Origin of the sequence: Bacteroides faecium (assembly GCF_012113595.1) — a bacterium.
Lineage (GTDB): Bacteria > Bacteroidota > Bacteroidia > Bacteroidales > Bacteroidaceae > Bacteroides > Bacteroides faecium.
Genome location: NZ_CP050831.1, coordinates 1,038,084 through 1,499,456, shown reverse-complemented (window position 1 = coordinate 1,499,456; position 461,373 = coordinate 1,038,084). Strand labels below are relative to the sequence as shown.

289 protein-coding genes, 1 tRNA gene and 2 pseudogenes (1 of these 292 cut by a window edge) are annotated in these 461,373 nt (G+C 43.9%); 140 read left to right on the top strand and 152 right to left on the bottom strand.

All coding sequences use genetic code 11. The features are described 5' to 3' along the window. The 11 genes from BacF7301_RS05305 to BacF7301_RS05255 all read left to right on the top strand — a co-directional run. A protein-coding gene (locus tag BacF7301_RS05305; protein ID WP_167960894.1) for a RagB/SusD family nutrient uptake outer membrane protein crosses the window boundary here: on the top strand, positions 1-896 show its 3' portion. It extends 676 nt beyond the left edge of the window; 896 of the gene's 1,572 nt are visible here — the last part of the coding sequence; its start codon lies beyond the left edge, outside the window; it ends in the stop codon at positions 894-896. Continuing rightward, positions 893-2,809: a tetratricopeptide repeat-containing sensor histidine kinase gene (locus BacF7301_RS05300; protein ID WP_167960892.1), complete on the top strand. Its 1,917-nt coding sequence runs from the start codon at positions 893-895 to the stop codon at positions 2,807-2,809. The genes BacF7301_RS05305 and BacF7301_RS05300 overlap by 4 nt, the downstream gene beginning before the upstream one ends. Before the next feature lie 205 nt (positions 2,810-3,014). After that, a complete protein-coding gene (locus BacF7301_RS05295) occupies positions 3,015-4,649 on the top strand; it encodes a glucoamylase family protein (protein ID WP_167960890.1) in 1,635 nt (544 codons plus the stop codon). A 14-nt stretch (positions 4,650-4,663) separates the two neighbouring features. Next, entirely contained in the window at positions 4,664-6,340 is a 1,677-nt protein-coding gene (locus BacF7301_RS05290) for a glucoamylase family protein (RefSeq protein WP_167960888.1), read from the top strand. Beyond that, entirely contained in the window at positions 6,337-7,791 is a 1,455-nt protein-coding gene (locus BacF7301_RS05285; RefSeq protein WP_167960886.1) for a sulfatase family protein, read from the top strand. The genes BacF7301_RS05290 and BacF7301_RS05285 overlap by 4 nt, the downstream gene beginning before the upstream one ends. Positions 7,792-7,815: 24 nt before the next feature. Continuing rightward, positions 7,816-9,651, top strand: a complete 1,836-nt coding sequence (locus BacF7301_RS05280) for a flagellar basal body L-ring protein FlgH (RefSeq protein ID WP_167960884.1) — start codon at positions 7,816-7,818, stop codon at positions 9,649-9,651. 202 nt (positions 9,652-9,853) lie between these two features. Beyond that, positions 9,854-12,688 carry a hypothetical protein gene (locus BacF7301_RS05275; RefSeq protein WP_167960882.1) on the top strand — a complete coding sequence of 945 codons (2,835 nt, stop codon included), beginning with the start codon at positions 9,854-9,856 and terminating at the stop codon, positions 12,686-12,688. A 212-nt stretch (positions 12,689-12,900) separates the two neighbouring features. After that, the gene (locus BacF7301_RS05270) at positions 12,901-14,463 is read left to right on the top strand and encodes a sulfatase family protein (RefSeq protein ID WP_167960880.1); all 1,563 of its coding nucleotides are present in this window, start codon (positions 12,901-12,903) and stop codon (positions 14,461-14,463) included. A gap of 30 nt (positions 14,464-14,493) precedes the next feature. After that, complete coding sequence (locus BacF7301_RS05265; protein WP_167960878.1) at positions 14,494-17,517, top strand: SusC/RagA family TonB-linked outer membrane protein; 3,024 nt, start codon at positions 14,494-14,496, stop codon at positions 17,515-17,517. An 18-nt stretch (positions 17,518-17,535) separates the two neighbouring features. After that, positions 17,536-19,308: a RagB/SusD family nutrient uptake outer membrane protein gene (locus BacF7301_RS05260; RefSeq protein WP_167960876.1), complete on the top strand. Its 1,773-nt coding sequence runs from the start codon at positions 17,536-17,538 to the stop codon at positions 19,306-19,308. Between the two features lie 6 nt (positions 19,309-19,314). Continuing rightward, entirely contained in the window at positions 19,315-21,561 is a 2,247-nt protein-coding gene (locus BacF7301_RS05255; protein ID WP_167960874.1) for a glycoside hydrolase family 3 N-terminal domain-containing protein, read from the top strand. Between the two features lie 519 nt (positions 21,562-22,080). Here BacF7301_RS05255 and BacF7301_RS05250 read toward each other — a convergent pair. The 11 genes from BacF7301_RS05250 to metK all read right to left on the bottom strand — a co-directional run bounded on the left by BacF7301_RS05250 (position 22,081) and on the right by metK (position 31,306). After that, positions 22,081-22,154, bottom strand: a tRNA-Gln gene (locus BacF7301_RS05250). 108 nt (positions 22,155-22,262) lie between these two features. Then, the gene (gene tyrS / locus BacF7301_RS05245; RefSeq protein ID WP_167960872.1) at positions 22,263-23,555 is read right to left on the bottom strand and encodes a tyrosine--tRNA ligase; all 1,293 of its coding nucleotides are present in this window, start codon (positions 23,553-23,555) and stop codon (positions 22,263-22,265) included. A gap of 87 nt (positions 23,556-23,642) precedes the next feature. Further along, positions 23,643-24,302: a TatD family hydrolase gene (locus tag BacF7301_RS05240; protein WP_167960870.1), complete on the bottom strand. Its 660-nt coding sequence runs from the start codon at positions 24,300-24,302 to the stop codon at positions 23,643-23,645. A gap of 24 nt (positions 24,303-24,326) precedes the next feature. Further along, complete coding sequence (gene yidD, locus BacF7301_RS05235; RefSeq protein ID WP_167967111.1) at positions 24,327-24,572, bottom strand: membrane protein insertion efficiency factor YidD; 246 nt, start codon at positions 24,570-24,572, stop codon at positions 24,327-24,329. Positions 24,573-24,598: 26 nt separating this feature from the next. Next, on the bottom strand, positions 24,599-24,988 hold the full coding sequence (rnpA, locus tag BacF7301_RS05230) for a ribonuclease P protein component (RefSeq protein WP_209319503.1): 390 nt from the start codon (positions 24,986-24,988) through the stop codon (positions 24,599-24,601). A gap of 5 nt (positions 24,989-24,993) precedes the next feature. Further along, the gene (locus BacF7301_RS05225) at positions 24,994-25,740 is read right to left on the bottom strand and encodes a uroporphyrinogen-III synthase (RefSeq protein ID WP_167960868.1); all 747 of its coding nucleotides are present in this window, start codon (positions 25,738-25,740) and stop codon (positions 24,994-24,996) included. Between the two features lie 4 nt (positions 25,741-25,744). Beyond that, a complete protein-coding gene (locus tag BacF7301_RS05220) occupies positions 25,745-26,578 on the bottom strand; it encodes a DUF4271 domain-containing protein (RefSeq protein WP_167960867.1) in 834 nt (277 codons plus the stop codon). Beyond that, on the bottom strand, positions 26,575-27,162 hold the full coding sequence (locus tag BacF7301_RS05215) for an LOG family protein (RefSeq protein ID WP_167967109.1): 588 nt from the start codon (positions 27,160-27,162) through the stop codon (positions 26,575-26,577). Before BacF7301_RS05215 ends, BacF7301_RS05220 begins: the two co-directional genes overlap by 4 nt. Positions 27,163-27,702: 540 nt before the next feature. Then, on the bottom strand, positions 27,703-28,074 hold the full coding sequence (locus tag BacF7301_RS05210; protein ID WP_167960865.1) for a DUF3244 domain-containing protein: 372 nt from the start codon (positions 28,072-28,074) through the stop codon (positions 27,703-27,705). Between the two features lie 94 nt (positions 28,075-28,168). Next, the gene (locus tag BacF7301_RS05205) at positions 28,169-29,689 is read right to left on the bottom strand and encodes a tetratricopeptide repeat protein (protein ID WP_167967108.1); all 1,521 of its coding nucleotides are present in this window, start codon (positions 29,687-29,689) and stop codon (positions 28,169-28,171) included. 324 nt (positions 29,690-30,013) lie between these two features. Continuing rightward, positions 30,014-31,306 carry a methionine adenosyltransferase gene (gene metK, locus BacF7301_RS05200; RefSeq protein ID WP_167960863.1) on the bottom strand — a complete coding sequence of 431 codons (1,293 nt, stop codon included), beginning with the start codon at positions 31,304-31,306 and terminating at the stop codon, positions 30,014-30,016. A 228-nt stretch (positions 31,307-31,534) separates the two neighbouring features. On the opposite strand from metK, the gene BacF7301_RS05195 reads away from it, so the two are divergent. Further along, a complete protein-coding gene (locus BacF7301_RS05195; RefSeq protein WP_167960861.1) occupies positions 31,535-31,723 on the top strand; it encodes a hypothetical protein in 189 nt (62 codons plus the stop codon). Between the two features lie 69 nt (positions 31,724-31,792). Here BacF7301_RS05195 and BacF7301_RS05190 read toward each other — a convergent pair whose 3' ends face one another. From BacF7301_RS05190 to BacF7301_RS05085, 22 genes and pseudogenes are all read right to left on the bottom strand, one after another. Then, a complete protein-coding gene (locus BacF7301_RS05190; RefSeq protein ID WP_245208355.1) occupies positions 31,793-33,172 on the bottom strand; it encodes a TlpA family protein disulfide reductase in 1,380 nt (459 codons plus the stop codon). 58 nt (positions 33,173-33,230) lie between these two features. Continuing rightward, positions 33,231-34,943 carry a PKD-like family lipoprotein gene (locus tag BacF7301_RS05185; RefSeq protein ID WP_167960859.1) on the bottom strand — a complete coding sequence of 571 codons (1,713 nt, stop codon included), beginning with the start codon at positions 34,941-34,943 and terminating at the stop codon, positions 33,231-33,233. A 17-nt stretch (positions 34,944-34,960) separates the two neighbouring features. Beyond that, entirely contained in the window at positions 34,961-35,776 is an 816-nt protein-coding gene (locus BacF7301_RS05180) for a hypothetical protein (RefSeq protein ID WP_167960857.1), read from the bottom strand. Between the two features lie 24 nt (positions 35,777-35,800). Next, positions 35,801-37,252, bottom strand: coding sequence for a RagB/SusD family nutrient uptake outer membrane protein (locus tag BacF7301_RS05175; RefSeq protein WP_167960855.1), 1,452 nt, complete (start codon positions 37,250-37,252; stop codon positions 35,801-35,803). A 12-nt stretch (positions 37,253-37,264) separates the two neighbouring features. Continuing rightward, complete coding sequence (locus tag BacF7301_RS05170) at positions 37,265-40,660, bottom strand: SusC/RagA family TonB-linked outer membrane protein (RefSeq protein WP_167960853.1); 3,396 nt, start codon at positions 40,658-40,660, stop codon at positions 37,265-37,267. A gap of 245 nt (positions 40,661-40,905) precedes the next feature. Beyond that, positions 40,906-42,027, bottom strand: coding sequence for a FecR family protein (locus tag BacF7301_RS05165; protein ID WP_167960851.1), 1,122 nt, complete (start codon positions 42,025-42,027; stop codon positions 40,906-40,908). 88 nt (positions 42,028-42,115) lie between these two features. After that, positions 42,116-42,658: a sigma-70 family RNA polymerase sigma factor gene (locus tag BacF7301_RS05160; RefSeq protein WP_167960849.1), complete on the bottom strand. Its 543-nt coding sequence runs from the start codon at positions 42,656-42,658 to the stop codon at positions 42,116-42,118. Positions 42,659-42,761: 103 nt separating this feature from the next. Further along, complete coding sequence (folK, locus tag BacF7301_RS05155) at positions 42,762-43,253, bottom strand: 2-amino-4-hydroxy-6-hydroxymethyldihydropteridine diphosphokinase (protein ID WP_167960847.1); 492 nt, start codon at positions 43,251-43,253, stop codon at positions 42,762-42,764. Beyond that, positions 43,253-44,311 (bottom strand): tRNA preQ1(34) S-adenosylmethionine ribosyltransferase-isomerase QueA, encoded by a 1,059-nt coding sequence (gene queA, locus BacF7301_RS05150; protein WP_167960845.1) that lies wholly within the window; start codon positions 44,309-44,311, stop codon positions 43,253-43,255. The genes folK and queA overlap by 1 nt, the downstream gene beginning before the upstream one ends. Before the next feature lie 17 nt (positions 44,312-44,328). Next, positions 44,329-45,051, bottom strand: coding sequence for a tRNA pseudouridine(55) synthase TruB (gene truB / locus BacF7301_RS05145; RefSeq protein ID WP_167960843.1), 723 nt, complete (start codon positions 45,049-45,051; stop codon positions 44,329-44,331). Further along, a complete protein-coding gene (locus BacF7301_RS05140; RefSeq protein WP_022139148.1) occupies positions 45,051-45,842 on the bottom strand; it encodes an undecaprenyl-diphosphate phosphatase in 792 nt (263 codons plus the stop codon). The genes truB and BacF7301_RS05140 overlap by 1 nt, the downstream gene beginning before the upstream one ends. Positions 45,843-45,851: 9 nt before the next feature. Further along, positions 45,852-46,106, bottom strand: coding sequence for a DUF3098 domain-containing protein (locus BacF7301_RS05135; RefSeq protein ID WP_167960842.1), 255 nt, complete (start codon positions 46,104-46,106; stop codon positions 45,852-45,854). Between the two features lie 20 nt (positions 46,107-46,126). Then, positions 46,127-47,008 (bottom strand): cell division protein FtsX, encoded by an 882-nt coding sequence (locus tag BacF7301_RS05130; RefSeq protein ID WP_167960840.1) that lies wholly within the window; start codon positions 47,006-47,008, stop codon positions 46,127-46,129. A gap of 3 nt (positions 47,009-47,011) precedes the next feature. Continuing rightward, complete coding sequence (locus BacF7301_RS05125) at positions 47,012-47,911, bottom strand: methyltransferase domain-containing protein (RefSeq protein ID WP_167960838.1); 900 nt, start codon at positions 47,909-47,911, stop codon at positions 47,012-47,014. Between the two features lie 191 nt (positions 47,912-48,102). Continuing rightward, complete coding sequence (locus BacF7301_RS05120) at positions 48,103-50,979, bottom strand: TonB-dependent receptor plug domain-containing protein (protein WP_167960836.1); 2,877 nt, start codon at positions 50,977-50,979, stop codon at positions 48,103-48,105. A 557-nt stretch (positions 50,980-51,536) separates the two neighbouring features. Next, the gene (locus tag BacF7301_RS05115) at positions 51,537-57,740 is read right to left on the bottom strand and encodes an FG-GAP-like repeat-containing protein (protein ID WP_167960834.1); all 6,204 of its coding nucleotides are present in this window, start codon (positions 57,738-57,740) and stop codon (positions 51,537-51,539) included. A gap of 2 nt (positions 57,741-57,742) precedes the next feature. Beyond that, a complete protein-coding gene (locus tag BacF7301_RS05110; protein WP_167960832.1) occupies positions 57,743-58,438 on the bottom strand; it encodes a hypothetical protein in 696 nt (231 codons plus the stop codon). A gap of 127 nt (positions 58,439-58,565) precedes the next feature. Next, a complete protein-coding gene (locus tag BacF7301_RS05105; protein WP_005681936.1) occupies positions 58,566-58,661 on the bottom strand; it encodes a smalltalk protein in 96 nt (31 codons plus the stop codon). Continuing rightward, positions 58,658-59,186: pseudogene (locus BacF7301_RS05100) on the bottom strand (N-acetylmuramoyl-L-alanine amidase). The gene BacF7301_RS05105 and the pseudogene BacF7301_RS05100 overlap by 4 nt, the downstream one beginning before the upstream one ends. 19 nt (positions 59,187-59,205) lie before the next feature. After that, positions 59,206-59,703, bottom strand: a complete 498-nt coding sequence (locus BacF7301_RS05095; RefSeq protein WP_167960830.1) for an HU family DNA-binding protein — start codon at positions 59,701-59,703, stop codon at positions 59,206-59,208. A 154-nt stretch (positions 59,704-59,857) separates the two neighbouring features. Further along, positions 59,858-60,856 carry a DUF4373 domain-containing protein gene (locus BacF7301_RS05090; protein ID WP_167960828.1) on the bottom strand — a complete coding sequence of 333 codons (999 nt, stop codon included), beginning with the start codon at positions 60,854-60,856 and terminating at the stop codon, positions 59,858-59,860. Between the two features lie 59 nt (positions 60,857-60,915). Further along, positions 60,916-61,254, bottom strand: coding sequence for a hypothetical protein (locus BacF7301_RS05085; RefSeq protein WP_167960826.1), 339 nt, complete (start codon positions 61,252-61,254; stop codon positions 60,916-60,918). 392 nt (positions 61,255-61,646) lie between these two features. Here BacF7301_RS05085 and BacF7301_RS05080 point away from each other — a divergent pair, with 392 nt between their 5' ends. Continuing rightward, positions 61,647-62,360, top strand: coding sequence for a LexA family transcriptional regulator (locus tag BacF7301_RS05080; protein WP_167960824.1), 714 nt, complete (start codon positions 61,647-61,649; stop codon positions 62,358-62,360). 145 nt (positions 62,361-62,505) lie between these two features. On the opposite strand, the gene miaB is transcribed toward BacF7301_RS05080, so the two are convergent. Further along, on the bottom strand, positions 62,506-63,879 hold the full coding sequence (gene miaB / locus BacF7301_RS05075; protein ID WP_167960822.1) for a tRNA (N6-isopentenyl adenosine(37)-C2)-methylthiotransferase MiaB: 1,374 nt from the start codon (positions 63,877-63,879) through the stop codon (positions 62,506-62,508). A gap of 336 nt (positions 63,880-64,215) precedes the next feature. On the opposite strand from miaB, the gene BacF7301_RS05070 reads away from it, so the two are divergent. Together BacF7301_RS05070 and BacF7301_RS05065 are read left to right on the top strand one after the other, a co-directional pair. After that, positions 64,216-64,707 (top strand): ferrichrome ABC transporter substrate-binding protein, encoded by a 492-nt coding sequence (locus BacF7301_RS05070; protein WP_167960820.1) that lies wholly within the window; start codon positions 64,216-64,218, stop codon positions 64,705-64,707. A gap of 176 nt (positions 64,708-64,883) precedes the next feature. Next, entirely contained in the window at positions 64,884-66,383 is a 1,500-nt protein-coding gene (locus BacF7301_RS05065) for a butyryl-CoA:acetate CoA transferase (protein WP_167960818.1), read from the top strand. Between the two features lie 166 nt (positions 66,384-66,549). On the opposite strand, the gene dacB is transcribed toward BacF7301_RS05065, so the two are convergent. After that, a complete protein-coding gene (gene dacB, locus BacF7301_RS05060) occupies positions 66,550-67,956 on the bottom strand; it encodes a D-alanyl-D-alanine carboxypeptidase/D-alanyl-D-alanine endopeptidase (protein ID WP_167960816.1) in 1,407 nt (468 codons plus the stop codon). 277 nt (positions 67,957-68,233) lie between these two features. Here dacB and BacF7301_RS05055 point away from each other — a divergent pair, with 277 nt between their 5' ends. The 6 genes from BacF7301_RS05055 to BacF7301_RS05030 all read left to right on the top strand — a co-directional run bounded on the left by BacF7301_RS05055 (position 68,234) and on the right by BacF7301_RS05030 (position 80,307). Beyond that, positions 68,234-68,797 (top strand): RNA polymerase sigma-70 factor, encoded by a 564-nt coding sequence (locus BacF7301_RS05055; RefSeq protein WP_167960814.1) that lies wholly within the window; start codon positions 68,234-68,236, stop codon positions 68,795-68,797. A gap of 76 nt (positions 68,798-68,873) precedes the next feature. Further along, positions 68,874-70,037 carry a FecR family protein gene (locus tag BacF7301_RS05050; RefSeq protein WP_167960812.1) on the top strand — a complete coding sequence of 388 codons (1,164 nt, stop codon included), beginning with the start codon at positions 68,874-68,876 and terminating at the stop codon, positions 70,035-70,037. A 34-nt stretch (positions 70,038-70,071) separates the two neighbouring features. After that, positions 70,072-73,548, top strand: coding sequence for a SusC/RagA family TonB-linked outer membrane protein (locus tag BacF7301_RS05045; RefSeq protein ID WP_167960810.1), 3,477 nt, complete (start codon positions 70,072-70,074; stop codon positions 73,546-73,548). 15 nt (positions 73,549-73,563) lie between these two features. Continuing rightward, positions 73,564-75,051, top strand: a complete 1,488-nt coding sequence (locus BacF7301_RS05040; RefSeq protein WP_167960808.1) for a RagB/SusD family nutrient uptake outer membrane protein — start codon at positions 73,564-73,566, stop codon at positions 75,049-75,051. 38 nt (positions 75,052-75,089) lie between these two features. Next, a complete protein-coding gene (locus tag BacF7301_RS05035) occupies positions 75,090-77,618 on the top strand; it encodes a TlpA disulfide reductase family protein (protein ID WP_245208352.1) in 2,529 nt (842 codons plus the stop codon). 82 nt (positions 77,619-77,700) lie between these two features. Next, positions 77,701-80,307 (top strand): M60 family metallopeptidase, encoded by a 2,607-nt coding sequence (locus BacF7301_RS05030; RefSeq protein ID WP_167960804.1) that lies wholly within the window; start codon positions 77,701-77,703, stop codon positions 80,305-80,307. A gap of 129 nt (positions 80,308-80,436) precedes the next feature. Here BacF7301_RS05030 and lpdA read toward each other — a convergent pair whose 3' ends face one another. Then, complete coding sequence (gene lpdA / locus BacF7301_RS05025; RefSeq protein WP_167960802.1) at positions 80,437-81,780, bottom strand: dihydrolipoyl dehydrogenase; 1,344 nt, start codon at positions 81,778-81,780, stop codon at positions 80,437-80,439. A 32-nt stretch (positions 81,781-81,812) separates the two neighbouring features. Continuing rightward, positions 81,813-82,226: a PH domain-containing protein gene (locus tag BacF7301_RS05020; protein WP_167960800.1), complete on the bottom strand. Its 414-nt coding sequence runs from the start codon at positions 82,224-82,226 to the stop codon at positions 81,813-81,815. Between the two features lie 106 nt (positions 82,227-82,332). Between BacF7301_RS05020 and nadB the strand changes: the two genes are divergently transcribed. Together nadB and BacF7301_RS05010 are read left to right on the top strand one after the other, a co-directional pair. Further along, the gene (nadB, locus tag BacF7301_RS05015; protein ID WP_167960798.1) at positions 82,333-83,904 is read left to right on the top strand and encodes an L-aspartate oxidase; all 1,572 of its coding nucleotides are present in this window, start codon (positions 82,333-82,335) and stop codon (positions 83,902-83,904) included. A 2-nt stretch (positions 83,905-83,906) separates the two neighbouring features. Then, the gene (locus BacF7301_RS05010; protein WP_167960796.1) at positions 83,907-84,179 is read left to right on the top strand and encodes a DUF4884 domain-containing protein; all 273 of its coding nucleotides are present in this window, start codon (positions 83,907-83,909) and stop codon (positions 84,177-84,179) included. A gap of 69 nt (positions 84,180-84,248) precedes the next feature. Here the strand turns inward: BacF7301_RS05010 and rbr are convergent, their stop codons facing one another. Further along, entirely contained in the window at positions 84,249-84,827 is a 579-nt protein-coding gene (gene rbr, locus BacF7301_RS05005) for a rubrerythrin (protein ID WP_022138411.1), read from the bottom strand. Positions 84,828-84,929: 102 nt separating this feature from the next. On the opposite strand from rbr, the gene BacF7301_RS05000 reads away from it, so the two are divergent. After that, on the top strand, positions 84,930-85,088 hold the full coding sequence (locus tag BacF7301_RS05000; RefSeq protein WP_167960794.1) for a hypothetical protein: 159 nt from the start codon (positions 84,930-84,932) through the stop codon (positions 85,086-85,088). Beyond that, positions 85,075-86,754, top strand: coding sequence for a SulP family inorganic anion transporter (locus BacF7301_RS04995; RefSeq protein ID WP_167960792.1), 1,680 nt, complete (start codon positions 85,075-85,077; stop codon positions 86,752-86,754). Before BacF7301_RS05000 ends, BacF7301_RS04995 begins: the two co-directional genes overlap by 14 nt. Before the next feature lie 169 nt (positions 86,755-86,923). Here BacF7301_RS04995 and BacF7301_RS04990 read toward each other — a convergent pair whose 3' ends face one another. The 10 genes and pseudogenes from BacF7301_RS04990 to BacF7301_RS04945 all read right to left on the bottom strand — a co-directional run bounded on the left by BacF7301_RS04990 (position 86,924) and on the right by BacF7301_RS04945 (position 106,666). Further along, the gene (locus tag BacF7301_RS04990; RefSeq protein WP_167960790.1) at positions 86,924-88,057 is read right to left on the bottom strand and encodes an acyltransferase family protein; all 1,134 of its coding nucleotides are present in this window, start codon (positions 88,055-88,057) and stop codon (positions 86,924-86,926) included. A gap of 72 nt (positions 88,058-88,129) precedes the next feature. Further along, a complete protein-coding gene (locus tag BacF7301_RS04985; protein ID WP_167960788.1) occupies positions 88,130-90,454 on the bottom strand; it encodes a glycoside hydrolase family 20 protein in 2,325 nt (774 codons plus the stop codon). Positions 90,455-90,561: 107 nt separating this feature from the next. Then, the gene (locus BacF7301_RS04980) at positions 90,562-92,436 is read right to left on the bottom strand and encodes a DUF5006 domain-containing protein (protein WP_167960786.1); all 1,875 of its coding nucleotides are present in this window, start codon (positions 92,434-92,436) and stop codon (positions 90,562-90,564) included. 29 nt (positions 92,437-92,465) lie between these two features. Next, positions 92,466-94,319, bottom strand: a complete 1,854-nt coding sequence (locus tag BacF7301_RS04975) for a RagB/SusD family nutrient uptake outer membrane protein (protein ID WP_167960784.1) — start codon at positions 94,317-94,319, stop codon at positions 92,466-92,468. A gap of 16 nt (positions 94,320-94,335) precedes the next feature. After that, positions 94,336-97,665: a SusC/RagA family TonB-linked outer membrane protein gene (locus BacF7301_RS04970; protein WP_167960782.1), complete on the bottom strand. Its 3,330-nt coding sequence runs from the start codon at positions 97,663-97,665 to the stop codon at positions 94,336-94,338. Between the two features lie 1,715 nt (positions 97,666-99,380). After that, positions 99,381-99,473, bottom strand: a pseudogene (locus tag BacF7301_RS04965) (PD-(D/E)XK nuclease domain-containing protein); the annotation flags it as partial. Between the two features lie 65 nt (positions 99,474-99,538). Beyond that, positions 99,539-100,771, bottom strand: a complete 1,233-nt coding sequence (locus BacF7301_RS04960; RefSeq protein WP_167960780.1) for an ATP-binding protein — start codon at positions 100,769-100,771, stop codon at positions 99,539-99,541. A 217-nt stretch (positions 100,772-100,988) separates the two neighbouring features. Then, the gene (locus tag BacF7301_RS04955; RefSeq protein WP_167960778.1) at positions 100,989-102,353 is read right to left on the bottom strand and encodes an efflux transporter outer membrane subunit; all 1,365 of its coding nucleotides are present in this window, start codon (positions 102,351-102,353) and stop codon (positions 100,989-100,991) included. A gap of 12 nt (positions 102,354-102,365) precedes the next feature. Next, the gene (locus BacF7301_RS04950; protein WP_167960776.1) at positions 102,366-105,545 is read right to left on the bottom strand and encodes an efflux RND transporter permease subunit; all 3,180 of its coding nucleotides are present in this window, start codon (positions 105,543-105,545) and stop codon (positions 102,366-102,368) included. A 14-nt stretch (positions 105,546-105,559) separates the two neighbouring features. Continuing rightward, positions 105,560-106,666, bottom strand: a complete 1,107-nt coding sequence (locus BacF7301_RS04945; RefSeq protein WP_167960774.1) for an efflux RND transporter periplasmic adaptor subunit — start codon at positions 106,664-106,666, stop codon at positions 105,560-105,562. Between the two features lie 224 nt (positions 106,667-106,890). On the opposite strand from BacF7301_RS04945, the gene BacF7301_RS04940 reads away from it, so the two are divergent. From BacF7301_RS04940 to BacF7301_RS04930, 3 genes are all read left to right on the top strand, one after another. Continuing rightward, the gene (locus BacF7301_RS04940) at positions 106,891-107,802 is read left to right on the top strand and encodes a helix-turn-helix domain-containing protein (protein WP_167960772.1); all 912 of its coding nucleotides are present in this window, start codon (positions 106,891-106,893) and stop codon (positions 107,800-107,802) included. Positions 107,803-107,954: 152 nt separating this feature from the next. After that, on the top strand, positions 107,955-110,402 hold the full coding sequence (locus BacF7301_RS04935) for a glycoside hydrolase family 95 protein (RefSeq protein WP_167960770.1): 2,448 nt from the start codon (positions 107,955-107,957) through the stop codon (positions 110,400-110,402). A gap of 36 nt (positions 110,403-110,438) precedes the next feature. Continuing rightward, on the top strand, positions 110,439-114,380 hold the full coding sequence (locus tag BacF7301_RS04930) for a hybrid sensor histidine kinase/response regulator transcription factor (protein ID WP_167960768.1): 3,942 nt from the start codon (positions 110,439-110,441) through the stop codon (positions 114,378-114,380). A gap of 5 nt (positions 114,381-114,385) precedes the next feature. Here the strand turns inward: BacF7301_RS04930 and BacF7301_RS04925 are convergent, their stop codons facing one another. The 9 genes from BacF7301_RS04925 to BacF7301_RS04885 form a co-directional block, all read right to left on the bottom strand. Then, complete coding sequence (locus tag BacF7301_RS04925) at positions 114,386-117,499, bottom strand: DEAD/DEAH box helicase (protein WP_167960766.1); 3,114 nt, start codon at positions 117,497-117,499, stop codon at positions 114,386-114,388. Further along, positions 117,496-118,320 (bottom strand): hypothetical protein, encoded by an 825-nt coding sequence (locus BacF7301_RS04920; RefSeq protein WP_167960764.1) that lies wholly within the window; start codon positions 118,318-118,320, stop codon positions 117,496-117,498. Before BacF7301_RS04920 ends, BacF7301_RS04925 begins: the two co-directional genes overlap by 4 nt. Before the next feature lie 698 nt (positions 118,321-119,018). Then, complete coding sequence (locus BacF7301_RS04915; protein WP_167960762.1) at positions 119,019-121,058, bottom strand: fimbrillin family protein; 2,040 nt, start codon at positions 121,056-121,058, stop codon at positions 119,019-119,021. Positions 121,059-121,087: 29 nt separating this feature from the next. Further along, positions 121,088-121,561, bottom strand: coding sequence for a hypothetical protein (locus tag BacF7301_RS04910; RefSeq protein WP_004298778.1), 474 nt, complete (start codon positions 121,559-121,561; stop codon positions 121,088-121,090). Positions 121,562-121,576: 15 nt separating this feature from the next. Continuing rightward, positions 121,577-122,755 (bottom strand): glycoside hydrolase family 88 protein, encoded by a 1,179-nt coding sequence (locus BacF7301_RS04905; RefSeq protein WP_167960760.1) that lies wholly within the window; start codon positions 122,753-122,755, stop codon positions 121,577-121,579. 15 nt (positions 122,756-122,770) lie between these two features. Continuing rightward, positions 122,771-124,702 (bottom strand): heparinase II/III domain-containing protein, encoded by a 1,932-nt coding sequence (locus BacF7301_RS04900; RefSeq protein WP_149951379.1) that lies wholly within the window; start codon positions 124,700-124,702, stop codon positions 122,771-122,773. A gap of 24 nt (positions 124,703-124,726) precedes the next feature. Next, entirely contained in the window at positions 124,727-126,541 is a 1,815-nt protein-coding gene (locus BacF7301_RS04895; RefSeq protein WP_167960758.1) for a heparinase II/III domain-containing protein, read from the bottom strand. Between the two features lie 20 nt (positions 126,542-126,561). Next, on the bottom strand, positions 126,562-128,373 hold the full coding sequence (locus BacF7301_RS04890; protein ID WP_167960756.1) for a RagB/SusD family nutrient uptake outer membrane protein: 1,812 nt from the start codon (positions 128,371-128,373) through the stop codon (positions 126,562-126,564). A gap of 29 nt (positions 128,374-128,402) precedes the next feature. Further along, positions 128,403-131,675: a SusC/RagA family TonB-linked outer membrane protein gene (locus BacF7301_RS04885; protein ID WP_167960754.1), complete on the bottom strand. Its 3,273-nt coding sequence runs from the start codon at positions 131,673-131,675 to the stop codon at positions 128,403-128,405. Positions 131,676-131,941: 266 nt separating this feature from the next. Here BacF7301_RS04885 and BacF7301_RS04880 point away from each other — a divergent pair, with 266 nt between their 5' ends. Together BacF7301_RS04880 and BacF7301_RS04875 are read left to right on the top strand one after the other, a co-directional pair. After that, positions 131,942-133,375: a sialate O-acetylesterase gene (locus BacF7301_RS04880; RefSeq protein WP_167960752.1), complete on the top strand. Its 1,434-nt coding sequence runs from the start codon at positions 131,942-131,944 to the stop codon at positions 133,373-133,375. Positions 133,376-133,520: 145 nt separating this feature from the next. Beyond that, positions 133,521-137,492 carry a hybrid sensor histidine kinase/response regulator transcription factor gene (locus BacF7301_RS04875; RefSeq protein ID WP_167960750.1) on the top strand — a complete coding sequence of 1,324 codons (3,972 nt, stop codon included), beginning with the start codon at positions 133,521-133,523 and terminating at the stop codon, positions 137,490-137,492. Here the strand turns inward: BacF7301_RS04875 and BacF7301_RS04870 are convergent. Beyond that, entirely contained in the window at positions 137,471-137,656 is a 186-nt protein-coding gene (locus BacF7301_RS04870) for a hypothetical protein (protein WP_167960748.1), read from the bottom strand. The two genes, BacF7301_RS04875 and BacF7301_RS04870, sit on opposite strands and share 22 nt — an antisense overlap. A gap of 713 nt (positions 137,657-138,369) precedes the next feature. Between BacF7301_RS04870 and BacF7301_RS04865 the strand changes: the two genes are divergently transcribed. The 5 genes from BacF7301_RS04865 to BacF7301_RS04845 all read left to right on the top strand — a co-directional run bounded on the left by BacF7301_RS04865 (position 138,370) and on the right by BacF7301_RS04845 (position 147,579). Next, a complete protein-coding gene (locus BacF7301_RS04865; protein ID WP_167960747.1) occupies positions 138,370-141,411 on the top strand; it encodes a SusC/RagA family TonB-linked outer membrane protein in 3,042 nt (1,013 codons plus the stop codon). Positions 141,412-141,426: 15 nt separating this feature from the next. Next, complete coding sequence (locus BacF7301_RS04860; RefSeq protein WP_167960745.1) at positions 141,427-142,908, top strand: RagB/SusD family nutrient uptake outer membrane protein; 1,482 nt, start codon at positions 141,427-141,429, stop codon at positions 142,906-142,908. Positions 142,909-142,942: 34 nt separating this feature from the next. Further along, the gene (locus BacF7301_RS04855; protein ID WP_245208350.1) at positions 142,943-144,562 is read left to right on the top strand and encodes a glucoamylase family protein; all 1,620 of its coding nucleotides are present in this window, start codon (positions 142,943-142,945) and stop codon (positions 144,560-144,562) included. An 8-nt stretch (positions 144,563-144,570) separates the two neighbouring features. Beyond that, entirely contained in the window at positions 144,571-146,265 is a 1,695-nt protein-coding gene (locus BacF7301_RS04850) for a GH35 family beta-galactosidase (RefSeq protein ID WP_167967106.1), read from the top strand. A gap of 102 nt (positions 146,266-146,367) precedes the next feature. Further along, a complete protein-coding gene (locus BacF7301_RS04845; protein WP_167960741.1) occupies positions 146,368-147,579 on the top strand; it encodes a BACON domain-containing protein in 1,212 nt (403 codons plus the stop codon). Between the two features lie 73 nt (positions 147,580-147,652). On the opposite strand, the gene BacF7301_RS04840 is transcribed toward BacF7301_RS04845, so the two are convergent. Then, positions 147,653-148,159, bottom strand: coding sequence for a GNAT family N-acetyltransferase (locus BacF7301_RS04840; protein WP_167960739.1), 507 nt, complete (start codon positions 148,157-148,159; stop codon positions 147,653-147,655). Between the two features lie 186 nt (positions 148,160-148,345). Between BacF7301_RS04840 and BacF7301_RS04835 the strand changes: the two genes are divergently transcribed. Next, complete coding sequence (locus tag BacF7301_RS04835; RefSeq protein ID WP_167960737.1) at positions 148,346-151,132, top strand: triple tyrosine motif-containing protein; 2,787 nt, start codon at positions 148,346-148,348, stop codon at positions 151,130-151,132. A gap of 152 nt (positions 151,133-151,284) precedes the next feature. Here BacF7301_RS04835 and BacF7301_RS04830 read toward each other — a convergent pair whose 3' ends face one another. From BacF7301_RS04830 to BacF7301_RS26090, 7 genes are all read right to left on the bottom strand, one after another. Beyond that, entirely contained in the window at positions 151,285-155,127 is a 3,843-nt protein-coding gene (locus BacF7301_RS04830; protein WP_167960735.1) for a TIM-barrel domain-containing protein, read from the bottom strand. A 237-nt stretch (positions 155,128-155,364) separates the two neighbouring features. After that, entirely contained in the window at positions 155,365-156,915 is a 1,551-nt protein-coding gene (locus BacF7301_RS04825; protein WP_167960733.1) for a sulfatase-like hydrolase/transferase, read from the bottom strand. A 95-nt stretch (positions 156,916-157,010) separates the two neighbouring features. Next, on the bottom strand, positions 157,011-159,821 hold the full coding sequence (locus BacF7301_RS04820) for a M60 family metallopeptidase (protein ID WP_167960732.1): 2,811 nt from the start codon (positions 159,819-159,821) through the stop codon (positions 157,011-157,013). A gap of 107 nt (positions 159,822-159,928) precedes the next feature. Next, positions 159,929-161,272 (bottom strand): BT_3987 domain-containing protein, encoded by a 1,344-nt coding sequence (locus BacF7301_RS04815; RefSeq protein WP_167960730.1) that lies wholly within the window; start codon positions 161,270-161,272, stop codon positions 159,929-159,931. A gap of 40 nt (positions 161,273-161,312) precedes the next feature. Further along, complete coding sequence (locus BacF7301_RS04810) at positions 161,313-163,250, bottom strand: RagB/SusD family nutrient uptake outer membrane protein (protein ID WP_167960728.1); 1,938 nt, start codon at positions 163,248-163,250, stop codon at positions 161,313-161,315. Between the two features lie 19 nt (positions 163,251-163,269). Further along, positions 163,270-166,641, bottom strand: coding sequence for a TonB-dependent receptor (locus BacF7301_RS04805; protein ID WP_167960726.1), 3,372 nt, complete (start codon positions 166,639-166,641; stop codon positions 163,270-163,272). Between the two features lie 46 nt (positions 166,642-166,687). Then, positions 166,688-167,626 (bottom strand): FecR family protein, encoded by a 939-nt coding sequence (locus BacF7301_RS26090; protein ID WP_369805637.1) that lies wholly within the window; start codon positions 167,624-167,626, stop codon positions 166,688-166,690. A gap of 159 nt (positions 167,627-167,785) precedes the next feature. Here BacF7301_RS26090 and BacF7301_RS04795 point away from each other — a divergent pair, with 159 nt between their 5' ends. Next, positions 167,786-168,331 carry an RNA polymerase sigma-70 factor gene (locus BacF7301_RS04795; protein WP_167967104.1) on the top strand — a complete coding sequence of 182 codons (546 nt, stop codon included), beginning with the start codon at positions 167,786-167,788 and terminating at the stop codon, positions 168,329-168,331. Positions 168,332-168,887: 556 nt separating this feature from the next. Here the strand turns inward: BacF7301_RS04795 and BacF7301_RS04790 are convergent. Further along, on the bottom strand, positions 168,888-169,661 hold the full coding sequence (locus tag BacF7301_RS04790) for a radical SAM protein (RefSeq protein ID WP_167960724.1): 774 nt from the start codon (positions 169,659-169,661) through the stop codon (positions 168,888-168,890). A 152-nt stretch (positions 169,662-169,813) separates the two neighbouring features. Continuing rightward, positions 169,814-171,862, bottom strand: coding sequence for a helix-hairpin-helix domain-containing protein (locus BacF7301_RS04785; protein WP_167960722.1), 2,049 nt, complete (start codon positions 171,860-171,862; stop codon positions 169,814-169,816). Between the two features lie 145 nt (positions 171,863-172,007). On the opposite strand from BacF7301_RS04785, the gene BacF7301_RS04780 reads away from it, so the two are divergent. After that, positions 172,008-172,586 carry a DUF4294 domain-containing protein gene (locus BacF7301_RS04780; RefSeq protein ID WP_167960720.1) on the top strand — a complete coding sequence of 193 codons (579 nt, stop codon included), beginning with the start codon at positions 172,008-172,010 and terminating at the stop codon, positions 172,584-172,586. A 363-nt stretch (positions 172,587-172,949) separates the two neighbouring features. Here BacF7301_RS04780 and BacF7301_RS04775 read toward each other — a convergent pair whose 3' ends face one another. Next, positions 172,950-173,477: an RNA methyltransferase gene (locus tag BacF7301_RS04775; protein ID WP_167960718.1), complete on the bottom strand. Its 528-nt coding sequence runs from the start codon at positions 173,475-173,477 to the stop codon at positions 172,950-172,952. 501 nt (positions 173,478-173,978) lie between these two features. Here BacF7301_RS04775 and nadA point away from each other — a divergent pair. Further along, complete coding sequence (nadA, locus tag BacF7301_RS04770) at positions 173,979-174,917, top strand: quinolinate synthase NadA (protein WP_167960716.1); 939 nt, start codon at positions 173,979-173,981, stop codon at positions 174,915-174,917. Positions 174,918-175,079: 162 nt separating this feature from the next. Here the strand turns inward: nadA and BacF7301_RS04765 are convergent, their stop codons facing one another. The 5 genes from BacF7301_RS04765 to BacF7301_RS04745 form a co-directional block, all read right to left on the bottom strand. After that, positions 175,080-175,922 carry an OmpA/MotB family protein gene (locus tag BacF7301_RS04765; RefSeq protein ID WP_167960714.1) on the bottom strand — a complete coding sequence of 281 codons (843 nt, stop codon included), beginning with the start codon at positions 175,920-175,922 and terminating at the stop codon, positions 175,080-175,082. A 30-nt stretch (positions 175,923-175,952) separates the two neighbouring features. After that, complete coding sequence (locus tag BacF7301_RS04760) at positions 175,953-176,534, bottom strand: non-canonical purine NTP diphosphatase (RefSeq protein WP_167967103.1); 582 nt, start codon at positions 176,532-176,534, stop codon at positions 175,953-175,955. Positions 176,535-176,583: 49 nt separating this feature from the next. Continuing rightward, positions 176,584-177,501, bottom strand: a complete 918-nt coding sequence (locus tag BacF7301_RS04755; RefSeq protein WP_022138844.1) for a YitT family protein — start codon at positions 177,499-177,501, stop codon at positions 176,584-176,586. Positions 177,502-177,596: 95 nt separating this feature from the next. Further along, complete coding sequence (gene leuS, locus BacF7301_RS04750) at positions 177,597-180,431, bottom strand: leucine--tRNA ligase (protein ID WP_167960712.1); 2,835 nt, start codon at positions 180,429-180,431, stop codon at positions 177,597-177,599. Between the two features lie 497 nt (positions 180,432-180,928). Further along, positions 180,929-181,846 (bottom strand): HEPN domain-containing protein, encoded by a 918-nt coding sequence (locus BacF7301_RS04745; protein ID WP_167960710.1) that lies wholly within the window; start codon positions 181,844-181,846, stop codon positions 180,929-180,931. Positions 181,847-182,046: 200 nt separating this feature from the next. On the opposite strand from BacF7301_RS04745, the gene BacF7301_RS04740 reads away from it, so the two are divergent. Continuing rightward, complete coding sequence (locus BacF7301_RS04740; RefSeq protein WP_167960708.1) at positions 182,047-182,922, top strand: DMT family transporter; 876 nt, start codon at positions 182,047-182,049, stop codon at positions 182,920-182,922. A gap of 21 nt (positions 182,923-182,943) precedes the next feature. Here BacF7301_RS04740 and BacF7301_RS04735 read toward each other — a convergent pair whose 3' ends face one another. After that, positions 182,944-183,486, bottom strand: a complete 543-nt coding sequence (locus tag BacF7301_RS04735; protein WP_167960706.1) for an RNA polymerase sigma-70 factor — start codon at positions 183,484-183,486, stop codon at positions 182,944-182,946. A gap of 143 nt (positions 183,487-183,629) precedes the next feature. Here BacF7301_RS04735 and BacF7301_RS04730 point away from each other — a divergent pair, with 143 nt between their 5' ends. The 8 genes from BacF7301_RS04730 (at position 183,630) to mutS (ending at position 200,138) form a co-directional block, all read left to right on the top strand. Next, on the top strand, positions 183,630-184,694 hold the full coding sequence (locus BacF7301_RS04730; protein WP_167960704.1) for a FecR family protein: 1,065 nt from the start codon (positions 183,630-183,632) through the stop codon (positions 184,692-184,694). A 114-nt stretch (positions 184,695-184,808) separates the two neighbouring features. Then, complete coding sequence (locus BacF7301_RS04725) at positions 184,809-187,136, top strand: M60 family metallopeptidase (protein ID WP_167960702.1); 2,328 nt, start codon at positions 184,809-184,811, stop codon at positions 187,134-187,136. 8 nt (positions 187,137-187,144) lie between these two features. Further along, positions 187,145-188,311 (top strand): discoidin domain-containing protein, encoded by a 1,167-nt coding sequence (locus BacF7301_RS04720; RefSeq protein WP_167960700.1) that lies wholly within the window; start codon positions 187,145-187,147, stop codon positions 188,309-188,311. Positions 188,312-188,487: 176 nt separating this feature from the next. Further along, the gene (locus tag BacF7301_RS04715) at positions 188,488-191,850 is read left to right on the top strand and encodes a SusC/RagA family TonB-linked outer membrane protein (RefSeq protein ID WP_167960698.1); all 3,363 of its coding nucleotides are present in this window, start codon (positions 188,488-188,490) and stop codon (positions 191,848-191,850) included. Positions 191,851-191,863: 13 nt separating this feature from the next. Continuing rightward, on the top strand, positions 191,864-193,720 hold the full coding sequence (locus BacF7301_RS04710) for a RagB/SusD family nutrient uptake outer membrane protein (protein WP_167960696.1): 1,857 nt from the start codon (positions 191,864-191,866) through the stop codon (positions 193,718-193,720). A 221-nt stretch (positions 193,721-193,941) separates the two neighbouring features. Continuing rightward, a complete protein-coding gene (locus BacF7301_RS04705) occupies positions 193,942-195,060 on the top strand; it encodes a glycoside hydrolase family 88/105 protein (protein WP_167960694.1) in 1,119 nt (372 codons plus the stop codon). Between the two features lie 21 nt (positions 195,061-195,081). After that, on the top strand, positions 195,082-197,193 hold the full coding sequence (locus BacF7301_RS04700; protein WP_167960692.1) for a glycoside hydrolase family 2 protein: 2,112 nt from the start codon (positions 195,082-195,084) through the stop codon (positions 197,191-197,193). A gap of 356 nt (positions 197,194-197,549) precedes the next feature. Then, complete coding sequence (mutS, locus tag BacF7301_RS04695) at positions 197,550-200,138, top strand: DNA mismatch repair protein MutS (protein WP_167967102.1); 2,589 nt, start codon at positions 197,550-197,552, stop codon at positions 200,136-200,138. Positions 200,139-200,283: 145 nt separating this feature from the next. On the opposite strand, the gene lgt is transcribed toward mutS, so the two are convergent. Genes lgt through ychF form a run of 3 tightly spaced genes read right to left on the bottom strand, consistent with a single transcriptional unit; the run spans position 200,284 to position 203,203 of the window. Beyond that, entirely contained in the window at positions 200,284-201,117 is an 834-nt protein-coding gene (lgt, locus tag BacF7301_RS04690) for a prolipoprotein diacylglyceryl transferase (RefSeq protein ID WP_167960690.1), read from the bottom strand. Positions 201,118-201,134: 17 nt separating this feature from the next. Then, positions 201,135-202,052: a ketopantoate reductase family protein gene (locus BacF7301_RS04685; protein WP_167960688.1), complete on the bottom strand. Its 918-nt coding sequence runs from the start codon at positions 202,050-202,052 to the stop codon at positions 201,135-201,137. Between the two features lie 47 nt (positions 202,053-202,099). Beyond that, positions 202,100-203,203 (bottom strand): redox-regulated ATPase YchF, encoded by a 1,104-nt coding sequence (gene ychF, locus BacF7301_RS04680; RefSeq protein ID WP_167960686.1) that lies wholly within the window; start codon positions 203,201-203,203, stop codon positions 202,100-202,102. A gap of 240 nt (positions 203,204-203,443) precedes the next feature. Between ychF and BacF7301_RS04675 the strand changes: the two genes are divergently transcribed. The 8 genes from BacF7301_RS04675 (at position 203,444) to BacF7301_RS04640 (ending at position 211,336) form a co-directional block, all read left to right on the top strand. Continuing rightward, positions 203,444-204,367 (top strand): hypothetical protein, encoded by a 924-nt coding sequence (locus tag BacF7301_RS04675; protein ID WP_167960684.1) that lies wholly within the window; start codon positions 203,444-203,446, stop codon positions 204,365-204,367. 129 nt (positions 204,368-204,496) lie between these two features. Next, positions 204,497-204,784 carry a helix-turn-helix domain-containing protein gene (locus BacF7301_RS04670; RefSeq protein WP_167960682.1) on the top strand — a complete coding sequence of 96 codons (288 nt, stop codon included), beginning with the start codon at positions 204,497-204,499 and terminating at the stop codon, positions 204,782-204,784. Between the two features lie 4 nt (positions 204,785-204,788). Beyond that, positions 204,789-205,859: an AAA family ATPase gene (locus BacF7301_RS04665; protein WP_167960680.1), complete on the top strand. Its 1,071-nt coding sequence runs from the start codon at positions 204,789-204,791 to the stop codon at positions 205,857-205,859. Between the two features lie 181 nt (positions 205,860-206,040). After that, complete coding sequence (locus BacF7301_RS04660; protein ID WP_167960678.1) at positions 206,041-207,009, top strand: DUF8464 domain-containing protein; 969 nt, start codon at positions 206,041-206,043, stop codon at positions 207,007-207,009. Positions 207,010-207,200: 191 nt separating this feature from the next. Beyond that, the gene (gene mobV, locus BacF7301_RS04655; protein WP_167960676.1) at positions 207,201-208,556 is read left to right on the top strand and encodes a MobV family relaxase; all 1,356 of its coding nucleotides are present in this window, start codon (positions 207,201-207,203) and stop codon (positions 208,554-208,556) included. A gap of 143 nt (positions 208,557-208,699) precedes the next feature. Further along, the gene (gene tssD / locus BacF7301_RS25810; protein WP_209319502.1) at positions 208,700-210,085 is read left to right on the top strand and encodes a type VI secretion system tube protein TssD; all 1,386 of its coding nucleotides are present in this window, start codon (positions 208,700-208,702) and stop codon (positions 210,083-210,085) included. A gap of 4 nt (positions 210,086-210,089) precedes the next feature. Next, positions 210,090-210,668 carry a hypothetical protein gene (locus BacF7301_RS04645; protein ID WP_167960674.1) on the top strand — a complete coding sequence of 193 codons (579 nt, stop codon included), beginning with the start codon at positions 210,090-210,092 and terminating at the stop codon, positions 210,666-210,668. A 275-nt stretch (positions 210,669-210,943) separates the two neighbouring features. After that, positions 210,944-211,336 carry a polymorphic toxin type 44 domain-containing protein gene (locus BacF7301_RS04640; protein ID WP_167960672.1) on the top strand — a complete coding sequence of 131 codons (393 nt, stop codon included), beginning with the start codon at positions 210,944-210,946 and terminating at the stop codon, positions 211,334-211,336. Positions 211,337-212,418: 1,082 nt separating this feature from the next. Here the strand turns inward: BacF7301_RS04640 and BacF7301_RS04635 are convergent. From BacF7301_RS04635 to BacF7301_RS04615, 5 genes are all read right to left on the bottom strand, one after another. Then, positions 212,419-213,564 (bottom strand): site-specific integrase, encoded by a 1,146-nt coding sequence (locus BacF7301_RS04635; protein WP_167960670.1) that lies wholly within the window; start codon positions 213,562-213,564, stop codon positions 212,419-212,421. A gap of 402 nt (positions 213,565-213,966) precedes the next feature. Continuing rightward, complete coding sequence (locus BacF7301_RS04630) at positions 213,967-217,407, bottom strand: bifunctional proline dehydrogenase/L-glutamate gamma-semialdehyde dehydrogenase (protein WP_167960668.1); 3,441 nt, start codon at positions 217,405-217,407, stop codon at positions 213,967-213,969. Positions 217,408-218,899: 1,492 nt separating this feature from the next. Continuing rightward, positions 218,900-220,042: an MFS transporter AraJ gene (araJ, locus tag BacF7301_RS04625; protein WP_167960665.1), complete on the bottom strand. Its 1,143-nt coding sequence runs from the start codon at positions 220,040-220,042 to the stop codon at positions 218,900-218,902. Between the two features lie 170 nt (positions 220,043-220,212). Further along, positions 220,213-221,619: an alpha/beta hydrolase family protein gene (locus tag BacF7301_RS04620; protein ID WP_167960663.1), complete on the bottom strand. Its 1,407-nt coding sequence runs from the start codon at positions 221,617-221,619 to the stop codon at positions 220,213-220,215. Between the two features lie 201 nt (positions 221,620-221,820). Continuing rightward, entirely contained in the window at positions 221,821-222,954 is a 1,134-nt protein-coding gene (locus tag BacF7301_RS04615) for an AAA family ATPase (protein WP_167960661.1), read from the bottom strand. A 293-nt stretch (positions 222,955-223,247) separates the two neighbouring features. Here BacF7301_RS04615 and susR point away from each other — a divergent pair, with 293 nt between their 5' ends. The 6 genes from susR to BacF7301_RS04585 all read left to right on the top strand — a co-directional run bounded on the left by susR (position 223,248) and on the right by BacF7301_RS04585 (position 235,445). Next, positions 223,248-224,897: a SusR family glycan utilization regulator gene (gene susR / locus BacF7301_RS04610; RefSeq protein ID WP_167960659.1), complete on the top strand. Its 1,650-nt coding sequence runs from the start codon at positions 223,248-223,250 to the stop codon at positions 224,895-224,897. A gap of 212 nt (positions 224,898-225,109) precedes the next feature. Continuing rightward, entirely contained in the window at positions 225,110-228,112 is a 3,003-nt protein-coding gene (locus BacF7301_RS04605) for a SusC/RagA family TonB-linked outer membrane protein (RefSeq protein ID WP_209319501.1), read from the top strand. Positions 228,113-228,148: 36 nt separating this feature from the next. Beyond that, complete coding sequence (locus tag BacF7301_RS04600) at positions 228,149-229,636, top strand: RagB/SusD family nutrient uptake outer membrane protein (RefSeq protein WP_167960657.1); 1,488 nt, start codon at positions 228,149-228,151, stop codon at positions 229,634-229,636. Positions 229,637-229,659: 23 nt separating this feature from the next. After that, a complete protein-coding gene (locus BacF7301_RS04595) occupies positions 229,660-231,120 on the top strand; it encodes a SusE domain-containing protein (RefSeq protein WP_167960655.1) in 1,461 nt (486 codons plus the stop codon). Between the two features lie 19 nt (positions 231,121-231,139). After that, the gene (locus tag BacF7301_RS04590) at positions 231,140-232,906 is read left to right on the top strand and encodes an endo-dextranase (RefSeq protein ID WP_167960653.1); all 1,767 of its coding nucleotides are present in this window, start codon (positions 231,140-231,142) and stop codon (positions 232,904-232,906) included. Between the two features lie 37 nt (positions 232,907-232,943). Further along, positions 232,944-235,445, top strand: coding sequence for a glycoside hydrolase family 31 protein (locus BacF7301_RS04585; protein WP_369805636.1), 2,502 nt, complete (start codon positions 232,944-232,946; stop codon positions 235,443-235,445). 198 nt (positions 235,446-235,643) lie between these two features. Here the strand turns inward: BacF7301_RS04585 and BacF7301_RS04580 are convergent, their stop codons facing one another. Together BacF7301_RS04580 and BacF7301_RS04575 are read right to left on the bottom strand one after the other, a co-directional pair. Next, positions 235,644-236,381 (bottom strand): acyltransferase, encoded by a 738-nt coding sequence (locus BacF7301_RS04580; RefSeq protein ID WP_167960651.1) that lies wholly within the window; start codon positions 236,379-236,381, stop codon positions 235,644-235,646. A 618-nt stretch (positions 236,382-236,999) separates the two neighbouring features. Continuing rightward, the gene (locus tag BacF7301_RS04575; protein WP_167960649.1) at positions 237,000-237,767 is read right to left on the bottom strand and encodes a hypothetical protein; all 768 of its coding nucleotides are present in this window, start codon (positions 237,765-237,767) and stop codon (positions 237,000-237,002) included. A gap of 335 nt (positions 237,768-238,102) precedes the next feature. On the opposite strand from BacF7301_RS04575, the gene BacF7301_RS04570 reads away from it, so the two are divergent. Continuing rightward, a complete protein-coding gene (locus tag BacF7301_RS04570; protein ID WP_167960647.1) occupies positions 238,103-239,425 on the top strand; it encodes an ATP-binding protein in 1,323 nt (440 codons plus the stop codon). Positions 239,426-240,015: 590 nt separating this feature from the next. On the opposite strand, the gene BacF7301_RS04565 is transcribed toward BacF7301_RS04570, so the two are convergent. The 3 genes from BacF7301_RS04565 to BacF7301_RS04555 all read right to left on the bottom strand — a co-directional run bounded on the left by BacF7301_RS04565 (position 240,016) and on the right by BacF7301_RS04555 (position 246,443). Then, complete coding sequence (locus BacF7301_RS04565) at positions 240,016-241,344, bottom strand: ATP-binding protein (protein WP_167960645.1); 1,329 nt, start codon at positions 241,342-241,344, stop codon at positions 240,016-240,018. Between the two features lie 180 nt (positions 241,345-241,524). Continuing rightward, entirely contained in the window at positions 241,525-242,439 is a 915-nt protein-coding gene (locus tag BacF7301_RS04560) for an endonuclease/exonuclease/phosphatase family protein (RefSeq protein ID WP_167960643.1), read from the bottom strand. Between the two features lie 23 nt (positions 242,440-242,462). Further along, positions 242,463-246,443, bottom strand: a complete 3,981-nt coding sequence (locus BacF7301_RS04555) for a hybrid sensor histidine kinase/response regulator transcription factor (protein WP_209319500.1) — start codon at positions 246,441-246,443, stop codon at positions 242,463-242,465. A 156-nt stretch (positions 246,444-246,599) separates the two neighbouring features. On the opposite strand from BacF7301_RS04555, the gene BacF7301_RS04550 reads away from it, so the two are divergent. The 9 genes from BacF7301_RS04550 (at position 246,600) to BacF7301_RS04510 (ending at position 259,241) form a co-directional block, all read left to right on the top strand. After that, positions 246,600-247,646, top strand: a complete 1,047-nt coding sequence (locus tag BacF7301_RS04550; RefSeq protein WP_167960641.1) for a glycoside hydrolase family 130 protein — start codon at positions 246,600-246,602, stop codon at positions 247,644-247,646. 18 nt (positions 247,647-247,664) lie between these two features. Then, on the top strand, positions 247,665-248,912 hold the full coding sequence (locus BacF7301_RS04545; protein ID WP_167960639.1) for an MFS transporter: 1,248 nt from the start codon (positions 247,665-247,667) through the stop codon (positions 248,910-248,912). Positions 248,913-249,079: 167 nt separating this feature from the next. Next, positions 249,080-250,240, top strand: coding sequence for a beta-1,2-mannosidase (locus BacF7301_RS04540; RefSeq protein ID WP_209319499.1), 1,161 nt, complete (start codon positions 249,080-249,082; stop codon positions 250,238-250,240). A gap of 8 nt (positions 250,241-250,248) precedes the next feature. Continuing rightward, the gene (locus tag BacF7301_RS04535) at positions 250,249-253,416 is read left to right on the top strand and encodes a SusC/RagA family TonB-linked outer membrane protein (RefSeq protein ID WP_167960637.1); all 3,168 of its coding nucleotides are present in this window, start codon (positions 250,249-250,251) and stop codon (positions 253,414-253,416) included. 14 nt (positions 253,417-253,430) lie between these two features. Then, positions 253,431-255,371, top strand: coding sequence for a RagB/SusD family nutrient uptake outer membrane protein (locus tag BacF7301_RS04530; RefSeq protein ID WP_167960635.1), 1,941 nt, complete (start codon positions 253,431-253,433; stop codon positions 255,369-255,371). A 33-nt stretch (positions 255,372-255,404) separates the two neighbouring features. Continuing rightward, positions 255,405-256,133, top strand: coding sequence for a DUF3823 domain-containing protein (locus BacF7301_RS04525; RefSeq protein ID WP_167960633.1), 729 nt, complete (start codon positions 255,405-255,407; stop codon positions 256,131-256,133). Positions 256,134-256,154: 21 nt separating this feature from the next. Further along, positions 256,155-256,988: an endonuclease/exonuclease/phosphatase family protein gene (locus tag BacF7301_RS04520; RefSeq protein ID WP_167960631.1), complete on the top strand. Its 834-nt coding sequence runs from the start codon at positions 256,155-256,157 to the stop codon at positions 256,986-256,988. Between the two features lie 17 nt (positions 256,989-257,005). Next, positions 257,006-258,385 (top strand): SMP-30/gluconolactonase/LRE family protein, encoded by a 1,380-nt coding sequence (locus tag BacF7301_RS04515; RefSeq protein WP_167960629.1) that lies wholly within the window; start codon positions 257,006-257,008, stop codon positions 258,383-258,385. A gap of 61 nt (positions 258,386-258,446) precedes the next feature. Further along, on the top strand, positions 258,447-259,241 hold the full coding sequence (locus BacF7301_RS04510; protein WP_117809030.1) for an endonuclease/exonuclease/phosphatase family protein: 795 nt from the start codon (positions 258,447-258,449) through the stop codon (positions 259,239-259,241). 60 nt (positions 259,242-259,301) lie between these two features. Here BacF7301_RS04510 and BacF7301_RS04505 read toward each other — a convergent pair whose 3' ends face one another. Then, positions 259,302-263,342 carry a hybrid sensor histidine kinase/response regulator transcription factor gene (locus BacF7301_RS04505; RefSeq protein WP_245208344.1) on the bottom strand — a complete coding sequence of 1,347 codons (4,041 nt, stop codon included), beginning with the start codon at positions 263,340-263,342 and terminating at the stop codon, positions 259,302-259,304. A gap of 333 nt (positions 263,343-263,675) precedes the next feature. On the opposite strand from BacF7301_RS04505, the gene BacF7301_RS04500 reads away from it, so the two are divergent. The 9 genes from BacF7301_RS04500 (at position 263,676) to BacF7301_RS04460 (ending at position 276,466) form a co-directional block, all read left to right on the top strand. Next, entirely contained in the window at positions 263,676-264,875 is a 1,200-nt protein-coding gene (locus tag BacF7301_RS04500) for a glycoside hydrolase family 88 protein (RefSeq protein WP_167960627.1), read from the top strand. A gap of 25 nt (positions 264,876-264,900) precedes the next feature. Next, positions 264,901-266,151: an alginate lyase family protein gene (locus BacF7301_RS04495; RefSeq protein ID WP_167960625.1), complete on the top strand. Its 1,251-nt coding sequence runs from the start codon at positions 264,901-264,903 to the stop codon at positions 266,149-266,151. A gap of 24 nt (positions 266,152-266,175) precedes the next feature. Beyond that, on the top strand, positions 266,176-269,268 hold the full coding sequence (locus tag BacF7301_RS04490; protein ID WP_167960623.1) for a SusC/RagA family TonB-linked outer membrane protein: 3,093 nt from the start codon (positions 266,176-266,178) through the stop codon (positions 269,266-269,268). Positions 269,269-269,280: 12 nt separating this feature from the next. Next, entirely contained in the window at positions 269,281-271,002 is a 1,722-nt protein-coding gene (locus BacF7301_RS04485; protein ID WP_167960621.1) for a RagB/SusD family nutrient uptake outer membrane protein, read from the top strand. 39 nt (positions 271,003-271,041) lie between these two features. Further along, complete coding sequence (gene rhaM, locus BacF7301_RS04480; RefSeq protein WP_167960619.1) at positions 271,042-271,353, top strand: L-rhamnose mutarotase; 312 nt, start codon at positions 271,042-271,044, stop codon at positions 271,351-271,353. Positions 271,354-271,382: 29 nt separating this feature from the next. Beyond that, entirely contained in the window at positions 271,383-272,867 is a 1,485-nt protein-coding gene (locus tag BacF7301_RS04475; protein ID WP_167960617.1) for an alginate lyase family protein, read from the top strand. 17 nt (positions 272,868-272,884) lie between these two features. Next, positions 272,885-274,129 (top strand): BACON domain-containing protein, encoded by a 1,245-nt coding sequence (locus BacF7301_RS04470; RefSeq protein ID WP_167960615.1) that lies wholly within the window; start codon positions 272,885-272,887, stop codon positions 274,127-274,129. Positions 274,130-274,153: 24 nt separating this feature from the next. Then, entirely contained in the window at positions 274,154-274,957 is an 804-nt protein-coding gene (locus tag BacF7301_RS04465; RefSeq protein WP_167960613.1) for a DUF1961 family protein, read from the top strand. Between the two features lie 75 nt (positions 274,958-275,032). After that, positions 275,033-276,466: a sialate O-acetylesterase gene (locus BacF7301_RS04460; RefSeq protein ID WP_167960611.1), complete on the top strand. Its 1,434-nt coding sequence runs from the start codon at positions 275,033-275,035 to the stop codon at positions 276,464-276,466. 217 nt (positions 276,467-276,683) lie between these two features. Here BacF7301_RS04460 and BacF7301_RS04455 read toward each other — a convergent pair whose 3' ends face one another. From BacF7301_RS04455 to BacF7301_RS04430, 6 genes are all read right to left on the bottom strand, one after another. Continuing rightward, a complete protein-coding gene (locus tag BacF7301_RS04455) occupies positions 276,684-277,817 on the bottom strand; it encodes a TlpA disulfide reductase family protein (protein WP_167960609.1) in 1,134 nt (377 codons plus the stop codon). A gap of 3 nt (positions 277,818-277,820) precedes the next feature. After that, positions 277,821-278,672, bottom strand: a complete 852-nt coding sequence (locus BacF7301_RS04450) for a BT_3987 domain-containing protein (protein WP_167960607.1) — start codon at positions 278,670-278,672, stop codon at positions 277,821-277,823. Positions 278,673-278,689: 17 nt separating this feature from the next. Further along, entirely contained in the window at positions 278,690-280,657 is a 1,968-nt protein-coding gene (locus BacF7301_RS04445) for a RagB/SusD family nutrient uptake outer membrane protein (protein WP_369805653.1), read from the bottom strand. Between the two features lie 14 nt (positions 280,658-280,671). Continuing rightward, positions 280,672-283,752, bottom strand: coding sequence for a SusC/RagA family TonB-linked outer membrane protein (locus tag BacF7301_RS04440; protein WP_167960603.1), 3,081 nt, complete (start codon positions 283,750-283,752; stop codon positions 280,672-280,674). Between the two features lie 20 nt (positions 283,753-283,772). After that, the gene (locus BacF7301_RS04435) at positions 283,773-285,080 is read right to left on the bottom strand and encodes an NHL domain-containing protein (RefSeq protein WP_167960601.1); all 1,308 of its coding nucleotides are present in this window, start codon (positions 285,078-285,080) and stop codon (positions 283,773-283,775) included. A 526-nt stretch (positions 285,081-285,606) separates the two neighbouring features. Then, on the bottom strand, positions 285,607-286,326 hold the full coding sequence (locus BacF7301_RS04430) for a FadR/GntR family transcriptional regulator (RefSeq protein WP_167960599.1): 720 nt from the start codon (positions 286,324-286,326) through the stop codon (positions 285,607-285,609). 241 nt (positions 286,327-286,567) lie between these two features. On the opposite strand from BacF7301_RS04430, the gene BacF7301_RS04425 reads away from it, so the two are divergent. The 22 genes from BacF7301_RS04425 to cysK all read left to right on the top strand — a co-directional run bounded on the left by BacF7301_RS04425 (position 286,568) and on the right by cysK (position 319,188). Next, the gene (locus BacF7301_RS04425; protein WP_167960597.1) at positions 286,568-289,750 is read left to right on the top strand and encodes a SusC/RagA family TonB-linked outer membrane protein; all 3,183 of its coding nucleotides are present in this window, start codon (positions 286,568-286,570) and stop codon (positions 289,748-289,750) included. A 12-nt stretch (positions 289,751-289,762) separates the two neighbouring features. Further along, positions 289,763-291,283, top strand: coding sequence for a RagB/SusD family nutrient uptake outer membrane protein (locus BacF7301_RS04420; RefSeq protein ID WP_087318735.1), 1,521 nt, complete (start codon positions 289,763-289,765; stop codon positions 291,281-291,283). Positions 291,284-291,303: 20 nt separating this feature from the next. Next, positions 291,304-292,986, top strand: a complete 1,683-nt coding sequence (locus BacF7301_RS04415; RefSeq protein WP_167960595.1) for an IPT/TIG domain-containing protein — start codon at positions 291,304-291,306, stop codon at positions 292,984-292,986. Between the two features lie 3 nt (positions 292,987-292,989). Further along, entirely contained in the window at positions 292,990-295,248 is a 2,259-nt protein-coding gene (locus BacF7301_RS04410; protein ID WP_167960593.1) for a chondroitinase-B domain-containing protein, read from the top strand. Positions 295,249-295,375: 127 nt separating this feature from the next. After that, on the top strand, positions 295,376-297,583 hold the full coding sequence (locus BacF7301_RS04405) for a heparinase II/III domain-containing protein (RefSeq protein WP_167960591.1): 2,208 nt from the start codon (positions 295,376-295,378) through the stop codon (positions 297,581-297,583). Positions 297,584-297,606: 23 nt separating this feature from the next. Further along, positions 297,607-297,951 (top strand): cupin domain-containing protein, encoded by a 345-nt coding sequence (locus BacF7301_RS04400; RefSeq protein WP_008641351.1) that lies wholly within the window; start codon positions 297,607-297,609, stop codon positions 297,949-297,951. 4 nt (positions 297,952-297,955) lie between these two features. Beyond that, positions 297,956-299,422 (top strand): MFS transporter, encoded by a 1,467-nt coding sequence (locus BacF7301_RS04395; protein ID WP_167960589.1) that lies wholly within the window; start codon positions 297,956-297,958, stop codon positions 299,420-299,422. Between the two features lie 24 nt (positions 299,423-299,446). Then, positions 299,447-300,199: an SDR family NAD(P)-dependent oxidoreductase gene (locus tag BacF7301_RS04390; protein ID WP_167960587.1), complete on the top strand. Its 753-nt coding sequence runs from the start codon at positions 299,447-299,449 to the stop codon at positions 300,197-300,199. 120 nt (positions 300,200-300,319) lie between these two features. Further along, entirely contained in the window at positions 300,320-301,522 is a 1,203-nt protein-coding gene (locus BacF7301_RS04385; RefSeq protein WP_167960585.1) for an alginate lyase family protein, read from the top strand. 48 nt (positions 301,523-301,570) lie between these two features. Beyond that, positions 301,571-302,560: an alpha/beta hydrolase gene (locus tag BacF7301_RS04380; protein ID WP_167960583.1), complete on the top strand. Its 990-nt coding sequence runs from the start codon at positions 301,571-301,573 to the stop codon at positions 302,558-302,560. 6 nt (positions 302,561-302,566) lie between these two features. Next, the gene (locus BacF7301_RS04375; RefSeq protein ID WP_167960581.1) at positions 302,567-303,475 is read left to right on the top strand and encodes a polysaccharide lyase family protein; all 909 of its coding nucleotides are present in this window, start codon (positions 302,567-302,569) and stop codon (positions 303,473-303,475) included. Positions 303,476-303,723: 248 nt separating this feature from the next. Beyond that, entirely contained in the window at positions 303,724-304,257 is a 534-nt protein-coding gene (locus tag BacF7301_RS04370; RefSeq protein WP_083589253.1) for an RNA polymerase sigma factor, read from the top strand. A gap of 38 nt (positions 304,258-304,295) precedes the next feature. Next, the gene (locus tag BacF7301_RS04365; protein ID WP_167960579.1) at positions 304,296-305,351 is read left to right on the top strand and encodes a FecR family protein; all 1,056 of its coding nucleotides are present in this window, start codon (positions 304,296-304,298) and stop codon (positions 305,349-305,351) included. A gap of 150 nt (positions 305,352-305,501) precedes the next feature. After that, positions 305,502-308,861, top strand: a complete 3,360-nt coding sequence (locus tag BacF7301_RS04360; RefSeq protein WP_209319498.1) for a TonB-dependent receptor — start codon at positions 305,502-305,504, stop codon at positions 308,859-308,861. An 11-nt stretch (positions 308,862-308,872) separates the two neighbouring features. Beyond that, positions 308,873-310,591 (top strand): RagB/SusD family nutrient uptake outer membrane protein, encoded by a 1,719-nt coding sequence (locus tag BacF7301_RS04355; protein ID WP_167960577.1) that lies wholly within the window; start codon positions 308,873-308,875, stop codon positions 310,589-310,591. A gap of 15 nt (positions 310,592-310,606) precedes the next feature. Further along, the gene (locus tag BacF7301_RS04350) at positions 310,607-310,987 is read left to right on the top strand and encodes an SGBP N-terminal domain-containing protein (protein WP_167960575.1); all 381 of its coding nucleotides are present in this window, start codon (positions 310,607-310,609) and stop codon (positions 310,985-310,987) included. Between the two features lie 8 nt (positions 310,988-310,995). Continuing rightward, a complete protein-coding gene (locus BacF7301_RS04345) occupies positions 310,996-311,976 on the top strand; it encodes a DUF4466 family protein (protein WP_167960572.1) in 981 nt (326 codons plus the stop codon). A gap of 6 nt (positions 311,977-311,982) precedes the next feature. Then, on the top strand, positions 311,983-313,749 hold the full coding sequence (locus BacF7301_RS04340) for a hypothetical protein (protein ID WP_167960570.1): 1,767 nt from the start codon (positions 311,983-311,985) through the stop codon (positions 313,747-313,749). A gap of 13 nt (positions 313,750-313,762) precedes the next feature. Next, positions 313,763-315,640 (top strand): heparinase II/III domain-containing protein, encoded by a 1,878-nt coding sequence (locus BacF7301_RS04335; protein WP_167960568.1) that lies wholly within the window; start codon positions 313,763-313,765, stop codon positions 315,638-315,640. A 21-nt stretch (positions 315,641-315,661) separates the two neighbouring features. Continuing rightward, on the top strand, positions 315,662-316,834 hold the full coding sequence (locus BacF7301_RS04330; RefSeq protein WP_167960566.1) for an alginate lyase family protein: 1,173 nt from the start codon (positions 315,662-315,664) through the stop codon (positions 316,832-316,834). A gap of 16 nt (positions 316,835-316,850) precedes the next feature. Then, positions 316,851-318,098: a glycoside hydrolase family 88 protein gene (locus tag BacF7301_RS04325; RefSeq protein ID WP_209319497.1), complete on the top strand. Its 1,248-nt coding sequence runs from the start codon at positions 316,851-316,853 to the stop codon at positions 318,096-318,098. 142 nt (positions 318,099-318,240) lie between these two features. Then, a complete protein-coding gene (gene cysK / locus BacF7301_RS04320; RefSeq protein ID WP_167960562.1) occupies positions 318,241-319,188 on the top strand; it encodes a cysteine synthase A in 948 nt (315 codons plus the stop codon). A 142-nt stretch (positions 319,189-319,330) separates the two neighbouring features. Here the strand turns inward: cysK and BacF7301_RS04315 are convergent, their stop codons facing one another. The 8 genes from BacF7301_RS04315 to BacF7301_RS04280 form a co-directional block, all read right to left on the bottom strand. Then, positions 319,331-321,736 carry a glycoside hydrolase family 3 N-terminal domain-containing protein gene (locus tag BacF7301_RS04315; protein WP_167960560.1) on the bottom strand — a complete coding sequence of 802 codons (2,406 nt, stop codon included), beginning with the start codon at positions 321,734-321,736 and terminating at the stop codon, positions 319,331-319,333. Between the two features lie 8 nt (positions 321,737-321,744). After that, the gene (locus BacF7301_RS04310; protein WP_167960558.1) at positions 321,745-324,057 is read right to left on the bottom strand and encodes a glycoside hydrolase family 3 N-terminal domain-containing protein; all 2,313 of its coding nucleotides are present in this window, start codon (positions 324,055-324,057) and stop codon (positions 321,745-321,747) included. A gap of 19 nt (positions 324,058-324,076) precedes the next feature. Next, positions 324,077-325,720, bottom strand: a complete 1,644-nt coding sequence (locus BacF7301_RS04305) for a cellulase family glycosylhydrolase (RefSeq protein ID WP_167960555.1) — start codon at positions 325,718-325,720, stop codon at positions 324,077-324,079. Positions 325,721-325,741: 21 nt separating this feature from the next. Further along, on the bottom strand, positions 325,742-326,131 hold the full coding sequence (locus tag BacF7301_RS04300; protein WP_167960553.1) for a hypothetical protein: 390 nt from the start codon (positions 326,129-326,131) through the stop codon (positions 325,742-325,744). A gap of 34 nt (positions 326,132-326,165) precedes the next feature. Then, positions 326,166-327,788, bottom strand: a complete 1,623-nt coding sequence (locus BacF7301_RS04295; protein WP_167960551.1) for a SusD/RagB family nutrient-binding outer membrane lipoprotein — start codon at positions 327,786-327,788, stop codon at positions 326,166-326,168. Between the two features lie 12 nt (positions 327,789-327,800). Beyond that, positions 327,801-330,980 (bottom strand): SusC/RagA family TonB-linked outer membrane protein, encoded by a 3,180-nt coding sequence (locus tag BacF7301_RS04290; RefSeq protein WP_167960549.1) that lies wholly within the window; start codon positions 330,978-330,980, stop codon positions 327,801-327,803. Between the two features lie 647 nt (positions 330,981-331,627). Further along, complete coding sequence (locus tag BacF7301_RS04285) at positions 331,628-331,906, bottom strand: Txe/YoeB family addiction module toxin (RefSeq protein WP_167960547.1); 279 nt, start codon at positions 331,904-331,906, stop codon at positions 331,628-331,630. Then, a complete protein-coding gene (locus BacF7301_RS04280) occupies positions 331,903-332,205 on the bottom strand; it encodes a hypothetical protein (RefSeq protein WP_167960545.1) in 303 nt (100 codons plus the stop codon). Before BacF7301_RS04280 ends, BacF7301_RS04285 begins: the two co-directional genes overlap by 4 nt. Before the next feature lie 823 nt (positions 332,206-333,028). On the opposite strand from BacF7301_RS04280, the gene BacF7301_RS04275 reads away from it, so the two are divergent. Continuing rightward, complete coding sequence (locus tag BacF7301_RS04275) at positions 333,029-333,472, top strand: hypothetical protein (RefSeq protein WP_167960543.1); 444 nt, start codon at positions 333,029-333,031, stop codon at positions 333,470-333,472. Between the two features lie 63 nt (positions 333,473-333,535). Here BacF7301_RS04275 and BacF7301_RS04270 read toward each other — a convergent pair whose 3' ends face one another. The 12 genes from BacF7301_RS04270 to BacF7301_RS04215 form a co-directional block, all read right to left on the bottom strand. Further along, positions 333,536-333,763, bottom strand: a complete 228-nt coding sequence (locus BacF7301_RS04270) for a hypothetical protein (protein ID WP_245208342.1) — start codon at positions 333,761-333,763, stop codon at positions 333,536-333,538. 112 nt (positions 333,764-333,875) lie between these two features. Continuing rightward, the gene (locus tag BacF7301_RS04265) at positions 333,876-337,967 is read right to left on the bottom strand and encodes a hybrid sensor histidine kinase/response regulator transcription factor (RefSeq protein WP_167960541.1); all 4,092 of its coding nucleotides are present in this window, start codon (positions 337,965-337,967) and stop codon (positions 333,876-333,878) included. Next, the gene (locus BacF7301_RS04260; protein ID WP_167960539.1) at positions 337,964-338,443 is read right to left on the bottom strand and encodes a pyridoxamine 5'-phosphate oxidase family protein; all 480 of its coding nucleotides are present in this window, start codon (positions 338,441-338,443) and stop codon (positions 337,964-337,966) included. Before BacF7301_RS04260 ends, BacF7301_RS04265 begins: the two co-directional genes overlap by 4 nt. A gap of 177 nt (positions 338,444-338,620) precedes the next feature. Next, positions 338,621-340,777, bottom strand: coding sequence for a ribonuclease R (gene rnr / locus BacF7301_RS04255; protein ID WP_167960537.1), 2,157 nt, complete (start codon positions 340,775-340,777; stop codon positions 338,621-338,623). 226 nt (positions 340,778-341,003) lie between these two features. Then, positions 341,004-342,959: a fimbrillin family protein gene (locus BacF7301_RS04250; protein WP_167960535.1), complete on the bottom strand. Its 1,956-nt coding sequence runs from the start codon at positions 342,957-342,959 to the stop codon at positions 341,004-341,006. Positions 342,960-342,989: 30 nt separating this feature from the next. Continuing rightward, entirely contained in the window at positions 342,990-344,033 is a 1,044-nt protein-coding gene (locus BacF7301_RS04245; protein ID WP_167960533.1) for a BACON domain-containing protein, read from the bottom strand. A gap of 14 nt (positions 344,034-344,047) precedes the next feature. Next, positions 344,048-345,385, bottom strand: coding sequence for a DUF4302 domain-containing protein (locus BacF7301_RS04240; protein WP_167960531.1), 1,338 nt, complete (start codon positions 345,383-345,385; stop codon positions 344,048-344,050). 11 nt (positions 345,386-345,396) lie between these two features. Then, entirely contained in the window at positions 345,397-346,293 is an 897-nt protein-coding gene (locus BacF7301_RS04235) for a zinc-binding metallopeptidase (protein WP_167960529.1), read from the bottom strand. A gap of 20 nt (positions 346,294-346,313) precedes the next feature. Beyond that, a complete protein-coding gene (locus tag BacF7301_RS04230; protein ID WP_167967094.1) occupies positions 346,314-347,885 on the bottom strand; it encodes a RagB/SusD family nutrient uptake outer membrane protein in 1,572 nt (523 codons plus the stop codon). Between the two features lie 22 nt (positions 347,886-347,907). After that, positions 347,908-351,498 (bottom strand): SusC/RagA family TonB-linked outer membrane protein, encoded by a 3,591-nt coding sequence (locus BacF7301_RS04225; protein ID WP_167960527.1) that lies wholly within the window; start codon positions 351,496-351,498, stop codon positions 347,908-347,910. Positions 351,499-351,650: 152 nt separating this feature from the next. Further along, on the bottom strand, positions 351,651-352,814 hold the full coding sequence (locus BacF7301_RS04220) for a FecR family protein (protein ID WP_167960525.1): 1,164 nt from the start codon (positions 352,812-352,814) through the stop codon (positions 351,651-351,653). 64 nt (positions 352,815-352,878) lie between these two features. Continuing rightward, positions 352,879-353,481: an RNA polymerase sigma-70 factor gene (locus BacF7301_RS04215; RefSeq protein WP_209319496.1), complete on the bottom strand. Its 603-nt coding sequence runs from the start codon at positions 353,479-353,481 to the stop codon at positions 352,879-352,881. A gap of 65 nt (positions 353,482-353,546) precedes the next feature. Between BacF7301_RS04215 and BacF7301_RS04210 the strand changes: the two genes are divergently transcribed. The 18 genes from BacF7301_RS04210 to BacF7301_RS04125 all read left to right on the top strand — a co-directional run bounded on the left by BacF7301_RS04210 (position 353,547) and on the right by BacF7301_RS04125 (position 372,667). After that, positions 353,547-354,554, top strand: coding sequence for an NAD-dependent epimerase/dehydratase family protein (locus BacF7301_RS04210; protein WP_167960521.1), 1,008 nt, complete (start codon positions 353,547-353,549; stop codon positions 354,552-354,554). After that, positions 354,545-355,510 carry a phosphatase PAP2 family protein gene (locus BacF7301_RS04205; protein ID WP_167960519.1) on the top strand — a complete coding sequence of 322 codons (966 nt, stop codon included), beginning with the start codon at positions 354,545-354,547 and terminating at the stop codon, positions 355,508-355,510. The genes BacF7301_RS04210 and BacF7301_RS04205 overlap by 10 nt, the downstream gene beginning before the upstream one ends. Positions 355,511-356,077: 567 nt before the next feature. After that, positions 356,078-356,716: a hypothetical protein gene (locus BacF7301_RS04200; protein WP_167960517.1), complete on the top strand. Its 639-nt coding sequence runs from the start codon at positions 356,078-356,080 to the stop codon at positions 356,714-356,716. 15 nt (positions 356,717-356,731) lie between these two features. Then, a complete protein-coding gene (locus BacF7301_RS04195; RefSeq protein WP_167960515.1) occupies positions 356,732-357,631 on the top strand; it encodes a DUF5683 domain-containing protein in 900 nt (299 codons plus the stop codon). A gap of 28 nt (positions 357,632-357,659) precedes the next feature. Continuing rightward, complete coding sequence (locus BacF7301_RS04190; protein ID WP_167960513.1) at positions 357,660-358,721, top strand: carboxypeptidase regulatory-like domain-containing protein; 1,062 nt, start codon at positions 357,660-357,662, stop codon at positions 358,719-358,721. Positions 358,722-358,800: 79 nt separating this feature from the next. Beyond that, the gene (locus BacF7301_RS04185; RefSeq protein WP_167960511.1) at positions 358,801-360,207 is read left to right on the top strand and encodes an energy transducer TonB; all 1,407 of its coding nucleotides are present in this window, start codon (positions 358,801-358,803) and stop codon (positions 360,205-360,207) included. A gap of 66 nt (positions 360,208-360,273) precedes the next feature. After that, entirely contained in the window at positions 360,274-361,539 is a 1,266-nt protein-coding gene (locus tag BacF7301_RS04180; protein WP_167960509.1) for a tetratricopeptide repeat protein, read from the top strand. 33 nt (positions 361,540-361,572) lie between these two features. Next, complete coding sequence (locus BacF7301_RS04175) at positions 361,573-362,199, top strand: hypothetical protein (RefSeq protein WP_167960507.1); 627 nt, start codon at positions 361,573-361,575, stop codon at positions 362,197-362,199. Positions 362,200-362,262: 63 nt separating this feature from the next. After that, positions 362,263-362,991 carry a hypothetical protein gene (locus BacF7301_RS04170; protein WP_167960505.1) on the top strand — a complete coding sequence of 243 codons (729 nt, stop codon included), beginning with the start codon at positions 362,263-362,265 and terminating at the stop codon, positions 362,989-362,991. A gap of 44 nt (positions 362,992-363,035) precedes the next feature. After that, entirely contained in the window at positions 363,036-364,121 is a 1,086-nt protein-coding gene (locus BacF7301_RS04165; protein ID WP_167960503.1) for a hypothetical protein, read from the top strand. Positions 364,122-364,196: 75 nt separating this feature from the next. Then, on the top strand, positions 364,197-365,489 hold the full coding sequence (locus BacF7301_RS04160) for a BatD family protein (RefSeq protein ID WP_167960501.1): 1,293 nt from the start codon (positions 364,197-364,199) through the stop codon (positions 365,487-365,489). Positions 365,490-365,551: 62 nt separating this feature from the next. Next, complete coding sequence (locus tag BacF7301_RS04155; protein ID WP_167960499.1) at positions 365,552-366,205, top strand: hypothetical protein; 654 nt, start codon at positions 365,552-365,554, stop codon at positions 366,203-366,205. 103 nt (positions 366,206-366,308) lie between these two features. Beyond that, the gene (locus BacF7301_RS04150) at positions 366,309-367,019 is read left to right on the top strand and encodes a hypothetical protein (RefSeq protein ID WP_167960497.1); all 711 of its coding nucleotides are present in this window, start codon (positions 366,309-366,311) and stop codon (positions 367,017-367,019) included. Positions 367,020-367,069: 50 nt separating this feature from the next. After that, positions 367,070-369,010, top strand: coding sequence for an SH3 domain-containing protein (locus tag BacF7301_RS04145; protein WP_167960495.1), 1,941 nt, complete (start codon positions 367,070-367,072; stop codon positions 369,008-369,010). Continuing rightward, the gene (locus BacF7301_RS04140; RefSeq protein ID WP_167960493.1) at positions 368,931-369,491 is read left to right on the top strand and encodes a L,D-transpeptidase; all 561 of its coding nucleotides are present in this window, start codon (positions 368,931-368,933) and stop codon (positions 369,489-369,491) included. Before BacF7301_RS04145 ends, BacF7301_RS04140 begins: the two co-directional genes overlap by 80 nt. 51 nt (positions 369,492-369,542) lie before the next feature. Further along, positions 369,543-371,069, top strand: a complete 1,527-nt coding sequence (locus BacF7301_RS04135; protein ID WP_167960491.1) for a hypothetical protein — start codon at positions 369,543-369,545, stop codon at positions 371,067-371,069. Further along, the gene (locus tag BacF7301_RS04130; RefSeq protein WP_167960489.1) at positions 371,066-372,259 is read left to right on the top strand and encodes an RNA polymerase sigma factor; all 1,194 of its coding nucleotides are present in this window, start codon (positions 371,066-371,068) and stop codon (positions 372,257-372,259) included. Before BacF7301_RS04135 ends, BacF7301_RS04130 begins: the two co-directional genes overlap by 4 nt. 3 nt (positions 372,260-372,262) lie before the next feature. Beyond that, a complete protein-coding gene (locus BacF7301_RS04125) occupies positions 372,263-372,667 on the top strand; it encodes an anti-sigma factor family protein (protein WP_167960487.1) in 405 nt (134 codons plus the stop codon). Between the two features lie 614 nt (positions 372,668-373,281). On the opposite strand, the gene dusB is transcribed toward BacF7301_RS04125, so the two are convergent. Together dusB and BacF7301_RS04115 are read right to left on the bottom strand one after the other, a co-directional pair. Beyond that, positions 373,282-374,283 carry a tRNA dihydrouridine synthase DusB gene (gene dusB, locus BacF7301_RS04120; RefSeq protein ID WP_167960485.1) on the bottom strand — a complete coding sequence of 334 codons (1,002 nt, stop codon included), beginning with the start codon at positions 374,281-374,283 and terminating at the stop codon, positions 373,282-373,284. Between the two features lie 6 nt (positions 374,284-374,289). After that, positions 374,290-376,233 carry an RNA/DNA-binding domain-containing protein gene (locus BacF7301_RS04115; protein ID WP_167960483.1) on the bottom strand — a complete coding sequence of 648 codons (1,944 nt, stop codon included), beginning with the start codon at positions 376,231-376,233 and terminating at the stop codon, positions 374,290-374,292. Positions 376,234-376,325: 92 nt separating this feature from the next. Here BacF7301_RS04115 and BacF7301_RS04110 point away from each other — a divergent pair, with 92 nt between their 5' ends. Genes BacF7301_RS04110 through dprA form a run of 3 tightly spaced genes read left to right on the top strand, consistent with a single transcriptional unit; the run spans position 376,326 to position 379,171 of the window. Beyond that, positions 376,326-377,609 carry a peptidase U32 family protein gene (locus BacF7301_RS04110; RefSeq protein WP_167960481.1) on the top strand — a complete coding sequence of 428 codons (1,284 nt, stop codon included), beginning with the start codon at positions 376,326-376,328 and terminating at the stop codon, positions 377,607-377,609. 40 nt (positions 377,610-377,649) lie between these two features. Continuing rightward, complete coding sequence (locus BacF7301_RS04105; protein ID WP_167960479.1) at positions 377,650-378,054, top strand: acyl-CoA thioesterase; 405 nt, start codon at positions 377,650-377,652, stop codon at positions 378,052-378,054. Next, the gene (gene dprA, locus BacF7301_RS04100; protein ID WP_167960477.1) at positions 378,047-379,171 is read left to right on the top strand and encodes a DNA-processing protein DprA; all 1,125 of its coding nucleotides are present in this window, start codon (positions 378,047-378,049) and stop codon (positions 379,169-379,171) included. Before BacF7301_RS04105 ends, dprA begins: the two co-directional genes overlap by 8 nt. A gap of 260 nt (positions 379,172-379,431) precedes the next feature. On the opposite strand, the gene BacF7301_RS04095 is transcribed toward dprA, so the two are convergent. After that, a complete protein-coding gene (locus BacF7301_RS04095) occupies positions 379,432-381,183 on the bottom strand; it encodes an AAA family ATPase (RefSeq protein ID WP_167960475.1) in 1,752 nt (583 codons plus the stop codon). A gap of 467 nt (positions 381,184-381,650) precedes the next feature. Here BacF7301_RS04095 and BacF7301_RS04090 point away from each other — a divergent pair, with 467 nt between their 5' ends. From BacF7301_RS04090 to BacF7301_RS04065, 6 genes are all read left to right on the top strand, one after another. After that, positions 381,651-382,967: a radical SAM protein gene (locus BacF7301_RS04090; protein ID WP_167960473.1), complete on the top strand. Its 1,317-nt coding sequence runs from the start codon at positions 381,651-381,653 to the stop codon at positions 382,965-382,967. A gap of 2 nt (positions 382,968-382,969) precedes the next feature. Beyond that, on the top strand, positions 382,970-384,115 hold the full coding sequence (locus BacF7301_RS04085; protein WP_167960471.1) for a DegT/DnrJ/EryC1/StrS family aminotransferase: 1,146 nt from the start codon (positions 382,970-382,972) through the stop codon (positions 384,113-384,115). A gap of 199 nt (positions 384,116-384,314) precedes the next feature. Further along, entirely contained in the window at positions 384,315-385,592 is a 1,278-nt protein-coding gene (locus BacF7301_RS04080) for a DUF3575 domain-containing protein (RefSeq protein ID WP_167960469.1), read from the top strand. A 7-nt stretch (positions 385,593-385,599) separates the two neighbouring features. Continuing rightward, on the top strand, positions 385,600-386,595 hold the full coding sequence (locus BacF7301_RS04075) for a DUF5119 domain-containing protein (protein WP_167960467.1): 996 nt from the start codon (positions 385,600-385,602) through the stop codon (positions 386,593-386,595). Between the two features lie 53 nt (positions 386,596-386,648). Further along, positions 386,649-387,611, top strand: a complete 963-nt coding sequence (locus tag BacF7301_RS04070) for a fimbrillin family protein (protein ID WP_167960465.1) — start codon at positions 386,649-386,651, stop codon at positions 387,609-387,611. Between the two features lie 333 nt (positions 387,612-387,944). Beyond that, a complete protein-coding gene (locus tag BacF7301_RS04065; RefSeq protein WP_167960463.1) occupies positions 387,945-388,793 on the top strand; it encodes a helix-turn-helix domain-containing protein in 849 nt (282 codons plus the stop codon). 169 nt (positions 388,794-388,962) lie between these two features. On the opposite strand, the gene BacF7301_RS04060 is transcribed toward BacF7301_RS04065, so the two are convergent. The 5 genes from BacF7301_RS04060 to BacF7301_RS04040 form a co-directional block, all read right to left on the bottom strand. Continuing rightward, positions 388,963-390,738, bottom strand: a complete 1,776-nt coding sequence (locus BacF7301_RS04060; protein WP_167960461.1) for a hydroxymethylglutaryl-CoA lyase-like TIM-barrel protein — start codon at positions 390,736-390,738, stop codon at positions 388,963-388,965. A gap of 322 nt (positions 390,739-391,060) precedes the next feature. Then, complete coding sequence (locus BacF7301_RS04055) at positions 391,061-391,816, bottom strand: succinate dehydrogenase/fumarate reductase iron-sulfur subunit (RefSeq protein WP_167960459.1); 756 nt, start codon at positions 391,814-391,816, stop codon at positions 391,061-391,063. Between the two features lie 36 nt (positions 391,817-391,852). Then, complete coding sequence (locus BacF7301_RS04050; RefSeq protein ID WP_167960457.1) at positions 391,853-393,832, bottom strand: fumarate reductase/succinate dehydrogenase flavoprotein subunit; 1,980 nt, start codon at positions 393,830-393,832, stop codon at positions 391,853-391,855. 37 nt (positions 393,833-393,869) lie between these two features. Continuing rightward, positions 393,870-394,574, bottom strand: a complete 705-nt coding sequence (locus BacF7301_RS04045; protein ID WP_167960455.1) for a succinate dehydrogenase/fumarate reductase cytochrome b subunit — start codon at positions 394,572-394,574, stop codon at positions 393,870-393,872. Positions 394,575-394,694: 120 nt separating this feature from the next. Next, entirely contained in the window at positions 394,695-395,567 is an 873-nt protein-coding gene (locus BacF7301_RS04040; protein WP_167960453.1) for a helix-turn-helix domain-containing protein, read from the bottom strand. Between the two features lie 157 nt (positions 395,568-395,724). Between BacF7301_RS04040 and BacF7301_RS04035 the strand changes: the two genes are divergently transcribed. Next, positions 395,725-397,197: a sulfatase family protein gene (locus tag BacF7301_RS04035; protein WP_167960451.1), complete on the top strand. Its 1,473-nt coding sequence runs from the start codon at positions 395,725-395,727 to the stop codon at positions 397,195-397,197. A 13-nt stretch (positions 397,198-397,210) separates the two neighbouring features. Continuing rightward, on the top strand, positions 397,211-399,562 hold the full coding sequence (locus tag BacF7301_RS04030; RefSeq protein ID WP_167960449.1) for a glycoside hydrolase family 20 protein: 2,352 nt from the start codon (positions 397,211-397,213) through the stop codon (positions 399,560-399,562). A gap of 772 nt (positions 399,563-400,334) precedes the next feature. Here the strand turns inward: BacF7301_RS04030 and BacF7301_RS04025 are convergent. The 9 genes from BacF7301_RS04025 to BacF7301_RS03985 form a co-directional block, all read right to left on the bottom strand. Beyond that, positions 400,335-401,924, bottom strand: a complete 1,590-nt coding sequence (locus BacF7301_RS04025) for a sulfatase family protein (protein WP_167960447.1) — start codon at positions 401,922-401,924, stop codon at positions 400,335-400,337. Further along, positions 401,917-403,410 carry a sulfatase family protein gene (locus tag BacF7301_RS04020; protein ID WP_167960445.1) on the bottom strand — a complete coding sequence of 498 codons (1,494 nt, stop codon included), beginning with the start codon at positions 403,408-403,410 and terminating at the stop codon, positions 401,917-401,919. The genes BacF7301_RS04025 and BacF7301_RS04020 overlap by 8 nt, the downstream gene beginning before the upstream one ends. A 205-nt stretch (positions 403,411-403,615) precedes the next feature. Beyond that, entirely contained in the window at positions 403,616-404,755 is a 1,140-nt protein-coding gene (locus tag BacF7301_RS04015) for a DUF1735 and LamG domain-containing protein (RefSeq protein WP_167960443.1), read from the bottom strand. A 6-nt stretch (positions 404,756-404,761) separates the two neighbouring features. After that, complete coding sequence (locus BacF7301_RS04010; RefSeq protein ID WP_167960441.1) at positions 404,762-405,694, bottom strand: glycoside hydrolase family 18; 933 nt, start codon at positions 405,692-405,694, stop codon at positions 404,762-404,764. A 28-nt stretch (positions 405,695-405,722) separates the two neighbouring features. After that, a complete protein-coding gene (locus BacF7301_RS04005; RefSeq protein ID WP_167960439.1) occupies positions 405,723-407,276 on the bottom strand; it encodes a SusD/RagB family nutrient-binding outer membrane lipoprotein in 1,554 nt (517 codons plus the stop codon). 13 nt (positions 407,277-407,289) lie between these two features. Next, positions 407,290-410,541 carry a SusC/RagA family TonB-linked outer membrane protein gene (locus tag BacF7301_RS04000; RefSeq protein ID WP_245208340.1) on the bottom strand — a complete coding sequence of 1,084 codons (3,252 nt, stop codon included), beginning with the start codon at positions 410,539-410,541 and terminating at the stop codon, positions 407,290-407,292. A gap of 242 nt (positions 410,542-410,783) precedes the next feature. Next, positions 410,784-411,650 carry a FecR family protein gene (locus tag BacF7301_RS03995; protein ID WP_245208339.1) on the bottom strand — a complete coding sequence of 289 codons (867 nt, stop codon included), beginning with the start codon at positions 411,648-411,650 and terminating at the stop codon, positions 410,784-410,786. Between the two features lie 108 nt (positions 411,651-411,758). Beyond that, complete coding sequence (locus tag BacF7301_RS03990; protein WP_167960433.1) at positions 411,759-412,328, bottom strand: RNA polymerase sigma-70 factor; 570 nt, start codon at positions 412,326-412,328, stop codon at positions 411,759-411,761. Between the two features lie 283 nt (positions 412,329-412,611). Next, positions 412,612-416,739, bottom strand: coding sequence for a hybrid sensor histidine kinase/response regulator transcription factor (locus BacF7301_RS03985; RefSeq protein ID WP_167960431.1), 4,128 nt, complete (start codon positions 416,737-416,739; stop codon positions 412,612-412,614). A gap of 217 nt (positions 416,740-416,956) precedes the next feature. Here BacF7301_RS03985 and BacF7301_RS03980 point away from each other — a divergent pair, with 217 nt between their 5' ends. The 6 genes from BacF7301_RS03980 to BacF7301_RS03955 all read left to right on the top strand — a co-directional run bounded on the left by BacF7301_RS03980 (position 416,957) and on the right by BacF7301_RS03955 (position 427,473). Next, positions 416,957-418,465, top strand: a complete 1,509-nt coding sequence (locus BacF7301_RS03980; protein ID WP_167960429.1) for a hypothetical protein — start codon at positions 416,957-416,959, stop codon at positions 418,463-418,465. A gap of 20 nt (positions 418,466-418,485) precedes the next feature. Beyond that, a complete protein-coding gene (locus BacF7301_RS03975) occupies positions 418,486-421,518 on the top strand; it encodes a SusC/RagA family TonB-linked outer membrane protein (RefSeq protein WP_167960427.1) in 3,033 nt (1,010 codons plus the stop codon). Positions 421,519-421,540: 22 nt separating this feature from the next. Further along, positions 421,541-423,145: a RagB/SusD family nutrient uptake outer membrane protein gene (locus BacF7301_RS03970; protein ID WP_167960425.1), complete on the top strand. Its 1,605-nt coding sequence runs from the start codon at positions 421,541-421,543 to the stop codon at positions 423,143-423,145. 10 nt (positions 423,146-423,155) lie between these two features. Further along, complete coding sequence (locus BacF7301_RS03965) at positions 423,156-424,748, top strand: glycoside hydrolase (protein ID WP_167960423.1); 1,593 nt, start codon at positions 423,156-423,158, stop codon at positions 424,746-424,748. 50 nt (positions 424,749-424,798) lie between these two features. Further along, complete coding sequence (locus tag BacF7301_RS03960) at positions 424,799-426,385, top strand: glycoside hydrolase family 30 protein (protein WP_167960421.1); 1,587 nt, start codon at positions 424,799-424,801, stop codon at positions 426,383-426,385. Between the two features lie 110 nt (positions 426,386-426,495). Then, on the top strand, positions 426,496-427,473 hold the full coding sequence (locus BacF7301_RS03955) for a virulence RhuM family protein/type II toxin-antitoxin system death-on-curing family toxin (RefSeq protein WP_167960419.1): 978 nt from the start codon (positions 426,496-426,498) through the stop codon (positions 427,471-427,473). A 152-nt stretch (positions 427,474-427,625) separates the two neighbouring features. Here the strand turns inward: BacF7301_RS03955 and BacF7301_RS03950 are convergent, their stop codons facing one another. From BacF7301_RS03950 to BacF7301_RS03855, 20 genes are all read right to left on the bottom strand, one after another. After that, positions 427,626-428,279, bottom strand: coding sequence for an HU family DNA-binding protein (locus tag BacF7301_RS03950; RefSeq protein ID WP_167960417.1), 654 nt, complete (start codon positions 428,277-428,279; stop codon positions 427,626-427,628). Between the two features lie 558 nt (positions 428,280-428,837). Next, positions 428,838-430,427, bottom strand: coding sequence for a S41 family peptidase (locus BacF7301_RS03945; protein ID WP_167960415.1), 1,590 nt, complete (start codon positions 430,425-430,427; stop codon positions 428,838-428,840). Between the two features lie 68 nt (positions 430,428-430,495). Then, positions 430,496-430,951 (bottom strand): pantetheine-phosphate adenylyltransferase, encoded by a 456-nt coding sequence (coaD, locus tag BacF7301_RS03940; protein WP_167960413.1) that lies wholly within the window; start codon positions 430,949-430,951, stop codon positions 430,496-430,498. Next, on the bottom strand, positions 430,948-432,825 hold the full coding sequence (locus tag BacF7301_RS03935; protein ID WP_167960411.1) for a DNA topoisomerase IV subunit B: 1,878 nt from the start codon (positions 432,823-432,825) through the stop codon (positions 430,948-430,950). The genes coaD and BacF7301_RS03935 overlap by 4 nt, the downstream gene beginning before the upstream one ends. 9 nt (positions 432,826-432,834) lie before the next feature. Further along, positions 432,835-433,971: an N-acetyltransferase gene (locus tag BacF7301_RS03930; protein WP_167960409.1), complete on the bottom strand. Its 1,137-nt coding sequence runs from the start codon at positions 433,969-433,971 to the stop codon at positions 432,835-432,837. A 100-nt stretch (positions 433,972-434,071) separates the two neighbouring features. Further along, positions 434,072-436,555 carry an outer membrane protein assembly factor BamB family protein gene (locus tag BacF7301_RS03925; RefSeq protein ID WP_167960407.1) on the bottom strand — a complete coding sequence of 828 codons (2,484 nt, stop codon included), beginning with the start codon at positions 436,553-436,555 and terminating at the stop codon, positions 434,072-434,074. 49 nt (positions 436,556-436,604) lie between these two features. Then, positions 436,605-438,482 carry a sodium:solute symporter family protein gene (locus BacF7301_RS03920; RefSeq protein WP_167960405.1) on the bottom strand — a complete coding sequence of 626 codons (1,878 nt, stop codon included), beginning with the start codon at positions 438,480-438,482 and terminating at the stop codon, positions 436,605-436,607. A 256-nt stretch (positions 438,483-438,738) separates the two neighbouring features. Continuing rightward, complete coding sequence (locus BacF7301_RS03915) at positions 438,739-439,932, bottom strand: glycoside hydrolase family 130 protein (protein ID WP_167960403.1); 1,194 nt, start codon at positions 439,930-439,932, stop codon at positions 438,739-438,741. A 145-nt stretch (positions 439,933-440,077) separates the two neighbouring features. Beyond that, the gene (locus tag BacF7301_RS03910; protein WP_209319495.1) at positions 440,078-441,256 is read right to left on the bottom strand and encodes a hypothetical protein; all 1,179 of its coding nucleotides are present in this window, start codon (positions 441,254-441,256) and stop codon (positions 440,078-440,080) included. A 25-nt stretch (positions 441,257-441,281) separates the two neighbouring features. Next, complete coding sequence (locus BacF7301_RS03905) at positions 441,282-442,847, bottom strand: glycoside hydrolase family 30 protein (RefSeq protein ID WP_167960399.1); 1,566 nt, start codon at positions 442,845-442,847, stop codon at positions 441,282-441,284. A 34-nt stretch (positions 442,848-442,881) separates the two neighbouring features. After that, positions 442,882-444,507 (bottom strand): RagB/SusD family nutrient uptake outer membrane protein, encoded by a 1,626-nt coding sequence (locus BacF7301_RS03900; RefSeq protein ID WP_167960397.1) that lies wholly within the window; start codon positions 444,505-444,507, stop codon positions 442,882-442,884. 38 nt (positions 444,508-444,545) lie between these two features. Next, on the bottom strand, positions 444,546-447,611 hold the full coding sequence (locus BacF7301_RS03895) for a SusC/RagA family TonB-linked outer membrane protein (protein WP_167960395.1): 3,066 nt from the start codon (positions 447,609-447,611) through the stop codon (positions 444,546-444,548). A gap of 520 nt (positions 447,612-448,131) precedes the next feature. Further along, positions 448,132-448,530: a type II toxin-antitoxin system HicB family antitoxin gene (locus BacF7301_RS03890; protein WP_167960393.1), complete on the bottom strand. Its 399-nt coding sequence runs from the start codon at positions 448,528-448,530 to the stop codon at positions 448,132-448,134. A 14-nt stretch (positions 448,531-448,544) separates the two neighbouring features. Next, positions 448,545-448,757: a type II toxin-antitoxin system HicA family toxin gene (locus BacF7301_RS03885; protein ID WP_167960391.1), complete on the bottom strand. Its 213-nt coding sequence runs from the start codon at positions 448,755-448,757 to the stop codon at positions 448,545-448,547. 195 nt (positions 448,758-448,952) lie between these two features. After that, a complete protein-coding gene (locus tag BacF7301_RS03880; protein WP_167960389.1) occupies positions 448,953-450,143 on the bottom strand; it encodes a glycoside hydrolase family 130 protein in 1,191 nt (396 codons plus the stop codon). A gap of 76 nt (positions 450,144-450,219) precedes the next feature. Next, positions 450,220-451,701 carry a hypothetical protein gene (locus BacF7301_RS03875; protein WP_167960387.1) on the bottom strand — a complete coding sequence of 494 codons (1,482 nt, stop codon included), beginning with the start codon at positions 451,699-451,701 and terminating at the stop codon, positions 450,220-450,222. An 18-nt stretch (positions 451,702-451,719) separates the two neighbouring features. Next, positions 451,720-453,285, bottom strand: coding sequence for a glycoside hydrolase (locus BacF7301_RS03870; RefSeq protein ID WP_245208337.1), 1,566 nt, complete (start codon positions 453,283-453,285; stop codon positions 451,720-451,722). A gap of 26 nt (positions 453,286-453,311) precedes the next feature. Beyond that, positions 453,312-455,051, bottom strand: a complete 1,740-nt coding sequence (locus BacF7301_RS03865) for a RagB/SusD family nutrient uptake outer membrane protein (RefSeq protein WP_167960383.1) — start codon at positions 455,049-455,051, stop codon at positions 453,312-453,314. Positions 455,052-455,084: 33 nt separating this feature from the next. Next, positions 455,085-458,138, bottom strand: a complete 3,054-nt coding sequence (locus tag BacF7301_RS03860; protein ID WP_167960381.1) for a SusC/RagA family TonB-linked outer membrane protein — start codon at positions 458,136-458,138, stop codon at positions 455,085-455,087. A gap of 220 nt (positions 458,139-458,358) precedes the next feature. Continuing rightward, positions 458,359-459,771 carry a DUF4925 domain-containing protein gene (locus tag BacF7301_RS03855; protein ID WP_167960379.1) on the bottom strand — a complete coding sequence of 471 codons (1,413 nt, stop codon included), beginning with the start codon at positions 459,769-459,771 and terminating at the stop codon, positions 458,359-458,361. Positions 459,772-460,097: 326 nt separating this feature from the next. On the opposite strand from BacF7301_RS03855, the gene BacF7301_RS03850 reads away from it, so the two are divergent. Next, complete coding sequence (locus BacF7301_RS03850) at positions 460,098-461,201, top strand: Fic family protein (protein WP_167967093.1); 1,104 nt, start codon at positions 460,098-460,100, stop codon at positions 461,199-461,201. Positions 461,202-461,373: the final 172 nt, after the last annotated feature.

Here is a 461,373-nt window from a genome sequence, read left to right as displayed (position 1 = left end):
GGGACGAGAACCACAAAGTCAACATAGACGCCGCCTACGCCATATACGCCCGTGCGGCACTCACCCGCGAGGACTGGGCGACAGCCGCCCGTTACGCGGCACTGGCACGCGCCGGCTACCCGCTTATGACCGCCAACGAATATCTCAACGGATTCAGCACCGTCAACCAAGAATGGATATGGAGTATCTACGACAGTGCGGAAGAATCACTGGGAGCCTCTTCACTGGCGGCACGCCTTGCCTACAATTCAACTTCCGCGCTTGTATGCACATATCCCGCCTGTATCAACCGCGAACTCTTTGACGCACTGCCGGAAAGCGACATCCGCAGAAAGCTGTTCCTCAATCCCGACGGATATACCTACAACACCAGCGGCGTAGCAGGCAACGGTCTGGCCGACAGCGAACTGACCGCCTATGCCCAAAGGCTTTATCCCGACCTGGACGCATCAGCGAAAGTCTATGCCTATATGTCGTTCAAATTCAAGTGCATCGACAAGGTAGGCGCCATGCCTTTCAATCTTTTCCGCAGTTCGGAGATGTACCTCATCGAAGCCGAAGCCAACTGCCATCTCACACCCCGAAAAGAGGACGAAGCCCGCCAACTACTGAAAGAACTGGTTCACGACAGTGGACGCGACCCCGAATACACCTGCAACAAGAGCGGGCAAGAACTGCTTGACGAGATAAAATTCTACCGCCGCATCGAGCTATGGGGCGAAGGATTCAGTTGGTTCGACTACAAGCGGCGGAAAGATACCATCGAACGCCATACGTTTAAAGACGGGGGAAACTACATGACCAATGCCGCCATCACCATCTACCCGGAAGATGCCAACAATTGGATGTGGGTGATTCCCGCCAAAGAATACGAATATAACAAAGAGCTAAGATGAAGACAGTTAGATACATACTCATATATTTATTGGCTGCCTTTTGCGGGCTGCCACTTTCCGTAAAGGCACAGGACAACCCGTACAAAATAGACAATTCCCTTTATCTGCTTTATGAGAGGGCGACCAAATACCGCAATGAACCGGAAGGGTTACTGATAGCCGACACGCTCTATACCAATGCCATCCAGAAAAATGACAAGAAAGCGCAATGCCTTACGCTTACCATCCCTGTGATTTATTACTTCAACACCCGTGAAACGGAACAACTGGAGAAAGCCATAACCACGCTCCAAGAGGTATCACGGAAAAATGACTACCTTCAATATTACTATTTCGGCAGCATCTACAAGGTCAATCACCAGATGAATATCAACAGCACACTGCGTGCCCTTCAGGAAGCCGAACTCATCAAGGAACAGGCATTTGCCGACAACTATCCTTACGGCATCGCCACCTGCCTGCGGATGATGGGAAACATTTACTATGCCCGGAGAGAGACACGGACGGCACTGGACTACTACCAGCAAGCCCTGGAATATTCGCAAAAGAACCTTCCGGAGCAGGACTTGGCATACATATACTGGAACATATCCATGTTGCAACAAGGTCTGAATCAATACGAAACGGCGTATGAAAACGCGGAGAAAGGAATCAAATGCGCCAAGACCCAGACCAACCTGTATGCCTGCATGCTGAGAAAATGCACCCTTTTGTATGTGCTCGACAGGACGGAAGAGTTCAAAAGCTACTATCAGGAATGTCTGAAGATGACCGAGAAATACGGGCAGACCAGGAAAAACGAACTCCAGGCATTGAGAATTTATAACTACGTGCTCCATGGTCAATACGAAAAGGCACATGCAATAGCCGATTCCGTCGACCTGCCACAAGACAGAATGTCTTATCATGCCGATATTTACTCGAAAGAGAACAAGTACAAGGAAGCATTCTACACGTTCAAAGAACTCCAGCACCTGCAGGACTCCCTCGGACAGCTCATACAGTCGGCAGACTTATCGGAACTGAACGTACGTATCGGCAACGAGCAACTGAAAAGGAAAGCCCAGCAAGGGGAATCCGACCGACAACTGATGATATTGAAATTCATCCTGATTTTCTTCTGTTTCTTTGCCACCGCCCTGATATTCTATCTTTATCTACGCAGAAAATCTATCCGGAAACTGCAAGAAAAGAATGAAGAATTGACCATCGCCCGCAACCATGCCGAGCAGGCGGACAAGATGAAAACGTACTTCATACAGAACATGAGCCACGAAATCCGTACGCCGCTCAATGCCATCGTGGGCTTCTCGCAATTACTGTCCGACCCGAACCTGCCCCTGGATGACGAAGAGAAGCAGGAGTTCAGCTCTCTCGTCCTGCACAACTCCGAGCTGCTCACCACACTGGTGAACGATATTCTCGACCTATCCGCACTGGAAAGCGGCAAATATGCCATGAACATGGCTCCCCATGCCTGCAACGAGATGTGCCGGATGATACTTTCCACCGTAACCCACCGGAAACCGGAAGAAGTGGAGCTCTGTTATACTTCCGACGTCCCGGATGACTTCCGGATTGTCACGGACGAACAGCGTATGCAACAGGTTCTTATCAACTTCCTGACCAACGCCGAAAAACATACGGAAAAGGGCAAAATACATCTCCATTGCTCCATCACCGAGAATCCGGGCAAGATTACTTTCTCCGTCACGGACACCGGCAGAGGCATCCCTGCGGATAAGATGGACAGTGTCTTCGAACGTTTCAAAAAGCTGGATGAATTCAAACAAGGTTCGGGACTGGGATTAAATATCTGCCGCATCATAGCCGAACGCCTGAACGGGGAAGTCAAAATAGACAAGAACTACACCGGTGGCGCACGCTTCTTATTCATACTTCCTTTGCAGTAAGCGGGGTTTCCTTCGGATAAACGGCAAAGGGGGGAAGAATAGGTTTACCGAATATAACAATTTCATTTACAATCTATTATTTATCTATGTAGTATAGAAATAGTAGTCTGATTCTCCGTTTTTTTCATTCTGACGTATTCGATACGATGCCCGGAATTTGAGTGAATAGCAAGAAAAGCTTTACTTTGCCCAAAAATAAAAAGCTATGAATCACTCCCTACTAAAGAAAACAGTATTCAGTCTCCTGCTGGCATGTAGCGTATGCCTCTCAGGATATGCCACGCCTGTCCGGGCGAACTCCACATTCTCTTATCATCCCGATTCAGTACGTGTGATATTGGAGGAAGAACAACGTGCCGCATTCAATCATTTCTGGCAATTCACCAATAAACAGACCGGCATGATTCATGCAGGCACGAACGTCAATAACAAGAATCTGACCACCGGTGGCAGCGGCTTCGGCGTCATGGTGATACTGACGGGGATAGAACGGGGATGGATTACCCGCAAAGAGGGGGCGAAGCGTATTCTTACGCTTGTACGTTACCTGAATAAAGCCGAGCGCATAAAAGGGGCATGGTCACACTGGATGAATACAGAAGGGCAGCCTGTCAAGTTCGGCAAACAGATAGAATCCGGCGACCTGGTAGAAACGTCTTTTATGATGATGGGACTTTACGCAGCCCAAGCTTATCTGACGGAGAACAATCCTGTAGAGAAAGAGATACGGAAAACAGTAGACAGGTTCCGTAAAACAATACAATGGAATAAGTTCGTGCACGACGGAGAACTTTATTGGCTGTGGGAACGTACTGACGGAACATTCACATTGCCACTACGTGGATACAACGAGGCATTGATTACCTATATCCTTGCTATGGGTGCACCCGACAAGTATGCCGTCGATGGCGATGTATATGAAAACGGATGGCAGCAGAACGGTAAGATATTCAAGCCCCGGCAGGCACACTACGGTTATCCGTTTGTCATGGGAGCCCATTTAAGCGGCCCGCTATTCCTGTCCCACTATTCGTTTCTGGGCATGAACCCCAAGACGATGCAGGACAAATATGCAGATTACCAGCAATACGGCACATACCACGCCATGATACACAGGCATTATTGCATGGAAGAAGCTCCCGAAGAATATCAATACGATGCATTCAACTGGGGACTAAGCGCAGGTTCAGGCCCCAACCAGCCCGTTAAGAAAGGTTACAAGCCGCGCACTCCGAAACGCGATGACGGAGTGATAGCACCTACCGCTGCCCTTTCATCCATGCCTTACACGCCTTTCTACTCTATACAAATGTTGCTCAATCTGCATTACAACTGCCCGCAGCTACACACTCCGGGGGGATTCGGTGACGGTTACAGCCTTGTAGACAACTGGTACTTCAAAGGCAGAATCGCCATCGACCAGGCACCGATTGTTATCATGATAGAGAACTACCGCAGCGGCTTCTTATGGAAACTACTGGCCAATCACCCCGATATCCGGAAAGGAATGGAAAAGGCAGGCATACACCTTCCCGTCCACTCCACAGGTTTCCCGTATGCGATTGCTGATACACGCACAGGATATTACGATATGCTCCGCCACCCAGACAGGAAAATGTACGAACTGGATTTTTATCTGGAAGAAGCAGGTGCAGTCTCTTTCCAAATTACAGATGAAAACGGCACGCAGGTTCTTTCGGAAATCCGGGCGGAAGAGTATCCGCAAGGTCTTAACCTGCTCTCCTTCGACCGTAACGGATTGAAAGATACGAAACGCTGCATCATCCGTCTGCTAAAGAATGGCAAAGTGAAAGCAGAAGTAAAAGTACAACTCAATTAATCCCCTTATCGAATATGAAACTTCAACCGATACTCTGTTCCTTCCTGCTGGCTGCCGCCTGTTCGTGCAGTTGCTCGGACGAGCCGGTCTTCCGCTCGTCGGAACAGCCGGAGCTACCGTCTCTCCCTGCCGTTCCCGAAGGGAGCTACTTTGCCGATTCGCTGGAATATACGCCGGAAAAACAAAGACAGACATTGACCGATATACAACAGGGCTACTTCCGCTTCTTCTATGAAGACTATCAGAAAGATAGCAAGATGGCGCTTATCGGTACGGAACGCCCCGCAATAAACGTGGCGTTAGCCGGGTCAGCTTATGCCGCTACCGCTATTCCCGTAGCCGTAGAACGCGGATGGATAAGCAGGAAGGAAGGGGCGCAGCGCTTCTTGGATATGTGCACTTTCCTCAACAGAGCCGAGCGCTATCACGGTGCATGGTCGCACTGGATGAACGGAAAGACGGGAGCAGGCTCGCCTTTCAACCCTAAACAACAATCGGCAGGCGATTTGGTAGAGACGGCCTTTATGATGATGGGATTATTCATCTGTTCGGAGTACTTCAACTCGGAAGACGCAACAGAAACCAACGCAAGGGAACTCGTAGCAAAGTTTCACAACGAAATAGACTGGAGATTCTACACCAACGGCGAGCAAACCCTCTATTGGGCATGGGACAAGAATCTGGGCTTCGCCCCATTGAAAATAACCGGGCCGTGCGAAGCTCTCCCCGCCTATTTATTGGCATTATCCGCCCCTGAAGAATTTTCCATTACAGAAGATGTATATACCCACGGATGGCGCGGAAAGAACTTCTTCAACCAGGGACGCACTACCTACGGATACACGTTCGAACTGGGCGGAGAAGAAAAAGGCGGCCCGCTCTTCACCACGCAACACCCGTTCTTATGGATAAACCCTTTCATCTATCAGGATAACTATGCAGATTATTGGGAGTTCTGCACCAACCACGCACTGATAAACCGGCAATATTGTCTGAATGACGCTCCAAAAGAGTATCTGTACGATGAACAAAACTGGGGACTAAGCGCTTGTTACGGCCCGGAACCACTAGGTTACAAAGGCCGTTCACCCTCGCAGGGACGCGATGACGGCACTATTTGCGCCACAGGAGCCATGGGAGCCGTCACAGTCACCCCGTTCTATGCCTTGCAAGCCATTAACTCGCTCTATGAAACACCCCGGCTGAAAGGAACTTACGGCATTACAGACGCGTACAATACAAGCATGGCATGGGCAGACTCCCGATATTTATCCATCTCCGTAATGCCCATCGTATCCATTATCGAGAATTACCGTACCGGACTGATTTGGAAACTGGCACAGCAAAGCGAACCTATCCGCAAGGGACTTGAACTGGCGGGATTCAGGGAATCCGCCTATACGGAAGGATTCTGCCAAAACCCCGTCAACCTTCAGACAGGGGCAACCGATTTGACCGTGCATCCCGATACGGAGAATTATATGATACGATACTGGAGCGATACAGCCTCAGCGAATATCCATTTCACCCTTAGCTGTGGAGATACGGTGCGCAAAGTCATTCCCGACACAGTAAACAAAGGCATCAACACCCTGTTGCTCCCCTACAACCAATGGAGCAAGCGCACATACTGCCTGAACATGTATAAAGACAATAAATTAACAGACACTATAAACATTAACCTAAGATGAAAACCCCATTCCTTCAAAAAAGCATCAGCACAGCAGCCCTCTCGCTGAGCACCATAGCCGCCTTTGCCGCAGAAGACCGCCCGAACATACTTTACATCATGTCCGACGACCATTCTTTCCAGACCATCGGCGTATATGCCTCGGTACTGAAAGACTACGTGAAAACTCCGAATATCGACCGTATCGCGCACGAAGGAGTCAGAATGGACAACTGTTTTGTCACCAATTCCATCAGCACCCCCAGCCGGGCAGCCATCCTGACGGGACAATACAGCCACCACAACCAAGTATATACCCTCGCCGACGAACTTCCCGCCGGACATCCTTCCATGGCAAAGGAACTCCGGAAGAACGGTTATCAAACCGCCATCATCGGCAAATGGCACATCGGCACACAGCCCGAAGGATTCGACTTCTACAGTATCATGCCCGGACAAGGCAAATATGAAAACCCCGGTTTCATGGAAAGCGGACTTCCCTTCGATGTGAAACATGCCGTACGCACCCAAGGCTACTGTACGGACGTCATCACGGACAAATGCATCGACTGGATGGAGAAGGCGGACAAAAACAAGCCCTTTTTCCTGATGTGCCACTTCAAAGCCCCGCACACGCCTTTCACCCCCGCGGAACGCCACAAAGACCTGTACAAAGGCGTCGTATTCCCCGAACCGGACAACCTGTACGAGAATCTCGACAACCGCCCCATACTGAAATCCGTGCACAACAAGATTTCCGGCGGACGCTTTGCCGACAAGACACTGCCCAAGGAAGACAGAGTGAAAGATGCCTACCAGGAATATATCCGCACTTACCTCTCCTGCATCGCCGGAATAGACGAGAACGTAGGACGCCTGCTCGAATTCCTCGAAAAGAATAGGCAACTGGACAACACCATCATCGTCTATACCTCAGACCAAGGCTTCTACATGGGCGAACACGGGCTTGTAGACAAACGTCTGATGTACGAAGAAGCACTGCGTATGCCTCTGGTAATCCGCTATCCCCGGAGAATACCGGCAAATACCACCTGTAAAACCTTCGTACAGAACATCGACTTTGCACCGACACTTCTTGAATACGCAGGTATCCGGACTCCCGGCTATATGGACGGCAGAAGTTTCTGCACATCCCTCACCGGAAAAGAAGCGCCCGATGCACGGAAAACAGCCTATTACCGTTACTGGATGAACTTCAAGGGATACAATATCCCCGCCCACTACGGACTGCGCACCGACCGCTATAAACTGATTTATTTCTACGGAAAATCATGCGGAACGAAAGGTTCTATCGACAAGCCCGGCTTCCAGCCTGTATGGGAGTTCTATGACTTACAGGAAGACCCGCACGAAATGACTAACCAATACGGGAACAAGAAGTACGAGAAAGTGATAAACGAATTGAAAGAAACACTCCGGCAGGCCCAGGAAGAAGTCGGAGACAAGCAATAATCAACAACCTATAAATTTACCAGTATGAGAAATACCTATTTTATCCCATGTGCCGTCGTACTCGCCACCGCGTTATTTATCGGCGGATGCTCCGATGACGACGATGATGTACAGGACGGAAACAAGCAGGGCATCACCACCACCGAAGCTGTCATCCCCGAACCCCTGCAATGGAATACGGATAATACCATCGCTTTATACGCAAAAAAGGCGGACGCTGAGAAAACGCTCTTCTACACCGAAGAATCGCAAGTGAACCAGGCTACGTTCGAAGCGGTCAAGAAAGCGTTTCCTACCCCGCAGGAAGGCGACCATATCCGTGCATTCTATCCCGCAGGAAAAGCTAAAGAGAAAGCAAATGTAACAGGCACTCTCCTGCCCGCTCCCGGCACCGACCCTACCGACACTCAAAACATGCTTACCCAAAAAGGAAATGCCACAACAGGCCATCTTTCCGCTTTTTATTATATGTACGGTGTCAGCACCTATACAGAGGGTATCATCCAACCGATTGAATTTCAACCGCAAATGTCCGTGTTGACATTCAAAATCGCATTGCCCGAAGCGCTCACTCCTTCGGTTGTGGAAATCAGTACCGGCGGCAAGGATTTTATCAAGTCGGTCAATTGCAATAACTATCCGGCCGATGCCGCAAACTTCAAACTGATAACCAACGAAAGCACTAACAAGGTAACATTGAACCTGAAAGATTGCGAAACTTTGCAGGAGTTGGAAGCAAACCTAGTAATCTTTCCCGTCGATTTGAGCGGCAAGCAGTTTACCGTATCCGTTACGGATGCAAACGATGAAGTTTATACTGCCACCCTGGAAGGTATCACCTTTGAAAAGGGAAAGCAGCACACGTTTGAAACAACCGTAGCCAAAGATGAGGAACCGGAGCCGGAACCAGATGATGACTACACCCAAACGGGAGAAGGAACAGCGGAAAGTCCCTGGATTATCACAACTGCCGGACAACTGCGTGCCATCAGCCGTGATTCGCGGGAAAGCGATATAGCAGGCTTTGCCGGAAAATATTTCAGACTGGAAGGCGATATTTCCCTCGACGGGGAAAATTGGGAACCTGTCGGAAGCAATGCACTCCCTTTCGCCGGTATATTGGATGGTAACAATAAAACAATCAGCGGCATGAAGATTTCCACCGCAAGCGCCGCAAGAGGTATCGGATTCTTCGCTCATACCCAGGGCGCCCAAATAAAGAACCTGACCATCGCAGGCAATATCGACATCACGGCAACGAATGCCGCTCAAACAGGTGGGCTGATAGGACAGGGACATAGCACGGAGTTATCAGGCAATATCCGTTCGGAAGTCAATATCACCGTGAAAAATACAGCAACTGGAATCTTAAAAACCGGTGGAATAGTTGGTGAATGGACAAACAGCTCCCGTATTTCCAACGGCAGTCTGTCCTACAAAGGAACGATAAAAGTGAATAACCAGGGAGATGCCCATACAGGTGGAATCATCGGGGGAATAACCACGAGTTCAGCAATGGCGGACGCGAAATGTACCGTCGAATCCGGCAGCACCATTTCTACCGAATCTCAAACAGGCGTTGTATGGATGGGCGGATTCTTAGGAAACTCTGCTCCAAGCTTCTTAACGGACAAACTTCCCGATACCTCTTCGCAGATGCTAGGAATATTATCAGCGAAAGCAAATGGAGCCAAAGATGCCATCATCTGCTATATGGTGGGATGGAGCCAAAACGCAGCAACTACCAAAGGCTTTAGCGAGGTTTTCAAAAACAATGCTAACTATACTCTGGAAGGCTCTACCGTAACTTCAGCAAGCGGTAAGGCATACAAAAACGGAGAAGAAGTAGTTGTACCGTAAGAATGAGCATATTCCCGGCTTATGCCTATATATGGATACTACAGTGTCCATATATAGGCAAAGCCGTGTCAATGTATCGGCATCATAGTGTCTATATACAGGCACAACCGCATATAAGTAAGAATAAGTTTTCATATCTCCCTTTGTACCGTTGCCAAAGTTTTGTATTTTTGCAATGAACTTCCTATACGATGTTGCAACCATGAAATACATTTGCGTGCTCATTACCGTGCTATTAGCCTCAGCTACAACTCTGGCAGCTTCCATCCCCTTCGTCAAAAACTTCACGAACAAGGAAGTGATGTGCCCAAACTGGGACATTGAGCAAGACAGCAAAGGCATTATCTACATCGCCAACCGCTACGGTCTGGTCTGCTACGATGGAAAGACATGGCAGACATATACCACCAACGAGAACCGGACTATCCGCTCCCTACATATCGCACCGGACGACCGTATCTACATCGGCAGCTACGAAGAATTCGGCTATTTCGAAAGAAACGAATACGGCAAACTGGTCTACTCGTCCATTTCTTCCCTGTTCCGCCACAAAGAATTGAAGAACAAGGACATATGGAGCATCGAGCAGGAAGAGCACCTTATTTATTTCCAGTCTTTCGCCGGTTACTTTTCTTTTGATACCCAATCGAATAAAGTCGCTTTCTATCCGGTAAAAGGCATGATGCAACGTCTGTATAAAGTGGACAACAAAATTTATGCAATAGTCCAGGACGAACTTTACCGGCTGGAAAAGAACAGCCTTACCAAACTGCCTGCTACCAATTCTCCCCTTCAAAGCCCTGTACGAAGCATGTTGCCCTACAACGGCAACCGCCTGCTTATCCAAACGGAAAACCAGGGATTCTGGATTTACGACCAGGGACAATATACCCCGCAAACAACTATCAACAGAACTCCGGACATCTCCGGAAACAACGAAGCGCTCTATGCCGGAAACGGCAATCTGCTGGCAGGAACGCGCAGCAGCGGGTTGCTCTGTTTCGACCCGCAAGGCAGCCTGCTCTACAAGCTCGACCATCAGACCAAGCTACAGCATAACACCGTCCTTTCCCTATTCAAGGACAAATCCAATAACATCTGGATTGGTCTGGAAAAAGGGCTCTCACTCGCCTTTATCAACGATTCTTTCTCCTTCCACTACTTGAAAGAGAACAATATCGGCTCTATCTTCGACGTCGCCTTATGGAATGATTACCTCTATATCGCCTCTAACCAAGGCTTGTGGCGGATAAAAGCCGGAATATTCATGTCTCAAGAACAAAGTTTCTCCCCGGAACGGGTGAACCTGCCGGGCGGCTTCGTACAGAAACTACTGAAAACCGACGAAGGTCTTATCATCGGACACAGCAAAGCCACCTACCTGCTGAACAGGCAGAACCAACTGTCCGAAATGTACCCCACCGGCGGAGCACTGGCAGGAACGGAGATTCATTACCCGCAACAGCGGAAAGGTTTCCTGCTAGGCAGTTATAACTCGATAAACCTCTACGACATAGAACCGGACGGTAACTATTCATTCCGCCAACGGCTCACCAACTTCAACGGCTATCCGCGATACATGGAATTTGATAATAACGGAAACCTCTGGGTAGCCCACACCCGAAAAGGCATATACAAGCTGAAATTGGACAAGAACCGGAGTAGCTTTATCGGGAACGAGTTCATCTCCTGCATCGGAGATTCGAGCCGCACGCAGATGGGTGTGTTCAACGTCGGCGGAAGAATTGTATTCACCGACGAGAAACAGTTCTATACCTACAACGACCTCTCGGATTCCATCGTTCCTTACGACCGGTTGAATACTCACCTCGAATTTATCACTCATACCAAGCATATCGTAAAGGTGGACAACACGTATTACTGGTTTATCACGGACAGAGGGGTAGCCCTGGTTAATATGGCGGCTTCCGACACTCCGGTAATAGAAAAAGTACTCCTGTTCGACAACTATAACCTGCGGATGCACAAGGACTTCGAAAGCATCGTGCCCGTCACGCCCGAATATTCCATCCTGTGTGCGGAAAATGCGCTTGTAGCCATCCCCAACAAACCGGAAACCAACCCGTCTTCCCCCAGCCAGGAATTGATTTTCAACCATATCATCTCCTACAATATACTGAAAGACGAGCAACAGAGCCTTCCTGTCCGAACGGGAGACACTGCCTGTCGGCTGACGTCCGATTTTAACAGTTTGGAAGTCCAAGTGGCGTATCCCGCTTATAATGAGGACATTTATTTCCAGTTCAAACTGGAAGAGAACGGCATAGAGAAGCACTGGCAAGAGAAACAAAACACGCCTTCCATCAATATCCAGCGGCTTCCGGCAGGCAACTACTGCCTGAAATGCAGGGCTATCGACGAAAAAGGAATAGCGGTGGCTACCGCTTCTTTCTCGTTCAGCATATTGCCACCCTGGTATCTGAGCCCGTGGGCATATGCCGGCTATATCTTCCTTCTGGCAATGATTCTTCTGGCCATTTATGCAGGTGTCCGCCGGAGAACCCTACGCCAGCAGCGCCATATCATAAGGGAACGAGAACAGCAAATCATCGAGCTTGAAAACAAAAGGCTCAACGACGAAATCCTGTTCAAAGGCAAGGAGCTGACGCAATCGACCATGACTATCATCGAAAACAACAAAATACTGCTCGCCATCAAAGAGGAAATAGAGAACCACAAACGGATGCTGGGTAGCCAATATCCTAATAAATACTATCAGAAGTTGATAGACATGATAGACAATGCCACCTCAAAAGGGAAAGAGTGGGATTTGTTCCTGTCGAACTTCGACCTGATTCACGAACATTTCTTCCGAAACCTAAGGCAACGTTTCCCCGAACTGACGCCTAATGACTTAAAATTATGCGCCCTGCTGCGCTTGAATATGAGCACAAAGGACATGGCGGATATGCTGAATATAGGAGTGCGTGCAGTAGAGACAGCCCGATATCGGCTGAGGAAAAAGATGGAACTGGATTCGAGCGTCGATTTGGTGCAGTTCCTCATTGATTTCTAAGTATCCGGGGATTGTTTCCATTTCAGAATACAGTTAATCATAATTATCTCATTGTCATCTATTTAATAAGCATAAAAAGCAGAATGAAGTAGTGATGTAGTACCTGTTTTCCTAAGAAATTCCGGTCTGACGTAACCAAATGGCACTGTTTGTTTTTATGTCTCGCCAAACAATGTTTTTCTTTGCATCACAACGAAAAAATAATGCAACTTATGAAAACAGTCGCCAAGAACAAACTATTATTAGGAGCAGTACTTCCCCTGCTCCCGCTTGCCGGAACTCATGCGCAGAATAAAGCGAAGGAGTCCGCCCCCAACATTCTTTTTATCATGTCCGACGACCATGCCGAGAAAGCAATCAGTGCCTATGGTTCCGAATTCTCCCGCCTTGCCCCTACTCCGAACATCGACCGGATAGCCAACGAGGGAGCGCTTTTTGAAGCCAACTACTGCTGCAACTCCCTGTCGGGCCCCAGCCGCGCCGCCGTAATGTCCGGAAAACACAGCCATGCCAACGGCTTTATGCGAAACGGAAACAAATTCGACGGTTCGCAGCTATTGGTACAAAAGGTATTCCAGGCAAACGGATACCAGACTGCCCTTATCGGCAAATGGCATCTCGTCACGAAACCTACCGGATTTGACTACTGGACTATCCTGAATGACCAGGGAGAATATTACAACCCCGACTTTATCACCGAAAACGACACAGTGCGCGTAGACGGGTACGTCACGGACATTATCACCGAAAAAACAATGGACTGGCTGGAACACCGCGACCGGAGCAAACCTTTCTTCATGATGATGAACCACAAGGCCGTACATCGCAACTGGTGGCCTGCCGAGCGTCATTATCACCTATATGATAATGTAGACTTCCCCGTCCCCGAAAACTATTTCGACGACTATGAAGGACGTGAAGCCGCCAAGAAACAGAAGATGAACATCTATCGCGACATGTACGAAGGGCACGACTTGAAGATGAACGTAGCCAAAGGCAGCGATTCCCTGCGGTTCGACCCGTGGAAGCACCTGAACCGGCGAATGACACCCGAACAATGGAAGCGGTTCAACGACAACTACCGTTCGAAAAACGACTCTTTCTGGGAGCAGAACCCGCAAGGGAAAGACCTCGCCATCTGGAAATACCAACGCTACGCACGTGAGTACATGGCAACGATTGCTTCCCTTGACGAGAGCATAGGCAAAATGCTGGATTACTTGAAAAAGGAAGGGTTGCTCGACAACACCATCATCGTATATTGCAGCGACCAGGGATTCTATGTAGGCGAGCACGGATGGTTCGACAAGCGTTTCATGTATGAAGAGTCCATGAAAATGCCGATGATGATGCGTTTCCCCCCGAAAATCAAGGCAGGAACACATATCACGAAGCTGACGCAGAATATCGACTTTGCTCCTACTTTCCTGGAGATGTGCGGTATTGATGTCCCGAAGGAGATGCAGGGCGTGTCTTTCCTGCCGCTGCTGGAAGGCAAAAAGACGCCGGACTGGAGAAAGTACCTGTATTATCATTTCTATGAGTTCCCCGGTTTCCACAGCGTGCACAAGCATTATGGAGTGAAGGGAGAGCGCTACAAGCTGATGTACTTCTACCAGGACAAAGTATGGGAACTCTACGACCTGAAAAATGACCCGATGGAGATGCATAACATCTACGGTCAGAAAGGTACGGAGAAAATAACGGCAGAGCTGAAAAAGGAATTGACGAAGCTGCAACAGCAGTACGAAGTGCCTCAGCGCTGCATGGAATAATCATTTTATGACTCTTAAATTCAGAAAAATATGAAAAACAATATGTATTTCAAGCTTATGTGCAAGACGCTGTTCACGATTTGCCTACTTATGATAGCAGGCTTGTCGCAAGCGCAGAACATCGAAGTGACCGGAGTGGTGCTGGACGAGACGGGGGAACCGCTTCCCGGAGTATCCATTCAGATAAAAGGAACCCAAAGGGGTGCTACGTCAGGACTGAACGGAGATTTTACTCTCAAAGCAGCCCCGAGGGCCACACTGGTTTTCTCGTTTATCGGTTATGAAAAGCGGGAAGTGGAGCTGAAAGGACGGAGCAAACTCCGTATCCAAATGAATCCGGCTGTCAACCAGTTAGACCAGGTTGAAGTTGTAGTCGGCTACGGCTCGCAACGAAAAGAAGACTTGACCGGAGCTATCTCTACCCTTTCCGGGAAAGAGTTGAGCGAAATCCCGACCGTGAACCTACTCGATGCCATCGGAAGCAAAATCCCCGGAATGCAAGTCTTGGGAACTTCCGAACCAGGCGAGACAGCTTCTGTCAGAATACGCGGCGTAGGCTCTTACAATGACTCGGAACCTATCTGCGTAGTGGACGGGCAGTTTATGACGCTGGATGAGCTGAATGCCATCAATACAAGCGACATTCTGTCTCTCACCGTATTGAAAGATGCTTCTGCCACCGCCATTTACGGTTCGAGGGGAGCCAATGGGGTCATCCTCGCCACTACCCGCCAAGGCTCCGGCGAACAAGGAATCACCCGTGTGAACGCGTCCGTCAACTTCTCGCTTTCCGAAATGGAACGCTTGCTTCCGCTAGCGAATACAAGCCAGTACCAGCAGATACGCAACCTCGAATATCTGGCTGACAACTATCTGAACGCGGATGCCGTCAACTCCATCCCTTACCCCGAATGGCAGACGGCAGGCAAAGGTACCGACTGGCAAGACCTTGCCAACCGGACAGCACTGACGGGAAACTACCAGTTCAGCGTTTCGGGAAGCACGAAAAAAGCCAATTTCTATGCCGGACTGGGGTATCTGCACCAGGAAGGGGTCATAGAATACACCGACTACAAGCGCTTGAACGCAAAAATCAACGCCTCGTACCAGCTTTATAAGAATCTGAAAATCGGCGTGAACATGCTCTTTACCACCGACAACAAGGGCGGAGTGGAGAAAAATGTCTTTTCCCTGACGGGAAAACGCTTACCGGACGCTCCCGTATATAACCTAAGCAGTGACAGCGACAGCGAAAACGACTTCAACGGGGGAGACAACAACCCGTATGCCCTACTGCACTACACGCACGACCGCTACCGGAAGACCAACAGGTTCAACAGCAACTATTTCCTGGAATGGAAAATTATCCAACCGTTGCAATTCAGGACATCATTCTCCACGACTTACGCCAATACCGAGGAAAAGATATTCCTTCCGGCTTTCATGGAAAACGTGGAAGACTCCAACTCACCCTACAAGATTTCGAGACTGACCCACAACAGCGCCAACAACAACTCATGGCAACTGGAGAACACGCTGACCTACAACCTGCACAAGAAAGACCATCGGCTCACGGTTATGGGCGGCTTCACCATGCAATATTACCGTACACAGTATGCCAACCTGTTCGCCACCGGACTGCCGTGGGAAGCCTGGAAGAACCGGAACTTATGGTATGTAGGTCAAGGAACATCCGTGACCGGTGCCGACGGCGGTTCGGAAAAGAGTTATGTGTCCTACCTCGGACGTATCACCTATACCCTGAAAGGACGCTATAACGTGATAGCCACAGGACGCGTGGACGGCTCTTCTTCCTATCCCAAAGACAACCGTTACGGTTTCTTCCCGTCATTAGGGCTCGGCTGGACAATGTCCGAAGAGAATTTCCTGAAGGGCATCCGATGGATGGACAGACTGAAACTCAGAGCGAGCTATGGCGTAGTGGGCAATGACAAGGGCGTAAGCAATGCACAGACACTTTATGCCAACAGCATTAACATTGTCACAGGCCCCAATAATGATATTTATTCGACCGATGCACTAAGATTAATGTATGACACCACCCTGTCTTGGGAAGAAATGAAATCTTTTAATCTCGGCGTTGATTTCGCTGCTTTCCGCAACCTCTTTTCGGTATCGGTAGACTGGTTCTATAAGGAGACATCGAAAGTAATGATGCCATTGCTGATTCAGCCGTCAAAGTTTAATGTGACGAGCAATATCGGAACCGTGACCAACAAGGGACTGGAATGGAACGTTGCCTATTCCCCCAAAATGGGGAAGGTAAAGGGCATATTTACCCTGACAGGCTCTACTGTGAAAAACAACGTGAAGAAGATTAATGATAATATCGGCGGAATCAGCAATGCCCCCAACCGGACACTGGAAGGTTATCCTATCGGAAGTTTCTGGGGATACAAGGCTATCGGAGTCTTTCAGAATGACGAACAGTTGGCAAGCCTGCCGCATATCAACGGAACGCGTGTAGGGGAACTGATATTCGAGGACGTAAACGGTGACAAGGTGATAGATACCAACGACTATGTGTATCTGGGTTCTTATATCCCGAAAGTACAGCTCGGATTCAACGCCAAGTTCTCTTATAAAGGTTTTACACTGATGGCAGACCTTACCAGCGGACTGGGGCATAAAGTCTACAACCGGCGCACCCAATACCGTCAGGATGCACAGAACTTTACGACCGCCATGCTGGATGCCTGGCACGGTGAAGGCACGTCCTATCACACGCCGCGCGTATTTGTCCGCGGAGACGCGTCATCCCTCGACAGCAGTTATTTCATTGAGGACGGAGACTATCTGAGCATAGCCAACGTGCAGCTTTCCTACGCTTTCCCCCAAAAGCTGCTGAGAAAGATTCGTATGAACAACGCACGTATCTTCCTGTCGGGAGCCAACCTGCACACGTTTACCAAAGCAACCGGCTACAAGACGCAAATCAGCTCCACCGGCAACGCCAACAGGGGTGGCATGGACGATTTCGGACTCTATCCCGACAACCGTACCTTTACAATAGGCACTTCCTTTTCATTCTAAACTTAAAAAACAAGCATCATGAAGAACAAAAGAATCATTATAACCGCTGTAACAACCGGTCTGATTGCCGGATTCTTATCCTCTTGCATGGATAACTTCCTGGATAAACCGGCGCACAACATGACTCCTTCCGTCTCCCTGAACGACCCTGTCAAGCTGAGTTCGTCCGTTTACAGTGCCATACTTACATTAGGCGAAGGACAAGGAGACGCTTTCAGCACCATGGGGGAAATCGCTTCGGACAATGCGTTGAGAGGCTCTATACTAAGCGATGCGGGAAACGTGACGCACAACCGCATGTACAACCAGTTCCAGAATTTTTACGGTATTGCCCCCTCTTCCACCAATTTCATCAATGACATATGGACAGCAAGCTACAAGGGTATCGACCGCACCAATATCAATATCCGTGCATTGGACAGTTACTTCGACGAGTTTATGAGCAAGTACAAGAACGGTCTGATTGCAGAGAACAGAGTGGTGCGTGCTTTCTTCTATATGATGCTGGTCAATACGTTCGGAGAGGTCGTCATCCTGCCCGAAGAGGGAGATATTACCCCTGCCGAGTACGCCAGGCTGACTAATGACAAGTCTGTCACGCAACTCTATGATTATATCGTGGAAGATTTGCACCAGGCTGTGAAGTACATTCCCACCAAACAGGAATGGGCGGAGCTATACGGTATCGACTGGCAAGGACATACGCACTTGGGCTCTGCACAAGGCTTATTGGCAAAGGCCTTGCTTTACCAGGCTGCCAACGAGCTTTATTTCAACCACAACCAGGAAAAAGCGGAGAAATGCTATCAGGAGATAGTGGAGATTGTTAAAGCAATGGAAGATGAGTATCCGCTATACGGCAATTTTGAGGAGATATTCCGGAGAGCAGGCAATTATTGCTCGGAATCCCTTTTCGAGATAGGAACTGAATCTACTGCCAACGGTGACACCCGCTTTGCCGGATGGCGGCCTTCACAACCGAGGTCGTACAATGGATACGGACGTGTAGCCCCTACGCTGAATCTTATCAACCAGTACGAGAAAAACAGCACGGGTGAGATTATTGACGCGCGTTATTTCGGAACGGTTCTGTTCGGCGTTACCAATCCGCTCAGCGGCATGGCGCATCCGGGCAACAGCAGCCCGTTCCGGAAGATAAACGGTGACTTGATTAACGGGGTGGCATTCAATAACAAAAACCTGTTGGCTGCCGGATGGCCGAACCGCTATTCGAGAAAGGCGGCACAAGAAAAACCGGTCGGCACAAGTGATGCCCCACAAACGAACCTGGGCGGGAGTAACCTGAAATTGCTCCGCATGGGTGAAGTATTGCTGATAGGAGCAGAAGCCGCATATCACGCCGGAGAGGACGGACTGGCTGTCAGATGGCTGAACCTCGTGCGGAAACGGGCGAATTTGGAAGATTCTCCGGCAACATCGGGCACAGCGTTACTGGAACAGATATGGAAGGACAAACGTCTCGAAATAGCCCTTGAATGGAGTAATCGGTATTATGAACTGGTGCGTATAGACAAGCTGAATCCGGGGTATATGATGGCAGCTATGGATGCCAAAGTGAACGACGAATTCAACGGCATCGAACAACATCTGAATAATACAAACGGATGGAACGCCATCAACAAGCCCAATTTCCCGATTACCAAGGAGAATTTCAGAACGATGATTCCTCTATGTAATCAACTGGAAGTGCCGCGCAATTATACCATGCCCATTCCTACCGCCGTATTATCGGATATGCTGAATGTGAAACAAACTCAATATTACAGATAAAAACTCATGAAACGAAACTTTTTGTACATAGCTGCTTTCTGCTTGCTTACACTATCGTCGTGCGGCAACCGGCGCACGACAACGGATAACAACTCTGACCGTATAATCGCCCATAAAGTAGATTCTCTCCTGAAAAAGATGACATTGGAAGAGAAATTGGGGCAAATGATAATCTATCCCACCAAAGGCAATATAACAGGTCCTACGGGCTCGGTAGACAACATCGAGGAACTGATAAAGGAAGGAAAATGCGGCAATCTGTTCGGTGCACTCAGTGCCTCGGAAGCCCATAGGCTGCAAAAGCTGGCGATGGAGAACACTCGCATGAAGATTCCTTTGTTATTGGGTTGCGATGTCATCCACGGATATAAGACTATCTTTCCCGTTAACCTGGGTATTTCGGCTTCATGGGACCTGGAAGAGATAGAGCGCTTCGCACGGGTATCTGCGGAAGAGGCTTCTTCCGTCGGGCTGCACTGGACGTTCTCTCCGATGTGCGACATCAGCCGTGACCCACGCTGGGGACGCGTGTCCGAAGGTTCCGGTGAAGACCCTTATCTTGGCGGACTTATCGCAGCAGCAATGGTACGGGGGTATCAGGGGGATAATTTGTCGAAAGACAATACTATTCTTTCTTGCGCCAAGCATTTTATCGCTTACGGTGCTGCGCAAGCAGGACGGGATTATCACACGGTGGACATCTCCGAACGAGAATTGCGGGATACCTATCTCCCACCCTTCAAAGCTGCTATTGATGCCGGAGCCGCTACCGTAATGAGTGCATTCAATGAATACGACGGTGTGCCTTGCACGGCAAACAGCTTTCTGATGCGTGACCTGCTAAGAAAGGAGTTGGGATTCAAAGGCTTCGTCGTATCGGATTATACGGCTGTGAAAGAGTTGATAGCGCACGGTGTCGCCGATAATGACAAGGAAGCTGCCTGCTTGGGCATGAATGCAGGTGTGAATATGTGCATGGTAGATAATCTCTATCTTTTCCACGGCGAAAAGCTGGTGAAAGAAGGGGCGGTAAGCGAAGAGACTGTCAACGAGCTATGTGCCGAGATTCTGACGCTGAAGTATAAACTGGGATTGTTCGATAATCCTTATCGTTACGGAAGTGAAGAAAAGGAAAAGAATACGCTGTTCAACGACAGTAACCTGTTTGCAGCCAAAGAACTGGCCAAGAAGTCAATGGTATTGTTACAGAACAAGGATAACGTACTTCCCGTGAAAGAGGGAAAGAAAATTGCCCTTATCGGCCCTTTTGCCAACCACAAACGGGAAATGTTAGGCTCATGGGTGCTTGCTCCCGACCCGAAACGTACCGTCACTTTCCTGGAAGGCTTGGAAAGCAGGTACGGAAAACAGAATATCTACTTCTCCCCCGGCTGCCGGATACACGAGGAGATACCTGACGGATTCAAGGACGCCATATCCCAGGCGCAAAAAGCGGATGTAATTTTCTACACAATGGGACTATCCCAAAAGGAAAGCGGCGAAGCGTCAAGCATGACTTCATTAAAACTGCCGGAAGTGCAGATGCAACTGCTTGAAAGGCTGAAAGCGACCGGAAAGCCGGTTGTTGTCCTGCTTGTGGTAGCGCGTCCCGTAGAGCTTAAAGAGGTGGCGGACAAGGTTTCCTCTCTCCTTCTCACCTGGAATCCCGGCACAATGGCAGGAACGGCATTAGGAGAAGTCGTAAGCGGCGATTACAACCCTTCCGGCAAGCTGACGATGACTTTTCCGCTAGTTACAGGACAAGTCCCCCTCTACTATAACATGAAGAATACGGGTCGCCCGCTAGGTCTGAAATCCATATCAAGCGAGAAGTACAAGTCACGTTATATCGACTGCCCGAATGAACCGCTTTATCCATTCGGATATGGCTTGAGCTATGCTACATTCGAGTACTCGGATATTCAGCCCTCTTCTGTCATTGCCGAAGAAGGTGACAAGCTCCAATTCAGCGTGACCGTCACCAATACCGGCAAAGTAGACGGTGAAGAGGTAGTCCAGCTTTATGTACGCGATATGAAAGGCAGCGTGACACGCCCGGTAAGGGAGTTAAAAGGCTTTAACAAGATTCTAATCAAAGCCGGAGAAAGCCGTAAAGTCTCTTTCACTCTTTCTCCCGAAGAGCTCTCCTTCACGCGCAAGGACATGACTTGGGGACAGGAAAAAGGTGAATACAAGCTATGGATAGGCGGGGACTCCAATGCAAGTCAGGAAGCCTCTTTTACCATTAAATAACTCCAGCTATTGACTTTCCCCTTTTTATTTTGTATCTTTGAAGAACCAAAATAAGAAAAAACAGTATGAGTTATATAAAAATCAAGACATAATAGCACATTATCAAACATATATTTCCATATATGGAAGAACTACGACGGGAGAAAATCAGTACTGATTTTCTCCCGTTTTGTTTATATTATTCTAATAGGATTCTAAAATTCCCCGAAAATAGTTTTTAATAAACTCGGATACCGTTTATAATAAACCCTACAACTATTTATTAAAAACTATATCCGGGTTTATTATAGAACTGTAAAGATATTATTGCTGAAAAAAGACAGACTTATTCATTTATGAATAAGGTAATCATTAAAGCAGTTAATCTTTTAAACAAATGACACATAATAGTTTTCTTACAACAGACAATCCATTACTGAAATCAAGATGATAATGTTGAGATTATGCCGCTTTACAAACAGCAATAAGAATAGGAGAAAAAGAAAAGCCCCGGAAGATTTCTCTTTCGGGGCTTTTCTTTGGTTGTCCTACCAAGATTCGAACTTAGACAAACAGAACCAAAAACTGTTGTGCTACCATTACACCATAGGACAAACTCATGTGCTTTCTGTTAAAAAGCGGTGCAAAGATAGAGGTTTGCAAGCAAACCTCCAAATATTTCATTCATTTTTTTACTTTGCTACCCGGTAAATCGTGAATTATTACTTCGCAATCAGCAGATAATAGTTCTTTTTACCGCGCTGAACAAGCAGATATTTCTCATCGAGCAGGTCAGCAGTTGTAATTACCTGGTCAAAAGCCGCCAGCTTCTCTTTATTCAACGAAACGCCGCCGCCTTGAACCAACTTACGCATTTCACCTTTCGAAGCAAATACAGCCGCATTATCGACAAATAGGTCTACTGCCTTCACTCCTTCTACCAATGCATCACGGGAAATTTCAAATTGGGGTACTCCTTCGAATACAGCCAGCAATGTGTCTTCGTCCAATTTGCGCAAAGCGTCGGAAGTGGCATTACCAAACAGAATGTTGGATGCGTCTACCGCTGCGTTGTAATCTTCTTCCGAGTGAACCATCACAGTCACTTCCTTGGCAAGACGCTTCTGAAGGATACGCAAGTGTGGAGCTGCCTGATGTTCGGCAATCAATGCTTCAATTTCTTCTTTTTCGATGGAAGTGAAGATCTTGATATAACGTTCGGCATCAGCATCACTTACATTCAGCCAGAACTGGTAGAACTTATATGGAGAAGTATAACGGGGATCCAGCCAGATATTTCCGGATTCTGTCTTACCAAACTTGCCACCGTCAGCCTTTGTAATCAGCGGACTAGTCAATGCGAAAACCTCTCCCCCGTTCGTACGACGAATCAATTCGGCACCGGTAGTGATATTTCCCCACTGGTCGGAACCACCCATCTGCAGTTTACAACCTTTTGTTTCATATAAATGAAGGAAGTCATATCCTTGAAGCAACTGATAAGTGAACTCAGTAAATGACAATCCGTCACGCGCCTCACCATTCAGACGACGTTTTACAGAATCTTTCGCCATCATATAGTTCACGGTGATATGTTTCCCTACTTCACGGACAAAATCAAGGAAGCTGAACTCTTTCATCCAGTCGTAGTTGTTCACCATTTCCGCATGATTGGGTGCATCAGAATCAAAGTTAAGGAACTTGCTCAACTGTTTCTTCATGCCTTCCATGTTGAGATGCAAGGTATCCTCTGTCAGCAAATTCCGTTCTGCCGACTTCCCGGAAGGGTCACCGATCATACCCGTAGCACCGCCGATCAGCACCAACGGCTTATGTCCGCAACGCTGGAAATGGCGCAAAATCATCACACTGCAAAGGTGACCGATGTGCAAAGAATCGGCTGTCGGGTCAAAACCGATATATGCTGTCACCTGTTCTTTGCTCAACAACTCTTCCGTTCCCGGCATGATGTCCTGCAACATGCCACGCCATCTCAATTCTTCTACAAAATTCATCGTATTACTCTTTTATTATTAGGTTTTTATTGTCTTCTTAATCCGATATGCGGCAAAAGTACGACTCTTTCTCGGAAGATACAACTCTTACGCCTTAAAAAAGACATTTTGAATATTTCTACGGATTGTCTCGCGCAATGCCTTCACTCCCACTCCACGCACTTCGGCTGCCCGGCACAGGATGTCTTCAATATCAAGCGAACTTTCGTCTGTCTCCAAAAATAAGCGTTCGTCGGGTATCAGCTTCATTGTTTCATCGGGATAATGTTCGCCTAATGAGAGATAGAATCCCTGTTTCAGCAACTGTGTCGCCTGCTCAGGCTTTCCCCGGAAGCCGTGCCATATCCAAGGTTGCTTGGGTTGAAACCGCTTCTTTGCTGCCAAAAGTTGCTCCATCGCTTTCACACAGTGGATTATCAACGGCAAACCGTATGTTTCAGACAGTTGTATCTGCATTACAAATGCCAGTGTCTGAAGCGCCATCGAAGCCTCTGTCAGTTTATCCAGCCCGGCCTCTCCTATAGCCACTACCTGTTTATTCGGCAATTGTTCGATAAGAAAATCAAGTTGTCGGTCGAAATTAGCCACTGTCAGCTTCCATGGATGGATACCGACAGAATAATAACAGTCTTCTTGAAAAGACGAATCTTCCAATAACCGATAATTGATGATGGATTTACTTTCAGAATCGGCTTCCTGTCTATGAGTATGAATATCCAGAATAGTATCAATCATCTTTCCTTCCATATCTGATTCTTTATTTTAGTTATTTCAAGGCACAGGGTCATAGCCGGAGCCACCCCAGGGGTGACATCGCAGGATACGCCGCACAGTCAGATAAAACCCTTTCACGGGGCCATGCTTCTTAATCGCTTCGACTGCATAAGCCGAGCAGGTCGGCGTAAACCGGCATGAAGGGGGTGTCAGCGGAGATATACAAATCCGGTAAAAATAGATGGGGATAAGTAACAGGAGCGAAAACATCCTGCTTAAAAATCCTTTCACAGATACCCACATAGCGGATATCCCGGAACCACGGGATTTCATGAGGATAGTTTTTCGGAGATGCGCAAAAGCGCTATTTTCATTTTCTCTTCCAATTCGGCAGTAGCTATAAGCTCGTCCGACAGATAGATAAAGGCGATAGCCAGACGCTGTTCCCGGCGTTGCAGCTCACCTATCAGAAATTCTTTGTTTTTCCGGTAGGCTTCACGTATCTGACGTTTCACCCGATTGCGCTTTACCGCCCGTTTGAACCGCCGTTTCGATACGCTGATCAGTATGGAAGCCGAGACCTCGCCTTGTTCGACGGGCATATATACAACACGTATCGGAAAGATGGAAAACGACTTCGAAACGCCGCCCTCAAACATCTTTCCGATCTGTATTTTACTGTTCAGCCTTTCGGCTTTGCACAAAGTATATATACCCACTCTGTTTATTTATTGTTTTCCTTGATAAACATGTCAAGTGCGGCAGTCATTGACGGAGCCTGCACCGTAGGCGCTTCAAGGTCCAGACGAAGTCCGGCATCACGTACAGCTTGTGCGGTAGTGGAACCGAAAGTTCCGATCTTAATCTCTTTCTGATTAAAATCGGGGAAGTTTTTCTTCAAAGAAGTCACTCCTGCCGGGCTGAAGAACACCAACATATCATAATCAAACTCTTCTTCTGACGTGAAGTCGTTGCTCACCGTACGGTACATCACAGCTTCTGTATGCTGAATACCATTCTTGTCGAGCAGATTTTTCACATCATCATTGTGTACGTCCGACATTGGGACGAGGTATTTCTCTGTCTTGTGCTTCACGATGGAAGGAACGAGATCTTCAATCTTTCCGGTAGCGCCAAAGAAGATTTTACGCTTGCGGTACTGTACATACTTCTGGATGTACAATGCCACCGCCTCCGTCACGCAGAAATACTTCATTGTCTCGGGAATAGCGACACGCATTTCGGTACATAAACTGAAAAAGTGGTCAATAGCATGACGCGAAGTGAATATAACGGCAGTGTGGTCGAGAATCGAAATTTTCTGTTGCCGAAATTCTTTCGCCGAAAGACTTTCAACCTTAATAAACGGCCGGAAATCTATTTTTACGCCATACCTCTCAGCTATGTCGTAATAGGGAGATTTCTCTGACGCAGGCTTAGGCTGCGACACTAGTACTTTTGTAATTTTCAACGTCCTAAAATTTTATTAGCAAAATATTGTTCATTTGAATCATACCTTGGTAGAGTAGCAGACAAGGTACTATTTCTAGAGCGCAAAAGTACACAATTAAAAGGAAAAGGCCACTAAATTGATGAAAAAAAAGCTTTATCCACTTATAAAACATCAATATTTTAGCGAAAATTAGAATAATTGAACCAATTACAATCAAATTGATAAGACTTAGATCAAAATAAACTAGAAAAAGTACGAACGGGAAAAGGGCAAATCCAGCATAATATATGAGTGTAGAATAAGATTCCAACCATAGATTTGTCCTATTTTCATCAAAAAAAGTCCATCCCAAGAACATGTAAAGCAACCATTTTAGTAAGAAATATGCCAAGCAAAGACCGACATAAATTCCGAGTAAAAGGAGAGGGGACACATGGTTCATCAGAGCAGGACAAGTATCATGAAAATAATTAAAAAATGTGATTCCTGCCAACACGCAGGTTTGCAATACGAGTACAAGAAGATAGCGCATGTCAGCCGCCGTGGAGCTATCAAAGATGCTCGTCCGCTCCCGATGCAGCACAAAGTCTTTCACTTGCTGCGAAAGAAATCTCTTTCCACGTGCCAAAGCGATGGAAGAAAGGAAGAAGCAAGCCAGCAACGTCAACGAGATTGCGTCATCCGTACGGGGAGAATAGGGGATAGGGGTCCCCTCAAAGCCTGATTCAACTTCCTGCGCAGTATGAGCCGCAGTCAATTGCAAACTATCACTATCCGCCTTTGCCGAGGCAGTCTGCCCTTGTTGGAATAGCGGCAGAGTATCAGCGCGTTGGATACTTAGCGTATCGCCTATCATATGGCTGCGAATTTACGAATGGAAACATCCCACACCGGAGTCTCATAAAGCAATTCTACGGCTTCTTCAGGTGTCCGGGCCACTTTCCATATATCTCCATGCTGTTGACGCATAAAGTTCTCCTCAATAGCCTTTTCCAGCATTTCCAGCAGTGGATCAAAGAACCCGTTTACATTGAGAATAATAATAGGATTAAGATATAATCCCAATTGCTTCCAGGTAATAATCTCAAGCAGTTCTTCAAGCGTTCCGCATCCGCCCGGCAGTGCAATGATGCCATCACTCAAATTCGCCATCTTCCGCTTGCGCTCGTGCATGGATTCCACTTCAATCAGTTCTGTCAATCCTGTATGATGCCAGTTCTGCTCTACCATAAAATGAGGGATTACTCCGGTCACTTCTCCACCATTCTTCAAGACTGCATCTGCCACAGAGCACATCAATCCGATACTACCGGCTCCGTTAATCAAACGAATATGATGTTCGGCAAGCAAACGGCCGAGTTCTTCGGCTGCTTGAAAGTAGACGGAATCTATCTTGGTACTGGAAGCACTATATACGCATACGGAGTTTATTTGGTTCATCTTCATCACACTATCCATGAGTTTTTTATATCGTAGGCGCAAAATTACGAAAAAATTCTGTTATTCACATTTATCTTAATCAGAGATAACAGATATACCTGCTTTCTCATATTGAGCATACTGATTGAGCATACTGGCCTATTACGCTCAAAAAAAAATCTTGGACTTCTGAATCAGAAGTCCAAGAGCCTTTCTCACAGAGAATACATCTATTGCAGATATCGCATCTGCAAACAGATGTATCTAATTGCCGCTGAATGAACTTTTATTCGAATAACCAGTTTGTTCGAACACCCTACCAGCTTTCAGCAAAGCAATTATTATAAGTGATTTTATTTTCAAAATATACCTAATAACTATTATATGCCTTTCGCAAGGAACATTAAACCCACGAGTCAAAATAACCGATTCTTTCCCCTTTCGGTCAACATCTAATCGCCAATCGCCGTTTCAGCAATGCACTATATATTCAATAGCGGGGCCTTAATAGTTAATAATTTAGGTATATTTATCTAGTTGCAAATATATCTATTACAGAGATTAGTCTAATTCAAACTCTCCGGCATAGGTTTCAGTCGGAAGTTGTATTTCTACAATATACTTACCTTTCTCTTCACCTGCAAGATTAATATTAACCTTTTGTACATTCAAATCAGTAGATGAATAAACAACTTCTTCCGTTTCTGCATCTTTTATGATGATTGTTACAGAAGTAACAGGTATAACAAGATCAATGGTTACCATTGGGCTTTCAACAAAAGCAATAGGTATAATAGGAATAGATCTATGTTGTGCCTGAGTTTTATTTCTTAGTTCAATCTGACGCAAAGATTTCATTTCTCGTGCAAAGGAAGTTGTGTTTACCTGAAGTAAAATGGTCAACAATAACAGAAGTAAGAATTTAGCTTTCATAATAAATTGAGTTTAAAATTTCGCCCCAAAAATACATAGTTGATATAAAAAAAACGATTTTTATGTGGTAACAATGGTAACAGGACACTATATTTTACAGATTATCAATGCTAAATACATATTCAAACATCCCTGCATCCATTTTATTCTTAATACGATTCTTACGTGTTTTAAGAGCATCTGATGTAGTATCCATTAATTCCATAATAACAGTTTTGGAACAATGAAGTTTGGAAAGAATACAATAAAACAAATCGTCATGAGTTAAAGTTGGACAACATTCTTGCAAATTCGTCATCACATCAATAAATGTTTTGCATATAACAGCGTGCATCTCCGCTCTCAAATTACGCATCACTAATAATTGCTTAGGAGTCGCTTTCTCCAAAGCTTCCATTTTACTGTAATAATCAGTATTCTGAAACACAGACACACATAATTGAAACTGTTGTTCTCTCAACTCGGACATTTTCTTATTAACAAGTTCCTTATTGGACTCAGAAACGTCTTCCTCTTTTAGTAACATAGTATCTACTCGTTTTTGAGTTAACTCATGTTGCAAAGCTATATAACGCTTTTTTCGTTTCCTATCATTCCACATAAAGGAAAAAACACATATAACCATCAAAGAAAGAAATGCAACAATCAAACTACCAATTAATATTTTAGTACGCTCCGACAACACTCTTTTATGCTCTTCCAATTGATGCTTATCCATAAGTCGATTAAGTTCCTCATTATCAGCAATCACCTGAATTGAATCATAAAGTATCTTATATGCATCAATATTTTCTGCTGCAACCTTCCATTCACCTTTTTTCTTCGCAACCTGATACATACCGTCATAACAAGCAACTTTACCATAAATATCAAGCTGATCTATATTCCTGCAGTAAAAATAGCTAGCAGAATCAATCTTATTCAAATTAAGCATAACTTTTGCTTTTAATAAACAAGCATTAAAAGACCTATTATAATCCATTATTGCAATCGCTTTTGATATATATCTATCTGCTTGAATATAATCCTTTTCTTCACTATAAACCATAGCTAAATCATGATAAAGTGCACCTATCAGATTAGAATCTTGATCTGCCAATGCACAATCAAGAGCATATTCATAATAGTATAGTGCACTATCTTTCTCATTCTGCAACAAAAATGTACGCGCAATACCCCTCAGTGGATATATTTGTTCACTTTTCCCTTTCAATATCTGATAAGCTGAGCGATAAGCCTCTGCTGCTACACTACTCAAATCTTCTTCCTCATAGCATTCCGCCAAATTATCATATATCATCGCCAAGAACTCATCTTTAACAGGCATCAATCGAATTGCCGTCAAGTATTCTTCTACAGCAAAAGAAGTATACCCCATATCCCGATAAGTAGCTCCCCAATAATAATGAGCCTTTGCAGCATACAAACTCTTTTTTCTATCGCCATAGTACTCAACAGCCGTTTTTATCAACGAATCATTCTCTAAAGGAATATAATTCTTATACTTCGCTTGCGTAAGTAACAACGCATAAAGCGCCCTATCAGTACGTGGTAGTTTTTGTGGGGAAGAAATAGATTCCAATATAAATAACGCACTATCAGGACGTGCTTCCATTAATGAATCAGCACACAATAGTAATGGATTCTTCACAGAAGAAGAGCAAGAAGACAAAGATATAGACGACAGAATACCACCTATACCGATAAATAAGCATAAAAAGACCAATAAATGGCGTCTGAGACAGAAATACTTTACTTTCATCTGGCAATTGTTCGTTTCATGAAGCAAAAGTAGCAAATTCCCGCAAGACGTACTTAGTATCCAAAATACATTTATTTAAATATAACTTATAAAAAACAAGAGTCACAACCCCATCTTCCCGTGAAAGGAAGGTGAAATTGTGACTCTTTTATACAACAAGCCAGGCTCTAAAGAGACTTACAGAGCGAAAGCGGCTTTAATTTTATCAACATAATCAAGCTTTTCCCATGTAAAGAGCTCAACGTCTACCGTTTTCTCACCCTCATAACGGGAAGAGAATTTCTTCGTAACCACTTGCGGTTCACGTCCCATATGACCATAAGCGGCAGTTTCCTGATAAATAGGATTACGGAGCTTTAAACGTTCCTCAATAGCTTTCGGACGAAGGTCGAACAACTGATCAATGATACGGGCAATTTCGCCATCAGTCATATTCACATGAGAACGGCCATAAGTATCCACAAATATGTTAATCGGACGAGCCACACCAATAGCATAACTTACCTGTACAAGCATTTCGTCTGCTACTCCTGCAGCCACCATGTTCTTAGCGATATGGCGTGCCGCATAAGCCGCGCTGCGGTCTACCTTGCTAGGATCTTTTCCTGAGAAAGCACCGCCACCGTGAGCACCCTTGCCACCGTAAGTATCAACGATAATCTTACGACCTGTCAGACCGGTATCTCCGTGAGGGCCACCGATAACAAACTTTCCGGTAGGATTGACATGATAGACAATCTTATCATTGAACAATGCCAATACCTTGTCATGATGGATAGAAGCAATCACACGAGGCATCAGAATCTCAATCACATCACGGCGGATGATAGACAACATTTCTTCGTCAGCTTTCAACTGAGCGGCTTGCGAGTCATCTTCCGGCTGGATAAAGTCATCATGTTGCGTAGAAACAACAATTGTATCAATGCGGACAGGGGTTCCGTTGTCGTCATATTCGATAGTAACCTGGCTTTTCGCATCGGGACGGAGATAAGTCATCACCTTGCCTTCACGACGGATATCAGCCAGCACTTGCAGAATGCGGTGTGCCAAATCAAGAGAAAGCGGCATGTAGTTTTCCGTTTCATTTGTTGCGTAGCCGAACATCATACCTTGGTCGCCCGCGCCCTGTTCCATCGGATCCTGACGCTCTACACCACGGTTGATATCGGGGCTTTGCTCATGAATAGCGGACAATACACCACAAGAGTTACTTTCGAACATGTACTCTCCCTTGGTATAGCCGATTTTCTTAATCACTTCGCGTGCGATGAACTGGAGATCAACGTACGCTTTTGTTTTCACTTCACCCGCTAGCACCACTTGCCCGGTAGTCACTAGTGTTTCGCAAGCTACTTTCGAACTGGGGTCGTAAGCCAACAGTTTGTCAAGCACGGCATCCGATATTTGATCGGCTACCTTGTCGGGGTGTCCTTCTGACACCGATTCGGATGTAAATAAGTATCCCATCTTTGTTAAATTAAAAATTAAGAATTGAGAATTAAAAATAATAGGGTAGGAGAGGTGAGTGCTGCAAGGAGTAAACCGCAAAGCGTCGGTAAGACGTGTTTTAGCATTTTTTTCCGTGGTTGCAAGCTACTCAAATCTGTCCACACTTTCATTTCGGTTGCAAAGATAAAGAGATTTCGGAGATAATGAGTATCTTTGGCGCGTATTTAACACATAAATATATTTAAAATGATTCTAAATAAGAAAGTAAGAACACTTTTCGTGCTGGCACTCTATGTCGGATTCACGATTGCCATTTACGCCATTGTCTGCCACTTCATCAACCGCGAATTCCAGGATATTGAGTTGCTGTATGCAATACTGATAGGTTGTCTGGCTTATCTGCCGAGGTTTATCGCAGAAAAGAGAAAAAAATAAGAAAAGGATATGTTCCGGTCTTCAGTACCGGAGACATATCCTTTTTAAAAAACATCCCTTATCAGTCTCTTATTTCAGCAATGAATCAATCATTTCTTTCGCTTCCGGGTTAGAAGGGCGGGACGCATAAGCAGTGACTATATTAAAATCCTTGTCAATCAGGACAAAACGGGGAATATAATAAATAGACCAGCCGCTGTGCATTGTCTTATCAACACTGTTATATTGGCTAAGCTCTTTTTTATGTGCGGTAATGAACCGTTTCCACGCTTTCTTGTTCGCATCCGTTGAAACCGGCAGGAAAACAACATCCTTACCAGCATATTCTTTACTTAACGACTCGAAATGAGGAGATTCCTGAATACACGGGCCACACCATGTAGCCCAAAAATCAACATAGAGCACTTTCCCCTTGAAATCGGAAAGATGGCGGACAACTCCCGCCGTATCAGTCAGTTCAAAGTCAATGGCCGGCTGTCCTTTCAGTAATCGGCTCGCCTTTACTATCATGCCATTCAGTTCGACCGCAAAATCCTTATACTGCAGATTATCGGCAAAATTCTTCATCTCAGACAACGACTCATTTGTCACTTCCTGACGCAACTTATTTACATATTCGGAAGAATTGAACAAAGCTTGAATACGCGGAGTAAAAGCAATGCCTTCCGTCCATGTTTTCATAGAAGCCAAATAAGGAGCATTCACCTGGCTCAGCACACTACGCACCACATTCACATCCAGATACCTGTCATCAACCAAGTTTTTAATCCGCTCCTTTACCTCTTCAGTCAGAGTATTGTAAAAAGAATCGACTTTCTGCATAGCCTGCTCCCGATCCTTCACTCCAGAAGTAAGCCGGGAATAAGAAGGATAAGACAAATAGCTGTTTACAATATCCGCATTGATACGCGCATTCTCCATATCCTTGAAGTCCTTGCTTACGTTTGTCAAAGCTTCCAACTGTGCACGCCGGATACGTGCCAGACTGTCGATAGTAGTCCGCGTAGCGGCAAAATCAGCACGTATATTATCTCCACTTTCAAGGAAAGACCCGCCATGCGGGAAAAGACGCCCTTTCATATATACGTTCGCTTCCGCTCCCTTTCCATTGAACACCGCTTCCCCATTATTCTGTGTGATTTTTATAGTCAAATCATCACCCGGAGTCAGATATACCGTGTTACGGTTTATATTAAAATAGGCAGGCTTATCAAGTTCAATGACAGTGTCGAAGTTACCTTCCGCATCCGTTTTCAACATGATATTACGACTTTCGCCCAGCATAGAAGCAGCCCCGTCAAAGCGCATCGGAACATCAGTAGTTCCCATGTCCACCAGTTGCCCTTTGAGATGCACCTTATTGCCATCTACGGTGCCAGCAAGCATATTGCAACAGATAAAAGAAGCTGCAACAGCTGTCAAACCAGAAAATTTCAAAGAATTCATCATAAAAATAGTTCTATTTTAGAATTTAATAAATAAGTTACACATCCAAAACTCCAATCCCTTAAATAAATGTCACGTCTTTAATCTTCCCGAAGCCCTTATGCTCCTGAACGGCAGGATACATTGTATCATTATCCACTTTTCCGGCTGTGTTCAACTGAAGAACCACCACTTCACCGGTGCCATCCGGCAAGTTCACTCCGGCAGCCATTGTACGCTCGTACGGATGTCCGTAGATTTCCGTCCCATCCGGCATATCACTTATATACAGAGCTTCTTCATAAGCCATCTGCAAACAAGAAATCTCCGCATTGGGATTAGGATGCTGGTAAATAACCGTCGAACTACCTCCGGTCACAGCAAAATCCAATTTATAGATTTTATTACCTACGGCATAGAACAGAATATTGCTGTATTCCCAACTTGAAGTCATCGGCGTGTTTGTTGTCACCCCAGCCGGTGTGTCGATAGAATACAAGTTAGTCACCGGAATGTCATCGGGGTCACTACTATTCGTCATAGGATAACCGTGGAATACGTACACTGAGGACTTACCTGTATTTTCGTTCAGCAAATAAGCATTTACAGCCATACGTTGCCATGCCGCCATAAGAGACTTACCGTACCAATATCCGGCTGTGAAGTCTACCAGTTTCAAATCGGGATTGACTGCGGAAGGATCAGCCGCATTCTTCGGATTATTCGGAACAACCTGTATCGTCCCCCTTTTAGAAGGCGCCGCACCGGTATGTGTACTACCCGACCAGTTATTCTGGCTTTGAATGTTCAGTTTCAAGAAGCGGTGGTTCTTGCTGTCGAAAGCAATGCCCGCCGTAGGAACAGGATATGCTTTTTCGATATAATAATCGCCTGCCGCCGCCACTTCATTGTCCGGATACATTCCATACATCAGCACACTATACATACACCCCTGGAACACTTTTCCATGACTACATAGGAAGCCTGCCTGATAGCTGTTGCCGAAACTTACATCATCACTGCCGAAACCCTCTATTTCTCCGGGATAAATAATATGATCCCAATTACCCAGCAATATAAAATTCTCCGCCTGATTCAGCAAGCCGGACTCTTCTTGGTTGGTAGTGCTTACATACAACTGTGTATTAGTAATCAACCCCAGCCAGCTAGAAGCCTCATAACTCGATACAGGCACTTGCCGCCTGCCCAATGCTACGGATTTTCCGGTAAGCGGCTCTTGTTTTATCTCCTCATTTTTCGCCCTTTCCTTTGTCAATGCGTCGGGAGTGACAATCATTGCTCCATTAGCATATTCCACACTACCCAACTCCGCATGCCCGTCGATATCATGCAACACTATCCAGGAATTTTCAAAAGGTTTGATAAGTTTCAGGTTAACAGGATACATATCAGTGACTCCTGTCTGATTGTCCGTCACGTAAAAACGGAAATAATAATTATAAGAAAACGTCTTCGTGTCATTCGGGTCTATCGTGATAGTGACGCTTTGCCCGGTACTTACCGTTTCTCCAAACTTCTCACCGCCTTGATTGGTTCTCCTGTCCATCTTCCATAAAAATGAGATATCAGACAAATCAGTGCTACCGTCGCTCAATGTCACCTTAGGAGTGATAGTATATTCAATGGCTTCTTCCGGCTGTTTGATTCCGTAGTTGTTGTCCACTTCCACCAATACCCGGTGGTAAGGCTGATAATCGTAGTTGCCTTTATCTTCATAACAAGAACTTACTGCCAATAATGTAAGTACCGTCAATATCGTATAAATTAGTTTCATATGGTTTCCTCCTCTTTCTATTTCACTTCTGCCGGTTCAAATGTAACAACGGTGCCGTCAGGCTCAGTCAGTGCCCCATGTTTGGCATTATATACGTTCAAGGCTTCCTTCAATGTTTCCACATTATCAGGATTATCAAAGCCTATCCCAAATCCATAAGGGGTATATACAAAAATTTGAGTAGTACGGTCTTTAAAGACAGACAAAATAAAACGTACTTTCACCGGGCCGTAAGTGCCGATATAAGAGGCGAACGCGTTATTCCACTCCTCTTCACTTTCAACCCCCATATTCTCCTGAGAGATTTCATACTCGTCCGATGCCTTCAAAATAATGGACTGACGCTCTTCAGAGCCAGCCACTACATCCGAATTTGCATAATCGAAAGTGATTTTCACCTGATACTCCTTATTATAGACAGCAGGACGTTCTACCAGCACCGCCATCCTTACATAATATTCTCCCGCCTTGATGACGGAGTCCTTGGGCAATACCAATGTCGGTGTATCATAGCCTTCCACCGACTCATAAGCAAGATTCACCCGCAAAGGATGTTCCTGCAACATTCCTTCCAACTTAGCCTTCACGTACACAGTATCATATTTGTCCGTGAATTGCCCCTTTTTATAATGAGCAGCAAAATTTGAAGTATATCCCATCTGGTTGGGATCGTCCGGATCATCCTGGCTATTCGGCATATCCCCCAATTGATACTCCTGTGAGGTAAAATTTATGGCAGGCTCTCCTATGAAAGAATGTACTTCTTCTTTCGTACAAGAAGAATAAAAAAGCACAGCCAGCACAGTTAGATATAAGTGATATATAGTTTTCATAACGTCTTTATAATTTGTTAATCATCAAATGCCTCCCAAAGCTTTCTCGTCATCAGGAATAGGGAAACGATAGTTGCTTTCAGTCATATTGTTGACAGGGCAAAATTGGAACGTTTTATATCCCAACCGTTTGTAGAAATACCACAACTGTCCTTCTCCATACAGTTCCTTCCGGTATTCTTTCTCTATTTCCTTCATCTTCTCGTCTTCACCGGCAAAAACCTCTATGTTGGAAAGCCCCCTGGCACTTCTGACAGTAGACAGCGTTTCTGCCGATTCACTCAAATCCGCCGTACATTCGGCAAGAATATAGTACATTTCCGGCAGGCGGATAAGCGGCATCAGGTTTTCTATTGCCGGAGAAAACAATCCGGTCTGTCTGAATTTAAGGATGTATGAACCGGTATTGGAGATGGTGAATCCCTGTCCTTCCTTCATACGCATATCATTATATCCGTCGGCTTCCGTATCGAACAGTTCGTAAACCCTGTCCCTATTCTTGATAAAATACGCATTGGTCATCCCAGCTTTGAAATCCAAGTCAATCTGGTCATCGTACTTCTCGGAATCCATACTCAACGCGAATATAAGTTCTGTGGAACAAACGGGGTCGGTAGCATTATCCGTAACCAGCGTGAACAAGTGGCTGTTTCCCTTGGATGCCTTAATCACCTGGTCAGCATAATCCGCCGCCAATACTTTAGATTGTGCATCCCCCTTATAAAGGTAAACACGGGCAAGGACCGCCTTTACGGCAAACTTATTCATACGGTTGAAACGATAGTCCAGGAAAGGGTCAAGCCCTTCCTCATACGAACCTGCTGTCGGGAAAGAGATATTCATCGGATCATTTTCCAGCAACCTTTCAGCTTCTTTCAGAGTAGCAATAAGATTGTCCACCAGCTCAGAAGCAGGCATCAGCCGGACTATGGAACGGTCGAATTCTGTCCGGTAAGGCAGAGTGGGAGAAGACGGATTATCTTTATAGACAGGGCCGAACATACGAAGCAGGTCGAAATAAAGAAAAGAGCGCAATCCCAGCATTTCACCTTTCATAATGTCCCGGTAACCGTCGCTTGTCACAACATTCCCTTTCGTTTCAAGATTGGTGAGGAAATTGTTGATATTGGCTATGATATTATAATGTCCGCCCCAGAATTTATTGGTATAATTCTCTGTCTGGTTGGACGGGAATGTGTACCAGTCCGTCCGCGTATAATCCAGCGTTTCCGTATCCGACTGAGTGTCGTAACGCTGTGCCAGAATATCCATAAAGCCATAAGTCAACTGTCTGCCATAGAGCGAAACATCACACATAGCCATATAAATACCAGTAAGCGCTTCCTTGAATCCCTGCTCAGTACTGAACAGTTCTTCTTCCTTTATATTGTTCTTGGGATTTACATCCAGCCAGTCGCTACACGAAGTGGCAAGCAGCAACAGGCAACATACAGATATATTTATTATTTTCTTCATAAGGCAAATAAATTAAAAAGTTAGATTCAGCGACATGGATACTTGACGTGACATCGGATATTCCGTACCACGCTCCACTTTCACCGTAGACCAGTGAAAAAGGTCTTCCATATAAAATCCTACGCTGGCACTACTCAACCCGAGTCTCTCCAAGAACTTGTCGTAACGCTTCTCAAAGCGGTACTGAATATTAATAGTGTTCAGCACCAGCTCGTTATCATCCATGATAAAACGTGAACTGGCTTTTGTGGTATTTCCGTTTACCGTCTCCGACAGGGACTTGTATTTTGCCACATCACCCGGTTGGAGCCAACGCTCGGTATAAGCACGACGGTCTACATTACTATAAATGTCAGCATTCTCCACTTTGTCGAGCAGCGTCTTGTTATACACCTGTCCGCCGAACTTATAGCGGGCGGCTACGCTGACACTAAGTCCGCGCCAGTTGAAGTTTACCCCCAACGTACCCATCAGGTCGGGTTCGGTATCCCCTATCGGCACTTGGTCGGATGCGTCCCACGTACTCTTGCGGTTGCCATTACGATCCAGAAAAACTTCACGTCCGGTGATAGGGTCGATTCCCAATGAACGGACAGTCCAAATCATTGTTTGTGAATATCCCTCTTCATAGCGAGGCATGGGACGGCTCAGCTTGTTCGGATTGTCGGGGTCTTCCTGCATCATCTCCTGATTACGTGCACGCATGGCATTGGAAATTTTCTTAATTTTATTCTTATTGTGGCTTCCGTTGGCAATAATACTAAAGTTCATCTGTTTGGACGGATTGTAATAAGGCATCACACGCAAGGTGAACTCATATCCGACGTTAGAGATATTACCGACATTATCTTTCATCGTACTAAATCCCACAGAAGGCGGCAATGAATAATCAAGCACCGTATTCTTAGTGTACTTATTGTAGTATTCAAAACGTCCGCTCAACTTATTCTTGAACATGCTAAAGTCAACTCCCGCATTGAAAGAGTTCGTAATCTGCCATTTCAGATCCGGATTTCCCATACCGTAGAGCATCGTTCCCACCACGTCCGAACCTTGATAAATACGCATACTATTGGCGTAAGAGTACATCTGCAATGCCTGATAGGCAGAGAATCCCTGCTCACCGGTCACACCGTAAGTGGCACGCAAAACCAATTCATCGAATATCCCCGTCTTCCTAATCCAGGACTCCTTGTGGAGATTCCAGCGCGCGCCGGTCGACCAGAACGGAGCAAGCCTGTTATTGCTTCCAAACTCAGAAGAAGCATCCAAACGACCGTTCACATCGACAGCATAACGCTGGTCATATGTATAACTGACGGTAGCCACCGCCCCCAACGCACGTGTAGTACTTTCATCTCCCGTAGTTTCTTTCATCTTCGCACCCAAGAATACTTCGTCCATATTATCATTGGGAAAACCCGTCACATTGACACCCGCTGTATGATTCTTGGTTTCGGTCACATTATAACGGAAAAAAGTAGAAAGCAGATGCTTGTTTTTCCATATCTGATTGAAGCTGGCAGTGAAAGCCAAATCGTACTGCAACGAAGTGGCATTACTCCACAGATAGCTCCCTCTGTCCTCAAGCGGTAAAAGTTCTCCCGTCTGAAACTCAGTATGATTGGCAGACTTGAAAATATCCGTATCCGACTGGGTCTTTGTGACAGTAAGATCCATAGCAAGGCGCAAATTACTCATCGGAGAATATTCAGCGCGGAAAGCGTCACGCACTTCAAAAGCAGTATTGCGGTCTTTCGTGTTATAAAGTGTATTATACATCGGATTTGTCACATATTTCCCGGAAGAGAAATCATACATATCCAAAGGTTCTTCCAGATAGAGGGGAATATTTCCCTTTTCGTCGCGTATCGTATAATACGGATTCAACGAAGCATACTCCTTAAAACTTCCATAAGGAGAAGTTCTGTCGGACACGTTATAATCCACATAAGCAATATTACTGATTAACAATCCTTTGTAACGATAACGAATGTCCAGACTGACACTCTTCCCGCTAAGTCCTGTCTGCTTCATCACACCGGGAGCCTCATTAATACCCGCATAAAGTTTATAACGGAGACTCTCATTACCGCCTTCAAGGTTAATGCCATGGCGATGAGCAAACACTGTCTGCAAAGGCTGTGACAGCCAGTACGTATTTACCCCGCGCTTTACATTATAGAGCTTGTTGGCATAAGACGCCAGCCTGCCGGCAGACGATTCTCCCGTGTAATACTCGTCGTAAAGCCCGGCACGCCTTTCCAGCTCCAGTTTTTCGGCTGCATTAAGCAGGTTGTAATCTGTCAAATCAGGATATTCCACTTTGTAATTTCCATTGTAGGTGACGCGCAACTTGCCCGCTTCCGGCGCTTTCGTCTCCACGACAACTACACCATTGGAAGCCTGCGAACCATAAATAGCCATCGCCGCAGCATCTTTCAGCAAAGTGACACTGGCAATCTGGGCAGGATCCAAGTCCATAATCTTTGTCACGCTTACCCCAATGATACCATCCAGCACAAACAATGGCTGATTGGGACGAGTATCCACATCACCACGCATGATAATTGTCTCATCCGTAGAGTAATCTCCCATGCTGGACTGTCCGCGCATATTGAAATTCGGAACCGAACTGGGATTGGAACCGGAAATCATACTCTCCTCCATCCGGAAACCGGGGTCAAGCATCTGAATGGCGTTCAGGACATTTCCCGAAGTCAGTTTACGAATCTCCTCACCGGACATCCGATTAGCCGAACCGGTAAACCCTTCTTTCTTCCGTTCGAAAATACCTGTCACCACCACTTCATCTACCGCATGTGCGTCATCTTTCATCACAATGGCAAGAGGCTTCCCGGCAAAGGGGACAGACACCTTCTGCATACCGATATAAGAAAAATGTACAGTCTTTACCTGCTTGCCTTCGGGCACAGCAATAGTAAACTTCCCATCCATATCGGTAGCACCACCTACCGACGGGTCATCCGTCCGGACATTTACCCCGGGAAGCGGCTCTCCATTAACATCTTTCACCTGTCCCGTGATTTTCCGCGTAGCCTGCCGCTTTATCAACAAGACCGACACATACTTGCCGTTAATCCTGAAAGAAAGCGGAAAAGAAGTAGTGATAGCCACCATAGCTTCTTCCACCGTTTTTTGTTTCAGGTTGATAGTCACCTTGAAGTTCTGGACTTCATTGTAAGTGAACAGAACTTTAAACCCTGAAGCTTCCTCCACTTTCTTCAACACAGAAGGCATAGCTTCGTCATGACACACTAAGTCAAACCTCTTCGAACCATTCTGCGCTAAAGCTTGCCTTACAGGCAAACCGGCGAACAAAAAGACCACCAACGCTATCACGATTGAATTCAAAAGAGTTCCTCTCTCGCTTAAATAATCTTTCATAAATCCAACATATTGAAAAATTAAAATTTATATTACTACGAAAGATTAAGCAAGATAGTCCCAACAAAACATTATTTTTTTCATTCTGACGGTCATTTTCTTTTTTTCATATCAGAAAGAAAGGCTCTAAAACACTTCCTCATCCATTGTGAACAACAGGCGCAATCATAAAAAAAAGAAAATAAAATCCCGTTGATGAACAAAAATGTCCACCAAACTAATAAAACATGAACTAAAAAAGATATTTATTCGCGCTTACGAACAGTTATTTTATTTTCTCCGTCCTTTGTTACGGAAAGATATTGGTAAAGGTTCAGATTTTCAATGACACTGTCTATGGTCTCGCTCCTGTCGGCAACGAAATGAAGGCGCTGCTCTTCAAGCAAGGAATCCTGCTCCATCTCTATCGTCACGTTATACCAGCGTCCCAAATCTTTCAGGATGTCGCTCAGATGAACATTATCATAATAGAAATAACCTTCCATCCAATAAGTATAATAGCTCACATTCACCTGGTGAACCTGAAAATCGTCATCCGTACAGGTAATGTCATCGCCGGGAACCAGCAGAACTTCCCGGTCAATTCCGGGAAGATGTACTTTCACCGAACCTTGCACCAACGTGACGTGTGCCTCAGAATCTTTATATGCTTTCACATTGAACTCCGTTCCCAACACTTCAGTCGTCATTTTATCCGTAATAATCACAAAAGGATGCTGTTCGTCACGCGCCACCTTGAAATACGCCTCTCCTTCAAGAGTCACAGTACGCCGGGAACCGGAGAAACGTGTAGGAAAAGAAAGGCGGCTGGATGCATTCATCCATACTTCCGTCCCGTCACTCAGCACAATCTTATAAACCTGCCCACGGGGAATAGAGACAATATTACGGCATACTTTTTCAACAGACGCACGGGTATAGTCGGCTTCGGTAGCCGAAAGCACCACCCCTTCTTTCTCAATCCTCGCCTTTGAGATATTTGGCAAAGGCGTTTCTGTCTTTTCTTCCGAAGAGATATCCTCCTCAATCACGGAAGCCTGTTTCACCGGCTCCGTCTTCACCAACACTGCCACTTGCTTCTCGTGCAACGTAGTCGCCACATTGCTCCACAGTAAAAATACAGCAATCAGCAAAGCTGCTGCGGAAACGGAGAACAATATAAATGACCGGAGTTTCCGGGACTTCTTCTTTTCTTGCTGGACACGGCTGCTGAACTTCTTCCACTCCTCTGCGCCTGATGGTTCTTCAAACTGCAAACGGAGAAATGCCTGCTCGCACTCATACTGCAAACGCTCCTCCTGGGGAGTACTTACGTCCTGATAATCCTCACAACAGTTACTATCTTGTTTATTATCTTGCTCACTCATATAGTTTTTGCTGTTTTTCTATGATATTTATAATTCTATCAATGCATTTCTATCTACTACACGTAATTACTACGAATCAAACATTACTTTAGTCACTATAATTACCACCTTTTTTATACTTTACAGAAAAATACTGCCGAATAATGTTCAGCCCTTTCATCACATGTTTGCGCACACCACTTTCCGAAAGACCGGTCAACTGTGCCACTTCGCGATACATTTTCTTATAAACATAACATTGTTCCATCACCGTACGTGTCAGGGGCGGCATTTCCTCTATCAATCGCATAATAACAACAATACGCGCCTCACTTTCCCGTCGGTCGTCATCGTTCCACTCACGAAGCATCGACAAGTAAGACTGTTTGTTATCTTCCTGCTTTTCCTGACGCCGAAGATAATCTATGCAGAGATGATGTAAATGAGTGTACATATAGGTGAGTGCCGTATCCATCCGAAAAGTTTCAATCCGCTCCCACATAAATTGGAACGAGTCGCCAACCAAATCCTTACAAGTCTCAGAATCAGGAATATATCGCAGGGCATAATAATAAAAACGAGAATAATTTGCTTGAAAGAATTCTTCAAACTCTTTTTCTAACAATTCTTTGTTGCCCTGCTTTACCTTCATTCTTTTTTGTTTCAAATTAGTAACAAACCGGCGGCAAAAATAATAAATAAAAAGAAAAGTATAACCTTTATAATTAATTTATATCATTATAGCACTTGTCATATCAATCCAGCCGCTTCTTCATTCCGCTGCTAATCTCTTTCATCGTTTTCCCCAATACCGGGTGTACCAACTCCGGCTCAATCTCTGCCAACGGCAGCATTACAAAATCCCGTTCTGTCATTAAAGGGTGGGGGAGATTCAGTTCCGCACCCGACGGAGAGGTTACAGAAAGCACTAAATCTTCATAAAGTAAGAGGTCAATATCAATCAGACGGTCGCTATACACTCCGTCAACGGACTTTTTTGTACGCCCCAATTCTCGTTCAATCGCCTGTGTCTCCTGCAATACCGCCAAAGGAGACAATTCCGTCTCTACACAAGCCGCTGCATTCAGGAAACTATTCTCAGAAGCAAAGCCCCAAGGGGCGGTAACGTAAAAAGCAGACAGGGAAATGACTTTCCCTATCTGCTCTTCTATCTTTTGCACGGCATCCCGAAGATTCTGTTCTTTATCTCCCAGGTTTGTGCCGAGCCCTACATATACTTTTGCCATTATTTGTCCAGAATCAGCATTGCATCTCCGTAGGTACCGAAACGGTAACCTTCCTTCAATGCTACGTGATAAGCATCCATCACCTGCTCATAACCACCGAAAGCAGCTACAATCATCAACAGCGTGGAAAGCGGCATATGGAAGTTGGAAATCATTGAATTGGCAACCGTAAATTCATACGGCGGGAAGATAAACTTGTTCGTCCATCCTTCAAATTCCTTCAAATGCCCGTCGGTGCTGACTGCGCTTTCGATGGCACGCATCACTGTCGTACCTACCGCACACACATTCTTTCCGCTATCTTTGGCACGATTAACAGCTTTCACTGCAGCTGCATCTACAAACATCTGTTCCGAATCCATCTTATGCTTCGTCAAGTCTTCCACGTCGATGTCGCGGAAGTTACCCAAACCAGCATGCAAGGTGATATATGCAAAGTCCACTCCCTTGATTTCCAAACGCTTCATCAATTCACGGCTGAAATGCAGGCTGGCAGTCGGAGCAGTCACCGCACCTTCGTTCTTCGCAAAGATAGACTGGAAACGTTCTGCATCTTCCGGCTCTACGGGACGGTTAATGATCGTATGTGGCAGCGGAGTTTCACCCAATTCATACAACGCTTTTTTGAACTCGTCGTGAGGTCCGTCATAAAGGAAACGGAGCGTACGTCCACGGGAAGTAGTATTATCAATAACTTCGGCCACCATTGAATCGTCCGGGCCGAAATACAGCTTGTTACCGATACGAATCTTACGGGCAGGGTCTACCAATACGTCCCACAAGCGGAGTTCTTCATTCAATTCACGCAACAAGAATACTTCGATGCGAGCACCCGTCTTCTCCTTGTTACCGTACAAGCGAGCGGGGAACACCTTCGTATCATTAAATATAAACACATCCTTGTCATCAAAGTAGTCCAGAACTTCCTTGAACATCTTGTGCTCAATCTTACCTGTATTACGATGCAATACCATCAAACGAGACTCATCCCTATATTTCATAGGATGTAGAGCGATCTTATCCTCGGGTAACTTAAATTTGAATTGTGATAATTTCATATCTATTCCTTATTACGTTAATTATTTTCTTCCTCATTTTCTATTTCCTGTCCGTCAATCCACTCTTTAAAGTGTTCGGGATTCAGGCAGTCTTCCAACCGGACGTCACCTACACGGGTACGAACCAGTCCTGTCAGATGTGCTCCGCTACGAAGCGCTTCACCAATGTCACGGGCCAAGGCACGGATATACGTTCCTTTGCTGCATACGACACGTATTTGAATCATCGGCTCCGGAGCGTCCAAGCGGCATTCCAGCAATTCAATCTCGTCGATAACAAGCTGCTTCGCCTTTAGTTCTACTTCCTCGCCTTTTCTCGCCAGTTCGTAAGCACGCTTTCCATCCACCATACAGGCAGAGAAAGCAGGCGGCACCTGTTCTATCGTACCGATAAAGCGCGTCAGCACTTCTTCCACCATCTCCCGCGTGATATGTTCAGTAGGGTAGGTGACATCTATCTCGTGTTCCAAATCATACGACGGGGTGGTAGCGCCCAACCGGAGTGTAGCGACATACTCCTTCGTTTGATATTGAAACTCTTCTATTCTCTTCGTTGCCTTGCCTGTGCATACAATCATTACCCCTGTCGCAAGAGGGTCCAGCGTGCCGGCATGACCGACTTTTAGTTTTTTCACCCCTATCCGGCGACAAATATGATAACGGACATGTCCTACTACCTTAAATGAAGTCCAGCCAAGAGGCTTATTAAAAAACAGTACTTCTCCTTTTTTAAAATTCATTAGCTCAATATAATCGTTACCAATCCTGCTATCGCGCAATAGATAGCGAAATAGATCAGTTTTCCTTTCTTCACCACATTAATCATCCACTTACAAGCCAGGCAACCCGCCACGAAAGCAGCCAGGAAACCGACAATCAGCGACAACGCAGGAATATCACCTACCACATCTTCGCCCTTCATCATCTTCATTCCATCAAGCAGCGCTTCTCCCAAAATAGGCGGAATAACCATCAGGAAAGAGAATTGTGCCAGTTTCGCCTTGTTATCACCCAACAGAAGCCCCGTAGCAATGGTAGAACCCGAGCGGGACAATCCCGGCATGACTGCGCAAGCCTGCGCGATACCGATAATCAAAGCATCCTTCATCGAGATTTTTTCCTTCTGACGCGGCTTATAGTAATAAGAGAAAGTCAGCAGGGCGGCAGTCAACAGCAACATACAACCCACAATCAGCAGTCCCGAACCAAAAATCGCTTCCACATAATCCTTAAAGAACACTCCTACAATACCAATCGGTATCATTGAAATCAATATATTGATGACATACCGCGTCTCATCGTTCATCTGGAACTTGAACAACCCGCGGAAAATCCAGTCTATCTCCTTCCATAAAATCACCAGCGTGCTGCATACCGTAGCCACATGCACCACAATCGTGAATGCCAAATTCTCTTCACCCTGTATCCCGAACAATGCTGACCCGATGGCCAGATGACCACTGCTGCTTACGGGTAAATACTCAGTCAATCCCTGAATCAGTCCAAGGATTAATGCTTCTAACCAACTCATAATTTCTTTTTATTCTTCTTTAATTTTAGGCACTTCAGTCATTTTAGGTTTACGCAATACAGCGTATATCATAGACAAAAAACCAAACAGGCAAACGACAGGCGCCACCTTTATTCTGCGTACACTGAAAATATCCGGTTCGAAAACCGTTTCGGACGACGAGGGTCCCGACATCAACAGGAAACCGATAATAACAATCGCCATTCCTATCGCGAGCAAGATAAAGTTCATTTTATCAAAGGCAAATTTCCGCTTGTCAGACATAGTTTATTTCTTTTTTTGAATTAAATATAGTATAGGCTGTTCGCTTTCATTCTCAGATACTTGTTCATCGAGAAGTAGGCGCATAGCCATGTTATTACAATTCCAAACACTAATACGCTTGCGCATACTATCAACATGACTTCGGGCGTGATAACCTGAAGCAGTTCCTGCTCGTACGTCACAGCCCAATAGGCAGTTCCCATCAATATGGCATCGGCAATCGTAGCCGCCAGCACACCGCTCCACACGTTTTTCCGGAGAAACGGTCCCCGGATAAATCCCCAACTCGCCCCTACCAACTTCATCGTATGAATGAGGAATCGCTTGGAATAGATGGCAAGTCTTATCGTATTGTTTATCAAGGCAAAAGAAATAAAAGTGAGCACCACCGCCAAAGCAAGCAGCACCAAGCTGATATTCCGTATGTTGTCATTCACGGCATCAATCAGTTCTTTCCGGTAAAGTACATCCTGTATATTGGAATTTTTCTTCACCAAATTCTCTATTTTCGCAATGCTGTCGGAATTGGCATAGTCGGAATGGAGCTTGATTTCCAGAGACGCAGTAAAGGGATTATAACCCAGGAATTCCTCGGGATCGGTTCCCATCGCTTCCGTCTGCTCCTTCAAAGCCTGTTTTTTAGAGATATATTCGGATTGCTTCACGAAAGGCTCCTGATTCAGTTTCTTCTGAAGTTTCAGAATATCGGCTTCCTTCATATCGTCACTGATAAGAATAGAAAAACTAATATTCTCGCGGACATACACAGAAAGATTATGCGCCGTCAGCACGAAAAAAACCACCAGCCCGAGCAGCAGCAACACCAGTGTCGTACTGATACTCGACGTGATGAACTGCATGTCGAACACCGAACCTGACTTATATTTGTTTTTACTTCCCATGCGCTATCTCTTTTTTCGGAATACGTAAATCATAGAACTACTCCGCTCTTTCCTTCCCAAAGCACTGAACCAGGCAAGCGTTCCGGCATACATTCCTTTCAGAAAACTGTTCGAACTGCCGCGGTGCTTCTCGCTCAACATGGATACGTAGAACGCATCGAACGGCATCGGATGACGTGCCGCCATAATAAATCCGTGGCGGGAAGCCAACTGCTGTATAGTGCCGGGAGTGAAATGCCAGAGATGGCGGGGAACGTCATAAGCCGCCCAATATTCACCGTAACGTTGCGCGTCATAAGAAGAGCAGTTGGGCACTGCCACAATCAGCACGCCTTTTTCCGTCAGCAATTCACGAAGCATCTCCCAGGTTTCGTTGAGGTGCTCCAAATGTTCCATCACGTGCCAAAGGGTGATTACATCAAAGCTATCGGGAGCAAACTCCTTCAAAGCCGATTCAGGCTTTACTTTCAGTTCGAAATGCTCTTTCGCAAATTCGCGTGCCTGCGGGTTTTTCTCCACCGCTTCCACTTTCCAACCACGACGCACCATTGTATGGGCGAAATAACCGGTTCCCGTACCTATATCGAGCAAACGCCCCGTCTTACGATGCGCCTCTCTAGCTACCAGACGCGCTTTGCGGCCCAGCATATAGGAACGTACATAATGGTAAATGTTATTCATCGCGCCCTTGCGCGTATCCGTGTGGGAGATGTAGTCGGGAGTCTCATAATACTTGCCTATCTCTGCTTCTACGGGAACGCCTTGCGTGAATGTAAATCCGCAGTCCTCACACGAATACAGTTCAAACTGTTCGCCCGAAGCATAAAAATCCGTACAAGTCATGACGCGTTTCAAGTGCGTACTGCCACACACCGGACAAGCATTTATACTGAGTTTCTCCATTAATTCCAAACAAAATTAAGTGCTGCCCCGAATCACAAGACAACACTATACCCGAATTTGGTGCAAAGAAACAAATAAAAAGTGACGTAACGGGCTTTTGTTAAGGACTTTTAATAGAAGAATTGCCCCGATATGAGGTGTGAGCAGTTTCGTCAACCCGTATCAGGACAATCTATCTTTTTGAAGAAAGATTAAAAAGTAAGGTTAACGGAAAAGCCCATATTCCTGTAACTGGGTTGACGGAAGAAATCAATACCCTGATACCAGGTTCCGGTGCTTGCCGTAGATTCCGGGTCAAACGGAGCTTTATTGTATAACATAAGCAAGTTACGCCCCACTAACGCCACCCGCACGTCTTGTATCCACTTTACCCATCGGTTGACGGGAATATGATAGGCTATCGACATTTCGGCAAGGCGGATGTTGGTGGCGTCATACACATACATCGTTCCTACGCTGGAATAATAATAATTGCGCGCTTCCATCAATTCACCATTCACCCAAACCCCGCCTTGTTCGCGGGCAGCAGCGACATTTTCCGACACCCCATAAGCATCCATTGTTTCTTGAGTGAGCGACACGCCTATTCCACCGAAACGAGCATTAATAACAAAACCGAGTTCCAACCCTTTCCACGCAAAGTTATTTACCAGTCCCATTGTATATTTGGGATTGACGTTACCGGCATAAACCGCGTTTTCACTCTGCCGGATATAAGTTCCATCCCGAACAATGGCATTTCCTTGAGCATCCCTTTCAAAATCAGAGACATAAACGTCACCTATCGAACCGCCCTCCTTTACCTTTACGCTGCAATATTTATTCCGAAAAGTCGTCAGTTCTTCCGGTGAAAGATTGGTGTCCTCCCCCTGATAAGTAAGTCCGTTCAATTTCTTTATTTCATTTTTATTCAGGGAATAAACAAACCGTCCGTTCCACTTTACTGGTCCCAAATACATATTTGTTCCCAACGACAGTTCTATTCCCTTATTCTCTATACTATTATCATCCGCAACCAAATAAACCGTACTTCCTGCCGAAACAACAGTATGAGGCATACCCAAAAACAAACCTAACGTAGAGGACTTGTATATTTTAGCATCCACATCGACCTTATTATTGAAGAAAGACATATTCAATCCCACTTCATGCGTCTTTGTACGCTCATTATCCCAAATATTATTCTTTAAACGTTCATCATCCACTCTATCTCTTCGCCCCAAAGGGAGACGAAGTTCTGAGCTATTTCCGTTTTCACTGTAAGTGTAACCCACTTTCAAGTAAGAAAGAAATGTGCCTCTATTACCAGGCATCCACTCTGTGGGAACCACCGACACCCCCATAGAGGGATAAAAACATTTGCCTGAGAAAAGTGAAGTATCGTCCATCCGAAAGTCAAGCCATTCACAGCGGCCACCCAAATCAAGGCTAAACCACTGCTTATATCCGAACTGTGCAAGCAGAAACGTAGCCGTATTTCTATCTATATATTCCCTCTTCCAAAGAAATGAAAGATCATCCTCCAAATCGGACAGGCCAAAATTATTCAAGCTCCGCAAATTACCGCCCGCATCAGTATAATCAAATGTAGCATTTCTAAAAGAAGTCCCCAAATGTGCGTTTATAGAGAAATCCCCCACACTCTTACGAACATTAAACACCAGGTTCGAATAGAGTTGGCCTATTCCAGCTTTGTTCTCATAATATGAACCTAATCGACCGGCAAGTTGAGGGATAGTAGACGCATAGAATTTCTGCGTACCAGTCTCGCTATCATGATCGTAATGCGCTGAAAACGATACGTCAAGCCATGAAGCAATCTTGTATGCGGCACTTATTCCTGCCAGCAGGCGAGACTTCTTCCGGTTAAACATATTACGGTTTATCACCCAATAAGGATTTTGCATTCCCAAACCTCTATCGCCGTCAGGCCAATATTGTACGTTAGCACCCAGTTCCGAATCATAGCGTTCAAAATAATCTTTATAAGTATAACCAGGCAAAAAAGTACCACCGGGATATGAAGTTTCGTCATGACGTAGCAGTATATCCGGAACAAGATAAACAGGCAATAAAGGATTGCTATACATTCCTTGCGAAAGCATATTCTGTTCAGCAGTGTGAGCATACTTCAGATTTACATCCAATTTCAAATTATGATTTAGCAACGAAGATGTATTACGCAATGACAAATTATAGCGGTCTACATCATTATTAGGAATAATACCGGCATTGTTCATCATAGCAGCCGAAAAACGAGTCTGATTATATTCATTCCCATACGACACACTCAAATTATTGTTGATACAATGTCCTGTACGAAAGAAATCCACAGGGTTCCACGAAGATTTATTCCGCAACTTATCTCCCCACATTGCCTCATAAGTCTGTTGAAATTCGGGCATAACAAAAGGAGAACTAAAAGTAGTACTGTTGCCCACATTCACAGAGAATTTACCAGGATGAGCTTTTTTAGTATCAATCATCATCACTCCATTTGCCGACTGGCTACCATATAATACGGATGCCGCAGCAGCACTCAGCATATAAACATTTTCTATATCATCTGCGGAAAGGAAAGAGATCCCATCACCTGTTTGCCCCGCACCTGAATAAATATCAGAAAGCTGATCCGGCTCCAGCCGCAACATCGGAACTCCATCTAATGCGTACAACACATTGTTTGTACCCATAAAAGAACGATAGCCACGCCATAATACCTTGTTTGCTCCTCCCATCCCTGACGCTACGGAATTGATGGTTACTCCCGCCAATCTCCCTGTCAGAGAATTCACAAAACTTGCATCTTTCACTTTCGCCAACTCTGCGCCATCAATCTGTTGTAAGACATACGATGGCTTCACTGTATCCCGCGAAAGCTCCAGCGTTTCTGCTGTAGTTTTTTGTGTAGCATGAGTATAATTCTCCTTTTTATCCTCTGCATGAATCACAGAAAAAGGGATGACAATCGAAAGCAATAAAGCTATTCCAATCTTTTTCACCGATAATACACACAAAGTACGTAAATAACAGCAATCAGCCAAGTCTCTTATGTTGTGTTCTTTCATAATATCTTATCAGAAGTTGTTTCATTGATATATTTACAAAGCTACTGAAATTATTTGTAAATATACTACTTTTTATCAATTTATGCGAGATGGATATGTAGTTGTTTTTAGCATATTTGTCGTGTCTTTATCGTTAAGGAGAAAATTGCGAATACATACACTATCCTTATATACTATTCTTTTATCTTGCAGCACAAGAATAACACTATCCATATGATTTACACGTTCTTTTATTATTTTCTTACTATTAACAAACCACCCTGAAGAAAACGTTAAATAGGCCGAATCGGAACGGTCAATATAAACTGAATCTACTAAATTGTTAACATTATAGTAGCAATACAATTTTAAACGTTCATTTGTTCTATTGCGAAGCAAAATTCCTTGTGTTTGGGTACACCCTGTCAACAAAACAACACTTACAAAAAATAGTAATATTTTCATTATTATGGAATTATGGGGTTAAACAACTCCATACAAAGGAAATGATATATTTCGTATTTTCCTAAAAAGGAAGAGAAATATCAACATTTCCTCTTCCTTTTATATCTTTATAACTAATATGTGCTACCCCAAGGTCTTGCTGTCATTTTATCTTTATATCGATCGGCGTTATATTCTAATGTACCCTCAGTAGAATATACATCTATCATGCCACCGAATCCATATTTTATATATTCATAAATGGTTGTTCCATAAAACTTAGCCCATCCCGTCTCATTTTGTTGTTGAATATGATAGTTTTCATGATAACGAGTGCCTTCACCGCCTACTTTATAGTTTACATACATATTTCTTCCCATTGTAAGTCCTAATCCCGCTTTCAGCAAATCTGAGATACCTCCACCTCTATACAATCCCTCCGCACCATAAGATTTATCAACTTTATAAGGAGCACCAAATATCACATTCATAGCAACACTTCTGCTTGCGCCACTGATAGCCCCTCCGACAATACCCTGCCAAATACGATCCGGTTCTTTCTGAATAGCTGCATTAACCACACCTGAAGCTAAACCTGTAACGGTTCCTCTCATTGTATTATAGCCAATCTCTGATACACCGTTTGCAAATTTGCCACCATCCACACCGTTAAATGCAGGTAACGCAGAACCAATGGCAGCTCCGGCGACCGTGGACAGCACATCACTCCAACCGGTATCATATCCAAAAATGGCATTTGTGGCAGTCAAATTAGCCACATTACTAACCATATTGTATCCAAACGTATTTCCAATGTCACCCAGCCATTTTGAACCTATATAACCGCAAGCACCACCAATAGCTCCACCAACGGCACCAACGCCAACCGATTTCCAAAAGCCACCACTATCCCAAGGTTGACCTGCCGCTATAGTGGCTACAGAATGACTGATAGCAGAAACTACCGCTCCAATTGCCGTCCCTACAAGAATACTCAAAAAGAATTCTCCATTCTCATCTACATAACACAGCGGACTATTCATACAATAGCTATAGCGGTTGAAAGCCTGCGTATTATCAAGCATCTGCACATATGGGTCAGGACTGAGGAAACGTCCCAATACGGGATCATACAAACGGGCATTCATATTTATCAGCCCGAACATCGGTAAATGTTCATGTCCTGTAAAACCTCTGCCCAACATCAATCCCGGAGCACTCTCATTTACATATGCCTCATGTGTCAAAAGGTTACGCCTACACCCCCAGGCATCAAAACTGTTTTCTTCTACCACATTTCCTTGAGTATCCGCTATTTGCAAAATACTACCCAAATAATCACGATGAATGTAATAAACAGACAAGCCATCATTTTGCTTCACCAATACAGCAGGAGCATCGTAATAACTTCCACCTAAATACAACCTTTCTTCTATGCCCGTACTGTCAATATCTAATTCATAGCTACCACCCAAATAATAGCGTGTCAACTGAGTTAAATCATTCACAGAGAACTGCATACGTATGCGATCGTGACTGGCATTATACGCTAACACAGCTCTTTTCCTGTCTTGTGTGATGACAGAAGGACGATCCCCGGCTATATATGTAATGTCAAGACCGGACTTCACTAGATTATCTTCCACGGGAGTCAGACCTGTCACGCCATAAGGACGATTCGGGTTGGTATAGGCCAGTTGTCCCGCATCACCCTTACTGCGAATATTACCATAATTATCATAAATGACAGTATTATCACCATAAGAGCACAAGCGGTTCAACTCATCATAGCCAAAACCCTCCAACAAGTTCCTGATTTCATCCGTACGATTCAAAAGATTACCATTCACTGCATTGAAATGATAACTATAGTCGAACATAACGGTGTGATCCGTTCGGGAGATACTTCTTCTTACAGGCAGTCCCCATTCATTAAACTCATAGTTACGCTGCATTCCACCTGCAGTAAGCTGCGTCAGTTGTCCCAACGAATTCTCTTCATCATGACGATAAACCTGTGTTCCGTCCGCAAGATGAACCTCCGTCAAAAAGCCGTTACAGTAAGACAATAGTTCCGTGGCCAAAGTACCGTTTTGTGAAATATAAGTAATGGATTCAAGCAACCCATCAAATGTATAACCATACGTTTTCTGTAACCATTTGCCATCCGGCGCTTCTTCACGCTGCGTTTTCAGCCTGCCACACTCATCATAAGTATTGTACAAAGCGCTACCATTGTCAGACACTGCAGAAAGCAACAGGTCTTCCGTGTCATCATAGATATAAACCGTTGCCAAGTCTGACGTGACCTGCTTCGTGACACGTCCATAGCGGTCGTATTCCCTGATAATCTCACGTCCGTCAGCATCTGTTTCCTCACAGATATTTCCGGCTTTATCATACACCGTCCGGCGAATACCGGCACTTGGGTCTTTGATGGCGACACGACGGTTGTAATCGTCATAATAGAAACGAGTTTGAACTTCTCCCGGAGCTACGATTACCAGCGGACTCCCATCAGGACGATAATAATACTGGATGCATCCCGCTGGGTCAGTAGTCTGTACCAACAGACCCGCTTCGTCATACTCACGAATCCGGCGAATCCCGTTCTCGGTGATAGTATCTACCAATACACCATACACATGTGAATCTATTTTCCCCGATGCATGGTGAACAGAGGTGCAACGGCCAAATTTATCATACACATACCGGTTCCATAGAGAAGGCTGTTCGTCTGTAGTCGGCTGCGATACCCGCTCCCTAAGTCCGGTATTTGCGTTATATTTTGTGTCCGTCTTCATCGCCTTGCCATCAAACCGAATCTGCACATTACGTACTTCCCTGTTCAGACGGTCAAAATACGTCTTGACGGTCGGCTTTCCGGTTTCAGTGGTCGTAATAACATACAATCCCGGCTCTGTTACGTCACACCAAGCAGCAGTAACCCTCTTCACTCTTCCATCCGGATAATGAACAGCCAATGGGGCTCCCCATTCATCGTATTCATTCCACGTCATACGCCCCTTATGGTCACTAGTAGCTGACAATAACCCTGTTGCCGCATCATACGCATAGCTGAGAGACAATCCCATACCATCTGTTTGCCGGGATATCCTTCCCTGGTTATCGTACGCATAAGTAGTTACCAGCCAGTCTGTCGATTCAAACGAACGCTGTTCATGTACCACAGGGCGTAGATAACTGTCGTAAACAAAATGTTCTTCCAGTACCTCCCTGCCATTGATGGAAGATATCTTGCGAGAGGGCAGGTAATTCGCATCATATTCTATCGCGTCTGACTGAGTGATAACCGAATCACTACGCATTTTCTCAACAACCGACAATAATGAAAGTCCCAATAAATACTGTGTTTCATCATTTATATTGAGATACTCATTAGACGTTATTTCTTTGTTGAATGCTCCTTTAGAAACCGCCATGTAAATAGGCTGCCCGTATGCATTGTACTGACATTCAGTAGTTGTCTCCGTTTTATTCAGAGCATTTCTCACTACTTCCTTTTGTAACTTTATCAGAGTAAGTCTATTGGCATCTACATCCTTCACATATTCACGGGTAATGGTATCGGTTGGAGTTTCCAGCTTCACTTCAGATCCTCGCAAAACAGGATCTAATGTAGATATAGTTTGTCGGGAATTGATAACATCAGTTGTCTCTATCTGCTGGAAGCCGCAAAAACCAAGGCCTGAACGATGAAAGACGGCATTCTTGTATTTATAAGAGTCCCACGACAAGATATCAGTACCGTCCATCTTTTTTGAACATACATTGACATAACAGTGGGGAGACATGACTACGTATGGAAAACTGAGATATTTCAGTCCGAATTGACCGTTACCAGATTCGTAGTTAGCTGATGTAGTTGACATAATATCTTCATAAGAATGATTATTTTTCAATCCATGACTATTAGTCACACTATGCAACATACGTTCTTTATTTTCTTTACGGGAGTAGTCATATATACGTATGTAACAATCGTCTACACATATCAGCCCACCCGCCCAGAAGTAAGGCTGCGCAACGTTTGCTGATGCAAACTGTGCTCGCAGATTACTCAGGCTTATCGTCGTGCGTTGTTGAGGGGTATCACTCAGTTTTCCATCTACATTCAGATAGAGGTCTACCGTCCCCTTTACATTTCGTAACAGATCTGGTAATCCATCATTGTTTATGTCCACCAGCATAAAGTTCTGCCCTACTGTTTCGTGAAATCCATGAAACAATTCGGAATAATAGGTGGTGAAACCAGGATTGCTGTTACTATACTCTGAGTTACCGGTAGAAAGGAGAAATTGCCATTTCTTTCCCTTATCATATGTTACCACAGTTTGAGTTGCATTAGGATCAATCACACATCTGTTTCCTGTGGACGGATCGACATAAATTTTATAGCCAGAGGTAGTTATGTCGCTTAGGTTTTCCTCATCTTTGCACGCATTACAACAGATACCATCACCCAAATGCTTATATTCTTCTCCTAAACGCGAATATCTGGGAGACAATATAAGATCCATATTCCCGTCACCATTCATATCTGCTACCAGTAGTTCACAGTCTTCATGATTAAATTCCGAAGAATTGATTCCTCCGTTTTTAAGGCTGATATACGCCAATAGTTTAAACCCATCTCCGGTGAACTCATAAACACTAGTCCCCGTCCGGTTAATCAAGCAGACATCCGTTTTTCCGTCGCCGTTATAATCCATTGCAATCAATTTGTCCGGGGTCGGATTGAAAGGATCTTCCTGAAAAAAAGCATAATCAAAGCAATCTCCGTCAAACAGTGTTGTTCTATTTTTCAAATCAATCAACAGAGCATTGGAAGTAATCTTACTGTCCCGATCTACATGATTGCGACAGCTGGAAATAGCTAACAATTCTGTTTTACCATCCCCATTGAAATCACCTAATAAAAATTCTCGCTGCCGGGGACTCAGCAGACTTCCATCTTTTACATACGTATTGCTTTTGTGCGTATATTGCACGCAACTATTGGGATCGACAGGTGAACCATGAATTGAAACAATCAATTTTTCCACAGTCAATTTCGGAAACATTGGCATACCTTGATCATCCAAATAATAGTTTACTTTCACCAATACGTCTTCCCCCTTTCCTTCTATGTCTGCCGGAATCATTTGTTGAAAGCCTTTACCTGCCGTAAAGAAAACCGGAGTAACAATGTTACCGGAAAGCTCCTTATAAACTAACAATGTTTGATTCTCATCATAAAAAGAATCATACTGCGCATTTCCACCAGTACTGGTCTTAACTACCTTGTAAGTACTTAACTGCGGATAAGAAACCAGACCATCACTACGGTAGTTATTACTAAAGCGTCCGCGTGATAATACCAGACTTTTATATCCTTTCGATTCTTCCGTTCCTTCCATTCTGTTGGGAAAGTAATGCTGCATATGCACTTGGCTCGTAACATAGTTCTCTATGCTCTTCTTGCTACCATATTCGAATTGTAGCGGATTCAATGTCCGGTTTTCCGTCTCACAGTCCAACCGCACCAACTGATTAACCTCTTCTTTTTCGTAAGTAAGCAAATAGCGGCGCCATAGTTTTCCCCGATGATAAGACTCCACACTGTTTAGCAATCGGCTGTACTGTATTGGTTTTCCGTCGGCATAACGAGTGATTCCGCCCTCCAATTGCCGATAACTGAATAAGATAGAATCATTATACACTCCGTCGTTTTCTCCATACATAACTTTCTCAATATACGGCAAATTGCCCGCTTGTGAATAGACATATTTTATTGTACGTCCTTTCATATTCCTACAACCAGTAATCACATAGCTGAAAGGTGCGTTGGGCAAGGTTTCAAAAGTTGCTGTATTTCCATTCGGATAACGCACCTTCAGGATTCCATCTGCCTGTTTCTGCACACAAACAAATCCTTGCTCTGTCTGCCAGGTATCTGTTCCTGTCTTTATCAGGCGTACCCCATCGAGCATGAGTTTATCGCCTGTCAATGAAAGCGGTGAAGTGCTTCCATCATAGTATATGCTTCCTGCCACGTGCGTAATGGCAGACAGTCCACCGATATTCCAACCATATCCTACAGCACTCTCTCCTTGCTGACTGTTGTAACTAAAAAAGAGATTTGGCTGAAATTGTTCCTGATCGGGATAGATATCCACAGGAATTTGATAAGTCGTGGCCCCCGACGGACTGAGCGCATATTGAATCGGAATTTCACCGACATCATTCATAGTATTGGCTACTTCCATCTGTGCCTGCGTAGACAGGGTTGTTAAAAGCCCAGCCATTATCATAAAAAGTTTTTGTATTTTTCCCATAATCATTGTTTTTTAATATTTTTCACCCGGTTACCAGATAAATCATAGCGATATTGCACAGAAGAATTATTCGGTTCCTCCGGTTGCACAGACGGTTCGTCAGGTATTCTCCTTTGTAGTTTTAAGGTGATATTGGTTCTTACATTACCATCGGGCTTGGATGCATTGCTCCCTTTATATCCTGCAGATATAATATAATAAATACCCGCTGGAAGATCAGACACATGGAGATATGCTTGTCCCCGTGATATCCATCCCGGAAAATCACTTGGCGGATCAACACTTATATAATCCCACGGATATATCATAGCCACATTCCGCACTAAATCACAGGTAAGTCCATCTATCGGTTCTTTCAACGGATCTATCGGAGTGACTAGAAACAGACTGGAAAAAGCGACATCCGATCCCCAGTTATTAATTATAATATCCCCATTAGTTTCAGTCTGCAACCGATAGAACACAGCACCACCCTCTGTCCATTCCACTTCACCGGTGAAAGGAGAACGATATCCATAACTGTCGTATAGCCTGTAATCGGTAGTATTACGAGTATCAGTAAAAGTGGATTGTCCCGCAGTAAATGTAACAGGAATCGCATCTCCTACCCAAGCCCCGGTCTTTTCCGGATCTTGTGCATATAACACCACATGAAGCAAAAACAGCATCACTATAAAAAATAGAATTCGTTTCTTCATCTTATTAATCACTTATTAGTTTGTTGATTCATTACTTTTTTGATTAGTTGATTAGAATTTCCTCACATAGATTTGAATCATAGTGAGGAAATCTTAAATATTTGCCGGTTGTAGTAACCGATATTGTTTACAGATTCATCGCATTAGCGCCCAAAACGCCTGCCAAAGCCGAAGCCACTGCGATAACCACTTTCAGGATCATATCCCATACTGATTTCTTCATTGCCATAATTTACCTCCTTTCTGTTTCTTTAAATAGTTGTTTTACTCTGTGTTCTTCCGTATTCTCCGCTTTGGTAGCGAATTCTCCGAATTCCTTCGCCACATCAAAGCACGGGCACTGTTTAATCCACTCTTCCGGTTCTATCTCACCGTTTCCGTTCAAGTCCGGCGACAGGTCGCGGTGTCCGCACACCCGGCAGCCGGGAAATCTCTCTTGCAATTGGCCGACGAGTTGCCGGAGCGTAGAGCGCTGTGCCGGAGTCCGGGTATCTGCCGGGCGTCCCCGGCAGTCCAGACCACCTTCATAGCAGATACCTATCGAGTGAGCGTTGAAGCCTTTCACGTGGGCTCCGATGCGTTCGACGGGGCGGGTGAGGTGCAACGTTCCATCCTTGCAGATGTAGTAGTGATAGCCTGTTCCGTTGAATCCGCGACGCCGATGCATCAAGTCCAAAGCTTCCGGCGAGAGTGTACAATCCCCCCGCGTGGCGCTACAATGCACCACGATTAAGTTGATAATTCGCATGTTAGTGGATGATTAGCTGTTATGCTGCCGGATCCGGTGTTTCACCATCATCTCCGCTACCGCCACCGGGTTTGCCACCTTCTCCGTCACCAGGAACCGAAACATCGGCACGGTCGAAGCGTACACATCGTGCACCTGTCACCAATGAACGGGTAGCCACAGTGCCATCCAAATGACGGGTAGAGCAAGGAAGAAAGCGAACCGTCAGTGAAGACTGAGCAGCAGAGACATCTACCGCAGTTTCTACACCCTTACCATTCGACTTCATCACCAGGCGAAAAGTACCGAAGCCATCAAGCGTCACACTCTCAGATGACTGGAGATGCTGGCCGACTACTGTCACCAGATTATCCAACGTATTCTTTACGTCACCCGGAGAAAGGGATGAATAAGCCGCTATCTCTTTAGAGAGTTGTGAAGTACTGACATTACCTGTGCGCAGCACACGAGGATAAAATAGTTGTTTTCCGTTTTTGTCTTTCAGAACGGACTGAAATGAACCATACAATACTGGCATAATCTAATTTAGTTTTTGTGTTTATTAATTCTGTTAGTTTAGTCTTGTCTGTAAGCTTATCGACACTACAAAGATACAATAGTTCAGTTTCGTATAAAAGCGTTTTTCAATATGTGTCTTAACTAAATTCTTAACCGGCTTTTCCCACTGTGTATCAGCGTATAGCAATTTCTTCCTTTCTGTTTACAACGCTTAGAAGATAACGCCCGGGGAGCTTTATTTTCCCGCCGCTACCACGCAATGTAGCAAGTCCCCGCCATATCGCGCCACCGATAGCCCCGAAATTGCTTTTCAGTATAATAGCATATTGTTCAGAGGGCGGGATGCCGTAGCTACGGAGATTATCGAGCAATCCCCCATAGTTGCGTAATGCCCCGTCAGCCGGTGGAAGCAGTCTGTCGATAGTCTCTTGCGTCCAAATTTTCCGCTTGCCGGAACCGGAATTATCCCGTCCGCAGGAACTTACAGGAGAAAACTCCTCTTCCCCAATCTTCTTCTCCGGCTTTTCGGTCTTCTCCCCTGCCGTTTCCAGGGGAGAATTAAAGTGGGGGTATTCTTTCTTTTGCTCTGCTACGCTGTGCTCTGCTGTGCTATTCTGTGCTATGCTATGTGTACTTGATGTTACATTTTCAGGGATTAATGTTACATTATTAGGGATAAATGCTACATTATCACCCTCGCTAATGCTTTCATCATGCTCCGATTTTCCGGAGCCGTCTATTGCTTTTCCCTTCGTATATTCCTTATCTTCAATCATTTCCTCGTTTGCCAACAGACAATATCCAGCTTCCAGAAACGAAGCACTGCGCCGGCGGGTGCTGAAAAGATACTGCCGCTGTATTTCGACGGAAGTCAGGATGCAGCCCCGCTCAAAAAGTCCGGCATCGAACAGGCCGTATTCCACCGCAAGACGGATGACACGTTCCACGTCATCCGCACTCTTTTCGTACAGACCTGCCGAAAGGTCTTCATAAAACAAACGGTCCGCATGGACATAATACCCCTCGCCCGCATAGATATACGACAGTACCTCTATCAGAATGCTAAGTGCGGAATCGCCCTCACGCTTCATGAGACGGCGGACGGCACGATCATGAATAAAATCCGTATTCAAAGGGAAATAATCCAGCCCCTTTTTCTTTATTCTTGCCATAATAATTCTATAACTTCTAATGATGTTATTTAAATTCGAAAATTCAGATGAAAGTGCTTTTATAGTAAAGCGTCTTCTTCCTGCGTTCTCATCCTCTTGCGCTCCATGCTAAGTCGCACTACCTGAAGGGCATGCAAGATAAACTGAATACGCGTCTCACGGTCTTCAATCTGCGTGATAACAGGATAGGGGAGTCGGTCGGAAAAGATAGCCTGAGAGATTTTTCCGCTATTGTATCGTCTGCGGCTCAAAGACTTACGACATTCCTTGCAGAATTTATCCGGGCACAGAGTCGTTTTGTTCAGATAGAAAAAGTCGAGCGGGAGTTCACGCTTACAGTTCTTACAACTACTGGTAGAAGTAGACTGTTCTGTTGATAAAGAGATTTCTTGTTTCATAATGATAACTTCGTTTTAATTCAAAAAAGAAACTGTTTGTTTATTGGGGATATATGTCCAGCATAGTGGATATATATGTCTACCGCAGTGAATCTATATACCCACCACAATGGATATATATGCCCACCAAAGCAGCGGTATAGAGGTGGTTTGATGGCAAAAAATGAACTTTCTTGCAACTTTTCGTAAACTTTCTGTGATTTCTCATGGTTATTCTGTTTTTAATTTATATTTTTGAAACGTTTTCGCAAGCAATGCACCACAAAGATAAAACTATTTTCATTTAAAAAGCAATTAGTTTTAGAATTTAATTTTCAAAAAGTATATAACAGACTATAAATGAGCAACTAATATGTTTATGAATATTTACATCAAAATTAAACGATAACAAAATGGATACAATTTTAGACGTACCCGGCATCATCAAGCGTGCCAAACAGGTATTAAACCTGAGAAGAGACAGCGAACTAGCTGAATATTTGGGAGTTTCGAGAGCAACAGTTACTAACTGGAGCGCACGAAACAGCATTGATTTCAAGCTGTTGCTTGACAAGTTCGGCGACAAAGTGGACTATAACTGGCTACTATTGGGAAAAGGAAGCCCGAAACACCAGCCGAGATTCTGCGAAAGCGAGTTGGTGAGGGGAGAAGTAGAGATTATACACAATCCTAAAGCAGTAGAACCGATAGATGACCGGAGCGTAATGCTGTATGATATCACAGCGGCGGCAAATCTGAAAACATTATTCACCAATAAGCAGCAGTATGCGCTGGGGAAGATATTGATTCCGAATATTTCCGTCTGCGACGGGGCGGTGTATGTAAACGGGGACAGCATGTATCCCATACTGAAATCGGGGGACATTATCGGTTATAAGGAAATCAGCAGTTTCGACAATGTGATTTACGGGGAGATATACTTAGTGTCGTTTATGATTGACGGAGACGAGTATCTGGCGGTGAAATACGCAAACCGGTCGGAGAAGGAAGGATGTATCAAACTGGTGAGTTACAATACTCATCATGAGCCGATGGATATTCAGTTCGCGTCCATCAATGCGATGGCAATCGTGAAGTTCTCGATTCGCAGGCACATGATGATGTAAGGCTCACCACAGATTACACAGATTCACACAGATTTTTCATTTATTCCTGCCTCGTTAAGAGTCTGTTTAAATTTAGCTATGCCGGAAACCGGAATAAAAATCTGTGTGAATTTGTGTAATCCGTGGTGAAATTTCTTAGTGAAATTTAAACCTCTTCCCCTTTCAGCGTAGCCGAACTGGCTTCCGTGACACGTACGTTGACAAAGTCGCCGACACGGTGCGTACCTCTGTCGAACACTACGACACGGTTCTGCTCCGTACGGCCGAACAATTGGTCGCGCGAACGCTTGGAGACACCTTCTACGAGGACTTCATACGTCTTCCCGATGCAACGCTGGTTGGATTCGGCAGACAGGCGGTTCTGCAGGGCGATAATTTCATTCAGACGGCGTACTTTCACGTCTTCGGGCACATTGTCTTCGAGATGTTTCGAAGCATACGTTCCCGGACGTTCGGAATACTTGAACATAAAGGCGGCATCGTATCCACATTCTTCCATCAGGGAAAGTGACAGGGCGTGGTCTTCTTCCGTTTCAGAATGAAAACCGGAGAAGATGTCCGTTGTCAGTCCGCAGTCGGGGATGATGCGCTTGATGGCGGCTACCCGTTCGAGATACCATTCACGGGTATATTTGCGGTTCATCAGTTTGAGGATGCGGGAACTGCCGCTTTGTACGGGCAGGTGGATATGCTTGCATACGTTGGGCACTTGCGCGATTACTTCCAGCGTTTCATCGCTCATATCCTTCGGGTGAGAGGTGGTGAAACGGATGCGCACGCCCGGAGCAGCTTCGGCTACGGTGCGAAGCAGCATTGGGAAAGTGACCACTTCGCCTGTCGGCTTCTCAAAACGGTAAGAGTTGACATTCTGCCCCAGCAGGGTGACTTCCTTGTAGCCTTTCGCCACGAGGTCTGACACTTCGTTGAGGATACTTTCTACGTCACGGCTGCGCTCACGTCCACGGGTGTAGGGGACGATGCAATACGTACAGAAGTTGTTGCAGCCACGCATAATGGACACAAATCCGGAGATATGATTGCCGCAGATACGCGAGGGAATCACGTCCCGATAGGTTTCGGTGGTGGAAAGCTCCACGTTGATTGCTTTCTCACCGGTTTCTACGGCGGCAATCAGGTCGGGCAGAGTCAGGTAGGCATCCGGGCCTACTACGAGGTCGACATGATGATTCGTAATCAAATCATCCTTCACCCGTTCGGCCATACATCCCAGTACGCCTACAATCAGGTGTTTCTTCTTTTTCTTCAGCGAGTGGAAAAATTCCAGGCGGTTCAGAATCTTCTGCTCCGCATTGTCGCGGATGGAACAGGTGTTCATAAACACGGCGTCGGCTTCTTCAAGCGTTTCGGCTACGGAGTACCCCGCCATTTGCATCACTGAGGCAATCACCTCGCTGTCGGCTACGTTCATCTGGCAGCCGTAAGTTTCGATAAACAACTTCTTGTTGTCATCGACCGTTTCAGTTGCGGATTTAAAGTCCGCTCCCGTTAATTCGTTCATATTCAAATCTTAGTTTTAAAATTCGACCGCAAAGATACGGCTTCGCTTTCAATAAGTGGTAAATTGGTACAAAAATTACGCAAAATCTTATGGTTTAGGATGCTAACTTGTAATTAATGTTAAGGGAATAAACATTTTCCGGTGATATCCTTGGCAAATTTAAATTTATTTTTCACATTTGTGCAATGAAAGAAACATTAGATTTTTTCATAGTTAAGGTTTAGGTTAAAAAAATTAAGGGGAGCTGTGAAGCTGCCCTTTTTTCATAATAAAAAGTTAGCCCGAACCGGATTTTATGTGTAACTTTGGCGGATAACTAATTAGCAGTGAAACATAATGGAAGATTTTTTGAAATTTCTCGCGATAGCAGCGGTCATTCTTATGGGAATAATCCAAGAGGTGAATAAGAGGAGTAAAGCAAAAAAAGCGACCAATAAACGCCCCGTTCCCCCGATATCATCACCCACCGAAATAGAGCCGGATGCTGTTCCCATGCCCGAAATGTGGGGCAGACCCAAGTCGCTGGACGAATTGTTTCAGCCTATATCTACAGAACAGCCGGTTTCCAAAAGGTCTTCGCAACAGGCTTCAAGGTCTTCCCAACAAGCTTCAAGGCAAGCGCCCAAGCAGAAAAAGAAAAAAGAAGAAGTATCCGTTGCCGCATCTCTGGCAAACAGTGCCGCTCAGGACCAGTTGAACGCCAGGCAAGGTTCTCATTATGATGCTCCTCACGAATCATCAGATAACAGCGAAGACTTCACAATCCACTCGGCAGAAGAAGCCCGCCGCGCTATTATCTGGGGAGAGATACTTCAACGGAAGTACTAACGGTAATTATGAAGGTTTATTTCAGGCACGGATTACACGGATTACGCTGTTGTTTTATGTAATCCTACTTTCTGGAAACCGTGTTATCCGTGTAATCCGTGCCTGAAACTTTAACAATAAAGCGAATTATTAACTTATTAGATATCAACTGTATTTAACACGAAATTGTACTATTTATGTCATTCAATCGTATTTCGGCAGCAGAAGCTGCAAGCCTTATTAAACATGGCTACAACATCGGCCTGAGCGGATTTACTCCCGCAGGAACGGCCAAGGCTGTTACAGCAGAACTCGCAAAGATTGCGGAAGCGGAACATGCCAAAGGAAATCCATTTCAAGTAGGTATTTTTACTGGTGCATCTACCGGTGAGTCTTGTGACGGCGTATTGTCACGCGCAAAGGCTATCCGCTACCGTGCTCCCTATACCACGAACTCTGATTTCCGCAAAGCCGTGAACAGTGGAGAGATTGCCTACAACGACATACACCTCTCACAGATGGCACAGGAAGTGCGCTACGGATTCATGGGCAAAGTGAACGTAGCCATCATCGAAGCCTGCGAAGTGACTCCGGACGGCAAGATTTACCTGACGGCCGCCGGCGGTATCTCCCCGACTATCTGCCGCCTTGCCGACCAGATTGTCGTAGAGTTGAACAGCGCGCACAGCAAATCCTGCATGGGACTGCATGACGTGTACGAACCGCTCGACCCGCCTTGCCGTCGCGAAATACCTATCTACAAACCGAGCGACCGCATCGGACTGCCGTATATCCAGGTAGACCCGAAGAAAATCGTAGGCGTGGTAGAAACCAACTGGCCGGACGAAGCGCGTTCTTTCGCTGACGCTGACCCGCTGACTGACAAAATCGGACAGAACGTTGCCGACTTCCTCGCTGCGGACATGAAGCGCGGCATCATCCCGTCTTCTTTCCTTCCGTTGCAATCGGGCGTGGGAAATATCGCCAACGCCGTGCTCGGCGCACTGGGACGTGACAAGACAATTCCGGCATTCGAAATGTACACTGAGGTGATTCAGAATTCCGTAATCGGCCTGATTCGCGAAGGACGTATCAAGTTCGGCAGTGCTTGTTCGCTGACTGTGACAAATGACTGTCTGGAAGGTATTTACAATGATATGGATTTCTTCCGTGACAAACTGGTGCTCCGTCCGTCGGAAATCTCCAACAATCCGGAAGTGGTTCGCCGTCTCGGTATCATTTCTATCAATACGGCTATCGAAGTCGACCTGTACGGCAACGTGAACTCAACTCATATCGGTGGAACTAAAATGATGAACGGTATCGGTGGCTCGGGCGACTTTACCCGCAATGCTTATATTTCGATCTTCACTTGTCCGTCAGTGGCTAAGGAAGGTAAGATTAGCGCTATCGTGCCGATGGTATCCCACCACGACCACACGGAGCACGATGTCAACATTGTTATCACCGAACAAGGTGTTGCCGACCTTCGCGGCAAGAGTCCGAAAGAGCGTGCGCAAGCTATCATCGAAAACTGTGCGCACCCTGACTACAAACAGCTACTTTGGGATTATTGCAAACTGACTGGTGGCAGGGCGCAGACTCCGCACGCTATTCAGGCTGCACTCGGCATGCACGCAGAGCTAGCTAAGAGTGGAGATATGAAAAATACGAATTGGGCTGAATACGCTAGATAAATCAGCAGAATAAGAAAGGGGAAGTATCAAAAACTCCCCTTTTGACATACCCTGCCTTCTACAATCATAATTGTATTCTTTGATAAACAAAATCTATATGTTTTTGTATATCAGAGAATACAATTTTCTTTTATATAAACTCAAATCAGGACGAAGGACGAAGTGGCTACTTTCCAATAATCGTCTCGCAAACCTTATCCTGGAATGCCCTTGCCTTAGCAGCCGAAAGCACATTCTGATTCATGATGGCAAAGGCTACCTCATGTCCGTTCTTCATCTTCAGATAGCCCGCAAGCGCATTGATTGCAGTGAACGAGCCTGTCTTGGCATGAACGTTTCGGAATGCAGGAGCACTTTTCATCCTGTTTTTCAATGTGCCGTCCACACCACCGACGGGAAGGGATTTGTATAGTTGTTGGAAGATAGCGGTTCGGGAGTATGCATACTTCAGGAAATCGACCAGCAGGGCGGGAGAGAGGTAATTATAATTGGATAGCCCGCAGCCGTCCGCAATCTTATAGTCTTTCGGGTCGTGCCCCAGGCGGCGGATTAACTTCATGATTTCTACGATTCCGTCTTCGGCAGCCACCTGCTTCTTTCCTGTAGCCTGTGCGCCGAGGCGGCAGAGGAATGCTTCCGCATTCAGGTTGTCACTCTCTTTCATCAGTTGGTTCAGGACTTTCTGCACCGATGTATTCCAACCTGCCATTCGTTCCACGTGAACGCTGTCGCGCGGCAATTCCGTGAATGCATAAGACGGGGGAGCAATGATTCCTTTTGCCCGGAGACGTTCGAGGAAAGTGTGCATAAAGAAAGCGGGGGAATCATAGATATTGATATTATCTTTCCGGATGGAAGCGACATTACCCGAAACAACCAAATTATTCCCGTTCGTCAGCCAGTCTCTGGAGAAGGAGAACTTTCCGGCAGAGGAAGTACGTGTCTTTGTCCGGTTGGTCAAAGTGTAATAGGAAGAGAGAGGTTTGCAGGATATGCTTGCCGTATCTCCTTGCAAGGTGGAAGGAACCACGGAGACTTCAACCGTTCCCTTGCAGAACATAAGCGGAGACAAATACGGCTGGTATCCCGCAGGGGTATCGTCCCATGCCCATCCATGCCCCCAATAGAGGGAGTCTTTCATCGAAACATCACCATATACCTGTCCGTTAATCACGGAAAAAGGAAAAGTTATCACTTCCTCTATCAATGAGTCCATCGCCTGACTGTCAAATTCGGGGTCGAATCCGCCTACTACGTACAGATTGCCTTGGAGCGTATCATGCTCTATCACGCCGTCGTGCCACACTTTCGTTCGGAAAGGTTCGCCCGCGTCAGGGCGGGAGAGGGCGGTAATGGCCGTCAGCAGTTTCATGGTAGAGGCAGGGCGGGAAAGTTTTTCCGCACGATAGTTATACAACGGCTTCTTCGCCGTCAGGTCATAAACGGAGATACCGACTTCGGACGCTTCGGGAAGCATCTTTTTAATAAGCGAGTCTATCTGTGAAAAGTCTCTCTGCGCCCACAACGGCAGCAAGCAGACGGACAATGTAACTAATAAAAGAACTTTCTTCATACAATACGGTTTATGAATCGAATCACACCCGCAAATATAGCACTTCCCAACTGAATTTGTCTGGAATCTGACAAAAAACAAAAGAGAGAGCTTGATTACAAATAGTTAGTGTTCGGGGAAAACAAATGACAGCAGAAAAGAAAATAATAGAAAAAAACACCAAAAAAGTTTATCTGATAAAAGGAAATATTTACTTTTGTGGCATGTAGAGAAGAGGATGCCCTAAAAAAGGCTAGCGCATACACAGTCTTTTTTTAAAACAGAACAGCATAACTGAATGATAATACCTCAGGAAAATAATATTGATGCCTTTGGAATTAATAGAATAAACAACAAGAAAGAGTTTGATTTATTCTTTAAAAAATACTATACTCTATTTCTTTCTTTTGCCTGTCGGTATCGCCTGGGTACGGAAGAGGCGCGCGATATTGTTCAGGATGTTTTTATCGCCTTTTGGGAGCAACGCGAAAACTTCACTTCTATTGTAACCATCAAAGCTTTTTTCTACCGTTCCATCTCCAACCGCTGCCTCAACTATCTGAAACATGAGGATGTGAAAGACCGCTATGCCGAAAGCCAGATACAGGTCATGCAAAGCGAAGAATTCATCCAGGAAAATATTATCCGTGAGGAAGTATCTTTTATGGTACGCCGGAAAATCAAGGAACTCACTCCGCGAGAACAGGAAATTATCATTCTTTCTCTTCAAAATAAGTCCAACCAGGAGATAGCCGAATTGCTGTCTATATCAGTTCCTACCGTAAAGACACACAAGATGCACGCATACGCCCGACTACGCGCTGAACTGGAAGAATTAAGATTTCTGCTACTTATTTTATAAAAAATTGATTTTTATATCATACCATATTTAATCTGTGTTGTTTTACTTATAGAATAACACAAATCCCGTTATATAAATGACAGACCAAAAGCTTAAAGAAAGCATGCAGGTGGCCGAGGAATTGGCGAAAGAAATCTGCACAGGCGAACCATCCACTTCACTTCTGGCTCAGAAGTGGAAAGAGGAATCACCCGAACTATACGAAGAAATACGGAAGCAGGAGAGCCTGTCGCAGGCAATCTCCTTCCACGACTCCATTGATACCCGACAGGCGTTGGAAGAAGTCAGCAGCCGACTGAACCTTCCGCCAAGACGATTCGGCAGACGTATTATATATAATATAGGTATCGCAGCTTCTTTCTTGTTAATCCTCGGAACGGCAGCCACATGGTTATGGATGAGAAACAGCGAAGAAACTGTTGCCGAATGGGCTGCGTCCGTACCCGAACCAGCCAAGATTTCACTTATCGCGCAAAATGACGAGCCGATGGAACTGGCAGAAAGCAATCTGACTGTCCAAGGCAACCAATTGATTGGAAGCACGCTGGACGGAAAAAGAAATATCGCTATCGAATTAAAGCCCGACAACCAGTTCAACAAGCTGGCAGTACCGGCAGGCGGTGAATATCGTCTGACACTGGAAGACGGAACAGTAGTTCAAGTGAATGCAGCTTCGGAACTGCTCTTCCCTGCGCATTTCAAGGAGCACATACGCCAGGTTGAATTAAGAGGAGAGGCATATTTTAAAGTTAAGCATAATTCGGAAAAACCTTTCAATGTACTGCTTGGCACACTGAATGTACAAGTCACGGGGACGACCTTTAATATTAAAGCCTACGAAGAAGAAGGAAATGTATCCATCACTTTGGTTGAAGGTTCGGTCAACGTACGCGAAGGACAGAAAGTTCTTGCCACATTGTCTCCGGGCGAACAGTTCACTTATCATAAAACAACATGCGAATACAGCACATCACAAGCCAATATATCCGTTATCACCAGTTGGACGGAAGATAAGTTTATCTTTAACAATGAGACTATCGGTACTATAATGAATGAGCTTTCACGATGGTATAATGTAGACATCAATGTGAGCGAAGATATACAGGATATACGTTATAGCGGCATACTATCACGAAAACAGCCTCTTACGGAAATCCTTAATATCCTGCATCTCACAAATGAGCTTGATTTTAAAATCTATCAAGACAGAAGGATAGATGCCATAGAGAAAAAAGACTAACAGTAACATCTAATATTATAAACTTCACACAGTTATGACAAACAAGTTTATTTCCAGAGGACTCATGTTGGTAGTTGCCCTCATCTTGTCCTGTACTGCTCCGCTGGTATATGCTCAGACTGGCCATCCGGAAAAGATTACAATTACGGTCACTAAGAAACCGTTGGAAAATGTGTTGGAAAAACTGAGTAAACAGTATGATTACCAGTTTTTCTATAACGCCTCTCTACTGAAAGGAGTCAATGTTTCTGCATCCCTGCAGGAAGCCGGCATCAAGAATGTGATGAAAGTACTTCTGACAGGAACCGGACTGCAATATTCCATAAAAGGAAGAACAATTGTCATTACTGCAATCCCCAAGAAAGCAATATCACAAACGCCACTGCATGGACGTGTCACCGACAGTGATGGTAATGTACTTCCGGGTGTCGCTATTTTCACACAAGATAAAAGTCAGGGATCCGTCACAGACATTGACGGACGTTTCACTTTCTCCAAACCACTGGCATACGGAACCGTACTGAACTTTTCTTCCGTAGGTATGAAGCCTCATGACGTAGTATATAGCGGTGAACAACTCCTGCAAGTAGTCATGGTAGAAGATGTGAAGCAACTGGATGCAGTAATCGTTACCGGTTTCCAAACTATCTCGCGCGAACGGTCTACCGGAGCCGCCACGATTGTGAAGAGCGACTACCTCGACAAAATCCAGGGTATGAACCTGGGAAGCAAACTCGAAGGCAGTACTCCGGGACTAACAACTTACAACGGAAAAACCAGTATTCGTGGTACTTCTTCATTTGCTATCAATTCTACCCCGCTTCTGGTATTGGACGGACAACCCGTCACCGGTGTCAGTCTCAATGAGCTGAACCCCGATGATATCGAAACAATCACTGTCCTGAAGGATGCTGCCGCAACCTCTTTATACGGTGTACGCGCCTCAAACGGTGTAATCGTCGTGTCAACCAAACGTGGAACTAGCAAGAAGCCGAATATCAACGTTTCCGCCAACTTCTATCTCAATCCGTTACCTTCGCTCGATTACCAGCATTATGCTTCTACAAGCGATGTTATTGACTACGAACAAAGTTATCTGTTGAACAATCCGACTTATCAAAATAATCCGCTGGATTACTTTGAAAGTCTGAATCAGTTCCCAGCACCTAAATATATGACTAGCATAGACAGGCTCTACTATCGTTTGGCAAAAGGCGAAATAACGGAAAAACAACTAAATAGCACACTAGACGTACTACGCAAGAATGATTACCGCAAAGCATATCGTGAAGCGTTGCAACAAATGAACTTCACGCAAGATTACAATGTTTCTATCTCAAAAGGTGGTGATAAGTCAAGCTTATTTTTCTCTGCACGTTACGAAAATCAAACAACTTACAACAAACACGACCAATGGGATAGATATACCTTTTATCTGAAAAACGAGTTGGATTTGACAAAATGGTTCAAGCTAACTCTCGGCGCCAATGTCTCTATCACCGGAAGCGAATACTCACAAGCCGAATTCCAAAGTGGAACAGATGCCATGCCCTACGAAACACTCTATAACGAAGACGGAAGTTATGCTTACACCTATCTGCACAACTACTACAACGCACAGAAAATCAATGAAACGGAAGGTCTGGAGTTTATGGGGTACAACGCTGTAGAAGAAGCCACAAAAAATATGCAAAAGAACAACGATATGTACTGGAAACTATTCACCCATGCAGACTTCAAGATATTCAAAGGGCTAGATTTGGGTGTAAAGTTCCAATATGAGAACCGAACCTCGGATACAGAACAGTATGACGAAGCTGATTCTTACAAGATGCGATACATGATTAACCAATTTGCTTCAGTAAACCCTGAAGGAGGATTTACTTACAATATCCCACAAGGAGGAAGACTGACGAACGCGAACACACGATGGTCATACCTAAATCTGCGGGCACAACTCAACTACCAAACAATGATTGCTGAGAAACATGATATCACCGCTTTATTAGGAGGAGAAATCCGCGAAGACAAATACCGTAGGAAAAATGGAGAACGATACGGATATGATGACCTGAAACTAACTTACCAACAAGTAGACTGGCTGAAACTGCAACAAAATGGAGTGCTCGGACAAATAAGCGGCAACGCAGCCAGAAAGTCTGAAGAAGCTGCAGTGTCTGACACACACCACCGATATGTCTCAGCATACTTTAATGCCGGCTATACATACGACACACGCTACGCCCTGAATGCCAGTGTCCGCATAGAGCAAGCCGACCTGTTCGGTACAGACCCCAAATATCGTTACCGCCCGCTTTGGTCGGCAGGAGCTAGTTGGAATATTTCTAATGAAGAATTCATGAAAGGAATGGAGTGGCTTGATATGCTCAAGCTACGTGTCACTTACGGTATTACCGGTAATGTAGACCAAAGCTCTTCTCCCTACCTGTTAGGAACCTACCTGACTTCCATGTATAGCGGCGCTAACCTGACAGACATCCAAAGCCCCCCTAATAAAATGCTCCGTTGGGAGAAAACTTCAACAGTCAACATAGGGCTGGATTTCGCATTCTTCCACAGGCTAAATGGTAGTATTGACTTCTACAACCGCTATAGTTCGGACTTGCTGGCACGAAAAAGCCTCGACCCGTCCACCGGTTTTGAGAGTGCCAAGTTCAATAACGGAGCAATGCGCAACAGAGGTATTGAACTCAACCTTTCTTATGACTGGCTGAAAAGCAGGGACTGGTCACTCAATACAGGATTTACTGCCGCATTCAACAGCAATAAAATTAAAGAAGTAGGCTACCTGCCAACAGACGCAGTAACCATGATGCGATACCCGGGCAGCAACTACCTGAAAGGAGATACATATAATTCAGTATATGCCTATCGCTACGCCGGACTGACAGCAGAAGGAAATCCATCTGTATACAATGCAGACGGAGAAGTCATTTCACTGGAAGGAGTTCGTGACATCAATGCCTTGATATGCGTAGGACAATTTGACCCTAAATGGAACGGGGCTCTCGACATCAGCCTGCGTTGGAAAGAACTGAGCCTTTTCACCAAAATTGTATACTACACCGGACATACATTGCGAACAGACGCCACTCCCCTTTACAATGGAATAGATACTGATAAAAAAGGGAATATGCATGAAGATATTGCCAGGCGGTGGACACCGGAACATACTGATACGGATATCCCGTCCATGAACATATACGGAATGCAGGGAGAAAGAGAGAATCACTGGAAATATGCCGACTATAACACGGCAAGTGCTTCCTTTATCAAAGTGCGTAATATCGGGCTTTCCTACAACTTGCCGAAACAGTGGATTAACAAAGCCGGATTCAAAGCTATCAGCCTGCACGCACAAGTCAACAATCCTTGCTATTGGGCTGCCAACAAAAGGGATATCGACCCGGAAGCCTTCAACGCCAATAGTGGAACCCGGAATTCCGAACAAGCCACCAGCTATATATTGGGTATTAATATCAACTTCTAAGCAACTCTATCCATTATGAAACGAAATATTATTATAGGTTGTATCGCAGCAGCAACATTCATATTCACCGCCTGCGACAATTATCTGGATTTGGTACCTAAAGGTGAATCAGTCCTCAACGAAACCAGCGACTATCTCGGATTACTCGAAGACATGTACGGCTACCCCTTAGAAACCGAATGGTATCTATGTGGAGAAAATGCACCCGCCTATGTAGAGCAAATTAAAAACTATACAAACCCACTCATATCTGCCAGTTTCTTCTGGAATGAGGATTTCGACCGGGCTACTTACATGACAGCTACAGGAAGTGGTGACTTATATTCCATGTGTTACAATAAAATAGCAAAATACAACATCATCATACAAAATATCGGTGATGCCAAAGGCAGCGAAAGTGACAAAATTGAAGGCATTGCGCAAGCGAAAATATTACGTGCATACAATTACTTCTATCTCATCAACACCTTCGCCAAACCATATGACCCGGCAACAGCTGCCCAAGAACGGGGAGTCATTCTTCGTGATGAATTCAGCCTGGAAGACGAAGGAGAGCAAAAAACTGTGGCAGACACCTATAAACTAATCCAGCAAGATATAGAAGACGCCTTATCCGGACTGCCACATAAATCACTGAACACATTCCGCCCCGACAAATCATTCGGCTATGCACTAAAAGCTAAAGTGCACCTGTTTAAGAGAGAATTCGACCAAGCTTTACAAGCTTCGCTCGATTGTCTCAAGGAAGCGGAAGAAAAAGGCAATCACAAGTTATGGGATATGAATACAACTTACCAAAGTGCATTGACACAATATAAGGCATCAATGGGAATGCAGGCAATGCCGGATATGATGTTTGAATATGGCATGTCAATGTACTCCATGTTCCGCATGATGGGCAGTATAATGTATTTCAAGCGCGAATATGACAACACAGAGAACCTGCTTTACCAACATGGGCTGAATTTCATGTCCCCGCAGGCATCCCTTATACGTAAGCCTGTTGTGGATTTATTCAGCCCGAAAGAAGACTTGCGTTATACATTCTGTATCGCCACGACAACAGAAGGGCCTGCCACCCGTGAACCAGGCTCCAAGATGTTGAACATTATGTCTTTTCACTGGAACTGCGGGGGAGTCAAACTTTCCGAAGTATACCTGATGGCTGCCGAATGTTACGCCCGCAAAGGCGACAAGGATAATGCCCTCAAATATGTCAATGACTTACGCAAGAACCGCCTCATCAAAACATATTACACCGACCTGACTGCTGCGGACGCCACCGAAGCCATGAAAATCGTCCGCGAAGAGCGTAAACGTGAACTGTTGTTCACTAGTAACGGTTTCTTTGACATGCGCCGTTTCTGCACAGAGTTCAACGAAACTTTGACACGTGAGTTCGAGGAAAAGACATATACACTGAAACCGGCATCGCACCTACTTACATTCCCATTCCCTGTAGCTGCCATGCAAAATAGTAACTTAATACAAAATAGCAAATAATGAAAACATTCATTTTATTCATAGCAACACTCCTCTGTATGTTTACATATACAAAGGGATTCGCCTTGCCCTCGGAAAGCAAAGCAACGCACATCACTTTCACGGCAGCGACCGACGGAAAGAAAATCTATTTCCAAAGCGAAAGCGACACCATACACGGTTATCAAGAAGTGCAACCGGGAGAAACGATAGTTCTCCAACTGGAGGAACCTGCCTATTACTACTATATGGCATCCGATAATTCTACATATACCATTTTTGTCACTCCCGGCTCCACAAGCCGTATCATTGAACAGAAAGGAGAAGTATCTTTTGAGGGAGACAATGCGGATATCAACCAATTCATCCGACAATACCCGCCCATTGTTAAAGTACCCAATAATATAGCCTCGTATTCCGGTGAATGGCTGGAATTCCAGCATAAACAAATGGCTGCATCTATTGAAGCATTAAAAGCTTCGGATTTGCCTGCTGACTTCAAACATATACACGAATTTTACTATAAATACGCATTTCTCAACCAACTGCTAAGCGGGCCAAGTATAATGCGCATGTTTATGAAAAAAGAGTTCGATTTACCGGCAAATTATTATGATGACATAAAAAAGAACCGATATGAAGACGCTGCGCTTCTGTATTATCCCAAATGGTTCACCGTCATGCGTGAGTCAATGGAAACATTGGAAAAGATCGGTGAATGCCAACCCGACCCCACAGGATTTCTCGCTCAATATGCCGCAAGGATAATCGATAATAAAGTGAAAGCCGCTTTCCTTATACGCTATTTGAAGCAAATCCTGAAAGCAGGATATTCCGATGATTTTCCGGCATATCTATCTATCGCAAAATCATTAGTACCCTCACCTGGCGAGGCATTTCTCCAAAAGTTAACCCAACTGGAGAAACAGTACGACGGGCTCAAAGCGCAATACAGCAATATCACCCGCGGAAACGCTGCTCCGGCTTTTACAGCCAATGACAGTAACGGAAAAAGTTACTCTTCCGCCGACTATGCAGGAAAAGTAATGGTACTTGATTTCTGGTTCAGCGGTTGTATCCCCTGCAAATCGGAAATGCCTTATATGGAAAAGTTAGCTGAAAAGATGAAAGGGGAGAACATCCAGTTTTTCACCCTGTCACTCGACACCGGAGAACAACTGCTCAAAGCATGGAAGGAACTTGTGAAAGATAAAAACGGTACAACTCTGCAACTCAACGTTCCGAATGGTTTCAAGTCCGAACTGGCAAAACATTACAGAATTCATTCCGTACCCCGTATCGTCATTATCGATCAGCAGGGTAAAATCGTAGACGCTTTTGCCAAACGTCCCTCCGATCCCAAACTGTACCAGCAATTACTGAAACTCTTGAATAAAGAAGAACCCGGCACACTGACAAGAGAAAAGGCAACAGCCGCCATGATGGAGTTAAGACATGCCGAAACCGCTGCGCAAAAAGAGGAAATGCTGAAAAACTTCATGGCACAAGTGAAAAGAGATAAAGCGGATTTCGCTTATCCGATGATGAACATGATGATGTCATTTACTATAGAAGCACTTTATGCGGAAGGTAACCGGGAGAAAGCCGAAGGATATCTGGCCAATATTCCGGAATCACCATTTAAACGCGACATTTTAGCCATCTCCGGAATCAGCCGTTTAGAAAATGGAAACTTTGGAATGGCAATAGAACTACTGAATAGGTCTATACGAATGACTATCGAAGGAAAAGATGAAGAGGCACTTCCTAAAGATGAAAAAGATAAGTACAAACAGATTCTCGCCCTTTATGTAGAAGCATTGATAAAAGATAACCGCATACAAGAAGCAATCCCTTATGCCAAACAAATATATGAAACCAGCAATAAGCAAGATTATTCTATCAACGATTGCTATGCCGCCACGTTGATATACGAAAAGAAATTCGATGAAGCAACTCCTATACTGGAAACATTTGTACGCACGGGAAAAGCTACTCCGCAACACATTGAAGGGCTGAAGCAGGCATATATTCAAAAAAACGGCAAAGAGAAAGAATTTGACCAATATCTGGACGGGCTAAAAGCGGACTACCGCAAATCCTTACAGGAAAAGCTTGCACAGGATATGGTGAATGAACCTGCACCGCTATTCACTCTCCGCAATCTGGACGGAAAAGAAATCTCCCTGGCAAGTTTAAAAGGCAAAATAGTCGTGCTCGACTTCTGGGCTACATGGTGCGGTCCTTGCAAAGCATCTTTCCCGGCCATGCAAAAAACAATTAACCGGTTTGCCGATAATAAAGATGTGGTTTTCCTTTTCATTAATACGCTGGAAAACAAAAAAAATCTACAGGAAACCGTACGTAAGTATATGGACGAGAAAGGGTATACCTTCAATGTAGCATTTGACACACAAGATTTGAATACTAAAAAGTTTCCTGTCATGGAAAGCTATAAAGCGAAAGGAATTCCGGCCAAGTTCATTATAGACAAGGAAGGGAATATCCGGTTCAAACCAGTCGGTTTTTCCGGCTCCGACGAAGAGACAGTGGAAGAACTTTCGGCAATGATAAAGACGTTGCTATAAAAGAAAAAGACCTTGTTATAATTAATAAGTCTTTTGCAGATACATATAATTACGATTCAACAACTTAGATAGCTGAACAGTTATGAAAAAAAATAAAATTATACAATCTATTATATTCGGTTTTATTACCGTCTGCTTGCTGGCATCTTGTAAGGACGACGAGGAAAAGGCTTTCTCCGTATTCGATATTGCCACCGAAGATTTGGAACAAGTCGTAGATAAGAACATCAATACGATTGAGATTCCGGTTAATACTACGCTTGCCAAATCAGAATGGCAAGTGGAACCGACAGAAAAATGGATAAAAGCAGAAAAGAGTATGGCTACCGGAGAGCCGTTCATCAGTATCAACGTAGAAGAAAACGCCACCGATGAAGCACGTACTGCACAGATAAGAGTAAGTTCCTTCGTTCAGGATTACGTAATCACAGTTCGCCAGTTCGGATTGTATGACATCGCAGTGGAAGGAGATACACAGATACATCCCACCAGCGGAAAAGCCAACCAATACCAATCGGGATACGACATAGACAAATCTATGGATGGCAAGTTTACCACCGGAACAAGTTATGAAGAATCTTCCAACTACCACAGTCCTTTCGGAACAGGAAACACCAAATTTCCTGTCATATTAGAGTACTTTTTCACAGGAGATGAACAAATTGACTATCTTATCTATTATACCCGCAGTGGAAACGGAAACTTCGGAAAAGTAGACATTTACACCGCCACTGCCAATAATCCCCAAGAAAGTGATTATACTCTGCAAGGAAACTATGATTTCAAAGAGAAAAACGATCCTTCAAAAGTGACTTTCAATGAAGCAATAAAGGCGACAGCTATCAAATTCGTTGTCCATAACGGCAGAGGAGGCTTTGCAAGCTGCGATGAGATGCATTTCTTCCAGGCCAATACCAATAACACGCAAGAGACTAAATTGCTGAAAGTATTCAAGGACATCACCTGCACAGAAGTGAAAGAAGGTGTCACCGAACAGGATATTCAAGCATTGGGAGATAACTTCTTTATCGACCTTGCCCGAGCCATACAACATAATGCATACAGTGAGTGGGAAAAGGATTTCCGGATTCGTGAATACGAAGCGTACAGCGAACCTGCCAAATGGGCGGAAAAACTGATAACTAAACGCTACAGCAACCTTGACAATCTGACGGGAATCGCAGTGGAAAAGGATGATGAAGTAGTTGTTCTCGTCGGAGACACTCACGGGCACGACGTTTCTATACAATGTATAGGTGAAGAGAAAACCAGCTTTTTAGAAGATCATGAATATCCGCAGACCGCCGCTTCGGGAGATTATTATATCCTCAAGTCCGGAATCAACAAACTAAAGATGAAAAACAGGGGACAACTGTTTGTCATGTATAACTGTGACCTGACTTCTCATCCCGAACCTATCAAAATACATATTCCAATAGGCAGCGGGAAAGTTTCCGGCTTTTTCGATCTTGCAGAACATAAAACGGATATGAAATACGCAGAACTGCTCTCCAAGGCAACTGACAAATATTTCGGGATACGCGGAGATAAGATTATTCTCTACTTCCATCGTGAGAAACTGCAAGAAGTAGTGAAAAATGAAATATTATCAGCTATCCACCTCTGGAACGATATCATCGGCTGGGAACAGGAACTCATGGGAATAGAAGATGTACGTCCCAACCTCTTCAATAATCATATATTCGCTATCTCGCCCGAAGGGGCCTATATGTGGGCTTCGGAAGACCGTATAGCTTTCGTATACACAAAGTTGGGAGATATTCTACTGAAAGAGAATGTTATGGAAGAAAAGGATAACGTTTGGGGGCCTGCTCATGAAATAGGGCATATTCACCAAGGAGCTATCAACTGGGCAAGCTGCACAGAATCAAGCAATAACATATTCTCAAACTATGTATTGTACAAGCTCGGCAAATACTGCTCACGTGGAGTGGAAATCAGCAAGTTAGCAGAATCTTATCTTCTGAAGCAACCTTGGCCACTATTAGGAACGGCAACTCACAAAAATGAAGATACAGAGTTGCATATGCGCATGCAATGGCAACTATGGAACTATTTCCACCGTTTGGGCAATATGCCAGATTTCTTCCCCAAACTTTTCAAATATTTACGTGACAATCCTCTAACTTATGCCAGCCCGGGAACTGCACAAATGCAATATGCCAAGGCAGTCTGCACCGTGGCTAATATGGATATGACTGAGTTTTTTGACAGATGGGGATTCTTCAGATTTACACTCATTCCGAGTTATGAACAGTATGGGACATATATGTATATGGTCAGTCAAGAATTGATAGATCAAACTAAAGAGTATATGTCAACCTTCCCGAAGAAAGTACCACCTATCTACTATCTGGAAGACCGCAAGAACGGTGATGTCGGCATCGAGAATTACCAAGTAGGTGACGTTGGATATTATACATTGTTTAAAGATAATGTAAAAATTACAGGTACTCCGACTTATAGTCTGTCGGGAAACAATATTACTGTAAACAATGGTACTCAAGCAGTAGCATTCGAAGTACGAAAAGATAATGAAAACGGAGAACTACTATATTTCTTCAACTTCCTTTCATATTCGATTCCTTCAACAGTTGTTATTGACGAAACAACCAAATTCTATGCTGTGCAAGCAGATGGGAAGAGAATTGAGATGAAGAAAGAATAAATAGCCTATAATATAAACAAAACTACCATATTTCCTTCTATAAAATGAAAAGGACTGCCTCACTTTTGAGACAGTCCTTTTTTATATTATATTATCCGCTTCAAAAACAACAGTTCAGTCATCCTTTCTCTATAATGCTTCCCGGAATATCTCACCCACCGTAGGATGAGGGAAAACAATCTTCTTCCATTGTGCCGCCGTCAACCCTAATTCAATGGCAGTTCCCGCAAGCGTAATAATCTCCGAAGCCGGATTGCCCAACACGTGCGCTCCAATCACCCGTTCCTGTTCATCCAGCAATACTTTGCAGACTCCGTTCACTCCTTCGTTCTCCGCCACAAACCGGCCGGAATAAGCCATCGGGAGCTTTACGACTTGACAAGTAATGCCTTTTGCTGAGGCCGACTCTTCCGTTTCGCCTGCTCCGGCAATCTCCGGATTGGTATAGACAACGCCCGGAATGGCACGATAACTCATTGCGTCTTCTTTTCCTAATATAGAATGTACTGCCACTTCCGCTTCACGAACGGCTGTATGAGCCAACAAAGAGAATCCTGTCAGGTCACCGCAGACATAAACACCAGGTACGGAAGTCTGCATCTTCTCATTCACCTTGATAGCACCACGCTCTGTCTTCTCCAAATTCAGAGTTTCGAGCCCGAAACCTTTCATTACGGGACGACGGCCGACACTCATCAGTAACTTTTCCGCTACAACCGTACCATTACCCTCTGCATTTTCATAAGAAACGACAGCGCCTTCTTCCGTTTGCGACAGACCGACAACTTTCGTGTTCAACAGGAATTTAATGTTCCGTTTTGCATAGTCCGTACGCAGCAGAGCGGAGAGTTCCTTATCCATTCCACCGAGGATTTCATCCATCATTTCTATGACTGTCACCTGTACTCCCAAGCTATTGAAGAAGGACGCAAACTCCATTCCGATAACTCCACCGCCAACGATAGCCAGAGATGCGGGCAGTTCTTTGTTATCCATGGCTTCCCTATGCGTCCAGTAATTCATTGTATCGACACCCGGAATAGGTGGGATAAAGGTTTCCGAGCCCGTACAAAGTATCAGATTCTCACCTTCATAAGTTTCTTCACCGCAACGAACTGTATTTTTATCAATGATTTGCGCTTCCCCTGATAAGATCGTGACATTGTTGGAAGTCAGTTTGGCCTTCACTCCCAACACCAGTTTGCGCACTACTTTACTTTTGCGGGCTATAATCTTAGGTAAATCGAAAGAAACTTCGGATATATTCACGGCATACTTCGATGCGTGCCTGGCACTATCATAAGTCTTTGCCGAATACAGCAATGTCTTTGTCGGAATACACCCTTCGTTCAGGCAGACGCCACCCAAATTGTTTTTCTCAATAAGCAATACGCTTAAACCGGCTTTGCCGGCAGCTTCAGCCGCTGTATATCCTGCAGGGCCTCCACCGATAATAATCACTTGATGTTTCATAGTATATAATCAGTTAGTTTTTTCGTTATTATTTATTCTTTATCGAGTGCTATTGACTTCATTTTCTTTTCAATCAATTCCACAAATTCCCGTTCTTTGACAGGCATGACGGAAGCAAACTTGTCTTTTCCATACTCTATCAGTAGATAATCAGTCACTGAGAAACTCCCGAATTTCATGGAACGGTATTTCTGTATAGTCGTGATTTCAGAAATAGGAATTACTTTCTTACGGATAAAGCGACCGCGGGATATTTCAAGATTTCCATCCGTAGTCACCGTATAGACCGTATGTATAATCTGTTCGATCACTACAATAAGCATGAGCATCAGCAGCACTGCCGGCAAGATATATTTACACCACAGGGCGCCGACGACATTCACGGTAAGCACTACCAAGAGGAAATACTGGTACCAGGCGATACGGGCATGGAAAATTCGATTCATTTTGTCAGATTTTTGCCTGCAAGGTAGCAATTTTATGAATTAGTGACAACGAAAAGTACAACGAAGTAACTTATTTTGTAGCTTTGCGGTGAGAAATAACAAAACTATGGTAAGAAAATTCGATTTCCTCGTCATCGGCTCCGGAATTGCCGGTATGAGTTTTGCGCTGAAAGTGGCGCACAAAGGTAAAGTTGCTCTTATCTGTAAAAGTGGGTTGGAAGAAGCCAATACGTACTTCGCACAAGGTGGAGTGGCGTCTGTCACTAACCTGCTGGTAGACAATTTCGACAAACACATTGAAGACACGATGATTGCCGGAGACTGGATTAGTGACCGTGCCGCAGTGGAGAAGGTAGTGCGCGAAGCTCCTGCGCAAATTGAAGAACTGATTAAGTGGGGCGTAGACTTCGACAAGAATGAGAAAGGCGAATTTGACCTGCACCGTGAAGGGGGACACTCTGAGTTCCGTATCCTTCATCACAAAGACAATACGGGAGCAGAAATCCAGGACAGCCTGATTAAAGCCGTACAACGGCATCCCAATATCACGGTGATTGAAAACCAGTTTGCCGTTGAAATCCTTACACAACATCATTTGGGGGTAACCGTTACCCGTCAGACACCGGATATTAAATGTTATGGTGCTTATATCCTCGACCCGAAAACCGGAAAGGTAGATACCTATCTCGCTAAAGTGACTCTGATGGCCACCGGCGGAGTAGGAGCTGTCTATCAGACGACTACCAATCCGTTAGTAGCTACGGGAGACGGTATCGCCATGGTTTACCGTGCCAAAGGCACTGTGAAGGATATGGAGTTTGTCCAGTTCCACCCCACCGCACTGTATCATCCGGGCGACCGCCCTTCTTTCCTGATAACGGAAGCGATGCGCGGTTACGGTGGCGTACTCCGCACCATGGACGGCAAGGAGTTCATGCAGAAATACGACTCGCGTCTTTCACTCGCTCCGCGTGACATCGTAGCACGTGCCATCGACAACGAAATGAAGAATCGCGGAGACGACCATGTTTATCTGGACGTCACCCACAAAGACCCGGAAGAAACAAAGAAACATTTCCCGAATATCTACGAGAAATGCCTTAGTCTGGGTATAGACATCACCAAAGAATATATCCCGGTAGCTCCGGCTGCCCACTATCTCTGTGGCGGTATCCTTGTAGACGGAAACGGACAGTCGTCCATCGAACGCCTTTACGCAGTAGGAGAGTGCTCTTGCACCGGACTGCACGGCGGTAACCGCCTGGCTTCAAACTCATTGATTGAAGCAGTGGTCTATGCCGATGCTGCCGCCAAGCACTGTTTGGAAACCGTTGAACAATATACCTACAACGAAAATATTCCCGAATGGAATGACGAAGGGACTCGTTCTCCGGAAGAAATGATACTTATTACACAGAGTATGAAGGAAGTAAATCAGATTATGAGTAGCTATGTGGGTATTGTCCGCAGCGACCTCCGTCTGAAACGCGCCTGGGACAGACTGGATATTATCTACGAAGAGACTGAAAGTCTGTTTAAACGCAGTGTCGCTTCTAAAGAAATCTGCGAATTGCGTAATATGGTCAATGTCGGCTATCTGATTATGCGTCAGGCTATGGAACGCAAGGAAAGCCGCGGATTGCATTATACGATTGATTATCCGCACGCAAAGAAATAAGTATGAAAATATTCGCTCAACTCTTTATCTCTTTGTTCTGCGTAATAGGATTAGCTTCTTGCTATGCAGGCATTCCACTAAAAAGTGGGAAATCCGAGAACAACAGAACCTACGAAGTAAGTTATCTGTTTGAGCATGACGGAGTAAAAGTCTACCGTTTTCTTGATATGGGAAACTATGTGTATTTCACCACCCGGGGAGATGTGACCAGTATCAAAAATGATTCGACAGGAGAACGGACGATTACTATTTATAAAGACAGTATCCGCAAATAAAAAAGAAATGCCGCTTGCAAATGATTGCAAGCGGCATTTCTTTTATCTGATTAATCCGTGGACGTAGGATTAATAGTTTTCTTTCTTTACTTCAAAGTATGCTTGCGGATGCAGACATGCCGGGCAAACTTCAGGAGCTTCCTTACCGATTTCGATGTAACCGCAGTTACGGCATTGCCATACCACTTCGCCTTCTTTAGCGAATACAGTCATATTTTCGATATTGTTCACAAAAGCCAGATATCTTTCTTCGTGACCTTTTTCAGCGATGGAGATATTGCGGTACATAGCAGCAATCATCGGGAAACCTTCCTGTTCTGCTACATCTGCAAAGTGAGGATAATCCAGTGACCATTCTTCGTGTTCGCCGGCAGCAGCAGCGCGAAGGTTTTCGAGTGTAGTGCCGATTACACCAGCCGGATAGCTAGCAGTAATTTCAACCATACCGCCTTCCAAGAACTTAAACATACGTTTTGCATGTTCTTTTTCCTGATCAGCCGTTTCAGTGAAAATTGCAGAAATTTGTTCGTAACCTTCTTTTTTAGCCACACTTGCGAAATAGGTGTAACGCATTCTTGCCTGTGATTCTCCTGCGAATGAAGTCAACAGATTCTTCTCTGTCTGAGTTCCTTTAATACTCTTAGCCATAATTCTATTATATTTTTAAATTGGTGATTACCACACGTAACTTGTCGTACTATTTATAACGCAAATATAAGCGAATTGTTCGTAATAAACCACGTTTTCTTTATGAATAAAAACTATCAGGTCATTGATGAAATCTATCAACAGGTAAATAATATGCTGGATAACATACTTATTTCGATTATTTTATATAATTTTGCAACCTCTACTTTGCAAAAAGGATGGATAACACGTATAACAACTCATAAAAATGAAGCTATTTGAATTTAAACCCAAACTGGTTTCTTGTCTAAAGAATTATTCGAAAGAAACGTTTATGGCGGACCTGATGGCCGGTATCATCGTAGGTATCGTGGCACTTCCATTGGCCATCGCCTTCGGTATCGCATCGGGAGTATCGCCCGAAAAAGGTATTATCACCGCTATCATTGCCGGATTCATCATCTCCCTGCTGGGTGGAAGCAAGGTTCAGATCGGTGGTCCGACGGGAGCTTTCATCGTTATCATCTACGGCATCATTCAGCAATATGGCGAAGCCGGATTGATTGTAGCCACGCTTATGGCGGGCGTGCTGCTCGTATTACTAGGAGTATTCAAGCTCGGAGCGGTCATCAAATTCATCCCTTATCCTATCATTGTCGGATTCACCAGCGGTATTGCCGTCACCATTTTCACTACCCAGATTGCCGATATTTTCGGTTTATCCTTCGGAGATGAGAAAGTTCCGGGAGACTTCGTCGGCAAGTGGATGATTTATTTCCGTCATTTCGATACCATCAACTGGTGGAACACCATTGTAAGTATTGTCAGCATTATTATCATCGCCATTACTCCCAAGTTTTCAAAGAAAATTCCCGGCTCACTGATAGCGATTGTCGTTGTCACCGTTGCCGTTTATCTGATGAAGACTTTCGGTGGAATCGACTGCATCCAGACGATAGGCGACCGTTTCACGATTAAATCCGAACTGCCCGATGCTGTCGTGCCTGCTTTGGATTGGGAAGCTGTCAGAGAGTTGTTTCCGGTGGCTATCACTATTGCCGTATTAGGAGCTATTGAATCGCTGTTGTCTGCCACCGTAGCCGATGGCGTGATTGGCGACCGCCACGACTCCAATACGGAACTTATCGCACAAGGCGCGGCAAATATCGTGGCCCCCCTGTTCGGTGGTATCCCCGCTACCGGAGCCATCGCCCGTACCATGACGAATATCAACAACGGCGGCAAGACACCGATAGCCGGAATTATCCATGCGGTAGTGCTGCTCCTTATCCTGCTTTTCCTGATGCCGCTGGCACAATATATCCCGATGGCATGTCTTGCCGGGGTACTGGTCATTGTATCGTATAATATGAGCGGCTGGCGTGTATTCAAGGCTTTATTGAAAAACCCGAAATCAGACGTCACTGTCCTGCTTATCACTTTCTTCCTTACGGTTATCTTCGATTTGACCGTTGCCATCGAGGTAGGATTAATCATTGCCTGCGTGCTCTTTATGAAACGTGTAATGGAGACGACCGAAATCTCCGTAATCACGGACGAAATTGATCCGAACAAAGAATCGGACATTGCCGTGCACGAAGAAAACCTCATCATCCCCAAAGGCGTAGAGGTATACGAAATCAATGGTCCTTATTTCTTCGGTATCGCTACCAAATTCGAAGAAACCATGGCACAACTGGGTGACCGCCCGAAAGTGCGTATCATCCGTATGCGAAAAGTACCGTTCATTGATTCTACGGGTATCCACAACTTGACTGTACTCTGTGAAATGTCGCAGAAAGAAAAAACGACTGTCATCCTTTCCGGCGTAAACGATAAGGTACACAAGGTATTGGAAAAATCCGGCTTCTATGAATTGCTGGGGAAAGAGAATATCTGTCCGAACATTAATATAGCGTTGGAGAGAGCGGAAAGCATTGCAGAATAACGCTGTACACCAACTACTTACAAGGAGATATTTACTGTGCGTATTGGGCATATAGATCCAGCGCATTGGGTATATAGATCCAGCGTACTGGGTATATAGATCCAGCACGCTGGGCATATATATCCAATACGCAAGCTAAATATAGCCTACTGCATCAATCGTCATTTCATCAGACTTTTAAAAATAAGCCGCTCTTATACATCGCTCTCAACAGGAAAAAGACAATCAGATAATTGGCGAAAGTAAGCCACACGGAGTAATAGCCACCCAGGTATTGCTCAAGCCCGTAGCTGACCGAAGCGGCAACGCAACGGAAATTCACGACTTCACCCAACAGATAAGCTGTGATAGAATTCATGCCATACACTTTCAGCCAGTTCAATCCGCGGGTATGTCCCTTGTAGTCAATCCAATAATAGAACAATGCCATCAGCAGAAAGCAATATCCGCCGGAAAGCAGCGTCATACTACCTGTCCAGATACGTTTGATAATAGGCATCTGCAGACTCCACAACAATGCCAAGCCTACAAGAACAAGTCCGACAACCAGCAACGTTTGCACCACCTTTCTCCGGTTCGCCTTACCCTCTTTCATTATTTTTCCGGCAAACGCTCCGAGCATGACGGTCACTCCGAATGTCAGGCTACTCCATATCCATGTATAGTTGTAGGATGGAGAGAAGCTCCAAGTTCCGTCCTCATTCCAAAATACCCCGTCCCGGAAACACCCTAAGACGCATCTGTCCACTTGCTCGGCAAAATTTCCCGTGGGTGTAAAATCACCGAAAAACGTCATCGGAATCCAGTAGACGAGAAGGAGCAGCAGCGTTATCCCGACCTGCCACCTGAACGAGAAGTGCAACTGAATAACCGCAGCAATAAAATAACCGACAGCAATAGACTGCAACGTATTGGAATACAAATAAAGATGTTGGCTGTCCAAGCCAAGCAAATTGCCTTGTACAATCATCCCGAAGATAAACAACAGGATGACCCGTTTCAGAATCCTGCGATAAACAGGCCGATAACTTCCGGTAGTCCCTATGTATCTCGACAATGAAAACGGCATGGAAGCTCCTGTCATAAAGAGAAAAAGCGGCATCACCAAATCCCAGAAACGGAATCCTTCCCAAACCTCATGGTCAAACTGGTAGAGTATGTCGTTAAGAAACGGCAGGTTCATCTGCCGCACCAACGCCGCAAATACAGGTTGAAAAAAGACCAGGAGAAATAAATCAAAACCTCTCAGAATGTCCAATGAGGCAAGGCGGGTGGAATTGTTTTCCGGTAATTTGTTCTTCATACGTATAACTTTTATATTAACTTGATTATCGTTTTATCCAATGCCACTTTATTCACATCTGCCTGACTTGTCTTACTCCAGTATCACTTCGTCAAAAAAGATTCTCGACACCTGCCCCGGACGTACATGAGATGCAGGACAAACTCCCGGGCCTTTGGCTGTCACACGTACACAACATGCCTGTACGCCTCCCAGTTTCAATGACAGATTTTCTATAAAATTCCCTTCACGGAAAATCTCTTCTGGCATGAAGCTCTGCATGGCGGCTTCACGGAACTTGGAATTATCATCCGAAACTTCCACTTTCACGGATGCCGGCTTATGGATAGCCATTCCATTGTTCGTGATGCATCCCAACGTCAATGTATTCAGCATTTCCGGCTTCAGCAGGTCAATCGTAAAAGAGACAGAATCATTGTCCGCCCATGAGCACCACTCGAAATCCGAATATTTCAGGCTTCCGCGTATTCCATTCGTCAGGAGCTTTTCAGTCGGATTGGTTCCCAGTACAGGTTTGGCGGTAGCCAGGTTCCACCGGACAGGGAGTATTAATGTCTTTCCCATCTGCCTGCCGTGCGCAAAAGTAGCACTTTTTAGGGTAAGCGCCTCTTTTACAAGCACTATTTTTTCATAGATCGGTGAGGTTGCCGTAGGTTCGCTGCCATCCGTCGTATAATGTATCTCCATATCGGGACGGATACATTCCAGTTTCACTTCAAGCATTCCGTTGTTTGGAGTTACCGTATGCTGAATATTGTACATTGAACGGGCGTAAACGATGCCTTTAGCTGTCAGATGCTCATTATAGGCATCCAGTCCTTTCAAGAACGCACTCCAGTCCTTGTGTTCGGGCTGTGTCCATGCCACTTCCGCCAGGGCGGCAAGACGGGGGAACACTAAATAATCGACATCTTCCGGCTTGTTGCAGAACTCCGTCCACATGGATGCCTGTACGCCCATGAGCAAAGAAGCATATTCCAGTTTCCAGTCCGCTTGCACAGGTTCGTAATCGTAGATGTCTTTCAGCGTGTTATTTCCGAAATAGGTTTGGGGTTCGAACCATTGCGGGCCTTGATAACGAATCAGATACAAGATGCGGGCAGGGGTCATAATGAACTGATGTCCTTTTTCCGCGGCTTTCAAAGCAGCCGTACCGAGTCCGCGCCAGCCTTGGATGATAACACCTTCCGGCAGGAAACTGCTATTTGTCAGTTCATCCCAACCTATCACTTCGCGTCCTTTGCTGCGTACATAGTCGCTCATCCGTTTCATAAAGTAACCTTGCAGGTCTTCTTCGTTGGCAAGGTGCTCTTTCTTTATCCGCTGCTGGCAAAGCGGGCATTTTTTCCAGTACCCTTTCTGCGCCTCATCTCCTCCCAGATGAATATATCGTGAAGGGAAGATTGCCATCACTTCATCTAAAACATCTTGCAAGAATGTAAATGCACTATCGTTTCCGGCACAATAAATCACTCCCGAATTACTTCCGCCCAAACCCGGAATTACTCCGATGTAACTGTCTACTACGGGGCAGGCCAGTTGCGGATAGGCAGCCAGTGCAGCGTTGCTGTGAGCCGGCATATCTATTTCGGGGATAATTTCTATCTGGCGGTCGGCAGCATAGGAGACCATTTCTTTAATATCTTCCTGTGTATAAAATCCACCGATAGGAGTGGGTTCACCCGGTTCGGCGTTACGGCGGAAATAGAAGGGAACGTCCATGCGGTTCACTCTCCATGCTCCCACTTCCGTCAGGCGGGGATATTTCTTGATTTCCAATCGCCAGCCGTTATCGTCCGTGAGATGGAAATGAAGGGTATTGATTTTGAGCATACCCATACTGTCGATGATACGCAACACGTTTTCCTTGGGGATGAAGAAGCGGGCTGCATCCAGCATCAATGCCCGATAGCCGAAGCGCGGCTCATCCTGAATGGTTACTGCGGGAATGCTCCATTGGATATTCTTAGCCTGTTGATTGCCTTCGACAGCCGACGGCAACAGCAGGCGGATGGTCTGCAATGCATAGAAGAAACCTTTTATATCCGATGCCTTTACCTGAATCTGCTCCGGAGTAACTGCCAACTGATAGGCTTCGCTTTTTAAAGAAGAGTCGGTTGTAAAACGGACATGACTCTTCTCACTGCCACCTATTGCCAACTGTGGGGTGATCCCCGAGCTTCTCTTCAACAAGTTTATAAAGTTGCGGACGATGACAGCCTGCTCATGGTTCTCTACCGAAAACAGCGTTTGAGAAGAGAAGGTAAAGTTGCCCTCGCCCGGCACGACCTGCACCGGACAGGGAACTATTGAAATAGGGGGGGATGTCAAGTTGTCCGCGCATGCACCCGTTATGGACGCAAACAGCATACAAATGATTAAGATGTATTTCGTCATGATTTGATAGTCAATTGGTTATTAAAAAAATCGCAAGTACCTCTTTTGCCTCTTTTTATTGAAGACTGAATAAGGCACTTGCGAAAATTAATTAAGACAGTTTATGATTAATAGAATTTAGTTCCGTTTTTCGATACTCCTGTACTCTCATACTCTGTTATACTCGCTTTATTTATATACGTACGAACCCAGTCTATTTCCAAACGAGGAATATTTTCATTATCACGATCCCGTTTATAATTATCATAATCCCTAAAACCTATATCCCAATTTGCATCAGGTTTCCAATCATCACCTTGTCCATTCAAAGCCCATTTATTAGGTGCTCCCATAGTAAGAATAAATTTAAGCCCCTTTGGATTTCTTTCATTAGTAAACGGCCAGTTTCCATTAACAATCGAGTTAGCGCTTGTTAATGTATAAGTTGTTTCACCATTAATGCCCACAACGACCGTATTAGCGTCACGCCATTCCATCCAGTAAATATTCCATTCACTCATGTTACTCAAGGTCTGCAGACTATTTACGCTTTTGGCCGTATTGCCATCTTCCCCTACGTGGAATGTCTGGAATGCTCTGTTATTGCCATCTGTAGTGGCTGGATTTTCAAGAATATCAATCTCTCCATAAGGCGAATCCGCATTCCCCCATAACCAGATAGCCATATTAAATCCTTGTTTCCTGCCGCGGACACGAGCTCGAATCTCCATTCTGGAACCTTCTAATATCAATGTACTATTCGCCTTATATGCATTAGCAAATGAACCGGAGTAGAAAGCGGCAGTTCCATAATCTCGCTCTCCTTTTGCCGGAGCTGTCGCATTAGACTTAATTTTCATTTCTATCATCCGTAAATATCCATCCTCGATAATATTTGAGAATTGGTCATTTATAACGGCAGCAGATGTTTGTGCAGTTGTGGTGTTCTGAGCTGCCAAGCACAAAGGTACATAAGTATCATAAGCATCCTTATATTGCCACATGTCATTAGTATTCCCTACTCTATGAAATTCCCATGCATTATAGAATTTCCAGCCTGCCGCAGCTAATTCAGCATTAGGATGAGGAGTAAGCGCCGACATGGATTGAGCCTCGCCATACTTCTTAATAACAGCATCCTCGCCACCTTCTTTACGCGTACCGGAAGTAAAAGGAAGTCCAGGACGGTCATATACCCAGCGTTCATCCAGAAGTTTAGAGCCCTTTTCCGCTTCAAGGTCTTTCATCGTTATTTCTATTTTCTCATTATCCAACGGATGAACAACTGAAAGAGTAGAAAACTCCAACACCAATATCTCATCTTTGGTAGGAGAAAGATTATGTTTTGTTGCAGCTATCACTTCACCAGATTTTTCTCCTGCCTTTATAGTCAATTTTGTCGGTAGTGTCTCATAAAAACTTTTCTGGTCTTCTGGAACTGTTATATTTATATCTGTATCATCCTCTACCGGAACGGGAAGAGTAGCCTGAATGGTGAACGAAGCACCTTCTTCAATCACTCTATCCGAGTTGCTCTTTATCGACATTGTAATATAATGAAGGTCAGAGATAACAATTTCCTGTGAAGAGTTTGTTACATTATAACCACGAACAAAAGCTACGATATTAACATAACGTTTCTCTCTTTCTTTCATTCCCTCCTTTATAATCGGCAAATCAACTTTCAATGACTCTTCTCCTTTTTTAAAAGTTACCATTGAAGGAAAAGATATGAAAAGTTCTTTTGATACATCTATCGCCCCGTCTTTGGCAGATAAATAAATATCAAAATCTTCATTAGACGATAATCCCTCCTTATTGTCATCCTTCACCCTAAAAGTCAGAGTTAGAGTCTCCCCCTGTACAAAGCTTTCTGCACTAGCTTCTACTATCAAGGGCACAGTCTCCGGTAGCGGATCTACCACATCATCGTCATTACAACCTGCAAAGCCTATCGTAAGCAAGCTAACAGGTAAAAATATATATAGAATCTTTTTTAACATAATCGTTTGATTTATTATAAATGAAATATTCATTCACTAACATCTCCCCAACCCGGGTTCTGATGCAACTCATGATTCAACTGTAACTCATCCGGTGGTATCGGTAATAAATAATCCCGGTTTTCATTGAACAAATAACCATTCGGCAGGTATTGATACAACGGATCCATCCATCCTTTCTTATCTGTCAGCACCAGCCTCAATGATTTTCTCGCATCAGGTGAGAAACTCTGATACAGCACTTCATCTTCTCCCAAATAAGCACCTCTGCCACGGCCTTCCACACCTTTCAAGATTCCTGCCTGACGCCAACGCATCAAGTCATCCAAACGGAAACCTTGAAGGGCTAGTTCCGAACGTCTTTCACGACGGATCTCCTGCAACACTGGGGTAAGCCCTGTAAACGGAAAATGAGGATCAGATTGCGGTGCTACATATTTCACACCTGCTCTCTCACGTAGTGGCTTCAATGTTTTTCCCGCTACATTATCATCCCACTTATCTAATTCAGCAGCAGCCTCTGCATAGCAGAGCAGCCCTTCTGCATACCGAAATAAAATAATAGCAGTTTCACTGTTACCATCTACGAAAGTAGTATCAATGCCCAGTCGGATGTGAAATCCAGTTACGTTTTTACTAGTACCGTCACCATTCAATCCCGGAGATGAAATCTCCTTATTATTATCATCATTATCCAAATCAAAGGCTTTCACATTCATCGGCTTCGAACCTTTAGCGCCAACTGTCGAACGATATTTACAGTTTGTATGCATTACCGTTTCAAGAAGTCGCAAATCACGTTTCTCAAACATAACATTAAAGTTCTTGTACTTTTCGTCTGTTGGGTCAATGAATGTTCCATCTTCATTCAGATAATTATCAACCAATGATTTTGACAAACCAGACGGTCCCTGTCCATCTACTGTTCCTGCTGCAAGTAAGGCGGATAAATTATGAAATACACCACCAGACAAAGAATATTTTTTCCAAAAAACAGCTTCCTGTACTTGTGAAAGATCACTCTTATTGAATAAATGTGCAAAGGGATCCCCTTTTTCAACAGCATCTTTATCGGTCTCCATAGTGTTCAAAGTCAATTTAGCCGGAAATAATTTTTCATCCCCCCAAGCCAGCACCTCTTTAAAGAACTCTTCGGAGTTGTCCTCCGTAACAAATTGGGTTCCCTTGTGGTACTTCTCCCATGAGCCTTCGTACAGAGCTACACGCATAGCTAAAATAGTAGCAGCTTCTTTGTTGATTCGCAATCCTTGATATTTATCACGCGAATACAGTTTGGCATTTGCCTCGGCAACTTCACCGACCGCAGCCTTCAAGTCGCTCAAAATAAACCGGGCAACATCTGCACGTTTGGAAGACGGGATTTGCAACCCTGCCACCGTTGCATTATTATCCCAAAAGTCATTCATGAGAGGTATGTCACCGAAACGAGTAAGCAGATAAAAATGCCAATAAGCGCGGAGAAAATAAGCTTCTCCTCTAAGCGAGCGGATATCATCACTCTCTACTCCTTCAGGAACACAATAATAATGAAAAAAATAATTCACATTACGTAAATTCTGATATCCTTTTGACCATTCGGAAGCACCGCTAAACTCATTGTTCTCACCATTCAGCCGTCTGTCGTACTTTTCTGCCAAAATGTTATCACTATTTTTTTCTTCTCCTCTGACTCCCATTCCATACTGTGTAGGAGCAGGTAATGCCAAATACAAACCATTAATATAGTTTTCTACCTGTTCGCGGCTTGCCAAAAATGTTTCATTACCGGGCACTGTCAATGGTTTCCTGTCTAAAAAATCAGAACAAGCAGACAACAACATCATACCCACAAAAGCCGTCAGGATAATTATTTTCTTTTTCATGATATTTCCTCTCTAATTAAAATGTGAAATCAAGTCCAAACACAAAGTTTCGATTCATAGGATAGACTTTTCCGTTACCATTTGCATTCTGTGGTGAAGTAAGGCCAGGAGCAGATTCATTGCTACCACCTCCCCATGTATTCACCTGATTGAGTGTTTCCGGATCGAACTGTTTCGGCAGTTTGGAAATCGTAAATAAGTTATCGCAAGTGAAATACACTTTCAGATTACTTAAACCGATATGCCTCAATAATTGAGGATTAAAGTTGTAAGATATCATCAGGTTCTTCATGCGCATATAAGCTGCATTCAGTAAGTAACGTGTCGTATTATAGCCTACATTTGCTTCATAGTCCTTCGTATTCATTTCAGTCAGACGCGGCAAATATCCATTAGGATGCTGGGCATTAAAGTAATCGAGGTGTTCTTTGAAATAGTTGTCTCCACCAAAGAGATAAGTACTCGCTGCCATCGGAAATTGTCTCTTGGCCACCCCTTGAAAAAGAGCGGACACTTCAAATCCTTTATATCCTACGTTCAGATTGATACCAAAAGAATACTTTGGAGTAGCATTACCAATAACCTTCAAATCACCGTGGTCTGCCAAAGTACCTTTGCCCGGATCCACTTTCCCGCTGCCATCAGAATCAATGTATTTCAAATCACCCCGTTGCCATAAGTTATCCGCCTTAAAGAAACTCAGGTCTACTGTTCTAAGATACTCGTCTACTTCACGATTGCTCATAAAAAGCTCATCAGCCTGATAACCCCATATTTCACCCAAATCCATTCCTTCATAATAGCCTTTATTACGTGCCAGACCTGTATGATTATTGAATATCAATCCTTCAGGGTTATTATATTTCGTAACTACAGCCTTATAATTGAATACATTAAAACCAACACCATAGCTAAATCCACATTTCAACTTATCATGCCAATTGACAGATAATTCCCAGCCACGGTTGCGTAAAGTTGCATTATTTACTTTGGCACGGTCGTCAGTCGAAATACCTCCAATAGAAGGAATAGCTTCTGCCGGGCCAATCACATCTCGGGTTGTACGCTGATAAATATCAGCAGTGATAGAGAGACGATCATCAAACAACATCAAATCAAGACCAAGATTGGCATTGTCTACTTTCTCCCAAGTAATATAAGGACTCACCATTTTAGGAGTTTTGGCAATCGTACCTCGAGCAGGAGTCGCATTAGCACCCGGCAATAACCATGCGCTGGCATCATCGGCACTCAATATCATTGTTCCGAAATAGTCATATAGCCCCGCTCCGTTCTGATTGCCCAAACGTCCGTAGGAAAGACGCACCTTCAATTGGGAAAATGGAAGATTCCATGCTTTGAAATAATCTGTGCGAGCCATATCATAACCAGCGGAAAAAGAAGGGAAAAAGCCCCAACGATGTCCCGGAGCAAAACGGGAAGAACCGTCATAACGTCCGCTGAATTCCAGAAAATATACATTTTGATAATTCCAGTTCAACTTGGCATACATACCCATTGTAGACCAATGAGTACGCTCATCTCCGGCATACAAGTTTCCATTCGCATTTACAAACGAGAAGATGTCGCTTCCAAGAATGCCATCCTTATAAGTATAGCCGTTGGAGTTTTCCTGCAGTTCCATCTGAAAACCTGCCATAGCCTTAAAGAAATGTTCACCCCATTGATGATTATAGGATGACGATACATTAGGAGAAAGGTAATAATTAAATGCATTTCCCCGCGTATAGGAACCCCATTGGGAATTTTTCCAGTTCATGCCTGGGTATACATATCCCTGCCTTGTGCCTACAATTACATTCAAATCGCCTTGCGGCTTCTCAAAAATAGGTTTGCCACGCTCAAAACTGTTATTTTCAATATCAAAACGTACTTTCATTTCTCCTACAATATCCCATCCTTCCAACGGAGTAATTGTGGTGGAAAAAGTCATGGCATCAGAAATACGATTCTGCAGATAATGTGATTGCTTCATATACAGAAATTCATTCCATGTCGGTAGGTTATACTCGGATTCCACCGGCAAATGCGTCGGAGTATTTGGGAATGCTTTACCTGCGGTACCATAAAAATAGGTCTGATTAGCCATCGGACGTTTCAGAATATTCAATGTAATATTATTATTGAAATTAAATTTCAACCATTTATTAGCTATAATCTGGAATTTTGTGTTAGCATTGTATTTGCTCAAATTATCCTCTACTTGATCGAGTAACCCCTCTTGATAAGTGTAACCCAGACCTACATAATAGTTGAACTTATCCGAACCTCCCGTCACACTCAAATTGTGTGAATGACGGATGGCGGCATCTTTAAAATAGTAATCGAACCAATCTGTGTTAGCATATACAGCATCTTTTGAACCTGCCCAGTCCGTATTATTCTGGTTAGGCCCCACACCTGGGTATTCTGCAGAATACGGATTCTCGATAAATCCTTCCATCTTCTTAATCAAGTCATCGGATATCCAATGCTTTACATTCATATTGTCACTGCGTTCGTTCACATATTTGGCAAATTCCAATGAATTCATCATTTCCGGCATATTGATAGGAGAACTGAAACCTACCGTTCCACGATAAGTAACACGCGTTTTCTCTTTTTTACCGCTTTTGGTCGTTACCAATACCACGCCATAAGCTGCGCGAGCTCCATAAACAGCAGAAGCTGAAGCATCCTTCAAGACACTGATACTTTCAATATCGGCAGGATTTACATTCTGCATGCTTTGCTCTATTCCGTCTACCAACACATATGGCTCACCTCCATTAATAGAACCTACACCACGGATATTAAATTTGATTTCCGCACCAGTTTCACCACCGACACCATCAGCTACCGCATCAGATGAAAAATTCAAACCGGCTACATTACCTTGAAGGGCACTTGTCAAATCTGTTACAGGACGATTGACAATAGCATCAGAACTTACAGTAGCTACGGCCGCCGTAATGGTATTACGTTTCTGCTTGTCCATACCTACTACAACGACTTCATCAAGAAGTTTAGAGTCTTCCCGCAGTACGAAGCGGTTTCCTTCAAGTTTTGTCACTTTTACTTCGAGGGGAGAATAACCCACATAAGAGATAGCTAAGGTATTGCCGACTTTACCTTTGACAGAAAAGTTACCGTCAATGTCGGTCAAAGTACCTTCTTTTGCTCCTTTCACCATGACAGTAGCTCCAATAATGGTTTCCCCCTTATCATCCACCACTTGTCCTTTAATCATTTGTTGCTGTGCAAACGCTCCCGAAGGGAATAATAGGAGCATCATCATAAGAACAACAAAGCAGCTTTGTTTTTTCATAAGCTTCTTTTTTTTCATAATACTACATTTAATAATAAAGATTCATATATTCATTAGCTAACAAAATAAATCTCACAGACATCAGATTTAAGAATGAAGAACCGGGATAGCTTTTCCGACTAACATTCTTGCCGCAAAGGTAGGGTAGCTTTTAAAAAGAGGTATTTTAAAAATAGCCATTAAATATTCACTTTTCACCAAATCAGCCCGTTTCATCGGAGAAATGGTTATTATTCAAAAAAGACAATGATTACAATATCCAACTATCCGGTTCTGACCTTACCAAAGCCCTCTTATTAAATATTCATGTTATAATCCGGTTTCAGCCGTTTCAGTTTTGTCTGCAAACGCCTTGACAGAAGGAAATAGCGGCTGAAAGCAAAAAAAGATATCCCTCGCAGGAAGATACTGCAAACAAGGTAGAGTGCTTTCAGCGCATTCAGTTTTTTTAAATTAGCTGATGGAGCTATATATTCAGCGTAGTAGGTATATATACTCACCACGCTGAATATATATGCCCAACAAGCGGGGTATATAGATTCATCACGTGGGCAAAAGTCGGTGGAGTGTGGGCTTGGGTTCCTTTGAGCGTGGGATGGAAATCACCGACGCGTGGGCTGAACAGAATTGAGCCTCTATTTTGGTAAAACAGAGGCTCAGTTCTAATGAAATGCAGGCTTCGTTTCGCTAAAACAGAGCCTTTGTTTAAAGTAGATATAGTATCAAAAAAGGAACTAAAATTATACGCTTTTGCATTCAGGTCTACTTTCAGGCAAAAACTCCGATGAAAAGGGCTTTTAGGAAAGAACTGAAAGCTGAAGGCGGTTTTTACTTTTATTATTTAGTAGTAGACTTAACCGGAACAAGTACTACATACAATGAAATGATGTAAGAGACTTGAACAAGTCAAGTACATGGCTCTGCTTACTTCAGTACTGGTTTGAACAAGTTCATCCACATATAGTTTTGTTTATTTCTATACGGATATGAGCTAAACTGCGCAATTCTGAATCATTCGATAGCGGAGTACTGCGTAACTTACCTCTTTCTTAATCAATAAAGTATCATAAATTCCACTATAAGATCATTGCTGTTCATCGGTTTCACCTGATTGTCGAAATGCCGATAAATAAGGAGATAGCGGGTGAAAGCGAGTGGCTAATTCTGGAAAAACAGAACATTATCGGTTTCACCTTGTCTTTTCAAAATATCCCTTGAGCTTAAACCAGTATCATTATAGCTAATCCGGATATCATTATAGCTAATGAAAATATGCTTATAGCAAATCCACTGTCAGGTATTAACAGATAATCCATCAGGTGTTAATAGTCAGGATGTCAGGTGTTAATACCTTGACTTTCATCTATTAACACTTGAGTTGGTAGATCTATATATTCAACGCATTGTATCTATATACTCACCGCATTGAATCTATATATTCAGTACGGTGGCTCTATATGTTCAGCAATCGGTATAAATAATTTGAAAGGTGAAAGCGATAACGGGAGATTTCACCTTGATTTTTTCTACGCTTTCACCCGCTATCTCCTTATTCATCGATGTTTCAGAGATAAGGTGAAACAGATGAAATTTATGGTTCAAAAGTTCATGTTCTACTTATACGAATCAGTAATTGAAAACAAATTTTCATTCATTTCCGCACGGAAATGAATATTACTTTATAGGCTCTCTACTTCTTTCTCTGATAATTAACAGCTATCGAGTGCTGTATCTCAAGAGTTCACCTCCTCGCAAACTCTCATTTCCATACCTTTATACACTACTACAATCTTGTATAGTCGCGTAGTGCCAATAGCGTTCTTCATCATGCCGTATGGCAGCAACTTTCTTCCTGATGATACATATTCCATAATCCGGCGTATTTATGATTTCACAGCGGCCTTCTTATATTTTCCTTGTCTTCCGCCAGCAAGAAATCACGCAGTGAGATTTGTTTGATTCCCTGATAATTACCTCCACTCTGCATTTCGTCCATAGTGACTACATACTTAGGATAATTATCCGGAATTTCCAGCAGATTGCCGAATTCTCGCTGGATAGTTGAATCGTCAGAAAGCATATATGTTACTTGAATATAAATCCGATGATCATTTTTGGAAGCAATGAAATCTATTTCTTTATTTCCGTACTTTCCGACATATACCTCATAACCAAATCTTAGCAAATCAATACAGACAACATTCTCCATTAATTTATTGATGTCTTTGCGGAAATCAAAATGGCGTATGGCGTTGTGCAGTCCCAAGTCTTCAAAATAGTACTTTTCACCAATCTCGAAAATTTTCATCCCTTGAGTTTCCGCCCGCTGTATTTTATAGACAAAAAAGCTGTTGCACAATGCTCTCAGATAGTTCAAGATGGTTTGCGTAGGTATGTTTACCTGTTGTGACTTCAAGTACTTGCTGATATTCTGGGCAGAAAAAAGAGAACCGGTATTGTCTATCAGATAAGCTACCAGATTCTCCAGAAAAGATACATTCCGAATAGCTTCCCGCGCAACCACATCTTTCAACAAGATAGTAGAGTAAACATTTCTCAGGTACTCGAATATAACATTGGTTTCCATTGCCAAATTATGGATATAAGGCATTCCCCCAAAGGTGAGATAAAGTCTCAAACTTTCCGAAGAATCTTGCCGCCGATTGAATGTCAGGAACTCTTCATAACTGAGTGAATGAACAGGAAACTCTATATATCTTCCTGCCAGATGAGTGGCAAGTTCACCGGAAAGCATCTTTGCATTGCTTCCCGTACAATAAATGTCGCATTTGTTTTCGTTCAATAAACTTCGCAAGCATAATTGGAAATCTTCTATCTCCTGTATCTCATCTACAAAGAGATAGTTATAGCTGTGTCCTGCCGTCATTTTCAATACATATTGATAAAGATCCATGTAGTTTTTAATAGCTACAAAAGCGAGCTGTTCTTTATCCACGAAAATTATATTGGCTTCCGGTCTCTCTTTTTTTATCATATCTGATATTTGCAAAAGAATATAGCTCTTGCCTGTTCTACGTTGACCGGTTATCACTTTTATCACTTCTTTATTGATAAAAGGTTCTATTCTCTTGGTATATAAAGGACGGGGAATATAGCTTTTCATGTTCAATCATATTTTAAACCAAGCACAAATATAGCAAAAGTTTCAATCGTAATTGGAACTTTTGCTATATTTGTTTCAATATTCAAGTATATTTTAAGGGGTTCAAGAAGGTGTCAAAATGAAAGGAGCACCCCATACAAAGCGAAACTGCCAAAGAATCACTTCTGCGGCAGCCCCTTTTCATCATAATTTTAAAAAACAAAGAGTATGATACAGTTTATTCCTGACCTCCTCCTAAAGCACGGTATAGGTTAATTATACTTTGTATTTCGGTAAAATGATTGGCAGTCTGCGTCAGTTGTGCGCTTAGCAATGACTGACGGGCGGTAAGCACTTCCAGATAGGTGGTATTGCTATGCTCCATGAGCAGGGAAGTACTTCGCAGAGCTGTTTGCAGAGAAGTAATCTGCTTGTCCAGCAAGAGGCTTTTTCCCTGACTGGTCTGATAAGCCGTCAAAGCGTCATTCACCTCACTGCCCGCATTGAGCAACGTCTGCTGAAAACCGAGGGCAGCTTCTTCCTGCTGCGCACGGGCTATACGGTACTGTGCAACAACCTGTCCCCGGTTAAAGAGGGGTTGTGTCAGCGAACCTACTGCCGAGGCTACGAACTTGCCCGGATTGAGTATCATCGCCCCGGCGGAGTTCGTCCATCCGGCACTCCCACTCAAAGTAATGGAAGGGTAGAAAGCCGAACGTGCCGCATTGGTCCCGTAGAATGCTGCTTCCAGCGTCCGTTCGGCCGAACGGACATCGGGACGGCAGGAAAGCATCCGTACGGGAATCCCTATCGAGAAGTCCGTGGGGAACTGCTGACCTGACAGCGTGCCGCGCTCGTAGTTGCGGGGCGTCTCCGCCAGCATCAAGGCGAGGCTGTTCTCTACCTGGTTTATCTGTTGCTGCAAATCGAGGACAGAGCTTTGCACCTGATAGCAGGCAGCTTCCATTTGCGAGACAGCAGACTCGTTTGCCAGTCCGGCATTCATCAATGCACGGGTGGACTCTACGGTTTCTTTCCATGCCTGCTCCGTCTGACGGGAGATATCGAGCTGTTCGTCCAGCATCAGCAGGGTATAGTAAGAATTGGCTATACCCGTTATCAACTGCGTACGGACAGCCTGACGATAATCCTCACTTTGCGCATAAAGTGCTTTCGCCTGTTTCTTGGCATTGCGCATACGGCCGAATACGTCCAGTTCCCAACTGGCAGTAACGGGCAATGAGTAGGTCTGCGTGGCCTTTTGCGTGTCGAAGCTGCTCACTATTCCCTGTGGGGAAAGGGCGAACGCAGGCAAGAAAGCTAGTTTGGCAGACAGCAGCGCTGCCTGGGCTTCTTCCACGCGAAGCTGGGCAGACTGGTAGTCGGTATTGTTCTGCAATCCCACTTCGATGAGGGATTGCAGATAGGAATCGGTGAAGAGTTCGCGCCAGTCCATAGTGCCCAGACCGGCAGTGTCTTCGGCCACCACTTCCCCGCCATAAAGGTCCTCGGGGACAACAGTGGCGGGCTCGTATTTGGTATAGATACCACAGCCGCTCAACGACAGGCTAATGGCAACTAATGTGATAATATTCTTTTTCATTCTTCCTTTCATTTAGTTACGTTCGCGTTCAACTTCGCTCTTTTCTTTTTCTAAAAGCACCTGCACGTCTGCTTCCTCTTCCATCGGTTTGCGGATTTTCTCCTGCAAGAATTCAAAGATGATGTAGAAGACTGGAACAACGAAGAGCAATGCCAGTGTCCCGACAGCCATACCGCCCACGACGCCCGTACCCAGCGAACTGTTACCGTTGGCTCCCGCACCGGATGAGAACATCAGCGGAAGCATACCGAAAATCATCGTCAGCACCGTCATCAGGATAGGACGCAAGCGGACTTGTGCAGCAGAGTAGGCGGATTCTACGATACCCATTCCTTTGCGGCGGCGTTCTATGGCGTACTCCGTAATCAAGATAGCCGTCTTCGCCAGCAAGCCAATCAACATAATCACACCCGTCTGCAAGTAGATATTATTCTCCAATCCGAGTATTTTGGCGAAAAGGAACGAACCCATCAGCCCGAACGGTACGGAGAAGATAACGGCAAACGGTATGAGGAAACTCTCGTAAAGACAAGCCAAAATCAGATAGATAAGGAAGATACAAACGGCATAGATGAAAACCGTCTGCGCACCGCCGCTACTTGCTTCTTCGCGTGCCATACCGCCATATTCGTATCCGTAGCCCATCGGCAAGGACTGTGCTGCCACTTCTTCAATCACCTTCTGCACTTCGCCGGAAGAATAACCGTCCGCCGGATTCACATTGGCTGTGATAGTGCTGTACAGGTTGAAACGGTTGGCCGTCTCAGGGCCCAACACTTGTTTCAGTGTCACGAACTGGCTCACCGGAGCCATTTCCGTACCGTTGCGCACGAACATATTATCCAATGCCTGCTCGTCCAGACGGTATTCAGGCGATGCCTGCATCATCACGCGATATACTTTTCCGTACTGATTATAGTTGGAAATATATGCGCCACCGCAATAACTGCCCACCGCATCGAGCACCGCACTCGGTGAAATGCCTGCACGCTTACATTTGGCCGCATCCACCTCTACTGATATTTGCGGGAAGTTGATAGCATAAGAAGTGTAGGCCATAGCCACTTCGGGACGCTCGTTCAAGGCACCGAGAAATTGGATGGCAGCATCATAGAATGTAGCCAAATCTCCACCCGCCATATCCTGAAGGTTCAGTTCGAGGGAGTTACCCATACCATAACCCGGAATCATGGCGGGCTGGAAACTGAATACCTGCGCTTCTTTTATGGACTGGAATTGCGCATTGAGCCGGGAAGATACGGCATCCGAACTATGTTCCTTGCCTTTTCGTTCACTCCAGTCTTTCAGGCGGATAATAATCGTACCGTAAGACGTTCCCTGACCGGAGATAAGCCCGTATCCTGCCACGCGGGCATAATGCTCTATTTCGGGCGTATCTTTCAGGATATTTTCCAACCTGTCCATCACTTTCGTAGTCTCTTCGAGCGTGCTTCCCGGCGAAATGCTGACATTCACCATGATGACACCCTGGTCTTCCTGCGGCACAAGTCCCGTCTTGGTAGTGCTCATCAAATACACCAGCAAGGCAACGGCAACAGCCAGCGAAGTCCACACCATCCAACGGTGGCGGATAAAGAACAGCACACCTTTCTTATACTTGCCCAATACGGCATTGAACGAAGCATTGTAGGCAGCACGTACCCGCCCGTTAATACTCTTGGCACTCTTGGTTCCGTCCGACGGACGCATCATGATGGCGCACAAGGCGGGACACAGCGTCAGAGCCGAAATCATGGAGATACCTACGGCAGTCGCCATAGTGATACCGAACTGTGTATAGAACACGCCCGAAGTACCGCCCATGAATGTCACGGGAATAAATACTGCCATGAACACGCAAGTACAGGAAATGATAGCCATTGTCATGTCACCCATTGCATCTTTAGTGGCAAGATAAGGGGACTTGTATCCGGCATCAAACTTGGACTGCACCGCTTCCACCACCACAATGGCGTCGTCCACCACCGTACCGATAGCGAGCACCAAAGCGAACAGCGTCAGAATGTTCAGACTGAATCCCGCAGCCACCAGGCAGGCAAACGTACCCACCAGCGAAACGATGATGGAAATAGACGGAATAAGCGTACTCTTCAAGTCCTGCAAGAAGAAATATACCACGAGGATTACCAGAATGATAGCGATAATCAGCGTCTCTACCACATTATGTATGGAAGCGAAAAGGAAGTCGTTCGAACTCATCATCGTGACGAATTCCGTTCCTTCCGGCAGGTTCTTCTCCATTCGCTTCATTTGGGCGGTAATCTCTTTATTTACAGCCGTAGCATTGGAGCCCGCCGTCTGGAATATCATATAGAGAACGGCAGGATTGCTGTCCATTTCACTGCGGAAGCTATAAGTCATAGTGCCCAGTTCCACTTCTGCCACATCTTTCAGACGGAGTATGGAGCCGTCCTCACGCGAGCGGACAACGGTGTTCTGAAATTCTTCCACACTCTTCAAGCGCCCGCGATATTTCATCGTAAACTGGAAGACGTTATTCGAGCTTTCGCCCAGCGAACCGGTGGGAGCTTCGATGTTCTGCTCACCCAATATGGCAGTGATGTCCGAAGGAACCAGCCCGTATTGCGCCATCCGTTCCGGTTTCAGCCAGATACGCATACTGTATGTATCCCCCAGTTCCATAACGTCTCCTACTCCCTCGATACGTTTGATTTGGGGAATGACGTTGATGTCCAGATAATTGGCAAGGAACGTCTGGTCGTAGCGACCGTCGTTGCATACCAAGGCTCCAATCTGCAAGAAGCTGGTCTGGCGCTTCATCGTGCTTACACCGACTTTCGTCACTTCGGCGGGAAGCAATCCCTGTGCCTTAGCCACGCGGTTCTGCACGTTGACTGCCGCCATGTCGGGGTCTGTACCCTGTTTGAAGTAAACTTGTATAATAGCCAGACCTGCATTGGAAGCGCTTGAACTGATATACATCATGTCTTCTACACCGTTAATACTCTCTTCAAGGGGCATGATGACACTGTTCATCACCGCTTCGGCATCAGCACCGGTATAGCTGGCGGACACATAGACCGTCGGGGGTGCAATGTCGGGATACTGCTCCACCGGCAATGTAAAGAGCGAAATAAGCCCTATCGCCAGAATCAGCACGGAAATGGAGATAGCCATCACCGGCCGTTTAATAAATATATTTCCTTTCATAATCAGTCTCCTTCTTATTTAACCTGCGTACCCTCGCGCACTAGTCCGGCGCCTTCCGACACAATCTCATCACCGGCTTTCAGCCCGTCCAGCACCACGTATTCGCGTCCGTCATTGATTGCGGATACGGTTATCAGGGTGGAGACAGCCTTGCCGTCCACTACCTTATATACAATCGTCTTGTCCTGCATCCGCACGGTAGCTGTCTGCGGAACGGCAATACAGTCCTTATAGATATTCGGCACTACGACCGTGCCCGACGCTCCGCTATGTAGCAGCCTCGATTCGTTGGGAAACACCACGCGCGCCACCACAGTGCCCGTCTGACGGTCGATAACGCCGCTTATGGATTCGATGACGCCTTTCTTGTCATAGACAGAGTTATCATTCAGGCGCAATTCCACTTCCGGCATGTTCTTCAGCGCTTCGTCCATATCACCGTACTGGCGGGTCAGGGCAAGCAACTGGTTCTCGGTCATGGAGAAATAGACATACATATCCGAATTGTCGCTGACCGTCGTGAGCGGATAGGGCATATTGGCACTGACCAACGCACCTGCGCGATAGGGCAATGCACCTACCACTCCGTCACTCGGACTTTTCACTTCGGTATAGGAGAGGTTGTTGCGGGCGCTGATTTCCTGCGCTTCGGCCTGCGAGAGTTGCGCTTTGGCGGTGAGATAAGAATTCTCCGCTGTCCTCAGGCTGAATTCCGAAACTACTTTCTGCGCATACAATTCCTTGTTGCTCTTGTAGGTCAGTTCGGCAGTACCCAGTGCGGCGCGTGCAGCTTCTACATTGGCAGTGGCGGTTTTGAGTGCAGCCTTGTAAGGCACCTGGTCGATGACGAAGAGCAACTGTCCGCGGCGTACTTTCTGTCCTTCGGTCACACAGAGCTTCTCAATCGTCCCCGACACCTGCGGATAAATGTCAATATCCTGCCGTCCGCGTATGCTCGCCGAATAGGAAGAAGAAAATTCCTTATCTTCCGGCTTCAGTTGAATCACTGCATAAGAAGAAGATTTCACTCCTGCATCCGGTGCCTGCTTGCAAGATGCCAACCACACTGTACAACCGACAATCCCTATCAGCCGTATCCATTTTTTGTCTACTGTAATCATACTTACTCTTTTTGTCTTTTATTAAAACCTGGACAAAAGTAGGAGAAAAGAACAAGGCGATAGTGACCAATTTCCCTCTATAAATGTTCAATTTTCGCCGTTTGTGCTTTTTATTGCTAACTATTTGTCAATAAACGACATATCAAACAAATATGAAGAAGAATGGGACATTCCGTTTTCCCCTTTATTCACCAACTTTGCAGAAAGTAAAAAAAGAAAAGAATATGGAAAAAGAGAACATTAAGACGGTGGACATAAAAGACTTTAAGGATAGCCAGCATCTCCTTGATTATATAGACGATGACTTTGCGATAGTCAACAGTCTGGAAGGTATTCCTTATAGCAATGAGACAATCAGGCTGGAATGTTTTCTCATTGCCGTCTGCATAGAGGGGTGCATCCAACTGGACATCAACTACCGGACTTACCAGTTGCAGGCAGGTGAATTGCTGCTCGGACTTCCCAATACTATCATCAACCATACAATGCTGAGTCCTAAATATAAGGTAAGGCTTGCCGGATTCTCCACCCGTTTCCTGCAACGTATCATTAAAATGGAAAGGGAAACGTGGAATACTGCCGTCCATATCCACAACAACCCGGTGAAGACCGTAGGAGACGGTGACGACAAGTCCGTTTTCGGATTCTACCGGGACTTAATCGTTGCCAAGATAAACGATGAACCTCATTACTACCACAGGGAAGTGATGCAATATCTCTTTTCCGCCCTCTTTTGCGAAATGCTGGGGCAACTCCATAAGGAACTCGAATGTTCTGACAGCGCAGACCGGCCGAAAGAAAGTATCAAGCAGGCGGATTATATCTTACGGAAATTCATGGAACTACTATCGAAAGACAAGGGTATGCACCGCTCCGTGAGCTATTTTGCCGACGAGCTCTGTTATACTCCGAAACATTTTTCGAAAGTCATCAAGCAAGCATGCGGCAGAACCCCGCTGGACTTGATTAATGAAGTCACCATAGAGCACATCAAATACCGGCTGAAGCGCTCGGACAAGTCTATCAAGGAAATCGCGGAAGAATTCAATTTCCCCAACCAGTCCTTCTTCGGAAAATACGTAAAGATGCATTTGGGGACATCGCCGGCTAATTACAGGAGCAGGAAAGAGGAATGACAAGAATACATAAAAAGTGTCTGTCCTTGCATTGGAAAGGCACTTTTGGCGATTTTTAAAAGCCTATTGGTGAAAATTGAAAGCAGCCCGTTAACCAGAATCTTAAAAAACAAGTACCTTTGTGTCTCACATTCCTTTAAACAACACATATTATGAAAAAACTCTACTTGCTTATTCTTTGCACTCTTTTTTCTCTTTCTGCATCGTCCATAGAGACGGTGGATTATACACAGGGACTTTCCGTATGGTTCGACACTCCCAACAATCTCGACGGACAAGCTATCTGGCTACGCGCTTCCGGCACAGGGGCGAATCCGGACAAAGCATGGGAAAGCCGTTCGCTGCCTATCGGGAATGGCAGTCTGGGAGCGAATATCATGGGCTCCATATCCGCAGAACGAATCACACTGAATGAAAAGACCCTTTGGAAAGGGGGGCCGAATACTGCTAAGGGTGCCGAATATTACTGGGACGTCAACAAACAGTCGGCAGGCGTACTGAAAGAAATCCGGCAGGCTTTCCTGGACGGGGATTCCCAAAAGGCGGGGTATCTCACGCAGGAAAACTTCAACGGGCTGGGAGCTTATGAAGAAAAAGACGAGACTCCGTTCCGCTTCGGGGCTTTTACCACTATGGGAGAGCTTTATGTGGAAACCGGACTCAGCAAAATCAATATGAGCAATTACCGCCGCATCCTGTCATTGGATTCGGCGATGGCTGTGGTGCAATTTGACAAGGACGGGATACGGTATCAACGGAAATACTTCATATCCTATCCGGACAGCGTTATGGTCATGAAGTTTACTGCCGACAAAGGCGGAAAACAGAATCTTGTACTTAGCTATTGTCCCAACAACGAAGCAAAAAGCCATCTGGAAGCAGACGGGAATGACGGGTTAGTTTATACCGGAGTCCTCAATAACAACGGAATGAAGTTCGCTTTCCGAATCAAGGCTATCCACAAAGGGGGGACACTGAAAGCGGAAAACGACCGGATTATTGTGAAGGACGCCGACGAAGTGGTATTCCTGCTTACGGCGGATACCGATTATAAGATGAACTTTGCCCCGGACTTCAAAGACCCGAAAGCCTACGTCGGCAACGACCCGTCACAAACGACTCTGGCTATGATGGACAATGCCCTGAAAAAAGGTTATGACGAGCTTTACCGTAATCACGAAGCCGATTATACCGCGCTGTTCAATCGGGTACGTTTTGAAATCAATCTGGAAATCGGCACTCCCAACCTGCCGACCTACAAACGACTGGCTAACTATAAGAAAGGCGTGCCGGACTATCAGCTCGAACAATTGTACTATCAGTTCGGACGCTATCTGCTCATAGCCAGTTCGCGCCCCGGCAACATGCCAGCCAACCTGCAAGGATTGTGGCACAACAATACCGACGGCCCGTGGCGGGTAGATTACCACAATAACATCAACATTCAAATGAATTACTGGCCTGCGTGCCCCACCAATCTCTCTGAATGTACATGGCCTTTGATTGACTTTATACGCAGCTTGGTGAAACCCGGTGAGAAGACAGCACAAGCCTATTTCAACGCCCGCGGATGGACTGCATCCATCTCTGCCAATATCTTCGGATTTACAGCTCCCTTATCCAGCAAATCCATGGCATGGAACTTGAATCCTACCGCCGGTCCGTGGCTGGCAACGCATATATGGGAGTATTATGATTATACCCGTGACACGAAATTCTTAAAGGAAATCGGCTACGACCTTATAAAAAGCAGCGCACAGTTTGCGGTAGACCACTTGTGGCACAAGCCCGACGGAACTTACACCGCCGCTCCTTCCACTTCTCCCGAACACGGCCCGGTGGACGAGGGAGTCACTTTCGCGCATGCCGTAGTACGTGAAATATTACTGGACGCTATCCAGGCAAGCAAGGTACTCGGAACGGACGCCAAAGAACGCAAGCAATGGGAAAACGTACTGGCAAAACTGGTTCCGTACCGCATAGGACGCTACGGTCAGTTGTTGGAATGGTCTACCGACATAGACGACCCGAAAGATGAACACCGCCACGTCAACCACCTGTTCGGATTGCATCCGGGACATACTATCTCTCCCGTGACTACCCCCGAACTTGCACAAGCAGCCAGAGTGGTACTGGAACATCGCGGAGACGGCGCTACCGGCTGGAGCATGGGTTGGAAACTCAACCAATGGGCACGCCTGCAAGATGGAAACCATGCGTACAAACTATACGGAAACCTGCTGAAAAACGGTACACTGGACAATCTGTGGGACACCCACGCACCTTTCCAGATTGACGGGAACTTCGGCGGTACTGCAGGAATAACCGAAATGTTATTGCAGAGCCATATGGGATTCATCCAATTACTCCCCGCTTTGCCGGATGCATGGGCAAGCGGCTCGATAAGCGGAATCTGCGCCAAAGGGAATTTTGAGGTTTCCATCTCCTGGAAAGAGGGACAACTGGAGAAAGCTATCATCCATTCCAAATCCGGAATCCCCTGTAACGTAAGATACGGAGACAAGACGCTCAAGTTCAAGACCGTAAAAGGGAAAAAATACGAAATCACTTTAAAAGGGGACAGGTTAACCGTATTATAAACAAGGCATCTGTCCTCATAAACAAACCTGCTTTACATGAAAACAAAATATGTTGCTCTGCTGAGCTTTCTCTTTATCATACAGTTAATATGTGTTCTCCCCCTGCGGGCAGAACACTATTACTTTAAACAAATCTCTCTGAAAGAAGGACTGCCGTCCAACGTGCGCTGTATTCTCCGGGATGAGCAGGGTTTCGTATGGATAGGCACCAAATCGGGACTGGGAAAGTTCGACGGGCACGAACTGAAAAGATACAAACACCAGGCAAACAACCCGAACTCGCTTCTCCACAACCTGATTTATCAGATTGCTGAAGACAAGCAACACAACATCTGGGTACTGACTGAAAAAGGTATCGCCCGTTACCAACAGCAGAGCAACGACTTCACGTTCCCCACGGACGAAGACGGGAAGAATATCACCGCCTATTCCTTCTGCCTTGTCCCGGACGGAATCCTCTTTGGCGGCAAGGACAGGATTTACAAATATAGTTATGACGATTCTTCTCTCCGGCTTCTGCAATATTTCAACGCCAACTCTTTTAAAATCAACGCTCTCAGTATGTGGGATTCAAAGACGTTGCTTTGTTGCAGCCGTTGGACAGGCATATACCTCGTAGACCTGCATACCGGAGAGCACAGACGCCCCCCCTTCGACTGCGGGCCGGAAATTACCACCATGATGACCGACAGCCGGAAAAGAATATGGATTGCCCCTTACAGCGGCGGACTTCGTTGCTACTCATACGACGGCAAACTACTGGCTTCGTACTCCACCCGCAACTCCGCCCTTAGCAACGACATCGTCCTGAGCCTTGCCGAAAGGGAAGGGCAACTGTGGATAGGAACGGACGGCGGCGGAATCAATATCCTCACCCCCGAAACCGGGGAAATCTTCCAACTGGAATATATCCCGGGACGTGAAAACTACTCTCTCCCCGCCAACTCCATTCTCTGCCTGCACAACGACCACAACAACAATATATGGGCAGGAAGCACCTGCAACGGATTGATCAGCATCCGGGAAGTGTTCATGAAAACCTACACCGACGTAGTCCCCGGCAACGACCGCGGACTAAGCAACAGCACTGTGCGAAGCCTTTACCGCCAATCGACCGACAGTATCTGGATTGGTACGGACGGCGGCGGTATCAACCTCTTTAACCCGCGTACCGAGAAATTCACCCATTATCTTTCTACCTGGAACGATAAAATAGCGTTTATCAGCGGATTCACTCCCGGAAAACTACTGATTTCCCTTTTCTCCAAAGGAGTATTCATATTCAACCCCGCAACCGGGGAGAAACAGCCTTTTACCATTGTCGACAAAGAAACTACGACACAACTTTGCAACCGGGGTAAATCGGTCAACTTATATCAGAACACCCCCAACACCGTGTTATTACTGGGCGACCATGTCTACCAGTATCACCTGAAAGAAAAGAAATTCGACAAGGTCACCGGAGAAGAAGGGAAAAGTATTGTCGGCACGCTCGTCCCCTTCAAGCACGAGAACAACCGGACTTACATCAACGACTTCAAACATATCTACGAACTGCACGATGGGGATTCCTTGCTGAAAACAACCTTCGAATGTTATCAGGATACCGTAATCAGTTCCGCGTCACACGACGAGCACGGCGATTTCTGGATAGGAAGCAATTTCGGCCTTATCCACTACAACCCCGTTTCCCAAAAGCAGACGCACATCCCTACCAACCTGTTTACCGAAGTCAACATGGTGCAATGTGACCAGAGGGGCAAAGTATGGATAGGTGCGGATAATCTGCTTTTCGCCTGGCTTATACAGGAACAGAAGTTCGTTCTCTTCGGAGAGTCGAACGGGGCTATCCAAAACGAATATCTGCCCAACGCCCGGTTGGTAAACAATGAGGGGGATGTCTATATCGGCGGTGTAAAGGGTATGCTGCGCATTGACGGCCAACTTCTGCTGAATACATCGGAAATGCCTGAACTGCAACTGTTGGATATTATCATCAACGGTGAGCCTGCACAGAACAAGCTATATAGTCATCCGGCAGCAATCTCTGTCCCATGGGACAGCAATATCACTATCCGAATCATGTCGAAAGAAGAGGATATCTTCCGCAAGAAAGTCTACCGCTACCGGATAGAGGGGCTGAACGACCAGTATATCGAATCGTATCAGCCGGAATTGGTAATCCGGTCGTTGCCACCGGGCAATTACAAAATTATGGCTTCGTGCACAACCAAAGACGGCAGTTGGATTCCTAACCAGAAAATAATGGAGTTAACCGTGCTCCCGCCATGGTATCGGACGTGGTGGTTCATTCTCGGCTGTGCCGTCCTTATCTCTACAATAATCATCGAAACTTTCCGCAGAACGCTGAAACGTAATCAGGAAAAGTTGAAGTGGGCAATGAAAGAGCATGAGAAACAGATGTACGAGGAAAAAGTACGCTTTCTTATCAATATCAGCCACGAACTACGGACTCCGCTGACGCTTATTCATGCGCCACTCAACCAGATTTTGAAGTCGCTCTCTTCCGGAGACAGCCAATATCTGCCGTTAAAAGCCATTTACCGGCAAGCACAACGGATGAAGAACCTGATTAATATGGTGCTCGACGTACGGAAAATGGAAGTAGGGGAGAGCAAGCTACTGATAGAGCCTCATCCTCTCAACCAATGGATTGAACACGTTTCGCAGGATTTTATCAGTGAGGGGGAAGCAAAGAATGTGCATATCCGCTATCAGCTCGACTCGCAGATAGAGAAAGTTAGTTTCGATAAGGACAAATGCGAGATTATCCTAAGTAACCTGCTTATCAATGCCTTGAAACACAGTCCGCAGGACACGGAAATAACGATTGCTTCGGAGCTGCTACCCGAAGAAAACCGGGTGCGTATCTCCGTCATCGACCAGGGATGCGGACTGAAGCAAGTGGATACGCACAAGCTCTTTACCCGCTTCTATCAGGGAACAGGGGAACAGAGCGGAACAGGAATCGGCTTGTCTTACTCCAAGATTCTGGTGGAACTGCACGGCGGCTCTATCGGTGCACAGGATAATCAGGAAGCCGGTGCCACTTTCTTTTTCGAGTTACCGTCGAGACAGGAACCGGAAGAAATCATCTGCCAGCCGAAAGCTTATCTGAACGAACTGATGATGGATGATAACAGCGGGCAGCCGTCCGTGAAAGAGGTATTCGACACCACTCCATACACCATTCTCGTAGTGGATGACAACCCGGATATGACGGATTTCCTCAAAAAGACATTAGAGGAATATTTTAAACGGGCGATTATCGCCGGAGATGGTGTGGAAGCCCTTCAACTGGTCAGAAGCCATGTCCCCGATATTATAGTCAGCGACGTGATGATGCCCCGGATGAACGGATATGAACTTTGCAAAACGATTAAAGAGGATATTACCATCAGCCACATTCCCGTCATTCTGCTGACTGCCAGAGATGACAAGCAAAGCCAGATAAGCGGCTATAAGAATGGGGCGGACGGCTATTTGAGCAAACCTTTCGAGGTGGAAATGCTAATGGAGCTTATCCGCAACCGGTTGAAAAACCGGGAATATACCAAGAAAAGGTATCTGAACGCAGGATTAATCCCCACTCCGGAAGAAAGCACCATCAGCCTGACTGACGAAACGTTCCTGATTAAACTGAACAGTGTCATTCAGGAGAATATGGACAATACCGGCTTAGGTATTCAATTGATCTGCCAGGAAGTAGGATTAGGGCGCTCCTCCCTCTATAACAAGCTGAAAGCGCTTACAGGCATGGGGGCAAACGACTATATCAACAAGCTCCGTATAGAAAAGGCTATTACATTCATATCAAGTACGGATATGCCCTTCTCCGAAATTGCGGAGAAAACCGGATTTACTACTCCGAGCTATTTTAGTACGGCGTTCAAGCAATATACCGGGGAGACACCTAGCCAATATAAGGAGAAACATAAGAAAAGAGATACTAAATAATAGCACTACTTCATAAGAATTCTAACTATCCTTTGCCATTCCAAACCTGAAAGATTTGATTTTTCAGGTTTAAAATTCTCCCAATCCGATGGAGACAATCCTTTAATTTTCTCTCTTAAAGAAGAGAAAGAATATCCTTTTAAATCTCCCTCTATAATATTTGCCAAACTGAATGACAAGGATCGCGGAATACCTAGCATTCTTAATGCCAATGGTCTTTCACTATCCACTCCATAGTAAACAAGAGAAGGAATATAGGAATCACGCAGGTCATTCTCATTACCTTTCACAATACCCTCCAACGCACTTAATCCCCAAGAAGTTTTAAAACGTATATCATTCATCTTTTTCATAAACTTGGTCATACGTTCATCTTCTTTCAGAGTCCTAAAACTGGGATGTATCAAAGATATAGAATCAAGATTATCTCCTTTCACCCAAGCGGTTATCACCTTAGCTATCTGATCAGGACTAAATGGAGCATCATCAGACTCAGTTCCTAACCGAGTTTCTTTCAAAGCAGCTATCACTCTGATTTTTTCTGCAAGATTAGAGGTATCCTGTTTATTAAACATTATATCAGGTTGCCATCCCGACAAATCTGATATTACATCATTGTGAGACTTTTCTCGCATTATATTCAATACCGATGGAACAGAAAAGCCTGTCTTGTCGGCAAATTGTAGAACACCTGAAGTACCTCCATACTTTAGCTCTATAAACTGATATATACTTTTACATAGATTCACAAATCTACTTCTTTGTCCCTCTGTATCAAGCAAATAATATTCCAAAGAGTCCTTGAATAAATCTTCAACTTCTGTTGCATAGATATTTTTTCCGGCACTAAGCAGATGAACAAAATACTGGAATAAAGGAGAAAATGAATCCGGATAATGTTTAATCAGGCTGTAGATGTTTTCCTGGGCCAAATAAGAACGGACTTCTTCTTCATTTATAAATAACTCAGCCAATACGCTTGCCAATTCATCAGAGCTTTTTTGGACAATGCCTTTAAATACTTCTTTGCTTCTCGGAGTATGAAAAGGCATAATTATTTTCCCGAAATTATCAACCAATGTTCTACCTGCCCTACCTGCAATATTCCAAAAGTCATTAGAAGTAAGAGAAGAATCACCTTTTCTATAATCATCAAAGAAGACAGTAGAAACGGGAAAGTTCACTCCTTCTGCAATAGTCGTAGTAGCAGATACATATTTAATTTGCTTTTCACGGATTAGATACTCAATCAGCAACTTTGCCTCATCTGACAATCCTGCATGGTGTACAGCAATACCTTTAGACAAATACTTAGTCAATGCTGTTTCTTTACCTATTTCATCATTAATATACTTTCTGACTAATGCTATCTCATCTGTTTCAGCAAATGAATCTACCAAATCATAAATAAAACCGGCTCTTTTATTCGCCATCCCTTTACCTTGGCAAAGTATCAACATCGTTTTCCCAGGCTTTGCAAAATGCTTACATGAGAATTCAAGTATATGGTCTTTATCAGACTTACTTTGCAACTGATATGGATTCTCAAAACAACCACTCATTTCTCCTTTCAGAGATGAATCATAGGCAGAATCCAGCAACTCGTATTTTACTTCATTTTTACGCGTCGTTTTGTGACATATCAAACCTATCAATAATTTTTCGGCAGGCTTCCAATCAATTTGAATAGTATTACCACCACCCAGCCATTCAGCCATGACATCCTTCTTCCCATGCAGGAAAGGAGAAAGCAACATAAATTTAGCATTTGGCCTTTCACGTTTCAACAATGCCATCAATAACTCCAGCTTCGCACCACGGTCACCATTCGCAATAGTATGAGCTTCATCAACAATGAATAAAGACACATCATCTACTGAAGGATGTTTTCTTCTGATTAACAAATCAAGTTTCTCTGGTGTAGAAACTAAAATATCTATTTTATCACAAGCCAAGAACTCATTTTCAGTCGGGTCTATTTCAATAGCGGACGATGTCTTTTCAACATTAATATTTAAATCTGCCAAATCTGACTTCAGATCATAATAGACTTGGTTAACTAATGCACGTGAAGGTACTATGTAAATAATCTTAGCGTCAGCACGCAAAGACTTGGTCACAATTATATTGAATTCTGCTAACAACGTTTTTCCTGCACTCGTCGGCATTTGAAGAACTGTTGCGCTAGCATATACATCCAAGAGCTTCTGTGCAAGTGCATTCCGCTGAGATGGAAGTAGTTCAAGAATGCCACTTTGACTTTTCTTCTCGCACAGTAATCTTATCTTGTCCTGAAATCCGGTATGCGCCCAAATCGAATTTTGGCAGATAAACTTTAAATCAGCAGAAATGATTCTGATAATATCTTTTAGCCTACTTTGTCCGTCTCCCAATAATTTAACAGCCATATCAATATGAACTCGAATCACATTTTCAATACGTTTAGAATATGAATAACCGTCAATCAAGTAATGTGCTGTTTCAACAACTGCCTTAGATGTATGATATAAAGCTAAAAGCGACAAGGCTTCTCCAACTTCTTCTTTAAATTGATAACGATGAAGATATTCTGTTTCAAATTTTTCCTGTTCTGATTGTAATTCCACAATCAGTTGTAACGCATATTTAATATCTGCAAATCCATTATCTTTTCTTATAAGAAGAATTAATGCATGAAGGATACTGGAAAGTACACGTCCTTTCCAGTCTTCTGTCACATTTATAACATCGGAATCAAACTGTCTAAGATTTATACGCGCAGATATGGTGTTATCATTTTTTAATGCAAGGCTGGAAAGAAGAAAATAATATAAAAGCATATTATCAACTTCATCTATACCAACAATATTACCGAACAATGAATGAAACTTTGGATCATCCATATCCACAGCAAGTAGTAATTTATAAGCATATTCTGTAGTTTTACCGTCTTTATCCTCATCAGTTAAAGACAGAGTAGTACAGAGAATAGATAAACGGACAAAGATCTCTTGTTCTTTATCAGTCATATCAAGTGTATAGTCATATATTTCAGACAGCCAATACGCATCTACGCTCTTTTCTAACAAAGAACGTATTAATTCATCTTGTATCAAACTATCTAAAATCTGACGGTTCATCGTCTAACAGTTTTTTGTACTTCTCTATAAAACAAATCTACAGTCTCACTAATCGTTTTTTGAGTGAATGATAATACAACAAAATGGACGTCATTTGGGTCGAAATCAGAAACGTTCGTTTGCATCTTACCAAAATCACTCCCATTACAACAAGTATAATCACGTATCAGTGCACAACCAAAAGTCAAGCTATATTTATCCGTCTGACCGGTTTCCATATAAAGTACAGCACAGGCAAAAGTCACAAAATCTTCAGCACCTAATTTCCGACAATAATCTGATAGCTTCTGTATAACCATCGGTAAATCCTCATGATGTTTCTTTTGAGATTTATAAATGGAGTCATCTGTTAGATGCACGACATCCGGGGGAGTTTTCTTTTGTTCCGAAACCTTAGCTTCTCCCAATAATATATTAAATAGTCCTTTATCTATACGATAACCGATAGCATCCAAACTACGACCAGGTAATTGAGCCAATTCCCTTGATGATATATTTTTCAGAGGTATAATAAAACGCTTATCTTCTCCTATTTTTTCTTCAAAATAGTAAGTCATCAATAATTCACCCAAATCGCTTCTATAAATATCATTAAGAATAGCAGGAGCTAATCCTTGTTCACGTTTAAAATCTACAGCCACTGCATTCTTTCGAATCACTTGTTTTAACTTTTCCACATCAAATCCACAATCATCCAACTGCGAGCTATCTATTGAATCAAGACTTACTTGCGTTTCAGTACGCTGAGAAATATATCGTTCTGAAAATTTCTGGATAAATTTATCAAAAACTTTAACGTCAAGTTTTACAAATTCAGGCATAAGCATAGATTTTGAACAAAAGTATACAAAATAGATCGAAACGCAAAAAAATATAGAAAGATTCGAATAGAAAGACATTGATCGCTGAAAAAAGTGCCAACATGAAGAATTGCATATTTTACTTATCCTGTTCTTCATATTTCGAACCCTTTCCTTGCACTTCATAAAAAACGCCCGCCATTTAGAGTTACAGATTTCGCAAATAACACAAAACAGGTACTATTAATAAACAAGTTGCAATAAAAGTAGCCAATAGAAAGCACAAACAGTTATTATCTCACAAGAGATGCATCAGATTGCTATTTACAAATAAGCAATAGAAAAAAACAAAATAGCTCAATATATTCTCTTCAAAAACCCAATTCAGCTTCCATTAAAAGAAACCGATGGTTTGATTATAGCAAACGGAAGGTTTGTTTAAACCAAACGGAAGGTTTGATTACGGCAAACGGATGGTTTAATTACACCATATCGTGCATATTTCAAGGAAATAAATACAAGAAAAAGAGAGATAATGCATATTCTTGCAATTGTTCATGCAGTTTATTTTCTGTTTGGCCCTTTTCTTTCTTTCCTTTTTCCGTGAAATTCTTAAAAACAGAACAGATTCCCCGTTATATGAAAGTACCTTGTATCCGGAGACAGGCAGAAACTTTCATATAGCGGGGAATTCTATTTCATATTCTCAATGAAGAGAATCAACGATTCTCGGTATCTTTCATACAACGCACGGAGAATGCATGGGAACGACCGGAGGAATGTGTCCAAGTCTTATCGGAAACTTTATAATACAGAGAAGTAGCTCCCTGATCCTTGTCATTTCCATAACTGCTTGCCGATGAGTTAGACCAATAACAAGCGGCACTCTTGCTGGCATCCAATCCTGTATTGTTACCATTATTACCGCCGTTGGAACCCCACTTACAACCTGCCAACGGCCAATAAGCATAGTTCGTACCGTCATAGCAATATCTAAATACCGCAGTTGCACTCTGTTTCACAAATTCACCTTTCTGCTCTATCTCATCCAATACACGGGGAGATACAACCCGGTAACCTTTCGGACAAGGATCATAAATAGATTTATGACCATCAGAAGGATTGAGATAAGTGCTCGATTCATTCGGGTTACCCCAGAAGTCATCTTTACGATCGGTACGTGCACCTGTCCATGCACCCAGATACCAGTCGGATTTTGTATTATCTACATTATTGGTATAAAGCAACGAACGGGGATTTTCTATAGAGAAGCGGACGTTGGTGGCTTCGGTAGGTATATTAGTACCCACGGTTCCCGACCAGCCGACCGGCGTAGGACGTCCCCATTGGAAGTAAACACCGTTTTGCTTCCAGTTGTCTCCTTCACACGTCATATAAGTACCCAGATTACGATCCAACACTACATATCCCGTATTACCATAAGGATGTTCTGCCGGAGTAGGGGTCATCCAGATAATAAAACTCCAGATGACGGTAGTCTGATCCGCTCCATAGATAGCCACCTGACCGCAACCGCCAGGTAGTCCGGCATATGTTTGAATCCCTGTTACCGTAATCGTATAATCACCATTCACAGGGCTAATATCTGTAGCAGAGCCGTTTACCCGAACCATTTTATTCGCATTACCCAAATCGCAATTAAGTATAGTCTTGGCATACTTGGGTTCTTCCACTTCCATAAAGTTACCACGTGCTTTCACGCTAATCGTATTGCTCACGCCACTGGTAGAAATATTCGTCAACAGACAGTTGGACTCGCCATAAGCCCATCCTCCTGCCAATAAACGTGTCTCTACCGGCTCATACCATTCGCAGGAGTTATCCGAAAGTTTCAAGTTGTTGACAGCAATCGTATTAACAGCATTGGCTTTCAGTTGCTTTCCTTCTTTGAGAATAGGAATTGTAACAGTCTGTCGGTCATTCTCCAGAGTGATGACAATGTACACTTCTTTGCCGCTTAAATCGGCAGGATATGTAGTCAGGTATATATCCTGTGCGGAAGCGAGCAGTTCGGGAGTAGTCAGTGAAACAGTGGCATACGGTTTCACATCCGTACCGTAGGTCAGTTCGTCCGTATCCAAATCAGCTGTAAACACACCGGAAAGAGGAGTTTTTGTCTCCTTGTCATATAAAGAAACACTCTTGAGCTTGTACGTAGAAAGCTCCTGTGACGAGATACTGAACTTCACATACGCCATCGCATGATTCAACGTAAATTTAGCAAGCATATCCGGACCGCTTACCGTAGCCTTGGCAAACGCAAAACCATACTTTCCAATATGATGGCTATCGCCGGGACGGCTTTGTTCCTGCTCAACGGACAGGGTAGAAGTTATCTTGTTATCATTTTCAGCCAGTTCCGTACTTGCCCGGTAAGGATAGTAAATAAGAAGTTCCGTAGCTCCTTCTTCCGCCATCTTCACGTCGTCCGAAGTAAAGACACCGGAGTTTTGTCCGATCGACTCATCACTTAATAAAGACTGCACATTATTGATGTCAGTACCTGCCGTACGAGAGAACACGCCCAAGGCATCCCCTTCGCTCCAGAGCACCGGATAAACATCCCCTGTTTTGTCACCGATAGAAACACGCGTCTGCGGAGACGAGAGCCCAACCAATGTCAGACATGAACCTGCCGTTGCCGGTTCTTTGCCGTTATCGGACGAAATAAGTTCGTCCTGCGTGCAACTTGTCATCATGAGAATCATTGCACCTATTGCAAATAATCTATTTTTCATACCATTCATTCTTTTGAGTTACACCATTTTTACCATTCATTCTCTTCCAGATCACCGGCAGAACCGCCGTCACTCCATGCTCCTTCCGTTCCTGAAGCTTTCCAGGTCTGGAAAGCGGAACACACGGCACGCCCTTCGGCATTATAGGCGATGATCGCACTGATGTAATTCACTCCCGGACGCAATCCTTCGGTGATTTTACGCGTATAGGGCAGAGATACGGGTTCTCCGTTCTCTTCTACGAATTTCACCAGCTTCACTTCAATGTTATAATCAAAGCCGATGTCCGCCACCGGATAGAATTCAATGACTTTCGCTCCGAACGTAGTTCCTGTTTGCTGCTCGGAAGTAATCAGAGCCGTATTGTCCGCAATCTCCGAAACTGTCAGGTTCATGGTGGGAATGACACGCGGAGCCGAATCATCCTTGTCCGAACAGGAGGCAGTTATCAGCAGTAGTACGAAGATAAATGCCATATTTATATGTAAGTTCTTCATAATCATATTGTATTAGTTTTATTATTGTAGATTCTTATACCGCAGCAATGCTTCTAAAAAGTAATAATCGGCATACGTCAGGGGGACATCCACTTCGCTTTTATCAGGAAGTGCACCCACGCTGTGCTTCAGGATGAAACATTCGTTCGTACCCGGTTCTGCCAGATACTCTTTCGAGGCAAGCGTACGGAGTTGCTTTTCTGCCATGGCAAGATAAGATTCCTTGGCGTCCGTGCCGGGGATATAACGGCTTAGCTCAATAAAGGCGGAGGCCATGATAGCCGCAGCGGAAGCATCCCGATAGGTCTGTGCTTCTACCGGAGCGTCGAAATCCCAGTAAGGAATACCGTCGGCAGGCAAACGACGGAGCAGCATATCGGCAATATGCCCGGCTTGCAGCAAATAGTTCTGATACCCCGTCAGACGGAACATCATCGTATAGCTATACAAGGCCCATGCTTGTCCGCGGCTCCAGGAGGAATCGTCCGAGAAGCCCTGCACTGTTTGCTTGCCGCGCACTGCACCCGTTTCAGGGTCATAATCCACCAGATGATACGTGGAATAATCATCCCGGAAGTGATGCTGGATAGTGGTATTGGCATGCGTACAGGCAATGTTCTGCAAAGAGTCGTCGGCGTAGGCTTTCGACATGGACAACAGCAGTTCAAGGTTCATCATATTGTCAATAATCACCGGGAACTTCCAGTCGCAGCCTTTGCGCACAAAGTCCCAGCTACGAATCACACCGGCAGCAGGATTAAAGCGGGTTGACAAGGACTTGGCGCCCTGATAGAGCACTTGTTTATAAGCCTCATTACCTGTCAGCCGGAAAGCATTCCCGTAACTGCAATTCAACTGGAAACCGACATCGTGGTCCCTGGTCACGTATTGTATAGAGTCGAGTTTCAGCGTGTTCTTCTCGGCCAGTGTTTTCACTGCGTCCGTCCGGGTATATTCGTAGATATACCAGAGGGAACCGGGATAGAAGCCGCTGCACCACCAATAGATATTCGAGGGAACAAACTCACCGTCAGCAGAGAGCGTGCGGGGAAGTGTCTTTTCTGTCAAGCGGGTGTCCATAGTCGTGTATTGTTGCTCTGCAACGGTAAATACACGGTCAATCAATGCCTCCATCGGCTCCTGCTTCGTGCAGGAGGCCAATGTCAAAAGTCCGAGTATAGATATTAATAGGATTCTCATACGTTCCATTCTTTTTTATTTAGGGGACAGGGTTGTGGTAAATGTGGCGGTCTGATTGGCGGTGACCGTTGCTTCAAAGCCGACCATATAGGTGCCCGGATTAGCCTGGTCATAAGAGTTCTCACTGGTGGTACTCCATTGCTTGTAGGTAGGCTTCACGCTTCCGCTGGCTGTGAGATACATCACTTTGCTTCCGTTCGTTAGTACAATGCGGTTACTTTCCACCGTCGGAACGGCAGGCGTCACCATACACCAGCGCACTTTGGCGGATTTATCTGTTCTCGCCTTGATCTCATCCATGACTACTAAATCTTTATCGTTCACGATTTTCACGGTACGGGTAGCGGACGCCGCCTGATCGGACACTACTTCAGTCAGATCGAAAGTGGCTCCCAATTCCGTAGCGGTATTGATAGTAGTAGTCAGTGTAGCCGCCCCATTTACCCGGTGACGGGCGTCGTTGATTGAAATCGTGCTATGATTCAAGTTATTCAGGCGGAATACATCCCAACGCATCGAGTTCTGTCCCATATCCCAAAGATTACCACCCAAAGCTGACAATTTCGACTCGAGCGTTGTATAACTTTGCAGACCGAAATCCATTGACCAGCGCACTCCATACGCGTCGTACACAAACGAACCGGCATCCATGTGTCCGTGGCTCGAACCTGCCTTGCCACCTTTGATTCCGAGGTATTTATCCGTATCGGTGTACGTCCAGTCGGTATGTACCATCACTACGGGCGTTTCCCCTTTTCCACTCCATAGTTTATTGGAAGGAGCGGAGATTGCGTCCAGATTCAGATTATTGGCAAACGCCATAATCATCGGCAACAGGCGGTTTTCGGCACAGGAAGCGTATTCGCCGTTCTTCAACATTTTCAGCTCATTATATAATAAGGATGGATTACTGTATTTATCGGCAAACCACCACGAAGCCAATGCCGCAGTAGAGGAGGGGGCACAGTCGGAATAATTAAAGAACTTGCTGTTCAAGCCTGTCATATACAGCATATACTCTGCCGTTTTGGAGAATCCCGGTGTATCGGAAAGCCCGTTATCCGTGCCGAGCGTACTGTTGAGGGCGGCAAGCATCAATACCTGATAAAGCGTGCCGTAACACCAGTAACCGCTGCCCTCCGGATAGTTGCCGTCGGGAGAGTACATCACTTCCAATGCAGGTTTGTTGGATTCTAATGCTTTTTCAATCATGTCCTTTGCTTCGGAAGGATTGTTTTCATAGGAAGCCAGTGCCGCACAGACCAGTCCGCCATTACAAACCTGGTTCCAGTTGTTGGTGGCTTCGTAGAAGTTGAGGTTCCAGTTCTTGTTCTGCGCCTGTTGGAAGGCAAACTTCAACAGTGCGTTGGCCGCTTTCGTACGGGTGGCTGCACTTAGTTCGTTGTAGAGCCAGTCGTAGCCGAATGCAACAGCCGTAGCCATTTCGCCCACATCGAGAAAGTGGCGTTTCGAGTTCCAGTCGGGAAAGTTGCAGACAGCGTTCATATCCGTCTCCGCTTTAGTCAGGTATTTGGCATCGCCGGTCATCCGGTAGGCATAAGCACAGGTGAAAATGCGCAGCAACGCGTCGCGGGATACATCGAGGATACGTTTGTTGCTGGCATCCAATTTATAAGTCAGTGCCGTGGCGTTCATTCCTTTGCTGTTGCATACACTCATAATGGTATTATGGAGCAAGGTCAGATTGGCACTCGAATTAGCATCCACTTTGGCTTTCAGCGCAGTGAAGGCTTCGGCATTCATCAACAGGCGGGGATGATTGTCCGCAGTCAGTTTGGAATAATCCAGTCCGCCCTCCGGCTCCGTGGGATTCGGTTTCTCATGGGTAGATCCCGGACGGAATCTGTTCTCATCTTCATCGGAACAACTAACGGCTGTTCCTACAAAGAAAGCTATGATGATTGTTTTAAAAAGAATCGTTTTCATGGTTCAATGAATTTATTTGTATTACTACTTCAAAGGAATAAGTCGTACTTTCAGTTGCACGGCACGATTGGCAGGAATCACCGTCTCAAAGCCCACGCGGATGGTTCCCGGATTGCGGAAATCATATTCATGCGGGGGCACGTTCGACCAGGTTTTCATTTCTACTTCCGTATCGGCATCTACCGTCAATAGCATCCGTTGTCCGTCTTTGGTTAATTCCATCCGGTTCTTGCCTGTAATTTTGGCTTCTGCCGGAGTGACCATGATCCAGGATACGGCAGCTTCTTTGTCTCCCGTCTGCAACCGGTCGGTTACTTCCAGGTGGTCTTTCCGATCCAATATCACGGTGCGGACGGCTTTCTTCACACTGTTGGCAAACACACTCGACAGGTCTACTTCCGCCCCTTTCTGTTTCTTCGATTCAAAAGTACGGGTGATTGGAGCATTGCTCTCTACCAAATGCCGTTCGCCGTTAATCGTCAGGGTGTTGTGAGCAACATTACTTAGCCGGAATACTTCCCAACGTTGTCCGTTCTGCGACATATTCCACAGGTCTACTCCCTTACTTTCAAGCGTGATGTAACTCTGCATACCCAAGTCCATCGCCCAACGCACCCCGTCTCTCTCGAAGATAAACGAACCGGCATCCATGTGCGCATGAGAGGTAGAAGGCGACCCCCCTTTCACTCCCAGATAGGTATCTTCCTTGCTGTCCCATCCGCCACGGTAGATAAACACAGGTGTATCTCCGCGACTGAACCAGAAGTTTTTCTTCGGCTTGCCGATATGCTTCAAATCGAGCTGCGAACAGAACACCATCAGGCTGGGCAGTAAACGGTCTTCGGCAAACGGCATATCCGCCCGGTCGAGATACTGACGTTCGATCCACAACAGGGAAAGGTCTTTTGCCTTGCCTGCAAACCAGAACATCATCATGTTGCATTCCGCCTCTACCGGAGAGTCCGAGAAACAGAAACAGTCTCCGCCCGGAGCCGTCATATACTGCATGAAACGGGCAGACTCCATGAAGCCGGGGGCTTGGGAGAGCCCATTGTCTGTGCCGAAAGCACTTTCGAGCGCAGCAATGAGCATTACCTGAAAACTTGTCCCGTACCCCCAATATCCGAACCCTTCGGGATAACCTCCGTCGGGGCCATAACCTACCATCGCTTTCGGATTTGTCTCCATGCATTTCTCAATGATGCCTTTCGATACTTCCGGAATCTCTTCAAAAAGAGCCAGCGCGCCATACGCCAATCCACTATTACATACGGAATTCCAGTTGTTCTTGGCTGTATAGAACCAGGCATGACGGGTGTTCTTTGCCGCATCGAAGCCTTTCGCGATGATTGCTTCGCGCACCACCCGGCGAGTGTCGGGCTGCAAAGAATCGTACAGCCAGTCATAACCGATAGCCAATGCCATTACCATCTCACCCACATCCAGGAAATGAGTGGGGTTCCAGTCGGTGAAACGACTGACGGCCAGCATCTCCTGTTCTGCACGGAGAGCGTATTTCCGTTCTCCCGTCATACGGTAAGCGTAAGACAGGTAGTAGATACGCTTCAGCGCGATGCGCGAAATCGCCAGCAGGCGTTTACCCTCTTTGATACGTTCCACAGGTGGTTCCGTAAGTGTCCGGTCGCAATGTTCCATGATACGCTGGTGAACAGTGGCCAACGGGGGATACTCCGCAATGGCTTTCCTGATGGCTTCTTCTCCTCCCGCCGGTAATAACAACCGGGGATGAGGCGCTATCTTGCCATAATCAAACTGTTGCGCAACTACACCCGTGCAACCGGATACAAAAATGAGTAATAGTAAAAGTATTTTCTTCATCCTTATTCAAATCTTTATGATTAATACGCCCAACCGCTTCGTTTAGTCAGGTTCGGGTTCTTTTGCGTTTCAGAGATAGGAGCAGTCCACGGCCACATGTAATCGGTGTAATACCAGTTATACTCTACCAGTTCGCCCCACCAGGATTTGCCGCCATTGATGTCTTTCCCCTGGAATTTGGTTTCTTTGTAGGTTCCCCAACGTACTTCATCGAAGAAGTTGATTCCTTCCAGACAGAATTCCACGCGACGTTCGTAACGTATCCTTTCGAGCATGTCTTCATTTCCGTTCACTGCGCACGGGCCGCTTCCGCCCTCTGTCAGTGCAGGCATGTGGGCACGGGTACGCACTTTATTCACCAGGCGGATGGCTTCTCCCAACTGATCGGTCTGCGCCAATGCTTCGGCATACTGCAACAGTACATCGGTATAGCGAATCAACGGCCAGTCGGTATGACAACGGCTCCGGCTAATCAAACGGCCTTTCTCAAACTCATTGTACTTGCGATAGCAGTAGAAAGCAGAAGTACGTTTATCGAGCCAGAAGTCTCCACCATTCGTGCCCTGCTCCTTCAACGGCCAACGGAGTTGTTTACCGATCTGGTTGGCATCTCCTGCGTAATTAGGTTTGTAGCAGTCTACCGGTACATAAGGAGTGACGACGGTCTGTTGCAGACGCGGGTCACGACTGTCATACGCCTTTTTGATGCGGGCTTCATTACCGCTGTTCAGGTAATATTTCTGATAGATATCTTCGCCTACCCGTTTGATAAGCGCATTCTTTTGTGAGGACATGGATTCCAGTCCGTCACGGCAGAAGAAGATTTCACGCTGTTTCGGAGTCAGCAAGTCCCAGTCTTGCAGGCCGTCTACTTCCGACCATTTGAAGTCCGATCCGTCGGCGTTCTTATAGTAATCTACAAAGTCTGCGGAAGGTTTTATTTCCGTCCAGCCATCATACGTATCGCGGGCACCGGTCATTTGCTGAATGTTATCACAATAACCGGTTTCTTCGCTGAACTGGAGCGAGAAGATCATTTCTTTATCCTTTTCGTTTTCATATTTGAAAAAGTCGGCATATTCGCCTGTCCACAAGCCATAACCACACGTTTCCACTTCTTTGAAATCGTTGCCTGCTTCCTTGTATTGCTTCTTCCACATATACACCATACCACGCAGGGCATAAGCGGCACCTTTAGAAGGACGGCCGTAGTTTTCATTCAGCGTGTTATTGGGGAAGTCGGGATTGTTGATGCAATACGTCAAATCATCCAGAATCACTTGCCATACCTCATCCACCGAAGATTGACCACGGGTACAGTCTTCGTTATTGATAGGTTCCAGATAAACGGGGACACCCTGATAAAGCATATTCAGACGATTGTACGCCCAGGCACGGAGGAAACGGGCTTCGCATTGGTAACGCGCCAGTTTATTAGCGCTCATATCCGCTTTATGCAGATTGGCAATCGCATCGTTACACGCATGGATAATGGTGTAACAGAACTTCCATTCATACCACACCTGAAAGTCATTGGCAGGTTTGGTGGCCAGCGAAAGCAGTTCCACCGGATAGTTGTTGGAATAATAATCGGTTGCAAAGCTCATAGCTTCGATTCCCTGACGGTTCAGTCCGTCGGCACGGCGAAGCTGGGTAGAGGAGAGTTGGGTGGCATAGAACGGGAAGTAGAGTCCTGCCATTCCCTTGTCGGCAAGCTCCTCCGTAGTCCACATGTTTTCACTTGCAATCTGGTCTTCCGGAGCCACATCAAGAATATCCATGCAGGAGGTAGCCGCCAGCGCCATCGTTAAAATCATTAATATCTTTTTCATATCAGATTCTGTTTTTTAGTTCTACATCATTAAAAGGTAATCTGTCCGCCAAAAGAGATCTGACGCATCAACGGATAACCGATGGCAGTTCCTATTTCCGGATCGAGTCCCGGATAACTGGTGATCGTCAGGATATTGTCCATCGACACGAAAGCACGGAGCTTATTAACAAAGAACTTGCTGGAAATCCGTTGCGGCAACGTATAGCCGATTTGGATATTCTTCAACTTGAAGTAGTCGCCCTTATATTCGTTCCAGTCGCTCTGGATTCTGTTATTATAGGTAGTACCGTATGTCAGGCGGGGATATTTGCCCCACTGGTTGGTACGCGGATCGTCCGGGTTAGAAGGATCGAAGAAGTAATGGTTATCGGCGATATGCTCGATAATGCCATATCCATGGCTGACCAGTGTCGAGTTGTAGTAATCCGTATTCCAGTTGAGGTAATGCCCGAAAGCTCCCGACCATAACATGGAGAAATCAATGTTCTTGTAAGAGAAAGCACAGTTGAAACCCAGATTGAATTTCGGGACACTGGTATGTCCGGAGAAATCCCGGTCGTTGGTATCACCGTAGTTCATATCACCGTTGCTGTCGGCATAGAGTATGTCACCATACCAAAGCTGGTCTTTGGCAACTGTCTTCATTCCTCCGAACGAATAACCGGAGTCAATCATGGCCTGCACCCATACCATATCTTCTTTCGTACGTATCATTCCGTCCTTCGGCCCCGCATGGATATCCACCGCACCTCCGGTATAGCCTTCGCCGGAACCTCTGTACACCTTATACATATAGGTTTCTCCAAGTTGGCGGCCTTCGCAGATGTAACCTCCGAAACCGGATTCAGACACATCACTGAAGTTATTAACATAGCTGACTTTGTTTCCCTGCGCATCATACGTCCAGTATTTCTGGAGTTCGCCTTTGAACTTCATTACTTTGTTGGCGTTGAAAGAGAAGTTCATACCCACCCGGTATTCGAAATCTTTTCCGATGCGGTCGTTCCAGTTCAGGGTAAATTCAACACCGCGGTTGCGCACTTCACCCAGATTCTCGGGAGCAGAGCCTACGACACCCATCGAAAGATAGAGTTCGGGATGGTAGAGAATGTCCGAAGTATACTTATTATAATAGTCTATCTCACCCGTCAGGCGGTTGTTGAAGAAGCCGAAATCAAGTCCGATGTCGGTGGTGGCGGTACTTTCCCAATGCAGCTTGTCGTTGCTTAGTTTCTTGCGTACCAGTCCTTTCGTTCCTTCACCGTCGATTACGACATTGCCTGTGGCGTAGTTTGCCTGCCAGTCGTAGTTGCCCGTAGAGTTGTTACCTGTCTTTCCCCAGGAAACACGCAGTTTCAGGTTAGAGAGATAGTCCGATGCTCCCTGCATGAACGATTCTTCCGAGATACGCCATCCACCGGAGAACGAGGGGAAATATCCCCAACGCTGGTTCACACCGAAACGGGAGGAGGCATCGGCACGAAGGTTGGCTTCGAAGAGATAACGCCCTTTATATCCGTAGTTGACACGGCCGAAATAAGAGAGCAATCCCCATTTGGCTGGTGATGAGCTGGAAGAGCTGACGAGCGTCTCGTAAGTGCTTAATTCGTTCAGCGTCCAGTCCGTAGCGCCTTTACGGGAAACGGCAAAGCTCTTGCTGTAATATTCCTGTGCGGAATATCCGAGCAGTGCGCCCAGGTCGTGGTCTTTCTTGATGGTTGTATTGTAGCGTACCAGTATTTCGGCACTCTGACGCCAGGTGCGTGCGCTCGTATTGGTGATGGAAGCGTTCTCCAACGCGCTTTCGCTGACACGCTGGTCGGTGACGTAGTCCCAATAACCATTTTGGCGGCTATAAGAAGACTTGTCGGTGAATGTCGGTGAATAGTTGAATGTACCTTCAATGTTGAGCCCTTTATAGGGAGTGATAATTCCGTAGACTGATGCGTTGAGACGCCAGACGGTATTGAAACCGGTGGCTCCTGCCATCTGACCGAAGATATTATTGGCATTGGAAGATTCTTCGCTGGCCAGTGCGGCACGTCCCCAGTAGTTCGGTTCGCCGGGGTATACACCCGGAGTGGTCTGATAGAGATACTTGAATCCGTTGCTGATATTAGCCATCCCGTAATCTTGCTTTTGCCCGTAGAGACGGGTGCCGACGGTCATCCATTTCACTATCTTGGCTTCCAGGTTGGTACGGAAATTGATTTTCTGCGTACTTGAGTCGAGGTTCCAGCGGTTCATGACTCCCTGATTGTCAAGATAGCCCAAAGAAAGCATGTATTTCACTTTCTCCGAACTGCCGGAGACAGACAGGTTGTGCTCTTGCGAATATCCGGTGTCGAATACTTCGTCGAACCAATCGGTGTTGGGATAAGCCACGTAATTGGGTACTCCGTACTCGTTCAGCCCGTTCGGATCGGCAGAAGCAGCCCTCCAGCGGTCGATGCTTTCCTGCGAGAAGATGCCTTTGGTATTCACATTGTCGCAAGCCTCGTTCACCAGTCCCATATAACGGGCATAGTCGCTTACGAAAGAGAGGTTGTTGTAAGGCATCTGCACGACTCCCGAATAAGAATAGGAGATTTGCGGTTTGCCTTTTCCGTTTTTGGTGGTGATAAGGATGACTCCGTTGGCGGCGCGCGTACCGTAAATAGCTGTGGAGGCAGCGTCTTTCAGTACGGAGATGCTTTCGATGTCGTTGGGGTTCACATTATCCATGCTCCATTCGATACCGTCCACCAGGACTAATGGGGAGTTGGTATTGAACGTACCGTTACCGCGGACGCGGATGGTGGCACCGTCCGAGCCGGGTTGTCCCGAAGCTTGTGTGACGTTCATACCGGCGGCGAGTCCCGAAAGGGCGGAAGAAACACTCATGATGGGTCGTCCTTCCGTCTGGTCGGCAAAGTTAATGGAAGTCACGGAACCTGTCAGGTTCACTTTCTTCTGTACACCGTAGCCCACTACCACTACTTCATCCAGTACTTTCGTCTCCACTTTCATCTGTACATCAAGTTTCGTACGCCCGTTCAGGGGAAGCGTGGTGGTCTGATAACCAATGTAACTGAAAGAAACAGAAGGTTTGGCAGAAGTTGTTTTTAATGTGTAGTGTCCGTTCAGGTCTGTCAGGACACCGTTTGTTGTACCTACTTCGACGACGGAAACACCCGGAAGGGTTTCTCCATTCTCATCGATCACTACTCCACTTACCGTGGCAGATGTTTGTGCCCACACCACATCTGTCAGTAAAAAGAGCGAAGCCAATAAAAATAATAGATAATGCTTCTTTTTCATTTTATTAGATTTAATGAAACAATTAGGTTGTTAAATACTCACCCTGCAAAGAAATGGGATATTTAGCCAACCTAATAATACTGTTTAGGCGATTGATGCCACTAATTAAGAAAATTCGGCGGAGAATGAAAAGGAAAATCAAGCTTTTAAGATTTCGACCAGCTTTTATCAGAAAATGACTAGCTAGTTTTATTTCATATTTAAAAATAGGTTGTATTTTTGCCCGATACCTAATCACTATTCGTCGAATATCTAATAAAGTCAGTATGAAAAAACATTTTCTACTTCTTATTTTATCATTTTTATTCCTACCGATTGCACAAGGCAAAGTAAAGCTTCCTGCAATGATGGGAGACCACATGGTACTCCAACAGAACAGCTCCGTTAAGTTATGGGGTTGGGCGGACGGCAAAAAAGTAACCGTCACCACTTCGTGGAACAACCGGACTTATCAGGCATCTACAGATAAAGACGGGGCCTGGCTGGTGAAAGTAGACACTCCCGAAGGAAGCTATACTCCTTATTCTATTACGATCAGTGACGGCACTCCGGTCACTCTCTCGGATATACTGATAGGGGAGGTGTGGATCTGCTCCGGACAGTCGAACATGGAAATGCGCATGATGGGAAATACGGCACAACCCATAGACAACTCGCTCGAAACGCTGCTGAATGCAGGTAACTACCGTGACCGTATCCGGTTCATCACCGTACCGAGGACAAAAGAAACAAAACGTCGCACGGATTTTGAAAAAAGGAAATGGGAAGTATCGTCACCCGAAACCACGATTGATTGCAGTGCCGCCGCCTATTTCTTTGCCCGCCAACTGACTGAAAGTCTCCATCTTCCGGTAGGACTGGTCATCAACAGTTGGGGTGGTTCACGAATCGAAGCATGGATGGACGAACCGACTTTGGGTACTATCGAGGGGATGGACATGGAAGCTGCCAAAAGCCCTAAACGGGATATACACCAACGTCTGGAATGTTTGTACAACTCTATGTTGTACCCCATAAAAAACTTCACGGCACGCGGTTTCCTATGGTATCAAGGGGAATCAAATATATCCAATTACCAATTTTACGCACCGATGATGAGTGCTATGGTACAACTATGGAGAAATATGTGGGAAGCACCCGATATGCCTTTCTATTATGTGCAGATTGCTCCTTACAAATATGAAAACAGCAGCAATACGGGAGCCGCTTTATTGCGGGAAGCACAAGTGGAAGCACTGAAAACAATCCCTAATTCGGGCATTGTACCCACTACGGATATCGGTGATGAATTCTGCATCCATCCGCCACAGAAGGATGTAGTAGGGCTTCGGTTGGCTACGCTTGCATTGACTAAGACATACGGTATCCGCCGGTTGCCATCCAACGGCCCGATGATGACCAAAGTGGACTATGCGGACAAAAAGGCCATAGTGACATTCGATAATGCACCTGCGGGGTTGTTCCCTACTTTCTCCGAACTGGAAGGATTTGAGATTGCGGGAGCGGACAAGAAGTTCTATCCGGCGAAAGCAAAGATTGTAGGACGTACCAACACAGTAGAAGCGTGGAGTGAAGAGGTAGCCCAACCGGTTGCCGTGCGCTATGCTTTCCGCAATTATGTGAGAAATATCACGCTGCGGAATACTTTCGGATTGAGTGCTTTCCCGTTCCGTACAGATACGTGGGATGATGTGAAATAAAGGCTTCTATAAAGGGGCTAATTACCCTGTTTACAGGAGCTATATATCCAATCTGTTGGGTATATATGCCCTGCGTGTTGGGTATATAGATCCAATACGCAGGATATATAGCTCCTGCAAACAGGGGATATAAAGAAAGGAAACTATGAAACGATCCATCTTATCTATATGTATACTGCTGGCATCGGTTTCTCTGGTCTTCGCCAATATCTACAAGAAATATGACGTTAGATCGGGGTTATCGGGCAACTGTGTCCGGAGCATCCTTCAGGATAGCATCGGATATATGTGGTTTGCAACGCAGGACGGGCTGAATCGTTTCAACGGCATCGAGTTCACCAACTACGGACATTCGTCAGAAAACGGCGGAAACAGCTATATGAATATAGTAACGATCTGCCGCCATCAGGATAACAATCAGATTTGGGTGGCCAGTACGGAGAAGCTGTATTTATTCGATTCGTGGGAAGAGAAGTTCTCCGTATTCGATAAACAGACGGAAGACGGGGCGTCAGTCAACAGCGTCTTCGGAATGGCATACGACAATGACGGGCAGTTATGGATCGGAACAACCAACGGGCTGTTTGTCTACAACGAGAAAAAAGGTACGTTGAGGCAATATCTGCATTCTCTTTCCGATCCTCATTCATTGCCGGATAATCACATATGGGTGATTTATAACGATTCGTTCGGGACCATCTGGATAGGTACCCGGAATGGGCTGGCGAAATACAACCAACGTACGGACAACTTCACAGGATATATATCCGAGGGCACTTCTTTCGGACGTCCTGCCTGCAACGAGATTATCTCTTTGATGGAAAGTTCGCAGGGAGTATTATGGGCGGGTACATGGTACGGGGGACTGGCACGTTTCAATAAAGAGACAGGGCAATTCCGCTATTACTTCGGAGAAGGGGACACGCTTACCATTCCGCGCATCCGCACCTTGTTTCAACGGACGGCCAACTCTTTCTATCTCGGCTCTGACGACGGACTTTATACATTCAACACCACGACAGGAGAATGTCTGCCTACCGACGACGGACAAAATAAAGAAAGTATCTATGCCTGTTATCAGGATAGGGAAGGGGGAATCTGGATCGGGACTTATTTCAGTGGAGTGAGTTACCTGTCTCCCAAGCATAAGGATATCGAGTGGTATTATCCCAATGGTACGGAAAATTCTCTTTCGGGAAATGTAATCAGCCAATTCTGCGAAGATCCCGACGGTAACATCTGGATTGCTACCGAAGACGGGGGACTGAATCTCTTTGATCCCCGCACGAAGAAGTTCAAAAACCATCTGTTGAGAAGCAGTAACCCTAACATCGGTTATCATAATATCCATGCATTGCTCTACAATGAAGGAAAATTGTGGATTGGCAGTTTCTCACGGGGATTATATATCCTGGATACTCAAACGGGAAAAATGAAAAACTATCGCCATAACCGCGCAAACCTACATTCAATTCCTAACGACCATATCTACTCTATCTATCAAACGAAGGATGGCAGCATTTATCTGGGAACGCTTTCCGGATTCTGCCGATATGACCCGGCAAGTGACTCTTTCCGGACATTGGAACCTTTAAGCCATATCTTTATCTACGATATGGTTGAAGACCAACATGGAGACTTGTGGCTGGCAAGCAAAAGGGACGGTATCTGGCGTTACAACCGCCAAACCGGTAAATTGCATAACTATCGCAACGACCCGGAGAACCCTGATTCCCCTTGCAGCAACTGGGTAATCCGTGTGTATATCGATCATAAGCAGCATCTATGGTTCTGTACCGAAGGCGGTGGCATCTGTCGTTATCACTATCAGGAAGATCGTTTTGAAAACTTCTCAACCAAAGAGAATCTGCCGAACAATATCATCTATGGCATACTGGACGACCAATCGGGTAACTATTGGCTTTCTTCCAATAGGGGACTGATCCGGTATGAGCCGCAGAACAAACGGGCACAGCTCTATACCATTGAGGATGGATTGCAAAGCAACCAGTTCAATTTCCGCTCTTCCCTGCAAGCCAGTGACGGGAAATTCTATTTCGGTGGGGTGAACGGGTTCAATAGTTTCTATCCGTTCAAATTATCGATTAATAAGGTAAGGCCTACGGCGTCTATCTCGGCAGTATATATGCACAGCCCCGACGACAAAGTAAGCCTTAGCAAGCGTATACCTGCTCTTAGCGGACAAGTAACGATTCCTTATCAGGTGGTATCGTTCGACATCGCATTCGAAAGTCTTAGTTATGTGGCTCCCAGCAAGAATTTATATGCCTACAAACTGGACGGTATTCACAAAGAATGGATATATACGGATAAACATAACGTATCTTTTCTCAACCTGCCTCCGGGTGAATATACTTTCCGTGTGAAAGCCAGTAACAACGATGAATATTGGAGCAATGACGACTGTTGCCTGCATATTGAAATTCTTCCTCCACCCTGGAAGACCATTTATGCCAAGATTTTCTATTTACTAATAGCGTGTGGCCTCGCATATTTCCTGATACAGCTTTATTTGCGTAAACAGCAGGCTGTGAAAGCAAGAAAGATGAAAGAGATGGAACAAATCAAGAATCAGGAATTGTTCCAGTCGAAAATTACATTCTTCACCCAAGTGGCACATGAAATCAAGACTCCGGTTAGTCTTATCAAAGCTCCGCTGGAAGCGATTTTGGAAACACATGAATGGAACAGTGAAGTGGAAAGCAACCTGTCTGTGATACAAAAGAATACCAACCGGCTGATGGAGCTTATCAAACAATTGCTCGACTTCCGAAAAGTGGACAAGGAAGGTTATACGCTTTCATTCAATGAAGTGGATATCAACCGGATGATAGAGGACATCATCGACCGTTTCCGTGCCATCTCCCTGACCGGAATCTCTTTCAGTGTCTCTCTGCCGAAAGAACATCTGCAATATAATGTAGACCAGGAGGCGCTGACTAAAATTGCCAGCAACCTGCTGACGAATGCCATGAAATATGCCCGCACCCGCATTATGGTGATTTTGGACGAACATCTGTCTGCAGAAGGGCGTACGCTCTCCTTGTGTGTACGCGACGACGGTCCGGGTATTCCACAAGAGGAATGTAGCAAGGTTTTCGAACCGTTTTATCAAGTGGGAAACACAGGAAACAACGGTTCGGGAGTAGGAATCGGATTGAGTCTCGTCAAATTGTTGGTGGAAAAGCATAAAGGAAAGGTTTATATCAATCCCGGCTATACGGAAGGATGCGAGGTATGTGTGGAAATTCCGTATTTGGAGAAAAGCATCTCTGTCAGCCCCTCCATTACTTCCATGCCCGACAAGGTTCCCGCTCTGGAGGAAGAGAGCGAACCCGCCGGTTACTCTCTTCTGGTAGTGGAAGACACGACGGATATGCTGGAGTTTCTGGCTAAGAATCTGGGAAATACCTATACCATCCATACAGCCGCCAATGGCAAGGAAGCGTTGGAATGTCTGGAGACAACGACAGTAGATCTTATTATCAGCGACATCGTCATGCCTCACATGGACGGATTCGAATTATTAAAGTCCATCCGTTCCGACAATATGCTTTGTCATATCCCGTTTATCCTGCTTTCGGCACTCGACAGCATCGATTCAAAAATTGCGGGTCTTGACTATGGCGCGGACGCTTATATAGAAAAGCCTTTCTCGCTAAGCCACATGAAAGCCACTATCAATAATCTGCTTGAAAACCGGCGCATGCTGTTCAACCACTTTACAACCGTTCCGAATATGTCATACGACCAGACATTAATGAACAAAACAGACGTGAAATGGCTGAACACGATCAATGAAATCATTACCCGCAATTTCACCAATGAAGAATTTACCATCGACAAGATGGCGGAAGAAATGGCTATCAGCCGTTCCAACTTACAACGCAAATTGAAAGGACTGACCGGAATGCCGCCCAATGACTATATCCGATTGATTCGGCTCAAAACTGCGGGAGAACTTTTGCGGGAAGGGGAGTACCGGATTAATGAAGTCTGTTACATTGTAGGATTCAATAATCCTTCGTACTTCGCCCGTTGCTTTCAGAAACAGTTCGGGATATTGCCGAAAGACTATGTGAAGAAAGGAGGATAGGCTTTAATATAAGTCCCTCCCCCTTTACAATCATCAAATTTTTCTTTCAGTTTATTGTTATTATATTGATTCCGGGAAATGTTGATGCGTTCAATGTAGCCGGGTGTACCGAACTTTCCGCTACTACCATCGAGCAACTGTAACCTTGAAATTATCTGCCACATTTTTGTTCTTATTTTAAGTATTATACGGGGAAAAACAAAAATGTCACAGAACTAATAATCAATCATTTACACCTAAAAAAGGCCTTATTTTAAGAGAAGTTCACAAAAAACAACCGCATGTTTTTGCTTTTTTCCGCAAGAAAACTGCATTTTCTTTGTAATATCCTATCTATTAATATATTACATCCGCTTTTGGGGCTTTCTCCCCCCCAAAAAAACGTTCCTTCCAAAGCAGTATCTGCTTACACTTATGCAACTTCCATGACAGACTTGGGCAACCATCCGGATACACAAGTGCAACAACACAGTTGCTCAAGTGCATTTGATGAATATATGCGGAAGAACCGGTTAACAGATAGGAAGAAGTCATTAGTTTATATAGAAGAAATCATTAATACTACCTGATGGATAAATAAAAATATACTATAAATTGAACGATAGATACGGTAGAAATATATTCATAAAGAACATGTTGGGTTTTCTTCATCACTAAAAAGTATATTACGGAATTATAGATTACAAAAGAATGTAAATTGTTAATATACAAACATTTATATCTCAAATTTGAAATATGATGTATATTTGATGTGCCGTTATCAGAGGGTAGACACAAGAATTGAAAGCTTTGTAGGGGAAGGATTTTAGGAACTGTCGGTATCTGAATCTATTTTTGTGTCGAAACATCTGATTCATTAACTTTAAAATCTTAGAAGATGATAAAACATGTAGTATTGTATCTATTCCTATTATCTTGTACCTGCCTGGCGCAAGCACAAGATTTCAAAATCAGCGGAAAGGTTTTCGAAGAAGAGACCGGAATGGGGCTAATGGGAGCTGCGGTAGTTATTGAAGGAACTACCAACGGAACCCAGACAGACCTAAGCGGTTCTTTCTCTCTCACGGGCGTAAAAGCCGGAGACAAACTCGTCGTTAGTTTTATCGGAATGAAAACGGAAATTATTCCTATCACTAACAAAAGCCGTTCAAGCGAAATCATCGTCCACTTGAAGAATGATAATTATCAATTAGACCAAGTGGTGGTCACCGGCTATGGTACGGCCCGCAAAAGAGACTTGACAGGAGCTATTGTCTCCGTATCGGGCGAGGAACTTAAAAATGCGCCTACCAATAATGTAATGTCTTCCCTGCAAGGAAAAATACCGGGACTGATGGTGACCAATTCCGGATCGGCAGGTGCGGAACCGGATATTAAAATCCGCGGTATTGGTACGTTGAATGCCAGCAGCAATCCTTTGTATGTAGTGGACGGTATGTTGATGTCGGACATCAAGTTCTTGAGCAACAGCGACATTGCCAGCATGGAAATTCTGAAAGACCCTTCATCTCTTGCTATCTTCGGGGTACAGGGAGCGAACGGAGTAATTATCATCACAACGAAACGTGCCGAAGGAGACAAAACCTCAGTTACCTACGACGGCTATTTCGGTGCACAAACCGTTTGGAAACGCGACCGGGTAAAGCTGACTAACGCAACGGAATTCACCATGCTCTACAACGAGATGTTACAGAACCAAGACCCGAACGCCGCTTCGTGGGTGCCCGACATGCTGGGTACGGGAACTGACTGGCAAAGCAAGGTATTAAGAGAAAGAGCGATGATTACTAATCATAACCTAACGGTATCCAAATCCGGGAAGAACAGCAAGTCCTTATTATCAGTCGGTTATTACAAGCAGGACGGTGTACTGAAATATAATACTTACCAACGTTTCAACGTACGTTTCTCACAGGATTATGATATTACCAAGAATCTGAAAGCAGGGGGAAATATCAACCTCTCGCAGATGGATAGCAAACCAGCTTCTGCCAAAATCCAGAATGCTGTCATGGCGCTCCCTACTTATGTACCATACGCTCCGGAAGAAGATTACGACCCGGAAAACCTGGGCTCGCTCTATCATCCGTCTGCCGATATACAATCCAACGTGAACAATCCGGTAGCTCAAATGGAGCTTTACAAGGATACGGAGAAGTATCGTGACTACCGAATCATCGGCAACATTTACGGTGAATGGAACTTCCTGAAGGATTTTACGTTGAAAGCAACCGGATATATGGATATCGGGCTCTATCGGGGCGAGCAATATACACCGCGCTATGACGTGAATAACTCTACCAGCCATTCTGCACACAAGAACGACATCACCAATTTCTATCGCAAAAGCGATGAGGGGCGTACCTTTCAGGCAGATTTCCTTCTGAATTATAAAAAGATGATAACCAATCATCGTATCGACGCAACAGTGGGATATACGGCACGCAAAGCCATTAGTGAAGGCTTCAACGCCAAAGTAGACAGTTTGGCTAACGGCATGAATATCGTACCCGATGACCTTTGGATGCTTAGCATGGGCTCCGTCAACCGTGTTTCCGCAGGTGACTGGTGGAACGAGGAGTCTTTTATCTCTTATCTTGCACGTGTGAACTATGCTTATAAAGACCGTTATTTGCTCACCGCCACTTTCCGCGCCGACGGTTCTTCCAAGTTCTCACCTTCGCATCGCTGGGGATACTTCCCGTCAGTGGGGCTGGGCTGGGTAATCAGTGAAGAAGCCTTTATGGAACCATTGAAAAAAGTAGTGGACTTTGCCAAGTTAAGGGTCAGTTGGGGGAAACTGGGAAATGACAAGATAGGAAACTATCTCTACTACCCGACCATTAATCCGAAAGGGAAACAAGTCATCATCAACGGAGTGACGCAGTTTATTCCTACCCTTAGTTATGATATCGACAAGGACATTCATTGGGAAGTCATGACAGGTATTGATGTGGGTATCTCCGCACAGCTTTTCAACAACCGCCTGGGCATGGAACTCGGTTATTACAGCAAAACGACCGATGACCTGTTGGCTTATGTATCACCTTCTTCTTCGATAGGTGCAGGCTATGCCATTACCAATGCCGGCTCTATCAATAACAAAGGGTTCGAATTCAGCCTTTCATGGAAAGACCGGATAGGGGATGTGGACTATGGCATCAATGTAAACGGCGCTACCTTAAAGAATAAAGTGACCAAACTTGGCGATAACAATTCGGACATTATTTCAGGAGATTATCACCGTACATCCGTAGGGCATCCTATCGGCTCCTATTACGGCTACGTGCAGGATGGAATCTTCCAGACACAAGAAGAGATTGACAACTATTATCCGATGACATGGACAGCGAAACCGGGAGATATCCGTTACAAGGATTTAAACGGTGACGAAAAAATAACAGATGCCGACCGTACTTATCTCGGTAGTCCGATGCCGACTTTTACCTATGGATTCGGCTTTATGCTCGCCTATAAGAATTTTGATTTGAATGTAGACTTTAATGGCGTAAGCGGTAATAAGATTCTGGATTTGAAGAAAGCCGTAGCATGGACTACAACCAATTTCTACGAGAAAAGCCTGCAAAGATGGCACGGTGAAGGAACATCCGACAAAGAGCCGATTCTGGACAAATCACGTGGACATAACTATCTTTCTTCGACCAACCTACTGGAAAATGGTTCTTATCTCCGCCTGCGCAATGTACAGTTAGGATATACTCTGCCACAATCGGCTATAAGCAAACTAGGTATATCCGGCCTGCGTGTCTACGTAAGCGGACAAAACCTGCTGACTTTCAAACATAATTCCGGATATACCCCCGAAATAGGAGGAAGCGCCTTGCAAGGCGGTATGGATCAAGGAGATACCTATCCGCTACCATCCGTATACACAGTAGGTTTATCCATCAACTTCTAAACTAATATCAAGATTATGAAACGAATCATTTATATAATAGCAGCATTATTCGCCTGTACTTCTTGCAGCGATGCTTTTCTGGACAATGCACCGAAGGGGAAATATCATGAAGGTAATTATGATATGGGCACCGCACAGGAACTTCTTGTCCTCGCTACGCTAATGGACGGCTACAATGTATTCGCCCAACAAACCTGGCCCGTGACAGCCATGCAATGCCATACAACAGACAACACCCACCCCGGAGGACCTTCGGGCGACGGCGGTGTAGACTTCAGCCAGTTTCCTACCATGTCATTCACGCCGGCCAACAGTATGTTTAATACCTACTACTCTCTTCAATTCACCGCCATCACCAAAGCCAACGAAGCCTTGCAGATGTTGAAAGACTTAGAAGAAGCCAACGGGGTAACAGCAGAAACCAGACAATACAGAGCCGAAGCCTATTTTATCCGTGCAGCAGCGTACTTCCGCCTGACACAGGCATTCGGTGCGGTTCCCTACGTAGACAGGGTAATGGGAAAAGACGAGGAAATAGCCGACCAGCTTAGTGCAACCGTTATCCGCAACAAGTATCTGCCCGAACTGATAGGAGTGATAAACGACCTGCCTACCCGCAAAGAAGCAGTCAGCTCGGGAAACATCGGACGTGCCACCCAAAACGCTGCCCGTGCCATCATCGCCAAAACTTACCTGTATGAAAAGGATTACGGCAACTGCCTGACCTACACGGGACAAATCATCAGTTCCGAGGATAATGACCTCTCTACTCCTTATGCGGAAATGTTTTTGGAAGAGAACGAATTCGGCCCCGAATCTGTCTGGGAAATCAACGCTGACTACAAACCTGACCAAAACATCTCCATTATCGGCGAAAACAACCAATGGTGCCTGATGAACGGTGTACGCGGATTCCCAAACTTAGGCTGGGGACATAATGCACCCAGCGAGAACCTGATGAACGATTACGAAAGTAACGACCCGCGTTTCGGTGCTACCGTACTGGAACACGGTGAAAAGGTGGATGGTGAAGAAGTGGTGGCAAGCAACTACAAATACTTCAACAGGAAAGCCTATTGCCGGAAAAGCGAACGTTCGCTCTACGGACGTGCCGACTGGTGTTATGGTTACTGGAGCAATCTCCGCATCATCCGTTATGCCGACATCGTACTGATGCACGCCGAAGCTGCCTGCGAAACCAATGACCTCGATGAAGCAAAGAGGAAACTTGAAATGGTAAGAGCCCGCGCCCGTAACGGTCAGTCGGTATTACCCGAAATAAAGACTACCGACAAAGACGAATTAAGAGAGAAAATCCGTCACGAACGCCGCATCGAACTGGCGTTGGAATTTGAACGTTATTTCGACCTGGTACGCTGGGGGATTGCCGAAGACAAGATAACCAACTTCGTTGTCGGCAAACACGAGGTATTCCCTCTCCCGCAAACGGAAATTGACAAGTCGAACGGTAAATTGCAACAAAATCCTAAGTATTAACCGAAATCAAATAACAACTATAAATATGTCAAAGATGATATTAAATATAACCGCTGCCTTGTTCTCGGCACTCATATTGTGGAACTGTGTGGAAGATGAATCGACATTGGGCGAATCGACCGTGAACAACGACAACACCTATTCGCCACTTATTGTGAAAGCTGCCATGAACGACCAACAGCAGAAGGTTATCAGTTATTTCTATGAAGGTGCCAATCCGGCAACCGGAATGGCTTACAACGGGTCTACAAGTAAAACGACCCTTACTACCGGTGCCACAGGAATGGGTATCATGAATCTTGTGATAGGGGTGGAACGTGGCTGGATCAGCCGTGAAGATGCCGCCGACCATATCGTAAAGATAGTCCGCTTCCTGAAAACAGCCGACCGCTTTGCCGGAGCCTGGGCACACTGGTACAGACCCGACGGCAAAATCCTCCCCTTCGGAAACCAGAATGAAGCCGGAGAAATTGTGGAAACTGCTTTCATGATGGGCGGCTTATTGACCGCCTGCGAATATTTCACCGGTAACAGCGAAGCCGAAAAGGAAATCCGCGAAACGACAAACTATTTTTGGGAGACCATCGAATGGAACCATTTCGTGAACAACGGCCGCTTATACTGGATATGGCACAAAGATACCAATACCTACGAACTGCCCTTGATAGGCTGGAACGAAACTCTATTGGTATATATATTGGCCATGGCGGCACCGGACAAGCATAAAGTATCGACAGATATCTACAAGAATTGCTGGCAAGGCCGCAACTTTGCCACTCCCGGCAGAAAAACGTATGGTTACCTGATGCCATTGGGCACTGAATATGGCAACGCACTTTTCCTGTCCCAATATTCTTTCCTCGGACTGGACCCCAGAGCCATGGAAGACAAATATACCTACTACTGGACACAGAACGTAAGCCATACAATGGTCAACCGCCATTACTGCATATACGAGGCTCCGGAAGAATATAAATATTCGGAATCCGACTGGGGGCTGACTGCCTGCGGCGGTTGCGGTAAAAATCCCGAATACAAATCGCGCGAACCATTCAAAGATGACGGTATCATTGCACCTACGGCAGCAATCAGCGCTTTTCCATATACCCCGTTCTACTCTACACAAGTATTGATGAACCTGATAAGAAATTACCCGAAGCTGAACGGTACCTACGGGCTTAACATATCCTACTGCCCTTCCGACAAATCCGTAGGAACGGAATACCTGGCAATGGAGCACGCACCGATGGCTATCATGATGGAAAACTACCGCACGGGGCTTATCTGGAAACTGCTGATGAAAAACGAGTATGTGCAGAAAGGTCTCCAACTGGCAGAAATCAGGACGACTCCCGAATATACCCCGGGATTTTATCTGGCAACCGTCAACACCGCAACCCATGTATATGACATGATGCGTCACCCCGACCGTGAAAAGTATGAAATAGACTTCTATACCAAGGCTTCGGGCAACGGACTGCTCGTACTGACGAATATGAAAAACGAAGAGATTTACCGCACTAATATCGAACTGGCAGCAGGCACCAATATCATTTCTTTCTTCGACAACTCCATCCTAAGAGGGAAGAAATACACGCTCACAGTGACCGACGGTGCAAACCAGTCTTATTCTATTCCCGTAACTTTAAGATAAAAACAATGATGAAGAAATTATTGACTACTATACTGTGCTTGATTCTACTAACAGGAACTTCAATGATGAATGCTCGCCCCCCAATGCAAGCTTCAATGAATACCGAAGTTCCGTCCAAACTGGTCAAGAACGAAAACGGAAGCTGGCAACTGATAGTGAACGGCAAACCTTTCATCATGCTGGCAGGCGAACTGCACAACTCTTCGGCCTCAACGACCGAGTATCTGAACAGCCTATGGGCTCCCTTGAAAACACTGAACCTGAACACGGTTCTCGCCCCTATCGCCTGGGAACAGTTTGAACCGCAAGAAGGTATATATGATTATACATTGATAGATAATATGATAGATGGAGCCCGGAAGAACGGATTCAAACTGTCTGTCCTGTGGTTCGGCAGTTGGAAGAACGGAGAATCAAGCTATGCCCCCACTTGGGTGAAAGAGGATACCAAGCGTTTTTTCCGCGTGAAGAATGTGGAAGGAAAGGAAATCGAAACGCTTTCCCCTTTCTGCGAAAATACCATGAAAGCAGACGCCAAAGCATTCAGAATATTGGTGGAACACATCAAAAAAATGGATCAGGCAACGGGAACGGTCATCGCCCTGCAACCGGAAAACGAGGTGGGTATCTTTCAGGATATGGACTACACAAAAGCCTCACTTACGGCATATGGGCAGGAAGTTCCTCAGGCACTTATCCAATATATGAAGAAAAACCGCAAGAACCTGCGTAAGGAACTGCTTTCCGTATGGAAGGAGAATGGAGCCAAAACTTCCGGTACATGGAAAACGGTCTTCGGAGACAATGCCTGGAGCAAGAGTTTCTACACCACTTGGCAGTATGCCACTTACATTGATTTTGTCGCTGCCGGTGCGAAAGAGATTTATCCGCTGCCTACCTTCTGTAACTGCTGGCTGGTGCAAAAGCCTGATGACATGCCGGGAGTTTATCCCAACGGCGGGCCGGTATCCCGTGTAATGGACATCTGGAAAGCAGCCGCACCGCATATTAATGTGCTTGCTCCGGATATTTATCTGTCCGACTTCAAGAATATTGTGGCAGACTACCACCGTGCTGATAATCCGTTATTGATTCCCGAAGCTGTGATGAAACCGGCTAATGCTTTCTGGGCATTCGGCGAACATAGTGCACTTTGTTATTCACCTTTCGGTATCGAAGACGGTGCGGATAATTTCACCTTCGCGCAATCCTATAAAGTGCTGGATGAACTGATGCCGCTTATTACCGAACACCAAGGCAGCAACCGCATGATTGGCGTAATGAAAATGCCGGGTGAGTCGGAACGTACAGTGACGATGGGAGATTATCAACTATGTATCAAATACGATGCTGAAGATGCTTATGGATTGATTATCCGGACTGAAAAGAATGAGTTCGTCGTTGCCGGAATCAACTTCAAGGTTTATTTCACTTCTACCGACAAAAAGAAAACGGGCTATATCAAGCAAGTATGGGAAGGCGGTTACGATACGGACGGTGAGTGGAAAGCCACCCGTTTGCTCAACGGCGACGAGACTTACCACAACGCTGTACTGATTGCCAAAGGACGTCGTACGTTTACATCGGAAAAGAGTAACAACTACAATGCCGACCACAGCGACGAGATATTTGTTTACTCACCTACTTCCTATCAGGCAGTCTGGAGTCCGGGTATATATCGTGTGACAACCTATCTACGATAAAACCAGCTTATTCATATATGAATAAGTAAAATCAGATATAAAATAGGTCAGACCTATTCATATATGAATAAGTATAAAATCAACAACCAATAATTAAACAGTATGAAACACATATATTGTATATTTATCTCTCTTTGCATGACTCTATTCATTTGGAGTTGTAAAGATTCCGAAGAGATAGCCCCGGCATCTCTGACTATCAATAAGAATGAACTGTCATTCACCGGATATAGAAGCACTCTTGCCGTCAAAGTGGACGCCACCCGTCGCTGGAGTGCTGTTGCTTCCGAATACTGGATTACCATAAGCCCCGACAACTATCCCGGAATAAATGAGAGTTTCATAGCGAATGTAGCTGTCACTGTCTCCGACAATGCAACAGGTCAGCCCCGCGAAGGACATGTCACTTTTTTCCTGCAAGACGAAGAGGTAATCACCCTGACCGTCAAGCAAAGTATTCAGGATGAAGGAGAAAGACCGGATGAAGAGTTTCCTATCACATGGGCAAATCTACAATGGGCAGCTTCTTATCTTATCAAACCGGGAGAGTATTTCGAAGCCGGTTCCAAAGTATTTGCCGATGGCATCACCAATGCTGTGGATAGCGAGACGGGAGAGGATATCACCTGCGACATCGGCTATTCGCTCGCTGACACCGACCCGTCGGGTGAAGGTTGGACATGGATTTCATGCCCGTTCAATGCCGATTGGGGCAATGACTTCTATTACCAGGGACGTATCGAAAACCTTCCTGCCGGCACTTACTTTTATAATTTCCGTTTCCGCAATGGTTCGGGCCCTTACAAATATGCAGGAACAGACGGACTTTGGGATGGAGAAGTAAACATCAACGGAAAGTTTGAAGTGAAAGAAGAAGAGGAAGAACAAGAGGAATACGCAAGCATCGAAGATTACAGCCAACTATCCATCAGTTGGGCAATACTCGGTGACTGGACAGCCAAGAATCCTATCCTACAAGGAGAACAGTTTGAAACGGGCGCACAGGTATTCATCGAAGGATTAACCGACTTGGGAACAGGCACTGCCAACAAACATGTGACTTGTGAAATCGGTTACTCCACAACAAATTCTGACCCGTCGGGAGCCGGTTGGACATGGCATTCTTGCCATTGGAACGGACAATGGGGAAACAATCACTATTATCAAGGCAAAACTCCCGAAATCTCGACTCCAGGAACATATTATTATACTTTCCGTTTCAGAATAGACGAAGGAACTTATGCCTATGCAGGAACAGACGGGCTTTGGAATGGTACAAGCAGCACCTATAAAACTTTTCAGGTAACAATGTAATTGTGTATTAGCATATATGCCGGGTTGGTTCTTTATAGTCCGGCATATATCTTTTAGATGATGAATCCGGGATTCATTCTTTCAGAATTGAATACATCTTCATATCCATCACAACACCATTTTTTACCGCATTCTTCCTCAATGTCCCCTCTAACTCAAACCCGCATTTCTCAAGGATGCGGCAAGAAGAGGCATTATGTGCAAAAGGTTCGGCAAACAGTCGGATTATATCCGTATTTTGAAAGACATATTCGCATAATTGTTTCACAGCACTTGTACCGATACCTTGCCCCCAATAAGGCTCTGCAATGTAATATCCCACTTCGGCAGTTCTCGAATGTATGTTGCTCTGACGGAAGGCACCTATGCTCCCTATTGCCTTATCATCGACAGTTATTGCAAATGAGAACGTACTTTCCGAATCGGCGGCATTCATTGCCTGTATAAACTCCTTTGCATCATGCACTGTATATGGAAAGGGGATGCCATCCCGCAGGTTATCCAGTATATTCTTATTATTCAGTGTCTCTGCAATATCTTCTGCATCCTCTATCCGCCAACAACGTATTTTACATTCCATATTATGATTACATTTTATGATTATACCCTCTTTTTCCTGATACGTCCGTAAAACTACAAAATTAATCCGGAACCGGAAGAGGAGTTGATTTATTTTTCCGGAAGAAAAAGAAGAAAAGAAACGGCTTATTGCATCTTTGATTTTTCTCTTTATCTTTGTGGTACACTCCTTGCTAATATAATACTGATGAGATACAATTGGATTTTCTGGCTATACACTCTATTATCTTTTGCCTGTCTCTCGCCGGGCACAGCACAGACGCCTGTGCAAATCACCAACTATAATTATAAAAACTACAAAGGCGGGATTCAGAACTGGGGCATTACGGTTTCTCCCGAACAGGTTCTTTACAGCAGCAATAACAACGGACTACTGAGATATAACGGCAATGACTGGGCACTTCTCGAACCGGGCGAGCGAAGTACCGTACGTGCGGTCTGCTGTATCGGGAACCGGATTTACACAGCAGGCGACAACAACATCGGCTACTGGCAATATGATGCGAACGGAAAAATCAACTATACATCTCTTCTGTCTCTGGTAAATAAGCTTGGAATCAAAGGGGAGACTTTTTGGAGTATAGCCGAAACGGAAGGCAAAGTATATTTCCATTCTTTCGGCAATATTATCTGGTATGACGGCAAGGATATGGGTTATCTGGTGAAAAACGACTGTTGTGTTTCTCTCTATCCGGCAGGTGACAAACTGTTTACGCAGAAGTGCGGCGGTGCTCTCATGCAAATTCGCGACAATAAGCTGGAAAGCTTCTGCGAGGATACAATCTTCCTGAATGGAGAAACTAAATTCATGTTTCGGATTGCCGATGATGAATATATTATCGGGCAGACCAGCGGGAAGATATATACACTGAAAGGTAATACCGTAACCCCGCTACTCCAGTTGGAAAATGCCAATCATATCCCCGTCCGGATAGACTGCGGAAGTATTTGGAAAGACGAATTACTTGCTGTCGGAACCATAGGCGACGGCTTGTTTCTGATTAACCTGAAAAACGGGCAACAGACGCATTATCATTCTTCGCAACTGCAAGACCTCAATATTCATGGTTTGTGTTTCGCCGCCGAGAACTTCCTTTGGCTCTCGCTTGACAACGGAATATCATCGGTTATCCTCGAACCGGCAACTTATCTATGGAAAACAAATACTGACATAGGCACTTTCTTCGATGCGGCATCTTTCAACGGAAAGACTTATATCGCTTCCAACCAAGGTACTTATATATACGAAGAAGACGGCAAAAAGATACAGACTTCGATGTATCCCCTTCAGTTCTACAACCTGAAGAATGAGTTATTGTGCGGCACTACCACCCAGTTATTCAAGATGAAAGCCGGGCAGCCCCACTTCGAACCGTTCTGCAACATAAACGGTGTCAGGCAGTTCGAATATATAGCCGACCGCGGGGATGAATATATTTTCCTGCGTTCTTATTCCGGAATTGCACTGCTCGAATATAAGGATAACACTTGGAGATACCGTTCCTTACTTCTGGATACCGAAGATTACGCCAGCATCATGCCCGAAAATCTTCATACCGTATGGGCTATCCACCCGGAAAAGGGAATCTTCCGCCTGCGCATCGACAAAAACCTGAATCAGATAACAGATTTCGAAAACTTCTCCGAAATAGACGGATATGCCAACTACAACAGAATCAGCCTGTTCAAAGTGGAAGATAAAATCCTGTTTGCAACACCCAAAGGGATTTATATGTTCGACATCACCGGCAAGAGTTTCAGGAAACAAGAACAAATAAGCAGAGAAATACTGTATCTTAACAAGCTGCAATCCATAAAATCCGCCTATAAGAATGATATCTGGGTTGCCACGGATGAAGAATTGTTCCTGTATCATATATCCGACTTATCAGCCCGGTTGATAATGCACTGGCCTTTCGTCGATAACGAACTGATGCTTTACGACAAGCATTATAATCTGAAATCAATAAACGATTCGATTACATTCGTCTCTACCTGTGAAGGTACTGTCGTTATTAACAGCAAAATGGTAGGCCGTTGTGCAGCAGACCCGTATCCCCTGCGGATAGAGACATTCTGTTTCACCGATAACGGCAATGCCACTTCCTATGCAGATTTTCATCAGCAGGAAATCGAACTACCCAATACAGCAACCAATATTACTGTCCAAGTTACTACCGGCTTGGATACTCATGCCACTTCCATAGCTTATCGTCTTCCCGGCGTTGCCAATGACTGGAGTACGTGGCAGACTTCGGGTACTATTCATTTCACGAATCTGCCTTCCGGCAGCTACCGGCTCGAAATCAAAGACAGTAACCAAAATACTTTAATGGTTCCTATACTGGTTTCTCCCCCTCTCTACAAGCGGACATGGATGATTATATTCTATATTCTGATACTAATAACAATTACCGTAGGAATAGTGACATTTATCAATGAACGGAAACGCAGGATTCTTCTCCGGAAATACCGGAAAGAACAGAGAAAGCATACGGAAGAATTGCAGAAACAGGCCTACGAACAATTGCAGGAGAAAGTAAGGAACCAGGAAAGTGAGCTTAAAAACCGTATGCGTTTCCTTACCCAGAAACAGGAATTGCTGGATACGATTGCGGAAGAAGTTGAAACACAAAAGAAGGAATTGGGAGACCGTTATCCTAACAAACTCTATCAACGGCTCATGAAGATTATTCAGGAAGGAGCTACGGAAAAAGACAAGTTCCTGTCGTTTGAAAACTATTTCGTGGAAGTTCACTATGAATTTATGCTACGCGTGCAGAAGACACACCCTTCTCTCTCGGCTTCCGAACTGAAATTCTGCTGCCTGTTAAGGGCTAACTTATCTACAAAAGAGATTTCTGTCATTATGGGCATTGCGCTCCGTTCGGTTGAACTGAAGAAATACAGGCTTAAACAGAAGTTGAATCTGGACGCAAACAGCAGCCTGAGTTCTTACATACTGAGTATCTGATTCAAATAGGAATATCTGAAAACAATAAAGGATAAAAAACAAAGCAAATAGTAGATTCGGAGTATCATCTCCGTATTCTACTATTTGCTTCCCTAACCATTTTACAAGAAAAATAGAATGAATTATTCAGGAATGGTATGGTGCATCAATCATTAGAACTGATGCATCCTCAATTCCTTATCAACCAATATTCCGTCTTTTAAAGTCAATTCAAACTTCACTTTACGTTTCGCTTTCAATTTCAGAATAAACAGTTCTTCCGAACCATTCAATGATTCCTGTTTGCCCAAGTTAACAAACGTAGGATAGAGCGATTTCACGCCACTGGTATGCAAGCGGTCGTTAGTAAAGTTTTCCATGGCTTTCATATTCAGGGGTTCCACGCCTACGAACTCATAGTCATTCTGGTCGTAAGGCAAGGCGAAGCTGAGCGCATTTACTGCTTTCAAGTCATTGCCCTTTACATGGATTTCAACGATTTCATCCTTCTGATACAGACGTTTCGGGGTGCTGATTGACAAAGAACCCGATACTTTGAGCGTATCCTTTCTGCCGACACCGCCTTCAAGCTGGGTGGCCACTACGGATATATCATAAGCGTCTATCAGGTCATTCATGTTTATATCACCTTTGCTGATATATCCCTCATAGTCCGAATCTCCACGGCGCAAACCGGTATAGTTCATATAGGAAGTCAGGTCGTTGCGGTCAATCTTACCGTCGTTGTTGATGTCTCCCTGCAGGTAGCTGGCTGTTCCCGGAACTTTAAACACATAGAGCTCACGACCGGAAGCATAGTTGCCTACACCTGCCGTTATGTTGAGTTTGATATAGCGTGCCGCAGGACGGTTGGCAAATTCAAACACTTTCACTTCACCATTCCGTTTCCAGTCGAATGCTCCGGCTTCCGTCCAGTGTTCCTTGTCCATGCTGTAAGATACGGAACCTTTCAGTATCGTACCGTTTCCGGCATCGGTGCGTGGCAGGTAGTGGAACTTGTCAAGCTGGTTAACGGTCTTAAGGTCGATGGTCAAATCCAATGGGATAGCGTTAGCACGGTATTTTGTATGCCAGTTGTCACCAGACTCGGCAAAGTCGAACAAACGGTTGACACCGAATCCTCCCTGTGAAGGAGCGGTAGATTCACCTTCAATATCATGGATGGCAAATTCCAGCGGGTTCGCTTTCGTAGTTACCTGGATTTCAGACCAGTCGGAAGCACCGTCCTTGTTGACTGCACGCACTTTGAAAGAATAAGGAGTCTCGGCTTCCAGACTTTCGAACAGAAGATAAGTGTTACGGATAGTCGTGTAGAGCATTCCGCCAAACTCGATTTCATAGAAGTCGGCATTGGATACCTTGTCCCAGGTTGGTTTCAAGGTGTATGCTTCCCGGTTTTCTTCGGTTACCTGCGCATTCTGCGGAGCTGTCAGAGTACCGGTGCTTACACGATAACGGTCGGCGGGCTCAAAACGGAAGCCTTCCACGTTTACCGTGGTCTGATGGGCGGTGATGTCAGTATCAGCCAGCCTTACACGTACTTGCGGATTCTTCGTGATGGTCACTTTCTCGAATTCGCTGCCTTTTGTGGCAAACTTATTCAAGTTCGGAGTTTCTTCGTACCAGAAGACGTTTTCACCTTTCAGGAAGTCATCGGCTGTGTTCACTTCTGTCAGTTTCACGGTTTTGCCGTTTATCTTGGCTGACAGTTTCTTCGGCTTTTCGGTGACGTTGATGCGCAATTCCGTCTTTTTATCTTTCACGAAGCCGTCGAAGTTGCCGGCTGCCGGATGAATGGTAATCGTCAGTGTATTCTTTTTGGCATTCACGTCGGATTCAATCAGGGTAGATACGGATTTCTCCTGTCGGTAAGCTTCCGTCACGCCGTCATCGTCATACTCAACGGTAGCGGTATGGCGGTTCGGGTAAAGCTCATAGATGCGCAGGGACGGGTCTATCTCGCTGACATTGTTGTGGGGGTGGGTCATCGGGATGATAGAGCCGTTTTTCACGAATACGGGCAATTTCCAGATAGGAGTGTCGAAGTTGTTGAGGATGCGGTTTCCCTCATACTTCTCACCGGTAAAGTAGTCAATCCAGGTTCCTTCGGGCAGGTAGATGCCGTCACGGATGTCATTGCCTTTCTCGTCGGCTTTGGTATTCTGATAGATGGGAGCCACGAGGAAGTCCGTACCGTACATGAACTGGTACTGCGTGGCAGGACCGTAAGTGTACGCATTGGGGTAGTCAAGGAACATGGCGCGGATTAGCGGCATTCCGTCCACCGCTTCCTTGGCAAAGCTATATGTGTAGGGGATTAATTCGGATTTCAGCTTCAGGTACATTCGGTTGATGGATGTAGCCGGTTCGCCTAAAGCATGGGGGTACTTCTCATTGGCGCCCCAGCCATCCATATTCAACTGCATGGGGGAAAATGTCTTCCATTGGAAATCACGAATATTGACTGTTTCATTTTTGCCGCCGAATATTCCGTCCATATCGGAACAGATATTGGGCTGTCCGGAAAGACCGGAACCGATATAAGTAGGTATGTGGAAACGGATATATTCCCATACGCCGCCTGTCTGGTCGCCCGACCAGATTCCGGCATAACGTTGCGTGCCTGCCCAGCCGTCGAGCGAGATGATGAAAGGACGGGCGTCATTGCCGTAATAAGGCATAATGCGTCCTACATCAGCCACACCGTTCAGTCCGAAGGAGTATCCGGCTCCTACCCAGGCTACGTCGGTTTTCAGCACACGTACGCCTGCGTCGCGCACTTCCTTCACGATGTCGCGTTGTAATAAAGCACTTACACCTTCTTTCGGATGCAGGTCGGACTGTGTCCAAAGTCCGATTTCCACTCCGTTCTTACGGGCATAATCACCCAGGCTTTTCAGGTTGGCGATGTTGCCGTCCAGCGTTTCCGTCTGTCCGTAGCCGGCACCATAGCCATCGTTGGGCAGCAGCCAGCCGAGGGGCATGTCATGGTTCTTGTAGCGGTCGATAACGGCGCGTGCCGAGAATTGGTAGTTGTTTTTTTCACCGTTCAGGGATTCTTTGATACCGCCATTGTCTTTCTGGCTTTCTTTATAACGTTTTCCGTCTTCGAAGAGGATTCCTTTCTCATCCTCTTTCCAATAGTCGCGGTTGTAGGCGTTGAGGTGCCCTTCGTAGAAACCGAATTTGGGCAATAGGACGGGATTACCCGTCAGTTGATAAAAATCGTTCAACAGGGCAACGGCTCCGTCGTTGACCATGTAAAATAAATCAAGGTAAGAAGAATTATGGGATAGTTTCACTACGTTTTTTTCTGTTGCGCCAAAGTCATATTGGCCTTTCTTGAAGGTGTACCACATCATTCCATAGCCTTTTGTTGACCAGTAGAAAGGGGTGGGGGAAGCGACTCCGCCATCTGTCCAGCTATTCTGGTTTTCGATGGCAATCACTTTGCCCTTGTGGGAGAAGCGTCCGTTCTGTACACCGCCGCCGTAGAAATATTCGTCCGGCTGTTCTTTCAGGGTGACGGTCACTTCTTTCGGACTGAATACCACCGGGGCAGTCTGTTCGATGACACATACGTTTGTTTCGAGGTTAAAGACTTTCATCAGGGATGTCTGTTTGTCGAGTTCAACCCGTACCTTTCCGGTAGTCAGGATGATACGGCCGTCCTTTTCGTTCAGTGTAAGAGCGGACACCTTGCGGCGTGGCTGGTCGACAAGTATTTGTGCTTCAGGTTTCGCTTCGGGGTCACGAATGATACCTCCTGAGTTATCCTGAAAGATACGGAAGATGTTCTCTCCGTAGAAGTCGATAGTCATCCGCTGATTATTTGTAAACAGCACATCGACTGTAGTCGGATTTACCCTTTCCGCCCGAAGGATTCCTGAAGTTTCGGATGCTTGTATGGAAAGAAATGAAATGGGATGTAATAACAATACTAGTAATGCGATGAACTTGAGATACCGCGAAGAAAGAGAATGACTGTTTTTCATGCTTTATTTATTTAGAATTAGACATAAGATGCTTGTCGTAATACAATGATAAATACACGTAAATCACCTGTTACCCTAATTTTATAACCGTTTTTTAACTATTCTTTGTTCTTATTGCTTTTTTTCACTATTCAAGGGTAATAATGGGGAAACAATAGGAGAATACAAGAACAGCAACATTAATTCCACCAGAATGGAATTTTAATGCTGCTGTTCATCATTTGTCGCATCAAGAAGTTAGTAACGAGTCACTTTATTTGTAGTCGATTTCAGATATTCGAAACGATTAATCATTTCACCCAGTTTCTTCGGATATTTATCTGCCAAATTTTCTTGTTGCCCGATATCCTTCTTCAAGTTATAGAGCTTATATCCATACCCCAAACCGATAAACTCACCATCTTCCTTGCTATACGGATTATAATAAGGCGGAATCAATGCCCAATCGCCCTGACGGTATGCATAATTGAACATACCTTCGATAACGAGTTCCTCGCGTCCTTTCTTGCTCTTTCCCAAGAAAGCATCCAATGTATTCTCGCTATCCAGTTTATCCGAATAAGTTTGTCCCAACAAAGAAGCAAAAGAAGCAAGCAAATCCATCTGGCATACAAAGACATCGGATACCTGCGGTTTCACTGCTGCCGGCCAACGAAGCATGAAAGGAATGCGTGTACCGCCATCAAACATACTTGTTTTTCCGCCGCGAAGCGGACCTGCTATCTTATGGTCGCCTACCAACTCTACTGCATCATCCTTATATCCGTCATCCAGCACCGGACCGTTGTCACTAGTCAATATTACGATTGTATTTTCTGCCAATCCCAGTTTGTCCAGTTCATTGAGGAATTCGGTCACGCACCAGTCAGCTTCAAGGATTACGTCTCCACGAGGTCCCATACCCGATTTACCGACAAAACGTTCATTCGGAACACGGGGCACGTGTGGCTGGTGTAGTCCGTAATAGAGAAAGAAAGGAGCATTTTTATGGTCGTTGACAAACTGCTTGGCTTTATCCAGGAATAATTCCGCCATTTCTTCGTCTTTCCATTGTGCCGCCTTACCGCCTTTTTGGAATCCGATACGGGGAACACCATTTACTATCGAACCGGCATGCCCTACACTCGGATGCATCCGAAGCAATTCAGGGTTATTCTTTCCGGTGGGTTCACCGGGGAAGTTCTTACGGTAATCCACATAAAGCGGATCATTAGGATCCAATCCTACTACACGTCCGTTTTCGAGGAAAACACAGGGAACGCGGTCGTTGGTAGCTGCTTGGATAAACGAATAATCATATCCGATTTCGGCTGCTCCGGGATGAACATCTTTATTCCAGTCCACATTGCCGTCTCCCAGTCCGATATGCCATTTCCCTACTGAACCGGTAGCATAGCCTGCCTGCTGCATCAGTTTAGGCAAGGTTATCTTTTTCGTATCGATAATCAGTGCCGCATTGCCCGGAAGGATTTTTGCTTCCGTATTCGTCCACGGATATAGTCCGGTCATAACGGAATAGCGGCTGGGGGTGGAAGTGGCTGCCGTACAGAATCCCTGTGTAAAGCGGATTCCCTCATTCGCTATACGGTCCATACCCGGTGTAGAGATGCGGTGAGCACCGTAGCAACTCAAGTCACCATATCCGAGGTCATCGGCTACAATCATAATAATGTTCGGTTGCTGCTTGTCAACCGGATTTTTCTCCGGTTGCGCCTGTCCGGCCAACAGGGTGGTAGGTATCGAAGAAATACCTGCTAATGTATAAAATACATAATCTAAGTTTCTCATGTCTTATTTAATTAGAATTTAATCATTTATTATAAATACACATCAAATCCCGATATCCCTATACGAAAGACATTTTTTATTCATATTTTATGAATCTAAAATGACACTTGCGTTTTGGTTCCGTTCGCTGCAACGGCATTCACCTTAAAGCCTTCGGGCAATGTAGTGCTCACGGTAAATGAAGATTGCGGTGATACAAATATTACTTTTCCTGTATGATCGCTAACCTCGTAAACAGCTACATTCCGCCAACCTGACATCGACAGTTTGAAACCGGAGCGGGTAGCTGTTCCGGCAACTACGGCTGCATTATTTACATAGGCCTCTAAGTTGCTATCGCAGATATATTCTAATTTATGCTGCGGAGCGGAATATCCCAAATTGCGGATTTTAGTTTTAAGAGCACTTACCTGTGCTTCCGTCACTATCACTTTTCCATCGCCATAAGAGTCGTTGAATTCATACGAACCGGCTTTCAGGAATCCCCATTTTACAAAGAAATCCGTCAAATCCAGTCCTGCCGCCTTACTGCAATTATAAGCGAATTCTATCTGACGTTCACCATCAGTAGGCAAGTCTTGATTGACACGTATATATTCATATACATCCTTATAAAAATCCGGTTTTCCTAACACATATTCCATATATAACTCCAACTGCCAGAAAGGTACTAATTTATCGAATACGTCTCCCAGTTTTGCATGGAAAATATCATTATTACCAAATGCCAAAGTCATGGCATGCTCGTAGTAATTACTGTAAGCACTATTTGGCGTTGTAGTCAGCAGACGGGAATTAATTCCATATAACTTCTGAATGTACATTGAACAAATATTGTTTGTTACTTCAGTCATTCCGAACCATTTCAGTCCCGGACGAGTCTGATTGCTATGTCCTACTTCATGGGCGGGGCCCCAGTTGTTAGTCTTCATTTGGTCTACACTGCACAAATTGTCCATCGTCGAAAGATGATAGGCCGTATGGTAAGAAGTGGAATACATATAATCTCCCTGTCCGTACATGACATTAAAATACATACGGTTTCTGAACATACGGTTATCGGTATCCGTACCGGTGCCGCCGTTATTGTTGTATTTTCTCAAGCCCAGGAATATTTGTTCCTTATATACAATATCATCAAAAAGGTCAATCAAATCTTTTCCATTGGATGTACTTTTCAGTTTGCTGACAGGAAAAGTGAGATGGGCGTATTTCCCTACGACATCAAAATAGCCGTCGACAGCTCCGTTCAGTAAGGTGCCCCACTGTTCACGGGTATGCTTTGCCACATCGAAGTATCCGTTGACACTCCCTGACGCGAAGTGTATCTTTATCTCGTCATAATCTGCCGGATTACCATTCACATGATACATCACATAAATCAACCCTTTCTTCTCCGAAACAATTTTGTTTATGCCCGTGCGCAAGCTATAAGAAACGCTGCTGTTAAAACCGTCGGCATTAGGGGCATCCATGTCCTGTATTCTTAGGCTCAAATGTTGCCCGTGCGTTTCGCCTACCATTACAATCAGTGTTTCGCCCGCTTTCACAAAGATACCCGTAGGATTATCCAACAAGCTATAAGCGCTTGTCTTATTGATGGCAGCCTGTATATCCGGATGCTGATAAGGTTTGAAATCCGCAATACGGAAGTCAGCCGGATATTTATCTTTCAGCATATAATAAGCTATATTCTTGAAGAACGGATAAGCACAAGACTTAATCGTTTCTTCTGTAATATCAGAGCGCAATTTGGAACAAGTTACATCTGTGAAAAGGGTCAATGGATCGAACCCTTCGGGATTCCTGGCAAAGAATTTCATTTCGGCGCAGGAAGCATGCCCGTTCACACCGGATTTAATAATCAGGCGGACTGCTTTCGGCTTCTGTATTGTGTTACTAAAGGAGAAAGACACTACCGCACCTTTTGAGCCGAAATCAAAATCGGTTTCATTTGTCACACTTTCAAAAGCCGGATGTTCTTCGGTCGATACCTGAATTTCCACCTCACCGAAATTTCCGTTCGAACCGCTTGTGCGCGGGTAATAGGTAAGGTAATCGAGTGCTTCCGTATTTTCCTTGAAATAGTAAGTCAACGTCACCGGATAATGGCTTGTCACTCCTTCTGCAAAAGGATAATTGGAATGATAGATAGTACCCATATCACTATCAAAAGATTTTTCAATCCCTTCACCGCCATGTGCCGTAGATGCTTCCCCTCTGACTACTTCCAACTGAACATCATCCGCAATTCCCTCAGTATCACCGGATGTATATCCGTCCAATCCATTCTGAGTGACTGTGACTTCTGCCGAAACATCAGACTTTTTATCCTTTATCACTATCTTTTCTGTCCGCGCGCTACTTCCGTCATAAGCACCCACCGTAAATTGATAAGGTATTTCAATCGTTCCAGCACGTGTGTCTGCTCCTTTCTTTATCCAGGAAGGGTAAGTGACATCCAGTTCCGCTTCCGTCAGGTTGGTAGTAACAGCAAAAGCGACTGTTCCACCTACCGGAGTTAAAGTAAAAGAAGAAGGAGATACCAGAATATCAGTATCAGTACCTAACTGACGTACGAGGATTTTCTTATCCAACTTTCCATTATTGATAATCACCGAAGTGCTACGGACAGTCTTATTTGGATTACTCGACACGCTTATCTTCACTCCTGCACTGGAATTAACAGGTTCAGCCTTACACCACTGTTCTCCTTCCGCATCTACAGAAGCTGTCCAGTCTGCCGGAAGTGATTTTACATCAATAACAACAGAACCTGCTTCTTTATGAAAGTCTGCATTTCCCGAACTTAGTTCCAACACAGGGATTACATCATCGTCATCCTTGCAGGACGACAAAGAAAACAGAAACAGGGATATGAATACATACAAAAAATAATTCTTCATACTCTTTTCATTTTAAAAAGGGCTGACTAAAAAGATTTTGTGCATCACTGCACCATCCATTCGCCAGCCCTCAAGATTAGTTATTTGTTAGATTTAAGAGAGAGCAATTATTTGCCATACAATTCAAACTCCGAGAGCGCCCATGTATTAAATTTATTCGGATTAGTAGAACTATAAACTTCAAAACGAACATAAGTATATGAATCACCCAGTTGCATCGTTGGACAAGTATCATAATAAGTAGTAGCCGATACTGGAAGACCGTCTGCTTCTGCTGTAAATACTTTTATTTCTTTCCAATTTGCACCATCATTACTAACATAGATGATAAATTTAGTAGGATGCTGATTTGTATTTCTGGTTGCGTATCTTACTCTCAACTTGGAAATGGCACTATTGAGATGTATATCTACCTGATGCGGGAAGGCTGGCGCACCTCCTCCGTAAGTAACTTGTGCCTGAGTAGACAAGTCAACATCCAACCAATCGGCAAAACCGTTACCGTCAGCAAAATCTGTTCCTATCAAAGTCATCATATCCGGTGTAAGCCTAATCTTCGGTGCTGAGTTCTGCAATCCGATAATAACTGTATTTTCACTGGAGAAAGCATATTTCGTAGAAGTTATTTCTAATGGAAGAGCAAAGTTACCTTCCAGATTAGTAATATCAATTTTTACAGTCAGATTTGCCGTAGTATTACCTTTCGTAAAGGTCAGCTTATCGATAGTATAGTTGTTTCCCTTGTCTGGTATTAATGAATACTCAATGGAAGACGTAGTATTATATTCATCCAATAGTTCCTTTTTAACTCTCACATCACAAGTTATATCTTCTGTGAGAGCAGTATTCAATGTTACAGGAAGCTCATATGTATATTCAGTCACACCTTCAGCAATCGTAAACGGAAGTTTGAATCCTGATTCAGAAAGAGAGAAGGTAGGTTGATAGATGGTAGGCTTCACAATTATATACTTATTTTTTTCATTAATGGTAGAAGTGCCGTCCGTAAGCTCCAACATCAACACATAAGTGAAATCGCCTGTATTTAATGCAGAAATCTTCCCGGGATGAAAGGTTACCGTTTTAATCTTATACAGTTCTTTCTCTCCAAAAGAGACAGTCATGTCGGAAGGCAAGTCATAACAATCAGCAGGCAAAGGTTTGAAAGTGGTTTTGTTCTCGTTATTGTAATATTCAATATCGAACTCATTCAATACTTTCAATGTAGCCGAAGCTGTCATATTCAAGTCGTTTCCACCTTTATCAATCGTTATATTATAAGTGACAGGTTCACCAGTGTTGTAAAAAGTGATATCCTGTTCATTGCTATTCAGAATGCAAAGGAATGATTTATAATCATCCAGATAATCTTCTTTTCCATCGCTAAGGCAAGCCCCCATAGTCAGTAATAAACAGCCTAAAAGCGAAAGGATATATATTTTTGTCTTCATATAAATTAAAATCTGATTAGATATGTTTTATGCTATAGTTTTATCTCCATTTGTAGTTCTGCGTCAGCAGTTTATTACGGTCCAGTTCTCTCTGGCTGAAAGGATACAAAAAGTGATTAGCTCTGAACACACGGTTCTGAACTACCGTCCTACGCCAGAAAGCATCCGGAGTATCATCTGCATTCACTGCCTGCGCCTCTACGTTCATGCCATAAATAGGACCATTATCAGTAGTAGTGGCAATCATCCATGTACGGGTATCAAAGAAACGGTGATTTTCAAAAGCAAGTTCAATTCTGCGTTCCTGGCGACAATACTCTATCAACTGGCCAATAGTAGCACCCGGATAAACATCCGTTATCGGACTCATGCCCGAACGGTCACGCAAATCTGCCCAATATTCCATCGCCTTGGCATGAAACTGGTTATCTCCGGTTCTCTTTTCCCATTCCAAAGCAGCTTCGATGAAGTTCAGATAGATTTCTCCCAAACGGAATGTAGGAAATACCATATTCCCCGGTTGGTTATTCACAAAACTGGCAGTATGGTCACAGAAGCGGTTAAGCAAATATCCACCTCTTGAATGGTCGTGAGAAGTATTCGAATTGCCGTCTTTTGCCAAATTGCATAATACATAATCATCTTTACCCGGACCACATCTCCAGTAACTGTCGCTCCAATATACAGCTATATAGAAACGGGGCTCACGATTGACAAACATGTTACGGGTTGTTCTCTTATAATACTTATTCTGATAAGTATCTCCTCTGCTCAGGTATTTCAAGAAAGGATTTTCAAAATTAGTTGTCCCACTTTCCGTATAACCGGAGTTTCTGTCAATTTCCGGAGTTCCATCAGCTTCGTATCCTGTAATCGGATATATGCCATTATCCATTGCATAAGCGTCCACTTGTTGCTGCGAAGGTCCCAAAGCACCATAAGCAGCCCCATTGCCGCCTTTCTTTGTCTTCACTCCGGTCGGAGTTGTTCTTCTGGCTACAATTTCCCGACTTGCATATCCTGTAGACCAGATAAGTTCTTTGTTCCAGTCTGTCTGAGTAATGCCAAGATAATTTGCATACGGGTCATCGGGAGTTGCAGCATCTCTATGCAATTCATATACTCCTAAATCTATGACAGCCTTAGCAGCCAAAACAGCTTCTTTCCATTTGTCATTGTTATAATCCTGAGGGAACAAATATTGTTCGGAAAGTTCCGGGAAATCAGGTGTCACAGGATTCTTTACTGTATTATACAATGTATTCCCATTATATAAATCGCGTGCGGAATAAAGTCTCAATCGTGAAATGACAGCCAAGGCAGCCCCTTCGGTAGGCAATCCATATTCAGCATCTACCGTCCAAGTTGTTTTTCCGTGTTCCTTAAAGTATGTACCACATTTCCCCATTTCATCCGTAACATATTCTACACATTGTTCCCAAGTATTGCGCGGACGGTAAAGGGATTCCGTAGTGGCATCATATGGTAGGATTTCGTCTCCCAACAAAAAAACGGGTCCATAATTGCGCATCATCAAAAAGTAATAATAAGCTCGTGCCCAGCGCGTGTACCAATACCATTCGTCTTTTTCTTCTTGCGTGACGGTAGGATCCGTACAGCTATAAACATTCTGCATAAAGATATTACATTCGCGAATACCATTATACAAATTAAAATTTGCGCCGGGTACGTTCGATGCATTCCAGGCTCCCGTATTCATTGATTCGGCACCGGCATTCGAAGCATTTATAAGCTCATCCGTAGCTGTACTTTGGGGAGTAGAGACATAACTTGTCAAGTCATTCGGAAGAAAGCTCATCGCATTCAGGAAATATCCGCGTGTATAGGCTCTCTTCTCCCAAAGTTGTCCAAAAGTAATATCTTCGGTTTCCTGTTTATCAAGGAAATCTTCACATGAAGTTAATAAGGGAATGATTCCACAAAGTAACAGTATATATTTAGTTATTGATAATCTCATATTGATTCTATATTATTGATTAAAAATTAGCATTTAAACCGATAGTCACAGTCATATTATTCGGATATTTCGCTCCATTGGTAGTATCCAACAATTCCGGATCCCACAGTTTGAATTTGCTGAATGTCAACAGGTTGGTTCCCGCTACATAGAAACGGAAAGATTTGATGAAAGTCTTATTCAACCAGGTTTTCGGTAATGTATATCCTATTTCCGCATTTTTCAGGCGAAGAAAACTACGGTCGCGTAACCATATAGTAGATGACTGGTTATTGTTGGAACTGCCGGCTTCTGCACCGTAACTCAAACGGGGATATTTAGCAGCAGCATTCTCAGCGTCTGTATTGGTGGTCTTCCATGAATATTTATAAAGGTCTTCATAAATAGCCGAACGGTCCATATTGTCACTACTGAAAGGACGCAGAGGAGTACCGCTCAGATAGGTAGAAGTGCGTGCTACCCCCTGGAAAAATACACTGGCATCAAAGTTCTTCCATTTGGCTGTGAGTCCAAATCCATATGTGATTTCAGGAAGGTCGGTATAACCGATAGAGATTTGATCATATGTATCAATTTTACCATCACCATTCACATCCTTATATTTGGTGTCGCCCACTCTGTATTCACCGAACATCTGTGTCGGGCTGTTATCTATCTCTTCCTGACTTTCAAAGAACCCCAAAGCAATAAGTCCTTTACGCTGTGTCGCACCTTTACGCCCGAATGGCTTACCAATAGAGTTCTGATATTTGTATTCCCAATCCGGTTCGTCATTGTCCAGCATCTGATTGCGGGAGAAAGTAAAATTGCCGCGACCTGTCAGCAACACTTTGCCCACTTGTTGCTGATACTCAATCGTACCGTCTATACCAGACACTTTTGCTTTGCCGACATTTACATAAGGAGTTGTCGTAAGACCGACAATAGCTGGCAGTCCTGCACGTGCCAGGAAAATTCCATTACGTTCTTCGTAGAAATAATCTGCCTGTATTTTTAGTTTATCAAACAGACGGAGTTCAATACCCGCATTTACTTTTGTCGCTTCCTCCCAAGATACATTCGTATTTTCAATTTCTCCTACACGATAGCCTGTACCTGTCTGATTGCCTGTCTTTCCATATTTCCATCCGTTTAGTGTATTGATAGTCGGCTCATAAGCCCATCTTCTGTATGCTCCGATATCATCGTTACCTACTTTTCCATAAGATGCTTTCAACTTCAAGTCGTTTACTACCTTTGTCAATGGTTCAAACCACTTTTCACTGGACACCATCCAACCTAATGCATAGGCAGGGAAGAATCCGAAACGATGACCACGGGCAAAATTCTCCGAACCTGTATATCCCATGTTGAACTCCGCAAAATACTTATCTTTATAAGCATAAGTCAAACGTCCTGCCAATCCCTGGCTTTTATATGGTAATGATTTCTTTTGGTTTTCTGCTGTCAGTAGCTTATATATTTTATGATTGTAGAGGAGCAGGACACCTACACGATGTTTTTGGGCAAACAGGTGTGTATAATTGAGTGAGCCTTCCATATAAGTGGTTATTTTAGATTCAGTCACCGGCGGGGCATATGACAGATTATTGGAACCCTCATAAATCGTTTTATAGTTCAATGAACCGTCATCATTCCGGCCTGTCGCATGAAACTGGGGCGGAGTTTTCGAACGAACCTGTAATGTATTATTAGAAGCATCCCAAGAGAACTTGATATTTGCAGTCAATCCCGGAGTAATCATATCCAATTTCTGGGTGACACCAATCAATGACTGAGCAGAGTTCCAACTTTGCTCACGATAGCCGGAATGTACCAACAGGTTCCATGGGTTAAATCCACTGGCCGAACTCGGTGCCGAAATAGTTCCGTCCGAATATTGGACGGGATAGGCATTCGGGGAAGTATTGAAAGCATACTCCCAAATATCTTTTGTCGTAGCTCCCGGTCCCCATGAACTTTCATAGATATTAGCCAGGTTTACATTGAATGTTGTAGTCGGCGTAACCGAGAAATCCATATTGGCGCGGAAGTTGAACTTCGTATAATGGATGGAAGAGTTATAATCATAAACATTACCCGCATTTCTGAAAATAGAACCTTCATTATAAAAACCACCGGATACATAGTATTTACAGATATCACCACCACCTGAAAGATTCAGTGTAATACGCTCACTGGAAGCCAAGTTCCTGTACATTTGGTCCAGCCAGTTTACGTTCGGATAAAGGTCTGTGTCGGAACCGTCTCTATATTTTTGGATTTGCTCCGCCGAATAACCGCCGTCACCGTTACCGGTCAACCCTTTCGCTTCATTATACATTTCAGCCCACTGTACGGAATTAGCCATTTCGGGCATACGTGTAGGACTTTTGAATCCCATTTCTGCACGTACATTGATACGAGGTTTGCCTTCTGTACCTTTCTTTGTGGTAATCAAGATAACACCATTGGCTCCACGTACACCATACACGGCTGATGCGGAAGCATCTTTCAAGATAGAGAAAGTAGCAATATCGTCCACATCAACCAAGTCGAGTTCACGTTCGATACCGTCTACCAAAACCAATGGAGTAGAGTTACCCTTGAAAGAGGCTATACCACGAATATAAAAATCGGAAGCACTATTCTTGCCCGGCTCACCGGATGCCTGCATAGAGACAACACCTGCCAATTGTCCTGCCAGTACGTTTGATATATTGGAACCAGGAATGTTCAATTCGCCTACATCCAGTGAAGAAATAGCGCCTACAACGCTCTCTTTCTTCTGGTGTCCGTAGCCTACTACTACAACTTCATCCAGCTTCTTCGTATCCGCACTTAACGTTACATTAATAACGCTTTGGTCGCCAATGACTATCTCCTGTTTCTTCATACCGATATATGAAAATTCAAGTACGCCACCAATTCCTTCAACGGTAATCGTATATTTACCATCCAAATTAGTAACAGCTCCGGACGAACTATTTTTCAACCATACACTAGCCCCGATAATTGGTTCTTTCAAATCTCCATCAATAACAGTACCGGTAATGACACGTTTCTTCTGTTGTTGCTGTTGTTCTACTTTCTCCGTTTTGTTTACTTTGAAAATAACTTCATTTCCTTTGATGATGTAATTCACTCCACTGTCTGTAAACAGTTTCTTCAAAACTTCTTCAATGGTTCCGCTACAATTGATGTTTTTCTTTGTGTTATCCCTCAAGTCGCTGTCTTTATAGAAAAAAGTATATTCACTGTTTTTCTCGATAAACTGAATAGCTTCCTTTAAGGAGAATTGTCCCTTTACCGAAATATGTCCTTGTGCTGCTAGGACTGAAATCGGATACAAGAGCATAAATACCGCGATAAATCTAAGATACCGCCAATAAGAAAAATGTTTTTCTTTCATGCTTTAATTATTAATATTAGACATAGGATTAATTATTATGTTATTTTTAGTTGCTTATGACTATTTTGTCACCGTCCGTTTTTTTATGAAGATTCATAATGAAACAAATTTTATCGACTACGTCAGCCAAAGATTCATCTTGCCGAATCGTACCACTAAAAGGAGAATTTTCTCCTTTTCCTTCGAAAACGATATGGGTATTATATATCTGATTAACGATATGCAGCAATTGTTTTAAAGGCATGGCATTAAACTTGAACTTTCCGTGTTGCCATTCTATATTCTCGATATTCCGTGTTTGTATCTTACTATCAAAGGGATCATATACTATCTGCTGCAAAGGTTTCATTATAACTTCTTCTCCGGTACGTTCCGCATTAAACGCAATACATCCGTGAAACAGTGTTATTTCGTTTTTGCCATTCTCTATTTTTTCCACCAGGAACTTTGTTCCCCTTACTTCTATAAAGGCTTTTTCTATACATACCTGAAACTTACTTCCCGGATATTTTTGCACCTCAAATAAAGAGCTGCCTTTCAACCATACTTTTCTGTCTTTCGTAAAATTCTTCGCATAACGGATGGAACTTTCAGGATGCATCCATACTTTCGAACTGTCCGGCAATACATACAACATATCACTCTCCGCCAATATTTCTACAAACTCTTGCTTTTCCAGTGTGGAAACTCCCGTATAGAAAAAATATCCTCCAATGATTAATGCTATAGTGATGCAAGCGGCAATCAACGGCTGCTGGATTTGAAACAAGTACCTCTTTCTAGCACTCATCTTATACTCTTTCTGAATCTTAATCCATATCCGTTCTCCAATCTCCGGATCTACTCTTTCAGCATTTTCCTTCCATTGTTCCTGCATACTTTGTTCTACAATATCAATCTCAGATAATGCTCCAACTTCGTGTCTTTTGAGTTTGTCTTGAAATAGATTCTTTATTAATCTATGATTTTTATTTATTGTTTTCATTCTATATATTTTGATCGTTTGTTATAAATACACATCTCGATTTCCTACACCCTAGTGAAAATCTTATCTTTTTTTCAAAATCTTTCTCCTTGCTGCTTTTTTCGACTTTTTATTTCATTAATAAAACTATTTATCTACTTTTGTATGATAGAAGTTAAAATGACACACAAAGAATTAATTCTAAAATTCAAAGAAGGGGATGAAGAAGCATTTTCATCCATATATAAACTCTATTGGGAGAAAGTATATAACTTTTCCCGTTTGTATCTTGTGTCGTCTGAAGATGTTGCTGAAATAGTACAAGAAGTATTCATTAAATTGTGGGAAACCCGGCATTTAGTTGATGAGAAACAACCTTTTGAAGGTTTTCTGTTTATCATTACGCGTAATCAGATTTTCAATTATTCACGTAAACAGTTGAATTATTCTTTTTTGAAGATGACAGTATTGCAATCTATGGAGCAATCTTATGAAGACGAAGACCAACTGGAAATTTCCGATTTAAAAAAACATCTTTCCGTACTGATTTCTCAATTACCGGAGCGCCAGCAGCAAATATTTCGCATGAGCCGCGAACAACATTTGACGTATAAACAAATTGCCGAACAATTATCAATCAGTGAAAAGACAGTAGAATATCATATGACAGCAGCATTAAAATATTTACGAAAGAATTTATATCTGCTGTCACTATTCCTTAATTAATTTCCCATTGTTACGTACTAATATTATTTACTTCATTATAACACTGTTTAGCTCATTTCGATGCAGAAATGAACTAATCTGTATTAAGATGAGTCTAATTGCTACTATAAAGTTTAAAAGTATCGTGTAGTTACGGGCAGATATCCCTTTAAGGAAAAGCCGGTGGCATTACATTAATGTCAGTATCCGCATAGGGAAACTGGAGTATCTATACTCAGAAACTCCAATTTCCCTACGCGGATACTCTCGTTTCCATACGCGGATACTGCAATTTCCAGCCTGGGAACGGGAGTTTCGATGTAGGGAACCATTGTTTCATATATATGATTGTACCGTTTGCAATAAAAGATTTATTGTTTTATACAGTGTGGCAGATAAAAGCTATCTGCCACCATCTGCAACAGGTATCTGCAACACTGTAACTATCTATTAGATAATACATTGTCCCCGTTTTGTTGCAGCGTTGCAGATACTTGCACACTTTTAAACTTTATAGTAGTGAGAGAATCACATCAATTAGCTCAAAACCGTGCAATTATGAATAAACAGTCACATGCTAATAAGAAGCTGTTGCCGAAATACCCTCTTTTTCCAGTAAAGCGACAATCCGGTCTAATTCTTCATGAGTAGCTTTCTGCAAATCATGGTCGGGCGTTTCACGGTCAATCGTATATATCATCACTTGTCTAGGAGCAATTTCTTTGACTGCTTCTATCCAGGGAAGTACATATTTATCAGATGTATTATCCATATCTTTTCCCTGATAACCACCTTTCAGGAACATTGTTTGTACGATACAGTTTCCCTTGAATTCTTTCATTTTCTCAATAACCTTCTTCACGGAATATTTTCCGTTCGGACGGTCTAATTGATGGATATATTCTTCGTCCACCGTATCCAATTTCAGAATATTATTATCAATCTTATTCAGTGCATCAAAGACAGCGGGACGGTCGATAAACGTAGAATTGCTTAATACACTCACTTTCGCTTTCGGAAAATAGGTATCACGGAGTGCAAGCGTATCTTCTATGATTTCCGGGAAATGGGGATGCGCAGTCGGCTCACCGTTTCCGGCAAATGTCAGTACATCAGGGGCAGGACCATTGGCCTGCATATCTTTCAGTTTCTCTTCAAGAGCTGTGCGGACTTCTTCACGGGTAGGAAGAAGTTTCTTCGTACGATGTTCGGCATTGAAACCACATTCGCAGTAAATGCAGTCGAATGAACAAACTTTACCGTCATCCGGTAGTAAGTTAATTCCCAAAGAAACACCCAAGCGGCGGGAATGAACAGGGCCGAAGATGGGTGAAGGAAAAATAATAGTCATCTTATTATCATTTATTTTACAACATACTAAAAATACAACAAACCAATATTCGCCATAATGTAGCGAATATTTTGAAAAAACTCATTCACAAAGGTAAAAAAGACAAAGATGTTTATGCCAAACATTCCATCATTCAATATGCAAATATAACTCTAAAACTTGATACGCAGTTGCATTTGTACATCTGCTTTTTTATTTCCCCGAATTAAATCATTGCCGGAACCAATTTCATTCCGGTCCAAATAAACAGTTTCCCCGAACTTGGTTATGAACAACCAGTGTTTATTCAGTTCATATCTCAAACGGATGCTACACCGGAACCCATGACCTTGGAATGACGGAGTATAGAATGTATAAAGCAATCCTTTTTCGGATGCATATATACGAGAGTCATAACTGTCTGTAGAAAAGTAACTGCCTTGAACGTCAGCAAACAGCCTGGCCCAAGGCAGTTGGGAGGATATCATCTGTGTAACCTGATATCCTATGTCAGCAGCTCTGTCCTGAGAATGAAAATGATTATAATCTAAAGTTGTACGACTGCTAAACACATCTTTAAAAGAATAGTTCAAACGATAACGAAATTGGTGATGAAAAATAGGAAGCGTTAGCATTCCTTTACTTCCTGTCAGGTCACGATCTTTTTGTTTATAACGATATTTCAAATCCATAGAGAGATTAGTGCGCGGGGTAAAAGTAGCTTGGAGCAGTCCGTCTATTCCACGGGAAGATTTACTGACCCGGTATCTTTTCCAGGGAAAAGAAAACAAGTCAAATGAAGCGAAGAATTTCCAATAAGCAAAAGGAGAGGTTTCTAGTCCTAAATAATATCCCTGTTCATTCTGGGTTGTACTTCCTTCTCCAAAAGAATGAGCGAACATTGCCCAATAATTATAGGAGTAAAATCGGTGTATCAACATGAGTTGAACATCTTGAACCGGTGAATATTGCAGACGATTTAAAGAAGCCCAACCTTGTTTTCCTATGGCCGTCTCTCCCTGAAAAGAAAAACGATGCCAACGGTATGCATAATCCACTCCTAGATTATAGAAGTAATTTCCATGAAGATTGTATTTGGAATAGCCTGTTAATTCCGGTTCATAAAGTCGGTTGAAAACATAGTAAATACCGGTGATACCCAGTCTGATACGGTTCTGTTGATAACTTACGTTTCCACCTGTTAACTGCAATGTGAACAAGTTCTTTTTATCCGCTTCCTTTTGACTCCGGTGTAGTCCGGTTTTGTAGATAGAGGTGATTTCTCCATCCGTTATCACACCATCCAGGGAACGATGTGAATAAAAGCCGGATACGTCCCAATGCTTTGCTAAAACAACAGTAGCCGCCACTCCCCGGAAATAATTATATTCATCCGTAGAAGAGTGTTTCTTTATCCCACTGCTGCGATTGTTGAAAGAAGAAGCATAAATTGTCTTTCCCATCAGATAATCCGTACTAATCACCAATCCCTGACCAAAACTGAGCCGATAGTTACCAACAGCCAATGCTTTCAACCGTCCACAGTTTTTCAATAATAAATAAAAGGAATAATAATCGTATCCGTAACGATTGTGCAAAGCAGCGAAAGGCTCTCCCGCATCTTTCTCGGCAACGACTCCAGCGTAAAGCCGGTCACTATATCGAAAGCTATACTTTATAGAGTTATAAACAGCAGGTCCTAGATAGGTATGTTCATAACCTTTTCGCTTATAAAAAGGTATATCCATGCGAGTTAGCACTTCATTCTTGCCATACTTCGCTACACTTTTCAACATAGTTTTCCACCGAAATACAGGTTCATTGTTAATAGCTTTTATGCAGACAAAAGGCAATAAATACTGGATAGTCTGCCTATCCATGTCCTCTATTAACTGGAGTTCATAAATGGTTTGCATCTGTCCGTGTATATAAATATAAGCCAATAAGTGCTCTATTTGAATATCGCTCAAAAAAGGAAATTGTTCCAGTTGTGCACGGGTGGCGGTATTCAAATTAACTGGTTCTTGCAGACGGGTGGAAAGTTCTTCCAGTTCATTTTCCCAATTTAGGGTATTAACAGAGTTATTAATATCGTTATTAACAGACAAATCTTCAAGAATATCTTCTAAAAGACTTTCAGAAGGGTTTTGAGCACTACAAGCAGGAATTATGAACAGGCTGTTTATAATACTTATCAACCGGATAAGTTGAGTAGTTTTCATCAATAAAGTGCATATTATCTTGTTGTATCTTTACGAGCAAGGGCGCAAAGATACTTTAAATAGGTTAACGTCTTTATGAAAAGACTAAATAATAAAATTTTAATCCTATTTTTGTATCGTGAAAAGAAGGCTTAACATAGTAATAATGACGCTGTTTGCTATTGTTTGCTGTACACTGCATGTACAGGCTCAAGAAAAGCAAATCATTAATGGATACTTGGTTCCGATGTGTATCTATAATGGAGATACGATTCCATGTGTCCAATTAAGAACTGTGTATATCTTCCGCCCGCTAAAGTTCAAGAACGAAAAGGAACGCCAGGAATACTACCGACTGGTACGGAATGTAAAAAAGGTATATCCCATATCAAAAGAAATTAACCAGGCTATTATTGAAACTTACGAGTACCTGCAAACTCTACCTAATGAAAAGGCTCGTCAGAAACATATCAAACGGGTGGAAAAAGGTCTGAAAGAACAATATACTCCCCGAATGAAAAAACTCTCTTTTACACAGGGGAAACTGTTGATTAAATTAATAGACCGCCAAAGTAATTCTACCAGTTATGAACTGGTAAAAGCATTTATGGGACCTTTTAAAGCCGGATTCTATCAGACATTCGCTGCACTGTTCGGTGCCAGTCTGAAAAAGGAGTATGACCCTGAAGGTGAGGATAAACTAACGGAACGCGTAGTACTGCTAGTGGAGAATGGACAAATCTAAAATAGACAAGGATTTATAAGTTTATCAACACTACAAACTAATTTATCAACTACTCAAACCATATTGGTTATCATTTCAAGCGTTAACAGGCTTCTCGCAAGGTATTAATTTCTGCTTTCTCAGAAGTTAATACTTGAGTTGTCAGGTATTAATAGCCTACATGATAAGTATTAATAGTTGAGAACTCAAGTATTAACAGCCTGGAAACGGACTATTAACAACTATAATAATAACTACCCAACAGCTATTGAATCTACATGAACTTGTATAGTTATAAACAATAAATAATTATTGATTATTAGTAAATTAACTAAGCTATTAACTCGTTATAAACAACTTATTAACCAATCCTGTTTATGCCTGTTAACGTAGCTTTTTGAACAAATCCCAAATCACAATACCGGTAGTTACGGAGACATTCAAAGAATGCTTGGTTCCATATTGGGGAATTTCTATGCAGCCGTCCGAATGGTCAATAACCTCTTGTTGCACCCCTTTCACTTCGTTTCCCATTACGATGGCGTATTTCTTAGCCTTATCCAGTTTGAGTTCATCCAGCATAATGCTTCCTTCCGCCTGTTCTACGGAATAAACGATATACCCTTCATTTTTGAGGTTATCAACAGCATCAACAGCGTTATTAACATACTTCCAGTCGACAGTGAACTCAGCTCCTAAAGCAGTCTTATGCATTTCGGGGTGTGGCGGGGTGGCCGTAATGCCACATAGATAGATACATTCTATGCGGAATGCATCCGATGTACGGAACACGGAACCTATATTGTGCAAACTACGAATATCGTCCAGCACTACCACCAGGGGCAGTTTTTCAACCTGTTTGAACTCCTCGGCGCTGATACGGTTCAGCTCTGTTATTTTCAGTTTACGCATGCATCTTTTCTTTTAGATTGTTCTTGTGTGCAAAGGTAATCCTTTTCTGTTAACAGAGGTGTTGATAACGGTTTAAAACCTGTCAAAACTATCGGCAAAGATTTTGAAAAATAATCCTTGCATTATTCAAAAGAAGGTATAAGAGGCCTTCGTTATGAACATTCCAAAAAACTAACCCAAAACTTTCTACACAGACATAAACATATTTTTCAGCACTTATCTGCCTGTTTATATCCATAAAGTTTTTAACTTTGCACTTTATCAACAGGGAGTTAATAGCAAACTTCTATTTGATGGCATTTGACGATGCTTTCATTGATAATGAAGCGAGTAGGATAGGCTATCTTGTCTTTTACATCAGTTCATAACCGACTCATAAAGCGGAAGTATGGACTAATAACTTATCCGGCAAGAAAAATCGTATTTATTTGCTAACATTATTAACAGGCTATCATCACTAACAAAGGATTTTTTTTAAAAGAAGGAAAAAAGAATATTATAATGAATGAACTAATAAAAGCTATAAACGAGCTGAAGAAAGAAAAGAATGCAATCATTCTGGGACACTACTATCAGAAGGGTGAAATACAAGATATCGCCGATTACGTTGGCGATAGTCTGGCATTGGCTCAATGGGCGGCGAAAACGGAAGCGGACATTATTGTGATGTGCGGCGTTCATTTTATGGGTGAGACGGCGAAGGTGCTTTGTCCGGGAAAGAAAGTGCTGGTTCCCGACATGGCGGCAGGCTGTTCGTTGGCAGACAGTTGTCCGGCGGACAAGTTTGCGCAGTTTGTCAAAGAGCATCCGGGGCACACTGTTATTTCGTATGTCAACACGACGGCTGCGGTGAAAGCTGTGACAGATGTGGTGGTGACTTCCACCAATGCGAAGCAGATCGTGGAAAGCTTCCCCAAAGATGAGAAAATAATCTTTGGGCCGGATAGGAATCTGGGTAATTATATCAACTCAGTTACGAACAGGAATATGCTTCTTTGGGACGGAGCCTGCCATGTGCATGAACAGTTCTCTGTTGAAAAGATTGTGGAACTGAAAGCGCAGCATCCGGAAGCGTTGGTGTTGGCTCATCCCGAGTGTAAGAGCACGGTATTGAAACTGGCTGACGTAGTAGGCTCTACGGCTGCTCTGTTGAAGTATGCCGTGAACCATCCGGAAAATACGTATATCGTGGCTACCGAATCGGGTATCTTGCATGAGATGCAGAAGAAGTGTCCGCAGACAACGTTTATCCCTGCTCCACCGAACGACAGTACGTGCGGATGTAACGAGTGCAGCTTTATGCGGTTGAATACGTTAGAGAAGCTCTATGAGTGTCTGAAGAATGAAGCACCGGAAATTACGGTGGATCCTGAAGTGGCGGAAAAGGCGGTGAAGCCGATTCAGCGGATGCTGGAGATTTCGGCGAAGCTGGGATTATAGGATTATGAAGAGATATTTATTTTAGAAATACGAAATAGTTTCCATTCAACGGATATTAAGTAAAAAAGAGAAGTACGGAATCCTTTCGAGTTCCGTACTTCTCTTTTTTATTCTGTTTATTATTATTCCTAAGAAATATAGCTAATAAATAGTAATTTTTTCTTAATGTGATTCTTCCGAGCTCTGCAACATTTGGAATAACTTATCCAACTTCGGAGCCATAATAATCTCCGTACGGCGGTTTTTACTTCTTCCTTCCGCTGTTTCGTTATCATCGACAGGCATATATTCACCACGTCCGCTAGGCTGTATCTGCAAAGGATTTACATGATAATTCTTAATCAGGATACGGACAACAGAAGTGGCGCGAATCACGCTCAAATCCCAGTTATCCTTGAACTGTACCGTGTTGATAGGCTTGTTATCCGTATGTCCTTCGATGAATACGTCAATATCCGTCTGCTTGTTCAAAACCTCGGCTAACTTGCCAAGCGCTTCTTCACCACGTTTGTCCAAGCGGGCACTTCCCGACTGGAACAGCAACTTGTCCGACATTGCTACATATACTTTTCCGTCTTTCTCGCGAACGGTCAGTTCATCACTGCTGAATCCTAATAGCGCATCTTTTACGCTGCTCAACAGTTTCTGTACTTTCTCATTCTGAGTGTTAATCATCTGTTGCAGTTCGTTGATGGTGCGTTCCCTTTCATTCAGCTCATTCTTTTTTTGGCTCAACAAGGCATTCAGTTTTTCCTGTTCAGTCATGTTCACGTTCAACATGCTTTGATACTGGCGGATACTGTTTCCCATCTTTGTCGTATCACGCAAAAGATTCTTGATTTGTGCCGACATTTGGGCGTTTGTATGGCGGCAGTCGGTCAATAATCCTTGCAGACTATCTTTGCTTGCGGTAGCTGCCATTTCTGCAAGCATGAACTTCTTTTTTGTTACACACGAAGTACATAATAGGAGCGTAAGTAAAGTAAATAGAGTAATTTTCTTCATTGCGTTTTATGTTTTAAAGAGTACGGATAATCAGCGTTGCAGGAATTCGCAGAGCTTCTGCACAGCCAGCGCACGGTGACTAATTTTATTCTTTATATCATTTCCCAGTTCGGCGAAAGTCTTGTCGTAACCTTCCGGCTTGAATATGGGGTCGTAACCAAAGCCCGAATCACCCCGTTTTTCTTTGATTATTTCGCCTTTTATCACTCCTTCAAAGAGATATTCTTTTCCATCGAGTATCAACGAAATGGCAGTGCGGAATTGCGCTTTGCGGTTTTCCTTTCCTTCCAGGTCGTGGAGTAATTTGAGCATATTGGCTTGAGCGTCGTGTCCTTCTCCGCCTGCATAACGTGCGGAGTAGACTCCGGGAGCTCCGTCCAGTACTTCCACTTCCAGGCCGGTATCGTCGGCAAAGCAATCCAAGCCGTAGTTGTTAAAGATAAAGGAAGATTTCAGCAGGGCATTTCCTTCCAGCGTATCAGCCGTTTCGGGAATGTCCGTATGGCAGTCGATATCATTCAGGCTTAACAGTTCCACCTGTTCACCCAATATGGCGGCTACTTCTTCCAGTTTATGAGCATTGTTGGTAGCAAATACAAGTTTGCGTTTCATCATTTTATTTTTTGTTTTAGCAAAGTTATCCGATAGTTATTCCAATCAGTTATTTCACTTTCAGTTTGTCGAAACCTTCTCCATATACTCCGATGACGGAACTTTGTGAGATAAAGGCATTCGGGTCGATGCGTTTCACCAGGCGGAAGATGTCGAGCGACTGGCGTTTCTTGGCCAATACGACAAGTACTTTTACGTTGTTCTTGCTGTACCATCCTGTGCCGTCGAGTACCGTTACTCCACGGTCGGCATCTTTAATGATGCGGTCGGCTATTTCATCATACTTCTTTGAGAAGATGAAGAATTGAACCGATTGGCGGGCGCTGTTGATAATCCAGTCGAGCACGACGCCGATGATAAACAGCGTGACAAAACCGAAGATGACACGGCGCCAGTCGTGGAATATAAAGTAGCAGGAACTGATGATGAATACATCACAAATCATAATCATTCTGCCGAGTGACACGTCTTTATACTTGTTGACGATGGCGGCGATAATATCCGTTCCACCGGTACTTCCGTTGTAATTGAAAGTAATGCCCAGTCCTACACCGCACATGGCGGCTCCGATGATACAAGCCATAAAATCCTGTCCCGCACCGAGCAGCAGCGGTTTGCCGTCCGGTGTCATATCCGGTGCTACCACATAATTGTTAACTATCAACTGAAAAAACCAAAGCAAAAAGGTCAGTACAAAGATGGCATAGGTGGTCTTTATACTGAATCGCGGGCCTAATATCTTGATGGCAAACGTCATCAGAACAGCATTGATAATAAAATACGACCATTGGATTGGAAATCCTGTCGCGTAGTAAATGATAGCTCCGATACCGGTAGTGCCCCCTGTTGTTATCTGGTAGGGTAACAGGAATGCCGCCCATCCCAAAGAATAACTAATCAATCCGAGAGTGATGTAGACATAGTCTTTCACTTCTCTCATTATTTCCGCTTTTGCCAGTTTATGCATAGGGTTTATAATTTGTTAAGGCACGGATTACACGGATTTCGCGGTTCTGATTAATTCCAAACCGTGTTATCCGCATAATCCGTGCCTCATTTGTTTTATACTACGACGTTTACAATCTTCTTAGGAACGACGATAACCTTCTTCGGTGTCTTGCCTTCTATCCATTTCTGTGAACGTTCGTCAGCCAGTACTGCTGCCTGGATAGCTTCCGAGGCTTCATCTGCCGCAAACTCCATATTGAAACGTGCCTTTCCGTTGAAAGAGATGGTATAGTTGATTGTATCTTCTTTCAGATATTCTTCGTTGAATGCAGGCCATTCGGCATCACATACCGACGTTTCGTGTCCGAGTACATCCCACAACTCTTCGCAAACGTGCGGAGCGAAAGGAGCGAGAACAATAACAAGCTGTTCAAGTACTTCCTTCTTGTTGCATTTCAGGTTGAAGAGTTCGTTCACACAAATCATGAATGCGCTGACAGAAGTGTTGTAAGAGAACTGTTCGATGTCTCCCGTCACTTTCTTAATCAGTTTGTGAAGAGCTTTCAGTTCTTCTTTCGTTGCCGGTTCGTCCTTCACCAGATACTCGTCTGTGCGACTGTAGAACAGTGACCAGAATTTACGGATAAAGCGGTGTACACCGTCGATGCCGTTCGTATCCCAAGGTTTGGATTGTTCTACCGGGCCGAGGAACATTTCGTACATACGAAGTGTGTCCGCACCGTATTTTTCCACAATCATATCCGGGTTGACAACGTTGAACATGGACTTGCTCATCTTTTCAACCGCCCATCCGCAGATATATTTTCCGTCTTCAAGAACGAACTCTGCTGTCTTGTATTCGGGACGCCATGCCTTGAATGCTTCCAAATCAAGTATATCATTAGATACGATGTTTACGTCTACGTGAATAGGAGTCACCTCGTATTGATCTTTCAGATTCAATGAAACGAATGTATTGGTATCTTTGATACGATATACAAAGTTACTGCGACCTTGGATCATACCCTGGTTCACTAGCTTTTGGAACGGTTCTTCCATAATTGACACACCTACGTCATGCAGGAACTTATTCCAGAAACGAGAGTAAATCAAGTGTCCGGTAGCATGTTCCGTACCACCTACATAGAGGTCTACATTCTTCCAGTACTGGTCAATTTTCGGATCAACCAATGCTTCGTGATTACGCGGATCCATATAACGCAGATAGTAAGCGGAAGAACCTGCGAATCCCGGCATCGTATTCAGTTCCAACGGGAAAATAGTTACGTTGTCTATTTTCTCATTGTCCGCGATACATTTGTTTACCGTATCCCAAGCCCATTTGGTAGCGTGTCCCAATGGCGGTTCACCTGTTTCGGTAGGCAGGAACTTGGCAACTTCCGGAAGTTCCAGTGGCAGACAACTTTCGTCAAGCACATAAGGCATTCCGTCTTTGTAATAGACAGGGAACGGTTCGCCCCAATAACGTTGACGTGAGAAGATGGCGTCGCGCAAGCGATAGTTCACTTTTACACGTCCCAGATTATGGTCTTTTACATATTTCTTAGTCGTTTCAATCGCTTCTTTGATAGTCAGACCGTTCAGGGAGAGGTCACAGTAAGGAGTGACGCCCGGACGCGGAGAGTTGCAGACGATACCTTCTTTGGCATCGAAACTTTCTTCGCTGACATCACAACCTTCTACCAACGGACGGATTTCAAGCCCGAAATACTTGGCAAATGCATAGTCGCGGCTATCATGGGCAGGTACAGCCATGATGGCTCCTGTTCCGTATCCTGCCAGTACGTAGTCGCTAATCCAGATGGGCACTGCTTCGCCTGTGAACGGGTTGATAGCATATGATCCGCTGAATACACCCGTAACGCTGCGGTCTGTGATACGTTCGCGCTCCGTGCGTTTCTTGGTGCGGTCGAGGTAGGCGTCTACTTCCGCTTTCTGTTCGGGAGTGGTTAATTGCGCCACCAGTTCGCTTTCAGGCGCCAATACCATGAAGGTGACACCGAACATCGTGTCTGCACGGGTAGTAAAGATAGTAAATTCGATGTCACTGTCTTTCACCTTGAATTGAACTTCAGCACCTTCCGAGCGTCCTATCCAGTTTCTTTGAGTTTCTTTCAGTGATTCAGTCCACTCGATAGTGTCCAATCCGTCAAGCAAACGTTGTGCGTAAGCGGATACACGCAGACACCACTGGCGCATCTTCTTCTGAACAACGGGGAAACCGCCGCGTTCGCTGACACCGTCTACCACTTCGTCGTTCGCCAATACCGTTCCTAATTCGGCACACCAGTTTACCATTGTCTCACCCAGATAGGCGATACGGTAGTTCATCAGGATTTCCTGCTTTTCCTTTTCACTCTTTGCGTTCCATTCGTCGGCGGTAAAGCTGATTTCTTCGCTGCAAGCGGCATTCAGCCCTTCGTTTCCGTAGATGGCGAAAGCCTTTTCCAGCTCTTCGATAGGACGTGCTTCCTGTTCGTCATTGCAATAATAGCTGTTGAACATCTTCAGGAATGCCCATTGTGTCCAATGATAATATTCCGGGTCGCATGTGCGGATTTCACGATTCCAGTCGAAAGAGAAACCGATTTTATCCAATTGCTCGCGATAGCGGTCGATATTATTAATGGTAGTGATTGCAGGATGCTGTCCGGTCTGGATAGCATATTGCTCAGCGGGCAGGCCGTAAGCATCGTATCCCATCGGATTGAGTACATTGAAGCCCTGCAGTCGTTTGTAACGGGCGTAAATATCCGAAGCGATGTATCCCAGCGGGTGTCCTACGTGTAGGCCCGCTCCCGATGGATAAGGGAACATGTTTAGTACATAAAATTTTTGCTTCGAATCATCTTCCGTAACCTGGTAGGTTTTCTCTTCCACCCACCTTTTCTGCCACTTCTTTTCAATTTCTCTGAAATTGTACTCCATAGTGATAAAGTTTTTATTTATAGTGATTTATACTGTTATTTCATTTTGAGGCACAAATTTACGTGTTTATTTTCAGATAACCACGCTTTCCCTATTGACTTTCTCGTTTTTATTTCGTATATTTGAAGAAATTAAAACAGAAAATAAAAGATGAAATATATAAATATTATTACATGAATTCAATAGGTTAGGGGTGCGTAATGCACTACGAGGATAACGAATGGGCAAGAAACTGTGAAGGTTCTTGCCCATTTCTGTTATGATAATTCAGTCCGTACTTTTGAAAGTGCCGAAAAATAGTTTCTAATAAACTTGGATACCGTTTTTAATAAACTATTCACTTATTTATTATAAACTCGAAGTTAGTTTATACAGTTTTGAACGTAAAGTGTAAAGAAGAGAGAGTGCTTACTATTTAAAAAGGAAGATATTTGATAAACAAACTATACATGAAAGGGGGACTATAGATGTTAGCGTATTATTTTACAATATACGGTTTATATCTTGTCTTTCTCTTCTTTTTCTATCATCTCGTCGTAATATGCCAGGCGTGCGGCACATTCACGGATAGTCACTTCGCGCAGTACCTCTGTTCGTGCCAGCATATACTCGTATTGCTCTTTGCTGACGGTAAACAACCGGTTGTATCGCGCTTCAATATATGCCTTGCACAATTTTTCAAACGCTTTATTTTCTTCGGGAGTATTGGTAGGAAACACATTCGTGAATCCTCGTGAACGGTTTCTGGCCATCGCTCCGAGCACTTTCAATTCATGAGATTTAGGGCGAATGCCACTGTACACAAGTGTAAACGTTTTGTAGAAGCGTTCGCAGGCTTGATGTAATTCAAATGAGCCTAGTTTATAATTCTCTTCTTCTTTATCCAGATAACTATGCTTTAAGAATCCTTCTGCTAAAGGAAAACATTCTGCATATTCTTCCTCTGCATATTGCTTAATCTCCCGATACGGCAACTTTTCCGGTTTACCAATCTGAAACGTACTGTCGTCATATAATAGAATACCGTCTTTTATAATCTCATAAAAGAAATAATGCTTCCTTCTCATAGCTCGATTGATGGTCGCTGGAGTTTCTACAATAATACTAGGGGGTGCCGGATGCCGCTTCCCTTCCATTCGTTTGTCATATCTGGGGACGATAATCTCGCGTGCATATCTTTCCGCTTTGATTGCATCACCCGTATCACATATCACCAGAATATCCAAATCACTTTGGTAGTAAGTAATAATTCCGCGTTCGTCGTATGTTTCGTCCCAGATGACGTATTTTCCTCGCGCATAACTTCCATACAGGATAATCATACGCACATTTGCAAAGTACGCTAATATCAGTTCTTGCAACACTGCCAGTTCTTCTTGCGTGCGTTTGGGCAAACGTTTTATTGATCTTTTCATATTGTTGGTCTATCTGTTTTTTGCATGATGCGCTTGTAATGCGAGTTCTTTTTTCGTAATCGCAAAGATAATTTAAATCAGTGTATTAATGAATGTATTGAGATAGAAAAAGTTCTCTTCATATTTTTTTCTCTATATGGAAGTATATATACTCAAATCCCAGTATCTTTGCACTCTATTTAAAAACCACCACCACCATTATGGAATTGAAGCATGGATATTACCATCTGATTGCGATACTTGTAGTTGCTATCTGGGGATTGACTTTCATATCAACCAAAGTATTGATTAATCACGGACTGACCCCTCAGGAGATATTCTTCTATCGTTTTCTCATTGCCTATCTGGGTATTTGGGTGATTTCTCCCAAACGTCTGTTTACGAGTAATTGGAAAGACGAACTTTGGTTGATGGCAGGAGGTTTCTTCGGTGGCTCACTCTATTTCTTTACAGAGAATACAGCTTTGGGAATTACGCAAGCATCCAATGTCGCTTTCATCATTTGCACAGCTCCCTTGCTTACTACCATTCTCTCCCTTCTCTTTTATAAGAGTGAAAAAGCCACCAAAGGTTTGGTTTATGGTTCCATATTAGCTTTGATCGGAGTGGGACTGGTGGTCTTCAACGGTAGTTTTGTACTCAAATTATCTCCGGTAGGGGATTTGCTCACTTTACTTGCCGCCCTGTCGTGGGCATTTTATAGTTTGGTGATAAAGAAAATGACAGGGCGTTACCCCACTGTATTTATCACCCGCAAAATATTCTTTTATGGAGTATTGACCATACTTCCCGCCTTTCTTCTTCATCCGCTGCAACCGGATTTCGATGTACTTTTAAAACCGATTGTATTATCCAATCTCTTATTTTTGGCCGTCCTGGCATCCCTGGTTTGTTATGTCCTCTGGAATGTAGTATTGAAACAGTTGGGGACGATGAGGGCTTCCAATTATATCTATTTGAACCCGCTTGTTACAATGGTGGCGTCGGTACTCATTCTCCACGAACAAATTACGTGGATTACTTTGATGGGAGCGGGCTGTATCATTTTGGGCGTTTATCTGGCGGAGAAAAAATAGAATAATTAGCTTTTTCTCTGTTCAGAACAAATAGTAATACTGCTCTCCCAAAAACTTCCGTATCTGTTTCAGTGCTTTAGTAATCTGTGCTTCTACTGTCTTGACGGATATATCCATTGATTCTGCAACTTCTTGATTTGTCAAGTTCTTCGTACGGCTTTTCAGAAACACTTCACGGCATTTGTCGGGCAGTGAAAGGATAGCTTCTTGAATCAGATTATTCAGTTCTTCCGTTTCCAATGAGTCGGTGACATTCACTTGAGGAGCATCTTGCCCGTTGATGTCATCTAGTGATACGGTAGCTTTTCTGTCTCGTATAGCATTCAGGCACCTGTTTTTGGCAGCTTGGAAAAGATAAGCTTTGAAAGTGAGTCTGATTTCAAGTTTTTTTCTGTTCTCCCATATGGATGCAAATATATCGCTTGCTATATCTTCCGCTTCCTGTGTATTTCCCAAATACAGATACATGAAACGGCAAAGCGCAATGAAATAAGTATCAAAGATATACTTGAACGCCTGCTTATCACCATTTTTTATCAATTGTAAAAGGAAGATATCGTCCATAGTGTTTGTAATTAGATTTGTAGAACATTGCAAAGTTAAAGAATATTTTTTTAGTAGAAACTAAAAAAAAGTGTTTTCTGAATAAGGGTATGATTCATTTTTTGTGTCATAGTATCGATAACAGTTTAAAAGGACAGCGAAGCATGAAAAAAGAAATACCTTGGGAGTTAATTATTTCTGAATTGAAACAAGACATATCCGATGCTGACCGCAAACGGTTGGAAGGGTGGCTGTCTGTCGGTGAGAACCGGGAGATGTACGAAGAACTTCGGGGAGTTTGGGAAAAGATACGTGCTAAAGTAGTCAATTACACGCCGGACGTAGATTTCTACTGGAAGGAAATGATGCGTCACATGGAGACATGTGAAGAGTCGGAACAGAGACAGCCCGGAGAAATAGAAATACCCGTAGAAGAAGTTGGAACAAATCTCAAAGGGAAAGAACCTGTCCGTTTGTGGGCTTTTCCCCATTTTCAACGTTATGTTGCGGTAGCCTGTGTAGTTGTAGCTGTTTTTCTCTCTGCTTCCTTATATATAGGTATAAAGATTGGTCAGCCGGAAATGGCTCAACAAACTTATTCCAACTGGGGAGGAAAATCGGAAGTTGCCTTGCCCGACGGAACGAATGTATGGATTCATTCGGCTACTTCACTAGCTTATAATACCAACTATTATTCGAAAAACAGAAATGTACGGTTGAGTGGAGAAGCTTACTTTGACGTGGCTCATGATAAGGACCATCCTTTTGTGGTTGAAACCGAAGGGATGAAAATAACTGTACATGGGACAAAATTCAACGTAGAATCCTTTCCCGGTTCGGAAAATACGTTTGTCAGCTTGAAGGAAGGTTCTGTTTCGTTGGAGACGAAATCGGAAAACCGTTTCCTGCGTCCGGGAGAAGTAGGGACGTTCAACAAACGGAACGGACAGCTTCGGATAGAAAAAGGAGATATCGAACTGGCAGTCTCATGGGCAAGTAATCAGATTGTATTTAAGGACAGATCGTTGAATGAGATTTGCCCTCTTCTTTCCAAATGGTATAACGTAAAGATACACCTGTCTCCCGAATTGCAGGAACAATATAGATATACATTTACTTTGCGACACGAGCCGTTAGAGGAAATTATGAGAATTATGTCGCGTATTCATCCTATTAGTTATGAGTTTAATGATGAGAATATGCTGACGATTCTACCGAAGCAGAAATAGTAACAATGAAATCATTTTTTTATAAACCGGATTACGACAACAGTTCATGGGCTGACCCCCCATTAAAGTGAATGGTGTTGTAGTCTAATAGTTAACTTTTAATATTTAATCATTATGAGCATTTTTTTTAGGGGCGCAGATCGGATTCGGCGGATCTCATGGAGTATGATACTGCTGTTGTCGGTACTCTCATTGTGGTCTTGTAGCGATGAAGATGATGCAGACGAGCGTAGTGGCTGGGTAAGAGTCCTGCCGCTGGATTTGAGTTTTAATTCTTCCGGTGGAACGAAGGAAGTTTACCTGGTAGTGACGAAAGATGTTGAATTGAGCGGTTTACATTGTTCTGTGGCACAGAACGGACAAGACTGGTGTGCGTTGGAGTTGGTGGACAACTTGTTGAAAGTGACCGTAGATCCTACTTATTATGAAGAACCACGTGCAACGGTAGTTACACTTTCTTATGGTGAATTGACCAGAGAGATACCTGTCAGCCAGGAAGCTTCTTCCGGCTCTGCTGACGTGAAAATAACAGTAAGCAGTGCTACTGCTACCACAGAAGAGGTGGAATCGGAACAGCGCGGCATTGTCTGTTCTTTTGATGGTGACTACACTTCTTATTTCAATTCCAAATTTGGAGCGTTCAACGACTGGCCTTTCCAAATTACCTACACTTTGGAGAACTGTACATCATTGAATTATATCATCTATCATCCGCGCACAGACAGCGGTACGAAGTATGGAGCGTTTAATGAGTTTGATGTATTGGTATCAACGGCAACTCATCCCGAGTTTGTCAAAATCAAGTCTTTTGAGTTGGAAACTAATTATACGGCTGCTTCCGTATTGCAATTGGACGAAGCTATAAAAGACGTGAAGAAAGTACGTTTCGATATTCATGCAGCCCACAATAACCGTATCAGTTGTGCTGAAATGGAATTCTTCCAGACCAGTAATAATAAGTATGATTATCTTCAGATTTTTACGGATAACTCTTGTTCCCAACTTCGTGAAGGTATTACGGAAAAGGATATAAAGAAAATGCCGGGCGAAACGTATAAGAAACTTGCCACCGCCTTACTGACAGGAACTTATAATTCCGAATTCAGAGTTGCCGAATACCGTCCTTATCAGAATCCAAGCATTATGGCCGCCACTAATAAGACAGGGCCTTATAGCTTGCGTGACAATCCTACCGGTATTTATGTGGAACAGGGAGAAGAAATTCTGGTATTGGTAGGTGATACTCACGGACAAAACATATCTATGGTTGTTCAGGATTTGAGCTTGGGATACAACAGCAGCAAATCTTATCCTCTTCTTTCCGGTGAAAATAAACTGAAAATGGCTATCGGTGGTTTGGTTTATATTCAGAATCTGACCAATGACAAGAATATTCCGTTAGTACTGGAAACGGAAGAAGATAAAAAAGCGGCAGCCGCCAAGTCTGTCAAAGTCCATTTCCCATTTGGTAAGGTGAACGGATATTTCGACGCGCAAACCGGAACGCAAGCCCAGTTTGAGGAAATGCTGCGCAATGCGAAGTGGTTAGATTTAGATGTGTTGGGTAAATATGTACATGTCACTTGGACTGTGCTTGATTATAAACAAGCCAATACTCCTATAATGGAAGTAATGAATTTGTTGGACGAGGTAGTTCGTTTGGAATGGGATATGATGGGATTGTTCAAATATAATAAGGAATTTGGCAACCGTATGTATCTTCATATAGAACATAATGCCAAGAATCCTTATTCTGCCTCCAATCATACAGCTTATTTGTCGAGCTATCGCGATGTATTCTGCACGGTAGAAGGAATGAAGAATCGTGTTTGGGTACTGGGACATGAAATAGGGCATGCCAATCAGACCCGCCCGGGACTGAAATGGTCGGGGCTTACCGAAGTGACTAATAATATCCTTGCCAACTATGTAAGAACTTCATTCGGAAAGGGTTCCCGCCTGATGGATAAGGATACCGGCATTACTGTTTACGAAGAAGCCATCAACCGCATTGTGAAGGCCGAACAGCCACATTGCTTGAAAAATGCATCCGATGAATTTTATGTGAAACTTGTACCTTTCTGGCAGTTAAAACTCTATCTGACGGATGTATTGGGCAAAGAAGATTTCTATCGCGACTTGCATGAGCATTATCGTGTGACTCCCGATTTGGATACGACTGTCGATACACAAGGTATTCTGCAACTGGACTTTGTTCGTCAGGTATGTAATTTGGCACAGTTAGACTTGTTGGATTTCTTTGAGAAATGGGGATTCCTTCGTCCTGTAGACCTTGTTATGAATGATTACGGAGACAAACATTTCACGGTCACTGAAACGCAGATTCAGGCACTGAAAAAAGAAATAGAGGCAAAAGAATATCAGAAAGCTCCGGAAAATTTATATCTGATAACGGATGAAAATGTAAATGACTATAAATAACACGAAAGATGAAGACTATCAAATATATCACTAATTATTCCTTGTGGCTGGCGTGTACATTGTTTGCTGTCCTGTTTATAGCTTGTGATGACGATGAAACACCGGCACTGAAAGTCAACCGTCTGGCAGTGACCGATGTGGCAGAGGGTACTATTTCATTGATAGAGGGAGATACATATGCTACTGCCGTTACTACTTTTCCTGCCGATGCAGTAGATGCCGGCGAATACACATACCGCTATACGACTAGTAATGAGAAGGTATTTACCGTAGATGAGACTGGTGTTGTGACGGCTATCGGAGTAGGTGAAGCCGTATTGAGCGTATGGTCGCTCAATAATACGGATTTATGGACTACCTGTCTGGTAAAAGTGGAGAAACGTATTTATCCGGTCACTTCCATTACAGTTTCCGAAGCATATAAAGACTATTATGTGGCAATGGAACGTACAATCAAACTGGGTGAGACGGTCGCTGTATTTCCGGAGAATGCCACCAATCCTGATGTCATCTATTTATCATCGGATCCCGAAGTGGCCGAAGTTAATGAATACGGTGAAGTTTATACCAAGAGATTGGGGGATGTAACTATTACCATTAAATCTACTGACGGAAGCGAGGTTGCAACCACTTGTGATTTCCATATACGGAATGTAGAATATACCGACTATCTGGTACGTACAGATTGGACTGTGGAGACTTCTCATCCTTGGGCAGCTGATAAAACCGCTGGTGGTAACCCGCTAAATATGTTTGACGATAATACGAAAAGTTCCATTCTATTGGTGAAAGCAAATGGTAAAACATTTACTGATGCTAATAATGCAAAAATAACGGTTCCTGTTGGCGATATAGTTTATTTCATTATTGATATGCAGGCACCACAGACTTTTGACTTTTTTAAATTGACTCACCGAACGGACAATAATACTGACAATCTTCGTGTGAAGAAAGTTTCTGTCTACGGTAGCAATGATAATGAGGAATTTACCGAAATTCTGAAAGGTGCTGATATACCGGTGGCCAAAACGATTACTGATGTGATAGTCGACCTGCCGATGAAAGTAACCTACCGTTACTTCAAGATTACATTGGACGCATGGAGCAATAACGGAAATACGATGCAGATATCAGAATTCAATATCGGTAAGATGAATTTTATGGCAAACGAATAAGGAGAAAGGCAAGCCTATGATATAATCAAAATATAAAATAAAACAAGGGGGAAGTTCCGTTTCCGGCTTTCCCCCTGCCAATCAAGTTTTTATTAACCGAGGAAAGTGGGTGAACATTAAAATCTGACCCATTTTAACACACCCTCCTTACAGTTAACTTTTAACATCGCAAAAATATGAATTTAAAAAAGCATTTTGCACTTTTGACGCTATTATTTTTTAGCGTTGCACTTTCTGCACAAGTGAAAGAGAAGATGATAACGATAAGCTTCTCGAAGATTCCATTGTCCGAAGCTATGGCACGCATTGAGAAAACGAGCGGTTATACCTTCTTTTATGATGTAACACAGGTAAATGTGAAACAGGCGGTTAGCCTGAACGTGAAACGGGTTCCTGTCTCCAAGGCAGTAGAAGAGATGCTGAAAGGCATTGATTTGTCCTTTGAAGTGACAAGCACACAGATTGCCCTATTTCCCAAAAAGAGCAGTCCGGCACAGGCGGGAAAGACAACTACGATCATTGGTAAGGTAGTAGATGAAAACGGAGAACCTATTATCGGGGCTAACGTTCTGGTCACAGGCACGACGACAGGTGTGATTACCGATCTTGATGGTAATTACAAACTGGAAGCTCCTTTTGGCGCTTCCCTTCAAGTGTCGTATATCGGCTATACTACCCAAACAGTGAAAGCGGGACAGAAGTCTATCATTAAAATGAAGGAAGACTCCAAGACACTGGAAGAGGTGGTTGTGGTAGGTTACGGTACGATGAGGAAGAAAGACCTGACCGGAGCTGTAGCATCCCTGAAAGCCAGTGACCTTGAGAAAGAACAGCCAAAGACCGTTCAAGACATGCTCCGTACGGGGGTAGCCGGACTTTCGGTAGGTATCGAAACCGATACGAAAGGTAATTCCAGCATGATGGTTCGTGGTAAGAACAATTTGCGTGCGACTGATAATGATAAATCTTCTCTCGAGCCGTTGATTGTACTGGACGGAGTCATCTATTCGGGACAAATGACTGATATCAACCCTAACGACATCGAACAGATAGACGTATTGAAGGATGCCAGTTCTACAGCCGTCTACGGTGCGAAAGCGGCTAACGGCGTTGTATTGATTACTACCAAAAAAGGCTCGAACACGAAAAAGCCGGTTATCAATTTCAGTGGTACATGGGGGCTTTCACTAGTCAATTCCTTGCCTGAAGTTTACGAAGGAGAAGATTTCATCAACTTCCGCCGTGATGTGGAAGTGAGCAAGAATCCTTCGAAAGCAGCTACCGGATATTTCAATAATCCGGCCAATATGTCCAATGCGGATTTGGCAAACTGGATGGGCAATGACAAGGGTGACCCGACCAGTATTTGGTTAACACGTCTCGAATTTACCAATACGGAAGTGGAAAACTATCTGGCAGGACGCCTTGTCGATTGGCGCGATGTCATTTATCAGGATGTGGCGTTACGTCAGGACTACACGGTCAGCGTAGCAGGAAAAAAAGATGAAATGTCTTATTATTCATCTATCAACTACCTGAAAAACGAGAGTAACGTACGTGGTGGCGGATACAGTGCTATCCGTGCACGTATTAACCTGGAGAACAAAATACAAAGTTTCCTCACCTATGGCGTGAATGCACAGTTTACTTCACGTGACGAAGGATATATCAGTAACTCGTCCGGTAATTACAACTCTCTTTCTCCCTTCGGAAGCCTTTATGAAGACGATGGAGTGACTTTGAGACAATATCCTACCGGCAACAATAACCAAAGTAACCCGCTGATTGCTCCGGCTTTCCAAAGCAAACGCAATGATATTGAGAACCTGAATGCAGCCCTTTATTTGAAAATCACTCTTCCGCTGGGATTTTCTATCCAGACAACTTATTCTCCGCGTTTTGAGTGGACAAACTATCTCTTCCATAAAGCAGCCGCTTCTCCCGATGCCGGAAAACAGAACGGCCGTGTGGAACGCAAACATACGAAAGACTTTTATTGGCAATGGGATAATATGCTGAAATGGAACAAGACATTCGGCAAACATGCTTTTGACTTTACTTTCCTCGCCAACTGGGAGAAGTTCCAGCGTTGGCACGACGAGATGACCAATGAAAACTTCCTGCCTACTGACGAATTGGGATATGGAGGTATCGGCTTCGGAACAACTCCGAACGTATCCAGTGATGATATTTATCGTACTGGAGATGCGTTTATGGGACGTCTGCATTATGTATATGACCAACGCTACCTGATTACCGCTACCGTACGACGTGACGGATATTCGGCTTTCGGACTTGCCAATCCGCGCGCCACTTTCCCGGCCATTGCGTTGGGATGGGTCTTCTCCGAAGAGAAATTCCTGCACCGTCCCGATTGGTTTGAATATGGTAAACTGCGTCTCTCGTGGGGTAAGAACGGTAACCGTGCCGTAGGTACTTATGCTGCATTCATGCAATTGTCTCCACGCAAATACATCTATGTGGATCCGTCAACCGGTGAGTTAATTACCTCCAACACTTTCTACGCTTCTACCATGGCTAACCCCAACCTGAAATGGGAATCGACTACTTCATGGAATGCCGGTATGGACTTGACTTTCCTGCAAGGCAGACTGAGTACCAGCGTGGATGTGTACAAAAAGATTACAACCGACCTGCTTGTAAGCCGTGAGTTGCCTAGTTTGATTGGTTATAGCTCTGTTATGTCCAATATCGGTGAAGTACAGAATACCGGTGTCGAACTTTCATTGAACTCGACAAACATCAAGATAGACAAATTTACTTGGCGCACTTCTTTTAACCTCGCTTACAACAAGAACAAGATTACCCACCTGTACGGTATTATGGAAGACGTGAAAGATGCTGACGGTAATGTTATCGGCCAGCGTGAAGCGGACGATATCAAGAACAAGCGTTTCATCGGACACGATATTGATGAAATATGGGACTATAAAGTAGTGGGAATCTGGCAGGAAGAAGACCGTGAAGAGGCTGCCAAATACGGACAACAGCCGGGTGACGTTCATCTGTTGGATAAGGACATGAACTACAAATATGACAATGACGACAAGGAATTTATGGGAACCAAGATGCCGCGTCTTCGTTGGAGTATGCGCAATGATTTCACATTGTTCAAGAATCTCAATATCTCGTTCAATATGTACTCTTACATCGGGCATAAACAAAGCTTGGCGCGTTTCACCAACGACAATGCTTTGCTGAATGTAACGAATCAGATTAAGCGTGACTACTGGACACCGGAGAACCGTAACAACGAATATCCGCGACTGGCGAACAAGAAGCCGGCAGGAGTTTCATATTCGATTTATAAGAACGCTTCTTTCCTGCGTTTCGATAATATCTCTATCGGATATACTTTCCCGAAGAAGTTGATAGAACCGCTGAGAATCCAGAATCTGAATGTCAACGCGACGATGAAGAATGCGGGTTACATCTCCGGTTGGCCTGGTTACGACCCGGAAAACAGCGATAAGAATACCCCGAGAGTAATTTATTTTGGAATTAACTTGACTTTATAATATCTACAGACTGATGAAACTAAATAATAAGAGAACAGGCATTGCCTGTATGATTGGATTAGCTGTATTAGCAAGTAGTTGTTCGGATTGGCTGGACCCGAAGCCACTGTCATTCTATACGCCGGAAATTTCTTTTGCCGACTACAACGGTCTGAAGACCGGAACGGATATGTTGAACCGTGATGTCCGTTACTTCGACTTTTATCCCACAGGAGGCTCTGCCGACCCTTGTATCCTTTCTGAATATTTCTTCTCGGATATCAGTGTCAACGGCCGTACGGATGCGGCAAATTCTCCGCAGGACTTGAAGCGGCAGATTACGCCCAGTGCTTCACTGACAGGAAACGGCAGTCAGATTAATAACTACTGGACTTATCTGTATAAAGGTATTAAAGATGCCAACACGTTGCTGACCCGTTCAGAGACAGCCAAGTTTGACAATGAAGACCAGCGTAAGGAAGTAGAAGGACTGGCTTGCTTCCACCGTGCGTATCGTTACTACCGGTTGGTGCATCAGTATGGTGATATCCCGTTCATCACGGAAGAAATCACCGGCCCCCGTTATGACTTTTACTCAACGAGGCGCGAAGCCATTTTGCGCTATTTGAAGAATGACTTGGATCGTACGGCTCCCTATCTCAAGAACAACGTTTATATCGGCATGGTGACTCAGGCGGCAGCTTACCACCTGTTGACAAAGATAAATCTTGCATTGGGTGAATTTGACGATGCTGTCGAATCGGCAAATAAAGTTATCAACGACGGAGTCCACCGCTTGATGACGGAGCGTTTCGGTATCGATAAGGCCGATAATACCAAAAATGTAATCTGGGATTTGCACCAATCGGCCAATAAGTCACTGCCAGAGAATAAGGAAGTGCTCTATATGGTACTCGACCGTTATGACGCAGGTGAGGATATCCGTTCGGCTGCCGGACTGGAAATCAAGCGTCAGGTATTGCCCTGGTTTGCAAAGGACGGAGAAATCAAGACTCCCGATGGCAAGAATGGCTTTACTGATAATGATGCCACGAAAAATCCTTATCTGGAGCAATATGGTCGTGGAGTATGTACGGCACGTTCTACGTGGTATCACACACATATGATTTGGACACTGGACGACACAGATCTCCGTCATGCTCCCGGCAACTGGATAGAAATGACTGACTTGGTGTACAACAATCCTGCACTCAAAGGTACGGAATGGTATGGACAACCTGTTCGTTTCAAGGATGACAACGGAAATATTCTGGTAAATGATACAATCCGCGACTGGGTGGGATGGCCGCATTATAAGACCAATGTTGCCGACCAGAAGGATAAATGGTGGCGTGGCGGATGGGCCGACTGGTATATTTTCCGTATCGCCGAAACCTATTTGTTGCGTGCTGAGGCTTATGTTTGGAAAGGTGATGCTGCCAGTCTCCAAAAGGCTGCCGATGATGTGAATGAAGTGCGTCGCAGGGCGAAAGCCGACGAACTGGATGCCAGTCAGATGACTATCCGCACTATTCTTGACGAACGTGCCCGCGAACTTTATTATGAAGAACCGCGTAAGACGGAACTTACCCGTATAGCATTCATCTATGCCAAGACCGGAAAAGCCGATGACAAAGGCCGTACCTATCGTCTGGATAATTTCTCCGAAAAGAATTTCTTCTACGACCACATTATGGATGTGACGGATTTCTATAACAAAGGCGTGAAAACTCCGATTGGAAACGAATATACCATTGCGCCCCATAACGTATTGTGGCCGATAGCCTTGAATGCTATCTCTACCAATGTTCAGGGACATATCAACCAGACACCGGGATATGCAGGTTCGGAAAATAATATCGAACCGTTGGATATTGATTTCAGTGAATGAGGGGCTGGTTTACTAATGATATAACATCCCGTTAATCTTCTGTTTATTGGGCATATATATTCACCCCGGTGGATATATATGCCTACCATGCTGGATCTATATATTCACCACGCTGGGTATATATATCCAACAAACATCTTAATTATATCCGATATTTGGCATATATTTGTATTTGACCGTACGGATATCGGAATAAAAACAATCGCAAAACTTAGAAACGAATGGATCTGAAAAGAAAAGCAGGAATTATTATTGCCCTATTGTTTGCTGTCAGCATACAGGCGCAGGATATGCCCTTTCGCAAAACGGAAATAAAGGAAATGATGAAGAAAGTGGCCGACTGGCAAATTGCCCATCCAAACAAGGGAGCCGAACACGGTGACTTGAGTTGGACAAACGCTGTACTTTATGTCGGTATGCTTGACTGGGCGGAATTGGCAGAACGTGAGGACGGCAACAAGGATTATTTTAAATGGCTCACCCGCATAGGAAGCCGGAACGGATGGCAGCCGGACAAGAGAATGTATCATGCCGACGACATCGCTGTCTCACAAGTCTTTATTGACCTTTATCGGAAATACAAAAACAAGTATATGCTTAACCCTACCATTGCCCGTACGGACTGGGTGATGAAGAATCCGCCGACAGATAATTTCAAACTGGATTACCGCAAGCCTGAAACATTGGAGCGCTGGACTTGGTGTGATGCTCTTTTTATGGCTCCGCCGGTGTACACCAAGTTGTACGTACTGACAGGTGACAAAAAATATATCCGTTTCATGAACCGTGAATTTAAAGCTACTTACGATTATCTTTTCGATAAAGAGGAGAATCTTTTCTATCGTGACTGGCGATACTTTGACCAACGCGAAGCGAATGGTCAGAAAGTGTTTTGGGGGCGTGGCAACGGTTGGGTGCTTGGCGGACTGGTGGAGATATTGAAGGAACTTCCCGCAAAGGACAAAAACCGGAAGTTTTATGAAACGCTGTTCGTGAAGCTATGTTCCCGTGTGGCCGGTTTGCAGAATGCAGACGGATTCTGGCACGCAAGTCTGTTGGATCCTGCTTCTTATCCGTCGCCTGAAACAAGTTGTACAACATTTATCGTCTATGCCTTGGCTTACGGTATCAACGAAGGATTGCTGGATAAAGCTACTTTTCTTCCCGGCTTGGTGAAGGGATGGAATGCTCAGGTATCCGCTGTGGATGCGGACGGGAAGTTGGGATATGTCCAGCCTATCGGAGCCGATCCGAAGAAAGTGACGCGCGACATGACCGAAGTATATGGCGTGGGTGCTTTTCTGATGGGTGGATGTGAGATTTATAAGATGGCAAAGTAGAAAAATACAATCAACAGAACGATGAAAAATAGAATGATTGTGCTTCTGTTTTTATTGGCAGGAGTCATTGCGAACAGTACATTTGCCCGTGACGTAGTCTCTTTCAATACCGGCTGGCAATTCAAACGGGGCCCTTTCTCTGTGGAACCTATGCGTGCTTCCCAGCAATGGGAGAGTAAATGGGAAGAAGTGACCCTTCCCCATACCTGGAATGCGAAAGATATGCAGCAGAAAGCCGATGCTTTTTACGAGGGTACCGGCTATTATAGGAAGAGGCATTTTTTTGGTAACGAATTAGCGGGTAAACGTGTCTTTCTTCGTTTCGAAGGTGTGGGAGCCTGTACCGAAGTCTATGTCAATGGAAAGTTGGTAGGCACGCATAAAGGTGGCTATGGCGCTTTCGCTTTCGAAATAGGCACGGCTTTGAAGCTGGATGCTGAGAATGAAATTGTCGTGAAAGCTGACAATACGGCCCGTCCCGATGTGATTCCCGTTAATCATAGCCTGTTTGGTGTGTATGGTGGTATTTATCGTCCTGTATGGCTGATAACGACGGAACAGAATAATATCACAGTGACTGATTGCGCTTCCCCCGGCGTATATATCACTCAGAAAAATGTATCGAAGCGCTCGGCGGACATTACTGTCAAAGTGAAATTGGACAATGGCAGCTTGACTCCTGCGCATCTTGTTTTGGAAAACAGCATTTATACGCAAGAAGGGAAGAAAGTAAGCTCCCGGAGTCTGCCGCTCGAACTGACTCCGCAAGGGACACAAAGTTATACATCGACCTTTAAGCTTTCTAATCCTCATCTTTGGCAAGGCAGGGAAGACCCCTATCTCTACAAAGTAGTTTCCCGTTTGCTTGCAGACGGTAAAGTGATTGATGAAATCGCGCAACCTTTGGGTATTCGTCATTATGAGATTGTTGCCGGAAAAGGGTTCTATCTGAATGGTGAGAAATATCCGATGTATGGTGTCACTCGTCATCAGGACTGGTGGGGGCTGGGCAGTGCACTGACCAACCGTGAGCATGATTTCGATTTGGCTCAGATTATGGATATTGGTGCTACTACTGTACGTTTCGCCCATTATCAGCAATCGGACTATCTTTATTCACGATGTGACACGTTAGGTCTGATTATTTGGGCTGAAATTCCCTTTGTCAATCGGGTGACAGGCTATGAAGCGGAGAATGCGCAAACACAACTCCGTGAATTGATTCGTCAGAGTTTTAATCATCCTTCCATTTATGTATGGGGGGTGCATAACGAAGTTTACCAACCTCATGAATACACGGCATCATTAACCCAGTCTCTTCACGACTTGGCAAAGACGGAAGACCCTGACCGTTATACGGCTGCTGTGAACGGTTACGGACATGCGGAGCATCCGGTGAACCAAAATGCGGATATACAGGGTATGAACCGTTATTTCGGCTGGTACGAAAAGAAGTTGCAGGACATCGAACCTTGGGTGGAAGGACTTGAAAAAAACTATCCCTGGCAGAAGTTGATGCTGACCGAATACGGGGCTGATGCCAATCTCGACCATCAGACTGAATATCTGGGGGATGCCTTAAACTGGAGCAAACCTTTCTATCCCGAAACTTTTCAGACGAAAACGCATGAATATCAGTGGAGCGTAATAGCCGAACATCCGTATATCATTGCTTCTTATCTGTGGAATATGTTCGACTTTGCCGTACCCATGTGGAGTCGTGGCAGCGTGCCTGCCCGCAACCTGAAAGGGCTGGTGACATTCGACCGGAAAATAAAGAAAGATTCCTATTACTGGTATAAAGCGAATTGGAGCAAATCTCCCGTACTTTATTTGACGCAACGTCGCAATTCTGATCGCGAACGTCAGCAGACTTCCGTCACCGTCTATTCGAATATCGGAACTCCCAAAGTCTACCTGAATGGTAAGGAATTGGCAGGTATCCGTAAGGGATATACGGATGTACATTATGTATTCGATGAAGTAATGCTTGAAAAAGGGAAAAACAAGATTAAAGCTGTCGCAATACAGGATGGAAAAGAATACGTTGACGAAATTGAGTGGAACTATTCGGGTGAAAAGAAACGGGATGCAGATGCCCGTGAAAATAAAAAGGAACATGCCGGATGGTAACCTCTCCCGGCGTACGGGCATAAAAAAAGGAGCAACGCCTTGCTCCAACCTTTGTTAACCTTAAATCTAATACTATGAAAAACACATTGCAAAGGTACGTACTTTTGTGAAAGTAGCAAATTATCCAAGTAAAATAGTATGTTTTATAACACGTTTTAATAGTTTTCTCCTGTTTGTTAAGAAAAACGCCGTTCCTTTTTAAATCTATGCAACACTTATTTTGAAAATTGAAACGGGGGATAGCGTTGATTCTCTGCCGAAAAACCGTTATCTTTGCAAAGATATCGCAATTGTTTACTCTAAATAAAAAAGAAAAGGAGAGAACCGTGAACGAAGAAGAAATCGTCCTCACCCCGATGATGAAACAGTTTCTGGATTTGAAAGCACAACATCCGGATGCAGTGATGCTGTTTCGTTGCGGCGACTTTTATGAAACATATTCTACGGATGCCATCGTCGCATCCGAAATTTTAGGAATCACACTGACAAAACGTGCCAACGGAAAAGGAAAAACTGTTGAGATGGCGGGATTCCCCCACCATGCTCTCGATACATATCTCCCGAAACTGGTTCGTGCCGGAAAACGTGTCGCCATCTGTGACCAGTTGGAAGACCCGAAAATGACCAAGAAGTTGGTGAAACGGGGGATTACCGAACTGGTGACTCCGGGTGTTTCCATCAATGACAATGTATTAAATTATAAGGAGAACAACTTTCTGGCTGCCGTCCATTTCGGAAAGGCTTCCTGTGGAGTTGCTTTTCTCGATATATCTACCGGTGAATTTCTTACGGCGGAAGGCCCTTTTGACTATGTGGACAAACTGCTGAATAACTTCGCTCCGAAAGAGATTCTTTTTGAACGTGGCAAGCGCCTGATGTTTGAGGGAAATTTCGGCAGCAAGTTCTTTACCTTCGAGCTGGACGACTGGGTATTTACGGAGACTACTGCCCGTGAGAAGTTGCTGAAACATTTTGAAACGAAGAATCTGAAAGGGTTCGGCGTGGAGCATTTGAAGAATGGTATCATTGCTTCCGGTGCCATCCTGCAATACCTGACGATGACACAGCATACGCAGATTGGGCATATCACTTCTCTGGCTCGTATTGAGGAAGATAAATACGTTCGTCTGGATAAATTCACGGTGCGCAGCCTTGAGTTGATTGGTAATATGAATGATGGCGGAAGCAGCCTGATTAATGTCATCGACCGGACCATCAGCCCGATGGGTGCACGTCTGCTGAAACGTTGGATGGTCTTTCCGCTAAAAGATGAGAAGCCTATCAATGAACGGTTGAATGTCGTGGAGTATTTCTTCCGCCAACCGGACTTTAAGGAACTGATTGAAGAGCAGTTGCATATGATAGGAGACTTGGAACGTATCATTTCCAAAGTAGCCGTTGGGCGTGTATCACCTCGTGAAGTGGTGCAGTTGAAAGTTGCCTTGCAGGCTATCGAGCCGATAAAGGAGGCATGTATGGAAGCTGATAACGCCAGTCTGAACCGAATCGGCGAGCAACTGAATCTTTGTATTTCTATCCGTGACCGGATAGCCAAAGAGATTAATAATGACCCGCCATTATTGATTAATAAGGGTGGCGTGATTCAAAATGGGGTGAACGCGGATTTGGACGAGTTACGCCAAATCTCCTATTCCGGAAAAGATTACTTGCTCAAAATACAGCAGCGCGAAAGCGAACGGACGGGTATTCCGAGCTTGAAAGTAGCTTATAATAATGTATTCGGTTATTATATCGAAGTCCGTAATGTGCATAAGGATAAGGTTCCACCCGAATGGATTCGCAAACAGACGTTGGTCAACGCAGAGCGTTATATCACGCAGGAACTGAAAGAATACGAAGAGAAGATTTTGGGAGCGGAGGATAAGATTCTGGTTCTGGAAACGCAGCTATATACGGATTTGGTACAGGCATTGATGGAATTTATTCCTCAGATACAGATTAACGCGAATCAGATTGCCCGCCTGGACTGTCTTTTGTCATTCGCCAATGTGGCTCGTGAGAATCGTTATATCCGTCCGATTATTGAGGATAATGATGTACTGGATATTCGTCAGGGGCGTCATCCGGTGATTGAAAAGCAACTTCCGATTGGCGAGAAGTATATTGCCAATGATGTAATGCTGGACAACACTACCCAGCAGATTATCATAATAACTGGTCCCAATATGGCCGGTAAGTCGGCACTCCTGCGTCAGACTGCACTGATTACGTTACTGGCGCAAATCGGTTCGTTCGTTCCTGCCGAAAGTGCCCATATCGGACTGGTGGATAAGATATTTACCCGTGTGGGAGCGAGCGATAATATATCAGTCGGTGAATCTACATTCATGGTGGAGATGAACGAAGCGGCGGATATTCTGAACAATGTTTCTTCCCGAAGCCTGGTGCTGTTTGACGAACTGGGACGCGGTACTTCTACTTATGATGGTATTTCCATTGCTTGGGCGATTGTAGAACATATCCATGAACATCCGAAAGCGAAAGCACGTACTTTATTTGCTACGCACTACCATGAATTGAACGAGATGGAGAAATCCTTCAAGCGTATCAAGAACTATAATGTATCGGTGAAAGAAGTGGATAACAAGGTAATCTTCCTTCGTAAACTGGAACGTGGCGGCAGCGAACACTCCTTCGGTATTCATGTGGCAAAGATGGCGGGTATGCCGAAAAGCATTGTGAAACGTGCGAATGAGATATTGAAACAGCTTGAATCTGATAATCGTCAACAGGGAATAGCAGGCAAGCCATTGGCGGAAGTGAGCGAGAACCGTGGCGGTATGCAGTTGAGCTTCTTCCAGTTGGATGACCCGATTCTTTGTCAGATTCGTGATGAGATATTGAACTTGGATGTGAATAATCTCACTCCGATTGAAGCACTGAATAAGCTGAATGATATAAAGAAGATAGTCAGGGGGAAATAAGGCGAAAATATAGGTAAATATGCCCTAGAGTATATTTTCGATCGTTTTCCTGACGTCAGGAAAATGGTATCCACTCTAACAAGAAAAGAGTAAATGATAAAAAAAGGGATTAGTGATTTAAACATCGCTAATCCCTTTTTCCGTTTCAGGCTACTTTCTTCTTCTTGTCATAGAAGAACATGAAGTAGACACCTATTATGATGAATGGAACGCTTAACCATTGTCCCATATTGAACATCATGCTGTTTTCAAAATCTTCCTGATTCTCTTTCAGGAACTCGATAAAGAAGCGGAAGGTGAAGATATACGTCAGACAGAGGCCGAAGAAGAAGCCGCGATGCAGTTTCTTGCTGTAATTCTTATACAGGTAAATCATGATGAAGAACAGGATAAGATAAGCGATGGCTTCGTAGAGTTGTCCCGGATGACGGGGTAGCATATCTACGCGCTCGAAAACGAATGCCCAGGGTACATCAGACGGTTTACCGATAATCTCAGAGTTCATCAGATTGGCAAGACGAATGAAGCAGGCCGTGATTGGCGTAGCTACGGCAATCATATCCAGCACATCCATATAATGAAGTTTCGTCTTACGGCAATACAGCCAAAGGGCAACTATCAATCCTAGTGTACCGCCATGGCTGGCAAGTCCTTCATATCCGGTGAATTTCCAGTTTCCGTCCGGCATGAATTTGATGGGAAGAATCATTTCCCAGAAGTGGGACAAGTAGTATCCCGGGTCATAGAACAGACAGTGTCCCAAGCGGGCACCAATCAGAATACCAAAGAAACAATAAAAGAAAAGCGGGTCGAACTTCTTCTCCTCTATCTTTTTATCCCGGTACTGGTAGTGAACAACCACATAAGCAAAGAATATTCCTACTGCCCACAATAATCCGTAATAACGGATAGAAATGCCGAACAGGTTGAATAGTTCGGGGTTCGGGTTCCAGTTGATGGATAATAGCATGGTATTCATTCTATATTGGATTAATGTTAATGATTAGATTCTTTGAATTTCTCCGCAACCATCCGGTAGGTTGGTATATCTACTCCTTGTTCCTCGGCTGCCGCAATCATGTCGAAGAGCAAGCCTTGTATCTCTGACTCGTGTCCGCGTGCCAAGTCTTTCTGCATGGAAGCGGTACTTTCGGGGTCGAGCTTGTCAATCACTTTCAGATTATAGCTGACGGGGTCTTCCGGAAATTCCACGCCAAGTTTCTTCCCTAAGGCAGCGCTTTCCGTAGAAAGTCCGATAAATGTATCCCGTACCTTTCCCGGTTTCTGCACTTCTCCCATCGGAACGTCGTAGTAAGCACCTGTTACAGCCATTGCGGAGATGAACGACCATTTGATGAATGTATCCCGGTTAATATCCGGTGAGAGGTCTACCTTTATGCCTGCTTCCTGCAATTCTTCCCGGATGGCTTCCAGTAATCCGGGTTTGACAACAGTGCCACGGTGAGCACCATATACCAGACGGAATATTTTGCCCATTTGGGTAATTTCCCCTGTGCCGGAAACGAAGCCTACGATATAGATACAACCATCCAGGACAGTCACTCCCGGAACAAGTTTCTGTATGCGCGGCCCTGTGCCATATACATTCAGAATAGGGATGACAACCGTGTCTTTGTGTGCTGCTCTTTTTATCAGTTCTACGATAGAATCGACCGAATAACCTTTCACGCATACAAATATCACATCTGCTTTCCCATTGAATTCTTCAGCCGTAGTTGCCGGAATCCGGAGCGTATGTTCGCCCTTCAAATCCGACTTCAGTTTCAGCCCGTTTGTCTGAATTGACTGCAAATGAGCTCCACGGGCAATACAAGTTACATCTTTGCCTGCCAGCGACAAGAATCCTGCGATACTGCCGCCTACACCTCCCGTTCCTGCAATGAGATATTTCATATGGTTAGCGAATTAGTAATTAATAAGTCGTTGATGATTACCGATAATCACACGTTGAAACGGAAATGCATGATGTCGCCATCCTGTACGACATATTCTTTTCCTTCCACACCCAGTTTACCGGCTTCCTTCACGGCTGCTTCCGAACCGTACTGGATATAATCTTCGTATTTGATAACTTCCGCACGGATAAAGCCTTTCTCAAAATCGGTGTGGATAACACCTGCGCATTGCGGAGCTTTCCAACCTTTTTCGTAAGTCCAGGCACGTACTTCCTGTACGCCGGCTGTGAAGTAAGTTTCAAGATTCAATAATTTATAAGCTGATTTGATAAGACGTGCCACGCCCGATTCTTCCAAACCTACCTCGGCAAGGAACATCTGACGGTCTTCGTACGTTTCCAGTTCGGCGATATCCGCTTCTGTCTTGGCTGCGACAACCAGGATTTCTGCATTCTCGTCTTTCACGGCTTCACGTACCATATCTACGTATTTGTTTCCGTTTACTGCGCTTGCTTCGTCTACGTTACAAACGTACATCACCGGCTTGCTGGTCAATAAGAACAGTTCACGGGCAATCTTCTGTTCGTCTTTCGTTTCGAAAGTGACGGTACGTGCCGATTTGCCCTGTTCTAAGGCTTCTTTGTATTGAACCAGTACATCGTAAGCCTGTTTTGCAGCCTTGTCACCACCAGTCTGTGCTTGTTTCTGCACCTTTTGGATGCGGCTTTCGATGGTTTCCAAATCCTTCAATTGAAGTTCGTAGTCGATGATTTCTTTGTCGCGGACAGGATTTATGCTTCCGTCTACGTGTGTCACGTTTTCATCGTCAAAGCAACGAAGTACGTGGATGATTGCATCCGTCTCACGGATATTGGCAAGGAACTTGTTTCCCAGTCCTTCACCTTTGCTTGCGCCTTTCACCAGTCCGGCGATATCTACGATTTCTACTGTTGTAGGGACGATTCTTTGGGGATGTACCAATTCAGCCAGCGCGTTCAGACGTTCGTCGGGAACGGTGATTACACCTACATTCGGTTCAATTGTACAGAAAGGGAAGTTTGCCGCTTGTGCTTTTGCGTTCGACAAACAGTTGAAAAGTGTTGACTTACCCACGTTCGGTAGTCCTACAATACCACATTGTAAAGCCATAATTATATATTATATTTCTTATTATCAATTAGTTATGTATCGTTGTAAAATGAACGAGTAACAAAATGGTAACAATATAAAGTTAAAAAAGAATAATTGCTCCTTTCACCTCGTTTTGGTGTGCAAAGATAATCAATTTTAGGCTAATGTGGTTATCTTCTTATACTTTCTCTTTTGGCTATTATTAGTTTTTAAGCGGAATCGTTATCTTTGCTCACATTAATGAAAACAGAGAATATTATGATAGATACAGAGTTTAAAGCTAAATTTGATAATATACAAAGATTATTTGACCGTTGCATTAACCATGCCTATGAAACTTTAGAAAGGAGCATTTATATGAAATCCAAATATCTAAATGCGGAGGAGATGGAAAAATTGGAACGACAAGAATATATTCGTATCGCTGATGAATTAGCGAGTTTATATATGCGTTATTCTGTACTAAGTGAGATACAGCGTTGTTATTTCATACATAACTTCTTTTGGGAAAGCGGATTTTATGAATCTATTAAACCTGATGAAAAAAGAAAATATCTCACGTTTTCTGTTACCTCATTTGAGTATTCCCAATACGAACAGGATAATACGGCTTATGACGAAGAGTTGCCATATTTTTCCGTAGTAGTAAGAGCTATTGTTTTAGAGAAATATTTGGCTTACTTGCGAGAAAAGAAAGAAGAAGAACCGCAAATAGTAGTAGAGCAATCACAGGAAGAGATTAACGTAGAACAAGAACAACCAATAATACAACCTCAGAAGGTAGTACGACCTGTTACCGATGATGAAAACCCGTTTGAATCGGTTTTGAATGATGGACAAATGACACTTTTAGTAGAATGTATCAATGAGGTTAAATTGTTTAATGCTTCTGTGTCTATTGACGATTTCAAAGCCATACTTGCCTGTAAGCCTAATGCAATTCTAAAGTCGAAGAATAACAGACATTTAGCCTATTTATTTTCAGGGTTATACTATAGAGATTTGATAACACCTAATTGGCAATCCGTAATTGCTAATAATCAGCTTTTTATTTCCTCACAGAAAGATAATTATCTTAATCAGAGTGATTTATCTTCTGCAGCCAATAGTGTAAAGGACATAGAAATTAGGGGAAAATACGCAACCATAGAAAGATACCTCAAACAAGTGAAAAAACTTTGAGAATAGGTTGATACCTCAAACATAGTCAATCCTCTATCAACCTTATATTCAATACATTTGCCCCCGTAATCGACTACAAGACACGGAGGGCATGCACTCCATATCATTTAATTTCTAATTCCTGATTGTATGGAGAAAAGTATTGAAACACGAGTTGCAGAACTCGAACAACAGATTTTTTTATGTAAGAATGTACTTAGTTTCGATGAAGCAAGTATGTTCCTTCACCTATCCAAGAGTTACCTTTATAAATTGACTTCGGGTAACCTGATACCTCATTATAAGCCGCAAGGCAAGATGCTTTATTTTGAAAAGGCAGAGTTGGAAACATGGCTTCGACAGAATCCTGTTAAGACACAGGCGCAAATTGAGCAGGAAGCGCAAGCCTATACCCTAAACCGTCCTTTAAAAAAGTAAAGCTATGGAAAATAAGATTGGGACAGGGGAAAAGAAGAAGGACATGAGCAAAGAAGATTTTGCAATCCTTTGGAAAACCATTCATTTGAAGGTAACCGACACTTACGATGTGCCGCCTGAAATACTTTGGGTAAACGGTTCAACTATCGGTACACTGGGAAATTTTAGCGCTTCGACAGGTAAAGCCAAGAGTAAGAAGACTTTCAATATATCTGCTATCGTGGCAGCAGCCTTGAAAAATGATGAAGTACTCCAGTACTCGGCATGTCTACCTGAGAACAAGCGTAAAATCTTGTACATAGATACAGAGCAGAGCAAATACCATTGTCATAAGGTGATGGAGCGTATTTGTCGACTGGCTGATATTCCCACCGATAAGGATAATAAGGACTTTATCTTTATTGTATTGAGAGAATATACACCTACCATGCGGAAACTGATAATAGACTACATGCTTAAGAATATGGAAGATATAGGACTTGTTATCATAGACGGCATTCGTGATTTGATGTATGATATTAATAGCCCCAGCGAATCATCCGAACTAATCAACCTTTTTATGAAGTGGTCGGGTGAATATAACTTACATATTCACACCGTGCTGCATTTAAACAAGGGAGATGACAATACACGAGGGCATATCGGAACGGAACTCAATAATAAGGCGGAAACTGTATTGCAGATAACAAAGAGTAGCCAAGATGTGAATATTAGTGAGGTAAAAGCAATGCACATCCGTGATAAAGACTTTGAACCGTTTGCATTTCGCATTAATGATGATGCTTTGCCCGAAGTTGTAAAGGACTATGCTTTTGAGCGTAGTAAACAAGAACGAGGGTTTTCATTGACGGAGCTAACAGAACAACAGCACCGACAGGCACTGGAAAAAGCCTTTGGAACACTTGTAATAGAGGGGTATACCAATGTGATAAAGGCATTGAAAGACGGTTACGCCAGCATTGGCTTTACGAGAGGAAAAAATGTTCTTGTGAACTTGAATACCTTTCTTAAAAATAAGCGGATGATAGTTAAAGAGGGCAGGGGATATAAGTACAACCCAAATTTCCACTACTAAGCAAGTTTATTTTGGTTTAGGTGTATATATAGCTGGAACAAACCGGATCAGTTTTAAACAAGTCTGGTTTGTTTCGGGTGTGTATATTGGAGAACTAAACCAAGCTTCCACTTGAAACCGTTTAGCTGTTTGGTTAACTAAACGGTTAAACAATCAATTAACTTACAAAATGAATAATCAAATGGATATACATACAGCAAAAAATATTCAATTAGCAGACTATCTGCAAAGTTTAGGCTACCACCCTGTAAAGAAACAAGGTAATAGCCTATGGTATAACTCACCATTCAGAGAAGAAAAAGAACCTTCTTTCAAAGTGAATCCTGACCGCAATTTGTGGTATGATTTCGGATTAGGTAAAGGTGGCAATATCATTGCACTGGCGCAAGAACTTTACGCATCTGACAGCGTGCCGTACCTTTTGGATAAGATTGCGCAGCAGGTATTACATGTCCGTCCTGTTTCTTTTTCTTTTCAGCAGCAATCCTCTACACAGCCGAGCTTTCAGCAGTTGGAAGTTATGCCGCTTTCTTCTCCTGCCTTGTATTCTTACTTGCAGGAGAGAGGAATAAATATGGAACTGGCAAAAAGAGAATGTAAGGAAGTTCGTTTTGTGAATAACGGCAAACAGTTCTTTGCCGTTGGTTTTCCGAATGCTTCGGGTGGGTACGAGGTGCGCAATAAGTATTTTAAAGGCTGTATCGCCCCCAAAGACATCACATATATACGGCAGACGGGAGAGCCGAGAGAAACCTGCTATATGTTCGAGGGGTTTATAGATTATCTTTCTTTCCTGACCCTACGGCAGAAGTCTTGTCCCACTAACCCCGACCTTGACAAGCAGGACTATATTATTTTGAACTCCGTTTCCAATCTATCCAAAGCATTGTACCCGTTAGGGAATTATGAGCATATACATTGCTTTTTCGATAACGATGCGGCAGGAATGAAAGCCGTGCAGGAATTGCATCGGGAATACGGCTATCGTGTCCGTGATTCTTCTCGTATCTACAGTAACTATAAGGATTTGAACGACTACCTTACGAGCAAAAAAATGTTGCAGCCGTTAGAGCTTCCAAAGCCGACCAAACAGACCGAAAGGCAGGTTCAGCAACTAGCCAAGAAGAAAAGCAAAGGTTTTAGGATGTAACTGCCGTACGCTCCTCACAGGCTTTTAAGTAAAGAAAAGCCATAGCTCAATAGGGCGTTTTCTTAACGCAGTGCAAGCACCGCTAAAAACACCCTATCGAGCAAAGGGGCAAAGCCCCTTTTGAAACCCCGTGAGCCATGCGGCAGGTATGCAGGGCAATCGGAATTGTCTAACAAAAAACGAATTTCAACATGGGATATTTTACCCTTGATTTCAAGAAAGCGAAGGGAGCGTCGGACGCCCGGATGTCCGACCACATCGAGCGCAGGGTGATAGCCTCGAATGTGGATTCCACACGTACACATCTTAATCGTGAACTGGTGGAACTTCCCGAAGGGGTGACGGTACGTGATGAAGCGATAGCACACCGCATCAGGTCGGCAGGTATCAAACGGAAGATTACCTCTGACCAAGTAAGAGCTATTCGTGTCATGATGTCGGGAACGCACGGGGATATGATGAAGATACAGCAAGACGGGCGTATGGATGAATGGTGCAATGACAGTATGAGGTGGCTGTACAAGACTTTTGGACGGGAAAACATCGTTTCCGCAGTCCTGCACATGGATGAAACCACACCGCACATACACGCCACGCTTGTACCGGTCGTGACGGGCGAGCGCAGAAAGGCGAAACAGAAGAAGCAGACGCAGGGCGGGCGCACTTACCGGAAGAAAGCGGATGCAGCCCGGCTGTGCGCCGATGACGTGCTGAACCGTGACAAGCTGACAGGCTACCATGACGACTACGCCAAAGTTATGGAGAAATACGGTTTGCAGCGTGGCGTGCGTGGCTCGGAAGCAAGGCATGTCACCACCGCCCAGTATTACCGTGATTTGAAGCGGCAGACGGGCGAACTTGAAACGGATGTACAACAACTTCAAAGCGAGAAGAAAGATGCGGATATGCAGCTAAAACAGGTCAAAAGAGAAATAGGCACGCAAAAGCTGGAAGCGGTCAAGACCGAAGCCAAAACCGCACTTATCGCAAAGGTAGGTTCTCTTTTGGGCAGTGGGGAAATCAAGGAACTCAAACAGGAGAACAGGCAACTGCATGAAGAAGTCGCCAGCCGTGACGAAAGTATAGTGAAGCTCCACGCCATGATGCGGGAGCAACGGGAGCAATCCCGCAGGGAACTCACGGAAGTACAGGGAAAGCACATCCGGGAACTGGACGAAACCCAAAAGCAGGTTTCACGGCTGGCACGGATGATTGAGAAGGCATGTGCGTGGTTGCCGCAACTCAAAGAACTTTTCCGTATGGAAAAGCTGTGCCGTGTCGTGGGGTTCTCGGCTGAACAGACCGCAAAACTGATGTGCGGGGAGAGGATAGAATACAGCGGCACGCTTTATTCGGAAGAACACAGGCGGAACTTCAAGGCGGAGAAGGTCACGGCACAGGTGTTTAAAAATACGGACGTGGATAGGAACAAGTTGTTCCTGCACATCAACGGACAAAGTATTTCCGACTGGTTCAAGGAGCAGTTTAACAAACTCTGCCGGAACATGCAGCCCAAACAGAAATTAAAAAGTGGAATGAAAATATAGAATATTGCATGGCATTTTTACAGGAAGGCGGATATTTATGCTTTTGAACATGTAGACACTAAAAAGCAGTTCAAAAAACATCTTTCTTCCTGATTTTTTTATATGTTTGGGAATCATATCAAACATTATAAAAAACAAAAGCCATGTATTCAGAAATAACCTTAGAAATAAACGGATATAGACGGGATATATTAAGGTATAATTATCGTTTTTCCCGTAACACAGACCTCAAAGGCAGACCTACTACGGGAGTATTAGACGGAAGTATATATATAGAAATGGAATCAAACGGGGATAGTTCCATTCTGGACATGATGCTTGTTGATATGAACAAACCTCGCCCCAGTTTCTTTTTCCGTGCGGAACCCGTTCCCGTTTCGGGAAGAATACGACACACCAAAGACGATATGATGCTTAGAGAGCTCGTTTTTGATGAAGCGTATATTAGTTGCTATGGCGAAACCATGAATGCGACAGGAAGCAGCCCCATGATTACCCACTTTCTCATATCCCCCACACGGCTGGATATTAATAGGACTATCAGACTGGACAGAAGAATTAAGACTACTTATGGATTTTGGTGGGAAGAATACAAGGAGGAGGAAAAAACTCCCACAAAAGTAGTAAACTATTCACCACCTTTGTTATTGGTGACTTCTGTAAAAGGAAAAGACACTGCTCTACCTTCTGACAAAATTAGATACCAAGTCACTGGATATAATTTATCCAATGTTAGTGAGAATGACCGCAAACGGGTAAAATGGATCGTTGAAGTGAATGGTAAAAAGGAGGTTCAGAATGGAACTGGTGAGGTGCTGGACTTATTTATAAAGGAAGACTGGGCAGGAGAAGAAATTGCCGTGATGCCTTATTTAAAACAAGAGACGAAAAAAGTATCTGCCATAACAATTGTAAAGAAAAGAATCGTAACGCTTTTTATTGGAGGTGCTGCTGACAAAAATAGCTATTATACGATAAGTCCTACCGAGCTAATAAAAGATGGTGCTGCGACACCCTATTTAAACTGGGTAAAGTCGGTGAAATCTATAGAACACTACACATTATATTTTGGTTATGAAGAAGTTTTTCGGGATGAACATGTTGCCGGATTATGCACATACATTGGCTCGACTAAAACACCCGTATACATAATAGGTCATAGTCTAGGGGGATGGAACGGAGCTCATTTGTCACAAATACTAACAGATAAAGGATTTCATATTGAAATGCTAATAACTTTAGATCCGGTTGGCAAAGGAGCAATGGTATGGGCAGCATCAGATATACATTATGAAATTCCGACCCCCAAAGCAGATTTCTGGATAAATATTTCAGCTATGCCTAACAAAGATGATTCTTCGGATGTAATAGCGGACTTTGGAGAAAGGTGGATTCCCGAGACAGGACCAGATGTAAATTATATATCGAAAGCGCATCATAGGGAAGTCAGGCGAATGTTTAATGAAAATATTTGTCAGGGTAAATCTGCATTCCAGTTGTTAAAAGAATATATAACGAAAAAACAATAATGTAATGCCTACTAAATACACTTTTATCAGTCTGTTTTTTCTAGCACTGTTAGCTATTGGTTGCAGCAATTTGGTTCAAATTCCTAAACTGGAATTTGTAAGTATAAGACATCCTATAGCGCAAGACACTATTTTATTTCCGGAAATGTCATATCCCTATTATTATATTCTCAGGTTTTCATCAGATGCGGATCTTGAAAAATGTGATCCTGATACAAAAGTACTTTTATTATATGCATCTGCTCAAAGGCAGGGGTTTCATTATTGTGATTTGTTTGACAGTAATGATTCGAGAGAAGAAGGGATAATAAACACGGTATCTGTAGAAAAAGTACAGGGAGGAAAAGGGAAATATTATTATGATGCCGCCTTTGCTCTTTCTCTACCCAAAGACGAACTTATAAATGTGAATGATACTATTTATTGTAAGATTTTCTTTGTTAGAATGTCTTGGAAGATAAATGAATCAGATGAAATGCTTATTCCAAAAGACAGCTTACGTATTTTTCTGGATGAAACAGATGAAAGGTATTTTCCTAGCGGTGAACTTAAAACTTCTTGGGATTCGTGCAACGTCAATTAGGGAAATACAATAGGAATGAATAACTATTCTTTCGCATCCATCTCCCATTCAAGAATGGATAGATTTATCGATTGGGACGCTAAAAAATAAGATTCAGGAAGAGATCTTAGGTGAGTAGATATTCATAAAGACAGATGTTTTGATAGTTCAGAAGATAATGAATTGATAAATCTTAAATCAGAAGCTTTCAGCGATTCTGCAAAAGTTTATTTTTGGGAATGTAATATTGGAGGGCAATTAACCAATAACGGAGAACATGTATTAGATATTACAGCTTGCATTCAAAAAAAGAACTCATATCACCTAAAGGATGTTTTGCTCAAAAGTTTGCTGAACATATTGCACATAGAAGTTATTGGCACAAATATAAAGACTATGACTATTATTATGATGTTTGGTTAATTATTCATTACGGATATGTCGGGTTAAGTGTCGGATTTGATGAAAAGACACTGTTGGGTGGTGCAGATTTAGCTCAAGTAATCGACAGTTCTGGTGAAAATGCGGAAGATACAGGTGATGATAAGACTTCTATAAAAATAGGGTTCGCTCTTTATTACAAGTACGGAAGATACGCCGAAGGTTTGACCGCTCAAGATATTTTAAATGCTCTCGATTCTTCAATGATGACAGAAAGTAAAAGGAAATACGTATGTTTAGAAAAATAAGACAACATAAAAAAAACTGTGGTTATCCATCCTGATGCTACTCGTATTATCTGTTTACCTGTATCAGGAATCTCGACCAACCGTCATTTTTCATACCTATAAGGAATCCGGTTACTTGGGAAAAGTATCCACGTTTAGTGGAAGTATTGACAAATTGTATATAAAAAATCATATTTCACAATATAGGCTGCCGCATATTTGGAATTGGGATGGAAAAGACGAGATAGCCTTCTTTACTAAAAATCATAATATTTTATTAATGAAAGAAGATATGGATTTCTGGAAACTGGATGTGTTTTTGGACGAAAATGGCTACTATAAAAGTCATAAGTTTAAAAGATATTTTTGGCGGAAGAATCAGGAACAAGATTAGATGGATCTGATTGAGAGGATATAAATGGTATTATAGTAAAATAGGTACTGGCGAAAAAGAAAAAAAATGTTTTTCTTTTCGCCAGTATTATTTCGTACCTTTGTTCAAGTGCAGAAAAAGAGAAAATAGATACAAAAGTTTACCACTTATCCTTGCTCTTATAATTGAAAATCTGCACTTCTATTTTTCTAAAATCGCCTAATTTGTATGCAAATTGCATGTTTAAGAAAATACAATTCAATGTTTTGATTTATATATATAACTAATAATTAGATGTTTAGATAGAAATAAAGTCGTTTGCATATTTAACACACAGATAAATCGTCCCTGAAAGGTCGATCATCCGCCAAACATTAGCAAATATTCGTATTCTAAGTTTAGTACGTCCCTTTGTTTATATATCCAAAACGGACTAAACCTATACCTATTGACAGCAAAATATATATGCTGGCGAAAAGAAAAAGACTATTTCTCTTTTCGCCAGTTTTGTTTTTGTGGTTGGGTGTCTTTTGTTACCTTTGCACATGAAGCCCACCATTAAGCGAATTTCTTCGTTTTTTTTGTTACTATTTTGTTACCCGCTATTAGTGATTTGTGGGCTTATTTGTTGATAATCAAATTTATACACCGAATGGTATATAATATATGGCAAAATATAGGAGCTTGCGAAAAGAAAAAGATTTTCTCTTTTCGCAAGTATCATTTTGAATTAATCTGTAAATGAAGGTATTAGGGCTATTGCCTTTTTTTTGCTTTCATCCACAATCTTAGCATATATTTGCGTAACTTGAATATTTGTATGTCCAAGTAATTTTGATACAGTATATAAATCTGCTCCAAGTGTAATCATCATGGTTGCATGGGTATGTCTTGAGACATGGAATGTAAGATGTTTGTCTATTCCTGCACTTTCTGCCCATTTTGGCAATATTTCATTTGTTCTGCCCAATGATATTAAATCAGCGAAAACTTTGTCTGTGGGCTTTGCATTGCCTTTAGGAGGCAGTTGTTTTACTGCTTCACCACTTAGTGGTATTGAGATTGCTATTTTAGTTTTTTGCTGTACCATATTGAGGGTATATTTTCCTTCACTGTCTTCCTTTAAGTCACCCCATGTTAAGGCAGCTACATCGCAATGGCGAATACCACAAAAACAGCAGAAGAGGAAAGCTCGTTTTACCGTGTTATTGCGGAAATCTGTTTTTACCAAAATTTTCAACTCGTCTATGGTGAGAAATTCTCGCTTGGCTTGTACTTGCTTAGGCTTATCTTCCAATTTTATTTTATCCATAGGATTAGCAGGTAAAATATCTTCTGTTACAGCATAATTGATGCAATAGCGAAGCATCTTGTAGTAGTGGGCACGTGTATTTGGGCTTACATATTTTTCTTTCTTACAATGTTGCTGTTTAGCTGTTTTTAGATATTCGACAAAACCAATAATGTATTCCTTGTCAAGTTGTTTAAATGTAATCCCTGTCTTATCGTATCGCTGCAAATGATGAATAAGGGTATTAGAGGTGACCTTTCTGCCTGTCTTTTCTACATCTTTATCAGCTATGTACTGGATATAGTCAATCAACTTGATGTTTGACTTATTTTTACTGTTGCTGAAGCCATAGCGGTTATTTTGTATCTCAACGATTTTTTGAGCTTTGATGGCGTTTGCCAATTTCATGGTTTCCGCATTACGGTTCTTGGTTGCACGGTCTTTTTCTGGAACAAGATAGAGTTTTAGAAATTCATAGTTTCTTTTTCCATCTACATAGATGTCCAAGTAAATAGATTCATTTCCATTGTTCAGTTTCTTGGTTCTGATACGGATTGGCTCTTTTATTTTCACTTCTTTGCTCATGGTTAATTCTTGTTTGATACAGTAGCAAAGATAGAAAATATTTTTGTTTTTGAGTAACAAACGAGTAACAGAAGTAACAAGAAACAAGGGTGAGGAAGGGAAAAATGAAGTAACAACAGAAAATGATAAATGAATGTAATATGTTGATATATAGTATATTTATATTCTTTTGTTACTCTTTTGTTATTTTGAATATGGCATTACCATTATTCCACATTGCAATGCCATATTAATCTATTATTACTTTTGTTACCAAGTTGCTCATTTAAGTTTGCAAAGATAATCATTTTTGAACTAATAAAGGAAACTTGGTGCACTTTCTGTCTTTTCCCCTTATTCCCGGCTACTTCCTATCGGAAAGTTAAGCCGGAAGAATAAGGGGAGAAAGTATTCATTTCATTACTACTCACAAGGCGGCACTTCGGAAATACTACCGTACCGGTGGTATTCGAAAGAGATGCTTTGTTCCTGGATATAGTGCAGCAACTCGATGCGTCCTTGCTTAACGGGCGGTGCTGTCGCAATGTACATATCATATTCCGCAGCCACTTCATACATTTCTTTGGGAATATTGGGCGAACAAGTCCGTATTCTTGCATAATCTATCATCACTTCCAGAAATTTCTCCATTGACTCTTCCCTTAGTTTGCAACCGGCTTCGGCAAGTGCGGCGCTACGGTTGTCTGTCGGGTCGAAGCTGATGGCGAGCGGTGTTCCGCAGGTCTTTGCCGCATAGGCAATCATCAATGCTTCCTCGTCCGTATCCTCCGGGAATAGACGCAGAATCATTTCATACAGAGGCAGATAACGGAAAAGATTCTGTTCCCCGTATAGCTTGTTGATGTCTTTGGCTTTTGAGAATTCTTCCTGCCAGGCTTTCTCGTAGCTTTGTTTATAATCAGTCTTGCTGTCCGGCTTGTCTGTGATTTCTACAAAGCAAGTGCAATAATTGGGGCCGCCCGCTTTGAGGCCGCCACCAAAAGCGGACATATTCATTCCGCCGAATGGCTGACGGTTGACGATTGCTCCCGTAATTCCCCGGTTGATATACAGGTTTCCTGCCGATAGGGTGTCCTTCCACAGTTTTTGTTCAGCTTCGTCGAGGCTCTGCAATCCTGAAGTTAATCCGTAGTACAGGTCATTGACCAGGTCAATACCTTCTTCGAGACTATCAATGCAGCCGACACTTAGTAGCGGGCCGAATAACTCGGTGCAGAAAGAGAAGCTCCCCGATTTTACTCCCCATTTTACGGTGGGAGCCAATATATATTCTTTCTCGTCGATAAAGCGGGGTGGAACCAGCCACGACTCTCCCGGTTTGAGTTTAAAGGCTTTCAGCAGTTTGTCATTCTTGTTGGTAATCATCGGGCCTACCACATTTCCGGCATTCCAGACACTGCCTGTTTTCAGACTTGTTGCCGCATCTTTCAGTTTGCTTTGGAAGTTCTCATCTTCGTAGACCGAGCGTTCTACCAACAACAGTGAGCAGGCGGAACATTTCTGTCCGGCATTGCCGAAGGCGGAAGCGACGGTATTCATGATAGCATGGTCGCGGTCGCCCGATGCCGTGAGGATAATGGCGTTTTTGCCACCGGTTTCTGCGGATAGGGGAGTTGCCGGAGCAGTCTTCGCGATATTTTGGGCGGTATCTGTGCCGCCTGTCAGGATAATATGCTTGATGGCGGGAGCAGTAGTCAGTACTTTCAGTGCTTCCCGATTGGTAATGATGACCTGTAATGCTTCTTTGGGCACTCCTGCCTCCCAAAATGCCTTGGCAAACATCCAGGCAACCGGAGCTGCCACAGTAGCAGGTTTCAGGATAACCGTGTTTCCGCCTGCCAATCCCGCTACTATACCACCTACGGGGATAGCGCAAGGAAAATTCCAGGGAGAAATAACCAATATCGTTCCCTTCGGCTTCATCTCTATATCATCCAATACGGCAAACTTCTTCATCGCCGTCGTATAGAAACGGGCATAATCTACCGCTTCCGAAACTTCCACATCACCCTCAATCACCGTTTTACCCGTCACGGCACACATACAACCTATCAGGTCGCCCCTCATGTCTGCCAACCGGTTGGATGCTTCGTACATAATCCGATGCCGTTCTTCCAGTGTAGTCTTTCTCCATCCGGCAGGGTCTGCTTCTGCAATCCCGATAATCTTTTCCACTTGCCCACTGTCCGCTTGTGACATTTCACAGATACAGACTTCATCATTCTGGCAACGGTCGAGGTATTTATAACGGCTTTCGCATACTACCGTTTCCGCACCTATCTGTAACGGAATAATTTCCGGTTCTTCCGTGCCGTTTTTCTTCCATTTGGCGAAGATACGACGTACCCATTCCTGATTCTGTGACAAATCGAAATCCGTATCCGGTTCATTCTTCATCATATCCGACGGCGCGACGGGAGTATAAGGAAGATTACGATTCTGGATACGTGGCGATACATGAGTAATAGTATCTTTCATCGCATACGCATCTTCAAACTGCTTCGCAAGGAAATCCCATTCTTTCGTATTCGGTTTCAGATTGAAAGAGTGAGTCAGGAAGTTGTCAGGTGCCGTGTTTTCATCCATCCGGCGGACAAGATAAGAAACTGCATTCAGGAAATGCTCGTTCTTTACCACCGGGGTATAGAGAATCACCCGATTGCCAAGCATAGACTGGGCACGCCATAGATGATTGGCCATTCCTTCCAGCATTTCAAATGTCATATATTCGGCTGTGCCGTACTTCTGAGCTGACAAATAAGCGTAAGCGATAGAGAACAGATTATGAGAAGCTACGCCAAGATGCAATGCCTTGGCATTTTCGGGCATCAATGCCCGTTCCAACAGGTGCAGATAGTTGGCGTCCACTTCCGTCTTGGAAGGGAGAATCGGATTCGGCCAACCTCTCAGGGAAGAAATAACCGTTTCCATCTCCAGGTTACAGCCTTTTACAAGGCGCATCTTGATAGGAGCACCGCCTTCCGCTATGCGGGCTTTGGCAAATTCCAACAATTCCGTCTGGAAATCATGGGCATCCGGCAGATAAGCTTGAACGACGATTCCCGCAGAGTAATTCTTAAACTGTGGCAAACTAAGCACAGTCTTGAAAAGACGCAATGTGAAATGCGCGTCTTTGTATTCTTCCATGTCCAGATTGATGAATTTGGACTGTTTTGCTCCGGTTTCGTCTATATACGGAAAATCAATAGCCTTCTGATAAAGCGCAGACATTCGTGAGACGAGTTCAGGAAAACTTTCCTCATAATTCAGGGCATGGGTCTGAGCGTATATTCCCGATATTTTCACAGAGATATAATTAATATCGGGTGATTCCAGCGCTTCTAAATAATGGTGGTAACGATGGTCGGCTTCCCCGTTGCCAAGCACTACTTCACCCAGCAGATTTACGTTCTGCCCGATTTTCTCTTGTGCACGGGTAGCCAGATGCTTTGTGAGTTGCGGACGTTCCTCATTGATGATGACTTGCGAGGTATCCATGCGCAAACGCTTTTTGATAATCGGGATAGCGATAAAGTCGAAATGATAGCCGAATGCCTGATACATTTTGAAGAGGAAAGCATCCCGTTTATTCAGAAATTCGGGTACGCCGTATTGGTCGAGAAGAGTCTTGATGCGTTTGGCGAGTATCTTCCGGTCACGGATTTGCGAGGATTCGTCAAGCATCTTGACCAGGAACTTCTTGTCCTGCGGACGTTGCACCATGACGGCGTATTTATGCTGTTCCCGGCGTTCGGCTTCCGTGATAGTTTGCTCACAGGTGTTATACAGTTTGACTACCCAATCCTGTACTTCGGTAAGGGTTGGTTGAAATTGTTTGTCCATAAGAATCTGAATTATGTAGATTGTGGAAAATAAGAAAAAAGAATCTCAAATTGCAATTTACATATCACGGAAGGTGGGGCTGAACATAACAGCACGGTAGCGATGCAGGGTTTGCAACGCTTGCTGCGAGAAGCGGTCGAACAGATACTGTTGTTTCATATTCGTCGTTTTTTAGAGTTATTAGAAACGAAAGGCTTACACTTATCACAAAGATAAAAATAAATTGTTGATTTTCAAGTAAAAAGGAGAAGAAAATGCAACTGCGCTAAATTCGAATTTCAAAAGATATTCCTTTCAATACTCTAATGGGCTAATTCAGCCCAATCCTTTTCTACTATAAAGTTTAAATGCACAATTATCTTGCACCTTACACTTTTGCTATTTATCTATCTGATATAATGTGAATTGAGTAAGTGCAAGATAGGGTTGCAGATAGTGTAAGATACCTTTATCTTACACTCAGTGTGAAGTTCAAAAAGCACCTCTATAATTTCAAAAAGGTACGTAGTAATTTTCTGAATCTATGCATAGAATGACTTGTTCATGCCTGCGAACAATCTGTTTTATGCCTTGAAACAAAGTGTTTGCTATAGGGAAACAAAGTGTTTCAAGCCTTTGAACAGATTGTTTCGAGCCTATAAACACTTTGTTTCAAGCGCTTGAAACAAAATTGAACTGTACTTGAAACAAAACAAACTATGCACCAACAGGAAATAATCTATGTGGTAATCACAGAAGAAACAACAGTGCAAGATAAAAGGTATCTTACACTATCTGCAACCCTATCTTGCACTCGCATAATTTTCTATATATCAAGCATATAAACAGCAAAAGTGCAAGGTGTAAGATGTTTTGACGTTTTCAACTTATTGTAGAACAGAAGATGAAGTAGATATTTGGCTCATTCCAGCGCCCAAAATGAATCTTTCAGCTAAAGAGGAACAGACTGGATTAAAGTGTACTCAATCTCGTTTCTAATGGAATTTACAAAAATAAGGGGAACAGCCGGATAAATCCATTTGCTCCCCTTCAGGTCTCGCTAAGCCTTGATAAAATTTCGTAAAAGGCAAGTAGCAACACCTGAATGTTGCGTTTTCGACTTTATAGCCGTCAGACGCCCCGTCTGATTTTACTTGTCTGTATAGTTATTACAAGACTGTGTCTCGTACCTTTTGCAAACGTATAGACATAAAAAAAGCGGAAGGGTATTTACCTATCCGCAAATGAGGGAGTCGAAGCCCTTGCACACAAACAGGAAACACCCCCCGCCTATTGTGCAGGGAGCATTCGTCTGTTTTCATGTGTGCTTGATAATTTCGACTTTTCATTTGCACAGAAACCAGCTAAACGCTTTTTTATTCAAAATGTAAATACATGTCGCGCTACGACCATGCAAAGATAAGAAATTATTGAATCAATAGCCGTCCGGCACTTTCTTTTTTCATTCAATAGCTTGATTTTCTTTTTTTCGGGTATAACCGTTTCGAGAATATTAGTATTTGGCTTGATATTTCTTATAGAAAATCAGGAACAGAGTAAACCCAATCAGTGCGAAAGGAACACCCGTGAGGGCAGGATAACGATAGCCTTCACTGACAGCTAATCCGCCTGCATAAGCACCGATAGCATTTCCCAAGTTGAATGCAACCTGTACGCAAGCGGCTCCCAACATCTCACCGCCTTTTGATACACGGATAATCAATATTTGTTCAGGGCTGGATACGGCAAACAGCCCTGCCGTACAAAGACACATTAGCAAAGCTGCCGCCCATTTGTAAGGCGAAAGGAAGAATATAAGCAACAGCATAATGCAGATAAGTGCTTGCGCAGCGGTTCCCACTTTTCCGGGAGTATAACGGTCGGAGAGGCGTCCGCTAATCAGATTTCCCATTACCATTCCGAAGCCGGCAAGAATCATTAAAGGAGTAATACTTTCGGCAGAGAAACCGGAAACATGTGTCAGCATGGGATTAATATAGCTATACCAGCAGAATACACCCCCATTTCCTAATGCCGTAGCACCGAGAATCAGCCACGGCGCCGGAGTTTTAAGAAAGCGGAATTGTCCCTTGAAACCTGTATCTTTCAATCCTTCCACGTGAGGAACCCAACGCCAGATATAATACAAGATAACAACTCCCCAAATACCTACCAACAGGAAAGTGGCACGCCAGGAAAGCATAGTGCTTAGGGAAGTTCCCAGCGGTACACCGAAAAGGTTGGCAATAGTCATTCCGGCAATCATAATCGAGACAGCTTCCGAACCTTTTCCCTTGTCAGCCAGTCTTTCGGCAACAATGGAACCCACGCCGAAGTACGCTCCATGAGGCAGACCGGAGATAAAGCGGGCAGCAAGCAACACCCAATAATTGGGAGCCATAGCCGCGCAAATATTACCTATCATAATCAAGGTAACTAATACTAAGAGAATATGTTTCAACGGATATTTACGAGCCAGTGTCAGTACAGGTGCGCCAACACAAACGCCTAAGGCGTAAGCTGAAATGAAATGTCCCGCCATAGGGATGCTGATACCTAAATCTTTTGCCACGTCGGGCAATATTCCCATCATTACAAATTCGGCAATACCTAATCCAAGCGTACCGAATGCCAATGCAATAAGACTTTTCTTCATACGAAACTATACCTGATACTGTTACTTTTTACCTTAATTATCTGCCGCTGCTTTTTTCGGCTGCAAAGGTAAAACAAAATCAGTCAGAGTGAGTTCGCACGGATAATTTTTGATTTAAATCAATTTGTATAATATCAGTCTAAATGGAAGGTAATACACATTTGATGGGCTTATTGTTTTTTTATCCAATCGGTAATATCTTTCAATACTTCCGGACTGATAGTCTCTTCCAGTTGTCCATATTCAGCCAATGTACCTTTTTCGCAGGTCTGAAACAGATGGTTTAAGTTCGGATAGGCTTTTACCGTTACATTCTTATTCCCGTTTTCGCTGATTCTTTGCTGAATAGCCGTAAGGTTCATAGCCGCATCCACTTGAATATCCTTTTCTCCGTTTAGGGCAAGTACCGGACATTTTACTTTTTTCATGGCTTTAGCCGGGTCATACCTCATAAAGTGGAGATACCAGGGTGAGGTCATAGAACTTATCTGGGCGGAAATCTGCTGTATGGTATTCAGGTCTTTCAGTTGCTCGGGTGACATGGTTTTGGTAACGTCCGCATACAGTTCTTTTTGAAGTTCGTCTGTTGTCTTATCCGTTTGTTGCAGTATGGCATACCTGTTTCGTATCGACGGTTTTGTTCCTTGCCAAAGCGCATCCGGCATTCCCTGGGACTTAGAAATCATCTCTACTTGTTTCAGCATCAGGCTGTCACCTCTTACACCGGCTCCTGCCAATGAAACAACAAATGCAATCGACGGGTCTTTGGCAGCCACGATGAATGCTATGATTCCGCCTGCGCTATGCCCGATAATACCAATCTTTTTTGCATTTATTTCTTTTCTGCTGCGCAGGTAATTGATAGCGGCTTCCGTATCCGTTGCGAAATCCTTGTTGGTAGCTGTTGCATGGTTGCCTTGTGAAGCGGCTGTGCCACGGTCGTCACAGCGCAATACGGCGATTCCGTTCCTCGTCAGATAATCGGCGATGACGAGGAAAGGCTTGTGTCCCATAATCTCCTCATCCCGGTTCTGCGCACCGCTTCCTGTCACCATCACTACTGCCGGAAATTTATTTCCTTTTTCGGGAAGGGTTAATGTCCCCGCAAGGTTGATTCCGTCCTGCTCATTTCTTACCGTGACTTCTTCACTCTTGTAAGGGAAAGGCGGTTGAGGCTCCTGCGGACGTTTGGGGCGGCCTGCTTCTCCCTTTTCCAGGTTCAACGGGATAGGCATTCCCTGTGTGAATGTTCCGGTTATTGTATGATTACTGCTCAATTTACCTTTGTAGGAAGCATGGATAGAAGGTATCTGAATCGTCACTATGGAGTCCTTGAAAGAAGTGGATTGCGTCTTTATGCCGTTGGCTCCCTGGTCGGGGCTGTCGAGTGTTGCCACATAAGCTCCTTGTTCCGTTTGATTGATGTGGAATACGATAGTCAGCGAGCCGGTGGGGACAGTTAGTTTTCCGTGCCAGGTGCCCGAAATATCCTGGGCAGATATGGAAGATGAGAAGAACAGTCCGGTCAGTAACCCGGTAATGGCAATAACAATATAGATAGCTTTCAATATTTTCATAAGAGAAAAAATTAGATGGTTGTAATGATAGCTGTATGATATGTACAAAGATAACGGTTTTTCTCATTATAAAAAATAAGACATTACTCTATTTTCTTGAAGTCGGGCAATATCTTATTTAGATGCGATGAAATCTTGTTTTAGATATGTATATCAGTACCATAATTTATATGAGTTATAACCTGATAGCGGACAGTGCACCTAATAGTTTTTTTGTAACCACACTCCCAATAGTTTGTCGGATATTTCATATTGATTCTGTTCCTGGGAGACTAAATTCTTTTCCAGTAGCCCCTTGAGCGCAGATTGTACGGAACTGGGAGTACTTAGCTTATACTTTTTTATAAACTTTCCTGAAGTTACTCCTATCGCTTTTTGTTCTTTTCCTATAGCGATGAGTACCTCTTTCTGTTTCTCCGGAAGGCGGGAGAAAATCTCCTGGTAAGTGAAGTCCTGCATCTGAAGGATATTGGTCAGGGCGATGGTTTGTAGGGAACGGTCACATAATTCCCCTTTCCCGGTCAGTATGTATAATTCATTAAACATGAGTTGTATATACCAGGTATGTCCTTCAAAGAAATTATATACTTCGTCTATCAGTTCTTCTTCAATGCGCTTTTCGTTTTCAAGGAAAAGCCTTTCAACAAATGCTTTGTATTCTGTAAGTGGGATACTTTTTAGTTGCATCATATTGACGCTTTGGTAGAAAGGGCGAGCCGGACTGTTGAACATATTCATCATAATATGTTTCTGACTTCCGGCAAAGATGAAATGTGAATTTTGGCAATGTTGGACTTTAGTTCTCAATATGGCTTCTACATTCTTTTCCGCATAATTGCCTATTTGCTGAAATTCGTCGATGGCTACGATACAGGGTTTATCGGCTTGTTCCAGGTAAGCGAAGATTTCATCCAACGTTGTTTCCGCTGCATGGATGTCTCCTAATCCAATGTCGAAAGTAGGCTCTCCTGTAACGGAATCCAATTTAAAACCTGCACGTAGTGAGGAAATGACCGAGAAAAAACGTTCAATGAACTTCATTCCTTTGGGCTTGAGCTTCTCGAAAATCTCTTTTCCCAATGCGAATACAAATTCCCTGAGACTGGCTGTCGCGTAGATGTCAATAAAGAAAGTATAATAATGCTCTTTTATCTCATCCTGATAAAAGCAGTGACGAATCAGCCCTGTCTTTCCCATGCGGCGCACAGAGATGATAACGACATTTCTTCCATTGGTTATGTTGCGTATCAACTGTTCTGTTTCCACTTCACGGTCACAAAAGTAATGGGGAGATATGTATCCGCCTACGATAAAAGGATTATTAATGACTGCCATACTGATTATTATAAATGCAATTATTGCAAATATAATAATTATGTTTATAATAATGTGGTTTCGGCTCCTGTTTTTTCTTTCCCATCACTCTTCTGCATCTGTTTATTAGCTTATTATTTTCGAAAACTACCCGTCATAATCGGGTCATAATCGGGTCATATGTATTGACCCGATTATGGGATTTTTATTTTAGGTTTGGACAAGATTATATAATTTATACAACTACAATCTTTCGTTTGAAAGCAGAAAGTTTCTGAAAGACTTTTATCTTTGCAATCTAATACATACGCCCTATGAAAAAAGTTATTTTGATTCTTGTGACAATTCTTCTTCCCGTCCTGCTTTCTGCAAAAGACAATAAGAGTACCGATGCGCTACTCCGTGAGATTGACGGCATTATCAAGAACCGCCAGACTTATGGAGCGGAGAAAGAGGTGCGTATTGCCGACTTAAAGAAATTGTTGGTTGAGTCCACTTCCGACGAACAGCGGTATGGATTCTGCGGACGTCTTTTCGATGAATACCGGGCTTATAACCTGGACTCGTCTTTTGTCTACGCCCAGCGGAAACAGGACTTGGCACACCGTCTGGATAAACAGGATTACCTGGATGATTCTGCCATGAATATGGCAGAAGTGATGGGAACCACCGGAATGTATAAAGAAGCGCTTGAACTATTGGGAGAGATTGACAAGAAAACCTTACCCGATTATCTGTATTCCTATTATTATCATTTATACCGCACTATTTATGGGTTGATGGGCGATTATGCCGTCACGGCAAAAGCCAAAAAAGAGTATTACCGCATGACGGACTTATACCGTGACTCTCTTCTACAAACCAATGTATCCGATTCTTTAGGCCATGTATTGGTTATGGCGGATAAATGCACGGTTCATGCACAATATGACCAGGCAATAAATATGTTGGCGGACTTCTACAATAAACCTTCTTTGGACGCTCATGCACAAGCCATGATAACCTATACGCTTTCAGAAGCCTACCGTTTGAAAGGCGATAAGAAAGGACAAAAGCATTACCTGGCTCTTTCGGCCATTGCCGACCTGAAATCGGCAGTAAAAGAATATGTTTCTTTGAGGAAGCTCGCATCGCTCGTCTACGAAGACGGAGATATCGACCGGGCTTACAATTATCTGAAATGTTCCCTGGAAGATGCCACTCTCTGCAACGCCCGCCTTCGTACCCTGGAAATCTCGCAAGTCTTTCCCATTATCGACAAAGCCTACCAGTTAAAAACTGAACGCCAGCAACGGGAAATGAAGACTTCTCTGATTTGTATCAGCCTGCTTTCCGTATTTTTGCTGGTAGCCATCTTCTTTGTGTACAAGCAGATGAAGAAAGTAGCCGCCGCCCGCCGCGAAGTCATTGACACCAACACGCTCCTGCAAGAACTGAACGAAGAACTGCATGACTCTAACTCGCAATTGAAAGAAATGAACCATACGCTCTCGGAAGCAAACTATATCAAGGAAGAATATATCGGCCGTTACATGGACCAATGTTCCGCCTATCTGGATAAGATGGACTTATACCGCCGCTCCCTGAATAAGATTGCCGCCGCCGGCAGAGTGGAAGAGCTTTATAAAGCCATAAAATCATCCCAATTCCTCGACGAAGAACTGAAAGAGTTCTATGCCAACTTCGACATGACTTTCCTGCAACTCTTTCCCAACTTCGTAGACGAATTCAATGCCCTGCTTACCGAACCGATGCAACCCAAACCGGGAGAACTGCTGAACACCGAACTCCGCATCTTTGCCCTTATCCGGTTGGGAATCACGGACAGCACTAAAATAGCGCAATTCCTTCGCTACTCCGTGACCACTATCTATAATTACCGGACACGTGTCCGCAACAAGGCTTTGGGAGAAAGAGATGAATTTGAAACTAAAGTAATGAAAATAGGGAAGGTGGAAGAGTAAGAAAACCACTACTTTTTTAGTCTGACTACTGTTTTATAACGTTCTTATTCTTAGTGGTTTATACTGTTTGGAACTGTATAAACCACTATATTTTTGCTATCTGCTCAAAGAAGCAGTATTAAATGTGGATACTTTTGTTTCACGGTCATTCAGGAAATGACGCAGCGGATAAAAGCAAAAGTAACCCTAATAATAACTTTAAATTAATGTACATGAAACAGAGCATGAAGCCGAAAGGCTTTGAACGCCGCCTCTTACTGATAATGTGGGGCTTGTTCCTATCTCTTGGTGCATTCGCACAACAGATTTCAGTAAAAGGACATGTCGTAGATGCCACGGGCGAACCGGTTATCGGTGCGAGTGTGGTGGAAGATAAGTCCACGAACGGTACGATTACCGATATGGACGGAAACTTCTCCTTGAAAGTATCCCCTAAGGCTACGCTGACCGTTTCTTTTATCGGATATGCCACTCAGACGGTTCCGATAAACGGAAAAACGTCTCTGACCATCACGCTGAAGGAAGATACCGAAGTTCTTGACGAAGTCGTAGTAATCGGTTACGGTACGATGAAGAAAAGCGACCTGACGGGCGCCATCTCTTCCGTTTCTTCCAAAGACCTGATGAAACAACCGTCCCCCAGTCTCGGAGCAGCCTTGCAGGGACGTGCCACCGGACTTCAGGTGATTTCGAGCGGTGCGCCGGGCGATAATGTGTCGATGAAAATACGTGGTATCGGTTCTATTAATAACAGTGACCCGTTGCTTGTCATTGACGGAGTGCCGACGGACGTTCCCCTGAACATGATTAATATGGACGACGTGGAGACGGTAGACGTATTGAAAGATGCTTCCGCCACCGCTATTTACGGCTCACGCGGAGCTTACGGAGTTATTATCATCACCACAAAGAAAGGAAAATCGGATGCCGCACGCTTTAATTTCAAAGCCTCTTACGGTATTGAGAAAGCTATCCGCACACTGGATTTGCTGGATGCCACTCAATTCGCTTCCCTTCATAATGAAATGATGACTGCCAACGGTCAGCCGCAGAATCCGCTGTTTGAAGACCCCACCTCGCTAGGCAGGGGAACGAACTGGACGGACGAACTTTTTCAGACGGCTGCCACCCAAAACTATTCACTGAACTATTCCGGTGGAAATGATAAAACGACTTATTATGTATCTGCCGCTTATTTCAACCAGGAAGGTATCGTGCGCACTACCCAATATGAGCGTTACACCGTACAATTCAATATGGATACCCAAATGAACAACTGGCTGAAGATGGGAAACAAACTGTCCCTGAACCATGACATCAAGCAAAAGGGAGAATACAATATCAAGAATACCATGCTGGCACTACCTACACAGGCCATCAAGAATGACGACGGTTCATGGGCCGGCCCGGTGGGACTTCCGATGTACGTAGGAGATATTGCCAACCCTATCGGAAAGATGATGACTAACTCCACCACTACCAAAGGCTTCAATGTACTGGGTAATATCTACGCCGAAGTGAAACCGTGGGAATGGCTGACATTCAAGACTATCGTCGGTGTGCAGGCACTCTTCTGGGACGATAAAGGCTGGTCGCCCAAATATGACTGGCAACCGATTTCACAACCGGAATCCTATGCTTCCCGCAAATATAACAAGAGTCTTACCATCCTGTGGGATAACACCCTGACTTTCAACAAGACTTTTGCAGAAAAGCATCAACTCACAGTGATGGTCGGCTCTTCCGCACAGACTAATACCTACGAATACATGAGCGGCTCTATCATGGGCTTTATCAGCCCCACCGCACAGCAATTGGATAACGGTACGCTCGAACCGACAGTGAACGGCAACGGCAGCGACTGGGCATTGCTCTCTTATCTGGGACGTGTCAACTATACATATGACAACAAATACCTGCTGACAGCTACGATTCGTCGCGACGGTTCTTCCCGTTTCAGCAAGCAGAACCGTTGGTCAAACTTCCCTTCCGTATCTCTTGCCTGGAGACTTTCCGAAGAACCGTTCTTTAAAAAGAGCTTTTGGCTGAGCGACGTAAAAATCCGTGCAGGATATGGCTTGACAGGTAATCAGGCAAGTGTGGGCAACTATGCATATGCTTCTACTATCCAAACCATCCAGTACAACTTCAACGGCACACAGGTGAATGCGATTGCCCCCTCGGTAATGCCGAACCCGAATGTCCGTTGGGAAGAAGTGGAACAATACAACGTCGGTGCAGACTTGTCATTAATCGACAGCCGCATCAATTTGAGTCTCGATGCATACATCAAGAACACGAATGATATGCTTGTCAACATGGTAGTGCCTATCTCCACCGGATATTCGGACATCAATGTCCCCAAGATTAATGCGGGCAAGATGCGCAACAAAGGTTTTGAAGTATCCGTCAGTTCCCGCAATCTGGAAGGAGAGTTCTCATGGAATACGTCTCTCAATGCTTCTTATAACAAGAACGAGATTATCCGCCTGAACGGGGATGTCCCGATGTATTTCGATAATAATATCCATGCAGTCGGTCGTCCGGTCAGCTCTTTCTACGGTTACGTGACGAACGGTATCTTCCAGACACAGGAAGAAGTAGACCGTTACGCCATTCAGACACAGGGGAACGACCCTTACAACCGTACTTCTGCCGGAGATATTAAGTTCAAAGACCTGAATAACGACGGAGTTATCAACGACAAAGACCGTACGTATCTCGGCAATCCCACCCCGACGTGGATTTTCTCAATGAACAACTCATTTGCCTGGAAAGGCTTCGACCTCGAAATATTCCTGCAAGGAGCAGCCGGAAATAAAATCTATAATGCCAACCGCGCTTCTCTGGAAGCCATGTCCGTGGCACAGAACCAAATGACGACCGTTCTCGACCGCTGGCGCGGCGAAGGGACAAGCAACAGTATGCCGCGTGCCGTATTCGGTGACCCGAACAAGAACGGACGTGTCTCCAACCGCTTTATTGAGGATGGCAAATACCTGCGTCTGAAGAACGTAACGCTCGGATATACTCTTCCCGCCGCATGGAGCAAGAAAGCAGCAATGTCCTCTGTACGCTTCTTCGTTTCGGGACAGAACTTGCTGACCCTGACCCGCTATACGGGACTCGACCCGGAGATTTCCGGTTCGGGAAATGACAACAACGTCTATCCCGTAGCCCGTAATATCACATTCGGCGCATCTGTTTCTTTCTAACTACTTTTATATAGAACCTTTAATTGATTGACAAATATGAAAAAGTTCAGATATATACTCCCTTGCTTCCTGTTGAGCTTGACATTGAGTAGCTGTAACGGCTTCCTGGATAGAGAACCGTGGGATTCCATCGACACTTCCAAGAGCTTTCAGGCGGAAGAAGATGCGATAGCAGCCGTGAACGGCGCTTATCAGCCGCTTCAATGGCCGAAACTGTATAATATGCGTATGTGGACGCTGGATATCGTAGCCGGAAACAGCATCGTTGGCGCGGGCGGCGGTACGGACGGTATTGAGACTACCGACCTGGCTAACTTCATTACCACTACCGACAATGCCGGTGTGCTGGACGTATGGCGTGGCCCTTCTCCGGGTATTCTCCGTTGCAACTTTGTTATCAAGAACGTGCCGGGCATGAACATCGACCAAAGTCTGAAGAACCGTTGCCTGGGCGAAGCCAAATTCCTGCGTGCCCATTATTATTTTATCCTGGTGCGGCTTTTCGGCGGAGTGCCTTTATTGACAGAACCACAGACTTCGGACGATGACCTGAAACCTTTCCGTGCGTCTAAAGAAGAAATCTATAAACTGATAGAGGATGACTTGAAAGAAGCCATCAACCTGCTTCCCGACAAGTCTTCTTATTCCGCTTCCGACTTGGGTCGTGCTTCTAAAGGTGCAGCCATGGGACTGTTGGCAAAAGTGTATCTGACTCAGGGAAAAGAATATGCGGAGATTGTACGTCTTTGTGAGGATATTCAAAAGTTGGGTTATCATCTGAATGAAGATTACAGCGACAATTTCAATCCGAATAAGAAGAACGGCCCGGAATCATTGTTTGAAGTACAGTATTATGGCAAGACCAGCTATGATTTTTGGGACAATGAGAATCAGGCTTCCTGGTTGAGCGCATTCACAGGGCCGCGCAATTCGGATATGGTGGCAGGCGGTTACGGTTGGAATCAGCCGACAGCAGAGTTTGTCAGCCAGTACGAAGAGGGGGATAACCGGAAAGATAAGACTATTCTTTACCTGGGATGTCCCGACTTTGACGGAAAGCAGTACCAGTCATCTTATTCCACTACGGGATACAACCTGCGTAAATTCCTCGTGACGAAATCCGTCTCTATGGATTTCAATACAAGCCCTGCCAACTTTGTGGTGCTCCGCTATGCCGATGTACTGCTGATGAAAGCGGAAGCCTTGAACGAGCAAGCTCTGACGACCGATGCGGAAGCTCCTCTGTACGAAGTTAGAAAGCGTGCGGGACTGACTAACCGTGCGGACATCGAAGGGCTGACACAAGTGCAGATGCGCGAAAAGATTATCCACGAACGCCGTATGGAACTGGCTTTCGAAGGCGACCGCTGGTTTGACCTCGTCCGTCTGAAAGATAACTATGCCCTGAATTTCTTTCATTCTATCGGAAAAACCAATGCGACGGAAAAGCATCTGCTGATGCCTATACCGCTGAAAGAGATAGAAGCGAATGGAAACCTGAAACAGAATCCGGGATATAATTAAGAACCTAAAAGATGAAACAAATCATGAAAACTAAGATAATGAGTCTGCTCATGTTGGCAGCAGGCTGTTTCGCATGGACTTCGTGTGCGGAAGACGATATGGAAATGAATAAAGGAAGCGAACCCTTGAAGTTGTCGGCTTCTACCCGGCAACTGGTTCTCGACCAGCGTCTCGATGATAAAGAAGCACTCCAACTGACCTGGACTCCGGGCTCTAATGAGGGAACGGGAGCGGCTATCTCTTACCGATTTGAGATGGATATACAAGGCAATGATTTTGCGGGCGGTGTCAAGAAGGAGATTGGAAAGACCGATTCACGGGTCGTTTCATACACGCATAAAGAACTGAATGATTTATTATTGAGTACCTGGAGTCTTCCCGTAGAGGAAGAAGCTATGTTTGAAGCCCGCGTGACGGCTGTAGTCGCCGCAGAGTCTGTCCCGACGCAAGTCTCGGAAATAGTAACCTTCAAGCTGACTCCTTATAAATTCAGAATACTGAATCTGTGGATGATAGGTGACGCCACTCCTAATGGCTGGACGCTGGAAAGGGCTACTCCGATGAATCCGGTGACGGATGTGAAAGGTGGTTTTGTATGGGAAGGTCTGTTGCAGAAGGGTGAATTCAAACTTCTGACGAATCTGCTTGACTGGACGCCTGCTTACAACAGGGACGAGACACAGGAGAATAAACTTGTATATCGCGACCATTACGATGAAGATAACCCGGATACGAAGTTTGTTATCGAAAAGGTAGGAACTTATCGTGTGGAGTTAAGTATTGAAACACTGGATATTACCATTAAGAACCTGGATGGGGAAGTGCCGTATACTGAACTGTGGATAGCCGGTTCTTCGGCTGGCAATACCCCGGTGGCAATGGCACAGGATGCTGACGACCCGTTCTCATTTGTCTATAACGGAAAACTGGTTCCGGGTAAATTCCAAATTGTCTCTTCTGCTACCGGAACAGACTGTGACGTCTGCCAGCCGGCAACGGAAACGGAATCTTTACCGGCTTCTTCCGCCATCGAATGGGTGAAGAATGGTACGGCAGCTACTAACTTCTGGAATGTAACGGCAGGTAATAAATATACGTTGAAACTGAACCTGCGCACCAAACGTCTGTCCGTTTCCCAATACGTGGCTTATGAACAGGTATGGATGATGGGCGATGTATTTAATGATGGATGGAATTGGGATGTTGTGACAGCAAAACTTGAAATGACACAGAATCCGGATAACAAGAACCAGTTTATCTATGAAGGTTCTTTGAGTCAGGGAGAGATTAAGTTTCCGGTAGAGATAGACCGTTCTTACGGTGGCAAATTTATCATAGCCATGAAGCCGGGAGCAAGCATTACATCTGATACGGACTTTCAGATAGTGGGCGGGGGAGATAATAAATGGAAGATAGAAGAAGCCGGAGACTATAAGATTGTGGTCGACCTCTACGAGGAAAAAGTCTTTTTCACAAAGAAGTAAACTATAAAACGAACGATTTATGAAAAAATTAGCATATATAGCGTTAGCAATGACCCTTTCGTTTTCGTTGGGCAGCTGCATTGACGATGAGCCTTCGAACAATCCTATTACGTATGGTGACGGGTATATTACCGTACTGCTGTCTACCGATAAGGCTGCCTACAAACCGGGAGAATCGGTACAGCTCTCTCTGAATAATCTGCCCGAAGGGCAAGTGACCATCCGGTACAAGCATCTCAACGAGGTGCTTTCCGAAGCTCCCCTTACCGGAAAATCATGGAGCTGGACGCCACCCGCCAATGATTTCAAAGGGTATATGGTCGATTTGTATACGGTAGATAGTGGCGAGGAAGTTGTTTTGAGCAGCATTGCCATTGATGTGTCTTCCGACCCCGCACGTTTCCCGCGCAACGGATTCCTTTCCGAATATGGCAAGATGAGCGAAAAGGAGATTGATAAGGTAATGGATAACCTGAACCGTCATCATATCAACTATGTGCAGTATCAGGACTGGCATTACAAGCATCATAAGCCGTTGGCGGGTTCGGCTTCCTCTCCGATGGAAGTATGGAAAGATATTATCAACCGTGATTGTTACCGTTCTACCGTACAGGGATATATTGATGCCGGGCATAAGCGGGGTATGAAATCTCTTTTCTATAATCTTGCCTACGGAGCATTGAACGATGCGGCGGACGACGGCGTGAAAGAAAACTGGTATCTCTTTAAGGATAAGAACCACGGGAATAAGGATTATCATCCGCTGGGTTCTCCTTTCAAGAGTAATATTTATCTGACGAATCCTGCTTTGCAGGAATGGAGAGACTACATGGTTCAGCAAAACAACGATGTATATGAAGTCTTTGATTTCGACGGCTATCAGATTGACCAGTTGGGCGACCGGGGAACTTTGTACAACTATGATGGTAATGCCGTCAACCTTGCATCTACTTTCCCCGCGTTTATAAAAGCGATGAAAGAAGCGCAACCGGAAAAGTCTCTGGTAATGAATGCCGTATCGCAATACGGGCAGAAAGACCTGATTGCCAATTCTCCGGTGGACTTCCTCTATACGGAAGTTTGGGACAAACCTACTAGTAATGGTTTCAGCATCCTTTCCGGGGTTATCACGGACAATGATAAATGGTCGAACGGAAAGAAAACCGTGTTGGCTGCTTATATGAATTATAAGCTCGGCGGCGAAGGGCGCGGTTATTTTAATACGCCCGGTGTATTAATGGCGAATGCCGCTATCCATGCATGGGGCGGTGCGCATCTCGAATTGGGCGAACATATGCTGACAACCGAATATTTCCCTAACAGCAATCTGTCGATGAAAGGGGAACTGAAGAAGGCGATGGTTACTTACTACGACTTTATCACCGGATATGAGAATCTTCTTCGTGACGGTGGAGAGTTCTATGGCGCTACTGTTTCTTCTACGGATGGAAAGATGACTGTTAATCAATGGCCGCCGGTCCGCAATCAGATAGCGACTGTCGGAAAACGATTCGACAACAGGGACGTGATTCATTTTCTGAACTATACCAATGCCGTGCATCTCGACTGGTGTGACTCTAATGGAACACAGGCTGTACCTTCTCTGATTGAGTCGGCTCAGACAAAGATAGCAGTAAAAGGTACGGCAAAATCCGTTTGGGTGGCTTCACCGGATGCAAGTTTCGGAGTATCCCGAAAGCTGGACTTTACGCAGGAAGGAAACGAAATAAAGGTGACGCTTCCGTCATTGAGTTACTGGACAATGCTGGTAGTGGAATATGAATAGACAAGCGGAAACTGTGAATCTGAACAGAATAATAGGTATGAACAGGATAATAGTATGGATAATGGCCTGTTTTCTCCCTCTTTCAGTGCTTTGGGCTACTGATGGTGCGAAAACATGTACTTCTTTCTCGCAGCAGGGACGCCGGGTGACTTTTCACCTGGCGGACAGTGCCGCCTTGCAACTGCAACTTTGCAGTCCTTCTGTAGTGAAAATATACTTCTCGCCCGATGGGCGATTTCAGAGGAAGAATGCTTCTTTTGCTGTCATCAATGAGGAACTGGAAGAGATTGGAGCGATTCATGTGGACGAGCAGGCAGCCTGCTACGAAATATTCACCCCGAAGCTGCGCATCCGGGTGAATAAATCACCCATGAGCCTTCAAATATTCGACAAGTATCAGAAGCTCCTGTTTAGTGACTATGCCGACAAGGGGCACGTGAGTGAAGGAACAAGGAAAGTGGAATATAAGGTTCTCCGCCGTGACGAGCATTTCTTCGGACTTGGTGAGAAAGCGGGCAAGATGAACCGTCGTGGAGAATCATATAAGATGTGGAATAGCGACAAGCCTTGTTACAGCGTAGCTGAAGACCCGCTTTACAAAAGCATTCCTTTCTTCATGAGCAGCTATCGCTACGGCATCTTCCTGGATAATACGTATAAAACGGAATTCAAATTCGGCACGGAAAGCCGTGATTATTACAGCTTCGAAGCCCCGGACGGCGAAATGATTTATTACTTTATCTTCGGTAAAGACTACAAAGAAATCATCAGTCAATACGTCGGTCTGACAGGAAAACCTATCATGCCGCCGAAATGGGCTTTAGGCTTTGCGCAATGCCGTGGCTTGCTGACAAGCGAGAAGTTAACCCGCGAAATAGCCGAAGGCTACCGTAAACGGGGAATTCCCTGTGACATTATCTATCAGGACATCGGCTGGACGGAACATTTGCAGGACTTCGAATGGCGGAAGGGGAACTATGAGAATCCGAAGAAGATGCTCTCTGACCTGAAAGAGATGGGTTTCAAAGTAATCGTATCCCAAGACCCGGTAATCTCCCAAGCTAATAAAAAGCAATGGGAAGAAGCAGACCGCCTGGGTTATTTCGTAAAGGACAGCACGAACGGCAAGAGTTACGATATGCCTTGGCCTTGGGGTGGCAACTGCGGTGTGGTGGACTTTACCCTGCCTGCCGTAGCCGACTGGTGGGGAACTTATCAACAGAAACCTGTCGACGACGGCATCTCCGGCTTTTGGACGGATATGGGCGAACCTGCCTGGAGCAACGAAGAACAAACGGAACGTCTGGTCATGCAGCACCATCTGGGAATGCACGATGAAATTCATAACGTCTACGGCCTGACTTGGGACAAAGTGGTAAAAGAGCAATTTGAAAAGAGAAACCCGAACCGCCGTGTTTTCCAAATGACGCGTGCCGCCTATGCAGGTTTGCAGCGTTATACCTTCGGCTGGACAGGTGATTGTGGCAACGGAGACGATGTATTGCAAGGCTGGGGACAGCTAGCCAATCAGATTCCCGTAATGCTTTCCGCCGGCTTGGGACTAATCCCGTTTTCTACTTGTGATATCACAGGCTATTGCGGAGACATCGAAGATTATCCCGCTATGGCAGAGCTTTATATCCGTTGGGTGCAATTCGGTGCTTTCAACCCCTTGAGCCGTATTCACCACGAAGGGGACAACGCAGTAGAACCCTGGCTATTCGGACCGGAAGCGGAAAAGAACGCGAAAGCCGCCATCGAACAGAAATATCGTCTACTACCATATATCTACACCTACGCCCGCGAAGCTTACGATACGGGATTGCCTGTCATGCGTCCTCTTTTCCTAGAATATCCGACGGATACGGAAACCTTCTCCACGGATGCCCAGTTCTTATTCGGCCGTGAATTATTAATAGCCCCCGTCGTAAAGAAAGGTGCCCGTACAAAGAACGTCTACCTGCCCGAAGGTACATGGATTGACTATAACAACAAGCAGACGGTTTATACCGGTGAGCAATGGACTACCGTCGATGCTCCCTTATCGTGTATCCCGATGTTTGTAAAGCAAGGTTCTATTATACCTACCATGCCTGTAATGAACTACACCCATGAGAAACTGGTATATCCCCTTACTTTTGAAGTCTTTCCGGCACAGGAAGGTGCACAGGCGAGTTTTACTCTCTACGAGGACGAAGGAGAAGACCTGGGATACCAACATGACGAGTTTGCAAAAGCTCCCGTTATATGCCGCACCCTGTCGAATGGCTATGAGCTTACTGTTTCCGCTCGCGAAGGAAAAGGCTACACCGTCCCCGGACCAAGAAATCTCCTGTTTCGCATTTATTCTGCGAAAGCTCCGAAAGAGGTAACTGTCAAAGGAAAGAAAATAAAGAAAGTCAAACCGGAACGTTTGGAAGAAGATTTGGAGAATGATACGGAATCTGTACTATGGAGTTGGGATAAAGAAACCGGTGTATATAGTGTGAGAATACCCGATAAGGGGGATAATAAACAAATTATGATTACCTTTAAATAGTAAGAACAGACATGAATCATAGAAAGTAGATTCACTGTTTATCAGTGATATATTTCCTGTTTATTGGGCATATATATTCAGCGTGATGGGTATATATGCCCATCACGCTGTATATATAGGTCCACCAGACTGGATATATATACTCATCTGCGCATGAACAATTTTCCGAATGTTGTACTCATTTTTTGGTTGCTTTGCCTATGGTTTTAAATACTTATTGATACACCTGCGATCCCAATTAATCCCTCTTTTTACTATTTTGGCCGGAGTACCTGCAATAATCACATTCGTTTCATTAAATTCTTTTGTTACGATACTTCCCCAACCCACAATACTGTTGTCGGATATTTTTGTATTCTTGCCAACTTTGGCGTCTTTCCCTATCCATACATGTTTGCCGATTTCTATGCTCTTGGCAAAATTTATCGGCTCACCCTCTAAATTCGTTATCGTATGTGCATCTGTACACCATATATCAATGCCCCAACTTAACTGACTATCGTCTCCGATACTTACGTGTGAGTCATCTTCTTGCAAATATAGTGTAACACCATTGATTACTACGCGGTTTCCGATATCTACCCGGCAGTTGTTGGCTACTCTCGAAACACCTGCCCCCAAGCCCGGTAGCTGCCCGATGATAAGTTTCAAACCCGTCATGCCTAGTATGGTAGAATAGCGTAATAGGATTGTTCCTATATTCACGACATTGTTATCACCTTTTACAATCAGAAGAAATCCATCACTAAGCAGTAATTCTTCTGCACTGTCTTCGGAGTCGGAATATATCGAAATACGATTGTTGTTTCCGGTGACCGTGATGTTGGCTTGGTTAATAATCTTATTGAACTTTTCATTCTGAGAAGAAATACAATCAATCTTATTATGCGGGAAAATGATTGTAAGTTCATTGTTCTGTCCATCAAAATGTTTCATGTCATTCTAAATTTTAGAGTCTGTATTCGTCATTTGTATCTTTACTGATACGAGTTTTTATTTTACGTCTCCAAATATACGAAAAAAGCAGATTTTTCTGCACGGATGGAGCCACTGTTTCTTCTACGGATGGAAAGATGACCATTAACCAATGACCGCCCGTCCATAATCAGATTACTACTGTCGGAAAACGATTCGAAGAATATTTAGAGAATGATACGAAATCTGTACTTATGGAGTTGGAATAAAGAAAACGGTATGTGTAGCGTGCGGATACCTGATAAAGGCATTGATGGGAAGGTTATGATTGCTTTTTAACTAAGCAAGGCGGCTGTTGGCAAACTGATTGTCGCAACTGCGTCTGCTGGCTTTTTCAACCTATTCTTTCATCTGTTACTAGTCTATTTATTAAGTCCTAATTTGTCAGTTGCCAAGTATTAATACCTGACTTCTCAGCAGTTAATAGCTGACAGGTCAACTGTTAATACTTGGCAACTCAAGTATTAATACCCTGAGAACCAACTATTGTGGAAGAAAATAATGAGCAGAAAAGTCTCAGTATCAAGAGAATGGCATTATTCTCGTCGAAATTGTTTCTGCCTATGTTTTTAGATAGTTTTATTTCCACCATTCACGATTTTCTTCTATATAAACCGGGTTCTTTTCGTAATCACTGTTATAAGGTATTGCTTGGCTTAGAATATAACTCATCCATCCAAATCCGGCATACTTTCCTTGAGGTATAAATTCGCCACATCCTTCATCTAAATCACCACTATTGGGAATACGATAATCTCCCCAGTTGCAGATTTTCTCTTTACTGGTTTTATAGCTTTTCCATACACCCTCATATTGGCAGTTATCATATCCATCGGCCATAAACATATAGGCATCATAATATAGGTTACCTTTTTTCTGGTAATAATTCACAGAGACTTTTCCGTTAAATATACCTGTACCTTTTTGTGTTTTATCCTCTCGGAATGTATAATGTCCGTAGATAATTCCTGCGTCAGAAAAACCGGAACCATGATATTCATTCTCATTAATATTATGATGGATGATACTGTCAAGGATAATCTCTCCTGTGAAATCACAAATATTATCTTTTACTCGTGTTTTACCTGTAACACGGTAGCATAATGGGTTCGTTTCACCTTTTTCTACTGTGAGATAATGGATATAGAACCTTTGGTAATTCTCACCGATAAACCCTAAAGGTTCAGTGCGGGTAAGAGTATCTGTGTCTTCGGCAATAATTGTTTCAGAGGCAAACAGATGTGCGATATTTTTCTGCTTTAAATTGTTTAAAGTCAGGATTTCATCTTGTGCCTTCAGATAACATCCGCACAGAACTAGCAAGAACAGAAATATGGTTCGTCTCATAACTTTCATCTTTATTATGTAGATCAGTCAGCAACGTTTCCACTGCTTCACCTATTAAGAACTGTATATGCGAGTTCCCTTACATACAGTCCCGATAATTCAGAATTTAATTCTTGCAAAGCTAATAATAAATCATTTATTTACAATTGAAAACATTTAGATTCGTAGAAGTTTAAAGCAAGTGTTCATCAATGGAAATGTTTTTCGAGGTTAGTTTGCCTATGTTTTTAGGTGTTTTCTCATTGTTTTTATATTGATAATGTGTATATTCGCACGAAATTCATATCAGAAATGTGTGGATTCTCACGTTTCTGATATCAAAAATGTGATTCATTATGTTTGAAAGAGATATTATTAAGCAATTGGCAGCATGGAAAATAGATGCGAACAGGAAGCCGCTCGTTATTCATGGGGCTCGTCAAGTGGGAAAAACATGGGCTCTGAAATATTTTGGGAAAGAATATTTCGAGGATGTTGCTTATTTTAGTTTGGATAAGGATGAAAGTGGACTTTGTGATATCTTTAAAACGACTAAAGACCCTGGGCGAATCATTCAGCAGTTGTCTTTTTTGCATGGAAGGAAAATCAATCCTCAAACGACTTTACTCATATTGGATGAGATTCAGGAGTGTAATGAGGCACTGAATGCATTGAAATATTTTTGTGAGGAAGCTCCCGAGTATGCGGTAGCTTGTGCAGGCTCTTTGTTAGGTATTTATTTGAATCATATCGGTAATTCCTTTCCGGTGGGAAAGGTAAATCATTTGTCCATGTATCCGCTTACTTATACGGAGTTTCTGAAGACAAAAGACCCGAACATGTATGAGTATATGTGTTCCATTAAGGAGATAGCTCCTCTTCCTCAGATATTTTTTGATAAGTTGCGGGAGTCATTTATTGCCTATTCCATCTGTGGCGGTATGCCCGAACCTGCTACTCTGATGATTGACTTCAATGATATGGAGAAAGTGGATTCGGCACTTCGGGATATCTTGAATGATTATGCATTGGATTTTGTAAAACATACTACGCCGGCATTAGCTCCCCGCATCAATTATGTATGGAATTCCCTGCCTTCACAATTGGCAAAGGAAAATCGTAAATTTGTTTATCAGTTAGTACGCCCGGGCGCCCGTGCCCGTGAGTATGAAGATGCTATTCTGTGGTTGGAGCAGGCGGGACTTATCAATAAGGTTGTATTGAGTAAGTCACCCAAATTGCCATTGAAAGCGTATGATGATTTGAGTACATTTAAACTTTACGCATTAGATGTAGGACTGTTGAGACTGTTGTCAGAGTTGGACGCAAGTGTTTTGCTTCTGTCTACCCCCGGATATACGGAATATAAGGGAGCTTTGGCAGAAAATTATGTATTGCAGAGTCTTACGGCGCAGTTCCAGGCATCTTTCAGGTATTGGACTTCCGGTAATAAGGCTGAGGTGGATTTTCTACTTCAATATGGCAATCATATTTATCCGATAGAAGTGAAAGCAGACCAAAGTATAACAGGTAAAAGTTTGATTCAGTATGAGAAACTTTTTCAGCCCGCTTGTCGGATTCGGTACTCAATGCTAAATTTGAAACAGGATGGTAATTTGATTAATATTCCTCTGTTTTTGGCGGATAAGACAAAAGAACTATTGAAGGATAAAAGTTGAAAGAGCTTTTTGAAGAAATCAGTATCCTTCTTAAAAAACGATGATTCTTAAAAAAGGAATATTTAATCATCGGAGAAGGACGTGAATTGCAGCTTGGTAAAGAGAAGCAGGAAAATGTCATGTATTTGTTGTTATGTGATTCTTTCTTTCTGCTTTTTTGAGAATATACTAATCAAACTGTAATCGTTTCTCGACTATTTTTGTTATTCGGAGAGTAAATATCCGAATAATAAATCATTTTATTGTTTTTTTCTTTCCGATATATTATGATAAACTAGAGAGAAAAAGCTTCTTAATAGCCCATTTTTATCTTCCTCACCGGGAAACGATAGCTTCCCCGGTGAGGAACAAGTCGATGCACACCGAGGAACACTTCGTTGGTTTTAAAGAAATGAACGGTTTCCGAATAGAGAAAGATGCATATCCTGTTTGATTTTATGCAATATTGGACTATCTTTTTGCATGCTCATGCATTTATTTATGCAGTTTATTTTCTGGTTCGTTACTTTTTAACTGGTTACTTCCCTGCGGAATATGAAAAATAGAACATCGAAATCCTGTTAGGATACCAGGTTCTTTTTCCAATAGTACTACATATCTTCCATACTAAAGCAGCGACTTTCTATCTCATATTTAGACAGGATTTTAGTACGAATGAATTCTATCTTTTGCTGAAGTAACTCCGGTTTGAAGTTCTTACGTTGCCGTTTCACTTCGGCCACTAATGCACGTTTGGAATCAGAATAAATGCCAATAATGTCGATCTCGTTTTGATCTGTATTATTCTTTCCGGCCCACCATGAACCAATATCAATAAACTCCTGGCTTTCGATCATCTTCTGGCGGAAATACTTTTCTAATGTTTCACCGGAATATGTCGGGAAATCATTTATAATGATTTCACTTAGAACCTTATAATTCTGCAATTCGATTAGTTTCTGATACTTTATAAAATAACGGAACCAGAACCGCAAGAATATGTCTGAGATTTCATATCTGACATTTTTTGTGGCATCTTTGGCAAAAATAGGACGCTTCTTTCTGATAATCTCATAATCTTCTTCCAAACGTTTCAGTTGCCCTGACAGACTAATATTACCCATCATACTCTCCATTTCTGAAATGGTTGTATTACCGTTGGCTATAAACGTAAGTATTGAAAAATAGTTTCCATACTGTTTTCCTAATTCTTGAATTAGCAGATTTTTGCCTTCAGTGAGGAAGGGAGAATCTTGCTTTATCATAAAATTAACCATCCCTTGAATCGAATAGTCTCCGTTGTCTATAATCATTTCAACGTATTTGGGAACACCACCGGTGAACGTGTAGAGTGCCAATAGTTCCTCATTGGAGCACTCTCCGGCATAGTCAGCCAGAATCTCTTTCAAGACCGATGTGGTAAAAGGCATCAGTTTTAGTATTCGATCTGCACGACCGAATAAAGGTTCTTTCTCGTCTTTGAAAATCTTTGTTATCAAGGTATATACAGAACCACTCACCACTAGATTAACATTTGATTTCAGGCGATATTCATCCCAGATGTTTTGCATTTTACTGTAAACTTCAGGATTGATAAAAAAGAATTCTTGAAACTCATCTATTACCAGGTTGAATTTCATTCGCGTACCAGTATCCATCAGGTACTGAAAAATATCTGAAAAAGTATTTATTCCCTCCGGTACGAAAACATTCAATGCAGTCCTGATCTCATCAACATAACTTCGGCACAAAGCTGCCTCGTTGCTTCGGGAAACGAACAAATAGACAGTAGGAGTGCCGTCACAACTCTTCTTTATTAGAAGAGTTTTTCCAATCCGGCGTCTACCAGTCAACACAGTAAACATCGAGTGGTTATTGAAGGATAGCTCCCTTACTTTATTCAGTGCGTCTAATTCTTTTTCTCTATTATAAAATTTCATTGCCTTCTTCTCTGTTTAATAGTTCTTACATATCTTTTCTTATATCCTCAATTTCACCAAAGGATAATTTAAGCAGGGTGATAGCTTGTGGACATTCTTTCTAATTATTGTCCAACGAATTATTACTGCCGTAATTATTACCATCGTAATAATTACGGCTGATGCACAAAGATAGCTTTTTCATCTTGAAGAAACAAGATTTTCAGCGATTTCTCTATCATCTAACTTTTTATTAAACCTCAATACTGCCTTCACGGGAAAATGGTCTGAAGGGATGCGTGCCTCATACTTTCCGGTAGCTTCGTTTTTAATTCGGTAAGTATCTGTCAGCACTCCGTACTTCTCAACAGCGAAGTTTTTAGTAACGAAGATATGGTCGATACGGTTGGGAGTATATGTGTTCGGATTCCATCCCGCACATGTTCCATTAGTTGCATATCTCAGTTGCGCGACCTCATAAGAGTCTGATAATATTCCGGATTCATGAAGTACTTGGTAGCTTTCGCTGGTCTGGTCTACATTGAAATCTCCGGTGAGTATGACGGGGTTTTTGCCACACATCTCTTTAATCTTACTGATAACCAGCTTGGCACTTTCGCGACGTGCCACTACTCCGATATGGTCCATGTGCAGGTTAAAGAACCAGAATCTGAACTTGCCTGTAATATCCTTGAATTCTCCCCATGTACAGATGCGGGTATAGGCTGCATCCCATCCTTTATTCGGCTTCGAGGTATCTTCCGATAACCAAAAATTCCCGGACTTGAGTAGCTTGAATTTATCCTTCCGGTAGAAGATAGGCGCATATTCCCCTTTCGTTTTCCCGTCATCCCGTCCTACGCCTATATAACTGTATTGCGGCAAGGCATTCAACATATCTTCCAGTTGGTTATGTTTCACTTCCTGTGCTCCGAATATATCGAAGTCATGAAAGGTGATTAACTGGGTGAGTACCGGGCAACGCTGTTCCCAGCCGTTTCCGGCTTTGGCATCGTTCGGGTTACTGTTTCGTACATTATAAGAAGCGACATTCAGTTGCTGTGCATTCAGTATTGACACACCGCAGAGCGCCAATACAATAAAAAGTTTTCTCATTGTTTTTTATTGTTAGATGGTTATTAAGTATCTTTTTCTTCTGTCTGTCCGCTCCTGTATTCTTTGGGAGAAGTGTTGTATAACTTGGCAAACTCCCGGTAGAAATAAGACTTGTTTGAGAAGCCCGATTTATACATAATCTCAGTAACGGTGAGTTTGGTGGTCTTTAATAGTCCCGCTGCATATTCCAGGCGGATGGTACGGACAAATTCGCTTGGTGTCTTTTCCGTCAATTCTTTGAGTTTACGGTACAATCCCGCTTTGCTTACTCCTATAAAGTCTGCGAGAGAATCCGGGTTTATGGATTCGTCGTCAATATTATCTTCGATGAATTTGATAATCTTGTCCAGTAACAGCTCATCCTCTTTATGCATGGTGATTCCATTCCTTACGATGAGAGAGGAACGGCCGGATTTGAAATACTCTTTCATCAGAGAGTATTTATTAATCATATTCTCTACCGCGCTCAATACATGTCTCGGATGGAAAGGTTTGGGGATATATAAGTCCGTTCCATGATTGTAAGCGTTAATCTGGTCTTCGATGGAGTTCTTGGCGGAGATATGGATAATCGGAATGTGGGCAGTCCGCTCGTTGGCTTTCAATATATCCGTCAGAGTGATGCCGTCCAGCCTGGGCATCAATACATCGCTGATAATAATATTTGGCTGTTTCTGTTCGATTTCTTTCAGCGCCTCTTCCCCGTCGGCTGCTTCCCGAACCTGGTAGTAAGGAAGCAGGATATCTTTCAGAAGTTCGCGGATATTCTTTTCATCTTCTACAATCAATATGCTAATTTCCTTTTGTTTAGGGACAAAAAGCATTTCATCGGCTTCTGCCTCTTCTTCTGCCGGCTGACTTTCTTTTCCGGGATTCATGTGCATGGACGGTAGAGACACATTGAATTCTACATACTCTCCCAATACACTTCCTACGGTGATTTCTCCACCCAATAACTCCGTCAGGCTCTTGGTCAGATTCAGGCCGACTCCGGTGCTTCCCGCATGTTTCAGGTTACTGCTCTCAAAAATCTTGAACCGGCTGAATATCTCACTCATTTGTTTCTCAGTCAGCCCCTTGCCCGAATTACGTATGCGGAAATGCAATGTCCCGTCAGTAACATTCTCTCGTATTTCAGCACGGATATATCCGCCGGACGGCGTATATTTGAAGGCGTTGGAAAGCAAATTGAATATTATTTTTTCCAGTGCATTCCGGTCTGTTGTAAAGGATGATACTTCTTTGCTTTTGAAGCTGAAGTCTATCTTGTTTTCTTCGGCAATTTCGGTATAGTTGTCCGATACATAGTCGACGAGCAACTGAATATCCACTTTTTCAGCATAGATAGCCGTATGTCCCGCTTCTGCTTTTCGGAACTCCATCAGTTCGTTGATAAGCTTCTGCATCCGGTCGGCATTGTTCTTGATGATGTAGATATATCTTTTTGTATAACTGTCGAGGTCTGCCTTTTCCAACAAGTGCTGTGCCGGGCCGTATATCAGTGTCAACGGAGTGAAAAACTCGTGTGCCACATTCGTGAAGAAGTTCAACTTCGATTCATGGATACGTTGCTGGTTTTGTTTTTCGATATGTTCCAGTAGAATCTGACGGTTTAGCCGAATTCTATTCTTGATGACGGATTGCGTGATATAGATAGCAATGGCAATCAGGATAAAATAAATAATAAAAGCGGTGGTACTGAGCCACCAAGGGTAAGCGATGTCCAAATTGAGGGAATAGATTTCGTTGCTCCATACCCGGTCGCCATTGGTGCATTTTACTTCCAGTTTATATTTTCCCGGCGGTAGTTTGGTGATAACGATATTCGGGTTATTCTCATTGTAAATCCATTCGTCGGCAAAGTCGATAATGCGGTAGCTGAACTCACAATTCTCATTGTTGATAAAATCATGTGCGGCAAATCCCAAAGTAATATAAGGCTCGTCATAGTCCAATCGGAGCGTATGGTTACGGATACGTTCGTAGATATTCTGGCTGGTATTGTTTATCTTCAGGCTGTTCAGGCTTAATGATGCGATATGTTCCCGTAAGCGTATCTTATTTTCGTCGAAATAGTTCAACCCGCTGACTCCGCCGAAATACAGCCATCCGGCTTTGTCCTTAAAAATAGCCCCATCAGAAAATTCGTCGTTTTGCAGCCCGTTTCTTGAGGAATAATTGGTAATTTTTCCCGAGGGCAAGTCGATAAAGGAAATGCCTTGATTGGTGCTTGCCCAAATATTCCCGCTCTCATCTTTCAGGATGCCGTGAATCGTATTATTGGGCAATCCGTTATTATCCGTATATTCGGTGATGGAAGGGGGTGTGGCTGTCGGGGACAACCGGTTAAGACCATAACTGGTACCTATCCAAATACTGGCAGAATCTCCTTTAGTCAGATAAATCACATCATTGTTAGTCAGGGACAAACCGGGGTCTATCTCATTCATCTGCCGGAAATGTTCGGACGCGATATCGAACTTATTAATTCCGCCCCCTCGCGTGCCTATCCAAAGTTCATTCTCATCGTATCCGGCGATAACCGAATAAATGATATTATTGCTTGGCGAAGAAGGGCCGGGAGATTTATATTGTTTCATGTCCGTTACTCTATAACTTTTTCCTTCCCTTTGCAGGCTCAGCTTGATAAGTCCGTAGCCGGAAGTCCCCAACCATAAAAGTGAATCATTATGGGTGAACAATATACTGTACACTGCCCTGAAAACTGGAAATTCAGCGGGAATACCCAGTTTCTTCACCTGGCTGCCATTGAGTGGAATATAATTGATACCCGCTCCTTCGGTTCCGATGAATATATCCCCGGACATATTTTTGCGGATAGTATAAACGGAGTTGGAGATTAACCCGTTACCCGTTGAAAGATAGGGGGTGACTCCCCGTTCCTGCTTGTCGAGCAGCAGGATACCTTCTCCTTTTGTTCCTACGAGTATATTGCCATTGTCTTCCTCACAAAAACAGCGGACAGGATAATTCGTTTTTACGGTATGGAAAGGCGAACTGTGTTCATAGACTTCCAATATCCCTTGTCCGTCCGTACCTACCCAAAGGATATTCTGCGAGCCGATATAAATAGTGAAAATGGAAGCTTTCTCCGGCAATTGGAGTAATTCCGTTGAAGTCCCATTTTCAAGATTATATCTGATGCATCCCCCCTCGATAAAGCTGATAAGGAGATATTCACCGTGGCAGATAGCTTGTGATACAGTCTTGTTCTCCGGAATATTTATACTGTCCAATATACGGTTATCTTGTGAAACAGTCAGCGTCCTGTCATCGTTAATGATGAGGCAGTCCTGGGAAAGATAAATATTGGAAACGGGGGCACAGTGCCTGATTTCTTCTTTAAACGAGAGTTCGGGACAGGAGTTGCGGACAGTCAGTTGATAATGCAATAATTGTCCATGTCCTGTGAGAAAGAATATCCGGTCTTTGGAATCAATGACGAAGTTCCTGATATCATCGGGCAGGTCATTCTTCAAGGATACAAACTCCTGTCTCCGGTCATCGAAATAGAACAGACCCTGCTCTTTCACGTAACAGATTATATGCTTGCCGGAAGTGATACCCAGCAGAAATGATTTCTCCTGTTTCGGCGGATTATTCTGTGTACCTAGATAATAGGGAGTAAACTGTTGGGTAGAACGCTTCCACCGGTTTACCCCATAGTCCGTAGATACCCACAGGATAGAGTCGCTCTGCTCGATAATCTGCCAGATGACATTATTGCTGATAGACCCTGCATCCTTTTTATTATAAGAATAGGTTTTGAAGCTACGACCGTTATATGCATTCAATCCGTCCCATGTCCCTACCCAAAGCGTATGTTCCGAATCTTCGAGGAAACAATTCACCGAATTATTGGATAATCCATCCGCATTGGAAATCTGTTTTACTACATTCTGCGAATGTAATAAAGCAGGCATCAGGCATGAATAAATAAGGATGCAGATGTAACGGAAATATGAGTGTTTTCGTAGAATCATGTCGCAAAGATAGAGAGGAAAAATAAGAAAACAAAGATAAAAATATGCTGTACAACACCTGTATACCCTTTTGAGAATATAGTACACTCTTCCCGTCGCTGCGTGGGGTAGCTTTGCCACGAGAAATAAAAACAACACCTATTTAATGATTAGAAAATGGATATTGCAAAACGATTTCATCAGAACCCATTATTGAAACCATCTGATTTACAACCGGGAATAGAAGGTATGGAAATCACCTGTTTCCTGAATCCCGGAGTATTCCGCTTCGACGGAAAAACCTGGTTATTACTGCGGGTAGCCGAACGCCCCGTACAGAAACAGGGAGTGATTAGTTTCCCCGTATATAATAAGGAAGGGAAGATAGAGGTACTTTCTTTCGACGAAAATGACCCGGAACTGGATGCTTCCGACCCTCGTGTGATAGGATATGCAGGACAGGATTACCTGACTACCATGTCTTATCTCCGGCTGGTATCGAGCGAGGACGGCATCCATTTTAAGGAAGAACCGGATTATCCGCCTATTTTCGGCAAAGGGGCATTAGAGGCTTTCGGCATCGAGGACTGCCGGGTGGCGACTACAGCCGACGGCTATTACCTGACGTTTACCGAAGTCTCTTCCGTTGCCGTCGGTGTAGGGCTGATTCATACCCGTGACTGGAAGAATTACACTCGTCACGGCATGATTTTTCCCCCTCATAATAAAGACTGTGCCTTGTTTGAAGAGAAGATAAACGGCAAATATTTCGCCTTGCATCGCCCGAGCAGTCCCGAACTGGGCGGCAACTATATCTGGCTTGCCGAATCACCCGACCGGTTGCACTGGGGCAATCACCGTTGCGTTGCGACCACTCGCTCCGATAGTTGGGACTGTGCCCGTGTGGGTGCGGGCGCCGCGCCTATCCGTACAGAGGAAGGCTGGCTGGAGATTTATCATGGTGCAGACTATCAGAACCGCTATTGCCTGGGAGCCCTTCTGCTTGACTTGAACGACCCCTCAAAGGTAATCGCCCGAAGCAAAGCTCCTATAATGGAACCGACTGCTCCCTACGAGCAAACCGGATTCTTCGGGAATGTAGTCTTCACGAACGGGCATCTGGTAGAAGGGGATACGGTGACTGTTTACTACGGTGCGAGTGATGAAGTAATCTGCGGAGCGGAGTTCTCTATTGGGGAAATCCTTCGTTCATTAAAGTCATGACATATATTAAGGTAGGAAATGAATAAATTGAAAAGAGAATATCAATTCTTCAAGCAGCAAAGTCCCAATGTACGTGTACTGTTGATGACTAACCTGCTCTATGCGTTCGTGCTTCCTGTGGTGGAGATATTTGTAGGCGCTTATGTGATGCGCCACACGAGCGAGCCTGTTTCCGTAGCTTTCTATCAGCTTTTTATGTATATCGGCATCATTGCAACCTCTTTTGTCAACGGCTTCCTGTTGCGGCATGTCAGCGTGAAAGTACTGTATGCAGGCGGGATATTAGTTAGCGGGTTGTCGATGTTTACCATGATGCTGGTAAAGTCATTGGGCTTTGTAGAACTAGGCATAGCAGGTTTTGTCCTCGGAGCCGCATCGGGTTTCTTTTGGACTAACCGTTATCTATTGACTCTCAACAACACGACCGATAATAGCCGGAACTACTTTTTCGGACTGGAATCTTTCTTTTTCTCCATCACTTCGATAACTGTTCCTTTATTGATTGGCGCATTCATCAGCCAGATAGACGGCAAAGAAATCATGGGATGCCTGATTGATATAAATGGAGCCTATCGTTTGGTCACAGTCGGAGTCATAGTCGTGACCCTGTTTGCCGTAGCTGTCTTGTGGCGTGGTAAGTTTGCCAATCCGGTACAGAAGAATTTTCTGTATTTCCGGTTCTGTACACTGTGGAAAAAAATGTTGTTATTGGCTTCTCTGAAAGGAATGGTACAGGGATTTCTGGTGACTGCCCCCGCCATCCTGGTTCTGAAACTGGTCGGTGATGAAGGGACATTAGGCTTGATACAGGGAATCAGCGGTACGCTGACGGCTATACTGGTCTATGTACTGGGGCGTATTGCCAAACCCGAAGACCGTCCGAAGATATTTATTGCCGGGTTACTCGTCTTTTTTATCGGTACTCTGTTCAACGGGGTCTTGTTTTCAGCCACCGGAGTGATTATCTTTGTCCTCTGTAAGGTAATCTTTCAGCCCTTGTTTGACTTGCCTTACTATCCCATTATGATGCAAACCATCGACGCAGTAGTTAAAATCGAGAAAAGAAATGAATACACTTATATTTTAAGCCACGAATTCGGACTATTCCTGGGGCGTGCTTTCGGGCTCATCCTTTTTATGGTGCTTGCCTTTGCCATATCACAGGATTTTGCATTGAAGTACGCATTGATACTGGTAGGAGCCTTGCAGTTGATAGCCTACCCGTTGGCTCAGAACATCATCAAACAGAACCAGACGGTTCGCTAATATTTCAAAACCATTAAGCTGCCATTGCAAACGGATGAATTATTATGTTGTACAGCACCTATATACCCTTTTGAGAATATAGTACACTCTATTTTTTGCGGGGTACGATAGTTTTGCCGGCAGAAAAACGATGAACGACCGATTTGGGAAAACTAAAAAAACGACGTATGATAAAACTAAAATCTGTAATCTATTTAATCAGTATGATGACATTAGCCGGATGCTCCGGACAAAAACAGGCATCCGTAGCTGTCGAAGAACAGAGCGGACAATGGATACTCGGCCCTTTTGTCCGCCCGGAAGGGGTGAATCCGGTGATTTCCCCGCAACCGACTACTTTCCAATGCCCGATGCGCAAGCAGCCGGTAAGATGGGAAGAGAGTGACACTTTCAATCCGGCGGCAACCGTCAAGGACGGGAAGATTGTGGTACTCTACCGCGCGGAAGACAACTCGGCGCAAGGCATCGGAAAGAGGACATCCCGCATTGGCTATGCGGAAAGTGCGGACGGAGTGACGATGAGCCAAGCGGACGCACCGGTACTCTTTCCTTCCGAAGACGATTTTAAAGAAATAGAATGGGAAGGTGGTTGCGAAGACCCGCGTGTGGCAATGACGGAAGACGGATTGTACGTCATGCTTTATACAGCCTGGAACCGCAACCTTCCCCGCCTGGCAGTGGCTACTTCCAGGGACTTGAAAAACTGGACGAAGCACGGACTCGCTTTTGCGAAAGCATACAACGGACGTTTTGCCAATATAGCAAGCAAATCAGCTTCTATTGTCACCGGAGTGAAAGACGGCAGACTGGTCATTGAGAAAGTGGCTGGCAAATACTTTATGTACTGGGGAGAGAATGCGGTATGTGCCGCAACTTCCGATAACCTGACCGACTGGGCTCCGGTACTGAACGAAAACAACGAACTAAGGGAGATAGCCAAACCCCGCAACGGGTATTTCGACAGCCGCCTGACTGAGTGCGGGCCACCGGCTATCAAGACTGTGAACGGTATTGTATTATTATACAATGGCAAGAACGGATACAAGGAAGAAAGGGACTCGGCATACCCCGCAGGCGCTTATTGTGCAGGGCAGTTCCTGTTTGACGCCAACGACCCTTATAAGGTACTCGACCGCCTGGATAAACCCTTCTTTGTGCCCGAAGCCGCTTTCGAGAAGAGCGGTCAGTACAAGGACGGAACAGTGTTTATCGAAGGGCTGGCTTACTTTAAAAACAAATTATATCTCTATTATGGCTGTGCCGATTCGCAGGTTGCAGTAGCGATATGTGATGATAATATAGATTCGAAACTTAAAACACATAACTAATTTAATCTATGAAACATGCTTGTAAAATGAACACGGTTGTCTTAAAGTCGTTCAACGACCGGCTGAAGATAGCTACTGTTTCAGCTTTAATGGCAGGGACTTTCCTGTGCGTACCGTTTACGGTATATGCGGAAAGCCCTTCGGTATCGGGTATCGAACAGACTGTTCGGAATATCACGGTGAAAGGTGTGGTTGTTGACGCCGGCGGAGAACCGGTTATCGGAGCTTCGGTGCAACTGAAAGGTGCTGCCGGTGTGGGGACGATTACCGATGTGGACGGTAAGTTTACCTTGCCGGTTCCCGCTAATGGAGTGTTACAGATTTCCTATATCGGATACAAAACAACAGAAGTGCGGGTGAACGGACAAACCGGACTGAAAGTAACTTTGCAGGAAGATACCGAGACACTGGACGAGGTAGTGGTGGTAGGTTACGGTATTCAGAAGAAGGCTTCTGTGACCGGTTCGGTGGCTGCCATCTCTTCGGACAAATTGATGGAAGTAAAAGCTCCCAGTGTGACGAATATGCTCGCCGGACGTTTGCCGGGTTTGCGTGCCGTACAGCGTAGCGGTAGCCCCGGTGATGATGGAGCTTCCGTTGATATTCGTGGATATGGAAGCATGCTGGTGATTGTAGACGGCATCGAGCGTGATTATACGCAGCTCGACCCGAATGATATCGAGTCCATTTCTATCCTGAAAGATGCCGCCGCAGCGGTTTACGGTTTTAAAGGTTCAAACGGTGTTCTGCTGGTTACTACCAAGAAAGGGACGGAACAGAAGGTGAAGATAGAATATAACGGCTATGTAGGCTTTCAGAAAGTGACCCGCTATCCGGAGATGATGAATGCTTATGAGTATGCCTCTCTTTACAATGAAGCGATTCACAATGCCAACCCGTGGCGCGGAGCTTCCGCTTACTCGCAAGAACAACTGGAAGCTTACCGGAATGGTACGGCAGGTACGGACTGGTGGAGTGAGACGATGCGTAGCACCGCTCCCCAGACTTCACATAACTTGAGCCTGACAGGCGGTACGGAGAAAGTGAAATATTATATGTCTATCGGATATATGGACCAGGGTGGTATCATCCGTTCGGGCGACTGGAATTACCAACGTTACAACGTCCGTTCCAACCTGAGCGTGGAAGTGGCTAAGGGACTGAACGTGGAACTGCGTTTGAGCGGGCGCTTCGACAACCGCAAAAAGCCTTACAATGGCGATAACCTGTTCCGTTCGGCACAAATGGCCATCCCGACTTATTCCATGTATGCCAATGATAACCCGGATTATTGGGGAGCCGTAGGAGATATGGCGAATCCCGTGCATGTTTCCGATTCGGACGACAGTGGTTATGAAGACCGCCTGCGTCGCGAATTTAACAGCTCGTTGGCTATCACCTGGCAACTTCCCTGGGTGAAAGGACTGATGGCAAAAGCATTGGTTGCCTACGATTATACGAACAAGGAATGGAAAACGTGGCGGAAAGACCTCTCGGAATATACGTATGATTATGCGAATGAAGAGTATATAGAGAAAGTGGTTAACACCGCGCATCTGGAATCGAAACTGGAAAACTATGACAAACCGACCTATCAGTTCTCTATGAACTACAACAATACGTTCGCTAAAAAGCATAATATCGGTGCCATGCTGGTATGGGAAATGTATAATGACAAGAAGAATTGGGTGACCGGAGCACGTGACTTTGCCATCGGGCTGATTCCTGACCTGGACTATGGGGATAAAACGAACCAGGAAGCTTCCGGCAAGACTCAGGAGACAGCTCATGCCGGCTTGGTGGGACGTCTGAACTATGATTTCTCCAACCGTTATCTGGTGGAATTCAATTTCCGCTACGACGGAACCTATAAATTCCGTGCGGGCAATCGTTGGGGATTCTTCCCGGGTGTCTCTTTGGGATGGCGTGTTTCGGAAGAGGCTTTTTTCAAGAAACTGTTGCCCGATATGGATAACCTGAAAATTCGTGCCTCGTATGCCAAAGTGGGTGATGAAGGAGATTTCGACGCGTTTCAGTATCTGGATGGATATACGTCTCACGGAAGCTATATCATGGGCAGCAACGGAGTGACTTCGGGCATGACTACGGTAGGTATGGCAAACCCGTGGCTGACCTGGTATGAATCGAAGATAATGAACATCGGCTTTGAGGCGTCTTACCACAGGGGACTGATTTCTGTGGAGTTCGACTGGTTCCGCAGAAACCGTTCCGGTCTGCCTGCCACCCGTGTAGGCTCATTGCCTACTATCTTCGGTGAATCAATGCCGCAGGAGAACCTGAATTCTGATATTAACACCGGATTCGAGATTGTAGTCGGGCATAAAAACCGGATTGGCAATTTTAATTATAATGTGTCGGCCAACTTCTCTACTACCCGGATTAAGTATGATTATGTGGAGCGGGCGGCTTCCACCAATATGTATGACGATTGGCGTAATAACACCAACGGGCGTTACAAGGATATCCGCTGGGGAAAGAAAGTAATCGGGCAGTTTACTTCTTTCGAGGAAATTTTGAACTCACCGGTTCAGGATAAGGACGGTAACCGTTCGCTGATGCCGGGTGATTTGAAATTCGAAGACTACAATGGCGACGGCATTATCGATGATAACGATACGCAACCCCTCGGACACGGTGCCACCCCCCGTATGTACTATGGCTTGAATATGTCCGGAGAATACAAAGGATTCGACCTGACTGTCTTCTTCCAGGGAGCTGCCGGACACGATATTTATGTCAGCGGGGATATTCTCGACCCGTTTATCCAGCAAGGTTTAGGTAATGGGCTGGCTATCATGACCGACCGCTGGCACCGGGAAGACCCGACCGACCCTTATAGCAAATGGATTCCGGGATATATGCCTGCCGCACGCGTGGCAGGTGTCGCCGATAACCGTTCCAGTAACTCGTGGTCATTGCACAACGCAAGTTACCTGCGCCTGAAAACCCTGGAACTGGGATACACGCTTCCTAAAGCCTTGACCAAAAAGGCGGCTATCGACCGGGTGCGTTTCTATATCAACTGCAACAATCTGCTGACTTTCACCAAGCGTGACGGACTGATGAAGAACGTCGACCCCGAAAGCAATTCCAGCGGGATACGCTACTACCCGCAGATGAAGACGTATAACTTTGGCGTAAATGTAACCTTCTAAAACCTGTAAAGACAATGAATAGGAATTATCTGAAATATATATTGATAGGCGGGGCATCCATCTTCGTATGGACGGGGTGCGATGATTATCTGAACCGCGAGAGTACCAGCGGTGTCAACACACCGGATTTGATTTGGCAAAATCCGAAAGCAATCACAGCTGTATTGGCGGATATGTATGACTCGGGACTGAAACTGGATGAATTCGACGACTGGTATGGAAGCAAGAAAGCGAACCTGGCGAATCAGACCAGTCTCTCGGATGAGGCTACCGCCAGTTATCAGAAAGAGAGCGCATTCGACAAGTCGAACTCTACTTATTCTTATGGCGACTATGTATTCAACGACGACATGGTGACCCGCTACAAGCAAATCCGCATTGTGAATAACTTCCTGCTGAATATTGAGAAAACTTCCGTATTGAGTGAGGATGAGAAAGAGGAACTCGGAGCAGAAGCCCGTTTTATCCGTGCTATGCAGTACTTCGGACTGGTGAAGCGTTATGGGGGTGTTCCTTTGCAGACTGTTCCGCAGGAATATACCGCAGGGAATACGGAAGCTCTTTACCAGGCTCGTGATACGGAAGCCGCGACCTATGATTTCATTATCAATGAATGTAAGGCTATCTATGAATCATTGCCGGAAGTACGCAGCAGTGATGCCAAATACCGCGCAAATCGCGGAACGGTGCTTGCTTTGTGGTCACGTGCCGCACTGTATGCCGGTACTATCGCCAAGTATTCCAAGACACTGACTCTGACAGGCGAAGCTGTTTCCAAAGGATATGTTTATATTCCGGAGACAGAAGCGGAACGTTACTTTGACGAATGTTACACTGCTTCATCGAAGATTCTGGATGAAATGGTTCCCCGCGTGTATAGCTTGTATAAATCGACCGGTACGGAATCGGAAGAGCTGGCGCAGAACTTTTACAATCTCTTTTCCAAAGCAGTGAATGGGGATAACGGAGAATATATTTTCCAGAAACAGTATAATGTGGCTGCCGGTAAAGGACATATGTGGGATAAACTGAATGTTCCTTTCTCTTATCGTGGCGACGGTTGGGGATGCGGCATGTCTCCGGTACTGGAAATGGTAGAGGAATTTGAATATATTGACGGTACGGAAGGGAAGCTGAAGATGAAAGACAGCGGTGGAAAAGCTATCAGCTATGATAGCCCGTATGATATCTTTAAGAATAAAGACCCTCGTTTATTAGGTTCGGTTTACCTGCCCGGTGCTGATTATAAAGGATACGGCGGCGGTAAAATCGAATGGATACGCGGTGTCATCAACGGACAGGATGGGATAGGAACCAAGTATGAAGCTTCCGCCCAACCGGATAAGGAGAACAAGGTCGTAATAGACGGACAGACTTATAATACTTCGGGAAAAGACGGTGGCTCGTTAAGTGTAGGCGACGCCAGCAAGACGGGTTTCTATCAGCGTAAATTCCTGGATGAAAGTCTGACGGACTATACGGACATCGACGCAAAACGTTCTTCTACTCCCTGGGTGGTTTTCCGTCTGGCAGAAATCTATCTGAATCGTGCAGAGGCTTGCATGGAATTGAATCAGCACCTGGACGTGGCATTGAAAGATATCAATGAGATTCGCGGCAGGGCAGGCATCAAACTATTGACTGCCGGTAACCTGACGCTGGATAAAGTGCGCCATGAACGGAAAGTGGAACTTGCTTTTGAGAAGCATCGTTACTGGGATTTGAAACGTTGGCGCCTGGCTCATCTGGATGTAAGCAAAGGTGGTTTGACCAATTTCCGCGGCACGGCTCTCTGTCCGTATTACAATGTTAAGAGCGGCAAGTACACCTTTGAAACCGGTGTGCCCGAAAAGAGAAAGCGTCTTTTCCTTGAAAAGAACTACTATACGGTGTTCCGTGCCGAGGACTTGAGTACGAATCCGTTGATGGTACAGAATCCGGGTTACGGTAATTGATACGTCCAATTGTAAGTTTAAAGAAGAAACGATATGAATAAAATAATAAACATAGGATTGACTGCATTATTCGCCTGTTTCGTGGCGGCATGCGAAAATGACATCGATAATTATGATGCACCGAACGGTGGCGTGTATGGCACTATCTATGATAAGGAAACGAATGAACCGGTTCCTATGCCTGTGCCGGGAAGTAGCGGTGTGATGATGAGTTTGTACGAGCAGAATACGGGGGCTACCGCCTCTGTTGATTTCCGTGCCCGCCAGGATGGAACGTTTGAGCATACGAAGGTGTTCAATGGCAGCTATCGTATTCAGGCAAAGGATGGCCCTTTTGTCGGGGTATGTGAAGGGTATGTCACCGTGAACGGACAAACGCAGGTTGATTTGTACACAATCCCGTTCTCGCGTATTAGCCTTGATGTGTCTGTATCGGCAGATAATAAGTTGACACTGACCTATGATGCGAAAACATCGAACGAGACATTGCAACTGACGGATGTTTCCGTGATATGGAATTATGCTCCGGGAGTGGATGTGAACAATGCAAACCATGCCACCCTCTCTTCACTGGGGACAAAGGCCAGTGGCACGCACGTCATCGACCTGATGAGTGATACTGAATTTATAGAGAATCATTATAAGATTGTTTCCAACAAGAACAGGGTGTATGTACGTGTTGCGGCTACGGTGACAGCAGAAAGCAAACCGTACGTGAACTACAGCCGGGTAGTGGAAGTAACTGTGAATGATATAAGATAAACGATAAAAAAGAAGGTAACAATGAAACATAAATTCTATTTATTACTGGTACTGTTGGTGGGCGGTTTGTTTGCCGGTTGCAGTTCGGACGATGACGGTGTGACCCCGCCGGACGAAAAGGACGGGGTATTGGTAAAAGTCATGTCTTACAATATATATAGCGGGCAGAAAGCTTATTCCGGGAAAAAGGGAATGGAAGCGATTGCCCAAGTGATTAAAAAGATAAATCCGGACTTGGCAGGTTTGCAGGAGTTTGAGACGAAGACTAACAAGGTGGAGAAAGCGGATATTATCGCCCTGATGAAAGAAGTGACCGGAATGCCTTATGCTTTCTTTGTCAAAACCCGTGATGTGGACGGCGGCGAGTATGGAAACCTGATTCTCTCGAAGTATCCGATAAGTGATGAAGTGAATTATGATTTGCCGAGAATAGAGACAGTGGAAGATGTCTACCCGCGTTCGATGGGAGTAGTGAAAACAGAAAAAGATGGAAAGGGTTTCTATTTCGGAGTGACGCACCTGTCTCATGTGGGCAACGAAACTAACCGTATCAACCAGACTACAACGATTATCGAAAAGACAAAGGGCTTGGATGAGCCAATGATATTGACTGGTGATTTCAATGCTTTAGCCGACTCCGGCCCGATGAAGATATTGTATGAACGTTTTGAAATCGGTTGCCTGAACGGGAACTATGGACTGACAACGGGAACGCCCGTTCCGGTGAAAGCGATTGATTTCGTATTGTACACTCCGGATGAAGGAATGTCTCCGAAAGCCTATGATGTGTATTATGATGCTTATGTAGAATCAGACCACTTTCCGGTGGTAGCTACGTTCAGTATAAACGATTAACCTAAAAAGACAGAAACATGAAAACATTGATACATCATTTGAAACGGTTTTCTATCTATTCTCTGATGTTTGCGTCAATCGGCTTTGTCGCATGCGAGGATGAGAACCGGCAGGATATGACACCTGAAATCGGCGAGGGCGAAGCTACTCCCAAAATCACTATGTACACGCCGACAGCCGGCGGGAAGTCTACAAGCCTGACTTTATACGGTACGCATTTCGGCACGGATTTGGATAATATCCGCGTGACAGTCAACGGGGTGGATGCCGAAGTGACGGGTGCGTTGGGGAATATTATTACTGCCAATGTGCAGAGGGGTTCCGGCTCCGGTCCGGTGAAAGTGTATCTCGGTCAGGGAGAAGCTGCGCAGGAACTGACATATAAAACGGAGTTTGAGTATTCTCAGTCTCCTATTGTAAGTACTTATATCGGCAGTTATGTTCCTTCCGCAAAAACGGAGAAGAAAGAGGGGACCCTCATGGAAGCGGTTCTTTGGAAACCGGGTTCTATCGCTTTCGACAAGGAAGGTGCTTTGTATATCGTGGAAGATGATGACCGTGATATCCGTATCGCGAAAAACAATCAGGTCGCTACTTTCTTACGCGGAGATGGAACCGGTGGAACTGTATTCAGGATGATGAATATCGCTTTCTCATCGGATGGCAATACTTTATTCTTATCCAATGATGCCAACGCTACGGGCAATGCACATATTGCAACGATGCCATGGAACAATGTTACGCATCAGTATGATGCTGCTAATCTGTCTGCAATATGGTCAATCACTCCTTCTTTGGGGAATGGCGTCACTAATGTAGGTGTGCATCCTGTCACGGGAGAGATTTTCTCCGTAGCTCATGGAAATGCCATGATTTACAAATATGACCCGGAGCAGAATACGATGGTGGCAACCGGCGTGCAACTTCCCGATGCAGCAGGTAAAAATGCGTCGAAAGTAAAAATCCGCTGTATCCTTTTTGATAAGGCAGGGACTACCGTGTATATGAGTTCACAGGAAAAAGATGTGATTTATAAAGGGGATTACGACATGTCGACAGGCGAATTCTCTAATCTCCATATTTGGGTAGGGCAGTACGAGAAAGCAGGTTTTACAGAAGGTCAGGGAAATGAAGCCAAACTGGAAGAGCCTTGCCAGATGGATTTGGATGAAGAGGGAAATATTTATGTAGCAGTCCGTAAAAAGCATCGTATAGCGAAAATCACCCCTGATGGAATGTTGACAAATTACACTGGTACAGGTATTTCCGGTACGACTGACGGCCCGTTGGATAAAGCGCAATTCAATCATCCGGAAGGTGTGCAGTTCGGTCCGGACGGAGCGTTGTATATTTCAGATTATTGGAATCATAAGATTCGTAAGATAGAAAAGGATTAATTTTGTATCAGGTAGGAAAGATTGTTTTTCAGGATAACATTCACTTATTAATTGGTTGTATATGAATTTTAGAATATGCATTTCATTGTTTCTATTGTGTTGTTTGTTACAACCTTCAACGGCACAGAAACCTGTGACAAAACCGAAAGAGGTCACAGTAAAAGCCATGACTTACAACACGTATAGCGGTCGTAAACAAGGAATTGATAAGATTGCCGAAGTCATTAAGAAAGAAAACCCGGATATCGTTTCACTCCAGGAAATAGAAAGAAACACGGAGATTAACCCTTGGGATACTCCGAAGAAACTGTCGGAACTGACGGGAATGAAATATTATTATTTTGCCCATGCGCTCGATATTCCGACTGGCGGAGATTACGGAAATGTGATTCTTTCCAAATATCCGGTTTCCGAGGAAAAGAGTTTTAAGTTGAGTGTACTGAAAGAAGGTGATTATGTCCGTTCTTTCGGTTATGTGAAAGTTGCGAAGGAAGGCAAAGAATTCTATTTCGCTACGACACATCTGGACCATAAATACGAAGATGCTGCCCGCCTGAAACAGGTTGATGAAATCCTTGCGTGCGTGGAGCAACTGGATAAACCTGTTATTTTGGGGGGAGATTTGAATTCCCGTCGAGGTTCTGCTACCATGGCTGCCTTTCAAAAGTATTTCACCGTAAATTGTTTGAGTGATGGCGCTCCGTGGACAGTACCCGTACCAAGTCCGGCTTACGCATGTGACTGGTTGATTTATGCGCCAAACGAGGCTTTTACTGTGAAGGCGTACAATGTTTGTTATTGGGCGGATAAGGAATCAGATCATTATCCGGTAGTGGCTACTTATCTTATCAAATAAGAGGGTGTTCTGACATGCTTATGGTTCTTTTTATATAAACCGAATTCTTGTAAAGCAGCATTATTCTTTTTGTTCTTGATGAACCTTTCGATAAGCAGTAGGAGACATCCCGAAATACTCCTTGAAGCTTTTCCCGAAATAGTTCAATGAACTGAAACCTAGCTGAAAACTAATATCGCTAATGTTGTATTCTTCATTTTCCCGAAGCATTTTAGCGGCAGTTTTCAGCTTTATATTTTGGATAAAGGAATGAGGGGATTCACCTGTAATCTTCTTCATTTTCAAGAATAACTTCGTCCGGCTCAGCCCTAACTCGGCACATAACAGTGTGACGTTAATATCTCCGTTTCCTTCTTCCAGCTTGGTTTGTACAATTTTTATTATCTGGTCAATAAAATCCTGGTCGAGTTTGTTATCAGTCAGTTGTTCCGCACTGCTGTTTTCTAATGCTCTGTATCGTTCTTGTAATTTTCGTCTGTTATTTAGTAGGTTAATACATTTGGCGATTAGGATTCTGATATTAAAAGGTTTGGTGATATAATCATCAGCCCCGCAATTCAGACCTTTTATATTATGTTCCACACTGCTTAGTGCAGTGAGCAGGATGACCGGTATGTGACTGGTATCAAAGTGAGATTTTATTCTTGCGCAGAGATTTATGCCGGAAATGCCGGGCATCATGACATCTGATAAAATAAGGTCCGGTGAGTTTAACTGTGCAATCTTAAATGCCTCTTCACCATTCTTGGCCTCAAAGATTTCAAAAATAGGTTCAAATATCTCTATAAGCAGTTTCCGCAATTCATCATCATCTTCAACGATAAGCAAGGTAGATGAATGGTCGAAGTCCTTTTTTTGCTGTGCGATGAAATCTTCCAGGTTTTCTTTTTCGCTTTCTATGCTTATAGCGTTGTTGATAATTTCCTTGTTCCCTTCATCTTCTATAATAGTGACATTTTTGTCTTCCTTGAAGTGCTCCTTGCCGACGGGTAGTTCAACGATGAACGAACTTCCTTTGTGTTCTTCACTTTCCACTGTTATTTGTCCGTGATGGGCTTTTACGATGTTGAGTGACAGCGATAATCCTATGCCGGTTCCGGTATTGGATAATTCTCTGTTTACGGAGTTATTCACCTGGAAGAAACGTTCAAAGATTCGTCCGGTCATATCTTTGGGGATTCCGATGCCGGAATCGGTGAAAGTTATAATTACAGAAGAATCCGATGAGGTTATTTTTATCTCGACCGTTCCGTTTTCCGGAGTGAACTTAAAAGCATTCGACAGGATATTATTGAATACCTTTTGTAGCTGAACTTCGTCAAACCACGCGTACCGGCTCTTTTGGTCGAACACAAAATTGAAATGTATATTCTTTAGTTCGGCATAACTGACGAAAGAATCATATATCTCTTGTGTGAATAGCACTATATCCTGCTGCTTGATTCTTAATGAGAAATTCTCCTTGTTGTATTTCAGGAAATCGAGAAGTTCGTTTATCAAAGCTCCCATTTTGGCAGCCCTGTTGTGTACTTCACGCAAACTATTCTGAATGGTTGGCAATGAATAATTGGACATAAGGATAAGCTCCAGTTGCCCGGATATCAGCGCAATAGGTGTTTTTAATTCATGTGATATGTTCCCGAGAAAACGCATCTTGGATTCGTTTATCGCATCTTTTTGCAGTTTGTCCCGTCTTTCAAGTTCCAGTGAGTTTCTTAGCAATAACTTGGAACGGTAGAAATAGGCGATGCTGACGATGACGGATAATATCAGTAATGTATATAAGAGATAAGCGTACCAGGTGGCATAAACCGGGGGGATAATCGTAATCCCGAGACTGATTTCATTAAGTTCGGCTTCATCCTTAAAAGAGATGTTTCTTACTTTTAACTTATAATCTCCATAAGGTAAGTTCATGTAGTTGATTGATTTCTGGGGATGAAGTTCAATCCAGGTATGGCTATACCCATCCAGTTTATATTGATATTTGGACTGTCCGAGATTAACGAAGTCATTGGTTCCGATTTCGACGGATATGTTATTTTCGTGATGTTTCAGTTTGATGTGGTCCGTTGCGAAAAGAGATTGGGGCAATATCCGTGAAGAATCGTTTGCCGCTACTTCCTTGTTGTTAACGAATAGTTTGGAGAAAAACATCTTAGTAGGCAGACTTTCCGGAAACAGGTTACTTTCGGAAATTATAGCAAGACCGTTTATTCCCCCCATGACGATGCGGTTATCACTGGTTTTCATAATGTCGCCCGGAATCATTGACGGAAGGACGAACTTGTTCTGCGATTTATAATTGTAGCTTCTCTTTGTGTTGAGGTCGATATAGGACAAGCCGTTTGCGCTGGTGACCAGAAGCTGGTGGTCGGATAAGGGATAAACAGCACTCAGATAATCGCTGTCGAGATTACTATTCTTGCTGTTTATCTGTTCGAGCCTGTCCTGAGCCGGATAATAAATAAGAATACCTGCGCCTAATGTTGTAGCTATGATACGATTGTCGTTGTCTTGGATAAGAGATGTTATGGTATTCTTTGAAGAAGCGGTGATTTGGGCTAGATATTTGTCGAGGCTACGTACATAGTTTTGTTTGATGCTGTAGTAACACAGATTATTTCCCCCAATCCACAGGTTGTCCTGGTTGTCTATCATCAATGAATTTACGGCATAGATGTATTTGTCTAGAAGAGATATTTTCTTGATGCTGTAATCTTCCAGATTCATATAATATACACCTGAGAGCGTACCCAGATATAAGATATTTTTGTGGCGGATGATAGCTTGAACGATTTCTGAGCGTTTTGTGTGGTCGGACGGATCAATAGTGAAATGCTTGAATTCTTTTTTGTCAATTGAGTAGCTGCAAAGTCCGCCGAGATGAGTTCCTATCCATATGGTATTGGACGCATCATCATAATACAGAGTCTTGACATTATTGTGAGATATTGTATGATTCTCTTTCGTGTAATATGCATAGTCATTGGTTGCGGGCAGGTAAGACACCAGGCCGTCCCCTTCTGTGCTTATCCATAGACGCCCCGTCCTGTCTTCTATAATTTTGCTGATTACAGGCCCGATTCCGGCGTGTCCCAGTTTCAGATTATTGTATTCGAAAATGTCGGTGTGCGGATTGTAGTAGTCCAGCCCACCGTAGTAAGTGCCGAACCACATCGTGCCTTGGTCGTCCTTCATTATAATCCAGACAGAGAGGTTGCTCAATCCCGCACTGCCTTCTTTCTCCAGACCATAAAAACTGATATCACCTGTTTTCGGGTTTATGACGTTCAATCCCAACATGGTTCCTACCCAGATATTTCCGTTGTTATCTTCGCATACCGTCCTTACATAGTTACTGGCTAAGGTAGGTTCCGTATATTGGACGATATCTCCCGACGGAGTTAATTTGAATAACCCCTCATTCAGAGTGCCCACCCAGATGTTGTTCCGGCTGTCTTCGTTTATTGATATAATTTCGCTGCGGGTGGTCAGTACTTTCTGCTGCCTGCCTGATGGGTCGATGGAAAATACACCGTCATGTTTGGTTCCGATATATAGCATTTTGTCAGATGCTTCTTTCAATGACGAAATACTCAGGTTATTACTGTCAATTTTGTATTTGGCCTGGCATATTCCTTCCTTATAATTATAGACACTGTCCAGTAAACCGATCCATAGAGAGTTGATGCCGTAGTTGAAAGCGATGGACGGCAATATCTGTGTGTTCGGCTGGCTGAATATGATGCGGCTTTCCTCTTTTATCAGGTCATATTCAATGATGCTGTAATCCGTATTGACGTATAAATGCCCTTTCTTGTCTCCACAAATTGTCGGAACAAGGTTGGACTGTATCCAGTTATTTATTCCCATGAAGTTGACAGACTCGATATAATTTCCGTTATACTTCTTCACGCCGTCTTTAGTTCCGATCCACAAGACACCGGACTCATCCTGATAAAGTCCGTTGATGGTTATCTGGGGAAACATTGAATTGAGTGACAAATGCTGAAAGTTTACCGTTTCGGACGCAACGGCGGATGAAATGCACGCAACCAGCATAAATATAATAGCAACCAGTCTGTTATGTTCAGCCATATATTAAAAGCGTTAATTAAGTTTCTATTGTTTTTGGAACTTCCTATATTTAGTTTTGAAATTCATCTTAGGGATTTATATAGTGGGGGACTATTTATTATACATCTTATATCTGATGGCAGGTTCGATAATTACAAATGTATCGTTATTTTTTGAGATAATGAAACAAAAAGCGGTTTGTAACAGGGATATGAACAAAATTGTAGAACCTTTGGTACTTTTTTATCCAATACTGCTTCCCGTAATCTCCTACTTTTGCTCTTGTTGTCAAGCGAAAGCCTTTGGATGAATCTTTTAATTTTTAATATACCCCAAATTATAAGCAAAGAAAATATGAAAAATTATGTGGTGATATGCCTGCTCTCATTTATGGTATCAGGATGTGTAACAACTCCGGAACCTTCTATGGAACACGTTGTCGATTATGCCTTGAATCGGGCGGTAGAACAATATAAGCATATGTACGCTGTCATGGATTCTATTCCGGAGATGTTACCCCGTTCGGTGGATAAAAACGGGGGGCTTGAAACCTCAGACTCTTATTTCTGGACGAGCGGTTTTTATCCCGGAACTCTTTGGTACTTATATGAATATACCGGAGACGAGCAACTAAAGGAGATGGCTTCCAGGATGAGTGACAGAGTGGAGATTCAGAAGTATAATAAGGACAATCATGATGTCGGCTTTATGATTAACTGTTCTTTCGGGAATAAATACCGGTTATTGGGTGATACTTCCTGTATTGATATAATTACTACGACCGCCCGGTCGTTATCTACGCGCTATCGTTCAGCCGTAGGATGCACGCGTTCATGGAGCCATCCGGGAACCTTGCATTGGCAGTTTCCCGTAATCATTGATAATATGATGAATCTTGAATTGCTCTGCCGTGCGACGGAGTTCTCAGGTGACAAGAGTTTCTACAATATGGCAATCTCTCATGCTGACAAAACAATGGCGAATCATTTCAGACCGGATTATAGTTGTTATCATGTGGTGAACTATGACACGATAAGCGGGAACGCGCTCCAGAAATGTACATGGCAAGGATACGCTGATGAGTCGGTATGGAGCAGGGGACAATCCTGGGCATTATACGGATATACGATGATGTATAGGGAGACGAAACAACCACGCTATCTGGAACAAGCCAGGCATATCGCCCGGTTCCTGATTAACCACCCGAAGATGCCGCAGGATAAGATTCCTTATTGGGACTTTGACGACCCTGGCGTTCCGAATGTCTTGAGAGATGCTTCGGCTGCTGCTATCATGGCGTCTGCCTTGTTGGAACTGTCGGGCTATGTGGACAAAGCAACCGGGCAAGACTATATCGCTGTTGCTGAAACGCAACTTAAAACGTTGGCTTCGGACGAATATCTGGCAAAGCCGGGAGAGAATGCTAATTTTATACTTAAACATAGTGTAGGTTTCTTACCTCAGAACAGTGAGGTAGATGTCCCCTTGACTTATGCCGATTATTATTTTGTGGAAGCACTAATGAGATACAGGGCTATGTGTCTGAAAGAATAGAGTTCTTAATTAAAATCATTACTATATGAAAAACAAGTTGATGAAGATGCAGTTTTTATTGTTACTGACGACCGTCGTTGTAGTGCAATCTTTTGCCCAAAGCAATTCTATAAAGATAAAGAAGGAACATCCCCGCCTGATTTTATCGAATGCGGATATTGATTTAATGCGTGGAAATGCCCTTTCCGGTATTGAGCCTTGGAAAACAGCTTGGGAGAATCTGAAAAATGAGATTGATGGCTATGCGGATGAAAAATGGAAAACGAAAGTTTATCGGGGGGATGTCAGCATGTCATTTTATAATGCTGCAATACGTGATGGATCAGCGGCTCGTGATTTAGCGATTGGTTATCAGATAACCAAGGATAGGCGTTATGCAGTCAAGGCTATTAGAATCATTGATGAATGGTCCTCACCTAAGGATGTGGCAGGTGCTTATTTTGATCCCGATAAATCCTATCCTAATACCGGAATGTTAGTATCCCGCGGAATATTTGCTTTTTTGTATGCTTATGATTTGCTTTGTGCGGACAATCTGATTGATAAAGATAAGCAAAAGCAATTTAAAGACTGGCTTAGAATATTACTTCCTCATATAAAGGAGGGAGCCAGACGATGGCATGAGAACGACTATTTTGGGAAACAGTACTATCAGAATCACATTGTTGCAGAAGTGGTAGGTCTTATGTCTATCGGTATCATTCTGCGCGACAATGAGCTGGTGAACTATGCATACGATGGGAAAAATAATCCGCGTAATGCAAAGAATGTGATTGAAGGCATGATTCTGATGAATGGACAACCCCCTTACGTTGGTGAGCCAGGTAGTTGGGCCACTCATGATGGAGAAATAATGGACAGGTACAGGCATTTCGTTCTGACTCACCACGGATATACCACAAAACCGAACAGGGCATTGCAATATGTCGGATTATCAACTAATTTGATGATGATAACAGCAGAAATGGGGCGACTGAACGGATTCGACCTTTATGATTACGTAGCACCAGCAGGTGAGAATATTAAGCTTCCTCTGTTATTTTATGCCGATTTCTATATTACAAAAGATGCTTCTATAAAAGGAGGGTTTTATGAGGGGGAGGATTCCTGGATTAATCATAATGACCAGGCTGTTTTCACTTTGTGGGAAGTGGCACATGCGCGTTATCCTGAAGAGAAAATCTTTAATGAGGTTTTACGTAGAAATGAACGTGCTTCTCGAAAACTACATTTGTTAGGGCCGGTATTGCTTACTCACGGGCGTTGTATTGAATAAAATTATCTTTAATAATCAATATCTATGAAACAGAAAGACATCAGTAAACGAATATGTTCATTTTATATGATTATATTCATGCTCATGATACCTATATATGGTATTTGGGCGCAGTCACCATTGAATATAAGCGGGAAAGTGGTGGATGGAAACAACGAGCCCATGATTGGAGCTACGGTTCGGATTAAAGGACAACAGACTGGTACTATCACTGATATGGACGGTTTGTTCTCCATAAGGGCTCAGGAGAAAGATGTACTCCTATTTTCGTATATAGGATATGCCCGACAGGAAATGGAAGCGTCAAAGGCTAATGGTGCAACCATTATTTTGACAGAAGACGGCAAGGCATTGGAAGAAGTTGTTGTGGTGGGCTACGCCACTCAAAAAAAGGTGAATCTAACAGGTTCGGTATCTACTGTGAATCTGATAGAACAGGCCGAAAGCCGTCCGATGACAAGCCTATCAACCGGTTTAGCAGGATTGAGCTCCGGATTATATGTCAATCAGGGTTCGGCCCGTCCTAATAATGACGGAGCGACATTGCTTGTCAGAGGGCAGGGAACGCTGAACAACTCTTCTCCGCTTGTTATAATTGATGGGGCGGAAGGCAATATCAACGAAGTCAATCCGCAGGATGTGGAATCTATTTCCGTGTTGAAAGACGCTTCCTCATCAGCTATTTACGGTTCAAGGGCAGCAAATGGAGTTATTCTTATAACTACCAAGAAAGGTTCGGAGGGTAAGGCATCTATTTCTTACAATGGATATGTTTCATTTCAAAAGCCTTCTAATACAATTAAGACTGTGAATAACTATGCGGATTATATGGAATATTACAATGAGGCGGCATATAATGTTGACCCCACTGCAATGCCTTTATATTCGGAACGGAAAATAGCAGAATGGCGTGTACATCCCAATGAGCCTTATCTATATCCAAACACAAATTGGGCAGATGAAATATTTTCAACCGGGGTATCTACTAACCATAATTTGTCATTCTCGGTTGGAAACCGGAAATTGAAAGTCTTCGGTTCTGTTGCTTATCTGAGTAATCCGGGTATTGTGGAGAATTCGGCCTATGAGAGATTTTCAGCCCGTCTTAATGTGAATGCAGAATTGAAACCTTGGATAACGTTAGGTATGAATATCAGCGGGCTCAAGTCGGATGCTGAGATGGGGTCTAAATATATGAGTTCATTATTTGATAAGATAGCTAATCCGGGTATTGTTTATCGTCATCCCGACGGCAGGTATGGGGCTGTTGAAAATCCGGAAGAGAACCAGCAGGTGCAGAGCCCTCTTTATCATTTGAACATGTATCAGGGAAATATAGAAGTTAATAATATCACTTCCCGGTTTTGGGGAAATATAAAAGTTTTCAAAGGTTTAAATATAGAAGCATCCTACACTTACCGTCGCAATAACACACAAGAAGAAGAAACCCCTGATTATGCTGACCGTTGGAGTTTTCAGACTAATACGATAACGCAACTGGCTGCCGGCAAAACGTATGTGAGGAATAAGAACTGGACAAACACACATCATGTGGCGGATGTAGTTGCGCGTTTCCAAAAAACATTCTTTGACAAGCTGGATGTAGGAGTGTTGGCAGGCGCCAGTCAGGAGAAAGACAATGTGAAATGGTTTGAAGCTAAGCGCTATGACCTTCTTGCTGATAATCTCTCTGTTATAAATGGTGCTACCGGTGATTCGGAGACTAGCGGGGCGGCAACCGATTGGGTGATGCGTTCTTACTTTGGGCGAATCAATTTGTCATGGGCGGATAAATATCTATTCGAAGGAAACATACGTCGCGACGGCTCTTCCCGTTTCCATAAGGATCATCGATGGGGGACATTCCCTTCTTTCTCTTTAGGTTGGCGCATGTCAGAGGAGAATTTCCTGAAGTCTGTCAAGTGGATCAATATGATGAAGTTGAGACTTTCATGGGGAGCGTTGGGTAATAATGCTGTGGATAATTATGAATACCAGTCTGTATATAACAAGGATAATTATATCTTGGGAAATGCTGTCATGCAGGGATTGGCGCAAACACAACTGGCCAATGCGATGGTGTCTTGGGAAACGACCTATGTTACTAATATCGGGCTTGATTTCAATCTCTTCGGTTCGAAACTGGATGGAACGATTGATGTCTTCAATAAAGATACTCGTGATATTCTTATCGACCTTCCGGCACCGTTACTTGTCGGGAATGCGTCCATTCCTACACAAAATGCTGCGAGAGTCAGAAACAGAGGTATCGAGATGAACTTGAAGTGGAATCATAAGATTGGAAAGGTCGATTATTTTGTGGGAGGTAATTTTACCTTCATAGACAATGAAGTGACGCGTTTCAAGGGAGAAGAAAGATCGATAACGGGAACGAACATGATTCAGGAAGGATATCCTATCAATATCCAATATGTGCTGGCTGTTGACCGTATTCTTCAAACAGATGAAGATATGTTATTTGTCGAGAAGATGATTAAGGATGCGCCTATTGATCCTGCTACCGGGCAACGTGTCAATCCGTTCGCCTCGTATGGAACCCCGCAAAAAGGAGACTTTTTATATAAGGATATCAATGGTGACGGAATCATCGATGACAATGATAAATATGCGGTAGGACATGGCCTCGCTCCCCGCTTCACTTATGGATTCTCATTCGGAGCAGAGTGGAATGGATTCGATTTTGCCTGTTTGTTTCAGGGGAATGCCGGGATAAAAAGATATTGGCAAGATAAGTTCTATAGAGGATGTATTGATTACGGAAGTGTGATAAACAAAGAAATCGCCGAAGGTGCTTGGAGAGAAGGGAGAACTGATGCCAAATATCCGAGATTACTTACTAACTTGGATACAAAGAATACTCAGCCGAGCGATTTTTGGGTGCATAATAAATCGTATTTGCGTTTGAAGAATGTCCAGGTTGGTTATAAACTTCCGAAGAAACTCCTTCAGAGACTGGATATATCACAGCTTCGCATATATACGAGCTTGGAGAATATGCTGACGTTTACTTCTTACAAAGGTATCGATCCGGAAATAAACGGAACAACTTATCCGACGATGAAACAAGTGACAGTGGGTGTAAATGTGGTATTTTAAAAAACTATTATTATGAAAACAACAAAATATATTGTTGCAGCATTTTCCCTTATATTGGGATTGAGCAGCTGTTATGATTTGGATGTGGCTCCCTACGATAAAGTGGCTCAAGGCAACTATTGGAAAACCGAGGCTGATGCCAAGTCGGGAGTGATGGGAGTATATGCCCAGTTAAAGAATAATGGGGCTTATGGATATATGCCGTTATTTGATACTTATTCTGATATTGCTCAAGGGCCTGGCGGTCCGGTTGAACAAGGGACTTATAACGGTGCCTATGATTTTCTTGTGCAAAACTGGCAAGATACTTATGATGGCATTCAACGTGCCAATACGGTTGTCAAGAATGTGTCGGGCATGGCAATTGACGAGACGGTAAAGAATCGTATTTTAGGTGAAGCCCGTTTCTTGAGGGCATTGTATTATTTCCATCTGGCAGACTTTTTCGGGGGAGTACCTGTTTACGACGAAAGTTGGGAAGTTTCCGAGTCATTCAATGAAATGTTGTTGCCTCGTAGTTCCAGAGAAGAAGTGTGGGCGTTTATCATTAAAGACCTGACATTTGCCGTAACGAATCTTCCTCTCAAATGGGATGCGTCTGATTATGGCAGGGCAACAAAAGGGGCGGCTTATGCTTTGCGTGGAAAGACATATCTGTATATGAAGGATTGGAAGAAGGCGATAGAAGATTTTGAGGAGATTGTTTATAATAAAACCAATCAGTATGGTTATAAATTGTATCCGGATTATTCAGCCCTGTTCACTTCGGCGGGGCCGGTGCCGAATGATAATGAAACTATATTTGCCATTCAGAATAAGGGTACTACTGATAATTTGTATGGAATGGCATTGTGCACTTTATATGGAACCCGTGGCTCTTATGGAGGAGGCCGGGCCACCTGTATGCCATCTGTGACATTGGCAGATATGTATGAGGAGAAGGATGGTCAGCCGTTCGATTGGAATAATCATATCCCGGGATATAATGAGAATGATGCAGTGAAGAAAAAGGCTTTTCTGGCTACGTTGAACTCCTCGAAGCAGAAACTGGAAACCATACCGGATACGGCATTATTAGGTAATATCTATAGGGGCAGGGATCCGCGAATGATGCAATCCCTGATAGTGCCGTATTCTTATTATAATGGCTATATTGTAGGAACGGGAGCTAAGAGACAGTTGTATGCCATTGCTGCAGGAACAACCGTGGCTAATGGTTTTATACAGAATGACAGGGGGTGGAATGTTTATTTTTACCGTAAGTTTGTTCCTATTGAAGACATGGGAGGGGCAATTACGAACCGTAATCATACTCCTATTAATTTCCCCGTCATTCGTTTCGCAGATGTATTGTTAATGTTGGCAGAGGCTTATAATGAGGATAATCAACTGGAAAAGGCTATCGTTGAATTGAATAAGGTACGAAACAGGCAGTCTACCAAAATGCCGGGGCTGAATAGTGGTCCGGCATGGTTACAAGTAACCGAAAAGGAAGAAATGTCCGAACGTATTATGAAGGAACGCGCGGTAGAACTTATAGGTGAAGGGCATCGCTTCAGTGACTTGAGGCGTTGGGGGCTAGCTGTGCAATACTTGAACAATCGGCAAGAGAAAGACTTTACCGGAGAAGTTCGTTTCACACGCAAGTTTACCGACAGGGATTATTTATGGCCTATCCCCAGTGAAGAGATTCAACGAAATCCGGCTTTGAAACCGAATAATCCGGGTTGGTGATTCGCATTTAGTCTTAGTTGCAAACAAATTGAGTAAACGATGAAAAGAGAAGCATTTAAAATGTATCTGAAAGCCGGATTTGAAAAAGAGTATCAAAAACGGCATAGTGAAATATGGCCTGAGTTAGTAAAGCTTTTGAAAGCTAACGGTGTCTCTGACTATTCTATATTTTGGGATAAAGAAACGAATATATTGTATGCTGTACAAAAAAATAACGGTGCAGGTTCACAAGATATGGGAGAGAATGAGATCGTGAAACGATGGTGGGATTATATGGCGGATATAATGGAAGTCAATCCGGACAATTCACCGGTAAGCATTTCATTGGAAGAAGTATTTTATATGGAGTAGGAATGTAAACAATCAAAATGAAATAGATTATGAAAATAGAATATAAGCATTCAATCATTCTGACATTGTTGCTAATGGCACAGATGCTTTTAGCATGCAATGATGATGCAAAAAATACGGAAATATCTATGGTGTCGGATAGTTCTGTCAAGATAGGATATGTGGGTGGGAAAGAATTGATTAAATTTATTTGCTATGATAAATGGACTATCTCGTCAGATGTGGGATGGATAAAATTTGAGAGCCCGACAGAAGGGAATGGGAACGCTATTATCAGAATCAGTGTAGATAAAAACACATCAGAGAAGGAGCGTATCGGCCAACTTTCAATTACTTGCGGAAGTAATGCCGAAATAATAAAGGTAGTACAATCTATAAAAACGATTAATATTGAGCATAGGCATCCTTCTCTGCTTTATACAAAAGAAGAATTGCTGAATATCAAAAGTATGATTGAGGAAAATCGTTCGGCGGACATAACCAGGACTTACAATAACTTGATGAGTCGTTGTAATAAAGCTCTTACTTATACAGCTAGTCCTTATACGGGACAAGATCCCGCCCAGTTTATTACAGCTATTTATACCCCCGGGTCAAACTCCCGTGATTTAGCTATGGCTTATTGGTTCACACAAGATAAGAGGTACGCTCAAAAATCAATTGAGATTATAAAGGCTTGGGCTGAAGCATGCCAGAACATCACCTATGTGGCGGATGCGGGTAGTGCCATGTATCTCACCAGAGGAATGTATCCGATGTTCTGTGCTTATGATATGTTGTTGGCTGAGAATGTCATGGATGAAGAGACGAAGAAGATTATAACCGATTGGTTCCAAGTAATCTATAGAGAGGGAATGAATAGCCTGGAGAAATGGGAGAATAATGATTATTTTAATAAGCAGTATTATCAGAATCATGTAGTTGCTCATACGATGGGCTTCTTGATGCTCGGTCTGGTAACGGACAATGATGAATTGATTCAGTTTGCCATAGATGACCCTTCTAATCCGAGGGATGTATATGAATTATTGGCCGGATGTATATTTATGGATGGGGATACTCCTTGTCCAAGAGAAAAGGCAGGAGCTCCGGTTCCTGTGAAAGGTGAAATCTACGACCGCTATCGTCATGATACGGCACCGTTGAAAGGGCTGCAATATACTCATTTAACATTGACATTGTTGTCTGTGAATGCCAGGATGTGCCATAATAATGGTCGGGATTTATTTGCATACACGGCTCCGACAGGAGAAAATCTGCGTTATTCTTTCGAATATTATAGCGATTATTACAGGATGATGGACTCGTGCATCAAAGGTGGATATTATTGCGGTGAAACCGAACGCATTGCAAAAGCCGGTGACAATCCGGGCATGTATGAAATGGGGCTTCGATATTATCCCGACAGCGAGCCTGTTAAGCAATTAATAAATTCCGGTGTCTTCAATAGAGAATCAGCCTATATGGATTTGTTGGGATACACCCGGTTTCTTTCGGCGGTAATTGATAACTAATTTAAAAGCGATAGATTATGAAAGAACATACTTTATGCCATTTGAGCAAATCATTCAAGATAGCTGGTACGTATATATGGCTTTTGCTTTTGGCCATCAGTTTGTTACAGTCTTGTGATGATGATGAAGTGAAAAATAAACCGGCTCTTTATATAATAACGGAGCCTATAGACGGATTGAGTACGTATGGGGGAGCTATACAAGTAGAATTTCTTTGTAATCTGGATTGGAAAGCATCTACGGATGCATCCTGGATTACATTGGATGAAACAAGCGGTAGCCAAAGTGCCACGATAGATGCCCGGATTGCAAAGAATGAAGAAGGAGCAGACAGGACAGGAACTATTACCCTTGTTGCCGGTGAATTGAAGAAAACGTTGAGTATCACTCAGAAATATAGGGATACTTCAACTCCTCAATTGGAGATTACTACTAAGAGTCCCCTCAAATTAGGCTTCGAAGGAGGCAACCAGTCTATATCCTTTGTTTGTAATGTAAGATGGGAAGCTTCCGTCGATGTGGACTGGATTTCTTTCAGTAATGCGACTTCAGGATTGGAAGACGGCACATTGGATTTCGTAGTAGATACGAATGAAGGGGATGAAATTCGAGAAGGAATCATCACCATTGCAGCCCAAGGATTAATCAAAACGGTAGAAATCGTACAGCAGACCGAAGCTATGGGTGGTGTGAATTTACTGGACACTCCGGAGGAAGATTACAGCTTCGAAAGAATCACTACCAACAAGTTTTGGCCTGCTTTGGGAGAATGGGGTGGCTCGAATACGGAAGGTATTGGTAAATTTGGAGCTAACAATACCGCTATCAGGGTTTCAGCGGGTTCTCCTACACCTCGCACTGGGGCGTCATATTTATTCTTACGTATGCGCGATAACGAGCAAGCAAACTCCTTGAATTGGTTATGGAGAAAACTAAGTGGATTGATACCCGGTAAATCGTATACATTCTCTTTCTGGTATAAAACTCCGCCGGAAAAAGATATGGTACAGACTGGAAATATCAGGTTGGGAGCCGTTGTTGATGCTGCTGATATTTCGAATTTGTCCAATCCATTGGCACCGGAAGTAACTTTTGGATATGTTGCCGCCTCTGATGGAGTCTTAAGCAGTTCCGATGAGCATAAAAAAGTATCTTACACATTTACTATGCCTGCCGGAAAGACAGAAGTATATATTGTGTGGAGAAGGAATGGACATCAGCAACCATTCTTAGATGATATGAGTTTGGTACTGAACCCATAGGAATCTTATAGTACGGAGTGGAAGATGAAAAAGATGATTCTTGGTTTGTTCTTTTTGCTGTGCCCCTGTTGGATAGTATGGGGGCAGCAAAACGAGCAACAAAAGCGATTCGATATATTATCAGAGAAACCGGCACGACTGGTTTTTGAAGATAATTTCCGACATGCATGGTCGGAGAAATGGCATCTGGATGGAGAAAATGCCAAGATAATCCAGAAAGACGGGCGACTGGAAATGTATGCAGGCGGAAGAGCTTATGTAGATGCCGATCACTTGGTATTGTGGACAAAAGAGGAATTCAAAGGGAACTTGAAAATAGAATATGATTTTACGAGGCTGGATTCTTCCGGGTATTATTGTGTGAATATACTCTATATTCAGGCGCAAGGGGCAGGAAGAAAACCATTTGTTAAAGATATATTCAAGTGGAATGAACTCCGTAAGGTTCCCCGGATGAGTATGTATTTCAATAATATGGACACTTATCACATTAGTTATGCAGTAACAGGAGTTGCGTCAGAAAATAAGCCTGAATATATTCGTGCTCGCCGGTATATGCCTCAGTGGGAGAAGGGACTTGAAGGAACGGATCTAAAGCCTGAATATCTGAATACAGGTTTGTTTAAGATTGGAGTTACTTATCATCTGACCTTTATTAAATATGAAACGGAATTATATATGAATGTAAGGGGGGATGGACAAGACAGGATTTTCTACTTTGATGCTTCTTCTTTTCCAAGGATAGACAAAGGGCGAATAGGTTTAAGACAAATGTATACTCGTAGTTCGAGATATGCGAATTTCAGAGTTTATCAATTGGATGAATGATATCAATAACAGTTTTTTATGATATGAGTTTGGTGATAAGTTCGTAATTTTAGCCCACATTTAATCTAAGACAAAATGAAAAGGTATATTGGTATTTGGGTTCTGTGTTTTTTGTCCTTAACATTTGCACAGGGTAAGATTAAGCTCCCCGCCATGATAGGGAATCATATGGTACTCCAACAAAATAGTAGTGTTAAACTATGGGGATGGGCGGATAATAAAAAAGTGACTGTCACCACTTCCTGGAATAACCGGACTTATCAGACGTCGGCAGGTAAGGATGGAAGTTGGACAGTTAAGGTAGATACCCCTGCCGGAAGTTATACACCTTATTCCATCACTATCAGTGATGGAGAAGGTGTTACCCTTTCGGATATTTTAATAGGAGAAGTTTGGGTATGTTCCGGTCAGTCTAATATGGATATGCGTATGATGGGAAATACTGGACAGCCTATCGACCATTCTCTGGAAACGATTCTGAATGCGGGTAATTATCGTGACCGTATCCGCTTTATTGCTGTCCCAAGGACAAAGGAAGTGGAGAGACGGGTTGATTTTGAGGGCAGGAAATGGGAAGTGTCCGCGCCGGAGGCTGTTGTAACTTGCAGCGCGGCTGCTTATTTCTTTGCCAGACAAATTACGGAAACCCTCAATATTCCGGTAGGCCTTGTAATTAGTAGTTGGGGAGGTTCCCGGATAGAGTCCTGGATGAATGAGGAAACACTGGCTTCTGTTCATGGTGTGGATATGGCGGCTGCCAAAAGCACAGAGTTGAGAATGCATCACCGGTTGGGGTGTATGTATGATACTATGCTGTGGCCTGTGAAGAACTTTACTGCACGTGGTTTTCTCTGGTACCAGGGGGAATCGAATATTTTTAATTATCAATATTATGCTTCGATGATGACTGCGATGGTTCAACAATGGCGGGAAGTATGGGAAGCTCCGGATATGCCTTTTTATTATGTTCAGATAGCTCCTCATAAATATAAGGATAGTCGGGATACTGATGCGGCCTTATTAAGAGAGGCGCAGGCAAAGGCACTTGAAACAATTCCTAACTCGGGCATGATTGCTACTACCGACATTGGTGATGAGTTTTGTATCCATCCACCTCAGAAGAATGTTGTGGGACTTCGTTTGGCTACTCTTGCCTTGACCAAAACATATGGCATCCGTAAACTTCCAACTACCGGGCCTATGATGACAAAAGTCGATTATTCAGAGGGTAAGGCGACAGTCACGTTTGATAATGCTTCTGCCGGGCTTGCACCGGCCTTCTGTAACCTGGAAGGATTTGAAATTGCAGGAGACGATAAAAAGTTTTATCCGGCTAAGGCACAAATTGTCGACCGTACACCGACTGTGAAAATATGGAGTGAGCAAGTGAGCCAGCCGGTAGCAGTGCGATATGCTTTTCGTAACTATGCAGGTAATATTACGTTGCGCAATACTTTCGGACTGGCTGCATTTCCTTTTCGGACGGATACATGGGATGAGGTGAAATGAACAGGATATTCTCCCATTTTATGAAGTAATTCAATTCATAAAATGGGAGGATTTTTATTGGATAGTTACTTTTATTGTAGCTTTTCTTTTATTTAAATTTGATAATCCTATTCAGTAATAGTTCATTCCTATTGTACATGGCTATTCTATTTCTACTGAAAGTAGAGAATATGGATAATCTGACTATAGGATGTTATTGTCGTAGCCTATTAGTGAATTATGGAATCAATTCACTAAGCTTCTTTTGTAGTTCTTCACCTCTCAGATTGATTGCGATAATCTTTCCTTGAGGATCTATCAAAAAATTGGTTGGAATGCCTCGTACACTATATAGTGCTGCAAGAGCAGAATTCCATCCTTTTAAGTCGGATATTTGTTCCCAACCCAATCCGTCTTTTGCTATCGCTTTGGTCCATGCTTCTTTTGTATTGTCCAGCGATATACCTAATACTGTGAAATTTTTGTTCTTATATGCATTGTAGGCTACTACTACATTTGGATTCTCTCTTCGGCAAGGACCACACCATGATGCCCAAAAATCTACTAGCACATATTTTCCACGAAATGATTTTAGTGAAATTTCTTTTCCTTCAGGATTGGGGGCTGCGAAGTCTGGTGCTATTCCACCGATTTCTACAGCTATTGTATGGTCTAGACGGGCTTTGAATTGTTTTCCAGCTTCTGACTGTTTCACGACATCTCCCATTTGATCGAACATAGTTATCACTTTCGATTTCTCTCTTATGATATTGAAAGATGAAGTTAGCCATTCGAAACTTATTAGAGAGTTAGGATGAGTATTGAAAAACTCATTTTCAGCCTGAGCTAATTTTGTTTCGAGTTCATCGTATTCAATCCGTATACTTTGTCTTTTCAATATATTATTTTCTTGTTTAGCCTTATCGAAATCCTTTTCAAGTTGATTCATACGTGAAATGAAGGGTTTTCTCATTTTATTATATGCATATAAGTCATCGTTCGAGGGAGTTCCGCTTAACACACAGTTATCTAATGTCTGTCCATCGGATGTTATGGTTATATTTCCAGGTTCTAGATAGATGGGAAATCCTTTTTTGAAAGAAGTTTCATTAGATGACTGGCTTTTAGGAACGAGAAAAAGCCGAACCTTGTACGGAGTGTTTACTTCACCTTCTTTATGGAAGATTCCGTCGGCAGACACCAAAGAGTCTAATTTTATGATTGTCCCGGATTTTTGGAAGATAAAGAGTTTACTGTCAGTGGCATTTGTCTTCACATCAAGTGTGTATTTGCCATTTTGGGCTTTAGTTCCTTCATTGAAGAGAGCTAAAGTAATTGTCAGGCTGATGCCTGCGATTAAGTTGAATTTCATTGATTATATAGCTTTTAATGTTTCTTCAATTGATACGCGATTCTCATATTTGTCTTCTATATCATAGTATAAATGGAATATACGGTTTTCAGGATCGTAGTAACTTCTTTTTTCTGTCTTTTGATGGATGATAGATTGTAAATACGGTTCTAGTATCAGTGTATTATCTTCATTGATGGTAATCAGGTAATAATCCTTATTAAAGTCTAATGTATTGCTGGTTGACGTGTTACTTAGATTTGCCAGTGGCAACATGATTTTTCTACTGCTCACTGCGGTAACTTTCTTGTTGAAGTCTCCTTTGCCTATACCATTGACTGAACAGCTGGATATATAATTACCGGCATATTCATTTTGTATTTGGATGACATATAAAATAGTATGTAGGTTTTCACTGATTTCCGCACCTTCTGCACTGTCGATAGTGATAGGCAGGATATATATCTTGTTGTGAAGTAGCTCTTGTGTGTTGATTGTGAATTCCAGGCAACCATAGGGTTCTCCTTTTGGGATTGTGATTTCTGGCGTCTGAAAGGAATATAGATTTTCAGGGAGCAAAGAGAAGTATAGCTCGGTCCGGTCACCATATTCTGTTTTATTATATTTTTCTAGTGCTTCTGTGTCTATCTTGTAAGACACTTTGATATCTTGGGCAGGCAGTTCTGAACCTGTGACATATATACTGATATTTCCTTTACTCGCTTTGACTACATCGTGTTGAGAATAATACACAGTCTCTTTACTGTTGACTATATATACAATTTTTTTATATTGTTCTCCAAAATCTACTTTGTTTGAACAAGAGGTCAATAGGTTGATGATTCCTAATACCGCTAATAGATGTATTTTTTTCATATTGTTCTTTATAAGTGTTATTCCCATCCGGGGTTTTGAACTATATTAGTGTTTTTGGTGATTTCCGTTTGAGGAATCGGCCAAAAATTCTTTCTCATAGTAAAATTTTTATAAGCATATACTACTTCTTTTACTTGAACGACTCTATAAAATTCCGGCTCTTTTAGATAGACTGCCATTCCGGTCACAGGACCGTTTTCTTCCTCATTAGCTATTTTCCATCTTCGTACGTCGAAGTAGCGGAGTCCTTCCCATGCTAATTCTATGAAGCGTTCTTTTCGTATCAATTGCCTAACTTTTTCTATATCACCTCCGGCTTCTGCCAGCGAAATGCCCGGTAATCCTGCTCGATGACGAATGAGGTTGAAATAATACCTTATTTGGGCAGGGTCACGTGAGATTGTTTTATCTCCTATGGTATAGGAGCCTGTAAGTTCATTCAGTGCTTCAATATAATTTAAGTAGATTTCTGCTAATCGATAATCTACCCAAACCTTAGGCTTAATGCTTCCGTATCTGTAAGAGTCTTCTGGATGCTGGAATTTGCGACAGAGGTATCCAGTCATGCAATATCTGTATGAACCGACCATCCAAATTCCAGATACTTCATAACGGCAGTTTCCTCCAGGAAAATACTCTGCTTCAAAATTTTTAGAGTCATCATATGTTGAAGATGAGCCTACATAGTAAGATTTATTGAATCCTACAGTTGCATAGAATCTCATTTCACGATTCAGGTACCAGCCATATACGCCTGCTGGAAGCAGGTAACTGGAAAAGGTGGTGGGAGTACCGGATTTTTCTTGGCTGTAGGGATAATCAGGGTCGCTTCCTCCTTCTTCAATTGTTTTTCCATTGATCATATAATAAGCGTCTACAAGTTTTTGGGGAATACAGATGGAACTGTATCCACCTATCTTATTCGGGGCGCAGTATCGCTCAATGCTCATGTTTGGCATTCCAAAAATTAGTTCAGTATTTTTTGACCCGCTAATAGAGCCATTAAATATATTGGCATACGACAAATAGTGGTCGATTCCTGCTGCTCCGGTTGGATAAGTACTATAAAAGTCTGGGTCAGATATTACATGTTCTGGTAATTCCGGAGTGTCATAGTCTTTAGGAACTGTTATCAGTTCATATTGTCCTTTATCAATTACTTGTTTAGCTGCCAATGCTGCTATCGCCCATTTACTTTCATCTTTAGTCTGATTGATGAAGTTTTTGCCAGTCTTTTTGTCTCTGAAGTCTGCATAAGAAGTATTTCCGTTGAACAGGGGACTTGCACTGTAAAGAAGCAATCTTGATCTGACCGCAAGTGCGGCGCCTGCAGTCGGTTTGCCAAAGTCGGCTGAAGGACGTTCATTGGGTAATTTAAGAGAAGCTTCCTGAAGAAGTTTGTCGACATAGTCCACGCACTCGTCCCATGTGTTACGACCAATTAGGATTTCGTCTATAGGTTGCTCAAGGGTGAAACCATTTTCTGGAACCAAGGAAATGGGACCGTATTGTTTCATAAGTTCAAAATAAAAATAAGCCTTAAGAAATTGGGCTTCACCTATGTATTCGCGCATTTGTATGGCACTTAATTCTTTGCACTCTGGTGCACGTTGTATGAATATGCTTGCGTTTCGTATTCCTTCATAATATCTTTTCCACCTGTTAAAATCACTATTATTAGCAGTGAATATATTGTTGCAGAAGTCATTTGCTCCTGCAGGCTCTACATTGAATGCTTCGTCCGAGCATGATATCCATGGTACAGAAGCATCGTTTCCTCCGTCCCACGATTTGCCGGGTGTGGGCAAATAGCTATATACATGATAAAGAAACTGTTCTGTCAATCCTTTTTTCTGAAATACGGTATCTAATGATTGCATATCATTGATATATTGATCGATGTCAAGGTAATTGCATGATTGTATAAAGCATGTACATAGTCCGATAAGTAGGGTTATGAACGGGAAGTATATAATTCTTTTCATCATAATATAAATGTTTAGAATGAAGCTTGTAAGTTAAGAGTGAAAGAACGTGTCAGCGGATAAGCCGAACCGTTGCTGCTGGCTTGTTCCGGATCCCAAATCTTTACTTTGTCCCATACGTGGAGATTGTCTGCAATCAATGAGATACGTAGTCCTTTCATATATATGTATTTAAGTATGTTACCGGGTACGGTATAGCCAATTTCAACCGTTTTTAGTCGTAGGAACGAACTGTTTCCTAGCCAGTGGGTGGATTCTACGAAGTTATTGTTATTATTTCCATACGATAATCTTGGGAAACGTGCATTCGGGTTCTCTGTCGATTTATCTCCCGAATAGGAAGCTGGTATCCAGCGGTTCGACGGGTCATTGACCATTGTCAGGATATTTCCTGTTTCTCCATTTTTGAAGGGGAAATATGCTTGCCCACCATAAAAGAAGTCTGCTCCACCGGATCCTCTGAAAAAGATGCCTAAGTCCCAGTTCTTATAGGAAAAATTGCCGGCAAACCCGTATTGGATACGAGGAATATTGGAGTTGCCTATGGGAACGATATCTTCTTTCGTGAGTACATTGTCTCCATTCACGTCTTTGTACTTGATATCCCCCGGCATTACATTTCCCCATTGCTGTGGACTGTTTTTTATGTCTTCTTCATCGCGAAAATATCCTAACGCTATATATCCATATGTCATATTCAGGCTTTTTCCTTTTTTAGCCAAATAGGAGTATTTATAGTTGGGTTCGTCGTAGTCAACAATTTTGTTTTTAGTAATGGTGAAATTGCCTCTTATTTCATAAGAGAAATCTTTTCCAATTTTATCTTGGTAGCTAAGAGTTCCATCCCACCCATAATTCTTCATTTTACCAACATTTCCGTACGGAGTGCTCGGAATGCCCATTATGTCCGGCAGTTGGGTACGTTTCATAAAAATACGGCTTCTTGTGTCATGAAAGAAGTCTAGTTCTACGGATATTTTGTCGAATATTGTAAGGTCTAATCCTATATTGTGTTTAACAGCCTTTTCCCATTGTAAGCCTTCTGAACCTTGCGTAGTTATGCCGATACCTCCTTGTGCATTTTCTCCACGATCGCCGAAATTATATCCGGGAGTAGTACCTACATAGGTTAGGAATGGAAAACGTTGGTCTAGTTCATCGTTACCTACCAAGCCGAACGAGTATCGTATTTTCATCAATGAAAGGAATGGTAGTTTTGTTTTTACTGCTTCATAGTTACTGACCACCCAACCTAAAGCCAAAGAGGGGAAAAAACCGAACCGCTGTCCTTTGGGAAAGTTTCCTGTGCCATTGTATCCGAAATTAAATTCGGACAGATAGATATCTTTATAAGAGTAAGTAATTCTTCCGGCAATTCCTTGTGTACGAACAGGAATAGAGCTTATTTCAGTAGTGGCGCTAGTTGTGTTATATGAACTTTGGTTATATAGCAGTAACCCGCCGATTCTGTGCCATCCAAACATCCGTTCGTAATGTAGACGCCCTTCTATATAGATTCTTCTGGTTCCTCCAGAAGATGTCGTATATTTTATAGGCTCGGCCTCTGATATTTTTTGTGTAATTAATTCTCCTTTTGAGTTATATTCCTTAGCTTGATGAAGTTCTGGCATTTTCTTTCGTTCACCATTATGAAAGTTGGAAGAGTCGAACGATACGGAGGCTTCGATGCTTAATCCCTTTGTGATCATTCCTAGATCTTGGTTCAGCCTAAGTGTTGATTGCAAAGTATTGGAATACTCGCTGATGTATCCTGTTTCGTTCAATAGTACATATGGTGAGGTCTGCGGCTTGCCACTTTCTGTTCCGTAAGCAGGAAATTTTCCGTTGGTATATACCTTGGGTACGTTCAGTGGATTCATATTTGCTTGTGCTTCCCATATTTGCTTGGTAGTTCCAATACCTGGGCGATTCATGTCGATGATAGTAGTAGCAAGATTTAAGCTAACTATTGTTGACTTTGTTACATTAACGTCGATGTTGGAACGAAAACTATATTGGTGACGTTTTACGTTGGTATTGTATTTATTGATATTTGATTCTTTGTACGCTGCATCGTTACTTCTGTAATTCAAGCTCATAAAATAACGGGCAATACTGCCACCACCGGAAATATTCATATTTGCCTGCCATCCGAAAGTGGCTTTCTTAAGAATTTCATCTTGCCAATTAATATCCGGATAGAAATTGTCATCCAAATGATATTTGATTACTTCGAACATTTTATTATCGTAGAGAGGTACTTCTCCACGTACGAGCTTTGCTTCATTGGCTAACTTGGCATAATCGTAAGCTCCCAAATATTCAGGAAGTTTGGGTAAGTATTCCACCATTGTCTTCACATTGGCACTGATGGTCATTTTTCCTTCTTGTCCTCTTTTGGTAGTGATTAGTACGACTCCATTTGCCCCCCGGGCACCATATACAGCTGTAGCCGAAGCGTCTTTTAGGATAGAAAAACTCTCGATGTCTTCGGGAAGCAGATTGTTGAAATCTTCTTGTGTCCGTTCCACTCCGTCAATTAAGAATAAGGCAGTAGCTTTTGCGCCGAAGGTACTGATACCGCGAATCCAAAACTCCGAAACGTCGGATCCAGGTTCACCGCTTTGCTGTACTCCAATGATACCTGCCATCCTACCGGCAATAGCATTTGAAAGTGATGTAACTGGTGCACTTTTTAAGTCAGCTACTTTAATGGAAGAAATGGCACCTACCACACTCACTTTTCTTTGTTTGCCGTAGGCTACGATTTCCACTTCATCAATTTTTCCGGTTTCTTCCTCTAGTCCGACATCTAGTCTGTTGATCTTCTTAGTAATCAATTTCTCCTTAGTCTTATAGCCGATGAAAGAAAAAACCAAGACATCTGTTATCTGTGCTTTTATTTGGTATTGTCCATCTATGTTTGTTACTACTCCAGCTCCTGGTTTATTCTTGATATAAATATTTACACCGGGGAGCGATTCTCCTTTGGAAGTAACGGCACCTGTTATTTTGAATGTTGTATCTTGTGCTTTTATAGTATTGGGAAGGTTGAGTAAGAAGCAGGCAAGAAGGATATATATATTTTTTTTCATTTTTTCTCAGTTTAAATTAACTATTGAATTGCAATACATCGAATACGGTGATTACCGTAGTCTGCTACATATATGAAATCATCTGGAGATATGGTTACATCATACGGATGATAGAATAAAGCTTCTTCTAATGAGCCATCTTTATATCCTCCTTCCGAATTTCCTATAAATGTACTTACTTTACCCTCTGAATTAATTATACGGATTACATTGTTGTTGGTGTCAGCTATATACATCATGCCTTTGCTATCAAATGCCATACCCTTTGGAGAATCAAACGTGGCCTGTAGACGATCTCCATTGTTGTGACCGGTATGCTCAAATATTCCTGCATATAGCTCAAAGTCTCCGTTTTCTAACGATACTTGGCTGGCATCGAAGCGAAAGATAATATGGGTTTTTCTGGATGAAATATAGACGTGATTATCTTTAGGATTGTATGCAGCATAATAGTCTATCCCACTATAATCTCCAACTAATTCCTCAGGTATTTCTCCTATAATAGCTAGCTTTCCTGTTTTTATGTCTTTTTTGGCGATGGCTCCTGCGTATCCTATATAATAAACGTTTCCTTGTGAATCGACTGCTGCACTGGCAGCTCCGTACTTCATTTCTAGTGTGTTTGGAATAACAGTCTTTATAAAGCTAGAAGTGCAATCCAATTCATTTGCTAATGTACTGGATGATTCTATACCTATATATAAAGTAGAATAATCCGGTGAAAAGTAGCTGCCGAATACATCACCATTTTCAATGAGTGTAGTAACTTTCCTTTCATTTAATGATATCAGTCTTAAACGACGACCATTATATTCGGAATTGAAAATATTTCCCTTATCATCTACAGACAGGTATTCAGGACCTGGAAATGACGCTTCGAGGGCACTTCCGTCATTATCATTGTATTCACCACTTCCTGCTACTGTTGATACAGATGAAGTGACAATGTAATCAAACTTTTCGTTCAGTATGCCTTCTTTATCCTCCACAATTACTTTGACAGTATGTTCTCCACCAGTCTGTCGTGGATTTAATATGTATAAGTGTTCATTCTTTGCTGTGATAACTTGTGCTTGAACATCATCAAAAAGTACTTTGATTTTTGATTTGTCATTACCAAAGTTTTTTCCATGAATTACTAAAGGTAAGGCTACTGCTCCCGTCTTCGGGATAATAGCAGTAACTTCTACAGGATTGTTTGGATTGAATTGTTCTTCAGTGGAATCCGAATCTTTACAAGAGAAACATAATGGAAATAATAAGGAGTAAAGGCAAAATCTTTTAAGTCTTTTCCTTAATGGTGCCTGAATGTGTTCTTTAAGTGCCATAAATTTAAGTTTTATTTGTTGTATGACACAAACATATATAAAATAATTCATTATATATGAATAAGAATGAATTATTTTTTGGAAAACTTATTAGGCTTTATATACGACTGTACATCAACTGTCAAAATATAGGATAAGCAAGTGTATCGTTAGTAATTGTTTGGTGTACTGAACGTTACTATGTAGGTGATGCTATTTTGGGAGTGTCTGCATTTTCTTTTCGGACGGATATGTGGGGATGATGTGAAGTAGATGTAAATTTTATGTTTTCCTTTTGATTTAATTACCCGACCGCTATCAATTAATCTTCCGTATGCATAAAACTAACTCTTCAATCGAATAAATATATTCGTCTGACTATAGTTGAACTTTCGTCTGACTACTGTTGACTTTTCGTCTAACTATAGTCAGACGAAAGAATAACTATAGTCAGACGAATAATTTTATATATAAACGAAATTAGTTGTATGCAAGAGACTGGATAGTTTCTCGCATACAACTAATTAAATCTATTCTTTTACGTATCTTAGATATGTCCGTATTCGAATTCCGGGATATCGCCTTTCGCGGACATTTTAGCAAAATCAATCAGATTGGCCAAGTGGCGGAGCACCAGTTCTTTCATTCCTTCTTTGTCCCTATCTTTTATCTTCTGTAACATTTCCCTATGTTCCGCATGAACCGTTTTTTGAGGAACGGCACAAACTTTGTATTTTTGATAATATTTTAAAATATCAGGAGTAATAATAAGCAGGAGTGAACTGATAACCGGATTATGTCCGCCTTGCGCAATGGCCTGGTGAAAGGCAAAATCTTTTTCGACACGAAGGTCTGTATCAAACTTTTCTTCCAGTTCGACAAGCGTGTTTTCGATATTCTTCAAATCCTCTTCTGTGCGGTTTATTGCGCATAATTTGCAGACCTCTATTTCCAGAAGTACACGTACATAAACCAAGCTTGAAAAATCATATCTGCTGATTTTCAATGCATCGGTAATCATAGTATCCAACTGGTCTTTGGAGAATTCGGATACCACGGTTCCACTCTGAGGATATGTTTTTACAATACCGTATAATTCCAGTTTTTGCAATGCCTCGCGAACATGTGACCGACTGACTTTCAAAAGTTCGGATAATTTACGCTCAGAAGGGAGACGTTCTCCCGGTAAAATCTGACGTTCTGATATTTGTTTTTTTATGTGTTCTATTACATGCTTAACTGGTTGCGAATTGATTTCGTCTTTCATAAGATATAAATATTTTAAAAAGATGACCTTTTCCGTTTCGGCTGTAAAAGTACAAATATTATCTTTCAAAGTAAAGCTTTCTAGTAAAAATATTCTCCTGTCCTTTTATATAGAGGTACGCGTAACGTGTTATTTATAAGCAGTTTATGTCTAATTATTAATAAATATTAATTGGTAGACCAAAATTTTGGTTTACCAATTTTAATCGTTACGTTTGTCACAGAAATTAAAACACTAATCTATGAACAACTCCTGTATTTTTAAAAAAGTCGTGATGATGTTCCTGTTGTTGGTAGGGACATTGAACGTTTACTCCCAGCATGTAGTTACTGGTAAGGTGATAGATGAACAGGGTCCGTTGATTGGAGCTTCGGTGACAGTGAAAGATGCTGCCGTTCCTACCGGTACTGTGACGGACGCTGAAGGTAAATACTCCATTAAAGTTCCTAATTCCAAGACAATTTTGGTTTATTCGTATATCGGTTACGTTGATAAGGCGGAAGCGGTTGGCAAACGCACAGTTGTGAATGTGACGTTGGAAGAAGATTCGAAGATGTTGGATGATGTTGTGGTAATCGGTTACGGTACACAGGCGAAATCTCATTTGACAGGTTCGATTTCAAAGTTGGAAGGCGAGAAGCTGATTAATGCTCCGGTGAGTGATGTCACTACTGCCTTGCAAGGTGCTATGACTGGATTGACGGTTTCTAATGAGACATCGGAAGTGGGTGTGACTCCTTCTATCCGGGTACGCGGTACGGGTTCCATTTCCGCAGATAGTGAACCGTTGGTTATCATAGATGGATTTCCCGTATCCGGTGGTTTGTCGTCTATCAATGCTGCGGATGTGAAGTCTATTGAAATTTTGAAAGATGCGGCTTCGGCTGCTATTTATGGTTCACGTGCTGCCAATGGAGTGATTATGGTGACGACAAAGAGCGGTACGCCGGACAAACCGAAATATTCTTTTAAGTTCTATCAGGGATTTAAATACGCTTATCAGTTGCATGATATGATGACTTCTTCCGAATGGTTGGGCTTATTGGAAGAAGAAGCTGCCTTAGGTGGTCCGAAAGTACCGAGTGCTGCTCGCGGGGCTGCTTATTTGGAAAGCCAGATGGGGACTACCGACTGGCAGAAAGAGGGCTTGCGTGATATGGCAGGTATCACGAATGTGCAGATGAGTGTTTCGGGCGGACGCAAAGAGACGAAATATTTTATTTCAGCGGCCTATACTAAAGACCAGGGGGTGATGCTCAACAATTCACTGGACAAACTGAATTTCCGTACTAAAGTGGATACCAAACTCTCAAAGATAGCTACGGTGGGTGTTAATATATCCGGTACATATAGCAAGACGGAACGTCCGAAAAATAACTTTATTGATTTCTATCGTACTCCCTCTTTTTTACCGGTCTATCACAATGCGTATAGCACAGACCTGACCGGATATACCGGATTTGCAAGAGGTAGCCATTTTAACAATATTATGACACCGACTGCCGTGGATGCCGATGGAAATCCGTTGTTGGATGCCGACGGTAACCGGGTATTGGAAAAATCGTCTCCATTTAGCTCTGCCAATAATAATCCGGCGAGCGTAATGACTAATACTTTCCGTTGGAGCGAGACTATGCAAGGATTGGCCAGCATGTATTTCACGCTTGATCTTTGTAAAGGATTACAGTTTAAGACATCCAACGGCTTGAATGTTCGTTTTGCCCCTTCTTATTATTATGCAAATAAGGACGCTACGAAAGACAAGGAAGCAAGCCGTGCTACTTATTCCAGTGCACTTTATATTGATTTGTTGAGTGAGAATACCTTGAGTTACCATTTGGACTTTGGAAAGAATAAAGACCATAGTCTTGACGCTTTATTGGGATATACTGTAGAAAAGACACGGAATCAGCGGGTGGCTATGGCTGCGACGGGATTTGCTACGGATGACATCCATACTTTGAATGCTGCCACCGTTTACGAGTTGGCTAGTGTGGGTAATGGAAATACGGCGGGTACGGGAACTTTCAGATATCCGGATGTTGTATTGGAATCTTATCTGGGACGTGTCAATTATAGTTATCTGGGGCGCTATTTGTTGTCTACCTCTCTACGTCTGGATCGTTCATCGCTCTTTTCTAAAGGAAACCGTAATGCTTGGTTCCCTTCCGTATCACTGGGTTGGCGCGTGAGTGAAGAGAAATTCATGAAGGGTATCAAGGCTATTTCTAACTTGAAGCTTCGTGCATCGTATGGTGTGACAGGAAATAACCGTATCAGTTATAATGCAGCCCTCGAGGTATTGAACAGTGCGAATTACGTGACCGGCAAAGGTACGGGTTCATTGGTTAATGGTTCTGCGAATATCTCTTCTTCGCTGGCTAATTCTAATATTACATGGGAGCAGACTGATGAGTTTAACTATGGTCTGGATTTGGGACTTTTCAACAACCGTATCAATCTGGCGATAGATGCTTATTATTCAGTGACGCGTGCGTTATTGTTCGAACAACCAACGCAATCGTTTACCGGTTACACACACTATTGGAATAATATAGGAAAAGTCCGTAACTCAGGTTTGGAAATCCAGCTTGATACACATAATATGAAAAGCCGTAAGTTTTCATGGGATACTAATATAAATTTCTCACTTTCGCGTAATAAATTATTGGAGTTAGGCGGTGAACAACAAATGATTTCTTTAGGTGAAAGAAATGAGGGTTATCTTGCTAAAGTGGGTGAGCCGTTGATTCAATTTTATGGATACAAAACGTGTGGTGTATGGAATAGTGCGGAAGAGATTGCAGCTAATCCTCATTTTTCAGACGATGCACCGGGGGGAATACGCATTGTCGATACCAATAATGACGGCTCTTTGACTCCTGAAGACCGGGTTGCGTTGGGCACTCCTTACCCGGATTTCACATGGGGCATCACCAATACTTTCCAAATTAAAGATTTCGACATCTCATTCCTTATTCAGGGTGTACAGGGCATCACAGTGCTTAATGGTGATGTATATTATAATGAAACAAAGAAGTGGAACAAGAAGTACACAAAGAACCGTTGGGTAAGTGCAGAACATCCGGGTGACGGAAAAACGCCTTATCAGAATGTGAAAACGGGACATGACCTCATGCTTACTGATTATCCTTTGCAAAATGCTTCTTATGCTTGTCTGCGTAACTTTACAGTGGGATATACCTTGCCGGCAACTGCTGCCCGTAAGATTAAGTTATCAGGTGTGCGTTTTTATGTGTCGGGCAGTAACTTGCTCTATATTTGGGGAAGTGGCTACAAAGGCATTAATCCGGAGTCGCGTATGACATCCGGTAATTATTCCAGTGCAATGATTTCGGGGTATCAGCGTGGTGGGTTCCCGTTGACTTCTACCATTTCTGCCGGTTTTGATATTAATTTTTAATGGAGGAAAACGATGAAAAAAATAAATTATATAGGATTATTGTTAATCGTCATGGTATTTTCCGCTTGTGATTTGGATCAATATCCTTATTCGGAAGTGGCGGCGGATAAGTATGTGAAGGATGCTTCGTCGGTAAATAATCTGGTGCTGGGTTGTTATAATTCCCTGCATGATGTGATGTATTACGAATGGGCCATGACAGAATTGCGCTCGGATAACGGACGTATGTATGCTGCAGGTTCTTCTTCGAATACTACACGACTGGTGGAACAGCTCGACCAGGGTACTATCGTACCGGAAAACGAATGGGTGGAAACGTATTGGAATGCCTGTTATGCCACAATTGCACGGGTAAACAATGTTATATCTTACCTTGATGTAGTGACGGATGAGACATTGCGGAACCAATATGAGGGAGAAGTACTTTTTCTTCGTTCATTGGAGTATTTCAATCTGGTCCGTTTATGGGGGCCGGTATTTATCGTTACTTCCAAGGTTCCTTCTGAAGTGGCCCGTGATATGCAACGCTCTACGGTGGATGAAGTATATGCGCTTATTGAAGGAGATTTGGAGAATATTGTCAATAATGAACTGTTGCCCGGCAAGATGGCGGACGGTGACTTGGGACGTGCTGACCTGAACGCGGCAAAAGCGTTGCTTGCCAAAGTATATGCTACGCACTACCGGGCGGGTGACGAGAAATATGCCCGTGCCGCCCGACTGTGTAAGGAAGTACTCGAAAGTGAATCTGTGGGAAATCCGCAGTCGGGTAGTGATCTTGTGGCTTATGATAAGGTTTTTGATATTGGCAATGAGATGAATAAGGAGATAATCTTTGCGGTTCGTTACCTTTCGGGAAATGCCGGTATCGGTTCGCCGTTCGGCAATATGTTTGCTCCGGTCAATAATGGTGCAAATGTGATTATCGGTACTTCTTCCGGTTATAATACTCCTACTGACAATATTATTGCAGCTTACGAACAAAGAGGTGCGGGTGCTGATAAACGTCTGGATGTGAATATCGCCCAGAAATATTTCAATACAACTACTCAGACGTGGGTGACGGAAGGTAATTGTCGTTACTGTAAGAAGTATGTAAATCCTGTAACTACACAGTATGATGGCGAAAGTGACTGGCCTGTGATTCGTGTGGCTGATATTGCTTTACTTTATGCTGAATTGACAAATGAAATCTCGGGGCCTTCGGCAGACAATCTGAAGTATTTGAATATGGTTTGTGAACGTGCCGGTGTTTCTACATATACACTGACCGACCTGCCAGGTCTTTATGATTTTAGAAAGGCTGTACGTAATGAGCGCAGGCTTGAACTGGCTTTTGAGAACCAGCGCTGGTTTGATCTTCTTCGTTGGGGTATCGCTACTCAGACAGTAAACAACTACTTGAACAGCGAGCTTCTTTATACGGAATATTCTTATACGGTGAATGATATAGAAGATTGGCAAACATTTCTGCCTATTCCGGTGAGTGTGATTGACATTAATCCAGAGATAGCACAGAATACGGGTTATTAATCTTTTAAATGCTTACGAATATGAAACAATATAGAAAATGGAGTCTGGCATCATTGTTTGTCTGTTTATTCTTTTTGTGTGGTTGTGATTCTACATCGATGAAGGATGTGGCAGTTAGTTCACCGGAAATCCTTTCTTTCTCGCCCGAGAGTGGAAGCATAGGTAGTGAGATTGTTGTTGCCGGAGAATATTTGGATGATGTCGTAAGTGCTACTATCGGTGGTGGAAAAGCTGTTATCCTACAGAAAGTGTCCAACCGGCGTTTGTCTTTGAAAGTGACAAATCAGGCACGCAGTGGTAAAATTGTATTGGTAAATTCGATAGGTGAGGGTGTGTCCGAAGGAGATTTTACCCTTGAATATCCGGCTCCTGTCGTTTCACAGGCGGGAATGCCCTCAGAAGTTGAAATGGGCAATAATTTGTTGCTCTCCGGTAGTTCCATGAATGTGGTGAGTGCTGTTCTTTTCACTGCCAAAGGGGGGACAGAAGGAAATGAGGCAGAGATCATCTCACAAAGTGAGAATGAGATAGTAGTAAAGGTTCCTTATGTGGAAAGCGACAAGGCTATTGTAACATTTAAATATTTTAATGGAACAAAAGAAGTGGAGACGTCAAGTTCGTCCGCACCCAAGTTCACGGTGAAACGTTATCAGCCGGAGGTTACAACTACTGTATTTGAACCAGCCAACGTGGGAGATATGGTAGTGCTGGAGGGAGCATATCTAAATAAGATTGATAAAGTGCTGTTAGGTGATATTGAGTGTACTATTACGTTGCAGACTGAAACTGAATTAAAGTTTGTTGTACCCACATCTGATAGCTTTAAGAACGGTGATAATATAGTACCGTTGAAGATTTCTTATTTTGACGGTCGTGAGACACCGACATTAACGGATGAATTTATTGTAAGGGTGGCTTTTGTATATTATTGGGAGAACAGGACTATTCATGCACAGGCTGGAGAGACTTCTGCATTCTTCTCACCGGAAACAGGACGGGTTTATTCTAATGATGTATGGAGTCAGGAAGTGGATATTATTGCTGCTGCGGGAAAGAATACTTGTAAGACAGCGAATATTCCGGTTGTGTCCGAAACAGACTATAATTCTGTAAATCCTTATTTTTTCATTTCCGGCTCATCTTCTAAATTCAATTTAGCTATCAATAGTCCGGCGAACTCTAACGGACAGTTGAAGAATTTTAAAACTTCCGGTAAAGCTTCCATTACGGAGGGAAGCAGCTATTATGGCACCCCTGCATTATCATTTGCATATTTGGATCCGGAGACTAACCCGGATTGTGCGGAGCTGGTCAATAATGTGAAAGCTGGCAATATCAAAAAGATTGATGAAATAACTTTCCCGCTTGATGTGGAAAAGAAAACATGCGCCGGCATTAAGCCGTCAGTGAGTGCTGCACCTACTACTGATGCTTGGGCAAAAGATAAATTTGAAGCAGGTGTGGAGAAAACTAATGTGACAATTGATGCTGTGTTCCTGGTATTCTATTACAATGTGAAAGGGTATGACAATAAGGCAGCTGATAAGAATCCGGTTAGGGATGTGAAGCGTATAGGGCTGATGTATATCAAGAGTGCTGATTTCAAGATGAAAGAAGGTACGGAAAAAGACCCTTCCGCAAGTTCTATTACCTTTGATATGTACTGGCAGAAACAAGATTACGATTACTCAAAAGTTCAATAATTAATGATGACACGAAATATACATAAGGCAATTATAGCGCTTCTGCTTATCGGGCTACCGTCAGTCTCTTTTGCAAAAAGATACGATGTAGCGCTTCCCGAAGTAGCTTCCTGCTTAAAAACTGCCCAACCGGGCGACCGGATTTACATCAAGGACGGCCTATACAAAGATATGCAGTTGAAATGGATAGGCAAAGGAACGGAGAAATCTCCTATTACGATAGAAGCCCTGAACCCCGGAAAAGTAAAGGTAGAAGGTGGCTCCACCTTGCGGATAGCGGGCGAGTGGCTATCTGTCAGCGGATTGCATTTCACTGACGGATATGCTCCCAAAGGTTCCGTGATAGAATTCCGTAACGGACAAGAACTGGCTAATCACTGTCGTCTGACGAATTGTGTGATAGACAAATTCAATCCGTCCCGCCGGGACCAGGCTTACAGCTATATATTGCTTTATGGTCGTCACAACAGAGTAGACCATTGTTCGTTGACAGGAAAACTTAACTTGGGGGTGACACTGATTGTCATCCTCAACGACGAACGTTGTCTGGAAAATCATCACCGGATTGACCATAACTACTTTGGAGAAAGACCCGTGTATGGCTCGAACGGTGCCGAAACAATGCGTGTAGGAACTTCCCAGCAAGCTTACAGTTCTTCAAATACGGTGATTGAGAATAACTTGTTCGAACGTTGCTCCGGTGAAGTGGAAGTAATTTCTATTAAATCCAGTGATAACATCATCCGCAACAATACGCTGTTGGAATGCGAAGGAGTGGTAGCACTGCGTCACGGTGACCGCAATACTGTGAATGATAACTTGTTTATCGGTAACGGACGTCGTAACACCGGCGGTATCCGTGTCGTCAATGCCGGACATCAGATTTACGATAATGTATTGGTCAGCTTGGCCGGAACCCGTTTCTTCTCAGCTTTGGGAGTTATGGATGCCGTACCCAATTCGTTACCTAATAGATATTGTCAAGTTGTTGATGTCAAGATGTACCGTAACACATTCGTAGATTGCACGAATATAGAATTTGGTACAGGCAAGGATATGGAACGTACTCTTGCACCGGAAAAAGTCTCATTCACGGATAATATCATCATTAATAAAGAACTCGACCAGCCTTATATAGCCGTTGATGACGTAGCGGGCATCCAGTTCAAAGATAACAAAGTGCAATTGGCAAAGAACTACTCGGCTCCGGGATTTACTACGGAAAAAGTAAAAGCTCCCCAGTTGCCCGACGATACTACGATACGTAAGGATAAAGGCGCTTCCTGGTTTAAAAACCAAGTGGCACACCCGGTAGCGAATGTTCATAAGGAATACAATGTGTCTCCGGGAACGAACTTGTCCGAAGTCATTCATTCGGCAGAACCGGGTGGCGTCATTATTTTGGCGAAAGGCACATATCCTATCCAACGTGCTATATTCATTGACAAACCGTTGACTATCCGTGCAGCCGACGCAGCCAACAAGCCGCTTGTCCGTTTCAACGGAGATAAGCCGGATAATATGGTAACTATTGCCGATGGCGGCAAACTGGTCATTGTGAATATAACATTCGATGGCGTATTAGAGCCCGGAAAGGCTTTGGCTAAAGCAGGAATCTCTACCGCTCTTGATATGATACAACCTTATACACTGACAGTAGACGGCTGCGAATTTCAGAACTTCGGAGAAGGCGGATTCTTTGCCATTAAAGGAACAAAAGCTACTTTTGCCGAAAGCGTTACCATCCGCAACTGTCTTTTCCGTGATTTGTCGGGAGATGCTATCAACTATGCAGCAGAGAAAGATGATATAGGCCGCTATAATGCCGACGACATGTTGATTGAAAACTGCTCCTTCTACCGTCTGTTGGGTTTACCTATTAATATTTATCGTGGCGGAAGCGATGAAAGTACGGCAGGCCCTTATATTACTGTCAGACATTGTACCTTTGTAGACTGTTGCAACAAAGAACGTGGAAGTGTCATGCGCCTGATTGGCCCGCAAGTACTGACAGTAGAGAACTGCAATTTTGATAATAGTGGACGCGGCGGGGCAACTATCCGCCTGGATGAGGCGACCTGGGAGAAAGTACACATTGCAAACTGTAATCTGTGGAATTCCGGTAGAATGATGACTACCACTTCCCAGGCAATACAGGGAAAGATGTACAATTTCCGTCCCGCATATATCAATGCCGAAGCATACGATTATACTCCGGTGAAGGGTAGCGAACTGGAAAAACTTTCTATCGGCTTGAACTAGTATTATCAGGCACGGATTACACGGATTTCACGGTTGCTTTATGCCAACCATCAGTCTAAAAACCGTGTAATCCGCGTAATCCGTGCCTGAATTTATTACATAAATTAATTATGAACATATACGTAAGATGAGAAAACTTATTATTTGCATATTCATGGTTTTAGGTGGATGCCTCTTTTCATTTGCCCAACATCCGTCCCTTCTTTTCACACAGGAAGAAGTGAACGAGATGAGGGCAGGAAAGGGGACAGTACCCGCATTCGACAAATCTCTTTCGGAAGTGTTGGCCGCAGCCGATGCAGCAGTAAACTCTCCTGTCTCCGTTCCGGTTCCCGTAGATGGCGGTGGCGGTGTGGTACACGAACAGCATAAATCCAATTACTATGCCATGTTCCATTGTGGAGTTGCCTATCAGTTGACAGGGGATAAGAAATATGCCGCCTACGTGGGCGATATGTTGGAAGCCTATGCTAAACTATACCCTACTTTAGGGTTCCACCCCCTGCTACTTTCCCCCGTTCCGGGACGTCTGTTTTGGCAGACACTGAATGAAAGTGTATGGCTGGTGCATACAGCGGTTGCTTATGACTGTATCTATAACACACTCTCACCCAAACAGCGTGCCACTATCGAGAAGAATCTCTTCGTTCCGATGGCGGACTTCATCATGGACGGTATGGGAGACAACCATGCAAATAACAAGACATTCAATAAAATGCACAACCATGCTACATGGGCTACGGCCGCCGTCGGTATGATTGGCTTTGCGATGAATCGTGAAGATTACGTAAAGAAGGCACTTTACGGTTCTGACGGAACAGGCAAACGGGGCGGCTTTATCCGCCAGATGGATTACCTGTTCTCTCCCGACGGTTACTTCACGGAAGGAGCCTACTATCAACGTTATGCCATCTGGCCTTTCGTCATCTTCGCCCAGTGCATCGAGAACAAACTGCCGGACTTGAAAATCTTCAACTACCGGGATAGCATTCTTTCAAAAGCCCTCTCCACATTGATACAACTTTCTTATGAAGGCGAATTCTTCCATATTAATGATGCCTTGCTGAAAGGGCTTTCCGCACAGGAACTGGTATATGCGGTAGACATATTATATAATGTTAATCCTTCGGACAAATCACTGCTGTCCGTTGCAAATAAGTACCAGCATACTTATCTCCCTACTATCGGCGGTTTTAAAGTAGCCCGTGATATTGCCCGCGGAGAAGCTGCCCCGATTATCTATCGCAGTAGTGTATTCCGTGACGGACGCAAGGGGGATGAAGGCGGCATAGCCGTAATCCGCTCTACAGACTCTAATCTGAATAGCGCATTGACACTGAAAGCTACCTCACACGGCTTGAGCCACGGACATTTTGATAAACTGACAATGGCGTATTACGACAATGGAAACGAGATTCTGCCCGACTACGGCGCTTCCCGCTTCCTGAATATCGAAGCCAAGTACAAAGGTCATTATACCCGTGAAAACCAATCGTTTGCCAAACAGACAATTGCGCATAACACATTGGTAGTAGACGAAACATCCAACTTTGCCGGAGACATGAAAATCTCTTCGCACTATCATTCGGACATCATCTACCATGATTTCAACGGCGGACATTTTCAGGTAATGGTGGCGAAGGACACCAATGCCTATCCCGGAATAGAGATGAAACGTACACTGGCTTACGTGGCTACCCCTTTCCTGCAATTTCCGCTAATCCTGGATGTGCTGCAAGCAAATGCGGACAAAGAGCACCAATACGATTACCCTATCTGGTATAACGGACACTTCGTTTCCTTGAACTTCCCTTACGCCAAAGCAACTAACGAACTGAAAACTCTTGGCACAAAGGACGGCTATCAGCATCTCTGGCTGGAAGCCTGGGGACAGAACAAGAACCGGAATACATCGAGCTTCACCTTCGTTAATAAGAACCGTTTCTATACTGTCAGTACAGCCACTACTCCGCAGACAGAGATGAAGATGCTTCGTCTGGGAGCCAATGACCCTGATTTCAACTTGAGAAACGAAACCGCTTTCCTGATAAGGGAAAAAGCACGGAAGAACCATACATTCGCCACTTCCATCGAAACGCATGGAGAATATGATGTGGTAATGGAAACTTCCAGTAACCTGACCTCATCTTGCGAAGAGGTGAAAGTCGTGATGGATACGGCTTCCTATACAGTGGTGAAAGCAACCTATAAAGGCGGGCATTCCGTAATGCTTTGCTTAAGCAACACCGATACCGACAGAGAGAAAGGGCACCGCCTGACGGTCGAAGGCACTATGTATGCCTGGAACGGTCGTTGCGGAGTATTTATGAAATAAACAAACCATTAATAGACAAAAGTATGAAAACATGTAGTGAAACTTATCAGTTTGAGAAAGATTTGAAGTGGGAAAATCCTGCTCCGGGTGTAAATCGCCAGATTATGGCGTATGACGGTCAGTTGATGATGGTCAAAGTAAAATTTGACAAAGGTGCGGTAGGTAGTATGCATGAGCACTACCACAGCCAGGCGACTTACGTAGTAAGCGGCAAGTTTGAACTGACCATCGGCGATAAGAAAGAAATCCTTTCTGCCGGAGACGGCTACTATGTAGCGCCCGACGAGCTGCACGGTTGTGTTTGCCTTGAAGCCGGTATATTGATTGATACGTTCAGCCCTGTGCGTGCAGATTTCTTAAACCTGTAAATGTATGAAGGTAAAAGGACTCCGATGGATGGTTATCGGGTTAATCATGCTGATAACCATTATCAACTACCTGGATAGAGGTACGCTCAACTATATGTGGGTGGCTAATATCGACTATCGCCTGGTTCCCGAAGCGGATGCGTCGGCAGATAAAGGTAATCATGCTGTCCTGGCAGGAGAGCAGTATATCTTGACAGCCGCCAACGGCAACCGGGATTCTGTCAGCGTAGCCAACGTACAGATGAAGGAGAAAAACGGCGTTACGTTCGTAACCAATCGCGAAGGTATCGCTATCGACCTCGGCTTGATAGACCGCAACGACCCGGATGCTTCGCAGAAAGCGAAAGATATTCTCGGTCTGATAACTATCTTCTTTATGATAGCATACGGTATCAGCCAGCTCGTCTCCGGGAAACTGTACGACAAGATTGGATGCCGGAAAGGTTTCTTCTGGAGCGTGCTCGTCTGGGGGGCAGCGGATGCATTGGCATCCCTTTCACGGGGAATCTTCTCGCTGACCTTCTTCCGGATGATGCTCGGATTGGGGGAAGCCGGTCCGTGGCCCGGTACGACGAAAAGTAACGCCGAATGGTTTCCGCAGAAAGAACGCGCTTTCGCACAGGGTTTGTTCGGGGCGGCAGCATCCATCGGTTCAATCCTTGCACCGATTATCATCCTGATGCTGTTCATTGCTTTCGGCTGGAAACTGACTTTTATTGTAGTCGGCGGATTGGGACTGATTTGGTTGATTCCCTGGTTGATTATCAATAAGGAAGGGCCGAAGAAGCATCCTTGGATTACAGAAGAAGAACGTACTTATATCCTGAGCGGTCAACCCGAACAGGAACTGAAAACCGAGGATAAAGGAAAAAGCTGGGGCGAACTGCTTCGGGTAAGAAAGAACTGGTCTGTCATTTTGGGACGGTTCTTCCTCGACCCTATCTGGTGGATGTTCGTGACATTCCTGCCGTTATATCTGGCAGATGTGTTCCACTTGAATATCAAAGAGGTGGCATTCTCCGCTTGGGTTCCGTATGTAGGTGCGGCATTGGGAAGCATTGCCGGCGGCTGGTATTCCGGTTGGCTGATAAACCGGGGACATACGGTGAACTATGCCCGCAAGGCGGCAATGCTGATTGGCGGGATTATCATCATCCCGTCCATCCTGGCGGCTATCATGTCTACTACGGCTCCGGTTGCTATTGTCTTCATGGCATTGGTACTGGGTGGATTCCAGTTCTTCATGACGAACTTGCAGACTATCCCGAGCGACCTGCACAGTGGCAAGTCTGTCGGCTCGCTGGCAGGACTGGGCGGTGCTTCGGCCGTATTGGGTACTATCCTGGCAATCCTTTTTGCCAGTTATATTACGAATTGGATATTATTATTCAGCTTGTTGGGAGCTTTGGTGCCGCTATCGTTGTGCTCCATCTTCCTGACAGTAGGAGAGATTAAACAAATAGAAAAATAAACGTATTTTAAAAACAAGACAATTATGAAATTAGAAGGAAAAGTAGCTATCGTAACAGGTGGCGCACGCGACCTTGGCCGCGCAATATCAGTGAAATTGGCAGCAGAAGGTGCAAAAGTTTGCCTGAACTATTTCGACAATGAAGCCGATGCACAGGAAACATTGGCACTGATTAAAAACGTCGGTGGCGAAGCAATCGCTGTTCAGGGCGATATGACAAAAGCTGCTGCGGTAAAGAATCTTTTTGCAGAGTGCAACAAGGCATTTGGCGACAAGGTAGATGTATTGGTGAATGTAGTGGGCGGCATCGTAGGCCGTAAGAAAATCACCGAACAGGACGAAGACTGGTATGACTTCCTGATGGATGTCAATATGCGTTCCGTATTCCTCTGTACCCGTGAAGTGGTTCCGATGATGCCGGCGGGCGGCTCTATCGTCAACTTCTCTTCATTGGCTGCCCGCGACGGCGGTGGCAACGGAGCTTCCATGTATGCAACCGCGAAAGGTGCGGTAATGACATTTACCCGTTCTATGGCAAAGGAACTCGGCCCTCAGGGAATCCGTTGCAATGCTATCTGCCCGGGTACGATTGCCACTTCTTTCCACGACCGTTTCAATACGCCTGAAAACCGCGAACGTATGAAAGGCTCTTACGCATTGCGCCGTGAAGGAACTGCCGATGAAGTTGCCGACCTGGTTTGCTTCCTCGCTTGCTCCGAATCTTCTTACCTGACAGGTACGAACATTGATATCAACGGTGGTTGTTTCTTCTCTTAAAGAAGAAATCTGATACCGTCATTCCGAACGTAGTGAAGAATCTGCCCTTTTGCAGATACAAAGAGCAGATTCTCCGCTTCGCTCCGAATGACATACTTACTTACTTTAAAGAAAATAGTTATGAGACGAATCTTTACTATATGGGCTGTATGCCTCTGTTGGGGAATACTGAATGCCGCTCCCTTAGGCCCGTTTAATGCGACATTGCTTGAACAGCTAAAAAACGACTATCAGAAAGGTGACAAAGAAGTTACCCGCTACATTGAACTTCAGGAAAAGGTGGCAGAGAAATATATAAAGATGACTCCTCTATCGGTGACTGCCAAGAAAAAACTTCCCCCCAGCAAAGACCCCAGGGATTATATGACTTTATCTCCTTACTGGTGGCCTGATTCTACCAAGACCGACGGACTTCCTTATATCCGTAAAGACGGTGAACGCAATCCCGAAGTCTACGAATACCCCGAACGTGAGAATGCCAACCGTTTCGGTGATGCCGCTTACTGCCTGGGAGTACTCTATTATATCACAGGAAAAGAAGTCTACGCCAAAGCATGCGCCAATCACTTGCGGACATGGTTCACAGACCCGAAACTGGGTATGAACCCGAATATGACTTACGCCCAAGCCGTGCCGGGCATGAAAAATATGAGAGGTTCGGGCTTCATTGACTCGCATCGTTTCAGCCGTGCATTGGGTGTCGCCAAACTGATAGAAGGCTCGAAAAGCTGGACTCCCTCGGATAAGAAAAAACTCGATGATTGGGCGACCGCCTTCTGCTACTGGATGGAGAACAGCACGCAAGGACAAAGAGAATCCCATGCCGCCAACAATCATGGCTTGTGGTACGAAGCCATCCACTTGATGGTATTGGCTTACTTGGACCGTACCGACCGTATCCGCGAAGTGGCGGAACAAAGTATTCTCCCCAAGATGGGTGCACAGATTGCCGACGACGGCTCGTTACCCCAGGAATTGAAACGAACTCTCTCCCTGCATTATTCCACTTTCGCTCTGGAAGCCTTGATGGAAGCCAACCAAATCACCAGTCAGATAGGTATCAACCTATGGAGCACTCCTGCTTCCAACGGAAAAGTGGCTTCGCAGGCAGTAGATTATCTGTATCCGTTTTATCTGAATCCCGAAAGTTGGAAGTTCAAACAGATTAAACCTTTCGACCAGTCCCGCGCCGCCATTCTCCTTTATGAAGCGGGAACGGCATTGGGTAATCAGAAGTATGTCGATACGGCAAAGCGCATCGGTTTGAAATACAGTACGTCCGATGTGGAAACAATACCGTATCTGGTTTTAAAGAAGAAATAAAATTTGAAGAAGAAATAAGATTATCTTCACCTAATATAAAGTGATAACATGAAACTGAAACTGATTTTTTGTTTGGGTATACTGCCGCTTCTCTGCCTTGCACAAGAAGCGCAACCACAGCAGTTCTCCAACCGCTATGGCATGAAGATGACGCGGAACGACGACGGTTCATACGCCTTGCTGTATGCAAAGAAATACGCAAAGTTTATTGACGTGAATACCATTCCCGATGTGATGGTTCCCTATACCTATCAGGCAGACCGCTTGAAAAGCAAGGATTATAAAGGGGTGACTACAAAGGACATCGTCTACAAGAAACATAAGGATTACGAACTGATACTCACGGTAGACTTTGCTGAGACAGAGAAGCCTGCCCCGTTTGTTGTTTATATTCACGGTGGCGGATGGGCGCGCGGTAATAACGGTTCGTCCCGGTCTTTATCCCAATACTTGGCGAAACAGAAAGGCATAACAGGCGTACGTGTCTCTTATACATTGGCACCTCAATCCGATGCAACGGTGAAAGTCTCTATTCAGGATATTCTGGACGCAGTGAAGTATGTACAGGAACATGCCGCAGAACTGAACATTAACCCTGACCGCTTCGGCTTCCTGGGTACTTCTGCCGGTGCGCACTTGGCGGCAGTAGCTGCGATGACTGTCCCCGGTACAAAGGCTTTCGTAGGCTATTCCGGTATTTATGACCTGGAAAAAGCTGCCATCACTATGAAAACAAAAGACCCCCAGCGTATCGCATACTTCTGTGACAGGGAGCCGAAAGTGCTTCGTGAAGCCTCTCCCATAAATCTGATTCCGAAGAAGAACGTTCCCGCTTCCATGTTGGTATGTGGCACGTGTGATGTTACGGTAGAGTGTGAACAGAGTGAAATGTTCGCGTCTGCTTTAAAGAAAAGAGGTGGAGTCTGCGACTTGTTGAAGTATGAATTCTATGACCATAACGTAAGTTCGAAGACTTCGGACAAGATGGAAGAGATTTTTTTCAAGTCGGTAGATTTCCTGACCAACCATATTAAATAAATCCAAATGAGAAAAGGAATCCTATTTTTAGCCCTTTTTGCCTTTATCGCCTGCTCCAATAGTTCGTCGGAAGTGATAGATGAGAAAGAACAGCCGAAACCGGAAGGACCGAAACCGGAACAACCGGTGGATGGCACATTAACCGCTGACGGTAATAGTGCAAAAACGTATGACTTGATTAAACGTTCAGGCTATAACCATGAAGCTCCCGACTCCTCGTGCGAACATAAGACAGAGCACTTCCAACATATTCAGCAGGTACATGACAACCAGCTAAATAAGTACGTATTTGCTTTCTTTATTCATGCCGAGATAGACGACGACCGCGGACTGACAAACATCACCGACCGCCAGCGTAATGAGATAAAGACGGATAATAAGTCTCCGAAAAGCCTTGTCGGGCAAAAGGGAGAGACTATGGTGTTTCGCTGGAAATTCTGTTTGCCGGCAGGATTCCAGACGACAACCAAATTTTCCCATCTCCACCAGTTGAAGGGTATTGATAATTCATCGGGCACGGCAGACGTCAGTTCCCCGCTTATCACCCTGACTGCTTATTCCAACAGCGGCAGTAAAGGCGGTCAACAACTGCGTGTACGTTATGACAAACGTGGCGGAAGCACTACTACCCTTGCCAGTACAGACCTTGCCGGCTTCCTCGGCAACTGGGTAGAAGTAGAAGAAAAAGCCTGTTTCGGTGAAAACGGTTCGTATGAAGTAGTCATCACACGCATAAAAGACGGAAAAGTTCTCTTGAAATTCGGCCCTGAAAAAATGGATATGTGGCGCACGGACTGTACGGGACTTCGTCCCAAATGGGGTATCTACCGCTATCTGGGCGAAAACCGGAGTTGGCAAGACCAGTTGCGTGACGAAGAAATCCGTTTTGCCGATTTCTCCATCAAGAAGCTTTAGAGAGGGATTTTAAAGAAAACCTTAGAAAAGGACAGACGGTTAGTTTTGTCTATTATGGTGGTCTCCTGTCCGGGATATACTTTGCGGGTATATTTTCGGGTGGGAGATTGTCGTTTAGAATGTTTCTATAAGCATCATCTTTTTCATCAAAGCAAAAAAAGTATAGAAAGTCTTCCCTAAATAATATATTTAAGTAACTTTGCTTCATCTCGAATTCACGTTGAACTTTAAGTTGTTATACTATTGGAATGGGAAAAAGTGCAGATTGGATGAAGGAAGAGAGGTTTAAATCCTTCTTTACTCAATACTACAAAGAGCTCTATTATTTCGCCTGTGGATATGTGAAAGATACATGCATTGTAGAAGATATCGTCAGCGAGTCTTTCGTCAAGTTGTGGGCAAATATGGAGAATATCCAGGAATTTGCTGTGAGAAGATATTTACTGCAAACAGTGAAAAATGCCTGCATTGACTATCTGCGCACTCAGAAAGAATTTTTCCCGGTGGAAGAATGTTACACGTTGGCAGATTTGGATGAGAATCCGTTAGACTATCTTATCTCCCAAGAAGATGAATCCCGTATCATTACTGCCATAAAAGAACTTCCACAACGCTATCAGGAAACTTTAAAGCTCCGAAGTTTTGAAAAACTCAAATATAGTGAGATTGCCCAAAAGATGAATATATCCGTAAATACGGTGAAATCCAATCTGCGTGAAGCCATCCTTATTTTAAGGAAAAAACTGGGAATCTTGCTAATCTTTATTTTTTTTCAGATTTAGACCCACCCTTTTTCTAACCAACATCGTCTTTAATATATATGCAGGAAAATAATAACATAAATAGGATAAATGAACTGATATCTTCTTTCTTTGAAAAAGGATTATCAGAAAAGGAACGGACTGAACTGAAAAAGATACTGGAAAATCCGGAGAATAAACGCTATTTCAGGGAAGCCTATACCATCGAACTGGTCGCAAGGAATATGAAACTTGATGATTATATGGATTCTGCCTACGACAGGGTGATGGATACTATCAAGGGACAATCTCATGCCCGCCCTGTGCAAAAGAGAAGGTATTTGTTGGTGTGGAAGAATATTGCTGCAGTCATCTTGTTCACAGTATCTTGCTGGGCTGCTTATGAATGGGGAAGTCGTACTGATAGTCTTATAGACGGGATGACTGAAGTAAATGCCCCTTTAGGTTCCAAGTCCGTTTTAAGTCTGCCGGATGGTTCTGTTGTGACATTGAATTCGGGTAGTAGCATCGCATACGCCAAATCTTTCGGAACTGAAGTGCGGAAGATTGAACTGCACGGCGAAGCTTTCCTGGAAGTACAGAAAGATAAGAAGCCATTTATCGTTTCTGCCAAAGGAACGGAGATAACAGTACTGGGAACCAGCTTCAATGTGAAAGCATATGATGACGAGGATATTGTAGAAACGACGCTGGTTAAAGGCTCTGTGAAAGTGAAGCCTGATACGGGCCGGGAAATTCCTGAAGTCTACCTGAAACCGAACGAAACCGTCCTGATTTGTAAGAAAAATAAGGATGATATACAGGTAGAACTTAAGAAAGATGTGAATACCCTGTTATACACATCCTGGAAAGACCCTAAATGGATAATTCAGAAGGAGACATTAGAAAGTATAGTCAAGAAACTGGAACGCAAGTATAAAGTGGAGATAAGTATCCAGGACGAACAGTTGAAACACTATAAGTTTACCGGAATCCTGATGGATGAAACGATACAGCAAACACTCGACTTGATGAGGGATACGGCTCCTATTGACTATTGCTGGGAACAGGGAGTGATTAAGATTAGAATAGATAAGCAGCGAAGTAGGGACTTTGAAAAGATAATGAGCAATTGACCTTAAAATGTTTAACTTTATAAATTAATATGACGCCTATGAGACACATCTGACCGAGAAAAATGCAAGGTCGAAGAAAATGGTAGTTCCTTCGACCTTAATTAAATTGTCCTAATCACTAATTATTAAAAACAATTTATTCACAAAGATATGAAAAAATATCTGAAAGTAAAATTCTTGCAGTCAAGAATTACGGGATTCCTATGCCTGTTTTGTTGCCTTTTCATGTTCACTTCCGAATGTTACGGCCAACAGGCAAAACGGGAAAAAATTACTTTGAATGTCACTAATCTCCCTGTCAGAGAGGTAATCGGGAATATTGAAAAGCAGACTGATTATCGTTTCTTCTATTCGGAGAACCTGAAAGATTTAGATAGACCGGTTTCTATCAAATGTGAGAATGCGGGGATAGAATACACAATGCAGAAGATTCTGTCCGGCACTTCTCTGGATTATAAGATAAATGAGAACCGGGTTGTTTCAATTGTTCCTAAAACCCAGTCGAAAGAAAAACTGCAACGGTTGAACGGTTCTATTATTGATGAGAAAGGAACGCCCCTGATTGGTGTGTCTGTACTCATAAAGGGAACCTCGCAAGGTACAATCACTGATATTGACGGAAAGTTCTATTTGGATAATGTAGAACCATCATCTACTGTCGTTTTCTCCTATATAGGATATGAAACGATTGAGAAACCGGTGAATGGGAAAAGGGAACTGACCGTTATTCTGAAAGAAAACTCTCATTTGCTGAAAGAAGTGGTAGTAGTCGGCTATGGTGCGCAACGGAAAGTAAATTTATCCGGGGCGGTGTCGATGGTATCCGTTGACGAGCAATTATCCGGCAGGTCTATTTCAAGCACTTCCACTGCATTAAGCGGATTAGTACCGGGATTGATGGTACAGCAGTCCAGTGGTATGGCAGGTAAGGATGGTGCTACTTTGAGAGTACGCGGACTGGGTACGGTCAATAACTCGGTTCCTTTGATTGTGGTGGACGGTATCCCCGATATAGAAATAGACAGAATCGACATGAACGACATAGAGAGCATATCCGTATTGAAGGATGCCTCTTCATCGGCGGTCTATGGCTCGAGAGCGGCTAATGGCGTTATCTTGATTACAACGAAGAAAGGTAAATCCGGGCGGGTGAATGTGAATTATTCGGGTAATTTCTCCGTTGGAAAAGCTACCGGTTTCTATGATTTCTTAGCCGATTATCCGAGGGCACTGACATTGCATAACCAGGCAGCGACAAATGGTAATAGCGGTGCTATTTATAAGGACGGAACTATTGACGAATGGATGGCCAAGGGAATGGTAGACCCGGTGCTGTATCCTAACACCGACTGGTGGGATGTTATCTTCCGTTCTCCTTTTACACAAAATCATAGCTTGTCTGCTACGGGTGGAAATGAGAAAGGGACTTATTATCTGTCCATCGGTCTGCTGGACCAGGAAGGCTTGATGATTAACAATGACTACAGACGCTATTCTTTCCGCGTGAATGTAGACCAAAAAGTAGGCAACCATTTTAAGGTCGGCTTGAACGCAGCAGGACAGTGGTCGGACCAGGTATATCCGTTGGACGAAGGATTGCTCTCTTATGGAAACGCTTCCACATGGGAGATGGTCAGGACAGTGGCGGGTATTTTGCCGCAACACCCGGTTACGGGAGAGTATGGCGGTGCGATGGCGTATGGTGAAGATATTCTTGCCGCCAACCTTTTGTCTAAATATAGCGTGAACAATAATAAGCTGGAGCGTAAGGACTTTAACGGTATGGCTTTTCTGGAGTGGCAACCCTTGTCGTTTCTTCAGTTCAGGGCAGATTATGGCCTGACCTACCGGAATGATTTTACAAAATCGTGGAGCATGCCTACTATTCTACAGAATTTTCAGACCGGATTGCCTGGCTATGAGACTGTAACAAAGAGTACCGGTATCACGGATTATACGCGCGAACGTACAAAAACAATTCTGAACTTGCACGCTATTTATAATCAGGAGATTTTCAGCGGACACAATTTGCGTTTCCAGTTTATATACTCCGAGGAGTATTGGCACGAAAGGTCACAAAGCAGTTCGCGGAATGACAGGTTCCACCCGAACCTGACGGAAATAGACGGTGCGGGAGTGACTACCCAGTCTACCGGCGGTTCGTCCAGTAAAGAAGGTTTGCGTTCCATTGTAACCAAATTGAATTATGATATACATGACAAGTATATGTTGCAGGCATTGGTACGTTGGGATGCATCGTCCAAATTTTCTAAGGGACACCAATGGGGAACATTTCCTTCTGTATCTGCCGCATGGCGTTTCTCGGAAGAAGGATTTTTCGAACCGCTGAAAGATGTAGTTTCTAATGCAAAAATCAGAATGTCCTGGGGAAAAGTCGGAAATAATTCCGGTGTAGACCGTTATTATCAGAAAGATACCTATAACTCTTATCCATACACATTCGGAGATAACATACTGGTAGAAGGCTATGCCCCTTATAAACTGATTGACCCGAACTTTACCTGGGAATCTACCGCTATGACTAACTTGGGGCTGGAGCTCTCTTTCTTCAACAATCGCCTGAAGATGGAACTGGACTTATATAATAAACTGACAACGAGCATGATTCGTCCGGGACAAGTATCCAGACTCCTGTCGGGACTGGAAGCACCTGACCGGAATATTGGGGAAATGAGAAACCGGGGAGCCGAAATCTCCCTTTCCTGGCAAGACCAGATAGGTGACTTCTCCTATGGTATCGGAATCAACTATTCATATAATAAGAATAAGTTGCTTAAATGGAATGAACGGTTAGGGCGCGGAGATAAATTCCTGGGCTATCCCTACGAAATGGTTTATACATACAAGGCTGTCGGAATCGCGCAGACATGGGAAGAGATAGCCAATGCTCCCTATCAGAATGATAACCTGGCTCCCGGAGATTTATTGATGGAAGATATTAATGGCGACGGAGTGATTGACAGCAATGACAAGGTAGCCATGCCCAATAGCATGCGTTACATTCCTACGAGTGATTTCAGTATCAGCTTCAATGCAGACTGGAAAGGATTTGATTTGAGTATGCTCTTTCAAGGTAATGCGGGAAGAAAGAATTTTTGGCTGGATAACTTCAATAATGTAAACGTATATACGTCCCGTTATGCTTTTCAGGAACACCATCTGGATACCTGGTCGCCCGATAACCGGGGAGCGAAATTCCCGCGTTTGACATCGGGCAGTAACGGCGGATTCAATCAGGAACAATCTACTTTCTGGCTGTATTCATGTGATTATATCAGACTGAAAAATATCCAGTTAGGGTATCGGATACCCTCGAAACTCCTTAAACATATAGGTGTGAGCTCGGCACGTATCCATATATCGGCGGAGAATCTGTTTACGATTACTAAATGGCCGGGTTTGGACCCGGAGAAACTTCCTAAAAGCGGTTCGGAAATACCTTATCCGCTCATGAAGAATTATTCTTTAGGTATAAATGTAACGCTTTAAAACTATATAATATGAAAAGACATATCAATAGTATATTATTACTGGTCGTTTTATTAGTACAGGCTAGTTGCATTAATAATTTGCTTGACTATCCGGCTACAACAAAAATTAGTGCGGACACTTTTTGGGAAACGACCGAAGATGCGGAGAAAGGGGTGAACGCTGTTTATAACGCAATGAGGAATGCATTCGGACTGTTTTATAGGTTGGATTGTTATCCTAATGCAGACCTCGTTTATTTTCAGAATGCGAACAGCCAGTCGATAACTTCCGATTATTGGAATAAGTGTTATGCTTCTATCAACAGGGCAAATAATGCCATTGTGCAGCTACGCAGGATGCAGTCGGAAGCGGTTACGGAAAAAGACTTGAACCTGCTGAAACGATACGAGGGAGAAGTACGATTTATCAGGGCTCTTCATTATGCGCTTATGATTGACTTATACGGAGATGTCCAGTACCTGGACCATGTACCCACGCAGGAAGAAGCGTATAGCATTGCAAGAACGCCGATTACTCAAGTCAGGGATTTTATAATGGAAGATTATGATTATGCTATATCAGTACTTCCCGATTCTTACGAATCGAGTGACGACCAGGGACGGGCAACTAAAGTTGCGGCTTATGCATTCAAGGGAAAACTGGAACTGTTTTGGGCTTGCTGGAAGAAAAACGGGCGTCCTGAAGTGGATAACTTCCAGCAAAGCGAGTCGGAAGCGAAAGAATATTATGAGAAAGCTATCGGTAATTTTAAAGAGGTGATGAAACCTGCCTATAATCTCCAACTGTTTAAGGACGGTGCTCCCGGAGAATATGTAAATCCGAACTATCTCCAACTCTTTACACTGGAAAATGAAAAATGCTCGGAAGTCATTTTCTCCATCCAGTATGGCGGGCCTAATATCGGACAAGGTGAAGAATTCGTCAAAATCTTCGGAAACCGGAGCGTCCTGAACGGATGGGCAAATATGCAACCGACAAATTACCTGGTGAACCTGTATCAGAGTACCAAAACCGGTGATTATGTTGAACCGGTCGTTCTGAATAAGAACCAAAACCTGACCAATGGTTCGGCTAATCCTAAAACATACGAAGGGCGTGATTACCGCATGCGGGGCACTATCGTTTGGAACGGACAGAAAATGCGTACAATCACTCCCGACGGAATGACGATTGGGGACAGCGTGCCTTTTATGTTCGGTAATAAGAATGGCTACCTGGATTATAATGATAGCAGGACGGGATATATGTTCCGCAAATTCGTGAGACAATATGCCGGCTATTCCAGGTCTAACGGTCCGCAGGATTTCTATCTGATGCGTTTGCCGGATGTCTGGCTGATGTATTGCGAAGCGATGAACGAACTTTATGGACCGTCGGACGAACTGTTCACCCTCATTGACAAAATCAGGGGAAGAGGAAAGCTCCCGGCTTTGAACCGTGAAAAGTTCAAGACCAAGGAGACATTCTTTGGTGCTGTCAAGCAGGAGAGAGCCGTTGAGTTTGTGGCCGAAGGGCAGCGTTTCTTTGACCTGCGGAGATGGCGGCTTGCGGAAAAAGTCTGGGACTATCCGAACGGCAGGGAATTGCGCAGCACATTGAATGACTTTATTCAAGACCAATATAAGAATGCGACAGACCGTACATTCCCCAGGTATTATATCTATAATATCCCTGAAGATGAGCGTGTGTTGAATCCTAATCTGACTCAGAATAAACCATGGTTGTAATTAAAATATAGAGAAATGAAAACACATATCATATCAATTGTAAAGGTGTTACTCCTGACCATTGTCCTGGGAGCTTGCGATACCGACGAAGAAGTGTATCAGGTGACAGACCGGATGGATGCTTATATAAGTTCTGTACAACTATATACGGCGGACAACCGCAATGTTGCTACGCAGGTGACCATTGACGATGCGAACGGGATTATCAACGTAGAAGTCAAGAACGGAGTAAACCGGGCTCACCTGAAACCTCGTTGTTCTTTGGCTCCTGAGGCTACCATCACTCCTAAAATGGGCGTGTGGACTGACTTCAGCGTATCGGTGAAATATACCGTTATCTCCGGAAGCGGAGAGGTATATAAGGAATATAAGATTATTGTTGTTGAAAAGGAATAAAGAAAGATATGAAAAAGATAAGTTGGTTTTCGCTGTATTTACTGCTCTATGCTGTTGCAGTAGCGTTCTGTTCATCTTGTTCTGATGATGAAAGTCCTTTGCGAAATGACCTTTTACGGAAAGATGTGGGACCGGTTCTGGTAGGAAATACATTGGAATTTGCCTACGCAATAGGTTCTACGGATGGCACTCCGATAAAAGCAGTGGAGGTTACAGCGTCTTTCCCGGGTGCCGAAGGAACCGGGATTGCCATGAATAGCAGATACACCAATCCGGATAACGGTGAAGAAGAGGAAGTGCGTATTGCTACGGAGACAAGCACGGAAGGAACTGTTTCCAAAGCCTATATTGTCGATACGGTTGCTGCGACTATACGTTATTTCTATGTTGTGCCCGAAGCTGCCCGGGGTAGTAAGATAAAATTCCATTTCCGCAGTATTACCGGAACAGGTGAAGCTACTGTCCAGTCTCCTGAATATACAGTGAGCAATGTGGAAATCTTTAAGAATCTGTCATTGTCGTCCGGAGAGAGAAACTGTTTCTCTTTGGAGACGATGCAGTCTTACTCCGTGACTCAGGTAGAAGAAATGGGTATTGCCGGCAAGATTGATTTTATCTATACTTACAAGCCGACAATGGGGTCCGGATGGTCGTTTGCCCACGGGCTGGTATCTCCATCCAATGAGAAAGGATATTTGTATCCTGTTGAAATTCCGTCGGGAGCAACCAACCGCACTTTAATGGAAAAAAGGTATTGGCCTGACGGTCAACTGAAGACCAGTGGAGTGCCTACTATCTATGTCGATGAGATAGATTTGCGCCAGGCTGCATTGGACGGAGTGACCGCACATGCTTACGAGTTAGGACAATACCAGGGAGTCTTGATAAAGAGTCATGACGGGAAGTATATCGCCTATTTGTATATCAACGAGACAAGCAGTAATCTGAAACGTATGAGTTTTGCGATAAAGCGTTTAACTTTAAAATAGTCTGATATGAAAAACTATATAAAAAATATCTATCTGTTAATCATCTTTCTCTTTGCTGCAGTAGCTTGCAGTGATAATGACGATGTGATAAAGAAAGATGAGCCCGGAGAGGTGATACCGCCGGTAGTGGTCGAACCTGTAACTGTACTGGATGAGCAATTTGATGATAAGAACAATTATCTGACATCGGGTGGCCAGCCGTTTCCCGCTTCTTTTTCCAACGGTTATTTTGAAAGAACCGTATCCGATGAGGTTATTCAGGATTTGAATCTGAAAGTGTTTTTGGCACAGTGTCGTCTGGAACCGGACGCTCCCGGCGTTTCAGTGAATGGCAGTACGACCTCGGACGGACGTATTCTGTTGGATGCCAATACCGGAGCCATAGAGACGGGACTGTTGGGCAGTGTTTCGAAAATCTCACTGGTAGCCGCCAATGGTTCTGTCGATAACACAGGTACAAAAGTCGTGTTGATGATTAAGGCAAAAGGTGGAAACTGGGAAGTCTACGCAACAAGCCCGCTCCTTTCCGGCACAAATGCCTGTGAATGGGTATTGGATAAGAAAATTATGAAATATCCGATTTACGTGAAGATTGTTGCGGATGGGGCAACCTCTTCCACCGCTTTGGCAATCTATGATTTTAAGCTGGAAGGGACTTTATGCGAATCTCCTGTTGAGCCGGGACCGTCACCTGAAAACACCTTGTTCAATGAAGGGTTCTATAATGACGGTGAAGGTATAAAGATCTTTAAGGCTAGCGACGGTTCGGCTTTCCCCGGAGGAAACTGGAATACCAAAGAGGGCTATTTCGAAAGGACCATAGGCGAACAGGTATTGAAAGTGCGGCTGCACGGATGCCGTATCGATTATACGGAGAATCGTATTTCCATTTATGGAGAGGACACCTCTAAGGGGCGTTTGCAGATAGGAACAGGTGGAGGATATATTGAATTCCCCGTGTTGGGTTCAGTAAGTAAAATCTCTTTGGCTCTTTCTGCCGGAACTGCCGGAGATGTAGCCACCCGTGCCTTGATACAGTATCGCGATAAAGGAACCAGTGACTGGAAAGACCTTGCCATGAGTGAGGATATTACGGCAAATTCGCCTGTGAAATGGGAATTGAATGATGTTTCCGCTAATCCGGTAGCTATTCGTATTATGCAAGACCCTGTTATTACCAAAGGAAATTCATTGGCTATCTATGATTTGGTGATAGAAGGAGCAACAGACCTGCTGCCGGAAGAAGCGGTTGATGTGACGTTGATGGATGAACGGTTTAGAGACTTGGCCATATATACGGTAACTGCGACAGGAGGCGCCCCGGACAGATATACTTTCTATGAAGAGTTGCATTATGACCGTGAAGTAGAAGGAAGAACTTTACGCACTAAAATTTATCAAGGACGTGTACAGAACACTACACAACCCCCTGCAAATGCAAATGGTGCGACACAAGGGCGCCTGTTACTGAAGAATTTTGCCGAAGGTGGTGCTTTGGAAACGCCGATTTTCGGTAGAGTCAAATCAATTGTAGTGAAAGTAACTTCGGCTGACACCGGACAGAAAAGTAAAGCCGTACTGCAAACAAGAGGCGTAGGCGATGACAAATGGACGGATTATGCTGTTAGTGGTGAGGTGGATGACCAAACGGTTTTATCATGGGAGTTGGAAAATATCTCGGACGAGCCTGTTGCATTACGGATTATACAACATCCTGATTATACTCACAATATGGGTATCTATAATCTCACGATAGAAGGAACACTTTATTAATCGGATATACAATATGAGAACAATCAAATTTCTATTATTATACATACTTCTATCCCTCTGTGGGGGGATAGAAGCCAATGCCCAATTGAAGCATTTGGATAAGGCGGCAGATTTCGGAGAGCATCCCCGGTTATTGCTGTTCGACAGTGATATTCAGCAAATAAAAGGTAATATTGAAAAGAATCAGCTATGGAAAAAGATAGATGATGTGATTCAGTCGGAATCCCGGAAACTGTTTGAAGTCGATGCTGTGAAGCGGATAAAGACAGGGCGCAGGCTTTTGGCAGTCTCGCGCGAAGCTTTGCGACGGATTTTCTATCTCTCTTATTCCTACCGCATCACTTCGGACGAGCAGTTTAAAGCAAGGGCGGAAAAGGAGATGCTTGCCATTGCTGATTTTGAAGACTGGAACCCTTCCCACTTTTTAGATGTGGCGGAAATGACTCTGGCTATGGCAATTGGTTACGACTGGCTATACCATGATTTGTCGGAGTCGTCGAGGACTAAAATCAAAGATGCCATTATCAAGAAAGGGATAGACACTTCTTTCAGTACAGACAATAATAGTTGGCTTTCTTCCGGTCATAACTGGAATCAAGTGTGCAACGCCGGAATGGCGTATGGTGCCATAGCGGTTTATGAAGACATGCCGGAGATTGCAAAAGTAGTTGTGGACAGGGCTGTTTCCTCTATTGCCTTGCCGATGAAAGGATATGCGCCGGACGGTGCCTATCCTGAAGGATTTACCTACTGGTCTTACGGCACCAGTTTCAATGTACTCTTCCTGTCTGCTGTCGAAAAGCTCTTTCATACGGACTTCGGACTGTCTTCAATGGAAGGTTTCCTGCCTTCCGCTTATTTCATAGAGAATATGATTACTCCTTCAAAGGAGAGCTTCAATTATGGTGACAGTGGAGATGCCACCTCTTTGAATCCTACCCTTTTCTGGTTTGCGGACAAGATGCATGATTCGACTGTTTTGTGGAGCCAGTACCACTATCTCACAAAAAAGAAAGGCAGCTCATTCGCTAAGAACAGAATCCTGCCGGCATTGATGATATGGGGAAAAAATATCGACTTGGAACATATTCTTCCGCCATCCCGCAACTTATGGGTTGGCCAGGGCGTGACTCCGGTAGGCTCTATGAGAACTTCCTGGACTGACCCCGATGCCATATTTGTAGGTCTTAAGACCGGACGTGCCGGAGCCAACCATTCCCATATGGATATAGGTTCATTCATTATGGAAGCGGACGGCGTACGTTGGGCGATTGACCTCGGGCCGCAGGACTATACATCTTTGGAAACCGTAGGAATTGACTTGTGGAACAGAAAGCAGAACTCACAGAGATGGGATGTTTACCGGTACAATAATTTCTCGCACAACACATTGGCGTTTGACCATAAGAAGCAGAATGTGAACGGTTATACCCGTATTGACAGTTACGGAGACTCTGCCGGCTTCATGCATCTTGTTTCAGACTTGTCGAATGCCTATAAGAGTCAGGTGAAATCGTGCAACAGAGGAATTGCCGTTGTTGATAATCGTTTTGTCGTAGTGCAGGATGAAATCGAAACACTGGACAAACCGACGGAACTGACCTGGACGATGGTTACCAGAGCCGCTGTCAGAAAACTCAATGATTGTACTTTGGAACTAACCGAGAAAGGTAAGAAAATGATATTCAAAGTAGAGTCCAATCAGAAGATAAAGTTGAGAAGTGTTCCTGCCAAGTCTTCCAACTCCTATGATGAACCTAATGACGGCGTAACTCTGATTGGTTTTGAAACTTCGATTCCTGCCTTGGCACAAGCCAGATATTGCGTGAAACTGATTCCCCGGAATACAAAAGCGAAGTATAAAATAACTCCGTTGAAAGAGTGGAAGTAAACTATTAAAATATACTTGAATATGAATAAGATTATTAGATATTGGGCATTTCTATTATTGCTTTTCGCAGCGGTAAGTTGTGATTCATCCGATGATATGAAGGATATTATCATTTCTTCGAAAGAGGAAGTGAAGCCGCAAGTGGTCAAGGTTTTCTCGCATCCGGGCATCCTGTTCACTTATGAGGATATGGCAAGGATAAAGAAACAGGCTTTTTATTATGCAAAACCCTGGAAACTGGGTTATGAACTGCTGAAAGGCGATGCGAACGTAAATTATGTGGTACAGGGACCTTATGCGGAAGTGGAAAGGACGGAAGGGGTGAACAGTACTGCTGCGGGAGCGATGAGCGGTGATTCGCAGATGGCATACCACTGTGCTTTGATGTGGGTTATCACGGAAGAACAGCGTTATGCAGACAAGGCGATTGAGATATTGAATGCCTGGTCGGGCACATTGAAGGCTTTCACCGGCGGAGATGATATGTTGATGTCGGCATGGTATGGTTTCAATCTGATAAATGCAGCCGAAATACTTCGTTATACGGATGCAGGATGGAAAGAAGAAGATATAGCGCGGGCGGAAAAGATGTTTAAAGATGTCTTTTACGAGCTGATTAAAGACTGGAAACGCGGACGTGCGGGAAACTGGGATACTGCGATTACCAAAATGCATCTGGCAGTCGGCGTATTTTTGGATGATAAGGAGATTTTCGACAGGGCAATAACTTTCTATACTTCAACAACCGAAGGCAGCAACGGTACATTGCAGAATAATATCTATGAAACCGGACAGAATTTTGAAAGCGGCAGGGACCAGACACATGCCCAATACGGAATAGGCGGACTGGCAGAATCCTGTGAAGTGGCATGGAAGCAGGGGCTTGATTTGTATGGAAGCATGGACAACCGCTTGTTGAAAGGTTTTGAATATATGGCGAAATACAATCTGGGCAATGACGATGTCCCTTTCCAGGGAAATGTGTACGGAAGTTCTATCTCGGCTACGGACAGGGGAAAACTCCAACCTATCTACGAGATGGTGTACAATCATTATTATAACAGGAAAGGTCTTCCGGAATCGGAACTGGAATATACCCGCCAAGTGGTGGAGAAAGTACGCGGGCAAGGTGGCGAGAGCTGGAACGCGCAATGTCTGGGGTTAGGAACGCTTTTATTTAATGAAGGTGAGTAAGAATATAATGACAGGAATGAAAATGAGAAATAGCAGATTCGCTTTTTATAGCTTGATATTGCTTTTACTGGCGGGTTGTACGGGCACAGATAGTAAAAAGCAATTTATCGGGGAAAATATGAACTATGCATGTGAACAAACCCGCTATATGCTGGAGTCTTTGGGTGATACGAACGGGCGGTATCCCAGGAGTACGAAAAAAGACGGCAGTTTGTCTACGACGGATATTTACGGATGGACAAGCGGATTTTTTCCGGGCACTTTGTGGTTCTTATACGAGTTCACCAATGATAGCTGTTGGAAAGAGAAGGCAGTGGAATGGACATTGCCTCTTGAACCGAACCGAACTAATACGAAAGACCATGATGTCGGTTTTATGATGTACAATAGCTTTGGCAAAGGCTTTGCCTTGACAAAGAATGAGAGTTACAGGGACATTCTGGTACAGACGGCGAATTCATTGATGACACGGTATAATCCGAACGTCCATTCCATCCAGTCATGGGAAAGGGGCAAATCGCATCATGACACGATAATCTGGCAATTTCCTGTGATTATTGACAATATGATGAATCTTGAGTTGCTCTTTTGGGCAGCCAGGGAAACTGGGGACAAAAAGTATTATGATGTAGCTGTCACACATGCCAACACAACTATCAAGAATCATCTCCGTGAGGATTTCAGTTGTTACCATGTAGTCGATTATGACACCATAACGGGCGAAGTCAGGGACCGTGCCACTGCCCAGGGATATGCCGACAATTCGGCTTGGGCGAGAGGGCAGGCGTGGGGAATCTATGGCTTTACAATGGTATATCGGGAAACCGGAGACTCAAAGTATTTGTCCGTTGCACAGAAGATGGCTGATTTCTTCTTGCATAACCCTTCCTTGCCGGAAGACAAAGTTCCTTTGTGGGATTTTAATGCGGGACAAGACGGATATACAAAGAAATGGAAATTTGATGAGACAAAGATAGGCTATATTCCAAGGGATGCCTCTGCTGCCGCTATTGCCGCCTCTGCCCTTTTTGAGCTATATCAATATACGAAGAATCCGGAATATTATGATTCGGCTGTTACGATGATTCATAGTTTGGCGTCAGAGCAGTACAGGGCAGTACCGGGGAGTAATGCAGGTTTTTTATTAATGCATTCTACGGGTAGTCTGCCGCATGGAAAAGAGATAGATGTTCCTTTAGTCTATGCCGATTATTACTTCTTGGAAGCTTTACTGCGTTATCAGAAAATCGGTAAAGAGTCTTAGAAAATAAGAAGATTTAGGTATAACCGGCTTTTCACTCAGACAGATGTGGTATGAAATTACCACATCTGTGGTATTTTCCCTGAACAGAATCCGCACTATCTTTGTCATATATTAAAACAGAGGAAATTAAAAACAGATATATATGGAAAAGATAGCAAGAAAATTGACGGATTTGGTAGGTAATACCCCGTTGTTGGAACTCAACAATTATAATAAGAGTAATGGTCTGAAAGCTCGTCTGGTAGTGAAGCTCGAATACTTTAATCCGGCGGGGAGTGTAAAAGACCGTGTGGCGTTGGCAATGATTGAAGATGCCGAAGTGAAAGGTGTTTTGCAGCCGGGAGCTACCATTATCGAGCCTACCAGTGGGAATACCGGTGTAGGACTGGCTTTCGTAGCTGCTGCCAAGGGATATAAGTTAATATTGACGATGCCCGACACAATGAGCGTCGAACGGCGTAATCTTCTGAAAGCTTTGGGGGCGGAACTGGTTCTGACGCCCGGTGCGGACGGAATGAAAGGAGCCATAGCCAAAGCGGAAGAGTTGAAAGCAGCCACTCCGGGTTCTGTTATCTTGCAGCAGTTTGAGAATCCTGCTAACCCCGCCACGCATTTACGCACAACCGGCCTGGAAATATGGAGAGATACCGAGGGGAAAGTCGATATCTTTGTGGCTGGAGTAGGTACTGGCGGGACAGTTAGCGGTGTAGGCGAAGCACTGAAGATGCGCGACCCGAGTATAAAGATAGTGGCGGTGGAACCATCCGATTCTCCTGTATTGTCCGGTGGAAAGCCCGGCCCGCACAAGATTCAGGGAATCGGCGCCGGTTTTGTTCCTAAGAATTATAAGGCTTCCATTGTGGATGAAGTCATCCAGGTACAAAATGATGACGCCATTCGTACGAGCCGTGAGTTGGCAAAGCAGGAAGGTTTGTTAGTAGGCATCTCTTCGGGAGCTGCCGTATATGCTGCTGCAGAACTTGCGAAGCGTCCCGAAAATGAAGGGAAGATGATTGTGGCATTACTGCCTGATACGGGAGAACGTTATTTGTCTACCATCTTGTACGCTTTTGAGGAATATCCCTTGTAAGGCAAATATTGGAGAGAAAGATATATAGGGAAATAGGAATAAATAGAGAGAAATGAAGAGTGGGGAAGCACCGAACCAATCCGGTTCAGGCTTCCCCACTCTTCATTGTAAACAGGTTTGGATTTATCGGATTTTTTTGGCTTTACTGAACTTCAAAACTCCCCTTCAACCGGGCGTCCTGCGAAGAAGCCCCTACCATCACCGAGAAACTTCCCGGTTCTACGGTAAACTGGTTATTCTTGTCCCACAATCCTAAATCTTGCGGAGTAAGGGTGAAGTTAACTGTCTGTTCTTCTCCCGGTTGTAGATGAATACGTTCAAAGCCACGCAATACCTTGTCGTAGGTAGTCACACTGCTGAAATCATCCCGGATATAAAGCTGAACTACTTCATCTCCCGCTCTTTTTCCCGTATTCTTTACGGTGCACGAAACAGTGATGTTCTCCAGCGGGCCGATAACGGGCTTTGAGATTTTTAAGTCTGAATAACCGAAAGTGGTATAACTTAATCCATATCCGAAAGGATAAAGCATGCCGTCTACACGTACTTTACCTTTAGAGTCCGAACCCGGTTTGAACGGGAAAGCAAAAGGAACCTGTCCTACGGATTTCGGGAAAGTGACAGCCAGACGGCCGCCCGGATTATAATCTCCGAAAAGAACCTTGGCAACAGCATCCCCCATAAACTCTCCGGGGAACCAGGCATGAACGATTGCCGGAATATACTTGTTCGCCCAGTTGATAGTAGCCGCTCTTCCGTCCACCATTACCAGTACGACAGGTTTTCCCGTAGCATATACAGCTTCCAGTAATTGCTGCTGACGTCCGCAAAGGTCAAGATTGGTACGTGAGAACTCTTCCCGTACTGTCTTTTCATTTCCACCCAATACAAGGATAGCGACATCCGAAGCTTTAGCCAACTCTACCGCCTCATCAATCATAGCCTGCTCCTGTGTATCCAACGGAACATTATACAATTCACTTTCCGGGAAATACTTATCAATAATATCACAACCTTTCGCATAGCGGACTTCCGAACCGGGCAGATATTCCTTGATTCCCTGATACACCGTCTTTATAGGCGCATGGGCAGGACCGTATCTGCAAGTCAGTTCTTTTACCTCTTCTGCGTTCGGGCCGATAACGGCTATCTTGCTGAGGCTTTTTGATAACGGAAGCATCTCTTTCTCGTTTTTCAGAAGAACGATAGACTCCAGGGCGGCTCTCATAGATACATCTTGATGAGCGGCATTGTGTACCACCGTTTCCGGGCGACGGTCGTCACCGGGATAAGGATTATCGAAAAGTCCCATCATAAACTTGACACGGAGAATCTCACCGACACGCTGGTCGAGCGTATGCAAAGACACTTTGCCTTCACTGATAGCACGGCGCAACGGAAGGATAAAATCCTGTGGCGGAGTGAAGTTCGTACGGATATTCAGTCCCGCGTTTACTACTTGTGCCGCCATTTCCTCTTCGGTAGGAGTAATGCGGTGCTTCGTATGCAGGAACTCCACCGCTTCACTATCCGAAACGACATATCCTTTGAATCCCCATTGCTGACGCAGGATTTCCGTAAGGAAATGATAGCTGCCGGACACCGGTTCGCCGTCATAGTCATTGTAAGAACTCATAACTCCCAATGCACCCGCTTCCTGAATACCTTTGCGGAAAGGTTCCAAATATAAAGTTTTCATTTCGCGCGGAGCTACGTGCGGGTCGGTACGTGTACCGCCGTCACGCCCGCCAACTGGAATACTGTACACGGCAAAATGCTTGGGAGTGGCAACGATTCCTTCAGCCTGCAAGCCGAGAATCATTTGTTTGCCTAATTCTCCCACCAAATAAGGGTCTTCCCCGTAACTCTCTACGACACGTCCCCAACGAGGGTCTTGTGCGATGTCCAGAATCGGAGAATAAATATTCGTGTATCCGAGCGCTTTCGCCTCATCAGCAGTGACTTTCGCTATTTCCCGAATCAGCTTTTTGTTCCACGTGGCACCTTGCCCGCATTGAGCCGGGAACATCGTTGCGCGGTCATGGCATAATCCGCGTATTCCCTCATTCGTAAAATCGACAGGAATACCCAACCGTGTCTGCTCTACAAACCAACGCTGAACAGCATGACGATTCTTCACGCTATTGGCATACGGATAAGAAATTTCGGAACCGAACTTACCCAGTCCGTTTGCCTGCTCGTCAATATTCCCGATACCGTCTTTCCAGATTTCCTGTGACCATCCGGCGGTAGGCCACGCATCCTTCAATACCCGTCCCGAACCGTACAGAGTAGCCATCTGACAGGTCTTCTCTTCCAGCGTCATCTGCGAAAGCAAATTCGCGATGCGGGCTTCGATGGGAGCGGCAGGGTCTTCATATACATCCTTTACTCCGTTCTTGTTAAAGTCAATCCAAGTCTTTTTGTACATGTCCTTTGCGTTGCCCGCAGACTTGTTGCCGGTAAGGCTGTTACTAGCGAGGCTACTGCCGGCAAAAAGGCTGCCGGCAGATAAGAACAAGGTGAGTCCACATAGTAATTTTTTCATATCTATCTCTATTTCACTGTAAGTATCACGCTTTGCAGGTCGGTATCCCTTGAAGAAGCTCCCACCATAATCTTGAAAGTCCCTTTCTCTACACCGTAGTGCATATCAGCGTCATAGTACGACAGCATTTCGGGAGTAAGAGTAAACGAAACCTGTTTCGTTTCCCCCGCCTTCAAAGGTATGCGGGCAAAGTCTTTCAACTCCTTCACAGGGCGGGTAGCCGAACTATATTCGTCGCGGATATAAAGTTGCACAGTCTCTTCACCGTCCATCTTTCCGGTATTCGTGACGTCTACGGTTACTTCCACGCTCTTGTCGGGAGTGATTGCCGCTTCAGACAGTTTGAGATTATCATATTTGTACGTCGTATAACTCAAACCGTAACCGAACTCGTACAAAGGTAATGAATTTCCTGTTGCATACGGAAACCAATGGTTGGTAAATTTATGATTGTACATACATTGAATCTGTCCCGTGCTTCTTGGAATAGTAATCGGCAGTTTGCCGCTCGGGTTCACTTTTCCGTAGAGAATCTCCGCCAATGCCTGTCCGCCTGCCACTCCCGGCTCCCATGCCTCAATGATGCAAGGCATATTTTCGGCAATCCATTCGGCAGTCAGCGGGCGGCCGTTGACAAGTATCACTACCGTCGGAACACCCGTAGCCGCTACGGCTTCCACCAATTCCTGCTGACGTCCCGGCAAAGAAAGCTCATAACGGTCGCTGTTCTCTCCGCAAGTCTTCTCGTTCCAGTGGTAACGCATGGAGTTTTCTCCTACCACAAGAATCGCCAAATCGGAATTGCGTGCCCGTTGCACTGCATCCTTAATCTGGCTGTCGGACAATAAACGGACATTCCAGCCCAAGTCGAGGAAGTTGTAAGCCGTTTCGGGACTGATAGCTTTCAGACCTTCCAACACGGTAGTGACATGCTCTTCCGGTTGCTCCATAGCCCAGTCTCCCAGGATAGACTGATTGTCCGCATTATGTCCGGTGACGAATACTTTCTTGTATTTAGAGGCTTCCAACGGCAGCATATTACCCTCATTCTTCAGCAGGACGATGGACTTCCGTGCCCCTTCCAATGCCGTTTTCTGATGTTCCGCGTTGAATACGATTTCATCTTTCTTCTTCAAGTCGACAAACGGATTCTCGAACAGTCCGAGCCTGAACTTGGCTTCCAGTATTTTGGATACAGCGGCATCTACCTGCTTTTCGGAGATGCTTCCTTCATGTACACACTCAATGATGGCTTCGTAAAACTCCGGCCCGTGCATATGCATCCCCATTCCCGCGTCTACGCTTATCCGGTAAGCGTCTTTCAGCGTCTCCGCCACGCTGTGATAGTCGTGCATACGCTCAATGTCCATCCAGTCGCTGACTACGAACCCGTCAAACTTCCACTGGTTGCGCAGCACTTCCGTCATCAGATATTTGCTTCCGTGACAAGGAATCCCGTTCAACTCATTATGAGCCGTCATTACCGTAAACACCCCTGCTTCCAGGCAATCCTTGAAAGGCGGGAAAAACACCTCTTGCAATGTCCTTTCCGACAACTCGGCAGGCGCGCCGTTGATTCCGTTGGCAGGCTGGCTGCCGCCTACAAGATGCTTGGCACAGGCGATTACTTTATTATCGCCCGTAAAGTCTTTAGTCTGAAACCCGCGTACGGTAGCTGCTCCCATCTGTCCAACCAGATAAGGGTCTTCCCCGAATGTCTCGCCCACACGTCCCCAACGGGCGTCACGGGCAACTTCCACGTTCGGGGTGAACGTCCAGTGCATACCGCTGGCACGCATTTCGACAGCCGTCTCACGAGACATCCGTTCAATGAGCGCAGGGTCGAACGTGGAAGCCTGTCCGATAGGAGTGGGGTAAATGGTTGAACCACAATACAGACCGTTTCCGTGAATGGCATCAATACCAATCAGGAGTGGAATTTTCAGACGGCTCTGCTGTGCCAGTGATTGCAGATAGTTGGCCTCTTCCGCTTTCACGACGTGCAGGAACGAGCCAATCATTCCTTTCTTCGTCATCTCCTCTACATCCGAAGAGTGCAGTCCGGGATAAAATCCCTGCGAATGGCTGTGCTTCAAGTCCTCGGCGGACATGTCCTTTTCTGCCTTCTTCATGTGCTCCAATCCTACGTATTGGCACATTTGGGCTACTTTCTCTTCCAATGTCATTTGAGACATTAAGGCGGATACACGTTGGGATACGGGTAAATCGGGATTGGTATAGTCTTTATCCCCACTCTGGCAGGATGCTGCGGAAAGTCCCATCATGCAACTAATTCCCATTGTTATAAATATGTTACGCATAAAAAATAGTGGTGTTGTGTCATTTGGTTAATAAATTGAGAACTTCCTGGTCGGTCACTTCCCCTTTGCTGTTGCAGAAACCGAATCCAGCTTTGTATTCCCAGTAAGAATAAGCAATATTATTATCGCGGAAGATAGAGATAACGTCCTGCAACCAGTCTATTTTATCCGCTCTCGGCGTCTTGTTGTAACAGCCGAACTCTCCGCAATGCAACTGCAATCCATATTTGCCGGCCTGGTTCATTGCCTTGCGTACCAGCGATTCGAGGACAGCCTTATCATACGTACCCATATACGGGTCGACAATTTTCTTGTCGTCATCCGATAACTGTGCGTAATCTTCCTGCGCAATCAGTTCACCCGGATAATGAATCGCTACGTTCAGATTCTTCATGTCCGTCCATTCCGCCTTGTAATGAGTAAAGAGATGCGGGTTGTAGAAGTGGAAGCTCAGGATAATGTTCGGGTCATTGGCAGGAACAGTCAGTTCGCCGAATGTATTCACTCCCTGCCATTTGTTGGAGCCGATGACAAGTTTGCGTTCCGGCTCCGTCAGGCGGAGTTCTCTAATCAACTGTGCCGACAGGGAATTCCACTGGGAAGAGTAGGGAGCTACCGGTTCGTTCAGCAGTTCGTAAGCTACCAGGTCGTTCGGATAGTCCTTCAGTTCGTCTGCCAGCGATTTCCATAGGTCGAGATATTTATATTGGGCGTCCTTGTTTTTCCATAACAGCGGAGTGTTGTCCACTTCAATCGTGATTTGGGAATTGCTTCCTTCTTTACTGTCGGAGAAGAAAACGTCATCTATATACATTTCTGCCGGACCGTCATCGGGACGGATGGCCAGTTTGGTATAATTTCCATTGGCTGAACCGCTTTGTATATTAATCAAATCGAAGGCTATATCTTCCCATTCGTTAACCTTGTTATTGGTATATCCTGTGTAGACAGCATCTAATCCCTCACCTTCCAGTGTGAGCGTGATGGTACTCTTCATATTCTTGCGGATTTTCATGCGCAAATATTTGAATTGCCCTTCATCCGGACCTATGGGTAGCTGGAATCCGCCTTTTCCGCCCGCCATCCAGTTTGTATTCGATGTTTTATTCATACGAAGCACCTTGGCACTGGGATTTGCCGGACACACATCGGGGTTGTTTACTACGTCGACAGTGAGTTGTGTACCATCGAAAGGATACCATGCGTTTTCTCCGTTCTCAAAGTTGTCGATAAAACCATCAATGACTGTCGCTCCGCTACTTCCCGCGTTGAAGTAGTGCGACCGTAAGATGTGCATATCCACAATCACTTTCATGTTTGCCTTCTCACACCATTTGATGGCGTTGTGCAGCAGTTCAAATGCTTCCGGAATCTTCTGCCCGTCTTCGGTGAACAGTTGTTCCTCGTCTGCCGGCAGGCGGATATGGTCGAAACCGAATCCCGCCAGTTGTTGTACTTCCGCTTCCGTGAAATAGTTTTTCCGTTCTTCGCCGCGGACGTCGCTTTGCGACAGCCAGTTGCTGATATTGACCCCTTTACTGATGGCAAAGGGAATATAACTTTGCGGTTCACCGCCGCCGTTGACTGTTTCTTCTTTCTCGGAACAGGATGCTATCAGGCATGCAAACAGAGATACCAGATAGATTATAAGTCTTTTTTTCATACAATTCTTACTTTTAATGGTTTATTCTGCTTCTTCCGTTGGTTCGGTCACTTCGATAGTGGCTTCACGGCTGGTTTCCTTGGTCGGTGTCTTGACAATCAGTTCGAGATGGAAAGTACCGATGGTCGAAGGTACGTATGTCCATCCCACACCTTTGTGGATTTCTCTTCCGTCCAGATACCATGTGCCTTCGCATAGTTCGGCAGGCGTGTATTGTACGTTAATATTGAGTACCTGATTCAGCGGGATACTGAATTTTCCCAGTGTGCCGTCTTCCTGCTTGTCCGGCCAGCGTCCCAATATGCGCGGATATTCGTCAGTGGTCAGTACCGGAGTGTCTATATCATCACTGCAACCGCTCATGGCAAACAGTGATACCAGTAATGTGCATATAAATAGAATTCTTTTCATAATCGTTTTTCTTTTTATTGTTGCTTATCAGGTTTTATTTGTCCCACCATACGGGTGAGTTCCAGTCGTCTTTGCCGCCCATCGCCTGTATGGCGGATTGATAACCTTCGGGATTGTACGAACTCTCGAACAGCGGGTAGCAGAGACGCAACGGCGTAGTCTGCGAATCAATCGTCACTGCTCCGTAGTGGGGCGAAGGAAGCAATACGGGAATGTCCGTTCTTCTCCAGTTGGCATATCCTTCGGGGATATTGTTGAGGTGCAGAATCCACAGTTGGGTGTTGATGGCGGTGAGTTGCGCGTCCAGTCCGTTGGCAGGGAGCGGGTTAGCTTGCAAATAGGTGTCGATAGCCTGCTCGTCGAAGGCTTTGGCGCCAAACTTCTCAAGGAAGTGGACGGCTGCGCGCACGCCGTTCTCATAGTGTGCGGAAGCGTCTGCTCCGGTAGTGACTTCACCTGCCCAACGGGCCTTGGCTTCTGCCAGCAGCAATTCCACTTCTGCGTACGTCATGACTACTCCGGGCATATCACCCTTCAGGAAGATATTGTTGAGTTGCGGGCGGGTTGCCTTGTCCTGCCATTTGTTGGTCAGTTTGCTCCAATAGCCTTCGGGCCATGTCCCGTTACTATACCAGAAGTATCCCGGATTGCAAGGCTGGAATTTGGCAGCTTCCGTTTCAATCATTTCCTCTGTCAAATCCACACGTCCGAATGGATTGTTGGCCGAACTTTCGTCGTAGCAACGTCCGAACACGAACTGGCGCGGGTCGGAAGTAGCGTCCAGTTGCTTCCAAAAGGTGCTGCATATATAAGCCGTAGGATAGGCTTCGCGTCCCCGCCACATTTGGGCAAGTCCGTTTCTGCGATATTCGTCGGATGCCCAGTCGACGATGTCGGTATAGGCAATCAGGGCGTCGTCGGCGGCAGACTGCATCAAGCCTGCTTCCTGACCGATAGCTTTGATAACTTCCTGTTTGGCAAGTTCCGGTTCCGCGTTTACGATACGCATGGCATAGCGCAGGTGCAGGGAGTTGGCAAAACGTTTCCATTTGTCAATGTTGCCTTGATAGATAATGTCTCCCGTCACTTTGTCCCCGTCGGCGGTAAGGGCTTCCGCCGCTTCGCCGAGTTCTTTCAGGAAGTCTTTGTATATCACTTCCTGTTTGTCGTAGGCAGGCTTTACATTGCCGTTGATAAAGCCTTTCCCGGCTTCGAAGTAAGGGCAGTCACCGTACATATCCGTCAGGATAGAGAAAAGATATACCCTGTAAATACGGGCAACGGAATGGATGTTGATTTCCCTTTCGTTATCTTTGGTCTTGTCTAATATGTCGACAATATTCTTGATAAGTGCCGGATACATCAGGTTCCATGTATTTCCCATTTCCGCGTCATTCTTGCGGTACTGTCCGCCGTAGTTTGTGGTATTCCAGTCGCCTTGCATATATTGTGCGAAAGCGGCGAGATAGAACGGGTAGGGTTGGCACATCTGCCAGTGTCCCCATGTCTGGAGTTGAATCATGGACAGTTGATGGTTCGGGTCGGTGGACGAAGACTTGGAAGGGTCTGTGTTCAGTTCCTCAAAGTCGGTGCAGGCTCCCAGCAGCAGACCGCATATGCATAGGATACCGAAAGTGATTTTATAGATTGTTTTCATGATTGCTTACTATTAGAATTTTACGTTAACATTGAAACCATAGCTTCTTCTGGATGGCAGCGAGCCGTATTCCAGTCCCATGCCCGAACCATTGTTGTAGTTGGAATCCGGGTCGATGTTCGGCACGTTCTTGTAGATGATGAACGGGTTGCGCGCCACGAACGATACGGATACGGCATCGAATACCTTGCTGACCCATCTTTTAGGCAGGCGGTAAGCCAGTGTTATCTCGCGTACCTTTACATAAGAGTTGTCGTAGATGAACGGAACCGGAGTCTGGTCGGCTATATGTTTCCAATATACTTCCGGGTCAACGTATTTCTTGTTCTGCTCGAAAGTGCCGCTCGCCGTTTCTACTACTCCGTCTACGAGATAACCGCCCGTCGCTTCCCATTTGGCTTCCGTCACTCCGGCTTGCAGGCGTTTCTCTTCCGATTCGTACCAGCCGTCGCGTCCTGCAAGGGTTGCCTTGTCCTTTCCTGTCATGTAGGAAGAACGGGAAGACATGGAGTAAACGTCGGCTCCTACCTTGATATCGAAGATGGCAGACAGGGAGATGTCGCGGTAAGTCAGGTTGGTGGTGATACCGCCTGTCCATTTCCAGGTGGCGTTGCCCAGTACCCGCAGGTCTTCGGTCACTTTCGGGAGTCCTGTGTTGGCGTCTACGATAATCTGTCCGGCGTCGTTTCTCAAGAAGTCTTTGCCGAGGATGGAACCGTAGTTCTGGCCTTCCACGGCAGCTACTTTCACGTTAATCCAGCGTGCCGATTCCAATTCAAATTCCTTAATGCCTGAAGCCAGTCTTTTTACCTTATTGCTGTTCTTTGAGAAGTTGATGTTCAAGTCCCACGAGAAATCCTTGGTCTGTATGGGGCGTGTGTTCAATGCGATTTCTATACCTTTGTTTTCTATTTCTCCGGCGTTAATCAGCATGGAGTTGTAACCGGAAGTTCCGGTGGTGTTCAAGCGCATGATTTGGTTGCTGCTCTTTTGGGTATAGTATGTGAAGTCCAGTCCGATGCGGTTTTTCAGGAATTTCAGTTCCAGTCCTACTTCGGCGGAGTTGGTCTTGGTCGGCTTGAGGTCTTTGTTCGGGATGGTGGTATTGGCGATTTGTGACAATGCATAACCCGAGTAGTTTTTGGGAGACAGTTCGTAGGACAATCCCAGTTGGTAAGGGTCTGTGTCGCTACCTACTTGTGCCCATGAAACTCTCACTTTGCCGTAAGGCAGTATCGTAGGGTTAATCTTGAAAAATTCCGAGAACAGGAAGCTGCCTGATACTGACGGATACAGATACGTATTGTTTCCTGAAGGCAATGTCGATGAATGGTCGCCGCGCAAGGTAGCGTCCAGGTAAACGAAGTTGCCGTAAGCCAGGTTGATAGAACCGTAGAGCGAGTTAATCTGTTTGCGATAGGTTCCTTCGGTGATTTCCTTGCTTGTAAAGCTTTGCAGGGCAATGACATCACGCATTACCATCTCTTTGGCAGTCACGATTTGGGTTTTGTTGTCTACTTTATAGATGTTTCCGCCGATGGTTACTCCGTAGTCGAACTTCTTGTAGCTGTTGTTGTAGATAGCCAGTGCTTCTACGTTGTACATCCGGTTCTTAAAGTCGCTGATTTGCAACTGTCCCTGCTCGAATCCCGGTGAGGAAGGGGCTGCGTAGTCCTGGAAGTTCATAAAGTTGATATCTGCGCCACCGGTCACTTGAATCTTGAAATGCTCGTTGACATTGTAGCGTACCAATGCCGAACCCATGAATTTATCCTTTCCCGATTCGTTGGTCATTTCGTTGAGCACCCAGTAGGGGTTGAGGTTCCATACGTCGCGTCCATTCCAGTCGTAGTAGTTGCCATCGGCGTCCTTGTAGTTGTCGCGCAGCCATTTCTGGTCGTAGGTTGTTGCCAACGACATCAGATTCTTCGCAGGATTGGCACGATGGTCGGACAGTGCGGGACGGTTCTTTACGTCTTCGCGGGTGTAGGTCACTTTGAAGTCGAGGTCTACCTTTTTGTTTATTGTGGTGTTGGCGCGCAGGTTCAATGTGTTGCGGCTCATCTTCGTGTTGGGAAGAATATCCTTGTTGCGCATATCCGTGTAAGTGGCGCGGATACCCGTATCATCTTTCACTGTGCTGACAACGATTGTATTGGTAGTAGTCATACCGGTTCTGAAGAAACCGTCGATATTATTGGGAATGACTACATACGGACGGGTCACTCCGTCGAAATAAGTCAGATTCAGCCCCGGGTCTATTTTAGGCCCCCAGTTCTTGTTGGATGAATATTGGTCGTCCGTTCCGTTGATGCGTCCGCCGGTTCCCTGGCCATATACGTATTGTACATCGTCCCATTTCGTCAACTGCTTCTCGAAAGTGGTGGTACTGTTCAGCTCTACCGCGAATTTCTTCTTGGTACTCGCCTTCTTCGTAGTGATAAGAATCACACCGTGGGATGCGCGGCTACCGTACAGTGCCGAAGCTGCCGGGCCTTTCAATACGGACATGCTTTCTATATCGTCCGGATTGATGCTTGAGATACCGTCGCCCAAGTCGTAACCGCCGTATTGTCCGGCACTTCCGTAATTGGAATTATCCAAAGGCACACCGTCCACTACATAAAGCGGCTGGTTGTTTCCCGTCATTTCCGTGCTACCGCGAACGATGACGCGCGACGAACCGGAAGGCCCGCCGGCAGTCTGGCTGATAACCAGTCCCGGAATCTTGCCTGCCAGTGAGTTGATGACATTCGTTTCCTTGGCTTTTTCCAGTTCTTCGCCTTTCACTTCGCCGATGGAGTAACCGAGTGCTTTCCGTTCGCGCTTGATACCCAATGCGGTAACTACTACTTCGTCGATGATTTTACTGTCTTCTTTCAAGACGATTTTAAGGTTGGATTGTCCTTTTACCTGTACTTCCTCGGAACGGTAGCCTACATAACTTACTATTAATGTAGCATTCTTCGAAGCATCAATACTGAACTGACCGTTGAAATCGGTGATAACTCCCTGTGCAGTACCTTTGACGGCAATGCTGGCTCCAATCAGAGGTTCGCCTTGCTCATCCGTAACTGTACCTTTCACTTTGGAAGTCTGCTGTACAACTTGGTGGGTTACTTCGTCTTCCGCGTATCCATATATAGGTATGAATAGCAACAGACAGAGAATTAGGGTTAACTGCTTTTTCATTTTACTTATGATATTAGATTGTTGATTTACGTCGCAAATATAGGACGTAACCCCGCCTAGCCAGGTTTGAAAGCTATCGGAATAGGTTGAAAAACTATCGGAATTGCGTTTTTCTACCTTTTTTGTTTTGCAAGTATAGTGAAAATGGTGGAATAAACAGCGGAAACCGGGAGAATGTAATATAGAGGTACTTGTTTGGGGGCTCTTTTATGTTTGTTGTATTCTAATGTGGGTTCTCTGGCTATGATGTATAGGGAAACATAAGCTATGAAGTAGGAATGAATCTGTTATCTCCCCGTTGTTCATACGTTAAGTCACCGATATCATTCATTTGTCACGGCCGTGGTGACTTCTTACCACGGCCGTGGAGAGAACTCTTCATGGCTGTGACGAATAGTTACCACGGCCGTGGTAAACTAACTATATCGGTGACTTAATGTAAGAATAAAGCCGGGATAATGGAAGTATAGCGGTAGTATATTCTATGTTTTGTAGGGGCTTTGGGTGATACAACCCTGAGGGTAACTTTTACTATCAGGGTGTTAATATGACTTGCTCTCATAGTTGAAACTACGATGAACAAAGGACTTGAAGCGATTTATGAGGGTATGAGGGTAAATCGTGCAAACTTTTGTTTGGGAGAGATGTTATTTGTCTCCATAATGACTTTTGGCAGAAATAACTTTTACTGTAACAGTCTCTTCGTGTATAGTGTAGATGATACGGAAGTGCTTATTTATGCGCCTGCTCCAATAGCCGGAAAGATTACCTTTCAGTTGTTCTACTTGCCCCGTTCCTGTGGATGGGTGTTCTTCCATTTCTTTAAATAAAGATAGTATTTTCGCCAAGTCTTTCTTTTGCCCGGATTTTTTCCATTGAAGAAGATGTTTCTCGGCTTCTTCCGTCAATACTATCTTATAAATCATACTCCTAACAGATTTTTGATTTCATCCATTGAATAGGCTTTGGTTCTTCCCTGTTTCGCATCTTCAATCCCACGCATGACGGATTCCATGTTCTCAGAGTCATCAAACCATGGGTCGCCACTCGGACTTGGATTAGTTGAAACTTCCACGCTTATACTATTAGCTTTGGCTACTAGAATGTTTTCGATAAAAGCTTTCAGACTTTTGCCCTGTGATGCTGCCATGATAGATAATTTCTGCAAAGTATCTACTGGTAAATCAATGTTCTTTCTCTTCTTTTCTAATGCTATTGTTGCCATAATCTTAAGTATTTGATACAAAGGTATAAAATATATATTGTATATACAATATATATAGGCTATTTAACACGGCTTTGTTCAATGTACCTGCCACTCTTGGGTAAGCAGGACAAGGATATCATAGTATATAATATTTGTTGTTCCGGAGAAGAATATTCAAATATGATATTACTAATATCTATAAAGGTAAGGAGTTGGACGAAAATCGAACTTATAAGAAATTCTTATTAGTTCGTCAAGAGTATATATCTCTATTTGGAGTGTATATTTCTACAGCCAAGGGTAAGAAATATAGCTCTTTGTCTATCTGCTTCACGTTTAATACTGAACTTCTTATATTTATTCCCGTATTTCCGATGTAGTTCAAAAAAAACATCTATCTTTGTCATACGCTTTCAGCCCATCAGCGTGATGAAATAGGCAGAAAGCGGTTTATATTTCGTAATGGAGTATATTATGTATTATCTCTCACTTCTGAAATCTAGCAGTTTCAATTTAGGAGAGAGATGATACAACAGATACTCCACGTGAATGGATATATAGAAACATATCTGTTAGTGATGTGTTATATATAAACGCTTGACGTGGATGTCTGTTGTTATCATTATCTTCCTAAAAGGTTTGCTAGGCCGCAGAAGTGGATAATGGTGCAACAGCATCCGCGTCATTTTTGTATCCGGTCGGTTTCATAACCCTCAACATACCCTAACCAGTCCCCACCCATCGGACTGCAAAAGGCGTGGATGCTCGTTGTTCCAATATATATGAATAAAATATTATTTATTCATCCCCTTTATTGTATAACACATAAAAGACAAACGTTATGGCACAATGGAGCAGCATAGAGGAAGTAGCCGCAAAGTACGGATATGAGACAGAATATGTCTGGGTTTTGATAGCAATGCGGGAAATCACCGTGGATTACGAAAGACCCGGTGTTGACATCATAGATGACGAAAGCGTTCAGGATTTTGTAAATCGGAATAAGAATGGGTTAACACTGATGTATGTCGATAAACTGGAACGGTATTGTATAGACCATTCCAAACTTTGTTCAATGTACCTGTCGCTCTTGGGCAAGCAGGACAAAGATATCATAGTATATAAATCGGCAAAATACCTGTATGATGAACTACAGGATAAATGGAAGAAACAATGCTGCCAAGTGCAGAAGTTGGAAAAAGAACTTGCTTTAGTACGAACTACCTGCCGCACTTGTTGGCTAAAGAAATTGTGTATGATATTCAAGAGAATAAAATCGGACTAGTTCATAAACAGTATCATCATGAATTAATATACCAATGTATCTTCATGTATAGTGCATTATAAATCATACCTCTAACAGATTTTTGATTTCATCCATTGAATAGGCTTTGGTTCTTTCCTGTTCCGCATCTTCGATTCCACGCATGACGGATTCCATGTTTTTAGGGTCATCAAACCATGAGTCGCCACTTGGACTTGGGTTGGTTGAAACTTCCACACTTATATTATCAGCTTTAGCTGTTGAAGTGTTTTCGATAAAAGCTTCCAGGCTTTTGTCATGTGATGCTGTCATAATTTTAAGTATTTGCTGCAAAGGTGTAATATATGTATTGTATATACAAGATATATAGGCTATTTAACACAGCTCATTGGTTATCTATAGATTCGTAGTTCAACTTCACGTTTTAGAGGAACTTGCTTGGAGAAACCCCATAATGCTTCTTGAATGCCGTACTGAAATACTTTGCATCGGTGAAGCCTACCAATAGGGCGACTTCCTGCACCGGAATCTGTTGTTTCAATAGATTGGCGGCTTCCGTCATACGCAGCAGCTTGATAAACTCGGTGGGCGCTTGTCCTGTCAGGGCTTTCAGCTTTTCGTAGAACAGGGTGCGGCTGAGTGCCACTTCGCGGCAGAGTTGGTTGATGGTGAAGTCCGGGTTTGCCAGGTTCTCCGTGACGAGTCTGGTGCAGCGTTCGAGAAATTCCTTGTCCATGGGGGACAGGAGACCGGCGGCACATTCTGCGTTTTCTTTTTCTTCGTTTGGAGTAGCGGCAGCAGGAGCGGGACTGAGCGAATGAGAGAGGAAATACTCCCGCATAATTTTGCGGTTCTGCAATACTCCTTTGATTTTGGTTTTTAGGATTTCCGTGTCAAAGGGTTTCGTCAGGTAGTCGTCCGCACCGCTTTCCAGTCCTTCGAGGATGGCGTCTTTCTCTGTCTTGGCAGTCAGCAGGATGACGGGGATATGCGAGGTAGCGAAGTCCGATTTTATACGGCGGCAGAGCTCGTCTCCCTGGATGCCCGGCATCATGACATCGGAGATTATCAGTTCTACGGATTTGTCTTTCAAGTATTCGAGAGCCGATTCGCCGTCGGGCTTGTCGATAACGGAATAGATAGGCGCGAATGTTTTTTTGAGGTAGAAGCGGAGTTCGTCGTTGTCTTCTACTATCATTATCCGTTCTTTGGATTTGTCCGTTTGTGGGTTGTTATTGTCGGTGTTGGGCAAATTGGTGTCGGATAAATCGGTATCGGACAAGTCAGGAAAGTCGGATAACAAGTCGGACGGTTCGATGACTTCCGTAACCGGTTCGGTGGCGGGAATGATGGAAGCGTCTATCCGGGCAGGGACGATGTATCTTGCCAGATGGCGGTTGCCCTTGCGGAAAGTAAGCAGGAAGGTGGAGCCTTCGCCCTCGTTGCTGCTGAAAGAGATATGCCCTTTGTGCAGTTTCATAAGCCGGCGGGTGAGAAGCAGACCGATGCCACTGCCTGTCTCTTTGGAGTTGACGGCATTTTCGGCACGGTAGAAATTGGAGAAGATATAACGCTGCGCTTTGCGCGGGATACCTATACCGTTGTCTTTCACTGCGATGGTTATCTTCTTGTCGTTATGTTCTGCCTTGATGGTGATTTCTCCGCCTGTGGAAGTGTATTTCACTGCGTTCGAGAAGAGGTTGTCGAAGATTTTATCCGCTTTGTCCTTATCCATCCAAAGGGAGACGGGGGAATCCGGCAGGAGTAACTGCATACGGATTTGTTTGCTTTCGCAGAGTGTCTGGAAGCTGAGAACCTTTTCCTGTAAGTATGATTTCAGGTCATATTCGGCTACTTGCAGGGTGAGGTGGGTGGTGTCTATCTTTTGGAAGTCGAGTAGCTGGGTAATCAGGTTGTACAGCTTCTCTGTGTTCTTGCGGGCGATTTGCAGGTATCTTTTTCCTTCTTTGGTGAGCCCTTCTTCTTTGCTCAGGTCGCCGAGGGGAGCCATGATAAGCGTCACCGGAGTGCGGATATCGTGGGCGGTGTTGATGAAGAACTGTATCTTTTCGGAGAAATGCTTTTTCTCCATTTTGTTGGCAAAGAAACGCCATACGAAATAGGTGATTCCTGCCAGCAGGATGATGTATATCAGCCAGGCGAGGGCGGTGTTCCAGTAAGGCTGCGCTATGTGTATGCGGATGGTCTGCTCGTCCAGTTGCTGTCCGCCGTTCTTGCTCATGCTTTTCACGCGGAAAGTGTAGTCGCCCGGTGGGATATTGGTGTACCGGATGCTGAGTTCGCCGGTCGGGGCACTCCAGGTCTGCTCGAAGCCTTCCAGTTGGTAGCTGTATTGAATGTCCTGCTGATACTGGTAGGAGACGGAGATGAAAGAGATAAGGAACGAGTTCTCGTTGTATTTCAGTTGAATCGTTTTTCCTTCGTTCAGCATACGGTTGAATTGTATCTTCTTCTCTTCGGTCTTTTCGCGCGATTTCTGCGGCACTTCGAAAGAGGTGAAGAGCAAAGGGGCTTCGTAGAGATGACGGGTGAAGTTTTCCGGGTTGAAGCGTACGGCGCCGTTGGTGCTTCCGTAGATGAAATCCCCGTTTCTCAGGCGGGTGTAGGACATGAAGTTGAATTCGTTTGCCAGTCCGTCGAGGAAGCCGATGTTGGTTATTTCCGGTGTGGGGGACGGGGTGATGTATGCCAGTCCCTTGTCCGTGCTGAGCCATAAATGACCTTCGTTGTCGGGCAGGATGCTGTAAACGTAGTTGGAAGGCAGACCGTCTGCGGTGGAGTAGGTGACGGCTTTGCCCGTCTGCAAGTCCAGCAGGTTGATGCCGCCGCCGTCTGTTCCGAACCATACTTTATCGGGGGTCAGGAAATACATGGAATAGATGAAGCTGTTGCTCCGGGTGTCGGCATTGGAAGGCGAGGTGAAGTATTGTTTGAAGTTTCCCGTCTGTTTATTTAATAGGTAAAGTCCGTTGGCTGTGGCTAGTGCCAGGGTGTCTTTGTTGACTGTGGTTATCGAGTTTATAAGCGTGATGTCGTATGAGGTGAACTCTTCTGCTTTACCCGCCTGGGGTGGGGTGTATCTGACGAGGTTGCCGTACATGCCGCCAAACCACAGGTCTTTGTTTTCGTCCTTCAGGATGGAGTAGATGTAGTTGGTGGTCAGTGTGCCCGGGCGGTCGGTGGTGAGATGGCGGCGGATGCCTGTGTATTTGTTGAGGCAATACACGCCTGTGCCGTAACCGCCTGTCCATACGTTGCCGGCTCCATCGTTGCAGAGCGTCAGGAATACGTTTTCTTTCAGGAAGTGTTTCCAGGTGCCGGACTTTGTCAAGTGTACGCTGATGCCCTGATTGGTAGCGTACCATAGGTCGCCTTCGTCGTCTTCGAGGATTGCGTTGACGTGGTTGTTTGTCAGCGATTGCGGATTTTTGTATTCGTGCCGGGTGAGTTCGAAGAAATATCTTTTCGGGTTGGCGTAGGCGACACCGCCTGTGTAGCTTCCAATCCATAGATTGGAAGAGTTGTCTTTGCAGAGGGCATAGATGCCGTTACCTTTCAGTTCACCCTCTTCTTCCTGGTTGGCGTTGAGGAAAGACCATGAGGATTTTGCGTCGCGGGTGGCTGCATATACGCCTGTTCCGTCTACTCCCAGTAATAGTGTCCGTTCGTCATAAGGGATGATGGAACGATAGGGGAGATGAGGCAATTGCTCCAGTGATTCATTGGACAGGTAGTTGCCCGTGCGGATATCCCGCACTTTTATTCCGGAATTGAACGTCCCTATCCACAGAAGAGATGTTGCGGAATCGTAGAATACGGACTGGATATAGAAGCCGGGTAGCGTGGAAATGGCTTCTGATGTGGAAGTGACTTCTCCGTTCTGTAGATTGAGTTCGTAAAGTCCTTCGGTAGTGGCGATGTATAGAGTTTCGTTTGCCGGGGAGAAATGTAGGGAGTTGATACATTTCCCTTTCAGCAGGTTCTCTATGTTGCCTCTGGAGTGGTCATAGCGGAACAGGCCGTTTTTCAGTCCGAACCAGAAATGGTCGGACGAATCTATGAAGAGGTCGTTCAATAGAATTCCGCTTTCGGTCAGCTCGGCTACATCAATCTCGAGTGTAAAGGCATCGGATATCGGGTCGTATTTGAATACTTTGCCGGCGCTTGTGTATGCCCAGAGTGTTTCATGCGAGTCTTTGGTCAGGTAAATCATGCGACCGGCTCCGTCCACGATGATGTCTTCTCCGAAGAGGTTGTAGTTCTTCACGTTTCTGCCGTTGAAGCAGTCTACGCCCGAACGGGTGGAAATCCATATGAAACCTTTCTTGTCTTCGAGGATGGAAAAGACGCGCTGGTTGCTTAGTCCTTCCTTGGTGGTGAGGTACTGATAGGTAAAAGAATGGCTGTTTACCTGCTTTTCTGATTGCGAGGGAATGGGAAAAACAGGTAACAGAAGGATAATTGTGAATAAGCAGAATGTCAGAAGCCGTTTCATGGCTTTTCATCGGCTCGCAGACCGAAGACTTTTCCTGTCATCTGGTCTACCGGTACTTTCCATACTTTGACATTGCGGACAGCCGGGTCGGAGTAGCTGAATTCATTGTTCGTGTAATGGCGCATGATGATGTCCAATGCGCTGCGTTTCTCGTCCATATCCTCGATGAACTCCACTTTCCCGCGACACATAGCACTTTCGGAACGCATACTGTAGCTGCAAGCTACTTTTTCGTGTTGGTAGACGAGTTTGTGTCCGAGACTGAAAGTGATGCAGACATGGTTGTTGCGTTCCAGCATTTCCACTTTGCTGCCTTCGGGGCCGGAGTGGAGATAGATAACGCCGTTTTCATAACCGAAGTTCATCGGAACTACGTATGGATTACCTTCCAGGTCTATGATGCCTACAAAGCAGGCGTCACAGTGAAGGATAATGGATTCGATTCGTTGTTTATCTTCAATAATAAGGGTTTTCATAGATTCTGAGTTATCTTATAATAGGATGGAACGTAGTTTCTGTCATTCAAGCGAAGCGAAGAATCTGCTCTTGATGTTTATATGAAAAGCGGATTCTTCCTTCTTGTAGTTGTCTGACTATTCCTTGAACTAAAAATCAAAGAATGTTTTGAGCGCAGCTAATGACAGCGACTTTCGTTATTTTTCAATTAATTCGAAGTCGAGCTGTTTCTTCTCCAGGTTGGCACGTGCTACACGGACGGTGATAGCGTCTCCCAAACTGTATATCTTATTTTTGCGACGTCCGCAGAGACAGTAGTTCTTTTCGTCGAATTCGTAATAGTCATCGTCCAAATCGCGGACAGGTACGAGACCTTCGCATTTATTCTCGTTCAGTTCGACGTATAGCCCCCATTCGGTTACGCCGGAGATGACGCCGTCATAAATCTGTCCCAGTCGTTCGCTCATGAATTCCACTTGTTTGTATTTGATGGAAGCACGCTCGGCATTGGCTGCTATTTGTTCCATGTTCGAACTGTGGTCGCATAGGTCTTCATACTTGGCTTCGGATACGCTGCGTCCTCCGTCCATGTATTTAGTTACCAACCGATGTACCATCATGTCCGGGAACCGGCGGATGGGCGAGGTGAAGTGCGTATAGTAATCGAATGCCAATCCGTAGTGACCGATATTATGTGTAGAATAACGTGCTTTCTGCATAGCGCGGATGGACACGGTTTCTATCAGGTTCTCTTCTTTCTTTCCATGAATATCGTCCAGCAGGTGGTTGATGGATTTTGAAATATCCGTCTTTGTCCCACTCGTACGTACTTTATAACCGAAGCGGGCGATGAAGTGCGACAGGTTCTCCAGCTTTTCCGGGTCGGGCAGGTCGTGGATACGGTAAGGAAGTACTTTGGCTTTCTTGTTCTTGGGTACCCGGCCTACTTTCTCTGCCACGGTTCTGTTTGCAAGCAGCATGAATTCTTCAACGAGCTTATTGGCGTCTTTCGATTCTTTGAAATAAACGCTGATAGGTTTTCCTTTCTCGTCGATTTCAAATTTCACTTCGTAACGGTCGAAGTTGATGGCTCCCGCGGTGAATCGTCTCTCGCGAAGTGCTTTCGCAATGGTATCCAGCATGAGCACTTCTTCTTTGAAGTCGCCTTCTTTGGTTTCAATAATCTGCTGCGCTTCTTCGTAGGTGAAGCGGCGGTCGGAATTGATAACTGTATGTACGATGCGTGAGTCTTTGACTTCTCCCTTTTCGGTGATGTCGAAGATGACGGAGAATGCGAGCTTTTCTTCGTTCGGACGGAGTGAACAGATGAAGTTGCACAGGCGTTCGGGAAGCATCGGGATGGTACGGTCTACGAGGTAGACGGAAGTGGCACGTTTCTCAGCTTCCTTGTCGATGATTCCGCCTTCTTTCACGTAGTGCGTCACGTCGGCGATATGTACGCCTACTTCCCATAGGCCGTCTTTAAGTTTACGGATAGAGAGTGCGTCGTCGAAGTCTTTGGCGTCTTTCGGGTCGATGGTAAAAGTGGTAATCTTGCGGAAGTCCTCGCGTCTGGCAATCTCTTCGGCAGAGATTTCGGCAGGAATTTTGTCGGCTGCCGTTTCTACTGATTTCGGATATACATAAGGTAAACCGAACTCTGCGAGAATGGCGTGCATCTCTGTGGTGTTGTCACCAGCCTGCCCTAATATATCTATTACTTGCCCGATAGGATTTTTTGCCTTGTCCGGCCATTCGGTGACTTTTACGATTGCCTTGTCTCCGGTCTTTCCACCTTTCAGCTTATCTTTCGGGATGAAGATGTCATTGGCTAGCGTACGGTTCTCCGTCACCAGGAATGCGTATGACTTAGCCACTTCCAGCGTTCCGACGAAAGTGTCGTTGGCACGTTCCAGTATTTCAATGACTTCTCCTTCGGCTTCTCTGTTCTTCCGTTTGGCATAGAAGGTTATCTTTACCTTATCGTTATTCATCGCATGTGCGGAATTACGTTCGGCCACGAATATCGGGTCGCCCCCTTCTTCGGGAATAAACGAGTTCTTACCGTTGCTCTTCCGTTGGAAAGTACCTGTCATTTCTGTTCCGTGACTGTTCAGGCGGAACTTTCCTTTTTCTATTTCACTGATATAATCGTCATCTAAAAGGTCATGCAGTATATCGACGCATAGCATTTTCTGGGGATGGGTGGTGAGACGCAATTCCGAGAAAATATATTTCATGCTTAGAGTCTCATTGGGTTTGGCATGGAAAAAGTCTATTAACAACGCTGCCAGCTCTTTCTTACTCATTCTCTTGCCGGCTTTTTTCTCTTTCTTTTCTTTCTTTTTCGCCATAATGTAGTCTTTTAAAAATATGTAGTTACAAAGATAGACGATTATTTTCCTTATGGAAACTTTGGGGGAAGAAAAATTGTCTTTGCTGTCTTGTATTTTATGTTTTGTGGCGGGCTGTTTTCGAAAAAGACAGATAATCATCCGATTAAATGAGTAGAAGAGCTGTTTCCTCCCGGAGACAGCTCTTCTATTCATTAATGTTAAATTAAATATCTAAGAGAGAGATTTATTCACGGATACAACGTACGGTACTACCTTGTGCTCGTTGTGTTTGTTGATTGATATTGAAATATGGACTGGGACTTGATACAGGAGGATCGTATCTATAAGATATAGCGTCTGTATCTTTTGTGTTGGTTGTCCAGTATCTTAATGTGTATTGATCCCCATAACCTTTTCCTGATATGCCCCCACTACTATGGAGTAAATAGCCGGCCCCTATAAAGAAAAGTCCTTCTGCACCTTTAAATGTACAACCGAAGTTTTTATAATTAGGATTTGAGAAACTTTTGCATGCGGCTTGTGGTGGTACTCGATAACCTACCGGACAGGGATCATAGATAGATTTTGTACCTAATTTATTTTCAGGATTTCCCCATAAGTTATTATTTCTGTTTTCTACACCTTCACCGACACCATACCAGTCGTTGCTTGTTCCATATCCACTTTTGAAGAAAGCTGTTGGGAATACGGCCGAATAATATAATGATAAATCCGCTCCTCCTTCCTCGGGGGAGTATGAGCTAGATTGCCAACCATACATTGGCTCAGTTACAAATCCGGTTGTTACCTCTCCACCTGCAGGAATTCCGTCGAAATAGAATGGGTCTTTGCGTCCCCATTGGTATTTTAGGCCATATCCACTTTCGTCTGGAGTACTACTTAGCGCACCTAAATTAATATTCATGAAATGGAATCCAACTCCATCAGAATTTGTTACATTTACATCTTGTGAGATATCATAGTCGATACTCCAGATATGCCAACTCCATAAAATGGTTCCTTTGGGGAATTCTTCAGTCGGTATGCCATCGGTAACAGCGATCAGAGCATTTCCGCCAATATTACCAGAGGTAGTGAAGGTAACAAATCCATCTGCTGATAGTTTTACGTCTTTGATAACTCCATTCTGTATAGAACTGGATTCCCACACGATAAAGACGTCTTTTGGATTGATAGACGCCGGTGTTATGCCAGTGGTCGCTTTGCCATTTCCCTGTATTTTTGCGTCAAATTTGTATGCGGTATTAGGTTGGGCTACCATATAACTATTTGCATATCCCTTTTCATTCAGATTTAGTGGCGGATCTGTCAGATTTAGATCAATAGAGTATACTTTGTTAGCCAAATAGTTGCGTCCGTCTTCTTTGAATTCCCATAAATCATTTCCTAGCTTGACGGTGATTTTCAGTTGTTTGCCTTCTAACTGTACCGGATTCATTGCAATACGCGCTTTGATAGGAGTTGCAGCCAATGTTCCTGCTGTTCCTTCCATTTTTAATGTGATAGAACTGGCAGAAGTGTAGGAAGCATCGGGTACGGCATCTGCGACAACCTTATCTGCTGTCAGATTTACTCCGAAATCACCAGCCAACTTGGCGTCGTCAGTCGATACTGTGATTTCGGATAGTTGCTTGCCTACTCCAAATGCAGTTGTGCCTATATTGAATTCCAATACACAGAATAAATTTTTCATTGCAATATTTACAGGCATTGGATTGGCGTCAACCGCAGATGCTGTCTGTGTTCCGTAAAAGAATGAATATTCATTTGTGCTTTGGGTAGGATTGAGCATATTCTGCTTTTGAAGTACTGGAATAGTAACCTTTACTTTAGCGGGATTTTCTCCCAATGCTTCGCTGTAAGGATAATATGCATAAAGTTTGTTCGTTCCCTCACCCGGTTTTATAGCATTGGCTAATCCAGCGTTGCTTGTACCGACTCCACTCGTTATAGCTATGGCTTTGTTGTTCACTCCAACTGCGCCATTGTCATAAGCTTGTGCACAGTAAAGCCCTACCTTTGAGTCATTGTTCCATGCAAAGTCAGAAGGTAAAGAGACAGTGATTGCGGCGTCGGGTGCAGATACACCCCATGTTGTGTTCTCATCGTCACTACCACAACCTGATAGTCCGGTCAGTGAAGTGACAGCAATTCCTAATAATAGTAAGTCTTTTCTCATAAATACGTTTTAATTAAAGGGTTTCTAGTTCTATTTGTATAGTATACAGTTTGCGAATATGTATGCTGCTCCGTAGGCTTCGTCAAAGAATTCATCAATGTATGCCATAAAATAAAAAGCGATTGAAGGATATTCTCCTAATGTGTCGTCAAACATTAAGCCGATTGTTCCGTCTGTTAAGATTACAGGACCAAGTCCGATTTTGTAGCTAGCTTCCTGCATTCCACCTTGAGGATCTTGTATAACCAAACCTAGATAAAGTACATCATATAATTTTCCGAGATATTGGCCGGCTTCAAATGTTAATGTATTATTTTCTGCTATTCCTTTCAGTGTATAAGGTTGTCCGTTGACTAAGTTTGCTACAGAATAAGTGCCGTCTTCTTCTTTGGTAATTGTTACATTCTTCAAACTATAGTATTTCTGAAAATCATCAGTGTACTGCCCATTCCAGGTTCCCATAAAATCATTGACTTCATATTGAAGTATTTGATATTCGAAATTGCGGTTACCATTGGTTACCGTAATTTTGGCGGCACGGATATTATTGGAAGTATTCTTAGTTATTATAAATGTTCCTCCTTTACCATTGTCGTCTTCCTTATATGATAACCAGTTCCGGGCTTCTTCCGGTATGTTTACGATACAAGGAAAAGAACCGTATTGTTTTACATGCAGAGTTGTCTCGTCGTTTGTTACACGCTGCACCCATTTACTGTCTTCAAAAACGAAAACAGCTCCGGATTGCATCACGGTAAGCTTTTCTTCTTTGATTCCGTCAGTAATAATCAGTTGGGCTGAACGACCGGAGTAACCGTAGTTGGGCTTGGTGTCGAAAGTAATCTTATTATCAGTGATTTCTTCAATAGTACACCAGTCCGCGTCTGTCAACCGAGCACTGATTGTTTTTGAGGAACTGAGTTCTACATACCCTTTGCCACCTGTAGCATCCATATTTATTTCGGATGCCAGAATTTGCAGATCGGATATCGGAGTGTTTTCTTCACTATCGCATCCTGTTATCATTGTCGCACAAAGGACGATGAATAATATGTTGAAATATATCTTTTTCATACTTTATTATGATTCTATTGTTCTTCCTCTGTTTTCTTTTTCATCATAAGATATCTGAAGTATTCAATATAGCCGGCCATTGTGCTTTCTGAATATTGGTCGGATGAATACGCCCAGACCATAAGAGCTGAGTTCGTTTGCGTCATCTTGTCTACAAGATAGAAGCCGAAAGGTTCCGTACTTTCTACTTTGCTGATGAGTCCGTTACGCAATCGGGAGATTATACTTATTTCCGGATGCGCATAACCTTCCGTCCCGGCAGCAATAGCGAAATAATATTGAAATTGGGAGTTTAATCCGAGATCCTGCGAGTCGAGTATTATTTGTCCGCTTCCTCTGTCATATTTAAGGATAACGTCAATATAAGTTCTGAAATAAGTTAGTGGTAGCGAGAGTTTGTAGGTTTCTCCTTCAACTAAAGGAGTAATTGTCACTTCTGTGTATCCACTTCCCGTCATGTAACTGTTGAATCCTAGTATATAGTCTCCGATAAAGTCTTTATATTGGAAATAGCCTTCCGGATAGAATTCGTTAAGGGTCACGTCGGTGGCTCCTTCGTCTGTACAGGTGAATTTTCGGGTTAGCGTATTCCATGTAAAATGCTGAACGGATACATTGTTGACCACGTAAGGGGTTCGTAATTTGAACCCTTTATCTGTGTAGATGTAAGCTAATGATTCTCCTGTTTCTTCCTCATTAGTATTATATACATCAAATATGCTTAATGTACCGGGAGCCCTTTTGAATACTTTTAGTATCTCTTCTCCTCTTTTTAGATTGTAAGTATTCAGGAATGCATCCTTTTCAATCTTTACTATATTTTTGAGATAAGTTGCCCAAGGCTCATCTTCAGGCAACGGAGTCATTTCCATGATGTTTTTGTACTTCTTGCCTTGTAGGATTATTTTCTCAGGAGATGCTTCTAATATGATAAATTCATAATCACCTTCCAGATTCATATTCATTCCCAAAGGAGCAGAAAATGAGTGAAGCAAGGGATTGTATGCGTCAAAAGTAAGCATGGTACTTTGTTCTGTTTTTACTTGATAGAGCGAAGTGACTTTTTCACCGGGTATATAGTCGTCTGTACCTCCTTCACAAGCAATCTGTGCTTGCTTCCCGTCGAAATTCATGAGGAAAGTGATTGCTCCCGAAGAATAATTACTACCCACATAATATTCAAGTTTCCAGCCGTTGGGGGCTTCTTTCAGAATCTCCCGGCATTTAGCGACATCAGCAGTGGCTCTATTGGCAGATGATTCATCGAATATATCCTCTTCGGAGAAAAGACAGGACTGCAATCCGATACTTACCAATGCCAATAGCATACATATTGATAGATATTTCTTCATAACTTTAATTTTTATTCAATGACACTTAAATCTACTTTGCCGTCAGCTATCTCATTCTGGCGGCGTAGAACGGTTTCACGTAAATCATCCAGATTAATCCCCCAAGTTTGTTCCATATAATTATATACAATGTCAAACTTCTGTTGTATAAGGGCTCTGCCTTGTGTTCCGGCATTATCAAGCATATCATTCCAGTAAGCAGCTGTATTGGTAACATACATTGCAATATTTTCTACAAAATCCTCACGTGATTCACTCATGGCGTAGGGTGTGACAAAACCTTGTTTCCATGCTTCCTTGGTGTTGCTCATATACCAGTCGCCGCCGATATAAGCATTTTCCGTTATGCGGTCGAATGCGGGGTCGTAATTTTTCGTTTGGTGAAGGATATGTGCAAATTCGTGATGCATGGTTTCAAAATAGTATTCGTTTAGTATATTCATGTCAATATATTCCGGGTTGATGTCATTTACGCTATAAAGGGTGATTTTCATTCCACCCTCTGCGGTTCCCAGTACCATTGTTCCGTTATCTTCGTAAGCGGGTGAACCGATAAAGTGAATGGTCCGTGGAACATATTGGCATAAAAATTGGGGATTACCCGTGATTTCGTCATAAGCTTCCAACCATACATGCTTGACAATTTTTGCTAAAATGACGGATTTTGTATAATCTGCCGGTATCAGCACATGACTCATATCGCTTTCATTATCTTCCATGCGATATTTTAATTCTATATTATAAGTATTGGTATAGTTGTTTAGTATCCATTTGTCAAACATCGCACGCTCTACTTCTTCCGTTGAGAAGATACTGTGTGCTCTGTCTACATCTTCATCATTGTTACAACTTCCCAATACACAGGTCAGAATTATTATTAAACTATATATATAATAATGTCTTTTCATATTTCTTTCCTCCTGATGAATTAGTTATTTCTGGGATTTGGTTCCATGCCGGCTGTGATAACGCTGGTAGGTAGCTGTACTGCACGTCTCGGATCATTAACCTCCATTTTATCTGTAATTCTCACTAATGTGTAACCCTCGAAATAACGACGGTAAATGACAATGCCGTAACGTTTTATATCTTGCCACCGAAGCCCTTCTTCTAGTGTAAGAAGGCGTCTGGCATGTAAGATACAGTGGATGAGGTTTTCCTGCATGCCATTTTCAACAATAAAGTCTGGATGCAGTTCTTTTTTTACAGTTGGATTTTCCGGCTGATAATAGGGTAATCCGGCATAGAAGTCATTGATTGATTCTTTGGTTAAAGTTTCAGTATTGGTTGTGAAAGCTTTTTGCCAGGCATCAATATCTTCCGCTGCTTCATCATAACGTTTCAGTAGTGCGTAGGCTTCTGCACGACACAGTAATGTTTCATCGGTGGTAAAAGGCGGATACATCATATTTCCTGACCAGCTATCACCTGATACCGTGAATTGCCTGTATATGGCCAGGCGGCGGAAACCATTTTTGATAGAGCTACTGGGGGCGAATGGAGTTTGTTGGTAACTGGTCTGATCTCCCCACGGACCTTCAGATTTACAATTTTCTGAAGCTGTTATCTCATTATTACAGTATGCTTCGCAGGAAATATAACCGGGATCTGCTACCATAGGCCAATAAGAGGCGGCTGTTATCACCAATAAATTGGCTTGATTATCTGCATCTACATAAGCGTTGGGCTGTATGTCTTTATTGGGAGATAAAGATCCTAAAGCTGCCCAGTCTCTCAGATGCCGAGAAGCATTGTTGCCTAATATTATATTTGCATATTCGATAACTTTCTGGCAATTGGAATAATCCTGCTGCATATAATAAAGGTAGAAGCGTGCCGCAAATGCATAAGCTGCTTTTTTATTGAAATGATATTTTGCTCTGGAGTAAATGTTATCATCAATCAAAGGTAGTCCTTCTTTCAGATCATTTGCTATTTTTTTGTAAACTTCAGCTACATTCCCACGGGAATATTGAGGATTGACAGTAGTCTCGGGCTTCTCTATATATGGGATGCCCAAATCTTGTCCGGAAGTAGTGCTGTATGCTTTGCAGAATGTAGTAACTAATAAAAAATGGCCATACGCACGGCATACTAGTGCCTCTCCTTTTTGTGCAGATAATGAAGTGGGATTGCCCATTTCTTCTATTGCTTGTAGAGCTTGGTTGGCGGATGAGATGGCATTATAGCAGGCTTCCCATAATGCATGAGGTGAGTCTTGATCTTCTTCGGTCGTTTGTTGCCAGCGATAAAGATGCTCGTTCAACCGGAAAAGATAACTGTATGCCTTGCTATTCTCATCTATATTGTCACTATAAAATTCTCCGATGTGGCAATTGGTTGTTTCGGGATAGGCTGATACCAGTATTTTTGTGATGCTTTCTTCCGTTGTTAGTTCAGTCCGGTTGTCTGGCATTTCATCCAAGAAGCTGTTGCAAGAGGTCATTATCAGGCAAATAGCCGATATAGCTCCTATATGTAAAAGTGCGATATATTTCATTGCTTTCATGATTTTCTGATTATTAAAGACCTAATCTGACTGTTAACGTAAATTGACGAGGTACCGGAGAAGCTACGCCACCCGTATTGAAAAACTCTGGATCTTGTCCGTTCAACTTTTTATCCGCATAAATCAGAAACAGGTTTGTTGCTTGCAGTTTTAGGGATAAATTAGAAATCTTTGCCGGAGCGATCCATGCTTTAGGAAAATCGTAAGAAAGAGAGATTTCTTTCATGCGGATAAAGTCTCCTTTGGCGATTCTTTCTGTCGAATAGTTATAGGCGTTATATGCATAAATTAAATCTCTATTGTCTTCAAACTGACGCTTGGACAGTATTGTAGGTATGTTAGTACGTTTTTGTTCGTTTCCTATGGTCCATCGGTTTTTAAACTCGCGTGGCATGGAAGATAAATCACTATATTGGTAGTTGAAACATGGATTCAAACGTACCACATTTCCAAATGAGTATGTGATAAATACATTCAACTTAAACCCTTTATAAGTGAATATATTCCCCAAACTACCGGTTATAGTCGGGTCAGTGGGACCTTCATACTTTAAATAATCAATATTGTCACGTGTCTGGAAGTCGATATTGGTACTGGTTATTTCTCCGTTGATATCATATTGTGGAATACCGTTGATATCCAGCCCGACAAATGGGATTGAGAATAAGCCGCGCACCGGATAATCTTTTCGGGCAAAGCCATACCCTGAGACTAAGTCCATGACACTGGAACGAGCGTTGAGCTCTGTAATCTCGTTCTTTGCTTTAGAGAATATGAAGTCTGTATTCCACGTGAATTTTTTAGTTTGAATATTTTTAGTCGAAAGAGTAAATTCGATACCATGCGATTTCATTGAAGCAATGTTGGCATATTTATAGATTGTACCACCTACTCCTTGCGTTGGTGTTATGCCGATTAGGTCGTAATTATTGCGTTTATACCAGTCGATTGCAAAGTTGATGCGATTATCCAGGAATCCCATATCTGCGCCAATATTCAACTCATGCTTCTTTTCATAAGTCAGTTCACTGTTTTCGGGGTCGGATACATAGAGACCTGTCTCCTGTCCACTTGTAAATGGGCGGTAGGGAGAATAGCTGGTAATAATGGCATGTGAATTTGTTACATAGTCCGGTCCTCTGTCTGCTGTCAGCGAATAAGAAGCTTTAAGGGTAAAATGAGCGAGGACAGGATTCAATGTATCAAAGAATTTCTCTTCATGCATATTCCATGCACCTGATATATTCCATGTTGGCAACCAGCGGGCAGAGCGGCTTTTACCCATACGGTTGGTGCCTTCATAACGGAAAGTTCCGTTTATCGTATAGCGGCCGTCGTAAGAGTAAGTAGCATTAGCAAAAGTTGCCACACTTCGGGTAGTAGAGTGGTTTAACGCATAATACTTGTTTCCTCCTTCAATTCCTTTTTTGAAGTATTCATATACATAAGATGGTGTTTCTCCCATTGTATATTGCATACCCCAACCTTGAAAGTAGTCCTGCATACGTTTTAGGTCGTTTGCTTCCATACCAGCAAATAGGTTGGTTATGTGCTTTTCTGCAAATAAATGATTCCAGGAGGCTGTCGCACGGAAATCAACTCCTAACATTCGATAATTCTTACGTTGGTATATCCCCCCTTCCGGTAATACACTGATGGGTAATGCATATGGATTGTCCGGGTCGGTGTATAGCAGATCGTTCTTATCGCGGATAGTAGCATCATCCATACCGGTACGATAAGCTGTTGCCTGATTCGAATTATCTTTAATATTATGTTCTTGTGAAGACGATTGATATCTGATTGCTCCTAATGCGCTCAGCTCCAGCTCTGAGAATATTTTCCATTTCAATTCTCCTTGAAATTTTACGTCAACCACATTCAAATCCATGTAGTTATTATCTAGCTCTTGAAGAATATTGAATGGAGCGTAATTGGCTGTATAGTCCACAGCCGGATCCAAGGCACGTGATGTATTCAAGGCATATGAATAAGGGTTGATATCGAATTGGCGCGTAACTTCCCCGCTTGCTGCATTAACTTCCGAACTTAATGTTCCAGGTGCTTTCTGTTTACGATATGATGCACTGGAAATTAGGTTGATTGACAAGTTTTTATATATATTGTAACTTGTATTTAAATTGGCTGTATAACGTTTTACTTCACTCTGTTTGTACCAACCGGGATCTGACATAACACTTAAAGACGCGTAAAATGAAGACTTTTCACTTCCAGATGTGATACTTACAGAATGATTTTGTGTAATGTTGTTGGAGAATAAAACATCGAACCAATCTGTATTTCTCATTTCTGCCTCACGTAAATAATTATTGCGTGCTTCTAAAGTATTAGCAAGCCCAAATTGTCCGGTTGTTGGATTGTATTGATTGATCAACCGATACATACGGCCATAAACGCCGCTGTCCTTCGCCCGGTATGTATCACTGTTATTTAGCCAACCCTTTAATTCCATTTCTTTATAGATACCCATCTGTTCTTGTGAATTCATGATATTGAATTCTTTATAACTAGGTATCATTCTCATTGTAAACTCTCCAGTATAACTAATCTTGCTAACTCCCGCTTTTCCTTTTTTGGTAGTAACCACAATAACTCCCGCCATGGCGCGTGCGCCGTAAATGGAAGTTGCCGAACCGTCTTTTAGGATTTGGAAGCTTTCGATATCATCAGAGTTCAATCCGGCAATAGCAGAGCTGATTAATGTTTCTGCATCACCGGAAGACAGGTCGTCCGGTCCCACGTCAATAGCATCTTCCATAATAACGCCGTCGACAACCCATAGCGGTTTTGAACTTCCGTAAATAGAAGTGGCTCCACGTACACGAATCTTCGGTGCCGTACCGAATGTTCCTGATACATTCTGTACAGATACGCCTGCCGCACGTCCTTCGAGGCCGCGGCTGATGTCAGGCAAACCGTCGAGTTTTACATTGTCCGCTGTTAATTGGTTAGTCGCTCCCGTAAACAGGCGCTTGTCCATCTTTTGCATACCTGTCACCACGACCTCTGATAGCGTTTGTACATCGGGCATCAATGTAACGCTCATCGTAGGAGAAGGAGTAAGGTCTTGCGCTTTCATTCCTATATAGGAAAATTGCAGTACAGATTTGTTCGATACATTCTCTATCGAAAACTTTCCGTCTATATCTGTCAATACGCCGGATTTGCTCCCTTTGATGAGAACTGTCGCACCGATGAGCGGCTGGTTGTCATCACCGGAGATGACTACGCCTTTTACATTGAATACTTTTGCCTGTTTGGAAGGTCCTTTGGGGCTGATGGTGACAAATTGGTCCTCGATGTGATATTCCAACGGTTTGCTGGTTAAGATAATATCAAGAACTTGCTCAATGCTTTTATCCTTCGCGGAGCCCGAGACTGTGTACTTTTTGACATCATCGTACGTAAAGAGGATTTTGTATCCGGAGATCTTTTCCAAACGTTTTAGTACGGACGGTAACCGTTCGTTACTAAATTCAATCGTGATTTTCTTTTGTGGTTGTGCTTGGGCATTTACCTGATAAGGTAAAAAGCATAATACGCATAGAAAACACACAATGAGTAGCTTCCAATTTTTTCTCATACGTTTCAATTTAATAACACTAGTTTGAATATGTTTATAATACTAGTGCGTATGAACCGAAAAAATGGATACCCTTTTTGCGAATTATTTTTTAATAAAAGTGATAATTTGTTGTTTCTTGCATGATTTTGTTATACTTATGCAAGACTAAATTAGTCTATGGTAAGCGTGTTGCCCTGCAAGGTCACCGTTACTTTTTTCATTCTGTTAAGTAATGAAATGGTGTGTTCCAACTCTTTGGAGCGATCAGAAACGAAGTGCATCTTATAGCCCATGGCTTCTTTATTTCTGAATTCGATATTTACATTATACCAGCGTCCCAAGCTTTGCATAATATCTTTTAATGTGACGTCGTCAAAGTAGAAATAACCGTCTTTCCAATAGACATAAGAGTCCAGATCCACTTCGGTGAGTACAAAGTTGCCGTCAGATTGCAGGTGGGCGTCTTCTCCCGGATAAAGCCTGGTATAAGAGCCTCCTTGGGTATTGCTGACTTCCACTTTTCCATTGATAAGTACTACGTGAGTATCTTCGGGAGAATAACTACGGATATTGAACTCAGTGCCAAGAACCCTGGTTTGCACAGTTTGGGTTTTTACAATGAATGGGCGACTTGGGTCTTTGGTCACTTTAAAGTAGGCTTCTCCTTCCAAAGTGACAACACGTTCTTTACCTACAAAGGCTGTGGGATAGACAAAATTGCTGTTGGCGTTGAGCCATACTTCTGTTCCGTCACACAATACGACCTTGAAACTTTCACCTCGAGGGACGGTAAGCACATGCGTCTGCGTTGTTTTCGAGATGACTTGCCTGTAATCTAATTCTTTCTTTTCAGATTTTGCAGTTGTCGCTCTATTCGGAATCTGATTGTTTGCTACCGGTTCGTCCAACATGATCTTTTCTCCATTATCTTTCTGAAGAATGATATGTTGGGGGGCGGTATCAGCGGTGAATACTGTAATAGGTTCGACAGAAGGTGTTGTCAGGGTATTTATGAAATAATAGCTTCCGAAGAGAATGGCAATCATGGCGGCAATGCCGATTCCGGTCTTCCACAAGATAGAACGCATGCGTGATGCGGCTTTCCTCTTTTTGAAACGTTCTAATTCCACTTCTATGTCCGGCAGTTCCGCTCCGCCTTTTTGTTGCAGGAAAAGGCTGCTGTCCATTATATCACGGCAAGCTTGCAGACATTCTTCATCTTCAAGCAGTTCTTGCAATTGCTTGTCGCTTATTTCCGCCGGACTCTCCATGATGTCGAGTGCCTTTTTTACAGATTCTTCTGTATTATTTATATTGTCAGTATGTTCATTCATCACTTTCGGATACTATATCAATCTTATTATATTACGTTTAATCACCTGAATAAAGACACCTGCTTTATGATTTTTTTGCACATTCCTCACGTATTACTTGCAGAGCTTTCACAATGTGTTTTCTTACCGCACTGACACTGATGTTCAATTCATCTGCTACTTCCTGATACTTTTTACGCTGGATATAACATTCTTCTAAAATATGTCTCGTGTGCGGAGTGAGTTTCTCCATAGCTTTACTGATGTGCATCATCCTTTCATCCTGTTCCTGATATTCCGTTTCCACATAACTTTTAGTCAGTTCGGAGTAGATTTGTACATACTGTTCGTGTGTATTTTGATGGCGTAGGAAATCAATGCTTTTATTACGGACATATATGTACAAATAAGATTTCGCTGTGGCTTTATCTATTTTTGCGTAATTGGTCCAAATAAATTCGAAGGCATCGCTTACGATATCTTTGCTAGCCTCCATATTATTAATCAGATGAAATGCGTAATAATAAAGTTGAGGATAGTACTCTTTAAAAAGAAAATCAAAGTCTGCCTTATCTTCCACGTGCTTTAAAAGTGTTGAATAGTAAATAAATCGAGTTGCAAATAAACAAATAATAATTGAGAAATGCAAAATGCTTTTTATTTTATATTTATTGTATCTTTGTGGCATTATCAAAAAGAATGTTTGGTGAGAGTACTTTAATCAATTATTCACGCAGAACCTAGAAAGTAATAATGGAGAGTATTTTAATTACGGGCGCAAGTGGTTTTATCGGGAGTTTCATCGTGGAGGAAGCGTTGAAACGAAGGTTTGGTGTGTGGGCGGGAATCCGCTCCACCAGTAGCAAGCAGTATCTGAAAAACCGGAAGATTCATTTTCTGGAACTGGACTTTGCACATCCCAACGAACTTCGTGCCCAACTCTCCGGACACAAAGGTACGTATAATAAGTTTGACTATATCATCCATTGTGCCGGTGTGACGAAATGTTTCGACAAAAAGGCTTTCGACTATGTGAATTATCTTCAGACAAAGTATTTTATTGATACGTTGAGGGAGCTGAATATGGTTCCGAAGCAATTCATATATATAAGTACGCTTAGTGTATTCGGCCCTGTGCGTGAGAAAGATTACACTCCGATAGAAGCGGATGACCTTCCTGCTCCTAATACTGCCTATGGCTTCAGCAAGTTGAAAGCCGAACTATATATTCAGAGTATTCCCGGATTCCCCTATGTCATTTATCGTCCTACGGGAGTGTATGGCCCTCGCGAGTCTGATTATTTCCTGATGGCGAAGTCCATTCAGAAGCATGCTGATTTCTCTGTTGGCTTTAGGCGGCAAGACTTGACTTTTGTCTATGTGAAAGATATTGTACAGGCTATTTTCTTAGGTATGGAGAAAAAAGTAACCCGGAAAGCGTATTTCCTGACAGATGGAAAGGTCTATAAAAGCAGCACTTTTTCTCGCCTGATACAAAAAGAATTAGGGAATCCATTTGTTCTTCACATGAAATGTCCATTAATTGTGCTAAAAGTTATATCTTTGCTCGCTGAATTCGTTGCTACGCGTTCCAGAAAGTGCAGCACATTGAATTCTGATAAATATAAGATAATGAAACAACGCAACTGGCAATGTGATATAACCCCCACAATCAATGAATTGGGATATGCACCCGAATATGATTTGGAGAGAGGTGTGCGTGAAACTATTGCCTGGTATAAAAATGAAGGATGGCTTTAGACTTATTTAAGCGCGTAGAAACCCGGAAAGGGTTGTTTGCTGTGGAGAAGATTACATTGATTTATAATCTGCTGACTTCCATATTGATTCTGTTCCTGTTTCAGCGGATGGATCATCCATGGCATATGTTGCTGGATAGAGCTATGATTGCTGCGATGACTTTCCTGTTGATGTATCTTTATCGCCTTGCTCCCTGTAAATTCTCGGCGTTTGTGCGTATTGTCATTCAGATGAGTCTGCTTTCCTATTGGTATCCGGATACTTTCGAATTCAACCGCTTCTTTCCGAACTTAGATCATGTCTTTGCCACTGCCGAGCAGTTTATCTTTAACGGGCAGCCTGCTATCTGGTTCTGTCACACATTCCCGCATCTTCTGGTCAGTGAAGCATTTAATATGGGATATTTCTTTTATTACCCGATGATGCTGATTGTGGCGTTATTCTACTTTATTTATAGGTTTGAATGGTTCGAAAAGATGTCTTTTGTACTGGTTACTTCTTTCTTTATATATTACCTGATTTATATATTTGTTCCCGTTGCAGGCCCTCAATTCTACTTTCCTGCCATTGGATTTGATAATGTATCTAAAGGTATTTTCCCTGCCATCGGCGACTATTTCAATCATAATCAGGAATTATTGCCCGGACCGGGATATCAGCACGGATTCTTTTATAGCCTGGTAGAAGGTTCCCAGCAAGTGGGCGAACGTCCTACGGCGGCATTCCCGAGTTCACATGTCGGTATCTCTACTATTCTGATGATTATGGCCTGGCGTGGTAGTAAGAGGTTATTTGCCTGCCTGATTCCTTTCTATATGCTGCTTTGTGGCGCTACTGTGTATATCCAGGCGCATTATGTCATTGATGCTATCGTAGGATTCTTCTCTGCGTTCTTGCTGTATGTGGTGGCGACTTGGATGTTCAAGAAGTGGTTTGCGCAACCGATGTTCAAATAAGGATTCTTCGGGCATAGAAAGTTTGTTTGAAATTCTTTGTTCTTTTAATTCCCTTTTAAAAATATTTTATTATTTTTGTGTCATTAAAGATTGGCTCAGTATGAGACGAGTCTTTGATAACATAATTGCATAAATGTGATAATTATTATTTCTAGATAGTGAAAGTCTGGTAAATTTTCTGCTGAATACAGGAATAATAAGTATGGTACATGTTTACACCCTTGTTAACACATAGGGCGTGAACTGTCTTTTTACTTATTCGTATTCGGGTTTACCAGAGCCTCACTATCTGATAAGAAAAAGCAGCTTCACGCCTTTTTTGTTTTTTTTCGATGAAACTATGAAAAAAGTTTGTTGTTGCTGTCACATTTTTAGTGTTTCGTTCAATAGTTAAGTAGATGAGCCGATTTACCGGATGGGAAAGAGTTATAAAAGTAAAAGTGGTATAAAAACTGGCTTTTCCCTTGTAGTGAAATCTGGTGGATTTTGATTAGGAATACGGTGGAAATAGCCCGTTTTATACCACTTTATTTAGAACAAAACAATTAAAAATATGGATAGGAAATTATGAAAAACAAACACTCACTTCTCACTGTCGCTTTGACATTTTTTGCCATTGCGTTATTAACCGCTTGTGGCAGTTCAAAACCAACAGCTTACACACGTACGGATGAACTGAACGAGAAATTGCAGGAGCTGGTTCAAGGCGGTTGGCAGATTCATAACAGTACACGTACCTTGCGGGGAAAACTTAGTGAACATTATGCAAAAATGGATGCTAATCCGGATTTGTACGAAGTAATCGGTACGTCTACGGGGTGTCGTTCTGTGACGGTGTGCAGGGCGGCGGCTGTCAATGCTGCGTGTGTAGAGATAGCGGTCAAGATGGGGCAAGACCTGAAAGGCAAGACGATGCGCGATATGGGCGTAGATGAAGGGGCGGAAATGCCGGCAGAATATAACCGTTTCCAGGAAGCTTGTATTAGTAAATTCCAGGGGGCCGTTAAGGGTGAACTGGAGGAAAGCCTGGCTCTGATTCGTGGGGGAGCAAATGGGTTGAACAGCTATGAAATTTATTTCTTGGTAGACAAACAATCGGCACGTAAGAAGCGTACGCAAGCCATTAAAGATGCCTTGGAAGAATCCAATCTCCACAAGGATTATGCAAAATCTGTCGAGAAATTTATCAATGACGAGGTCGAGTAAGTAAAAACAAGGCTTATGAAATCACTTTCTTTTGAAAAGATACGCTACACGTTTCTTATTGTGTCTATAGTGTTGGGAGCTTTGGCTCCCTTTCGGGTTTGTGCCCAGAAGGTTCTGCAACGTTCGGAGAAACTTCGTCCGGCATGGTTGGCGAACCGGACTCCCAAGCCCGGTAACCGGACCTTCCATTATCAGGTAACAGAAGGGGAACATAAGACGTTGCAGGATGCGAGACACAGTTGTCTGCTGAACCTCTCTACCTATATTAAAAGGACACGTCATATCAGTGAGCAGGCTGTCGCAGAGATTAAGCTCGAACAAGAGAATGGAGAATCGTCTGAAAGTGAAAACTATCATTTCTCTTATGATATACGGGGGGAGCGGGTGACGGTAATTTCTTGTAAATATGATGAATACTGGGAATATCTTCTTTATCCCAATGGTGAACGTATTTATCGTTGTTACACTCTTTATGGGATTGCAGATGAAGCAAATGTCATGTTCGACCGCTTATCGTTTAGCAGGAAATATGGAGTGAGGGGATTTGTCCGTTCGCTGGTTGTGCCTGGCTGGGGACAACTTTATAAAGGTAATACGACAAAAGGAGCTTGTATCCTGGGCGGTGAGGTTGCTTTAATTACCGGGATTCTGGTTGCGGAGAATCTGCGCAGTTCGTATGTGAAGAAGATGCATGAGCAACCCAAGCATTTGAAAACCTATAATACGAAAGCGGATAATTGGGAAAATGTGCGTAATGCCTGTATCGGTGGGGCTGCTGCTTTGTATGTGTACAATTTAGTAGATGCACTCGTAGCCAATGGACGTAAACGAAGTATCAGGCATAAACCAGCCCGCTTGGCGCTCTACCTTTCAGTGGGAGACTGCAATGGAATGACATTGGCAGTGCGGTTTTAAATAGAGTAAATAACAAAATGTAATAAATATGAGGACTAAATTACTAAATAACCTGTTTTTAAGTGGAGTTTTGCTGATTTCCTGCGGATTGTTTCAGAATTGTGCTAAAGATGAAATAGAAACGACAGGCATAATTTATGGAATTGTGAACGATTCAGACAATGGTGAGCCTGTGCAGGATGCACACATTATGCTTTCTCCTTACGGGAAAGCGGCGAATACAGGCAGCGATGGGAGTTATGAGTTTCCGGATTTAGAGCCGGGGCAGTATATCATCCAAATATCCAGAACGGGTTACAAGACGAATACTAAACGGATTACGGTGGTAGCCGGCGAGAAAGCGTCCGGCGATATGATGTTGAAGAGAGGAATTTCGGCAATCCGGTTAAGTACTGCTTCGCTTAACTTTGGCAGTCAATCAACGAGTAAAACATTTACCATACAGAATATCAGTACGTCCGGTAAGTCTATTTTATGGGGAGTGTCCAAAGCTTCTTCGGCAAATTGGCTGAGTGTGACTCCTGCAAATGGAAGTACGGCATCTGCCAAAGAAAGTACTATCGTGGTGAACATAGACCGTAGTCGGATTAAGAAAGACGAAACAACCATTCTTTTGATAGATGCGGAGGGTGAATCTCTTTCTGTTGAAGTTTCCGTGTCAAAGAATGAAGACGGAGAAGGTGATGGTAGCCAACCGGATGGAGGAAGTTGTGGGGTAATCACTCCCTGGGATATGGAATTAAAGACTGAGTTTGTGGGGTGTATCAGAATTGGAAGTACAGTTGAATTCCGGTTCAATGTGACGAATGTAGCTGAAGACGTGAAACTTACGTTTAAAAGTTATGAAGGGATTGATAACAAAGGGAATAAGTATGATTCCAGTAATAGTGAGTTTAAGGTGTCCAATAAGACGGCCAACATACTTCCGTTCTTGTTTCCCCGCAATGTGCCTATTCCAGGGCAAGTAATCCTGAAGAATGTACCTTCCAATGTGTACTCCGTGGCACGATTTCAGATTGTGATAGAGAAAAAATCGGAGCCTTGGTCGGTGCTGAATACGGAGTTGAAGTTTGAGGATGTAAAATGGTAAGATTTATATATGGAATGACTAACCAATATAATATAGACTAACCTTATAAAATCAGGTAATAATATAAATAAATATGAATATGAAAAAGATCGCAGTTTTATTATGGATGATTGTATTGGCGATATCGGCTTCTGCGCAGCAGTTTAGTTGGCCGCCGCAAACCTATCCCTCGTCAGTCCCCTATAAAGTATCGGAGGAGGTAAATTATTATTGGAGTATTGAGCAAATCACCTGTATAGGTAAAGGAAATGGCGGCTATAAATTCCGGATTAAGGGAACTGCTGGACATGATTTTGAATCCAATAAGACTGTGGATATGTTCTATATTGTTTCCAATAACCGTCTGGTAACGGCTGGCTCTTACTTTTTTCCAAAAGTTAGTAAAGGCCAAAAGTTCAGTTTTGAGGTTGTCTCTGCTTTTTCCGGATATACTCCGGCTGACTTTCAGGGATTCTTTATTCATGATAAATGGCTGTCTATACCCAAAGAGCGTACTAGTCAGAGCAGTTTGGGGACAACACAGAATAATGCTATAATAAAACTTACCCCTGAACAGATGACCAGATGGAGAGGGGAAGGACTATATGGGAATGTAAAAAATGTCACGGATGACAAGGGTACGTCCCTTACTTTCAATTCGATTGGCAATATTATCCGCTATCAAGAGGGGGATTATACAACTTCTTATTCATATACCAGTCCCAGACAATATACAGATGCTGGTGGCGGATTTAAATATGAAATAGTTTTCACTGATAGTACTCGTAAAGAATTTGATAAATCGCCTTGTGGCCCCACTGACGAATTTACTTTTGATAGCCAATGCAGAGTAATTAAACATTCTTACTTTGAGTGCCACGGAGATACTAAAAAATATTTTTATAGAGATTCCGAGAAACTACCTTTTAAGATGACAGCAGAAGCTAGGTTTGAGACTGGAGAAGATTTTGCGACTTACATATTTCAGTATTTAAACGTTGATACGCATGGAAACTGGACTAAACGGAAAGTAACTAAAACTATCAAGTCTGTAGAGTATTCGGATAATGGTAAAAATAAGGTGATAAATTCTGCTCCCGAAACTTCTTTTGAAACCCGCATTATTACATATTATCCAGAAGCAGCTACCGCTTCCACCGCTGTTGCAACAAGAACCAGTCAATCTCCCTCTTTTGTCGGAGGTCAGGCAGCTATGAAGAAGTTTTTTGCCGATAACGCCCATCCCAGAAAGCCTGCCATAGCAACTGCCGGCTATGGAGAGGTCATTGTTGAATTTACCGTCAATGAAAGCGGGGAAGTATCAAGTGCAAAATTGAAAGGCAGAGTTTCGGTAAGTATGGACGAGGAGGCTTTGCGACTTGTCAATATGATGCCTAAGTGGAATCCGGGACTCACAGACGGGCAACCTGCTAAAATGAAAGTACAGGTTGGACTTCGCTTTTTCCCGAATCAGGCATTTCGTTATATAAAAGCGATGCTTGATTAACTTTGAACGATTTTGGTACTTATTATTAGGAGATAATTTTATCCCTGATGTTAAATTAGAAGGCTTATGAAAACAATGATAGGAAATCTGCATTATGCATTACTCTTGTGTTTAACAGGTATTTGTGTAGCTTGCTCAGGCCCTATGTCACAGGAGGAAAAGAATTACCTGTTAGAACAAGCAGAGAAAGGGAATGCGGAGGCACAATACAAAGTGTCCGGTTCAAGAAGCGACTTTGAAAATGTGTTGGATGACAAGACACGGAAAACCTATTTCAAGCAGGCGCTTGAACAGGGATATGAGCCTGCTATTTATGATCGTATCTATGAAGCTCGTAAGAACAAGAGTACGGCAAAGGAGTTGAAATGGCTCCAGTATGGGGTGGAACATCATTCGGGGCGAGCTATGTACGACCTCGCATGTATGTATATGGAAGGAAAGCAGGCGACTAAAAATATGGAACGTGCCCGGGAACTCTTGGAGGAAGCAACTGCTTTAGGAAATGCGAGTGCACGAAATAAACTAAGGAAGTTAAATGGAACACAACCCAGTTTTTTCTATCGCATGAGCGAAAGTTTCGTTGATGAATTCAACTCCTCTTCCGGCTCATTTCTCGGAAGAATATATTCCACATGGTTTGAAGGTTCCAAAGGATTGCTTATGGGTGGTCTTATGCCTATTTTCTTGGATGTGGGCTATCCGTGGTGGCAAGGAATTTTGCTGTTGCTGGGCTGTTTGGGATTTGCTGTTCTATTTTTTGTGTTAGCTTCATGGGGTTCTTCGATTGAGGAAGCCAACAGCAAAGGCCGGTTACGTCTGACATGGATTCCTTGGGCGTTTTCTTTGTATGGGGCGATTTTAGGAGTTACGGGGCGGGCGTGTAACGAGATATATTATAACATCGGTCGCTTGACTGCCGCCGAGGGTACATTTGGCAATTGGACATTGGTAAGTACAGTGCAAACCTGGTTGATGCTGTTTATCATTCTTTACGGAATAGTAGTGGTTTGTACGTCTTCCCGTTCACCGGCTTCATTGGTGAAGCGTTTGCTCTTTTTGTCGGTGCTGTCCGTCTATGGTTTCTTTGTTGGGATTTCGTTGTCGTTGGTGTTTGCCATCATTATAGCGTTGTCATTGTTTAATGGTACTGTGGCTTCTTTCTTTACATCTGGCGGCGGTGCTAGTGGAAGTGCTGCGTCTAACGGACCTACAGAAACCAAAGTGGATTGCCGATATAAAACCATTTCCGGAGGATGCAGCTTGAATAACGGTTGGAGTTGTCATGTAGAGAATGGAGCGGATGAATGTCCTTATGGAGTTCGGGAAATGTAGATTGAAATGAAAAACTAAAAAAATAGAATGATTATGAGACAGTCTAATTTATTATTTGCCTTTCTATTGCTAATGCTGTTAGGAGGATGTGGAAATAGAAATAATAAAAGTATTCAAGAGGGGGGCAAGTCTTCTGCAGAAGAAATAGCCCTACAACCTCGTAACAAAAATTATGTGGGGAGAGAGATTCCGGTGGTGGATAATCCGGAGAGTGACTTCAAAATAGTAACAGCCAAGATAACCGGAACCTTTGAGAACTCAAACGCACAAGGCTACGAGATTCGTTTCTGGATTACTCCTAAAAATGATATTCTTGTGTATAACTCACAACATCAGGTTAAGTGGGGAGATACTGAAGAGGGGCGTTTGGCAAAATATGATATTTCTAATTATTACTTGTTCCTTAGGTTTGTCACTTCTGAAGGGGAAACAATAAGTTGCGATATGATTTCTCCTTATTCAAATTTAGGGGATTATGTTGCAGAAACCACCGTTAATCCCCAATATGGTACTAAGACTGTAAAAAAGCATTCTGCAGGTGAATGGTGTAATGAAGAAGGTACAAAGACATCGCTACACTATGATGAGTTTAGATTAATAGATGATTTGGATCATATAGAGTTTATAAGTAAAGATGACTATTATCAATGGTTGATTTAAACTAAATATTATCCCTCTTTATAATAAAAAAAATATCTTTTTGAATAACATAAAAAATATGATATGAGAAATCTATTCTTTTTGCTGTGTTTAAATGCATTTTTGTTTAGTTGTGCCGGTTCTTCCAGAGAAAGCGCCCAATCTGCGCCCTCACAAGTGAGGAATGAGGACAAGACTGTAATTGAGTTGTTAAGGGAAATCAGTCTTTTGTATGATGATTATTCTCTAAAGTATAAAGAACGTGAGCGGGAAATATGGGATAATGCTCGTACTAAAAGTGATATTAATCAGTTTGTGAAAAATGAAAATGAATTGACAAGTAAGCGGAACAATGAAATCAGCAAGAAACTGGCAGCTTTGAAAGGGAGGGAGATTCCCGTAACGGTTATACCCGATTCTATATTTGAAGTTACTGGTGGAAAGATACTGAACTGTACTTTTAGCGAAAATGAGGTAGCCTTGAAAATGACTTTTTTTGTGAAGTTGAAAAAGGATTTTATTCCTGATTTTCATTACAATATGATTACGAAAAAATATTATGCGCCTAAAATTCCTGGTTTAGATATCAAGTTCCGTAATTCAGAGGGGGAAACAAGAGATTTTCCATATAGTAGCTACCTGTTTAATTTTGACAAGGCTAAAAAAGAAGCTGTTCGCGGAAAAGCTTATGCACACAAAGGGGATGAATGTAATGGGCTGGAGCCGGGTATTTCTTTTGTAGTCAGGTTCGGTCCTTCAGCCCATGTTAGTTATAGTGACCTGGCTTCCATTGAGGCCTCTATTAATCATTAGTTATTCACTTGATTTTATTAACTGACTAATATAAGATATATATTATGAAAAGAAAGAACACATTGCTGTTGGCTGCACTATTATTAGTCGGTAGTGCATGCCGGGAAGGGAATATATTTGAAAAGAAGCAAGTTTATACCCCCATTACATTATATTTCAGTCCGATGGAAGATTATCTTACTCCTTCCGGATATACACCCGATTTTGTGAACTATCCTAATGACTGGGTGAAATGGGGGCTGAAAGGAAAGGTCAAGACTGTAACGTGCAAAACCTTGCATACTTTTTCATTAGACTTCACGGAAGATGGAAAATTGCTTCAGTCTGATTTTGTAGGTGATGGTGGGGGTGTAAGTGAGGGAAAACAGACTTTCTTCCATTATAACGACTCTAACCGGTTGGAATCAATAACATCTAAAGGCACTTTTACGATGATGGGTGGCAGGACTAGCCGATTTGCGGAAACCTTAGAAAATAAGATTTTGTCATACACTCCTTTCGGGAAAGTAGAAAAAAGAAGTTATTATGATTTTAAAGGTAAAAAGGTAGTCTCTGAAAAACAGTATCATTATGATGATAAAGGTTTATGCCGTACCATGTCTCCAACTGATGACAATTCCAATAAAAAAAGAGGCATATTGGATATTTCTTCTGATGAACAGGGACGTGTGGCGGATATCTATGAACCAAACCTGCGCATACCCGGTAGGCTGACGATTGGTGAAAGACATATTGTTCCTGCTTATGATGAAGAAGGCAGAATGATCGGAATAAAAGAACTGGCAATTCCTCACAATATGGAAGCCTATAATATAGATTCGATTCGTGTAGAAAACCAATACAAATATAATGATAAGGGGGATATTGCAGAGTGGAGCTATCATGATATAGTATATCCGGGCAACAGACCGAATGATTTTGTCTGTACATTCTCCTATGTATATGATGATCAGGGAAATTGGACGTCCAAAACCATGACTGGAGGAATTGCTTATCTGCATTCTTTCATGAACAGTTATTATCGTGGCAGTTATACCATTAATCGTGTGCCGAGCGAAGAACGGAATGACTTGGGCGAGGTGACTCTCACACGTGAGATTACCTATTACAATACAGAAACAGAGTTATAAACCGACTAATTGAATACTACAATAACTTTAATCCTGATTTGACTAAAGTTATTACTAAGTAAAGCAAATATGATTATGAGGACAATTGGCATTTTAGCCAGCATACTATTTGTATGTAATGCAACTTTGCTGGCACAACCTACAAGGGTTGAAATTAAAACAAAGAAAGATTATCAGTTGAAAGGGAATGTGAAGCAGGTTGTGAATGATACTACAGGGCATATTTTGAAGTTTACACCGGAAGGTTATCTTCAGTTCATGGGTTTTTTGAAAAATGGGAAGCTAGAGGGCAGTACATATACGTATGATAAGGCAGGACATTTGGTAAAAGAAAACTCATGGGGTAACACTGTGTATATTTACACCTACAATGTTCGTGGACAAATGATTAAAGAACAGATGATGGATGGTGCGAAATGTATCAATAGTAAAACTTTCCTGTATGATATGAACGGTAATGCAAGGCAGGAGACATCAAGAACTGGAACTGTTTGTAAATTGAAGAATACTTACGATTCTCAAAAGAGACTTATCAAGATTGAGCGAATACTTCTTCCATCAAATAACTTATATTATACAACTTCTATATCTTACCTGTCAAATGGATGGACGAGACATATTTTAAGGGAAGAGCTTGACCAAATTGTGACTGAGTACGACAATAAAGGAAGAGAACGTAGCAATATGGCGCAAAATAATTTTTCTAATATAAGTATGAAAAGCATTACAAATTATGATGACAATGATAATTTGATAGAATATCAAGGAAGTTTCGGTACGAACCTTTACACTTATAATGCTCAGGGAGAGCAGATCTCCAAGGAGGAAATAGACCTTGATGGGAATAAGAGTAAAACCGTATACATATATCTTAAGCATGACGCAAAAGGTAATTGGACAGAAAGAATCGTTAGTAACTTGACTACATACAAGAGATATACAGAAACCAGGAGTATAACTTATTATGAGGATGCAAGTACTCCAACTACTACAAACGACCCTATCGATGCATTTTTTGGAAAGGGAAATCCTAAGATTCCCAATAATGGTGATTTTGTAGCTAGCGCCCCCAGTACTGTCGTTGCGGGAGAGCAATTTCGCCTTAATTATACAATAGGAATCGGTAATGTAGATAACTTTAAAGCTCCATCATTAAATAACTTTAATGTATTAATGGGGCCAAGTAAATCAACATCAACATCAACTGAAGTCATAAAAGGGGCGGTGACATCTAAGTCTTCCATTACCTATACGTTTGTTTTGCAAGCGGAGAAAACAGGAAACTTTACTATTTCCAGTGCGATTGTCGAATCCAAGGGAAAGACATATACATCGAATACTGTGACGATTAAAGTCACCTCGAAATAATGTCACTTGGTTTTATTGGTTTCTAATGAATATGATAATATAAACTTAATAAATAGTCGGATATGGATGTAAGATGGAAGAAACTCGGCAAGGCGTCTATTATAGAAATAGTCGGTTCGCTGTTATTGTTGTTGTGCATATTTTTACCTTGGGCGTCAATCACTTTTGAAGGAATGAATAGTGTGTCGTTTTCTTTAATTAATAGAGCGTTAATAACAGATATGTTCAATTGGGTGTATGTGTCTATTAATGAACAAACTGGATGGGACGTTTTCAACTACGGCTATTTGTTGTTTCTTTTTCCGGTATTATGCCTGATTAATATTGTTACACAATACATTGTTCGTATTCCATGGCTTTCTTTTTATACAGCAGTTGCTTCGGCTTTTGCGGTGATTTCTGCATACTACTATTTTGAATCTGATAGGTTGGGGGATATTAGTAATATTAGGATGGGCATTGGTCTGATATTGACAGGCATCATTAGTTTACTGTTTATGATATATGTATGGACTAATCTTGGTTGGAACTATAAAAAGCATTGGATATATCTTGCTGTTGCGTTAGTTTGGTGCATTGTTAGTTGTGTTATATTGGACAAATTCAATTCATTGCAGGGTGTATTGTGTGTTTTGGGATTTCTCCATGCCCCGTTCTTAATTTATGCACTACTTGTTGCAACCTGTTCATACTTTGTACATTCCCGAAACCATTAAATCTTCTATATGCACATGGAAAATACAGAATTAAGATTACGGGAACCAGAGATATTGTTTACTATTTCAAAATAGGATAATAATTTAAACAGGAGATAAAACTATGACACTCAAAAATATTATAATAATTGCTCTATGTAGCAGTATTGCTCTATTCATATTTCTTAGCTTGTCATATACCGGCATTTTTCAGAATGCCAGTTTTGCCAGATTTGGTTATGAGGAAGAATATATTGGTTCAAAAACGATAAGTCTATGTCCTCTTTCAAGTACATTACTTATGTTGCTGAATGGACTATTTTATATTTCATTTGCGCTATTTCTACAGAAAATTAAATCAGGTATTGCCAACAAGATGTTATGCAACATAGCTCTTGTCGTTTGGTGTTATGCGGCTTTCGTTACGCTTTTTTATAATGCGTTGTATGCTTATATAGGATGGATTTACAATGGGCAAGAAATTGTGTCAAATACAGAAATGTATTGGCATGAGGAAGGTCTAGCCAGGTATCCTTTGCTTTATATGGTATTATTCAATAACTTTTATGATAATGGTTGGTCTGTTGGAGGATTGTTCCGGTCTATACCATGGATGTTGTCTTATGTTTTGCTGATTCCGGTTTTCGTATCAGTAAAGAAGGTGAACAAAGTCTTTAGTGTTGCAGGTGCGGTAACTATGGTTGTATCGCTAGTTTACTGTATATTATCATTATTTATATATCTTGATACTGTTCTGCTGATTTGTAAAGCCTGTTGGGTGGCAACTTTTGCCGTTGCTTTGAAAGGATATGAAAGTAATAAACTGCCTTATTAACATTTTCACTATTCCAAATGAAATAAAAACTAATTATTTTTTATATAGATATGGAAGATACAAAAGTCAATTTGCAGGATAAATCGACATCGTCACTTGTTGAGATGATAGGTTCGGTAATATTGTTGATATGCTTGTTTCTGCCTTGGGTAACAGTCCAGTTGGGCGGGAGGAATACATTCGGAGTGTCATTCGGTACTTCATATTCGTTTTTTGACGGGATTAGTCAGTTGAATACTTTTGGAAATTATATGCCCGGTACTAATTATCTGGCTTTTCTTTATTTGGTTCCTATATTATGCATAGCCAATCCGATAGTACAGTATTTCAAGCGCTTGCCTTGGTTGTCATACTATACAGCATGGATACCGGTTCTTGTAGGAATGATATTGCTGTATGGAAGTCTTGAAGAAACTGGAAAATTAGGAAATCTCGGTGGTTTGAATATAGGTGCGGGTGCTGTGCTTTCTCTGATAGTTGGTCTGGTTATGCAGTTTTCTGCCTGGACAGCCATCGGGGTTCATTATAAGGAGCATCAAACTTATTTTCTCACGGTAGTTATATGGTTCGTTGTGAGTATTGGGGTAGCTTTTGTCTTAGGCGGTAGCGTAGATACAGATCTTTGGTTGCGCCATCCTGAAGGTTGCATTGCATGGGGACTTTTTGCATCTGTTGGTCTCAGCCATTTCTTCTTTTTGCTTTATGGGGGAATTGTAATGGCTGTTTCACCGGGAGAGTCCAAGTTGCAATCTTCCCAACCTAGGACGACTTCATCAGAAGCAGAGGAATACTTGAATAAGGTGAGAGAACGTACTGATGAAGAGCTCAAAGCTATTTTGCAGCATAAAGAAGATTATAACGAACGCCTGGTCAGGGCTGCCAAAAGAGTAGTAATCGAAAGGGCTTCTGCTCCTTCGCCTGCTGAACAATCTATTAGACCTTCCGAATCTGCTGCTGCTTCCATTACTCCGGCCGTAGAAGCGGAAGATGATAAATACAAAGCTTATCAGCCGTCTGCAACTGTTTCTGGGACAATCAGAGAAAAAAAGGATGATTATCCGCCTGCTTCAGCTAAGGCGGAAGATGACTCGTTTGCTGTATTCAAAAAAGAATGGAAGCAGGAAAATCCGAGAATAACAAGTCCGGCTACAACGGCAACTACGCATGAGGAAACAATCCCTTTGGCAGCTCACTCGTCCAATAACAACAAGGTTGTATTATGTTCCATTCTTGCAGGCGTATTGATAGCCGTTGGAGGGGCATTGGCATATTTTCTCTGGTATGTTCCTTATACAAAAGACAGAGATGCGCCACGTACATACGTGCTGGCTAATAACGTGTTTCTACGTTCTTCGAGAATGGCAGGCGTAGAATATAATGTTCTTGGGAAAATACCCTATGGAACGGAAGTGATTACCTACAATAAGCTTGGTGATTGGGCGGAAGTCAAAGTTGACGGGCAGGAAGGCGTGATGGCTACGCCCTATTTACTCGATTCATTGAGCTTTGCTCTGCTGAACGGAGTATGGGGAAATAATGAGGCTAAAGAGTGCGTCGAATCGTCCAAATGTCGATTAGCAATACTTGACTACCTTAAGAGTAATTATTTGCAAAGCGGGCCGAATGGCTGGCAACTATACACAAGATTTGCCAATCAGAAACCGAATACCGTTTTCTATCCCCGTCTTTATGATAAATATAGTAAATATACAGATTTTGTGTTTATTATTAGTAATAATGAAACGGGCAATCGCGTATTGGTATGTTATTCATTTGATGACGTAACAGAGAAGCCTAAATTTAGGTTTAGTGTTGGCGTTCCTCAGACGGGATATATAAAGAATATAGTCACTCGATATAAGAACATCAGGGTGATTTTTGATGATAATAAATATATTAATATTTACCCGGATGATGATGAAGAAGAACAATTATTGGGGAGCAATTCTATTATTGATAGTCGGTGCAGCAGGGCTTATTGGTTGGCTTGAAGTCCGTCATCATCAAGAATTGGGTAAAATAGACAATGCCCGCTTTATCCTTATCTCCAAACAAGAAATGAAGCTGAGGCTGATTGACTATAAAGGGAACGAACTATTCAGTGCTCCGGTGGCAACCGGGAAGAATACAGGAGATAAAGAAAAAGCAGGCGATATGCGTACGCCCGAAGGAGTGTTCCAAGTAGCCGATATTCAAAAATCTGCCGATTGGAAACATGATTTCAAGGATGGAAAAGGTGAAATCAGCGGAGCGTATGGAGACTACTTTATCCGTCTGGCTGTTCCCGGCCATAAAGGTATCGGGATACACGGCACGCATCTTCCCGAAAGTATCGGCACACGGGATTCGGAAGGTTGTATCCGTATGAACAATGAAGACCTGAACCGACTGGCCAGTCTTATTTATCCGCCGATGACGGTAGTCATTACTCCGGCAGCAGAAGATGAAAAGGCGAATTGTATATCCAAATAATAAAGAATATATGGTTGGAATATGATTCATCAATTTATAAATCAGAATGAAATGAAAAAGTATTGTCGGACGTTGATATATCTATTTCTGCTTAATTGCTTTTCGATGGAGTTGGTTGCCCAAAATAACAACTCATCCGAAGAGGACGAATTCGCGGACTTCCGGAAAGAATTGCAGAACGAGTATGACGATTTCCGGAAGGAAATCAATACCGAATATATCAGTTTCTTGAGCAAGGCATGGCAAGAATACCGCTTATTTCAGGGGAAGAGTCCGGATGAATTTCCGAAACCGCTTTCTCCCGTTCTTTTTCAAGAAGAGAAGAACGAGCGGGAGATGGCATTGGTAAATGCGGAGATGCAGAAAGGTATCCCGACGGATAGCGGACAGGCTGACCGGCAGGCTGAAAAGCTGGAGGAAAAGAAAGAAAAAGAAGTAGAACGTCATCTTGCCGCTCTCCTCAAAAATGTATCGGTGGAGGCTGCGACCGCTTCCTTCCGTTGTGATTATTTTGGTGCAGAGCTACGGCTGCATTATCAGCAACGTTCGTTCCACCTCTCTACGGTTGCCGAACGTTCGGTGGGAAATCTGTGGAAAGACATTGCCGATAGCCGTTTCTCCATTTTATTGGCAGATATGATTCGCTATAAAAAGGAGATACAGATGAATGATTGGGCTTATTTTCTGTTGGCGGAAAAAGTGGCTGCCCGACTTTCCACACTGCAAAGCGAGGATTGCCGGACAGTGTTTCAACATTTCTTACTGGTGCAGTCCGGATATGATGTTCGGCTGGCAAGGGTAGACCGTTTTCTTGTCTTATTGCTGCCGGTTCGGGAAGAGGTGTATGGCCGGCCTTATCTGACGGTGGACGGAAAACAATATTATGTTATCTCGAAGAAAAACCTGAAAGGATATTCGAGCATATATACGTATAAGTTGCCGGACAGGCTGATTCTAAAACCTTATCTTTCATTGATGATTGATAAAGAACTGCTGCTGCCGGTGCAGCCGAAACCGTTTTGTATAAAGGCTGCCGGACTGGAGGTGAAAGGAGAGGTAAATGTAAATAAGATACGTTTCTATCAAGAATACCTGTCGTGCGAATTAGCTGTGTATGCCCGTGCTGTGCCTGATAAACGGTTGGGGGAACAGTTGGTTCATTCGCTTTCTGCACAGTTGCGGGAGAAACCCCGTATGGAGGCACTTAACCGGCTACTCTCGTGGGTGCAGCAAGGATTTCGTTATCAGACGGACAGTGAACAGTTCGGATATGAGAAGCCGTTCTTCGTCGAAGAAAACTTTTATTATCCGGCTTGTGATTGCGAGGACCGCTCTATTCTCTTTGCCTGTCTTGTCAACCGGCTTTTCGGGTATGAGACGGTGTTACTCGATTATCCCGGACACGCGGCTGCTGCTGTTTGCATGGATCAGGCAGCTACGGGAGAAGAGATAAAAGGAGCCTATGTGCAGTTGAAAGGAAAGAAGTATATCGTGTGCGATCCTACTTATATGAATGCCGAAGTCGGGCGCGTGATACCTTCCTGCAAGAATAAACGCCCCAAAGTGATAAGATTATGACAGACAAGCTACTGATAGAAGAAATAATAACGAAGGAATGTGAGCGGTATGAGCTTGAAAAAAGCGGATTCGTTTCAGACCGGCATACTGCTATACAAGAGTTGCTTTCCGGGTATAGCGAGTTTCTACCGGAAGACTGTTCGCTGGAAGAGTTTGTGGAGCGTAAAAAACAGTTGTTGCACGATTGGTATTCCCGGAAAGGGTTTGCTAAGTTTTTCTGTCGGAAGGCTGAAAAGCCTTGCATGTTCCGAATGGTAAAGAGACTGTCGCAGAATGTGTTGTCTCGTCTTCGGAGGAAGCAGACAGAGGAGACGGTTGATGATGAGTTGAGGCTGGAGGAAGGGAGAACGGTTGCTTTCAAGTTGTCGTCGGCTCTCTATGCGGAGTTGTATTCGGAGATATGTTGCAGTGGGACGTTGTATGCGACGCCCGGGCAGTTGGAGGAAGCCTGTGTCGGCAGGATGCATACGATGTTTCCGTTGAAATACGCCTTGTTGTACGAACGTTTGACGGCAAAGGATAGTGAGTTTTGGGAAGAGATGTGGCGGTTGATTCGCCGTTTTGTCCGTTTTCTCGTGACGGAAAAGAAAAGAGCGGAAGATGAGGGGACAGTGGAGGAAGTGAGTATGGAGACGGTGCTTTCGGTTCAGGAGCAGATGGAGAAAGGGAAGTTGGAGCAGATAGCGTCGGCCGGTCATTTGCTCAATTCTTTGCAAATGACGGGACGGAACAAGTTTCGCGAATGGGTGCGGGCGGAAGAAAGGAAGCAGGAAGAGGTGCTCTTGGAGGAAGAAGATACGCGGTGGCAGGAATTCCAGTATGTGGAGATGACGGAGACGGATAGGATAGACGGACGGTTCGCTTATTTGTTGGAGATGAATGAGGAGAATGAATATGACGTTTGCTGTGCGTTGGCTGATGTGCTGGACTATGGTCGCGGAGACGTGTATGAAGCGTTGGTGGAGGGGATGCAGGAGACGGTGCAGGTGATGACGATGCTGTATGTCGAGAATAAGAAGTATGAGGAAATAGCTCGGATATTGTATGGCGGAGCCAATGGAAAGTGTTTGGCTAACTTGAGGAAACTGGTGAGTCGTGGAAAGGAGTACCTGAAGAAAAGAATGGCAGAACTGATTGTGACGTATAAACGGAAGGGACAAGTGCCTTTTGCCAGGGAAGAGGAGGAGTAAAAGATGGAGAAGAAATGTAAATACAAGCGTTCGGATGCCTGGCTGTATGTGCAGAACCGGATGAGCAGAGAAGAAGAAGCTGAATTTCAGTTGCATTTGTTGCACTGCGAAGCGTGTCGTGAAGAGTTGGCGCGTTTTCGTCAGATGGTTCGTTCTATGGGCGAGAAAGAGCGGCGTACAATCTCGTTCAGAGGTTGGATAATGGCGGCTTCAATCACTTGCCTGATAGTAGGAGGCGGAGCATATTGGTATCATCGGACTGCTGATAATGGAAGTGGTGAACTCACGCCGGGCGGTGTTCATGATGTGAATGTAAAACCGCCCGTTCTGCGTAATGGAATGGATAGTGTTGCTCCGCAGGATTCAATAGCCGGAGATACTATACAGATATTTGTAGAGGAGGAGTAGGAGGTGATTGAACCACTTTCGGGGCTTTTCAAGTGGAACTTATCCATGTGATTTCAAGTGGGGTTCACCGATTTCATCATTTGTCATAAATGGTTATAGATAAGAATATTACGGGTGAAAGCGAAGGGCGATTATAGTGGGAATTGCTTTTCATCGCTTTCACTTTTCAAATCTGCCATGAGCAAAAAAGAATTAGCTTATAGCTAAAACAGATATGCTTATAGCTAAAAGAAATATGCTATGAGCAAAACAAAATAGGATAACAGCAAACCGTTTGTCAGGTATTAACACTTGAGGTGTCAGCCATTAATACTTGAGGTGTCAGCTGTTAACACTTGAGACGTCAGTCGTTAATACTTGAGGTGCAGCATCTATATACCCAGCATGTTGGATCTATATACCCAGCATGTTGGATCTATATGCCCAGTACGGTGGATCTATATGTCCAGCATACAGGGCATATATATGCAACAACAGCCGATAGCGGTGAAGGAGGTGAAGGACTGGTTTACCATAATTCTTCTTCCAGAGTTCACCATAAACGTTTCATTCATAGCCTTTAAACTACTGGTGAAATCGGTGAACCTCTAAACACAACTTATCTGTGTATGCACTTAATTATCTGCTGTAGCCGAAGAATTCATCCTTTCGGAAATCGTTTCAAAAATCCGGAAAAGCTCTTCTTTGGTTTCAGCCCGTAGCATAGTGATGCGGGTGTCCCGGAAATTAGGGATTCCCTTGAATAACGGGCTTGCTGCCAAATGACGGCGCACGTGCAGAATCCCCCTGCGTTCGTCGAGCAGATTCACACTGTCAATCACTTCCTGACGAAGTACTTCCATGCACCATTCAAAACTAAGTGGTGGCAGCTCTTCGCCTGTCTCCAGATAATGTTTCATCTCTTTGAAAATCCACGGACGTCCGAAGCTGGCGCGACCTATCATGACGGCATCCACCCCATAACGGTCGAAACACTCCTTGCAGCGTTGAGGTGTGGTCACATCTCCGTTGCCGATAATCGGAATATGCATCCTCGGATTGTTCTTCACTTCTCCTATCAGCGTCCAGTCCGCTTCTCCGGTGTACATTTGTGCGCGGGTACGACCGTGTATGGTCAGTGCGGCAATGCCACAGTCCTGCAATTGTTCCGCCAGTTCTACGATAATTTTATTGTTGGCATCCCATCCCAAACGGGTTTTAACCGTTACGGGGATTTTTACCGCATCCACTACGGCGCGGGTAATCTCCAGCATTTTAGGGATATTCTGTAACATTCCTGCTCCTGCACCCTTTCCGGCAACTCTTTTCACCGGACACCCGAAATTAATATCCAGAATATCGGGTTGTGCCTGTTCCACGATTTTGGCAGCTTCCACCATTGTTTCCGTATCCTTTCCGTATATTTGGATGGCGACAGGTCGTTCTTCATCACTGATACTTAGCTTCTGTGCCGTCTTGCTGACGGCACGTATCAGTGCGTCACTCGATATAAATTCAGTATATACCATGTCCGCTCCAAACTTTTTGCACATCAGGCGGAAAGCCGGGTCGGTCACGTCTTCCATGGGAGCGAGCAGGATAGGGTGTTCGCCGAGGTCTATATTTCTAATCTTCATGTAATTTTATTTATTGGGATTTTTGTTGGTTGCTTTATATTTTTGTTTCGGATGATTAGGTATTCCAGGATAGAGCCTTTCGATTGTACCATTCTGGAGCATTTTAGGAATAATAAAATTAATAAGATATTTGAGAGTTTTGTGGACTTTAGCGGCTATTTCATCAATGCCAATATAGTCTTGCGATATTGAAATAATAAGTGCTTGCAATTCTTCAAAACTCATTCTTTGTTTACTTTGCTTTAAGCTCTCAATCTTTTCCTCAGAACTCTCCATATTACTCCTCGAACTCTCCATATTATTCTTTGGACTTCCAACCTTTTCCTCGGAACTCTCCATATTACTTCTCGAACTCTCCATATTATTCCTCGAACTCTCCATATAATCTTCCAAGCTTCCAATCTTTTCTTCCGGTTCATTTATATGGTATTTTGTTCCTCTGCCATTTCCTTCTGAAATCAGGAATCCCTTATTACATAGCTTCTTCAGCATCTTTGTAATATCCGAACGATGCTGGGGAATAACGTACTGCAGTTGAGTATTATTAATCCCGCTTTCACTATAACAAGTTACTAAAGCTGTCAATTCATCTTGGGATAAGCTCTCAATCTTTCCATCAAACAATTCCTTTAGTTTAATTACTGTATCGTCTGGCAACAGACTTGTCATAGGTAAAGTCAGTTCCACCTTGTCCGGTCGGCTGAACTCCTCAATATATGGTTTCTGCCAGTTAGCTTCTCTCCAGCCTTTTATAATCTTGTTCACACCGCTTCCTGCTTTCTCGGAGAAACCAATTAACATAAACATTTTCTGCAAAGCTTTGTTGCGGCATACGCTGTCTCCACCCAGATAATATTGTGCCTTACTGACTAGCATTGTCCCTGGATTTTTGAAGCGATATTTATCCACCCATTGTTCGATTACAATATTTCCTTCTTCCGAAAAGTCGCAATGGATAAGTGTATTGATAAATGCTTCGCGCACAGCAATGTGCGTAGGCGTCTCATCAATACGTATTCCATTTTTTATAAAGAAAGGCTTGGGCAGCATTGCTGTCAGCTTGGGGTGAACCCTGCGATAAAACTGAAAGAGGTTGGCTTCCCAAGTTCCGTCCGGACAGATTCTATCCGTCCATCGGATGTCGGAGTTTTCGTTTAGATGTTCCCTATAATCAGGAAAATAATTAGGCGCACATTCCGGATCGGTGATACTTTCTGTTTTGCCGAACATCAGGATACCAGCCAAAGTGAATCCCTCTTCTTTAGCCTGTCGGTCCTTGCGATAGGCTTCCAGTTTGGTAAGAAATTCCAGATCATTTAAGTTAAGCCAGGGGTGGGAAGGCTTCAGGTTGGCGAAGAGTTGCCTGTATTGGGTCAATGTCTCTTTGTCGATATCATCCATGGAGTAATTCGACAAAATCCGTGAGTCACGTGGATGACTTTCATCTGAATCGGCAATCATACGCCTGACTTCTGCGTCTGTACACTTATAATCTCCTTCATGATTTCGTTTGAACGTGTGTCCGCCAAAAGGGTTCCTTGTCCTGTATATAGGGCGTTGTACACGATTGGCACGGGGGATGTAGATAAGAAGTAGTTCCTTATTTTTGTAGCAGCCCTCGTATAGGTCATCGTCAGAGAGTAAGTTTTCATTAACGCAATCCGGATTGTTTATCTGATTCCAGAAGTCTTTCTTATATTGGCTGATTTGCTCTTTAGTAAGTCCTTCAATGGTGAATTGTTGCTTATGCTCTTTTACTCCCAGTACGATAACTCCCCCATCGGTATTGGCGAAAGAAGAATAGGTATCCCATAAACTATTGGGAAGACCGTCTTTGGCAATCTTGAATTCCAAGTCCACATCTTCTTCTTTTTGTATCAAAGAATCTATGTAATCCGTGAAATTCCACTCTTCCCGATTACTGAGTATAATAGGTTTCTTGTTATCCATTTCTTCTTTCTGCTTTATTCTCTGCAAAAATACGGATTAATTCGTACCTTTGCATACTTCTATCACATTTAAATGATTATCGGACAAGTAAGATGAACATAAAAGATTTTGAAATTATGGCTCCTGTAGGTTCGCGCGAATCTCTTGCTGCGGCTATTCAGGCAGGTGCCGATTCTATCTATTTCGGTATAGAAAACCTAAACATGCGTGCCCGTTCGGCTAATACGTTCACGATTGATGATTTGCGGGAGATAGCCCGTACGTGCGATGAACACGGGATGAAAAGTTATCTGACGGTCAACACCATTATCTATGATAAAGATATTCCTTTGATGCATACGATTGTCGATGCAGCCAAGGAAGCGGGAATTTCGGCTGTGATTGCGGCTGATGTGGCGGTGATGAACTATGCCCGCCGGATAGGGCAGGAAGTGCATCTTTCCACCCAGTTGAATATCTCCAATGCGGAAGCATTGAAATTCTATGCGCAATTTGCCGATGTAGTGGTATTAGCCCGTGAGTTGAACCTGGAACAGGTAGCGGAGATTTACCGCCAGATACAGGAAGGGCATATCTGCGGTCCGAATGGCGAACAGATTCGTATCGAGATGTTCTGCCACGGTGCGCTTTGCATGGCTGTTTCGGGCAAATGTTATCTTTCCCTGCATGAGATGAACCATTCCGCCAACCGGGGGGCTTGTATGCAGGTGTGCCGCCGTTCTTATACCGTCCGTGATAAGGAAACTGATGTGGAACTGGATATTGATAACGAATATATCATGTCGCCGAAAGACCTGAAAACCATTCACTTTATGAATAAGATGATGGATGCGGGCGTGCGTGTATTCAAGATTGAAGGCCGTGCCCGTGGTCCTGAGTATGTGCGTACGGTGGTGGAATGTTATAAGGAAGCTATCAAAGCCTATCTGGAAGATACGTTTACCGATGAAAAGATTGCAGTTTGGGACGAACGCCTGAAGACAGTTTTCAACCGTGGCTTCTGGGACGGCTATTATTTGGGACAGCGTTTGGGAGAATGGACCCGCAATTATGGTTCGGCTGCAACAGAACGTAAAATCTACGTGGGCAAAGGCATTAAATATTATTCCAATATAGGCGTTTCCGAATTTCTGGTGGAAGCCGCCGAAGTCAGCGTAGGCGACAAACTTCTCATTACAGGGCCGACTACCGGTGCAGTTTTCATGACACTGGATGAAGCGCGTGTCGATTTGAAACCGGTGCAGACGGTAAAGAAAGGGGAGCATTTCTCCATGAAATCGGATAAGATACGTCCCAGTGACAAGCTGTACAAACTGGTGTCTACCGAAGAATTGAAGAGATTCAAAGGGCTGGATATCGAACAAAAAAGAGGCTGACCGTTATTTCTCAACTTTTAATTCTCAATTCTCAATTTAAATGAACTATATCTATGAATTGGAAATGAAGGTGCGCGATTATGAGTGTGACCTTCAGGGCATCGTGAACAATGCCAATTATCAGCATTATCTGGAACATACCCGCCATGAGTTTCTGACCTCAGTCGGCGTAAGTTTTGCTGCGCTCCATGAGCAGGGCGTAGACCCGGTAGTGGCGCGTATCAATATGGCTTTCAAAACTCCGCTGAAAAGTGGGGACGAGTTTGTTTCCAAGCTATATATGAGGAAAGAAGGCATCAAGTATGTATTCTATCAGGATATCTTCCGCAAAAGTGATAATAAAGTAGTAGTGAAATCCACTGTTGAAACGGTATGTGTAGTAAATGGACGTTTGAGCGACAGCGAATTGTTTGATAACGTCTTTGCTCCTTACCTGAATGAATAGCTCCGAAGAAGAACAAATTTATAGCATCGCTTTGACAATGGTGCCCGGTATCGGGCACATTGGAGCGAAACATCTTATAAGCGGAATGGGCAATGCCGTTGATGTATTCCGCCTGCGCAAAGAACTGCCGGAACGTATTCCTGAAATAAGCCGGCGGGTAGTGGAAGCGTTGGATTGTCCACAAGCTATTGCCCGTGCGGGGCAGGAATATGAATTTATCCGGAAGAACCGGATTTCATGTCTTACTTTTCATGATGAGGCTTATCCTTCCCGTTTGCGGGAGTGTGAGGATGCCCCTGTCGTTCTTTTCTTTAAAGGAAATACCGATTTAAATTCCCTTCATGTAATAAATATGGTAGGAACCCGCAATGCCACGGACTATGGGACCCAAATCTGTGCCTCTTTCTTGCGGGATTTGAAAACGCTTTGCCCTGATGTGCTGGTAGTCAGCGGGCTTGCTTATGGGATTGATATCCATGCGCACCGCGAAGCGCTGGCTAATGAACTGCCTACGGTAGGTGTCCTTGCACATGGTTTGGACCGTATCTATCCTTATGTTCATCGGAAAACGGCTGTCGATATGCTTGAAAACGGCGGGCTGCTTACCGAGTTCATGTCCGGCACCAATCCCGACCGGCATAACTTTATCAGCCGCAACCGTATTGTCGCCGGTATGTGTGATGCTACCATTGTCATTGAATCAGCAGAGAAAGGCGGTTCACTGATTACTGCCGAACTTGCCGAAAGCTATCATCGCGATTGTTTTGCTTTCCCCGGTCGTGTGAATGATGAATATTCAAAAGGATGTAACCTGTTAATCAGAGAAAACAGAGCTTCTTTGTTATTGTCAGCCGAAGATTTTGTGAAAGCAATGGGCTGGGATATGTCGGTAATCCCTTCGGAAAAAGCAAACATACAGCGTAGCCTTTTCCTCGAACTGTCCGATGACGAGCAGAAAATAGTTGCTATCCTGGAGAAACAGGGAAATTTGCAAATTAATTCTCTGGTGGTGGAAGCGGATATTCCCGTGCATAAGATAAATGCTATTCTTTTCGAACTGGAGATGAAAGGAGTGGTTCGTGTATTGGCAGGGGGAATGTATCAATTATTGGCTTAGTCCGTATATAGACATAAAAATCCGTATATAGGCATAAAAAAAGGAGCAACGCTTTGCTCCAACCTTTGTTAACCTTAAATCTAATACTATGAAAAAAATCACATGACAAATGTAAGCCTTCGTCTTGTCCTTTCCAAATAATCTTATTGTATTTGTTTCTCTTTTGAATTCTTTTACGGATTTTTACTGTTAACGGACACAATGTGTTTCTATTCACAGTGAATTTTGAGATTCTGTATGATTTTATTGCTGAGGTTACCTTAAATTTCTTCACATACCGGCATATCCATTCCTTTATACACCACCACAATCTTATGAAGTTGTGTGGCACCGACCGCATTTTTCACCGTCTCGGTCTCTGCATAGCGGTTAGCTTGTGCAATCCCTTCCAGGCGCAGTTCTTCCACGCGGCTTTCGGGGTCTTTATATTTGGCGTATTTCAGTTCCACAATGTAACTGTGTTTCATGTCGGAATAGATATCCAGTAGCGGACAGAGGAAAATATCGACATAACCTGCTTGTGTATCCTGTTCGGAAATGGGACGGTAGAAGCGGTTCTGTGCCGTCATGGCAAGAGTAAAGCCGTGAACGAAGAATTCACCTTTCTGTTTGTCACGCTGGGAAGTGTAACGTTTCAGACAGTCGGCAATATAACCGAAATAGGCTTTCCAGGAACCGTCGTAAGCAAGGGCACTGGCCAGTTCGTTCTTCTCGTAACTGCTGAAACTGAGGTCAGCCTCGTCATAAGTACTCAGCAGATAGGTGTAGATTTGTTCGCGGACTACTTGGTTGGGGATGGTAAGTTTGGTCTTTCCTTTATACATACCACTGATAGTAAGCATGCCGAAATAGTAGAGCAGGCTCACAAAGTTGTCGGGGTTTGTGATATTGACGGCAGGAAAACCTTTTTTCAGTTCTCCGGTGACATAGCCTTCGCTCACCAATGTCTGTATGATGGAAGCATCATGGGCAAATTCCTTGTCCTTGCGGATAAGCATACGTAACTTCTCGTAGTCGATACGGATATTGTCTTCTACCATATCCCTGGGTGCTTTGCCCCGTTGGATGTAATTCTTGACGAAGTAGAGCACCATGTTGGAGTTGTACATAGTGGTTTCACCATAACATTCTTCTGCAAAGCAGTAGTTGTCATACCAGGGTTTCATCATTTCTATCAGTTCGTCCACGCTGTGATTGAATGGACTGGTGGTGGAGTAGTAAGTGAGCATTTGGCGCACTTCTTCTTCCGTGAAACCTATCATCTCGTTGAATTCCGGTGTGAGCGAATAGTTGGTTCCGATATTGAACCCGCTTGTGAGGTCGTCCATCGTCACGGGGCTTACACCGGTAATGAAACAACGCTCGATGCTGGAATAGGTTCCGGCTTTTATTTTATTGAAGAAGGCGCGCAGATAACCTTCGCCATGCGTTTCGTCCGTATAACGGTGCAGGCTTTCTATATCCGAGAGGATGGCATTGGTGAAGTGGTCATATTCGTCGATAAAGAGATAAATTCTCTGTCCGACACGTGCACATACCTGGTAAAGAAAGTCCAGTTGTTCCACTGCTCCTTCTTTTGTCCGCAATTCTTCCACCGTATCTTGTGGCAGATAGTCGGCATATATTTTGCAGAAGTTCTCAAAGGTGGTGCCACAATGTGCATCCAGCCCTTTTCGGTAGTTGTGCAGTTCACCGACTATTCCGGAGAAGTTGAGGTATAGCACCAAGTAGCTGTTCCGGTCTGGTGTAGGGTACTTCCCGATGTATAGGTCGCCAAACAGGGCATCGAATTTATCCTTGGCTAGTATATCATAGTAGTGCTGCAACATATTTACCGTAAGACTTTTGCCAAAACGGCGCGGGCGGATAAAGAAGAAAAACTTGTCTGCCTCTTCTATCATGGGGATAAAACGGGTTTTGTCCACATAATAACAGTCGTCGCGGCGGATTACTGCGAAGTTCATCATGCCATAGGGGATACGTTTTCTGCGCGGTGCTATATATTCTTCCATAATTTATGCCTTTTTAAAAGTTCACTTTGAATACAAACAAAGGTAGGGTCTTTTTGTTACTTCTCCAAACAAACATTCCATAACTTCTTTGCGCGCTTCTATTTGGGGAACTTAATTGGTTAATAGGAAAGCAATGATAGATAAATCTTAGAAAATATATCTGAAAAGAGGATGAAAAATCATCATCTCGTTGGTTTAAAAGGAACACCCCGTTGGTTTTAAACCAAGGCAGCCTTCCTTTTAAACCAACGGGGTGTTCCTTTTAATGGAAAATTAAGTACTGTATTGTATTGAATATTAAGTGTTTATATTCCTTGCTTTTTCTCTGGTCTTGTTTATCTGCCAAACCGGTCAGACTGAATAAATAATTGATAGTTACTTTTCAATACGATTTATAGAAAAGTTCCTGCTTTTATTTGTGTACTTTATTTTTCTCTCTATATTTGTCAATCAAAGAGTCTAAAGTTATGATGCAAAAAGGAAACCTTGGGTTGAATATGAAAGAGATGGAAGTTCCGATGGAAAATATATTTGAGCAGCGAAGAAATAAAGCTTTGCTGAACACATCATATCCACTCAAACCTGTTGATTGGGTACAGTTTAAGTCTACCTTTCCATTACCCTTTGATATGGATAAGGATATTTGTTTTTATATTCATGTACCTTTTTGCCGTTCGTTATGCAAATTCTGTGAATACATAAGATTTAAATTGGATAACGGGATAGATGAAGAACGCTATCTTGACATTCTGGAGAAGGATATTGATGCCTTTTTAAACAAATATCCGAACTTACGCCTGCGCGGGTTTGATATTGGAGGCGGGACGCCCACTGCCTTGAGCTTAAGGGCATTTGAACGTTTATTGCAGATTTATCGCAACGGAGTAGACCGTTGCAATCTATCTTCTGATTTCTTACCAAGTATTGAGGCGACCTTTTCAACACTTGATAAAGATAAAATCAGAGCGATTGCAACTTCGGGAATTAAACGGATATCCTTGGGAATTCAAAGTGCCAACACTTCTTTCTTGTTGGCTAATCATAGATATAACGGGTCTTTAGCCCACATGAGTGATATTTTCGCACAATGTCGGAAATATGGGGTATCCATATTGAATATTGATTTAATGTACGGATTCCTAAACCAAAGCGACAAGGACTTGACAGCCGCATTGGCGATTATCAGTGAATTACTGCCGGAGCATCTAACTATCTATGAATTACGGACAAATATGCTCAACAGTTATCAGTCGAAACCGGCATCGTGTCTCTTCAAGCAATATGAATTTCTCTTCAATCATATTATGGATATGGGATATAAAGGGCGGTTTGGACAGAACACATTCTCGCGGGCGAATGATATGGGAGTCTCATCCTATCTACAGAATAGGATGACAGAGAATTGTGCCTACAAAGGGTTTGGTATAGCCGCGCAAAGTAAGAGCAGCAAAGGACTATCTTATAATATAGGGAAGAATGGGGAATCCTTAACGGAATGTCTTCAACAAGAGAGTTTTGAATGTGGTGATGTTTATATTCTGCCTCGCCGGGAACTACTTTCCAAATACATTGCGATTTGTGGTTACTGTGGTATGTTCAAGTTATCGAAGATGGAAGAAATACTGGGAGAAAATCCATTGGATGTTTTTCATAACCAGTTTAAATTCCTGTTTGACCAACACTTGATAAAACGAGAAGAGGATATCATCTATATCACTCACAAAGGGTTTCGGGATTACGGTGCTGTGTTATCCTTATTTCATCAATCTAATAAAAGTATATAGCTATGATTAAATATCAGTATCCTTGCACGGAGAATATCAGTTTAAATGGATTTGGCGAATACCTTGAGCATGAAATAGGGATGCCCCGCCGCAATATACAGATGTTTGCAAATGAACTGAATACTACATTCGGCACCTCTTTCCTTACGCTTACCAACAGTGGCTCATCAGCAAATTTGGTTGCCGCGCTTGCTATGGCGGAGAAAATCAAATATGCGAATAAGCCTATGACGGCGGTAGCGTCAGGATTTACGTTTCCGACAACTATAAGTGCATTATTGATGGCAGGCTTTGAAGTAAAACTGATTGATGTGGAGCCTGAAGGCTTTAATCTGTCTGTTGACCGGTTGATGGACGAACCGGTTCCTCCGTCACTTATCGCATTGACTCATTTTCTGGGATTTCCATGTGATATGAACCGTATCTGTGAATATGCGCACAATAAGGGTGCTCTCATATTACAAGATGCTTGTGAAACGTTGAATCTAACCACGTCAAATGGCATTCCATATTTTTCATTGGGGGATATTACGACATGGTCATTCTATCATCCACATCATCTCTCGTCATATGGTGGAGGTGCGGTGATTACATTGAATCAAGAGGATTTCATACTCTCTGACAGTATAGCACATTGGGGACGCGCCTGCAAATGCCACATTGACGAACGCCTATGTTCTGTACCGGATGGACCGGCTCATCAGTTTACTTACGAAAGATTGGGTGTGAATGTAGAGATGTCGGAACTGAATGCCTGTTTCGGGCGTTGGCAACTTAGAAATTGGAGTATCATAGAAGAGAAACGCAAACAGAATTATGCTATACTATATAATAGATTGAAAGATTGTCCGAATTTGAAAGTGTGGGCAATGCCCCAAATCGGTGGTTCACCTTTTGTCTTTCCCGTTATGTTGCGCAATGGTATGACCATCTATGACGCATATCGGATTCTTAGCGCGCAAGGCATTGAAATCAGAACTTTAATGGGTGGGGCAACGTGCAAGCAAGAAGCATATTTGGGAAAGATTACTTTTGATAACCAAATGAATGCTTTGGCAATGACTGACAAAACATTCTTTGTGGGCATACATCATACACTCTCATCGGAAAATGTAGAATTTGTGGCAGATGCCATTGCCGGAGTGTAGCGAAGAATCTACTTTTACCGATATGAGCGAATTCGGTAATCTGTGCATCTTTTTTGATTTATATTCAACTGTTGAACCCACCAAACTTGCAAAATCGTTTCAATCGTTTCACAGAACCTTTCATGCCCTGTACTTTGTTCTAAAAGTATGATTTTATTTATCCTTTAACTTCTATATTTGTTTCAAGAAACGAACAACTATGAAACATGGCATCTATATATTGGCTTTTTTTATGGCATTATCAAGCCTCTCGGAAAGTGGATATGCTATGGTTTCATCTTTTACAGTAGCAGGTGATACAATCCGGCGGATAGTGATATATTTCGATGCGAATAACGTTTCTGTTGATACCGGTTATAAAGATAATAATCAGTCAATTACTACATTGGACTCTTTGTTGGTCGGACAATCGGATACGAAAAAGATAAAAGCGGTGAATGTGGTGACTTTTGTTTCTCCTGATGGTGATGAGTCTTATAATATGAGTTTGGCAATCAGGAGAAAACATTCAATTAGAGAGTTTTTACAACGATATAATTCGGATATTGATGTTGATAAGATTCGTTTTTTTCCAGAGGGAGAGAATTGGTCGGAGTTTCGTAAGTTGGTAGCATCCGACTCTAACTTACCGGATCGTGCGGAAGTGCTGGCGTTAATTGATTTTCATAAAAATGATGTCGTAAAACGAAAGCAACTGTTGCGTAAATTGAACCAGGGCGCCGCTTACAAATACATGGTTCACAATGTATTTCCTAAGTTGAGGCGAGCCGAAATTACAATTGTCCGGGAAACCCCGAATGTGAGTAAGGAGACTTTTGACCCGGTATCTTCTGCTTCCGAGTTGTTGGTTTCAAAGCAGGAAGAGGCGCTTCCGAAGGATCAACCTGATAAGTCTGTGGGAGAAAGTGTAAAAGAACAGACCTGTGAGGTAGTGATGTCGAAGGCAGAAGGGCCGGGGAAAAGTAAAACAGTGCTTGCGATGAAGAATAACCTGCTGTATGATTTGGCATTGGCACCGAACATAGAAGTAGAGATTCCATTGGGCAAGAGGTGGTCTTTGAATACTGAATACAAATGTCCGTGGTGGCTGAATAGTAAACACGATTTTTGCTATCAACTCCTTTCGGGAGGTCTGGAGGGTCGTTGCTGGCTGGGAAATCGGCAGAAACGTAATCGGTTGACCGGGCATTTTATCGGACTTTATGCTGAAGGTGGAATCTATGATTTCCAGTTGCGTGGAGACGGCTATCAAGGCAAGTATTATGGGGCTGCAGGAGTGACTTATGGATATGCACGGCAACTGGCACGACATTTTTCTCTCGAATTCAGTCTCGGTATAGGGTATTTGACAACAGAATATAAAAAATATACTCCTTACGAGGGGGATATTGTATGGACAAATAGTGGACGGTATAACTTTATAGGTCCTACCAAGGCGAAAATCTCTCTGGTATGGCTGATAACAACAAGGAGGTAGGGACGTTATGCGAGATACAAGATATATCATTCTTGTGCTTCTGTCCTCGCTGCTGATGCTGACCGGGTGTAGTCGTCGTGATATATTGGATGATTATCCTGTAAGTGGGGTAGAAATCTCGTTAGATTGGGATGGAGTAACAGATAAACTGCCGGAAGGGGTTCGGGTTATATTTTATCCGAAAGATGGAGAAGGCAAGAAAGTGGATAGGTACCTTTCGGTACGGGGTGGGGAGATGAAAGTCCCTCCGGGACGATATTCGGTAGTCGTTTATAATTATAATACGGAATATGTACGTATTAGGGGGGAGGAATCCTATGAAACGATTGAGGCTTATACGGGATACTGTAATGGTTTAGGCATTGCTGGAACTGAAAAGATGGTTTGGACGCCGGACCCATTATATGTGATGAATATTGATGAGTTGAGAATAAAGAAGAGTGATGAGGTGCTTCACTTGGATTGGAAATTGGAATCAGCGATAAAAAGCTACTCTTTTGCAGTAGAGGTGAAAGGATTAGAATACGTTGCGTCAGTTATTGGATGTGTTAATGGTCTGTCTGATTGCTACTGTATAGGTAAAGGTTGCGGAATGTGTACTTCACAGCCTATTTATTTTGAAGCAAGGAAAGAGGATGGTAAGGTTGTAGCGCATTTCACTGCTTTTAAAGGAATGAAAGATGTGTCGATGCGAATGGCAATGTTGGATGAGCCGATTTCTCGGGAAGCAAGTAGTGTAAAGTTAGTGCTAAGTTTTGTAAGAACTGATAATACGGTACAAGAAGCTACGATTGATATTACTGAAATAATAGGCATACTTGAGAATGCTGGAGAAGGGGAAGATGGAAAAGAAGACCCACCGCCGGAAATTGAGTTGCCGCCTGATGATAAGATTGAGGTAGAGAAACCGGAAACACCGCCTAATCCTGACGGTGGAGGAGGGCTTGAAGGTAATGTTGATGGCTGGGGGGATGATACAGAAGTTGAATTGCCTGTGAGTTGAAATGGATAGAATAAACAAAATAGAATAATATTATTAACTAAAAAAATACAGTTATGAAAAAGATTTTATTAGCAGCTACGGCTGTTTTGGCAATTACGAGTTGTTCGCAAAATGAAGAGTTTGAAGCTCCTTCACAGAAGGCAGAGATTGGTTTTAATACAGCAGTGACCAGAGCTACAGTTCTGATTACTGATAATTTCAGTGAATTTAAGGTATATGGATATGCACATGAGGGTGCTTTTGATGTTGCGACTACAGCTAAACCTATAGTAGATGGTTCTTACGAAAAGAAAGAGAGTGCTTGGAGTGAAAAGAATGCTAAAAAGTTTTATTGGCCGTCAGAAGGTAATGTAACCTTCTTTGCATATAGCCCTATTGGAGAAACTGGTACTGTATATACAGCTCCTACAACCTATCCTGGAACTCCAACAATTGACTATGTTGTCAATGATGTCATTGCAAGTCAATCTGACTTTGTAGTGACTCAAAAGACTGGCAATGGAGTTGAAAACAAAGATGGGATTGCCTTAGGATTTAAACACGCTTTGACTCAGATTGCATTCAAATTGAAAGGGTCTGATAAAGATGTTGATTACTCTGTTACAGGGTTAGTTTTAAAAGGAATTAAAAACTCTGGAACATACAATTGGTCAACTGCTGAATGGTTGCCTAAAGATGGTGCTAAAGACTATACAATTGAAATGAAGGATGCAGCAGCGACCACATTTAAAGGAGATGCAGCTGCTGTTGAACTAATAGGTAATGATAAAGTTCTAATGCTTATTCCTCAAGCTCCAGCTTCTTCTACAATAGATGTTACATATACTGCCACAAAAGATGAAGTAGTAATTTTTACTGGTACAAAAACAGTAAATGTACCTGTTGACAAATGGGAAGTGGGTCGAAGAGTTATCTTTACTATTGCTTTGACGCCTGGTAACGAAATGACAATAACGGGTAGTCTTGACGGCAACGACTGGACTGATAAGAATCCCCAGCCTGGTGAACTTGAGTAATTTTATTTATCTAAGATAGTATTTATGCTAGTGCATAAGTAATATTTATAGATATTAAGTAACTGTATAAGTGGAATGGGGCTTTACCGCTTCTCCATTTATGCAGTTATTATAGTAAGTAACTAACTTCTGAACTACAAATTTCGGAATATTGACTTTTTTGCTGCTTTGAAAAACTAATTGTTATTGTTTAAAGAGTTAAATCTCATTTTCTGTATTTTAGACTCTCTGCCTAACCTCTTTTTCACTTTTCTTCCTTTTTTTTATGGCTATATGAAATCTTTCATCTATTTTTGCTGGAAACATAAACAAATACAAACATAGCCAACATATATGCCATCTATCTGCCAAGGAAATTGGGACTGTCAGAATTGTCCGAAAGCTGTGGGCAATGCTATTGCGCATGTTGTTTATCAGCGGGGTTTTCATAAGCCTGCCCATAAATGTGAGGAGAATTTCATCCTATTTTTGATGAAAGGCAATATATTGGTTAATAGCCAGGAGTATGCAGGCGCGATGCTCAAAGAGGGTGAATTTATCCTTCAGGCTATCGGTTCTAAATTTGAGATGCTTGCTATGACTGAGTGTGAATGCATCTATTATCGTTTCATTCAACCAGAGTTGTTTTGTGATTTCCGTTTTAATCATATCATGAAAGAGGTACCACCACCGCTTATCAATTCTCCTTTAAAAATAGTTCCGGAGTTACAGTATTTCTTGAATGGTTCAATAACTTATCTGAAAGAAGATAAAGTCTGTCGGGAATTGTTGTCTTTGAAGCGGAAAGAACTGGCTTTTGTACTGGGTTACTACTATTCCGATTATGACCTTGCGAGTTTGGTGCATCCACTTTCTAAATATACGAGTGGTTTCCAATACTTTGTCCTTCAAAATTATAAGAATGTAAAGACGGTAGAAGAGCTGGCACAGTTGGGGGGATATACTATCAGTACATTCCGCCGAATTTTCAATAGCGTCTTTCACGAACCAGTGTATGAATGGATGCTGGCACGGCGTAAAGAAAGTGTTTTGGACGATTTGCAAAATTCTGATTGTACAATCTCTGAAATATGCTATAAATATGGATTTGAGTCATTGCCTCATTTTTCCAATTTCTGTAAAAAATCCTTTGGAGTTTCTCCTCGTAATATGCGTAAGCAGAAAGAACTAGCGATTCGTTGATAATGAATAACTGAGACTATCTCAAAGCAGGAAAACATTGAAAAAAACTTTTAAATAATATTCTGTCAGTCGACATTTCTCGGCACTATACGGAATCTTTTGTATAGTGCCGAGCAATATCAAACACCCTTTCGGATAATTTTATATTATCCGGAAATTTATATCTTAATCATGCGAAAATATCACTCCTCTGGATATACGCTATCACATCTCCTTTATGAACATTATCTCCTTGCTGTGCACATACTTCAACAATACGCCCGGTAAATCCGGTAAATACTTTTTCGTACTCTCCCCACGGAGTGGAAAGATAGCATAATACTGAATCGTGTTGATATTTGCACCCGATGAACGGTGCGGTCGACGGTCCTTCTACGGAGACTTCCCAAAGCACCTGTCCGTTGGCAGGAGCGATGATGGGGTCTGCTTTCGCACGTTTCAGTTTCTTTATTTCCTCTTCCGAATAGCCGTTCTTTACCATAGATGCATCTTTGGCACGTTGTAGCTCCTCTTCAAAACGTTTCTTGGCAGTGCCCGATTTGTAGTCACGATACTGGCGGTCGTGCATAGCCAGTTCAAAGAGTTCTTCGTCATCTTCTCCATATTCCCAGCCGTTCTCGTCCATTTCCTTGCGGTAGTCATCCAAGGCGTCCGGGTAATTCAGTTGCGGGTCGGTGTCGACAAACTCATATCCTTTAGATTGAGCCAGTTCCACAATCTCCGGTGCGAGAGTGCCGGGAAGACGTCCGCTCTTACCTAAAATCATGTCCCAAGTGTGATTGTCTATCATCGTCCAACGTTCTTCACCTTTCACCAGTTGCATAAGGTTCATTAATGCGACATTCTTCACGTACTGGCTGAAAGGGGTTACCAAAGGGGGATAGCCTAACTTCGGCCATACATATTCCACTTCGTCGAAGAGCATGACAAGCAGGTCGTCAATACTGAGTTCCGGTTCGTTCTTGCTTCTTAATATCATATTGATGCCGGAATGTACGCCTTTCAAGTCTGCCATCATAGACCCCATCATTCCGCCTGGTAAACCGCATTTCAGCAGAAGTGAAGACATATATTTGTTGGTGGTATCCATGAAATAGCCTAAGAAATCGTCAATGAATTCTTGCGTCATGGCACGGGCTTTCATATATGCTTTCATATTTATATCAGGAACTTGGAAGCCTAAGTCCTTTAGCATTGCCTGTACGGAAATAATGTCCGGATGAACCTTGCCCCAGGACATGGGTTCCATGGCTACGTCGATAATATCCGCACCGTTCTCACAAACTTCGAGGATAGATGCCATAGATAATCCCGGGCCGCTATGACCATGATACTGTATCAATATCTCCGGATGTTTTTCTTTAATGGTCTTGACCAGTCTGCCTAACATGCCGGGACGCCCCACACCCGCCATATCCTTCAAGCAGATTTCCGGTGCGCCGGCAGCAATTAACTGGTCGGCAATCCGGTCATAATACTCAACGGTATGCACCGGAGAGTAGGTGATACAGAGTGTTGCCTGCGGTATCATACCTGCTTCCAGAGCATATTTGATGGAAGGAATTATATTTCTTGTCTCATTCAACCCGCAGAAGATACGTGTAATGTCCACGCCTTGTGCATGTTTGACTTTATACATCAGGCTGCGTACATCTGCAGGAACAGGATACATTCGTAATGCATTCAATCCGCGGTCGAGCATATGCGTCTGGATGCTAGCTTCTCTGAAAGGTTGAGTGAAAGCTCGGACAGCTTTGTTTGGATTTTCACCATACAGCAGGTTTACTTGTTCGAAAGCACCCCCGTTGGTTTCGACCCGTGCGAAACACCCCATTTCAATAATTAAAGGAGCTATACGTTCCAGTTGGTCAACTCGTGGCTGATATTTGCCGGAAGACTGCCACATGTCCCGATAAACAAGACTAAACTTAATTTCCTTTTTCATTGTAGTCAGTATTAAACATTTTTTCTTCGGTTAACTTCACATATACAAATATAAAGGATAATTCTGACATATAGTCAATGATGTGTTTGATAATGTAGCTAAAAAGATATGTTATATATCATAATGTAAGTAGGATTAGTTGTGTTAGGCTTTTGAAGCTCTATTCTTATGTTAATTTGATTTGAGGAACGGGTATTGCTTTATGCATGAAAACAGTTTTTATGCGTAATGTGGAGCCGGATAAAAAAAATCCCCAGCCGGCACGCCGACTGGGGATTCTGTCATTAATCAAATAGTCTCTCAATTCGAAACCTAGCAATTTCTAATCTTTTAATTTCGCGATAATGAAGTCACGGTTCAAGCGGGCGATGTTGCTGATAGAGATGTTCTTCGGACATTCAGCCTCACAAGCACGAGTGTTTGTACAGTTACCGAAGCCCAGTTCGTCCATCTTGGACAACATAGCTTTTGCACGACGCAAAGCTTCCGGTTTACCTTGCGGCAGCAAGTTCAACTGGCTAACCTTTGCAGAAACGAACAACATAGCAGATCCATTCTTACATGCAGCGGCACAAGCACCACAACCGATACAAGCGGCAGCATCCATAGCTTCGTCAGCGATAGGCTTCGGAATCAGGATAGCGTTGGCATCCTGAGGAGCACCTGTACGTACGCTGACGTAACCGCCGGCCTGCATGATCTTGTCATAAGCAGTACGGTCTACCATCAAATCCTTGATAACCGGGAAACCAGCCGAACGCCAAGGCTCAACAGTGATAGTGTCACCATCGTTGAAGCGGCGCATATAAATCTGGCAAGTAGTAGCACCTGTTGCAGGGCCGTGAGGATGTCCGTTGATATATAGGGAACACATACCGCAGATACCTTCGCGACAGTCATGGTCGAATACGATAGGTTCTTTTCCGCCACTGATAATCTGTTCGTTCAGGATATCCAGCATTTCGAGGAATGAAGTATCACCTGAGATATCTTTCATTGGGTAGGTTTCAAAAGCACCTTTAGCTTTTGGACCGGCTTGACGCCATACCTTCAGTGTAAATGATATATTTTTATCCATTTTCTTCTAATTCTTTTTAATGTTTAACTTCACCAATTAGCTCTTGTAGTTACGAGTCTGAACCTTGATAGCTTCGTAAACCAACGGTTCTTTGTACAATACCGGAGCTTTTTCATCGTCACCCTGATATTCCCAGCAAGCTACGTAGAAGAAGTTTGCGTCATCGCGTAATGCTTCTCCTTCTTCAGTCTGGTATTCTTCACGGAAGTGACCACCACAACTTTCGTTACGGTTCAATGCGTCGTAAGCAACAAGCTCACCCATAGTGATGAAGTCGTACAGACGGATTGCTTTGTCAAGCTCTACGTTCATACCTTCTTTAGAGCCAGGGATAAACAGGTTAGTTTCGAATTCCTTGCGGATATCTTTCAGTTTGGCGATACCTTCCTTCAAACCTTCTGCTGTACGTCCCATACCCATGTATTCCCACATGATGTGACCCAGTTTCTTGTGGATGGAATCAACCGATTCCTTACCCTGAATCTTCATGAACTTATCAATCTTAGCTTGAATAGCCTTTTCTGCTTCAGCAAATTCAGGAAGATCGATAGAGAAACGGGGAACAGTAATCTGATCAGCCAGATAGTTTTGGATAGTGTAAGGCAATACGAAGTAACCGTCAGCCAAACCTTGCATCAGTGCAGAAGCACCAAGACGGTTGGCGCCGTGGTCGGAGAAGTTACACTCACCGATAGCGAACAGACCCTTGATAGTAGTTTGCAGTTCGTAGTCTACCCAGATACCACCCATTGTATAGTGGATAGCCGGATAAATCATCATCGGGTTGTAGTATTTCACGCCACTGATTTCTTTTGCCAGTTCGCCCGGATTCACGTCAGTGATTTCCTCGTACATATCGAAGAGGTTACCGTAGCGTTGAAGAACGACATCAATGCCTAGACGACCGATAGCTTCAGAGAAGTCGAGGAATACGGCCAAACCTGTATTATTTACACCGAAACCTGCGTCGCAACGTTCTTTAGCAGCACGGCTGGCAACGTCACGCGGAACGAGGTTACCGAATGCCGGATAACGGCGTTCCAAGTAGTAGTCGCGGTCTTCTTCAGGAATATCGCTTCCTTTGATTTCGCCTTTTTGAAGTTTCACAGCGTCTTCTTTCTTCTTCGGAACCCAGATACGACCGTCGTTACGGAGAGATTCGGACATCAGAGTCAGTTTTGACTGTTGATCGCCGTGTACAGGGATACAAGTCGGGTGAATCTGAACATATGCAGGGTTAGCAAATACAGCACCCTTGCGGTAGCAAGAGATAGCAGCCGTACAGTTACAGCCCATAGCGTTGGTAGACAGGAAGTAAGCGTTACCGTAACCACCGGTAGCGATTACTACGGCGTGAGCGGCGAAACGTTCCAGTTCACCTGTGATTAAGTTTTTAGCGATGATACCGCGGGCACGTCCGTCAACGATGACAACGTCCTGCATTTCATAGCGGGTGTACAGTTTTACAGTACCCACGTTTACCTGGCGGCTCAGTGCAGAGTAAGCGCCCAGCAACAACTGCTGACCGGTCTGACCCTTAGCGTAGAAAGTACGTGATACCTGAGCGCCACCGAAAGAACGGTTGTCCAGTGTACCGCCATATTCGCGGGCAAAAGGAACACCTTGAGCTACGCATTGGTCGATGATAGCGTTTGATACTTCAGCCAGACGATATACGTTAGCTTCGCGGGCACGGTAGTCGCCACCCTTTACTGTATCGTAGAACAGACGGTAAACGGAGTCACCGTCATTCTGATAATTCTTTGCAGCATTGATACCACCCTGTGCAGCGATAGAGTGTGCACGGCGCGGAGAGTCCTGGATACAGAAGTTGAATACTCTGAAACCCATTTCACCGAGTGAAGCGGCTGCAGAAGCACCTGCCAAACCCGTACCCACAACGATGATATCCAAACGACGCTTGTTAGCGGGGTTCACCAATTTCTGGTGAGCTTTATAGTTAGTCCATTTCTCAGCCACTGGGCCTTCCGGAATCTTTGAATCTATCTTGATCATAATATTATTTACAATTTAATCATTTACAATATCCTATTTAGCAAGCACCGCCACACATCAGTGATTTCACGAAGAATACCACTACTACAAGGGCGAAACCGAGTACAACAACGGTAGAGTAGATATTGGAGATGCATTTCCAACGGCTAATCCATACTTTGTTGTTCCATCCAAGTGATTGCATGGAGCTCCAGAAACCGTGAGTCAGGTGGAACCACAGCGCAAACAGCCAAACGAGGTAAAGAACTACGTAAACCGGGCAGGAGAAAGTCTGCTGGATGTGATAAGCGCCGTTAGCGGCATAAGCCAGCGTCAGCGTGTCAGCGTGCATGCCCATGTTGTGCATCAGTTCCGGCAACTGCATTTTTGCCCAGAAGTTGAAGAGGTGCAAGCCAAGGCCTACGATTACGATAATACCTAACACTAACATGTTCTGCGAAGCCCACTCTACAGTTTTAGGCTTGTCGGTCACTGCATAGCGTTCGCTACCACGCGCTCTGCGATTCTGCATTGTCAGCCAGAACGCATAGATGATGTGAATGATGAAAAGAGCAGCCAATCCTGCGGTAGCCACTAACGCATACCAGTTTGCTCCCAGGAATTCACAAATCATGTTGTAACCATCAGCCGAGATGATTGCAACCAAGTTCATCGCCATGTGAAATGTTAGAAACAGGACAAGGGCGATACCGGTAACGCTCATCACCACTTTCCTTCCTACAGATGAATTACTTAACCACATAAATGATTGAATTTAAATTATTTAATTGTTAGAACTAAAATTTCGACGTTTTACACCTCTTACGGACTGCAAAAATAGGGGAAATAGATTGATTGAGCAAGGAATTAAAGAAATAATTCCTTAATCGGCAATCTTTCCGATTTTTTCACCGCAGGCTGCCTTCTTGCGCAGCGCGCGGGGAGTGTCGCCGAAAGAGTCTTTGCAGAAGTGCGCAAAGTGGGACAGGGAATCGAATCCGTATCGGTTGCAGATTTCCGTGATGCGCATTTTTGTGTGCTGAAGGTCTTCGAGGATACCTTCCCGCTTCTTCTCCAGTATCCATTCGTATACAGGTACGCCGTAGAGATTCTTGAAAAGCCGGCGGAAAGTGGTGGTGGTATAACCGCCCAAATGTGCAAATTCTTCCACGTTTTTCACGGTGCCGTAGTTTTGCATCACGAAATAGTGGAAACTTTCCGTATAGGTACTAATCGGATAGAAGAAAGCACTTAATTGCGGCAGAGGATAAAAGTTGGTGATAAGGAAAACCAACTCCTTGCACTTCAGTTCGATGTATTTGCTGCAAGGGGATTCTTCGTTGAGAAATTCGGGCATACTGGTGATTAGATGAAAGAGCCTTTCGCTCATAACCATCGGAGTATAGGTCAGGGGAACTTCCGCCTGTTCCATCACTTCCTTGTAACGGTCCTCGCAAAGCAGAGGTAATTCGTTGAACCAGTACACAACATATTCGACATCCGTAAGTGCCAGTATTTCTATTTTTGAGCCGATAGCTTGCAGGATGAACTGTTTCTCGCGCAGTATGTTTCCCGGATATTCTTCACTATTGATAAGCAGTTCCCCTTTTATCATAAAAAGCATACAGTTTTGCGTACACTTATCCTTCGGGATATGCTCTCCCTTAGGTAAGTTCCGATGTATAAGGATGTTTTCAGTGGCTCTGGGGCACCCTTCACAGTTTGTATATTGTATGCAAAAAGAATCTCCTGGCATGAGTTTTATTTCATGAATTGTTATCTTTGGGGAACAAAGATAAGCTTTTTTGCGGAAAATGAAACTCTTTCTTATATTTATGTTTTAGTGAAAAGCTTTATATGATTGTCTTTATTATAGTGGAATGTATATTTATAACTAAATGCACGATTATATTATGAAGAACAAGAAAATTTTATTGGGTATCGCCGGCATGACTGTGTTGTCTGCCGAGGCCATCGCCCAAAAGCCTGCGAACATTATTCTTATTAACCTGGATGATGCCGGAAACGGTGATTTCTCCTGTCGAGGGGCAATCGGTTATCAGACTCCGCATATTGACTGGATGGCTGCCAACGGAATGTCGATGAATAACTTTTATGCGGTTCAGCCTATCAGCGGCGCGTCGAGGGCGGGATTGATGACGGGATGTTATCCGAACCGTATCGGGTTTGCCTATGCCTTGAATCCGGGTTCGCCTTATGGCATCAGCGAGCAGGAAGAGACGGTGGCGGAGTTGCTGCGTGACAAGGGGTATGCTACGGCTATCTTCGGAAAGTGGCATTTGGGGGATGAGAAGAAATTCCTGCCGCTTCAGCATGGTTTCGATGAATACTACGGATTGCCTTATTCGAATGATATGTGGCCTAACCATCCTCAATATAAGTTTCCCGACCTTCCTTTAATTAAAGGGAATGATATTATCGGCTATAATACCGACCAGACGCGGCTGACGACCGATTACACGAATTATGCGGTTGATTTTATTCACCGGAATGCAAACGATAAACCGTTCTTCTTGTATCTGGCACATTCGATGCCTCATGTACCGTTGGCGGTATCCGACAAGTTTAAAGGGAAGAGCAAGCAAGGATTGTATGGGGATGTGATGATGGAATTGGACTGGAGCGTGGGAGAAATCCTGCGGACTATCCGCGAAGAAGGGATTGAGGACAATACGCTGGTAATTCTCACTTCGGATAACGGTCCGTGGGCTAATTACGGCAACCATGCCGGTTCGTCCGGCGGATTGAGGGAAGCAAAGGCGAATACATTCAATGGCGGCACGCGCGTACCTTGTTTCTTCTATTGGAAAGGGAAAATCCAACCGTCCGGCGTATGTAATAGCCTGTATTCCAATATTGACATTCTGCCGACCTTGGTAGAGATTGCGGGGGCGAAAATGCCTGAAAAGAAGATAGACGGGGTGAGTATGGTGCCCACGTTGACGGTAGACCCTACGATTGCGGTGCGCAAATATCTTTGTTTCTACTATCATAAAAATTCGTTGGAAGCGATTACCGACGGGAGTTATAAACTGGTGTTCCCTCATAAATATGTGTCTTATGACAGCCAGGTGCCCGGCAATGACGGACTTCCCGGAGAATTGGGACAGGGTGAAGTCAAGGAGTGCGAACTGTATGACCTGCGACGGGATATGGGCGAGCGTGTGAATGTAATTACCCAGCATTCGGAAGTGGTACAGGATTTGATGAGGGAAGCTGACGTATGGCGTGAGGAATTGGGAGATGACCTGACCGGGCATCAGGGAAAAGCGAGAAGGGAAGCCGGCAAATCGGATAAGACTATCCAATCAGAGAAGGCTGCCAAGTCGAATAAAACAGCCAAGTCGGGCAAGGCTGCCAAATAAATTCGGAGAGTATATGATTAAAGTCAATATCTGTCGGGATACATTATCTTCACCTATATTAATTATCCTGCTAGTTTGGGGAGCTTTCTCTCTTTTCGCTGTGGATTCAATGGCATCGGTTTCCTATCGGAACTTAATACCCGAACCTGTGTCGGTAGTAGAAAAAGAAGGGGCTCCATTCATCGTGAATGAACAGACAAAGGTGCTTTATTCGGGGAATCATCCCGAATGGAAATCTGTTGCGGACTTGCTGGCTGCTTGTCTTTCGGAAAGTACCGGGTATTCGTTGGCTGTTGGAAAAACAAAGAAGTTGTTGCGCGATAATGAGATTCTTCTCATGCAGAATCTCCAGCTACCGAAAGAAGGGTTTCAACTGGAAGTCACGGAAGATAATATGGTAATTGAGGCAGCAGACCTGGCGGGAGCTTTTTATGCAGTTCAGATGTTGCGGCAGTTGTCGCTTCCGACGGTAGCAGGAGAAGTAGCCGTGCAAAGAAAGGAACTGAGTTTTCCCCCTGTGGTGTTGGAAGATTACCCTTCTCTGTCTTACAGGGGAGCCATGCTTGATGTGAGCCGTCATTTCTTCTCGGTCGCGCAGGTGAAACGCTATATCGACCTGTTGGCTTTTCACCGTCTGAATCATTTCCACTGGCATCTGACAGACGACCAGGGATGGCGGATAGAAATAAAAAAATACCCGAATCTTACGAAAGTCGGCGCATGGAGAGGGGCGGACAAATATGGCGGTTATTATACACAGGAAGAAATAAAAGACGTGGTGGCTTATGCTGCCGAAAGATTTATAACGATTATCCCGGAGATAGACATGCCCGGTCATACACAAGCGGCATTAGCGGCATATCCGCAACTGGGCTGTACGGGGAAGGCTTATGAAGTGGCTACGGAAGTGGGCGGAGTCCATAAAGATGTGATGTGTGTAGGGAATGATTTTACCTTTCCCTTTGTAAAAGATGTTTTGAAAGAAGTTGCCGGCTTATTTCCGGGACAGTTTATCCATATCGGTGGTGACGAAGTGCCCAAAGACCGTTGGAAGCAATGCGACGCTTGCCAGAAGGCAATCACGAAGCACGGATTGAAAGACATCGGTCAGCATACGGCAGAGGAGTTTCTGCAAAATACATTCAATGAAGAAATAGCCGGTTATCTGCGTGGGCTGGGAAAGCGGATGATTGGCTGGGATGAAGTGCTTTCCGATAGTTTGAGCCGGGATGTTACCATTATGTCCTGGCGCGGGCTGGGACGTGCCACGGCTGCCCTTCACAAAGGACACTCTGTGATTGTTTCCGCAGATTCCCATCTGTACCTGAATCATTATCAGACGATAAACTCGGAACAGGAACCTCGTGCGACTGGCGGACTGGTAGAAATGAAGAAAGTCTTTGAGACGCCTTTCTTCTCTCCGCAACTGACGGCGGCTGAAAAAGAAAGGGTATTGGGCGCGGAAGCTTGCCTGTGGACTTCGTTTATCAACAGTGATTCGTTACTTGATTATATGCTTCTTCCCCGCCTGTCTGCTTTTGCCGAAGCTGCGTGGTGTGAAGGAAGACGCGGCACTTTTAGCGGTTTCCTGCATCGCTTGCCTATGCTTTTAGACTGTTATACCCGGCTAGGCTATGGTTATGCCAATCACTTCTTTACAGTTTCCGCTACTTATAAATCTATTCCTACTGATAAAAGCCTTGAAATCTCAATGGAGAGTCTGCCTGATACAGAAATCTATTATACTCTGGACGGCAGCATACCTACGAAATCCGGTTCTTTGTATAAGAATCCTATCCGGGTAGACAAAAGTTGCACGTTGAAAGCTATCTCTTATTTGTCCAACGGGCTTTCCAGTGACGAACTGACAAAAGAGGTGGTCGTAAATAAAGCGACATTCCGCCCTGTCCGGTTATTGAATGCTCCTTCAGAGCGTTATCAGGGAGAGAATGGAAAGGTTTTGGTAGACGGGATTCGAAGTATAAACTTTCATAATACAGGTCTGTGGGTAGGGTATCATTCTTCTGATTTGAGTGCAGTGATAGACTTGGAGTCTTTACAGTCTATTTCTTCGGTGGAAGTTTCCGCTTTGACCGATTTGAGTGCATGGATTATGGGGCCGCAGTCTATTTCCGTATTCGTCTCTTCGGATGGAGAAAAATATGAGATGGTAGCCCGTCAGACATATGAGGCACCGACGGATGCCATGGGGGAGAAACGAAGCGAACTGAACCGTCTCTCTTTTGACACGGTATCCGCTCGTTATGTAAAAGTGGTGGCAGCGCCTTTTAAAGGGCTTCCCAAAGGACACTCCGGTGAGGGCGAACGGCCTTTCCTGTTTGTGGATGAGATAAGGGTGGATTAGTTTTTAATTGTATGGTTTGGCTCATTTCCGCACGGTTTTACTCATTACCGTACGGATATGAGCAAAACTGCGTAGTTCTGAATCATTCGATAGCGGAATACTGCGTAACTTACCTCTTTCTTAATCAATAAAGTATCATAAATTCCACTATAAGATTATTGCTATTCATCGATTTCACCTGATTCTTGAAATGCCGATGAATAAGGTTATAGCGGGTGAAAGCGAGGGGTAAAATTAGGTGAAACAGAACATTATCGGTTCCACCTTGCCTTTTCAAAATATCTCTTGAGCTAAAACCAATATCATTATAGCTAATCCGGATATCATTATAGCTAATGAAAATATGCTTATAGCAAATCCATTGTCAGGTATTAATAGATGAGCTGTCAGATATTAATAGCCTAGTTGTCAGGTGTTAATACCTTGGTTCTCATCTATTAATACTTGAATTGGTACATCTATAGATTCAACAGATTGCATCTATATACTCACCGTATTGCATCTATATATTCAGCACAGTGGCTCTATATGTCCAGCAATCGGTATAAATAAATTCAAAAGGTGAAAGCGATAATGGAAGACTTCACCTGGTTCTTCCCTACGCTTTCACCCGCTATCTCCTTATTCATCGATGTTTCAGAGATAAGGTGAAACAGGTGGAACTTATGGTTCAAAAGGTTATGTTCTACTTATGCGAATCAGTAATTGAAAACAAATTTTCATTCATTTCCGCACGGTTTAGCTCATTTCCGCATCAATCATGAATGAGCCTTTATTTATAATACTTCTCGAATAGCTCCTGCATTTCCGGATACTTTTCGTCAGTATCACCCACTTCCTTGCGAAGATTTAATAAATCCTTCTTCATCTGCTTGATGATAGAAGCGTATTTCGGGTCATTATACAAGTTGTGATTCTCGTGCGGGTCATTCTGTAAATCATAGAAATCCCATGCCGGAGTGAAATCGAAGTTTTCCGTATCGGTCATATCCAAATTCCTGGCGTAGTAGAATATAAGTTTGTATCGGTCGGAACGGATAGCGAAATGTGCCGGGCGGATAGCGTGATTCGTCCAGTAGCGGTAATAGATTTCTTTCCGCCAGTCTGCCGGAGTTTTTCCTTCGAGGTTGCCGGTGAAGCTGTGTCCTTGTACATTCTCCATTTTTACTCCGGCAAACTCGGCTAATGTCGGTGCAAAATCGACGTTGAGCACCAAGTCTTTCAGACGTTGCCCTGCGGGAACCTTTTTGGGATAGCGGATGACGAAAGGCATGCGGGCTGATTCTTCATAAAACATCCGTTTGTCGAAGAAGCCGTGTTCGCCGAGGAAATAACCCTGGTCGGAGACATAGACAACGATGGTGTTGTCGGCAATGCCCATTTCATCGAGAGTTTTCAGAAGTTTGCCGATGTTGTCGTCTATGGTAGCTCCGCAACGCATATAGTCGCGGATAAATTTCTGATAAGCTGCACGTCGGGCGGCAGTCCGTTGCATCCCTTCGGTACTGAACGGCAGTCCGGGGTAGCGGCACCACCATTTGTCCGGGTCTTTCGAGGCGGTTCTCCAGCGACGCTCCAGTTCTTCGATGGTTTGTCCGACGAAAGAACGGCCGTTGGTTTCCGGCCCCCAGTCGAGAAGGTTCTCCGGTTCGGGGAAGGTGACACCGTCATAGAGGTGCTCCATGCGCGTCGGGTAGTCGTATGGCTCGTGGGTGGCTTTGAAGTGGCAGCACATCAGGAAAGGTTCGTTGCCGTCCTGCTGCTTTATCCAGTTGATGGCTTTTTCGGTGACGAGGTCGGTGGAGAAACCGAGTACACGCTCGCCGAACCGGCGGTTGCCCGGCCACGGGTCGGTGCTTTCGATGAAAGTGGGGTCGCGGTATTCTCCCTGGTCGTAGAAGATAGAGTAATAATCGAATCCTTGCGGTTGCGACTGTATGTGCCATTTGCCGACAAGTCCGGTATTGTAGCCGTTGGCTTGCAGGGCGGTTGCCAGTGTGGGGATGGAAGTATCCAGTGAGTCGGCTAGCGTGTAAAGCCCGTTCCGGTGGCTGTATAGCCCGGTGAGGATGCTGGCGCGGCTGGGGGCGGAGATGGAGTTGGTGCAGAAACAGTTGTCGAGCACTACGCCCTCGTTTGCCAGTCGGCGGATATTGTCATTGTGGGCGTAGTCAGCCAGCACTCCGCCGTAGATACCCCATGCTTGCGAAGTGTGGTCGTCACTCAGGATAAAAAGGATATTGGGGCGCTGGGCTTTATCCTTAGAGTTTTGCTGCTGCCCCTCTTGTCCTGTGGACTGGGCACCTTGAATGTGTGTCATTGCTCCGGCTGCCAGCAGTCCGGTAAGTATCAGTTTATTCATAAATATATAAGTGTTGCATTTCGTCAAATGTGAGTTTGTGTCCGTCCTGCCACCAGCGGGAGTCGGATAAGTCGCAGAAATCTTTCTCTTCTTCCATGCGGAAGGCTAATTGTTCTTTCAAGTTATGTGCTGTCTCCTCTTGTCCGGGTAATAGATTGTGCTGTTCCAACGGGTCGTTCTGAAGGTCGAACAGTTGTTCGGTGATTGTTCCGCTTACATTATATATAAGATATTTGTAGTTTCCGCTGACAAATCCCCGTTGCAGGTTGGAATAGGCGAGAAATAAGTCGCTGCGGTGTGTGGCGGTGGAGTCTTCCAGTACGTGACAGAGGGATTGGCCCGTCATGCTTTCCGGCAGGGCAATGTTCGCCAGTTCGCAGAGTGTCGGGGCGATGTCGTGCAGATAGCACAAGGCATGGTTCTTCTTTCCTTTCTGCCCTTTGTAGGCAGGAGCGATAAGGGTGAGCGGTACTTTCACGCTGTGGTCGTAAAGATTCTGTTTGCCCAGTAATCCATGACGTCCCACTGCCAGACCGTTGTCGGAAGCAAAGACAATGATTGTATTGTCCGCTTGTCCCGTTTCCTGCAATGCCTGCATGACACGTCCTATCTGTACGTCCACTTCACTAATCATCCCGTAATAATCGGAAAGCTCTTTTTGTATCTGTTCGCCTGTCCGCGGGGCGGGTACCAGTAATTCGTCGCGCACGTCCATTTCTCCGTTGTCGAATGGATGGGCAGGCAGAAAGTTGGCAGGCAGGCTAAGACTGTCCGGAGTGTATTTCTGACCGTAAGCAGGAAGCTGGTTGCGCGGGTCGTGAGGTGACGTAAATGCGACATATGCAAGGAAAGGTTGTTTATCATCCTTCCGCGTCTGCAGAAAGCGGATAGCTGCGTCGGCATACATTTTCGATGAAAACTCTTCTCCGATAAATTTCGTCTCCTGCCCATATACGCCTGTCGAGTCGTAGCGGTGCAGGTGGGGTGAGCAATGTCCGTTCAGTTCATACGGATGCATTCCGCCGAAATAGATATTATCTCCTTCCTGGAAGGAACGGTTGAAAGACGCCATGTCCGAATGCCATTTTCCCGTGGCAAAGGTGCGGTAACCATTCCGCTTGAATTGTTGCGGGAAAGTGGTGTGCACTTCGGGAATCTTCATTCCGTCTGCCTGGATGTCGTACAATCCGCGTCCGGTCATCAGCATGGCGCGGCTCGGCATGGACAACGCTCCGCATAGGGCGCCGTTCGTGTACGTATTTGTAAAGGTGACTCCTGCGGCGATGAGGCTGTCGATAGCGGGAGTGTGCACGTCATTGTTACCTAGCGCATGGATGGAAGAAGCCTGTAAATCATCTGTCAAAATGAATAATACATTGGGATGCTTCGGGGCATTTTCCGTATTCGACTGGCATCCGGCGGCTAGTGGCGCGAGAATGAGGGAGAGGTAGCGGATATTGAATGGATGTTGGATGATTCGTTTCATATTGCCAATGATTGCATTTAAAGTTGTGTTTTTAAAAGGGTTATAATATTTTAGACGTGAATCAAGCTTGTGGAACGAATCGGGAAGAAATTCGTAAGACCGCTTAATTCACGTCTAAAGATAATGAATGTGATTTACACTATGTCATTTTTCGGCAAAAAACTTTCATTCTTCCGGGACTTGCCGTCCCGGAAGAGAAGTTATTTTACTTTGTAAAGCACTGGTCGGCTCTCCATTCTTTGACACTTCCGGAAATTAACGTTGCATGGTTGTTGTTGCCGGAGCTGTCGAAGAGGATTTCGTCTTTTCCTTCTTCGGCGGGACCTTCGTCCATTTTCCAGTAACCGACAAGGTTGGAGTTTACAGCAACCGGACCTGCCATGTTGTTCTGGATTTCGGATTGCGTAAGCGCCTTGTTCCAGAGCCGTGCCTGTCCCATCATGTGCTCGTTCTTCGTATTGGTGTTGAAGAAGGCAATGGATGTGATAGGAACAGGTACACCGCTTGCTTCAACGTCCTGTACTTTTTCTCCGTTGGCGTAGAAATGACATTTCACCTGGTCGTAGACAAGAGCCACGTGTGTCCATGTACGTTTCTGGAAGGAGAAGTTGTTGAAGAAGCCCTTGTTGTTTTCGGCTTGCGTTCCGAAGATGTTAATCTGCAACTGCTCTTTCGTAATCTGGTTGTTGGCATTACCCAAGCGGATATAGAAGGCAGAACAGTCGATGACGCACTGGTTGTTGTGGTCGAATCCGTCCATCCACAGCCAGAACTCGATAGTGAAGTTTTCTACCGAAAGCGTTTTCACGTTCTCAGATTTGAAGCCACCTAGAGTACTCATGTAAGGCGTGTATTGCGTCCAGGGCTTGTCGAGCAGCAAGAGATATTTGGAACCCAGTCTTTCTTCCGGCACACTGCCGTCTCCTACCACCCTGATGGGCAGCGCATATTTTACGCCTTCTGCCGCGTCATAGGGGCTGATAGTCACAACAGTCGGTTGGGCCATTGTCTTGCCGCTTGCGATAGTCACTTCTTTGTCGAACGAATGCTTGTCCGCCGGCAATAATGAATAGCTGGCGAGCATCTTCTCATTGTATTCGTTCAGTATGGTTTCATCCACCACCAACGTGGCGTTGACGTCTTGGGGCATGATGTCGGCGATGCGGACCGTAAAGTTCGTCACCGTTTTCTCACCTACATTGACGGGTACGCTTTTTACATTCTTGAAGGCGGCTTCGTTGATGTACATGCGGTTTCCTATCGGCTCATATTCTTCTTTGCAACCAGTGAAGGCTAGCAGAGCCAATAATCCGGCAAATAATGCATATGTTTTGTTCTTTCTCATACTCTATTATTTTTTAGCAGGGTTCATTATTTGGATAGCTTGACGCAAGTATTTGTAATTGTTGGAAAATTCGTATTCCATGTGGAACGTGCCCAGTCCCCCTTTGCGTCCTTCGGCAGGGTTCCAGTAAGCCATTCCGAGCAATGACGGCATTTCTCCGCGTTCCGGGTCGCGGAAAGTAACGCCGCCGTTGGCAGCCCAGCTTTCAAAGTTTTCCGTAACAATATAGCGTTCGGGACCTATGTGTTCTTTTATCCAGTCGAACCGTTGTTTCAGTCGGGTGGCAGAAGATGCTCCGTATGCCTGTGATACTGCATAGTCGGCATATTTCCAACCTTCTTCTGAAATAAGCTCTACGAAGCCGTCTACGATAATCAGCTTGTCCGGTCCCAGCAGCTTGCGCATTTCCTTTAACAGGGCGGTCATGTTCTCTTCCTTGTACAGCAAGTCTTTGCTGGTACATTCGTGGTCAAAGTCAATTCCGTCATAACCGTATTTGTGGATACTGTCGGCTATCGCTTTTGCGGCTTTCGGAATATTCTCCGGGATGTTCTCGAAGTTACCGGGAAGGTTCGCCATATTGTGTGAGAACAAGGTGAACGTGACACGTGTGCCCAGTACTTCCTGAACATATTTCAAGTCGTCTTTCTGGAATTGCGTCAAACTGCCGTATGACCCCCAGATAGAAACGATGTCTACACTGTCGGGAATACTTTTCAGACTGTAATATAACGAGGCTGCCCCTTGCGGCGACCAGCTTCCGAACCATCCGAATGCAAGAGGATGGTCGCTTTTCTTATATTCCCTGAGCGCTGCATAGTATTCTTCGGACAACGGTTCCGGTTCGAAGTTTTTAGTCTCCATTTCAGTCCAGTCATCGCAGCTATGTAAGTTCATAGCTATGAGCATCACAAATAAAAAGTAGAATATCTTTTTCATATTGTTTTTTCTTTAGTAATTCATCCGTTTAATTTTTCTTAGCCCACCATAAATCGGTAGCGTCCGTGTCTTGTCCGTTCGATAAGAAGGAACAAGCTTCTGTCACATTGGCTTCATTACTGCTGTATTCGTCTTCCGAGAAACGCAGGCGGCGTTGCTGGCGTTCTTTGGTGACACCTTGCGTTGAAAGGTTGTCGTGTGCGGGGAATACAGCCGGGTATCCGGTACGGCGGAAGTCTGCCCATGTTTCGTTTCCAATCGGGAAGTTGGCAATCATCTTCTGTGTCAGGATACGCTGCAGGTTGTCTTCGTCTGCGTTGGGGCCCGTTTTATCCCAGGCTACCGGTAGTTTGCACGGATTGGTGTAGTTGTAGGCAGAGTTCAGCGGACAGGCGTAGTCTGCCGGCACGTTCGTGGTGTTGGCGATGTATGCATCGGCACCGGATACGCCGCGTTCGTTGAATGACAGGCGGATACCTTCTTTGTAGAAATCCTCAGCCGTTCCACCCATGTTCCACTTCTTCAATGCGCCTTCAGCACGTAGGAAAGCGACTTCGGCTGCGTTGAATATCAGCATCGGGGTTTTCGTCTCCACTTTGACGGTGGAATAGGCGGAGAACATACTGGTAGTGATGCCTTGTATGCCGGAACGTACGCCGATATAGTCATACTCACTGGATACGGACGATTTCGTAAAGTAAGATTCGCAGCGCGGGTCTTTATAACCGTTCATGAAGGAGACGATACAGGCGTTGGCACGGACTTCGCCCCATGAGTTCACACTGGCAAGACCATTCTTGTAGTTCGTAGCGGAGATGTCGTCGTAAGCGTCGCAGTCGTTGCTGTCCATCACTCCGTATGGATGCGATACGGCTTCTTCTGCTCTCTTCTGGGCATATTCGGGCACTGCGTTGCTGATGCGGATAGCGATACGCAACTTCAGGGAATTGGCAAATTTAATCCATTTTTTATAATCTCCCTTGTAGATACGGTCTTCCGTGGTCAGCTCGTTGAATGACGGGTCGGTGTTCATCAATGCGGTAAGTACGCCGATGCTGTAATCAAGGTCGTCTATCATCGCTTTCCAGGCAGTCTCTTCGTTGTCGTACGCTACGGAATATTGTCCGCTTTCCACTTTTGAGTAAGGAAGCGGGCCTTGCATGGTGGCTATAATCTGCATGATGTGTACACGCATGATTTTAGCTAATGCATAGTAGTGTCCCGACGCTTCGCTGAAACGTTCGATGGAGAAATAGTTGGGGTAGAAGTTCTTGAAATACCAGTCGACAGACCATTTATTCCAGTTGTCGTCTACATTATAGGTATAGAAATGCTGCGACCGGCTCCAACTGCTGGAAGGAGTCAGCATGCCACCGAACGGGCCTGCCCAGAAAGTGATGTTACGTTGGGCGGGGTTCTCTTCGGTAGAAGACATACATGTGATAAGCTGTGCAAAGAGCAGACGGGAGTTCAGCGTAGGCGGCTGATATGGATTGGAGTTGAAGTCCTCGAATTTTCCCGTACAATTGCACATGAGTACTACCAATAGTACCGAACATATTACTTGGGTTACTTTTTTCATAATTCTTTTCTGTTTAGAAATTAAGTTTTACGCTAAATCCGATGTTACGTGTAGTAGGCTGCATGAAGTAGTCATAACTCTGATAGTAGTTGGACTGCGTTGAGCCGGTTGCTTCCGGGTCGAACGGCGCTTTGCAATAAATCATCCAGAGGTTCTTTCCTACCAGCCCGAGGGTCATTCTTAGTTTGTCGCGGAACCATTGCTTTGGCAATGTGTAGCTCAGGCTCATTTCTGCCAAACGTACGTTGGTGGCACTGTAGGTATAATAAGCAGCATATCCTTTCACGGCGTCATAGTACTTTTCCGTATCCACAAGGCCATGATTGACAGGCACGCCGCCCGCATCGCGGTAGTCGGCAGTTATCTGGGACACTCCGTACTGGTCGAGCACACTCTGCGTACCGGACAGTGCGATACCACCGAAGCGGGCAGTAAGAGTTACGCCCAGGTTGACGCCTTTGTAGGAGAAGTTATTACTCCAGCCCATGTTTGCTTTCGGCAGGATAGAACCCAGCTTGAATTCATCTACCGATTCGATTTCAATCTTTCCTTCCTGTGAAACGAAGATGTGGCCGTTACCGTCTCTCTTGATACGGTGGGTAGCATAGACGTCACCGATAGAACCGCCTTTGTATAATTTTACGCGTGCATCGAGGTTACCTAGCTGTCCCATGTCGTAGCTATCTTTGGTAATCGGCTCTCCGGTCATCGGGTTTACCGAACCTTCGGTCAGTTTTTCGATTTTGTTTTTGTTCCAGGAGAGAGTCAGGTTACTGTCCCATGCGAAACCGTTCCATTTGTCGCTGTATCCTAATGCCATTTCTATACCTTCGTTGCGGACATTACCGCTCTGGATATACGCTTTGGAGTATCCGGACGAGATGGAAAGGTCGGCGGTGAAAGTCTGGTTGATGGTGTTCGATTTATAATAAGTCAAATCGAAAGAAAGACGGTTGTTCAACCATTTTGAGTTCAGACCGAATTCCCATGAACGGGTCTTTTCCGGTTTCAGGTTACGCATCGGATAAATAGAGGTAGAAGACCATTTGCCGGAAGCGACATTGAATTCATACGTCGGGCGTGTGATGAAACGCTCGAAAGAAGTTCCTACTTCCGTATATGAACCGCGTACTTTCAGGAATGAAATCCATTCGGGCAGTTTGACCATGCTGGAAATGACGCCGGACAAACCTACGGACGGATAGAAGAAAGAAGACGCTTCGGAGAAGGCAAGCTGCGATTCCCAGTCGTTACGTCCGGTAGCGGTCAGGTACAGCATGCTCTTGTAGCCGATTTCCGCGTTGATGAAAACACCTTGCGACTGCTGGATATATCCCGACTGGATTCTTCTGTACTTGGCAGATGTATCAATGTTGTGCACGGCAAAGAAGTTGTAGATACCTTCGAGGTTACCGCCATGGCCTATCTGCTCTTCCCGCTGGTCGTTGATAGAAGCACCGATATTGGCATTCACGGACCACATATTTTCTTTGAATGACTTGGAGATGTTCAGCATGATATCACCGTAGAAACTGCTGTACGCTTTGCGGTTGTCGGAGTAGAAACCGTAATCGCTGGCAAACTGCTCGATAGTAGAGGCATTGCGCTTATCAGTAGAACGCACGTCTGTCTTGTCATATTTCAGACGGCCGGTGATGTCGATTCCGTCGATAATGTTCCATTTCAACGAGGCGTTGGTCATGAAACGTTTCTTCTTGTTCTCACGGACAATGCGGTTCATCGTCCAGTAAGGATTCTGCAATTCCATACTTTGCGTTTCGTAGGGCCAGTACTGTTCGTAAATGCCCAAACCTTCATTGTAGCGTTCGTACATACGGATGGCGTCGAAGTTTTCTCCGCGCGGGAACAGGTATAAAGCAGTGAGCGGATTGAAATAACGTCCCTGTGCGGTCATGTTCCTGTCATTCTGGAAAATCAGGTTGGCACCGAAGTCCAGAATCAGTTTGTCGTTCAGTAAACTGGCGGTGTTACGTCCCGATACATTGTAACGCTCGTATTTATTGTTGGGCAGGATACCGTTCGAGTTAGTGGCCGAAACGGAAACATACGTCTGGTTCTTGGACGTACCGGTAGAAAGTGATACCGAATTAATGGTATTTACACCTGTACGGAAAAACTTTTCAGGGTCATAGCTGCTGTTCACGAGGTCACCCCAACTGGCGAATACTCCGTCTTTATTTCCATATCTGCTTTGCATTTTGGGCAACATGGTGGGAGTGGAGAAAGTGGTACTGCTCGATACGCTGACATTCGTTTTGTCTTTTGTTCCTTTTTTAGTGTTGATAAGCACCACGCCGGAAGCGGCGGCATTACCGTAAAGTGCGGCTGCAGCGGGACCTGTCAGCATATTGATAGACTCAATATCTTCCGGGTTGATATCCGCAACGGCGTCGCTACCCGGCTGGTCGGCTGTGATACCGGTATCGCTTCCTTCGTTCGCAACGTTGAACATCGGGATACCGTCAATAACGTAAAGGGCATTGTTGGACTTGGTGATTGATTTCACACCACGCATTACCACACGGGCGGCGGAACCTGCTCCGGACGCCGAAGAGTTGATGGTCACACCTGCTACTTTACCGTTCAGCGAGTTCATAAAGTTCGCGTCCTTTACGGTAGTGATGTCGTCAGAGCTTAACTGTTGCACGTTGTAACTCAACGCTTTCTCCGAGCGCTTGATACCCAGGGCGGTTACTACCACCTGTTCCAGTTCGGTAGCTTCTTCGGACAGGACGATGTTCAGCCTCGTCTGACCGTTGAAAACAATGTTCTGTGTCTGGTAACCGATATAGGAAACAGTCAATACGTCACCGATGTGCAGATTATCCAAACGGAAATCACCGTCGATGGAAGTAATCGTTCCCTGTCCGTTCTTGGTGGATATGGAAGCTCCGATAACCGGACCGGATGAATCATTTATTACACCCGAAACGGCGTAAGTTTTCTGTTGTTCCGTTCCCGCTTTTTTGAGAAACAAGACAATCCGTTTGTCTGTAATCCGGTAATCAATGGAAGTGTTTTTCAATAACGAATTTACGATTTGGTTGATGTCATTGGATGTCATCTTTATTGACGTCTTCTGATTGGTGTTGATGTCATTGTTGTAAAAGAAAGAGTATCCACTTTGTTTCTCAATGCTTTCGATTACTTTGGCAATGGAAGTATTTGTGAAATCTAGTTTGACATCTCGCTTCGCGGTCTGTGCGAAAGCAAAACAGGGAATCATTAAAAGTAATATTGCCATAAAGAGGCTTTTTTTGAGCTCTTGTGTGGAAGTGTGGCAACATTTTTGATAAGAAATTTGGTACTTTCTTAAGTTTGTCATACTTTTATAAATTAGAAATTAAGGATTATGGCGATGTGTATCGTCATGATTTTTGCAAAGTCTCTAGGGCGAGAAAATACTGGTACTATTTTCTCGCTTTTTCTGTGTTTTTTACAGTACTATGTCATAGGCTACTTGTTTTTTTAGTTTTACAATCTGAATCATTTTAGTATTATATTTTTCCCTTTCCGTTCGTATTTGAACGAGGTGCTTATCTGCATGGTCTTTAAAATTGACTCGAGCGACTCATTGGTGTAGAACTCTCCAGTAAAGGATTTTCCTATCAATTCGTCATTCATGATAATGATTTTCACATTAAACAGTTGTTCCAGGCGTTGGCAGATGTCGAGCAAAGGAGTGTCTGACAAAACCCATATGTTCTGTGTCCATCGTATCTCACGGCCGGCATTGTTCAATTCTGTAAGCAGCATATTGCCGCTGTTTACATCGTACTTCAATTGCTGGCTGGGCTTCATCAACATCTGTTTCTTTTCATTGCTTACCTCGATAGAGCCTTCCAGCAGGGTCGCCGTAATCTGCGGAGCTTGCGAACTGGCATTTACAGTGAACTTTGTTCCCAATACTCTGATTTTTAATTCCCCGGCGCGTACTATAAACGGATGCTTCTTATTATGTTTTACATCAAAATAGGCTTCTCCTTCCAAAAAGACTTCCCTCAAATCGCCCGAAAAACGTTCCGGGTATATCAGTTTGGAGTGATTGTTCAATTGAATCATTGTTCCGTCGGGCAATGGCACTGTCTGTACAATCCCACTGTTGTTGGTCTTGATGATGAATGAAGGGTCTGTATCCAACATCATATACAACCACCCGCTCATGGCAATCAACAGGGCCACCGTAGCTGCTGCGAGCCATATCCGGTACTGATTGCTGCGTCGGCGGAAAATGTCAATAGAGTTGTTGTCGGTTTGGATTCGTGTCATCAGTCGGGAGAAAGACTTTTCTGCCGAGTGTTCTTTGCTCGGACCCGGAGAATGCAGTTCGATGCCGGCAATCAACTTGTCCATTTCACTTGTTTTTTCTTTTTCAATGCGCATTTTTTCTTGTTTTCTAAAGCTTTATACTATATAGAAAACTCAAGGGGCAAAACTACTAAAAGGAAAATGCACTTTTTTTTAAATTTTTTCCAGAAATGGCTTTATCGACTCTTTTATTTTGGCTTTGGCAAGCAAAAGCTGGCGTTCTACGGTACAAAGTTTCACGTTCAAAGCCTCTGCAATGTCGCGGTGATTCATTTCGTCTTCTTTTGCCATGCGGAAGATGATGCGGCAGCGTTCGGGCAAGGAAGAGATGGCTTGTTTCACCGCATGGTGAAGTTCGTTGTAGGATAATTCATCCAAAGGGTTCTGGGTAGTGATGCTTATTTGCAGTTCGCTCTCGGAGATATCGTCCCTTTTGGAGATGTATCCGCTTTTCAGTACGTTGAGGCATCCGTTGCGTACTGCCTGGTAGATATACGGGTGAAAATTGGGGATGGCGGTGAGCATGCTCCTGTCTTTCCATAGAACAAAAAATACGTCTCCTATGACGTCCTCGCAGGCAGCTTCCGAATGAAGGAACAGCATGGCGAAATTGAATAGGCGGTCGTAATAATGCATATACAACGTACGAAAAGCTTTCGAATCCCCTTCGGATACTAGCTTTAGTATCTCCTGTTCATTGCTTATACGTTGTTTATTACTCATAGGCTTTTTTCTGGTAAAAGATTGTGGTTTAGCATACAAAGAAACAGACTTTATTTTATTTTTCCTAACGTTTTGATGAATGGGATTTGTTTTTTCTTTGTCATTAGGAAAACTTTATGTTGATTTTTGGAAGTGTTATAGTGATTATTGAGCATAAATTTAGCGTGTGACTGCGTACTTTTGTGTTCTGAATCCAATAAAAAATAATCATTATGCTAATGCCAAGAAAAATTCTATTTTCTCTTTTTTTGTTGATAGGGGTCAAGCAATCATCCGGCTTTTTTTACGATTGCTTGATTTGTTTCAGATAATCCGAGGGAGAGACGCCAAACTCATCTTTGAAACATTGGCGGAAATATCCTGAACTGTTCATTCCTACTTTATAAGCAATCTCGGAAATGTTGTATTTCCCTTCAAGCAGCAGGCGTTCTGCATTCTCCATCTTCACCTTCCGAATGTATTCATTGGTAGAAAGTCCGGTCAACGCTTTCATCTTCCGGTAAAGGGTGGAACCGCTCATGCACATCTTGTCTGAAAGGTAAGTGATGTCAATCTTTTCCGAGGAAAGGTTCTCTTCGATTAATTGCGTAATCTTTCCGATAAATTCATTATCAAGTTTACTCATCGCTTCGGTAATCATCGTGCGTTTCTCGTTTAAGTCCGTATGACTGCTCGGAGTAGGCTGCGACTGGAATTGTGCGACGAGCTTCTTTCTTGATTCAAGCAGGTTGTTGACGCGGCTGCGCAATAAAGAAGCACTGAACGGTTTTGTCAGATAAGAATCTGCCCCTACCTCGTATCCTTCTTCTTTATCCTGTAAAGAGTCTTTAGCTGTCAGCAGGATTATAGGAATATGGCTTGTGCGTACATCATCCTTTAGCTGTCGGCACAAGGTGATACCGTCCATGACAGGCATCATAATATCGCTGACTATAATATCCGGGATACGGCTGAGAGCCTGTTGTTTCCCTTCCTCGCCATTGTTGGCTGTGATTACTTCAAAGGAATCGGAGAAAGACTCGGCAATATAATTCTGTATTTCCTCGTTATCCTCTACAATCAACAGGATCGGTTTGCCGCTGTCCATTGCCGCATCCTGTGCGTCATCCGAAGAAACATTCTGTACTTCTTCCTTTTCGGCCTGTTCCGTCGAATCGGCATGTAAGGCATTTGGATAAATATTGTCCGTCAATAGGCTGATATAGAAAGTACTTCCTTCGTTTTGTGTACTTTCAACGCGTATTTCCCCTTCATGCAGTTCCACGAGATTTCTGACCAGAGCCAGTCCGATACCTGTTCCGGACGCCTGATGCGAACCGCTTTCTTGATAGTAGCGGTCGAAGATATGCGGCAAAGCTTCGGCTGAGATGCCGTATCCGGTATCGCTGACTTTAATCTCCGTATAAGCCACTTCGTTGCGTATCGTTTGAGACAGACTTAGAGTGATGCGTCCCTGCTCCGTATATTTGATGGCATTGGAAATAAGATTATCCAGAATAATGGTAACGATTTCCTTGTCAAAGAAAAGAAGCATCTCCTCTTTCTCTATCTGAATCCGGAAGTCAATCTTTGTTTTCTGGTTGAGTTCCTTGTATTTAAGCCCTGTTTCGTAGATAAGTGGGGCGATATTGCCTTTGCAGACACATAATTTCTTGTTCTGTGTTTCCGTCTTGCGGAACTCCAATATCTGATTAATCAGATTGAGCAACCGGAGCGCGCTCTGATGAATGACGGACAACTTTTGTGCCTGTCTTGCCGGAAGGGACTGGTCTTTCTGCATATCTTCCAGAGGACCGAGAATTAGCGTCAGCGGTGTGCGCAGCTCATGGGTGATATTCGTGTAGAAACGCAGGCGTTCCTGGTTCAATTCCTGTTCTTGCTCGTGGTTCTTTTTCTCCAGTGTATAAAGGCTTTCCAAATCCAGCTTCTTCTTATAAGCGTGCAGGATAAGGTAGATGATGCTGATAGATACCAGTATATAAACCAATTTTGCCCACCACGTCAGCCAAAGAGGGGGATTAATCCGGATGGTGAGCGAAGTCGCTTCGTCCGGCCATTCCTGATTATGCACCCGCGCCTTGATAAGGAACTCATATTTCCCCGGCGGGATATTCCGGAAAGTGACGCTGTTGTTCTCATTCACCGTGTACCACGAGTTTTCGAGCCCTTTCAGCATATAGGCATACTCCATTTGGTTGACAAGGGAGTAGTTCTGTACATTGAATGTCAGGCTGAATGTATTCCGGGCATGGGTCAGTTCCACTTCTTTTCCTTCCAATAGGGAGACAAAGGTGTCATTGTTCTCCTGATTGTCCAGCCGCTCGAATATTTTCATTTCCGTGATGATAGCCGGCGGCGTTTTAAGTTCGCTCATCGTGATGTTGGGAGTGAAGCAGCACACGCCGTTGATAGAGCCGAAGTAGATGGAACCGTCCATATTCCTTGCTACACTGGCACTCGTGAAGTTTCCGGCAGGCACATCGTCCGAGTGACCGTAGTAATAGAAACAATCTTTCTTCGTCACATAGCAGCCGATACCTTTGTTGCTGCTGAACCAGATATTTCCTGCCTGGTCTTCGGTGATGGCTTGGATGCACGTATTGACGAGCCCGTCTTTACGCTGGTAAGTCTTGTAATCCGAATCGCTTGCAGGGTTGAAACATACTAATCCGTCTCCGGTAGCTATCCACATTCTTTTTTGTTTGTCCCGATAGATATGATTGATAGTGTTGGAGCAGAAGCCCTCTCTTTGGATATACTTCTTGACCAAGTGGAAATCCGGTGAATAAACCCCCATTCCATCGCCGAATGTACCAATCCAAAAACGTCCTTTGTCATCCTGTGCGATGCTTCGGATGAAGTTGCCGTGCAGTTCGCTGTTGCCGGTGTGGTAATGTTGAATGACTTCCATATTGTCGGGATTGTAGACGAATATCCCTTCACTGCATCCTATCCAGATACGGTGCTGGTTGTCTTCGTAAAAGGCACGGACATCCAGATTCGATTTACCCATCGGGGAGATTGAACGGAATGTCTTTGTCCGGGTGTTATAGTAGCTGATACTTCCTTGAAAAGCACCGAACCATAGATTGTCCCTGGAATCACGGAAAGCGCTCAGCACAGAGTTTGCCTGTAAATCTCCCGTCTCTTTCTTATAAATGGCAATCCGTCTGTTATTCTCAAAAACATTGATTCCGCCGCCGTCCGTACCTACCCACAGACGCCCCTGCCTGTCGGTGCAGATACTGCTTACCACCTTATTGTTCAGACTGTTCTCATTGTCGGGGATAGGAGAATAATCAATAGTCGTGAATAAAGGGGGCTCACTGCTGATAAAGTTGATACCGCCGCCCCATGTCCCAATCCAAATGTTATTGAAAGAGTCCTGATAGATATACCGCACACTGGCATTGGAAAGGCTGCGGTTATCGTCTCCTTCCCGTAGAAATTCGAAAGTAATCTGTTTGGGTGAAAGGAACTGGCTCTGTTTCAGGTCGAGTATGGCAATGCCGTTCAATTCGGAAGCAATCCATAGTCTGTTGTCATTCAGCTGCTTGATAGAGAAGATGCGGCTGGAGAGTGTGCCATATTTGTCGTTCGGGTTCTGCCGGAAAGTTACGAAGTTTTGGGTAGCGGTATTATAGAGCGCCAAACCTCTGTCCGTCCCGAGCCATATATTCCCGTTGCTGTCTTTTAATATCGTCCGTACATCATTCCCCGGCAGGCTGTTGGGATTGTCCGGTTCATTTTTGAAGTTCCTTACACTCTTGTCTTTCAAGGAAAGTATGCTGAAACCGCCGTTCACATGTCCGATATAAAGATTGCCGTCTCCACCGTCCAATACAGTCCATGTCTGTTCGCAGTCCAATGCCGGAACGGTTGTCTTGTTGTAATGCGTGAACTGTCCGGTGGTAATATCAAGATAATCTATGCCCCGATAATAAGTGCTTATCCATAATCCGTCCGTACCTTCTGCGGAAGCGGCAATATCCGTGACATCGTTTGTTATCAGGCTATGCGGATTCTGCGGGTCATGCTGATAAGCGGTAAATGTCTGCGAATGATAATTGTAGGCATTTAACCCGTCACGTTGCGTAGCAATCCATACAATGGGACGTTCCGGGTCGGCATATATCCGGTTAAGTTCATTCCCGGTGATACTTTGGGAATTCTTGGACGGGTCGTTCTTATAAAAGGTGATAAAGCGGGTACCGTCAAACTTATTGAGCCCTTCTTCCGTGGCAAACCACAGGAATCCTTGCTTGTCCTGCGCGATACTGACTACATAATTATTAGAAAGTCCTTGCTCAATACCCAACCGTTTCACAGAATAAGGTTGCGCTATCAGCCGGGAGACTGATAATAAAGACAGGAAAAGAAATAAAGTGCCAAACGCAATGTGTTTTCTCATAACTCGTGCCTATTCGTTTCATTTACAGGCTCAAAAATAGGAATAAATATTTTATTTAGCGTATGTAAATCGTGCATTGCATGATTTGTGATGCTTCTCTGCATGATTTTTATCTCTCCTATGTGCCTTATTCACTTATATTTGCATTGTGAAAGCGGAAAAAGTACCTCAGCTTTCACAGCGAACCTAGAAGTTTTAATCATTAAATACTATTATTATGAAGGCAAGATTTTTGCATGGCGCAGCGTTATGGACTTTTCTTTTTGCTGCAACGTTGACTACCGGATGTAGCGACGATAATGACTACAAAGATGTAGACGGGCAGAGCCCGACTCTCGAACTGGCTTCCGAACATATTCACAGTAATCCGGGGCATGAAGCTTGGTTGGTGGCTACTATTACCGATGCCGATGGAATTCGTTTTATCAGACTTTGTAATGCGGACTTATACTTGGATAAAACGATTGATTTACTTGAAATTTACGGTGAACCGTTAACAACTTATGAGTTGGAATATGCCATTACTCTTTCCGAGAAGCTTCCACGAATGACTGATTACCCCATCGTTGTTACGGTAACAGATGTAGGAGGACGTACGGTTGAGCATACTGTCATCGTTTCAACAGACAATGATTCGACTAAGCCTAGCATCAATTTTGTGCCGACAGGGGAAGTCACGGCTGTTAGTGCCGAAGATGGAACTATTCCTTTCCACTTTATAGTAGAAGATGAACAAGCAATTGATTATGTAGAAGTAAGTGTTCCGGCGTTAGATCTCTCAGAAAGATTTGAAGGGGAGGGGAAAAAAAGAATAGATGGTTTTGTAGGGTTGGCAGTTAAATCCGGCGTTACTTACGAAATTAGTCTGAAGGTTGTTGATACATTTGCCAACGAAACAACTACTACTACTTCTTATAAGGTTAATATCGTTTCAGAGATGCCGGACTTTCAGAAGATGTATCTGAGTGATGTGGAAGATCTCAGCCAACTGACTTCTGATGTATTTGGTGTTCCGATGCGCATTGAACGTACGGGGGCGTATACTTATAAAGCAAATTACTATTCGGAGAAAGTTGGAACGGAGATTTATTTCATTCCTCAGAAAACAGATCTTTATCCGATTCGTTTTGGAAAGGATCCGGGCAATCTCGATAAGTTGACATCAGATCCTAGTCTTGCTGAACCAATTATTCTCGATCAAGCTCATGTTTATTATGAATTTACGTTCAATATACAGGATGGTTCGTACACTATGAGAACTTATTCGATTGATGAGGCCATTGATCCTATACCACTTGTTTATGGTTCAGAAACTTTTGATGTATGGGGGGATGGTGCTTGGATAACGGAGTTTCGTTTTGGTTATATGACAGGTAGTCCTACTGATATTCAACGCTTCACTCAAGATAACTTAAATCCTCATTTATTTTATCTCGAATCGTTACAACTTAATGCAAATCAGCGGATGAATTTTGCCATTCATAATTGGCATAATAATGGATGGTGGGACTATTGTTCATGGTACGTTGATATATCTAATGGTGGTAGTGCCAATGATCCTGAAATTTTCGGATACTACGGGAATGCTAAAAATGCGGAATGGACTAAGCCTAATTTAGCTAATGAAAATAGATCTTGGGCAACTCCTACAGTAAGAACCGCAGGAAACTATAAACTAGTATTTGACGCTCATCTTGAAAGAGCTAAATTGATCCCTGCTAAATAATAAGTAACATTAAATTTAATATGAAAAAGCAGATTTTATTATTGTGTCTTGCGTTGCTCAGCTTATGTGGCTATGCACAGACCACCACTGTAAAAGGCGTAGTGACTTCGGCTGCGGATAAAGAGCCGATGATTGGTCTTACTGTCTTAGTGAAAGGAACAACGAATGGCGCTGTTACCGACTTGGATGGTAACTATACACTAAACAATGTTGCTAAAGATGCAACGATTGTATTTTCTATGATTGGCTATAAAACACAGGAATTTAAGGTCAATGGACGTGCTGTGATTAATGTAATAATGGAAGATGACACACAGGCTTTGGACGAAGTGGTAGTCATTGGTTACGGAGCCGTGAAGAAAAGCGACTTGACCAGTTCTATCTCTGCTATCAAAGGCGATGAGTTGAAGAAACTGAGTAGTGGCAACGCAATGAATGCTTTGCAGGGAAAGATTAATGGTGTGCAGATTACCGGTGGCGGTAGTCCGGGGTCTACTCCTCGTGTCATCATTCGCGGTGTATCTACGGTCAATGGCTCCGACCCGTTGTATGTAGTGGATGGTATGCCGGTAGGTACAAATATTAATTTCCTCGACCAAAATGATATTGAATCAATGCAAGTTCTGAAAGATGCTTCTGCATCTGCTATTTATGGAACACGTGGTTCAAATGGCGTTGTCCTTATTACTACAAGAAAAGGTAAAAAAGGAACTACTCAATTTGGCTTTTCTGCTTCAGCCGGTTTTCAGACATTGAAGAAGCCGAAAATGGCAAAAGCTTCGGAGTATGAATATGTATATAATGCGCGTTATGTCAATGATAATGCTGTGCCTCGATATAAAGGCATAGAAAATATAACAGATGCTCAAGGCACCGATTGGTGGGACGAAAGTATGCAAAAGACAGCGCTAATTCATAATTATAACTTTAACTTTTCCGGTGGTACGGACAAACTTTTGTATTCTGCCAACATCGGCTACTTCGGACAAGACTCACAATACACTGTGGGGAAATGGCAAAAGCTGACTGCACGCTTTAGCATGGAGTATACTTTTAATAGTATCGTAAAAGCCGGCATAGACTTTACGCCGAAATATGAAAATTGGATGGATACTCCTAACATATTGGGCAACGTCATGGCGATGGATCCTACAACTCCCGTTATGCGTCCGGAGAGTGAATGGACTACAAATAAATACGATAACTACGCGCGCTCTAATAATAGTGAAGTGTGGAATCCTGTGGCACAATTGGCCCGCATGGATAAACACAGCGATGAGTATGGATTGTTGGCCAATCCGTATGTGAGCATTGAGCCTGTGAAAGGATTGGTGATCCGCTCACAATTTGGCGTGAATGCCCGTTTCCGTCTTTCGGATGAATATACTCCTGATTTCAATCTTGATAAACTAGAGAAGTCAGACTATAGTAAAGCATATCGTAAAACTGACAATTGGGTGGATTGGAACTGGACAAATACCGTAAATTGGATAAAATCTTTCAACCGGAAGCATAATTTCAATGTAATGGCTGGTTATACCATGGAACGTTTTCAGGAATATTGGCTGGAAGGATCGCGTGAGCGTACCCCGATCAATGAAGAGACTTTGCGTTACGTTTCTGCAGGTACGCAGAACCCCCAAACGGCCGGTGTCAATGCTTATTCATCCTTGATCTCTTATTTGGGACGTGTGATGTACAACTATAATGACCGGTATTATCTGACAGCTTCTATTCGTGTGGATGGTTCTTCCAAGTTCATGAAAGATAATCAATATGCTACATTCCCAGCTCTATCTGCCGCTTGGCGCGTTTCCGAAGAACCGTTTATGAAGAAACAACATGTCTTCGATAATCTGAAAATTCATGCAGGATGGGGACGTGTAGGCAATCAAAACATCGATAACTCCGCTTATGAATCGACTATCGGCTCTGCCGATTATGTATTCGGAGGTAATCGGGAGATAGGTACGGCAGTGAGTTCTATTGGTAACACCCTGCTCAGGTGGGAGACGGTAGAAGACTATAATGTAGGTATTGACATGTCTTTCCTGAAAAATCGTTTATCGGTAACGGCAGAATGGTTTCGCAAAGAATCACATGATATGTTGCTGAAGAAAGATAATATTCTGGTTCTGGGATTTCCGATGTGGAACGGTCAGATGTGGGAAAATGTAGGTAAGATGAGAGCAACCGGTTGGGAGCTTTCCGTTAATTGGGAAGACCGTAAGGGAGATTTTGATTATGGGATAGGTGTGAATCTTTCTTCTGTTAAAAATAAGGCTGTCACCTTATTAGGTTCTACTCCGATCAATGCAGGAAGTTTCAACGGAGATTATATCATACGCAATGAAGAAGGGGGTGAGATCAGCCGTTTCTATGGATTTGTTGCTGACGGACTTTTCCAAAATCAGACAGAGGTTAATGCGCATACAAACGAACACGGCACGGTAATTCAACCGGATGCGCAACCGGGGGATATACGCTTTAGGGATTTGAACCATGACGGGAAATTGGATGATAATGATAAGACTTTTATCGGAAAAGCATTTCCGGATTTGATGGTGGGCATCAACGCCCGCTTGTCATGGAAGGATATTGATTTCTCTGCCAATTTCTATGGAACAATCGGCAATGATGTATATAACACCACGAAAGGGCGTTATTCCGGCGTAGGAGGTGAAAACGTATATGAAGGTACTTACAATGCTTCTTGGCATGGCGAAGGAACAAGCAATAATTTGCCTCGCTTGTCATACAATGACGCCAACCAGAACTGGAAACGTGTTTCTTCTTTCTTTGTGGAAGATGGTTCTTACTTGCGTTGCAAACAATTGCAGATCGGATATACATTGCCGAAGAAGTGGACAAAGAAAATCTCACTGCGTCTTTCTTTCTCAGCACAGAATCCGTTTACTATCACGGGATATTCCGGAATGGATCCGGAAGCGGCAGCGCTGGGAACAGAGGGAAAGGTGACAGAATCGGGTATTGACTGGGCAGGATATCCCAATCCGCGTACTTACCTTTTTGGCATTAACATGAATTTCTAATGATATTAACGAAGAGAAGAATATGAAACAATATATTTTAGGCTTAGCCATAGCTTCATGCACATTGTCCTTCACCGGATGTTCCGATTTCCTGGATACACCCGTACTCGGACAACAGGACTTGGACGGATATTTCGTTAACGAAGATGAGTGCAAGCAGCAGATTACAGGATGTTATCAGACAGTCTTTTACGATGACTGGTGGCAGGTTCAGAAGTTCTATCTGGTTGGTGATATGTGCACCGATGATATGTGGATGGGAAATACAGAGCAGGATGCAAGTGCTTATGAGGATTTGGCTTTCTATACGGGAATTGCTACTGCTGGAGGAGAATGCTGCCAGAACTTCTGGCAATATCGTTACAAAGGGATACTGCGATGCAATATTGCCATTGAAAGAATACCGGCTGTTGAATTTGCGGATGCAGCGTTGAGAGACCGTTATGTTGGCGAAGCTAAATTCTTGCGCGCATTCCAGTACTTTGATTTGGTGAAAAACTTTGGCGGAATGCCATTGGTGATGGGAATGAAGATGCCTGCAGAAATAGAAGGGATTCAGCGAGCTTCTGTTCCCGAAGTATATGCTAAGATTGAAGATGACCTGAAAGATGCTATTGAAGTATTACCATTGAAAAGTGAGTATGGCAGTGCTGACTTGGGACGTGCTACTAAGGGAGCAGCACAGGGGATGTTGGCAAAGGTTTATCTTTATCAGGAAAAGTATGAAGAGGCGGAGGACTTGTTGCAACGTGTCATTGGCAGAAACAACTACCCCTCTCAAGGTTATGAACTGCTGAAAGATTTTGGCAATGTGTGGAGCATTGCTTACAACAACAGTGAGGAATCTCTGTTTGAAGTGCAAACGAGTAGTGACATATCTTATAATTTGGGGCTTAGGATGCCGGTTGTCTGCGGTTCGCGTGATGATTCGGGTTGGGCGTGGGGGCTTCCGACAAGTGACCTCGAAAATGCGTTCAAGAATGCTGGTGATGAAATACGTCTGCAATGGACGATTATCAGAGATGGGGCAACTAGTGTCCCCGGTGATTCTTATTGGACGGCTTCCAATAAGTATACGGTGTCGACTGCCAAACATAAATCCGGGCGTGTCACTCGGAAGGTGTATATTCCCCATGCTGAACGTTCGTCATCTTATGATGCTGCTCATAATCCATTGAATTACCGGATATTGCGGTATGCTGATGTACTACTTATGTATGCGGAAGTAGAGAACGCATTGTCGAAGGACGAAGAAGCACGCTGGGCTTTAAATAAAGTAAGAAACCGTGTCAGCTTGGCTGATGTAACAGCTAGTGGAACAGAACTTCGTGATGCGATTCGGCAGGAACGTCGGTTGGAACTGGCTCTTGAGAATCAGCGTCTGTATGATATCCGCCGTTGGAAGAATGAGAGTGGCAAGGCGGTAATTTGCGACATTATGGGACCGAACGGGTCATTTGTGAAATATAACAAAGAGATGAAAGATGAGTATGAACGGAACAACCAGAAGGAAAGTAGTGATAAAGGCCGGAACTTTGATGAAAGTCGCGATCTTCTTTTCCCGATACCGACAACGGAGATTACTCAGACAAATGGCAGTATAGTACAGAACCCCGGATATAAATAATTAAATAATTATGAAATACAGAAATTTACTAATAGGACTTGCATGTCTGGCAGCATTCTCGGCATGTAAAGATGAATATACATTCGTACCTGAATATAAGGTCTCATTTGACGTTGACGAAGTGATGACATCGACCGTTGATGCCTCTAAAACTTATCAGGAGATTGACGGCTTTGGTGCTTCCGGGGCTTGGACTATGGATTACGTAGGAAAGTATTGGGATGATTCTGCCAAGGAAGACATGTCGAAACTGCTCTTTTCTCAGGAGGTAATATCAGGAGTGCCTCAAGGCATCGGATTGTCAATCTGGCGTTTCAATCTTGGTGGTGGATCTTATGAAAAGGGGAACGACAGCGGGATTACAAATTCGGTGCGCCGGGTGGAATGTTTCCTGAATGAAAGCGGAAGCTATGACTGGTCGAAATCCAGTGGGCAACAGTACTTTATGCGGCAGGCAAAAGATTACGGATGTGACCAGTTTGTATTGTTCAGTAATACCCCTCCTGTTTTTATGACTAAAAATGGCCAGGGACGTTCCGGTGCCGGAGCAAACGCTAACTTAAAGGATGATTATTATGATGACTTTGCCGATTTCTTGGCTACTACAGCCGAACATTTTCAAGGACAAGGCTATAATATATCTCATATTAGTCCTGTGAATGAGCCGGAATATAACTGGAATGGTACAGACCAGGAAGGCAGCGGATGGCAGAATAGCGAGATAGCTAAATTGGCAAAGGAGTTGGATAAGAGTCTTACGGCAAAGGGGCTGGATAATACTATGATGTTGCTTTCTGAAGCTGCCCATTGGGAGTATACTTATAATACCACTAGCAATTCACGCGGAAATGCGATTGACAGTTATTTCAATTCTGCCAATACAAATACTTATATAGGCAATCTGACACATTTGAAGAAAGAACTTTGTGCGCACAGTTATTATTCGGGAGTAACTTGGGACCAAATGTACTCTTATCGTTCACAAGCATACGAGAAGGCAAAAGAATTTGGACTGAAACTGCATCAGACAGAGTGGAGTATGCTGGAGGAATATGAAGATTGCCCGTTTGCTACGGCTAATTACATGGATTATGCGTTGGCTATGTCGAGGGTGATTCATCAAGATTTGGTAACAGCCAATGTAAGTTCGTGGTCGTATTGGACGGCTGCCAGTCAGGAGCAATATAGTCAGATGAGCCGCTTCTACCTGATCAGATTGACTCCGAAAGGAGGAGATTACGGGGATATTAAGGAAAGTGGCGAGTATTCAGCAAGTAAGAATCTGTGGGTTTTGGGGAACTATAGTTTATTTATCCGTCCCGGTTATACACGCATCGATTTAAATATTCCGGGAGCATCAAAAGACTTCTTTGGTTCTGCTTATATTTCACCGGATAAAGATAAGGTAGTGGTGGTATATACCAATATGAGCGATAAAAATATTCAAATCGAGAACACGATTGAAGGCTTAACCGATAAACAAATCGTTTCATCCAAACAGTATGTGACTTCCAATACTACAGATTTGCAATATTTGCCGGCAATGTTGCAGGGATATCTTGCTGCTAAATCTGTTTCCACTTTTATTTACGAACTTCAATAAATTTCGATTTTCAATAGGTATTAAATTTGCTACGTTACAACTGAACTATCATGAAAGGTAAAACGCTCTTAGCCGCTTTAGGCTTCTTCTCAATCGCAGGTATGGCAGGCGGATGTTCCCAGCCTGCCCCCGGTATAAGTTATCAGATAGAAACGGACAAACCCTGCCAGACGATGGCATACTTCAGCGCTTCCGATGCATGGAGTATGCAGTTTATCGGACTTTGGCCGCAGGAAAAACAAAACCAGATTGCCGACTGGCTGTTCAGCACCGAAAACGACGCGAACGGACAGCCGAAAGGTATCGGTCTCTCCCTCTGGCGTTTCAACGTCGGGGCAGGCAGTACGGAACAGGGCGAAGCCAGTCAGATTGCTTCTCCCTGGATGCGTGCCGAATGTTTCCTCAACGCCGACGGGACATATGACTGGAACAAGCAACGGGGACAGCGTAACTTCCTGAAACTGGCAAAGGAACGGGGAGTGGATAAATTCCTTGCTTTCCTGAACTCTCCCCCTGTGTATTATACGCAGAACGGGCTGGCTACCAATACCGGTCGTGGCGGCACGGCTAACTTGAAGCCGGACTGTTACGAAAAGTACGCCCGTTTTCTGGTAGACGTAGTGCAGGGAGTAGAAAAACATGACGGTATCAAGTTCAACTATATCTGTCCTTTCAACGAACCGGACGGGCATTGGAACTGGGTAGGCCCGAAACAGGAAGGCTGCCCGGCAACAAACAGGGAAGTAGCCCATACCGTCCGTCTGTTGAGTAAGGAGTTTGTAAACAGGAATATGGATACACAGATTCTTGTCAATGAGTCTTCCGACTACCGTTGTATGTTCCGCACTCACGAAACGGATTGGCAACGAGGGTATCAGATTCAGGCTTTCTTCTGCCCGGATAGTGTGGATACGTATTTGGGAGATACTCCGAATGTTCCCCGTCTGATGCTCGGGCATAGCTATTGGACAACAACTCCGTTAAGCGAATTGCGTAATATCCGTTGTCAATTGCGTGACACACTAAACAGACATGATGTTGACTTCTGGCAAACGGAGACTTGCATCATGGGTAATGACGAAGAAATCGGTGGTGGAAACGGCTATGACCATACGATGAAGACTGCGCTCTATGTAGCCCGTATCATCCATCATGACATCGTATATGCCGGAGCAAAGAGTTGGCAATGGTGGCGTGCCATCGGTGGTGACTACAAAGACGGATTGATTCGTGAATACACAACGGGCGACAACTTCCTCGATGGCAAGGTAGAAGACTCCAAACTCATGTGGGCTTTGGGAAATTATAGTCGCTTTATCCGTCCGGGAGCTGTACGGCTATCCGTCTCGGCTTTCGATAAGACAGGTGCTTTGATTCCCGATGGTGATACCGACCAGCAAGGATTGATGTGTTCTGCTTATAAGAACGTAGACGGAACGTATGTGATGGTAGTTATTAATTATGCCAATGAAGAAAAAGAGTTTTCTATTGATGAAGAAAAAGTAGGAAATGCACAGTGGCAGATTTATCGTACTTCAGATAAAGCAGGAGAAGACTTGTTTCCGGTAGGGACAGTGAAAAGTGGAAAGATTGTTCAGATTCCGGCGCGTTCTATTATAACGCTTCAAGGCAAATAATTAAAAACGGCTTTATCTTTTTATTTCTTTTTGAAAGCTGTACATTTGTGTGTCCGTCCATTACTACGAAGGTAATGGACGGACACAATGCATAAAAAAGGAGGCATTTCATGGACAATAGAGGGAATATTGTCATTTATCAGACAAAGGATGGGAAAACTACCATTGATGTGAAGTTGGAGAATGAGACGGTGTGGCTGACATTGAGTCAGATAACAGAACTTTTTGACCGTGACAAATCGGTGATATCAAGGCACATAAGTAATGTGTTTAGAGAAGGTGAGTTGGACAGAAGTTCAGTTGTTGCAAAAAATGCAACAACTGCTTCTGATGGAAAGATATACCAAGTAGAGTATTTCAATCTGGATGTAATCATCTCCGTCGGCTATCGTGTAAAGTCGCAACGTGGCACTCAATTCCGTATCTGGGCGAACAAAGTGTTAAAGGATTATCTGATTAAAGGTTACGCCATTAATCAGCAGGTCAAAGCTGCTCAACTGGAAGATTTGAAGAACACCGTGCACCTTCTTTCTAACGTTATCGAACATAAACAATTGACGTTGGATGAGGCCAATGGACTATTGCGTGTGATTACCGATTACACTTACGGTCTGGATACGCTCGATAAATATGACTATCAACAATTGGAAGTGGACTCCACCACTCCTACCTGGGAATTTCGTGCCACCTATGAAGAAGCTATGGAAGCCATTCACCTTTTGCAGGAAAAGTTCGGAAGCAGTGATTTGTTTGGAAATGAAAAGGACCAGTCATTCAAAAGTTCTATCAATACCATTTATCAGACATTCGGTGGAGAAGAACTTTATCCGAGCGTTGAAGAGAAAGCAGCGATGCTTTTCTACCTTGTCGTGAAGAATCACTCGTTTAGTGACGGTAACAAGCGTATTGCCGCTTTCTTGTTTCTTTGGTTTCTGGAGAAGAACGGTATATTATATAAATCCGACGGTTCGAAGTTAATCGGCAACAATACGCTAGTAGCACTTACGTTGATGATTGCCGAAAGCCGGACGGAAGAAAAGGACGTGATGGTGAAGGTAGTAATCAATTTGATTAATAAGAATAATTGAATTTAGATCTTATTAATTGGTGGTATAGATGTAGATAATGAGAGACACCTCGCTGCAAAGTGTCTCTCATCTATTATCAGGAATACCATTTTGCTGACGTCAGCAAAATGATCGGTAATACCTTCCTGGACACTTTTTTCATACTCTTTACTTTATCGCTGTATAGTATTTGCTTCATCCTCTTTTATCTCCGCCTTGCCATAATATCCCGGCATCGGCATGTAAATCGGATTATAATAAGTATTGATATTCTTCAACTTCTTTTCCTCTTTCAGCCGTTTGATGTGCCGTGCGGCAGTGGTGGGAGTAAAGCCGCAGAGCCTTTGGAAGTCGGAGCGGGTTAATACCGGGTTATTGCTGAAATAGTTAGCCAGCAGCTTGTCTATTTCTTCGTTCGAGCGGGAAGCCGAATGGGGTTTCAGTTTGCTTCGTTCCAGGTGTACGACGCTGACTGACCTTTTCAGTTTGGCATCTGCCTTGAAGTTGATGTTGGCTTTGAGCTTAATTTGATTGGCTTTCAGTTTGGGCGAAGTGATAGGTTCTTTACTGTTCAGTTTTATCTGAAAATAACCGATGCCGTCCAGATGGACGCTTTCTCCCTCTCGAAGCCGGTCACCCATAAAGTGGCTAAGGGAATCGAGGACAGATTTTACGTCTCCTTCGGTCAGCGAGGTGGCTATCTGGATTTCCTTTGCCAGATAGTCCGTGTCGATATGCTGGAAGTTGACTACGCGTGCGTGATAAGTCTCTTTGTTTTCCTCGTCCTTGGGATGAGGAGTCTTGTACAATTCAAATTGTATTGCCATTGTTCTCTATTTAGTTTATCGTAAATACATTGTGTTTTGTTGTTGCAAAACAAATTAGTTATCGTTGGATATTAGTTAGAGGGGATTGTGTTATATAGCTGTTGTTTGTTTGTTATCAAGCGGCTTTATATAAGTTGTCCTGCCTTTATTCTTTGATTAAGACGTAGGGATAGTTCTGTTCCGGTGCCTTTATCATTAGTCTGTCACGGCCGTGGTAAGTACTTGCCATGGCTGTGGTAGCTTCTCGTCATGGCCGTGGTAGGAAATCGTCACGGCTATGGTAGATGAGCTATATCAGTAACAAAGATAAACTATATAAGGGAGAAAAACAAAGTATTCCTACATGTTTGAGGAATTTATTAGCCTTGTCCCGATTGACAGATACGGTGTAGGAAAGGAAAGCGTACCTTAGCGGTGATAGGTGATAGATGAGGTGATAGGTTAAAAAACAACCTATCACCGTCGGAAACCTCGATGAATAAGGAGTTTGATTGCCGATGGTGATAGGTGAAAGAGAAATGTGAGTTTTAATATATAGAGAGTGGATGAATATCGGAACTAATTTGCTTTCAACTTCTTCTGATACTCGTCCGAATTCAATATCTCCAATGCCTTTTGAACACTTTCATTCGTCGTATTCATCACCCGGAAATATTCGTTCATATCCCAGAGGTCACGGGCAATCAAGGCTTTGAGTTGCGTCTTGATGAGCGGCAGCGATTTCTGATACTGTTCCTCATTGAACTTAACGCCTGCCTTTTCACCCATTTCCCGTAAAGTAGCCATCATCTCATCATCTATGATAAACTTCTCATTGAATGATTCGAACTTCTTGTACTTGTTGGCTAATTCCTTCCGGTGTCCTTCGATAAACTTCATGGTGAATTTGATAACGACGCCTTTGGCTACCAGATTGCGGTGGTAATCCGTATAAAGGGTTGTATCAATAGGCACGAAATAATCCGGCATGATGCCGCCACCGCCGTAAACGGTGCGTCCAAGCTTCTTGGTCTGTACTTTCAACGAATCGGGGAAGTGGATACTGTCGGCATTCATCAGTTCACCGTGGTTGAAGCGTTCTATCAAGTCCTTGTTGTAATCTGTCGAACTGTCGTAAGGTTTCTGGATACAGCGACCGGCAGGGGTATAATAACGGGCGATAGTCAGGCGAATCATGGAACCGTCGGGAAGGTCGATAGGACGTTGAACCAGCCCTTTGCCGAAAGAACGGCGGCCGACGATAATCCCTCTGTCCCAATCCTGTACTGCTCCGCTGACGATTTCGCTGGCGGAAGCTGTATATTCGTCGACCAATACGATGAGACGGCCGTTACGGAAGTCCCCGTTGCCTTTGGCATAGAAGTCGCTGCGCTTGGCAGTCCGTCCTTCGGTGTAGACGATTAGTTCTTTTTGTCCCAGGAATTCGTTGGCGAGGTCGATGGCTGCATTCAGGTAACCTCCTCCGTTTCCTTGCAAGTCGAGAATCATATCCTTCATTCCTTGTTTCTGGAGTTCCTTCATTGCTTTCTTGAACTCTTCGGCGGTTGTCGCTCCGAAGCGGTTGATACGGATATAGCCTGTCTTGGGCTGAATCATGTAAGAGGCATCGAGGCTGAGGATAGGTATCTTGTCTCTTTTTACGGTGAAAACCAATGGGTCTTGCACGCCACGGCGGACAATTTTCAGATTGACTTTGGAGCCTTTCGGGCCACGAAGACGTTTCATTATATCTTCCGTACTCATCTTCACTCCGGCAATGGCACTGTCGTTGACGGCGATAATGCGGTCGCCGGCAAGGATGCCGACTTTCTCGGAAGGGCCGTTGCTGACAGGTTGTACCACAAGCAAGGTGTCCTCAATCATTTGGAACTGTACCCCGATACCTTCGAAGTTGCCTTGGAGAGGTTCGTTCATCTTCTTCACTTCCTCTGCGTCCGAGTAGGTGGAGTGCGGGTCGAGTTGTGCCAGCATCTTGATGATAGCTTCTTCTACCAGCTTGTCCTCATCTACTTTGTCTACATAGAAGTTGGAGATTGCAAATTCTGCCATTTGTAGCTTGCGCATGGCAGCCGAACCGAAATTCTGAGCCTGTACGGCTGATACTGTCCACAGGCAAGCCAAAAGGACGTATATCTTAATCTTACTCATAATCTTACTTTATATTAAAGCCGAGTCCGGATACGCCTGTATCCTTCTCAACTCTCCATTCTCAACTCTCAACTTATCCTCATTCCTTTAGGGATAAACTGGCTGATATCTTTATTATAGGTCAATAACTCGCGTACAATCGTAGAGCTGACGCAAGTCAGTTCAGGCTCAGTGAAGAGCAGGATGGTTTCGATGCCCGCCAGTTTACGGTTGATATCCGCAATAGTCTCTTCGTACTCGAAGTCTTTCACGGTACGGATGCCGCGGACGATGAACCGTGCTCCTACTTCCTGTGCGAAATCAATTGTCAGGGAGTCGTAAGACTGTACTGTGATGCGAGGTTCGTCTTTATAAAGTTCCCGAATCATTTCTTCCCTTTTCTCGATGGGGAAATATGTATTCTTGTTCTCGTTGATACCGATTCCTATCACAATCTCGTCCATAAAGGTAAGTGCACGTTCCACTACCGAATAATGTCCGATGGTGAAGGGGTCGAAAGTACCCGGGAATATTGCTCTTCTCATGATGCCAAGTCTTCTTCTATAACCAAGTTGTCTATAATAAAGTTCTGTCGTTCCATGGTATTCTTGCCCATGTAGAATTCAAGAAGTTCTTTTACTGCGTCCGTTTTGCGCAATGAAACTTGTTCCAGGCGCATGTCCTTGCCGATGAAATGTTTAAACTCGTCCGGCGAGATTTCTCCCAGTCCCTTGAATCGGGTGATTTCGGGGTTCGGGCTTAATTCGTTGATGGCGTTGACACGCTCTTCATCGCTGTAGCAATAGATTGTTTTTTTCTTATTGCGTACACGGAACAAGGGAGTTTGCAGGATATATACATGCCCCTTCTTGATGAGGTCGGGGAAGAATTGCAGGAAGAAAGTAATCAGCAGCAGGCGGATATGCATGCCGTCCACATCGGCATCGGTTGCTACGATGACCTTGTTGTAGCGCAGCCCTTCTATGCCGTCTTCTATATTCAAGGCTGCCTGGAGCAGGTTGAACTCTTCGTTTTCGTAGACTACTTTCTTTGTCAGCCCGAAAGAGTTCAGCGGTTTACCGCGAAGGCTGAATACCGCTTGTGTGTTGACATCACGGCTTTTGGTGATGGAACCGCTTGCAGAATCTCCCTCGGTGATAAAGATGCAGGAGTCCTCTTCCAGTCCTTTTCCCTTCGGGTCGTTGAGGTGGACGCGGCAGTCGCGCAGTTTGCGGTTGTGCAAGTTCGCTTTCTTGGCACGTTCACGGGCGAGTTTCGTCACGCCAGCGATGGCTTTGCGTTCCTTTTCCGATTCCTGTATCTTTTGCTGGATTGCTTCGGCTACGTCCGCATGCTTGTGCAGGAAGTTGTCCACTTCCTGTTTGATGAAGTCGCCCACGTATTTGTTGACCGTCACGCCGCCGGGAACCATATTGGTAGAACCCAGTTTGGTCTTGGTCTGGCTCTCGAAGATAGGTTCTTCCACGTTGACGGCAATGGCGGCAACCAGTCCGTTACGGATATCGGTATAATCCATGTTCTTGTTGAAGAATTCCTTGATAGTACGGGCAATGTGTTCCTTGAAAGCACTTTGATGCGTACCGCCCTGCGTGGTGTGCTGACCGTTGACGAAGGAGTAATATTCTTCTCCGTATTGTCCGGTATGGGTGAAGGCAATCTCGATGTCTTCCCCTTTCAGGTGGATAATCGGATAAAGTCCGGTAGCGGTCATGTTGTCGTTCAGAAGGTCGACCAGACCGTTGCGCGACAGGATGCGGTGACCGTTATAGATAATGGCAAGCCCTGTGTTGAGGTACGTGTAGTTACGTAGCATAGTCTCGATAAATTCGGGCTTGAAACAATAATTCAGGAATAAAGTGTTGTCCGGTTCGAAGAAGATGTAAGTTCCGTTTTCCTCTTCGGTATCTTGCGTATTGTCAGTCAGCAGGTTTCCTTTGGAGAAAGTGGCGGTACGTACTTTGCCGTCGCGGTAACTGCGTACCTCGAAACGGGAGCTCAGTGCGTTGACGGCTTTCACACCGACACCGTTCAGTCCGACACTCTTCTTGAATGCCTTGCTGTCGTACTTACCACCTGTATTCAGCATGCTGACGGCTTCAATCAGCTTTCCTTGCGGGATGCCCCGTCCGTAGTCGCGGACACTGACACGAAGGTTTTCTTCAACGGTAATCTCGATTTTCTTACCGGCTTGCATTTTGAACTCGTCAATACTGTTGTCGATTACTTCTTTCAGGAGGACATAGATTCCGTCTTCGGCGTGTGCGCCGTCGCCCAGCCTGCCGATATACATGCCGGGACGTGTGCGCACATGTTCCATGTCGCTCAGGTGGCGGATGTTGTCGTCAGTGTACTCTACTGCATTGTTGTTGTCTACAGGTATCAATTCGTTCTCTTCCATAGCTGTTTTTTATTTTATCTCTTTGATGAACGCACGGCGGCGCTTATGTTGCTTAGTCTCAAAGTAATCCCACTGAGCCTGGACTTTTCCGTTCAGTTCCAGTTCGGGATTGCTCTCTGCAAATATAAAACCTAATTTTTGATAAACCGGAATTAAATCGGAAAATAACAAAGCGTTAACACCTTTGTTCTGGTATTCCGGCTTCACTGCAACAAGTAGTAAATCAAGCATTTTGGCACGGCGTTTCATGAATAATGCTTTCAGCAGGTAGAACCATCCGAGGGGTAGCAGGCGTCCGTGCGACTTTTGCAGGGCTTCGGCAAGTGAAGGCATGGAGATGCCCACGCAGACCAGTTCGTCGTTGGCGTCGGTGATAAGGGTCACCATGCGCAAGTCGAGAATAGGCAGGTACATTTTCACGTACTGGTCGATTTGCCGTTGTGTCAGTGGGGAGTAGCCGTAGAGCGGGCTGTATGCTTCGTTCATCAGCTCGAAAATCTTCTGTCCGTAGTCTTTGGCTATTTTCCTTCCGGAAGTGTATTTTTTTATCTTGAGATTATATTTCCGTTGAATCAGTTCGGAGATGCGCTTGTGCTTGTCGGGGATGGCATCGGGAATGTAGATTTGGTATTCCACCCAGTCGGCGTCTTTCTCGAAGCCGAGTTTCTCCATATGTACCGGATAGTAGGGGTGGTTGTAGATGGTAGCCATCGTGCTGAGTTGGTCGAATCCTTCAACCAGCATTCCTTCTGCATCGAAATCGGTAAATCCGAGAGGGCCGGCAATGTGCGTCATGCCCCGTTCTTTTCCCCAGTCTTCTACTGTCTTGATGAGGGCGGCAGAGACTTCGGGGTCGTCAATGAAATCTATCCATCCGAAACGGACGTTCTTGCAGTCCCATTTCTCATTGGCACGGTTGTTGACGATAGCGGCTACGCGCCCTACGATTTTATCGTCCCGGTATGCCAGGAAATAATCTGCTTCACAGAACTCGAATGCCGCGTTTTTCTTTTTGTTGAACGTATTGAGCATATCGTCATAGAGGTCGGGCACGGAATAAGGATTGTCCTTATACATCCTGTAATTGAAACGGATAAATTTCTTTAGCTCACTCTTTGTGGTGACTTTCTTGATTGTAATAGCCATATCTCGTATTTATGATTTGAGGGAACAAAGATACGTGATAATCTTCAAATTACAACGCTGAGGGTGGCAAAAACTGTATGAGATGAATTGAAGGGCGGGTCTACTTCGATGAGAAGCAATACACGTTTCCTGCAAAGTCGCAAACAATCATCCGGTTACCGGATACGGCTACGGTGGAGAATACGGGTGCTCCGAGATTATATTTCTCTTTTATGATTCCCGTTGCCTGGTCGATAGCGTACAGATAACCGTCGGAAGCTCCGATGTAGACAACTCCTTGTGACGCTACGGGGCTTGTTTCCACTCCGGCTTGCGGGGTGCTGGAGTAAGGGGCGGTGTAGACGAGTGAAGGTGATGTCTCTGCTTTCCATTTGCTGAAAAGTGTGGATTTGTCCAGTGCGAAGACTCCACGGTCGGCAGTACCGAAGATTACTTCCTGTTCGGTGACGAGTGGGGTGGATGTAACGTCCAGATTGGCAGAGAGTTCTTTTTGTTGAAGTACTTTTCCGGTTTGCGGCTCTATGGTGAAGAAGCTCTTGGAAGAGATAATCCATAGTTTTCCGTCTTTATAGACCGGAGATGCTCCCCGGTTGCCGAGCCCGTTGTCGGAGAGTTTCCAAAGCTGTTTTCCGGTGCGGATGTCATTGCCGTATAATCCGCCCCATTGTGTCCCGCTGACTAATACATTTCCGGCAACGGTCAGGGTGGTAGTAGCGCCTTCCCGTTGTTTCCAGTCTTTGTTAGTCCATATTGTCTGTCCTGTTTTTAAATCATAGGCGGATAGTCCGGCGCCGATTCCGGCATAGGCTATGCCTTTATCTACGGTTACTCCTTCAGTCAGATAGGGGTAACTGTCCAGATTGATGTATTGTTTCCAAAATAATTTCCCTGAGTCTGCGTCTAAGGCATAGAGATTGCAAGCGGCATCCTGGGCTATTACAATTCCATTTTCATAGGCTATTGTGTTCTTTACTGAATTTGCAGTAGGGAATTTCCACAATAGTTTGCCGGAGTTGAAGTCGAATGCGCAGATGAATGTGTTCAGTGATACATTGTCATCAGTGGTGGCGATGAATACTTTTTGTCCGGCGATAATGGGGGAAGTCATAAAAATATTGCTGCCTGTGTTGGCTGTCCATTGCAATTGCAGAGGGAGTTTAACCTGAGAGTCATTGACTCCGCCGGAGTGGGCAGCGTTTTGAAGCAGGGTATTCCAGTCTTTGCCCGGAATAGTGGACAGCTTGAAATCTTTTTGATAAGTGAATTGGCTGGTAGCAGTCGCTTTCTTTCCGTCGTTGAAGAATGAAGTTACTGTAAGATGCAGTCTTTTCCCGTTTTCATTCGCCGGTATTTGAATGTTTCCATTCCAGTTCCAGTCGGTGAGAGAGGTAAGGTTGCCTTTGGCTATTTCCTGTTTATTCTCCGCGTCGCTTAGGATATAAGAAACGTGTGATGTTTTTGCCTGCGAATGATATGTGTTGACGGAAACAGGAAGCTGTTTTTCGCCAGTAGAAGCAGCAACAGAAGAGGTGGTAATCTGACTATCCATCGGAGAGACGATGGCAATTTGCGGTTCGATGAAAGCGTATCTCAATTCAGTACTGATATTATCATCCGCATCTACCTTAATATCACGGAAAGAAGAAGGGGAGTGGTCAATACCACCTTTATCCAGTGTTCCGGTGCAGATAGTATAAATCCCATTCTGATTACGTACATAATTGTAGTGCATATGCCCGTATATCTGTGCTTTTGTATTGAAAGCACGCAGGTCGAGCATATGTTCATTGTCGGCTTTGAATACAAAAGTGTCGCTTGCGGTGAATAGGTCATGATTGAAAAGAATCAGTGCTTGTCCTTCTTTCATCAGCGCAAGGTCATTTTTCAACCAGTTATACACGTCTTTCAGGGTATAGTCAGTCGGGTTGTCGCCGTGGTCGATGGGGGTGACTACATAATGGATATTGCCAACGTCGAATGAATACCATGTCGGGCCGTAGAGAGACTCGTAAAGCTCTTCGCCATACTTGCCTTTCACCAGGTCGTGATTGCCGATGCAATAATAAACGGGGCAGTCCATTGTTTGCGCATTGACTACTTGATTGTGCATTGTGAGTCCCGGTTCGTAACAGATGTCTCCGGTATGAATTAGGAATGCAGGTTTCTCGTTCTTTATATATTGTTGAAGGTCTGTCACCCAACGCCCCATTCCACCGGTCACTTCGGTATCGGTGATTTGAACGAAAGAGTGTTCTTTTGATTTAGTCCGTTCGCTCTCTGTCAGTACGAAATCATAGCTTTTTCTATTTTCCTTAGCGGATAGATAAAACTGCTCTGTTTCATATCCGGCAGGGGTTGTAATAGTGATGAACCGTGTCTTTTCGAATCCGGGTAAAGAGAACCGACCTTTCTTATCTGTCTTTACTACGTTCAATCCGTCTGTTACCATAACTCCCGCCAGCGGCTTGTCGCCTTTATTAAATATGCCCGATTGGTCGGTGTCGATATAGACTGTTCCTTTGAATTGAGCGCTTAGTGGCAGATATAGTAAAAATGAGATTAGTATGACAGATAATCTTTTCATGGTCAGTTCTCCGGTTTTTAGTGTGTTAAGCTAATTATTCCTTTTCTTCTTATTTCAGTTGTTTCATTTCTTCATTGTAGCGTGCTTCTTCTTTGCACAAAGGCTTGTACCATGTCTTTCTTAGTATGAGTGTGGTGACTAAAAGCAAGGCGATAGAACTCCACAGTCCCAGTTGTTCACGGACAACGAGATACATCGGAATGATAGTGAGCGTACATTGCCAAACGATACCGATTGCTACGTTGAAAGCGTCTCTTTTGAAGTTTCTGTTCGGCTGGATATGGGGGTAACGAGCCAATGCTTTTTCTTCAACCGGCTTCCACCAACCCCATGGGCGTACACGGGTGTAGAAGTTGATAAGTGTCTCTTCATCAGTCGGGGGTGCGCTGTAAGTTCCTACGATACATCCTATCAGGGAAACGCCGAACAGAACGGGGAAGAAATACAATACCCATGCATCGGGAACAGTGAATTTCATAACGATTGCCGCCAGTACTCCGGCAGTCATTCCCCAGAAATAGCCTTCGCCGTTGAAGCGCCACCAGTGCCATTTCAATACGTTGGCAGCGATATATCCGCCGAAGAGCGCACCTACAATCCATTGGAAGATTTCATTGATATCTTTCAGGAAGAATCCGATAACAGTGCTGATTACTACTACGGCAACGGAAATGACATAACTGCTGCGAATTTGTGTTTTTACGCTTGCTTTCGGATTGATATATTTCAGATAAATGTCATTCACGATATATGCGGGAGCTGCATTCACCGTAGAGGCGAAGGTAGACATGAATGCTGCCAATAGCCCTGCCAATAATAATCCGGCTAATCCGGCAGGTACATAACGGGTAATCAAATGAGGAAGAATCGTCTCAAAGTCCGTCCGTGTAACTTCCATTTGTGCCATTCCGCCATCCTCTTTGAAGAAGTAGATAGCCAGCAACGCAAATCCCATAATCATCAGGTAGCGGGGGATTAACAATACGACAGATACGGAGCCGCTCATCATAGCCGCTTCTTTCGGAGATTTGCAGGACAGAATCTTCTGCATGTCATAGTTGGGTGCAGGACCTGCCATGCTCATAAAGATACCTTTCAATAAAGCCATCATGACGAAAATGCTTATCAGGCTGTAAGGCTCGTTAGCCATTCGCTCGGTGAGGAGATTCATCCGGCTGCTCCAGTCAATATCGAGCGTCCACCCGAAGAAAGGCGAATCCCAGCCGGCAGGAACAAATGAATGAATCATATCCGGTGCTACCATCTGCATGCCGATGACAACGATGACGATACCCGCCACGGTCATTATCAGGAATTGGACGACATCCGTCCATACGATACTCAACATTCCGCCGAGCATCACATAGAAAGTGGCGATTGTGGTAAAGAAAATACCATATACATGAGGTACATATTCTGCAGGAACATTGAAAGGAATAAATGGAGATACCACTTCCCAGGGAATGAATATCTCCATAAATTTACCAATACCTATGAATCCATAACTTAAAAAACCGAGTACGCTGAGTAATGCGAATACGATAACAATCGTATGCGAAAGTGTTGAGCCTTTCCCTTTTCCGAAACGGGTTTTAATCCATTCGGCACCGGTGAGTACGTTCGAACGACGCAACCACACGGATAAGTAAACCATGAGGAATATCTGATTGAATACCGGCCATAGCCAGGGAATCCAAAGACTTTTGAAGCCATAGGCGAATGCCCAATATACCATTAGCATTGTGCCCGTAATATCGAACATTCCGGAAGCGTTGGATAATCCCAACATATAGAAAGGTAATGATTTCCCCCCTAAGAAATAGGAATCCATATTTTGGGCAGCCCGTTTTTTTAGGATAAGTCCGATGACAATCATTGCGATAAGATAAGCGCATATGATAAGAAGGTCGGCAGTGTGTAATTTCATACTATTGTTTTGATTCGATTTATATGTTCTATGTTCTTTGCGGCAAAGGTAGGGGGAAAGAGTTGGGCAAACAAGTATTATTTTAGCACATTCTGATACTAAACAATAAATGCTTCTTATTCCTTATGATATTAATTCATTTCTTAGATTCTTCTCCTCAAAGATTATACTTTCTTAGAATGTTGATTCTTTCGTTCATATCCTAAAGTTTTTAGCAAAAATACAAAAGTTTCGGATATATCCGAAACTTTTTGTTCTAAAGATAAACCTGTTCTGTTTCTGCCGTAACTACTTTGTTAGCATCTATTAGTTGGCAAATGCTTTCCACAGAAGCAGCGGAACGGAATCCGTCCGCCGGTGTGTGGAGACAATAATCCGTCAGTCTGTCGATTGTCGAAGTTGCCACGTGCATTCGGGTGTCGGAAGAAGCGTAATAGATATATACTGTTCCGTCTTCGTCGGCAATCCAACCATTCGAGAAGAGTACATTGGATACATCTCCGATTCTTTCCTCTCCCATAGGGGCGAGCAAGAAACCGCCCGGTTCGGCAATGATTTTTGTCGGGTCTTCCAGTGAGGTCATGTATAGATACAGAACATAACGGAGACCGGCTGCGCAGGCACGAACTCCGTGAGCCAGATGTAGCCATCCTTTGGGGGTTTTGATAGGATGAGGGCCTTCGCCGTTCTTCACCTCTTTTATGGTATGATAATGGCGGTGGTTGATAATGGTTTCCTCTTTCACTTCCGCATGGGTGATATCATCTATCAGTGCCCAACCGATGCCGCCGCCGTTGCCGGCGTTGATGAAATTATCTTGCGGACGGGTGTACAAGGCATATTTACCGTTTACAAATTCCGGATGCAAAACGACATTACGCTGTTGGCTTTTGGAAATCAGATTCGGCAGCCGCTCCCAGTTCTTCAAGTCTTTGGTGCGTATGATACCTGCTTTGGCTACGGCAGAAGACAAGTCGCCGGGCGCAGCATCCGGAGCAAGGCTTTCGCTGCAAAAGATACCGTAAATCCAACCGTCTTCATGGGCTGTCAGACGCATATCATACACGTTCGTCTCTTCAGGATACAAATCCGGCAGTTGAACCGGATATTCCCAAAAACGGAAGTTATCTATCCCATTCGGACTTTCGGCAATGGCAAAGAATGATTTGCGGTCATATCCTTCCACTCGTCCCATGACAAGGTACTTTCCATTGAATTTGATAGCTCCTGCATTGAATACGGCATTGATTCCGAAGCGTTCCATAAAGAAAGGATTCGTTTCGGGGTTAAAGTCGTATCTCCATTCCAACGGAGTGTGGGCGGCTGTCAATATGGGATATTTGTAACGTTCAAAGATTCCGTTTCCAGGCAGTATCTTTTCATTTTCACGTGAGATGAGCGATTCGAATTCTTCGGTAAGAATACGTAATCTGTTATCATATCTATTCATATCTATTCAAGAATTTATAAAAAGAGACTGGCTACAATACAGACAGAAATAAGGAACGTACTGTGTTGCGCGGACAGTCTCTTTTTATGTTGTTCATTTCAAAAGTATGGGGGTACTTTCAAAATCCATGTGTCAGGTTTATAAATTATTCTTTGGTTATAAAATAGGAACGGACTGTGCAGCCGGCTTCCATGAAGCTAACCCAATACCAGCCATCTTCAGCTTTATCAATGCGGCAGTCTTCTATCGGATACTCTACACTCTTGTCGATTGCATTTCTTGTCACCTTATACAGCACAGGAGCACTCTTGTCGCCTTCTTCCAAATCTCCAGTGAACTGAACCGCAAAACCGCTGGCATAAGTCCCTGTGCTTTTTATAACCAGTTCGGACATATTGAACTCTTTCGAGTGAGTAATGGTGCCTACGCTCGAAGTTGACATGCTCTGATAAGAGCTGGAACCTTTAATTAGATAGCGATAAGACGGATCTTGCAGATAAGGGCTATCTATATAAAGCACATTGATGCTGATTGATTCGCCTTCCTGATCACTAATAGTAATCGTTTTGTTGAAACGGTATCTTCTGAGCCCTTCGATAACGGCTTCTGTCCCGTTTTCTGCTATTGTACATTTCAGATACGTGGCAGAACCGTTGTTGGTACAGGTATAGTCACCGTTACCGTCCAGGATTTTAAGAGTCAGAGGCTCGCCCACCGTTAAGTAAGAGATTTCTTCACTATTGTCGAGTACAAGCTTCTTGATAACCTTTACGGAAAGTTCCGCACTCTTATTCAGCCTGTCGGTCACTGTAACCGTTGCAACGCCCGGCGAGAGGGATTCCACCTGGATGTTTCCTTCCTCATCTACGATGGCTTTTGCTACTGATTCTTTATCGACAGTCACTTTGTATCCCCTGTTTCCCGTATGTATCTGAATTGCTTTGCTCTCGTTCGGATACATCTTGGTGGAAGAAACTGCCAATACCAATTCACTTAACTGGTCAACGATTACTTTTACACTGGTGCTCATCTTCGCCCAGTCGGTGATTGTCAGATTAGCGCTACCGGCTTTTAACGCAGTCACTTTAATCGCATTTCCTTCGGCAACGGCCGTTGCCACCTCTTCATTCGAACTGACTATCTTATAGTTTCCATTTCCCTGGAGCATCTGAATCGTTCCTTCCGGTGTCTCATCGAAATTGATTATCAACTCCTGTGTATTCGTCACCAGCTCGTGATAAGAAGGATCGTCATCATTACAGCCGGTGAAAATAGTAGTGGCTGCAAGCAGGAATCCTGCTAAATATAATAGATTTCTTTTCATACTATTCATTGTTTATTTGGAACATTTATTCTGCTTCAATATCTTTCATTTTACCGGTGATGGTAACAACGCTAAACTTAGGAACGGTGATAGCACGCAGTCCGCTAAGAGACGGATTTATTTTCTTGCGTTGCCATTTCACACCTTCGTCTGATGTATATGCAATCATCGTCTGGAATTCTTTTCCTTCAATCTCCAGTTTCGTTTCGAAAGCCTTGCTGGTAGAGTTGTTTACTAATACGATAGTGTAGGTACCGTCGTCTTTCACGTAAGCCGTCATTAGCAGTTCCTTAGGGAAAGCTTCCTCGTCATCCTCAGGAGCAATCGTTTTTACATCCACTCGGCGGCTGCCTTCAGGGATAAACTTGGTGAACTGTCCGTAGCTGTAATAGCGGGCGGCTCTTTCATAGTTTGTTCCGGGCAGTGCTTCTTCCAGTCTGATAAGTGCTTCATTATTGGTACAAGGACGTGCGCCTGCCCACCATACAAATGCGTTCAAGTTGGAAACAGCCAGGTAATTGTGGAAAGTGGTAGCCCATTGCATCGCATTTTTCCAAGATGGGTCATACGTATCCGTAGAACTGGTTTCCGTATTCCAAAGATGAATATTCTTTTCTGCACAGAGGGGAGATTGTACAAATTCCGTGTTACCGATCAATGTATATCCATGAGCGGCAGCAATGATATTTGAATTTGCTAATTCGGGGCGAGCCTTCAAACCGTTTTCGAGGAAGGTGACTCCCGCTTTCCACCATGAATGCTCTCCGAAGATAATTTTCATATCCTGATAACCTGCCTTGTCCAAAGCCGGGCGAAGATTATCCTGGCAGAAATTGGCCAGATTACCATAAGTCCAGCTACATCCGTTCCATCCTGTTCCGCTACTGTTCGGCTCGTTGGATGGTGAAATGGCGTAAATGTCAATGCCGAATTTCTCTTCGTATGCCTTGATGAAGTCTATCAGATAGTCGGCGAATTCGTCTCCCGAACCGGTTTTCAAACTACCGCCGGAAGGTTTTCCATTGGATTTCATTGTTCCGGGAGGACTCCATGTAGAGAACATGAACTTCACATCTTTGTATTTTCTCTGAAGAATATCCACCAGCCACATTTGTCCCAACTGCACCTGTTCGCCACATCCCGAACCGTTGAAGTCTCTCCAATAATCATTAATCATGGACGGGTCATTCGGAGCCAGGTTGAATGTGCGGTTAATACCGAAGTCGATAACATTGGTAGTCGGGTTCTGATAGTGTGGAAATACCTCGCCCCGGAAGATATTCAGTTTCAAACCGTTCTCACCAAACAAGTCGTTTACTACATCTTCACGTTGCATATGGTTCCATATACGGTGTGACCATTCGGCAAAAGCACATCCGAAACCATCAATAATCTGATGTTCGTGCCCGTCTCCGAACTGTACTTTGATGACAGCTTCGGTAGTCGGTTCGGCAGAGAAACCGTCGTCTTCGTCTGTTTCTTCTACCGGGTCGGGAATGTAGACATCACTGTGACTCAAACTTCCGTCCTCGCAGGAGTATCCTAGAAATAGGAGGAAGGATACGAATAATAATGAATATATCTTTTTCATATTGTTTCTTTATTAAGTTAATCTTGCCCGGGCATTATCTCCATAGGCTGGTTTGCACCATCGCAGTATTATTGTTTAATTCACTAGTCGGTATCGGATAGTACAGGTGTTTTTCCTGGAAGTTTTCCGCACCTTGTTTTCCATTAGCCTTGAGTATCAACTGGATTTCACTGACAGAATACCAGCGTTTGAGATCATCAAAACGGTGACCTTCCGCGAAGAATTCCAATAAGCACTGATGTTCGATTTCGGTCATTAACTCAGCTTGCGCAAAAGTCTTTTCCTGAAGTCCCGCTCTTTTGCGGATTAGTTTTAAGGCGTAGTTGGCGCCGTCCGCATCATTCGTTTTGGCACATGCTTCAGCATAAAGCAACAGCACTTCTGCAAAACGCATCACGCGTAAGTTGCTCGATCTTCCTTCCTTGTTGCCCATGTTGTCCGGTGCTTTATCGTCCACATAGTATGCAACGTTCTTTTTAATCAGGAATTTACCTGCTGTTCCGCTGACATTGAAACTGGGAGCGCCGCCTGCCATTTTACCTTCGTTGCCTTCCCAAAGGTCATCCATCGAATAATTATTGCCATACCATTTCTCATTAGGCACTTTGTCGCCATAGTTGGCCGCGTCGAAGAAAAGACTGGCATACATACGCTTGTCAAACTTGGTATCCGCGTCACCCGGACGAGTTTCCTTCGTAAATTCTCCTACGATTAAAGAGTTCGGCATTAGTTTTGCCCATCCACCGGATTTTACCGGACCGATAAACTGTGGTATGTAGCAACCCAGACAGATACCGCTTTCATTACTCCAGGAATATTCTCCGTCGGGACTGTATGCTATTTCGTACACGGATTCTTTGTTGAATTCTTCTTCGTTCGTGAAGTTCTTTCCGAAGTCGTCGATTAATTCATAAGAATAAGGAGATGTCAGTAACGTTCCCAACAACTGTTTTGCTTCCGGATATTTATGCTGAGTGGCATATACTTTACCCAACATTGCGATAGCAGCGCCTTTCGTTACCCGCTCTTTGGCAGTAGTGCGTTCCACCGGTAAGTTACATTTGATGGCATTGCCCAAATCGTCTTCCACCTGTGCCCATAAGGTAGCTTCGCTGGCAGGGCCTTTGTTCGTTTCATCTTCGTTGGAAGGTATCAGGCGCAAAGGAACTTCCCTGTAATTGTTGACCAGCAGGAAATATTGATAGCCACGCAGAAAGAGCGCTTCGCCTTTAATCATTGAACGGTCTTCCTCAGTGATGCCCGATGCCGGTATCTGGTCGATATAGCGTAATACGATATTGGCACGCTGGATGCCTGAATAAAGTGCTCCGTAAGGGTCGTTGCCGGTAGACGGTGAATTCAGGAAGTTTGCGATATTCCACATCGGAACCTCTTCTCCTTTAATAGTGTAGATATCATCCCCACGGCCGTTCAGATTCAACCAGCCGTCAAATGCGCCGAAGTACCCGTACATAGCCCCTTTTATGGGAGAATAGGCAGCAGCCAAAGCGCTTTCCGCATCTGCTTTATCTTTCCAGAAATTACTTTCTGTGAAATAATTCGGGTCTGACAGGTTCAAAAAGCTGGATTCGTTGCACGATGTCAGCGTTCCGGTGAGAAGAGCTGCCATGCACATATATGATAACCAATTTCTTTTCATGTTTATAGACATTTAATGTTTAATATTAATTTAAGGTATTACAGGTTAACTTGTATTCCGAATGAGATTGTACGCGGCAATGGATAACGTCCCTGGTCGATACCTCTCGAGAATACGTTGTAACTGACGCCTGCAACAGAACTTTCACCCAAGTCGGGAGTATAGCCCGAGTATTTGGTCAGTGTGAACAGGTTTTCCATAGAAGTGTATATTCTTACATTTTCAAGTTTTACCTTCTTAGTCAGGCTTTTGGGTAGTGTATAACCAATATCCAGTGTTTTCAGACGCATATATGAACCATCTTCCAGCCATCTGTCGCTATATGCCCACTTGTTATCCGCGCCATCTGTCTTGGAGAAGCGTGGAATGTCGGTATTCTGATTGTCCGGTCTCCATGAGTTGGCCAATACAGTGCTCATATTTCCGTTGAAGTTTCCTGATTCCAGGCGGTAGCGTGGGTAGTTATAGATTTTGTTGCCTACCATTCCGTCGAAGAACAGGTTGAAGTCGAAGTTATTCCACTCGCCACCCAGTCTGATACCGAAAGTAAAATCGGGGAAAGGACTTCCTACATCATGCTGGTCGTCTGTATTAATCTTGCCGTCACCGTTCCAGTCTTTGTAACGTACGTCACCCACTTGTGCTCCGGGCTGGATAAGTTCGCCGTCCTTGTTCTTGTAGTTGGCAATCTCTTCTGCCGAACGGAACAAACCGTCTGTTTCAATCAAGTTGAAGTATGACATAGAATGACCTTCGGCAAACATATTGATACCACGACCACCGGCACCGTGTGCGCTATAACCGGAAATCATCAGATTCTGACCGCCTAATGTAATCTTGGTCACTTCATTCTTATCAGCAGCGATATTGGCGCCTATATAATAAGTGAACTTTTCCTTAATGGAACCACGGTAATTCACCGCAAATTCAAATCCTTTATTCCGTACCTGACCTGCATTCTGAATAGAGTTCCCGCTAATACCTGTAGAGGCGGTCGAAGGAATAGGAAGCAATACATCATTCGTATTTTTAATGTACGCATCCGCAGTGAAAGTCAATTGCCCGTTCAATAGGCTGACATCCAGACCGATGTTGTAAGTCTCCGTATTTTCCCACGTCAGATTGGCGGGTGAAATAGCCTGTACATAAGGCATGGAGCCAAACCACGGCGAATTGTTCGATACATAGTTCATTCCGTCCGAAACGACACTCTGCGTAGGATAATAGCTGGTCATTTCCTGATTACCGAGTTTACCGTAGCTAAAACGTAACTTTAACTGGTCGAATACATTTTCCAACGGTTTAAAGAACTTCTCACGGTTGATATTCCATCCGATAGAAGCGGACGGGAATGCGCCATATTGATGTCCTTTCTTGAAGCGTGACGAACCGTCGCGACGGATAGACGCAGAGAATAAATAACGGTCGTCATAGGAGTACATTACACGTCCGAACAGGGATACTAATGCCAGTTCATTCAGGCTACTGGATGCTTTCAGGTTGGAAGGATCCACATTGCCCGGCATTGTTTCTATAAATTGAGGCATATCGCTGTTCTTTCCATACAGGCTGTGGCTCTTGTCTTTCTGTGCCGAGTAACCTGCAAGAAGTGACAGATTGTGCTTATTGAATGTACGGTCGTAATTCAACGTGTTCTCCAATACCCACGATTCCCAAGTCGATGACTTTTCTTCCAAGTCGGGCTTATCATTCTTACCGAAGGTTCCTAAATCATACGCATCCGTATATTTGCGGTATTTGGTATGTTCTTTCCGGATACCTACATTCAGCTTATATTTTAATCCTTTGATGATTTCTGCTTGCAAATAAGCATTGAGGAAGATCCGGGTCGTTTCAGTCCGTTCGTCATTCACTGTCATTTCAGCCAGTGGGTTAGGCAGGTTTATATCGTTGGAAGTACCCCAACCACCCGAATTTGTAGAATCATATACCGGTACTACCGACGGAAACTGGAAGATGTCGAACATGGTATCCTGATGAATATACCCGCTTCCTTTGGTTAAGTTTACAATCATAGATTCACCTATTGTCAATCGGTTATTCAAGAAAGAATAATCGCTTTTCAAACGGATATTGTAAGACTCATGGTCTGTATTGCGTAATATACCTTCTTTATTGAGATAACTTACAGACGAACTGTACGAACCGTTTTTTGAACCGCCGCTGATGGTGGCATTAGCTTTGTAAGTCATGGCAGTGCGTAGCATTACATCTTGCCAGTCAGTGCCTTCGCCAATGAAAGGCGTTGCTCCGTTCTCCGAACCGTAACCGTCGCCTGCCAGACGATAGTAACGTGCGAAACGGCTATATTCTTCCCCATTAAAAACTTTCAGTGTCTTGGGAGCCTGGCTGAAACCTGTGAAGAAGTTGACATCCAATTTGGTCGGCATGTCTTTCCTTCCGCTTTTGGTCGTGATTAATACAACGCCACCTGCTGCGCGTGAACCGTAAATGGCTGCTGCGGCAGCATCTTTCAACACCTCGATAGAGGAGATGTCGTTAGGATCGACCATACCGATGTCGCCAAACGAGCCGTCAATTACATAAAGCGGATTGTTGTTGGATAACGAACTGATACCACGGACGTTTACTGTCATAGTCCCATTAGGGTCGCCACTGGAACTTGCCACTGATACTCCGGGAATCTTCCCTTGTAGTGCCGTCGCGGCATTGGAAGCCACTTGCCCGTTAAGCTCTTTCGCGCTGACCGAACTTACAGCACCCGAGAGATGGCTTTTCTTTACTGTACCGTAACCGATCACTACTACTTGGTCAAGAGCGATATTATCTTCTTCCATCGCGACATTGATGGGTGCTCCGGATGTAACGGCTCTTTCTATTTGTTTCATACCTATTGTTGAGAATATCAGCGTACTCCCTTTGTCTGCCTTGACGGAGTATCTGCCGTCCGCGTCTGTTACCGTGCCGATGTCTTTGCCTTTAACTCTTACCGTGACTCCGGGTAAAGGTTCATTTGTTGTAGCTTCTGTTACTACTCCTTTCACTTCAATGTCTTGGGCTGCCAGTGGAATACTAGCCATGCAGAGAAATAAGAATAGTAAGAAATGAATTTTTCTTCTCATAATTTATTGCATTAGATTTATAACTCTAGTTCAATTATCAATCGATCCATGGAAATTTCAACTGATAATCGTCTGATGCAAAAGTAGAGGTTAATGGCATGTGCGGCAAATATTATTTTAGCCGCTTCTGATACAATTTTGCTTCTCGTTTTCCTGTGTAATTAATTGTTGATTAGAAGCTCATACCTTGTAAGTGAAGCCTAAATATTCTGTTTATAAGCTATATAGGCTTTGCTTGTTATGCTCGTATAAGCAATATATTGTATATTTCTGTCTTTTTTATTATCTTTAGAAAAGGAATTGTGGTATTATAAGGAAGAAATATGGTATTATTATATTCGAATAAATGATACTATTTTGCTGTCAATTGTTTGAATATTACTTCTATTGTTCTGTTTCGTATAAGAAATAAGATAGCTATATTGGTTTATTCTATAACTTATAAGAAATAAAAAAGAGAGGAAATCTGTAATCGGGTCCCCTCTCTTTACTTTTTCTCCTTGAGAAGTTGTCAAGCAAATTAAAGAGATAAAGTTATTAGCTCTTCTCCTAATGAGTGCAAGGCTTTTTCTATTTTACGACGTACGTTTTCACGTGGTTTTGAAATTCCGTTAGCATAGTTCCACAATTGTTTTTGATTGATTCCAGTCATCCTTTCCAACGCTGCATTAGTGAAAATACCACTATAGTGTTGTAATAATGATTGTGTATCATACTTCCATTCAATGGAGTATTCTCCTTTAATAATATCCGGCCATTGTGATTCCGGAAGATTTTCTTTAATCAAGCGTATAGCTTCCAATACGTCTTTCTTGGTTTCGGCTACAGTGTTACCTGCCGCATAAATACCGCTCACATTTTCTGCATATGCACCAAAATGGTCTTTACTTGCTCCGATGTTGATAATTAGTTTTTCCATACAAGTTCCCTCCTTTATCTTAAGTTCATATCTCTGGCAATTGCTCTTCTTAAAGGTTCAGGCATTTCCTTAGCTCCATGATAGGGTACTGGTGGTGAGTAAATAACCTCGATAACCTTTCCTTTTTTATCTTTTATTTCTTTCTTGTAGAAATAATGACTACCTGATGCATGACTGAATATCCAATCATTTTTAGTGATTTTTCTATGAAATTCCGTGTATTTCATCTTTTCTTAGTTCTGTTTGATTGGTACAAAAATAGGAAATATTTCCATTAATTGCAATGAATGATGGAATTATTTCTATTATTTATGAATGAACATATTGTGTCCTGCTTTATAAAAAAGCCCGCCATTGACGTGGAATTTGTCAATGACGGGCAGTTGCTATTATTCTAAGACCTATAGCTAACTCGCGTTATCTTAAAAATAAACCTTTTCTGCCGTTACATATTTGTTAGCTTCTATGAGCTTACAGATATTTTCTACAGAAGCAGCAGAACGTAAGCCGTCTGCCGGTGTGTGAAAACAGTAATCTATCAATCTGTCTAGGCTGGAAGTTGCTACGTGCATACGGGTATCCGAAGATGCGTAGTAGATATATACCGTTCCGTCCTCATCTGCAATCCATCCGTTGGAGAAGAGTACATTGGATACATCACCTATTCTTTCTTCATCTACCGGAGCCAGCAAGTATCCACCCGGCTCGGCGATTATCTTTGTCGGATCCTCCAGAGATGTCATATACAGATAGAGCACATAACGCAGTCCGGCAGCGCAAGCCCGTACACCGTGGGCGAGGTGCAACCATCCTTTGGGGGTTTTGATCGGATGAGGCCCCTCACCATTCTTCACCTCTTTAATAGTGTGATAGTAACGGTGGTTGATGATAGTCTCTTCTTTTACTTCAGCATGAGTCATATCATCTATTAGTGCCCAGCCGATCCCTCCGCCGTTTCCGGCATCAATGAAACTGTCTTGCGGGCGAGTGTACAAAGCGTATTTGCCGTCGACAAATTCCGGATGCAGAACGACATTGCGTTGCTGGCTTTTGGAAATCAAGTTTGGTAGTCGTTCCCAGTTCTTCAAGTCTTTGGTACGGACGATACCTGCTTTGGCTACGGCGGAAGATAAGTCGCCTGGCGCAGCGTTCGGGTCAAGGCTTTCGCTACAGAAGATACCGTAAATCCAACCATCTTCGTGTGCCGTCAGGCGCATGTCGTAGACATTGGTTTCTGTTGGGTCAGTGTCCGGTAGCTGTATGGGGTATTCCCAAAAGCGAAAATTGTCTATACCATTCGGGCTTTCGGCAATGGCAAAGAACGACTTGCGGTCGTTCCCTTCCACACGGACCACCATCAGATACTTTCCGTTCCATTTGATGGCTCCCGAATTCATGGCAGCATTGACTCCTATACGTTCCATAAGCCAAGGATTTGTTATCGGATTTAGGTCATAACGCCACTCTAAAGGAATGTGCTCGTTTGTTAAGACCGGATATTCGTATCTTTCAAAAATCCCATTGCCCGGAAGAATCTTCTTGTTCGGGCGGGTTATCAGAGTTTCATGCGCTTCTTGGAGAATGCGCAATCTTTTATTATAAAATTTATTCATATTATAATGTCTTAATAATATAATTCCGGATGCTATGTAAGCACCGGAATTATATTATGCTAATGTAATAGTGCTTTTATAGCCATGTTACAATGTATGACCATTCATCCCTACCTTCTTCTTTGAATTTTATCCAATATTGACCATCGTCAGCTCCTCTGCCTTCTTCTATTTTTCTTTTCACAATCTCAAGTTCTGTAATCTTGCTTACTGCTCCGTCTGCTCCGGTAGCGGTTATTTTAGCCAATACAAGATTATTGGGATCTTTTACGCCGGGTTCATATCCGGTTTCATTGGAGAAACCAACTAGATATCCGTTTTTAACTTTACCTTTGGTTCCAATGGCGAATGTTCTTCCCGTACCTACGCGTATGCGAACTCTGCCGTTAGCAGAATCGTCTTGGAAATCACTATCAGTTATTTTAACATACTCTCCCGCAATATAATATCTTGCTATTCCGTAGTCGTTATAGAAATCATAATCTACCCAATCTACAGAGATTTCTCGAGTTTCATCAAAAATGAGATCTTTTATCGTTATCTTCTGATTACGGGCCATTTTTGAATCAATACCTTTTAGAATGAATTCCGATTTATCTTCAGAAAGAGTACATTCTATTGATCCTCCAGCATTAATCTCATAGCTTCCACTGCCATCTATAATTGGAATAGTCTGTATTCTGTCATAATCTTTGATTATATATACAGTATCAATATGAGTAACATTAATATCGAACCCGCCAGACACTTTAACTTTAAAAGTTGAGGTTTGCTTCATTCTGTCAGTTATCGTGAAATTAGCTTCCCCTTTTGAGATTCCTGATATTTCTACGCCCTCATCAACTATTTGAGCTGTTGCTATTTCCGGATTTTCACTAACAACTGAGTAATTATCGTTACCGGATATAATTCCGACGCTCAAAGTTTGGTTAACTACACAAACTTTACCTACTGTTTCTTCCAGTACCAGATAGTTTTCACAAACACCCACTTTTATAGTTGTTTTATTGCCGTCGGCATCAGTTAGAATAACATCGCAGAAATCACTTGAAAGTGCAGTAATCAAAATTTGATTATTATCGTTTAATTCGGCGGTAGCCACCTGTTCGTTGCTGCTTTCCACTTTATAACCACCGTTACCGCTGGTGATATTGATTAAAGCAGTATTCTTTTTTTCGTCATTCAGGAATAATGTGATTTCTTCCTTATCAGTTTTCAACTCAAAATCTTCTTTAACCTTGACGTTGATTACTGCCGAGTGTTTGGTCCAATCTGTAATGGTGATAGTTGTTTCTCCATTGTGTAGTCCGTTGATAATAACGCTGTTACCTTCTATTGTGGCAGTTGCGATATTATCATCCGCAATGTCAAGTTTATAATTTCCATTACCGCTTGTGATATTAACTGTTTCTTTAGGATTTTGGCCGTCTGCCTGAATGAATATATCAGTTTTATTGACCGTAAGTTCACTGTAAGTCGGAAGATCCTCCGAGCAACTGAGCATTAATATGGCGGAGCTTAATAAAGCTCCTGCCAAGTATAAAATATTTCTTTTCATTAATTACAATACATTTAATTATTGTTCAGTTTGAGTTCCTTTCTCTCTGAGTTTTCCAGTGATTGACACTACACTATATTTAGGAACATTTACATAGCGTTTACCTGTTGCAGAAGGGTTCAGCTTCTTGCGTAACCATTTCACACTGGAATTGGAAGTGTATGAAACCATGCTGTCGAATTCTTTGCCGTTTATCTCGAGCAAAGTGTTCAGTGATTTGGTCTTTGATTTGTTTACCAATACGATAGTGTAGGTATTGTCCTTGATGTATGCCGATACGCTCAAATCCCTCGGGATTCTGTTTGCCGTTGTCGATTCGGTTTCCACATCAACGCGTACTGAACCTCTTTGGATATATCTTGAGAACTGTCCGATAGAGTAGTAGCGGTCTACGCGATAAAAGTTGGTACTGAAATCCCATGCGTCCGTTTGAAGCAGGTTTTCTCCGGTACTTGTACATTGGCGTGCTCCCGCCCACCATACCACAGCGCTCGTATTTGCTTTCGTCAGGTAATCGTGATAGTTCTTCGCCCACTTCATGGCGTCATTCCAAGTTTCATCACGGGTCTTGTCATCACAAGTCTCCGTTTGCCATACATGAATTCCTTTTTCCTGAGCTGCTCTCATTGGTAGAATGTTGGCATCCACTGTAGAGTAACCGTGTCCTGCTGCAATGATATCGGCGTCAACCAATTCGGGATTGTCTCTTAAAGCATTTTCTACCCATGTCACGGCATTCGCCCACCAAGGTAATTCTCCATAAACGATTTTTGTGTCCTGCAAACCTTGTCTGTTCAGTTCAGGGCGTAGATGCTCTATGCAGAAGTCCGCCATTTGCTGGTTGCCCCATAGACATCCATCCCATCCGCCCATGGCCTGGTCAGGTTCGTTCCAACCGGACATGCCATAGACATTAATGCCGAATTTATCTTTAAAGGCTTTTGCAAAACCAGTCAGGAACTCGGCATACTCTTTGCTGTAATCACTATTAAAAGAACCGCTTCCGCCGGAAACTGTTTCTCCATCGCTAGAGGTCTTCCATACAACAGGAGGAGTCCATACGGAGAAGAAGTAATAGATATCCATCCGTTTTTTCTTACACAGATAGTCGATAATCCACAATTGGGCATATTCCTTGAATTTATCGGCGTCCGATTTAAAGAGCGCTTTTGCTTCGGAAGAATGCGCTCCCAAATGGTAATTCTCGTTTGTTTTGAAATTGAATGTCTTGCCGTCTTCGGATGCAGATGAGGCACATACCTCTCCGCGATAGACATTGAACCTCAATCCGTTTTCACCGTAAAGGTCGTCCATAATTTGTTCACGTTTCGTACATCCGTACACGGCTTCCGCCCATCCGAAATTACATCCGAAACCGTCTATTTCCTGATGCTTGCTTTCCGGTAGTATTCTAATCACTGATTCGGTAGTAGGTTCGGGGGATATACCGTCGTCTTCGTCCGAAATAATTTCAGGATCGGGGATGTACACTTCGCTGTTGCTCAGGCTATTGTCATCACAAGCTGTGATTCCTCCCAGCATTAGGGACAATGAGGTACATAAAAGTAAATATATCTTTTTCATAAATTCTTTTCTTATAGTTTTTCTAATTATTTCCATAAACTATTCTGTTCCACAGATGAGTTGTTGATTTCCCCTGCCGGAATAGGATAATATTTATGCTTTTCTCTAAAGTTGGAAGCTCCCTGTTTGTCATTTTCCTTAAATATCGCCTGAATCTGTAGGGTTGAATACCAGCGTTTCAAATCGTCGAAACGGTGACCTTCACCAAAGAACTCGAGCAGGCATTGATGTTCAATCTCTTTCATCAGTTCGCTTTGTGCGCATTCTTTCTCCGGTAAGCCTGCTCTTTGGCGGATCTGGTTGAGTGCCCAGTTGGCTTCTACTACATCCCCTTCTTTTGCGCATGCTTCGGCATAGAGCAGCAGCACTTCTGCAAAACGGATGATGCGTACATTGTTGGCTTTTCCTTCCGGATTACCCATGTTGTCGGCACTCTTTGATTTTACATAGTGAGCGGTGTATTTCTTCAAAAGGAATTTACCGACTTGAGCACCACCACTTGCTTGTCTGACATTGAAGATCGGAGCGCCGCCAGCCATTTTGGAGGCATTACCGGTCCAAAGATCGTCCATAGTGAAAAGACCACCGTAGAATTTTCCGTCATACCAGCCGTTCTCTTCCGAAACCCAGTCTCCATATTCATCAGGAGTGAAGAACAGGCTGGCATAGATGCGCTTGTCGTATTTGGAATCCGGCTGTGCTTTTTTATCCGGATTTGTCACCCAATCGCCGTTTTCGTCTTGAATTGTTGGTCTGTTACCGCGTGTTTCTTCGGTAAATTCACTGACAAGGAATGCGGAAGGCATCAACTTCGCCCATCCGCCCGATTTGGCAGGGCCAATGAATTGTGCCAGCGAGCTACCCAGATTGATGCCGCTTTCGTTACCCCATGTCAAGTCGCCATCGCTGCTGTATTGTAACTCAAATACAGACTCGGCATTGTTTTCGTTGGCAGTGGTAAAGTTGTCGACAAAGTTTTCCATCAACTGATAACGCTTACCGGTTGTGCCGAAGTGACTGTAGGAAGAGTTGATGAAACCTTTCAATAGTTCTTTGGCTTCCTTATACTTATATTGTGATACATATACCTTTCCGAGTATGGCAATTGCCGCACCTTTCTCGATGCGCCCTTTTTGTTCGGCAGGACGGTTTTCGGGCAGGTTGCCATCGTTGATTGCGGTGAGCAGGTCTTTTTCGATCTGCTGCCAGACTTCGGCTGCGGGAGAAGCGGTTTTGTTGGGGTCGTCTTCACTAGACGGAACCAGACGCAAAGGTACATCTCCGTAATTGTTCACCAGCAGGAAATACTGGTAGGCTCTCAGTGTCAAGGCTTCGCCTTTGATTGTGATGCGGTCGCTTTCGGTGATGCCGCTTGCCGGAACATCGTCGATGTATTTCAATACAATGTTGGCACGCTGTATGCCGGAATAAAGTGCACCATACGGGTCATTTCCTGTTGTTGCCGAGTTTTGAAAATTGGCAATGTCCCACATACTGGCTTCCTCATTCAATATCGTGAAGATATCGTCTCCACGGCTGTTGAGGTTGAGCCATCCGTCGAATGCACCGTAATATCCGTTCATCTGGTATTTGATAGGCGAATAAGCTGTAGCCAGTGCGCTTTCCGCATCTGCCTTATTCTGCCAGAAGTTTTCGTTGGTAAAGTGGTTCCGGTCTTTCAGATCCAGAAAAGAGTCGCTGCATGAGGTCAGCGCTCCCGACAGGAGAGCTGATACAAGCATATATGATAACCAATTCTTTTTCATATTTTAATTTTTCAGTGTATTAATCTTAGTGTATTATAAAGCTAACTGGATGCCGAATGAGAATGTACGCGGGATGGGGTAGCGTCCCTGGTCGATTCCTCTCGAGAACACATTGTAGCTCACACCGGTAGAAGCACTTTCGCCCAAGTCGGGGGTATAGCCTTTATATTTGCTCAATGTAAGCAGGTTCTCCATAGACACGTAGAGACGCAGATTCTGGATCATTGCTTTCTGTAACCATTGTTTGGGGAAAGTATAACCTAAGTCGATTGTTTTCAAGCGTACATACGAACCGTTTTCCAGCCATCTGTCGGTATAAGCCAGCTTGTTGTCCGTACCGTCTATCTTAGAGAAGCGGGGCATATCGGTGTTCTGGTTGTCCGGTCTCCAAGAGTTAGCAACGTCCGTGCTCAGGTTACCGTTGAACGCACCCGATTCGAGACAATAGCGGGGGTAGTTGTAAATCTTGTTACCTGCCACACCGTCGATAAAGATGTTGAGGTCAAAATTGTTCCAATCGCCGCCCAGTCTCAGACCGAAGGTGAAATTAGGAAGCGGGCTGCCCACATCGTGCTGGTCGTTTTCGTCGATCTTGCCATCGCCGTTCCAGTCTTTGTAGCGTACATCGCCTACCTGTGCACCTGGCTGAATCAATTCACCGTATCTGTTCTTGTAGTTTTCAATTTCTTCCATGCTGCGGAAGATTCCGTCTGTTTCAATCAAGTTGAAGTAAGACATGGAGTGGCCTTTCTTGAACATGTTGATACCGCGTCCGCCCGCTCCGTGAGCAGAATAACCCGCAATGGACATGTATTTTCCACCTGCGGTGATTTCAGTCACTTGATTGCTTGCCGTGCTCATGTTGGCACCGATGTAGTAGTTTACTTTGTCGCCGATGGTACTGCGCCATGTGGCTGATACTTCGATACCCTTATTTTGCACTTGACCTGCATTCTGGATAGATAGTCCGCTGATACCTGTTGAAGATGCGTAAGGAATGGGCAACAGTACATTATTTGTATTTTTGATGTAAGCATCGGCAGTCAGTGCCAGTCGACCGTTTAGCAAGGTTACGTCCAAACCTACGTTATAGGTTTCTGTATTTTCCCATGTCAGATCGTCCGGTGATACGGCATTTACGAAAGGTATTGAACCAAACCAGATGCTGTTGCCTTGCAAGTAGTTCATACCATCGCTTACCACACTCTGCGTAGGATAATAGCTGTCTATTTCCTGGTTACCCAGCTTACCATAACTCAGACGCAGTTTCACCTGGTCGAAGATGTTTTCCAATGGACGGAAGAATTTCTCGCGGTTGATGTTCCATCCTACAGATACGGAAGGGAAGCTGCCGAAGCGATGTCCGTCCTTAAAGCGTGAAGAACCGTCGCGGCGGATTGAAGCAGAGAACAGATAACGGTCATCGTAAGAGTACATTACACGTCCGAAGAGAGAAACCAGTGCCTGTTCGTAGATTGAACTGCTTGCTTTCATGGTAAGCACGTTACCGGTCATTGTGTCAATGTATTTGGGTAGGTCTGAGTTGCTGCCATTCAGACCGTAGCTCTTGTCTTTCTGTGCAGAATAACCCGCCATTGCCGAAATAGTATGTTTGCCGAATGTGCGGTCATAGTTCAATGTGTTTTCAAGTACCCACGAGTCGAAGCTGGAAAAACTTTCCGAAAGGTCCGGAGCTTCGTTGATACCGTAAGTCCCCAAATCGTATACATCTTGATAATTGCGGTTCTTCGTATGATTTCTTCTCAAGCCTAGGTTCAATTTGTATTTCAGTCCGTTGATGATTTCAGCCTGAAGATAAGCGTTCAGGAAAATTTGGGTGCTTTCACTCGAAATATCATTGATTTCAGAGATTGCATAAGGGTTCGGCAAGTTGATGTCCGTAGATGTTCCCCAACCGGTAGGGTTCTGTGGATCGAATACGGGAATGACAGTAGGGAAACGCAGAAGCCCGTTCATTGTGTCCTGATCTGTGCCGCCTTTACCTTCTGCAAGACGGATAATTAATGATTCGCCCATCGTCACACGGTTGTTAAGGAAACTGAAGTCGCTTTTCAACCGGATGTTATATGACTCGTGGCTGGTGTTGCGCATAATACCATCTTTATTCAGATACCCGCCCGAAGCGCTGAACGACGCATTTTTAGAACCGCCGGTGACGGATACGTTTGCTTTGTAGACCATAGCAGTGTTCAACATAATGTCTTGCCAGTCTGTGCCTTCACCGATGAAGGGTGTTGCGTCGGTTTCAGAGCCGTACCCATCGGCTGCCATGCCGTAATAGCTTGCAAAGCGGCTGTATTGTTCACCGTTCAGTACATTCAGCTTTTTAGCGTTTTGCTGAATACCTGTGAAGAAGTTCACATCCACTTTGGTCGGCATCTCTTTGCGTCCGCCTTTGGTGGTAATTAGTACCACACCACCTGCTGCACGAGAACCGTAGATGGCAGCCGCAGCCGCATCTTTCAGCACTTCGATAGATTGAATGTCGTTCGGGTCTACCATATTGATGTCACCAAAAGCACCGTCTACTACGAATAGCGGAGCATTGTTTGACAATGAGCTGATACCGCGTACATTGATAGTGGTTCCGTCGTTCGGGTTACCGCTTGAACTCATTACCGTCACACCAGCAATTTTTCCTTGCAAAGCGGTAGCGGCAGTGGTTGCCACATCTCCGTTCAGCTCTTTTGTCCCTACAGAACTTACCGCTCCCGAAAGATGACTTTTCTTGACTGTACCGTAACCGATAACAACTACCTGATCCAGTTGTACATTATCTTCCGCCATCGTTACGTTGATGGGGGCGTTAGAGGTAATCTGCTTTTCAATGGTTTTCATGCCAATGGTCGAGAAGACGAGAATGTCGTTCATCTTCGCATCGATAGTGTATTGACCATCAATATTGGTGATGGTTCCGTTGGTGGTTCCTTTCACCTGGACGGTAACTCCCGGCATCGGTTCATTGGTCGATGCTTCGGTTACTACACCTGTCACCTTTATATTCTGGGCAAAACCGGAAAGGGCAAATAGGCATAATATAAAGAATATATAAAATCTTTTTTTCATAATACTTGGGTATTAAACATATACTGTTTCTATAGAGTTTTTGCAAGTGGTTCACTCTTATCTTATTTACATCGAATAACTGACGGCAATGTGCCCTCTGTCTGTAAGACGCAAATTGAAAGCATGGAGAGTATTTTTGATTCTCTCCATTCATTCTTTGCTTTCAGTGGTAAAATAATAGTGATGCTTTCCTGAAACCCTCTTTTTCCTTAGTCTTATATTAGTTTGCAGCTTTTGCTTTTACAAGTTTCAGGCCGATTTTAACGTATTTACATTCACCTGTATAATTTGATTCGTTGTCACCGTCATGATATTTTAAGGCATATGGAAGATTTTTAAATAGTTTTTTTACCATCTCTTTTTGATCTCCTAAGCTGGAAAGTGGGCCTTCAAGAACGCTTTGTACATCCGGATCATTGAGCACTACCATTAACTTGATTAAAATATCTCTCATTACAACTCCATCAATATTAATTGTCATGTTGTCACCTTCAAGTTTATATTCGCAAGGAATACCGTCCTCAAGGAGAGGAACTAGTGATGTAATCAACTCTTTGGCAACATCGCGAAGATCGGCACGAGTACTTCTGGTTGCAGTAGCTGCCAGGCTCTTAATAAGACTGATAAGAACGCTTGGATTAACTTCTATATAGATTTTTTCGTCCGGTTTTTCGCGGTCGTAGAAGTAACGCATATAATTGTGCGGCATACCTTCAGGGCCACTCCATTCTGGCTTGGTGAAGTCATTACTATATGAATAAATAGCATACATGTTTCCGTTTAATTCGGCAGTAACGCTTTGTAGCATGTTCTTTATTATGTCTTCGACGCCTAAGTTTACACCAGCAACTAGATTCATAATCATAGGACTCATATTACCTGTTAATAAGACGAATAAGCCATTCATCTTTCCTTTAACAGGAATATCCATGGGGCGACCGAGTAGTTCTATTTGAATACTTCCTAAATCAACTTCTACATTAGAATCCCAGTCAAGCCATAAAGGAGAAAATTCCGGTGAGTTGTCGTTGCTGTTTTTGTTCATAACATCTGCAAGATCCCACGTACCAACTAACTTATCATTTTTCAGTACATAGTTAAAGTTAACTGTCATTTTATCACCATCAATATTGCCCTTGAAGGTCATGTCATATGTTTCACCTTTATTTTCGCCTTCAAATATATAATAATCTGGCCCGTTTCTGTATAAAGGAACATTAGCTACAATAATCTCTTTCACTCCTGGAACCGGACTGTTGCCTGTGTATTTGAGTCCCCATCCTGAAACCAGACCACCCATGCCACCCGGTATTGAAGTCGCAATCACCGTTTCAAGGTCAGTTTGGGCTGCTGCGAATGTAAAAGAAGCTGTTTCGTTCTTCTCGTCCACAGTCAGAATCACTTTTTTCCCTTCAAGCACTTCGCCATTGCAAATCATTTCCAGATCGAAGTCACCTTCTATACTATAGTCTCCATTCAAATCGGGGAGTTCCTCGCCCTTTTTGTTATTTTCACTACCATCTAGTTTTTGTTCGAGGTATTCGTCGTCGACACCGTTTACGCAAGAAGTAAATGTACTTGTGTAGCTCAAGAAGCATGCTACACTAATAAGATAAAATAATTTGTTTTTCATTGATATATAATTTTATATTGTTTGATATCTGGGAGCAAAGGTAGGGTGGTTTAGTACGAGGGACAAATATAATTTTATCAAATACTAATACAAAATTAACAAAAAGCATAATAATGAGTAAAAAGAGTGATGTAACCTCTTTGATATCATACTGAAATACTATAAATGAATGTGCTTATTGATATGAAGATTAGATGTATCTATATTTTGTTCGTCTATCTTATTCTCTACTAAAACGAGCTGTCTGCTTATAAAAAGAAAGGATGTGCTTTATTTTTCTGATGCAGAATATTATGATTATATTTACCGCAAAATATACGGAGAATATGGAATGCATCTATATTTGGCAACGAGAAGACTGGCCGTTTTTTACTTGGAATGACTCAAAGCTATCTTATAAATTAGGTAGAGTCCGGGGCTTGCAAGGTAAACTTGTAGGTAAAATGAGCGCATTGGGGTTTGAGCTAAAAAACAGTGCTATGCTTGATGCGCTAACGTCTGATATCACAAAATCATCAGAAATAGAAGGAGAAATATTGAATGTTGATCAAGTACGTTCTTCTGTAGCTCGCCATTTGGGAATAGAAATAGAAGGATTGCCAGATGCGGATCGTTATGTGGACGGCGTAGTACAAGTAATGATAGACGCTACTCAAAACTATATGAAACCATTGACAGATGAACGTCTTTTTGACTGGCATGCTGCTTTGTTTCCTACAGGACGAAGCGGTACATATAAAATAACAGTTGCTGATTGGCGACAAGGTGCGGAACCGATGCAAGTTATATCGGGTGCAATGGGAAAAGAGAGAATTCATTATCAGGCACCTGATTCAAATAATGTGCCTCATGAGATGAGTGTGTTTTTAGCTTGGGCAAATGACAGCCAAAAGATAGATTCGGTATTGAAAGCAGCTATTGCTCACTTGTGGTTTGTTACCATTCATCCCTTTGATGATGGAAATGGACGTATATCCCGAACGATAACCGATCTGTTTTTGGCTCGTGCAGATGAAATGCCACATCGTTTCTATAGTATGTCTGCTGAAATACGGAAGCAGCGTAAAGGATATTATGAAATATTGGAGAAAACACAAAAGGGTGATTTGGCTATAACTGCCTGGCTTGAATGGTTTCTCGATTGTTTGGAAGCTGCATTGCTTGATACTGAAAAATCAATTCGTACAATTCTACAGAAAGCAACCTTTTGGGATAAGCATCGGGAGATTTCGATGAACGAACGGCAGATAAGGATGGTGAATATGCTTTGGGATGGTTTCGATGGAAAGCTGACTTCTTCCAAATGGGGAAAAATCACAAAATGTTCTCCTGACACTGCGTTGCGTGATATACAGGATTTAATAAATAAAGGAATATTACGTAAAATGGATGAAGGCGGACGAAGTACTAACTATGAATTGGCTCTATAAAAGTATTTGCGGAGAATAATACTGTTATTCTCCGCAATATATGCGGAGAAAATATGTCTTATTCTCCGCATTTTATTTCCTAAGTATTTAGTTTTCATTATCTGCGAAAAGACGTTGGAAGATTGTTTTATTTAATCTCTGCAGTTCTTTCTTTCGATTATAAAATTTCATA

Coding starts and splice junctions, on each gene's coding strand:
- BacF7301_RS04795 (WP_167967104.1), top strand. CDS start 167,786: ATGACACACAAAGAATTAATTCTAAAATTCAAAGAAGGGGATGAAGAA.
- BacF7301_RS05290 (WP_167960888.1), top strand. CDS start 4,664: ATGAAACTTCAACCGATACTCTGTTCCTTCCTGCTGGCTGCCGCCTGT.
- BacF7301_RS03975 (WP_167960427.1), top strand. CDS start 418,486: ATGAAAAAGCAGATTTTATTATTGTGTCTTGCGTTGCTCAGCTTATGT.
- BacF7301_RS03855 (WP_167960379.1), bottom strand. CDS start 459,771: ATGAAAAACAAATTATTTTATCTTATTAGTGTAGCATGCTTCTTGAGC.
- BacF7301_RS04715 (WP_167960698.1), top strand. CDS start 188,488: ATGAATTTAAAAAAGCATTTTGCACTTTTGACGCTATTATTTTTTAGC.
- BacF7301_RS04990 (WP_167960790.1), bottom strand. CDS start 88,057: ATGAAGAACAAATTACCGGAAAACAATTCCACCCGCCTTGCCTCATTG.
- BacF7301_RS04270 (WP_245208342.1), bottom strand. CDS start 333,763: ATGACAGCATCACATGACAAAAGCCTGGAAGCTTTTATCGAAAACACT.
- leuS (WP_167960712.1), bottom strand. CDS start 180,431: ATGGAGTACAATTTCAGAGAAATTGAAAAGAAGTGGCAGAAAAGGTGG.
- BacF7301_RS05110 (WP_167960832.1), bottom strand. CDS start 58,438: ATGAAGAAACGAATTCTATTTTTTATAGTGATGCTGTTTTTGCTTCAT.
- coaD (WP_167960413.1), bottom strand. CDS start 430,951: ATGAGAAGAGCAATATTCCCGGGTACTTTCGACCCCTTCACCATCGGA.
- BacF7301_RS04430 (WP_167960599.1), bottom strand. CDS start 286,326: ATGAAAGACGAAATCAATTCGCAACCAGTTAAGCATGTAATAGAACAC.
- BacF7301_RS04275 (WP_167960543.1), top strand. CDS start 333,029: ATGGCACAATGGAGCAGCATAGAGGAAGTAGCCGCAAAGTACGGATAT.
- BacF7301_RS05135 (WP_167960842.1), bottom strand. CDS start 46,106: ATGTCTGACAAGCGGAAATTTGCCTTTGATAAAATGAACTTTATCTTG.
- BacF7301_RS04260 (WP_167960539.1), bottom strand. CDS start 338,443: ATGAAAACCCTTATTATTGAAGATAAACAACGAATCGAATCCATTATC.
- BacF7301_RS03935 (WP_167960411.1), bottom strand. CDS start 432,825: ATGGAAGAGAACGAATTGATACCTGTAGACAACAACAATGCAGTAGAG.
- BacF7301_RS05285 (WP_167960886.1), top strand. CDS start 6,337: ATGAAAACCCCATTCCTTCAAAAAAGCATCAGCACAGCAGCCCTCTCG.
- BacF7301_RS04710 (WP_167960696.1), top strand. CDS start 191,864: ATGAAACTAAATAATAAGAGAACAGGCATTGCCTGTATGATTGGATTA.
- BacF7301_RS04880 (WP_167960752.1), top strand. CDS start 131,942: ATGAAAAAACATTTTCTACTTCTTATTTTATCATTTTTATTCCTACCG.
- BacF7301_RS03920 (WP_167960405.1), bottom strand. CDS start 438,482: ATGAAATTACACACTGCCGACCTTCTTATCATATGCGCTTATCTTATC.
- BacF7301_RS04685 (WP_167960688.1), bottom strand. CDS start 202,052: ATGAAATATCTCATTGCAGGAACGGGAGGTGTAGGCGGCAGTATCGCA.
- BacF7301_RS04790 (WP_167960724.1), bottom strand. CDS start 169,661: ATGACTATTATTTTTCCTTCACCCATCTTCGGCCCTGTTCATTCCCGC.
- BacF7301_RS04325 (WP_209319497.1), top strand. CDS start 316,851: ATGAAAATGAGAAATAGCAGATTCGCTTTTTATAGCTTGATATTGCTT.
- BacF7301_RS04295 (WP_167960551.1), bottom strand. CDS start 327,788: ATGAAAACAATCTATAAAATCACTTTCGGTATCCTATGCATATGCGGT.
- BacF7301_RS04825 (WP_167960733.1), bottom strand. CDS start 156,915: ATGAGAAACTTAGATTATGTATTTTATACATTAGCAGGTATTTCTTCG.
- BacF7301_RS05035 (WP_245208352.1), top strand. CDS start 75,090: ATGTTTACATATACAAAGGGATTCGCCTTGCCCTCGGAAAGCAAAGCA.
- BacF7301_RS04390 (WP_167960587.1), top strand. CDS start 299,447: ATGAAATTAGAAGGAAAAGTAGCTATCGTAACAGGTGGCGCACGCGAC.
- BacF7301_RS04885 (WP_167960754.1), bottom strand. CDS start 131,675: ATGAAAAAGAAGCATTATCTATTATTTTTATTGGCTTCGCTCTTTTTA.
- BacF7301_RS04905 (WP_167960760.1), bottom strand. CDS start 122,755: ATGAGAATCCTATTAATATCTATACTCGGACTTTTGACATTGGCCTCC.
- BacF7301_RS03965 (WP_167960423.1), top strand. CDS start 423,156: ATGAAATACAGAAATTTACTAATAGGACTTGCATGTCTGGCAGCATTC.
- BacF7301_RS04535 (WP_167960637.1), top strand. CDS start 250,249: ATGAAACATGCTTGTAAAATGAACACGGTTGTCTTAAAGTCGTTCAAC.
- BacF7301_RS04870 (WP_167960748.1), bottom strand. CDS start 137,656: ATGTGGCAGATAATTTCAAGGTTACAGTTGCTCGATGGTAGTAGCGGA.
- BacF7301_RS05160 (WP_167960849.1), bottom strand. CDS start 42,658: ATGAAGGTAAAGCAGGGCAACAAAGAATTGTTAGAAAAAGAGTTTGAA.
- BacF7301_RS04675 (WP_167960684.1), top strand. CDS start 203,444: ATGATAGATACAGAGTTTAAAGCTAAATTTGATAATATACAAAGATTA.
- BacF7301_RS04935 (WP_167960770.1), top strand. CDS start 107,955: ATGAAAAAACTCTACTTGCTTATTCTTTGCACTCTTTTTTCTCTTTCT.
- BacF7301_RS05280 (WP_167960884.1), top strand. CDS start 7,816: ATGAGAAATACCTATTTTATCCCATGTGCCGTCGTACTCGCCACCGCG.
- araJ (WP_167960665.1), bottom strand. CDS start 220,042: ATGAAGAAAAGTCTTATTGCATTGGCATTCGGTACGCTTGGATTAGGT.
- BacF7301_RS03905 (WP_167960399.1), bottom strand. CDS start 442,847: ATGAAAAAGATATATTCATTATTATTCGTATCCTTCCTCCTATTTCTA.
- BacF7301_RS04600 (WP_167960657.1), top strand. CDS start 228,149: ATGAAAAAGTTCAGATATATACTCCCTTGCTTCCTGTTGAGCTTGACA.
- BacF7301_RS04555 (WP_209319500.1), bottom strand. CDS start 246,443: ATGATTCTACGAAAACACTCATATTTCCGTTACATCTGCATCCTTATT.
- BacF7301_RS04735 (WP_167960706.1), bottom strand. CDS start 183,486: ATGGACGATATCTTCCTTTTACAATTGATAAAAAATGGTGATAAGCAG.
- BacF7301_RS04460 (WP_167960611.1), top strand. CDS start 275,033: ATGAAAAGGTATATTGGTATTTGGGTTCTGTGTTTTTTGTCCTTAACA.
- BacF7301_RS04380 (WP_167960583.1), top strand. CDS start 301,571: ATGAAACTGAAACTGATTTTTTGTTTGGGTATACTGCCGCTTCTCTGC.
- BacF7301_RS04305 (WP_167960555.1), bottom strand. CDS start 325,720: ATGAAAAAAAGACTTATAATCTATCTGGTATCTCTGTTTGCATGCCTG.
- BacF7301_RS04755 (WP_022138844.1), bottom strand. CDS start 177,501: ATGCATAAACTGGCAAAAGCGGAAATAATGAGAGAAGTGAAAGACTAT.
- BacF7301_RS03910 (WP_209319495.1), bottom strand. CDS start 441,256: ATGAAAAGAAATCTATTATATTTAGCAGGATTCCTGCTTGCAGCCACT.
- BacF7301_RS04765 (WP_167960714.1), bottom strand. CDS start 175,922: ATGAAGAAAATTACTCTATTTACTTTACTTACGCTCCTATTATGTACT.
- BacF7301_RS04445 (WP_369805653.1), bottom strand. CDS start 280,657: ATGAAAAGAATTATATACTTCCCGTTCATAACCCTACTTATCGGACTA.
- BacF7301_RS04865 (WP_167960747.1), top strand. CDS start 138,370: ATGATAAAACATGTAGTATTGTATCTATTCCTATTATCTTGTACCTGC.
- BacF7301_RS05065 (WP_167960818.1), top strand. CDS start 64,884: ATGTCATTCAATCGTATTTCGGCAGCAGAAGCTGCAAGCCTTATTAAA.
- BacF7301_RS04940 (WP_167960772.1), top strand. CDS start 106,891: ATGGAAAAAGAGAACATTAAGACGGTGGACATAAAAGACTTTAAGGAT.
- rnr (WP_167960537.1), bottom strand. CDS start 340,777: ATGGCGAAAAAGAAAGAAAAGAAAGAGAAAAAAGCCGGCAAGAGAATG.
- BacF7301_RS04510 (WP_117809030.1), top strand. CDS start 258,447: ATGAATTTTAGAATATGCATTTCATTGTTTCTATTGTGTTGTTTGTTA.
- BacF7301_RS04895 (WP_167960758.1), bottom strand. CDS start 126,541: ATGAAGAAAATACTTTTACTATTACTCATTTTTGTATCCGGTTGCACG.
- BacF7301_RS04985 (WP_167960788.1), bottom strand. CDS start 90,454: ATGACGAAATACATCTTAATCATTTGTATGCTGTTTGCGTCCATAACG.
- BacF7301_RS04565 (WP_167960645.1), bottom strand. CDS start 241,344: ATGAAATTTTATAATAGAGAAAAAGAATTAGACGCACTGAATAAAGTA.
- BacF7301_RS04730 (WP_167960704.1), top strand. CDS start 183,630: ATGAAAAAAGAAATACCTTGGGAGTTAATTATTTCTGAATTGAAACAA.
- BacF7301_RS04215 (WP_209319496.1), bottom strand. CDS start 353,481: ATGCCACAAAGATACAATAAATATAAAATAAAAAGCATTTTGCATTTC.
- BacF7301_RS03915 (WP_167960403.1), bottom strand. CDS start 439,932: ATGAATAGATATGATAACAGATTACGTATTCTTACCGAAGAATTCGAA.
- metK (WP_167960863.1), bottom strand. CDS start 31,306: ATGGGATACTTATTTACATCCGAATCGGTGTCAGAAGGACACCCCGAC.
- rhaM (WP_167960619.1), top strand. CDS start 271,042: ATGAAAAGAGAAGCATTTAAAATGTATCTGAAAGCCGGATTTGAAAAA.
- tyrS (WP_167960872.1), bottom strand. CDS start 23,555: ATGAATTTTGTAGAAGAATTGAGATGGCGTGGCATGTTGCAGGACATC.
- BacF7301_RS04185 (WP_167960511.1), top strand. CDS start 358,801: ATGAAAAAGATCGCAGTTTTATTATGGATGATTGTATTGGCGATATCG.
- BacF7301_RS04285 (WP_167960547.1), bottom strand. CDS start 331,906: ATGATTTATAAGATAGTATTGACGGAAGAAGCCGAGAAACATCTTCTT.
- BacF7301_RS04495 (WP_167960625.1), top strand. CDS start 264,901: ATGAAAAACAAGTTGATGAAGATGCAGTTTTTATTGTTACTGACGACC.
- lgt (WP_167960690.1), bottom strand. CDS start 201,117: ATGAATACCATGCTATTATCCATCAACTGGAACCCGAACCCCGAACTA.
- BacF7301_RS03980 (WP_167960429.1), top strand. CDS start 416,957: ATGAAGGCAAGATTTTTGCATGGCGCAGCGTTATGGACTTTTCTTTTT.
- BacF7301_RS05130 (WP_167960840.1), bottom strand. CDS start 47,008: ATGGGAAGTAAAAACAAATATAAGTCAGGTTCGGTGTTCGACATGCAG.
- BacF7301_RS03930 (WP_167960409.1), bottom strand. CDS start 433,971: ATGGCTATTACAATCAAGAAAGTCACCACAAAGAGTGAGCTAAAGAAA.
- BacF7301_RS04035 (WP_167960451.1), top strand. CDS start 395,725: ATGAAGAACAAGAAAATTTTATTGGGTATCGCCGGCATGACTGTGTTG.
- ychF (WP_167960686.1), bottom strand. CDS start 203,203: ATGGCTTTACAATGTGGTATTGTAGGACTACCGAACGTGGGTAAGTCA.
- BacF7301_RS05010 (WP_167960796.1), top strand. CDS start 83,907: ATGAAAATATTCGCTCAACTCTTTATCTCTTTGTTCTGCGTAATAGGA.
- BacF7301_RS04150 (WP_167960497.1), top strand. CDS start 366,309: ATGACACTCAAAAATATTATAATAATTGCTCTATGTAGCAGTATTGCT.
- BacF7301_RS04345 (WP_167960572.1), top strand. CDS start 310,996: ATGAAAAAGATAAGTTGGTTTTCGCTGTATTTACTGCTCTATGCTGTT.
- BacF7301_RS04945 (WP_167960774.1), bottom strand. CDS start 106,666: ATGATTACAGTAGACAAAAAATGGATACGGCTGATAGGGATTGTCGGT.
- susR (WP_167960659.1), top strand. CDS start 223,248: ATGAAAAAAGTTATTTTGATTCTTGTGACAATTCTTCTTCCCGTCCTG.
- BacF7301_RS04910 (WP_004298778.1), bottom strand. CDS start 121,561: ATGATTATGAAGAACTTACATATAAATATGGCATTTATCTTCGTACTA.
- BacF7301_RS04700 (WP_167960692.1), top strand. CDS start 195,082: ATGAAAAATAGAATGATTGTGCTTCTGTTTTTATTGGCAGGAGTCATT.
- BacF7301_RS05090 (WP_167960828.1), bottom strand. CDS start 60,856: ATGGCAAGAATAAAGAAAAAGGGGCTGGATTATTTCCCTTTGAATACG.
- BacF7301_RS04725 (WP_167960702.1), top strand. CDS start 184,809: ATGAGCATTTTTTTTAGGGGCGCAGATCGGATTCGGCGGATCTCATGG.
- BacF7301_RS04450 (WP_167960607.1), bottom strand. CDS start 278,672: ATGAAAAAAATACATCTATTAGCGGTATTAGGAATCATCAACCTATTG.
- BacF7301_RS04515 (WP_167960629.1), top strand. CDS start 257,006: ATGAAAACATTGATACATCATTTGAAACGGTTTTCTATCTATTCTCTG.
- BacF7301_RS04105 (WP_167960479.1), top strand. CDS start 377,650: ATGAACTATATCTATGAATTGGAAATGAAGGTGCGCGATTATGAGTGT.
- BacF7301_RS04130 (WP_167960489.1), top strand. CDS start 371,066: ATGACAGACAAGCTACTGATAGAAGAAATAATAACGAAGGAATGTGAG.
- BacF7301_RS05220 (WP_167960867.1), bottom strand. CDS start 26,578: ATGATAGGCGATACGCTAAGTATCCAACGCGCTGATACTCTGCCGCTA.
- BacF7301_RS04015 (WP_167960443.1), bottom strand. CDS start 404,755: ATGAGAAAGAACAAAACATATGCATTATTTGCCGGATTATTGGCTCTG.
- BacF7301_RS04545 (WP_167960639.1), top strand. CDS start 247,665: ATGAATAAATTGAAAAGAGAATATCAATTCTTCAAGCAGCAAAGTCCC.
- BacF7301_RS03985 (WP_167960431.1), bottom strand. CDS start 416,739: ATGAGAAAACACATTGCGTTTGGCACTTTATTTCTTTTCCTGTCTTTA.
- BacF7301_RS04920 (WP_167960764.1), bottom strand. CDS start 118,320: ATGCCTGAATTTGTAAAACTTGACGTTAAAGTTTTTGATAAATTTATC.
- BacF7301_RS05070 (WP_167960820.1), top strand. CDS start 64,216: ATGGAAGATTTTTTGAAATTTCTCGCGATAGCAGCGGTCATTCTTATG.
- BacF7301_RS04850 (WP_167967106.1), top strand. CDS start 144,571: ATGAAGAAATTATTGACTACTATACTGTGCTTGATTCTACTAACAGGA.
- BacF7301_RS04290 (WP_167960549.1), bottom strand. CDS start 330,980: ATGAAAAAGCAGTTAACCCTAATTCTCTGTCTGTTGCTATTCATACCT.
- BacF7301_RS04200 (WP_167960517.1), top strand. CDS start 356,078: ATGAAAAACAAACACTCACTTCTCACTGTCGCTTTGACATTTTTTGCC.
- BacF7301_RS04210 (WP_167960521.1), top strand. CDS start 353,547: ATGGAGAGTATTTTAATTACGGGCGCAAGTGGTTTTATCGGGAGTTTC.
- BacF7301_RS03950 (WP_167960417.1), bottom strand. CDS start 428,279: ATGGCAATACAATTTGAATTGTACAAGACTCCTCATCCCAAGGACGAG.
- BacF7301_RS04525 (WP_167960633.1), top strand. CDS start 255,405: ATGAATAAAATAATAAACATAGGATTGACTGCATTATTCGCCTGTTTC.
- BacF7301_RS04815 (WP_167960730.1), bottom strand. CDS start 161,272: ATGAAGACAAAAATATATATCCTTTCGCTTTTAGGCTGTTTATTACTG.
- BacF7301_RS05140 (WP_022139148.1), bottom strand. CDS start 45,842: ATGAGTTGGTTAGAAGCATTAATCCTTGGACTGATTCAGGGATTGACT.
- BacF7301_RS03860 (WP_167960381.1), bottom strand. CDS start 458,138: ATGAAAAAAAGATTTTATATATTCTTTATATTATGCCTATTTGCCCTT.
- BacF7301_RS04630 (WP_167960668.1), bottom strand. CDS start 217,407: ATGGACAAACAATTTCAACCAACCCTTACCGAAGTACAGGATTGGGTA.
- BacF7301_RS05260 (WP_167960876.1), top strand. CDS start 17,536: ATGAAGAACAAAAGAATCATTATAACCGCTGTAACAACCGGTCTGATT.
- BacF7301_RS04310 (WP_167960558.1), bottom strand. CDS start 324,057: ATGCGTAACATATTTATAACAATGGGAATTAGTTGCATGATGGGACTT.
- BacF7301_RS04010 (WP_167960441.1), bottom strand. CDS start 405,694: ATGAAAAAGATATTCTACTTTTTATTTGTGATGCTCATAGCTATGAAC.
- BacF7301_RS05050 (WP_167960812.1), top strand. CDS start 68,874: ATGACAGACCAAAAGCTTAAAGAAAGCATGCAGGTGGCCGAGGAATTG.
- BacF7301_RS04410 (WP_167960593.1), top strand. CDS start 292,990: ATGATGACACGAAATATACATAAGGCAATTATAGCGCTTCTGCTTATC.
- cysK (WP_167960562.1), top strand. CDS start 318,241: ATGGAAAAGATAGCAAGAAAATTGACGGATTTGGTAGGTAATACCCCG.
- BacF7301_RS04485 (WP_167960621.1), top strand. CDS start 269,281: ATGAAAACAACAAAATATATTGTTGCAGCATTTTCCCTTATATTGGGA.
- tssD (WP_209319502.1), top strand. CDS start 208,700: ATGTATTCAGAAATAACCTTAGAAATAAACGGATATAGACGGGATATA.
- BacF7301_RS04030 (WP_167960449.1), top strand. CDS start 397,211: ATGATTAAAGTCAATATCTGTCGGGATACATTATCTTCACCTATATTA.
- BacF7301_RS04235 (WP_167960529.1), bottom strand. CDS start 346,293: ATGAAAAGACATTATTATATATATAGTTTAATAATAATTCTGACCTGT.
- BacF7301_RS04840 (WP_167960739.1), bottom strand. CDS start 148,159: ATGGAATGTAAAATACGTTGTTGGCGGATAGAGGATGCAGAAGATATT.
- BacF7301_RS04915 (WP_167960762.1), bottom strand. CDS start 121,058: ATGAAAAATAGATTATTTGCAATAGGTGCAATGATTCTCATGATGACA.
- BacF7301_RS04340 (WP_167960570.1), top strand. CDS start 311,983: ATGAAAAACTATATAAAAAATATCTATCTGTTAATCATCTTTCTCTTT.
- BacF7301_RS03865 (WP_167960383.1), bottom strand. CDS start 455,051: ATGAAAAAGAATTGGTTATCATATATGCTTGTATCAGCTCTCCTGTCG.
- BacF7301_RS05270 (WP_167960880.1), top strand. CDS start 12,901: ATGAAAACAGTCGCCAAGAACAAACTATTATTAGGAGCAGTACTTCCC.
- BacF7301_RS04760 (WP_167967103.1), bottom strand. CDS start 176,534: ATGAAACGCAAACTTGTATTTGCTACCAACAATGCTCATAAACTGGAA.
- BacF7301_RS04180 (WP_167960509.1), top strand. CDS start 360,274: ATGAAAACAATGATAGGAAATCTGCATTATGCATTACTCTTGTGTTTA.
- BacF7301_RS04620 (WP_167960663.1), bottom strand. CDS start 221,619: ATGAAAATATTGAAAGCTATCTATATTGTTATTGCCATTACCGGGTTA.
- BacF7301_RS04375 (WP_167960581.1), top strand. CDS start 302,567: ATGAGAAAAGGAATCCTATTTTTAGCCCTTTTTGCCTTTATCGCCTGC.
- BacF7301_RS04045 (WP_167960455.1), bottom strand. CDS start 394,574: ATGTGGTTAAGTAATTCATCTGTAGGAAGGAAAGTGGTGATGAGCGTT.
- BacF7301_RS03925 (WP_167960407.1), bottom strand. CDS start 436,555: ATGAAAAGATTATCTGTCATACTAATCTCATTTTTACTATATCTGCCA.
- BacF7301_RS04405 (WP_167960591.1), top strand. CDS start 295,376: ATGAGAAAACTTATTATTTGCATATTCATGGTTTTAGGTGGATGCCTC.
- BacF7301_RS04530 (WP_167960635.1), top strand. CDS start 253,431: ATGAATAGGAATTATCTGAAATATATATTGATAGGCGGGGCATCCATC.
- BacF7301_RS04175 (WP_167960507.1), top strand. CDS start 361,573: ATGAGACAGTCTAATTTATTATTTGCCTTTCTATTGCTAATGCTGTTA.
- BacF7301_RS04225 (WP_167960527.1), bottom strand. CDS start 351,498: ATGAGAAAAAATTGGAAGCTACTCATTGTGTGTTTTCTATGCGTATTA.
- BacF7301_RS04980 (WP_167960786.1), bottom strand. CDS start 92,436: ATGTTAAAAAAGATTCTATATATATTTTTACCTGTTAGCTTGCTTACG.
- BacF7301_RS04395 (WP_167960589.1), top strand. CDS start 297,956: ATGAAGGTAAAAGGACTCCGATGGATGGTTATCGGGTTAATCATGCTG.
- BacF7301_RS04050 (WP_167960457.1), bottom strand. CDS start 393,832: ATGATCAAGATAGATTCAAAGATTCCGGAAGGCCCAGTGGCTGAGAAA.
- yidD (WP_167967111.1), bottom strand. CDS start 24,572: ATGTGGGTATCTGTGAAAGGATTTTTAAGCAGGATGTTTTCGCTCCTG.
- BacF7301_RS05240 (WP_167960870.1), bottom strand. CDS start 24,302: ATGGAAGGAAAGATGATTGATACTATTCTGGATATTCATACTCATAGA.
- BacF7301_RS04520 (WP_167960631.1), top strand. CDS start 256,155: ATGAAACATAAATTCTATTTATTACTGGTACTGTTGGTGGGCGGTTTG.
- BacF7301_RS05170 (WP_167960853.1), bottom strand. CDS start 40,660: ATGAAAGATTATTTAAGCGAGAGAGGAACTCTTTTGAATTCAATCGTG.
- BacF7301_RS04335 (WP_167960568.1), top strand. CDS start 313,763: ATGAGAACAATCAAATTTCTATTATTATACATACTTCTATCCCTCTGT.
- BacF7301_RS04470 (WP_167960615.1), top strand. CDS start 272,885: ATGAAAGAACATACTTTATGCCATTTGAGCAAATCATTCAAGATAGCT.
- BacF7301_RS05115 (WP_167960834.1), bottom strand. CDS start 57,740: ATGGGAAAAATACAAAAACTTTTTATGATAATGGCTGGGCTTTTAACA.
- BacF7301_RS04805 (WP_167960726.1), bottom strand. CDS start 166,641: ATGAAAGAAAAACATTTTTCTTATTGGCGGTATCTTAGATTTATCGCG.
- BacF7301_RS04820 (WP_167960732.1), bottom strand. CDS start 159,821: ATGAAGAATTATTTTTTGTATGTATTCATATCCCTGTTTCTGTTTTCT.
- BacF7301_RS04590 (WP_167960653.1), top strand. CDS start 231,140: ATGAAAAAATTAGCATATATAGCGTTAGCAATGACCCTTTCGTTTTCG.
- BacF7301_RS04585 (WP_369805636.1), top strand. CDS start 232,944: ATGAACAGGATAATAGTATGGATAATGGCCTGTTTTCTCCCTCTTTCA.
- BacF7301_RS05120 (WP_167960836.1), bottom strand. CDS start 50,979: ATGAAAGAACACAACATAAGAGACTTGGCTGATTGCTGTTATTTACGT.
- BacF7301_RS03875 (WP_167960387.1), bottom strand. CDS start 451,701: ATGAAAAGAAATATTTTATACTTGGCAGGAGCTTTATTAAGCTCCGCC.
- BacF7301_RS05195 (WP_167960861.1), top strand. CDS start 31,535: ATGATTCTAAATAAGAAAGTAAGAACACTTTTCGTGCTGGCACTCTAT.
- BacF7301_RS04060 (WP_167960461.1), bottom strand. CDS start 390,738: ATGAAAAAGGAAATTAAGTTTAGTCTTGTTTATCGGGACATGTGGCAG.
- BacF7301_RS04950 (WP_167960776.1), bottom strand. CDS start 105,545: ATGAAAGGAAATATATTTATTAAACGGCCGGTGATGGCTATCTCCATT.
- folK (WP_167960847.1), bottom strand. CDS start 43,253: ATGGCAAAAGTATATGTAGGGCTCGGCACAAACCTGGGAGATAAAGAA.
- BacF7301_RS03890 (WP_167960393.1), bottom strand. CDS start 448,530: ATGGAAAAACTAATTATCAACATCGGAGCAAGTAAAGACCATTTTGGT.
- BacF7301_RS05295 (WP_167960890.1), top strand. CDS start 3,015: ATGAATCACTCCCTACTAAAGAAAACAGTATTCAGTCTCCTGCTGGCA.
- truB (WP_167960843.1), bottom strand. CDS start 45,051: ATGAATTTTAAAAAAGGAGAAGTACTGTTTTTTAATAAGCCTCTTGGC.
- BacF7301_RS04575 (WP_167960649.1), bottom strand. CDS start 237,767: ATGAGACGAACCATATTTCTGTTCTTGCTAGTTCTGTGCGGATGTTAT.
- BacF7301_RS04785 (WP_167960722.1), bottom strand. CDS start 171,862: ATGAAAACTACTCAACTTATCCGGTTGATAAGTATTATAAACAGCCTG.
- BacF7301_RS05125 (WP_167960838.1), bottom strand. CDS start 47,911: ATGGAGAAACTCAGTATAAATGCTTGTCCGGTGTGTGGCAGTACGCAC.
- BacF7301_RS03990 (WP_167960433.1), bottom strand. CDS start 412,328: ATGAGTAATAAACAACGTATAAGCAATGAACAGGAGATACTAAAGCTA.
- miaB (WP_167960822.1), bottom strand. CDS start 63,879: ATGAACGAATTAACGGGAGCGGACTTTAAATCCGCAACTGAAACGGTC.
- BacF7301_RS05045 (WP_167960810.1), top strand. CDS start 70,072: ATGACAAACAAGTTTATTTCCAGAGGACTCATGTTGGTAGTTGCCCTC.
- BacF7301_RS04020 (WP_167960445.1), bottom strand. CDS start 403,410: ATGAAACGAATCATCCAACATCCATTCAATATCCGCTACCTCTCCCTC.
- BacF7301_RS04205 (WP_167960519.1), top strand. CDS start 354,545: ATGGCTTTAGACTTATTTAAGCGCGTAGAAACCCGGAAAGGGTTGTTT.
- BacF7301_RS04810 (WP_167960728.1), bottom strand. CDS start 163,250: ATGAGATTATCAATAACTAAATATATACTGTTACTTTGTGGAATCATT.
- BacF7301_RS03970 (WP_167960425.1), top strand. CDS start 421,541: ATGAAACAATATATTTTAGGCTTAGCCATAGCTTCATGCACATTGTCC.
- BacF7301_RS03880 (WP_167960389.1), bottom strand. CDS start 450,143: ATGAATAAATTTTATAATAAAAGATTGCGCATTCTCCAAGAAGCGCAT.
- BacF7301_RS05040 (WP_167960808.1), top strand. CDS start 73,564: ATGAAACGAAATATTATTATAGGTTGTATCGCAGCAGCAACATTCATA.
- dacB (WP_167960816.1), bottom strand. CDS start 67,956: ATGAAGAAAGTTCTTTTATTAGTTACATTGTCCGTCTGCTTGCTGCCG.
- BacF7301_RS04830 (WP_167960735.1), bottom strand. CDS start 155,127: ATGAAAAACAGTCATTCTCTTTCTTCGCGGTATCTCAAGTTCATCGCA.
- BacF7301_RS04245 (WP_167960533.1), bottom strand. CDS start 344,033: ATGAAAAAGATATATTTCAACATATTATTCATCGTCCTTTGTGCGACA.
- BacF7301_RS04900 (WP_149951379.1), bottom strand. CDS start 124,702: ATGAAAACGATTCTTTTTAAAACAATCATCATAGCTTTCTTTGTAGGA.
- BacF7301_RS03850 (WP_167967093.1), top strand. CDS start 460,098: ATGGAATGCATCTATATTTGGCAACGAGAAGACTGGCCGTTTTTTACT.
- BacF7301_RS04605 (WP_209319501.1), top strand. CDS start 225,110: ATGAAACAGAGCATGAAGCCGAAAGGCTTTGAACGCCGCCTCTTACTG.
- BacF7301_RS04550 (WP_167960641.1), top strand. CDS start 246,600: ATGGATATTGCAAAACGATTTCATCAGAACCCATTATTGAAACCATCT.
- BacF7301_RS03945 (WP_167960415.1), bottom strand. CDS start 430,427: ATGAGTAAGATTAAGATATACGTCCTTTTGGCTTGCCTGTGGACAGTA.
- BacF7301_RS04860 (WP_167960745.1), top strand. CDS start 141,427: ATGAAACGAATCATTTATATAATAGCAGCATTATTCGCCTGTACTTCT.
- BacF7301_RS05265 (WP_167960878.1), top strand. CDS start 14,494: ATGAAAAACAATATGTATTTCAAGCTTATGTGCAAGACGCTGTTCACG.
- BacF7301_RS04040 (WP_167960453.1), bottom strand. CDS start 395,567: ATGCCAGGAGATTCTTTTTGCATACAATATACAAACTGTGAAGGGTGC.
- BacF7301_RS03885 (WP_167960391.1), bottom strand. CDS start 448,757: ATGAAATACACGGAATTTCATAGAAAAATCACTAAAAATGATTGGATA.
- BacF7301_RS05300 (WP_167960892.1), top strand. CDS start 893: ATGAAGACAGTTAGATACATACTCATATATTTATTGGCTGCCTTTTGC.
- BacF7301_RS04115 (WP_167960483.1), bottom strand. CDS start 376,233: ATGGATAACAAGAAACCTATTATACTCAGTAATCGGGAAGAGTGGAAT.
- BacF7301_RS04425 (WP_167960597.1), top strand. CDS start 286,568: ATGAACAACTCCTGTATTTTTAAAAAAGTCGTGATGATGTTCCTGTTG.
- BacF7301_RS04160 (WP_167960501.1), top strand. CDS start 364,197: ATGAGGACAATTGGCATTTTAGCCAGCATACTATTTGTATGTAATGCA.
- BacF7301_RS04925 (WP_167960766.1), bottom strand. CDS start 117,499: ATGAACCGTCAGATTTTAGATAGTTTGATACAAGATGAATTAATACGT.
- BacF7301_RS04135 (WP_167960491.1), top strand. CDS start 369,543: ATGAAAAAGTATTGTCGGACGTTGATATATCTATTTCTGCTTAATTGC.
- BacF7301_RS04960 (WP_167960780.1), bottom strand. CDS start 100,771: ATGAAAAGCTATATTCCCCGTCCTTTATATACCAAGAGAATAGAACCT.
- BacF7301_RS03955 (WP_167960419.1), top strand. CDS start 426,496: ATGGACAATAGAGGGAATATTGTCATTTATCAGACAAAGGATGGGAAA.
- BacF7301_RS04835 (WP_167960737.1), top strand. CDS start 148,346: ATGAGATACAATTGGATTTTCTGGCTATACACTCTATTATCTTTTGCC.
- dusB (WP_167960485.1), bottom strand. CDS start 374,283: ATGAAGATTAGAAATATAGACCTCGGCGAACACCCTATCCTGCTCGCT.
- BacF7301_RS04890 (WP_167960756.1), bottom strand. CDS start 128,373: ATGAAAAAGATATTAATGATTTTAACGATGGCGCTGGCGGCTACCTCC.
- BacF7301_RS04500 (WP_167960627.1), top strand. CDS start 263,676: ATGAAAAATTATGTGGTGATATGCCTGCTCTCATTTATGGTATCAGGA.
- BacF7301_RS04415 (WP_167960595.1), top strand. CDS start 291,304: ATGAAACAATATAGAAAATGGAGTCTGGCATCATTGTTTGTCTGTTTA.
- BacF7301_RS04095 (WP_167960475.1), bottom strand. CDS start 381,183: ATGGAAGAATATATAGCACCGCGCAGAAAACGTATCCCCTATGGCATG.
- BacF7301_RS04240 (WP_167960531.1), bottom strand. CDS start 345,385: ATGAAGAAATATCTATCAATATGTATGCTATTGGCATTGGTAAGTATC.
- BacF7301_RS04265 (WP_167960541.1), bottom strand. CDS start 337,967: ATGAAACGGCTTCTGACATTCTGCTTATTCACAATTATCCTTCTGTTA.
- BacF7301_RS04780 (WP_167960720.1), top strand. CDS start 172,008: ATGACGCTGTTTGCTATTGTTTGCTGTACACTGCATGTACAGGCTCAA.
- BacF7301_RS04145 (WP_167960495.1), top strand. CDS start 367,070: ATGGAAGATACAAAAGTCAATTTGCAGGATAAATCGACATCGTCACTT.
- lpdA (WP_167960802.1), bottom strand. CDS start 81,780: ATGAAACATCAAGTGATTATTATCGGTGGAGGCCCTGCAGGATATACA.
- BacF7301_RS26090 (WP_369805637.1), bottom strand. CDS start 167,626: ATGAAAACAATAAATAAAAATCATAGATTAATAAAGAATCTATTTCAA.
- mobV (WP_167960676.1), top strand. CDS start 207,201: ATGGGATATTTTACCCTTGATTTCAAGAAAGCGAAGGGAGCGTCGGAC.
- BacF7301_RS04075 (WP_167960467.1), top strand. CDS start 385,600: ATGCGAGATACAAGATATATCATTCTTGTGCTTCTGTCCTCGCTGCTG.
- nadB (WP_167960798.1), top strand. CDS start 82,333: ATGGTAAGAAAATTCGATTTCCTCGTCATCGGCTCCGGAATTGCCGGT.
- BacF7301_RS04140 (WP_167960493.1), top strand. CDS start 368,931: ATGATGATGAAGAAGAACAATTATTGGGGAGCAATTCTATTATTGATA.
- BacF7301_RS04440 (WP_167960603.1), bottom strand. CDS start 283,752: ATGAAAAAAAATATATATATCCTTCTTGCCTGCTTCTTACTCAACCTT.
- BacF7301_RS05275 (WP_167960882.1), top strand. CDS start 9,854: ATGAAATACATTTGCGTGCTCATTACCGTGCTATTAGCCTCAGCTACA.
- BacF7301_RS05215 (WP_167967109.1), bottom strand. CDS start 27,162: ATGAACCAAATAAACTCCGTATGCGTATATAGTGCTTCCAGTACCAAG.
- BacF7301_RS04195 (WP_167960515.1), top strand. CDS start 356,732: ATGAAATCACTTTCTTTTGAAAAGATACGCTACACGTTTCTTATTGTG.
- BacF7301_RS04745 (WP_167960710.1), bottom strand. CDS start 181,846: ATGAAAAGATCAATAAAACGTTTGCCCAAACGCACGCAAGAAGAACTG.
- BacF7301_RS05175 (WP_167960855.1), bottom strand. CDS start 37,252: ATGAAGAAAATAATAAATATATCTGTATGTTGCCTGTTGCTGCTTGCC.
- BacF7301_RS04080 (WP_167960469.1), top strand. CDS start 384,315: ATGAAACATGGCATCTATATATTGGCTTTTTTTATGGCATTATCAAGC.
- BacF7301_RS04165 (WP_167960503.1), top strand. CDS start 363,036: ATGAAAAGAAAGAACACATTGCTGTTGGCTGCACTATTATTAGTCGGT.
- BacF7301_RS04190 (WP_167960513.1), top strand. CDS start 357,660: ATGAGGACTAAATTACTAAATAACCTGTTTTTAAGTGGAGTTTTGCTG.
- BacF7301_RS04955 (WP_167960778.1), bottom strand. CDS start 102,353: ATGAAAAAGAATATTATCACATTAGTTGCCATTAGCCTGTCGTTGAGC.
- BacF7301_RS04315 (WP_167960560.1), bottom strand. CDS start 321,736: ATGAAAAAATTACTATGTGGACTCACCTTGTTCTTATCTGCCGGCAGC.
- BacF7301_RS04740 (WP_167960708.1), top strand. CDS start 182,047: ATGGAATTGAAGCATGGATATTACCATCTGATTGCGATACTTGTAGTT.
- BacF7301_RS05185 (WP_167960859.1), bottom strand. CDS start 34,943: ATGAAACTAATTTATACGATATTGACGGTACTTACATTATTGGCAGTA.
- BacF7301_RS04660 (WP_167960678.1), top strand. CDS start 206,041: ATGGATATACATACAGCAAAAAATATTCAATTAGCAGACTATCTGCAA.
- BacF7301_RS04540 (WP_209319499.1), top strand. CDS start 249,080: ATGATAAAACTAAAATCTGTAATCTATTTAATCAGTATGATGACATTA.
- BacF7301_RS04330 (WP_167960566.1), top strand. CDS start 315,662: ATGAATAAGATTATTAGATATTGGGCATTTCTATTATTGCTTTTCGCA.
- BacF7301_RS04645 (WP_167960674.1), top strand. CDS start 210,090: ATGCCTACTAAATACACTTTTATCAGTCTGTTTTTTCTAGCACTGTTA.
- BacF7301_RS04230 (WP_167967094.1), bottom strand. CDS start 347,885: ATGAAATATATCGCACTTTTACATATAGGAGCTATATCGGCTATTTGC.
- BacF7301_RS04350 (WP_167960575.1), top strand. CDS start 310,607: ATGAAAACACATATCATATCAATTGTAAAGGTGTTACTCCTGACCATT.
- BacF7301_RS03960 (WP_167960421.1), top strand. CDS start 424,799: ATGAAAGGTAAAACGCTCTTAGCCGCTTTAGGCTTCTTCTCAATCGCA.
- BacF7301_RS05030 (WP_167960804.1), top strand. CDS start 77,701: ATGAAAAAAAATAAAATTATACAATCTATTATATTCGGTTTTATTACC.
- BacF7301_RS04000 (WP_245208340.1), bottom strand. CDS start 410,541: ATGGCAATATTACTTTTAATGATTCCCTGTTTTGCTTTCGCACAGACC.
- BacF7301_RS04435 (WP_167960601.1), bottom strand. CDS start 285,080: ATGGCACTTAAAGAACACATTCAGGCACCATTAAGGAAAAGACTTAAA.
- BacF7301_RS03995 (WP_245208339.1), bottom strand. CDS start 411,650: ATGGACAAGTTGATTGCCGGCATCGAACTGCATTCTCCGGGTCCGAGC.
- BacF7301_RS04065 (WP_167960463.1), top strand. CDS start 387,945: ATGCCATCTATCTGCCAAGGAAATTGGGACTGTCAGAATTGTCCGAAA.
- BacF7301_RS05210 (WP_167960865.1), bottom strand. CDS start 28,074: ATGAAAGCTAAATTCTTACTTCTGTTATTGTTGACCATTTTACTTCAG.
- BacF7301_RS04975 (WP_167960784.1), bottom strand. CDS start 94,319: ATGAAAAAGAAAATAATTATCCTGACGGCTTTTGTGGGTATGATGTTG.
- BacF7301_RS03895 (WP_167960395.1), bottom strand. CDS start 447,611: ATGAGAAGAAAAATTCATTTCTTACTATTCTTATTTCTCTGCATGGCT.
- dprA (WP_167960477.1), top strand. CDS start 378,047: ATGAATAGCTCCGAAGAAGAACAAATTTATAGCATCGCTTTGACAATG.
- BacF7301_RS04455 (WP_167960609.1), bottom strand. CDS start 277,817: ATGAAATTCAACTTAATCGCAGGCATCAGCCTGACAATTACTTTAGCT.
- mutS (WP_167967102.1), top strand. CDS start 197,550: ATGATGAAACAGTTTCTGGATTTGAAAGCACAACATCCGGATGCAGTG.
- BacF7301_RS05205 (WP_167967108.1), bottom strand. CDS start 29,689: ATGGAAGCACGTCCTGATAGTGCGTTATTTATATTGGAATCTATTTCT.
- BacF7301_RS04055 (WP_167960459.1), bottom strand. CDS start 391,816: ATGGATAAAAATATATCATTTACACTGAAGGTATGGCGTCAAGCCGGT.
- BacF7301_RS04365 (WP_167960579.1), top strand. CDS start 304,296: ATGCAGGAAAATAATAACATAAATAGGATAAATGAACTGATATCTTCT.
- BacF7301_RS04070 (WP_167960465.1), top strand. CDS start 386,649: ATGAAAAAGATTTTATTAGCAGCTACGGCTGTTTTGGCAATTACGAGT.
- BacF7301_RS04855 (WP_245208350.1), top strand. CDS start 142,943: ATGATATTAAATATAACCGCTGCCTTGTTCTCGGCACTCATATTGTGG.
- BacF7301_RS04465 (WP_167960613.1), top strand. CDS start 274,154: ATGAAAAAGATGATTCTTGGTTTGTTCTTTTTGCTGTGCCCCTGTTGG.
- BacF7301_RS04670 (WP_167960682.1), top strand. CDS start 204,497: ATGGAGAAAAGTATTGAAACACGAGTTGCAGAACTCGAACAACAGATT.
- BacF7301_RS04580 (WP_167960651.1), bottom strand. CDS start 236,381: ATGAAACATTTTGATGGACAGAACAATGAACTTACAATCATTTTCCCG.
- BacF7301_RS04420 (WP_087318735.1), top strand. CDS start 289,763: ATGAAAAAAATAAATTATATAGGATTATTGTTAATCGTCATGGTATTT.
- BacF7301_RS05180 (WP_167960857.1), bottom strand. CDS start 35,776: ATGAAAACTATATATCACTTATATCTAACTGTGCTGGCTGTGCTTTTT.
- BacF7301_RS04025 (WP_167960447.1), bottom strand. CDS start 401,924: ATGAATAAACTGATACTTACCGGACTGCTGGCAGCCGGAGCAATGACA.
- BacF7301_RS04490 (WP_167960623.1), top strand. CDS start 266,176: ATGAAACAGAAAGACATCAGTAAACGAATATGTTCATTTTATATGATT.
- BacF7301_RS04635 (WP_167960670.1), bottom strand. CDS start 213,564: ATGAGCAAAGAAGTGAAAATAAAAGAGCCAATCCGTATCAGAACCAAG.
- BacF7301_RS04595 (WP_167960655.1), top strand. CDS start 229,660: ATGAAAACTAAGATAATGAGTCTGCTCATGTTGGCAGCAGGCTGTTTC.
- BacF7301_RS04875 (WP_167960750.1), top strand. CDS start 133,521: ATGAAACGATCCATCTTATCTATATGTATACTGCTGGCATCGGTTTCT.
- BacF7301_RS04360 (WP_209319498.1), top strand. CDS start 305,502: ATGAAAAAATATCTGAAAGTAAAATTCTTGCAGTCAAGAATTACGGGA.
- BacF7301_RS04085 (WP_167960471.1), top strand. CDS start 382,970: ATGATTAAATATCAGTATCCTTGCACGGAGAATATCAGTTTAAATGGA.
- BacF7301_RS04505 (WP_245208344.1), bottom strand. CDS start 263,342: ATGGCTGAACATAACAGACTGGTTGCTATTATATTTATGCTGGTTGCG.
- BacF7301_RS05255 (WP_167960874.1), top strand. CDS start 19,315: ATGAAACGAAACTTTTTGTACATAGCTGCTTTCTGCTTGCTTACACTA.
- BacF7301_RS05095 (WP_167960830.1), bottom strand. CDS start 59,703: ATGCCAGTATTGTATGGTTCATTTCAGTCCGTTCTGAAAGACAAAAAC.
- BacF7301_RS03900 (WP_167960397.1), bottom strand. CDS start 444,507: ATGAAAAGAAATTGGTTATCATATATGTGCATGGCAGCTCTTCTCACC.
- BacF7301_RS05080 (WP_167960824.1), top strand. CDS start 61,647: ATGGATACAATTTTAGACGTACCCGGCATCATCAAGCGTGCCAAACAG.
- BacF7301_RS05000 (WP_167960794.1), top strand. CDS start 84,930: ATGAATAAAAACTATCAGGTCATTGATGAAATCTATCAACAGGTAAAT.
- BacF7301_RS04930 (WP_167960768.1), top strand. CDS start 110,439: ATGAAAACAAAATATGTTGCTCTGCTGAGCTTTCTCTTTATCATACAG.
- rbr (WP_022138411.1), bottom strand. CDS start 84,827: ATGGCTAAGAGTATTAAAGGAACTCAGACAGAGAAGAATCTGTTGACT.
- BacF7301_RS04970 (WP_167960782.1), bottom strand. CDS start 97,665: ATGAAAAAAAAGAAGCTTATGAAAAAACAAAGCTGCTTTGTTGTTCTT.
- BacF7301_RS04155 (WP_167960499.1), top strand. CDS start 365,552: ATGGATGTAAGATGGAAGAAACTCGGCAAGGCGTCTATTATAGAAATA.
- BacF7301_RS04355 (WP_167960577.1), top strand. CDS start 308,873: ATGAAAAGACATATCAATAGTATATTATTACTGGTCGTTTTATTAGTA.
- BacF7301_RS04570 (WP_167960647.1), top strand. CDS start 238,103: ATGTTTGAAAGAGATATTATTAAGCAATTGGCAGCATGGAAAATAGAT.
- BacF7301_RS04720 (WP_167960700.1), top strand. CDS start 187,145: ATGAAGACTATCAAATATATCACTAATTATTCCTTGTGGCTGGCGTGT.
- BacF7301_RS04170 (WP_167960505.1), top strand. CDS start 362,263: ATGAGAAATCTATTCTTTTTGCTGTGTTTAAATGCATTTTTGTTTAGT.
- BacF7301_RS04220 (WP_167960525.1), bottom strand. CDS start 352,814: ATGAATGAACATACTGACAATATAAATAATACAGAAGAATCTGTAAAA.
- BacF7301_RS04110 (WP_167960481.1), top strand. CDS start 376,326: ATGAACATAAAAGATTTTGAAATTATGGCTCCTGTAGGTTCGCGCGAA.
- BacF7301_RS04615 (WP_167960661.1), bottom strand. CDS start 222,954: ATGGCAGTCATTAATAATCCTTTTATCGTAGGCGGATACATATCTCCC.
- BacF7301_RS04370 (WP_083589253.1), top strand. CDS start 303,724: ATGGGAAAAAGTGCAGATTGGATGAAGGAAGAGAGGTTTAAATCCTTC.
- BacF7301_RS04125 (WP_167960487.1), top strand. CDS start 372,263: ATGGAGAAGAAATGTAAATACAAGCGTTCGGATGCCTGGCTGTATGTG.
- BacF7301_RS03870 (WP_245208337.1), bottom strand. CDS start 453,285: ATGAAAAAGATATATTTACTTTTATGTACCTCATTGTCCCTAATGCTG.
- BacF7301_RS04775 (WP_167960718.1), bottom strand. CDS start 173,477: ATGCGTAAACTGAAAATAACAGAGCTGAACCGTATCAGCGCCGAGGAG.
- BacF7301_RS05105 (WP_005681936.1), bottom strand. CDS start 58,661: ATGAAGAAATCAGTATGGGATATGATCCTGAAAGTGGTTATCGCAGTG.
- BacF7301_RS04300 (WP_167960553.1), bottom strand. CDS start 326,131: ATGAAAAGAATTCTATTTATATGCACATTACTGGTATCACTGTTTGCC.
- BacF7301_RS04560 (WP_167960643.1), bottom strand. CDS start 242,439: ATGAGAAAACTTTTTATTGTATTGGCGCTCTGCGGTGTGTCAATACTG.
- BacF7301_RS04280 (WP_167960545.1), bottom strand. CDS start 332,205: ATGGCAACAATAGCATTAGAAAAGAAGAGAAAGAACATTGATTTACCA.
- BacF7301_RS05085 (WP_167960826.1), bottom strand. CDS start 61,254: ATGAAACAAGAAATCTCTTTATCAACAGAACAGTCTACTTCTACCAGT.
- BacF7301_RS04665 (WP_167960680.1), top strand. CDS start 204,789: ATGGAAAATAAGATTGGGACAGGGGAAAAGAAGAAGGACATGAGCAAA.
- queA (WP_167960845.1), bottom strand. CDS start 44,311: ATGAAATTATCACAATTCAAATTTAAGTTACCCGAGGATAAGATCGCT.
- BacF7301_RS05055 (WP_167960814.1), top strand. CDS start 68,234: ATGATAATACCTCAGGAAAATAATATTGATGCCTTTGGAATTAATAGA.
- BacF7301_RS04385 (WP_167960585.1), top strand. CDS start 300,320: ATGAGACGAATCTTTACTATATGGGCTGTATGCCTCTGTTGGGGAATA.
- BacF7301_RS05165 (WP_167960851.1), bottom strand. CDS start 42,027: ATGAGTGAGCAAGATAATAAACAAGATAGTAACTGTTGTGAGGATTAT.
- BacF7301_RS04705 (WP_167960694.1), top strand. CDS start 193,942: ATGGATCTGAAAAGAAAAGCAGGAATTATTATTGCCCTATTGTTTGCT.
- nadA (WP_167960716.1), top strand. CDS start 173,979: ATGAATGAACTAATAAAAGCTATAAACGAGCTGAAGAAAGAAAAGAAT.
- BacF7301_RS04250 (WP_167960535.1), bottom strand. CDS start 342,959: ATGAGAAAAGACTTACTATTATTAGGAATTGCTGTCACTTCACTGACC.
- BacF7301_RS04845 (WP_167960741.1), top strand. CDS start 146,368: ATGAAACACATATATTGTATATTTATCTCTCTTTGCATGACTCTATTC.
- BacF7301_RS04475 (WP_167960617.1), top strand. CDS start 271,383: ATGAAAATAGAATATAAGCATTCAATCATTCTGACATTGTTGCTAATG.
- BacF7301_RS04995 (WP_167960792.1), top strand. CDS start 85,075: ATGAAGCTATTTGAATTTAAACCCAAACTGGTTTCTTGTCTAAAGAAT.
- BacF7301_RS05020 (WP_167960800.1), bottom strand. CDS start 82,226: ATGAATCGAATTTTCCATGCCCGTATCGCCTGGTACCAGTATTTCCTC.
- BacF7301_RS05190 (WP_245208355.1), bottom strand. CDS start 33,172: ATGATGAATTCTTTGAAATTTTCTGGTTTGACAGCTGTTGCAGCTTCT.
- BacF7301_RS04400 (WP_008641351.1), top strand. CDS start 297,607: ATGAAAACATGTAGTGAAACTTATCAGTTTGAGAAAGATTTGAAGTGG.
- BacF7301_RS04090 (WP_167960473.1), top strand. CDS start 381,651: ATGATGCAAAAAGGAAACCTTGGGTTGAATATGAAAGAGATGGAAGTT.
- BacF7301_RS04005 (WP_167960439.1), bottom strand. CDS start 407,276: ATGAAAAAAGTAACCCAAGTAATATGTTCGGTACTATTGGTAGTACTC.